At 55.9% G+C, this 461,373-nt stretch carries 418 protein-coding genes and 6 tRNA genes (2 of these 424 running past the window's edge); 166 read left to right on the top strand and 258 right to left on the bottom strand.

The features are described from left to right. Positions 1–2,805, bottom strand: partial view of a beta strand repeat-containing protein gene (locus tag MY069_RS16910; RefSeq protein WP_482794961.1) — the 5' portion only. The gene continues 2,136 nt to the left of window position 1, outside the view; the window shows 2,805 of its 4,941 coding nt (coding positions 1–2,805); the start codon lies at positions 2,803–2,805; the stop codon falls past the left edge of the window. Between the two features lie 353 nt (positions 2,806–3,158). Here MY069_RS16910 and glpD point away from each other — a divergent pair, with 353 nt between their 5' ends. Together glpD and MY069_RS16900 are read left to right on the top strand one after the other, a co-directional pair. Continuing rightward, positions 3,159–4,652: a glycerol-3-phosphate dehydrogenase gene (gene glpD / locus MY069_RS16905; RefSeq protein WP_482794960.1), complete on the top strand. Its 1,494-nt coding sequence runs from the start codon at positions 3,159–3,161 to the stop codon at positions 4,650–4,652. 152 nt (positions 4,653–4,804) lie between these two features. Continuing rightward, on the top strand, positions 4,805–6,355 hold the full coding sequence (locus MY069_RS16900) for a sodium:solute symporter family transporter (RefSeq protein WP_482794959.1): 1,551 nt from the start codon (positions 4,805–4,807) through the stop codon (positions 6,353–6,355). Here MY069_RS16900 and MY069_RS16895 read toward each other — a convergent pair. Both MY069_RS16895 and MY069_RS16890 read right to left on the bottom strand, forming a co-directional pair. Further along, on the bottom strand, positions 6,352–7,137 hold the full coding sequence (locus tag MY069_RS16895; RefSeq protein ID WP_482794958.1) for a DeoR/GlpR family DNA-binding transcription regulator: 786 nt from the start codon (positions 7,135–7,137) through the stop codon (positions 6,352–6,354). The genes MY069_RS16900 and MY069_RS16895 overlap by 4 nt on opposite strands. Before the next feature lie 72 nt (positions 7,138–7,209). Further along, positions 7,210–9,351 (bottom strand): alpha-galactosidase, encoded by a 2,142-nt coding sequence (locus tag MY069_RS16890; protein ID WP_482794957.1) that lies wholly within the window; start codon positions 9,349–9,351, stop codon positions 7,210–7,212. Between the two features lie 330 nt (positions 9,352–9,681). On the opposite strand from MY069_RS16890, the gene MY069_RS16885 reads away from it, so the two are divergent. Together MY069_RS16885 and galK are read left to right on the top strand one after the other, a co-directional pair. Next, complete coding sequence (locus MY069_RS16885; protein ID WP_482794956.1) at positions 9,682–10,764, top strand: galactose-1-phosphate uridylyltransferase; 1,083 nt, start codon at positions 9,682–9,684, stop codon at positions 10,762–10,764. Then, the gene (gene galK, locus MY069_RS16880; protein ID WP_482794955.1) at positions 10,761–11,825 is read left to right on the top strand and encodes a galactokinase; all 1,065 of its coding nucleotides are present in this window, start codon (positions 10,761–10,763) and stop codon (positions 11,823–11,825) included. The genes MY069_RS16885 and galK overlap by 4 nt, the downstream gene beginning before the upstream one ends. 18 nt (positions 11,826–11,843) lie before the next feature. Here the strand turns inward: galK and MY069_RS16875 are convergent, their stop codons facing one another. From MY069_RS16875 to MY069_RS16850, 6 genes are all read right to left on the bottom strand, one after another. Further along, entirely contained in the window at positions 11,844–13,343 is a 1,500-nt protein-coding gene (locus tag MY069_RS16875; RefSeq protein ID WP_482794954.1) for a tryptophan halogenase family protein, read from the bottom strand. Positions 13,344–13,351: 8 nt separating this feature from the next. Beyond that, entirely contained in the window at positions 13,352–14,392 is a 1,041-nt protein-coding gene (locus tag MY069_RS16870; protein ID WP_482794953.1) for a cupin-like domain-containing protein, read from the bottom strand. A 3-nt stretch (positions 14,393–14,395) separates the two neighbouring features. Further along, positions 14,396–15,949 carry a tryptophan halogenase family protein gene (locus MY069_RS16865; protein WP_482794952.1) on the bottom strand — a complete coding sequence of 518 codons (1,554 nt, stop codon included), beginning with the start codon at positions 15,947–15,949 and terminating at the stop codon, positions 14,396–14,398. Positions 15,950–16,069: 120 nt separating this feature from the next. Beyond that, positions 16,070–19,093 carry a TonB-dependent receptor gene (locus MY069_RS16860; RefSeq protein ID WP_482794951.1) on the bottom strand — a complete coding sequence of 1,008 codons (3,024 nt, stop codon included), beginning with the start codon at positions 19,091–19,093 and terminating at the stop codon, positions 16,070–16,072. 43 nt (positions 19,094–19,136) lie between these two features. Then, positions 19,137–20,225 carry a glycoside hydrolase family 16 protein gene (locus MY069_RS16855; RefSeq protein ID WP_482794950.1) on the bottom strand — a complete coding sequence of 363 codons (1,089 nt, stop codon included), beginning with the start codon at positions 20,223–20,225 and terminating at the stop codon, positions 19,137–19,139. 135 nt (positions 20,226–20,360) lie between these two features. Continuing rightward, a complete protein-coding gene (locus tag MY069_RS16850; RefSeq protein WP_482794949.1) occupies positions 20,361–21,116 on the bottom strand; it encodes a LytR/AlgR family response regulator transcription factor in 756 nt (251 codons plus the stop codon). Positions 21,117–21,218: 102 nt separating this feature from the next. Here MY069_RS16850 and MY069_RS16845 point away from each other — a divergent pair, with 102 nt between their 5' ends. Further along, positions 21,219–22,355, top strand: a complete 1,137-nt coding sequence (locus MY069_RS16845; RefSeq protein WP_482794948.1) for a sensor histidine kinase — start codon at positions 21,219–21,221, stop codon at positions 22,353–22,355. Positions 22,356–22,377: 22 nt separating this feature from the next. Here MY069_RS16845 and MY069_RS16840 read toward each other — a convergent pair whose 3' ends face one another. The 6 genes from MY069_RS16840 to MY069_RS16815 all read right to left on the bottom strand — a co-directional run bounded on the left by MY069_RS16840 (position 22,378) and on the right by MY069_RS16815 (position 33,138). Next, the gene (locus MY069_RS16840; RefSeq protein ID WP_482794947.1) at positions 22,378–23,631 is read right to left on the bottom strand and encodes a dipeptidase; all 1,254 of its coding nucleotides are present in this window, start codon (positions 23,629–23,631) and stop codon (positions 22,378–22,380) included. Between the two features lie 82 nt (positions 23,632–23,713). Continuing rightward, complete coding sequence (locus tag MY069_RS16835) at positions 23,714–24,079, bottom strand: VOC family protein (RefSeq protein ID WP_482794946.1); 366 nt, start codon at positions 24,077–24,079, stop codon at positions 23,714–23,716. A 78-nt stretch (positions 24,080–24,157) separates the two neighbouring features. Beyond that, positions 24,158–27,226, bottom strand: a complete 3,069-nt coding sequence (locus MY069_RS16830; RefSeq protein WP_482794945.1) for a TonB-dependent receptor domain-containing protein — start codon at positions 27,224–27,226, stop codon at positions 24,158–24,160. A gap of 214 nt (positions 27,227–27,440) precedes the next feature. Further along, entirely contained in the window at positions 27,441–29,270 is a 1,830-nt protein-coding gene (locus MY069_RS16825; protein WP_482794944.1) for a winged helix-turn-helix domain-containing protein, read from the bottom strand. Positions 29,271–29,529: 259 nt separating this feature from the next. Continuing rightward, positions 29,530–32,055: an alpha/beta hydrolase fold domain-containing protein gene (locus MY069_RS16820; protein ID WP_482794943.1), complete on the bottom strand. Its 2,526-nt coding sequence runs from the start codon at positions 32,053–32,055 to the stop codon at positions 29,530–29,532. A gap of 180 nt (positions 32,056–32,235) precedes the next feature. Continuing rightward, on the bottom strand, positions 32,236–33,138 hold the full coding sequence (locus MY069_RS16815; RefSeq protein ID WP_482794942.1) for a LysR family transcriptional regulator: 903 nt from the start codon (positions 33,136–33,138) through the stop codon (positions 32,236–32,238). 171 nt (positions 33,139–33,309) lie between these two features. Between MY069_RS16815 and MY069_RS16810 the strand changes: the two genes are divergently transcribed. The 7 genes from MY069_RS16810 to MY069_RS16780 all read left to right on the top strand — a co-directional run bounded on the left by MY069_RS16810 (position 33,310) and on the right by MY069_RS16780 (position 45,896). Then, entirely contained in the window at positions 33,310–36,309 is a 3,000-nt protein-coding gene (locus tag MY069_RS16810; protein ID WP_482794941.1) for a TonB-dependent receptor plug domain-containing protein, read from the top strand. Positions 36,310–36,402: 93 nt separating this feature from the next. Next, on the top strand, positions 36,403–38,475 hold the full coding sequence (locus tag MY069_RS16805; protein WP_482794940.1) for a S9 family peptidase: 2,073 nt from the start codon (positions 36,403–36,405) through the stop codon (positions 38,473–38,475). 26 nt (positions 38,476–38,501) lie between these two features. Further along, positions 38,502–39,743 carry a DUF819 family protein gene (locus MY069_RS16800; protein WP_482794939.1) on the top strand — a complete coding sequence of 414 codons (1,242 nt, stop codon included), beginning with the start codon at positions 38,502–38,504 and terminating at the stop codon, positions 39,741–39,743. Continuing rightward, positions 39,707–40,492, top strand: a complete 786-nt coding sequence (locus MY069_RS16795) for a Type 1 glutamine amidotransferase-like domain-containing protein (RefSeq protein ID WP_482794938.1) — start codon at positions 39,707–39,709, stop codon at positions 40,490–40,492. The genes MY069_RS16800 and MY069_RS16795 overlap by 37 nt, the downstream gene beginning before the upstream one ends. 82 nt (positions 40,493–40,574) lie before the next feature. Continuing rightward, complete coding sequence (locus MY069_RS16790) at positions 40,575–41,189, top strand: hypothetical protein (protein WP_482794937.1); 615 nt, start codon at positions 40,575–40,577, stop codon at positions 41,187–41,189. Further along, the gene (locus tag MY069_RS16785) at positions 41,146–42,627 is read left to right on the top strand and encodes a Y-family DNA polymerase (RefSeq protein ID WP_482794936.1); all 1,482 of its coding nucleotides are present in this window, start codon (positions 41,146–41,148) and stop codon (positions 42,625–42,627) included. Before MY069_RS16790 ends, MY069_RS16785 begins: the two co-directional genes overlap by 44 nt. Then, positions 42,624–45,896, top strand: a complete 3,273-nt coding sequence (locus MY069_RS16780; protein ID WP_482794935.1) for an error-prone DNA polymerase — start codon at positions 42,624–42,626, stop codon at positions 45,894–45,896. Before MY069_RS16785 ends, MY069_RS16780 begins: the two co-directional genes overlap by 4 nt. Here MY069_RS16780 and MY069_RS16775 read toward each other — a convergent pair. After that, complete coding sequence (locus MY069_RS16775) at positions 45,829–47,496, bottom strand: BCCT family transporter (RefSeq protein ID WP_482794934.1); 1,668 nt, start codon at positions 47,494–47,496, stop codon at positions 45,829–45,831. The genes MY069_RS16780 and MY069_RS16775 overlap by 68 nt on opposite strands. A 289-nt stretch (positions 47,497–47,785) precedes the next feature. Between MY069_RS16775 and MY069_RS16770 the strand changes: the two genes are divergently transcribed. The 3 genes from MY069_RS16770 (at position 47,786) to MY069_RS16760 (ending at position 52,915) form a co-directional block, all read left to right on the top strand. Then, a complete protein-coding gene (locus MY069_RS16770; RefSeq protein WP_482794933.1) occupies positions 47,786–50,353 on the top strand; it encodes a TonB-dependent receptor in 2,568 nt (855 codons plus the stop codon). Positions 50,354–50,420: 67 nt separating this feature from the next. Next, positions 50,421–52,436 carry a tetratricopeptide repeat-containing sulfotransferase family protein gene (locus tag MY069_RS16765; protein WP_482796728.1) on the top strand — a complete coding sequence of 672 codons (2,016 nt, stop codon included), beginning with the start codon at positions 50,421–50,423 and terminating at the stop codon, positions 52,434–52,436. Next, positions 52,433–52,915, top strand: coding sequence for a MarR family winged helix-turn-helix transcriptional regulator (locus MY069_RS16760; RefSeq protein WP_482794932.1), 483 nt, complete (start codon positions 52,433–52,435; stop codon positions 52,913–52,915). Before MY069_RS16765 ends, MY069_RS16760 begins: the two co-directional genes overlap by 4 nt. A gap of 23 nt (positions 52,916–52,938) precedes the next feature. Here MY069_RS16760 and MY069_RS16755 read toward each other — a convergent pair whose 3' ends face one another. From MY069_RS16755 to MY069_RS16745, 3 genes are read right to left on the bottom strand one after another with little or no spacing between them, the layout of a single operon-like run. Next, a complete protein-coding gene (locus MY069_RS16755) occupies positions 52,939–53,664 on the bottom strand; it encodes a phosphocholine cytidylyltransferase family protein (protein ID WP_482794931.1) in 726 nt (241 codons plus the stop codon). Next, positions 53,661–54,341 (bottom strand): HAD family hydrolase, encoded by a 681-nt coding sequence (locus MY069_RS16750; RefSeq protein ID WP_482794930.1) that lies wholly within the window; start codon positions 54,339–54,341, stop codon positions 53,661–53,663. The genes MY069_RS16755 and MY069_RS16750 overlap by 4 nt, the downstream gene beginning before the upstream one ends. A gap of 4 nt (positions 54,342–54,345) precedes the next feature. Continuing rightward, positions 54,346–55,479, bottom strand: coding sequence for a CDP-alcohol phosphatidyltransferase family protein (locus MY069_RS16745; protein ID WP_482794929.1), 1,134 nt, complete (start codon positions 55,477–55,479; stop codon positions 54,346–54,348). 65 nt (positions 55,480–55,544) lie between these two features. On the opposite strand from MY069_RS16745, the gene MY069_RS16740 reads away from it, so the two are divergent. Then, on the top strand, positions 55,545–55,997 hold the full coding sequence (locus tag MY069_RS16740) for an HIT family protein (protein WP_482794928.1): 453 nt from the start codon (positions 55,545–55,547) through the stop codon (positions 55,995–55,997). On the opposite strand, the gene MY069_RS16735 is transcribed toward MY069_RS16740, so the two are convergent. From MY069_RS16735 to MY069_RS16720, 4 genes are read right to left on the bottom strand one after another with little or no spacing between them, the layout of a single operon-like run. Beyond that, positions 55,898–57,298 (bottom strand): lipopolysaccharide biosynthesis protein, encoded by a 1,401-nt coding sequence (locus MY069_RS16735; protein WP_482794927.1) that lies wholly within the window; start codon positions 57,296–57,298, stop codon positions 55,898–55,900. The genes MY069_RS16740 and MY069_RS16735 overlap by 100 nt on opposite strands. Then, positions 57,295–58,107 carry a nucleotidyltransferase family protein gene (locus MY069_RS16730; protein WP_482794926.1) on the bottom strand — a complete coding sequence of 271 codons (813 nt, stop codon included), beginning with the start codon at positions 58,105–58,107 and terminating at the stop codon, positions 57,295–57,297. Before MY069_RS16730 ends, MY069_RS16735 begins: the two co-directional genes overlap by 4 nt. Next, positions 58,091–59,224: a hypothetical protein gene (locus MY069_RS16725; protein WP_482794925.1), complete on the bottom strand. Its 1,134-nt coding sequence runs from the start codon at positions 59,222–59,224 to the stop codon at positions 58,091–58,093. Before MY069_RS16725 ends, MY069_RS16730 begins: the two co-directional genes overlap by 17 nt. 51 nt (positions 59,225–59,275) lie before the next feature. Then, positions 59,276–59,752 carry a DUF2141 domain-containing protein gene (locus tag MY069_RS16720; RefSeq protein WP_482794924.1) on the bottom strand — a complete coding sequence of 159 codons (477 nt, stop codon included), beginning with the start codon at positions 59,750–59,752 and terminating at the stop codon, positions 59,276–59,278. A 136-nt stretch (positions 59,753–59,888) separates the two neighbouring features. Between MY069_RS16720 and MY069_RS16715 the strand changes: the two genes are divergently transcribed. From MY069_RS16715 to MY069_RS16700, 4 genes are read left to right on the top strand one after another with little or no spacing between them, the layout of a single operon-like run. After that, positions 59,889–61,073, top strand: coding sequence for an LptF/LptG family permease (locus tag MY069_RS16715; RefSeq protein WP_482794923.1), 1,185 nt, complete (start codon positions 59,889–59,891; stop codon positions 61,071–61,073). After that, positions 61,070–62,125 (top strand): LptF/LptG family permease, encoded by a 1,056-nt coding sequence (locus MY069_RS16710; RefSeq protein ID WP_482794922.1) that lies wholly within the window; start codon positions 61,070–61,072, stop codon positions 62,123–62,125. The genes MY069_RS16715 and MY069_RS16710 overlap by 4 nt, the downstream gene beginning before the upstream one ends. Then, on the top strand, positions 62,122–63,087 hold the full coding sequence (locus MY069_RS16705; RefSeq protein ID WP_482794921.1) for a diacylglycerol kinase family protein: 966 nt from the start codon (positions 62,122–62,124) through the stop codon (positions 63,085–63,087). The genes MY069_RS16710 and MY069_RS16705 overlap by 4 nt, the downstream gene beginning before the upstream one ends. Beyond that, complete coding sequence (locus MY069_RS16700) at positions 63,084–64,022, top strand: hypothetical protein (protein ID WP_482794920.1); 939 nt, start codon at positions 63,084–63,086, stop codon at positions 64,020–64,022. The genes MY069_RS16705 and MY069_RS16700 overlap by 4 nt, the downstream gene beginning before the upstream one ends. 9 nt (positions 64,023–64,031) lie before the next feature. Here the strand turns inward: MY069_RS16700 and spt are convergent, their stop codons facing one another. The 4 genes from spt to MY069_RS16680 are packed head-to-tail and all read right to left on the bottom strand — an operon-like array spanning position 64,032 to position 68,157. After that, positions 64,032–65,225 carry a serine palmitoyltransferase gene (spt, locus tag MY069_RS16695; protein WP_482794919.1) on the bottom strand — a complete coding sequence of 398 codons (1,194 nt, stop codon included), beginning with the start codon at positions 65,223–65,225 and terminating at the stop codon, positions 64,032–64,034. Further along, the gene (locus tag MY069_RS16690; protein WP_482794918.1) at positions 65,215–65,463 is read right to left on the bottom strand and encodes an acyl carrier protein; all 249 of its coding nucleotides are present in this window, start codon (positions 65,461–65,463) and stop codon (positions 65,215–65,217) included. The genes spt and MY069_RS16690 overlap by 11 nt, the downstream gene beginning before the upstream one ends. A 1-nt stretch (position 65,464) precedes the next feature. Further along, positions 65,465–66,433: an NAD-dependent epimerase/dehydratase family protein gene (locus MY069_RS16685; protein WP_482794917.1), complete on the bottom strand. Its 969-nt coding sequence runs from the start codon at positions 66,431–66,433 to the stop codon at positions 65,465–65,467. Then, positions 66,433–68,157, bottom strand: a complete 1,725-nt coding sequence (locus MY069_RS16680) for a fatty acyl-AMP ligase (protein ID WP_482794916.1) — start codon at positions 68,155–68,157, stop codon at positions 66,433–66,435. The genes MY069_RS16685 and MY069_RS16680 overlap by 1 nt, the downstream gene beginning before the upstream one ends. 230 nt (positions 68,158–68,387) lie before the next feature. Here MY069_RS16680 and MY069_RS16675 point away from each other — a divergent pair, with 230 nt between their 5' ends. Beyond that, positions 68,388–69,188: an aspartyl/asparaginyl beta-hydroxylase domain-containing protein gene (locus MY069_RS16675; protein ID WP_482794915.1), complete on the top strand. Its 801-nt coding sequence runs from the start codon at positions 68,388–68,390 to the stop codon at positions 69,186–69,188. A gap of 32 nt (positions 69,189–69,220) precedes the next feature. Here the strand turns inward: MY069_RS16675 and MY069_RS16670 are convergent, their stop codons facing one another. Then, the gene (locus MY069_RS16670) at positions 69,221–69,820 is read right to left on the bottom strand and encodes a thiamine biosynthesis protein ThiC (RefSeq protein WP_482794914.1); all 600 of its coding nucleotides are present in this window, start codon (positions 69,818–69,820) and stop codon (positions 69,221–69,223) included. Positions 69,821–70,025: 205 nt separating this feature from the next. Here MY069_RS16670 and MY069_RS16665 point away from each other — a divergent pair, with 205 nt between their 5' ends. The 9 genes from MY069_RS16665 (at position 70,026) to selD (ending at position 81,744) form a co-directional block, all read left to right on the top strand. Continuing rightward, positions 70,026–70,298, top strand: a complete 273-nt coding sequence (locus tag MY069_RS16665) for a hypothetical protein (protein WP_482794913.1) — start codon at positions 70,026–70,028, stop codon at positions 70,296–70,298. A 142-nt stretch (positions 70,299–70,440) separates the two neighbouring features. After that, positions 70,441–71,841 carry a hypothetical protein gene (locus tag MY069_RS16660; protein ID WP_482794912.1) on the top strand — a complete coding sequence of 467 codons (1,401 nt, stop codon included), beginning with the start codon at positions 70,441–70,443 and terminating at the stop codon, positions 71,839–71,841. A 14-nt stretch (positions 71,842–71,855) separates the two neighbouring features. Continuing rightward, the gene (locus MY069_RS16655; protein WP_482794911.1) at positions 71,856–73,790 is read left to right on the top strand and encodes a putative bifunctional diguanylate cyclase/phosphodiesterase; all 1,935 of its coding nucleotides are present in this window, start codon (positions 71,856–71,858) and stop codon (positions 73,788–73,790) included. A 52-nt stretch (positions 73,791–73,842) separates the two neighbouring features. Next, the gene (gene selA, locus MY069_RS16650; protein ID WP_482794910.1) at positions 73,843–75,234 is read left to right on the top strand and encodes an L-seryl-tRNA(Sec) selenium transferase; all 1,392 of its coding nucleotides are present in this window, start codon (positions 73,843–73,845) and stop codon (positions 75,232–75,234) included. After that, a complete protein-coding gene (gene selB, locus MY069_RS16645) occupies positions 75,234–77,120 on the top strand; it encodes a selenocysteine-specific translation elongation factor (RefSeq protein ID WP_482794909.1) in 1,887 nt (628 codons plus the stop codon). The genes selA and selB overlap by 1 nt, the downstream gene beginning before the upstream one ends. Positions 77,121–77,161: 41 nt before the next feature. Beyond that, positions 77,162–77,257, top strand: a tRNA-Sec gene (locus MY069_RS16640). Positions 77,258–77,334: 77 nt separating this feature from the next. After that, positions 77,335–78,921 (top strand): peroxiredoxin family protein, encoded by a 1,587-nt coding sequence (locus tag MY069_RS16635; protein WP_482794908.1) that lies wholly within the window; start codon positions 77,335–77,337, stop codon positions 78,919–78,921. 14 nt (positions 78,922–78,935) lie between these two features. Further along, complete coding sequence (locus tag MY069_RS16630; RefSeq protein ID WP_482794907.1) at positions 78,936–79,454, top strand: UGSC family (seleno)protein; 519 nt, start codon at positions 78,936–78,938, stop codon at positions 79,452–79,454. A 103-nt stretch (positions 79,455–79,557) separates the two neighbouring features. Further along, a complete protein-coding gene (selD, locus tag MY069_RS16625) occupies positions 79,558–81,744 on the top strand; it encodes a selenide, water dikinase SelD (RefSeq protein ID WP_482794906.1) in 2,187 nt (728 codons plus the stop codon). Positions 81,745–81,756: 12 nt separating this feature from the next. Here the strand turns inward: selD and MY069_RS16620 are convergent, their stop codons facing one another. From MY069_RS16620 to rplM, 4 genes are all read right to left on the bottom strand, one after another. Next, the gene (locus tag MY069_RS16620) at positions 81,757–82,200 is read right to left on the bottom strand and encodes a GNAT family N-acetyltransferase (protein ID WP_482794905.1); all 444 of its coding nucleotides are present in this window, start codon (positions 82,198–82,200) and stop codon (positions 81,757–81,759) included. A gap of 8 nt (positions 82,201–82,208) precedes the next feature. Beyond that, the gene (gene argC, locus MY069_RS16615; protein WP_482794904.1) at positions 82,209–83,249 is read right to left on the bottom strand and encodes an N-acetyl-gamma-glutamyl-phosphate reductase; all 1,041 of its coding nucleotides are present in this window, start codon (positions 83,247–83,249) and stop codon (positions 82,209–82,211) included. A gap of 78 nt (positions 83,250–83,327) precedes the next feature. Next, entirely contained in the window at positions 83,328–83,819 is a 492-nt protein-coding gene (gene rpsI, locus MY069_RS16610; protein ID WP_482794903.1) for a 30S ribosomal protein S9, read from the bottom strand. Positions 83,820–83,821: 2 nt separating this feature from the next. Then, the gene (gene rplM / locus MY069_RS16605) at positions 83,822–84,286 is read right to left on the bottom strand and encodes a 50S ribosomal protein L13 (protein ID WP_482794902.1); all 465 of its coding nucleotides are present in this window, start codon (positions 84,284–84,286) and stop codon (positions 83,822–83,824) included. A gap of 37 nt (positions 84,287–84,323) precedes the next feature. Here rplM and MY069_RS16600 point away from each other — a divergent pair, with 37 nt between their 5' ends. Further along, complete coding sequence (locus tag MY069_RS16600) at positions 84,324–85,343, top strand: hypothetical protein (RefSeq protein ID WP_482794901.1); 1,020 nt, start codon at positions 84,324–84,326, stop codon at positions 85,341–85,343. Here the strand turns inward: MY069_RS16600 and MY069_RS16595 are convergent. Beyond that, the gene (locus MY069_RS16595; protein ID WP_482794900.1) at positions 85,297–86,349 is read right to left on the bottom strand and encodes a COX15/CtaA family protein; all 1,053 of its coding nucleotides are present in this window, start codon (positions 86,347–86,349) and stop codon (positions 85,297–85,299) included. The genes MY069_RS16600 and MY069_RS16595 overlap by 47 nt on opposite strands. A 75-nt stretch (positions 86,350–86,424) precedes the next feature. Here MY069_RS16595 and MY069_RS16590 point away from each other — a divergent pair, with 75 nt between their 5' ends. Then, the gene (locus MY069_RS16590) at positions 86,425–86,631 is read left to right on the top strand and encodes a DUF2842 domain-containing protein (protein ID WP_482794899.1); all 207 of its coding nucleotides are present in this window, start codon (positions 86,425–86,427) and stop codon (positions 86,629–86,631) included. On the opposite strand, the gene MY069_RS16585 is transcribed toward MY069_RS16590, so the two are convergent. From MY069_RS16585 to MY069_RS16570, 4 genes are all read right to left on the bottom strand, one after another. Further along, positions 86,628–87,959, bottom strand: coding sequence for a DEAD/DEAH box helicase (locus MY069_RS16585; protein WP_482794898.1), 1,332 nt, complete (start codon positions 87,957–87,959; stop codon positions 86,628–86,630). The genes MY069_RS16590 and MY069_RS16585 overlap by 4 nt on opposite strands. A 207-nt stretch (positions 87,960–88,166) precedes the next feature. Further along, on the bottom strand, positions 88,167–89,078 hold the full coding sequence (locus MY069_RS16580; RefSeq protein ID WP_482794897.1) for a phosphatidylserine decarboxylase: 912 nt from the start codon (positions 89,076–89,078) through the stop codon (positions 88,167–88,169). A gap of 14 nt (positions 89,079–89,092) precedes the next feature. After that, entirely contained in the window at positions 89,093–90,931 is a 1,839-nt protein-coding gene (locus tag MY069_RS16575; RefSeq protein ID WP_482794896.1) for an ABCB family ABC transporter ATP-binding protein/permease, read from the bottom strand. Positions 90,932–91,048: 117 nt separating this feature from the next. Further along, positions 91,049–93,163 (bottom strand): TonB-dependent receptor, encoded by a 2,115-nt coding sequence (locus MY069_RS16570; protein WP_482794895.1) that lies wholly within the window; start codon positions 93,161–93,163, stop codon positions 91,049–91,051. Positions 93,164–93,386: 223 nt separating this feature from the next. Here MY069_RS16570 and MY069_RS16565 point away from each other — a divergent pair, with 223 nt between their 5' ends. Continuing rightward, positions 93,387–93,950, top strand: a complete 564-nt coding sequence (locus tag MY069_RS16565; protein WP_482794894.1) for an LOG family protein — start codon at positions 93,387–93,389, stop codon at positions 93,948–93,950. A gap of 82 nt (positions 93,951–94,032) precedes the next feature. Further along, positions 94,033–96,102: an amidohydrolase family protein gene (locus tag MY069_RS16560; RefSeq protein WP_482794893.1), complete on the top strand. Its 2,070-nt coding sequence runs from the start codon at positions 94,033–94,035 to the stop codon at positions 96,100–96,102. 12 nt (positions 96,103–96,114) lie between these two features. On the opposite strand, the gene MY069_RS16555 is transcribed toward MY069_RS16560, so the two are convergent. Continuing rightward, positions 96,115–96,191, bottom strand: a tRNA-Arg gene (locus MY069_RS16555). 435 nt (positions 96,192–96,626) lie between these two features. On the opposite strand from MY069_RS16555, the gene MY069_RS16550 reads away from it, so the two are divergent. Together MY069_RS16550 and MY069_RS16545 are read left to right on the top strand one after the other, a co-directional pair. Next, positions 96,627–98,237 (top strand): DUF1800 domain-containing protein, encoded by a 1,611-nt coding sequence (locus MY069_RS16550; RefSeq protein WP_482794892.1) that lies wholly within the window; start codon positions 96,627–96,629, stop codon positions 98,235–98,237. A gap of 11 nt (positions 98,238–98,248) precedes the next feature. Further along, a complete protein-coding gene (locus tag MY069_RS16545; RefSeq protein ID WP_482794891.1) occupies positions 98,249–99,664 on the top strand; it encodes a DUF1501 domain-containing protein in 1,416 nt (471 codons plus the stop codon). Positions 99,665–99,674: 10 nt separating this feature from the next. On the opposite strand, the gene MY069_RS16540 is transcribed toward MY069_RS16545, so the two are convergent. From MY069_RS16540 to MY069_RS16515, 6 genes are all read right to left on the bottom strand, one after another. Further along, positions 99,675–99,980 (bottom strand): ETC complex I subunit, encoded by a 306-nt coding sequence (locus MY069_RS16540; RefSeq protein WP_482794890.1) that lies wholly within the window; start codon positions 99,978–99,980, stop codon positions 99,675–99,677. Between the two features lie 25 nt (positions 99,981–100,005). Beyond that, positions 100,006–100,082 (bottom strand) — tRNA-Pro (locus MY069_RS16535). A gap of 37 nt (positions 100,083–100,119) precedes the next feature. Next, positions 100,120–100,557: a PaaI family thioesterase gene (locus tag MY069_RS16530; RefSeq protein ID WP_482794889.1), complete on the bottom strand. Its 438-nt coding sequence runs from the start codon at positions 100,555–100,557 to the stop codon at positions 100,120–100,122. Between the two features lie 6 nt (positions 100,558–100,563). Beyond that, a complete protein-coding gene (locus MY069_RS16525; protein WP_482794888.1) occupies positions 100,564–101,037 on the bottom strand; it encodes a DUF192 domain-containing protein in 474 nt (157 codons plus the stop codon). A 55-nt stretch (positions 101,038–101,092) separates the two neighbouring features. Beyond that, complete coding sequence (locus MY069_RS16520) at positions 101,093–101,608, bottom strand: cold-shock protein (protein ID WP_482794887.1); 516 nt, start codon at positions 101,606–101,608, stop codon at positions 101,093–101,095. 101 nt (positions 101,609–101,709) lie between these two features. Next, positions 101,710–101,784: transfer RNA gene (locus MY069_RS16515), tRNA-Glu, on the bottom strand. A 140-nt stretch (positions 101,785–101,924) separates the two neighbouring features. Here MY069_RS16515 and MY069_RS16510 point away from each other — a divergent pair. After that, positions 101,925–102,536 carry a GNAT family N-acetyltransferase gene (locus tag MY069_RS16510; RefSeq protein WP_482794886.1) on the top strand — a complete coding sequence of 204 codons (612 nt, stop codon included), beginning with the start codon at positions 101,925–101,927 and terminating at the stop codon, positions 102,534–102,536. On the opposite strand, the gene guaB is transcribed toward MY069_RS16510, so the two are convergent. Further along, the gene (guaB, locus tag MY069_RS16505) at positions 102,533–103,987 is read right to left on the bottom strand and encodes an IMP dehydrogenase (protein ID WP_482794885.1); all 1,455 of its coding nucleotides are present in this window, start codon (positions 103,985–103,987) and stop codon (positions 102,533–102,535) included. The genes MY069_RS16510 and guaB overlap by 4 nt on opposite strands. A gap of 304 nt (positions 103,988–104,291) precedes the next feature. On the opposite strand from guaB, the gene MY069_RS16500 reads away from it, so the two are divergent. Beyond that, on the top strand, positions 104,292–105,467 hold the full coding sequence (locus MY069_RS16500; protein WP_482794884.1) for a serine hydrolase domain-containing protein: 1,176 nt from the start codon (positions 104,292–104,294) through the stop codon (positions 105,465–105,467). Positions 105,468–105,480: 13 nt separating this feature from the next. On the opposite strand, the gene MY069_RS16495 is transcribed toward MY069_RS16500, so the two are convergent. The 20 genes from MY069_RS16495 to MY069_RS16400 all read right to left on the bottom strand — a co-directional run bounded on the left by MY069_RS16495 (position 105,481) and on the right by MY069_RS16400 (position 126,488). Beyond that, complete coding sequence (locus MY069_RS16495) at positions 105,481–105,666, bottom strand: DNA gyrase inhibitor YacG (protein ID WP_482794883.1); 186 nt, start codon at positions 105,664–105,666, stop codon at positions 105,481–105,483. Further along, positions 105,663–106,700: a ribonuclease E/G gene (locus MY069_RS16490; protein WP_482794882.1), complete on the bottom strand. Its 1,038-nt coding sequence runs from the start codon at positions 106,698–106,700 to the stop codon at positions 105,663–105,665. Before MY069_RS16490 ends, MY069_RS16495 begins: the two co-directional genes overlap by 4 nt. Then, entirely contained in the window at positions 106,697–107,191 is a 495-nt protein-coding gene (locus MY069_RS16485; protein WP_482794881.1) for a hypothetical protein, read from the bottom strand. Before MY069_RS16485 ends, MY069_RS16490 begins: the two co-directional genes overlap by 4 nt. Positions 107,192–107,193: 2 nt before the next feature. Beyond that, positions 107,194–107,937: a type II secretion system protein N gene (gspN, locus tag MY069_RS16480; protein ID WP_482794880.1), complete on the bottom strand. Its 744-nt coding sequence runs from the start codon at positions 107,935–107,937 to the stop codon at positions 107,194–107,196. Next, the gene (gene gspM / locus MY069_RS16475; protein ID WP_482794879.1) at positions 107,937–108,425 is read right to left on the bottom strand and encodes a type II secretion system protein GspM; all 489 of its coding nucleotides are present in this window, start codon (positions 108,423–108,425) and stop codon (positions 107,937–107,939) included. The genes gspN and gspM overlap by 1 nt, the downstream gene beginning before the upstream one ends. Next, positions 108,422–109,591, bottom strand: a complete 1,170-nt coding sequence (gene gspL, locus MY069_RS16470; RefSeq protein WP_482794878.1) for a type II secretion system protein GspL — start codon at positions 109,589–109,591, stop codon at positions 108,422–108,424. The genes gspM and gspL overlap by 4 nt, the downstream gene beginning before the upstream one ends. Next, entirely contained in the window at positions 109,591–110,592 is a 1,002-nt protein-coding gene (gene gspK, locus MY069_RS16465; RefSeq protein WP_482794877.1) for a type II secretion system minor pseudopilin GspK, read from the bottom strand. Before gspK ends, gspL begins: the two co-directional genes overlap by 1 nt. Beyond that, positions 110,589–111,212: a type II secretion system minor pseudopilin GspJ gene (gene gspJ, locus MY069_RS16460; protein WP_482794876.1), complete on the bottom strand. Its 624-nt coding sequence runs from the start codon at positions 111,210–111,212 to the stop codon at positions 110,589–110,591. Before gspJ ends, gspK begins: the two co-directional genes overlap by 4 nt. Then, entirely contained in the window at positions 111,209–111,643 is a 435-nt protein-coding gene (gene gspI / locus MY069_RS16455; protein ID WP_482794875.1) for a type II secretion system minor pseudopilin GspI, read from the bottom strand. The genes gspJ and gspI overlap by 4 nt, the downstream gene beginning before the upstream one ends. Continuing rightward, the gene (locus MY069_RS16450; RefSeq protein WP_482794874.1) at positions 111,630–112,103 is read right to left on the bottom strand and encodes a GspH/FimT family pseudopilin; all 474 of its coding nucleotides are present in this window, start codon (positions 112,101–112,103) and stop codon (positions 111,630–111,632) included. Before MY069_RS16450 ends, gspI begins: the two co-directional genes overlap by 14 nt. 14 nt (positions 112,104–112,117) lie before the next feature. After that, positions 112,118–112,570 (bottom strand): type II secretion system major pseudopilin GspG, encoded by a 453-nt coding sequence (gspG, locus tag MY069_RS16445; protein ID WP_482794873.1) that lies wholly within the window; start codon positions 112,568–112,570, stop codon positions 112,118–112,120. Between the two features lie 10 nt (positions 112,571–112,580). Then, positions 112,581–113,792 carry a type II secretion system inner membrane protein GspF gene (gene gspF / locus MY069_RS16440; RefSeq protein WP_482794872.1) on the bottom strand — a complete coding sequence of 404 codons (1,212 nt, stop codon included), beginning with the start codon at positions 113,790–113,792 and terminating at the stop codon, positions 112,581–112,583. A 3-nt stretch (positions 113,793–113,795) separates the two neighbouring features. Next, positions 113,796–115,283, bottom strand: a complete 1,488-nt coding sequence (gspE, locus tag MY069_RS16435; RefSeq protein WP_482794871.1) for a type II secretion system ATPase GspE — start codon at positions 115,281–115,283, stop codon at positions 113,796–113,798. A gap of 39 nt (positions 115,284–115,322) precedes the next feature. Then, the gene (gspD, locus tag MY069_RS16430) at positions 115,323–117,260 is read right to left on the bottom strand and encodes a type II secretion system secretin GspD (protein WP_482794870.1); all 1,938 of its coding nucleotides are present in this window, start codon (positions 117,258–117,260) and stop codon (positions 115,323–115,325) included. 9 nt (positions 117,261–117,269) lie between these two features. Further along, a complete protein-coding gene (locus MY069_RS16425; protein ID WP_482794869.1) occupies positions 117,270–118,163 on the bottom strand; it encodes a type II secretion system protein N in 894 nt (297 codons plus the stop codon). Between the two features lie 151 nt (positions 118,164–118,314). Further along, positions 118,315–120,906 (bottom strand): TonB-dependent receptor domain-containing protein, encoded by a 2,592-nt coding sequence (locus MY069_RS16420; protein ID WP_482794868.1) that lies wholly within the window; start codon positions 120,904–120,906, stop codon positions 118,315–118,317. 117 nt (positions 120,907–121,023) lie between these two features. Continuing rightward, a complete protein-coding gene (locus MY069_RS16415) occupies positions 121,024–123,801 on the bottom strand; it encodes a hypothetical protein (RefSeq protein ID WP_482794867.1) in 2,778 nt (925 codons plus the stop codon). A 277-nt stretch (positions 123,802–124,078) separates the two neighbouring features. After that, a complete protein-coding gene (locus MY069_RS16410) occupies positions 124,079–124,672 on the bottom strand; it encodes a prepilin peptidase (RefSeq protein WP_482794866.1) in 594 nt (197 codons plus the stop codon). Then, positions 124,669–125,376 (bottom strand): RlmE family RNA methyltransferase, encoded by a 708-nt coding sequence (locus tag MY069_RS16405; RefSeq protein ID WP_482794865.1) that lies wholly within the window; start codon positions 125,374–125,376, stop codon positions 124,669–124,671. Before MY069_RS16405 ends, MY069_RS16410 begins: the two co-directional genes overlap by 4 nt. Continuing rightward, positions 125,373–126,488, bottom strand: coding sequence for a Ppx/GppA phosphatase family protein (locus MY069_RS16400; protein WP_482794864.1), 1,116 nt, complete (start codon positions 126,486–126,488; stop codon positions 125,373–125,375). The genes MY069_RS16405 and MY069_RS16400 overlap by 4 nt, the downstream gene beginning before the upstream one ends. Before the next feature lie 165 nt (positions 126,489–126,653). Here MY069_RS16400 and hspQ point away from each other — a divergent pair, with 165 nt between their 5' ends. Beyond that, a complete protein-coding gene (hspQ, locus tag MY069_RS16395; protein ID WP_482796727.1) occupies positions 126,654–126,980 on the top strand; it encodes a heat shock protein HspQ in 327 nt (108 codons plus the stop codon). Here the strand turns inward: hspQ and maiA are convergent. Beyond that, complete coding sequence (gene maiA, locus MY069_RS16390) at positions 126,977–127,609, bottom strand: maleylacetoacetate isomerase (RefSeq protein ID WP_482796726.1); 633 nt, start codon at positions 127,607–127,609, stop codon at positions 126,977–126,979. The genes hspQ and maiA overlap by 4 nt on opposite strands. A gap of 79 nt (positions 127,610–127,688) precedes the next feature. On the opposite strand from maiA, the gene phhA reads away from it, so the two are divergent. Further along, positions 127,689–128,555 (top strand): phenylalanine 4-monooxygenase, encoded by an 867-nt coding sequence (phhA, locus tag MY069_RS16385; protein ID WP_482794863.1) that lies wholly within the window; start codon positions 127,689–127,691, stop codon positions 128,553–128,555. Positions 128,556–128,564: 9 nt separating this feature from the next. Here phhA and queA read toward each other — a convergent pair whose 3' ends face one another. Genes queA through gyrA form a run of 4 tightly spaced genes read right to left on the bottom strand, consistent with a single transcriptional unit; the run spans position 128,565 to position 133,845 of the window. After that, positions 128,565–129,638 carry a tRNA preQ1(34) S-adenosylmethionine ribosyltransferase-isomerase QueA gene (gene queA, locus MY069_RS16380; protein ID WP_482796725.1) on the bottom strand — a complete coding sequence of 358 codons (1,074 nt, stop codon included), beginning with the start codon at positions 129,636–129,638 and terminating at the stop codon, positions 128,565–128,567. A gap of 9 nt (positions 129,639–129,647) precedes the next feature. Beyond that, complete coding sequence (locus tag MY069_RS16375; RefSeq protein ID WP_482794862.1) at positions 129,648–130,529, bottom strand: peptidylprolyl isomerase; 882 nt, start codon at positions 130,527–130,529, stop codon at positions 129,648–129,650. After that, positions 130,526–131,023: a pantetheine-phosphate adenylyltransferase gene (coaD, locus tag MY069_RS16370; protein ID WP_482794861.1), complete on the bottom strand. Its 498-nt coding sequence runs from the start codon at positions 131,021–131,023 to the stop codon at positions 130,526–130,528. The genes MY069_RS16375 and coaD overlap by 4 nt, the downstream gene beginning before the upstream one ends. Before the next feature lie 50 nt (positions 131,024–131,073). After that, on the bottom strand, positions 131,074–133,845 hold the full coding sequence (gene gyrA / locus MY069_RS16365; protein WP_482794860.1) for a DNA gyrase subunit A: 2,772 nt from the start codon (positions 133,843–133,845) through the stop codon (positions 131,074–131,076). Between the two features lie 140 nt (positions 133,846–133,985). Here gyrA and MY069_RS16360 point away from each other — a divergent pair, with 140 nt between their 5' ends. Beyond that, entirely contained in the window at positions 133,986–135,023 is a 1,038-nt protein-coding gene (locus MY069_RS16360; protein ID WP_482794859.1) for a Kelch repeat-containing protein, read from the top strand. 23 nt (positions 135,024–135,046) lie between these two features. Here MY069_RS16360 and ssb read toward each other — a convergent pair whose 3' ends face one another. Further along, positions 135,047–135,535: a single-stranded DNA-binding protein gene (gene ssb, locus MY069_RS16355; RefSeq protein WP_482794858.1), complete on the bottom strand. Its 489-nt coding sequence runs from the start codon at positions 135,533–135,535 to the stop codon at positions 135,047–135,049. 296 nt (positions 135,536–135,831) lie between these two features. Between ssb and uvrA the strand changes: the two genes are divergently transcribed. Next, positions 135,832–138,825 carry an excinuclease ABC subunit UvrA gene (uvrA, locus tag MY069_RS16350; RefSeq protein ID WP_482794857.1) on the top strand — a complete coding sequence of 998 codons (2,994 nt, stop codon included), beginning with the start codon at positions 135,832–135,834 and terminating at the stop codon, positions 138,823–138,825. Here the strand turns inward: uvrA and MY069_RS16345 are convergent. Then, the gene (locus MY069_RS16345) at positions 138,822–140,852 is read right to left on the bottom strand and encodes a lytic transglycosylase domain-containing protein (protein WP_482794856.1); all 2,031 of its coding nucleotides are present in this window, start codon (positions 140,850–140,852) and stop codon (positions 138,822–138,824) included. The two genes, uvrA and MY069_RS16345, sit on opposite strands and share 4 nt — an antisense overlap. A gap of 122 nt (positions 140,853–140,974) precedes the next feature. Between MY069_RS16345 and dapA the strand changes: the two genes are divergently transcribed. Then, positions 140,975–141,850: a 4-hydroxy-tetrahydrodipicolinate synthase gene (gene dapA, locus MY069_RS16340; RefSeq protein WP_482794855.1), complete on the top strand. Its 876-nt coding sequence runs from the start codon at positions 140,975–140,977 to the stop codon at positions 141,848–141,850. A gap of 1 nt (position 141,851) precedes the next feature. After that, on the top strand, positions 141,852–142,331 hold the full coding sequence (gene smpB, locus MY069_RS16335) for an SsrA-binding protein SmpB (protein WP_482794854.1): 480 nt from the start codon (positions 141,852–141,854) through the stop codon (positions 142,329–142,331). Here smpB and MY069_RS16330 read toward each other — a convergent pair. The 9 genes from MY069_RS16330 to MY069_RS16290 all read right to left on the bottom strand — a co-directional run bounded on the left by MY069_RS16330 (position 142,328) and on the right by MY069_RS16290 (position 148,860). Further along, positions 142,328–143,317 (bottom strand): threonine ammonia-lyase, encoded by a 990-nt coding sequence (locus MY069_RS16330; protein WP_482794853.1) that lies wholly within the window; start codon positions 143,315–143,317, stop codon positions 142,328–142,330. The two genes, smpB and MY069_RS16330, sit on opposite strands and share 4 nt — an antisense overlap. Positions 143,318–143,353: 36 nt before the next feature. Continuing rightward, positions 143,354–144,220 carry a UTP--glucose-1-phosphate uridylyltransferase GalU gene (gene galU / locus MY069_RS16325; RefSeq protein ID WP_482794852.1) on the bottom strand — a complete coding sequence of 289 codons (867 nt, stop codon included), beginning with the start codon at positions 144,218–144,220 and terminating at the stop codon, positions 143,354–143,356. Between the two features lie 60 nt (positions 144,221–144,280). Next, on the bottom strand, positions 144,281–144,559 hold the full coding sequence (locus MY069_RS16320; RefSeq protein ID WP_482794851.1) for a hypothetical protein: 279 nt from the start codon (positions 144,557–144,559) through the stop codon (positions 144,281–144,283). A gap of 81 nt (positions 144,560–144,640) precedes the next feature. After that, on the bottom strand, positions 144,641–145,411 hold the full coding sequence (locus MY069_RS16315) for an SDR family NAD(P)-dependent oxidoreductase (RefSeq protein WP_482794850.1): 771 nt from the start codon (positions 145,409–145,411) through the stop codon (positions 144,641–144,643). A 29-nt stretch (positions 145,412–145,440) separates the two neighbouring features. Continuing rightward, positions 145,441–146,343 (bottom strand): SDR family oxidoreductase, encoded by a 903-nt coding sequence (locus tag MY069_RS16310; RefSeq protein WP_482794849.1) that lies wholly within the window; start codon positions 146,341–146,343, stop codon positions 145,441–145,443. 80 nt (positions 146,344–146,423) lie between these two features. Continuing rightward, complete coding sequence (locus MY069_RS16305; protein WP_482794848.1) at positions 146,424–146,771, bottom strand: hypothetical protein; 348 nt, start codon at positions 146,769–146,771, stop codon at positions 146,424–146,426. Between the two features lie 3 nt (positions 146,772–146,774). Further along, positions 146,775–147,602 carry a mechanosensitive ion channel family protein gene (locus tag MY069_RS16300; RefSeq protein WP_482794847.1) on the bottom strand — a complete coding sequence of 276 codons (828 nt, stop codon included), beginning with the start codon at positions 147,600–147,602 and terminating at the stop codon, positions 146,775–146,777. Between the two features lie 4 nt (positions 147,603–147,606). Further along, positions 147,607–148,404, bottom strand: a complete 798-nt coding sequence (gene pdeM / locus MY069_RS16295) for a ligase-associated DNA damage response endonuclease PdeM (RefSeq protein WP_482794846.1) — start codon at positions 148,402–148,404, stop codon at positions 147,607–147,609. Beyond that, the gene (locus MY069_RS16290) at positions 148,405–148,860 is read right to left on the bottom strand and encodes a hypothetical protein (protein ID WP_482794845.1); all 456 of its coding nucleotides are present in this window, start codon (positions 148,858–148,860) and stop codon (positions 148,405–148,407) included. Between the two features lie 154 nt (positions 148,861–149,014). On the opposite strand from MY069_RS16290, the gene MY069_RS16285 reads away from it, so the two are divergent. Next, entirely contained in the window at positions 149,015–149,467 is a 453-nt protein-coding gene (locus MY069_RS16285) for a helix-turn-helix domain-containing protein (protein WP_482794844.1), read from the top strand. Positions 149,468–149,486: 19 nt separating this feature from the next. Here MY069_RS16285 and lpdA read toward each other — a convergent pair whose 3' ends face one another. The 11 genes from lpdA to tpiA form a co-directional block, all read right to left on the bottom strand. Beyond that, on the bottom strand, positions 149,487–150,899 hold the full coding sequence (gene lpdA / locus MY069_RS16280) for a dihydrolipoyl dehydrogenase (protein ID WP_482794843.1): 1,413 nt from the start codon (positions 150,897–150,899) through the stop codon (positions 149,487–149,489). 15 nt (positions 150,900–150,914) lie between these two features. Beyond that, complete coding sequence (locus MY069_RS16275) at positions 150,915–152,249, bottom strand: pyruvate dehydrogenase complex dihydrolipoamide acetyltransferase (RefSeq protein WP_482794842.1); 1,335 nt, start codon at positions 152,247–152,249, stop codon at positions 150,915–150,917. Between the two features lie 2 nt (positions 152,250–152,251). Next, positions 152,252–153,634, bottom strand: a complete 1,383-nt coding sequence (locus tag MY069_RS16270) for a pyruvate dehydrogenase complex E1 component subunit beta (protein ID WP_482794841.1) — start codon at positions 153,632–153,634, stop codon at positions 152,252–152,254. A 2-nt stretch (positions 153,635–153,636) separates the two neighbouring features. Continuing rightward, positions 153,637–154,647, bottom strand: a complete 1,011-nt coding sequence (gene pdhA / locus MY069_RS16265) for a pyruvate dehydrogenase (acetyl-transferring) E1 component subunit alpha (protein ID WP_482794840.1) — start codon at positions 154,645–154,647, stop codon at positions 153,637–153,639. 66 nt (positions 154,648–154,713) lie between these two features. Next, positions 154,714–155,022 (bottom strand): FtsB family cell division protein, encoded by a 309-nt coding sequence (locus tag MY069_RS16260; protein WP_482794839.1) that lies wholly within the window; start codon positions 155,020–155,022, stop codon positions 154,714–154,716. Positions 155,023–155,105: 83 nt separating this feature from the next. Further along, entirely contained in the window at positions 155,106–156,380 is a 1,275-nt protein-coding gene (eno, locus tag MY069_RS16255; RefSeq protein ID WP_482794838.1) for a phosphopyruvate hydratase, read from the bottom strand. Positions 156,381–156,532: 152 nt separating this feature from the next. After that, positions 156,533–156,715, bottom strand: a complete 183-nt coding sequence (gene rpmF / locus MY069_RS16250; protein ID WP_482794837.1) for a 50S ribosomal protein L32 — start codon at positions 156,713–156,715, stop codon at positions 156,533–156,535. Between the two features lie 100 nt (positions 156,716–156,815). Continuing rightward, positions 156,816–157,904: a phosphatidylinositol-specific phospholipase C1-like protein gene (locus MY069_RS16245; RefSeq protein WP_482794836.1), complete on the bottom strand. Its 1,089-nt coding sequence runs from the start codon at positions 157,902–157,904 to the stop codon at positions 156,816–156,818. A gap of 63 nt (positions 157,905–157,967) precedes the next feature. Then, complete coding sequence (locus tag MY069_RS16240) at positions 157,968–159,602, bottom strand: CTP synthase (RefSeq protein ID WP_482794835.1); 1,635 nt, start codon at positions 159,600–159,602, stop codon at positions 157,968–157,970. A gap of 62 nt (positions 159,603–159,664) precedes the next feature. Next, positions 159,665–160,123 (bottom strand): preprotein translocase subunit SecG, encoded by a 459-nt coding sequence (secG, locus tag MY069_RS16235; protein WP_482794834.1) that lies wholly within the window; start codon positions 160,121–160,123, stop codon positions 159,665–159,667. An 84-nt stretch (positions 160,124–160,207) separates the two neighbouring features. Then, positions 160,208–160,963 (bottom strand): triose-phosphate isomerase, encoded by a 756-nt coding sequence (gene tpiA, locus MY069_RS16230; RefSeq protein WP_482796724.1) that lies wholly within the window; start codon positions 160,961–160,963, stop codon positions 160,208–160,210. Positions 160,964–161,042: 79 nt separating this feature from the next. Between tpiA and MY069_RS16225 the strand changes: the two genes are divergently transcribed. The 7 genes from MY069_RS16225 to lexA are packed head-to-tail and all read left to right on the top strand — an operon-like array spanning position 161,043 to position 168,050. Continuing rightward, positions 161,043–162,941 carry a peptidylprolyl isomerase gene (locus MY069_RS16225; protein ID WP_482794833.1) on the top strand — a complete coding sequence of 633 codons (1,899 nt, stop codon included), beginning with the start codon at positions 161,043–161,045 and terminating at the stop codon, positions 162,939–162,941. After that, positions 162,938–164,371, top strand: a complete 1,434-nt coding sequence (gene trpE, locus MY069_RS16220; protein WP_482794832.1) for an anthranilate synthase component I — start codon at positions 162,938–162,940, stop codon at positions 164,369–164,371. Before MY069_RS16225 ends, trpE begins: the two co-directional genes overlap by 4 nt. Next, entirely contained in the window at positions 164,368–164,949 is a 582-nt protein-coding gene (locus MY069_RS16215) for an anthranilate synthase component II (RefSeq protein WP_482794831.1), read from the top strand. The genes trpE and MY069_RS16215 overlap by 4 nt, the downstream gene beginning before the upstream one ends. Before the next feature lie 32 nt (positions 164,950–164,981). Further along, positions 164,982–166,010, top strand: a complete 1,029-nt coding sequence (trpD, locus tag MY069_RS16210; RefSeq protein ID WP_482794830.1) for an anthranilate phosphoribosyltransferase — start codon at positions 164,982–164,984, stop codon at positions 166,008–166,010. A 2-nt stretch (positions 166,011–166,012) separates the two neighbouring features. After that, positions 166,013–166,807, top strand: a complete 795-nt coding sequence (trpC, locus tag MY069_RS16205; protein ID WP_482794829.1) for an indole-3-glycerol phosphate synthase TrpC — start codon at positions 166,013–166,015, stop codon at positions 166,805–166,807. Continuing rightward, positions 166,783–167,334 (top strand): GNAT family N-acetyltransferase, encoded by a 552-nt coding sequence (locus tag MY069_RS16200; protein WP_482794828.1) that lies wholly within the window; start codon positions 166,783–166,785, stop codon positions 167,332–167,334. The genes trpC and MY069_RS16200 overlap by 25 nt, the downstream gene beginning before the upstream one ends. 38 nt (positions 167,335–167,372) lie before the next feature. Beyond that, positions 167,373–168,050, top strand: coding sequence for a transcriptional repressor LexA (gene lexA / locus MY069_RS16195; protein ID WP_482794827.1), 678 nt, complete (start codon positions 167,373–167,375; stop codon positions 168,048–168,050). Positions 168,051–168,053: 3 nt separating this feature from the next. Here the strand turns inward: lexA and MY069_RS16190 are convergent, their stop codons facing one another. Beyond that, positions 168,054–170,054, bottom strand: a complete 2,001-nt coding sequence (locus tag MY069_RS16190; RefSeq protein WP_482794826.1) for a ComEC/Rec2 family competence protein — start codon at positions 170,052–170,054, stop codon at positions 168,054–168,056. A 91-nt stretch (positions 170,055–170,145) separates the two neighbouring features. Here MY069_RS16190 and gltX point away from each other — a divergent pair, with 91 nt between their 5' ends. Together gltX and MY069_RS16180 are read left to right on the top strand one after the other, a co-directional pair. Beyond that, a complete protein-coding gene (gene gltX, locus MY069_RS16185) occupies positions 170,146–171,606 on the top strand; it encodes a glutamate--tRNA ligase (protein ID WP_482794825.1) in 1,461 nt (486 codons plus the stop codon). Positions 171,607–171,642: 36 nt separating this feature from the next. Beyond that, complete coding sequence (locus tag MY069_RS16180) at positions 171,643–172,944, top strand: citrate synthase (RefSeq protein WP_482794824.1); 1,302 nt, start codon at positions 171,643–171,645, stop codon at positions 172,942–172,944. On the opposite strand, the gene MY069_RS16175 is transcribed toward MY069_RS16180, so the two are convergent. The 18 genes from MY069_RS16175 to proS all read right to left on the bottom strand — a co-directional run bounded on the left by MY069_RS16175 (position 172,931) and on the right by proS (position 194,256). Next, a complete protein-coding gene (locus tag MY069_RS16175) occupies positions 172,931–174,091 on the bottom strand; it encodes a lipid-A-disaccharide synthase (protein ID WP_482794823.1) in 1,161 nt (386 codons plus the stop codon). The genes MY069_RS16180 and MY069_RS16175 overlap by 14 nt on opposite strands. Continuing rightward, positions 174,091–174,930 (bottom strand): LpxI family protein, encoded by an 840-nt coding sequence (locus MY069_RS16170; RefSeq protein WP_482794822.1) that lies wholly within the window; start codon positions 174,928–174,930, stop codon positions 174,091–174,093. The genes MY069_RS16175 and MY069_RS16170 overlap by 1 nt, the downstream gene beginning before the upstream one ends. Before the next feature lie 9 nt (positions 174,931–174,939). Next, on the bottom strand, positions 174,940–175,731 hold the full coding sequence (lpxA, locus tag MY069_RS16165; RefSeq protein ID WP_482794821.1) for an acyl-ACP--UDP-N-acetylglucosamine O-acyltransferase: 792 nt from the start codon (positions 175,729–175,731) through the stop codon (positions 174,940–174,942). After that, the gene (gene lpxD, locus MY069_RS16160) at positions 175,728–176,732 is read right to left on the bottom strand and encodes a UDP-3-O-(3-hydroxymyristoyl)glucosamine N-acyltransferase (RefSeq protein WP_482794820.1); all 1,005 of its coding nucleotides are present in this window, start codon (positions 176,730–176,732) and stop codon (positions 175,728–175,730) included. Before lpxD ends, lpxA begins: the two co-directional genes overlap by 4 nt. Before the next feature lie 16 nt (positions 176,733–176,748). Beyond that, a complete protein-coding gene (locus MY069_RS16155; RefSeq protein ID WP_482794819.1) occupies positions 176,749–177,342 on the bottom strand; it encodes an OmpH/Skp family outer membrane protein in 594 nt (197 codons plus the stop codon). A 26-nt stretch (positions 177,343–177,368) separates the two neighbouring features. After that, complete coding sequence (gene bamA / locus MY069_RS16150; RefSeq protein WP_482794818.1) at positions 177,369–179,939, bottom strand: outer membrane protein assembly factor BamA; 2,571 nt, start codon at positions 179,937–179,939, stop codon at positions 177,369–177,371. 29 nt (positions 179,940–179,968) lie between these two features. Further along, positions 179,969–181,144, bottom strand: a complete 1,176-nt coding sequence (locus MY069_RS16145; protein WP_482794817.1) for a M50 family metallopeptidase — start codon at positions 181,142–181,144, stop codon at positions 179,969–179,971. Then, a complete protein-coding gene (dxr, locus tag MY069_RS16140) occupies positions 181,141–182,355 on the bottom strand; it encodes a 1-deoxy-D-xylulose-5-phosphate reductoisomerase (RefSeq protein ID WP_482794816.1) in 1,215 nt (404 codons plus the stop codon). The genes MY069_RS16145 and dxr overlap by 4 nt, the downstream gene beginning before the upstream one ends. After that, positions 182,352–183,170, bottom strand: coding sequence for a phosphatidate cytidylyltransferase (locus tag MY069_RS16135; RefSeq protein WP_482794815.1), 819 nt, complete (start codon positions 183,168–183,170; stop codon positions 182,352–182,354). Before MY069_RS16135 ends, dxr begins: the two co-directional genes overlap by 4 nt. Position 183,171: 1 nt before the next feature. Next, positions 183,172–183,936 carry an isoprenyl transferase gene (locus MY069_RS16130; RefSeq protein WP_482794814.1) on the bottom strand — a complete coding sequence of 255 codons (765 nt, stop codon included), beginning with the start codon at positions 183,934–183,936 and terminating at the stop codon, positions 183,172–183,174. Further along, positions 183,933–184,487, bottom strand: coding sequence for a ribosome recycling factor (frr, locus tag MY069_RS16125; protein WP_482794813.1), 555 nt, complete (start codon positions 184,485–184,487; stop codon positions 183,933–183,935). The genes MY069_RS16130 and frr overlap by 4 nt, the downstream gene beginning before the upstream one ends. Positions 184,488–184,502: 15 nt before the next feature. Further along, positions 184,503–185,237 (bottom strand): UMP kinase, encoded by a 735-nt coding sequence (gene pyrH, locus MY069_RS16120; RefSeq protein WP_482794812.1) that lies wholly within the window; start codon positions 185,235–185,237, stop codon positions 184,503–184,505. A gap of 92 nt (positions 185,238–185,329) precedes the next feature. Continuing rightward, complete coding sequence (gene tsf / locus MY069_RS16115; protein WP_482794811.1) at positions 185,330–186,229, bottom strand: translation elongation factor Ts; 900 nt, start codon at positions 186,227–186,229, stop codon at positions 185,330–185,332. Between the two features lie 33 nt (positions 186,230–186,262). Then, entirely contained in the window at positions 186,263–187,102 is an 840-nt protein-coding gene (gene rpsB, locus MY069_RS16110; RefSeq protein WP_482794810.1) for a 30S ribosomal protein S2, read from the bottom strand. Positions 187,103–187,251: 149 nt separating this feature from the next. After that, positions 187,252–190,671 carry a DNA polymerase III subunit alpha gene (gene dnaE / locus MY069_RS16105; RefSeq protein WP_482794809.1) on the bottom strand — a complete coding sequence of 1,140 codons (3,420 nt, stop codon included), beginning with the start codon at positions 190,669–190,671 and terminating at the stop codon, positions 187,252–187,254. Positions 190,672–190,806: 135 nt separating this feature from the next. Beyond that, positions 190,807–191,499 (bottom strand): ABC transporter ATP-binding protein, encoded by a 693-nt coding sequence (locus MY069_RS16100; RefSeq protein WP_482794808.1) that lies wholly within the window; start codon positions 191,497–191,499, stop codon positions 190,807–190,809. Beyond that, complete coding sequence (locus MY069_RS16095; protein ID WP_482794807.1) at positions 191,496–192,767, bottom strand: lipoprotein-releasing ABC transporter permease subunit; 1,272 nt, start codon at positions 192,765–192,767, stop codon at positions 191,496–191,498. Before MY069_RS16095 ends, MY069_RS16100 begins: the two co-directional genes overlap by 4 nt. Positions 192,768–192,933: 166 nt before the next feature. After that, the gene (gene proS / locus MY069_RS16090; RefSeq protein WP_482794806.1) at positions 192,934–194,256 is read right to left on the bottom strand and encodes a proline--tRNA ligase; all 1,323 of its coding nucleotides are present in this window, start codon (positions 194,254–194,256) and stop codon (positions 192,934–192,936) included. A 118-nt stretch (positions 194,257–194,374) separates the two neighbouring features. Between proS and MY069_RS16085 the strand changes: the two genes are divergently transcribed. The 5 genes from MY069_RS16085 (at position 194,375) to modC (ending at position 199,042) form a co-directional block, all read left to right on the top strand. Then, entirely contained in the window at positions 194,375–195,445 is a 1,071-nt protein-coding gene (locus tag MY069_RS16085; RefSeq protein WP_482794805.1) for a helix-turn-helix transcriptional regulator, read from the top strand. A 104-nt stretch (positions 195,446–195,549) separates the two neighbouring features. Further along, positions 195,550–196,389, top strand: coding sequence for a sterol desaturase family protein (locus tag MY069_RS16080; protein ID WP_482794804.1), 840 nt, complete (start codon positions 195,550–195,552; stop codon positions 196,387–196,389). Positions 196,390–196,519: 130 nt separating this feature from the next. After that, the gene (gene modA, locus MY069_RS16075; protein ID WP_482794803.1) at positions 196,520–197,287 is read left to right on the top strand and encodes a molybdate ABC transporter substrate-binding protein; all 768 of its coding nucleotides are present in this window, start codon (positions 196,520–196,522) and stop codon (positions 197,285–197,287) included. Continuing rightward, on the top strand, positions 197,284–197,964 hold the full coding sequence (gene modB / locus MY069_RS16070) for a molybdate ABC transporter permease subunit (protein ID WP_482794802.1): 681 nt from the start codon (positions 197,284–197,286) through the stop codon (positions 197,962–197,964). Before modA ends, modB begins: the two co-directional genes overlap by 4 nt. Continuing rightward, positions 197,951–199,042 carry a molybdenum ABC transporter ATP-binding protein gene (gene modC / locus MY069_RS16065; protein ID WP_482794801.1) on the top strand — a complete coding sequence of 364 codons (1,092 nt, stop codon included), beginning with the start codon at positions 197,951–197,953 and terminating at the stop codon, positions 199,040–199,042. The genes modB and modC overlap by 14 nt, the downstream gene beginning before the upstream one ends. On the opposite strand, the gene MY069_RS16060 is transcribed toward modC, so the two are convergent. Both MY069_RS16060 and MY069_RS16055 read right to left on the bottom strand, forming a co-directional pair. Then, positions 199,039–199,473: a DUF1622 domain-containing protein gene (locus MY069_RS16060; RefSeq protein WP_482794800.1), complete on the bottom strand. Its 435-nt coding sequence runs from the start codon at positions 199,471–199,473 to the stop codon at positions 199,039–199,041. The two genes, modC and MY069_RS16060, sit on opposite strands and share 4 nt — an antisense overlap. Continuing rightward, entirely contained in the window at positions 199,473–201,467 is a 1,995-nt protein-coding gene (locus MY069_RS16055; RefSeq protein WP_482794799.1) for a thiamine pyrophosphate-dependent enzyme, read from the bottom strand. The genes MY069_RS16060 and MY069_RS16055 overlap by 1 nt, the downstream gene beginning before the upstream one ends. Positions 201,468–201,620: 153 nt before the next feature. On the opposite strand from MY069_RS16055, the gene MY069_RS16050 reads away from it, so the two are divergent. Genes MY069_RS16050 through MY069_RS16030 form a run of 5 tightly spaced genes read left to right on the top strand, consistent with a single transcriptional unit; the run spans position 201,621 to position 205,402 of the window. Next, the gene (locus MY069_RS16050) at positions 201,621–203,237 is read left to right on the top strand and encodes a glutamate synthase-related protein (RefSeq protein ID WP_482794798.1); all 1,617 of its coding nucleotides are present in this window, start codon (positions 201,621–201,623) and stop codon (positions 203,235–203,237) included. Then, entirely contained in the window at positions 203,234–203,464 is a 231-nt protein-coding gene (locus MY069_RS16045; RefSeq protein WP_482794797.1) for a hypothetical protein, read from the top strand. Before MY069_RS16050 ends, MY069_RS16045 begins: the two co-directional genes overlap by 4 nt. Next, positions 203,461–203,610 carry a hypothetical protein gene (locus MY069_RS16040; protein WP_482794796.1) on the top strand — a complete coding sequence of 50 codons (150 nt, stop codon included), beginning with the start codon at positions 203,461–203,463 and terminating at the stop codon, positions 203,608–203,610. The genes MY069_RS16045 and MY069_RS16040 overlap by 4 nt, the downstream gene beginning before the upstream one ends. Then, positions 203,610–204,656, top strand: coding sequence for a Rieske 2Fe-2S domain-containing protein (locus MY069_RS16035; protein WP_482794795.1), 1,047 nt, complete (start codon positions 203,610–203,612; stop codon positions 204,654–204,656). The genes MY069_RS16040 and MY069_RS16035 overlap by 1 nt, the downstream gene beginning before the upstream one ends. Beyond that, entirely contained in the window at positions 204,653–205,402 is a 750-nt protein-coding gene (locus MY069_RS16030; RefSeq protein WP_482794794.1) for a hypothetical protein, read from the top strand. Before MY069_RS16035 ends, MY069_RS16030 begins: the two co-directional genes overlap by 4 nt. Here MY069_RS16030 and MY069_RS16025 read toward each other — a convergent pair. From MY069_RS16025 to MY069_RS15990, 8 genes are all read right to left on the bottom strand, one after another. Beyond that, complete coding sequence (locus MY069_RS16025; protein WP_482794793.1) at positions 205,399–206,175, bottom strand: hypothetical protein; 777 nt, start codon at positions 206,173–206,175, stop codon at positions 205,399–205,401. The two genes, MY069_RS16030 and MY069_RS16025, sit on opposite strands and share 4 nt — an antisense overlap. Positions 206,176–206,197: 22 nt before the next feature. Further along, positions 206,198–207,781, bottom strand: a complete 1,584-nt coding sequence (locus MY069_RS16020; RefSeq protein WP_482794792.1) for a hypothetical protein — start codon at positions 207,779–207,781, stop codon at positions 206,198–206,200. Positions 207,782–208,089: 308 nt separating this feature from the next. Further along, positions 208,090–209,862, bottom strand: a complete 1,773-nt coding sequence (locus MY069_RS16015) for a sodium:solute symporter family protein (protein WP_482794791.1) — start codon at positions 209,860–209,862, stop codon at positions 208,090–208,092. 4 nt (positions 209,863–209,866) lie between these two features. Next, entirely contained in the window at positions 209,867–210,133 is a 267-nt protein-coding gene (locus MY069_RS16010; RefSeq protein WP_482796723.1) for a DUF4212 domain-containing protein, read from the bottom strand. 88 nt (positions 210,134–210,221) lie between these two features. Continuing rightward, positions 210,222–210,425 (bottom strand): hypothetical protein, encoded by a 204-nt coding sequence (locus MY069_RS16005; RefSeq protein WP_482794790.1) that lies wholly within the window; start codon positions 210,423–210,425, stop codon positions 210,222–210,224. Positions 210,426–210,491: 66 nt separating this feature from the next. Continuing rightward, positions 210,492–212,054, bottom strand: a complete 1,563-nt coding sequence (guaA, locus tag MY069_RS16000; RefSeq protein WP_482794789.1) for a glutamine-hydrolyzing GMP synthase — start codon at positions 212,052–212,054, stop codon at positions 210,492–210,494. A 44-nt stretch (positions 212,055–212,098) separates the two neighbouring features. Next, complete coding sequence (locus MY069_RS15995) at positions 212,099–212,761, bottom strand: PH domain-containing protein (protein WP_482794788.1); 663 nt, start codon at positions 212,759–212,761, stop codon at positions 212,099–212,101. Between the two features lie 84 nt (positions 212,762–212,845). Then, a complete protein-coding gene (locus tag MY069_RS15990) occupies positions 212,846–214,153 on the bottom strand; it encodes an RsmB/NOP family class I SAM-dependent RNA methyltransferase (protein WP_482794787.1) in 1,308 nt (435 codons plus the stop codon). 132 nt (positions 214,154–214,285) lie between these two features. On the opposite strand from MY069_RS15990, the gene MY069_RS15985 reads away from it, so the two are divergent. Next, positions 214,286–215,434 carry an alpha-hydroxy acid oxidase gene (locus MY069_RS15985; RefSeq protein WP_482794786.1) on the top strand — a complete coding sequence of 383 codons (1,149 nt, stop codon included), beginning with the start codon at positions 214,286–214,288 and terminating at the stop codon, positions 215,432–215,434. On the opposite strand, the gene MY069_RS15980 is transcribed toward MY069_RS15985, so the two are convergent. Both MY069_RS15980 and MY069_RS15975 read right to left on the bottom strand, forming a co-directional pair. Continuing rightward, on the bottom strand, positions 215,431–216,447 hold the full coding sequence (locus MY069_RS15980) for an adenosine deaminase (RefSeq protein WP_482794785.1): 1,017 nt from the start codon (positions 216,445–216,447) through the stop codon (positions 215,431–215,433). The two genes, MY069_RS15985 and MY069_RS15980, sit on opposite strands and share 4 nt — an antisense overlap. A gap of 55 nt (positions 216,448–216,502) precedes the next feature. After that, positions 216,503–217,483, bottom strand: coding sequence for a bile acid:sodium symporter family protein (locus MY069_RS15975; RefSeq protein ID WP_482794784.1), 981 nt, complete (start codon positions 217,481–217,483; stop codon positions 216,503–216,505). Positions 217,484–217,650: 167 nt separating this feature from the next. On the opposite strand from MY069_RS15975, the gene MY069_RS15970 reads away from it, so the two are divergent. The 5 genes from MY069_RS15970 (at position 217,651) to MY069_RS15950 (ending at position 223,983) form a co-directional block, all read left to right on the top strand. After that, positions 217,651–218,478: an SDR family NAD(P)-dependent oxidoreductase gene (locus MY069_RS15970; protein ID WP_482794783.1), complete on the top strand. Its 828-nt coding sequence runs from the start codon at positions 217,651–217,653 to the stop codon at positions 218,476–218,478. Positions 218,479–218,508: 30 nt separating this feature from the next. Then, a complete protein-coding gene (locus tag MY069_RS15965) occupies positions 218,509–218,688 on the top strand; it encodes a hypothetical protein (protein WP_482794782.1) in 180 nt (59 codons plus the stop codon). A gap of 225 nt (positions 218,689–218,913) precedes the next feature. Further along, on the top strand, positions 218,914–220,002 hold the full coding sequence (locus MY069_RS15960) for an efflux RND transporter periplasmic adaptor subunit (protein ID WP_482794781.1): 1,089 nt from the start codon (positions 218,914–218,916) through the stop codon (positions 220,000–220,002). 3 nt (positions 220,003–220,005) lie between these two features. Next, positions 220,006–223,239: an efflux RND transporter permease subunit gene (locus tag MY069_RS15955; RefSeq protein ID WP_482794780.1), complete on the top strand. Its 3,234-nt coding sequence runs from the start codon at positions 220,006–220,008 to the stop codon at positions 223,237–223,239. A gap of 21 nt (positions 223,240–223,260) precedes the next feature. Further along, positions 223,261–223,983: an acyltransferase gene (locus tag MY069_RS15950; protein ID WP_482794779.1), complete on the top strand. Its 723-nt coding sequence runs from the start codon at positions 223,261–223,263 to the stop codon at positions 223,981–223,983. Positions 223,984–223,999: 16 nt separating this feature from the next. On the opposite strand, the gene MY069_RS15945 is transcribed toward MY069_RS15950, so the two are convergent. The 3 genes from MY069_RS15945 to MY069_RS15935 all read right to left on the bottom strand — a co-directional run bounded on the left by MY069_RS15945 (position 224,000) and on the right by MY069_RS15935 (position 226,698). Beyond that, positions 224,000–225,172: an acyl-CoA dehydrogenase family protein gene (locus MY069_RS15945; protein WP_482794778.1), complete on the bottom strand. Its 1,173-nt coding sequence runs from the start codon at positions 225,170–225,172 to the stop codon at positions 224,000–224,002. A gap of 63 nt (positions 225,173–225,235) precedes the next feature. Continuing rightward, positions 225,236–226,384, bottom strand: a complete 1,149-nt coding sequence (locus MY069_RS15940) for an FAD-dependent oxidoreductase (RefSeq protein WP_482794777.1) — start codon at positions 226,382–226,384, stop codon at positions 225,236–225,238. Positions 226,385–226,443: 59 nt separating this feature from the next. After that, complete coding sequence (locus tag MY069_RS15935) at positions 226,444–226,698, bottom strand: hypothetical protein (protein ID WP_482794776.1); 255 nt, start codon at positions 226,696–226,698, stop codon at positions 226,444–226,446. A gap of 174 nt (positions 226,699–226,872) precedes the next feature. Here MY069_RS15935 and MY069_RS15930 point away from each other — a divergent pair, with 174 nt between their 5' ends. The 5 genes from MY069_RS15930 (at position 226,873) to MY069_RS15910 (ending at position 232,855) form a co-directional block, all read left to right on the top strand. Then, positions 226,873–227,937 (top strand): extracellular solute-binding protein, encoded by a 1,065-nt coding sequence (locus tag MY069_RS15930; RefSeq protein WP_482794775.1) that lies wholly within the window; start codon positions 226,873–226,875, stop codon positions 227,935–227,937. 28 nt (positions 227,938–227,965) lie between these two features. Then, positions 227,966–229,552, top strand: a complete 1,587-nt coding sequence (locus MY069_RS15925; protein ID WP_482794774.1) for an ABC transporter permease — start codon at positions 227,966–227,968, stop codon at positions 229,550–229,552. A gap of 4 nt (positions 229,553–229,556) precedes the next feature. Beyond that, entirely contained in the window at positions 229,557–230,570 is a 1,014-nt protein-coding gene (locus MY069_RS15920; protein WP_482794773.1) for an ABC transporter ATP-binding protein, read from the top strand. Between the two features lie 84 nt (positions 230,571–230,654). Next, on the top strand, positions 230,655–232,013 hold the full coding sequence (locus tag MY069_RS15915) for a M48 family metalloprotease (protein ID WP_482794772.1): 1,359 nt from the start codon (positions 230,655–230,657) through the stop codon (positions 232,011–232,013). Positions 232,014–232,111: 98 nt separating this feature from the next. Next, the gene (locus MY069_RS15910; RefSeq protein WP_482794771.1) at positions 232,112–232,855 is read left to right on the top strand and encodes a DsbA family protein; all 744 of its coding nucleotides are present in this window, start codon (positions 232,112–232,114) and stop codon (positions 232,853–232,855) included. Here the strand turns inward: MY069_RS15910 and MY069_RS15905 are convergent. The 3 genes from MY069_RS15905 to thiS form a co-directional block, all read right to left on the bottom strand. Then, on the bottom strand, positions 232,852–233,625 hold the full coding sequence (locus MY069_RS15905) for a thiazole synthase (RefSeq protein ID WP_482794770.1): 774 nt from the start codon (positions 233,623–233,625) through the stop codon (positions 232,852–232,854). The genes MY069_RS15910 and MY069_RS15905 overlap by 4 nt on opposite strands. 280 nt (positions 233,626–233,905) lie before the next feature. After that, positions 233,906–235,087, bottom strand: a complete 1,182-nt coding sequence (locus MY069_RS15900; protein WP_482794769.1) for a mechanosensitive ion channel — start codon at positions 235,085–235,087, stop codon at positions 233,906–233,908. A 330-nt stretch (positions 235,088–235,417) separates the two neighbouring features. Next, positions 235,418–235,618: a sulfur carrier protein ThiS gene (gene thiS, locus MY069_RS15895; protein WP_482794768.1), complete on the bottom strand. Its 201-nt coding sequence runs from the start codon at positions 235,616–235,618 to the stop codon at positions 235,418–235,420. A 61-nt stretch (positions 235,619–235,679) separates the two neighbouring features. Between thiS and MY069_RS15890 the strand changes: the two genes are divergently transcribed. The 5 genes from MY069_RS15890 to aat all read left to right on the top strand — a co-directional run bounded on the left by MY069_RS15890 (position 235,680) and on the right by aat (position 239,579). Further along, complete coding sequence (locus MY069_RS15890; RefSeq protein WP_482796722.1) at positions 235,680–236,108, top strand: type II 3-dehydroquinate dehydratase; 429 nt, start codon at positions 235,680–235,682, stop codon at positions 236,106–236,108. Positions 236,109–236,134: 26 nt separating this feature from the next. After that, positions 236,135–236,614, top strand: a complete 480-nt coding sequence (accB, locus tag MY069_RS15885) for an acetyl-CoA carboxylase biotin carboxyl carrier protein (RefSeq protein ID WP_482794767.1) — start codon at positions 236,135–236,137, stop codon at positions 236,612–236,614. Positions 236,615–236,626: 12 nt separating this feature from the next. Continuing rightward, complete coding sequence (gene accC, locus MY069_RS15880) at positions 236,627–237,967, top strand: acetyl-CoA carboxylase biotin carboxylase subunit (RefSeq protein WP_482794766.1); 1,341 nt, start codon at positions 236,627–236,629, stop codon at positions 237,965–237,967. A gap of 73 nt (positions 237,968–238,040) precedes the next feature. Beyond that, positions 238,041–238,769 (top strand): hypothetical protein, encoded by a 729-nt coding sequence (locus MY069_RS15875; protein ID WP_482794765.1) that lies wholly within the window; start codon positions 238,041–238,043, stop codon positions 238,767–238,769. Positions 238,770–238,913: 144 nt separating this feature from the next. Further along, positions 238,914–239,579, top strand: coding sequence for a leucyl/phenylalanyl-tRNA--protein transferase (gene aat / locus MY069_RS15870; RefSeq protein ID WP_482794764.1), 666 nt, complete (start codon positions 238,914–238,916; stop codon positions 239,577–239,579). Here the strand turns inward: aat and MY069_RS15865 are convergent. Genes MY069_RS15865 through MY069_RS15855 form a run of 3 tightly spaced genes read right to left on the bottom strand, consistent with a single transcriptional unit; the run spans position 239,507 to position 240,976 of the window. Continuing rightward, positions 239,507–240,094, bottom strand: coding sequence for a DUF2155 domain-containing protein (locus MY069_RS15865; RefSeq protein ID WP_482794763.1), 588 nt, complete (start codon positions 240,092–240,094; stop codon positions 239,507–239,509). The two genes, aat and MY069_RS15865, sit on opposite strands and share 73 nt — an antisense overlap. Continuing rightward, positions 240,091–240,594 carry an MlaD family protein gene (locus tag MY069_RS15860; RefSeq protein ID WP_482794762.1) on the bottom strand — a complete coding sequence of 168 codons (504 nt, stop codon included), beginning with the start codon at positions 240,592–240,594 and terminating at the stop codon, positions 240,091–240,093. The genes MY069_RS15865 and MY069_RS15860 overlap by 4 nt, the downstream gene beginning before the upstream one ends. Beyond that, complete coding sequence (locus MY069_RS15855) at positions 240,587–240,976, bottom strand: NADH:ubiquinone oxidoreductase subunit NDUFA12 (protein ID WP_482794761.1); 390 nt, start codon at positions 240,974–240,976, stop codon at positions 240,587–240,589. Before MY069_RS15855 ends, MY069_RS15860 begins: the two co-directional genes overlap by 8 nt. 126 nt (positions 240,977–241,102) lie before the next feature. On the opposite strand from MY069_RS15855, the gene MY069_RS15850 reads away from it, so the two are divergent. The 3 genes from MY069_RS15850 to MY069_RS15840 all read left to right on the top strand — a co-directional run bounded on the left by MY069_RS15850 (position 241,103) and on the right by MY069_RS15840 (position 244,728). After that, entirely contained in the window at positions 241,103–243,340 is a 2,238-nt protein-coding gene (locus MY069_RS15850; RefSeq protein WP_482794760.1) for a TSCPD domain-containing protein, read from the top strand. Between the two features lie 73 nt (positions 243,341–243,413). Next, on the top strand, positions 243,414–243,905 hold the full coding sequence (locus MY069_RS15845; protein WP_482794759.1) for a pentapeptide repeat-containing protein: 492 nt from the start codon (positions 243,414–243,416) through the stop codon (positions 243,903–243,905). A 100-nt stretch (positions 243,906–244,005) separates the two neighbouring features. Then, on the top strand, positions 244,006–244,728 hold the full coding sequence (locus MY069_RS15840; protein WP_482794758.1) for a pentapeptide repeat-containing protein: 723 nt from the start codon (positions 244,006–244,008) through the stop codon (positions 244,726–244,728). Positions 244,729–244,734: 6 nt separating this feature from the next. Here the strand turns inward: MY069_RS15840 and tatC are convergent, their stop codons facing one another. From tatC to MY069_RS15800, 8 genes are all read right to left on the bottom strand, one after another. Then, a complete protein-coding gene (gene tatC / locus MY069_RS15835; protein ID WP_482794757.1) occupies positions 244,735–245,562 on the bottom strand; it encodes a twin-arginine translocase subunit TatC in 828 nt (275 codons plus the stop codon). Continuing rightward, entirely contained in the window at positions 245,559–245,942 is a 384-nt protein-coding gene (tatB, locus tag MY069_RS15830) for a Sec-independent protein translocase protein TatB (protein WP_482794756.1), read from the bottom strand. The genes tatC and tatB overlap by 4 nt, the downstream gene beginning before the upstream one ends. A 31-nt stretch (positions 245,943–245,973) precedes the next feature. Beyond that, complete coding sequence (locus MY069_RS15825; RefSeq protein WP_482794755.1) at positions 245,974–246,192, bottom strand: twin-arginine translocase TatA/TatE family subunit; 219 nt, start codon at positions 246,190–246,192, stop codon at positions 245,974–245,976. Positions 246,193–246,277: 85 nt separating this feature from the next. After that, positions 246,278–247,054: an SMC-Scp complex subunit ScpB gene (scpB, locus tag MY069_RS15820; protein WP_482794754.1), complete on the bottom strand. Its 777-nt coding sequence runs from the start codon at positions 247,052–247,054 to the stop codon at positions 246,278–246,280. Beyond that, positions 247,051–247,866: a segregation and condensation protein A gene (locus tag MY069_RS15815; protein WP_482794753.1), complete on the bottom strand. Its 816-nt coding sequence runs from the start codon at positions 247,864–247,866 to the stop codon at positions 247,051–247,053. Before MY069_RS15815 ends, scpB begins: the two co-directional genes overlap by 4 nt. 3 nt (positions 247,867–247,869) lie before the next feature. Further along, entirely contained in the window at positions 247,870–248,913 is a 1,044-nt protein-coding gene (nagZ, locus tag MY069_RS15810; protein ID WP_482794752.1) for a beta-N-acetylhexosaminidase, read from the bottom strand. After that, complete coding sequence (locus tag MY069_RS15805) at positions 248,910–249,755, bottom strand: SPOR domain-containing protein (RefSeq protein ID WP_482794751.1); 846 nt, start codon at positions 249,753–249,755, stop codon at positions 248,910–248,912. Before MY069_RS15805 ends, nagZ begins: the two co-directional genes overlap by 4 nt. A gap of 109 nt (positions 249,756–249,864) precedes the next feature. Then, positions 249,865–251,067, bottom strand: coding sequence for a deoxyguanosinetriphosphate triphosphohydrolase (locus tag MY069_RS15800; protein ID WP_482794750.1), 1,203 nt, complete (start codon positions 251,065–251,067; stop codon positions 249,865–249,867). Between MY069_RS15800 and erpA the strand changes: the two genes are divergently transcribed. Further along, on the top strand, positions 251,066–251,392 hold the full coding sequence (gene erpA, locus MY069_RS15795; protein ID WP_482794749.1) for an iron-sulfur cluster insertion protein ErpA: 327 nt from the start codon (positions 251,066–251,068) through the stop codon (positions 251,390–251,392). The genes MY069_RS15800 and erpA overlap by 2 nt on opposite strands. Here erpA and MY069_RS15790 read toward each other — a convergent pair. From MY069_RS15790 to glmU, 4 genes are all read right to left on the bottom strand, one after another. Further along, complete coding sequence (locus tag MY069_RS15790; protein ID WP_482794748.1) at positions 251,389–251,787, bottom strand: MAPEG family protein; 399 nt, start codon at positions 251,785–251,787, stop codon at positions 251,389–251,391. The genes erpA and MY069_RS15790 overlap by 4 nt on opposite strands. Before the next feature lie 82 nt (positions 251,788–251,869). Continuing rightward, positions 251,870–253,255 carry a glutathione-disulfide reductase gene (gene gor, locus MY069_RS15785; protein ID WP_482794747.1) on the bottom strand — a complete coding sequence of 462 codons (1,386 nt, stop codon included), beginning with the start codon at positions 253,253–253,255 and terminating at the stop codon, positions 251,870–251,872. 80 nt (positions 253,256–253,335) lie between these two features. Further along, positions 253,336–254,034 carry a ribose-5-phosphate isomerase RpiA gene (gene rpiA, locus MY069_RS15780; protein WP_482794746.1) on the bottom strand — a complete coding sequence of 233 codons (699 nt, stop codon included), beginning with the start codon at positions 254,032–254,034 and terminating at the stop codon, positions 253,336–253,338. Positions 254,035–254,046: 12 nt separating this feature from the next. Then, positions 254,047–255,405 carry a bifunctional UDP-N-acetylglucosamine diphosphorylase/glucosamine-1-phosphate N-acetyltransferase GlmU gene (glmU, locus tag MY069_RS15775; RefSeq protein ID WP_482794745.1) on the bottom strand — a complete coding sequence of 453 codons (1,359 nt, stop codon included), beginning with the start codon at positions 255,403–255,405 and terminating at the stop codon, positions 254,047–254,049. Positions 255,406–255,521: 116 nt separating this feature from the next. On the opposite strand from glmU, the gene MY069_RS15770 reads away from it, so the two are divergent. Then, positions 255,522–256,211, top strand: coding sequence for an HAD hydrolase-like protein (locus tag MY069_RS15770; protein ID WP_482794744.1), 690 nt, complete (start codon positions 255,522–255,524; stop codon positions 256,209–256,211). Here MY069_RS15770 and MY069_RS15765 read toward each other — a convergent pair. Further along, positions 256,208–256,432 (bottom strand): hypothetical protein, encoded by a 225-nt coding sequence (locus MY069_RS15765; RefSeq protein WP_482794743.1) that lies wholly within the window; start codon positions 256,430–256,432, stop codon positions 256,208–256,210. The two genes, MY069_RS15770 and MY069_RS15765, sit on opposite strands and share 4 nt — an antisense overlap. A gap of 532 nt (positions 256,433–256,964) precedes the next feature. Between MY069_RS15765 and MY069_RS15760 the strand changes: the two genes are divergently transcribed. The 3 genes from MY069_RS15760 (at position 256,965) to MY069_RS15750 (ending at position 259,232) form a co-directional block, all read left to right on the top strand. Further along, positions 256,965–257,462: a flavin reductase family protein gene (locus tag MY069_RS15760; protein ID WP_482794742.1), complete on the top strand. Its 498-nt coding sequence runs from the start codon at positions 256,965–256,967 to the stop codon at positions 257,460–257,462. A gap of 135 nt (positions 257,463–257,597) precedes the next feature. Next, a complete protein-coding gene (locus MY069_RS15755) occupies positions 257,598–258,404 on the top strand; it encodes a hypothetical protein (protein WP_482794741.1) in 807 nt (268 codons plus the stop codon). 114 nt (positions 258,405–258,518) lie between these two features. Next, positions 258,519–259,232, top strand: a complete 714-nt coding sequence (locus MY069_RS15750) for a lysophospholipid acyltransferase family protein (protein ID WP_482794740.1) — start codon at positions 258,519–258,521, stop codon at positions 259,230–259,232. 161 nt (positions 259,233–259,393) lie between these two features. Here MY069_RS15750 and MY069_RS15745 read toward each other — a convergent pair whose 3' ends face one another. Both MY069_RS15745 and MY069_RS15740 read right to left on the bottom strand, forming a co-directional pair. Further along, positions 259,394–260,128: a histidine phosphatase family protein gene (locus MY069_RS15745; protein ID WP_482794739.1), complete on the bottom strand. Its 735-nt coding sequence runs from the start codon at positions 260,126–260,128 to the stop codon at positions 259,394–259,396. A 36-nt stretch (positions 260,129–260,164) separates the two neighbouring features. Then, positions 260,165–261,259: a CaiB/BaiF CoA transferase family protein gene (locus MY069_RS15740; RefSeq protein WP_482794738.1), complete on the bottom strand. Its 1,095-nt coding sequence runs from the start codon at positions 261,257–261,259 to the stop codon at positions 260,165–260,167. Positions 261,260–261,361: 102 nt separating this feature from the next. On the opposite strand from MY069_RS15740, the gene MY069_RS15735 reads away from it, so the two are divergent. Further along, positions 261,362–262,558, top strand: coding sequence for a diguanylate cyclase domain-containing protein (locus tag MY069_RS15735; RefSeq protein ID WP_482794737.1), 1,197 nt, complete (start codon positions 261,362–261,364; stop codon positions 262,556–262,558). Here MY069_RS15735 and mfd read toward each other — a convergent pair. Continuing rightward, positions 262,555–265,992, bottom strand: coding sequence for a transcription-repair coupling factor (gene mfd, locus MY069_RS15730; RefSeq protein WP_482794736.1), 3,438 nt, complete (start codon positions 265,990–265,992; stop codon positions 262,555–262,557). The two genes, MY069_RS15735 and mfd, sit on opposite strands and share 4 nt — an antisense overlap. Positions 265,993–266,212: 220 nt before the next feature. Here mfd and MY069_RS15725 point away from each other — a divergent pair, with 220 nt between their 5' ends. Genes MY069_RS15725 through MY069_RS15705 form a run of 5 tightly spaced genes read left to right on the top strand, consistent with a single transcriptional unit; the run spans position 266,213 to position 271,057 of the window. Beyond that, on the top strand, positions 266,213–267,715 hold the full coding sequence (locus tag MY069_RS15725) for a replicative DNA helicase (RefSeq protein WP_482794735.1): 1,503 nt from the start codon (positions 266,213–266,215) through the stop codon (positions 267,713–267,715). 39 nt (positions 267,716–267,754) lie between these two features. Beyond that, a complete protein-coding gene (alr, locus tag MY069_RS15720) occupies positions 267,755–268,831 on the top strand; it encodes an alanine racemase (RefSeq protein ID WP_482794734.1) in 1,077 nt (358 codons plus the stop codon). Then, complete coding sequence (locus tag MY069_RS15715) at positions 268,806–269,621, top strand: MlaE family ABC transporter permease (protein ID WP_482794733.1); 816 nt, start codon at positions 268,806–268,808, stop codon at positions 269,619–269,621. Before alr ends, MY069_RS15715 begins: the two co-directional genes overlap by 26 nt. Continuing rightward, positions 269,618–270,385 carry an ABC transporter ATP-binding protein gene (locus MY069_RS15710; protein WP_482794732.1) on the top strand — a complete coding sequence of 256 codons (768 nt, stop codon included), beginning with the start codon at positions 269,618–269,620 and terminating at the stop codon, positions 270,383–270,385. The genes MY069_RS15715 and MY069_RS15710 overlap by 4 nt, the downstream gene beginning before the upstream one ends. Before the next feature lie 57 nt (positions 270,386–270,442). Further along, positions 270,443–271,057, top strand: a complete 615-nt coding sequence (locus tag MY069_RS15705; RefSeq protein WP_482794731.1) for a hypothetical protein — start codon at positions 270,443–270,445, stop codon at positions 271,055–271,057. On the opposite strand, the gene MY069_RS15700 is transcribed toward MY069_RS15705, so the two are convergent. From MY069_RS15700 to MY069_RS15690, 3 genes are all read right to left on the bottom strand, one after another. Next, positions 271,054–272,097 carry a Leu/Phe/Val dehydrogenase gene (locus MY069_RS15700; protein ID WP_482796721.1) on the bottom strand — a complete coding sequence of 348 codons (1,044 nt, stop codon included), beginning with the start codon at positions 272,095–272,097 and terminating at the stop codon, positions 271,054–271,056. The two genes, MY069_RS15705 and MY069_RS15700, sit on opposite strands and share 4 nt — an antisense overlap. A gap of 72 nt (positions 272,098–272,169) precedes the next feature. After that, the gene (locus MY069_RS15695; protein ID WP_482794730.1) at positions 272,170–273,225 is read right to left on the bottom strand and encodes an alpha/beta fold hydrolase; all 1,056 of its coding nucleotides are present in this window, start codon (positions 273,223–273,225) and stop codon (positions 272,170–272,172) included. Then, complete coding sequence (locus MY069_RS15690) at positions 273,147–273,737, bottom strand: uracil-DNA glycosylase family protein (protein WP_482794729.1); 591 nt, start codon at positions 273,735–273,737, stop codon at positions 273,147–273,149. Before MY069_RS15690 ends, MY069_RS15695 begins: the two co-directional genes overlap by 79 nt. 46 nt (positions 273,738–273,783) lie before the next feature. Between MY069_RS15690 and MY069_RS15685 the strand changes: the two genes are divergently transcribed. From MY069_RS15685 to MY069_RS15660, 6 genes are all read left to right on the top strand, one after another. Beyond that, entirely contained in the window at positions 273,784–274,686 is a 903-nt protein-coding gene (locus MY069_RS15685) for a pirin family protein (protein ID WP_482794728.1), read from the top strand. Between the two features lie 81 nt (positions 274,687–274,767). After that, positions 274,768–276,528: a M28 family metallopeptidase gene (locus tag MY069_RS15680; RefSeq protein WP_482794727.1), complete on the top strand. Its 1,761-nt coding sequence runs from the start codon at positions 274,768–274,770 to the stop codon at positions 276,526–276,528. A 3-nt stretch (positions 276,529–276,531) separates the two neighbouring features. Continuing rightward, positions 276,532–277,317, top strand: coding sequence for a 23S rRNA (adenine(2030)-N(6))-methyltransferase RlmJ (gene rlmJ, locus MY069_RS15675; RefSeq protein WP_482794726.1), 786 nt, complete (start codon positions 276,532–276,534; stop codon positions 277,315–277,317). Positions 277,318–277,396: 79 nt separating this feature from the next. Further along, positions 277,397–277,927 carry a thioesterase family protein gene (locus MY069_RS15670; RefSeq protein ID WP_482794725.1) on the top strand — a complete coding sequence of 177 codons (531 nt, stop codon included), beginning with the start codon at positions 277,397–277,399 and terminating at the stop codon, positions 277,925–277,927. A gap of 105 nt (positions 277,928–278,032) precedes the next feature. Next, positions 278,033–278,266, top strand: coding sequence for a hypothetical protein (locus MY069_RS15665; RefSeq protein ID WP_482794724.1), 234 nt, complete (start codon positions 278,033–278,035; stop codon positions 278,264–278,266). A gap of 66 nt (positions 278,267–278,332) precedes the next feature. Next, positions 278,333–279,406: a DUF2855 family protein gene (locus tag MY069_RS15660; RefSeq protein WP_482794723.1), complete on the top strand. Its 1,074-nt coding sequence runs from the start codon at positions 278,333–278,335 to the stop codon at positions 279,404–279,406. Positions 279,407–279,413: 7 nt separating this feature from the next. On the opposite strand, the gene MY069_RS15655 is transcribed toward MY069_RS15660, so the two are convergent. Both MY069_RS15655 and MY069_RS15650 read right to left on the bottom strand, forming a co-directional pair. Beyond that, on the bottom strand, positions 279,414–280,442 hold the full coding sequence (locus MY069_RS15655) for an OmpA family protein (protein ID WP_482794722.1): 1,029 nt from the start codon (positions 280,440–280,442) through the stop codon (positions 279,414–279,416). A gap of 87 nt (positions 280,443–280,529) precedes the next feature. Further along, positions 280,530–281,822 (bottom strand): metal-dependent hydrolase family protein, encoded by a 1,293-nt coding sequence (locus tag MY069_RS15650; RefSeq protein ID WP_482794721.1) that lies wholly within the window; start codon positions 281,820–281,822, stop codon positions 280,530–280,532. 122 nt (positions 281,823–281,944) lie between these two features. Between MY069_RS15650 and MY069_RS15645 the strand changes: the two genes are divergently transcribed. Together MY069_RS15645 and MY069_RS15640 are read left to right on the top strand one after the other, a co-directional pair. Beyond that, positions 281,945–282,781 carry a hypothetical protein gene (locus MY069_RS15645; RefSeq protein ID WP_482794720.1) on the top strand — a complete coding sequence of 279 codons (837 nt, stop codon included), beginning with the start codon at positions 281,945–281,947 and terminating at the stop codon, positions 282,779–282,781. 138 nt (positions 282,782–282,919) lie between these two features. Beyond that, on the top strand, positions 282,920–283,117 hold the full coding sequence (locus tag MY069_RS15640) for a hypothetical protein (RefSeq protein WP_482794719.1): 198 nt from the start codon (positions 282,920–282,922) through the stop codon (positions 283,115–283,117). Here MY069_RS15640 and MY069_RS15635 read toward each other — a convergent pair whose 3' ends face one another. The 4 genes from MY069_RS15635 to purD form a co-directional block, all read right to left on the bottom strand. Further along, positions 283,118–284,047: a hypothetical protein gene (locus MY069_RS15635; protein ID WP_482794718.1), complete on the bottom strand. Its 930-nt coding sequence runs from the start codon at positions 284,045–284,047 to the stop codon at positions 283,118–283,120. After that, positions 284,044–285,132: a phosphotransferase family protein gene (locus MY069_RS15630; RefSeq protein WP_482794717.1), complete on the bottom strand. Its 1,089-nt coding sequence runs from the start codon at positions 285,130–285,132 to the stop codon at positions 284,044–284,046. Before MY069_RS15630 ends, MY069_RS15635 begins: the two co-directional genes overlap by 4 nt. A 79-nt stretch (positions 285,133–285,211) precedes the next feature. After that, entirely contained in the window at positions 285,212–285,619 is a 408-nt protein-coding gene (locus MY069_RS15625; RefSeq protein WP_482794716.1) for an ACT domain-containing protein, read from the bottom strand. Beyond that, the gene (purD, locus tag MY069_RS15620) at positions 285,619–286,908 is read right to left on the bottom strand and encodes a phosphoribosylamine--glycine ligase (RefSeq protein ID WP_482794715.1); all 1,290 of its coding nucleotides are present in this window, start codon (positions 286,906–286,908) and stop codon (positions 285,619–285,621) included. The genes MY069_RS15625 and purD overlap by 1 nt, the downstream gene beginning before the upstream one ends. A gap of 93 nt (positions 286,909–287,001) precedes the next feature. On the opposite strand from purD, the gene xseA reads away from it, so the two are divergent. Together xseA and MY069_RS15610 are read left to right on the top strand one after the other, a co-directional pair. After that, entirely contained in the window at positions 287,002–288,543 is a 1,542-nt protein-coding gene (gene xseA, locus MY069_RS15615) for an exodeoxyribonuclease VII large subunit (protein ID WP_482794714.1), read from the top strand. An 84-nt stretch (positions 288,544–288,627) separates the two neighbouring features. Beyond that, positions 288,628–290,259: an acyl-CoA synthetase gene (locus MY069_RS15610; protein ID WP_482794713.1), complete on the top strand. Its 1,632-nt coding sequence runs from the start codon at positions 288,628–288,630 to the stop codon at positions 290,257–290,259. On the opposite strand, the gene acs is transcribed toward MY069_RS15610, so the two are convergent. Next, entirely contained in the window at positions 290,256–292,199 is a 1,944-nt protein-coding gene (gene acs, locus MY069_RS15605) for an acetate--CoA ligase (RefSeq protein ID WP_482794712.1), read from the bottom strand. The genes MY069_RS15610 and acs overlap by 4 nt on opposite strands. A 108-nt stretch (positions 292,200–292,307) precedes the next feature. Beyond that, complete coding sequence (locus MY069_RS15600; RefSeq protein ID WP_482794711.1) at positions 292,308–293,312, bottom strand: zinc-dependent alcohol dehydrogenase family protein; 1,005 nt, start codon at positions 293,310–293,312, stop codon at positions 292,308–292,310. Positions 293,313–293,563: 251 nt separating this feature from the next. On the opposite strand from MY069_RS15600, the gene MY069_RS15595 reads away from it, so the two are divergent. From MY069_RS15595 to MY069_RS15585, 3 genes are read left to right on the top strand one after another with little or no spacing between them, the layout of a single operon-like run. Next, positions 293,564–294,859, top strand: coding sequence for a glycosyltransferase family 4 protein (locus MY069_RS15595; protein ID WP_482794710.1), 1,296 nt, complete (start codon positions 293,564–293,566; stop codon positions 294,857–294,859). Further along, complete coding sequence (locus MY069_RS15590; RefSeq protein ID WP_482794709.1) at positions 294,853–295,572, top strand: class I SAM-dependent methyltransferase; 720 nt, start codon at positions 294,853–294,855, stop codon at positions 295,570–295,572. Before MY069_RS15595 ends, MY069_RS15590 begins: the two co-directional genes overlap by 7 nt. Before the next feature lie 16 nt (positions 295,573–295,588). Continuing rightward, the gene (locus MY069_RS15585) at positions 295,589–296,659 is read left to right on the top strand and encodes a prenyltransferase/squalene oxidase repeat-containing protein (RefSeq protein ID WP_482794708.1); all 1,071 of its coding nucleotides are present in this window, start codon (positions 295,589–295,591) and stop codon (positions 296,657–296,659) included. On the opposite strand, the gene MY069_RS15580 is transcribed toward MY069_RS15585, so the two are convergent. Continuing rightward, positions 296,628–297,239, bottom strand: a complete 612-nt coding sequence (locus tag MY069_RS15580) for a class I SAM-dependent methyltransferase (RefSeq protein ID WP_482794707.1) — start codon at positions 297,237–297,239, stop codon at positions 296,628–296,630. The two genes, MY069_RS15585 and MY069_RS15580, sit on opposite strands and share 32 nt — an antisense overlap. Before the next feature lie 123 nt (positions 297,240–297,362). Here MY069_RS15580 and MY069_RS15575 point away from each other — a divergent pair, with 123 nt between their 5' ends. After that, a complete protein-coding gene (locus MY069_RS15575) occupies positions 297,363–297,773 on the top strand; it encodes an MAPEG family protein (protein ID WP_482794706.1) in 411 nt (136 codons plus the stop codon). On the opposite strand, the gene MY069_RS15570 is transcribed toward MY069_RS15575, so the two are convergent. Then, positions 297,774–298,571 (bottom strand): crotonase/enoyl-CoA hydratase family protein, encoded by a 798-nt coding sequence (locus MY069_RS15570; RefSeq protein ID WP_482794705.1) that lies wholly within the window; start codon positions 298,569–298,571, stop codon positions 297,774–297,776. It abuts the gene before it with no gap. Between the two features lie 93 nt (positions 298,572–298,664). On the opposite strand from MY069_RS15570, the gene MY069_RS15565 reads away from it, so the two are divergent. After that, positions 298,665–299,240, top strand: a complete 576-nt coding sequence (locus MY069_RS15565) for a cobalamin biosynthesis protein CobQ (RefSeq protein WP_482794704.1) — start codon at positions 298,665–298,667, stop codon at positions 299,238–299,240. On the opposite strand, the gene MY069_RS15560 is transcribed toward MY069_RS15565, so the two are convergent. From MY069_RS15560 to MY069_RS15545, 4 genes are all read right to left on the bottom strand, one after another. Beyond that, positions 299,241–299,780, bottom strand: a complete 540-nt coding sequence (locus MY069_RS15560) for a hypothetical protein (RefSeq protein ID WP_482794703.1) — start codon at positions 299,778–299,780, stop codon at positions 299,241–299,243. Between the two features lie 70 nt (positions 299,781–299,850). Then, positions 299,851–301,008, bottom strand: coding sequence for an acyl-CoA dehydrogenase family protein (locus tag MY069_RS15555; RefSeq protein WP_482794702.1), 1,158 nt, complete (start codon positions 301,006–301,008; stop codon positions 299,851–299,853). A gap of 30 nt (positions 301,009–301,038) precedes the next feature. Next, positions 301,039–302,235: an acyl-CoA dehydrogenase family protein gene (locus MY069_RS15550; protein WP_482794701.1), complete on the bottom strand. Its 1,197-nt coding sequence runs from the start codon at positions 302,233–302,235 to the stop codon at positions 301,039–301,041. Positions 302,236–302,355: 120 nt separating this feature from the next. Next, positions 302,356–303,357, bottom strand: coding sequence for a nicotinate-nucleotide--dimethylbenzimidazole phosphoribosyltransferase (locus MY069_RS15545; protein WP_482794700.1), 1,002 nt, complete (start codon positions 303,355–303,357; stop codon positions 302,356–302,358). Positions 303,358–303,483: 126 nt separating this feature from the next. On the opposite strand from MY069_RS15545, the gene MY069_RS15540 reads away from it, so the two are divergent. Together MY069_RS15540 and MY069_RS15535 are read left to right on the top strand one after the other, a co-directional pair. Beyond that, positions 303,484–303,690, top strand: coding sequence for a DUF1289 domain-containing protein (locus MY069_RS15540; RefSeq protein WP_482794699.1), 207 nt, complete (start codon positions 303,484–303,486; stop codon positions 303,688–303,690). Beyond that, positions 303,687–304,232 (top strand): retropepsin-like aspartic protease family protein, encoded by a 546-nt coding sequence (locus MY069_RS15535; protein ID WP_482794698.1) that lies wholly within the window; start codon positions 303,687–303,689, stop codon positions 304,230–304,232. The genes MY069_RS15540 and MY069_RS15535 overlap by 4 nt, the downstream gene beginning before the upstream one ends. A gap of 57 nt (positions 304,233–304,289) precedes the next feature. Here MY069_RS15535 and MY069_RS15530 read toward each other — a convergent pair whose 3' ends face one another. The 4 genes from MY069_RS15530 to MY069_RS15515 form a co-directional block, all read right to left on the bottom strand. Continuing rightward, positions 304,290–304,838 carry an MlaC/ttg2D family ABC transporter substrate-binding protein gene (locus MY069_RS15530; protein ID WP_482794697.1) on the bottom strand — a complete coding sequence of 183 codons (549 nt, stop codon included), beginning with the start codon at positions 304,836–304,838 and terminating at the stop codon, positions 304,290–304,292. A 212-nt stretch (positions 304,839–305,050) separates the two neighbouring features. Continuing rightward, on the bottom strand, positions 305,051–305,524 hold the full coding sequence (locus MY069_RS15525; protein ID WP_482794696.1) for an NfeD family protein: 474 nt from the start codon (positions 305,522–305,524) through the stop codon (positions 305,051–305,053). 9 nt (positions 305,525–305,533) lie between these two features. Then, complete coding sequence (locus MY069_RS15520; protein WP_482794695.1) at positions 305,534–306,493, bottom strand: SPFH domain-containing protein; 960 nt, start codon at positions 306,491–306,493, stop codon at positions 305,534–305,536. A gap of 531 nt (positions 306,494–307,024) precedes the next feature. Continuing rightward, entirely contained in the window at positions 307,025–307,507 is a 483-nt protein-coding gene (locus MY069_RS15515; protein ID WP_482794694.1) for a redoxin family protein, read from the bottom strand. 118 nt (positions 307,508–307,625) lie between these two features. On the opposite strand from MY069_RS15515, the gene MY069_RS15510 reads away from it, so the two are divergent. Beyond that, complete coding sequence (locus MY069_RS15510) at positions 307,626–308,183, top strand: YqgE/AlgH family protein (RefSeq protein WP_482794693.1); 558 nt, start codon at positions 307,626–307,628, stop codon at positions 308,181–308,183. 1 nt (position 308,184) lies between these two features. Here the strand turns inward: MY069_RS15510 and MY069_RS15505 are convergent, their stop codons facing one another. Further along, positions 308,185–309,384: an FAD-dependent monooxygenase gene (locus tag MY069_RS15505; RefSeq protein WP_482794692.1), complete on the bottom strand. Its 1,200-nt coding sequence runs from the start codon at positions 309,382–309,384 to the stop codon at positions 308,185–308,187. A 165-nt stretch (positions 309,385–309,549) separates the two neighbouring features. Between MY069_RS15505 and MY069_RS15500 the strand changes: the two genes are divergently transcribed. Further along, the gene (locus MY069_RS15500; RefSeq protein ID WP_482794691.1) at positions 309,550–310,044 is read left to right on the top strand and encodes a hypothetical protein; all 495 of its coding nucleotides are present in this window, start codon (positions 309,550–309,552) and stop codon (positions 310,042–310,044) included. 87 nt (positions 310,045–310,131) lie between these two features. Here MY069_RS15500 and MY069_RS15495 read toward each other — a convergent pair whose 3' ends face one another. Both MY069_RS15495 and aceB read right to left on the bottom strand, forming a co-directional pair. Then, positions 310,132–311,757, bottom strand: coding sequence for an isocitrate lyase (locus MY069_RS15495; protein ID WP_482794690.1), 1,626 nt, complete (start codon positions 311,755–311,757; stop codon positions 310,132–310,134). Between the two features lie 41 nt (positions 311,758–311,798). Further along, the gene (aceB, locus tag MY069_RS15490; RefSeq protein WP_482794689.1) at positions 311,799–313,457 is read right to left on the bottom strand and encodes a malate synthase A; all 1,659 of its coding nucleotides are present in this window, start codon (positions 313,455–313,457) and stop codon (positions 311,799–311,801) included. Positions 313,458–313,601: 144 nt separating this feature from the next. Between aceB and MY069_RS15485 the strand changes: the two genes are divergently transcribed. Beyond that, a complete protein-coding gene (locus MY069_RS15485) occupies positions 313,602–315,041 on the top strand; it encodes a helix-turn-helix domain-containing protein (RefSeq protein WP_482794688.1) in 1,440 nt (479 codons plus the stop codon). Here MY069_RS15485 and MY069_RS15480 read toward each other — a convergent pair whose 3' ends face one another. The 6 genes from MY069_RS15480 to MY069_RS15455 form a co-directional block, all read right to left on the bottom strand. Beyond that, a complete protein-coding gene (locus MY069_RS15480) occupies positions 315,042–318,149 on the bottom strand; it encodes a glycoside hydrolase family 2 TIM barrel-domain containing protein (protein ID WP_482794687.1) in 3,108 nt (1,035 codons plus the stop codon). Positions 318,150–318,307: 158 nt separating this feature from the next. Further along, positions 318,308–319,825 (bottom strand): tryptophan halogenase family protein, encoded by a 1,518-nt coding sequence (locus MY069_RS15475; RefSeq protein WP_482794686.1) that lies wholly within the window; start codon positions 319,823–319,825, stop codon positions 318,308–318,310. Further along, on the bottom strand, positions 319,822–321,354 hold the full coding sequence (locus tag MY069_RS15470) for a tryptophan halogenase family protein (protein ID WP_482794685.1): 1,533 nt from the start codon (positions 321,352–321,354) through the stop codon (positions 319,822–319,824). The genes MY069_RS15475 and MY069_RS15470 overlap by 4 nt, the downstream gene beginning before the upstream one ends. 98 nt (positions 321,355–321,452) lie before the next feature. After that, positions 321,453–322,487 (bottom strand): LacI family DNA-binding transcriptional regulator, encoded by a 1,035-nt coding sequence (locus MY069_RS15465; RefSeq protein WP_482794684.1) that lies wholly within the window; start codon positions 322,485–322,487, stop codon positions 321,453–321,455. Beyond that, a complete protein-coding gene (locus MY069_RS15460; RefSeq protein ID WP_482794683.1) occupies positions 322,487–323,854 on the bottom strand; it encodes an MFS transporter in 1,368 nt (455 codons plus the stop codon). The genes MY069_RS15465 and MY069_RS15460 overlap by 1 nt, the downstream gene beginning before the upstream one ends. A 150-nt stretch (positions 323,855–324,004) precedes the next feature. Beyond that, entirely contained in the window at positions 324,005–327,070 is a 3,066-nt protein-coding gene (locus MY069_RS15455) for a TonB-dependent receptor (protein WP_482794682.1), read from the bottom strand. 375 nt (positions 327,071–327,445) lie between these two features. Here MY069_RS15455 and MY069_RS15450 point away from each other — a divergent pair, with 375 nt between their 5' ends. Next, on the top strand, positions 327,446–328,498 hold the full coding sequence (locus MY069_RS15450) for a glycoside hydrolase family 5 protein (protein WP_482794681.1): 1,053 nt from the start codon (positions 327,446–327,448) through the stop codon (positions 328,496–328,498). 23 nt (positions 328,499–328,521) lie between these two features. On the opposite strand, the gene MY069_RS15445 is transcribed toward MY069_RS15450, so the two are convergent. The 4 genes from MY069_RS15445 to metG all read right to left on the bottom strand — a co-directional run bounded on the left by MY069_RS15445 (position 328,522) and on the right by metG (position 334,670). Continuing rightward, complete coding sequence (locus tag MY069_RS15445) at positions 328,522–330,174, bottom strand: hypothetical protein (protein WP_482794680.1); 1,653 nt, start codon at positions 330,172–330,174, stop codon at positions 328,522–328,524. 104 nt (positions 330,175–330,278) lie between these two features. Then, a complete protein-coding gene (locus tag MY069_RS15440) occupies positions 330,279–332,195 on the bottom strand; it encodes a beta-ketoacyl synthase (RefSeq protein ID WP_482794679.1) in 1,917 nt (638 codons plus the stop codon). A 114-nt stretch (positions 332,196–332,309) separates the two neighbouring features. Continuing rightward, entirely contained in the window at positions 332,310–332,936 is a 627-nt protein-coding gene (locus MY069_RS15435) for a hypothetical protein (RefSeq protein ID WP_482794678.1), read from the bottom strand. A gap of 3 nt (positions 332,937–332,939) precedes the next feature. Continuing rightward, complete coding sequence (gene metG, locus MY069_RS15430) at positions 332,940–334,670, bottom strand: methionine--tRNA ligase (protein WP_482794677.1); 1,731 nt, start codon at positions 334,668–334,670, stop codon at positions 332,940–332,942. Between the two features lie 98 nt (positions 334,671–334,768). Between metG and MY069_RS15425 the strand changes: the two genes are divergently transcribed. Next, the gene (locus MY069_RS15425) at positions 334,769–335,236 is read left to right on the top strand and encodes a DUF1761 domain-containing protein (RefSeq protein WP_482794676.1); all 468 of its coding nucleotides are present in this window, start codon (positions 334,769–334,771) and stop codon (positions 335,234–335,236) included. Between the two features lie 121 nt (positions 335,237–335,357). Here the strand turns inward: MY069_RS15425 and MY069_RS15420 are convergent, their stop codons facing one another. Next, positions 335,358–335,813, bottom strand: a complete 456-nt coding sequence (locus MY069_RS15420) for a hypothetical protein (RefSeq protein ID WP_482794675.1) — start codon at positions 335,811–335,813, stop codon at positions 335,358–335,360. 143 nt (positions 335,814–335,956) lie between these two features. Here MY069_RS15420 and MY069_RS15415 point away from each other — a divergent pair. Beyond that, positions 335,957–336,032, top strand: a tRNA-Thr gene (locus tag MY069_RS15415). Between the two features lie 161 nt (positions 336,033–336,193). On the opposite strand, the gene MY069_RS15410 is transcribed toward MY069_RS15415, so the two are convergent. The 3 genes from MY069_RS15410 to MY069_RS15400 all read right to left on the bottom strand — a co-directional run bounded on the left by MY069_RS15410 (position 336,194) and on the right by MY069_RS15400 (position 337,695). Next, positions 336,194–336,406, bottom strand: coding sequence for a DUF3126 family protein (locus MY069_RS15410; RefSeq protein ID WP_482794674.1), 213 nt, complete (start codon positions 336,404–336,406; stop codon positions 336,194–336,196). A gap of 109 nt (positions 336,407–336,515) precedes the next feature. Next, positions 336,516–336,848 carry a hypothetical protein gene (locus MY069_RS15405; RefSeq protein WP_482794673.1) on the bottom strand — a complete coding sequence of 111 codons (333 nt, stop codon included), beginning with the start codon at positions 336,846–336,848 and terminating at the stop codon, positions 336,516–336,518. 70 nt (positions 336,849–336,918) lie between these two features. After that, a complete protein-coding gene (locus tag MY069_RS15400) occupies positions 336,919–337,695 on the bottom strand; it encodes an enoyl-CoA hydratase-related protein (protein ID WP_482796720.1) in 777 nt (258 codons plus the stop codon). A gap of 77 nt (positions 337,696–337,772) precedes the next feature. On the opposite strand from MY069_RS15400, the gene MY069_RS15395 reads away from it, so the two are divergent. Beyond that, positions 337,773–338,300, top strand: coding sequence for a hypothetical protein (locus MY069_RS15395; RefSeq protein WP_482794672.1), 528 nt, complete (start codon positions 337,773–337,775; stop codon positions 338,298–338,300). Here the strand turns inward: MY069_RS15395 and MY069_RS15390 are convergent. Then, complete coding sequence (locus MY069_RS15390) at positions 338,297–339,940, bottom strand: choline dehydrogenase (RefSeq protein WP_482794671.1); 1,644 nt, start codon at positions 339,938–339,940, stop codon at positions 338,297–338,299. The two genes, MY069_RS15395 and MY069_RS15390, sit on opposite strands and share 4 nt — an antisense overlap. Positions 339,941–340,078: 138 nt before the next feature. Between MY069_RS15390 and MY069_RS15385 the strand changes: the two genes are divergently transcribed. Together MY069_RS15385 and cysE are read left to right on the top strand one after the other, a co-directional pair. Beyond that, entirely contained in the window at positions 340,079–340,675 is a 597-nt protein-coding gene (locus MY069_RS15385) for a PilZ domain-containing protein (protein ID WP_482794670.1), read from the top strand. 76 nt (positions 340,676–340,751) lie between these two features. Further along, positions 340,752–341,561, top strand: coding sequence for a serine O-acetyltransferase (gene cysE / locus MY069_RS15380; protein WP_482794669.1), 810 nt, complete (start codon positions 340,752–340,754; stop codon positions 341,559–341,561). On the opposite strand, the gene MY069_RS15375 is transcribed toward cysE, so the two are convergent. The 5 genes from MY069_RS15375 to MY069_RS15355 form a co-directional block, all read right to left on the bottom strand. Beyond that, positions 341,562–341,813, bottom strand: coding sequence for an HNH endonuclease (locus MY069_RS15375; protein WP_482794668.1), 252 nt, complete (start codon positions 341,811–341,813; stop codon positions 341,562–341,564). It abuts the gene before it with no gap. Continuing rightward, entirely contained in the window at positions 341,810–342,697 is an 888-nt protein-coding gene (locus MY069_RS15370) for a bifunctional 5,10-methylenetetrahydrofolate dehydrogenase/5,10-methenyltetrahydrofolate cyclohydrolase (RefSeq protein WP_482794667.1), read from the bottom strand. The genes MY069_RS15375 and MY069_RS15370 overlap by 4 nt, the downstream gene beginning before the upstream one ends. Positions 342,698–342,779: 82 nt before the next feature. After that, positions 342,780–343,088, bottom strand: a complete 309-nt coding sequence (locus MY069_RS15365; RefSeq protein ID WP_482794666.1) for a YggT family protein — start codon at positions 343,086–343,088, stop codon at positions 342,780–342,782. Between the two features lie 65 nt (positions 343,089–343,153). Continuing rightward, on the bottom strand, positions 343,154–343,966 hold the full coding sequence (locus MY069_RS15360; protein ID WP_482794665.1) for an SDR family NAD(P)-dependent oxidoreductase: 813 nt from the start codon (positions 343,964–343,966) through the stop codon (positions 343,154–343,156). Positions 343,967–343,975: 9 nt separating this feature from the next. Further along, on the bottom strand, positions 343,976–345,064 hold the full coding sequence (locus MY069_RS15355; protein ID WP_482794664.1) for a class I SAM-dependent methyltransferase: 1,089 nt from the start codon (positions 345,062–345,064) through the stop codon (positions 343,976–343,978). A gap of 131 nt (positions 345,065–345,195) precedes the next feature. On the opposite strand from MY069_RS15355, the gene MY069_RS15350 reads away from it, so the two are divergent. Beyond that, on the top strand, positions 345,196–345,984 hold the full coding sequence (locus tag MY069_RS15350) for a hypothetical protein (RefSeq protein WP_482794663.1): 789 nt from the start codon (positions 345,196–345,198) through the stop codon (positions 345,982–345,984). A gap of 83 nt (positions 345,985–346,067) precedes the next feature. After that, the gene (locus MY069_RS15345; RefSeq protein ID WP_482794662.1) at positions 346,068–347,009 is read left to right on the top strand and encodes an isopenicillin N synthase family dioxygenase; all 942 of its coding nucleotides are present in this window, start codon (positions 346,068–346,070) and stop codon (positions 347,007–347,009) included. Here MY069_RS15345 and MY069_RS15340 read toward each other — a convergent pair. The 3 genes from MY069_RS15340 to MY069_RS15330 are packed head-to-tail and all read right to left on the bottom strand — an operon-like array spanning position 346,999 to position 349,423. After that, positions 346,999–347,631 (bottom strand): GNAT family N-acetyltransferase, encoded by a 633-nt coding sequence (locus MY069_RS15340; protein ID WP_482794661.1) that lies wholly within the window; start codon positions 347,629–347,631, stop codon positions 346,999–347,001. The two genes, MY069_RS15345 and MY069_RS15340, sit on opposite strands and share 11 nt — an antisense overlap. A 2-nt stretch (positions 347,632–347,633) precedes the next feature. Continuing rightward, a complete protein-coding gene (locus MY069_RS15335; RefSeq protein ID WP_482794660.1) occupies positions 347,634–348,500 on the bottom strand; it encodes a ribokinase in 867 nt (288 codons plus the stop codon). Further along, positions 348,497–349,423: a nucleoside hydrolase gene (locus MY069_RS15330; protein WP_482794659.1), complete on the bottom strand. Its 927-nt coding sequence runs from the start codon at positions 349,421–349,423 to the stop codon at positions 348,497–348,499. The genes MY069_RS15335 and MY069_RS15330 overlap by 4 nt, the downstream gene beginning before the upstream one ends. 102 nt (positions 349,424–349,525) lie before the next feature. Here MY069_RS15330 and MY069_RS15325 point away from each other — a divergent pair, with 102 nt between their 5' ends. After that, positions 349,526–350,230, top strand: coding sequence for a dienelactone hydrolase family protein (locus tag MY069_RS15325; protein ID WP_482794658.1), 705 nt, complete (start codon positions 349,526–349,528; stop codon positions 350,228–350,230). A 73-nt stretch (positions 350,231–350,303) separates the two neighbouring features. On the opposite strand, the gene MY069_RS15320 is transcribed toward MY069_RS15325, so the two are convergent. The 5 genes from MY069_RS15320 to MY069_RS15300 form a co-directional block, all read right to left on the bottom strand. Beyond that, entirely contained in the window at positions 350,304–351,674 is a 1,371-nt protein-coding gene (locus tag MY069_RS15320; protein WP_482794657.1) for a Na+/H+ antiporter NhaC family protein, read from the bottom strand. 4 nt (positions 351,675–351,678) lie between these two features. Further along, positions 351,679–352,965 (bottom strand): dipeptidase, encoded by a 1,287-nt coding sequence (locus MY069_RS15315; RefSeq protein WP_482794656.1) that lies wholly within the window; start codon positions 352,963–352,965, stop codon positions 351,679–351,681. A 76-nt stretch (positions 352,966–353,041) separates the two neighbouring features. Next, a complete protein-coding gene (locus tag MY069_RS15310; protein ID WP_482794655.1) occupies positions 353,042–354,205 on the bottom strand; it encodes a winged helix-turn-helix domain-containing protein in 1,164 nt (387 codons plus the stop codon). 5 nt (positions 354,206–354,210) lie between these two features. Then, entirely contained in the window at positions 354,211–355,110 is a 900-nt protein-coding gene (locus MY069_RS15305) for a ThuA domain-containing protein (protein ID WP_482794654.1), read from the bottom strand. Next, positions 355,107–356,423 (bottom strand): replication-associated recombination protein A, encoded by a 1,317-nt coding sequence (locus tag MY069_RS15300; protein ID WP_482796719.1) that lies wholly within the window; start codon positions 356,421–356,423, stop codon positions 355,107–355,109. Before MY069_RS15300 ends, MY069_RS15305 begins: the two co-directional genes overlap by 4 nt. 210 nt (positions 356,424–356,633) lie before the next feature. Between MY069_RS15300 and MY069_RS15295 the strand changes: the two genes are divergently transcribed. Beyond that, entirely contained in the window at positions 356,634–357,956 is a 1,323-nt protein-coding gene (locus MY069_RS15295; RefSeq protein WP_482794653.1) for a cobyrinic acid a,c-diamide synthase CobB, read from the top strand. Positions 357,957–357,966: 10 nt separating this feature from the next. Here MY069_RS15295 and MY069_RS15290 read toward each other — a convergent pair whose 3' ends face one another. The 9 genes from MY069_RS15290 to MY069_RS15250 form a co-directional block, all read right to left on the bottom strand. Continuing rightward, positions 357,967–359,409 (bottom strand): Do family serine endopeptidase, encoded by a 1,443-nt coding sequence (locus MY069_RS15290; protein WP_482794652.1) that lies wholly within the window; start codon positions 359,407–359,409, stop codon positions 357,967–357,969. Between the two features lie 85 nt (positions 359,410–359,494). Continuing rightward, the gene (locus tag MY069_RS15285; RefSeq protein ID WP_482794651.1) at positions 359,495–360,943 is read right to left on the bottom strand and encodes an MFS transporter; all 1,449 of its coding nucleotides are present in this window, start codon (positions 360,941–360,943) and stop codon (positions 359,495–359,497) included. A gap of 27 nt (positions 360,944–360,970) precedes the next feature. Beyond that, positions 360,971–362,419: an MFS transporter gene (locus MY069_RS15280; protein WP_482794650.1), complete on the bottom strand. Its 1,449-nt coding sequence runs from the start codon at positions 362,417–362,419 to the stop codon at positions 360,971–360,973. A gap of 64 nt (positions 362,420–362,483) precedes the next feature. After that, positions 362,484–363,707 carry an acyl-CoA dehydrogenase family protein gene (locus tag MY069_RS15275; RefSeq protein ID WP_482794649.1) on the bottom strand — a complete coding sequence of 408 codons (1,224 nt, stop codon included), beginning with the start codon at positions 363,705–363,707 and terminating at the stop codon, positions 362,484–362,486. Positions 363,708–363,716: 9 nt separating this feature from the next. Continuing rightward, positions 363,717–364,007, bottom strand: coding sequence for a putative quinol monooxygenase (locus MY069_RS15270; protein ID WP_482794648.1), 291 nt, complete (start codon positions 364,005–364,007; stop codon positions 363,717–363,719). A gap of 98 nt (positions 364,008–364,105) precedes the next feature. Then, positions 364,106–364,546: a hypothetical protein gene (locus tag MY069_RS15265; protein WP_482794647.1), complete on the bottom strand. Its 441-nt coding sequence runs from the start codon at positions 364,544–364,546 to the stop codon at positions 364,106–364,108. A 98-nt stretch (positions 364,547–364,644) separates the two neighbouring features. After that, a complete protein-coding gene (gene dusA / locus MY069_RS15260) occupies positions 364,645–365,631 on the bottom strand; it encodes a tRNA dihydrouridine(20/20a) synthase DusA (protein ID WP_482794646.1) in 987 nt (328 codons plus the stop codon). A gap of 71 nt (positions 365,632–365,702) precedes the next feature. After that, positions 365,703–366,344 (bottom strand): DsbA family protein, encoded by a 642-nt coding sequence (locus MY069_RS15255; RefSeq protein WP_482794645.1) that lies wholly within the window; start codon positions 366,342–366,344, stop codon positions 365,703–365,705. A 156-nt stretch (positions 366,345–366,500) separates the two neighbouring features. Further along, on the bottom strand, positions 366,501–367,187 hold the full coding sequence (locus tag MY069_RS15250; protein ID WP_482794644.1) for a response regulator transcription factor: 687 nt from the start codon (positions 367,185–367,187) through the stop codon (positions 366,501–366,503). Positions 367,188–367,284: 97 nt separating this feature from the next. Between MY069_RS15250 and MY069_RS15245 the strand changes: the two genes are divergently transcribed. After that, positions 367,285–367,797: a L,D-transpeptidase family protein gene (locus MY069_RS15245; RefSeq protein ID WP_482794643.1), complete on the top strand. Its 513-nt coding sequence runs from the start codon at positions 367,285–367,287 to the stop codon at positions 367,795–367,797. A 514-nt stretch (positions 367,798–368,311) separates the two neighbouring features. On the opposite strand, the gene MY069_RS15240 is transcribed toward MY069_RS15245, so the two are convergent. After that, positions 368,312–369,340 carry an AraC family transcriptional regulator gene (locus tag MY069_RS15240; protein ID WP_482794642.1) on the bottom strand — a complete coding sequence of 343 codons (1,029 nt, stop codon included), beginning with the start codon at positions 369,338–369,340 and terminating at the stop codon, positions 368,312–368,314. Positions 369,341–369,478: 138 nt separating this feature from the next. Between MY069_RS15240 and MY069_RS15235 the strand changes: the two genes are divergently transcribed. Next, positions 369,479–370,306: a DUF2306 domain-containing protein gene (locus MY069_RS15235; protein ID WP_482794641.1), complete on the top strand. Its 828-nt coding sequence runs from the start codon at positions 369,479–369,481 to the stop codon at positions 370,304–370,306. 33 nt (positions 370,307–370,339) lie between these two features. Here the strand turns inward: MY069_RS15235 and MY069_RS15230 are convergent, their stop codons facing one another. Together MY069_RS15230 and MY069_RS15225 are read right to left on the bottom strand one after the other, a co-directional pair. Then, positions 370,340–371,182, bottom strand: a complete 843-nt coding sequence (locus MY069_RS15230; RefSeq protein ID WP_482794640.1) for an NAD(P)H-binding protein — start codon at positions 371,180–371,182, stop codon at positions 370,340–370,342. Positions 371,183–371,193: 11 nt separating this feature from the next. After that, a complete protein-coding gene (locus MY069_RS15225; protein ID WP_482794639.1) occupies positions 371,194–371,805 on the bottom strand; it encodes a TetR/AcrR family transcriptional regulator in 612 nt (203 codons plus the stop codon). A 169-nt stretch (positions 371,806–371,974) separates the two neighbouring features. On the opposite strand from MY069_RS15225, the gene MY069_RS15220 reads away from it, so the two are divergent. Next, positions 371,975–372,175, top strand: coding sequence for a hypothetical protein (locus MY069_RS15220; protein WP_482794638.1), 201 nt, complete (start codon positions 371,975–371,977; stop codon positions 372,173–372,175). Here MY069_RS15220 and MY069_RS15215 read toward each other — a convergent pair. Continuing rightward, a complete protein-coding gene (locus tag MY069_RS15215) occupies positions 372,172–373,572 on the bottom strand; it encodes an NAD(P)-binding protein (protein WP_482794637.1) in 1,401 nt (466 codons plus the stop codon). The two genes, MY069_RS15220 and MY069_RS15215, sit on opposite strands and share 4 nt — an antisense overlap. A gap of 89 nt (positions 373,573–373,661) precedes the next feature. Here MY069_RS15215 and MY069_RS15210 point away from each other — a divergent pair, with 89 nt between their 5' ends. Next, positions 373,662–374,249 (top strand): TetR/AcrR family transcriptional regulator, encoded by a 588-nt coding sequence (locus MY069_RS15210; RefSeq protein WP_482794636.1) that lies wholly within the window; start codon positions 373,662–373,664, stop codon positions 374,247–374,249. On the opposite strand, the gene MY069_RS15205 is transcribed toward MY069_RS15210, so the two are convergent. Next, a complete protein-coding gene (locus tag MY069_RS15205; RefSeq protein WP_482794635.1) occupies positions 374,243–374,902 on the bottom strand; it encodes a YggS family pyridoxal phosphate-dependent enzyme in 660 nt (219 codons plus the stop codon). The two genes, MY069_RS15210 and MY069_RS15205, sit on opposite strands and share 7 nt — an antisense overlap. A gap of 1 nt (position 374,903) precedes the next feature. On the opposite strand from MY069_RS15205, the gene MY069_RS15200 reads away from it, so the two are divergent. After that, complete coding sequence (locus MY069_RS15200) at positions 374,904–375,512, top strand: thiamine phosphate synthase (protein WP_482794634.1); 609 nt, start codon at positions 374,904–374,906, stop codon at positions 375,510–375,512. On the opposite strand, the gene glmM is transcribed toward MY069_RS15200, so the two are convergent. Then, the gene (gene glmM, locus MY069_RS15195; RefSeq protein ID WP_482796718.1) at positions 375,505–376,854 is read right to left on the bottom strand and encodes a phosphoglucosamine mutase; all 1,350 of its coding nucleotides are present in this window, start codon (positions 376,852–376,854) and stop codon (positions 375,505–375,507) included. The two genes, MY069_RS15200 and glmM, sit on opposite strands and share 8 nt — an antisense overlap. 157 nt (positions 376,855–377,011) lie before the next feature. On the opposite strand from glmM, the gene MY069_RS15190 reads away from it, so the two are divergent. Next, a complete protein-coding gene (locus tag MY069_RS15190) occupies positions 377,012–377,554 on the top strand; it encodes a hypothetical protein (protein ID WP_482794633.1) in 543 nt (180 codons plus the stop codon). Between the two features lie 175 nt (positions 377,555–377,729). After that, entirely contained in the window at positions 377,730–379,565 is a 1,836-nt protein-coding gene (glmS, locus tag MY069_RS15185; protein ID WP_482794632.1) for a glutamine--fructose-6-phosphate transaminase (isomerizing), read from the top strand. Between the two features lie 277 nt (positions 379,566–379,842). Here glmS and MY069_RS15180 read toward each other — a convergent pair whose 3' ends face one another. After that, the gene (locus tag MY069_RS15180) at positions 379,843–380,460 is read right to left on the bottom strand and encodes a TetR/AcrR family transcriptional regulator (RefSeq protein ID WP_482794631.1); all 618 of its coding nucleotides are present in this window, start codon (positions 380,458–380,460) and stop codon (positions 379,843–379,845) included. A 72-nt stretch (positions 380,461–380,532) separates the two neighbouring features. On the opposite strand from MY069_RS15180, the gene MY069_RS15175 reads away from it, so the two are divergent. Genes MY069_RS15175 through MY069_RS15165 form a run of 3 tightly spaced genes read left to right on the top strand, consistent with a single transcriptional unit; the run spans position 380,533 to position 382,301 of the window. Next, positions 380,533–381,537 (top strand): NAD(P)H-dependent glycerol-3-phosphate dehydrogenase, encoded by a 1,005-nt coding sequence (locus tag MY069_RS15175; RefSeq protein WP_482794630.1) that lies wholly within the window; start codon positions 380,533–380,535, stop codon positions 381,535–381,537. A gap of 1 nt (position 381,538) precedes the next feature. Then, positions 381,539–381,838 carry a YciI family protein gene (locus tag MY069_RS15170; protein ID WP_482794629.1) on the top strand — a complete coding sequence of 100 codons (300 nt, stop codon included), beginning with the start codon at positions 381,539–381,541 and terminating at the stop codon, positions 381,836–381,838. After that, positions 381,831–382,301 (top strand): YcgN family cysteine cluster protein, encoded by a 471-nt coding sequence (locus MY069_RS15165; RefSeq protein WP_482794628.1) that lies wholly within the window; start codon positions 381,831–381,833, stop codon positions 382,299–382,301. The genes MY069_RS15170 and MY069_RS15165 overlap by 8 nt, the downstream gene beginning before the upstream one ends. Here MY069_RS15165 and MY069_RS15160 read toward each other — a convergent pair. Beyond that, the gene (locus MY069_RS15160; protein ID WP_482794627.1) at positions 382,298–383,320 is read right to left on the bottom strand and encodes a TraB/GumN family protein; all 1,023 of its coding nucleotides are present in this window, start codon (positions 383,318–383,320) and stop codon (positions 382,298–382,300) included. The genes MY069_RS15165 and MY069_RS15160 overlap by 4 nt on opposite strands. A 114-nt stretch (positions 383,321–383,434) precedes the next feature. On the opposite strand from MY069_RS15160, the gene MY069_RS15155 reads away from it, so the two are divergent. Continuing rightward, positions 383,435–383,511, top strand: a tRNA-Arg gene (locus MY069_RS15155). A gap of 52 nt (positions 383,512–383,563) precedes the next feature. On the opposite strand, the gene MY069_RS15150 is transcribed toward MY069_RS15155, so the two are convergent. Further along, on the bottom strand, positions 383,564–383,854 hold the full coding sequence (locus MY069_RS15150) for a hypothetical protein (protein ID WP_482794626.1): 291 nt from the start codon (positions 383,852–383,854) through the stop codon (positions 383,564–383,566). A gap of 103 nt (positions 383,855–383,957) precedes the next feature. Continuing rightward, positions 383,958–384,494 carry a nuclear transport factor 2 family protein gene (locus MY069_RS15145; protein ID WP_482794625.1) on the bottom strand — a complete coding sequence of 179 codons (537 nt, stop codon included), beginning with the start codon at positions 384,492–384,494 and terminating at the stop codon, positions 383,958–383,960. A 134-nt stretch (positions 384,495–384,628) separates the two neighbouring features. Here MY069_RS15145 and MY069_RS15140 point away from each other — a divergent pair, with 134 nt between their 5' ends. The 7 genes from MY069_RS15140 (at position 384,629) to MY069_RS15110 (ending at position 395,789) form a co-directional block, all read left to right on the top strand. Continuing rightward, on the top strand, positions 384,629–385,522 hold the full coding sequence (locus MY069_RS15140; protein ID WP_482794624.1) for a LysR family transcriptional regulator: 894 nt from the start codon (positions 384,629–384,631) through the stop codon (positions 385,520–385,522). A 104-nt stretch (positions 385,523–385,626) separates the two neighbouring features. Continuing rightward, entirely contained in the window at positions 385,627–388,575 is a 2,949-nt protein-coding gene (locus MY069_RS15135) for a TonB-dependent receptor plug domain-containing protein (protein ID WP_482794623.1), read from the top strand. A 62-nt stretch (positions 388,576–388,637) separates the two neighbouring features. Continuing rightward, complete coding sequence (locus tag MY069_RS15130; RefSeq protein WP_482794622.1) at positions 388,638–389,855, top strand: FAD-dependent oxidoreductase; 1,218 nt, start codon at positions 388,638–388,640, stop codon at positions 389,853–389,855. A 12-nt stretch (positions 389,856–389,867) separates the two neighbouring features. Continuing rightward, on the top strand, positions 389,868–391,046 hold the full coding sequence (locus MY069_RS15125) for a M14 family metallopeptidase (RefSeq protein ID WP_482794621.1): 1,179 nt from the start codon (positions 389,868–389,870) through the stop codon (positions 391,044–391,046). A gap of 5 nt (positions 391,047–391,051) precedes the next feature. Continuing rightward, positions 391,052–392,620: an N-acyl-D-amino-acid deacylase family protein gene (locus tag MY069_RS15120; protein WP_482794620.1), complete on the top strand. Its 1,569-nt coding sequence runs from the start codon at positions 391,052–391,054 to the stop codon at positions 392,618–392,620. A gap of 15 nt (positions 392,621–392,635) precedes the next feature. Further along, positions 392,636–393,880 carry a dicarboxylate/amino acid:cation symporter gene (locus MY069_RS15115; protein ID WP_482794619.1) on the top strand — a complete coding sequence of 415 codons (1,245 nt, stop codon included), beginning with the start codon at positions 392,636–392,638 and terminating at the stop codon, positions 393,878–393,880. Then, complete coding sequence (locus MY069_RS15110) at positions 393,861–395,789, top strand: CapA family protein (protein WP_482794618.1); 1,929 nt, start codon at positions 393,861–393,863, stop codon at positions 395,787–395,789. Before MY069_RS15115 ends, MY069_RS15110 begins: the two co-directional genes overlap by 20 nt. Before the next feature lie 10 nt (positions 395,790–395,799). Here the strand turns inward: MY069_RS15110 and MY069_RS15105 are convergent, their stop codons facing one another. The 4 genes from MY069_RS15105 to MY069_RS15090 are packed head-to-tail and all read right to left on the bottom strand — an operon-like array spanning position 395,800 to position 398,335. Further along, complete coding sequence (locus MY069_RS15105) at positions 395,800–396,201, bottom strand: response regulator (RefSeq protein ID WP_482794617.1); 402 nt, start codon at positions 396,199–396,201, stop codon at positions 395,800–395,802. Positions 396,202–396,255: 54 nt separating this feature from the next. Next, positions 396,256–396,870, bottom strand: coding sequence for a response regulator transcription factor (locus MY069_RS15100; protein WP_482794616.1), 615 nt, complete (start codon positions 396,868–396,870; stop codon positions 396,256–396,258). Then, positions 396,863–398,062, bottom strand: coding sequence for a two-component system sensor histidine kinase NtrB (locus MY069_RS15095; protein WP_482794615.1), 1,200 nt, complete (start codon positions 398,060–398,062; stop codon positions 396,863–396,865). Before MY069_RS15095 ends, MY069_RS15100 begins: the two co-directional genes overlap by 8 nt. A 3-nt stretch (positions 398,063–398,065) precedes the next feature. Then, on the bottom strand, positions 398,066–398,335 hold the full coding sequence (locus tag MY069_RS15090) for a hypothetical protein (protein WP_482794614.1): 270 nt from the start codon (positions 398,333–398,335) through the stop codon (positions 398,066–398,068). Positions 398,336–398,490: 155 nt separating this feature from the next. Between MY069_RS15090 and ccoN the strand changes: the two genes are divergently transcribed. The 9 genes from ccoN (at position 398,491) to MY069_RS15045 (ending at position 407,306) form a co-directional block, all read left to right on the top strand. Next, positions 398,491–400,179: a cytochrome-c oxidase, cbb3-type subunit I gene (gene ccoN / locus MY069_RS15085; protein ID WP_482794613.1), complete on the top strand. Its 1,689-nt coding sequence runs from the start codon at positions 398,491–398,493 to the stop codon at positions 400,177–400,179. 11 nt (positions 400,180–400,190) lie between these two features. Further along, complete coding sequence (gene ccoO / locus MY069_RS15080) at positions 400,191–400,961, top strand: cytochrome-c oxidase, cbb3-type subunit II (RefSeq protein WP_482794612.1); 771 nt, start codon at positions 400,191–400,193, stop codon at positions 400,959–400,961. Between the two features lie 12 nt (positions 400,962–400,973). Continuing rightward, complete coding sequence (locus MY069_RS15075) at positions 400,974–401,138, top strand: cbb3-type cytochrome c oxidase subunit 3 (RefSeq protein WP_482794611.1); 165 nt, start codon at positions 400,974–400,976, stop codon at positions 401,136–401,138. Next, complete coding sequence (gene ccoP / locus MY069_RS15070; RefSeq protein ID WP_482794610.1) at positions 401,128–402,012, top strand: cytochrome-c oxidase, cbb3-type subunit III; 885 nt, start codon at positions 401,128–401,130, stop codon at positions 402,010–402,012. The genes MY069_RS15075 and ccoP overlap by 11 nt, the downstream gene beginning before the upstream one ends. Before the next feature lie 11 nt (positions 402,013–402,023). After that, positions 402,024–403,487 carry a cytochrome c oxidase accessory protein CcoG gene (gene ccoG / locus MY069_RS15065; protein WP_482794609.1) on the top strand — a complete coding sequence of 488 codons (1,464 nt, stop codon included), beginning with the start codon at positions 402,024–402,026 and terminating at the stop codon, positions 403,485–403,487. Continuing rightward, a complete protein-coding gene (locus MY069_RS15060) occupies positions 403,487–403,996 on the top strand; it encodes a FixH family protein (RefSeq protein WP_482794608.1) in 510 nt (169 codons plus the stop codon). Before ccoG ends, MY069_RS15060 begins: the two co-directional genes overlap by 1 nt. Continuing rightward, positions 403,993–406,218 carry a heavy metal translocating P-type ATPase gene (locus MY069_RS15055; RefSeq protein ID WP_482794607.1) on the top strand — a complete coding sequence of 742 codons (2,226 nt, stop codon included), beginning with the start codon at positions 403,993–403,995 and terminating at the stop codon, positions 406,216–406,218. Before MY069_RS15060 ends, MY069_RS15055 begins: the two co-directional genes overlap by 4 nt. After that, entirely contained in the window at positions 406,197–406,346 is a 150-nt protein-coding gene (gene ccoS / locus MY069_RS15050; RefSeq protein ID WP_482794606.1) for a cbb3-type cytochrome oxidase assembly protein CcoS, read from the top strand. The genes MY069_RS15055 and ccoS overlap by 22 nt, the downstream gene beginning before the upstream one ends. Positions 406,347–406,469: 123 nt before the next feature. Next, positions 406,470–407,306 (top strand): universal stress protein, encoded by an 837-nt coding sequence (locus MY069_RS15045; protein ID WP_482794605.1) that lies wholly within the window; start codon positions 406,470–406,472, stop codon positions 407,304–407,306. A 378-nt stretch (positions 407,307–407,684) separates the two neighbouring features. Here the strand turns inward: MY069_RS15045 and MY069_RS15040 are convergent, their stop codons facing one another. Then, complete coding sequence (locus tag MY069_RS15040; RefSeq protein WP_482794604.1) at positions 407,685–408,425, bottom strand: hypothetical protein; 741 nt, start codon at positions 408,423–408,425, stop codon at positions 407,685–407,687. 83 nt (positions 408,426–408,508) lie between these two features. Further along, complete coding sequence (locus MY069_RS15035; RefSeq protein ID WP_482794603.1) at positions 408,509–409,303, bottom strand: hypothetical protein; 795 nt, start codon at positions 409,301–409,303, stop codon at positions 408,509–408,511. Positions 409,304–409,404: 101 nt separating this feature from the next. Here MY069_RS15035 and MY069_RS15030 point away from each other — a divergent pair, with 101 nt between their 5' ends. The 5 genes from MY069_RS15030 (at position 409,405) to MY069_RS15010 (ending at position 413,429) form a co-directional block, all read left to right on the top strand. Then, on the top strand, positions 409,405–410,853 hold the full coding sequence (locus MY069_RS15030) for an amidohydrolase (RefSeq protein WP_482794602.1): 1,449 nt from the start codon (positions 409,405–409,407) through the stop codon (positions 410,851–410,853). 97 nt (positions 410,854–410,950) lie between these two features. Further along, the gene (locus MY069_RS15025; protein ID WP_482794601.1) at positions 410,951–411,622 is read left to right on the top strand and encodes a nitroreductase; all 672 of its coding nucleotides are present in this window, start codon (positions 410,951–410,953) and stop codon (positions 411,620–411,622) included. A 148-nt stretch (positions 411,623–411,770) separates the two neighbouring features. Beyond that, positions 411,771–412,022 carry a hypothetical protein gene (locus MY069_RS15020; protein WP_482794600.1) on the top strand — a complete coding sequence of 84 codons (252 nt, stop codon included), beginning with the start codon at positions 411,771–411,773 and terminating at the stop codon, positions 412,020–412,022. 113 nt (positions 412,023–412,135) lie between these two features. Further along, positions 412,136–412,546 (top strand): hypothetical protein, encoded by a 411-nt coding sequence (locus MY069_RS15015; RefSeq protein WP_482794599.1) that lies wholly within the window; start codon positions 412,136–412,138, stop codon positions 412,544–412,546. Positions 412,547–412,841: 295 nt separating this feature from the next. Beyond that, positions 412,842–413,429: a DUF1287 domain-containing protein gene (locus MY069_RS15010; protein ID WP_482794598.1), complete on the top strand. Its 588-nt coding sequence runs from the start codon at positions 412,842–412,844 to the stop codon at positions 413,427–413,429. On the opposite strand, the gene MY069_RS15005 is transcribed toward MY069_RS15010, so the two are convergent. Together MY069_RS15005 and MY069_RS15000 are read right to left on the bottom strand one after the other, a co-directional pair. Then, positions 413,422–413,829, bottom strand: a complete 408-nt coding sequence (locus tag MY069_RS15005; protein ID WP_482794597.1) for an SRPBCC family protein — start codon at positions 413,827–413,829, stop codon at positions 413,422–413,424. The two genes, MY069_RS15010 and MY069_RS15005, sit on opposite strands and share 8 nt — an antisense overlap. Then, positions 413,822–414,136: an ArsR/SmtB family transcription factor gene (locus MY069_RS15000; protein ID WP_482794596.1), complete on the bottom strand. Its 315-nt coding sequence runs from the start codon at positions 414,134–414,136 to the stop codon at positions 413,822–413,824. The genes MY069_RS15005 and MY069_RS15000 overlap by 8 nt, the downstream gene beginning before the upstream one ends. 101 nt (positions 414,137–414,237) lie before the next feature. On the opposite strand from MY069_RS15000, the gene xth reads away from it, so the two are divergent. Next, positions 414,238–415,017 (top strand): exodeoxyribonuclease III, encoded by a 780-nt coding sequence (gene xth / locus MY069_RS14995; RefSeq protein ID WP_482794595.1) that lies wholly within the window; start codon positions 414,238–414,240, stop codon positions 415,015–415,017. Here the strand turns inward: xth and MY069_RS14990 are convergent. The 8 genes from MY069_RS14990 to MY069_RS14955 all read right to left on the bottom strand — a co-directional run bounded on the left by MY069_RS14990 (position 415,014) and on the right by MY069_RS14955 (position 425,231). Further along, the gene (locus MY069_RS14990; protein WP_482794594.1) at positions 415,014–415,379 is read right to left on the bottom strand and encodes a hypothetical protein; all 366 of its coding nucleotides are present in this window, start codon (positions 415,377–415,379) and stop codon (positions 415,014–415,016) included. The two genes, xth and MY069_RS14990, sit on opposite strands and share 4 nt — an antisense overlap. A gap of 87 nt (positions 415,380–415,466) precedes the next feature. Next, on the bottom strand, positions 415,467–416,510 hold the full coding sequence (locus MY069_RS14985) for a DUF3137 domain-containing protein (RefSeq protein ID WP_482794593.1): 1,044 nt from the start codon (positions 416,508–416,510) through the stop codon (positions 415,467–415,469). Beyond that, on the bottom strand, positions 416,491–418,218 hold the full coding sequence (gene ilvD / locus MY069_RS14980; RefSeq protein ID WP_482794592.1) for a dihydroxy-acid dehydratase: 1,728 nt from the start codon (positions 418,216–418,218) through the stop codon (positions 416,491–416,493). The genes MY069_RS14985 and ilvD overlap by 20 nt, the downstream gene beginning before the upstream one ends. Before the next feature lie 67 nt (positions 418,219–418,285). Then, the gene (locus MY069_RS14975) at positions 418,286–419,299 is read right to left on the bottom strand and encodes an isoaspartyl peptidase/L-asparaginase family protein (RefSeq protein WP_482794591.1); all 1,014 of its coding nucleotides are present in this window, start codon (positions 419,297–419,299) and stop codon (positions 418,286–418,288) included. Positions 419,300–419,309: 10 nt separating this feature from the next. After that, the gene (locus MY069_RS14970; RefSeq protein ID WP_482794590.1) at positions 419,310–422,351 is read right to left on the bottom strand and encodes a valine--tRNA ligase; all 3,042 of its coding nucleotides are present in this window, start codon (positions 422,349–422,351) and stop codon (positions 419,310–419,312) included. Between the two features lie 89 nt (positions 422,352–422,440). Continuing rightward, positions 422,441–423,094 (bottom strand): DUF2497 domain-containing protein, encoded by a 654-nt coding sequence (locus tag MY069_RS14965; RefSeq protein ID WP_482794589.1) that lies wholly within the window; start codon positions 423,092–423,094, stop codon positions 422,441–422,443. Between the two features lie 104 nt (positions 423,095–423,198). Further along, positions 423,199–424,506: a TolC family outer membrane protein gene (locus MY069_RS14960; protein WP_482794588.1), complete on the bottom strand. Its 1,308-nt coding sequence runs from the start codon at positions 424,504–424,506 to the stop codon at positions 423,199–423,201. Between the two features lie 86 nt (positions 424,507–424,592). Next, a complete protein-coding gene (locus MY069_RS14955; RefSeq protein ID WP_482794587.1) occupies positions 424,593–425,231 on the bottom strand; it encodes a squalene/phytoene synthase family protein in 639 nt (212 codons plus the stop codon). A gap of 66 nt (positions 425,232–425,297) precedes the next feature. On the opposite strand from MY069_RS14955, the gene MY069_RS14950 reads away from it, so the two are divergent. From MY069_RS14950 to MY069_RS14940, 3 genes are all read left to right on the top strand, one after another. Next, positions 425,298–425,903: a superoxide dismutase gene (locus tag MY069_RS14950; protein WP_482794586.1), complete on the top strand. Its 606-nt coding sequence runs from the start codon at positions 425,298–425,300 to the stop codon at positions 425,901–425,903. Between the two features lie 196 nt (positions 425,904–426,099). Beyond that, a complete protein-coding gene (locus MY069_RS14945) occupies positions 426,100–427,593 on the top strand; it encodes a DEAD/DEAH box helicase (RefSeq protein WP_482794585.1) in 1,494 nt (497 codons plus the stop codon). A gap of 64 nt (positions 427,594–427,657) precedes the next feature. Continuing rightward, entirely contained in the window at positions 427,658–429,610 is a 1,953-nt protein-coding gene (locus tag MY069_RS14940; protein ID WP_482794584.1) for an alpha/beta hydrolase family protein, read from the top strand. Between the two features lie 47 nt (positions 429,611–429,657). On the opposite strand, the gene MY069_RS14935 is transcribed toward MY069_RS14940, so the two are convergent. Then, positions 429,658–431,094, bottom strand: a complete 1,437-nt coding sequence (locus MY069_RS14935) for a coniferyl aldehyde dehydrogenase (RefSeq protein ID WP_482794583.1) — start codon at positions 431,092–431,094, stop codon at positions 429,658–429,660. 138 nt (positions 431,095–431,232) lie between these two features. Here MY069_RS14935 and MY069_RS14930 point away from each other — a divergent pair, with 138 nt between their 5' ends. Further along, the gene (locus MY069_RS14930) at positions 431,233–432,021 is read left to right on the top strand and encodes an enoyl-CoA hydratase/isomerase (protein ID WP_482794582.1); all 789 of its coding nucleotides are present in this window, start codon (positions 431,233–431,235) and stop codon (positions 432,019–432,021) included. A 9-nt stretch (positions 432,022–432,030) separates the two neighbouring features. On the opposite strand, the gene MY069_RS14925 is transcribed toward MY069_RS14930, so the two are convergent. The 3 genes from MY069_RS14925 to MY069_RS14915 form a co-directional block, all read right to left on the bottom strand. After that, positions 432,031–432,405, bottom strand: a complete 375-nt coding sequence (locus MY069_RS14925) for a TfoX/Sxy family protein (protein WP_482794581.1) — start codon at positions 432,403–432,405, stop codon at positions 432,031–432,033. A 206-nt stretch (positions 432,406–432,611) separates the two neighbouring features. Then, positions 432,612–433,862, bottom strand: a complete 1,251-nt coding sequence (locus MY069_RS14920) for a serine hydrolase domain-containing protein (protein ID WP_482794580.1) — start codon at positions 433,860–433,862, stop codon at positions 432,612–432,614. Continuing rightward, positions 433,863–435,023: an acyl-CoA dehydrogenase family protein gene (locus MY069_RS14915; RefSeq protein WP_482794579.1), complete on the bottom strand. Its 1,161-nt coding sequence runs from the start codon at positions 435,021–435,023 to the stop codon at positions 433,863–433,865. A 119-nt stretch (positions 435,024–435,142) separates the two neighbouring features. On the opposite strand from MY069_RS14915, the gene MY069_RS14910 reads away from it, so the two are divergent. After that, complete coding sequence (locus MY069_RS14910) at positions 435,143–435,583, top strand: PaaI family thioesterase (RefSeq protein WP_482794578.1); 441 nt, start codon at positions 435,143–435,145, stop codon at positions 435,581–435,583. A gap of 118 nt (positions 435,584–435,701) precedes the next feature. On the opposite strand, the gene MY069_RS14905 is transcribed toward MY069_RS14910, so the two are convergent. The 9 genes from MY069_RS14905 to MY069_RS14865 form a co-directional block, all read right to left on the bottom strand. After that, the gene (locus tag MY069_RS14905) at positions 435,702–436,880 is read right to left on the bottom strand and encodes a saccharopine dehydrogenase family protein (RefSeq protein WP_482794577.1); all 1,179 of its coding nucleotides are present in this window, start codon (positions 436,878–436,880) and stop codon (positions 435,702–435,704) included. Positions 436,881–436,975: 95 nt separating this feature from the next. After that, positions 436,976–438,649, bottom strand: a complete 1,674-nt coding sequence (locus MY069_RS14900; RefSeq protein ID WP_482794576.1) for a sodium/sugar symporter — start codon at positions 438,647–438,649, stop codon at positions 436,976–436,978. Positions 438,650–438,754: 105 nt separating this feature from the next. Next, positions 438,755–439,663: a c-type cytochrome biogenesis protein CcmI gene (gene ccmI / locus MY069_RS14895; protein ID WP_482794575.1), complete on the bottom strand. Its 909-nt coding sequence runs from the start codon at positions 439,661–439,663 to the stop codon at positions 438,755–438,757. Continuing rightward, positions 439,663–440,127 carry a cytochrome c-type biogenesis protein gene (locus MY069_RS14890; RefSeq protein WP_482794574.1) on the bottom strand — a complete coding sequence of 155 codons (465 nt, stop codon included), beginning with the start codon at positions 440,125–440,127 and terminating at the stop codon, positions 439,663–439,665. Before MY069_RS14890 ends, ccmI begins: the two co-directional genes overlap by 1 nt. After that, positions 440,124–440,663 (bottom strand): DsbE family thiol:disulfide interchange protein, encoded by a 540-nt coding sequence (locus tag MY069_RS14885; protein ID WP_482794573.1) that lies wholly within the window; start codon positions 440,661–440,663, stop codon positions 440,124–440,126. Before MY069_RS14885 ends, MY069_RS14890 begins: the two co-directional genes overlap by 4 nt. Before the next feature lie 4 nt (positions 440,664–440,667). Continuing rightward, positions 440,668–442,650 carry a heme lyase CcmF/NrfE family subunit gene (locus MY069_RS14880; RefSeq protein ID WP_482794572.1) on the bottom strand — a complete coding sequence of 661 codons (1,983 nt, stop codon included), beginning with the start codon at positions 442,648–442,650 and terminating at the stop codon, positions 440,668–440,670. 107 nt (positions 442,651–442,757) lie between these two features. Continuing rightward, positions 442,758–444,221, bottom strand: coding sequence for an amidohydrolase family protein (locus tag MY069_RS14875; RefSeq protein WP_482794571.1), 1,464 nt, complete (start codon positions 444,219–444,221; stop codon positions 442,758–442,760). Positions 444,222–444,429: 208 nt separating this feature from the next. Then, the gene (locus MY069_RS14870) at positions 444,430–444,951 is read right to left on the bottom strand and encodes a DUF4199 domain-containing protein (protein WP_482794570.1); all 522 of its coding nucleotides are present in this window, start codon (positions 444,949–444,951) and stop codon (positions 444,430–444,432) included. A 105-nt stretch (positions 444,952–445,056) separates the two neighbouring features. Then, on the bottom strand, positions 445,057–445,626 hold the full coding sequence (locus MY069_RS14865; protein WP_482794569.1) for a helix-turn-helix transcriptional regulator: 570 nt from the start codon (positions 445,624–445,626) through the stop codon (positions 445,057–445,059). Positions 445,627–445,797: 171 nt separating this feature from the next. On the opposite strand from MY069_RS14865, the gene MY069_RS14860 reads away from it, so the two are divergent. Then, positions 445,798–447,675, top strand: a complete 1,878-nt coding sequence (locus MY069_RS14860) for a coiled-coil domain-containing protein (RefSeq protein WP_482794568.1) — start codon at positions 445,798–445,800, stop codon at positions 447,673–447,675. Positions 447,676–447,679: 4 nt separating this feature from the next. Here MY069_RS14860 and MY069_RS14855 read toward each other — a convergent pair whose 3' ends face one another. Continuing rightward, positions 447,680–448,585 (bottom strand): crotonase/enoyl-CoA hydratase family protein, encoded by a 906-nt coding sequence (locus MY069_RS14855; protein ID WP_482794567.1) that lies wholly within the window; start codon positions 448,583–448,585, stop codon positions 447,680–447,682. 149 nt (positions 448,586–448,734) lie between these two features. Here MY069_RS14855 and MY069_RS14850 point away from each other — a divergent pair, with 149 nt between their 5' ends. Both MY069_RS14850 and MY069_RS14845 read left to right on the top strand, forming a co-directional pair. Beyond that, positions 448,735–450,366 carry a GMC family oxidoreductase gene (locus MY069_RS14850; protein WP_482794566.1) on the top strand — a complete coding sequence of 544 codons (1,632 nt, stop codon included), beginning with the start codon at positions 448,735–448,737 and terminating at the stop codon, positions 450,364–450,366. Between the two features lie 3 nt (positions 450,367–450,369). Continuing rightward, positions 450,370–451,269: a sterol desaturase family protein gene (locus MY069_RS14845; RefSeq protein WP_482794565.1), complete on the top strand. Its 900-nt coding sequence runs from the start codon at positions 450,370–450,372 to the stop codon at positions 451,267–451,269. On the opposite strand, the gene MY069_RS14840 is transcribed toward MY069_RS14845, so the two are convergent. Continuing rightward, positions 451,266–451,727: an Lrp/AsnC family transcriptional regulator gene (locus tag MY069_RS14840; RefSeq protein WP_482794564.1), complete on the bottom strand. Its 462-nt coding sequence runs from the start codon at positions 451,725–451,727 to the stop codon at positions 451,266–451,268. The genes MY069_RS14845 and MY069_RS14840 overlap by 4 nt on opposite strands. Positions 451,728–451,832: 105 nt before the next feature. On the opposite strand from MY069_RS14840, the gene MY069_RS14835 reads away from it, so the two are divergent. After that, entirely contained in the window at positions 451,833–453,038 is a 1,206-nt protein-coding gene (locus MY069_RS14835; protein ID WP_482794563.1) for a methionine gamma-lyase, read from the top strand. Positions 453,039–453,043: 5 nt separating this feature from the next. Here MY069_RS14835 and MY069_RS14830 read toward each other — a convergent pair whose 3' ends face one another. The 8 genes from MY069_RS14830 to MY069_RS14795 all read right to left on the bottom strand — a co-directional run. Then, positions 453,044–453,730: a DUF938 domain-containing protein gene (locus tag MY069_RS14830; RefSeq protein WP_482794562.1), complete on the bottom strand. Its 687-nt coding sequence runs from the start codon at positions 453,728–453,730 to the stop codon at positions 453,044–453,046. Between the two features lie 48 nt (positions 453,731–453,778). Continuing rightward, positions 453,779–455,281, bottom strand: coding sequence for a flavin-containing monooxygenase (locus tag MY069_RS14825; RefSeq protein WP_482794561.1), 1,503 nt, complete (start codon positions 455,279–455,281; stop codon positions 453,779–453,781). Positions 455,282–455,374: 93 nt separating this feature from the next. Then, a complete protein-coding gene (locus MY069_RS14820; protein ID WP_482794560.1) occupies positions 455,375–457,123 on the bottom strand; it encodes a class I adenylate-forming enzyme family protein in 1,749 nt (582 codons plus the stop codon). A 132-nt stretch (positions 457,124–457,255) separates the two neighbouring features. Next, on the bottom strand, positions 457,256–457,498 hold the full coding sequence (locus MY069_RS14815) for a hypothetical protein (RefSeq protein WP_482794559.1): 243 nt from the start codon (positions 457,496–457,498) through the stop codon (positions 457,256–457,258). A gap of 136 nt (positions 457,499–457,634) precedes the next feature. Further along, positions 457,635–458,285, bottom strand: coding sequence for a tetratricopeptide repeat protein (locus MY069_RS14810; protein ID WP_482794558.1), 651 nt, complete (start codon positions 458,283–458,285; stop codon positions 457,635–457,637). A gap of 64 nt (positions 458,286–458,349) precedes the next feature. Beyond that, on the bottom strand, positions 458,350–458,949 hold the full coding sequence (locus tag MY069_RS14805; protein ID WP_482794557.1) for a hypothetical protein: 600 nt from the start codon (positions 458,947–458,949) through the stop codon (positions 458,350–458,352). 87 nt (positions 458,950–459,036) lie between these two features. Further along, positions 459,037–460,956, bottom strand: a complete 1,920-nt coding sequence (gene dxs, locus MY069_RS14800; protein WP_482794556.1) for a 1-deoxy-D-xylulose-5-phosphate synthase — start codon at positions 460,954–460,956, stop codon at positions 459,037–459,039. Between the two features lie 41 nt (positions 460,957–460,997). Further along, positions 460,998–461,373, bottom strand: the end of a protein-coding gene (locus tag MY069_RS14795; RefSeq protein WP_482794555.1) for a polyprenyl synthetase family protein. Its footprint extends 527 nt past the window's final position; the window shows 376 of its 903 coding nt (coding positions 528–903); its start codon lies beyond the right edge, outside the window; its stop codon occupies positions 460,998–461,000.

Raw genomic sequence — 461,373 nt, 5'->3', positions numbered from 1 at the left:
ATCCGTGCGGGCGTAGAGTCCCGTCCCGTCGCTATAAATATTGCCAATCCCCGTGCCCATAGACGGATCTCCCGCCCCAATATTGAGATTGCCTGTGCCGCTATGCGCGGAGATCCCATTCGCGCTATAAGTGTCTGGAATACTGGCATCACTGCTGATCGCGATTTTCTCAACCGCGACGTTCTGGATCGAGATATCATTGCCACCGCCGGCGTAAATGTAACCGCCGAGTGTGCTGTCATAAGTTCCGGTATAGTCTCTTGTATCCGCATCGATCGCCCAGCTACCGGCACTTGTGACGCTGTTAATGTTCTCGATCGCAATTGTTCCGCCATCCGCGCGGGCATAGATGCCCTGTCCTCTGTTGCCCGATACCCTGGTTAAGTTCTGCACCGTAATGGCGCCATCATCCGAGGTCACCGATACGGCTTTTGTATCGCCATAAATCACTCCGGCGTTCGCACCTTCGACCAGCACGGCGGCGCTATCATAATGAGAGTTTATGAGGACGCCTTCGGCGCCTTTCCCCGAGATGATGGCATTCGCGCCCAATCGCACGGAGGCAAGGCCACCAGCTTGATGGTCTAGATGCACACCTTGATATACGCCTCCGACGCGGTCATTGACATTTATTGATGTCGTATCGGTTGCGTCGGTCGAATGGTTCCAACCAACAATCCCATCACGGCCAGCCTCGACCACCCCATTGGAGGTAATCTTGAGGCTGCCATCTACCGTCCGTCCGTAGATTCCGTAGCCTTCTTTAGCGCCGAGGCTCGCCGATGTGCCAGCAGAGATCACGCCATTGCTGGTTATCTCCACATCACCGTCGCCTTCATGATCGACTTTAATGCCGGTCTTACTCGCATTGATTGCATCGCCAGCAGTGGCAGTCACCTTACCGGTGCCAGAATGATCGAGGTCGATGCCGTTATCAGCGGCGGTAATACTGGCATTCGCGGTCGCAATGACATTGCCGGTGCCCTTATGGTCGACTTTAATGCCATAAGTACCAGCATCGATGGCGCCATTTGTATCCACAGTGACTGTACCGGCATTTGATGCCGTGAGGACCGAGATCGCATCATTGCCAGCGTAAATTTTGCCTGCTGTACGAATGTTTACATTGCCCCCTGCAGAAGCAGCTAAAATTCCTGTGCCGGTGGTAAAAATGTCGCCGATCGCACTGTTCGGGTTGGTGGCATCGGCGCCGATATTGATGCTGCCTGTGCCACTAAACGCGCGGATGCCATTGGCGCTGCGGATATTTTCCGTGGTGGCGTCACTATCGTGATCAAACTCAGGAATAGCGACATTCTGGATCGAGATATCATTGCCGCCGCCAGTGAAAATTGGCAGCATCGTGATCGGGTCATAGTTACCCGAATGCAGCCGCGTATCGGCATCAATCGCCCAGCTGCCGGTGCTCGTGACGCTGTCTATGTTCTGGATCGTGATCGTGCCGCCGGTTGAGCGGGCATAGATGCCCTGCTCGGTGCCGCCGGCGACATCGGTCAGGTTCTGAATCACGATCGGGCTATTATTATTGACGACACTCACGCCCTTTTCGGCACCAGAGACGCTGCCATAGATCTTGCCGGTCATCTGATCGACAGAACCCTGGATGGTCGAGCCAGCTCCGGCTACGGTGGAGGTCAAGTTGATGCCGTGAGCTATAAATGATGTATTTGCGGCGTCTCTTGCTTCGATGACACCGTTTTTGCCAAGCGTGATTGTCGCTGCGGCGGCATTATTATGGTTCAGCACAAGCGCGCTCGAAGCACCCGTCAGCTTGCTATCGATCAGCAATTCAGACTTGCCGGCGCCGGAATTGGTTAGGATCGATGCTGAGTGATTCGTCGAGGTGATGTTGCCATAGGCGTTGAACTTGAGATCGCCGTCGGCGGAATGAACGATCTCTACGGCTTCTCGTTGCGCCCCATTCGTCGCCACCGACGAGTTGATCGTTAGATTTGTTTCCCCTGTCCCTGAATTCTTAATGTAGACCGCCTCATAGTTTGAACGAATATCCCCGTGAGAGGTGACCGTTACGCTGGTGACATCATCCCCAGCCGAAACGTCCAAGCCTCGATCAAGGGTCCCAGATGTGAGCTGGCCCGTTTTAATATCGATCAGACCGGCAGCGTTGCTATTGGCGTCTATCGTTCCATACGTGACGCCATATTGAGTGTCGATTGTGAGATCGCCTGCTCCGCCGGTGATGTTCGCTAAAATCGCATCATTCCGGTCTTGGTTGACTGTTGGGTCGTCATACGCCGAAACCAGGGTCCCGCGGCTTTTAATGTCAATGCTGCCTCCCGATGAGGTGACCTCAATCAATCTATTGAGGTAATCGTTCGAGCGAACCGTTGCATGCTCGGTGATTTCGAGCGTTTGTGTGTTCGCTCCCGACATTTTGATCGCATTCGCGGGGCCTGGATCAATTGGTCCACCGGCACTGGCCCTCAAAACTTGCGTCTGCGTCATGCCATCACCGATGATCAGGGTCGCGGTGTTCACGTTCGAGGTGATCGGATCGATATCGCCCGGGTTCGTCAGATCCTGCACGCAGGTGACGGTTTCGCCATCGTCGAACCGATTGTCATTATCATTCGGCGTGCCGCTGATGAGCTCATCCGTACACCCTGTCGGCAAAGCCTGCGCCTCGGCGCGTGTCCCGTAAAGCCCGCCAGGCGCGACCAAAGCAATGATCCCGGCTGAGGCGGCGAGCATCAATTTGCTGCGCAGAGGCGCGTTTGACAAATCAGTGTGCCCCGCCGGGCGACTCTTAAATGACTTCTCCATGGGATCCCTCGTTCCAGGCAATTTCTTGTCTGAGGCGAATAGAGAAGAAGCCGACCGAGATGTCTTTCTCGCAGTGTCTCAATCTCAGCGAGCCCGGAGCGAGTGGGTCATTTCCGGAAAACTGATACGCGCAAGCAACAGCGACATCAGCGCCGCACGCAAGCAATCTATTGGCGCGCACGAGCCGCCCGAGGCAAAATGTTCGCTTTCAAACATATTGTCAGTTTTCATGGTAAATTGGACTAGATTCTGTCATGCAACACGTAGTAATTTTCAAATACGCTATGCGATTTATCGTTTACGAACATAAATAGTCTGCTTATGAACCTTCTGGAGCAGATAGGTCGGGAACTTTGTACGACATCCTGATAATCGGAGGAGGCATTAACGGCGCCGGGATCGCGCGCGACGCGGCTGGCCGCGGCTTGAAGACGCTCCTTTGCGAAAAAGACGACCTTGCCTCCCACACATCATCAGCCAGCACAAAGCTCATTCATGGCGGCTTACGCTATCTGGAACATTATGATTTCGCGCTGGTGCGCAAAGCGCTGATGGAGCGTGAAGTGCTCCTGCGCGCTGCGCCGCACATTATTTGGCCGCTACGCTTTGTTCTCCCTCAACATAAAGATATGCGGCCATCTTGGCTGATCCGAATGGGCCTGTTTCTTTATGACCATTTAGGCGGCCGCAAAATTCTACCCGCGACAAAAACCAGAACCCGATCGAACAGCGATGTGTTCGCGCCGCTAAAATCGGAATTCTCCAAAGGGTTCGAATACTCAGATTGCTGGGTCGAGGATGCGCGGCTTGTCGTCCTGAACGCGATGGATGCCTCCACCAAGAACGCCACCATCATGACCCGCACCGAGTGCGTGTCGATTTCGCCGCACGGCGCAGGCTGGAGAGCAACACTGCGCATTGAAGGCAGCTCGACAATGGAAGTCGAGGCCAAGACGATCATCAATGCCGCGGGCCCCTGGGTCGACCATGTCGCGGGGATTGCGGCCACAACGAACAGCAATGCGCCTCAAGTCAGGTTGGTCAAAGGCAGCCACATTATTGTTCCAAAACTGTTTGATGATGAGCGGTGTTTCATTTTCCAGGCTGGCGACGGCCGGATCGTTTTTGCGATCCCCTATGAAGATGGCCGCTACACTTTGATCGGCACCACAGATCTGCCCTTTGAAGGTGACTTGAACCAGGTCTCCGCGTCGCCGGAGGAGATCGATTACCTCTGCGCGCTATCCAACGAATATTTCGAACAGCAAATTTCTCCCGCAGATGTCGTCTCAACCTATTCAGGGGTGCGCCCGCTGTTTGAAGATCATGCCGACGAAGCTTCCTCGGTGACCCGCGATTATGTGCTCAAGCTCCACGATCAAGACGGCGCCAAAATCCTGTCCGTAATTGGCGGCAAGATCACCACGTATCGCAAGCTCGCGGAAGATGCGCTTAAACTGCTCCAACCCGAATTCCCGCACATGGGCAGCCCTTGGACCGAAGGTGCGCCGTTGCCTGGCGGCAATATACGAGATGCTGATTTCGGAGCCTTCGAAGCGGCGATCGTCGCTCAATATGATTGGCTCGATCGCGATCTCGCGCACCGGCTCGCGCGAACCTACGGGACCAAAATTCACGACATCCTAAACGGGACCAAAAGCATAACCGAGCTTGGCCACCACTATGGCGCGGGGCTCTATCAGAAGGAGGTAGACTATTTAATCGAGCACGAATTCGCTCGATCCTATGAGGACATCATCATCCGACGAACCAAACTTGGTCTGCATATGAATTCCAATGAAATCAATCTTCTACGAGAGCTTTTCGAAAATCGGCTCGTAGCATAACTCCCGATACCCGCACCGGCGTCGGCCATCAAGTCAGCGTAGGGTCTGCACCACAGAGCGCACTGAACGACGGGCCCGTCATCCTTCACAAGGCGGAGTGACTCTGTGCCGGCATCCGTCCAAATGAGACAAACATAAGAGGAAACGCAGGTATGGACGGATTGCAGGTAGGAATATTCTTTTTGATCACGGCTGTGATCGGGTTTCTGACCTATCTCAGCTGTCGCAATGCGCCGTCAGGCGATCGCGGCTCTGACCATGATTACTTCCTCGCAAATGGCGGTTTGAGCTGGTATTTTGTGGCCGGGTCGATCACGCTAACCAACCTTTCAACCGACCAATTGGTTGGCATGAATGGCAATCAGATGTTGCTGCTCGCTTGGTGGGAACTCGCCGCTGTTGCCGGCCTGCTCATCCTCGCCTTTGTGTTCATCCCGATTTATTATCGCAACAATTGCACGACCACGACGGAACTGCTTCAGCGCAAATATGACAATAAGCATATTCGCGCCGTGATCTCAGTCCTGTTCTTGCTGGGCAATCTGTTCATCTTCTTGCCCGCTATTCTTTATGGCGGCTCGCTCTTCTTGAAGTCGACTACGGGCGCAGACTTCTCAAGCGTTCTTGGCGAGCGGCTATTTGTGGGCAGCCCGGTTGAAGTCGACTCGACCATTTTTGTGATGGCTGTGACCTTCGCGATTGTCGGCGCGCTTTACGCTATTCTCGGCGGTCTGCGCGCGGTTGCTGTCTCCGATACGTATAGCGGCGTGTTGATCCTCTCACTCGCAGTGCTGGTCGTGATCCTCGCTCTCAACGCGATCAATTGGGACTTCTCTGATATCCCGGCTGAGCGCCTCAACATGTTCCAAGGCAACACGCTTGAAGATGGCAGCGAAACGCCCATCCCATGGCACACATTGCTGACAGGTATGATCTTCATTCAGATTTTCTATTGGAGCACTAACCAAACCATCACACAGCGCGCCATGGCTTCGCCGAGCGTCGAAGAAGCTCGCAAAGGCATCCTCGCCGCCGCGGGTATTCGCTTGCTCATCGTGCCTGTAATTGCGGTTGTTCCAGGTGTTGTCGCCTACAAGCTTTATGGCGACGTGGGTGACGCAGCTTATGGTATGATTGTCGGCGACATCCTCCCGCCAATCCTGTCAGGTGCGTTCGCCGCCGCCATCGCCGCAGCCGTGCTGACAACGTTCAACTCCATCCTCAACGCCTCAGCCGCGCTCTATGTCTGTGACTTCCACGAGTCCTATATCGATGAAGCGCGCGATGTGCCGAAGCTTAGCATGTATGTCTCCATCGCGATGACGGTTTTGGCGATTGTTCTGGTGCCGGTATTTGCGTCGCAAGAAAGCATCATCAACACAGTGCAGCAGCTTTATGGCCTACTCTCAATGCCGATCTTGTCGGCCTTTATCGTTGGCCTCGCCGTCCGCAATGTCAGCGCTTGGGCGGCAATCATAGGCGTTGTCACGGGTGTCCTGGTCTATGCCGTGTTCAGCTTCAAGCTCTATGGCCTGGTTGGCATTTCACCGACCGAAGGCCTCGGCGCGACGTTCGCGAGCGTGCACTATATCCACTATATGTTTGTGACTTTGGTCGCCAGCATTGGCACGGCGTTGATCGCCAATTCTCTTATCTTTGGCCGCACCGCAGAACTGACGATTGGCAAGCCGGCAGCGGCTTAAAGCTCGTCAGCGACGTGGAGCTCCATATCAGACTGCCGGATGGCGTCCATAAACGCCTCCGGCGGCATCTGATCGGTGAACAAGTGATCGATGTCATCATATTGGCCCAGCCGGACCATAGCCCGTCGACCGAACTTGGCTGAATCGGCAACAAGATAGACTGTACGAGAGTTTTGTATGATTGCCTGCGCGGATCGGATCTCTTGGTAGTCAAAATCCAGAAGCGATCCATCTTCGTCGATACCGCTGATCCCAATCACGCCAATGTCGAGACGAAACTGTTTGAGAAACTCGGTCGTCGCTTCGCCAACAATGCCGCCATCAGATTGGCGCACGAAACCGCCAGCGATCATTACATCAGAGCCGTCCGTCTCGCGCATCATATTCGCGATATTGATATTGTTCGTCACGATACGCAGATCGGTCCGTCCGACCAATTCTGCCGCCAGGGCTTCCGTCGTCGTTCCGATGTTCAAGAAAAGAGACGCACCTTGCGGAATGCGACTCGCGACGAGGCGGGCGATCTTGCGTTTCGCTTCCATGCCTTCATGAACGCGGTCTTGATAAGGTTGATTATAAGCGTTTCCGATCCGGCCAGCGCCGCCATGAAAGCGCTCAATCAGCTCAAGCTCACATAACAGATTGATATCGCGCCGGATGGTTTGGGCCGTCACGCCAAACTGACGGACCAATTGCTCGGTCGCGACATAGCCATGAGACCGGATGAGTTCCAAAATCTCTTTTTGACGGCCCGCTAGATTTGAAAGGTCAGCTTCGCTCATCTTCGGTTTCTTTCATTGATCCGGCTGCTCTTTCAGCTTGCGCAAACGCTGTGCCAATCGGGCGATAACACCCTACGCCGCCTCGAAGTGATAAATCAAACAGGTTTCCGGGTGCAATAGCGGTACCTGGAGGCCAACATGGGCAAGCGCGTCTCCTGGCAATACGGCGCCGTCATTACCAAGGTCTAGAGCACTCAGGATTGATGGATGCGAGACCGAACGCACCGGGTTCGGCCATACAATCCGCGTGCGGTAGTTTCGGTTGAGATCGAGACCAGGAACATAGATCCGACCCGGTACAGTTTCGCGATGGCCGGTCATGTTGCACCAAGAGAATAATGCTTCTGACTGATCCTGTGATACGACCCCAACCGCATTAATGTGACCCGGTGTGTCGAGCCGGTGAAAGTCGCCAGAGTGGATCAGTCTGCGATGGCGTTTATGCAGCGCGATACCTTGCTTTAGGGTCTCTAAGTTCAGCGCATCTTCTTCGAGTAAGTTTAGCTCCATGCCCATATGCCCGAAGATCGCGGTCGCCACCCGCATCTCCATCGTCAGCCGACGACCAGTAATATGGCAGGTCTCTGGCCCGACATGAGCGCCCATAATCTCTAGTGGAAAGAAATGCGAGGCCCCTCGCTGGATGTTTTGCCGATCCAGCGCATCATTTGTATCGGACGTCCAGATGCGGTCCGTGCGTCGCAGCACGCCATAATCTGCCCGTGCTCCGCCTGATGAACAGCTTTCAATCTCTAGATCAGGGTGCGCCGCTCGCACGCGCTCAATCAATGCATATAGTGCCCGGGTCTGCCGATTGGTGGCCGGACGACCACGACTGCCCGGATGGTGAACATCACGGTTCATGTCCCACTTCACATAGCCAATATCGTGCTCGCTGAGCAATTTGTGCATGTGATCGAATAAATAATCGCTGACTTCAGGACGCGTCAGGTCGAGCACAAATTGGCTGCGAAACGGCACCTGTTCCACACCATCCGCATGCAAGATCCAATCGGGATGATTGCGGTACAGTTCGCTGTCTGGATTGACCATCTCCGGTTCAAACCAAAGACCAAACTCGAGGCCCAGCCCGGTCACATGATCGATCAATGGGCCGAGGCCGTCCGGATATACATCTTCGGAGGGCCACCAGTCCCCAAGACCCGCTTTGTCATTGCGCCGCGATCCGAACCAGCCATCGTCGAGAATATAGCGCTCGGCACCAATTTCGGCAGCCTTTTCAGCAAGCTTGTAAAGCGTCTCATGATCATGGTCGAAATAGACCGCTTCCCATGTATTATAGTGGATCGGGCGCGGCTTGTTCGTGATACGGCCATCCATGACTGAGTGCTTGAGGTGGTGGTGAAATTTGCGCGAAAGCGCGCTGTATCCGCGGCTGGTGAATCCAGCATAGAGACGCGGCGTGCGATAGATCTCCCCCGGCGCCAAGGACATCTCACCCGGGAAGAAATACTCCCCCATTTGTACAAATCCCCGGCCATCGCTAAGGCGATCTACACGAACGCGATTATTACCGCTCCAACCGAGATGAAAGGCAAAGCATGGACCTGCCTGCTCGTGCGCTTCCGGCGTCCCGACGACGAGACCTGGAAAGTTATCGTGACTAGTCCGGCCGTTCTTATTTTCGCGCACATAACTGCCAATGAATGGCGCGACTTCTTCTAAGTGGAATTCTCCCGACCAGCGCCCTGTAAATCCAAACAACCGAGTGGCGCGGGGATCCAGCGGCAAAGTCGCGGAGGCACACCAATCGATCGCCAAATCGCTGTCGCCAAGATTTTCAATTTGGGTTCGACAGGTCATCAAATTGCTCTCGGGATTGAACCCAATAAAATGCGTTGCTCGCACTTTGGTCGTGTCATCCTCGCAGATGATTTCGACCCGATGACCCGCCGGACGCCTGACCTCTTTAACTCGAAACAGACTAGCCCAGGCCGTGCCGCCGCGATGAGCTGAAAACCCTGATAGTCCGGCAATTCCCGATCCAGTCTCATTTAATAGCGAACTACCAATTTCGGCATCGGCACCGCCCGGCGCGTGTTGGCGCGTGGTCATTAACCGGAGCGTATCCGCATCAGTATTAGCGAGCTTCGGTCCCCAATAAAGAATGCTCGGGCGCGCCCCAATTGCGCAACTTAGAACAAGGCTCGTGTTTCCGGCGGTTAGCGTAACATAGTCAGATAATTCGCTCATAGCTTCCGCACCTCAGAGACCGATAAATCGTACTCGAGTCATTTTGCAGAAAACGCAAATGTTGGAAATAGTAAATTTTTCAATCGTTTTCGAATTCTTTAAAACCCAAACCAATCAAACTTTGAGCATTCAGAACACACGGATTGTGATTCCTTTGAAACCCCCGCACAAATCAATTTGCGCATATATATCAATACATTTTACCCAAATTTGCAGCGGGCCTTGCAAAAATACCTGGATAGAGTCTGGATGTTTTTTGCGTGATCGAATACGAAAGCAGAATAGACAAAAGCGCCAAATGTTACAGGCGCTAAGGCTGGAACCGACGCGATGAACGACAATTGGACAACTCTTTCGCGCGCCATATCCGGACGTGATGTGCACCGGCGCCATCATCAGAAAACGGACGGCCGCGACTTGTTTCTTTATGGGTTCGATCGGCACAGCGCTGGTCGCGTTCCCGGCGCGGATTTAGAATCCATTCAAGGATCCGAATTGCGCCGCCACCCTTTGCGCGGCGAGTGGTCAATCTATGCGGCAGGGCGGCAAAACCGCACGTTCAAACCGAGCGCAGCAAGCAACCCATTGGCGCCGAGCCAACCCGGAAAGCCATTGACAGAGATCCCGTTCGAAGATTTTGAACTCGCCGTCTTTTCGAACCGCTTTCCAAGCCTGTTCCCAGATGCCGAGGAACCTAGCGATCCAACTCTGGAACTTCACTCTGCGCGCGGCGCATGTGAGGTGATTGTCTATTCGCCTGATTCAGACGGCTCACTCGCAACCCTAACACAGGACAGACGCCGCTTGCTCGTCGAGGCCTGGATTGATCGCTATCAAGCGATGTTCGACGCTGGCTGCGCGTTTGTTCTTCCGTTCGAAAATCGGGGCGACGAAGTTGGCGTGACGCTGCACCATCCGCACGGCCAAATCTATGGCTTCCCAATCGTACCAGCACCGCAGCAAAATGCGGCGAACGCGTTTGAGCAGGGCTATGATTTAGCTGCAGATATCAAATCTTGGGGCAATACTTACAGGATCCATGAAGCTGGCGGCCTCGTCTCATACGCGCCGCGATATGCGCGCTTTCCTTATGAGGTTTGGATATCTGCTTTGGAACCTGTGTCGGGACCATGGGCGTTCGACGAAACGGCCGCAGATGGTTTCGCGCATCTGCTCGGCGACACTGTCAGGCGTTACGATGCCTTCTTCGGTCGCGAAACGCCATGCATGCTCAGCCTCCACGCAGCGCCTTATGGACGTGACGGAAAGTTTCAGTTCTCCGCGCAGTTCTATCCGCTGCTGAGAGCACCGGACCGGGTCAAATATCTGGCCTCCGTCGAACAATCGACGGGCGTGTTTACTGTCGATGTGATGCCGCGCGACGCCGCCGACAAATTACGAGGTGCCCTGTGACGATAACAGATCGCTTTTGTAAATCGTTCGCACGAAAGCCCGTCGCCACGGCAAAGGTTTATGGCCGCGTCAATCTGATCGGTGAACATACCGATTATAATGGCGGTGCTGTGCTTCCCGCTGCCATTACACGCAGCATCCATGTTGGCGTCGCCCCCAATGACAGCCATTTGGTAGCGATTAAATCGGCGCGGTTTGAGCATAAGCACGAACGTCTTTTGGGCGATCCGAAACGCGGAGATTGGACCGACTATGCTATGGGCGCGGTCTCAAAAGCGGAAGCGCTCGGGTGGATCTCAGGCGGCATCGACTTGTTCATTGAGAGCGATGTTCCAGATGGCGCTGGCGTATCCTCGTCAGCTGCGCTCATTACCGCCATTTTGCGCGCGTCAGCCGAGATGGCCAGCGTTCAAATCGATCCCGTTGAGGTCGCAAAACACGCCCGCGCTGTAGAGAACGATTATATCGGAATGCCCTGCGGGATCATGGATCAAATGGCGGTTGGCCTGTCCGATCCAGGCTCGGCCCTGGCGCTCGACTGCCACACACTCAATTATGATGTGATCGATATTCCTGACACGTGGAGCTTTGTTACGCTGCACTCCGGCGTTAGGCGAGAACTCGCAGACGGCCGTTACAAAGCGCGGTTCGAAGAATGTGCGCAAGCGGCTGAACGTCTGGGCGCCGAAGAGCTATGTTTGCTCGACCAATCGCAACGATCCGGGCTCGCCTCCTTGCCTGAAAACCTGCGCAAAAGAGCGCAACACGTCACCAGCGAGCACAACCGGGTCTTGGCGGCGACAGCTGCGATGAAAGCCGCCGATATCAATATGTTTGCGCGCCTTATGTCGGAGAGTCATTATTCTTATTCCCAAGACTTCGAAGCCTCTACACCGGCCATCGATGCCTTGATCGACGACGCGGTAATAAGCGGCGCAAAGGGCGCGCGGCTGACTGGTGGAGGTTTTGGCGGCTGTATCGTCGTTCTGCTCGAGCGCAGCCAAGAAGCTCGTTGGTTGGAACTGTTTCTGGCGCGCCATCCGGAGTCTTGGCGCGTTTAAACCCGGGATGGGCACGAGTCAGGCGGGCAATGCCTCAGAACTGCAGAACCGATCAATATAGGCTTGGTGCGTCGGCAAGCCGTCAGACGTTTTTTGAACATTCTCGATAATATGAGCGAGGAAGTTTCGTATCTCACTGTCACTCATCATATCCGCAACAGGATGATAGCTTTCCGGCATAATGCCCTGCCCCAGCATGACTTGAGTCCAGGAATTTTCGGCAAACAGCTCATCATTCGCGCGGAACACGCGACCCGTTTCTCGGAACAGATCATAGCGATGCTGCAGGCTATCTGGCACGTCCATGGTCCGGACATGGTTCCAGAACGGCGTATCGTTTCGGCGGGTCAGATTGTAATGCAGGATGATGAAATCTCGAATATGCTCGAGCTCATAGAAGGTTTGAGCATTGAACTCATCGACATCCGCCTGGCTGACGCCCTGAGTGGGGAACATCCGCATCAAACGCCATACAGACCGCTGGATGAGGTGAATACTGGTCGATTCCAGCGGCTCGATGAACCCGCTTGAGAGACCAATGGCGACGCAATTGCGATGCCAGTGGCGGCGGCGGGTTCCTGTCAAAAACCGGATCAATCTCGGCTCGCTTAAGCAGGTGCCTTCAACGGCCTCGAGCAATTCGGTTCGCGCCGTTTCTTCATCCATGAACCGGCTCGAGAAGACCGTTCCATTGCCGGTTCTATGCTGCAGCGGAATTTGCCATCGCCACCCAGCATCATGTGCGATCGAGCGCGTATAAGGGCGTGGCGGTCCGACAGATTCTGTTTGCACCGCAATGGCTCGATCACAAGGCAGATAATGTGACCAGTCATCATAACCGACGCCAAGGGCCCCTTCGATGAGGAGCGCGCGAAAACCTGTACAATCGACGAATAGGTCGCCGTCTAAAACCGTACCATCATCCAGTTGCAGGCTTGCCAGATCGCCATCCTCGTGACGCTGAACATCGACAATTCGGCCCTCTTTGCGGACCACGCCATGTTGCTCAGCCATCTCTCGCAAGAAAGCCGCATAGGCCGATGAATCCATGTGATAGGCATAGTTGAGACCAAGCTTTGGCAGATGCGCAAACCGTTCTTTTTCCGCCGCGATGAGTTCGAGACAATAGTCACCGAACTCGCGGGCAATTCCCATTTTCACGCCGCGGCGCCAAAAGTGCTGGAAGCCAGCGGTCCAATGATCTTGTCCCGTAATCCCGAAGGAGTGGATGTAGCGATGACCGACATCGGTCCAGTTCTCAAACGCGATTCCGAGCTTGAACGTGCCGCGGACACGGCGCATCATCTCGGCCTCGTCGATGCCTAGCAGTTGATTATAAGTCAGCAAGGTTGGGATCGTGGCCTCGCCAACACCGACGGTGCCAATAGCATCGGACTCGACCAGTGTGACGTCGGCAACTTTGGACAATACTTTGCCCATTGCCGCGGCGGTCATCCACCCCGCCGTGCCGCCACCCGCGATCACCACTTTGGTCTTTTTGGTCTGCGTCTCACTCATGGGTCATCTCATCTGTCTAAGCGCTGCCGGAGGAAGGTCCGCACCCGTTTGGTCATAGTCTCATCAATCGGATTTAGAATGCCGCGAACATGCTGCGGCACGTGGTCAAACCGCTCTGAGGTGTCCCCGAACACGTAATGATCAAAGTGCTCGCGCCAGACCTGTTTCTCTTCCGGCGGAAGATCGCGGAGCGTCATCATCGCATGCATCAGCACGTCTTGCGGTGTACCGAGATGCAATGGCACGGTCCGCCACCAATAATTGACGAGCACATTAACCGCGCTCAAGGCTTCGACGTGATGCCACCACATGGAGGGAATAAATAACGCGTCGCCGGGCTCCAATTCGGCAATCAAGGCGGTTTCCATGGCCTGCCGAAACCGCGGGAACTGTTCCAGATCCGGGTCGTGAAAGTCTACCAAACTTATCGGTCGGCCCGCGGGCGTGAGCTCAAATGGCCCAATATAAAGGTTCTCAATTTGGCTGGGCGGAAACAGCGTGAACCGGCGGCGGCCAGCGGCGACGCAGGCGATATTGAGTGGCAAATCATTGTGTGCAGCAATCCGCGTGCGGGTCCCAATCCAAATGCTCGCGACCGGATTGAATTCCCCAAAATCGATCGCGTTCGCCTCGTCAAAGCCTGGGACGCATTCGTCCAATCCCATCGAGGCCATGTAGATGACCGGACCTTCGGGGTCTTGCCCATGCGCGTGGACGCGATCTAATAGCGTACCGAAATTAGCGTTGCCGCGATCGGTGTTGAGGCCGGTATAGTCGTCATTGTAAAACAGGCGACCTTTCAAGCTGGCCGGACCTGCGGAGACCGGCACCACGGCGCCAGTATCATATTGTTTGAGATATCTGATCGCCGCATCTCCCGATTGACGGGCGGCTTCAACCATTGGCCAGTCTGAAACAAAGCCACGTAGGATAAGCGGCACTTTGGACTCGCTGATCTCTTTCACGGCCGCCGCCGATCTGGGGATCACACGCTCAGCAACAGGACGCGCCATGGAAACAAGATCAGGAGACATGGCTGTCAGTGGCATAGTTTAAGCCGCTCCTGCAATCTTGGGGTCACATAATTGGGTGAGTAATTCACGATTGCTCGGCAGCCCGGCCAGTAATTGTTGCGTCCGCGCAGCAATTTCTGCCCGGCGACGTTGGGCGCGCTCAGCAAGATCTTTGCGCCGTTCATAGGGCCGCGATGGCGCTTCAAAGCCCATCCCATACAGGACGAAGGCGTAGCTTGCAGCCGGAAAGATCTCCGTGGATTGGGGAAAGTCCTCTCGCGATGGCGGCATATGTTGCCAAATCTCCATCAGCTCGACCAAGCGCGCGGGCCATGAAGCTCGATCTCGGTGCGCGCTCCAATAAGGCTCAGACCGACGGCTTAAGACATAGTGCAGCTTCAGGAAATCCACGATCCGGTGCCAGCGATAGGCGAATTTTTCGTTGAATCGTTTTGCGCAAGCTGGAAGCAGCGCCGTGCTTGGCGGCAGCGTGTCACTCAACATCGCAGCCGACAGCTCGATCATGACAATCGCAGACGCTTCTAGCGGTTCGACAAATCCTTGCGCCATGCCGATCGCGACCGTGTTCCCTACCCAAGGGGTTTCTCTAAACCCTGACTTAAATGAAAGCAGGCGCGCCGAACTGACATCGCCTTGGAAATCCGGAGCCGTTCGCTTCAGATATGACGAGAATTCCGATCGCGCTTCCTCTTCGCTCGTATGCGCTGAGCTGAAGACATAGCCAATCCCCCGCCGATTTTGCAGCGCGATATCCCAAACCCAACCCGCAGTAAGCGCCGTCGCATTGGTCTGAGAGGCAATGGACGCTGCTGGATTGGTATGCGGCACATGCAATGCCAACGCGCGGTCATTGAACAGAATATGAGATACATCCGTGATGGGTGCGGCTAGTGACTCGCCGATGAGAAGCGCGCGCCCGCCAGTGCAATCAACATAGAGATCGGCGGCAATGTTTTGGCCGCTATCGGTATGTACGCGCGCGATGTCACTGCGCTCTGAAATATCGACTTTGGCGACATGCGCGGAGATCAGCTCCACGCCCAATTTTTCGGTACAATGCCGCCGCAGCAATGAAGCAAGCGCCGGCGCATCTAAATGGTAAGCATAGTTCGCGACAGCGGCATAAGGCGGGGTTTGAACCTGTTTCGGGGCGCGGTCGTTGCGACACAATGTGGACTGAGACCCAACCGTGTCTGCAAACGATGTCCCACCCGCAGATCGCCACAGGCTGGCAAGATCTAAATCGTCTTCGCCGGGTGGCGCATCGAACGGGTGATAATAATGATCGGCCTCTGATCCATCGACCCAGCCATCGAAGCGCGAGCCTTGTTTGAAGCTTGCTTGGCAGGCGCGGAGAAAGTCGCCTTCCTTAATCCCGATCCTTTGCAACGTGTCGCGTAGGCTCGGCCATGTCCCTTCGCCGACGCCGATTATCGGCACATCAGGCGATTCAATGAGGGTGATTTTCAGTCCGTCTGGCGCATGTGATCTATGATCTGCCGCAAGAATACCTGCGGTGATCCAACCGGCAGTCCCCCCGCCAATGATCGCGACATGCTTCAGCGTGGACATTTAACTCTACGACCTCCCGACAGGCGCCTTCCCAAATGAAATAGCGATGTCAGCGTTCAGTATTGTTTAAAAAAATGCATCCGGCCAGAGCATGCAACTCTGGCCGGTGCAGTCCGCTATTTAGAATGTATAACGGGCGCCAATATTGTAACGCGATCCTGTCTGGGTCGCGAAATTGACGTAGCCGGATGTCCGACCAACCGTGCGGCTGGTTTCGTCCAAGATATTGATACCTTCGACGAAGACCGTGATTTTGTCGGTCACGTCGTAACTCGCGTTGAAATCGAGTTGACCGAAGTCTTCACGATAGAGCGGGTTGTTCGGCGTACCGCTGACACCAACGGTCGAGGTCAGGAACTTATCGCGCCAATTGTACGCGATCCGTGCCTGGATGCCGTTCTTGTCGTAGAAACCGATCAAGTTGTAGCTGTCGCTCAATCCGGTAATCGCAAATTGCGGATCGCCGCTTGATGGCACCAGCAGATTGTCAAACTCCACATCGCCATCGACGATTGTGTAGTTGGCAATCACACCAAACCCGGTCTCTCCGAAGAAATGCTGGATCGCAAATTCGAACCCGTCGACGGTTGCGTCGCGCTCGTTCACTGGCGTTGCGATATTGAAGCTCACAACTGGATCTTCACCTGCCACGCCAAAGATGTTGCCGGTAAAGTTACCAGCTGAATCTGTTCCAGTAATCTCGAACGTGGACGGATCTGAGTTCTCGAAGATCCACTGGCGGATCGCAGCGCCATCTTCCGTTCCCAGAGCCGCTACAGCGGCTTGATAACGTGCCCCACCAATCGGCGTGTAAACGTCAAATGGGGTTTGAGTGACAACGCCTTGGGCGATGAAGTTTTCAACGTCTTTTCGGAAATAGCCGATCGAGACGTAAGAGCCGCCATCTTCATAATACCACTCTGCTGACAGGTCGAAGTTTTCCGACGTGAACGGGCGTAGATTGGTGTTGCCGTTAATTCCATTGCCGCCATCGACGCGGAACAGTTGGTCCACTGAGAGCCCGCCCGCAATATCCTGATAACCAGGACGCGTGAGCGTTTTACTGAAGGATGCCCGCAAGATGACATCGTCACGTGGATTAAGCTGGAAGTCGATCGCTGGCAGCCAGTAATCATACTCACCAGTAAACTCTTGCGTCACGACATTGGCTTCGTCCGTCAGGCCAAGCAAGCTGAGCTCGTTCGCAGCAACCCATTGAGTGCCAGTCGGAACCGTGACTTGCGATGGGGACGTAACGTCGGTTTGCTCATAGCGAAGCCCTGCATCAAGCGATGCCGGCATAGCCCCGATTTCAAAGTCAGTATTCACCTGGAAGAAGGCCGCCAGGCTTTCCTCTTCAATCTTGCGATCGATGAGGAAATCGTCGGAGCGGCAAATTCCGTCGCCGCCACAAACAGATCCAAATGTCGGCGTATCGATAACCGCCGCGAGGCGATCAAAGTCAACTGCAAGGAAGTCTTGCTGCGTGACACCTGCGCCATCGAACTCGTCAAAGTTTCCAGCCAGATCGATCCGGCGGAAAATATCATCCGGCAGATCATCCGCCGTCGCAACACCGCCCCAAGTATCGTTCTGCGCATTCGCAAAGGCCGAACGAATTTTGTTGGTGGTTGAAGAAACACCAAAGTCAACGCTGCTGACAATCGACGCATCGAAGTCATAGCTCGCATTCAGCTGATACTGATCAATCTCTGTCTTGATCAAGCTGTTTGAGAATACGTTCCCTGTTGCGATCATCCGCGCTGGATCAATGTCCGTGAACGGAGACTGGAAGCCAAGCGAAAGTGAAGGCAACGCTGTTGTGAAATCAATACCTTGAGATCGCAGCTGGAAGTCAGCTGTCGAGATAACCGAGCTTGTTCCATAAGGGCTGTCTTGACCAGAATCAGCTGATGAAGAGTGCGCATCAAACACAACGCTCAACCGCTCGGTGGGTTCCCATGCGAGATTCAAACCGATCGACTCATTTTCGCCAACGGTTCCGAATTTCGCGCCGCCCATAGAGAGGTCGGAGCCGCCATCACCGAAGTCTTCAAAATAGGAGAGTGGGCTGGCGATCGGACCATCTGTCCATGCGCTGGTTGTGTTACCGTGGTTGAACCAGACAGACAGGTCTGATTTTTCCGTCGCAACTTTGTTCTCAGAATAGAAATAGTCGAGCGTCGCGGTCAGCGTATCGACCGGGCTATACTGAAGCGCGACCTGAGCATTAAGCCGCTCGCGATTGGTGTTGGTCAGGCTGTAATTAGCGTTCTGAGGCACTGAATAGACATCATCCGGCCCCGGACGATTGGTGACCTGTGTGTCGGCTGGTGGTTGCGGTAGCGTCCCCCAATTGTTTTCCGACCCGAGATAAGCGCCGCGCCAGCCACTGGTTGTGCCGAACTGTGCGACACCAGACTCGCGCTCTTGGTAGCTTGCCGCGACCGCAATACCGAATTTGTCGTCTGCGAACGTGTTCGAGAAGATCCCAGAAATTTCTGGTGTGATCGAGTCATCGCCCAAGGACGTGACGGAGTTATCGATCACACCTTTGACGCCGACTGAATATTTCAGACCAGGCGCATCAAGCGGCCGCGCGGTTTTGATGTTTAGCGTTGACCCGATGCCGCCAGTTGGAAGATCGGCTCGGCCGGTTTTGTAGACTTCAACGCCTGCGATGCCCTCTGAAGCGAGATTACCGAAATCAAAGCTTCTTGAAGACGGCGCGCCGGACTCCAAAAACGCAGATGGCATTTGGCGGTCATTTAGAAGAACCAAGTTAAAGTCTGGACCGAAGCCCCGAACTGTCACTCGACTACCTTCACCATTTGCACGGTCAATCGAAACACCAGAAATCCGCTGCAGAGACTCTGCGAGGTTGGTGTCTGGGAATTTACCCATGTCTTCGGCGGTAATCGCATCTACGACACCTTGCGCGTCGCGCTTGATATCGGATGACGCCTGAAGGCTTTTGCGAATACCGGTCACTACGACAACATCTTGTCGTGCTTCTTCTTCGACTTGCCCATCGCTATCGGCGTCTGATTGCGCAATGGCGGGTTGCGCCAACGCAAACGCAGAGACGCCGCCTAATAGCAGCACCCCTAAATTAAAGGCTCTTTTCTGTTCACTCGACCTCATTTAAACCTCCCAAGGTTGTGATTTCATTAGAAATATTTCGGAATTATTCATCGGCTTGCGCCTCCGGACCGAGCAATTCTCCGGTCCAATTCGCGTCTGCTAAACAGGCCATCCCGGTCTCGTCATCACCGTCGCATTGTTCCACGCGCACCCAATCAGCGAGCAACTCGTTCGGATATGACGCCGGATCAAACCCGGCGCCATTTGAATTCTCCGAGAGCGCTCCCCCCACCGCGAAATTGAGCATGACATAGAACGGGTGATCGAATGGCGCGTACGGTCGCCCATCCGCTTCCGGCGAGGCAGTGTACCAGTCATCATGCTCAATCCGCATGAAGACTTCATCATCGACCGACCATTGGATCGCCGTCTGGCCCCACTCGACTGCATAAACCCGCCACTCTTCAGATGGACCAGGGACGCGTTCACCGCTTATCTTCTGGTACAGGAATTCATTGTCCGGATAGGTTTTTCCAAAGTGCAATGCCGCAGACGATCGTCGCTCAACACCGCCGGGACACTCCTCGCAATCGGTGCCGAGATTGACCGCTTCCATAATGTCAATTTCGCCAGAGAGCGGCCAGCCGCCTAATTCATCCGTATTTGACATCATCCAGAAGGCCGGCCATGTGCCCTGCCCGGCAGGCAGTTTTAGGCGCGCTGATATCCGGCCATATTTAAACGCCGCCAATCCGCGTGTCCGAACTTTGCCGGACGTATATGGCTGTGTCGCTGTCCCGCCCGGCGCACCCGGCATACCTTCAGGATACAAGGGCCCTGTAAATTCTTCTTCCTGCGCAATCAGATGCAGGTAACCGTCGCTGACCCGAACATTTTCGGTACGGTCGGTATAGCATTGACGCTCATTGTTTCCGCCGCCCCAGCATGAGACTTCGGGCGCCCATTTGCTGCGATCAAGTTCCTCGCCATCGAAGTCGTCCAGGAACACGGTCCGCCAGGCGAAGGATTCGGCCGCTGCCACACCCGCGCCGTTTGCGCTCACATCCACTGTTTCAACAGTGTTCGAAGCACTCGCATCTGGTGTGTTGCCGTTCGCTGGCGAACAAGCCGATAGAATTCCGGAAAAAATACAAACACTCGCAATAAGCGTCCAATTTCGAACGTGCGTCATTCTCTTATTTTCCTCCCACCATGAGAAGACAATAAGCGTCAGGCCCGCTCAACAATTTTGCGGTGAATGGGGCTTATTCTGCGATAGAATGGACGATGACAGCGCTGGCAATTGCACTCATTTCGGAGGGTTTTCTTACGATTGTCGCGCAATAATTTCTTTAATTACAGGGCGGTAACTCCTGCTGGCACGAACTAATGCCCCATTATCCATGAACAGCTCCGCTTCGCCCTTCGCCAGCCGTTTTATCTCCGAAATCCGCTCCATCGAGACGATGCTAGAGCGGTGGATTCGTCTAAATCGTGTGTCGGGAAGCTCATCAACCAGAGACGAAAGTGTGCGTCTAATCGCAATCTCACCACTCGTTTTATGCACCAATGAGTAGTCCCCGGCCGCTTCGATCCAGACAATTTCCTTCAATGGCAGGAAGTAAACCGATGCCGCATCTTTAATCGTCACGAACTCATCTGCGTCGGATCCACCTTGGGTCTGTTCGGTTCCAGCCGCACCTTGCTGGCTTTCTTCGATAAGACGCGTCAGGCGAACAGCCTTTTCTACGGCTTTCTCAATTCGGCTCTTGGTCAGAGGCTTGAGAACATAATCAACCGCATCAACACCAAATGCATCCACTGCGTACTCAGCGTGGGCGGTCACGAAAATAATCAGTGGCTTTGGCTCCACTGTGATCTGGATTGCAGCATCGACGCCGGTAATTTGCGGCATCTCAACATCAAAAAAGGCGATGTCAATTCCACCAGAATTTATAACCGATAGTGCGTCTTCTGCCGTCAGGCATTTCGCAACCAGCTTGATGTCATTTGTCTCCGAAAGCATATCTGCAAGCAAGTTCAGAGCGGGTTGCTCATCATCACAGATTACAGCTTTTAGCATTCAGTTCTGACCCTTCTTTGCCTTCTGCGGTGCTGCCGCGCACATTGTTCGTGTCTGTCATCAACTACACAAAACTGATGGCGACTGCTAGGAGCCTGCGTCATGGATTCAAAACCTATGGCAATTGAGACACAACGCAGCCCGCTCATCTCGCAGTATTGGGCGTTTCAGCTGGGCGGCTGGGCGGCGCTGACAATCTTCAACACGCTTAGTCTCAATATCTGGTACACGCCGGGTCAGTTCGCGCCGCTCGTACACAGCGTCCTACAATCGATTGCGGGGATGTTCTTAAGCCACCCCATCCGGCTCGTCGCTCGATCAGTCTGGCAACGCAATTTTGCGCCGCGCTTGATCATCGTGGGATCCGCCGTCCTCGCGGCGGCCGCGGCATGGACGGCGTGGCGCATTACGACCTTTACCTTCTTAACCGGCGAAACGATCTATTTCTCCGATTGGGGCGGGTGGATCAATGTATCGGTGATCGTGTTCGTCGCTTGGGCCGTCTCATACCACGCGTTTAGATATTACCGCCAATCGATCGAGCAAAGACGGATAGCAGCGGAAGCCCAAGCCCTAACATTAGCCGCTCAAGCAAAAGCACAATCGGAAAGCATGAAACGTTTGGAAGCGGAGTCCCTATTCCGCGAGTCGCAGCTTAGAATGCTCAAATATCAACTCAATCCGCATTTCTTTTTGAACGCTCTAAACTCCGTCTCTGCCCTCGTTCAGCGCAACAAAAAAGACGATGCAATGGAGATGCTCGCACGCATTGGCGACTTCCTCAGATTGTCGCTCAATGACGACGTTCAGATGCTGCACTCCTTGGAAGAAGAGCTCGATGCGATCGACTCATATCTCGGGATTGAGAAGATCCGATTTGGCGACCGGTTGATCACCGAGTTTGAGGTCGAACCAGACTTGTTAAATCTTCAGCTTCCCATTCTTCTGCTCCAGCCCCTCTTCGAGAACTCGATCAAACACGCTGTTGGCAAACGGATGGATCCGACGGTGCTGACTTTTCAAGCCATCAAACGGACCGGAGGCGTCGAACTCACGCTTTCCGACAATGGACCAGGCTTATCCGATCTGGAGAGCTCAAATGGTTCAGACAGTCCGCATTTAGGACTAACAAATGTCGAGCAACGTCTGAAAGCGGCATTCGGAGACAAAGCACATTTGGAATTGAGAAACTCAGACCAAGGCGGTGTTAAAGTTCAAATCACTTTAAAAGACGCGTGACCCCCGACCGAACCGGCAACCCCTATTTGCTCGCAGCGACCCCAAAAACCCGCATAAAGTTCCCGCCCCAGATTTTTTCGATTTCTTCCGGAGAATAGCCGCGCCGGAGAAGTTCTTCGGTCACGCTTTGCGCACTATCAGCTTCTGCAAACCCAGCAATTCCGCCGCCATGATTGAAGTCTGTGCCAATGCCGACATGGTCTATGCCGATACGGTCAACGACATAATCAATGTGATCCACCATACGCGCCACATCCTCACGCCCGACAAGCGCGCGCATATTGGTTAGGAAGCTCAGTTTCTCTTCGTCATTCTTAAGTTCCCAATAGAGCTCATATGGGTAGGAGTATGTCTCGGGAAGGCCCGCGTCGACACGGACCTGGCGAATAGATTCGAGCATGTCGGGATCGGATAAATCGACGAGATAAGCGCTGAACGCCGCGATATGGATCACACCGCCGGTTTCACCAATTCGGTCAATCTCTTCATCTGAGAGATTGCGCGTGACATTCGACAATTGCTTCACATTAGAATGGCTAGCGATAATCGGCGTATCGGTCAGTTCGATGGCTTGCAGCGTTGCCGCCTTTGACATTTGCGACACGTCGACAATCCCGCCGAGCCTATCAATGCGTTGAACCGCCTGGCGACCAAGTTCGGACAAGCCGCCATGCTCTTCGGTCACTTCATATTCGCCCGTCTCGCCATTGAAGAGCGGGCGCGAGGAATCAGAAAAATCATTATGCCCCATATGAGTCAGTCCGAAGACACGAACGCCTTGGTCATAGAGCTCATCGATCCGCGACACGTTACGCTCCAGACCCAGCGCGTTTTGAAAGCCCAGAATGACGGCAACCTGCCCATTATCCTGAGCCGATTGAACCTGATCTGGCGATTCAGCAAATGCGACCCGCTCAGAATTTGCGCCAACGAGCGCTCGAATGGCAACAAGCTTGGCGTCGATCTCAGCAGCCCCGGCTGCGCGACCTTCTGCCGTCCGCGGTTTTGGTCCCGTCGCGAGCGCCATGATGACGACGTCGACCCCTCCTGCTTCCAGCTTGTCGATGGCCACTTTCGACGTTCCATCTGCTCCGAGATAAAGCGGCGAAGTTTCCGGTAAGACGATATCAGAATGGGCATCCAGGACCAGCACGCTGGCATGCAGGTCGGTCGGGCTGGGCGGCTGAGATGTGGTGCACGCGGCAGCTCCGAGCAGGAGTGCCGCCGCGGCCGCTGTTTGAAAGCCAAGGTTTTTGAAACGGGAAAATTTGATCATCTTGGGCTCTCTGAATGCTGCAAGCCTGCACCATCACCATATGGAACCGCTTACGCAAGCTTAGAATCGGGAATGATCGTTGTTAGATCCTGAACTTATTGGGATGCGGCCAAACCTCTTCCGCGGGGCGATCAAACTGCAGAAGCTCGACTAAGATGCCTCGATCTAGGATGAACGCGACCTGCACGCCCTCAGCTGGCTGGGTTGGCGGCAGCACAATTTCCTTACCCGCGATGGCGGCTCGCAGATCGTCTACTTCAAATGCGATATGCGGTTTGGTTTGTATGATTTCAGGCAGTGGGTTGTCATGATCAAAATTATGCCACTCGACGCCATAAGGCGTGTCGAAATATCCGCTGCCATGCATTTTTAATTGCGGGCTGTAATCCCGATCGGGGAGTTTTCGAGCCGTCGGAACACCCACATGGTGAAACTTTAATGTCTGCATACTGGTCTCGCCAAAATCTCCAGAATAAAAATGACGGCCCCCTTTCGAGGGCCGTCATCTGTGCATATGCGAGGGGCTCTAGAAAGTCTTCGCAACATTTAGGAAGGCGCGCCGACCGATAAGGTCGTAGCCTGACTGCGTTACAATGTTGAGTCGCGAGGGACCCTCACCCTGATCGATAATTGGAGGTTCCTCATCGAACAGGTTTCGCACGCCGACTGTCACTGACCACGAACCTGTGGAGTACCCGAGGGACAGGTCGTGTGTCCAATAGCTGTCTGTGAAGTCGACATCCCGGCAAGCGACAGACGCTCCCAGAATTCCGCAAGCTGATCGGGTTGTGCTTTGATCAGCCGGATCAGTGAACGCATCGCTATCATCTTGCTGCGTTTCACCAATGTATCGTGTGCGCCAGCGGCCCGTCCAGTTGCCGTAATCCAATAGCGCGGTTCCAACGGCTTGCCATTCTGGGCTGCCGATTTCGCCAATATTATCATCACCTGGATCGTCGGCAGAAATCTGCTCAAGCTGTTCAATATAATGCGTCGCTGAGAGATTGTAGCTGAACCGCGCGCCGTCGAGGATCGAGTCGATGTCCATGCCGAACCGAGCGTTCAGATCCACCCCTTCGGACGTCACTTGTCCGATATTGATGAATGGCACATCGACACGGTTGATTGTCGCCTGCGCCGGGTTGCCAGGGTTTCGTGTGATGAAGTCACAGAATGGGCTGCCAAGGGCCGGTTCGTCATTATAGCAGCGCGTCAGAATGGTTGTCGCGCTGGTTGGCAGGATGCGGTCCTCGATATCGATTTTGAAATATGTCGCCGAGAAATCGAAGTCGAAATCATCGGTCCAAGGCTGACGCACCACAAAGCCAGTTGTGAACGTCTCAGACGTCTCCGGTGCAAGGTTTGGATTACCCCCTGCATTGGTCGGGATACCGGTCGTAGCGAGAAGTCCCAAGGCAGTTGGATCAACGCCATCGGCTACACAATTGTCGAGAACGATCTGCGACCGCGTATCTTCGGTTGGGTCATAGACCCCGCCATTGTTCGCAACCGTTGGCACACGGCACGGGTCATTCCCCCCGCCAATGGTTCCAACAGTCCCTGCTAGGAACAAAGCGCGCAAATCAGGCGATCTAAATGTGGTTCCGACCGTACCGCGAAGCCTGAACCAGTCGGTTGGCGCAATGTCGCCACGGACCGAATAAGTGAACTCATTGCCTGAAAGCTCGGTATTAGAGTACCGGCCCGCAAGGTTGATATTGACCTTTTCGTGCAGTGGAATTTCCGTTTCGGCAAACAATTCCCAGAGGCTATTTCGCCCGATTGTATTGCCTTCAATGTCTGGAACTTCGGACGCCCCTAGGCCGTTCACTCGCACAACATCATTGATCGTATTGATCCGCTCTTCACGGAACTCGGCCCCAAGGACCAAGCCGACGGTTCCTGCTGGCATTTCGAAGACATCACCGGTCACCACACCGGAAATGATCCCGGTCTCGATTTCAGTTGTGTTGATGGAATCTCCGAACAAGAAGTCTTCTTCTTCCTGTGTGGCAAAACGTTTATTGCCGCCTTCGGTTGTGAACAGTGTTGGCGAGAACCAATCGACAACGACGCAATTCGACGGGGTCAGGAAGCCAAACGTCAAAGCGGTCCGCTCCAAACCACAAACCGGATCGCCATTTGCGTTTAATCTCAACGTGTCGAGAGACTCTCGCGCAGCAAACTCGTTCAAGACAGGCTGCGACGCGACGCCATAACTGCGCTCATAACTGCCATAGAAGTCGTAAACCCAGTTGCGCTCTTTGAACCCCGGCAGCGCGAGGTCACCTTCTAATCCAGAGACAATTCGGAAATTCGACACGTCAGCCGTCCGGCGCTGAGACAGCCCTAAAGTCGAGACCACTGGCAAAGCGTCAGCTGAGAACGGGTTAAGCGGATTGTCAAAGAGTTGCAGAGATCCATCCGCATTCACAAGCAAATTGCCATTCGCGTCTTCCTGCGGGATAAGGGCTGGAACGCCAGGGAAAATTTGCTCATTGGTTAGGCGACTGATGCCACTCCGATTGGAGTATGCCCCTTCGAAATAGAGCGTGTCGCGGCTGAACAGATCAACTGAGTATTCGCCATTCGCATACAGGCTATAGCGCTCAACGCCTTCGAGCAGTTGCGTGTTTCGTTCTTCGTCCTGCAAATTGAAAGTATCAGTGAAGGCAAAATTCTGCGGCAGTGCGCCGCCGGTCGAGAAGCCTGGCACGCCAATATCTGTCGTACCTGGTGTGCTGAACACGAACCCAGTCCCGGCGACGAGGACCGCATTGTCCGGCCGGTTATCAAGACAGACGGAGCGAACTTCGCCATCAGTGCCAACTTCGATATCCCGCAAACAATCATTGAAGTTTGAGCGATTGCCGGCGAGCACAGCCGTGCGATTGTAAAACTCACCGCCGACCATGAAGTGGCCTTTGTCGCCCTTTGCGCCGCCGATGAAGCTGAGTTGCAATTCTTCACCGCCTTCTTCGGACGGCAAAGTAGTGTTTCCAGCAATCTCAAAACCTTCAAATTCGTCACGCAGGATCACGTTTACAACACCGGCGACAGCATCAGAGCCGTAAATCGACGATGCGCCATCGGTTAAAATGTCGACCCGCTCAACGAGCGCGCTTGGGATCAGGTTGATGTCTGGCGCAACTGGCGCACCGCGCACACCCGCGCGTCCAAGACGCCGTCCGTTCAACAAGACGAGCGTTGATGACGCGCCCAAGCCGCGGAGCGCGATATTGTTTGAGCCAACCCCGCCCTCGGAGATGCCTTCAACCGCGGCCGTAGGGGATCCTGCGTTTGTCGAGGCATCAAACTGTACTCCTGTGATTGCAGGAGACTGCGCGACCAAGTCACCTACATCTATAATACCAATGGCACGCCCCTCGTCGGCATCGACCACTTGTAGAGGTGAGATGGATGAGAATTCATCGCGGCGCAGCCTGGATCCGGTGACGACAACACGTTCCTGTACGGCCACATCTTCTGCTTCGGCGCTTTCAACGCGATCAACGTCATCGCTTTGTTGTGCGAGCGCCGGGGCGCAACTCATCGCCGTGAGTATCGTGCTCGCGAGCGCGAGTCTTTTCAACATAGGTCTTTTCAAGGTCTTTCTCCTCCAGTCTTGAAAAAATTCGGTGAGACATTGGGAGAAGAGGTGCGCCAATTGCTGACGTTGCAGCAAAGTAAACGACCTCAAATAAACCTAATAAAGATGTTCAACGGCAGGGTTTGCGGCGTTTACTTGCAATCAACACCCGACAGAGTGCGGTGGATTCCGAATTTACGCGACAGGTCAGACTTGGAGGTCAAGGCATCCGGGAGTCTGCGCCGGGAAAGCGAGAATTGTCAGCTCGCCGACCGATCAAAGATGCGCGGTATTCATCAAAGTGCGCGTCGAGTTTGTAATAGAGGATACCAATCTCGCGATTATCAGTGGCGGTCTGGAGGAGCGCGGGAACCACCTCATAATTTCCGCACATCGCCCAAAATGATGCAACGAGATAAACTGATGCTCCGCCTTTTTGTGTGCGAGGCTCCAAAACGTCGGCCAAGTGACAATACATATCGCGCAGGTTCTCACGTGGATTGTCTTTCACAAATTCGGGCGCCCCTCCGTCATAATTCTGACCAACGTATTCTATGAGCGGCTGTAGGACTTCGGTCGCGCGTTGCGGCTGCTCCGACTTCTGCAAGGCTAAGACGAGGCTCAGTCGATTGAAGGCATTGTGCGGATCAATTTCGAGCGCCCAGTCGCAATATTGCACGGACTCAGAAAACCGATCTGCCGCATTTAGGTGCCAACACCGGTCGGAGTTGGACGCCTGCGCCATCGGATCCATGGAGACCGCTACACTCGACACTTGCAGTGCGCCCGCAACGTCTCCTTCAACGGCCATAAGCGTCGCCTTCCAAGAATGAATGAGCGCATCTCCTGGCGCCAATTGCGAGGCGCGCATGAACGCGGCCTTGGCTTTCTCGATATCCCAATCCCGGTGAAGATAGACGACACCTCTGACGAGTTGTGCACGCGGATGGATCCCTGAATTGCGCTCGATGGCATCTGCAATATCAATTATCTCTGCGAAGGTTTCGTCCCGTGGATATCCACGGCTATCAACAAGCATGCTGAGCGCAATGGCTTTACCGGCTAAGGCGTCGGGTGATTGCGGCGAGATCACCAGCGCTTTATCGAACCAATCGATACTTTCAACGAGAGACGTAAAGTTCGCGAAGCGCAAGGCGCGTTGGCCGTTGAGTATGTTTCGATAGTACGCGGTATTATACTCAAGTACTGGATCTGGCCTCGCCACTGGGCTCGCGCCAGAGTGAATCGTGGTTGCCGCCCATTCAGACACAGCTTCAGCCGTCTCAGCATAAGCATCTGGTGACAAGTGCTCTAGCGCGATGGATGTGCGCGCGAGTTCGACCGCTCGAGTGGGCGCAGACAAAACGGCATCGACGCTATAACTCTGATCCGACCTGCGCAGATTCAATAAAAGCAAATAGTCATGGTAATTGCGGTCATCATCGGCGCCCTGCGAAATGTCTTCCCAAAGGCTCTCGCCATTGATGACGAGGAAGCTTTCGGGATCATAACGGATCAATTGCTCCACAATCCCGACCCGTAGCGCGTACTGAATCGCGTCTTCATCTTCAGAGCTGGTTGGAAAATCCACTGCCACCGGTGAGACATAGATCGAGACCGGGTCGGTATCGGGCGCTCTAGGATAGACCAGTGCGAGCAACAAGACCGCTGCCAAAGCCAAAGCAGCAAAGGCCATCCATCCAGGATGCACTCGGCGCGGCTCAGCTTCGATAACCGGCTCAATATCGGCGATGAAACGATAGCCCCGTTTTGGCAAGGTCTCGATAAAGCGCGCATTGCGGGCCTGATCGCCAAGCACGGATCGGAGCTGATTCACGCACGCATTGAGGCTTTGCTCAAACTCTACATTAACGCCGTCATCCCAAATTTCAGTCTGTAAGGTCTGCCTGGAAACAATGCCTGGGGCCGCTTCCAATAGGTGTTTGAGCAGCTTCGCCGGCTGGTGGCGCAATAAGATATCGACACCATTTTTCTGAAGCGTGAGCGTGTCGCAGTTAAACGAGAATTCGTCGAAACTATAAGTCGTCATTTTTTTCTACGCGATAAGCCGTTTTAGGCGGGTCCCCCAATCGCGCGAGCTCCTCCCCTAACCCAATGAGAGTGCGAGCAATCAAGTTTCATGAAGTTAGTCGGGAACTCGATCCAAAAATCAAGCCACCTTTCCCCATTTGAGATTTTTTTGAGGTTTTGACAGCGCCCCAAAAGACCATATTTGAGCACGTACGCGGCGGCAGACACAAGCAAGAATGCGAGCGCCCGCGCATGAATAAATCGATCCCTGGATTGACCTATGCCGTTTCAAATCCTTGGTAATTGTCCGCGGCAACCGCATCGCAAAGCTGGCGATAAACATCTACGCCGCCGACATAGGCCATAAAGGTGCGTGGTTTCCCCGGCACATTGGCGCCGATATACCAAGAATTGGCCTGCGGAAACAAAGTCAGATTCGCCGATTGCTCATTATGGATTGCCCATTCTGTTTCGGCAGTCTCAGTCGGCTCGATGGTCGTATGCTCGTTCTCACGCATCCAGGCGATACAATCGCTGATCCAATCGACATGTTGTTCGATCGACACGATCATATTGCTAAGAACCGATGGGCTGGATGGCCCTGTGATCGTGAATAGGTTCGGGAACCCCGCGACGCAAAGCCCCAGATAAGTGTGCGGGCCGTCCGCCCATTTGTCGCGCAGAGCCATGCCCTCTTTGCCGCGAATATCGACCCGCTCCAATGCGCCGGTCATGGCATCAAACCCAGTCGCAAAGACGATGGCATCATAAGCGTCATCGCTTTGGCTGGTGCGGACACCCGTGGATGTGATCTCTTCAATCGGCGTTTTGTGCAGATCGACCAGGCGCACATTGTCTCGATTGTAGGTCTCGTAATAGTTGGTATCTAGACACGGTCGCTTGGTTCCAAATGGATAGGATTTTGGCGCCAAGGTTTCAGCGAGTTCGGGATCCTTCACCCGCTCACGGATCTTATCACGTACAAATTCGGCAATCATGTCGTTCGAGGATGCGTCGGTGATCACGTCCGAATAGGACGACGACAGGGCCGTGAGAATGCCGCTCTCCCAAGCCGACTCCAGCCGATCCTTTCGCTCATTATCGGTCTCTGACGCTGCTGGCATGAGGTTGCGCGGCGGGTGCGGGATCCCAGAAAGATGATTGCGCTGAGCTTCACGATAAGCCCGATAGGTCGTCTTCATTTGCTTGATCTCATCTTCTTCAAGCAACCGATTAAAGGCCGGCATCGAATAGGCGGGCGTGCGCTGATAGACGGTCAGCTGATCGGCTTCCTCCGCGATCAGTGGGATCGATTGGATCGCCGAAGAGCCGGTGCCGATCACAGCGACTTTCTTGCCAGTGAAATCGACCCCGTCATGCGGCCACATACCGGTGATGTAGGTGTCGCCAGCAAATGTATCCGCGCCTGGAATGTCAGGAGTCTTAATCGCCGACAGGCAGCCTGTTGCCATGATCAAATATTGAGCGGAAATCACTTCGCCCTTATCGGTATAGACATTCCAACGCGCATGATCCTCATCATACAAAGCGCGCGTGACGGTCGTTTCGAATGAGATATCGCGGCGCAAGTCGAACCGATCAGCGACGTGCTGGGCATATTTCAAGATTTCCGGCTGCGGCGAGTATTTCTCCGTCCACGTCCATTCCTGCTCCAGCTCTTCATCGAAAGAGAAGGAGTAAGCCATGCTCTCAATGTCGACGCGCGCGCCGGGATAGCGGTTCCAATACCAGGTCCCGCCGACATCATCGCCCTTCTCGATGACTCGCGCTTTCAAGCCTTGCTGTCTCAGCTTGTGAAGCTGGTACATGCCTGCGAAGCCGGCTCCCACAATCACAACATCGAGCGCGCTGCTTTTGGCCAAATGTCGATCGATTTGCTGGCCGACATATTCAAGCGCCGTCGCGGCGGCGGGCAGCATGCCGGGCATGGCGAAGAAATTGTGCATCTGCCGGTCAAACCGTTTCATCGTCACTGGCACGCCTGCGGCTTGGAGGGCTTCGCCATAGGCCTCCGCCTCATCACGGAGCACATCATATTCCGCAGTCACGACCAAAGCTGGCGGCAAACCGGAAAGATCGTCCGCACGCGCCGGTGAGGCTTCAGGTTCAGATCGCCGCGTCTTATCGGGCACATAGTGATCCCAGAACCATTCCATTAGCGGCGTATTCAGCAGCAGCTGATTGTCCGGGTCAGCGTAGCTTTTTGTGTCCATCGCTCCATCAGTGACGGGATAGACGAGCAGCTGCAGTGAAATGTCTGGCCCATTCTCAGCCTTCGCCTTCTGCGCCACGACGGCTGCAAGATTACCGCCCGCACTATCGCCGCCAACAATGATTGGTACAGGCTGGCCCGCAATTGAGCCGATATTCTCATCCACCCATTTCAGCGCGTCCCAAGCATCATGGACAGCGGCAGGATAAGGATGCTCCGGCGCTTTCCGATAGTCGACAAGGATGACCGCCGCCCCTGTACGCGCCGCCATTTGACGACCGAGCGTATCGTACTGGTCGATATCTCCCAGGACCCAACCGCCGCCATGATAATAGACAATCGCTGCGCATGGGGTCTCGTTGGGAATTAGGATACGCGCCCGAAAAGACGCGCCATCAGCACCCGTGATCATCTCATCGCGAACGGAGACCATGTCCGGTCCCGGCGGATAGCTGTTCGAAATCCCCGCGCCCGCGAGCCGCGCTTCCTCGGGCGACATCTCATGAAATCCCGGCCCGCCCATTGCCGCGAGCTGCGCAAGCAAGGCTGTGCTAGCAAAATCCAATTTCATTTTGAGACCTCCGCATTCCATCCTTCGATGATTATTTTGATTATCATCCTCGATTTCTGCGCGGACACAATAGAAGGCCGCTATTCCCCTCGCGTGACCTCAGGCTCGATCCTCAGGGCTTCAGACACGTTCGGACGATCGAAATGGCCCGCGGATGAGCCATCTTTTTAGCTCGATCATCTAACGCGCCCCTTTTTCACGCAAGTGCGCCAGAATTCGTTGAACGATCGGGCGCTTGTTGTTTGCGGCGCTGAAGATACTGATCTGCATATGCTCTGGCGCTTCGACAGAGACGCATCTCAACGCATCCGATCGCGGATTTGAGGCGACAACGCTTTCCGGCAACCAGGCCATTCCAAGACCATTAATCGCAGCGGTACAAAGGCTCTCTGCGAGCGTTCCACGATAGACCGACTTTAGGCGTTTTCGAAACGGTGCTTGCTTCACGGTATGGTCCACCACCCGAGACATAAAAGAGGTCCCCGAATACTCTAGATAGGGAATTGTTGGACCCGTTTTCTCCAGCAAATCGTCGCGAAAATCCTCTCGTCTGATGTAGGGCAGTATGCGATCAGAGCCGATATCTAAGCGAGGAAACTGCGCAAGATCAATATCAAACGAAAATGCCGGATGCCGATAGCAAATAAAGAAGTCGCTCGCGCCGCTAAATAAGCTCTCAAGGTATTCTTCGACGGTGCGCGTCTCAGCGACAATCGTGGCTTCGACACTTCCAATTGTATTCTTCAACTCAGCCAGAAGCGAAGGGACATGAAACAGCGCGAGTGTGTGGAGACAAGCAATCGTCACACCCGTTTCTGCTAGGCGGGAAAAACCCATCGTCTCCGTGCGAGCCTCATTCGCCAATCGGATGATGTCCTGCGCATGCGAGATGAAGTTTCGGCCGGCTGAGGTGAGGGTCACCGGATGTTGAGAGCGGTCCAATAATTCAGTTCCCGCCCAGATCTCAAGCGCTTTGATACGACGGCTGAACGCCGATTGCGTGATATTTCTCGCTTCAGCTGCGCGAGCGAAGTGTCCCTTTTCAACAACACTCACGAGGTCCTCTAGCCATTTGAGCTCCAAAAAATCACCTCATTATCAATGCATTGCAATTTACGCATCAACATTTTCGAATTTAGAATTTGATGTCAAGCCAGTAATCCCCGTCACTGCACAAGTGGAAACAGGTGTAACATGGAGGCTGAATTGAACCCCTTAAAGTCTAAATTACTGAGTGCCGCGAGCGGAGCGATATTGACCGCATTTGCCGTAAACGGCGTCGCCTTGGCGCAGGAAACACAAAGCGATCCAGTCATCACGACGAGTGCAGATGCTGAAACTGAGCAAACGCTCGAGCAGGACAAAATTGTTGTCACTGGCACGCGCATTCAGCGAACCAACGCGCAATCTGCTATCCCGCTGCAAACCTTTGGCGCAGCCGACCTGGAAGAGATTGGTACGACTGATCTTGCGGAAGCGCTGGTGCAGATTCCCGGCGTGTCAGAATCCGTCTCCCCGACAAACTCAAACTTCTTTATTCAAACCAGCGGTCTCTCGACCATCAATCTTCGTCGTCTTGGCGATGATCGCACATTGGTTTTGATCAACGGGAAACGCGCCGTTTCGAACTCAGGAAATGCAGACCGCGTATCACTCTCTACTTTGCCAATTGGTTTCGTCGAACGAACGGAAGTCACCACAGGCGGCGCGTCAGCGATCTATGGCTCTGACGCCATCGCTGGTGTTGCAAACTTTCTCTTGGAAGATGACTTCAACGGTTTCGAAGTCGACGGACGATACAGCGCTCCTGAAGCAAGCGGCGGCGATGAAATTAGAATCAACGGACGGGTCGGCCAACACTTCGCCGATGAAAAAGGCTATTTCCTCTTCGCAATTAGCTATCGCGATGAGGACATGATCCGCGCGGATGACTCGCGCCCCGAATCTATTCTCGCTGTTGAGTTTGACGATCCAATCCCGTCGACAGGCAGCGATGGCTGGACAGGCGAAATCAACCTTCCCGGCTGTGGTGGCGTCGATACAGAACGCCATTGTTTTGTCCCCTCATTCAGCAGCTCAACACCTGGCGGCACATTCGAAGGCGACGCATGGTTCGTAAACGGCCAATGGTTCAATGACCAGTCGCTACGCCCCTCAAATCGCCCGGCTGGATCGGACTTTTTCACCGACTTTGATGGTTACAACTTCCGCCCCGGTCGCGCGCTGAATGGCTCTCGCGAACTCTTCAATGCCGCGTTAACTTCGAGCTATGAATTCTCTCCGGAACTGGAAGGCAGCGTCACGGTCATGTACTCCGAGATCGACTCTGTGACAGCCAATGGATTCGAGACGCTGAATGGGTCTGACTCATTTGGCCTGTTTAATGAATCGACCATCGGCAACATAGCGTCGGATCATCCTTTCATTCCGCCGGAAGTGGAAGAAACCCGCTCTGGCTCAGTCTCGTTCAATCGCCGTTTGGTCGAACTTGGGGAGCAGCAGCGTCAAAACAATCGTCGTACTCTGCGAACGATTGCCGACCTAAAAGGGCAGTTCAACGACAATCTGGATTGGGAGCTTTTCGCGACTTACGGCAAATTCGAGCAGCACCAGTACAATCCGAATGAGTATAATCACGTGAACGCCCAGCGTGCGCTTGATATTGAAAGCGATGGCAATGGCGGCTTCCAATGTGCTGACGCCGACGCGCGCGCAGATGGGTGTGTGCCGATCAATATCTTTGGCGAGAATACGATCACCAGAGAAGCGGCCGACTATATTCGATATAATGGATACGCGACCCAAGAGCGAATTCAGTATACGGCAGGCGGTTTCGTCTCTGGCGATCTATTCACAATCCCAGCAGGCGACGTGAAGTTCGCGGCAGGTGCTGAATTCCGGCGCGAAGAGCAAGATACGGTCGGCGATCCTGATGGTGATCAAATTGGCGGCTTGGATGGCGATCCAACCACGGATGATATTAACGTGACCTCGCTTGCGGTCTTCCCAAGTGTCGTCTCAGACTATGAAGTTGTGGAAGGGTTCGCTGAGATTGATATTCCGATCATCGCTGATCAACTCAACCTTCAAGGCGCAGCGCGTGTTGGTGATTACAACACGATTGGAACGATTTTCTCTTATAATGTGGGCGCCGTCTGGTCTCCTTTTGAGGACATTCGCTTCCGAACCCAATACTCACGTTCGCAACGTGCACCGAGCTTAACCGAGCTCTTCTCGCCACCACGGCAAGACTCTGACAGTCTCGCTGATCCGTGCGAAGGTTTGCAACCAGATGGAACCGGGATTGATCAACCCGATGGAGACGGCGGAGAGAATGCTGACCTCTCGATCGTATCAGCCAACTGTCTTTCAGAAGCTGGGATCCAAGCCTATTTCGCAGACCCAGAACTGTTTGATCCGGTTGATGGTTTCGATGCACCAGGATCAGTCAACGGCCCCAATTCCGGCAATCCAAACGTGAAGGAAGAGACGGCCGACACATTCACTATTGGTGCAGTCTATCAACCGAGCTTCATTCCGAATTTAACGGTGATCGCGGACTATTATCAAATCGAAATTGAGGATGCGATTACCTCCATTTCAACCCAAAACACGGTCGACCTTTGCTACTCATCGGCGGACTTCCCGAATAATCGATTCTGCGATGTGATCACACGAAACCCTGTCACAGGTGAAGTCACCGAAGTGATCAATTTCCAAGAAAACTTAAATGAGGAAAAAGTTGCCGGTATCGATGTCAGCGCACTCTATGATTTCGAGATCCCAAGTGTGCCTGGCGATTTCAATGCCGACTTCCGCTATACTCACTATCTCGATCAAGAGGTGACGTTCACCGGGATTGGCGACACTCAACTGACGACCTCTCCACTAGGCGAGATTGGCGATGGCGACGACGAGTGGCGTTTGCGCTTGCGTTATTCACTAGACGGCTTCGTCGCGAGCTATACGGCCACTTATATAGGCGGCGGCGTCGATGACTTGCTAAATGACCCAAGTCCAGATGATGACCGCTTCTTCGAAGTCGATGGTCAGGACTTCCACCGGGTCTTCATGTCCTACACTTGGGGCGAAAATGATCAGTACCGGATCTATGGCGGTGTGAACAATATCTTTGACGACCTAGGTCCAGTTATTCCGACTGGCTTGGATAATGGTAGTTCACTCAACATCATCTCTCCTTTGAACGATGTTGTTGGACGAGAATTCTTCGTCGGAACACGGATCCGCTTCTAAAGCGGGTCTTGTGCAGCTCGGCGAGCCTGTCATTTTCTGCGACAGGCTCGCCGCCTCCCTTACCTTCTAACCCTAAAACCGGACCGGTTGCCGATGTCTCGTATCCTCATTTTGCTCACACTATCTGTTCTAAGCTTGGGTCAGTTTTCACTCGCTGACGACGACCCCAAAGGAATGAGCCCGCGAGAATTCCTCAGCATCCACCAAGTTAAAGACCCCTTACTTTCACCGGATGGGCGGCATCTAATCTATCAACGCTCCAGCACACTTTGGTCCGACAATGATAAAGTGGATCGCTATCGATTGATCAATCTGGAAACAGGCGAACACTTGCCCGTTCCAGAGCCAAAACGCGATACGATATCTGTAAGCGATATCTCCTGGCGGCCTGATGGCGCCGGGTATATTTACCTGCGCCGCCCGCCTGGCCAAAAAGAGCGGCAAGCCTATTATTTCGACATCGACAATCACACATCCAAACAGCTCACTGATCACGAAGAGGATGTCCGATACGTCTTCTGGGCACGCGACGGCGCGGGTTTTTATTTTGGGGCAACCGAAATTGAAGCCCCTGAGCCAGGCACGAAAGCGGTCAAAGATGAGTGGGAAATCGAGGCGTTTGATGAACCTTTGGACCGTGAGCTTTGGTATTTTGATTTGGATAGCACGAAGAGCGAACCCGTGGTCTCCGGCGACTTCACGGTTCGCGCAGCCTCATTGTCACGGGATGGAAATTATCTGGTCTACAGCCGCGCGCCCGATCAGAGGCTTAACTCTGGTTATCTGAGAGAAGTCTACATCCGTAATCTACAGACGGGCGACGAAAGCGCGTGGACCCAAAATGACTATTCTGAAGGACAGGTTCGCCTCTCTCCAGACAATAGTACAATCGCCTATATCGCAACCGTAAATGCCCACGGAGAGCCTTATTACGAGGACAAAGTCTTCATCCAAAAACGCGGTGAAGCGCCGCGCCGACTGTTCGGTGACTTGGCTTTTGAAGCCTTGGCGCACGAGTGGGATCAGTCTGGCAAGGGGCTCTATATTCTCGGCAATACAGGCCTCCGTACCGCGCTTTATCGATACGACATAGAAGCACGAACGCTAACCGCCCTCACCAGCGGCGACCAAGTCGTGACCGACTGGCGGTACGATCCGATCCAAAACGCCCATACCGCCAAAATCATCGACGCAAAATCTCCAGGAGAATTGTATATTCGCCGCGACGGAGAGCGACGGTTTGAGCCACTGACGAAAGAATATGAAGACTGGGAAGAAAAGTATCTCTTGCCGCGCCAAGAAGCGGTCACTTGGGACGCGCGCGACGGAACGAAAATAGAAGGCCTACTCGTTTATCCCATCGGCTATAAAAGAGGTCGGCGATATCCGCTCGTCACCACCACTCATGGCGGCCCGCGCAGTTCATCACAGTTTGGGTCTTGGAACACAACCCGATATGTTTCTGTGCTTGCAGCGCAGGGGTATATGGTGCTTCTGCCCAATCACCGCGGCGGTACTGGCTATGGCGACGCGTTCATGCGCGATATGTTTGGTGGCTATTTCCGCAATGCCCATCTCGACGTGATGGACGGCATTGACGCTTTGATCGAGCGTGGCCTTGCGGACCCGGACCGCCTCATCAAAATGGGCTGGAGCGCGGGCGGGCACATGGTCAATCGATTGATTACCGAGACCGACCGATTTGCCGCGGCATCGTCCGGAGCAGGCGCGGCCGACTGGGTTTCCATGCATGGCGAAAGCGACGTCCGCCGCGGTCGGGACTTCGTATTCGGTGGCGCGCCCTGGGACGAAGATGCGCCACGCGATCAATATCTGGCAGATTCACCGTTAAAAGATGCTTGGAAAGTCACCACGCCAACGCTGTTCTTTGTGGGAGAGCGCGATGTTCGGGTTCCGCCGACGCAATCGATTTTGATGTTCCGCGGGGTTCAGGCGACCGGGACAGAAACCAAACTGTATCAGGCCCCTGGAGAACCTCACGGCTATCAAAAACCCGCGCACCAATTGTTCAAGATCAATGCCGAACTCGCATGGTATGCGCGTTTCGTGCTGGGGGAAGAGTATGAGTTCGATCTTCCGAAAAAAGCCTTCGAAGATGAGCATGAAGATGACGGTTGGACCTTGGGCGATGCCGACGACCACTAACGCATAAGCAAACGAGCACGCACAAAATGACATCACCCCTGATAACCAATGATGCCATCGTGTTTGGCCTACTCGCGGCAACGCTTGGCGCCCTCTTCTACGCGCGAAGCCTCGGCGGGATGTGGAACAAATTTTTCACCTTCGTTCCAATCATCTTACTCTGTTATTTGATCCCATCGCTGATGAATAGCTTCGGTTTAATTTCTTCGAAGGACAGTCAGCTTTGGCCCATCGCTAAGGATTACTTCCTCCCGGCTTCTCTGATTCTCTTGACGATGAGCATCGACCTGAAGGCCATTCTTGGGCTTGGACCAAAAGCGCTCATTATGTTCTTCACCGCCACGATTGGAATAGTGATCGGCGGTCCGGTCGCCGTACTTATCGTCGCGAGCTTCAGTCCCGAAACTGTCGGCGGTGAAGGCATCGAGGCGGTGTGGAGAGGCCTAGCGACCGTCGCTGGCAGCTGGATTGGCGGCGGCGCGAACCAAACCGCCATGCTCGAAATCTATGGCTACAATCCCGAGAAATATGCCGCCATGGTTGCCGTGGATATCGTGGTTGCCAACATCTGGATGGCATTTCTGCTTTATGGCGCGGGCAACCCAGACCCGATTGATCGTTGGCTCAAAGCCGACACGTCCGCCATTGCGACGCTGCGGGACAAGATGATCAATTACAGCGCGCAAATGGAGCGCACAGCGACGACAGAAGACTTTATGAAACTTCTTGCGATTGCGTTTGGCGGCGTCGGCCTATCGCACCTTGTCGCGGGTTTGTGCTCGAGTGCGGCGCTCGCCATTCCATCACTCTCGGGCTCAATTCTGAGCAACCAGTTCTTTTGGGTCGTCGTCACCGCGACCACTTTGGGACTCGGCATCAGCTTCACGCGCCTCCGCAAATTAGAAGGCGCGGGCGCGTCTAAGATTGGCACTGTTTTTATCTTTTTGCTGGTCGCGATTATCGGCACCAAGATGGACGTTTTCCAGATTGCTGAGAAGCCACTCCTGTTCCTTGTTGGAATCATCTGGATGCTGTTTCACACCATCCTTCTCTTCGCGGTGGCAAAACTGATCCGCGCCCCATTTTTCTTCATCGCGGTTGGGAGCAAGGCAAATGTCGGTGGCGCGGCATCGGCGCCCGTCTTGGCGGCAGCCTTCCACCCATCGCTGGCGCCGGTCGGCGTGCTGCTTGCGGTGCTGGGATACGCGCTTGGCACTTATGGCGCGATATTGTGCGCGTACTTAATGCAGATGGCGGCGCCAGCATGACCCCGACCCGGCGCATCCTTGGGATAAGCGACTCTAAGTCGGTCTTCGTGTCCGGCTCCGAACAACCGGAATTTCTCCAGCTGATCCGAGACCTCACAAACAAAGCCAAGGCGTCAAACCCAAGTATTTGCTATATCGGTGCGGCGAAAGGCGACCGGCCCGAACGCACATCTGCGTTTTTCAACCTTGCTGAACGTGTCGGGTTTCATCCCACCAGCTTAGATATGTATGCGATGGAAACCGGTGACCCTCGCGCCTATTTTCCCAACACAGACGCGATTTTCATCGATGGCGGCGTGACCCGCAATTTGATCGCGCTTTTGAAAGAGTGGGATGTAGTTGATGCCCTCGTCCAAACCTATCAACACGGCACTCTGATCGCGGGAGCGAGTGCCGGGATAAGCATGTTGTTCGATTGGTGCATCAGCGATTCGATTAAATCGAGCATTCAACCGGTGAGAGGCATCGGCCTTTTAAAAGGTAGTATCTGTGCACATTATGATGCGCTAGAGGCTCGCCGAAACGCTTTGGCTGAGCTCGTTCAATCCGAACCAAGCGCCTTGCCTGCTATCGGCATTGACGATGGGGTCGCGGCCCTCTTCGAAAATGAAACCCTCATGACCACTTACACGATAAAACCCGAGGCGAAGCTTCACTTGTTCGAGCAGGCCCACTCCAAACATACAACCTGCTCCAGTCAAACGCTTGCGCCACGCAGCTTGCAAAGCCTCACCCACGAGCCTCGCTAAGTCGAGACGAAGCCGCCTCCCACGCGGCTCCATCTGCATCCCTCTATTTGACTCTTTCCCAAAAAGAACAAATAAGGAACAAATGGTTCCGGATGAGATCAAATCGCTCGCATCGCTCACGAGATTGAATGGGCATGGGCCGCCTGCCGTGCGGAACAAGCAGCCCGATTTGCGATCTCGCCGCATGCATGAGCTGACAGGGCCGGGCTCAGACTTCTTCGCGATTGTCTCTGCCGCTCAACATGCGCGCGATGTGATCTGGATCGCGCTTCGGCGGGATCTTGAGACCCTCTGCCCCTCTGGTCTGCAGGCTTATCTCGACCCCGATAGAGTGACCCTGGTTGAGGCGGTCTCGCGCGGCGAAGCCTTATGGGCCGCGGATCAGGCTTTGCGGGCGGAAGGCGGGTTTTGCGTCATTCTGGATAGCGCCGACGCTCTGTCGCTTAAGGAGAGCCGGCGCCTACAGCTGGCCGCAGAACAAGGCGGCGGTTTAGGGCTGATCCTGTTGCGCGGGCCAGCCGATAGCTCGGCCGCACAGACGCGCTGGGATTGTCGGCCAGTGCTCGCCGATCAACCAAGCTGGGCCTGGGACTGCGTGAAAGGAAAGAATGGCGAGGCCGGGACTTGGCATATCGCACATGACGGGGAGCAAAATGCCACGGATACTCTCCATATGGCTCTCGCAGCTGCCCCTTGATCGGCTTATCCGGGCGGGTGATCCAAGACTAAGCGGCGCTTTCGCCATAACCGCTGAGACGCGCAATGCGTGGCGGATCACACATCCGAATGAAGCGGCACGCCAAGCCGGCTTGCTCGCGGGCCAAGCGCTCGCAGATGCCCGCGCCATCTGCCCTGATCTTTTGACCGAACCGGCCCATCCTGTGCGAGAAGGCTTGCTTTTGAGAGCACTATGGCGGTGGGCGGACACACTATCGCCGCGGGTTGCGCTGGACGCGCCAGACGGGCTGATGCTCGACATTACAGGCTGCGCGCACCTGTTTGGCGGCGAGGTAGAGATGGGACACCACGCCCTCACCCGCTTGCACGATTTACAAATCCAGGCGCGCATTGGCATCGCGGATACGAAAGGCGCAGCGAGCGCCTTGGCGCGGTTTGGAACCGATCCGGTCTCAGTTGCCTCGCCGGGTCAAACCGCAGCAGCTATTGCTGACTTACCGATCGCAGCACTGGACCTACCAGAAGCGACATCAACCGGTCTCGCCCGCGCCGGACTAACGACAATTGGGCAGCTGCAAGCGCAGAAAACGAGTGAACTGGCGCGCCGATTTGGTCTCTCCTTGACGCAAGCCCTTGGCGCCACCGCTGGCACGAGCCCTGACCCGGTCACGCCAAAAGCCGCGGACCCCATCTATGCGGCTCGCATGACCCTGCCTGAACCGATTGGGTTCCTAGACGATCTGGAGCGTGTTCTGGAACGTCTGTCGGCGCGGATTTGCGATCGGCTGCAAACGGATCAAGCAGGCGCGCGGCAATTTCATCTCACCGTGCGATGTGTCGATACCGGGGATCATCATCTGACGATTGGGTTCGCGCGCCCCTGCTCTGATCCCGAACCAATCTTGCGGCAATTTTCTCACCCGCTTTCTAAGCTCGAAATTGAATATGGCGCCGACTGGTTTCGACTATCCGCCAGTCAGGTTGAGCCGGTTCGCTTCCGGCAATTATCGATGGGGGAAGATGCCAAACAAGCCGACCATCGCTTACAGCTGATCGAGACTCTCGGGAACAGAATAGGCTTCGATCATATCCGGGTGTTTAAAGCCTGTGATGCGCATGCGCCTGAGCACGAGTTTACTCAAGTTGAGGCCATACAAGAACCACCCGCTTGGCAAGCCGCGCCAAGACAGCGCCCGCTCCGACTATTTCGCCCGCCAGAACATGTTCAAGTCGAAACGCCAGGCCGGCCGCCCCTCACCTTCAAATGGCGACGGATGACCTTCCAGGCCCATACCGCATTCGGGCCAGAACGGATTACCCCGCCTTGGCATCGCGATCAGGATTTGCGCACCCGCGATTATTGGAAAGTTCAGACCCAGCAAGGCCGCAGACTCTGGCTGCTCAACTATCCCGGCGATGACACAGAAACCTGGTATGTGGCGGGAGAGTTTCCATGACTTATGTGGAGCTCTTTTCGATCAGCAATTTCACTTTCCTCACTGGCGCCTCACATGCCCAGGAACTGGTTGTCCGCGCGCGCCAGCTTGGGCTTGGCGGCGTTTCAATTACAGACCGGAATACATTTGCCGGAATCGTCCGCGGGCACAGCGCCGCCAAAGAGCTTGGCTTACGCTATATGGTTGGCACAAGGCTGGCGCTTGTGGATGGGACAGAGCTGCTGGTCTATCCTCGCAACCGCGCGGCGTTTGGCCAATTGTGCCGCTTGCTCACACTGGGCAAACGGCGAACCGTCAAAGGCGCGTGTGAGCTTTGTCTCGAGGATGTTCTGTCTCACTGCGGCGATTGCATCTTGGTCGCGTTTGATGGGCCAAAACTCGACGCCACACTGAAGGCTCTGCACAACGCTTTCGATGATCATGTTTTTGTCGGTCTTGCGCCTGAATATGATGGCCAAGACCAGATGCGGTTCAAGCGGCGCCAAACCCTCGCAGAGAAGGCCGGTTTGGAACTCGTAGCCCTCGGCAATGTCATCATGCATGCCGCATCCCGTCTCCCGCTTGCAGATGTTCTGTCCTGTATTCGCGAAGGCACGAGCATCGATAGGCTCGGTCGGCTTGCCCTACCCAATGCCGAGCGGAGACTAAAGTCTGAGCTTGAAATGCGCCGCTTGTTCAGGGCCTATCCAGACGCCATCGCAAATACCAGCCGCATCGCCGCCGCCTGCCCGTTTTCGCTTGATGAACTACGCTATGAGTATCCGGATGAGATCACTGATGGGCTCGCCCCGGATGATCGTTTGCGCAAGCTAACCGAACAAGGCTTGCAGCGGCGCTATCCAGATGCCGTGCCTTTGAAAATCCAAGCCATGGTCGAAAAGGAGCTCAAGCTCATCTCAGAGCTGAATTATGCGCGCTATTTTTTGACCGTGCATGATGTTGTCAGCTTTGCCCGATCGAAAGGGATCTTGTGCCAAGGGCGCGGCTCAGCGGCCAATTCTGTTGTCTGCTATGCACTCGGCATAACCGAAGCCTCCCCCGACATGATCACAATGGTGTTCGAGCGGTTCATCTCTGAGGCACGCAATGAACCGCCCGACATTGATGTCGACTTCGAACATGAGCGTCGTGAGGAAGTCATCCAACACATCTATCAGAAATATGGGCGCGAGCGGGCCGGTCTATGCTCGACTGTTGTCCACTTTCGCTCGCGGCGGGCCATCCGCGAAGTTGGCAAAGCCATGGGCCTATCAGTTGATGTCGTCTCAGCGCTCGCCAGTCAGGTCTGGGGCGTCTCAAGCTCTGACCTTGAAGACGAGCGGGCAAAAGCCGCCGGGCTGGACGTCACGGACCGGCGACTGCGCCAAACCCTCGACCTTGCGAAACAGATTATCGGCTTTCCTCGTCATCTCTCGCAACATGTCGGCGGCTTTGTCATCACCAAAGGCCGCCTGGATGAGCTTTGCCCGATTGAGAATGCCGCAATGGCCGACCGCACGGTGATCGAATGGGACAAGGACGATATTGAAGCGCTTGGCATGCTCAAGATTGATGTTCTCGCCCTCGGCATGCTGACCTGTATCCGCAAATGTTTTGATCTTCTCACGGCCTGGAAAGGGCAGACTTACACGCTTGCAACCCTGCCACAGGAAGATCCTGTCGTTTACGACATGCTCTGCGAGGCCGATACAATCGGCGTCTTTCAAGTCGAGTCGCGGGCGCAGATGAATTTCCTGCCGCGCATGCGTCCGCGAACCTATCAAGACTTAATCGCGGAAGTCGCCATCATCCGCCCCGGCCCCATCCAAGGCAATATGGTCCACCCCTATTTGCGGCGTCGTCGCGGTGAAGAAGAGATCATCTATCCCTCAGAAGATCTGCGCAAAGTCTTGGAACGGACCTATGGCGTACCGTTGTTTCAAGAACAGGCCATGCAGATCGCAGTTGTCGCCGCAGGGTTCAGTCCCACCGAGGCGGATGCGCTGCGCCGCGCGCTGAACGGGTTCCGTCGCCAAGGCGCGGTCGAAGATTTCAAAGAGCGCTTCATCGCGGGCTGTCTGGAGCGCGGTTATGAAAAAGACTTCGCTGAGAATTGTTTCAAACAGCTCGAAGGCTTCTCAAGTTATGGTTTTCCAGAGAGCCATGCCGCGAGTTTTGCGCTGCTGGTCTATGCCTCTTCATGGATCAAGTGCCATCATCCGGAAGTGTTTTGCTGCGGGCTTCTGAACGCGCAGCCAATGGGCTTTTATGCGCCGGCCCAAATTGTACGCGATGCGACCCAACATGGCGTCACGGTCTTACCGGTCTGCGTAGAGAACAGCTTTTGGGACAATGTCCTCGAGCCCTTGCCGAATGGCGGATTGGCGGTGCGCTTAGGGTTTCGCCAGATCAAAGGCTTTGCTGAAGAGGATGGCCATTGGATCGCCGCCGCACGAGGAAATGGATACGGTTCTGTTGACGCTATTTGGCGGCGAGCTGGCTTAGGCAAAGGTGCGCTTAAAAAGCTCGCTGGCGCCGATGCGTTTGCTACATACGGCCTTGGCCGAAGGGACGCCCTATGGGAAGTCACAGGCCTTGGCGGGGATCGGCCATTGCCTTTGTTTGAGCAAACCGGCGAAGGTCTTCCAAGCGAGGTGGCCCAGCTCCCGCCGCTCAGCCTCTCTGAATCCGTGTTCGAAGATTATGTCGCGACGCGTCTGACGCTTCGCAATCACCCAGTCGGCTTATTGCGACCACAGATGCCAGCCTTCGCGCAAGCAGATCGGCACCGAACGACAGCGGATGGCGCGTGGCTCTCGGTCGCTGGCCTGGTCATCACGCGGCAACGGCCAGGAACGGCGAGCGGTGTAATTTTCATGACCCTTGAGGATGAAACATCTGTTTCGAATGTCGTGGTTTGGCCAAAGACCTTTGCCAAATTCCGCAAAGAAGTGATGGCCGGGCGCCTTTTGCATGTGCGGGGAAAACTGCAACGCGAAGGCCCGGTGACGCATATTATCGCGAGCCATATTACAGACTATTCTTACTTGCTCGACGGGCTCGGCTATCCCGAGTTCTCTGGTGGCCGCATCGATCCTTCAAGCGACAGTGCCGATGAAGCCAAGCGCCCCGTCCACGATCATCGCAGCGGCCCACGCGGCAAACAAGAAACAGAGACCGATGAGATCACTCGCGAACTGCAACAAGCGCATCGCGCGCGTCTCATCTCCGGCGCAAGACACCCGCGCGAACAAGCCAAGAAGCTATTCTACAGCAGGGACTTCCACTAGCAGGGCCCTGCCCATAATTCTCGCCGTACATGTCTTCACGCATGCCGAGAAACAGGCTGACGCAACAAATCAGGAGAATAAATGTGAACGGCAATGCGGCCGCAATCGTTCCAGCCTGCAACGCCTCCAGCGCCGATGTGCCGCCGCCATAGAGCAAAGCAGACGCCGTTAAACCTAACATACAGGCCCAAAACACGCGCTGCGCCACCGGCGCATCGGTCTTGCCACCAGACGTGATCGTATCCACCACCAAGGCACCTGAATCGGCTGAGGTCACGATGAACACGACCAAGAGACCAATTGCGATCATCGAGGTGATCCCGCCCCATGGTAAAGCTGCGAGCATTTGGAACAGAACCGTCGACGAGCTGACAATCCCGCCAGATAGATCGCCAATACCATTCTCATATTGGAAGACCGCGGTCTCACCAAAAGCCGTGAACCAGACAACACAAATCGCAAATGGCGCGATTAGGACGACCGCAAAGAACTCGCGCACGGTGCGGCCGCGAGAGATCCGAGCGATAAACATGCCGACAAATGGCGACCACGAGATCCACCAAGCCCAATAGAAAATGGTCCAGTCGTGGAACCAGGCCGTGTCTTCCCGACCGATCCAATTGGTCAGCGCCGGCGTGTCGGCAAAATAGGCCAGAAGGTTCTCCCACATCCCGGTAAAGATCAGAGTGGTCGGGCCGGCGACCAAGACGAAGACCAAGAGGCCAAATGCAACAATCATATTGATATTGCTGAGCAGTTTTACACCGCCATCCATCCCGCGCACAACCGATATGACCGCCAGCGCCGTCATCGCGGCGATCAGGCCGATTTGCACCCAAATGTTCGGCTCAAAATCAAACATATATCCCAGGCCACTGGCCGCTTGTGTGCCGCCTAGGCCAATCGTGGTCGCCAATCCAAAGATCGTCGACACCACCGCAAACAGATCAATGATATGGCCAGGCCACCCCCAAATTCGATCCCCGAGCAGCGGATAGAATGCCGAACGGATAGAGAGTGGCAGGCCCTTATTATGCGCGAAAAAACCGAGCGACAGGCCGACCACAGCATAGATCGCCCATGGCGCCAGCCCCCAATGGAACAGCGTGGCGCTGAAGGCCAGCCGATCAGCGTCTGGCGTTCCGGGTTCGGCGCCCAAAGGCATACCGAACCAATCTGTATGATAGGCGAGCGGTTCTGCTGCGCCCCAAAACATAAAGCCAATCCCAACCCCTGCCGCGAACAGCATCGCGATCCAAGAATGCATCTTATATTCAGGGGATGCCTTGGCGCCTCCCAATCGAATCCGTCCGAGTGGGGAAATCGCGAGCGCCAGGCAAAAAAGAAAAATCACCACGGGCGTTGCCGCAAATAGCCAATCAAAAGATTGAACCGTGTGGGCCCGCGCCGCGCTCAAAAATGCACCAGAGGCTTCCGGGAAGACCAAGGTCATGCCGCCAAAAAGCAAAACAAGGCTCGCGGCGAGAAAGAATACGGGATTGTGTACATCCAGGCCGAGCAGCTCGACATTGTCCTGCCCGATCTCATACTCAGTCTCATATTCGCTGTTCGAGATTCTGACTTCATCCGTATCGAGCATGGACCACCGCTAAATTGGCTAAGCCTTGCTCTTGCACCAATTATGTCGATGCTCAAAGCATTAGACGCACCCTCACCCGGTATGCGCCTTTCGCTCGCGACGGAAACTGAGGTATAATTACCACATTCGGGTGCCTTATGCCGAACCAGAGTGCCGAATCGCAGCTCAATTTGTTTCCACCGTCGAACTATTTGGTATGGAAGCCCACCATCGATCGATCGTGATTCTTGTGAGCCCTGCGTAATTCGACGTGGGCCTGCGCGGTCAGAGCAACCCCGAGGGATAAAAAATGTATCGACTTATGAGTGGCGTCTCATTGATCGCCATGTCTGGTCTTTTTGGCTTCAGCGCCGCCGCGCAAGACGCCGAAGATGGCGAAGCGCGCCGCCTCCAACAGGTCACGGTGACCGCCACAAAACGTTCCGAAAGCGCGCAGAGCATTCCTGTCGCCGTCAACGCCATCGGAGAGCAAGAGCTCGAAGCGCTTGGGGTCAAGAATTTCAACGACTATCTCATTCAGCTGCCAGGTGTGACGGCAGGCGGCTCCGGCCCTGGCCAGAACACGATTTACATTCGCGGTTTGGCGTCGACCACGCCAAACCTGACGACTGCAGGCGTGGCTGGCTTAGCGCCAAACGTGGCCTTCTATCTCGACGAACAGCCACTCGGCCAGCCGGGGCGTAACCTTGATGTCTATGCCGCAGATCTGGAGCGCGTCGAAGTGCTGTCCGGGCCTCAGGGCACTCTGTTTGGCGCAAGCTCGCAAGCCGGTACGGTTCGTCTGATTACAAACAAGCCCGATTTCACAGACTTTGATGCGGCCCTAAAGGCGTCCACCTCTTTCGCTGATGGCGGTGAGATGAGCAATAGTGTCGAAGCCATGCTGAATATTCCCGTGTCAGATCGTTTCGCGGTCCGCGGCGTAGTCTATTCAGACAATCAAGGCGGATACATCGACAATGTTGGCGGCATTCGTAGCGTTCAAGAATCCGCCCGTTTCCGGCCCGCTGGCACAGTCCGCTCAAATGGCGTGCCTGTCTCTGCAGGCCGCGCTGGCTTCCAAGCTGGCGCAGATCTGTCGGCGGTGAACTTCATCCCGGCCAACAATGCGAGCCTCGCCGAAAACGATTTCAACGATACCAGCTATGCGGGCTTCCGCCTCAGCGGTCAGTATGACTTTAATGACGATTGGAGCTTGCTCGTCACCCACGCGCAGCAACAGATCGATAGCGAAGGCGTCTTCTTCGCCGATCCTGAGCTCGATGATTATGACATCCAGCGTTTCTCTGATGATGAGATTGAAGACAGTTTCCACAATACAAGTTGGACCCTCGAAGGCCGTCTCGGCATGCTGGAGGCGCTCTATACTGGCGCCTATACAGAGCGAACCACCGATCAGACCGTCGACTATTCCGACTATCTCTTCGTGGGTCAGTACCTGCCTTATTATATCTGTGACGGCTCGGTGACCTATCCCGGCGCGGCGGCGCCAACCGGGACCTGTCAGGCCCCGAACCTGTTTGTGAACTCATCGACGGAAACCACGGTTCAAACCCACGAACTCCGCTTCAACACGCCGCGTGAAAACCGCTTCCGCGCGACGTTTGGGGCGTTCTATTCGGATCTCGAACTGACTGAGCTGAATGATTTCACCTATCCTGGGTCTGAGTTTGCGGTTGGGTTTAACGGAGAACTCGGCTTTGCTCCGAACTTCCCCCTGACGAACACGTCTGTCACCGGCGAAGTTGGCAATGCCGCACCGGGCTATTTCAGCGATCCTGGCCCCTTCCCGGCTGGCGTGATTTTCCGAAATGACGTCTTGCGTACGGATGAGCAGCTCGGTGTATTTGGCGAAGCGACGTTTGACATCTCGGATCAGTTTGCCGTCACCTTCGGCGCGCGCTGGTACGATATTGAGGTTGATCTGGAAGGCTCTGCCAACTCTTCCTTCTTCAACTTGGGGCAAACCGATGATGCCCAGGCTTTCGGAACCAATATCTCAGCTCAGTTCGCGCCGAACAATACCGTTGGCGCGCCGGATAAAGCGTCCACGGATGGCGTCATCTACAAGCTGACCGGAACCTGGACGCCGAATAGCGATATGCTGTTTTACGCAACATACTCCGAAGGCTTCCGACCAGGCCTGTTGAACCGGCCTGGTGGCGCCGCTGGCCCGAACGGATTCACTGTGCCGTTCGCGGTGGATACGGATGAAGTTCAAAACTATGAGCTCGGCTGGAAAACAGAATTGTTCGACAATTCGTTACGCTTCAATGGCTCGGCTTTCTTCGTTGAAGTCGAAGGCCTGCAGACGACGATTTTTGATCCATCAATTGTGAACCTGTTCTTCTCAGACAATGCAGCGAATGCGGAAATTTCCGGCATTGAGGGCGACTTCACCTGGGCGCCCTTCGAGGTCGATGGCCTGACAATTGCGGGCGCCTTCTCTTTGCTCGACACTGAAGTCACGGACGTCCTGACACCGACAAATGACGTGCTAGAAGGCAGCGATCTCGCCTTCGCACCGGCTTGGCAGGGCAATGTCCGCGTCCGCTACGAGTGGGATCTGGAGCGCGAAATCGCTGGCTCAAACCTGACCGCACACATCATGCCGCAACTGGTCTTCTCCGATGACTCGGTCAGCGACATTATCGAGATCAACAAAACCGATGTTGACGGTTACGTGACCCTCGGAACCACGCTGGGCGTCACAGCAAATGACTGGTCTGCTGAATTGTTCGCAACGAACCTGACCAATGAATATGCCGAGCTGAGCAACAATTTTGTGTTCGATCGCGAGCGGGTTACCCCGCTTCGTCCGCGGACGATTGGGGTTCGCGTTGGTTATGATTTCTAAGCGTAACGCCTAATCCTTTTGAAGGCAGCGTCTTGATCCGTCAGGACGCTGCCTCTTTATGAGCAAGATGAGCGCCGACCCGTCCTCCCCTACGCACGCAGACCGTCTCCAACAGGCGCAAGCGGCGATGCGTGCTGGTCAGTTCGGAGACGCGGCTGAGATCGCCGCACAAATTCTTGAATCCGAGCCCGACCATATGGATGGCCTCTATATGGCGGCCGTCGCAGCGCGCTATCTCGGTCAGAGCGCTGCTGCGCGCGACTATCTGCAGACATTGAAACAGGTCGCGCCCGATTATGGCCGTGCCTTCCAAGAAGAGGCTCATCTTCTCAAAGGCATCGGCCTCAATGATCAGGCACTGACGGCTTTTCAGAGCGCCACGCGATGCAATCCGGCCCTGACGGCGAGCTGGCAGGCACAGGTGGACTTGTTCCGGCTTTCCGGTCGCGCTGCAGAAGCCGACCAAGCACTGGCCCAACTCACTCGAATAACGGCTTTGCCGCGGGAACTGCTCGCGGTGACCAATCACCTTTATGAAGGGCGCATTTTGCGGGCTGAGGAAATTGCCCGCGCGTTTCTCCAGAAGCACCCTCAGCATATTGAAGGCATGCGTCTGCTCGCGGATATCGGTTCACGCCTGGGCGTCCACGAAGATGCTGATTTCCTGCTCGAAACCGCGATCGCACTTGATCCAGATAATATCCAATTGCGCATCGATCACATTCAAGTCTTGCGCAAACGCCAAAAATTTGGCGCTGCCTTGGAGGAAGCCGAAGCGCTCCTGAAGCGAGATCCTGACAACCCGGTCTTTCTCTCCCTATTCGCGATCGAGAGCATGCAAGCTGGACAATACGAAACCGCCTTAGACGCTTTTGATTGTGTACTTAAGACGCTCCCGGAAGATCCAGCGACGCTAACCTCCCGCGGTCATGCCCTGAAGACTTATGGCCGGGCGCAAGACGCGATTGCCTCTTATCGCGCGGCGATCGAAGCAGCGCCGCATTATGGCGATGCCTGGTATGCGCTCGCAAACCTCAAGACGTTTCGGTTTGAACCCGCGGAAATCGCGCAAATGGAAACGCTGCAGCGCCAGCCCGAGCTCAGCTTCATGTCGCGCGTCCACCTGGCCTTTGCACTCGGCAAGGCTTTTGAGGATGCCGAAAATTATGCCCGCGCTTTTGACAATTATGAGCTTGGCAACGCCCTGAAGCGGAAACAATCACGCTATTCCACCGAGCAGATGCAGGCGGAGTTTGCGGCGCAGAAAACACATGTGACCGAAAATGTGATTGGCGCACAGAGTAACAAAGGATGCTCGGCGCCCGATCCGATTTTCATTGTTGGACTCCCCCGTGCTGGCTCGACGCTAATCGAGCAAATCCTCGCCTCGCACAGCCAGGTCGACGGCACATTGGAGCTGCCAAACATCTTGTCGCTGGCGCATCGGCTTCGTGGTCGCAACCTGCTAAGCGATCGCGAACGATATCCGCGCATCTTGGGTGAATTGTCAGCCGCCGAACTCGAAAAGCTCGGCGAGGACTATATCGAGAATACGCGAATCCACCGCCAAGGCGCGCCGTTCTTTACCGACAAAATGCCGAATAATTTCAGGCATATCGGCTTGATCCACCTGATCCTACCGAACGCTAAAATCATCGACGCCCGGCGCGCGCCTATGGATTGTTGTTGGTCGGGTTACAAACAGCTCTTCGCCGAAGGGCAAGAGTTCACATACGGGCTAGAAGAGATCGGACACTATTATCGCGGCTATGTCGATCTGATGGATCATTGGACCGAAATCTTACCCGAGAACCGGATCTTGAAAGTACAACATGAAGAAGTGCTGGCTGATCTTGAGGGACAAGTTCAACGCATTTTGAACTATTGCGGATTGCCCTTTGAACACGCCTGCGTAGAATTTCATAAAACAGATCGCGCCGTACGCACGGCAAGCTCTGAACAAGTTCGACAACCCATTAGTCGCGCGGGGCAAAATCAATGGCGACCATTCGAAACCTATCTGACGCCACTGAAGAAGGCGTTGGGCGAGACGCTGAGTGCGGATCACTGGAACAGCCAATGAGTAAGCGGTCGGAAGACGCGCTTATCGCGCTGAGACAGATTCAGCGCCGCACCGAGCAGGCATCGAAGCGTCTGGCCTCGATGGCGAGTTTGACGCCATCGCAATTGCTGGTCATGCAAATCTTGCAGGAGCGCGGCGAAGTTTCAGCCGGGGAGCTGTCAAAACTGACGCAGCTTAAACACGCGACGATCACGAGCCTGGTCGATAAGCTGGCCGCGCGGAACATGGTGACGCGCCGCCGCTCCGATCAAGACCGGCGACGAGTTTGGGTTACGCTCCTGCCAGGAGGCGTTAAAGCGATCACATCCGCGCCAGACCTGCTGCAAGACACTTTTGAGGCCCGATTCCAGACTCTTCCAGATTGGCACCAAGCGATGATCGTCTCATCCCTCGAACATGTCGCCACGCTGTTAGATGCCGAAGAGCTCGAAGCGGCGCCAATTCTGGATGTTGGCGCTCTGGACGAACGTCCCACCTAGTCCACACTTATGGAAAAATTTGGCTAGGCTTTCCCGAACAAAGATTGGACGATCGCATAATCGTCCATCGTATCAAGTTCAGCCCAGGTCAGCCCTTCGATTGAGAAAGTCGAAACTTCCGTCTCGGTTTTCGCGAGCGCGTCAATCGCGCTTAGAAACCAAGCCTGAACCCCATCGCCCGTGCGCATCATCTGGTGAAGCTTGTCCGAGAACAATTTCGGACCGTTTTGCATAAACCGCAAAAAGCCAATCGACTCACCATGAGTTTCCGTCGGGCCGAGTGTTTTTCCGATCGCAGTTAAGCTCGTGCCCTCCAGCGTGACTTTCATATCGTCTGAATCATAGTCCGGTTTTTTATCGATCGTCACTTGGATGTCATTGGCCGGGCTTTGCAGCACCTGCTCCGCCAATGCGAACTCAAACAGTGTATCGCCATTTATCAGCAAGAAATCTTGATCCATATGCGCGCGCGCCATCCAACAGCTGGCAAGATTATCGGCAACTTGATAAAACGGATTGTACAGCGTCTGCACGGCCATTGGCCCGGAACGACCGGCGACTTCTTCTTCGACCCGCGCTGCCATAAAACCAGTAATCACAATCGCTTCATCGACGCCCGCCCGCTCGAGTGTATCGAGTTGCAAGCTCAGAACCGTCGTGTCGCCGATCGCCAAGAGGCATTTTGGAAGCGTTTCAGTGAGCGGTAGGAGGCGGGACCCTCTGCCCGCGGCCAAAATGATGGCTTTCATGATGCTGTTTCGACCATCTGTTCTGACTCCCAGTCCTCTACTCGAAATCCAGCCATAGCAGCGATACGCGTCAGTCCGCGACAAGGATTTACAGCCACAGGCTGATCAGCCCATTCTAAAAATGGTGTATCCGATACATGATCGCTATAGGCCGCAATTGGACGCGCAAAAGATGCGCTCTGATCCGCCGCCAGAACCGCTTCGAGTTTGGCGGGGCCATAGCAGTTTTCTCCGTCCAGTCTTCCCGTCAGGGTTCCGTCCGCAGACCATTCGAGCTCTGTGCAGATCACATAGTCTATTCCGAGCTTTTTCGCGATGGGACGGGCCACCAATTCAGCCGCAGCGGTGGCCATAACCAAACGATCACCAGCTCGACGATGCTGCTCAAGCACGGACAAAGTGCGCTGCCGAAGGCCCGAACGAACTTCTTCCTCGGCAAAGGTCTCAGCAATCGCTTCAAGTTTTTGGCGAGGCGCCCAGCTGATGGTTTTCAGTCCGTGCTCTTTGACAGAACACCGCGATACCAAGCCGAGCTTATAGAGGATTGCGTGAAACCCAAGCAGGGGCAAACGAAGATAAAAAGACGGCCGCGCCTTATTCACCTGAAAGACATAACGCGACCAGGTTCCGGTGCGCGTCAGGGTTCGGTCCATATCGAAAATAGCAGTTCCAGGCATGATCTTAGGTATCCATAAATGAACGAACGGCGTCACGAGTGGCAAATGCCTGAATCAGCCTGATAATATGGAACGGAACGCAGATAAGTGTCCATACAGCGATAAGAATAAAGCCCCAGACTGGTAGACCGACTAGCGTTAAAATCATAAAAATCAAAAGATTAGGATTACGGCGCGCTGTGATTTCGCGCATAAAAGCATCTATCGGACGCCAAACATGGATATGGAATCCGAAGGCCCGCATGAAGATCCCTTCGGTCACGCGACCGACGACATACCCCACAAGAATGATGACCAATGATGGCAGCAGCCATGGGTGCGCCGCCCCGGTCGCGAGCAGTCCAACATACATCGCGCCATACCAAAATGGTGGATGGATGAGATCGATCCCATGATCGTAAATATTGCCCCACGCTGAGTAAGTCATGGTGGTCCGCGCCAGCTTGCCATCGACTGTGTCGAGGAAGGTCATCCCCCACCCTGCAAGAATGGCCGGGATCCACGCGCCAATCCAAAAATAGTAAAAGGCTAAACAGACCAGCGCCAAACTCACCGTGGTAACCATGTTCGGGGTCAGCCGCAGGTTCGCGCACAAGCGCGTCACGTGTAGCGCCGGCTCAGGCCAGACGTATTTGGTGACCAGATCCGTGACGCCCTTATAGGAGCCCTTGAACAAGCGCCGCTCAATTTGGGCCGGGGTGTGAGAGAATAGAGACAACGCATATGGCGCTTCGCGTTTACGCAAGGCTTTGTCATAATCACCAACAAAATCATCCATATAGCCAGGCTCAAGCCCAGCTTTTTTAAGCTCATCCCAATCTGGGTTGATTGAATTGACCAGCGCAGCATGGGTCTCCGCGCCGATAGCGTCAGAATGAACGATCGCGATACGTTCTTGGTCGGGCGTGTCTTTCACGATCAAAACGGCACCCGGGCGCGCAAGCAAGCTTTTGGCGAGGGCGGGCGATACGATCCAATCGCTCCCAACGCAAAACGCGCCATCCGCTGCAACGCTATCGGCGCCAAGCTTTTTCCATGTTCGAGATTGCCATTCCTCAAGTTTCAAGCCCCAAAGCTTGACAGGAACTTCGCCAACCAGTCGAACTCTTGGCAACGCAACGTGTTGCGATCCATCCATTATCAGCCCCTACAACCCGACAAAACGCCTATCTCTCACTCATAGACACCATCACAGAGATTATGATGACGGAATACAATCCAACTTTCTTTAAATTCAATGGTCCTGCAACAGTTATTGCGAAATATGCGCACTGGTCAGTCCTGGTTCGCCCCAAACAGTGCACATTGGGAGCATTGGTCCTCGTCGCCAACGGGCCAGAGACTCAGTTTTCTGATCTGCCTTCAGAAGCGTTTCAGGAGCAAGAGCAGGTCATCCGCGATATTGAACAGGTTTTATCGACCCAATTTGGCTACGATAAGATCAACTATCTGATGCTGATGATGGTCGATCCGAACGTGCATTATCATGTCCTGCCGCGATATAGCAGCTCGAAAACCTATGAAACGTGGTCGCTGGAAGACGGCGGTTGGCCGGGTCAGCCGGACTTATCTGGCGGCTCAGACGACCCCGAGCTTGTGTCATCGCTCGTCGCTTCGTTGAAAACGGCTTGGCCAGCGGCGTCCCGTGCGAATTGAGCGCGGCTAAGCGCGATGGTGGTGGCGATTACGAGCCCAATGCCGGTCCCGATGACCATCGCCCATCCGGGACCGGATGTGCCCATGGTCCGCGCGAGAATGACGAATAAGGCCAGCGTTAGAGAGACCGAAATCGCTTGCGCCAGGGTCGCATATCCAGGATTTCCAAGCGCATAGAGACCTGAATAGATCGGCGCCGCTGCCCCCATAAGAGCTGCCGAAATCACCAGCATCGTTGCGATGGGCACAACGCCAACATAGCTCTGTTCAAGCGCGACAGTGAACAAGGATGGGCCGACAAAGCGTATCAAAAGCGCCAGGACCACGCCTGCCAGAAGCAAAGATAGGCTGGTTCTGACAATGATGCTGATCGCCCGTGCGATCTGGCCAGACATCATCAGCCGAACAAGCTCGGGATATAAAACTTGATTGAGCAACCGCGCGCCCTTGCCCAAAACGTCAGACACATCGCGCGCGATCTTGAACAAAGCCGCAAATCCCGGCCCTAGCAAAACGCCAGAGAGGAGCGTCGGCATTTGTTTGTCGAACAAGACGATCGTCGAATCGATGTTCGACATCCAAACATAGTGCCAGATCCCTTTTTCGGGCGCTTTCAGCGTCGGCCGCTTGTCGAACAATCCTTTGAGTTGGTCGCGGCGCGATATCTCGAGATAGGCAAGCACAGGCATCACAACGTTCGTTGCCGCACTGGCCGCCATCCACACTAAGATGAACCAGGCGAGGCCGCCACCGAATATCAGGCCCAGCGTTGCCCCTACCAACCGCACGATCGGGACGGTTTGCTCATACAGGCTGATCAGGTCGAAGCGATCATATAATCGAAGCAGGCCGAGTGGGCTCGATCTAAAATTAGTCGCCGTCAAGAGACAGTAGGCAAAAGCGTACCAGAAGACATCATCAGGAAGCCGTAAAAAGGAATAGACAAAAAACAGCACGGTCACGCTGAGTCCCGCAGCAAAAATCGCTGCCGTCAGATCCAGGCCGATTGTGAACCTCAAAAGCTTATGGAAGCGTGGCAGGTCGCCAGCTTCGGAAGGTTTCGCGCCGAATTGGATCAAAACCTGCCAAGATTTGAATGTCGCAACCCCCGTCATCAGCGCCACGAATGCGTGCAGCAGCAATAACCCGCCCAGTTCTTCGATTGTTAGCGCCCGCGCGGCAATCGCGAGCACGAGTAAGCCAACCAGTGCGGCGGAGGTCTTCCCGCCAAACAACAAGCCCATATTCTTCAATATTCGCCCGACCACACCGTCAGATTGAGGAGTTGCGGTCTCACTCATGCTGGTCGCTCACTCAGAACGCGTTCGACCAAAGCCAGATCGGCGAGTGTATCGACATCAACGGCGGCATCCGCATAGGGCAAGATCACCGGCCTCACGCGCACTCCCAGTCGGTTGGATAGGATTCGGAACACATCCTCGACCGGTGGTCGGCCGATCAACAGACGCAGCGCGGTGAAAACGCCAAAGCGCCAAGCAATTTTCCAGGGCTTCTTTCGGTCCTTTTCTGCCGCCTGCCAGAAGGCAACCACTTTTGCGGCATCAGGCGCTTTTAGGCAGAACAGATTGCAACTTGAATAGGCTCCATCGCCAAGCTTCAGGTAGGTTCGGGCAACATCCGGATAGGCCTTCTCAATGTCTTCTCGCCGCGCCAGCGCCACAGTCATGCCAGCATCTAGCGGATTGGTTTTGTTGACAAAATCATTGATGATTTCCGGGGTCAGCAAGGCATGATCGCAGGTGGTGATCAGTGCGGGATATGGATTTTTGGTTTGCGCAAGCGCCTTGGAAACGCTGGCGGCTGGACCATTCTCTCCCGAAACTACACCCATATTCGGCCAGGCTTCAGCGCCCTGCAATGCCGCGTAATTTTCCAATCCAATTACGGTGACCGGACCGGCACAGACACTCCGATCAACCGCATCTAAAACGCGGCCAATCATCGACCTACCCGCAACGGGAATATGCGCTTTAGACGAAACCTGATGCGCCTCTGCCAGCGCATCGCCGCTAGCGCGCGCGCCCGCGAGGACAAACACCGACCAAGGCTGGGTCTGCTGCGGAGCCAGCTGATCAGAGGGATTTGTCATAGATCCGGTAGGTCTTGTAACGGTCGCAGTCATAGATATCAGCCAGACCCAAAAGGTCTTTATTGGTTTCTAATACCCACGAAAATTCGACTTCGCGAACGCCTTTCGCATGTTGCGCATTCAAACACGCTTCCCACGCCCCAACCGTTGCGGTCATGCCTCTTCTCGTCTTGTGAAATTTCTTGCGGGTTCCCGCCAGCGGTATGCGCGCAGATTTCACCCCCGCGATCTTGATCCGATAGAGCAGCGTCGCCCAGCCAAAGGGAAATAACCGGCCATCCAAGCCGAGTGTCGCCTCATTCAGATTGGGAATCATCAGCGTAAAACTGGCGGGCTCACCATCGACAAAGGCAATCCAAAGCGATTCAGACTGCAGCACCGGCTTCATCGAGTCGGCGAGAAATTTTGCTTCATCATCGCTGATCGGCAGGAAGCCCCAATTGTCCGCCCAGGCGTCGTTGAAAATACCAACGATCAAGGCAATGTCTTCGTAAAGCCGCGACATGTCTAACGCCCGCACGGTAATCTGGGGATCTTGGTCAAACCGTTTCTTGATGCGCGACACAAATGGCGGCGTTGAAAACGCTTCGCCCATGCGATGACGCAAAGCGTACATGTCCATCGCCTTTTGATAACCGGCTTTCTCAACCAAGCGGGGAAGATCCCGCCGGCCATACGGCATCATGACACTTGGCGGGGTGTCGAATCCGTCGACCAAAAGTCCGCACTCGTCATTAACCGAGAAATTACAGGGGCCCGCGATCCGCGACATCCCCTTCTGGGCGAGGTCATTCTCAGCGGCCTGCAGCAAGGCCGACACCGTTTCTTCGTCGGTCGCATTCAGTGTATCCAAAAAGCCGAAATGTCCGGTTTGGTCATTGTGGTTTTCGAGATGTTTCGGGTTTACGAATGACGCGATCCGTCCAACGATTTGCTGATCTCGACGCGCAAGAAACAGGCTCGGATTTAGGCTCTGCAAGGCTTGGTTCTTTTTAGGATCAAAGTGTTCCAGCCGTTCGATCCTCAACGGCGCACGCCACTGCGCCTCACCGCGATATGCCTGATAAGGCAACTCGACGAAGCTTTTGATATCGCTCGGATTTTCTGCGCGAGTCACGATTACCGTCATAGCGGATAGTTGTACTCGCGCGATTTATGGGAGCAAGCGCTATTTCACGAGCGCGATAGTGATTGCCGCACCTTCGGCCGGGACTTCGAATTCGGCCTCTTCAAATTTCGGCACGGCCCATCTCAGTTTCGGATTGGTCGACAACCCAAACGGCTCTTTCGGCATGCGATTCCACTTTTGATCAAGGTCGCGATTGGCATTCTTATCGTGGTACGCGGCGACGGCATATCGCCCCGGCGCCTGCGTTTCAAAACAAACCGTTTGCGGGCCATCTTCAGCTGCAACTCTAATCCGATGAATTCTCGACTCTTTTTTCAAAAAGTCGCGCTTGCTTGGGCGATAAAGCTCAACGGCGAGAATACCTTTGGCTGACACACCCTGCACCGTGACCTGAACCTGACCGGTTCCCGGCGCGCACACGGCTGCAGCTTCGTAATCCCGAATATCGAGCTCGGCTTGCGCCAATGCCCCCGGCGCGAAGCCGATCATGGCTAGTATGAGTAAGCGAACAAACATTCCGCTTCTTCTCCACAACTCGTGTCAAAAAATAGGCGAAATAAGCACCACCGCAATCAAGTTTTTGTGTTCACCACATGAAAATGCACGGCAGATGAACAGGTGTACACATTCGAAAAGTGAGTTAATCATCCTTATGCAGCGTATTCAGCGATACATTTTCAGAGAATGCATTGGTGTTTTTGGCGGGCTGGTGCTGCTGATCGTGAGCATCTTATTGCTGGAGCGCTTACTGAGGATTGCTGACTTAGTTTCGCGTTCTCCCGGCAATTTCAATGAAGCGGTCTTTATGATCGCCAACCTGATCCCGCATTATGCGGGGATCGCGATTCCTGCAGCCTTTTTCCTTGCCGTTTTAATCACCGTGAGCCGGATTAGCCGGAGCGGCGAGCTCGTGGCCATTTGGGGCATGGGAAAGTCGCTCTTCATGATCTCCCGACCGTTCATGGTCATGGCCGTCTTGCTGGCAAGTGCCCTCCTCATCACCTCTGCCATTCTGCAACCGGTCTCCCGTTATCAGTATCGCAGCTTGGTCAGCTCCATCGCCGAATCCAGCATTGAAACCGTGTTCATAGAAGGCAAGTTCGTGGAGGCCGAGAATTGGACAGTCTGGACTGAAAATGTCGAGCGGAACAGCGGCGCATTAGACAGTTCATTCATACTCGAACGCCTACCGACAGGCGGACAGCGCATCATCGTCTCGGAAACCGGATCCCTAGTTAGAGGCGCCGGGACGATCTCTCAGATTAAGCTCGACAATGGTATGGGCGCAGAGATCAAACCGGATCAATCGCTTGGCTCGAGAGTTGATTTTGACTCACTGAAATGGCGCCCGCCGGATGCCTTGTCGCAATTCCGGCCGCGTGGAAAAGACGTGCGCGAACTGATGCTCTGGGAGTTATGGGCGCCGGCAACAGCAAATCCTTCATCCTTGAATGCCGACATCGAACCAATCGACGCGTGGGCTTCCATCCACGATCAGTTGGCGCGCTTTGTCTTGATTCTAATTTTGCCATTAATCGCGGTGCCGTTTGGATTGAGCTATGGCCGCAACCCGCCGTCGAACGCGATTTTGATTGGCCTGGTCACGCTAATCGCGATCCAGCAATTGTTAGAGCTCGGCAAATCGATGGCACTCGATGGAGATGTGCCACACTGGGCTGGAAGTTGGGGCGTCATGGCTGTGGTCAGCGCATTCTCAATCGCGCTGTTCTTGCGCAGCGCCACGACAATGGCTCAGCCGCCGCTCTCTAGTCTGCCTTCTATCCGCCTGCCGCGCTTGTCTAAAGCAGGGGATGAAACGGAGCCCTCGTCCACATGAAGCTGGTTAGGCGCTACTTCGAGCGGCTGTTCTTGGGGCGCTGGTTCGTCACAACCTTTGCGTTGCTGGCGCTGCTAAGCGTCGTCGACTCGATCGGTGCCGCAGACATATTGCCAGAAGATGCGGGCACGCAGGACGCGATAATATACTCGCTTCTTCGCCTGCCCTCTCTCTACAATCGGATCTTTATGTTCGGCCTGTTTGTGAGCCTTTTAATCACATTCATTTCGCTGATCCGGCGCCAGGAATTGGTAGGCTTTGTCTCGATGAGCGTTTCGCCATTGATGCAAGTAAGAGCCTTGGTGCGACCGGTCTTACTGGTCACAATTGCGTCTTTGGTTTTCATCGACCAGGCCTTACCGCGGACGGTTTCTGTGCTGGAAAACTGGCTCGGTGTTGGCGCCTTTATGGAGGAAGATGCAGGCAAGCCGCGCGCGCTGTGGATTGCTGATGATCGCTCATTCGTCGAGATTGGTGGTTTACGCGGTAACGTCTTGTCTGATGTCGTTGTCTACCATCGCGATGGCGCCAAAGAGGTTGAGGCGATCACTTATGCCGACCAAATTCAATATACCGATCAGGGATGGCAGTTCAGCAATCAACGAACCATCTCGCTGTCCGGCGACGAAACGCCAACCCCGACCATGTGGCAAACCGGGCAGACGCCGACCACGTTGCAGAAGCTCGGGACCTCACCGCGCAATCTATCGCTCGCCGATCAATACAAGTTGTCTCAGCTCAGAGGCTCGGGCGTGCGACCGTCGACGGCCTATCAGGTTTGGTTCTTTGATCGTTTGACCATGCCGATTGTCGCTTTTGGCTTTATTCTCATCGCGGTTCCCCTGATGCAGACCCTGGGGCGGCGACAGACGGGTGATCAGCGTTTGATGATGGGCATCGCGATTGGGTTCGCCTATTTCATCTTTGATGGCGTGCTGAAGACGGTTGCCGAAGGCGGCGGGGTTTCTGTACCAATGGCGGTCGGGCTTCCAATCCTTTTGCTGCTCGGCTTAGGCATCCATCTGAATCTAGAAACTGAGCGGGTCAAATGACGCCAACGCCGATATTTGTCATCAACCCTAAGAGCCACAAAGTTGATTTAAACGGCTCAACCCTTTCGCGGGTGGCGGTCGAGTATGGCGATATTCCGATTGTCTATTTCGATGGATCCACGCCGCTCGGCGATTTGATCCTGCCGCTTTTGTTGGAAGGTCGAGACACGATCTATGTCGAAGGTGGCGATGGTACCGTCTTGGCCGCTTTAACCGCGTGTTTTGAGCACTACGCCGCTGGACACAAGCTGCCGCAAATCGCCATCCTGCCCGGCGGCAGCACCAATCTTGCCTATAAGAAACTTGGCCTTCATGTCGCCGAAGTCGATGCGCTAAAGCGCAGCCTTAGCCGTGTGCAAAACGAGGAAAAAGCGCACACGGTTGAGACCCATAATGCACTTCTGGTGGAGACGTCAGAAACCACAACGCCGCTTGTCGGCTTCCTGCTGTCGACCGGGTCGCTGGCGCGTTTGATGCTCTACACCCAGCAAAACCTCCATGGAAAGACCCGCGGCAGCGTCTCCATCGCGCGGGCAATTCTTCAACTCGGCCTGTTTCCGCAATCGACAAAGTACCAAGACGGACTGCCCGTGGTCCGGCCGTCACAATTCACAGAGATTTCCGCATGCGGCTCGACACAATCAACCGAGCAAGCCTTCTCCCTCTTCTCGACCTTTCATGAATTAAGCCTAGGCCTCAGCCCATTCTGGGCGCGCGGCGATCATTCGATTGGTCACACCCAAGCCGCGTGGCCGATTAAACGGCTCAGGTCCGGGATCGCGAAAGCCGTTCTCAGCAAATCGAGTGAGGGTTTGGCGCGGCATGGCCTCACAAGCTCCGGCTGCGAAGCCATCAGCTTTCAATGTGACGGACCAGTTGTGTTCGACGGCGAAGAGCTTTCAATGCCCGCTGATCAGACTTTTAAGGTGAGTGTTTCCCCGCCTTTGGAATTCCTGCGATGAGACCAGCTCCAGACATCTCCAATATCAGAGCGATCATCGAGCAAGAGCAGCGCCCGATCGGCGATCGCGCGGAAGCTCTGGTGGCCGAAATCCGGCGCAAACATAAAGGCGCCGAAAAAGCATTGCTTTTTTACGGCTCTAGCCTCCGCGCGGGCGAGGCTTCTGGGAAAATGCTCGATTTCTATGTCTTGGTCGATCGCTATCGCGACGTGCATGGCTTTGGCTTGAAACAATTCGGATCATTCTTGGCACCGCCTAGTGTACATTATTGCGAAGCCGAAGGCCCGAATGGTGAGCGTCTGCGCAGCAAATATTCGATTGTCAGCTTGTCAGCCTTTCGGCGGCGAGCGCGCGGTGCAGCGCTCGAGTCCATGTTATGGGCCCGCTTTGCGCAGCCGACGCTATTGATCTGCTCCGATCCAGACCTTCGCGACGATCTTCTTGATACGCTGGCGCATGCGACGCAGCATTTCTTGGCAGAGACAGCACCTCTGCTCTCTGGTGAGGTCAAGCAAACCGCGATTTGGGAACGCGGCCTGAAAGAAAGTTATCAAACAGAGCTTCGTCCAGAAGACGCCACTGGCCGATCCCAACAAATCGTGGCCAAGCATGCTGAGCGATATGCCGAGCTGGCAGTAGCTGCCTTCCCGAATGATTCATCGGCCGCAACGATCACCATGCCGGACGCAGGAATGTTCAGCAGAAATCTCTGCCGTATGAAATGGTTCACACGCCGGGTTGTGGGAAAGCCGATGGGGGCGTTTCGCGTCTTAAAGGCGTTTTTTACGTTCGATGCCGGGCTCGATTATATCTTGGAGAAGATCAAATCACATAGCGGCGCGGAAATCGAAGTCAGCGATCACGCTCGCAAATACCCGCTATTGCACGCGCCGGTTTTGGCCTGGCGTCTCTTTCGAAAGGGCGCATTTCGTTAGACGGACCGCCTAGGTCAGGTTTGAGAACGCCTTCAGCACATGATCGATTTCGTCGGCGGAATGCGCTGCGCTGACGCTAAGACGAAGCAAGCTTGTTCCCCCAGGTGTTGCCGGCGGGACCGCCAAATTGACATAGACGCCCTGCTCAAACAGTTCGTTCCATTCCCGCACCGCGGTCACCTCATCCGGGCGCCGGACCGCTATGACAGGAGAGGCAGGCGCGCAAAGATCAAATCCCATCTCCGCCAATCCACCATGCAGCTTGTTAGACATCGCCCAGAGCGACTCCCGCAGCTCGGGTTGTTTTTGAAGCTCATCTAAAGCCGCCCGCGCCGCCGAAATATTCGCAGGAGCGCCAGAGGCAGTGAACATATAGGCCCGGCTGGTCAGGCGAATACTCTCAAATTCTGGATGCTTTGAAACACAGAACCCGCCAATCGAGGCGAGGCTTTTCGAGAATGTGCCTGAGATGAAATCAACATCCTCAAATACGCCTTTGGCCTCAGCAATCCCACGACCTTTCTCACCAAAACAGCCCACCGAATGGGCTTCATCGACAAAGATCATCGCGTCATGCGCGTGCGCGACTTCGACCAATTCATCTAGCGGCGCGACATCGCCAAACATCGAGTACATACCCTCGACGACGACGAGCCTCGCGCCTGTCTCCGGTAGGCGCTGCAGGCGCTTGTTCAGGTTTTCTGGATCATTGTGCCGAAAGCGATGCGTGGCGGCATCGGTCAACCGACACGCATCATAGATGCAGGCGTGGCTGTCAGCATCTATGAGGATATGATCATCGCCGCTCGCAAGCGCGCTGATCGCGCCTAAATTGGTCTGATAGCCAGTGGTAAACACAATTGCGCTTGCAGCGCCGAAATAGGCTTTCAGCTCTTGTTCGAGCGCCGCGTGATCACCATAGGTGCCATTGGCTTGCCGGCTGCCCGTGGTCGCAGATCCAAGGGTCTCGATCGCGTCAATCATGGACCGGCGAACATTCTCATTAAAGGTCAAACCAAGATAATTATTGGTCCCGACCAGCGTAATTTCACGCCCTTCAAACAAAGCTTTTGTTGGGGTGAGGATTTTCTCAAACGGCACACCAATTGGGCTTGTGCCCAGCAGCTTGGCCATTTCATGCCGCTCTTTAATCGCCGTAAATTTGTCGAATAACGGCTTGGTCTTTTTGGCTTTAGTTAGCACCGATCAAGTCATCCACTACTTTAACAAGCTCGCCGACCGTATGGGTCGTCGAAATCAACTCCATTGAGATGCTGATATCATAAGCATCTTCAACTTCCATAATCAAATCAAAGACATCGACAGAATCGATCTCAAGGTCCGCAACAATTTTCGTATCCAGGGTAACGTCCGTTCCTTCTGGTACATACTCTGCCAGAACGGAACAGATTGTTGCAAATATCTTTTTCTGATCTGCCACTCTAACTCTCCAGCCCCGCATCTGCTTTCTCGTCCTGTTCCTGAAAGCACGCCGCGAAAATTTCCTCTAAAGTCATGGCATCTTGCAACGCCGTCTCATAGGTCCAATCTGCAGCGAGAAGCTCTTGAACCTTGCCATAAGAGATCGGCATGGGTCGCCTGATGAGTTTCGCCAATCCATCGCTAAGCCTTCCCACAGTGCGCAACAGACCTGGCCAAATGGGCAGTCTCCGAATTCGGCGCTTTTGCACCTCGCTAACAGCCTCAGTGGCCAGGCGCCAATTGGTTGATCGTATAGAGCATGGCTTAATCAAACCGCCCTGTGGTTCTGGCGCGGTCGCTATCGAAATAAGCGCTTTGACGAGATCCTCGACCGCAATGACCGCAAACTGTCGCGCTCCGCTTCGAGGTTCAGCCGGCGCTGGCAACCATCCTAACCGGATCAAATCGAACATCGGCTGAAGCATCGGATCACCTGGACCGATCACAGCCGGCGGACGCACAATAGTGATTTTCATGCGCGCTTGAAATGGAGCGAGCGCCGCCTCACCTGCGGCCTTCGACGCCGCATAGTCCGATAGAGCCGGTGCCCGCGCCGCTTGAGACGAGACATAGATAAAATGCTGAACCCCAGCAGCGGCCGCCTGCGACGCCAGATCGAAGGTGCCGACCGCGTTTGCCCTGTGAAACCCAGCCGCGCTGACCGATTTCGTCGCTCCGGCCAAATGGAGACAGGTTTGGGCTTCGCTCAAAAAATCTCGAAGTGCCTCCGGTTCAGACAACGATCCGGAAACCAACCGCGTAGAACTCGGCATGTCCAATACGCGGTTCGGCGTCATCCGAACCAGGGCACTCGTCGGGTAATTTAGATCGTCTAATCGGCGAAGAAGGTGCGCCCCGATGAACCCGGTAGCCCCAGTTATGGCGATCCTGCCATTTCGAGCGCCATCACGATTTGCGGGCGTTTGCATTAGGTTAGCGCTGGTTCAGCCTGCTCTAATTCAAAATCACCAGAGACAAATTTTTGCCTCGTGCGCATGCGGCTTAGTTTGCCTGAAGAGGTCATGATTAGGCTGCGCGTTGGAACAAATATCACCTGAATTGGCGCGCCAACGGTTTGACGAACATTCTCAGAAATCGCCGACATCAACTCTTCGCGTTGCTTTGGCTCGCGTGCTTTACATTCTGCCAGCAGGAAAATCTCGCCATTGCCGTCTTCATCGGCCATTTTGAACGCGGCTGATTTTGGAATGTGCTTTCCGCCCGCTTTTTCGGCGGTCCATTCGATATCTTGCGGCCAGATGTTGCGGCCATTCCACAGAATGAGATCTTTGTGGCGGCCCGTGATGACCAAATTTCCATTCAGCCAATAGCCGAGATCTCCGGTGTCGAGCCAACCGTCCGCATCGGTGAGGGGGCGGATACCCAATTTGCCATCGAGAATGCCAGGCGAGACGCTGTCGCCTCGGAACAGAATGCGGCCGACAACCCGGTCGGCGACTTCATTGCCTTCATCATCGCAAATCTTCATGTCGTGATCGGGGATGGCTTGGCCGCACGCAATCAAGGCCCGCCGATTACGCTCTTCCGTCGTGTCTTCGGCTGGAACAGCCTTTTGCTGAGACCGCATGATATCTGAATTGATCACATCAACGTCCACGCCCTTATTTAAAGGACTGAACGAGACAGCGACCGTCGCTTCGGCAAGGCCATAGCTCGGGACAAAGGCTTTCGGTGAGAAGCCATATTCGGCAAACACATCAGCGAACCTGTTGAGCGCATCTTCGCGCACCATATCGCCGCCAATGCCAGCGACGCGCCAGCTGGAAAGATCGAGATCGCCACCGCGCCAACGCTTCGCGCTGATTTCATAGCCAAAGCTTGGACTATAAGAATGCGTGGCCTTGTTTTCACTGATGAGTTTGAGCCAAGTGGATGGTCTGCGAGCGAAAGATTGCGGGTCGATATAGTCAACGGAGAGCTGCGCCATCATCGGTGCGATAAACTGCCCGATCAAACCCATATCATGATAGAGCGGGAGCCAAGATGAAATCCGATCACCAGCTCTGGCATCGAGGCCAATCTGGATCGCGCGGCAATTGGTCGTGACACTCTTCTGACTGCCAACGATGCCCTTTGGAGAACTCGTACTGCCGGACGAGAATTGGATGTAGCACATCTCGTCAGCGCCAAATGGCCGCAAATCCGATTTGGTTTGCGGCATATCTGATCCGTCGAGGCTGCCGACCTTGATGTGGGTATGATCGAGCGCCTCGCGGGCCACGTTTAGAATGGTTTCTGGCGCCAAGAGGCAATGCAGATTAGCGGTCTCGCCGATACGCTTGATTTGGTCCTTATAGAAAGCATTGCTGCCAAGCGTGACAGGAACGGAAATCGGGACCGGTAGAACGCCCGCATACTGACAGGCGAAGAACATGATTGCGAAATCTGGGCTGGTCTCTGCGATCAAGCCGATAAGGTCGCCGGGCTCTGTCTCAGTTGCAATCCGATGGCCCATTTCAATTGCTTGAGCCCGCAGGTCCGCATAGGTCAGCACGGTTTCCAGCTCGCCCCGAACGGAATAGAAATTGAGCCCCGTGACGCCCTTGGCAGCATAATCAAGCGCCTCGGTCAGCGTCTCGAAACCACCACAATTATAGTCAATCGTATTACGGTTGGGGGTTTGTACTCTCATCTTCAGCCCTTGTCGTAAGCCCCCGTTCGGAAGAACGTCTGCACTGGTTAGATGTACACTTGTTCATACTCATGTCACATTTTTTGCGCGGGGAACAACATTTTCCTCAGTGTCGTGAACAATTGTGAACAGTGTTTCGATAGATTTCGATTGGGGGTCTTGGATTTTTTGTGGCAAACACCCGTCTCAACCAACATCCTTGAGATGAAACACCGTTTGGTACTGCGATCATGACGACCACCAATATTAGCGAAAAACCGGCAACCCTGACCAAACCTCGCCGGGCCTTCATCAAAAAGAACGGCAAAAAGCTCATTCGTTGGGTCGCGGGTTTTCAGTCTCGCCAGTCAAAAGTGCCGGATACGCCGGTCATTCCAAACGAGTATTTCGAACATTTGAGCGCGATCCAAGCCGAATGGCCGACCATCCTCAAAGAAGCAAAGGATGTTCTCGCCTATCGGGAGATCATTCCCGGGTTTCAGGATATTTCACCCGATCAATACCGGCTTGCAAAAGGCCAGAATTGGCGCACCTTTATTCTGTTTGGATTTGGCAAACGGCTCGAGACGAATACGAAACTGACGCCTCGAACCGCTGAGCTGTTAGAAGCGATCCCAAATCTGCAAACCGCGATGTTTTCAATCCTCGCGCCCGGCTATCATATTCCGGCGCATAAGGGCGTGACTAAGGGCATTCTTCGGGCCCACATTGGACTAATCGTGCCAGACGAAGCAGACAAATGCCGGATCCGCATCCACGATGACATCGTCGCCTGGCGACCTGGCGAATTGTTCGTGTTTGACGACACGTACGAACACGAAGTTTGGAACGAAACCGATCAAGAGCGCGTGATCTTACTATTCGATTTCAATCGCCCGATGAAGCCTGCCGGCCGCTTCCTCAACTGGCTTTTGCTGAACGCGATGAAGATGACCGCCTTCTATAAAGACCCTAAGAAGAACCTCGCTGAATCCGAAGAGCGCCTTGAACGCGCCATCGCAAAAAACGCGGAAATGCTGGAGCGGCTGTAAAGCGCCGTTCCAGCATAGCCTGATAAAGCGAGTTAGTCCTCGTGACGGAGGCTGAGCAGGCATATCGCGAGCAGCAACGTTGCCAGCACGCCTGAACCTCCGGCGACGGGAGACGGCAGGAAACCATTTAGGCCGAACATCATAACCAGCGCATTGGCGACAATCGCGACCACACCAACCAGCGCTGTTAGTCCGCCGAGCATTTTGCCGCCCTCTTTCATCTTCGCCATGCCAAACACTAAAGCGGCGAGACCCAGCAAGATCTTCGCGGCATTATAGCCGAAGAATGAGAAGGCAACGACAGAGAAGGCAACGCCGCCCAGCTCCGGATTTGCTTCCGCCGCAAGGCGAAACGGGCCAAATTGTGTGAGCCCTACGCCGACCTGCACAACATTCAGAACCGCGCTGAAGGCAATGGCTGAAAAGCCCAGAGTATAGCGTTTCGCCATCACCAGTGCAGAGCCCGCAAAGGCCGCCATCATCACAAATAACAGACCTTCAAATCTCCAAAGGAACTGACGATCGACCTCAGGCGCACCCAAGTAGAGCGCCGTGTAGATGGGTTGCGTAATCGTGGCCAAGAGCAGCAATAGAGCGATCGTCTTGACGGTGCGACTTTGAGTGAGTTCCATGATTTTATCCTTCAATGAACATCCCTAACCAGCCCCAAATTGGAACCGCCGCGGACGCTAGTCCCGAAACCCGCGAAAGCCAGACTGTTCTGCTCGACTTCACGAAATGGTGATCACGCACCCTACTCGCTCAAGGTCAAATCCACGCGCGAACAATTATTGCAAGCGGGGGGCGGCGAGTTCCAATTGTGCTAGAGGTTCGACAATGTCTTATGAAGCAAATGATGGTGATTTGGTGCTCTGTGTGGACGCCTCTCCGAACCATGTCACAGGCGAACCTGTGCCACTGGTGAAAGGGGAAACTTATAAGATATGGGGCGTGTTTCCTTTCCTGTGCCCCTGCGGGCGTGGTGACGCTTTGCTCGATGTCGGGGTCGGATGGGCTTGGTGTCAAACACGCTTCCGCCTCTTGCCTAAGCCTCGCAAAGCTAAAGAAACGCGCAAAGCTGAAGCTCCAAAAGAAGCCGAGACGGTTTAGACGCCTCTACGGTCGGCGACGGTAAAATCGCGCCTAAAACCTTAATTTTTCCGATGCAACTCGATTAAAACTCTCACACCGCAACCAATAATATCTAAGCGATTGCTACTTACCAATCAGCTGGCAGTTTAGGTGCGGGTGTATGAACTGGCGTAATTTTGGATCTATTTTTTTGCCCAACGCTATGGGCAATGCGGGCGGCTTGTTCGGGCTTTGCCTATTGCCGCTCATTGCTGTTATTGGGTCCGCTCAAGATGTTCACCAACATGCGACAAACCAAGATACGATCGCCCACGCCGTGGATGTTGCAACTGTTTCTGCGGCGCGCTTGGCGCTGAAGAGCAATGTCGACGACACGGCGCTGGAGGCGAAAGCAAAAGAGATTTTTGAAGCGCGGACGGGCGATCTAACCCAGCTCGATCTGAATACGTTTGAACTCGAGCGCAAAGGGGATCTCGTTCGCGTCAGCGTTAGCGGACAAGCGCCGACATCTATGATGCGCGCGGTCGGCAAATCCAGTTTCAATTACAATGCTGGCGCAACGGCGCATTTCGGTGAACCTCTGGCCGCTGAACTCGCGCTGGTACTTGATACGTCCTACTCAATGCAAGGATCGCGCTTAACTGCCTTGCAAGAGGCAGCGTCGGGCATGATTGATACACTGCTCAGCGCCAATCCAGACACCGTTAAAATGTCGATTGTGCCGTTTGCGACATACGTAAATGTCGGCACCGACAAACGCGGCCAGCCTTGGCTAGACATCGAACCGGCACGGTCGGGGAGTTTTGAAAGATGTTCGATCAAGTCCAATTGGCACCAGGCGAATTGCACACGCGAGAGCTATGCTTGTTTGAAAGATGGTGTGGAGAAGACGTGTTTGCGTTGGAATTGCCTTCCAGGTGACCTCAAGCACGCCCCCAAACAGTGCGAAACTTCCACTTGGACCGAAGAGTGGCATGGCTGTGTGAAATCACGCAAAAGCCCACACAATATGAGCGATTCAGATTATGCTGACGAGCCAATCATCGGCATACCGACAAACGGGACCGCGGCTTGCCCAACCCCCATCCGCGCGCTGACAAACAATCAAGACGCCTTAAAAAAGACCATCAACACATTGCGCGCCGATCAAAACACTTACCTGGCCACTGGATTAATCTGGGGGCTGCGAACCTTATCCAGTACAGGTCCGTATAAAGAAGCGGAACCGTATATGGGTTACCTTTCAAGACGAGGCCGCAAAGCCCTCGTCTTGATGTCAGATGGCGCGAACACGCGATCTCCGGCAGCAGATGGCCTCCATTCAGGACAAAACCGCAAAAAGGCGGACAAGATCACCAAAGAAGTTTGCGATGAAATCAAATCTCAAGGGATAGAGCTCTACACAATTGCCTTTGAGTTGGATGATCGAGACACCAAGGCCCTGTTATTGGATTGCGCGACCCGGCCGAAATACTTCTTCGACGCCGATAATGCACAATCTTTAAATTCTGCGTTTGAGACCATTAGCGACAATTTCAGCAATGTCGCGCTGGTCAATTGAGAACCGCAGAAACCATGAACCAATTTGAACAGTCACAAGCTACGATAAATTACGCGCCACCCGCAGATGAGAGCGGCGCTTTAACCAACCTCGTAGATCAGGTTGTGGGCGTGCCATCGGCGATGCCTGAAGCAGAACAGCAGAAACGACGCCTACTCTTTTTAATCTGCCTCGTTGCAACCCCGCTCCTACCGCTCATTACAACGTTTCCCAGCGAGGCCGGGATTGCACCAATTGGTTGGGGTGGTGGTCTGGTACTGATCTGCATTTCCGCCCTGTTCTTAGCGGCGATCCGCACGGCCGGTTCAGTCGGCTTGATCGGGCTGATTTATGGCTGCTTCTTGGTCACGCTATTAGGGTACAGCTCATTGCTGCAGGGGGTCACCGACAACGCTGCGCTGATGACGCTCGCTCTGATCCCGATGATAATGGGGTTCTCTTCAGGCGCGAAAGCGAGCGCGATCGGAACGCTCTTGGTGCTGATGACCTATTATGGCGTGATTGTATCTGGTCAGATGCAGCATGGCGAGATTTCGCAATCCAGCGTCACTCTTATCGCCTATTCGAGCGCCGTGACCATGATAAGCGGGCTCCTGGTCTTTTACTTTGCGCGCCTGACTCAAAATGAGAGCACGGAACTTAACCGAGACAATGCGCGCATTCGCACCATGGCCCTGACCGATCCCCTCACCGGCCTCTGGAACCGCCGTGCATTTCAAATCGATATGGATCGCTTGATCATGCAGCATGGGAATGGCGTCAATCCTGCGCTTTTGATTCTGGATCTTGATCGTTTCAAACAGATCAATGACACCCACGGTCACGATGTCGGCGACAAAGTCCTGACCGTTTTTGCCCAGCGCCTAAAAGCGGTGGTCGGCCCTGATAGCGACGTCTACCGTCTCGGTGGGGACGAGTTTGCGATTGTGCAGACGACCCAAACAAAACTCACTCAGCTCGACACCCTAGGTGCGAAGATTGCAGACCTGAACCGTGACCCTATTGAGGCGCGCCGGGTCAATATCGAGTTTGATGTCTCAATCGGTATCGCTCTATCAGATGGCAGTATGAAATCGATCCAAAGCCTTTACCAACAGGCAGATATGGCGGCCTTTGTTGCCAAGGAAAAAGCTGGTTCCCAGTATATCTTCTTCGACAAAATGCTCGACGGCCAGGCCAACCGAAAGTTCGAAGTTGAGCGGGCTTTGAAAACCGCAATCGAACACCGCGCAATTAATGTTGCCTTCCAACCTCAGGTCGATTTACGCACCGGCGCCGTTGTCGCTTATGAGGCGCTCGCGAGATGGAAAGATGCCTCGCTCGGCTCTGTTTCCCCCGCTGAGTTCGTGGAGATTGCTGAGGAAACCTCGCTTGTGCTGGTGCTCGATCGTCTGATTATTGCAAAAGCATTGCGCAGCGCCGGGACCTGGTTGGGTGCCCATCAGCGCGTTTCGGTGAACGCCTCAGCGCGATCGTTGAACTCGCATGAGTTCGCCGATTTTGTGATCCGGCAAGCCAAACGCGCTGGCCTTGAAGCGCATCAAGTCGAAGTCGAGATTACCGAAACCTCGCTGATCCAAAATTGGGATCGATCAAAATCCACGGTCGAAGCGTTACGGGCTGCAGGTCTCAGGATTGTCCTCGACGATTTCGGGGTTGGCTACTCTTCGCTGTCTTATTTGGTCGAGTTCCCGGTTCAAAAAATTAAGTTCGACCGCTCTTTCCTGTTAAAAGCGACCGATGAAGCGAGTGTGTTGGTCATGCAGTCCATCGCTGAGCTCGCAAACAAAATGAGCGTCGACCTTGTGGCCGAGGGCATAGAAACCATGGATCAGATGACATTGTTGAAGAGCATTAATTGCAACGTTGGTCAGGGCTATCTGTTCAGCCGCCCTATCCTCTCGAGCAAAATGCAAGACTATTCCCGCAAAGTTCTGAACGCGGCATAGAGCGATCTGAGCGCCGGGTTGCGCGATGCCTTGTCATCGGAAACAATATCGAATGCGCGATGACCTAAGACAGCTGCCAAAAGTCCAAACTCTGTTGGAGTCGGCATCAGCCGAAGACTTGATCGCGGTCTATGGCCGAAACAGCGTTGCCGGTGCTGTGCGTGAGAAAATCGATCTTGCCCGCGCGACCATCTTAGCGGACGCGCCGATGCCAGACGCCATTCGGTCAGAAACCCTGTTTTGGAAAGACATCTCCGCCTCGCTGAACCAATCACGGCAAGGCTCACTAAACCGCGTGATCAATTCCACGGGTGTGATCATTCACACCAATCTCGGGCGCGCGCCTCTGGCACCGGAAGCAATTGCCGCAACCCAAGCCGTCGCTGCATCTTACTCAACCCTTGAGTTCGACATCGGCACAGGAAAACGGGGTTCTCGTCACCAGCATGCTCAGCAGCTGATTTGCGAGCTAACCGGCGCGGAAGCGGCAATCGTCGTGAACAATTGCGCTGGCGCGATCCTGACGGTCTTAAGCGCGCTGGCAAACCAGAAACAAGTGATCGCCTCCAGGGGCGAGCTTGTCGAAATTGGTGGCTCGTTCCGTATGCCGGATGTGATTGCGCAAAGCGGCGCCCAGCTCCGAGAAATCGGAACTACAAATAAGACCCATCTCGCCGATTATGAGACCGCCATCAGCGACGAGACCGCCCTGCTCCTCAAGAGCCATACCAGCAATTATGCCGTGGTCGGGTTCGCCTCTTCCCCCGACCGAAAAGACTTGGCCAAGCTTGCCAGCGCAAATGCCTTACCTTTGGTCGAGGATCTTGGCAGCGGCGTCTTGGTCGATCTGGCGCCGTATGGTCTTCCCGATGAGCCGAGGGTGAAAGACGTCTTGGACGCCGGGGTCGATGTGGTGACCTTCTCGGGTGACAAATTGCTTGGCGGGCCTCAAGCCGGGATCATCGCGGGCCGCAAAGACCTCATTGACCGGGTCAAAGCGCATCCGATGGCGCGGGCGGTGCGGATCGACAAACTCTCTCTTGCCGCCTTGATCGCGACCTTGGACCTCTATCGAGAGCCAAATAATCCAATTGAGCGCGTGCCGGTGCTCCGCAAACTCGCCGAACCCATCGACCTCGTCTATGCGCGAGCAAAACAACTCGCGGACGGGTTGGCGGCGCAGTCTGGTTGGCAGACCGTAATTCTATCATCGAAAGCGCGCGCCGGCGGGGGCTCGCTGCCTCAACAAGACTTGTCGAGCTTCGCGGTTGCGCTAGAGGCACCGCCGTTTTCACCCGATGAACTCGCCGAACGATTGCGTAGCGGCCCCGTGCCGATCATCGGCCGCATAACCAAGGATCAGTTTTTGCTCGATGCGCGCACGATCTCTGATACTGAGACCGCTGAAATTATCCAAGCCGCCGGGAGCGCCGTTTCGGGCTAATGGACAAAACGATTGCGATCATCGGCCATGTCGATCACGGCAAGACTTCGCTCGTTAAAGCCCTCACTGGCACGGAGACGGATCGCTTAGCGGAGGAGCAAAAGCGCGGGCTCAGCATCATTCTCGGTTTCGCCAATACCAAAACCGAGGGCGGCTATCTTCATTTCATCGACGCGCCGGGTCACAGCGATTTCATCCAAACGGCGGCGGCTGGCTTAAGCGGTGCGGACGCTATTCTCTTGGTCGTGTCTGCTGTCGAGGGGGTCGCGCCACAGACCGTGGAACACTTAAGACTCGCGCGCCTATTTGGCATCCAAGACACGGTTGTGGCGCTGACAAAATCAGACCTCATGGACGAGAAATTGTCGTCCCCGGCCATAGATGGGGTCTCTCAATTATTGAACGCATTTGGCTTTCCTGCGGCGCCTGTCATCCCCTGCTCCAGTGCCACAGGCGACGGAATTGAGCCGCTCAAGACCGCCTTACAAAAGCTAACTCAAACAGATCGCTCTCGGCCCGAACCAGACTGCGCCTTTCTTCCAATCGATCGCGTTTTTACCGCCGATGGCGCCGGCACAATTGTCACGGGCACCTTGCTCGGTGGCGATCTGCAGATAGACCAACCTATCACGCTGCAACCCGCAGGGCACTTGGCTGCCGTGCGAGGTCTACAAATTGACGGGCGCTCCGTGGACCGCGGCACAGCCGGAAATCGCGTCGCGGTCAATTTGCGGAACATAAGCGCAAAAAACGTGAAGCCAGGCGACACACTTTGCGGATCGGATCTTTTCCTAGCGAGTGAACGGTTTGATGTGGCGCTCGACCAGCCCTCGCGCGACAGTCGTCCGCTACGCCATATGGAAGAGGTCACCGCCCTGTTCGGAACGCGCCATTGCTCGGCGCGGGTTCGGCTGTTTGCCCCGACCGAACACAATTCTGTCGCGCAGCTCGAGTTCAAATCGCCTCAAATCGCTTTCGGGGGTCAGCGTTTCATCTTGCGGCGGCCAGCGACTGCCGAAACCGTCGCTGGCGGCAGGATTTTGGATCCGCAAGCCCGACTGGTGACGCGCCAAAAAGCACTCCACATTCAAGTCTTAGAGGCGGCGCAACAAGGCGACCTGCTCTCGCATGCGGAGCTCATGGCAGAGCGCGATCGCGGCTGCGTCGACCTATCGACCCTGTCACGACTGGCTCGCTGTTCAGTAGACGCTTGTCAGACGGCGTTGGCCGCAGACTTCATCTTCCAAGACGAGACGACAGCTTTTTCGCGCGCCCATATTGAAGCTATGTCGCCAAAGCTTGTTGAGGTGGTCGCTGCGTTTCACGCCGAACGCCCGATGCGGCCACATATGCCTCAAACTGAGCTTGAGAAAGAGTTTCGCCAAGCTCCCAAATCGCTATTGGATTTGGCTCTGCAAACCTTGATCGCTCAAACCCGCATTGAGAGACGCGCAGATGGGGTCGCTCTCCCTTCTCATGCGCCAATGACAGTTATTTCCGATGAGCATCTCTCGACATATGTCGCAACACAGACGCGGCTTTTGAAAATGGGACTGACCCCAACACCGCTATTTGACGATGCTCACATGACCGGCGACCAAGAGGATATGATCGAGCTGATGCTTTGGTCCCATGACGCTGTACGGCTCTATAATCACGCTTTGAAACAGTCTTTACTGCTCCATTCCGAAAGCATCCGTCAGGCCATCCGCACCCTGGAGGATAGTTTTCCAGATGCGCGACCGTTTACAACCAGCGAAGCAAGGCAGGTACTCAAGACCAATCGAAAGACGGTGGTACCACTTTTAGAGCATTTCGATGACATCGGCTTCACCAAACGCGATGGCAATTTGCGCACATTCCAACCTCGCACGGACCAGGAATAGGCTTGCAGTCTAAGGCGCGAAGATTAAGTCTGCTTCCATGCGGAGGCGACTGTAGTCTGGTGGCTTCCCTGGTCTTCAAAACCAGCGACGCGTCGTTATCGGCGTGTGGTGGGTTCGATTCCCATCCGCCTCCGCCAATTGCGTGACGCTGCGCCACGCGTGGACAAAGCCCGGAATCTCCGCATAGTTTTCTGCAAACGCGGAAGGCAAAGTCATGACGGAAGCTCCAGGGTTCGAACTGAAAGACCTGAACGGCGACACCCGGGCGTTTCCATCCTCGCGGCCGACCCTGCTCTGTTTTGTCAAAGAAGACTGCGAGACCTGCAATCTCGCCGCGCCTCAGATCGAGGCGATGAACAAAGCTTTTTCCGCAGACGCAAATGTCTGGATGATTTGTCAAACGCGCGACGGCGCTCTGATCCTCAAAGACCGTCACGGCCTAACCCTGCCGATTTTGGATGATACCGCGCTAAAGACCTCATTCGCTTATAATTTCGATATCGTCCCGGCGGTCTATTGGTGCCCCGACGGGACCGAAGTTGACACGCTGTTTGAAGGCTTCGTGAAATCTGAATGGCAGGCCCTCAACACAGACATCGGGTCCGCGCTTAAATGCGCGCCCGCGCAAATCGATTGGGAAGCGTTGCCAGATTGGCGCCCCGGATGCGGCTCCAAACATCTCGATCCAGACATCCATGACCGGCTCAAAGCCGAGGCTGAAAACAGCCCGATCCGAGCCCGGAAGATCGAAGTCGCCAGCGCCGATGATGTGGCCGAGTTCATGTTCGACCAAGGCTTCTCGGATGGCTTACCGCTGGTTCCACCGACGCCCGAACGGGTCATTCGTATGCTCGCTGGAACCCGCCGAGATCCGCAAGAGGTGATCGCGCAAATGCCGCCAAACATGGGTGAGGCTACGATAGAGAAGATCGCGATCAATGCCGTGATGGCCGGGTGCAAACCGGAATATCTGCCCGTCATCATCGCGGCGATCGAAGCGATATGCACGGATGAGTTCAACATCCATGGCGTGATGGCCACGACGATGGGTGCTTCGCCAGTGCTCGTCGTGAACGGTCCGATCCGGGAAAAGATTGGCATGAATAGCGGCCTCGGTGCGCTCGGCAGTGGCAACCGCGCCAATGCCACGATCGGCCGCGCGGTGCGTCTCGCCATTCGAAATATTGGTGGCGCCAAGCCCGGCGGCACCGACCGCTCGACGCTCGGCAATCCGATGAAAATCACCATGTGTTTCGCGGAATGGGAAGAACGCTCCCCTTGGGCGCCACTACATGTTGAGCGCGGTTTTAGAGCTGAAGATTCTGTGGTCACCGCGTTTGCGATGACCTCCGGGCCGGTTCACATCGTGGATCAAGAATCTCGCGCGCCAGATGAGGTCGCAGGCTCCCTCGCGCTCGGCCTGGAGTCTTTGTTCCTACCAAAATACCATATGATGCCGGTCGACACGTTGTTGGTCGTATGCCCAGAGCATATCGACACGCTGATGCGAGACGGCCCCTATGAGAAAACCCGCCTGCGTGACCGGATCCAAGACGTCACCACCAAACCGCTTCGCGACATGGTCGCCGATGATATCTCGGGCGCCGGAATGACCCGGGACGCTGCCGCCAAACTCAGCGACGAACAGCTCGACCGTTTGGTTCCGAAATTTGCCAGTCCGGACTATATCCATATGGTGGTTGCCGGATCCGATGCGGGCAAATTCTCGAGCGCGTTCCATGGCTGGGTGACCGGTGCGACGGGCTCGCAATCGGTGTCGCGCAAAATTGAAGACGTTTAGAAGAAGGAGGAAGAATGACCGTAATTCTCGATCCCACAGATGAAGCTGTTCCCGTCAGCCGGCAAATCACGCCGCGCTCCGGGCAGGTTTCTGGTGTGGTCGGTTTAATGGATATTCGCAAACCACGAGGCGATATTCTGCTCGATGAGCTTGAGCGCCTGATGAGCGAACGAATGCCGGGCATTGAAGTCCGGCGTTATGCCAAGCCGACCTTCACCAAACCCTGTCCAGACGACCTACGGGCACAGATGAAAGCGGAATGCGATTTCGTAGTTGAAGGATTGGCGGACTGAGGGTCTTGTACGACGTGCAGTATGCACGACACAGTCTGGTTTGAAATCCAGGGCCTCCCAGCCGTTACCATTGCTTCAAGCGAGTTTCATAATGCAGCCGTCACCCAGCGCGAAGCGCTCGGCATGGACGGGGCGCGGTTCGTCCTCGTTGATCATCCGATCCAGGATGCGAATGATGAGGAAATGCGCGCCAAAGCCGCCGCGGTTTATGATCAAGTTGTGAGCGCGCTCACCGACTGATCTCATCTGCAAATCCATCTGATCAGCCCGGTCGGAAGATCGGGCTGATTGCGTTTTTCGCCTCAATCTGCAACCCGAAAGATCAACAAAGGACCGATAGATTTTGAACGCCTCTCGCCCACTTCCGATCACGCGCGACCTGGTTTTGCTCGGCGGCGGGCATGCGCACGCGCTGGTCTTGCGCAAATGGGCGATGTCGCCATTGCCGGGCGCCCAGATCACGCTGGTCAATCCGCAGGTCAAAGCGCCTTATACAGGCATGCTCCCAGGGTTTGTTGCCGGGCATTATGAGCGAGAAGAACTCGATATCGATTTGGTCAAACTAGCCCGGCAGGCGAATGCGCGCCTCGTCGTGGATCATGCGGTCGGCCTCGATTTGGAGACGAAGCGCGTTCAGCTCAGCGCATCTCCCGATCTCGCTTATGATGTGCTCTCGATAGATATCGGGATCACCTCTCGGCTTATAGATTTGCCAGGCGCGGACCGGTATCTCATCCCGGCAAAACCGCTTGGGGCTTTTTCGCGCGCGTGGTCTGATTTGGTGGCACGCGCGACGTCCACCGGTGTCACACCAGAAATTGCCGTCCTTGGCGGCGGCGTCGCTGGCGTGGAACTTGCGCTGGCGATGGCCTTTCGACTAGAAACAGAACTTGGCGGACGCGGCCGAGTGCGGCTGATTGAGGCCAAGTCGGAGATTCTAGCAGAGCTCGGCAGCCGTGCGCGCCGGGTTCTAATCGAGGCTTTAGCCCGGGCCCATGTCGAGACCGTGCTAAATACGACCGTCACTGAAATTTCCGAGAACGGCGTGCATACGGGTTCTCAGATTCCCGCGATCAAAGCCAATTTTGTCGTCAGCGCCGCAGGCGCTCGCCCGCATGCGTGGCTCGAAGAGACGGCCTTAAACTTGAGTGACGGATACATTTCCGTCGATGACCACCTGCAAGCTATCGGCACGGAAAGCATTTATGCCACCGGGGATTGCGCGCACCTCTCACACGCCCCGCGCCCCAAAGCTGGCGTCTTTGCGGTGCGCCAAGCGCCCGTTTTGTTTGATAATTTACGAGCTGAACTCTCCGGAGGAACGCGGCGCACCTATTCGCCTCAAAAAGACTATCTCAAGCTCATCTCTATAGGTCGCCAAGCTGCAGTCACCGATAAATGGGGCATCGGCGTCTCCGGCGATTGGGTCTGGCGACTCAAAGATCGCATCGATCGAAAATTCATGGATCAATTCCGAACCGTTATGGAAATGCCCGCTCCATCACCGCCATTAAAGGCCGCTTTTGGGGTTTCGGAATATCTACAAGAAAACGAAAATCCCTGCGCCGGATGCGGGGCCAAAGTCGCGCAAGGTGCGCTATCAACCGGCTTGGGTGCCGCGCCGGACCGTATGGAAGACGCCGCCATCCTTCAGCGTGAAGATCATGTGCAAGTCTTCAGCACCGATCATCTTCGCGCCTTCTCTCCTGATCCCTACATCCAAGCCAAAATCGCCGCCACCCACGCTTTGGGGGATATCTGGGCCATGGGCGCCTCGCCGGAAACAGCCCTCAGCCACGTGATCCTTCCGCCACTCGCGCGCTATAAACAAGCAAACATGCTGCGGGAAATCATGGCTGGCGCGCGAGAGGTCATCGAGTCCAGTGGCGCGAAGATCGCCGGCGGACATACTAGCAGCGGAGCTGAACTGACGATCGGGTTTTCGCTGTCTGGCATCGCGCGCTCAAATGTCATTCAGCAAAACGGCGCCAAACCGGGAGACGTGATCGTCCTGACCAAGCCTATCGGCACCGGCGTCCTACTCGCAGCAGAAATGCGCCAAGTGGCGGACGGCGATCACTATCAGGCCGCGATCGAGAGCATGCTACGTAGCCAAGCGACCGCGTCTGAAATTCTGGCAAGCGCCGCGACAGCGATGACAGACGTCACCGGGTTTGGTTTGGCGGGTCACTTGCTCAACATTCTCATCGCTTCAGACGTCGCAGCGACTCTTGATGGATCGCAGATTCCGATTTTGGACGGCGCGCTTGCAGCGGCGAAGGCAGGTATCCGGTCTACGCTTTGGCCATCGAATATGGCGCAGGCCAGTTACCTGCAAATGCCGGACGGTCCGCTTAAGGACATCTTATTCGATCCACAAACCTGCGGCGGCTTGCTCGCGACGATATCCAAAGCGGAGTCGGATCGCGTCCTCGCCGATTTTGCCGCAAAAAATGAACCAATCTGGCAATTGGGAGACGTCACGGCAGGCCCGCCGCTCATCACCGTTCTTGATCAGCCCGAGGCTTAGGCTCAGCTAAGTTTACGTGCGTTGGTATTTGATGAACTGGGTCTTTTTGGCAATCCGGTCATAGAGCAATCGCGCAGTATGATTGTCGTCCGCCGTGTTCCAATAAACGCCCGGGCAGCCAGCCTCGTCAGCGGCGGCATACACCGCTTCAATCAATGCCCGACCCACGCCTTTTCCGCGCGCTGTCGGGGCTGCGAAGAGATCTTGCAGATAGCAAACATTCTCAACCCGCCAACAATGACGATGAAACATATAATGAACCAGGCCGACCGCCTGATCGCCATCCCAGGCGAGAAGCGCCTTTGGCTCATATTCCCCTGCACTTAGCAGGCGTTGAAACGTGGATTGATAGACCGCTTCTTCGACAGAAGATTCGTAGAACACGAGATAGCCTGTCCAGAGCTGTCTCCAAACGGCTTCGTCCTGCGCAGTCAGAGGTTTGATTTCAATCGTCATTTTACGCCTTACGGGAAGAGAGCTTGCAGCCCGGAAAGCCCGAGTGTCTCGTCCCACCCCATCATCAAGTTCAAGTTTTGGATCGCTTGGCCAGAAGAGCCTTTGACCAAATTGTCGATCACGGCGATCACGACGACGCGGCCTTTTACCCGGTCGGGATAGACCGCGATGCGGCAATTATTCGTCCCGCGCACGTGTCGCGTATCCGGCGTCGGCGAGCCAAGCGGCAGAACCGAAACAAAGGGCGCTGCCGCATATTTGGCCTCAAGCTCGGCTTGAATTTGCTCGACATCGCCGCGCACATGGCAGGTGACGAGCTCGCCACGCGTCATTGGAATAAGGTGGGGCGTGAAGGTTACGCCAATATCACTGCGACCGGCTTCCAGGTTCAATTCTTGTTCAATTTCAGGAGCATGTCGGTGCGTGCCAACGCCATAAGCGTGCACACCTTCTGCGGCTTCGGAGAACAGATTGCCTTCTTTCAAACCGCGCCCGGCGCCGGACACCCCCGATTTGGCGTCAATGATGACGCTGTCTGGATCGATCAGAGTGATGATCGGAAGGAGCGCCATAAGGCTCGCGGTCGGATAGCAGCCTGGGCACGCCACCAGGGTTTCGCCTTCGAGCTCGGCGCCGCGCCACTCAGACAATCCATATTTCACTGTCGCCGTTCGCGCCGCATTCAAGTGCGAACGCCCATAAGTCTGCGCGTAAAGCGTAGCATCGCGGAGGCGATAATCGGCTGAAAGATCAACGACTTTCACGTGATCCGGCAGGGTCTCAATCAAATCTTGGCTGGTGCCGTGCGGCAAACACCCGAAGGCGACATCAATCTCGTCCCAGTTCACATCATCAGCTTTTACGACCGGAAGATCGGTGGGACCCGCCAGATGCGGGAAAATGCCAGACAATTGCCGCCCTGCTAGGCTGTGTCCGGTCGCCGCCACAGCTTCAACCCGCGGGTGTCCCGCCAGCAGGCGCACGGTTTCAGCACCCGTATAGCCCGAAGCGCCTAAAACGGCGGCTTTAAGTGGTGCATCAGTTTTCATCGCCAAACCTTTCTTCCAAATACGAAAAAGGCGCCCCGCTGGAGCGCCTTTATCACGTGTCTGATTAAACCGTAACGCTTAGCGCTTAGAGAATTGGAAGCTACGACGGGCTTTCGCACGGCCGTACTTCTTACGCTCAACAACGCGTGGGTCACGGGTCAGGAAGCCGAATGGTTTCAGGGTGCGGCGCAGTTCTGGCTCAAAATTGACCAGCGCGCGAGCAATACCGTGACGAACCGCACCAGCTTGACCAGAAAGGCCAGACCCTTTGACGGTTGCAACAACATCATACTGAGTGCGGCGATCAGATTCGATCAGCGGCTGCTCAAGTACCATTCGCAGAACCGGGCGAGCGAAATACTCGTCTTGGTCTTTGCCATTGATGGTGATTTTACCAGAACCTGGCTTCAGCCAAACGCGGGCTGTCGCCGACTTACGACGACCTGTGCCATAAGAACGGCCATGCTCGTCAATCTTTGGTTCCGCAGTGATCGGCTCCAGCTCTACAGCGGCGCCTTCACCTTCGGTGACGTTTTTCAGGTCTTCGAGGGATTGTGCAGTCTCAGCCATGCTTAGGCGACCTTCGTGTTTTTGGTGTTCATAGAGGCGAAATCCACCGCTTCTGGGCCTTGCGCCTCATGTGGGTGCTCAGCGCCAGCATAGACCCGCAGTTTCTTAAACTGCTTACGAGCCATTGCGCTTTCTTTCGGCAGCATACGTTTCACAGCGAGTTCAATCGCCCGCTCAGGGAAACGGCCGTCGAGAATTTTGCCAGCAGTCGTCTCTTTAATACCGCCCGGATGACCGGTGTGACGGTAATAGATTTTGTCGCTCAGTTTATTGCCAGTGAATTTGGCTTTCTCAGCATTGACGACGACAACAAAGTCACCCGTGTCAATGTGAGGCGTGAAGTCAGCGCGGTGCTTGCCACGCAGACGTTTTGCAACGTAGGAAGCAAGACGACCCACGACGACATCGGTCGCGTCGATGACGATCCATTTGTTCTCAACGTCGGCAGGTGCGTTATATGTTTTCATTGCTCCGGCGGAGCCTCTCATTCGGAGTTATTGGATAATGTTCAAGCGCCCGCATCTACGCGCCGCGAAACGCCTTGTCAACGCGCCTTCGGCGATGATCCTGCTTTTCCTTGCAGCCGCCTGCACCCCAGCGGACACGCCTGTGGAAAACGATGAGCCTGCGCCGCCTGTAGATACTGCGGAAATGCCTGAAACAGAAGGGCTGACACTGCCCGCCGTTTGGCAGACAAATGACCTGGGGAGCCCGATTAGGAGTATTGGCGTCGCCGGCGAGCTTGGATCGACGGTCGCGGTCGCCTTTGTAGATGGCGGACTGCAATTCCTCGATCTCGAGGGTGAACGGGTCACAGATAAAGCCGATATCGGAGTGTCACAGGTCGCGGATGGCCGATTCCTACGCCTACAAGACACGCCTGTGACCGTATTTCCTGGCATCACCCAAGATGGGGACTTGTCTTTATACATCCATGGCGGGGATTTGCTTGAGCCCCTGCCCTATTCACTTGATGCCGGAACGGATGATCTGATTGAGGGCTTATGTAGCGGGGCGCCAACTTTTGAGCGCGATGGGGTCATGCGAATCGGCTTTTGGACCCAAGGGGACCGGCGAGAGTTAAAGCTCGGTCGATTGGTCGAGATTGGCGACAATCTTGTTTTGCTCGTAGACGAACCCGCGCGGGCTGACCGAGACATCACGGCCTGCGTCCTGACAGACTCTGAGGACGTCGCCTATTCTGGGCAAGTTTTAGCGGCGCTGGATCTAAACAATCGCAGCAAGAATTACCGGTTCATCTTGGACGACCTGGGCGGGTACACATTGGTCACGCCTTCCGGCGAGGTGCTCGAGTTTGACGTGTTGGAGGGCATCACCGTTCGCCCACCTGCCATTCCGACAGACATGGCGGGAACTGGCGACGCGCGCGGCGGCGGTTATCCGGGCGGTGTTTTGGTCATCTCTGGCCAAGCCAGCACCGGCGCTCACACCGTGACCTACATTGATCCAAGCAAAGTTACACTGGAACCGTTTGGCTATTCGGCACCGTCTGCGAACGAGTAACCCAAACAATCCAAATCGCGGCAAGCAAGACCAAGACGCCTAGTCCTTGATGAACCAAGGCGATCGGCAACGGGGCCGCGTTTATGAGCGTGATGATTCCCCAGATCGCTTGAGCAGAGACCAGAAGAGCGATTAGGCCAAACCCTTTAAACAAAGAGGTTCCGCGAGCCTGGAACGCCGCAAACAGCGACAGCGCCCACAGCAAATAGGCGCCTGCCCGGTGATTGAACTGGGTGGCCGCGCGCCCTTCAAACAGGCTCCGCACGCCGAGTTCGGCATCCACATAATGAGATGGCACGAGCTCTCCTGCCATAAGCGGCCAATCAGTATAGGATCGCCCAGCATCCAAGCCAGCAACTAAGGCGCCAGTCATCATTTGAACGCTGGTGAGACCCAGGACGCCAATCGCTAGCCATCGAAGTTTTCTGCCAGCGGGTTTTGGTTCCTGCTCGCTAAGGTCAAACCAGAACCAGGTCGTGATCGCGATAATCAAGAGCGCCAGTCCGAAATGTGTCATCAAACGGTAGGGCGCGACATCTAGCCGGTCGGTCTCGCCCACACCGCTGGCGACCATCCACCAGCCAATAAAGCCTTGCAGACCGCCAAGGGCGATCAACACACCCAGTCGCGCCGCCCACTTTTTGGATAGCCAGCGCATGGCGGCGAACCAAATGAAGCCGCCAATCGCAACCAATCCGATTAAGCGACCAAACAGGCGATGCCCCCATTCCCACCAATAGATGAACTGGAATTCCGACAGGGTCATATTGTAGTTCTGCTGCTGGAACTCAGCGGTCGCTTTGTACTTCTCGAACTCACTGAGCCAGGCCGCTTCGCTCAGTGGCGGCAGCGCGCCTTTGATCGGTGCCCATTCCGTGATCGACAGCCCTGAATCAGTGAGACGAGTCGCACCGCCAATCAGGATCATGGCATAGACCATGAGACCGATGACAATCAGCCAGCGTTGAATCCAGCGTGCGGCGATGGGAGAAGTTGCGTCAGGCATAATGCGCTCTATTTGAAGCTCTAAGCTCGAACAGCAAGCGGCCACACGGTCGCAGCAACAAGGAATTTACAGTTGATGCCCCAGTCGCAACGCAGACTCATCGCCAGCATCGCGGTTTTGCTCTTTTTGGCGTTCTGGATTTGGGGCGCCGCCACGATTGGCACGATGTTGGCCACCGCGCCGAAATGGCTAAGCTTGATCTTTTTCATTGTTGCCGGGATCGGTTGGGTCTTACCGCTGAAACCGGTCTTCAATTGGATGAATTCGGTTCCTGAAGACTAAGTCGCAACTTTCTCGCGATCACGACGCCGTTGATTTTTCCCGGGACGCTTGCGTGATCGGGCCTTTGCCTTTGATGGCTGATCATTGCCGGAGCGCTGCTGGCCGCCCCGTCCTTGATTGCGTCCCGACCGTCGCGCCGGGCCTTTTGGCTTGCGCACACGAACATTGGGATCTGGGGTTGGCAGAATGAGATCTTCGCAGCCTTCTGGCGGCGGTAGCACTTCCACCTCTACGCGAGTGATTTTCTCGACCTCGCGCAAATAGTAGAGCTCATCCTCAGCGACCAAAGAAATCGAAACGCCCTCACGACCGGCACGAGCGGTGCGGCCGATCCGGTGTACATATTGTTCGGGCACGTTCGGCATCTCGAAATTGATCACATGCGAAATGTCGTCAATGTCGATGCCGCGCGCAGCAATATCGGTGGCGATCAGAATACGGCAATCGCCATTCTTAAACGCGGCCAGCGCCTTGAGACGCTGCGGCTGCGATTTGTTGCCATGGATCGCCATCGCCGGATATTTCTTAGCCAATAGCTTGCGAACGACTTTGTCCGCGCCATGTTTTGTGCGGGTAAAAACCAGCGCGCGATCGATCGAAGGATCATCGAGCAGTTTGCCGAGCAGCTGCAGCTTATTGCTATTGGAGACGTGGATCACGCCTTGGGTCACGCGCTCTGCGGTTGTGCTTTCCGGCGCAACCGACACCCGAACAGGATCGCGCAAATACTTTTCTGCGAGATCTGAGATCAGTTTCGGCATCGTCGCGGAGAACAGAAGCGTTTGGCGCTCATTCGGCACTTGCGCGATGATTTTCCGGAGATCGTGAATGAACCCCATATCGAGCATCTGATCAGCTTCATCGAGAATCAGGACTTCAACATCACTCAGGTGCACCGCGCCTTGATTCATCAGGTCCAACAAGCGCCCAGGCGTCGCAACCAAGACATGGCAGCCCTTTTCAAGAGCGCGGATCTGTTTGTTGATTTTGACCCCGCCAAACACGGTCTGGGTCACACAGTCCATGAACTTGGAATAGGTTTGGAAGCTTTCAGCGATTTGGGCGGCAAGCTCACGCGTGGGCGCCAGGACCAGGACCTTGGTGCGCTTTGGCACGCGGTTCTGATTGCCCTCTTTGAGATGATTGAGAGTTGGCAGCGCAAATGCCGCCGTTTTGCCCGTGCCGGTTTGTGCGATTCCAAGTAGGTCACGCTTTTCCAGCAAATGAGGAATGGACTGTAATTGGATGGGCGTCGGCGTTTCATAGCCTTCGGCCGTCACGGCTTTAAGAACCTGACGATGCAGGTTCAATTCTGAAAATGTAGTCACGCAAAGTCTTTCGTCTGGTGCGATCGAGAACGGCCTGCGTGAACAAGGGCGTTTATGAAAATCGTGTCTAAAGGCGCCAGCTCATCCCGCACACTTACGGGGGGAATCACGCTGCCAGGGCCATGCGCGTCTAATCGCGCAATAACGCGCGCCACTTGGCCGTGATTGTCTTAAAGGTCAATGAACGTCGTGCAGTCTTGTGCGAGATTACTCGTCATCCTGGACTTTGCGGGCTTCTTTTTTGAGGCGTGCAAACATTTCGGAGACATCTTCGTCTTCTTTCTCGGCCGGCTCATCTTCGCCTGAGAGCGCCTCAAGGGTGAGTTCGTCGTCTTCATCGATGACGAGTTCCGCTTCAACAGGCGCGTCGCCCGCCTCTTCTTCAACCGGGGTCTCTGGCTCTTCAGCGAGATCACGCGCAACGGTGTCAGCCGGGGCGCCGCCAAACCGCCCAATGATCGTCTCGGAGCCGATAAGTGTCTGTCCTGGAATGGGCAGAACGTTCATATTGGCGGGCACATAAAGATCATACCAGCCGCCCAAACGTAGCGTCCCAATTCCGCGTCCTAAGCGCACGGCATCGCCGGCCTCTTTGTCGATTTCCAAACGCGGCCCAAGTCCTCCGGTCGCATAGCGCATACCAACAGACCGCGCACCACTTTCCAGCGCCACAAACGCGACGGTCAGCCCCGGGCGATCCGGTTTCATCGCTGCGAAGGCCGCCGGATCGCCGGTCTCGCGAATGACATGATCAATCGCGCCATCCATGGGCGCGTAGATGCCATTTGTTTTCGTCGGCCCAACAGAGACGCGGACCCGCGTCCAGCCGCCGCCTGCGAGCCGCAGCTCATCTGGCGGAGTTGCTCCATCGACGGAGACAATCATCCCGTCCGTCGGCGCAACAACAATATCTTCAGCATCAGGAACCGTGCGTTCCGCTGTCCGCGTCGCCAAAAGGATAACAATCGCGGCAACGAAGCCGAGCCAGAACAACGGCCCCCAAATGATTCCGAGCAAGATCCCAACAAGCCAGGCGGCAAGCGCGCCGACATAGCCCTCTAAGTCGAAGCCGCTGCGCAACCAGGGAAAACTTTCGCGACTTAAATCACTATCGGACATGGAACCGGGGTCTCCTATTCTGCCGCCACTGCAAGCGCATCGCGCTTCGCCTGACGCGCCCACATATCGGCATATTCGCCCTTCGCTGCCAAGAGGTCTTCATGCGTCCCGCGTTCGGTTACCTCTCCTGCCTTCAGAACGACAATCTCATCAGCGTTTTGGACGGTTGATAATCTGTGCGCGACCATCAGCGTGGTTCGGCCTTTTGACGCTTCATCCAGAGCATCCTGAACGGCAGCTTCGGTGGCGCTGTCGAGCGCTGAGGTCGCCTCATCTAAGACTAGGATTGCTGGGTCGGCCAGGATCACACGGGCAATGCCGACACGCTGTTTCTCACCGCCAGAGAGTTTCAGGCCACGCTCACCAACTTTCGTGTCCCAACCGTCTGGCAAGCTCTCAATAAAGTCGAGCAATTGCGCGCGGCGTGCCGCATCCCGCAACTGGTCCATACTCGCATCAGGCTTGGCATAGCTGATATTGGATTTGATCGTTTCATTGAACAGGACAACATCTTGGGGCACCAAGCCTAAGGCCTGGCGCAGGCTTTCTTGGGTCAGGTCCCGCACATCTTGGCCATCGACCAAAACCCGCCCGCTCAACACATCATAGAAGCGGAATAAGAGCTTTAAGAGCGTCGATTTGCCAGCGCCGGAGGTGCCGACGAACGCGATCTTTTTACCGGCTGGCAGGTCGAAACTGATATCCTTCACCCCGACCGCGCGCGCGTCATGCGTAAACCCAACCCCTTCAAAGGTTACGCAGCCTTGCGGCTTTGTGAGCGTGACGGCATCTGGCTTGTCAGCAACTTCCGGCTTCATGCCGAGCAGGCCATAGAGCTTTTCCAAATCAACCGCGCCTTGCTTAATTTCCCGCCAAGCCCAGCCGAGGATGTTGAGGGGGGCGTAGAGCGATACAAATAGCATTTGCACTGCGATGATGCCGCCAATCTCCATAACGCCTTGAGTCACGTTCCAAGCCGAGAGAATGAGCGCGGCGGCCATGCCGGACATCATTACGAATGCTTGGGTCGCGTTCAGCACATACATGCTGCGAGCGGTTTCCACATAATGCGTATTATAGTTCTGCATCGCGTCGTTGAAGCGACGGGTTTCTCTGCGCTCCGCCGCGAATGACTTTACGGTTTCGAAATTGGTGAGAATGTCGACGGAAATGCCTCGAAAGCGGGTGTCGGCGATATTCATGCGGCGACGTTGGCGGACGCGCCACTCGGTTATCATGATGGTTGCTACGGCATAGATAAAGACGGTGAAAACCGCGATTAATCCAAGCCTTGGATCATAAGCAACAGCAAGCGCAATCGCCGCCAGGATCAATCGAACGAAAGTCGGACCGATATTGAAAGCGAGGAACCGAATGAGGTAATCAATCGCGCCCGCCCCTCGCTCGATCACGCGATTCAGCGCTCCAGTGCGGCGAGTTTGGTGGAAACCGAGCGATAGGCTTTGCGCATGACCGAAAGCATCCACGCAAGCAATCCGCTGGGCATCTTGGCTCACGGGCGAAAACAACCAATCCCGCAATTGCGGCATCGCGCGGGCCAAGAACTGTATGCTGAGCGCCAATCCGATCCACATGGCGGCGGGCCCAAAGCCTGCGACGATACCAGCGTCATCTGGAACCAGTTTATCGACCGCAATCCCGACCATGATTGGCGCAGCGACTTCCAATACAGCGGACGCCAAGGTCAGGATAATGGCCAGCACCATAACGGGTCGCCATTTCTTTAATTCAGGGCGCGCCAAAAGTTTAAGGATCCGGCCAATCGAGATCCCAATGCCGCCATCGGCGCTTTCGATTTTATCTTGGTCCGCAGTTTGAGAGTGAGCAGTCATAGCCCGCCATATGGGGCGGGTCGGACAATCTGCATAGAGCGGAAATTAATTCAGGCTGAATTTCAAATCCAAAAACGCCGCAGATTCTCTCGAACCTGCAGCGCCGGGGAGGAAACGCTAGAACCGACCACTGATTGTGATCTTAGCGTTCAGGGGTGCACCCACCGTTGCTTGGTGTGTGCTATGCGAAGTCGGGAAATAGACCTCATCCGTGAGGTTCTCGACATTCAGTTGGATCCGCAAATCATCAGAGATATTGTAGAACGCTGCTGCATCGACGCGCGTAAAGCTCGGCAATCTGGTTGTCGAACCGTCGCTGATCAGAGCCTCGTCTTGATAAGTCGCGCCGATACCGAAGCCGAGCTTGTCATTGATTTCGAAATTGTTCCAAACGGAGAAGGACTGCTCCGGCAATTCGCGGGGTTCCGCGCCTGAGGAGGTTTCGCCGCTGAGATTGCTATAGCCGGCCGAGATGAACCAATAATCGGTCAGCTGGCCTTGCAATTGAATTTCGAAGCCATCGACTTTGAGGCCGCGAGCGGTTTCGAAGCCATCATCGGTTTGATTGCGCTGGGTGCGGGTCTGCTCATTTTCGAAATAAGCCGCGGTCAGGCTGAGGGTATCGAGGAAGTCCCATTTCAGGCCGATTTCAGCTTGTTCAAAAATGTCCGGATCAAGTTGTTCGGTGCTATCACTCAGCGACGCATATTGCCCACCAGAACGCGGCAAGAAAGACTCGCTATAGCTGGCATAGAGCGAGATATTTTCTTGCGGCTTTACGATCAAACCGAGACGCGGAGAGATTTCCTCATCAGTGCGGCTGCGGGAGATCGGCGCTGTCGGATCTTCTGTATCAGTGACATCGATCTCAAAACTATCGAAGCGCGCGCCGAGCAGGATTTCGACATATTGGTTCACTTCGATTTGATCTTGGACATAGAATGACATGACCTGAACGTCAGCTTCATTGCGGTCGTTGATGTCTGAGAAACTCATTGTGACGGGGTCACCCGCAGCATTGACGCCAGCGCCATTGCGGAAGTTCAGTGGACGCGTCGCGAGGAAGGTCTCGCGGTCATTTCCAGTCGAAGAGAAAACCGGGTTGAACCGGTCATTGTCATTGCTGGTATCGAGGTATTCGACCCCGCCAATGATCGTGTGGCCAATGCTCCCTGTGTCGAACTCGCTGACAAGGTTACCGGCCAATGTGAAGCGTTGGCGCTGCGTCGTATCCACATAGCCGTCGAGCTGAACAATGTTCGTGGCTTCGGTGTATCCAGACGCGTAGAAGTTCTGATACAGCTTATCATAATCGCCATAAGCGACAGTGACATTGCCTTTTAGATTGTCATTGAATGTGTGCTGCAAATTGGCGCGAAGAATGTGCGCTTCAAACTCAGCTGTGTTGAGATCCGCATCGCCAAACGTGATGTCTTTCAGGGCTTCGACGGGCTCGCCATCGTCTCCGGTCGGGATACCACGATCGATGAAGCGCTCATGATTGGCGTATTCATAGGACAGATCGAGCGTTGTTTCGGGCGACAATGCGATACGCGCGGTCGGGTTGATGCCGTAATTATCGCCATCATAGAAATCGCGATGGTTGTCGAGGCTCTCATAAAACGCGTTGATCCGGATCGCCGCATTATCAGACACGTCAAAATTTGAATCCAAAGCAAGATCGAACCCGCCGAACGAGTCGACGCCCGCTTGATAGCTGTTGAAACGCTCGCCAAGCGCCCCCTTCTTGGTGACGCGGTTTAGAACGCCGCCCGTGCCGCCACGACCGAACAGAAGCGCATTTGGGCCACGCAGAACCTCAACTTGCTCGAGATTATAGAGCGAGCGGTAATATTGGACATCGTCACGGACGCCATCGACAAAAAAGTCCGCTGTCGACCGAACCCCACGGAAAACGATCGCATCGCGATGGCCTTCGCCTTGCGTGTTGTTCACGCCAGGAATGTAATCAATCACATCGCCAATGCTGTTAAAGCCGCGCTCCAGGATCTGATCCGCAGTTACAATTGACAGGCTTTGCGGCACATCAATGATCGGCGTCGGCGCTTTGAGCGCATTGACCTGATCGGCATAGAGATATTGTCCGACAACAACCACCGCATCTTGCACGAGTGCTTCGCTATCATAAGCGTCTTGCGCGAGGGATGCCGGGCTTGCAGCCAGCGCGGAAATGGCAACAGCTGAGAGGAGCTGCGCTTGAAAACGATACATGGAGTCCCATTCCTCAATACTAATTGATCTCCGCATAGACTCATCGAGATTGCAAATCAATCGCAACTAGACACGAAAATGACAATCAGTCGCAGTTTTATCACAGTCGGGACTTAGATCACTGACGCTTCATGCCCCACCCCGGATCACGACAGCGCTTTTTCCTAGTGTTTGGAGATAACTTCCTTTAAGGGTCCAAGGGTTTGAATCGAAAGTAAGATGTATGGGCAAGTTAAAGTCAGTTTGTGTTTATTGCGGCTCCTCGAATGATGTGAAGCCAGACTATTTGCGGCTCGCGCAGGACCTGGGTCGCACGCTCGCTCATCAGAACATTCGACTGGTCTATGGTGGAGGCGGCGTTGGCCTCATGGGAGCTTGCGCCCGCGCCACCCATTCTGAAGGTGGGGATGTGCTAGGCATTATGCCGCGCTTCCTGCTGCAGAAAGAGCGAATCTTCGAGGAAGTGCCGCATGAAATCGTTGATGATATGCACACGCGCAAGCAACGCATGTTCGACGAGAGCGATGCGTTTATCGTGCTCCCAGGCGGGATCGGTACTCTCGAAGAAGCCGTCGAAATGCTCAGCTGGGCGCGTCTTGGATTGCACGCCAAACCGATGGCTTTTTTAGACGAAGACGGCTTCTGGGCGCCCTTCTTCGAGCTGATGGATCACATCATTGATGGCAAGTTCACACCGGAAGAGTTCCGCGCCGCTTTGGTCCACGAACAAACGCCAGAAGCCGCAATCCAGGCGCTCAGCGACCGGGTCGTCAAACTTGGCGACTAGTTAAGTATTGAGGCGACGAGCCTTCAGAGACTCCGGAAGTTTCCTATGCTAACCAGAACCATCAGGTTTTGGGAGAGCTGGTGTGAAACTGAGAAAATTCATTGAGCGCGCGGTGCTTGGCGGCACTGTTACAATTCTTGCGGCATGTTCCGCGCCACAGGAGGGTCCGGACACTGAGCCCTCAGAATCCTCGGATACGGCGACCTACCATGTCTTTGTCCAAGGCACCAATATCGGTGCGGTTGAAGCCACGCCGACCGAAACCGGCTACAATGTCTTTTATGAGTACCGGAATAATGGTCGCGGGCCGACGATCAACGAAACCATCACGCTGAGCGCAGACGGTCTCCCAATTGGTTGGACCGCCAAGGGCAACACAACGTTCGGCAATGCCGTTGACGAGTCGTTCACACTTGAAAACGGAATTGCGAGCTGGACGGACTCAACTGGTACGGAACAAGCAACGGTTTCGGAACCCACGCTCTATGTTGCGCAGAATGGCAGCCCGTTCGGACTAGCGGTGACCGCAAAAGCGCTACTTGCAGATCCAGACAATCAGATGCCCGCCCTTCCTGGCGGCACTCTGCGTCTCGATATGCTCGAAACCATCGACGTCACAAATGTGGATGGAGCGGTAAGCCAAGCCACGACTTATGCGCTTTCGGGCACAAGCTACAATCCAACCTATTTCTTGATGCAAGACAGTCAGTTTTTTGGCTATGTTTCGCCAAGGATGTCGATCCTGGCAGAAGGATTTGACGGCGAAGACGAACGCTTACGCGGTCTTGCCGCTGAATATGGCGCGCGGCGCTATGAAGAAATCCAGGCACGCACAGTTCGTAGCTATGATCAGCCAATCCGAGTTCAGAATGTTCGCCTGTTCGATCCGGCGACTGAAAGCATTGGCGATCTCGTCTCCGTTACCGTCCAGGATGGAATGATATCGGCAATTGAAGCTGCGGATGCTTCGTCGCCGGGCGAGATCAGCATTGAAGGTGCAGGCGGCACCCTCGTGCCTGGCCTGTTCGAAATGCACGCCCATCTCGGCCAACAAAGCGCCCTGTTGAACATCGCAGCTGGCGTAACCACGGTGCGTGATACAGGAAACGACAATGAGGTTCTATCCGACCTAATTGAGAAGCTTGAAAGTGGTCGACTCGCGGGTCCTGAAGTCTTTCGCAGCGGCTTCATCGAAGGACGAAGCCCATTCAACTCAAACAATGGGATCTTGGTTGAGACCGAGGCACAAGCAGTCGCGGCCGTAGACACTTATGCGGATCAGGGCGTGTTTCATCAGATCAAGATCTACAATTCAATGAACCCCGATTGGGTCCCGGCTATGGTCGAGCGAGCGCGAGTAAGAGGGCTGCGCGTCACCGGTCACGTCCCTGCCTTCTCCAATGCAAATCAAATGATCGACGCTGGTTATGATGAGATGACCCATATCAATCAGGTCATGCTCGGTTGGGTCTTAGAGCAAGGCGAAGATACGCGCACCCTGCTCCGGCTAACGGCGCTTAAACGATTGCCTGCCTTGGATCTAACGGCTGATAACGTAAAAGCCACTCTGGACGCGATGATTGAAAACCAGGTTGCAATCGATCCAACCTTGGCCATCCATGAAGCCCTGCTCTTGTCGCGCAATGGCGTAATCAGCGCCGGATCAGTCGACATCATTGATCACCTTCCGGTCAATGCTCAACGGCAAGCGAAAACCGCTTGGGCAGCCATCGAGTCCGACGAAGACGATCGGGCCTATGCCGAAGCTTTCGAGCAAATCAAGCGCACGCTCGCCTTGATGCGCGAACGCGGGATTTTTATGGTGCCAGGGACTGACCTTGGCGGCTCATTCGCCTATCACCGCGAGCTGGAACTATACCAAAGCATCGGTATGGAACCCGGAGAGATCCTCGCCTGGGCCAGTCAAGGCATGGCCGATTATCTTGGCGCTGGCGACCGGTTAGGTTCAATTTCGCCTGGCAAAGAAGCCGATTTCTTTCTCATTGCCGGGGACCCCACAGAAGACTTCAAAGCGATCAAAGCGATCTCAATGGTCGTCGCGGATGGAGACATCTATTTTCCCAGCGAGATTTACCCAGAATTCGGCATCAAGCCCTTCGTTGAAGCGCCGCCCCTGACCGAACCTAATTAAGCCCATTATCTCTGGCGACCCCTGCAGGATTCGAACCTGCGACCGTCCGATTAGAAGTCGGGTGCTCTATCCAACTGAGCTAAGGGGCCTTCAGAGGGCTTGCCTTAATCTGAATGTCTGAAAATTTAAAGCCGTGATTTGTGGTGCAAGCTGCATCCAATCGCGGCTTTTGGCGCATCTTATCAATACCAAGCGACGGAGTTCGCTCTGGTTATCGTTAAACCTTCGTCATGTCGGCGAGAAAAAATCCGGCCGATAAAAATTCGTTTATTAAGTGAATCGGCGAAGACTGCGGGAGTACTAGGGAGGAAGGGATGCGTTCAAACAAGATGAGGCTGTTCGCGCAGAGCGCAGCGCTAGCTCTCGTTTTAGGGCTTTCTGCATGCGGGGGCGGCGGTGGCGATAGCGGCTCTATCCCAGGCGGCGTTGGAACGTCGCCACCACCTCCGCCCCCTCCTCCTCCACCCCCGCCTCCTCCGCCGCCGCCATCGAGCTCAGCCTTTTCTACAGAAGCCTCGACAGCTTTGTTTCTATCCCAAGCAACGTTTGGCCCGACCCAATCAGAGATCACGCAACTCACAGGCACCGCGCCATCAGACTGGATCTTGGCCGAATTCAACAAGCCTGCCAGCTTGAACTTAAACTATGTCCTGACCGAAATCGCAGAAGATGGCGCGCGCGATGATCAGGGGCAGCTATCCTTCGAGAAAAGGCAAACCCCAACCTTCTCTTTCTGGATCAATGCGATTGAAGGCGATGACCAATTGCGGCAGCGGATGGCGTTCGCGCTCTCCCAAATCCTGGTCATTTCTCACGCGGAGGGGAACTTCCTGTTCGAAGTGCCCAATACGGTCGCGCATTATCAGGACATCTTGGTTAGCAACGCCTTTGGCAACTATCGCGATCTACTTGAAGACGTGACTTATTCGCCCGCCATGGGCGAGTATTTGACCTATTTGCAGAATGTGAAAGGCGATCCCGCCACAGGCCGAATGCCGGATGAGAATTATGCACGCGAAGTCATGCAGCTCTTCTCGATCGGCCTCGTCAATCTCAACATGGATGGCAGTCCGATTACGCAAGGTGGCGCAACAATCGAAACCTATTCGAACGCTGATGTGACCGGCCTCGCTCGGGTTTTCACCGGCTTGAGCCTCTCTGGCGGAGAGTTCTTTTTCGACTTCAGAACGATTCCAGAAAACGCCTTGCACACCCCGATGGAGGCGTATCCGGAGTGGCATTCTGAGCTCGAAAAGACCTTCCTCGGCACTACCATTCCCGCAGGAACCGGGCCTGAAGAAAGTATTGATATCGCCCTCGACACGCTCGTCGATCACCCCAACACGCCGCCATTTTTGGCCCGGCAATTGATCCAAAGATTTGTCACCAGCGATCCTGAACCCGATTATATCGGCCGGGTCGCGACAGCTTTTGCAGATGGCCAATATGCGCTTCCAAATGGGTCTGTCGTTGGGGATGGCCGCCGCGGCGATCTATCCGCAACGATTGCGGCGGTCTTGTTCGATCAGGATGCGCGAGACGCGTCTAATCGCGATGAGACCCAGTTTGGCAAGGTCCGAGAGCCAGTTCTACGCTTCATCCAATGGGCGCGGGCGTTCGACGCGGGTACGATCACCCCCGAACACACATTCCCCCTCTGGAATACAAGTTTTGGCGGCGGCCTTTCACAAGCGCCGTATAAGTCTCCCTCTGTGTTCAATTTCTATCGGCCTGGCTATGTGGCGCCTGGCACGGAAACCGGCGCCGCGGGCCTGACCATGCCCGAGCTTCAATTGGTGAACGCGAATTCGATTTCCAATTATGCGAACTTCATGACTTATTTTGTGTTCGCTTTTGCAGCCAATGGGTCTGATGAGGCTTCGACGACGAGTTTCATTCCTGACTATTCAGATGAATTGGCGCTCGCCACCGATCCGGCCGCGTTGGTTGATCATCTCGATCTGTTGCTCGCCTTTGGATCAACATCGGAAGAAACGAAATCAACCATCATCACCTTCTTGAACGATATTCCGCTCGAGGACCCGAACGATCCCGATTATGACGGGCCGTTTTTGCGCGTCGGACTATCGATTCTGATGATGATGACATCACCAGATTACGTCGTGCAGCGCTAGGAGGACCTGATATGAAAACCACTCGTAGAACTTTTCTGACCGGCGCCAGCGCGCTCAGCGCAGCCACACTCGCAGGTCTTGGCAGCTCCCTCTCCGCCTTCCAAGCCAGCGCGGCCGAAACCTCAGGGTATAAAGCCATTGTCTGTCTGTTTTTCTTAGGCGGGCTGGATGGTCACGATACAGTCCTCCCATATGATCAAGCCGCCTATGACCGGTACGCAGAGATTCGAGCACCCTTGCTTGGCCTGTATAATAATATGCAAGGGGGCTCGACCCGGGCGCGGGATCGATTGCTGCCGCTCAACCCAAGCAATGCCGCAGATTTTGGTGGACGCCAGTTTGCGCTGCCAGAGGAGTTGAGCGGCATTAAAGGCCTGTTCGATGATGGCAACGCCGCGATTGTGGGCAATGTCGGCCCGCTCATTCAACCGATCAATAAAACCCAGTTCGAGAATGACAGCGCGCCGCAACCCAAGCGCCTGTTTTCTCACAATGATCAACAATCGACTTGGATGTCGAGTGAACCTGAAGGCGCGCAATTTGGCTGGGGCGGGCGTTTCGCAGACGCTGTGTTAGCGGCAGGAGCCAATCCCGGGGCACAAGACTTTTCAACAATTACCAGCCTTGGCAATGAGCTCTTTTTGACCGGTTCAGAAGCTAGCCCCTATCAAATCGGACTGGATGGCGCGCCTGAAATCGATGCTCTGAATTTCTTTGCGGGCGCGGAGAATCAAGCTGATCCCAATTCGATTTATCAAAAGCTCAGAGACCATTTTGAGGCGATGGACTTTAACAGTTCGAACCTGATTGATCGGGATATCGCGACCGCCATGCGGACCGCGCTCACGACCAATGAGACCTTCAACCAAGCGTTTGAATCCATTCAACCTTTTGCGACGGCATTTCCACAAAACTTCCTCGGGCAACAGCTGCAAGCGGTCGCTAACACGATCGCAATTCGCGACGCACTCTTGGTCAATCGCCAGGTATTTTTCGTCGCGATTGGCGGCTTTGATACCCACTCCAATCAAGCCAACGACCTGCCCGCCCTTCAACAAGAAATCGATGGCGGCGTCGTCGCCTTCTATCAAGCGATGCAGGAGATTGGCCTCGGCAATGATGTGACGCTGTTCACCGCGTCAGACTTTGGACGAACCCTCGCGATCAATGGCGACGGAACCGATCACGGTTGGGGTAGCCACCATTTCGTTATTGGAGATGCGGTCCAAGGCGGCCAGATCTATGGCGATATCCCGCCTTTTGATTTCGGTCATGACCAAGACGCGGGCAGCGGAAGATTGATCCCAACCACTTCGGTCGAGCAATTCGCCGAACCGCTTGGGCGCTGGTTTGGATTGACAGATTCCGAGATTGCGGCGGCGTTGCCGAACCTATCGAACTTCAGCGCGGGGCCGACATTCGTTTAGTGGGGCTCGTTTAGTGAGTCCAAGGCTGCTTGCGATTGGCAGCGAAATTCTCTGAATAAGATTTCACCAAGCGCTTCACTTCGCGCGGCTCTTCGACCGCGAAGATCAGGCCCTCGCGCTTTGCATAGGCGATGGCCTGTTCGCGGCTATCAAAGTGAAGACGGACTTGGCCCGTCATATCATCGATACTGGTCCAGCCCATGACTGGATCGCTCGATCTTTTGGCTCCGGAGACGTACTCTAATACCCAATCTTTCGTTTTGCCGCGGCCAGATTGCATAGCAGTCTTCGCAGGCTTGTAGATACGGGCATCCATGTAGACCATCTCCTAGAGAAGAAACTGGTCGGAGCGATAGGATTCGAACCTACGACCCTCTGGTCCCAAACCAGATGCGCTACCAGGCTGCGCCACGCTCCGGCCTCCCGGTATACTGTCGGTTTTTCGGGTTTCAACCCTATTTTTGCTGTCTTCGCAGTGTTCTGAATGTCGCATCTGCGCGCGCGGCCAATCGCTCGCCATTTATCAAGAAATCCGCAGAAACATGAACCAAATCATGCGCGTGGCTTTGGACGGTCGGATGCGCTTCCAACCAATTGTGCAGCCGAACTGTCTCTAAAAAGTGCAAGGTCAGTTTTAGCGTGACTGACATTTTCTGCGTTTCGGCCCAAACCGCCATGGCAAGCGAACGATCTGCGAAGGCGCTGGCCATGCCGCCATGCAGGAAACCCATGCTGTTACAGTGGCGATCTAAGACAAAAAGCCCGCTGCGCGCGTCGCCTTTCGCGCTCGCCTCATAAACCGGTCCATTATGGTTGGAGAATTTTCCGCGAGACCGGGAGAGCGCAAAGCCTTCCGGCACAACGAGATGCGCGGGAAGGTCTTCTTCTCTCATAAAAAGCTATTCCGCAGGCGTTTCTGCGCTGGCATTCCCGAACAATGGGTGCTGCACCGTATCGCCTGGCGAGATTCCAAGCTCTGCTGCGAGGCCGCCATTCAGCTCGAGCACCGCCCGCACCGGCACGCCCGGTGAGATGGTCCGCAAAGAACCAGGCACCGTGTTGCGAGCGATCATCTCAATATAACCATCTTCGGCAATGAACAACATATCCAATGAAATCAGTGTATTCTTCATATACATTGACGGCTCACGCGGCGGGTTGAAATCGAACAGCATGCCTTTGTCAGCATCCATGCTCCCGCGTTCCATAAGGCCAAACGAGATCTCATCACTATCATTTGCGACTTCGACGGAAAACTCGTGCACGCTGTCGCCTGAGAGGATGGAAAGCGGGGTTACTTCCATTGGATCGGCTAAGGCCGGGCCAGAACACAAAGCGAGGGTCGCGAAAGCGGAGAAAAGAATACGTTTCATGCCGGTATGTCTAACTGCGGCTCAGATTGTCGGCAAGCAGGTCGGGCAGAGATCGCTATTTTTTTACCGCGATGACGCTTTCGCCCTTATTGCCGCTGCCGGCGACGATATCGAGCGACATTCCGGTTTCCAAACTGTCGAGGCCCGCCCGGCGCATAACTGAGATATGGATAAAGATATCAGCGGCGTCCCCCGGCCGGTTTACAAAGCCAAAGCCTTGCGCAGCATTGAACCATTTCACGATCACACGCTCATAAACTACGGCCTCGCCCTTATCGCGCATAATCGACGCTTTTGGACGGTCCATTTCGATAATATTGAGGACCTGCCAGCCGCGCTCGCGCTCAACGATATCGCACACAATCCGCGCACCTTCATCGGCTGAGCTTTCGCCATAAGCGCGCAAACACGAGACATGCAGCATGACATCTTGATTCAGCATCACGCCTTCAACGGATTCTGGCACGATAAATCCATAGCCCTTCACCGTGTCGAACCATTTGATTCGGCCGATCAGGCGTACGCCTGGTTCAGGACCCATATCTGGAACTTGTTCAGCCGCGTTACTCAAATCACACCCCCGTGTTAACCATATCGATAGACCGGGACGAGGAATCTGTCACGCAGCTTTGCTCATAGCGACAGCAAAAACTGACATGACGGTGATAAAAGTGGCACTCCCTAGGGGAATCGAACCCCTCTTTCCAGGTTGAAAACCTGGCGTCCTAACCGATAGACGAAGGGAGCGCGCGGTTGAGGGGCCGATATAGACAAGCCGGAAAAGCCTTGCAACCTTCTTTGGCGGCCTGAATGAATTTTTTGCAGCGGATTCTGAATTGAACCCCGTCAGGCTTGCAAATCCCCCGCCCCTCGCACACAAAGATTGAATGGAAATAGACCTTTCAGGAAGCGATTTACGCCAAGCAGCGCCCCAAGACTGGCGCGAGGTTGCCGATATCACCGCCGAAGCCTTCGCCAACGACCCAGTTAACAATTATGTATTTGGCAAACAGAACTCGATCCGGTCCATGTACCGGGTCATGGCGCGAGAGATGTATGTCCCATCTGGGCTTTGCCATATTCACGCAGCCGGCGGCGCGACGATGTGGATGCCGCCAGGGGTCGAAGCCGCGCCCAGTCAGTTCGGACTTGCAAAATTTGCGCTCGGACAGCTGCGCCATGGCACATTCGGCGCGATCAAACGCGGATTAGCGATCTCAGAGCTGATGCAAGAATGGCATCCCAAGGATCCGCACTTCTACCTCTTCGCGATTGGCACGACTCAAAAAGCGCGCGGAAAAGGCGTCGGAAAAGGACTGCTCCGCCCCGTCCTCACCGCCTGCGATGCCGCCGGAATGCCCGTCTATTTGGAAAATTCCAATCCAGACAATACTGGCTTTTACGCCTCCCACGGGTTCGAACGGATGGGCCTGTTCCAAGTCGGCGATGAAGACAGCCCAATTATGGAACCGATGTGGCGAGAGCCGAAGGCGAGCTAGCCCCGGCTCAGCGAATAATTCGGGGCCTCGCGGGTCATTTGGACGTCGTGGACGTGGCTTTCATGCAGGCCTGCGCCGGTGATCTGAACAAATTGAGCGCGCTTGTGCAGCTCTTCCATAGTCGGGGCGCCGACATAGCCCATCGCGGCGCGTAAGCCGCCGACCATTTGGTGCACGATGGGTCCGATTGGGCCTTTGAACGGGACTTGGCCTTCGATGCCTTCAGGAACCAATTTGTCGCTCGCTGCATCCTTTTGGAAATAACGGTCCGCAGATCCGCGGGCCATCGCGCCGAGGCTGCCCATGCCGCGATAGGCTTTGTAGGAGCGGCCTTGATAGAGGAAGACCTCGCCCGGCGCTTCTTCGGTTCCGGCAAACATGGATCCCATCATTGCCGTCGATGCGCCCGCCGCCAATGCTTTGGCAAAATCGCCCGAAAATTTGATACCGCCATCCGCGATAATCGGTGTGCCCGTCGCCTGAGCCGCGTTTGCACAATCTTCAATCGCAGTGAGCTGCGGCACGCCGACCCCTGCTACGATCCGTGTCGTACAAATCGAACCTGGACCGATCCCGACTTTGACCGCGTCAGCGCCCGCATCGATCAAGGCTTTCGTGGCGTCGGCCGTTGCGACATTTCCCGCAATGATCTGAACCGCGTTGGAAATTTTCTTGGCTCGCGTCACGGCCTCGCCAACGGCTTTGGAGTGACCATGCGCGGTGTCGATGATTACGGCATCGGCGCCCGCTGCGATCAGAGCTTCGGTTCGTTCGAAGCCAGCATCCCCGACCGTAGACGCCGCCGCGACTCTCAATCGTCCGCCATCATCTTTCGCCGCGTTCGGGTTTACGGCGGCTTTGTCCATGTCTTTGACGGTGAGCAGTCCGATGCAATTGCCGCCATCATCTACGATAACGAGCCGCTCGATCCGATGCTTGTGCAGCAATGTGCGCGCTTCATCGATCGGCACGTCCATAGTCACCGTGACCACATCGCGGGTCATCAAGCTTCCGACGCGTTCGTTCAGATCGGGCGCAAATCTCATATCGCGATTGGTCACGATACCAACGAGTTTGCCTTTCTCAACCACTGGAATACCAGAAAAACCGGTTTGCTCCTTCAACGCCTTCAGTTCCGCGATGCTCGCCGAGGGTTCGATCGTGACCGGGTTCATCACGACGCCGCTTTCAAACTTTTTGACCTGGGTCACCTGCGCCGCTTGCTCCTCAATTGAGAAGTTGCGGTGAACCACGCCAATGCCGCCAGCTTGCGCCATAGCGATGGCCAGGCGAGCCTCGGTAACCGTGTCCATGGCGGCTGAAATCAGCGGAATATTGAGACTGATCGATTGAGTGAGACGGGTTGAGACATCGACCTCGGACGGTGTGACCTCACTCGCGCCGGGCTGCAAAAGCACGTCGTCAAAGGTGATCGCTTGTCGGATATTCATGTGGGGAGCTCCCTTTTTGGCTCCCTAATTGAGTCACTTTCGAAGGGCAAGCCCTATTTGTGTGACGATTTCGTCGATCGTCTCACCGTGCCTTCTTTAAAGCTTTGTAACTCTTGTACTGAGGGATTTGCATCCCGCGGCAAGGCGTGTAGCCCAGCAATGAACCCACTGCGTTGATTTTGATTCTAATCGAAAGCGATGCAGCATGTTCGCACTTCCCCGTTTACTCGTCTTTACTTTGGCCTGTTGGGCTGGATGTTGGGCGAACCTGGCAGAGGCGCAGTTCGCTCTGAGAGAAGAGGTGATGGTCACCTTAGATGCCGAAATGAAGACCCTTGTCGACACGCGCAAAGTCGCCAATGTGTCATACGGTCTTTGGCAAAATGGAGACCTAAAAGCCGAAGGCTATTATGGCTCGGTTAGTTCGGAAAATTGCGAGACTGTCTCCGATACAACGATCTATCGAATCTATTCTATGACGAAGCCGATCACAGCGATCGGCATGCTCATTCTCATGGAACGTGGCGCATTTGAGCTGGATGACCCGATCACAAAAATACTCCCCGAGTTTGCAGAGACTGAAGTGCTTGCAGATTATGACGAGGACGGAAATCTATACACCTATCGCCCGCCGGCTCCGCCAACGATGCGCCAATTGCTAAGCCATACGGCGGGTTTCGCTTATGGCAATCAAGCAAACTCCGTGATCGACCGTCGCCTGATCGAGATGGAGATCATGAGGTCGCGAACCTCTTCGGATTTGATCTCTAAAGTCGCCAGCCTGCCTTATGCCCGCGCCCCAGGCGCAGAATGGCAATATTCAATTGCCTCAGATCTCCAAGGCGCGATCATCGAGCGAGTCGCTGGCGAATCTCTAGATGCGTTTTTAACCCGCGAGATTTTCGACCCTCTGGGCATGCGCGACACTGGATTTTATGTCGCCCATGACCAGCTCGACCGCATCAGTGGCGTAACCGAGTATGCGCCAGGCAATTTGACCTATATCGATTATGAAGCTGCAGACTTCGCATCCCAAGCACAATACTTCTTTGAAGGCGGCAAAGGTCTCTACTCAACCCAGGCCGATTATTCGCGATTTCTAACCTTCTTGATCAAGGATGGACAGGTTGGCGGGCGCCAACTTTTACAGCCGGAGACACTGAAAAAATTTCGCACAAACAAGATTCAATATCGTGGAAAGGCGAGTACGGTCAGTCGATCGGGACAATCTGCTGGACTAGGTTTTGGCTTTGGCGTGGGAACGATTGAAAATTCCGCTGTCTCGAAACTGGCCGCTCCAAAGAGCAGCTATTATTGGCGAGGCGCACTAGGCACTTGGTTCTGGGTCGACCCCGAGAATGACCTATTCTTTATTGGAATGGTTCAATCGCGGAGTGGATTCGAGGATGATCTACTGCAGGAAAGCATGCGGATTATCTATGGCCCGCCAGCGGTTTCAGACGCTCATGATCCGGCTTAGTGGCGACACCTACTTAGGCGTCTGACGGATCGGGTTGTCCCGGCACTTCATCAGCTTGCTCAGCCGGGCGGCCAGGAATGGCGTAACCGCCTTTTAGCCAACGCGATAAATCAACATCGGCGCACCGTTTGGAGCAGAACGGTTTGAACTCGGCAGCGACCATTCGGGTTTCGCAGACGGGGCACTTCTTCTTGCTCATCTTTTCCTCATCCTGCTTTCCAAATTCGGGCTTTCGCTGACCGATAATCGCGCCCCGAAATGTTTCTCAATTGCTGCATCGGCATCGGTTCGGCGCTCTAAATAGGCCTGCCAGACGGCGCCGCCAAGGCTCAATTCGTATAACTGCATCGGATTTACTGCTGCCACACGATCCGCCTCGCGCAACAGCGCCAAGAGATCGGTCTCAGCTGGCGCGGCTTCAATCTGATCCGCCAGAGGCATGAAGCGCCAAGGCACGGACACTTCCATGAGTCCGAGCGGGGATGGCTTCAGCGTTTTTGCGGGCTCCAACCCAAGTGCCTTAAACGCCGCTTGCGTCTTAGATTGCAGTTGGTCCCGCGCGCCTGCATTGAGCGGCCCAACACAATCAAGCACCACATTGCCGCCCAGGCCGCGCAAACTGATTTGCCGCGCCATTTCTTGCGCCGCCTCTGAATTGATGGATAGCGCTCTGGCGCCAGCGCTGCCGCGAGCCGCCCGACCCGCCGTATCAATATCGACTGCGGTCAAGGCGCGCGTCCGCTCAATGTGAAGGCGACCGCCCTTTGGCAGAGAAAGCGATGGCGAAAGTGCGTCATCAATGGTCGCGGCAACGAAGTCTGCCTCTTCGATCGGTTCACCGTCTGGCCCAGTCGGCAGCTGATCCCGCCATAGCTCAAACGCAGATTGATCCGTGATCGCGCCCTCGAACCGCGTGACCCGCGCCAGTTTATCGCGGCGCGCCTCGCTGCTGATCTGCACCCGACACAAGGCCCCTTCTGTGAGCCCATCGCGCGATTTGAGGCGTAAGAACGCTTCCTCGCCCGAGGTGAGTTCCACGAACGCGCCTTGGACATCATCCGCAAACTTCCGAAGTCGCGCATTGGACACAGCCCCAAATCGGGCGCGACCTCCCTGCCCTAGCCAGCGCTCTATGAAGATGTGGCATGGCCGGCCGTCCGCATCTGTCGCAACAGCACGAAACTCGCCCGGCGCGTTATGGGTGTAGAGGCATGGGTGGTTTGCCGAGCTCATTCAGGCTGGCAGGCCCGCAGCCCGAGCACTGGGAGTTTGGTCAACCAGCCTTCTTGATCGGTCAGACTGATCAAGCCATCGGCAATGCGCTGCCCGCCATTCATCGCTTCGCCTGGCGTGAATGACAGGGTCGCTTCTCTGCCATCCTCGGACAGGTAACGCGTTTCGGTATTGAACTGGCCAAAGATTTCACCGCCTGCGCCGATCTGCACCAGCGAAATCGGGACCTCTGATTGCGCGAACACGGCCTCACCAGATAGCGCTTTGGAAAAGAAGATGAACTTGCTGGTGTCTGTTTGGCTCCAAAGGAATAAGCCGCACTCGCCTTCCAGTAATTCTTGAGGCCCGAGGCCGGAGGACGGAACACTATCGATGGCTGGCTTCAGGGCCAGCATCCGGGCGCGTTCTTCAAGTGGATCAGCGTCAGGGGTTGAACGACAGCCCGAGACCAAAACCAATAGTGCGGTCGATGCCAGAATAAGAGACTTCATGCTTATGGTCCTGTTGTGCCTGACTGGCGATAGATAAACTGCCCGTTTTCCCGCTGAAATCCAACTTGCGTCAGCGCAATAATGATCTGGGTGTCTTGTGTGACGATCCGCGTCTCAAAATCGTTCTGTCCTGAGAACGCCGCGCGAGCGTCGATCTCCACTCGGTCGCCTGCGTCCGAATCTCCTGCCATCGCGATGACGAATGCCCCCGCATCGCAGCTGACGGGTCCAGAGATTTGACCAAATTGCCGGCCATATTGTGAGGCGAGCGTCGACAGCGTGTTGGTTGAAAGCGTCCCACTCGCTGACTCGCAGCCGGTTTGGGTCAGCCGAAACGTCCCATCCTCAATGCGCAGATTGCCGCCCATCGCGCGCACGGGAGGCGATAGACCTTCGAGCGCGCCGATCTCTTGCTGCATTCGGATCTCAGCGCCGATCAGCGCGGTGCGTGAGAGGGTTAGGATACCGGTCCCGCGGCCGCCTGCGCCGCCCCATTGGACATCATAGGAAGGCTTTAACGTCAGCAATGACATCGGCCTCAGCTTGAGACTGACATCGCCAATCGGTTGGGTCCCAACATAGAGGCCGCTGATCCTGCCCTTTGTGAGCGTTCCATCGATCTTGGCCCAGCCGATCCCAGCATCCTTGATTCCCGACTGGCTAACAACGAATCCCAATGGCGTGTAAGCGATGAGCGCGCCGGCCAGGATGACGAGAAAAATCAAGAGCAATGCCAATTGCCGCATCACAAACCTCCCGCGGCGAGATCGACATTTACCCGCACCAGACCGCCGCCAGCCTGCTCCATCGTGAAGCGTGTGACCTGACCATTATGTTTCGCCTGGATATCTTCTAGCCACAGAAAGACCAGTCGCGGATCGACGCCTTCAAAGACCAAGCGAACATTGGTTGCGCTATCGCCTTGGAGGCGGGTAATACCCAGCCCAATATCGCTCGCCGAGCCAGTCACGGCCGCTTTAAAGTCTTCAATGCTTGCGGAAGTTGGACGCGCATTTGTCGGAGCCGCGGCCCCGAGCGCCCGCTGGCGCATATAGTTCTCCTGAATGCGCGACAGCGTGCGATCCGACTCTTCCAGATTGGCCCGCGCTTCCGCACGTGCGCTCATCGTCGGCACGAACACAAACTGCCACAGCACGACCAGCGCCGTCAGTGCTGCTGCGATCGAGATCAACAAGCGCTCGCGATCGTCCAAGCCTTTCCACCATGACGTCATGAGGCATTCTCCAACGTCAAATCGCCGACGACTTTTGAGCCACTTTGTCTGGAATCGCCAGACCTCGCCTGCAAGCCCGTGGCGTTGACCACCGCGGTCAACCGGTCGACATCGGCGAAGCTCTCAAACGCGATCGTTGCCGTCATTTGTCGGCGCAACCGGTCATATCGGATCGATCTCAATTCGGTGCCTTCGACTTGCGCGAGCGCGTCATAGAGTACCGCAGTTGCATCGAGCACTGACGGGAAAACTTGCACCCCGTCACTGCGATCGCTGCCTGAAATCGCCAAGACCTGTTGAACGTCGCCATTGGTTTCCGGCCAACCGACGCGCGCAAACTCTTCGGACAGCGCATCCAGTTCAGCAGAGCGATTGTTCATCGCATTGGTTTCCAAAATCGCGCTGCCAAACCAGCTAAGCGCAACCACTGCCGCCAGGGCTCCTGCGACCTTCCAGCGACCAAACCCGTCAAAATCGACCGAACGGCGGGCTTTAAAGGCGCCCTGTTTCAGATCAATGCCTTGGTTTCCGCCATCAGCCCAAATCGCCAGTTGCAACAAGAGAGCTTCCAAACTGTCAGCCCCTGGCGCACTGCTCGAACGACCCACCGCAGCAGCGATATGCTCGCCATGTACAGCCGTCTCGGGATGCGCCTCTAAAAGGCTGATCATCACATCCCGCCCAAGCGATGCATCTGCCGCAAATGTGCGCGGACCAAGGCGCCCTAAGACGAGGCCGGGCGCTTCGAACAAGATATCTTTATTTGGAAGCACGCTATGGGCAGCCACAAGCGCCGCTTCACCATACCCGATATCGCTAAGATGCTTACAAATATCGGTCAGGCGATCGATAGAGGCGACATTGATTTGTCGGGGGAGGCTCGGATCGTCTTTGTTCGGTGCCGCAAGCGCCACATGGCTCGCTTCAATTGCGTCCGCGATGTCATCCTCGATCGCAAAAGGCGCGGCCTTGCGGGCTTCGTTTTCGTTCCGCGCCGGGATAACTGCGGAGACGCCAAGCACATCGAGACCGTTTAGAAAGACCGTGAGGTTCTTTCCGTTCGCTTCAACCCCTTGACCGATCGGCACCAGTTTCCAAGCACTGCCTTTCTGACGCGCTGCCAGCAATGACCCATCGGGTTGCAGGAGGGCGTAGACGCGGCTCATTAGCCGATCCGCTCGCGTCGCAGCGTTCGTACAGGTTGCCCTGGCACAGCTTCAAAAAGATACCGCATCGTCATATCATGTCCGCGATAAGATACATTTGCAGAAACTTCCACCAAGCTTGTGACGAGACCGAGGCGATCGACTTGAATGCGGTTAGGATCAATGCGCTGTACAATCGGGTCTTCGAGTAAAGATTCTATGTCCGCCCAGCCGCCAATTGGACGACTATCGATCAGTGATCTTGCATCATCCACGCTGAGCGCATCTCCGAACGCGAGCTGCATCAACGGCGCCTGAGCCTCGCTCAGCGTGTTGATATTGATCGCAACAGTTCCGCGCTGATCTGACGGCGGCAAAGCGCACAGCAAAGGTCGGACGGCTGTGTAAACTTCGGGAGTGTAGCCGCGAACCGCCCGTAACTCGTCCACCGTGGTGAATGGCTGGCTTGAGGTCCGGTAAGACGGCACCTCACTGGCATAAAAAGAATCCTCGGCGCCGCCGCTGCGCGGCACGGAATCGGTATCCATCCAATCCATCACCGCGGATGCCAAAGCCACCGCATCGGACGCAAATGCGTCTTCAAACGTCGCCTCAAGCAGCGATTGGAAGTCGGCCGAAGGATTAAACGCCCCTGCTTCTTCTGTCGTGTTTGCGGCGTTCGCAAGCGTGTTCACGTCGAAACAATTGGAGGCATCGCGCACGGTGACTGTGAAGGCGCCGCCATCAACCGGGATAATCTGCGGCTCGTTAAAGCCTGGCAGATCCGCGCTGAGGCGGCTTTGGATGGGTTCTAAGAGGCTTGTCATCCGCGCCTTTGCGACTTCTTCTGCGGAGACGGCGTACAACCCGAGCTGTGCTTGCGCATCGAGCGCGCGGGCGCGCTGGGTCGATTGGGTGACCGCACTCGCAACCGCCAATGCTGCCACCGCCATCGCCGCGATGATCATCAGGACCGTCAGCAGCGCCGCACCACGCTGGGAAGATGGGGTGTTTGCGGTCATCCCCGTCCTCCTGTCAGCGCCGCAATCGATAGCGATGTATTATCCTCAAACGCGATCGTGATCTCAATCAGGTCTGGCAGCAAGTTACGGTTCTGAAGCAAATCACCTTGCCAAAAATCAGAGCGCTGATCGCCGCGCACAAAGCCGAGATCCACGGCTTCGATATTCTCCAATAAAACACGCTCAGACACTGGCGTTCCGCGAGTCGCATCGGGCCGGAGCGTGACGGATCGAATGAGCGCGCGATCGCGGATTGAGTATTGGACGGCCTGAAGCGAGCTTCGCGGTTCGATCAGTCCTGGATTAATCCAGCCGCCGCGAACAAACCGCAAAAAGGGTGCTTCGCCGCGCGGCGCCTCACCGAACAAGTTGCCAACTTCAGAGAATCCATCAGCCGGCTGGATGGCGCGCGCGGTCATCGCAGCAATATCCTGCCGGATCAGGCGCTGAGCGATATCAAGCTGGCGCGCTTCGGCTTCTTGCGACCGGATCTTTTTCCCGGCGCCTGTCGCGCCCATCAAAAGCGTTGCACCGGCTGACGAGACCAAAGCGAGGATGAAAAGCGCCACCAGTGTATCAGCTAAGGAAAAACCGGCTTGAGGGTACCGAGAGCGGATCATGTTTCGTCTCCGCCTGGTGTCTGATCATTGCTCGTGCTGAGCGGCGATAGCGGAATAGACGTGTATTTTAAGCTCACCAATCGCGCCAAGACCTGCTCGTCCCCTTCGCGCCGGACCAAGACTTCCAAATTCTGCAACTCGCCGGGCTGAGCCAGCGATGCGGTTCGCGACCAGACATAAGTCCGGCCCATTTGCACCTCTTGGCCAGATTGCAGCCCCGCATCGATGGTCTCGTCCGTTGCCATCGATCGGGCCATGACATTCTCGGCGACCGTGCGCGCCAAGACCCGCCCTTCGAGGCTGGCGGCATTGCGGGTCGCATCGGTGGTGATTTGCAAAAGCGGCACAGCTGCGAGCGCCAAAATGCCCATCGCGGCGACGGTCTCGACGAGACTAAATCCAGCTTCCGTCCTACGGTCAGCGTTCAACAAGGCGAACCCCTCCCGTCTCATCCAGGCTGATATCGAAACGCACACCGCGCCCGCGCAACTGAAAGTCGGCGAGCTGAACCACACCCGAGGGATCAAAAACAAGCTCTGGCCAAGTCTCAGGCCGAGGTGGCAATTCTGTCTGCAGCACAATATCCAAGCTAGAAGGCAGACGTTCAGGCCGCCCTTGGCGTCGCCAATCGTCTCGGCGCCATTGCATCAGCATATAGCCATCATCTGTGAGCTTTAACCCAACCGGCTGCCCTGAAAGAATAGCTTGGTCTTGCGCCTCTCCGAGCACGCGCGCGAAGGCTTGCGCGCCCGCTTGTTCAGCTGTGGGGCGTTGCGGCAGGCTGAGCGTGACAATGCCCGCAGTCAGGCCGATGATGAACACCACCATCAGCACTTCGACAATCGTCATGCCGCGCTCACTGGCGCGATAAGGATCAGATCGTCGCAACATGGTCTTCCGCGTGCCTAGTCCCAATTTCCGATGTCAGCGTCGAGCTCTTCTCCACCCTCTTCGCCATCAGCGCCCAATGAGTAGAGGTCATAAGGCCGACCCGATTTATCACCAGGCCGCTCGTAGATGTACTCACGCCCCCATGGATCGAGCGGTATAGAGCCTTTTTGGAGATAGCCGCCGGTCCGATAAGACGCGCCATCAGGCAGATTGTCTGGGCGCTCTACCAAGGCATCCAGGCCTTGCTGCTGGGTCGGATAATCATAGGCATCTAGCGCATATTGCTCGAGTGCTTGCGATAGCGCGCTAATATTCACGCGTGCCGTTTTGACTTGCGCATCAGAACGGGCGCCGAGCACGTTGAACAAGACGACGCTCGACAATAGCCCGATGATGAATACGACGACCATGATCTCGGTAAGCGTAAAGCCACGCTGAGCCTGACGTTTCTTCTGCGATTTCGTCATCTATCTCTCCTCAGGCGCCAATCGCCATTGTGTTAAGCTGCAAGATGGGAAGCATAATGGCGAGGACGATCACCGCCACAACCCCTGCTAAGAGCACGATCAGAAGCGGCTCCAATAGGCCCAATGCGACGGTCGCGCTGCTATCGAGCTCATCTTCCATATAGTCTGCGGCGCGGCCCATCATGGCGGGCAGATCCCCGCCCCGCTCGCCACTAGCGACCATGTGAACAAGCATAGGCGGGAACACCTCCGTGGCGCGCATCGCCCGGTGAAGCTGTTGGCCTTCTTCGACCTGTCGCCGGACCTTGTTTGCCGCTTGTCGGAAGACTTCATTGCCAACCGATCCCCGCGCCGCGACGAGCGCGTCTGGCACGGTTGCGCCGCTTCCAGAGAGGGTCGCAAAAGTCCGCGCGAACTGAGCCGCATTCGCCGATTTGATCACCTTTCCTAGCATCGGCAAGCGCAGGACAAATTGGTCCCATCCCAGCTTGATCCGCGGCGTGCGGAACACACCACGCAGTAGCCAAAGGCCGAGGCCGATCGCCGGCAAGATCACCAATCCCCAACCGCGCATAAATTCTGAAGCTGCGATCACCGCATTGGTTAGAGCCGGCAATTCCTGCCCGACTGTCTCAAACTGCTCAACCACAGCTGGAACCACAAAGATCAGAAGCAAGATCACGACGATCAAGGCGACAATTGCCAGGACCGCCGGATAAATGAGCGCAGATAGCAGTTTGCTGCGTAGCTTTCTCGATTTTTCCAAATGCGTGGCCAGTCGTTCCAACACATCGCCCAAGCGGCCCGAAGTCTGTCCAGCTGAGACGACGGCACGATAATAAGGCGGAAAGGATTTCGAGGATTGGCCCAGCGAGTCAGCGAAGGAGTAGCCTTCCTGAACATTGCCGCGCACGCCCATCAGGACCCGCCGCGCGCCCGGGTTTTCGGCCTCGCTAGCGATCGCGCCCAAGGCTTCTTCAACGGTCGAGCCTGCTTTGATCAGCATGGCGAGCTGCCGCGTCACCAGAACCAGATCTTTGCCAGACATCGACCCGCGCGCGCGGGTCGCACTCGCCGACTTCTGGCGAGCCTCTTTGACTTCAAGCGGCGATAATTGTTTGAGGCGAAGCTCTTTTCGGGCGGACCTTGCAGAATCCGCGGTGATCACGCCCGTGGCGCGTTTGCCATCTGTACCGATTGCCACATAGTCGAACACAGCCATGGCTTAGCGTTCCTCCTCGCGGCGGCAGACCCGCAAGACCTCCTCCACGCTCGTGAGGCCCGTTTTCACATAGCGCGCTGCATTCCGGAACAGGGAGTCATGATTGGCAAAGGCCATATCTTGGATTTGATCTTCTGAACCATCGGCCCGGATCAGATCGCGTAACCCGCCATCAATGGTGATCAGTTCGTAGACACCCAATCGGCCATTATAGCCGCTATTGCCGCAGGCCATGCAGCCGCCAGGACGCCAAAGCTGCGGCGCTTCGCTGGCGCTTAGTCCAAACATTGCGAGCTCGTCCGGCGTCGATTGATGCGGCTCGCGGCAATGCTCGCAAAGTTTTCGCACCAAGCGCTGGGCGATCACCGCTTTTAGCGTCGCAGCGAGCACATACGGCTCAATCCCCATATCGCGGAGGCGCTGGATCGCCCCAGCAGCACTATTGGTGTGGACTGTCGACAGAACTGGCCGCCCGGTGGAAGCGAATTCAAATGCGACTTTAGCGGTTTCGAGGTCTCGGATCTCACCGACCATCACGACATCAGGGTCGTGCCGCAGGATCGCCCGCAGGGTTGCTGCAAAGGTCAGCCCGACTTTGTGATGCATCTGGGTTTGGCTGATGCCATCAAGGCCATACTCGATCGGGTCTTCGAGCGTCATCACATTCCGCTCGCCATTATTGAGCACAGACAAGGCTGAATAGAGCGTCGTTGTTTTACCCGAACCCGTTGGCCCCGTGACCAGCGTAATCCCATTCGGTTGCGCGAGAATTTCGCGGAACCGGTTGAGCGTCACTGCGTCCATGCCAAGCTCGTCGAGCCCCAGCAGTGCATTGCGCGTGTCGAGCAGTCGCATCGTCACCCGCTCGCCATATCGGCTCGGCAGTGTTGAGACACGGACATCAATGCTGCGGCCACCAATAGAGAGCGAGATCCGGCCATCTTGCGGCACGCGTTTCTCAGCAATATCAAGCCGCGCCATGACTTTGATCCGGCTCGTAAGAGGGGCAGCAAGGCGCCGAGATGGGGTCAGGACTTCCTGCAACACGCCATCAATTCTGTACCGCACCGATAATGTCTCTTCGTGCGGTTCGATATGAACATCGGACGCTTTGCGGTTCACAGCTTCGTAAATCAATCCATTGATCAAGCGGATCACTGGGGCGTCATCATCTCCATCGAGCAAGTCTGCGGTCTCGGGAATGCCGTCGACCAGGCTTGCCAAGCCGCCTTGGCTGTCGAGCGCTGCTTCAGCTTCGTCGCCGCTGACGCCCTCGCGTGCGTAGTGCTCGGTCAGCGCCCGCTCAAACTCTTGCGGCGCCATGGCTTGCAGTGTCAGGGGACGCCGCAGAACACGGCGTGCTTCGATCAAGGAAAACGGGTCTGCGCCGTGGCGAACCGCAACGCGCACTTGATCCTCCATCCCCTCCAAGACAACTAAGCCTTTGTCGCGGGCGAATGCATAAGAGAGGTCAGGATTAGCGCTGCTCATACTCGACTCTAACACAGTTTCGAACGAAATGCGGAGCGATTACTCCTCCGGCGGGGTGGTCCCTAAGACTTCAGAGAAGAAGGCATCAAGCTCGGAAATCCGTTCGCCATCCACCTCATCATTCAACAACTCTTCCGCCTGAATGTAGCGATAAGATCTGCGCGTGACTCGGCGTGAGTCTTCGCGGTCACGAATGATGGTCGGCCGGATGAAGACCATGAGATTTGTCCGCCGATTGTCTGTATTCTCAGACTTAAATAGGTTTCCAACCACCGGGATATCGCCCGCAATCGGCACTTTATTGCTGATCACGTCTTGGCGCTGCTCGATCAGCCCACCCAGAACGATGATTTCACCATCGTCCGCCAGCACGGTTGTTTCGATCGTGCGCAGATTGGTCACGAAGTCATTTGCGCCCGCCGTCAGCGTTGGCGAAATGCTCGAGACCTCCTGGAAGATATCCAGATGGATCGTATCGTCGGCAGTGATGCGAGGCGTGACATTGAGCTTGATCCCGACATCCTGTCGGGTCACGGTCCGGAACGGATTGCTATTGTCCGAGCCGAGCGTTTCACCCGTGGCAACCGGGATTTGTTGCCCCACTAAGAGTTCTGAGCGGCCATTGTCGAGCGTCATATTGAACGGTTTGGACAAGACCCGAGACTGCTCGTCTTCCTCAAGTGCCGTCACGATTGCACCGAACAAAGTGTCGCCGCTTTGTCCCCCGGCGCCGAAGCCGACGCCTTGTTGCCCAATCAGAGAATCAATCGCGCCGCTAACAAACGGATTGGTGCCGCCGAGCACGTCTGAATTGATCGTCGCGCCGGCAAGTTGCAGCAAACTAGGCGCATCATTTGAGAAATTGGTGCTGAGGAATGGAACGGAAGAATCGCCCGTCCCTGAGAGCAAAAATTGCACGCCAAGATCTCTCGCCGCAGAGTCGGAAATCTCAACAATGATCGCCTCTAGGAAGACTTGTGCGCGGCGCCGATCGAGCGCTTCGACAACCCGCTCCATCGCCAAAATTGTATCTGGAGACGCACTAATCACGAGAGAATTGGTCGGTTGGTGATGGGCGATCGTTGATCCTGGTGTCGTTGCATCGCCTGGCGCGGATTGCTCGGCCATCGTGTCGCCTAAGCGCTCAAGGATGGGTACGATGTCTTCGGCGTTCGCATTTTTAAGCTCGATCACCCGCAAACTGTCGCGGACTGGATCTGAATTATCCAGCTCTTTAACAACACTGAGGGCGCGTGCGACGGTGGCTTCATCGCCTTTCAGTACGATCGAATTCGAACTTGTCGAGGCCGAGACCTCAAACTGATTGTTTGGATTATCATCGCGATCGCTGAGCAGATCGGTCAGAATGCCTTCAACTTCGCGTGCCGGAACATTTCTGAGCGAGACGGTCTCGACTTTGGTGCGATCATTCTCATCGAGGCCAGCCACGATTTCGCGCAAACGCGGCATGTTCGACGCATAATCCACCAGAACAAGCGTGTTCGAGCGGGCATTGGCAACCACTTGGCCTTGTGCATCTACGAGCGGCTTGACCATCTGCGCCGCTTCGATGGCGCTGAAATTGTCGAGCTTGAACACCTGGGTGATAAACGCGTTCGGGCCGACACCGCGAACACCCGCATCCCCGATCGCCATTTGCTCTGGGACAATTCGGTACACCCCTTTGCCCGCCGGAACAGCCGCGAAACCGTGCACCCGCAGGGTCGATAGGAAGACTTGGAACACTTCTTCCGTTGTCATCGAGGCCTGAGACATCACTGTAACTTTGGTGCGCCGGACATCGGGATGCAGAATGAATGTGTTCCCCGTAATGATCGAGACATCGTCGATCAGGGCAGTGATATCAACATCATTCAAGCTGAGCACATGACGCGCAGCCTGCGGCGAGTTCATCTCGGCGACAGCGCCAACATGAACGCCGAGCGCCAATGCGGATGCGGCTAGTATCTTTTTCATGCGTAGCACCTACTCACCTATCTCCAAACGAATGGTTCGATCAATTCCGTCGCGATTAACGCGCAAAATAGCCGCATCAGCCTGACCAAATCGTTCTAACAATTCATCTAAATCAGCTTCCGCCACTGACGTGCCATTAATTTGCAGCAAGATATCGCCAGGCTCAAACCCTGCCAGACGCATGGTTTCCGCGTTTCCGCGGGCTGTGAGCTGATAGCCTCTCACACCATCGTCTTGCTCGACAAAGGTGGCGTTCATAGCCGTAAACAAGACATCGGGGCCAGCGATCTGGCCAGTAATTGGCGGCGCGCTAACTTGCGCTTGCGACGGGGCGTTCGAGCTTGATCTGGGCACCGCCAGAACAGCATCAGACTCGTCACCGATCACGGAAAGACCGGCGCTGCGGCCGCCGCGCATCAGCGTCTCAGTCGCGCCGTCTCGGTTAATGATCACACGGTCAGAGAGGATGCGTTCAAGTGTGACCCCTGGGATAATCTCATCCCCCACGCGGAAATTTTCTGCTTCGCCGCGCGGCGTCCGAATGATCGCATTCCCCGCAATATCGCCTTCGCTCGACATGCGAAGTCCGATCAGTTGGATATTCAAACTGGTTTCAGGAACTGCAGCGATCATTTCATCAACAGCATCCGTTTCAAACGGGTTCGAGCTCAAAATTATCGTTCGATCAACGGAAAGCGATAAAGCCCCTGAACTACCAGAGATCGGCGATGCCAACGGCCGATCTGTAAACGTTGCGACAGATCCCGTCGGAAACGCTACCAGCCAAACGAGCCGCGCGGCGATGATAGCGAGCAATACAGCCAGTCCAATCTCGAACACCCAGCGAATGGGACGCTCGAAATTGCTGATCTTTTCCAAGGCCGTGTCCACGGCACTCGCCATCGCACTCATCCTATCTCGTGGTCTGTTAAGACCTTATCGGCAAACCTAAAGCTTATCTATGCCAAGTCTGCAAAGCATAAACCCTCACAACACGATAACGATCGCGCGTGAGGGTAGTATTATTTTTTTGTCGTAAAGCTTTGTGATTGCATTAAAATTTGGCAGTCAAACTCGCTGACAGACTGGTCCCGCGCTCATATGTGTTGAATTCCGTCCGTCCGAGCTCGCCGCCATTGAGCTGGAATTCCTCATTTTTCTCTCCAAGAAGGTTCCGAGCGCTGAGGCCAAGCGTCATGTCTCGATCGCCAATCGTGATATCGCGGCGATACACAAAATCCAATTGCATCCCCGGATCCTCAATCACATCGGCAATCTGAGACGTTCCGTCTGGGCGCCCCCGCTGTAGGATGCGATCATCCACCCAATTGAGCAGCAATGTGGCTTGTTCGACATCGCCTTCCCAACCGAATTGCACGTTCAGGATATTCTCGGGCGTCCCCTGCAATTGCGCGCCGTCGAGCCCAAACAGGTTGCCAGGCACAGGAATTGGGCTGAACGGTCCAACCACTAGATCGCTCTCGGACGCCGTAATCTCAGTCGATGTGTAGGTGTAGTTTAGAGAGAACAACCAGTCGCGCGCGTTGAACCATTCCTGGTCAATCGGCATCTCGAAACGCGTCCGATACTCAAACTCGGCGCCGTACAATTCAGCCTGCGGCGCATTGATAAACGAAGTCTGCAGCGCGCCGCCGGGATTGATGAAAGAGAATTCTTCAATCGGATTGATGATCTCTTTGTAGAACGCAGCCAAGTTCACGAACTGGTTGCGGCCCATATAGTATTCGAGGCGCGCATCGTAATTGGTGAATTCTGTGTCCTGAAGCTGCTCGTTTCCTTGATAGATCCGATCGGAATCTGGGTCGTTAAAGATTGATGGCGATAGCTCTCTAAATTGCGGACGAGAAATCGTTTCCGAATAGCCAAACCGCAATTGCAGATCGTCGGCGAAATTCCAGGTGATGGTCGCCGCCGGAAGGAGATAATTGTTCTCTAGGTTCGCGGTCGAGCCAATATCGCCGAAGCGGCTGGTGGTGACGATGCTCTGCTCCGCGTCTTCATAGCGGACACCGACCGTCGCATTGATAAATTCCGTGATATCAATTTGAGCTTGTGCAAAGGCCGCCCTGATATCGAGCTCGCCAACATAGAAATCGACATCCCGGTCCCGGAAATCCAACACAAAGCGGGCTGGGTCGATATTGTCGGCTGAGAATAGGAAATCTGGCCGTAGCGCCGCGGTCTCATCATCAAGCGCGTTGCCGCCTTGGAATTCAAAGTTGAGGATCTTGGAGTCGCGGTCGGTGGTCGAATAATCAACCCCGCCCGTAAGCTGCAACTCACGAATGTCGCCCAAGCGGATGAGGTATCCGCCATCTAAACCAAAGCTCAGATTCTCGTCTTCAAGCTCGGAGAATGAGAACACGGCATTGTTCCCGGTAGCGCTGTAACGAATGACACCGTCTGGCTCGACAAAGCGCGTTAGCGTGCGCTCATAAGGCGCCTCTCGGGTGGACACCGAATAGGACCCGCGCCAGTTCAGATCGAAATCACCGAACTCATGCTCGCCAGCGAGCTGCGTAAAGACCAGCTCACGTTCGAACCAACCCGAGGACTCTTCAAACACTGGCAGCGATTCCGACTGCAAATCGCCTTCATTGATCTGAGCTTCTTTGGACGTGGTATGGACATAGAATAGCGTCGCCTGGACTTCATTTGTGTCCCAACCGACCGCCACGGAGCCGAGTCCGTTGAAGGTGGCATCATAAGTGGTTTCCGTGGTGCGGATATCCGACCGGAGGTTCGGGCTACTCAAACGGGCGGTTTGGCGGACAGATTCTTCGGTCGTCCATCCGGTATCAAATCCAACCACGCCAACGATGCCAACATCGAACTCACCAACCCCAATCGCACGGCCAAAATCAATCGAGCCACTAAAATCGGGATCGAAATCGCCGCGTTCGATCACCGTCAAAGGTGCATTCACAAAACTCTCGCCGACCGCCTCAACAAAGGCATCATCTTGATCGTCGAGATCGATCCCTTGCGCTACAACGCTGGCGACCGGGCCTGGCAAGTCCCGCAGACCATCATCAAAGCCAGACCAATCTGTGTCGCTGCCATCCACGAACAGGCCGTCATTCGGGGTCGACTCAGTATTGTAACCGAGCCCGATTTTGACATTCAGGAAGTTCTCGCTCGGAATACGAACTGTCTTTAGGTCAATGACGCCGCCGCCGAATTCGCCAGGATAGTTTGCGGAAAAAGTCTTTTGGACCGCCGCGCCGCCGAGGATGTTGGATGGGAAGAGATCCAGTGGCACCGTCCGGCGCAGAGGTTCGGGGCTGGGGAGTGGAGACCCGTTCAACAGCGCAGAAGAATAGCGATCCCCAAGCCCACGAACGAAGGCGAACTTATCTGAGACCACGCTCAGACCGCTCACGCGCGCCAGTGCCAACGCCGCATTTGCGTCGCCTTGGCGGATCAGGTCTTCCTCAGACAAGAAGGATGCGACTTGCGAGGTCTCTCGCTGAGGCTCGGGAATAAAGGCGCCGCGCACGACAACTGTTTGCAAGGTGCGCTCGTCCGCCTCTTCAGCCGGCTCGGTGTCTTCTTGCGCAAAAGCTGGTGCGACCGCCAGAGCAGCGGTCGAAAGCAGCGTTGAATAGAGTGATAAGCGTTTCATTCGATTTGACCTAAGTTCCTGAGCGGCGGGATTTGGTGTTGAGAATTCGGACTAAGCGCGCCGCAAAAAAATTGAACCGGGACAGCCTTTCAACGCTGCCCCGGTTGATTGATCGATTTAGCAAGGGTCGGAGGCTTCAAGCCCGCAGGACCAGCCTTGCCACCATGTGTCATTGGCGTCCTCGACCGCCCCGATATAATCGGTCGCTTCGAAGAATGGGTCAGCGGTCGAAGCGTCAAACGCCGCGACGCCTGCCTCTGTCGCGCCATTGATGAAGGTCGATGTTAGAGAATTCGTCGTCTCGACATTGTTGGCGTCTGCAGCCAGCGCCAGCGGCGCCACTGTGATACCATTTGCATCGGAATTGGCGGCGGTCAGCGCCGAGCAATCGAACAGGACAGAATTGAAGCTCGGGTCTTCAGCTACTTCGAAGGTCGCGTTGTCATTGCCGGCATCCTGCCAGCGGAAACATTCAGCCTCATCGACGATGACCCCATTCATGTATTGACCAACCGTTCCCTCATTCAGGCGCAGAGCATTCCCCCGCTCAAACCCGATCGCAGTGAAGTTAGAAATCTTATAGTTGGCGCGTTCACCAAGCGGCGCGCTTGGGCCTGTGGTTGAAGAGGCCTCAAACAGATTGTCACCACTTGCCGGACGCTGAACGATGATCGCGTACTGGATGTTGCCCTGGTAGCCGGTATCGGTGTCGACGGAGTCGTCATCATTGCCGGTCAGCACCAAGTAACGGACATTGACCGTGCCGCCAAAGAACTCAACGCCATCATCGGAATTGTTGTGAACTTGCACAAACTCAACTGTCGTTGCATCGCCGACACCGCCAAATGAGATGCCGTTTAGCTCGTCACCAGAGGCGAGCGGATTGCCCGCATGCTTGACTTGGACGTAGCGCAACGTGCCGCTATTATCGTCAGGCGTTGCGCCGCCGAACAGGGCGACGGGCTCGACGCCTTCGATCCGGTTTTCGCACCCGACAGACTGTGCCGCAACGGTGGTGTTACAATCATTGATCGGTGCCTGGCCGAGCAGAACCACCCCACCCCACTCACCGATCGCGTTTGCCGGATCAATCTGAGAATTGGTGAGATCGTCCTCTGAAGTGAATATAACAGGATTCGTCGCGGTGCCGTTGGCAAAGATCTGCGAGCCTCGATTGACGACCAGATAATCGTCACCGCTATCGCCGAAAATGGTCACGCCCGATTCGATGGTCAGTGTGCCAGGCGCACCGCCCGCGGCAGCGTCATCACCGCCTGTATCAATCCCAATATCAACGCGTCCGACCAGCTCATAAAGATTGCCGCGGGTTAGACGAAGATCATTGGTGACCACGCCGCTGACTTGGCAGACATTTTGCCCGCTAATATCAACACCTGAATCGGTGGTTCCAGTCGGGCAAGACGGATCCGCGAACAAAGCGAAGGTCCAGCCAGCCGCCCAATTGTTCGTTTCAGTATCATCCGGTGCGAAGGCGCCGATATAAGTCGTGTCTTCAAAGAACGAGTCCACAGAAGAGGCAGCAAACGCCGTGACGCCGGTTTCATTCGCGCCCGGCAATAGACCTGCCAAAGAGTTCGGAGATTGGACATTGTTCGCGTCCGCAGCCAAAGCCAGGGGTGCAACCGTGGCGCCGTTCGCATCTGAGTTCGCAGCCGTGAGTGCTGAACAGTCGAACAGAACAGAATTGAAGCTTGGATCTTCAGCCCGTTCGAAGGTGGCGTTGTCATTGCCGGCATCCTGCCAGCGGAAACACTCGGCCTCGTCGACGACAATTCCGTTCATATACTGTCCAACCGTGCCTTCATTCAGGCGCAGCGCGTTGCCGCGCTCAAACCCGATCGCGGTGAAGTTGGAGATATTATAGTTCGAGCGTTCTGAAAGCGGCACGCCCGGTCCAGTCGTGGAAGACGCCTCAAACAGATTATCGCCACTGACCGCGCGCTGACGGATCACCGCGAACTGAATGTTGCCCTGATAGCCTGTATCGGTATCGATCGAGTCATCATCATTGCCGGTTAGAACGAGATACTTCACATCGACCGTGCCGCCGAAGAATTCCACGCCATCATCGGAATTGTTGTGGACTTGCACAAACTCGACCGTCGTCGCGTCACCGACACCGCCGAATGAGATGCCGTTCAACTCGTCACCAGACGCCAGCGGGTTGCCCGCGAAGCGGACCTGTAGATAACGAAGCGATCCGCTGCTATCGTCGGAGGTGGCGCCGCCGAACAGAGCAACCGGTTCGACACCCTCAATTCGGTTCTCACAGCCGACAGACTGAGCCGCGACAGTGGTGTTACAATCATTGATCGGTGCGCGCCCTAAGAGGACCAGACCGCCCCACTCGCCAATCGCATCACCGCCATCATCATTTGAGGGATCAGAATCATTCTGACGATCTAAGTCTTCATCGCTTGTCATCACGATCGGAGCGGAGGCCGTTCCGTTGGCGATCAATTGAGAGCCCCGGTTCACGACGAGATAGTCTTCGCCGCTATTGCCAAAAATCGTCACGCCGGGCTCGATGGTCAGGACGGCTGGGTCGCCGCCCGTTCCGGCGCCGCCGACATCCTGGCCGACATCCACACGCCCATCGAGGCGGAACGCTGTTCCGTCTACGAATGGGAGCGTTAGGTCTGAGAGAATCGTCCCAGAGACAACGCACGTCGTGAGACCACCGGTTGGATTTGCGTCTTGGGTGAAGCCAGATGGGCATGAAGCCCCACTGCCCCCTCCGCCAGACGGCGGCGGTGTCGGCGCTGGAGGCGGCGTCGTCGGCGTTGTTGTGCCAGGAGATGCGATACCACCGCCTCCCGAACATGCCGCCATTAAGCCAAGAGCGAGTGCGCTTACAGTCAAACGAAGTCTCATTGTGCTTCCCCGAAAACGGTTAGGATTGGAAACCGAATCGAGACGCTGCCCCGCCCGGTTCAGGACCGGGCATTATTCAAACTCCGTGACGCTTTTCTTGCGCTATTGTAACACTTAAATGACGATGTTCGTCGCATTTCTGTAGCAATGTTTACGGGCGAATCAGGCGCATTTGTCCGTATACTAATCTTGTTTGCGAACCACTTTTGAGACCATGCTCGCTGTATCCTAAAGTGGACACGCGGAAACGCATTGCAAGCCTAAATCCGTGCACTGACTATATCGCAATCAAAGTTTCGACGCCGCACCAGCCCGCCCAACCGCCAATTGCCAAAAATGGTCCAAAAGGAATTGCCAGCCGTTCGCCTGCAGAATGTGTTTTTTTTGACACGATGAGCGCCGCAAGGATCCCCAAACTCGACGCGATGAGAAGGAGAATCGGTAAACCAGCGACACCAATCCAGGCCCCGCAAGCGGCGAGCAGTTTCGCATCGCCGAGGCCAATTCCCTCATAGCCACGGGACGCTCTCCAATAAGCCGCCAATCCGGCGATCATCGCATATCCGACCACAGCACCCGCGAGCGACAAAAACCAGTCGCCTTGCGATGCCGAATACCCAATCCCCAGCGCCATGAGCGGCAAGGTCAGGACATCGAGCAATAGTCCAGAACGTAAGTCGATATAACTCAAGGTCAGAAGTCCCGACGCAAGAACGGCACTCGCGATCAATTGCAAGAGCGTATCGTGCAGACGCACGCCGAGCAGAGCGAATAGACCGGCATAGCAAACGGCCAGCATAATCAGGATCATCAATGCCGGTTTCGCGGGCATTCCTACATTTGGAAATGGATCAGGATCGATCTCATTCATCCGCCGCGAAACCCTTTCGCCACGACGAACAATTCAGGAGACCCCGCCCGGCTGGCTGGCGGCTTGATGTGTTTGACTGATTTAAACAGGTCTTTCAGCCGCGCCATCGTCTCGGGTGTCGCGCCGCCTTGAAAGACCTTCGAGCAAAACGCGCCGCCGCGCACGAGATTCTCTTCCGCGAAAGCCAGTGCCATATCGGCCAAAGCGGCCGTGCGTAGACTGTCTGTTTGTTTATGGCCCGTGGTGTTGGCCGCCATATCGGATAAGACAAGATCCGGCGCGCCGGTGAGGCCGCTCATCATCGCCGCAATGTCATCCGGATTGTTCACATCGCCCTGGATAATATGAACGCCCGGCACGGGTTCGACTTCAAGTAAATCGATGCCGACAATCTCTTTGACGCCGCGCCGAACACAAACCTGCAGCCACCCGCCAGGAGCGCAACCCAGGTCGACCACGCGCATACCTGGTCGCAACAGTTTCACCTGGTCATCAAGTTCTAAAAGTTTGTAAGCGGCCCGCGCGCGATAGCCTTCAGATTGAGCTTTCTGGACATATGGATCCGAAAGCTGGCGTTCGATCCATTTTTTCGAACTCTCAGACTTGGCGCGATAGGCAATGACTTTGCGTTCACCGGTGCGGCGGCCAGAGCTTTTCTTGTTTCCGGTTGGCCCCTTCCAGCGGCGCTTTCCATCATCGGTCATGACGTCGTTCCTTGCGCTGGAGAATTGGGGCGTGAATTCGGCTTGCGGCGGGGTCGCCGTTTGCGCCGTTTGGGGCCGTGCATCATCGACAGAAGCAAGCCTTCCCGCAGGCCGCGATCTGCGATCCGCATCCGGCCATTCGGCGCCAAAGACCATGTCCCTTCGACAATCGCGCACCCTGCGAGCATAAGCCCAGCGCGATCGGTCCCGATGGTTGGGAATTTGTGTATATTGTCCGGGCCCGCATCACGCAGTCTCTGCACGGTCCCCATCATTTCAGACTGGCTGATCCATGCACCATCGACTTTATCACGGCGATATTTGGTCAAACCAAGCGTCACGCCTGTCAGACATGTCACGGTGCCCGACGTGCCGATCACATGTGCCCGACCGTCTTCGAAGCTCTTGCGAATCTCTGGTGTGCGTTTCCACTTTTCAATCTGTGTCATGACATGGGCGAGCATTTGCGAATAGGCTTCTTCCGCGGGCAAATGCGCGAAGGCTTCGGTCAGAGTCACGACACCGACAGGCAGACTGCGCCAGGCCAAGATGGGCGGGCGTTGCAACAAGCCCTTCAACCCGCCGTCATGCGCCGGGACGGCATCGACAAAAGACAGCTCGGTTGAGCCGCCGCCAATATCGATGACCAGAACGCGGTCAGTGTCCGGCTCGATCAAATTGTGACAGCCAATCAGGGCCAAGCGCGCCTCTTCTTCGGCCCCAATAATTTTGAACGTCAAACCGGTCTCTTCGCGAACCCGGGCAATGAAATCGGCCCCATTCTCGGCGCGGCGGCAGGCTTCGGTGGCGATGCAGCGCACTTGCCCGACTTTCTTGGCTTTCACTTTCTTTGAAATTTTACGCAAGGCATCCATCGCGCGCTCAATGGACGCATCGGAAAGACGCCCCGTCGCCGCTAGCCCTTCGCCGAGGCGCGCCACTTGTGAGTGAGAATCGAGCACAGAAAAACTATCGCCGCGGCGAGCGGCGATCAGCAGCCTGCAATTGTTCGTCCCCATGTCCACCGCTGCGTAGAGCGGTGGCTTGCGACCTTTGCGCGATCCGGTCCTTTTGCGTGAAGGTCGGGCATCGCGCACATTCTCTATAGTCATGTGCTGACCAAATCTTGTAAGTTGTGGAGAGCTGTAGCACACAAAGAGCTCTGGAGTCATGGACCGAACGTCATGAAACGCTTTATGCGCTTGTTCGGGGCCAAAAAACCCGAGACGACACAAACGGTTATAGAAAAACCGGCGCCGCCAGAGCTGCCGAACGCTATTCCTATGCGACAGGCGAAATATCAAATCGGCCAGGTTCTGAAGCACAAATTGTTCGATTTTCGCGGCGTAGTTTTCGACGTGGATCCCGTATTTGCGAACACTGACGAGTGGTACGAGTCGATTCCGGAAGAGGTTCGTCCGTCAAAAGATCAACCGTACTATCACCTATTCGCAGAGAATGAGCGCACCCATTATGTGGCCTATGTCTCTGAGCAGAATCTCGTGCCCGATCAGGACGAAAGCCGGGTCAGCCATCCTGACATCGCCAAGATGTTTGAACTGACGGATCACGGCTATGTCTTAAAAGCGGCTCAGCGCAATTAAGCAGGTTTAACCGCCTCAGGCACAGCCGTCGCAAACGCTGGAATCTCTGCGCACGCCGCATTCACGTCAAGCAATCTTGGAAATGCGGAGAGATCGATCTTAAACCGTTCCGCATTATAGATTTGCGGGATAAGACAAATCTCTGCCAGGCCAGGCGCATCACCAAACAGAAATGTCTGATCGGTAGGAGCCAGTGCTTCCAGCGCTTCGAAACCGCGAGTTACCCAGGTGCCATACCATTCTCCGACCGCTTCCGGTGGGGCCGCAAATTCTTCGCGAAGGTATTTGAGAACACTCGAATTGTTCAAAGGGTGAATGTCGCACGCCACGAGATCAGCAAAAGCGCGAACTTTGAGACGCAGCACGGGATTGGCCGGCAGTAATGGCGGCGAAGGCTTGGTCTCTTCGAGCCATTCAATCAAAGCCATGGATTGCCCAAACACTTGCCCGTCAATTTCCACCGACGGCACCCGCATTTGCGGATTGATCGCGCGGTATTGATCGCTGTTTTGCTCGAGATGATCGGGATGGAGGCTCACCTCCTCGCTCTGATAAGCGACCTTTTTCAAATTGAGTGCAATCCGCATGCGATAGCACGCCGATGAGCGCCAATAGTCGTACAATTTGATCATCCAAGCACCTCCGCGATCACGATTATTTTTCCATATGCCTAAAGACAGGCTGGGATACACTTGTTATATTAGTTGCATGAACAACCATTTTGCGAAACCCGCTCATGCACGCAGCGATTGGACCATAGATCAAGGCTGGTCGTCTTATACCGATCAAGAGCATCAAACATGGGATATTCTGTATCGCCGTTTGATGGATGTATTGCCAAATCGCGCCGCGCCAGAATTTCTAAATGGGCTCGAAGCGCTCGATCTCCATCGCGGCGGCATTCCTGATTTTGAGAAAATGTCCGATGAGTTGGAAGCCCTTACGGGATGGCGCGTGGTGGCGGTCCCCGGATTGGTTCCCGATGAGGTGTTTTTCGAGCATCTGGCCAATCGCCGTTTCCCGGCGGGCAACTTTATCCGCAAACCCGATCAGCTCGATTATATCCAAGAGCCAGACGTCTTCCACGATGTTTTCGGGCATGTGCCGATGCTGACCGATCCAGTCTTCGCTGACTATATGGTGGCCTATGGCGAAGGCGGCTTGCGGAGTTTGCGCCACGCTTCGCTCAAGAACCTCGCGGCTTTGTATTGGTACACTGTTGAGTTCGGCCTCATTCAAACCGATCAAGGTCTCCGCATTTACGGGGCTGGGATTGTGTCCTCACCAGCGGAGAGCGTTTTCAGTTTGGAAGACCCGTCACCAAACCGAATTGGGTTCGATCTCCAGCGCTTGATGCGCACTGATTATCGGATCGACGACTTTCAGCAGACCTATTTTGTCATCGATAGCTATGAACAATTGTTCCGGGCGACGGTCGATACTGATTTTGCGCCGCTCTATGCCGACATGCAAGGCCAGTTCGATCTCAAGCCAGCCGACACACTGCCGACCGACACGATGCTCCATACAGGTACGCAGGCTTATGCCAATAAAGGCGGCCGGTTCGCGGCTTAGTTGTCTCTTCTAAGGTAGAAGCAAACACGCATCGCCATAGGAGTAGAAGCGGTAATCATTGGCGATGGCATGCGCATAAGCCGCTTGCATTCGCTCAGTTCCCATCAAAGCACAGATGAGCATGAACAGGCTCGATCCCGGCAGGTGGAAGTTCGTCACCAAAGCGTCGGTGGCTCGGAAATCATAGCCGGGTTGAATAAAGATATCTGTTGGCCCTGTCGCCGCCGAGATGATCTTATCTGGTGACGTGCAACTTTCGAGCGTCCGCAGCGACGTCGTCCCCACCGCAACGCATCGACCACCCTCGGTTCGGGCGGCGTTGAGCTTGGTCGCGACATCGGGTGTGATCTGCCGCCACTCTTCGTGCAAGACACCGCTCTCAATCTGTTCGTCCTTGAGCGGCGCAAACGTGCCTAAGCCGACATGTAAACGGACCTGTTCCCGGGCAATCCCCGCCGCATCAATCTCACGCAATAAACGTGGTGTGAAATGTAGCCCCGCTGTCGGCGCGGCTACAGATTTGGCCTCCTCACCGGCAAAGCTGGTTTGATACGTTTCTCGGTCGGTTTCATCTGCGGGACGTTTGCGCGCGATATAAGGCGGCAGCGGCATATTACCGATCGCCTCAATCGTGCGATCGAGTTCCTCTCCCGACTTTGAGAAGCGCAAGCACAATTCACCATCTCCGCGCTTTTCGATGATTTGCGCTGTCAGCGCATCACTGACCCGGATCGTGTCACCTGCCTTGAGTCGTTTACCGGGGCGGGCCAGCGCGATCCAATCCGACTCTGTCTCGCGGGCGACCAGATTGACATCGACCTGGACGTCTGACCCGAGCTCATCTCTTGCGGGGCGGACGCCTTTTAGCGCCGCCGGAATAACCCGCGTATCGTTGAACACCATGACATCGCCCGCATTCAGGAAACGCGGCAGATCGCGCACATGCGCGTCCTCAAGTCTGCCATCACCATGCACAACCAATAGGCGCGCGGCGTCCTGCGGTTCGACAGGACGCAGCGCAATATTGCGCTCGGGCAGATCGAATTCGAACGCCGATAAATCGGTCGAGGTTTTGTTCGCCAGAACTGGCCCCTATTCTACAACCGCCGGCACAGGCGGCAGATCGCAGATTTGCGTGCGGCGCGAATCCGCCTCGATCAATCGCTCTTGCCACTCGACCGTGTCGGTGCGCTGGACATAAGCTTTTGGACGCTCGTCTTCTGGCAAGTCTGCGGCAAGTTTGACCGAGATCACAACATCCGGATTGGCGATCGGAAACCCGTTGGGGCTCGGCCCCAATTTGATCGATTGAATGACGTCCAAGCCGGTCAAGGCGCGACCTTTGGCCGTGTATTTATAGTCCAAATGTTGGCCTTCATCGCTGATCAGGAAGAATTGCGCATTGCCCGAATTCGCATCATCGGTCCGGGCGGTGGAGAGAACTCCCGGACAATGCGGGATCCAGCTTTCCACCAAGCCGTCTTTCGACATTTCAGCTAGGAATCCGGGCTGGGTCGCAATCGGAAACCCGCGATAGAGCCCCGCATCAGCCGAGTCATCTGGCCCAATCGTATGCAGCGGCACCTCCGCCGGATTCCGCCGAAAGGTGAATTCAGCCTGCATCGGTTCGAGCATCGCCTCGGCCCCATGTGTGGCTTCGATATCGCCGCCTTGGGCCATGAACCCTCGGATCACACGGTGAAACGGCGTCTCATCGTACAAGCCAGCGCGAACATAGGTTTTGAACCGTTCATAATGGGTCGGCGCAACGACTGGCAGAAGTTCAATCGCAATCTGCCCTTTACTGGTCTCCATGATGACCAGGTTCTCAGGATCAACCGCACGCCACGCATCTGGCGAAGCCTCTACGTCTGCCAGCGTATAGGTAATCGCTGTTTCGTTTTCAGTTTGTGCCCCCGCACACGCCACAAATCCCAATACCGCCAAACCGCTCAGCAGGGTTCTTAGTGTCATTTCCGATACTTCTCCAGCAATCGTTCTTTTACGCCAGGCGTGACAAAGGGGGTGATGTTCCCACCAAACCGCGCAATCTCTTTGACGAGTCGCGAGGCCACGGCCTGATGTTGTACATCGGCCATTAGGAACACAGTTTCAATCTCGCGATTCAGTTGCTCATTCATCGCGGTCATTTGGAACTCGTACTCAAAGTCCGACACAGCCCGCAAACCGCGGACAATGACATTGACCTCTTCCTGCTCAGCAAAATGCATCAGCAAGGTATCGAACGGCTTTACTTCAATAATTGCGCGGCCAGGCCCTTCGAGTTTCTTACACTCTTCGAGCATCATTTCGATACGTTCTTCGAGCAAGAAAAGCGGGCGTTTGGCTTCACTGACGGCGACCCCGATAATCAATCGATCGACCAGTTTCATGCCTCGACCGATAATATCGAGATGTCCCATCGTCACCGGATCAAAAGTTCCGGGATACAGCCCAACGCGCTCCATTTGGTTCCTCCGCACGCCTGACGTGCCAATCGAAGTAAGTTCAGGCGTTTCTAGGACTCTTCTGTATCGTCTTCACCATTGTCTGCAAGTCGTGCCACAGAGACAACTTTCTCGTTTTCTTTGGTGCGTAAGACCCACACGCCTGATGTGGCGCGGCCCGCAATGCGGATTTGATCGACTGGCGTACGGATCAACTGCCCTGCATCGGTTACCAACATGACCTCATCATCCTCATCAATAGTGAAGGACGACGCGATCTCTTTGATATGGCCAGTTTTCTTGTTGCTGCCCCAAATATTGTGCGCAACGAGACCTTTGCCGCCGCGGCCTGTGACTCGATAATCATAAGCCGAGGACCGCTTGCCCATACCATCATCTGAGATGGTCAGGATGAACTGTTCGGCCGCCCCGAGCGCTGCGATGCGTTCGGCAGACAAAGCTGCTTCCTCGTCGCCATCATCACCATCATCATCCGCGATCACATCTGTGAGCTCTTCCTCTTCGCCATTTGCCGCGCGCCGCATGGCGGTTGCATGTTTGAGATAGGCGCGAGATTCAGCGCTGGTGACATCGATATGGCGCAAGATGCCCATGGCGATGACATGATCGCCATCGGCTAAGCGAATGCCGCGTACCCCCGTGGAGTTACGGCCCGCAAAGACGCGAACATCCGTCACGCGGAAGCGGATACACTGCCCCAGCGCTGTCGTCAGCATAACGTCTTGATCTTCTGAACAAATACGGACGCGGACAATGCCATCGCCGTCGTCCAGTTTCATCGCGATCTTGCCGTTTCGATTGACCCGAATGAAGTCGGATAGCTTGTTCCGGCGCACGGTGCCCGAGCGGGTCGCGAACATCACATCCAGCTGATTGCGGCTTTCCTCGTCATCTGGGAGCGGCATCACGCTTTCAATCCGCTCATCCTTGGAAAGCGGGAAGATATTGACCAGCGCTTTGCCTCGAGATTGTGGGCTGCCCACCGGCAGTCGCCAAACCTTCTCTTTATAGACCATGCCTTCAGAGCTGAAGAACAGGATCTCGGTATGGGTGTTCGCCATGAACACCCGTGTGACGAAATCCTCATCCTTCATCGAAATACCGGAGCGACCTTTGCCGCCGCGATGCTGGGTCCGATAGGTCGAGAGCGGCGTCCGCTTGACGTATCCACCATGGGTGACCGTGACGACCATATCTTCGCGTTCGATCAGGTCTTCATCATCCATATCGGCGCCGCCGAAGGTGAATTCAGACCGGCGCGGAACCGCGAACTTTTCTTTGACCTCACCCAGCTCACCGCGAATGATATCGAGCACGCGTGGGCGTGAGCGTAGAATGTCGAGATAATCGGCAATCTTATCCGCAAGTCCCTTGGCTTCGTTGCCAATTTCGTCACGTCCCAGTCCCGTCAGGCGAGACAGTTGCAGGGCCAGAATGGCGCGCGCCTGCTCATCGGACAGGAAGATCGCGTCCTCGCCTTCCCAGCGCGTCCGGCGGTCCGCCACGAGATCGAGCAGTGGCCCCATATCCATGATCGGCCAGGCTTTTTCGAGCAAGCGCTCACGCGCGGTGTTCGGATCGGGCGCATGACGGATAATCGCGATAATCTCGTCAATATTTGCGACAGCCAGCGCCAGGCCAACCAAAACGTGGGCCCGGTCGCGAGCTTTGTTCAGTTCGAACTTGGTCCGCCGAGCAACAACCTCTTCGCGGAATCGGATAAAGGCCTGCAAGATCTGACGTAGGTTCAGCTGCTCAGGACGCCCGCCATTGAGAGCGAGAATGTTTGCCGGGAAGCTTGTGCGCAGCTGCGAGTACCGATGCAGCTGGTTCAGCACCACTTCGGCGCTGGCGTCTTTTTTGACCTCGATCACGACGCGAATACCGTGGCGATCTGACTCATCGCGAAGATCGGCAATGCCTTCGATCCGCTTGTCCCGAACCATGCCGGCGATCTTCTCGACCAAAGACGCTTTATTCACCTGATACGGAATCTCGGTTACAATAATCGCCTGGCGGCCATTGCGCATCTCTTCAATTTCTGAACGCGCCTGCATGATCACGGACCCGCGACCTTCTAAAAGCGCCTTGCGCGAGCCCGTATAGCCGAGGATCAGGCCGCCCGTTGGGAAGTCTGGACCTGGGACAATCTCGAGCAATTCTTCATCGTCGATCGCCGGATTATCGATCATGGCGAGCGTCGCATCGACCACTTCGCCGAGATTGTGTGGCGGGATGTTTGTCGCCATACCAACCGCGATGCCGCCCGCCCCGTTGACCAGAAGGTTCGGATATTGCGCTGGCAAGACCATGGGCTCCTGTTGGGAGCCATCATAATTGTCCTGGAAATCGACCGTATCTTTATCGATATCGGCGAGCAGATATTGCGCCGCCTTTTCCATGCGCGATTCGGTGTAACGCATCGCCGCGGGTGGATCATTGTCGATCGAGCCGAAATTACCCTGACCATCGACGAGCGGCAGGCTCATCGAGAAAGGCTGGGCCATCCGCACCAAAGCGTCATAAATCGCGCTATCGCCGTGCGGGTGGAAGTTACCCATCACCGCCCCGACAATATTCGCTGACTTCTTGTATGGCTTGTCCGGCGTGTTGCCATTGACCTGCATCGCATACAGAATCCGCCGATGCACCGGCTTCAAACCATCGCGCACATCAGGCAGCGCACGGCTGACAATCACGCTCATCGCATAGTCGAGATAGGAGCGTTTCAGCTCCGTTTCGATGCTAACCGGATCAATCCCGTCTTCGGACGGGTTTGGGTCCATTTCTGGATCTTCTGGCGGTGTCGTTTCGTCGCTCACAGGGCTTTGCCTCTTATTGCCAGTCCGGGCGCCGAATCGCCCGTCTTTATTAGGGAAAAGACTAGCAGGATGTGGGCATGGTTACAAATCCTGAGCACACGTTCTAGAGTGGCTTTGTTTTGCCCAGAGGGAGCCAAAAAATGCCTTTAAATTCAATGACTCGCCGAGGCGCCTTAGCCGCTGGTTCTGCAGGCTTTGTATTTGCCTGCTCCGCACGGCCAGATCCGGTCACAGAGACCGGCCCAATAAGCGGCGAATGGCGCCTCGGACCGTCCCTTCCTTTTGCGGCTCAGGAAATTTATCCGGCGCTCCACAAAGGCAATATTCACCTGGCTGGTGGGTTCATTTCAGATGGAGAGACGATATCCGGCCCCACCGATCGGCACGTTGTTTTGGACCTCCAGCAGGGCACTTGGCGTGAAGCGGCGCCGCTCCCCATCGCGCGACATCATCCCAACCTGATCAGCTTCAAAAACCAACTGCTTGCAATTGGCGGTTTTGAAAGCCCCTCGGAACAAGCAGTGTGGGTGATGCAGCCAGGAGTCTGGGCGTTTGATGGCGAGGCCTGGTCCGATGCGCCCTCCCTGCCCCAACCAAATGGGGAAAGTGTCCTCGGGGCCTTAGAAGACACGCTTCACACGTGCGGCGGTCGAAACCCAAGTGGCTCATCGAATGCGAGCTGGAACGACCATGGCGATATCGATAATCACTTTGCACTCACGGGACTGGAAGCATCTTGGGAGCGCGCTGCGCCGCTTCCAACCGCCCGCAATAGCGCAGCTGCTGCCGTCATTGGCAACCAGTGGCACGTCGTAGGCGGTCGGACCGTGTCTGGCGGCAATACGCCGGTGCATGAAGTCTATGATGCGAACGAAGATCGCTGGCGCACGGCAGCGCCCATGCCGCAAGGCCAAGGTGGGCTCGCGGCGGCATCTGTCGGTGGCAAGCTGTATGCGTTTGGCGGCGAGTATTTCAACAATGGCGGCGGGGTGTATGCTGAATCTTGGGAATACGATCCGGCCACCGACAATTGGAACGCGCTCCCTGACATGCCGCACCCGCGTCACGGGCTCGGTGCCGTTAGTGTCGGTGACGAGATCTATGTGATCGGCGGCGCGCTTGAGGTGGGTGGAAACAAGACCTCAAACCTGGTCGAGGTGTTCACACCCACAGCTTAGAGAAGCAGGCGCCGCGCCCATCATCAAAACGGAATTTCGTCGTCAAAGTCCTGGCTAAAATCTTGAGCCGGGCCTTCCATTTGGCGTGGGCCGCCGCCCTGGCCTTGATTGCCATAAGCGACTGAGTCTTGGGCATAACCGCCACCGCCGCCTGCATTATTGCGGCTATCAAGCATGGTCAGGGTCGCGCCAAAGCCGCGCAGAACCACTTCAGTGGAATAGCGGTCTTGGCCGTTCTGGTCTTGCCATTTGCGCGTCTCCAGCTGGCCTTCAATGTACAGCTTAGAGCCCTTTTTCACATAGCTTTGGACAACCCGGATCAGACCTTCGCTGAACACTGAGATCCGATGCCACTCGGTTTTCTCGCGGCGTTCACCGGTATTCTTGTCTTTCCAATTTTCTGAAGTCGCGAGCGAGAAAGAGCAGACTTGTCCGCCATTCTGAAACTGTCGCACTTCTGGATCCTGGCCGACATTGCCGACGAGAATGACTTTGTTCACTGATCCTGCCATCTTCCGTTCTCCGTTCTTGGCTTCCGATACTCATCCAGCGCGTAAAAGCTCGAATCGCTCCTGTCGCGCTACCTTTCACATATATCCACAACGGATATCGGGGTCAAGAATTTGTTCTGTATTTGTTCTTGACGGTTTATGTCAGCAGGCCGCAAGCCGCTACTGGCCAGATATTGAGGCTTTGTGATTGGGTTTACGCGGTCACACGAATGTTCTTAATACGTTCTTGTCGCCAAAATGGACTCACGACACACATCACACCTTGAACAATAACAATAGATCAGGTTGCTATTCGCATGCCCTCCCTAGAAAGCCCCTTCATTCGCGTGCGCGGTGCCAAAGAGCACAATCTCAAAAGCGTCGATGTCGATATTCCGCGTAACCAACTCGTGGTCGTCACGGGCCTTTCGGGATCCGGCAAATCATCGCTAGCGTTCGACACGATTTATGCTGAAGGCCAGCGCCGCTATGTCGAAAGCCTATCGGCCTATGCGCGCCAATTTTTGGAGCTGATGCAAAAGCCAGACGTTGAGAGCATTGAAGGCCTCTCGCCTGCCATCTCGATTGAGCAGAAGACGACGAGCCGGAATCCGCGCTCAACTGTCGGCACGGTGACAGAGATCTATGACTATATGCGTCTGCTTTGGGCGCGCGTTGGGATTCCCTATTCACCGGCAACTGGACTGCCAATTGAGAGCCAAACGATCAGCCAGATGGTCGATCGCACGATGGCGCTGCCAGAGGGCACCCGGCTGTATCTCCTGGCGCCAATGATCAGAGGCCGCAAAGGCGAGTACCGAAAAGAATTCGCCGAACTGCTCAAAAACGGCTTCCAGCGGGTCAAAGTCGATGGCGAGTTTTACGATCTCGAAACGCCGCCAACGCTCGATAAGAAATACAAGCACGATATTGATGTGGTCGTGGACCGGATCGTCGTCCGCGAAGGTATGGAACAACGCCTGGCCGAGAGTTTCGAAACCGCCCTACCCTTGGCCGATGGCATCGCGATCGCTGAATATGCCGATATCGAGGAAGGCGAGACAGCGCCCAAGCGGATCACCTATAGCGCCAATTTCGCCTGCCCTGAATCGGGCTTTACGATCCCCGAAATCGAGCCGCGCCTCTTCTCGTTCAACAATCCATTCGGCGCCTGCCCGTCTTGTGACGGGCTTGGGCAGCAATTGAAGATTGATCCGAGCCTGGTCGTTCCGGACCGTGATCTAGACCTGATGAATGGCGCCATCGCGCCCTGGGCCAAACAGGCGTCGCCCTATCAAACGCAAACCCTACAAGCCCTTGCAGATCATTACGGCTTTGACCTGAAAACGCCGTGGAACAAGCTCTCAGAAAAAGTCCAGGAAGTTGTCCTCCACGGCACGGGCGATGAAGAGGTTGAGTTTGTCTATGATGATGGTCTGCGCCGCTATGAAGTGACCAAAACGTTTGAAGGCGTGATCCCCAATCTCGATCGCCGGTTCCGGGAAACAGAAAGCCAATGGGCACGGGACGAGATCGCCAAGTTCCAATCGGCCGCTGCCTGTCCAAAATGCCTGGGCAAGCGCTTGCGCCCCGAAGCGCTCGCCGTCCGGATTGCGGAGCTTGATATCTCTGATGCTGCCAGTTTTTCGATCAAAGAAGCTGGGGAGTGGTTCGCCACGGTCAATGATACCTTGTCCCCGCAATCGCAAGAGATTGCCGGCCGGATCCTGAAAGAGATCAATGACCGGCTGATCTTCTTAAACTCCGTCGGGCTGGATTATCTCTCCATGTCGCGCTCATCTGGCACGCTGTCAGGCGGCGAGAGCCAGCGCATTCGCCTCGCCAGCCAAATCGGATCAGGACTCACCGGCGTGCTCTATGTGCTCGATGAACCAAGTATCGGCTTGCATCAGCGCGACAACGAAAGGCTCCTCGAAACCCTGAAACGTCTGCGCGATCTCGGCAATTCGGTGATCGTTGTCGAGCATGATGAAGACGCGATCCTGACCGCGGATCATGTCATCGATATGGGCCCGCGCGCGGGTGTCCATGGCGGTAAAATCGTCAGCCAAGGCACCGCCGCTGAAGTGATCGCGGATAAGAATTCTCTGACCGGCGCTTACCTGTCCGGGCGCGAGGAAATCGCCATTCCGCCGCGCCGCCGCATCAACAAAAAGGCGCGCACGCTGACGATTAAGGGCGCCACCGGCAACAATCTTCAAAACGTGGATGCGACGGTACCGCTCGGCACGTTTACTGCCATCACGGGCGTCTCTGGCGGCGGCAAATCCACGCTAATCATCGAAACCCTGTACAAAGCGCTGGCGCGTAAGCTGAACAATGCCAGCAAAGCCCCTGCGCCCGATGAGTCGATTGAGGGCTTGCATCACTTGGACAAAGTGATCGACATTGACCAAAGCCCAATTGGTCGGACGCCGCGCTCAAACCCGGCGACCTATACAGGCGCCTTCGGCCCGATCCGTGATTGGTTCGCGGGCCTGCCTGAATCTAAACAGCGCGGCTACAAGCCAGGCCGGTTCTCATTCAATGTGAAAGGCGGCCGCTGTGAGGCTTGTCAGGGCGATGGTGTCATCAAAATTGAAATGCACTTCTTGCCGGACGTTTATGTCACCTGCGACACCTGCCAAGGCAAACGCTATAATCGCGAAACCCTAGAAGTGCTGTATAAGGGCAAATCGATCGCTGATGTGCTCGATATGACGGTTGAGGAAGCCGACAAATTCTTCGCCGCGGTGCCAGCGATCAAATCAAAGATGGAAACCCTCAATCGAGTCGGACTGTCTTATATCAAGGTCGGCCAACAAGCGACGACTCTATCCGGCGGTGAGGCGCAGCGCGTAAAGCTCGCCAAAGAGCTCTCGAAACGGGCGACGGGCAAGACGCTCTACATTCTCGACGAACCGACAACGGGCCTTCATTTCGAGGACGTTCGCAAACTACTCGAAGTGCTCCATGAATTGGTGGATACGGGCAATTCCGTGCTGGTGATTGAGCATAATCTCGACGTTATCAAAACGGCAGATCACATTATTGATCTCGGCCCTGAAGGCGGCGATGGCGGCGGCAAAATCGTCGCAGTCGGGACACCGGAAGACGTTGCAAAGGTAAAAGCGAGCTGGACGGGGAAATTCCTGTCAGAAACGTTCAAACGCCAAGACGAGCGCCGCGCGAGTTCGAACCAAACCAAAGCGCCCGCGAAGGCCAAAACAACGCCTAAACCGAAAAAACCGGCTAAGGCGAAGGCGACCGCAAAGAAAGCGCCAGCTAGGACGAAGAAGGCGACGGCCTAATTGGTCCCGAACCGGCCGCGCTGAAGGTCTTCAGAGAGTTGAATATCCACCGGCGCGCCCGCCAGACGGTGGCGGTAGACTTGCGTGTTTTCTAACACGCGCTGGACATAGTTGCGGGTTTCGCTGAACGGAATGAACTCCACCCAATCGACAGGGTCGACTTCTCCGGCGCGCGGATCGCCATATTCACCGATCCAGCGCTGTGGACGAGACGCCCCGGCATTATAGGCCGCCGCGGTCATGATATAACTGCCATTGAACTGGCCCAGCAGCGTGTCGAGATGCGCACCGCCAAGGGTCATGTTGTAGCCTGGATCATCCGTGAGCCAGCTGGTTCGGAAGGGCAGTCCCTGTCGGCGAGCCTCCATCCGCGCGGTTCGCGGTACGAATTGCATCAATCCGCGGGCATTTGCATGGCTGATCGCAGCGGGGTTCATCTCGCTCTCTTGGCGCGACAAAGCCAGCATCAGCGAGCGCTCGACCTGCGGTTCACGCAGCAAATCATATTCAACCAATGGATAGGCTGCGTCAGGTGCAACGACGCCTTTGGCCAGGCCTGCTTTCGCGCCGCGTACGCCGATATCGGCATAGTGATATTCGCGGCCGAGCTCAGCCAGAAGATCGAAGTCCTGTGGTCGGGCGAGCTGATCATCAAGGTGATAAGCAAATTTCCGGAACGAGGCGTCCCATCCATTTTCTGCAAACAGGCGCATGGCCTTGACCAGAGCGCGATCGTTGAAATTTGTTCGGTCAGCATCGGTCACAGCATTATCTGACGCCAGATAAATCGTGCTTTCCATGACTTTTTCAGCCGCCAGCTGACCGTAATAAGAGAACCGGTAATTCGAGGCTTTGGTGTAAGCCTGACTAGCGTCCTCCGCATTGCCGAGCGCCTCATGCGCGCGCCCTTTCCAATAATAGGCGCGTGATAGGCTAATTGGCGTCGAAACGCCTTTCTCCAAGGTCTCGAAATGCTCAAGCGCGGCGCTGGCATCACCGAGATGTCTTAAGGCAACCCAGCCGGCGAGCCATTCCGCTTCGGCGAAATCGCGACCGCTGGTCATCCCATGCGGGGCGGACAGTTCATAAGCGAGCTTCCAATCGCCGTCTTTAAGCGCCACGCGTGCTTGCGGGTGGCGGGCTTTCCAAAGTCGGCTGCGGCCTGCTGCTGGAACGCTTTCACCATCAATTTGGCGCAATAAGGGTGTGACACGGTCGGTCATCCGGGCCCGGCGTCGCCATTCGGCGCGATCAAACATCAAACCTGGATGATTTTGCAGTTCGGCAGAAACCGAATCGACGGCCGAATCAACGCCTCTCGCGCGTCGAATAAGTTTCGAGCGCGCATCGACCAGCGTTTTCCAATCCGGCGTTAAGAGGGGTTTCAAGCGCGCAGCGGCACTTGTTTGACGCGTCCATAGTAGAAAATCCGCGCGTTTCCGGTGATCCGCTTGCGTGAGCTTGTTTTTGTATTTTGAGTAAGTCTTCTGGCTGACCTCTTTGGTCATCGTTCGGCCATGCCAGGCCTTGCGCACTTGTTCTAGGGCTTCCTCATCGCGACCGAGCGCTTCGAGCGCCCGCGCATAGGTAATCAAACCAGCGCCTGTTTTTGCGCCGCCATGCGTTTCGAACCATGCGACCCGAGCGCGGGCGTCGAGTGTTGAGAGCTCGATGACTTCTTCCGTACGGTCGCGAATCGCCGCGGTTTCCGGCCAACCGCCCAGGCGGGTCAAAGCGCGGTCCATTTCATCGAAAGACATCCGCCAATCGCGGCGCGCCCGATACCAGGTCAGAATATCGCGCGCCGTGGGATCGTTGATTTGCGACTCAGCTTGGCGAACTTCGAACCAATCGCTGCGATCAACGGCCTGCAAGCCGTCCCGCAACAGCGCGGCATCCCGGGTGGAAATCACATCAGAGGCCGCAACCAGTTGCGGCTTTAAGCTAGGCGCAGTCGGGGATTGCGCCGCGGCGGCAAACCCGAAAAACGAACAGGCAATGAGTAGGCATTTAACGCGATAATGCATGAGCTTTGACAGTATCCTCAGATTCCTTGCCGTTGATACATTCTGATTCAGGTTTATAGGCCGTATATGACCAAACTCTGGCAAATTGAGGCCGGGTTCAACTGAAAGAGTGTATCTGACAAATGTTTCATGGTTCCATTCCAGCGCTGGTAACTCCATTCAAGAATGGGGCCATCGATCGCGACGCGTTCGCAAATCTGATTGAGCGCCAGATTGAGGGCGGCTCGACAGCCCTGGTACCGTGTGGAACCACGGGCGAATCCGCGACGCTATCGCATGCCGAGCACAAAGACGTGGTCGAACAGTGCATTCAAGTCGCTGGTGGGCGTGTGCCCGTGATTGCAGGCGCAGGTTCTAACTCAACCCGCGAAGCGATCGAGCTGATCGAGCACGCTAAAACCGTTGGCGCCGACGCCGCTTTGGTGATTTGCCCCTATTACAATAAGCCCGATCAAGCGGGCCTTGAAGCCCACTTTCGGGCGATCAATGATGCGGTCTCGCTACCCATCGTTCTGTACAATGTGCCGGCGCGGACCGCCTGCGATCTCTTACCAGAGACCGTCGCCAAGCTCGCCAGCCTGCCCAACGTCATCGGGATCAAAGATGCCAGTAATGATCTAGGGCGCGTGTCCATGCAGGCAGCTCTCACCGCTGGCGAACAGTTTACGCAGCTGTCTGGGGAAGACCCTTCAAGCCTAGGTCACCGCGCGATGGGCGGAACCGGGTGCATCTCCGTGACCGCGAATATTGCGCCCGACCTTTGTGCCCAAATGCATGCAGCCTTTGATGCGGGCGATTTGGAGACCGCGCGTCGTCTCGACCAACGCCTCATCCATCTCCACAAGGCGATGTTCTTGTCGCCATCACCGGGACCTGCGAAATACGTCCTCGCCAAAATGGGGCTGTGTTCAGATGAGGTGCGCCTCCCAATCGTCGCCCCGAATGCCGAAACCAAGGCTCAGATCGACGAGGCGATGACGCGCGCTGGATTGAACTAGAATGGCGAAGAAATCTCAAACCAAGGGCCGCTCTGACGGCCTCGTCGCGGAGAATCGCCGCGCGCGCTTCGACTATGCGGTGGAAGATACGCTCGAAGCTGGCCTCATGTTGACCGGCAGCGAGGTGAAATCTCTGCGCAATGGCAAAGCCAATATCGCTGAGAGTTATGCCTCCATGGAAGAAGGCGAGCTGTGGCTGATCAATGCGGATATTCCGACTTATGAGGGCGCCAATCGTTTCAATCATGCCCCGCGGCGCAAGCGAAAACTGCTGGTGTCGAAACGGGAACGGACGCGGCTCGCGCAATCGGTCGAGCGGTCAGGGCGCACGATCGTGCCGCTGAAGCTCTATTTCAATGATCGCGGCATCGCAAAACTGCTGATTGGCGTGGCAACCGGTAAGAAATCTCACGACAAACGCGAGACATCCGCAAAGCGCGATTGGCAACGCCAAAAAGCGCGGCTGATGAAAGAGAGCTAAACCTCTCGATTCAGCACTTTCGCGAACAATTTTGCATCCACGTTTCCGCCGGTTAGCACGACCCCAATGGTCGCCCCCTTCAGCGCGTCGGGCAGCCGAAACAGAGCCGATGCCAAAGCGACGGCGCCACCAGGCTCAACAACAAGGCGCAACTGCCGAAACGCGAGACGCATCGCCTCAAACGCATGCTGATCAGTCACCACCGATCCGCCAGACAAATATTTCGAGCCGATGGGCCACGTCAGCTCCCCTGGTTGCGGGGTGAGGATAGCGTCGCAAATTGACCGCGTTCCCGGCGCATTGGCTTGGATCGCTCCCGCCTCTAAGGACCGCGTCCAATCATCGTGACCTTCGGGTTCAGCTGCCCAGATTTTGGTGTCTGGGCTGGCTTTGCTGAGCGCCAAACATATGCCGGAAATCAGACCACCGCCACCGGTGCAACAAATCAGATGATCCAGCTTTTTGCCTTGGGCTTTGACCTGCGCCGCAAATTCAAGCCCAAGCGTCCCCTGCCCCGCAATGATCATTGGATCATCGAAGCTGGGCACCACAATCGCACCGCGCTCAGCGGCGATTTTAGCGGCGATCTCTTCGCGATTTTCAGTGTCACGGTCATAGAGGCGCACTTCGGCACCGTCCGCCTCTACACCCTCAATTTTCACACTTGGGGCGTCTGCAGGCATAACGATCAAGGCGGGCATGCCCAGCGAACGCGCCGCCCGCGCGATCCCTTGGGCGTGATTGCCGGATGAGAAGGCAACGACGCCATTGGCTTTGTGTTTATCAGGAATTCTGAGCAATCGGTTGGTTGCGCCGCGAAGCTTAAAACTCCCCGTTTGCTGCAAACACTCTGCCTTGATCAGCAGCGATGCTCCAGCGATTTCATCCAAACGATCCGAGCGTAGCACGGGTGTTGATTCGACATGATCGCGAATACGCTTGCTGGCCGAAGCCACATCTGAATAGGTTGGCAGCTTAACTTTCATCGCTCCGCGCTAGACCGAAGCCAGAACAGCGTCAACTTAGGTTCGCGAAATCAGATCTCGCGCCGCTTCGCCAATTTCGGGATGATCCACCGCATGCGCGAGCACCGCTTGGAAGTATCCAAGCTTCGAGCCGCAATCATACGGCGCGCCTTCAAATTCGTAAGCGAAGAATTGCTGAGTTTCCATCAAACGCGCCATTGAGTCGGTCAGCTGAATTTCGCCACCTGCGCCCGCGCCTTGATCTGATAGTAGGCCAAAAATCTCTGGTTGCAGGATGTAGCGACCGGTAATGGCAAGGTTAGACGGCGCTTCTTCGCGCGGCGGCTTCTCAACCATCGCGCTCATTTCGATCAGTCGGCCATTTCGTTCACCCTTGGGCGCGATGACGCCATAGGAAGAGACGCGCTCCTCAGGCACCGGATCAACCGCGATGATGTTTCCGCCGGTTTGGTTATAGGCATCCACCATCTGCGCGAGGCAGGATTTTTCGGCTTTAACGATGACGTCCGGCAACAAGATCGCAAACGGCTCATCGCCGACAATGTCTCTGGCGCACCAAATCGCATGCCCTAGTCCGAGCGCTTCTTGTTGACGCGTAAAGCTTGCGCCACCGGCGGGCAGACGGGTTTTCTCAACCTCTGCAAGAATGTCGGCTTTGCTGGCTTTGCCGCGAAGATTGGATTCAAGTTCGAATGAGAGGTCGAAATAGTCTTCGATCGCCCCTTTGCCGCGTCCGGTCACAAAAACGATGTGTTCGATCCCGGCTTCGATCGCTTCATCGACGACATATTGCAGCGCGGGTCGGTCGACCACGGGCAAAAGCTCTTTCGGAATGGCTTTGGTGGCTGGTAATACGCGCGTCCCAAATCCTGCAACGGGCAGAACCGCTTTTCGAATCGTCATTGTTTTCTCCGCAGATATTCGCTCGTCATAGCGAAATTCGTGCCATTCGCCAGGCGCGACTTATGCGAGGCCAGGAACGCCGGTTGTGCCAAACCATCCGCCCATAAAAGCAAATGCAACAATCAAAGAGATCAGCAGCACAGACATCCGCTTGTTCAACGGCTGATAGTGCGCATGCAACTGATCTTGGAGTTGCCGCGCGGGTGAAGGCACGGGATCGACGGTTTCGCGTCCATCCAATGATTTAATACGCGCGTCCTTCGCAGCATATTTCAGCGCCGCTGCTTTCATCTTAGCGTCGCCAGTTTCATGCAGGTCGCTCTTACGTTTCGCAGCCATGCTGTCCTCCATCGAGGCAGCGAACATACCCAGTAACGGCTAATGCGATCTTAAAGCCCTGCAAAAACCTCAACGACCGATTTAGAGCGAGCCCCACATATGACCGCCATCGACCACAATCGTTGCGCCGGTCATGAAACTTCCAGCATCTGACGCCAGCAGCAAGAGAGGGCCAGAAAGCTCTTCATGCTCCCCAAATCGGCGCATCGGAATGCGTTTGCGCATCTTCTCGCCTTCGTCCGAATTTAGGAACGTGTCATTGATCTCGGTCTCAAAATATCCAGGAGCGATGGCGTTCACGCGGACTCCATAGCGCGCCATTTCGATCGCCATGGCACGGGTCATGTGCTCGCACGCGGCTTTGGAGGCGCAATAGGCGGCCATCGTATAGCCGACCCGCTTGCCGGCGACCGAGGCGATGTTGATCATGCTGCCGGGCTTACCAGCTTTGGTCAGCGCGCCAGCGAAAGTCCGAGCGACTAACCAAACACCCTTCGTATTGGTGTCCATGACAAGATCGAAATCATCTTCATCCATGGTCGTGAACCAATCTTCGCGGCTGAGGCCTGAATTGTTCACGATGATATCGGCTGGGCCGCCAAATCTCTCGATCGTTGCTTCGAGGCCCGCTTGAATTGTGTCGGCTTTGGTAACGTCCATCGCCACCGCCAATGCTTCGCCACCAGAGGCTTCGATCTCAGAGGCCAAGGCCTGCAATCGGTCTACTCGCCGCGCTGCAAGCACAACTTTCGCGCCAGCCGCAGACAAGACTTTCGCAAACTGGCGGCCTAAGCCAGATGAGGCACCAGTGACCAGAGCCACGCGCCCCGACAAATCAAATCGATCGGACATTTATTCCTCCAAAACTATCTGCGCGCGTCTTAGACGGTGCGTTTGGCTTTGTCTTTAGCATTGGTGGCTTCGATCGCTTCGCGCGCCGCTTGCCATTCCCCATCACCCCATTCGCCGAGACGCGAGAAATTGCCGCCGGTGGCGTTATACATCGCCCCATCAATCGCGATGGTTTGGCCATTCACGTATTCTGCCCCAGGTCCCATCAAGAAGACGGCGAGATTGACGAGCTCGTGCATCTTTCCAATCCGGCCCATTGGGTTCGCGGCATCTCGGTTCATGTCTTCCGTCGTCTCGGCTTGCGGCGCGAGCCGTTTTGTCATGCCCTCTGTCGGGAAGGGTCCTGGCGCGATCGCGTTAAAGCGCAGACCGTATCGCCCCCACTCGACCGCCAATGACTGCGTCATCGTGTTTACGGCAGACTTCGACATGGCCGACGGCACAACGAACGGACCCCCGTTCCAAATCCAGGTAGTGAGGATCGAGATGACATTGCCGCGCTTGCCTTCATCGATCCAGCGTTTGCCAATATTGTGGGTCATGTAAAACGTGCCGCGAAAGACGATGTTCGCGATCGCGTCAAACCCGCGAATGGAGAGATCCTCGGTTCGCGAAATGAAATTCCCCGCCGCATTATTGACGAGCCCCGTCAGCGCCCCGTGATTGGTCCAAATCTCATCAGTCATATCATTGATGGCTTCGGCGACGCGGATATCGCACCCATGCGCAACGACTTTGCCGCCATGGGCGCTCATCAGCGCCTCTGCGGTTTCCTCACAGACCCCGCCGCGGCGACCGCAAATATGAACTTCTGCCCCCAGTTTGAGAAAGCCCTCAGCCATCTCTTTGCCGAGACCGGTTCCCCCGCCCGTCACAAGGATGCGCTCGCCCTGCATGAGGCCGTCGCGATACATAAGCTGGCTGATATCCATAATCGTCTCTCCCGAGTTTCTGTCTATTCATAGACCTAATTCGAAACTCGGCCGAGGAAAGCGGTGCCGAAGGGGGAGGTTTACTTCCGAAAGGGCAGCGACACCAAGCGCCAGAGCAGCCAAATCGGCAAGACGATGGTCGCGCCAGCCAATGCGGGTTTCCAAAAGTTCCTTGCCGCCCATCCGGCCAAGCTTCCTACGGACTGAAGGAAACTTTGCAGCGCGCCCATGACGTTCACATCCGGTGAGCTGGGGTCAAACTCGCTCGCCATGACCAGGAACCCAACTAGAATGCAAAGCAAGGCGAGTTTTACCCAGCCCCACGGACTGATCCCAAGCAAGCGCAACAAGACATGCCGCTTAACTTTGGGGAGTTTGCCAGTGCGCGCGGCGGTGTCTCCAATCGTTTCGAGCGCTGGGTCAGTCATGACTTAAGCGACGTTTTTGACGATTTCGACTTGGTGCGGATATGGAATTGAAATGCCCTGTTTGTCGAAAGCCTCTTTGATTTGCTTGGTCAGATCGAACTTCACATCCCAATAATCTGATGCCTGAACCCAGTTTCGCGTGGCGATATCGACCGAGCTATCGCCTAGATTGACGACTTTCGCGAACGGCTCTGGATCACGCATGATCCGATCATCCGCATCAACGATAGACCGAATAATGCCGATGGCTTTATCGATATCGTCGCCATAATCGATCCCGAACGTGACATCGACGCGGCGCGTGGAATAGCCGCTATAGTTCTTGATCACGCCATCAATCGCTTGGCTGTTCGGCACCATGATTTGAATATTGTCCGGTGTCGCCAAAACGGTTTGGAACAGATTGATGTCTTTGACCGTGCCAGCGGCGCCTGCCGCTTCAACATAGTCACCCAGCTTATAAGGCCGGAAAATCATAATCATTACGCCAGACGCGATATTCCCAAGCGCGCCCTGCAGAGACAATCCAATCGCGAGGGTCAACGCGCCCAAGACGGCAACAAAGCTTGTGGCGGGCACGCCAAACACCTGCAAAACAGCAATAAACACCGCTGCGGTAACCGCCCAACGCACCATGGACCCGAAAAAGTTGCCGAGCGTGTCGTCGATACTTTCTTGTTTCATCGAGATGCCGCGGACCAGTCGCCCGAGCCATCCTGCGACGCGCAATCCGATAATCAGGACGATCAGCGCGCCAACCGCTTGTGCGGCAAACCCTAAGATCGCATCCCCATAATCGGCCCAAAGCTGCGCCATATCGATATTGTTCATGCGCCTACTCCTTTTGGTGTCTCTCTGTATTTAGCCGCCATCGCCCAAGGTCAGAGCGACGGCGATCCGGTATCAATCGCTTCGATGAAATAGGGATTACGGCTTCGCGCGACATGGCGAAAACCATCATGTCCCCGTCTGGAAAACACGGATGATAAGCCTCATCAAGCACGTTAAGTCCGCCCGTAAAGGCGCCCAATGCCGGCATGATCAATCGCTCGCCATCCGTAACGAAACAGCGGCGCCTTAAAGCCCGCACGCGGCTGACAATCTTCGCGCACGGGTGCAAGTGCCCCGCGATTTCGCCGCTCTCACCCGTCGGTTCGTGGCGAAAGACCACATCGCCCATGCGCAGCACTTTCGCGGGGCGCCCACCAAGATGTTCTGGCGGATCTGGATCGTGATTGCCTTCGACCCAGACCCAGTCCGTTTCAGTCGTCAAACGCCGTAGGCGCGCACAATCTCCATCGACCATGCGGGTTTCAGCCTTGCGATCGTGAAAACTGTCGCCCAGAGAAATGACCCTATCGGGCGCAAACCTCTCAACAAGCTCTTCGACGATCGCCAGTGTCGCGCTGGTATCATAAGGCGGCAGCATCTGGCCGCTGGCGGCAAAACTTGAGCCCTTCTCCAAGTGAAGATCCGAGACAATCAGTGTCTTGGTTTCAGGCCACCATAATGCGCCCTCTGGCAGGGGCGTGAACAAGTGTCCTCGCACATGCAAATGCGTTTCTGAAGGGATCTGTCGAGCGGCGACGGGCATGAGGGCAAACTGGCTTGCGCCGCGGCCTGGGTCAATCATTTAGCGCGCCTGTATCGCGCGAATTCGATCAAAATCTTTTGGTCGCCCGAGCCGCTCAAAAATCTCGATGAGATCTGCATCTGACGGAACATAAAAGGCGTTTCCAGAATGGATGACTTTAAGACGGCTCGTTGGCCGCACGGGCTCCCAACCATGGCGCGTCAAAATCTCATAGTTCGCAAGAATTTCAACGGGTACTCCCCCAAGGCTCGGCCGGAGGACATAGCCCGATCGATAGCGTTTTGTTCCGCCATCTTTGTCATTATCCCATCCGTGCCGTGACATCAGTTTGGCCGCATCTTGCTGCGACACGAGAACATCAATATCGCCGACCTGTCCTGGATCATAGCCTTTGATATAAACCGCCGCGCTTCCAAGGATCCACCACGGGTCCTCCGTCTGTGACAGGCGCCGCGCGAGAACTGCCAGCGTTTCAGTGAGGGAATCGGTGTGCACGCAGCGTTTATGGCTAAGGACGCGAGAAAAAGCCAGAATTGACGGGCTATTGGCGGCCCACTGGCGTGATCCTGGCGTCGCCCTGGCGTGGCGTTTTTCGCTTTTCGAGAGACATTAAGCCCACTATCAATTGAGATGCCGAAAGGGGCAATACATGCAGATGAAACCGAACGCTGAGAAGATCAAACGCTGGCGCGAAGAACGTCTTTGGTCACAAGAGCACTTAGCCGATCTCGCCGGAATTGGGCTACGTACGGTTCAACGGATTGAGAACGGAGACAGCGCCTCGCATGACTCTGTCATGGCCTTAGCCGCCGCATTTAACGTCGATGTCTCGGCCCTGACCTTTGATGCAGAAGCTGAAGCTGCGAAAGCAGCGCAGCGCGAAACCGCTCAGAAAACGGCCGGGCTCCGTTTGTCTTTCTGGATCCATCTCGCGGGTTGGGTGATCGGCATGACCACATTTGCCGCCATCAGTATTAGTGAAGGCGCGGCTGTGATGCTGGTACCGGCTTTGTGGTGGACGGTTGGCCTCGTCAGTCACGGGGTCGTTGTCGCCCTCGTCGAGTATGTACATCGCCACGAACAGCATTTCCCAAAAGCCTGATCGCTCGCGGGCGCGGCGCCTACATGTGAAGCTCGCGCCCTTCTGAGGCGAGCACAGCCTCGTGCATCATTTCCGAAAGCGTTGGATGCGGGAAGATCGTGTGCATCAAGTCTTGTTCCGTCAGCTCGCCTTCGCGGGCAATGACATAGCCTTGGATCAGTTCTGTCACTTCCGCGCCGATCATATGCGCGCCGAGCAATTCACCAGTCTCTGCATCAAAAATGGTTTTGACCAGGCCTTCCGGCTCGCCAAGCGCAATCGCTTTGCCGTTGCCAATGAATGGGAATTTCCCGACATTTAGTTTTTTGCCGGTTTTTTTAGCTTCGTCTTCGGTGAGGCCAACGCTGGCGACTTGCGGATGGCTATAGGTGCAGCCCGGTACATTCCAATTGTCGAACGGATGCGCGTCGTCAATTTTGCCAGCAATCTTCTCAACACAGATCACGCCTTCATGGCTGGCTTTGTGCGCGAGCCAAGGGCCACCTGTGAGATCACCGATCGCATACAGGCCTTTGACGCCGGTGCGGCCAAAGCCGTCAACTTTGACATGCGTGCGATCGAGTTTAACGCCGAGCTTTTCGAGCCCGAGATTTTCGGAGTTAGCGACAATGCCAATCGCCAAGATCACCCGATCCACTTCAATCTTCTCGGTCTTGCCGCCCGACTCGACTTCCGCTGTCACGGTGTCTTTGCCCTTTTTGAGGCTTTTGACCTGCGCCGAGGTTTTGAGTTTTAGCCCTTGCTTGGTGAAAGACTTGTGCGCGAAGGCCGAAATCTCTGCATCTTCAGCGGGGAGGATGCGGTCCACGGCTTCGACGACAGTCACATCAGAGCCAAGCTCATTATAGAAGCTGGCAAACTCAATCCCGATCGCGCCTGAGCCGATGACCAAAAGGCGCTTTGGCAGCGCGTCTGGCACCATAGCTTCGCGATAGGTCCAGATCAGTTTGCCATCAGGTTCTAGGCCCGCTTGTGGAATGGCCCGCGCCCGCGCGCCGGTGGCCAGCAGGACGTGATTGGCTTGATAGCTCGTGTCTTTGCCCTTGGCGTCTTTGACGATGACTTTTGGTGCCGCAGCGCCTTTTTCCAGACGCGCTTCGCCTTCGATCACTGTGATTTTATTCTTCTTCATCAGGTGCTTTACGCCGCCTGAGAGCTGCGCCGCCACACCCCGAGACCGCTTCACAACACCGTCGAGGTCAAAGTCAGCTTTGTCGACTTTGAGGCCATACGCTGCCGCAGACTTCGCGAGATGCAGTACTTCAGCAGAGCGCAGCAAGGCTTTGGTCGGGATACAGCCCCAATTGAGGCAAATGCCGCCCAAATTCTCACGTTCAACAATTGCGGTTTTCATCCCGAGTTGGCTCGCGCGAATGGCAGAGACGTAGCCGCCCGGGCCCGAACCAATTACGATCAGGTCAAAATCAGCCATCTCGGCCTCCTTCTCTTAGAGCAACATGCTCTCTGGAGTTTCTACATATTGCTTGAAGGCTTGCAGCCAGCGCGCACCTTCAGCGCCGCCAATGACACGGTGGTCACAAGTCAGCGTCACACCCATCATCGTTGCGACAGTGAGCTCACCATTCGCGCCAACAACAGGTTGTTTCTGCCCCGCCCCAACGGACATGATCATGCCTTCTGGTGGATTGATGATCGAAGCGAACGATTTGATGCCAAACATGCCAAGGTTCGAGATAGAGAAAGTCCCGCCCATATATTCTTGCGGCTTCAATTTGCGCTCGCGGGCGCGCGTCGCCAGGTCTTTCATCTCTGCAGAGATTTCGGCGAGGCCCTTTTTCTCTGCGTCGCGGATCACCGGCGTGATCAAACCACCATCAATGGCAACAGCGACAGAAATATGTGCGCCGTGATGATAGGCAATACCATTATCGCTATAGCTGGCATTACAGTCTGGTTCCGCCATCAGCGCCATGGCTGAGGCTTTGATCAGCATGTCATTGACTGAGACTTTGACGCCCTCAGGCGCGGCCTCATTGATGCCTTTGCGGGCGGCCAGCAATTTGTCCAACGCGATATCGACATTGAGCGGGAAGTGCGGGACCTGCATGAAGCTTTGCGTCAAGCGACGCGCCACGGTTTTCCGCATACCGTCGAGTGGTTCGAGGCGATAGCTATCTGGCGCGTAGACGCGGTCGTCCAGGATTTGCGGCAAGATCAAGCCGTCAGGAGAGGCTACTGCGCCGCTGCTCGCTGGCGCAGAGGCCGCGCCCGGCTGCGCATTCTCAACATCCTTCTTGACGATGCGCCCATGCGGTCCAGAGCCCTTGCCTTTTAAGGCGGCCAGGTCGACACCTTTCAGCGCCGCAACGCGCCGGGCGAGTGGACTGGCTTTAATGCGATCATCTCCGGCGCCGAGTGATGGCATTTGCACGGGCGTCGACGCGACTTGCTTCGGTGCGTTCTCAGCGCCGTTGTCCTGACGCATGTCAGGACCTCCTGCCTCGGTTGCCGGTTTAGAAGCTTCGTTGGACGAGGCTCCGGCATCCGCCGGAGCAGCGGAGACGGAGCTTGCGTCTTCCCCCTCTTCGGCCAGCACAGCGATAATCGCGTTCACTTTGACGCCTTCCGTGCCTTCATCGACTAGGATTTGCGCCACGGTGCCTTCATCGACCGCTTCGACCTCCATGGTCGCTTTGTCGGTTTCAATTTCAGCAATCACATCGCCAGCTTCAACTTTGTCGCCAGCTTTAACATTCCATTTCGCGAGTGTGCCCTCTTCCATAGTCGGGCTCAGCGCAGGCATCGTGATGTTGATGGACATGGTTACATCCCCTCACAAACAGCTTGTGCCGCGGCGACGATGTCAGCCGCATCTGGCAAACTCATCGCTTCCAAATTACCAGCATAGGGCAACGGCACATCTTTTTGGGTTACACGCATCGGTGGCGCGTCGAGATAGTCGAAGGCTAGCTCTGTGACGCCAGCTGCAATCTCGCCGCCAACGCCCATATGTTTCCAGCCTTCTTCGGCGGTGACCAGGCGATTGGTCTTTTTCACGCTTTCAACAATCGTATCGATGTCCAGCGGACGGATCGAGCGAAGGTCGATCACTTCAGCGGAAATGCCTTGCTCGGCGAGCCTATCGGCGGCTTCCATGGCAAACCCGGTACAGCGCGAATAGCCGACCAGGGTGACATCGGTGCCTTCGCGAATGACCGCCGCTTTGCCGATGGGTAGCGTGTAGTCTTCTAAATCGGGCACATCGAATTCGAGGCCATAGAGCAATTCGTGTTCGAGGAAGACGACGGGGTTTGGATCGCGGATCGCTGACTTAAGCAGCGCTTTCGCAGAGCCCGCATCCCAGGGCGCGACGACTTTCAGGCCAGGCACATGGCCATACCAAGCCGCATAGTCTTGAGAGTGCTGCGCGCCAACACGAGAAGCCGCCGCGTTCGGGCCGCGGAACACGATCGGACAGCCCATCTGACCACCAGACATGTAAAGCGTTTTCGCCGCCGAGTTGATGATATGGTCAATCGCCTGCATGGCGAAATTGAAGGTCATGAATTCGACAATCGGGCGCAAACCACCAAATGCGGCGCCGACACCAAGTCCGGCAAATCCGTGCTCGGTGATCGGTGTGTCGACCACGCGGCGATCGCCGAACTCTTGGAGCAATTCGCGGGTCACTTTGTAAGCGCCTTGATATTCCGCAACTTCTTCACCCATGACGAAGACGGTCTCGTCCCGGCGCATTTCCTCGGCCATCGCATCGCGCAGGGCGTCGCGCAGAACGGTCTTGGTGTAAGTGGTGCCTTCTGGAACATCTGGATTGACCAGGACTTCAGCCATTGGCGCGTCAGAAGCGGCTTGCGCTTCGAGAACTTCAGGCTCTGCAACCGGCGTCACTTTCGCCACGTCTTCTTCGGTAGACGCTGAGGCGGAGACGCTGCCAGCATCTTCCCCATCTTCAGAAAGCACAGCGATGACCGCGTTCACTTTCACACCTTCAGTCCCCTCAGGGATCAGGATTTTGGCGAGCGTGCCTTCATCGACCGCTTCGACTTCCATTGTCGCTTTATCGGTTTCGATTTCAGCGATCACGTCACCAGCTTCGACTTTATCGCCTTCGCCCTTGAGCCATTTGGCGAGCGTGCCTTCTTCCATGGTCGGCGACAGGGCGGGCATCAGAATATCTACAGCCATATCTACGCCTCCACCGGTAGAAGCACATCGGTCCAAAGCTCAGACGGATCTGGCTCCGGGCTTTCAATCGAGAAGTCAGCCGCATCTTTGACGATGGCGCGGATCTCTTTGTCGATCGCTTTGAGATCATCTTCTGTCGCAATGCCTTGCTCGATGATCTGCCCTTTCAGGCCGTCAATCGGGTCATTGTGACTTCGGATATCATCCACCTCTTCTCGCTTCCGATATTTCGCCGGGTCCGACATGGAGTGACCGCGATAGCGATAGGTCTTCATTTCGAGGATGTATGGGCCTTTGCCAGAACGCGCGTATTTCACCGCCTTCTCACCAGCTTTCTTGACCGCATAGACATCCATGCCGTCAACTTCCTCGCCTTCAATCTCGAACGAGATTCCGCGCTTGAAGAGCTCTGTTTCTGAAGCATGTCGCTCAACGCTGGTGCCCATCGCGTACATATTGTTCTCAATCACATAGACGACCGGCAAGTCCCACAGCGAGGCCATGTTGAAGGCCTCATAGACTTGCCCCTGATTGGCGGCACCATCGCCGAAATAAGCGAGGCTGACATTGTCTTTGCCGAGATACTTGTTTGAAAATGCCAGCCCGGTCCCGAGCGGCACTTGCGCGCCAACAATGCCGTGTCCGCCAAAGAAGTTCTTCTCGCGGCTAAACATATGCATCGAGCCGCCCTTGCCGCGCGAATAACCGCCTTCGCGTCCAGTGAGCTCCGCCATCACACCGCGCGGATCCATGTCGCAAGCGAGCATATGGCCATGATCACGATACCCGGTGATCACTTGATCGCCTTCTTTCAGGCACGCCTGCATTCCGGTAACGACCGCTTCTTGACCGATATAGAGGTGACAAAAGCCAGCAATCTTGCCCATGCCATAGAGTTGGCCAGCGCGCTCTTCAAAGCGCCGGATCAGCAGCATGTCCTTATAGAACTTGAGCGCCTCATCCTTTTTGAGTTTGGGCGAGCTTCGTCGCTTGGGGGTCGCAGCTTTGGCCATAGTGGCTCCCTCGGTGTGATATTTTCGCGCTAACTACACAGATGCATGACGCAAGGTCGAGTCGCATCAGTTATGCATTTCCGCATGCTTTACCGCGCGGTCAACTAACACAAGTTCACCTGGGTACACAAAGCCGAGATCACGGCGTGCGAGGTACTCGACCAAGTCCGGGTCAATCTGGCCTGGCGTGAGGCGAGCTATGTCTTTTTGCAGCGCAGCATTTCCGGCTTCGAGCGCGGCCAGCACCTGCTTTTTCTCGGCCAGTTCGGTTTGCTTATCTGTCCATTGCCCAAGCCCCTGCTCACCCGCAAAAGCGTGATAAGCAAAATAGGCAACCGTGAGAGACATGGCGCTCGCAGCCCATTTTGAGGTCATGAGTGAGTGATCCTTCTACCGTGAGAAAGATCACTGATTGTGGTTAAAGCCTTCTTAAGACTCCGCCAGAGCGCGGTGATTCTCTAAGCGTTGATCAAAGCCGATCCAGCGTAAAGCGCCGTGGCGCCAAGCTCTTCTTCGATCCGGATCAATTGGTTATACTTCGCCAACCGATCAGAGCGCGCGAGCGAGCCTGTTTTGATTTGTCCGCAATTCACCGCGACCGCGAGATCCGCAATGGTTGCGTCTTCAGTTTCGCCAGAGCGGTGCGACATCACAGATGTATAGGCATGGCGATGCGCCAGCTCCACCGCGTCCAGTGTTTCAGACAGCGTACCGATTTGATTGACCTTGACGAGAATTGAGTTCGCCGCGCCGCGCTGCAGCCCCATGGCGAGGCGTTCAGGATTGGTCACAAACAGGTCATCACCGACAAGCTGGCAGCGATCGCCAACCATCTCTGTCAGAATGCCCCAGCCATCCCAGTCATCCTCGGCCATGCCATCTTCAATCGACAGGATTGGATAGGCATCAACCAGGTCTGAGAGGTATTTCGCCATGCCCTCGCCATCGAGAGACTTGCCCTCACCGGCCAGAACATATTTGCCGTCTTTGTAAAACTCGGTCGACGCTGCATCGAGTGCCAGCGCGACGTCTTCACCCGGCTGATAACCCGCCGCTTCTATCGACTTCATGATGAAATCGAGAGCATCCGTGGTGGATGACAGGTTCGGCGCGAAGCCGCCTTCATCGCCAACGCCGGTATTATGGCCAGCATCGCTGAGCGTCTTTTTCAATGTGTGGAAGATTTCAGAGCCGATCCGAACGCCGTCGGCGATGCTTTCTGCATTTACCGGCATAATCATAAATTCTTGAATATCGATTGGATTGTCCGCGTGCTCACCACCATTGATGATGTTCATCATTGGGGTTGGCAGGACGCGCGCATTGGTGCCCCCGATATAGCGATAGAGCGGCAAGCTACAGCTTTCAGCCGCCGCTTTTGCAACCGCCATAGAAACTCCGAGAATAGCGTTTGCGCCGAGGCGCTTCTTATTCTCAGTCCCGTCCAGCTCCATCATCAAGCCATCGATGAGGCGCTGCTCAGTGGCATCCATACCAGTGAGCTCGTTTGCAATCTCGCCATTTACCGAGTCGACGGCATTCATCACGCCTTTGCCTTTATAGGCTTCGCCGCCATCACGAAGCTCGTGCGCTTCATGGACGCCGGTAGATGCGCCTGACGGCACTGCGGCGCGACCAAAAGAGCCATCTTCTAAAGTCACATCAACTTCAACGGTTGGGTTACCGCGGCTATCGATGATTTGGCGGGCGTGAATGTCGACGATTTCGCTCATAGCGGGTCCCTTTTCGGTGCAAGTCACTCAGTTGCGCGAGGCTCTAGTGTGCTATGCGACAAAGCGCAAGGGCGGGCCCGATTGTCAGCCATGCGCAAAAGAAAACCCCCGCTTTTCAGCGAGGGTTCTTCAAAACCAATCAACCAGCAGATTTAGTCTTCTGTCGGCTCAAGAATTTGGCGGCCGCGATACATACCGGTTTTTAGGTCGATATGGTGTGGGCGGCGAAGTTCACCAGAATCCTGGTCTTCAATGAATGTATTGCCTTTAAGGCGGTCATGCGAACGGCGCATACCGCGGCGAGATTTAGTAATCTTACTCTTAGGGACAGCCATCTGCGTGCTCCAAAACGGGTTCTGAGGAGAAGCCTCGGGAAAATCAAACCGCGCGTATACAGCCAAGACTGAAGCGCGACAAGAGGGAAGTTGCTGTGACCTACTGAATAGCGCAGGTCCGAACTGGGTTGCTACGCTCTACCATATCGCCGGGTAGTTTCGCAACATAACCGCTCCACTCGCTCCTAGCCTGATAATAGTCCGTCGAAATATACTGAGCACCGCTTTCCAGAGCCGCTTCTAACCGAGAATAATCCCCTGCTCGGGCTTCTTTCGTATCCGCATCAGCACGGGTGCGTACGAGGAACCCTTCAGTGACGCGTCTGCGGATAAGGTCGCCCTGTTCTTTCGGGTTGTTCAGCGTGAAATAGGCTGCATCTGGTGCCTCGGCACTTGGCGAGTTGATAAACATTGCGTGGCCATCCAGTGAGGCCTCGCCCCGGCGGTACACGTCCACCACAGCTGGCGATTCGTCTAAGGCAAACAAAACTTTGCCGCGCGCGGCCTCCAAATCTGGCCAACCATTAGTCACGACCGCTTCGCGCAATGTCGCTGCATCGCCGCGAACTTGATCGGGCGTGATCATTTGGTTTGTATCGAATATGGTTCGGATCTCTGCATCCAGCGCGTCAAAGGCAGCGCCATCAAACGGCAATGGATCGACGGAACCAGGAAGCTGAATCGGAGCCTGCTTTGCGTTCACCAGAATCAAAATTGGCGCGTGGTCTGGATGGGCTGCGGACCAATCGCGGATGTCGACCAGACACTTTATGAGATGATTACAAGACGACCGCGCATCTACATCTTGGACATGTAGGACTTTAAAACCAGGCGCATACATATCGGTGGCGTCGAAAGAAAGGCCGCTCAGCTTGGGCGCCAACGGGTCCGCGTAGCGCCCGCCTTCGGGATCGTAAAAGACATCGAGCTCAAGTTGGCGCATCCCGCGGTCGAGTTGCTCCGGTATTGGGAGATGCCAATAATCCAATGCCGCAGCCTGTTGAGGCGCTTGCAACTGGATGAGGGCCAGCTCAGCCGGCGGGATGGCGAGCTTATAGGAATTGTGAGACCCAATGGTTTGCAGATCATTCATTTGTGGGATGCACGGCCCCGCCGCGTTTGAAGTCGCGCAGGCGCCGGCGCTGATGACCAGACCTAGCGCTCCTAACCGAAACAATTGACGTCGCATGGCAAGCGCTCCTTCTTCTCCTCTCATCAACCTTAACGATGAGGAAGAGACGAGGACAAGCGTTTAAACCAAACGGCTTTGGGTTACGGCCGCGCCAATAAAGCTCGCAAACAGAGGATGCGGCTCCATCGGGCGAGATTTCAGCTCGGGATGGTACTGAACCGCGATGAACCAAGGATGGTTTTCCAGCTCAATAATCTCGGGCAACACGCCATCTGGGGACATCCCGGAAAAGACAACGCCATGCTTTTCAAGTTCGCTGACATAGGCGTTGTTCACTTCATATCGGTGACGGTGACGCTCCGAGATTTCCAGTGTTCCGTAGATTTCAGCGACGCGTGAGCCTTCTTTGAGCCGCGCCGGATAGGCCCCGAGCCGCATCGTGCCGCCCATATCCGTATTCTCGTCGCGTGTGACCAACTCGTTGCCTTTGGTCCATTCCGACATCAGGCCGACAATTGGTTGTTCTGTTGGCCCGAACTCCGTGGTTGAGGCTTGGTCAATGCCCGCCAGGTTTCGCGCAGCCTCGACGACGGAAAGCTGCATGCCATAGCAAATCCCGAAACATGGCACTTCGCGTTCGCGCGCAAACCGGGCCGCCCGCATTTTGCCGCGCGCCCCGCGTTCACCAAAGCCGCCCGGCAAAATGATCCCATGCACGCCTTCGAGAATATCAATCGGCGCGGTTTCGTCGTCGAATTCTTCGCTGTTGATCAGCTTAATCTCGACACCAACATTGTTTGAGAGGCCGCCATGCTGAAGCGCTTCCATCACGGATTTATACGCATCCGGCACATCGGTGTATTTGCCGACCAGCCCAATACAAACATTGCCGTCAGGATTGTGAACGGTCTGAGCGATCCCGTCCCAACGGGTTAAATCTGGGGTTGGCGCGTCAGCGATGCGGAAATGCTGCAGCACTTCTTCATCCAGACCTTCCTCATGATACGCCGCTGGCACATCATATATATGCCCAACGTCGCGCGCTTCGATGACGCTACTCGGGCGCACATTACAGAAGCTCGCAATCTTCGCCTTCTCATTTTCCGGGATCGGGCGATCACAGCGGCAGAGCAGGATTTGCGGCTGAATGCCGATTGAGCGCAGCTCTTTGACAGAGTGCTGGGTCGGTTTGGTCTTCATCTCGCCAGCCGCCGGGATGTAGGGCAACAGGGTCAGGTGGATGAAGCAGGCACGCTCGGGCCCAAGCTCTTGGCCGAGCTGGCGGATCGCTTCGAAGAAAGGCAGACCCTCAATGTCGCCAACCGTACCGCCAATCTCGCAGAGGACGAAATCGACCCCCTCGCCAGCATCAGACAGGACGAAGTCTTTGATCTCATTGGTGACATGCGGGATGACTTGAATGGTCGCCCCGAGATAATCGCCGCGGCGCTCTTTCTCGATAATGGTCGAATAGATGCGGCCCGTGGTGATATTGTCTGACTGGCGCGCCGAAACGCCGGTAAAGCGCTCATAATGGCCGAGATCGAGATCGGTCTCTGCGCCGTCATCAGTCACGAAGACCTCGCCATGCTGGCGCGGGCTCATCGTTCCAGGATCGACATTGAGATAAGGGTCGAGCTTACGCAAGCGGACCTTATAGCCGCGAGCTTGCAACAATGCCCCAAGTGCTGCGGAAGCGATTCCTTTGCCTAAAGAAGACACCACGCCGCCAGTAATGAAAATATAGCGAGTCATGGGAATGCAGATTGCCTGATTCGCGACCCACCCCGATAGGGGTCAGTCATGATTTATGTGATTTATTGCGGGTCTGCCTCGGAGGCGATCGGATCGTCCTCTTCCGGCGCTGGCGTATCCAAAGGCGATGTCTCACTTGGCGAGATCGCGAGCGGGTCGTTCAAAAGATCTTCGTCACTGTTCAGAATGTCATCCAAACCATCAAGGCCCAACTCGTCCGAACCATCGGTCGTCGGCAGATTGCCCTCAAGCTCGCGCTGAACGTCCGTGCGTCCATCTGCGTTTTCGTGGGTCGCAATCGTGGTTAGCGTCAAACTGGAGATAAAAAAGATCGCGCCAAAGATAATTGTTGTGCGCACCAAAGCTCCGGTAACGCCCGTTCCCGACATCAGACCGCCGCCTGCGCCGCCACCGCCACCACCACCGATGCCGAGCGCGCCGCCTTCAGAGCGCTGCATCAGCACAACGATCACCAAAACGATGGAGACAAGAATGTGTGCAACAAGAATTACATTGGTCATGTCAGGTTCCTGAATCTCAAGCCGCGGGGCTTACGCTTTTATGCGCGCTCCGCCAACCCCTCTCGGTCAGTCCAATCACGGCAACTAGGCCACAGCTGCGGCATAGATGGCCATCAAATCCTCGGCCTTCAAGCTTGCGCCGCCAATCAAGCCGCCATTCACGTTTTCAATCGCAAGAATTTCCGCCGCATTCGCAGGTTTCATGGAGCCGCCATAGAGAATGCGAAGGCTTGCACCACGTTCCTGGTAAAGCTCGACCAACAACTCACGGATGGTCAGATGCACTTCAGCAATCTCTTCAGGACTAGGCACAAGACCGGTTCCGATCGCCCAGAGCGGCTCATACGCCACCACCAAGGAATCATTCGACCCGAGCGTTGGTAGGGACTTTCTCAAGATCCGGACGACTGTATCTTTAGTTTCGCCGCGCTGTTTCTGCGCGTAACTCTCGCCAACGCAGACGATTGGCGTGATCCCAGCGCGAAGACAGGCATGGGCTTGCTCTTGGACATAGGCGCTACGTTCGCCGTGCTCGGACCGGCGCTCAGAATGCCCAACGATCACATAGGACGCGCCAGCATCTTTGAGTTGCTCTGCTGAAAGATCTCCCGTGAACGCGCCAAACGCCTCGGGATGACAGCTCTGCGCGCCGACCGCCAACCGATCGCCCGCGCGGTCTTTCATCGGAACGACCAGTGTTGCGGGCGGGCAAATCAGGCAATCCGCCTCATCCGAATAGGCCTGTAGGCCTGTGACAATTTTTTCGACTTCCGAAAGCGAAGATTTCAGGCCATTCATTTTCCAATTGCCTGCGATCAGTGTGCGTACCATACCAGTCACCATCTTGAACAAGTTTGTGCGCTCGCCTAGCAAGCTGTGCTGAAACAAACAAGCGATCCCGAAGGGAAAGGTCTGACTCATGTTGACCCCGTTGCGTAATATGCTCCGCTCGCCAGCCGCTGGCGGTATTTTTGTTCTCGTGATTATCGCGATGGCAGCGTGGGGCGTGACAGACATATTTGCAGGCGGAAGCGGCAATAATCTGATCAGCGCGGGTGATCGCACAATTAGCGACCGCAAGCTTGATACGACGCTTGAGCGTGTCTTGCGTAGTCAAACCGATGAACGCGGTCGAGCACTGACCAAAGAAGAGGCAATGGAACGCGGCATCCTGGATCAGGTGTTTTCTGATCTATCACGCCGCACGCTGCTTACCTCTTATGCCGACGAGCAAGGAATCTCGGCGACGACAGACGCAATCGTCAATACGATTCGAACGGACCCGGTCTTCCAAGACACAACCGGCGTGTTCGACACGCTCCGTTATTCGCAATTGTTAGATGCGAACGGATTCCGCGAAGCGGACTATGAATCCAATATCGAAAACGATTTGACGATCAGCCGCTTGGAACGGGTGCCATTAGAAGGACTACGGGTCCCAAATGCGCTGGCGCGCCTGCAAGCTGCCTATTCTGGTGAACTTCGCTCCGCATCTTGGTTCGTCCTTCAACAATCTGAACTCCCAGATGTTGGCGAACCTACAGAAGAAGAGCTCCAAGAACTTTACGACAGCCGCCGCGAGCTTTTGCGCGAGCCGGAACGCCGCGGCGTGAGCCTGCTGCGTTTAAGCCCTGATGATTTCGTCGCCCAAGCCGAAGTGAGCGAAGACGATATTGTTGGCTTTTATGAAGCTTACAAAGCGGATCGCTATACCGGGCCGGATAGTCGCTCCTTCACAGAGTTTACATTTGCTGATGAAGCAACCGCGCGTGCTGCCCTCGGACGCATCGCTGGTGGCGCTGCCGCAACAGCGATCGATACGGCGCTTTCAACTGAGCTGAAGAGCGGACGCAGAGATGCGATTTCGAACGACCGGCTTGCTGATCAAGTCTTCTCGCCGGGTGCTCTGACTGGATCTATCCATGGGCCTCAGCCCGTTGGTGAGCAATTTGTCGTCATCCGTCTGGAAGATATCACACCAGGCGCAGCGACACCGCTAGAAGATGTCCGCGAGCAGATTCAAGAAGAACTCGCGCGCGAATATGCGTCAGGTCTGTTTTATGATGCTCTGCCCCAGTTTGACGATCTTCTTGGCACCGGCGCTGACTTAGAAACCATCGCGATGGGCTTAGGCGCGCCAGTCCTGTCTTTCGCGCCTGTCGACACCAATGGGATGACCAAGGATGGACGGCGCTATTTGCCGCTTGTGACCGCCCCTGGGCTTTTGCAAATGATCTACGCGCAAGCCGAAGGCCGCAACACAGAACGGTTCGGCGAAGATGAAATTACTTGGATCGCCCGCGTCGATAGTATCGTTCCGGAGCGGTTACCTGAATTTGAAGAAGTCCGCGAGACGCTGACTGAGGCCTGGCAACAGCAAAAGAGAAGCGAGCAGCTGCAGACCGTCGCTGGCGAAATCGAAAGCGCGATTGCTGACGGCTCTGCAACATTGGAAACGGAAGCTGCGAAATACAATGCGGACGTCAGCTCACTCCCCCGCCCAATTACCCGGACGAATACCGATATCCAGCTGCCGCGGCAGATTATTGACGGTGTTTTCGGCGTGAATGAAGAAGGTGAGACCTTCTCATTGCAAGCGGGTGCAAGCCAGACCTTCATTTTGCAGGTCACGCAAATCGATCGTCCAGAAAGTGAGACTTTGGACATTCTCGCCCAAGCCTCTGCGCTCGAGATTGAGAACGGCATCGCCGAAGATCTGTTCCGAGCGTACTTGATGAGCATCGCTGATGACGTTGAGCTCACCACCAATGGCAACGCGTTTGAAGCCTACAAAAGAAGCCTTGTGACACAGCAATGAGCCGCGATAAATTACTGGTCCGCAGGCGACCAGGCGACCTAGAAACGCCGGTTTCAGCCATGCTGAAGCTGGGCGCTGATACGCCAGGATCTTTTTTGTTTGAATCCATTCTCGGCGGAGAACGGCTCGGGCGTTATTCTTTTATTGGCCTCCACCCGCAACGCTGGATGCGAGTGCTCAACGGTGTCGGAGAGGCGAGTTCAACGATCGACTTCGCCGAACCGGAACAAATTGAAGGCACAGCAGTCGATGCGCTCCGCCAATTTGCCGAGTTTGGTCTCGCGGATGCTGGCGATGAGACCGACCTGCCGCCAATGGCGAGCGGCGTCTTTGGCTATATCGGATACGATTTTATCCAACATGTTGAACCGGTTGAAATCACCAAGCCGGACACGCTAAACGTCCCAGAAGCGCTGCTGATGATCCCCGGCGCGGTGCTGATTTTCGATCATCTATATCAAGAACTGATCATGGTTGGTCGCTACAAGGCGGGCGAGCAGGCAGCCGCAGAAGCCTTGCTTGACCAAGTCGAAAGCGATCTCGAGCGCTTGCCGCCATTGTCTCCCCGCGACGGCGATCAAGATCCGCTCGAGTTCACCTCGAATACGAGCCAAGATCAGTATTTCGGAATGGTCGAGACCGCGCGCGACTACATCAAAGCCGGCGACATTTTCCAAGTCGTGCCGAGCCAGCGTTTCAGCGCGAATTTCGATCGCAAATCGATCAGTTTCTATCGCGCGCTGCGGCGGCTCAATCCGTCGGCCTTCATGTTCCATATGAACCTTGGCGATGTACGCTTGGTCGGCTCTAGCCCTGAAATCTTGGTGCGGGTTCGCGATGGCCGCGTCGCGATCCGCCCGATTGCCGGCACAAGGCCACGTTCTGGCGACCCGGTCATTGATGCAGAGCGCAAGGCCGACCTGCTCGCCGACCAAAAAGAAATCGCAGAGCATTTGATGCTGCTCGATCTCGGGCGCAACGATGTGGGTCGTGTTGCCGCCTATGGCAGTGTCGAAGTCACTGAGCGTTTCATTGTCGAACGCTATAGCCACGTCATGCACATTGTCTCGCATGTCGAAGGCGATCTTCGCGAAGGTCTAACGGCTGTTGATGCCTTACTCGCTGGACTCCCCGCCGGAACCGTCTCAGGCGCTCCGAAGATCCGCGCCATGCAGATTATAGACGAGCTTGAGCAAAACGCGCGCGGTATCTATGGCGGCGCGATTGGCTATTTCGGTTGGAATGGCGACCTCGACACGTGTATCGCGCTGCGGACGGCTGTCCTGAAAGATGGCCAATTGCACATTCAAGCTGGCGGCGGGGTCGTGCTCGACTCCAATCCGCAATACGAGTTTGATGAAACCGTCCACAAAGCCAATGCGCTCAAGAAAGCTGCTGCCTTGTCGGCCAGATACGAGTTCGACCAATGAGCAAAGATAAACGTATCCTCGTCGTCGATAATTATGACAGCTTCACGTGGAACCTGGTCCATTATCTCGAAGAAATCGGGGCAACGACGCAGGTCGTCCGCAATGATGAGATCAGTGTCGCTGAAGCGCTCGCGCTCAAGCCAGATGGCATCGTGCTTTCACCTGGCCCCTGCACGCCGAATGAAGCCGGAATTTGCGTCGAATTGGTCAAATCCGCGCCAGAAGACTTGCCGATCCTCGGCGTCTGCTTAGGACATCAGAGCATTGGCGCGGCTGAAGGTAGCGACATCGTCACGGCGCAGGAAATTCGGCACGGGAAAATCAATCAGATCCGACACGAAGGCGGCCCGCTTTTTGAAGGCCTGCCAGAGACCTATAACGTCGTGCGCTATCACTCGCTCGCCATCCAACCCGACCAGCTTCCAGATACGCTAATTGCTGATGCGTTCACCGAGGACGGCGAGATCATGGCTGTCCGGCACAAGGCGCGCCCTGTCTTTGGCGTTCAGTTTCACCCCGAAAGCATATTAACCGAGCACGGCCACGCACTGCTTAAAAACTTCCTCAAGACCGTCTAGGCTTTCGCCACCGCAAGCTAGAAAGAGACAACATGGCTTCTCTATCTTCGATCCTAAAACTGCTCGCCAATGGGCAAACGCTGTCCTCAGAAGAATTGGAATCGGCCTTCTCTTCGATCCTAACCGGCGACATCCCGCCTGAACAAATTGGCGCCTTTCTGATGGGGCTTGCCGTGCGCGGTGAGACCGGTGCAGAGCTTTTGGCAGGCGCAAAGACCTTGCGCGCAAATGCGCGAGCGATCGCGCTTGAGGGCCCGATGCTCGACACGTGCGGAACCGGCGGCCTTGGCTGGACGAGCCTCAACACTTCGACCGCGAGCGCGATTGTAATCGCAGCGGCGGGCGGCAAAGTCGCCAAGCATGGCAACCGCTCCGTTCCGCCTAAGACCGGCAGCGCAGACGTGCTCGAAGCCTTAGGCGTCGAGCTCGACTTGACCGAAGACCGCTTCCGCGACTGCATCGACAGTGCCGGTGTCGGCTTCTTGTTCGCCCGCAGCCATCACAGCGCCATGCGCCATGTCGCGCCGGTTCGCGCCAGTCTCGGCATTCGGACAATTTTCAATCTTCTTGGTCCACTTTCAAACCCCGCATCGGCCACCCACCAAGTTCTGGGGGTCAATCAAGCGCGCTGGTTGCGGCCGATGGCAGAGGCGCTGCGGGACCTCGGCGTAACCCGCGCCTGGGTCGTGCACGGGACAGACATTGATGACACCGTGATTGATGAGCTCTCAATCGCTGGCGAAACCCAAATCATCGAGGTCAAAGATGGCGCTCTGACCGAGCTAACCGTTGTTCCAGAGGATGCGGGCCTCAATCGCAATCGCCTCAGCGCATTGCAAGGTGGCACGCCGGATGAAAACGCGGCCGCGATTACCGAACTATTGGATGGGCGGCCCGGCCCGTTCCGAGATGCCGTATTGCTGAACGCCGCGGCTGGACTGTTCGTGCTTGGACAAGCGACCGATTTACGCGACGGGGCTGAGAAAGCGGCGGCAGCGATTGATACAGGCCTTGCCGCCGAAACGCTGACGCGCCTGGTCGCGGCCTCTAAGGGACAATAGGGATGAGCACTGCTCTCGATCGAATTGTTGCCTATAAGGCCGATGAAGTGGCCGCGATTAAACGCGAGCGCTCTGAGCAAGACTTTCTACGCGACGCAAGATCTCAATCTGAGCCGCGAGGGTTCGCCGCACGCCTGTCCCACATCGCCGACCAGGGCGACAATGCGCTGATCTGCGAAATGAAGCGTAAAAGCCCCAGCGCGGGTGAGATTTTACCGGGCGCCGACCCGCGCGACATTGCAGCTCAATATGAGCGTGGCGGCGCGGCGTGTCTTTCCGTGCTCACTGATGGCCCTAGCTTTGGCGGAAGTCTGGAAGATTTTGTCGCCATTCGAAACGCTGTCTCGCTGCCCATGCTGCGCAAGGATTTCATGGTCGACACAATCCAAGTCGCAGAAGCGCGTGCGCATGGCGCAGACGCCGTTTTGGTCATTCTTTCCTGCACCGAGGATGCCCTCGCCAAAGACCTGGTCGATGCCGCGCTCGCTTTGGGCATGGACGCTCTCATTGAGACTCATGACGCTAGCGAAATTGAACGTGCGCTTGCACTGCCATCGGCCTTGATCGGGATCAATAATCGCGACTTAAAGATCATGAAAACCGATCTCGCGACTAGCGAGAAACTTTCCCACCTCATCCCTGAGGACGCGGAATTTGTTTCGGAAAGTGGGATTAGTGAGGTCGGCGACATCACGCGGCTCCGCAAAACCGGCGCACGCCGGTTCCTGATCGGCGAAAGTCTGATGAAACGAGACGATCGCGGAGCCCATGTTTGGGCTTTACGCTCCGCGCGATGAGCTTTCAGAAACGCAAGTTTACGAAGAATGATATTGCGCCACTTTTTGAGTGGTTCCAGTCCGAGCGAGACGTCTTGCAATGGGCCGGCGCGGCGCTGTCTTGGCCGCTGCAGCGCCGAGAATTTATTGACCTGATCAAGCTCCATCGCGGCCACACCCCTGCCCGCGAAGTCTGGGCCGTCACGCTCGATGGCGAAATGGCCGCCCACTTTCAGATCTCTTACAATCGGCGCCTCAACACAGCAGGCCTTGGTCGAATCGCGATGGCGCCGGAATTGCGCGGCATGTCTTTAGCCACAGATCTGATGGACTTGATTTTGGACCAGGCCTTTTCGAGCGCCTGGGTGCATCGCGTCGATCTCTTGGTCTATGCCCACAATCAAGCTGCCATCCGCACTTATGAACGGGCGGGCTTCATCTCCGAAGGGACGCGCCGGGAGACCACCCCAATCGGGAACGAGATCTGGGACACGCATATGATGAGTCTCCTGAGACGCGAATTTGACAAAAGAACAGAACGAGAATAAACAGAACGAGAACAGATTCGTTATTCCGGAGAAATTTCGTGCTCACAACCAAGCAAAAAGAGCTTCTTCTTTTCATTCATGAGCGGATTAAGGCCGACGGTGTTTCGCCTTCCTTCGACGAAATGAAAGAAGCGCTCAATCTCGCCTCGAAATCCGGTATTCACCGTCTCATCGTCGCGCTCGAAGAACGCGGCTTTATCCGGCGCCTGGCCAATCGGGCCCGCGCGCTGGAAGTGCTCAAAATGCCAGACTCGGCGACCCCAGCCGCCCCGCCACGTGGACGTCAGACCTTCCGCCCCAGCGTGGTTGGATCGCAAGCGCCGCAAATGGGCCAGAACACAATTCCTGTCCTCGGCCGCATCGCAGCGGGTGTTCCGATCACAGCCATTCAGAATGAAGTGGACCGGGTCACCCCGCCCGAAGAATATGCCGATAGCGACGCCCATTACGCGCTCGAAGTCAAAGGCGACTCGATGATCGATGCTGGCATCCTCGACGGCGACATCGTCATCCTAAAGCGCACGGAAAGCGCCAATTCCGGCGACATTGTTGTCGCGCTGATCGATGATGAGGAAGCAACTTTGAAACGCCTCCGTAAAAAAGGCGACTCAGTTGCGCTGGAAGCGGCTAATCCGGCTTATGAAACCCGGATTTTTGGCCCTGACCGCGTCCAAGTCCAAGGTCGCCTCGTCGCGCTTATTCGCCGATACGAATAAGCCTCACGGCTTTTCGCTTTCACCGCAAATCCGCCAAGCCCGGCTCCCGCAGTCGGGCTTTCGCTGTTTTTCAAACCGCCCGCCATGTCGAACAAGGGTAATCCCATTCTCGCGTTCAATATCTGGCCATTTGATTGTCACGGACGCGTCATTCGCTGAGATGGGTCTCATTTCAATAACGTCTGAAGGCGTTCGCAACCGAATGTTGTAGCCCGCAAACGCAATCTCGCACTTAGGAGCCTCCTCGCAGTCGCGGTCGACCACTAGATCAGAGAACCGCAAAGGCCCTAGGCCCTGACCATCGCGCCAGGCGATCCGCTCGATCTGCCCGCTCGCATGCTCCAGAAAAACATCTCCAGACGGCGCAAAGTGGATTTTATCGATGCCGGCCTGGCTCCAAACCCCGAGGGCGATAATGCCGCTCAAGATGGCTGCGAACCATGCAGTTCTGGCGGAGGATGTGAGGCAAAACGCCAATACCCCGCCGGCAAGCGCCGCGAAACTAAGTGGCGGCAAACGCGGTACGGAATAGATCGCCTCCAAATCCCAAGCGGAAAAGAAATGCGCAATCTCTAAGACCAGGCTCAGAGAAATCCCGAACAGGCCCAGCGCGATATGATCCAATCCGAATGGCGTTAGCAGAAGCGCGGCGGCTGCCATGGGCGCAGCGATCAAGGTGACAATCGGCATCGCAAATAGGTTGGCGAGCAAGCCGAGCGGTGCGGCGCGTTCAAAATGATAAAGGGCAAAAGGCAAAGTTGCGAAGCTTGAGACCGTCGAGGTCACGACCAAGGATTTGATCCAAAACATGATCCGCCCAGACCGGGCTCCTAGTGCCGCCTTCCTGCGCTTATTCCAGCGCTCATAGGTCGCCACCAGCGCGCCCGTTGCCGCAAAAGACATTTGAAAACCGGGGGTTAAAGCGCTCCATGGCGCAACAGAGAGAATAATCACCATGGCAATCGCCAACGATCGCAAACTCAACGCGCTTCGATCAATCAGCACCGCCCCGAACAAGATCGCAGCCATGACAAATGCCCGCTGCGTGGACACACTCGCGCCTGATAAGACCAGATAAGTCGCACATGCCAAGAGCGCGGCAATCGCGCCAATTTTTTTGACATTCAGGCGCAACGCGACCGGCTCGACCAACGCCAGACCGCGCCAGGCGAGCAAAAATACAAGCCCACCAACAATCCCCATGTGAAGCCCAGAGATGGCCAGCAAATGCGCCAATCCGGCGCCGCGCAATGCCTCTTGATCCGCTTGGGACATGAAGCTTCGATCGCCAGAGGTCAGCGCCGCCGCGAAGCCGCCTGATCGCGCCCCCGCCGCTTCAGAGACATGTTGCGCCAATTGGCGGCGCGCTTTCGAAATCTCGAGCATGACCGCTCTCGCCGCATTCTTCGGACCGCCGACTGCTCCGCCGCGACACCGGCCTTGGACATATCCCACGGCGCCCAGCCCGCTATACCAGGCCTGACGATCGAAGGCATAATCGCCTCGAATGATCGGGGCCGGGGGCGGACGCAGCACCACCCAGCAGCGCACGAACCGCCCCGGCTCGGTCTCAAGCCGTGTGATATGGGTGACGCGAACCACGGGCGGTGTTTGATCCTCTTCAACCCCATCAATCGCATGGACCCGTATTCGCAGCCGGGTCCCGCGGGCTGCGGGCAATGCCGCCTGCACCCACCCTTCCAGCAATACCGGCCCGATTTCCGTCGGCACCGCGACATGCTGCGAGCGGTGCGTCGCCAAACTGCCAGACAGGGCTCCGCATGCGCCGCCCACGAGCGCCCACAGCAGGTACACAGTCCAAGACGGCGCAGAACGCCTGATTGCGACAATAATCGCCACAACCGATGCGCTCGCGAGACAAAACAGCCCCCAAAATGAAGGCTCAAATTCGACCAAAAAGTAGAATATGGCCCCGAACATCATTCCGATCGCGAAGACAATGGGCGCCTGAATCTGGACGGTGGTCAGCGGAAATCGCTGCATCTTTCCTCCCCGCCCCTTGCGAAACTCTAGCAGAGCGTGTTGAAGCGGGGAAGATTGTCCCAAAAGCCTGATTTAACGTCCGAATTCTTCCATGACTGTAGTCACTCGTTTTGCTCCCTCGCCCACAGGCATGCTGCATATTGGCGGCGCGCGCACGGCTCTGTTCAACTATTTGCTGGCCAAACGTCATGGCGGCAAATTTCTGCTGCGGATTGAAGACACCGATAAGAAACGCTCCACTGAGGAAGCCACGCAAGCCATTCTAGACGGCATGGATTGGCTCGGCCTCACCCCGGACGATGCACCCGTCTATCAAAGCCAAAATGCGGAACGCCACGTTGCCTGCGCAATTGAGATGGTCGCCTCAGGCAAAGCCTTCCGCTGCTATGCGACGCCAGAAGAACTGCAAGCCCGGCGCGACGAGGGCGAACAGAAACGGGCCGCGGCAAAGGCCGAAGGGCTTTCTGACGAGGAACGCGCCGCGTTGCGCGCCGACGCCGATGCGCTTTTGGCGCCCTACCGGTCCCCTTGGCGTGATGGCGGCGATCCGCCCTCGGCGGACGCGCCTCATACGATCCGGCTGCGCGCGCCCGATGATGAAGAGATAACCGTCAGCGATCACGTACAGGGCAATGTCACCCTAAAAACGCGTGAAATCGACGATCTCATTTTGCTACGCGCGGACGGTACGCCGACTTATATGCTCGCTGTCGTGGTTGATGATCATGATATGGGCGTCACGCATGTTGTTCGTGGCGACGACCATTTCCGCAACACGTTTCGCCAATTGCCGATCTATTGGGCGATGGGATGGGACGTTCCCGAATTTGCCCATGTCCCCATGATTCATGGCTCAGACGGTGCAAAACTCTCGAAACGTCATGGCGCGCTGTCGACTCTTGCTTATCGCGATATGGGATATCTGCCGGAAGCGATGAATTCCTATTTGGTCCGCCTGGGCTGGAGCCATGGCGATCAAGAAATCTTCACCCTTGACGACGCGAGCAGCGTCTTTGACCTCAGCGACATCAACAGAGCGCCTGGCCGCCTGGACCTAGAAAAGCTCGGGGACGTCAATGCTCACTTTATTCGCACGGTCGATCAGACCCGCCTTTTGGCGCTTCTCACACCTGAAATTGAGCAGCTCACAGAGCTGACGCCAATTTTAACTGAGCGTCTGCAGCAAGCCCTCGCAACCCTGAAAGAACGGGGGCAAACGCTCCCTCAATTGGCCGAATCTTGCCGGTTTTTGTGGGATAGCAATGCGGACAATCTCAACAAGAAAGCACGGAAAGCGCTACGTGAGGACGGCCTCAAACATCTGTCAGATCTCCGTGAAGCACTAGACCAATCTGATTCTTGGACTATTGAAGCATTACAGCAAGTTCTAGACTCGTTTTGTGCACTGCACACACTATCTATGGGACAGGTTGGGCCGCCCCTCCGGGCAGCACTAACCGGAGGGCTGCCAGCGCCAGACCTCGCGCCAGTCATGCATTGGCTCGGCCGTGACGAGGTCTTGGCGAGAATTGGGAAACATTTGCCTGCTTAAACGCGGGTGTACAGACAGGATTGCAAGAGGGCTAAGATGATCAACAAGACCAAACAGACAGGTACAGCTACCCTTAACGTCAAGGGAAAGACCGTTGAGCTACCGATTATGGGCGGCACCCACGGACCCGATGTCGTAGATGTAAAACGCCTGTACGCCGAAGCAGGCGTTTTTACGTTGGACCCGGGATTTACCTCAACCGGATCTTGCGAAAGCCAAATCACCTTTATTGACGGCGAGCAAGGCATTCTCTTGCACCGAGGCTACCCAATTGATCAACTGGCTGAGCAATCTGGCTTCCTAGAAGTTGCTTACCTGCTGCTGAACGGTGAGTTGCCGACGCAAAACGAATTCCGCGAGTTTGCTGGCCTTGTGACCCAGCACACGCTGCTCCACACGCAAATGGATCGCTTCTTTGATGGCTTCCGCCGTGACAGCCACCCAATGGCGATGCTGACCGGCACCGTCGGGGCGATGTCAGCCTTCTATCCTGGCGCGATGGACAGCTCCGATCCTGAAGAGCGCAACCTCGCTTATATCCGCCTGATCGCGAAAATGCCGACGCTTGCGGCACGCATTTACAAATACACCCAAGGCCAAAAGTTCGTAGACCCAATTAATGAGCTCTCCTATGGCGAGAACTTCCTGCGCATGTGTTTCTCAGTGCCAGCCGAGAAGTACAAAACAAGCGCTACGCTCGCTCGGGCGATGGATAAGATCTTCATCCTCCACGCAGATCACGAACAGAATGCATCGACCTCAACCGTTCGCCTCGCTGGATCGTCTGGCGCGCACCCATATGCGGCGATTGCGGCGGGTGTTGCTTCGCTTTGGGGACCGAGCCATGGCGGCGCCAATGAAGCCTGCTTGAATATGCTCCGGGAAATCGGCACGGTCGACCGCATTCCAGAATTCATCGAGAAGTCGAAAGACAAGTCTGACAGCTTCCGCCTGATGGGCTTTGGCCACCGGGTCTACAAAAACTACGATCCGCGCGCGACGGTGATGCAGAAAACTGCGCATGACGTGCTCGACGAGCTTGGCATCGACACACCGATCCTGCGCGTTGCGAAAGAACTTGAGCGTTTGGCCCTAGAAGACGACTATTTCCGCGAGAAAAAGCTCTATCCAAACGTCGATTTCTATTCGGGCGTTATTCTCGACGCGATGGGCTTCCCAACAGAGATGTTCACCGTCCTCTTCGCCCTGGCCCGGACGGTTGGCTGGGTATCACAGCTCAACGAGTTCATCGAAGATCCAAGCCAGCGCATTGGTCGCCCGCGTCAGATCTATACCGGCGCCGCCAAACGCGACTTTGTTCCGATCAGCGATCGCTAATCACTTCCAAAATGGCATTTGCGGCAATCTCTGACGCCGCTTCATCGCGCTCTCCCATTCGGGAGAGCGCTTTGTTTTGCGCGCCTATTTGCTTTTGCAGAGCGTCTGAATCTGCGAGCAGTGACAAAGCTGTCTCCGCCAAGCGATCTGGCTTGAACGCGGTTTGAACGAATTCGGGTGCGACTTCTGTATCGTCGGCCGCGATGTTTAGCAGCGTGATATGATCAGGCTTGTACAAGAGATATCGCGCCAGCGCCCAGGTGATCCAACCGGTTTTGTAGCCGACCAGAAAGGGCGTACCTTGTACGGCAAGTTCTGAGGTCACCGTACCGGAACACGCGAGCGCAAAATCAGCGGCGGCCATCATGTCGGCAGGAGAGGTGGTGTCGTTTGCGATGACAGACCATTTTTGAAGGCCCGGAAACGCGTCTAAGAATTGCTGCTCAACCGATGGCGCGGGCGCAAAGACGATTTTGAGGTCGGGGTTTTGCGACTTCATCAGCCATGCCGCTTCAACCAGGACCGGGGCAACGCGTTTGATCTCGCTGGGCCGGCTGCCTGGTAAAACCAAGACAATTTGATCCCCGTCTGACGCGCCGATCGATACCCGGAATCGAGTGCCATCGCCGCGTTCGGTGCGGCTGAGCGCCGGGTTCCCCATAACCGTCACCGACAGGCCATGCGGTTCATAATAAGGCGCTTCCATATGGTGGATACAGATCAGGTGATCGACCGTTTTGGCGAGCGTCTTAGCTCGTCCGGCGCGGGTCGCCCAGACCTGTGGGCCGACAAGCTTGATTAGCTTGATCTTTGGATCACGGGCCCGAACGCGTTGCGCGACCCGAAGCATAAATCCCCATGAATCAACAAGAACGACCACATCTGGCGCCGCCTCGATAATCGCATCCGCGGCGGCATCGGCGAGTTTGACGACCGTGCCATAGGCTTTGAGCCCTTCAAATAGGCCAAGGATCGAGAGCGGGGCGATATCAATCGCAGAGTCGAGGCCGATCTTGGCAAGCTCGCGCCCGCCAATCCCAAACAATTTAATCTGTGGATCCCGCCTTTTTAGCGCTTCAGCCGTTTCGCGGGCCAATAAGTCGCCAGACGGCTCTGCCGCAACGAGGAAGACGCGCGGCGCAGTCATCAGGGCCAATCCTTTGGAAAGCCGTACAAGAATAGGCCTAAGGCTTCGGCGCGTGCCTTCACCTGATCAGAGTTGATGATCAAAGCGCCCCCGGCCTCAAACCCGATCCCAGCCAATCCGGCCTCGGCGGCGAGCTCGACGGTCATCATACCGATGGTTGGCAAATCAATCCGGCGTTCTTGTTGAGGCTTGGGTCGCTTGACCAGAACGCCTTTTCTTGAAGCCGCTGAGCCTCGGATTTGGGTTGGCAGTTCTGCGCACCGGCGAAGCATTTCGTCTGTGCCTTCTTGCGCCTCAACGCAAAGCACCAAGCCGCCCGCAACGATGGCGCCTTGTCCAATGTCGAGCTGTCCCATTGTGCCCGCGACTTTCGCGGCTTTCTTTAAATCCGCTAGCTCTTCTTCATCGGGAGTTGCCCCAGCGAGCAATCCTGCCTCCGCGGTCAGTGAGCCCGCAGCTTCATCTGCACCAATGACCTCAAAGCCTTCACTTTCGAAGGTCTTGATCAAGAAGCTGAGCAGCGCATCGTCGCCCTCTCGGGCCGCTGAAATGGCCTTTGGAAGCAGAGAAATCCCTTTTAAATCGGGTTTTAGCGCTTGAAAGTCCGGGCGTTTGACAATCCCGGCAAAACACACTTGCTGACAGCCAGCTTGCTTTAGCGATTTAACCGTTTTGCCAATCTCTGCCACGCCGGTGACGATACCCGGATAAGTCGCGAGGGCCGGTTCTTCAAACCCCTTCATACGGATCACATATACGCCCTGCCCGCGTTCTGTGGCCGCTTTCGCAACTTGAACCGGCAAGTCTCCGAGGCCCGCAATGATTCCGAGTGGCGCCAATCTGGCCTCCTATCGCGGCAGGCAGAGCGCGCGATTCTTGCTGTTGCGTATGAAGTTTACAATTTGCATTACTTCGTCGGTCTCGGCGAACGTAGCAGATGTATCCTCTAACCGTTCAGAGAAAGTCCCCTCTTTCGCGTAAAGCATCCGATACGCGGATCGCAGGCTACGGATTGTCTCCCGCGAAAAACCGCGCCGCTTCAAGCCGACCACATTCAAACCTGCGAGATGGGCATGGTTTCCGACCACAGATCCAAAGGGGATGACATCAGCGACGAGAATCGAGCCGCCGCCAACAAAGGCATGATCGCCAATCCGGCACCATTGGTGCACCGCAACGGCGCCGCCAAACCAGACTTGCTCGCCTATGGTGACATGCCCGCCAATATGGGTGTTGTTCGCGATGACGCATTTATCACCCAAGACACAATCATGCGCGGCATGCGTATGGGCCATGAACAGGCAATCTGATCCGACTTTGGTCAGACCGCCATGCTCGGGAGACCCCGTGTGCAGCGTTGTGTGTTCGCGCAGCACAGTTCGGTCGCCGACTTCCAACCGCGATTCATTGCTTTCTTTATAGCCCAGCACTTGCGGCGGGCCGCCAATCACGGCGCCTGGGTAAATCTCAACATCAGCCCCAAGCGTCGAATGCCCGAACACCATCGCCTTGGGGTGCAAAGCCGCATTGTCGCCGAGCTTCACATTCGGCCCGACATAAGCCAGAGCGCCAATCGAAACATTTGTGCCGAGCTCGGCCCCCGGCTCAACAATCGCTGTTGGATGAATGCTGACCGTCATTTCGGTTTCTTTTTCGGCGCGATTTGCTTCTGGATCCAAGCGATTTCGCGCAAATACTGCTTCAACGGTTTGGCAGGCACGCCGCCCCAGGTTTCGCCTGCTGGAATGTCTCGAAAAATTCCAGCCGAGGCTGCCAGTCTTGCCCCTGCGCCAATATGAACGTGATCCGCGATGCCCACGCGTCCTCCCATCACCACGCCATCATCAACACGTGTTGTTCCAGAAATCCCCGTAAAGCTCGCCATCGCAACGTTACGGCCGACAATCACATTGTGGGCAATCTGAACCAGATTGTCGATCTTGGTGCGTTCGCCAATTATCGTGTCTGACAAAGCCCCGCGATCGATACAGGTATTTGCGCCGACTGTGACATGATCTTGGATGATGACCCGGCCCCATTGCGGGACATCTTCAGCGCCGTTTGGACCAGCGGTGACACCGAACCCCGCTTCCCCCACTGACACACCCGAATACAATCGAACATGATTGCCAATGAGCGCGCACCGCACACAGACATTAGCACCGATCACAGAATGTTCGCCAATTTGTACACCTGGCCCGATCGCAGCTCCCGGACCGATCGCGGTGCCAGCGCCAATCGCGGCTCCCGCACCGATGAAAGCGGTTGGCGCTATTTGTGCGGTTTCATGGATCGCTGGGGCTTTGCCCGCTGCTTGCCAGTCTTTGATTTTGTAGAGCGCCTCGCCGGCCAGTTTATGACTGAACCGGGGGGCGTTTGTGATCACGGGCACAACGCTTGCCGGCAAACCAGACGCTGCGTCTTTTTTAACGAAACAGGCGGCGGCGCGGGCGCTCACATTCGCGGCTTGTTTGGCGTCGCCTTCGAAGAAGCAGAGATCGCCTTCAACAGCGCTATCTGATGCCGCAATCCCAGTGATTTGCGGGTCGCGATCATCATCAAACTCGAGCTCTAGAATGCCCAAAAGGGCCCGCAGCGACTGCGGACCCTGATAGTCAAAAAATCGCTGATCTATAGGCATCAGCTCCTCGACGGATTTACTGTTGTGGTTGTTGCGTCGGCAAGCTTTGGCGAACCACTTGTACAGTTGGCGTGCTCGCATTCAGTTTCGTGATGGCCGACTGAGTCACGTCCGTCGCGTCGTCGACATATACCACTTGAGATTTGTCGAGAATAACATTCGCATTGGTCTCAGCAATTACCTGCTGAAGTACTGGGATCAAGGCGTTGTTGAAATCGACCAGCGCCTTGCGTTCTGTAAGCGAAAGCTCTTGAGCTGCGATCTGGCGCTTACGCTCGAAATCATTCGCTTTGCGAGAATAGGCTTCGATTTCAGCCATCAAGGCTGCATCCGCACGCACCGCCTCTTGGGTTTTGCCTTCAGACTTCGTACGCAGGCTGGTTCCGTCTGCAGCGAGGGTATCTGCCAATGGCTTCAGCTCGCCCTGCATTGTGGTTTCGATTGCTTGGATCTTCGTCCGGATGTCTTGACCAGCTTGGCTTTGACCGAAAATTTGGACGCGATCGATGACGACGACTTTTGTCCCCTGAGCGATGGCGGCTGGGCTCATCGCGAATGCCGCTGAGACGGCGAGCGCCAAAGTGGCGAGAATAGATTTTACGCGGATCATTGTACTCTCTCCTGTAGAGATATCTGCTAAAAACGAGTGGAAGTACTGAAGCGGAATGTCTCCGTTCTGTCGTACTCTTCCTTGCGAAGGATATGTGAAAAGTCGAACTGGATTGGTCCGAACGGTGAGTCCCAGCCAACCGAGAGACCTGCTGAGGCGCGAAGGCCCAGGCCATCTTTGATTTGGCTCACAGCCGGTGTTCCCGGCAAAATGTTATTGAACCGAATATTGGTGAAGGCACCGACGCCAAGTTGGCCAAAAATTGGGTCTCGGATATCGGCATTATCGAGAATACCCAATCCGCCAGCCTCAACGAACAGTTTGGTTCGAATGCCATACTCTTCTGGGAGATAGTTTGGCATCGTTAACTCGCCGGTGGCTTGGTAATAGGCTTTACCCCCGAGCGCGCGACCTGGCTTCACGTCAGTGACTTCGCCATTCGCGTCCGCAATCGTCACAACTTCACGCGGGCCAATGCCTGCTACATCAAACCCGCGGAATGATGAGCCGCCGCGGAAGAAACGATTATTGATCAGAATACGATCATCGTCGCCATACGGCTCGATATATCCGCCCGAAAGGCGCACGCTGGCGCGAACGCCGCGGAAAATACCGCGATAGGTCGCGCCGGTGATTTCGCTTCGGAGATATTGCACGTCGCCGCCTAAGCCGGCGATATCTTGGCTGACGGAGAAATCGAACCCGCCGGTCGGCGCGATTGGATCATTTCGGCGATCCCAATTGAAAGAATAGCCAATCAATGAGGTAATATCCGACCGCTCATTGTCACAGATAATGTTCTGGTTCACGACCAGCGAAGAACATTGATCAACAAGCATCTGACCGTCCATGACATCAGAGGCCTCTACCACCCGGAAGGCGTCATCGAATGCGTTCTCTGGTGTATCTGCGCCTGCCGTTTGAACAAAAGATCGAACGATGACGCCATTCTCGTCGATGATGACGTTCTGGTCGCGGATATTGATTTCGTCCGACTGTAACCTGTACCGAACTTGCAGTCCCGTATTGTCGGTCACCGGAAATCCGAAATTGATCCCCGCGCCAATGGTTTCGGACTCAAAGCTCGAGACGTCCAAAAAGTCTGAGCGGGTCGAGAATAGCTCAAGTCCGGCAGACAGGTTGCGGTCGAGGAAGCGCGGTTCTTGGAACCTGAAATCAACGAATTGCTGGCGATCAGACGCGGACACGCGCGCCACGAAGGTTTGGCCGCGGCCCCGCAAGTTTCGCTGTGTCACACTCAAATCGAGCAAGAATGAATCAACCGAAGAGAAGCCGGCAGCGAAGGAAAGTTCGCCCGTCGCAGTCTCTTCCACATCGAGGTCGACAACCGTCCGGTCGGCGCTCGATCCGGCGCGTTCGGTGATCTCGACATTCTCAAAATAACCAAGCGCCCGCACGCGGTTTCTTGAGCGGTCGAGCAAGACGCGGTTAAACGCATCGCCCTCGGCAATCCGCAATTCGCGTCGAATAACGCGGTCTAGAGTTTGGGTATTCCCGTTAATATTGATCCGTTCGATATAAACACGCGGGCCTTCATCGATCGCAAAAGTAACGTTCACTTTCCGAGTTTCAGGATCGGCTTCCAGACGCGGCGTGATGTCCACAAACGCGTATCCAGCGATCCCGGCCGCGAATGTCAGCGTATCAATCGTGTTTTCGATCTGGTCTCCGCGGAATAGGTCACCATCTTTGAATGGAACAGCACGTTTGAGCCCTTCGCTGCTCAGCTTGTCGAGCGCTGTTTCGACCTCAACCTCGCCGAACGTGTACTGCTCGCCCTCTTCGATCGTGTAGGTGATGTAAAAGTCTTCACGATCCGGCGTAAGATCGGCGACCGCACTGATCACACGAAAATCATAATAGCCTTTGTTTTGATAGAATTCGCGCAGGAGTTCCCGGTCAAATTCTAGCCGGCCTGGATCATAATTGTCATTGGAGCTGAAGAATCGCCACCAGCGCGATTGCTTGGTGACCACTTCGCTGCGCAAACGGCGATCGGAAAACGCATCATTACCGATGAAATTGATAGAGCGAACGCCCGTCACAGGGCCTTCAGTCATTACAAAGACCAGATCGACTCGGTTCTGGTCGAGCGGCTTATACTGAGGCTCGACTGTCGCGGAGAACCGACCAGATTGGCGGTACAGCTCCAGAATACGCTGAACGTCTGCCTGCACACGCGCGGCGGTAAAGATACCCCGTGGCGCAGCCTGAATTTCTTCCCGCAGCTTATCATCGTCCAGCGCGCTATTGCCCTCGAAGAGGACGCGATTGATGATGGGGTTCTCAACCACGCGCACAATCAGGTCTGGACCGGCTTTGTCGAAACTCGCATCGGCAAAAAGCCCGGTCGCAAAAAGCGTCTTTAGAGACAAATCAATTCGTGTTGGGTCGAAAGCATCACCCGGCTCGACCAGCAAATAGGACTGAATCGTCCGATCTTCGATCCGTTGATTGCCTTCAATTCTAATTTGCCGAATGGTTTCACTGACTTGCGCATTCGATTCCGTAACCGGGATGTCGGTTAACGCGATCGCGCTGGTCGCCATCAGAACTGCAGCTAATACTTTACGCATCGATCCCTCGATCCTCCATGGCAAGCGACTTACTCGCTTGCTGACCCGTTGAATAGGCCGGTTTCCAGAACGTCACCCCAGGTGATGAAAACAAACATGGTCAATAGCAGACCAAGCCCTGCCATCAATGCCACTTCCTGCACCTTTTCGGGCATTACTTTTCCCGTCATGGCTTCATAAGCATTGAAAACAAGATGTCCCCCATCCAATACAGGCAATGGTAGCAGGTTGAAAAAGCCAATGCCTATTGAGATTAAGGCGCAAAGCTGTAGGGCGGACCACCCCAAAACGCTTAACCGTGTCGCCAAAGGCACAGTTTCTGCGCCCATTGTTCGGTTGACGATTCTGCGCCCCGCATCGCCGATGGCAACGGGGCCACTCATTAGAGCCAATGGCTCTTTGCCGGTGATAATCCTACCAAGCATATAAACGGTGTGCCCAACCGTATCCTTGGTTTCCACAACGCCCATACCGATTGCCTCAAGCGGGCCGTACTTTCGATACTGAACCGACTCGCGCAATGGCGCAGGCACGACCCCAATTGTGCCTTGCGGAACGAGCTGTCCTAGCTGGTTAGCGCGGACCTCGCGGCGCGGGGTGACGGTTAGAGTTAAGAGCTCATCGCCGCGCTGCACCTCAAACGGTAAGGCGCGCCCAGACGACATTGAGGTGATCACGATCATATCGGCGATCTGCCGGATTTCCGATCCATCAACGCTTTTGATCACGTCACCGGCCTGCATACCGGCTTCTGCGGCGGGATAGCCCTCATTCACTTGGTACGCATAAACATCATATTGTTCAGTACCGCGGAACGCGAAGAAAATTGTAAATAGGAACACTGCCAGCAAGAAGTTCGCGGCTGGGCCCGCGAGTGCGACGATTGATCGAGCGCCGACACTCAATTGATTGTACGGTTTGCCGATTGGGCCTTCTTCGACCTTGCCGACATCACCCGGTAACTGGCTTTCGCCGACAAATTTCACAAAACCACCCAAAGGGATCCAGTTGACCCGCCAGCGTGTTCGCTTGGAGTCTTTGCGTTCATAGATCGAGGCGCCGAACCCGATCGAGAAAGACTCAACCGCTGCGCCAAAATAGCGGCCGGCAAGATAGTGTCCTAGCTCGTGAATGATCACGACGGCCCCAAGCAGGAATGCCAGGCAAATCAGAAATATCGGGCCTTGCGCCAGAATTCCCGTCACGCTCTCCGCTCCCGCTTTTGGTCCTTCACTTCATCAAGAAGGATACCGGTTAACTGCTCAGCTTCGGCTTGGATTGCTAGGACGGCTTCCAAATTATCGCAATCCTCACAAGCCATTGGACCGGCAAAAAATCGCTCCAACGCCATTTCTACGACCCAGCTTATGTCGAGGAATCGACATTGACCCGCAAGAAATGCAGCTACGGCGCGTTCATTAGCGCAATTTAATACTGTCGGGGCGCCCTTTCCTACTCTGAGAGCCTTACGGCAAAGGTCTATCGACGGAAAGCGCTCGGAATCGGGCGCTTCGAAATCAAGCCGGCTGAGGGCGATCAAATCTAATGGCTCGACCGGTGTTTCTTGTCGGCGCTCGGGCCAAGTTAAAGCATGGGCAATCGGCGTCCGCATGTCCGGCTCACCCATTTGGGCTAAAACCGAACCATCCCGATAGGCCACGGCAGAATGGATGATCGATTGCGGGTGGATCACCACATCAATCATGTTTTCCGGCACGTCGAACAGGTAGGCCGCCTCAATCAGCTCGAGACCTTTATTGAACAGTGTCGCGCTATCGATTGAAATTTTGCGCCCCATATTCCATCGCGGATGTGCTAGCGCACGCTCCGGTGTCACCGTTTCGAGATCTTCGCGAGCGAGCGTCCGAAAGGGTCCACCCGATCCGGTTAGGATGAGGCGCGAAATATCTTCACGGCGCTCCATCACCTGGAACATGGCATTATGTTCAGAGTCGGTCGGCACAATCGCCACTCGATTTTTCGCCGCCAGGCGATTGAGGAGCGGCCCCGCGCAGACCATGCTCTCTTTATTGGCGAGCGCCACCGAATTTCCAGCTTCTATCGCGGCAATGGTTGACGGGAGCCCATCGATACCAACAATCGCGGCGAGTACGCGATCGACGGGGCGCGCTGCCGCCTCTTTGATCGCGTCCGGCCCTGCCGCGGCGGAGATATCAAGGTCGCGCACCCCATCTTGGAGCGCCGGCAAAAATGGTTCATGGGCGATCACGACGTGCTTTGGTTTAAACTGGCGCGCTTGCTCGACCAATAGGTCGACATTCTTCCCCGCGACTAGCGTATCGATTGAAAAGACAGGTGCTTGCGCTGTGGCATTGGCGTGTTCGATCACCGACAAGGCAGACGTTCCTATCGACCCTGTCGACCCAAGGATGGAAAGTGACCGCGGATCGCTCATAGGGCCAGCCCTAATACGCGCGGCAGGGACGGCGCAAACGAAAAAACCAGAAGCGCGACAACGCAAACCATCCCGAGACCGTCGACCCGGTCCAAGACGCCTCCATGTCCTGGCACAAGACCACTCGAGTCTTTGACACCGTGGTGTCGTTTGGTCGAACTCTCGAACAGATCACCGAACTGGGCGAGGATCGATATTGCGCCTCCCATAATGATCCAAGCCATCAGGTCGCCACCTGTGATCCGCGCCGCAAGCACACCGCAAAGCGCACTAAACAAAACGCCGCCAATAGCGCCACTCCAGGTTTTTGAAGGCGAGTCCGGATGCAATCGCGGGCCGCCCAGACTGCGCCCAAAAAAGAAAGCGGCTGAGTCTGAGCCCCAAACGATGCCCATCAAAATCAGCGCCGTCGCCGCGCCGTCCCAATCGCCTTCTCGCAGGAAATATAGCGCCAAGGGCATGCCGGCAACATACAGAAACCCAAACGCCTCTCGGCCGCGTTTTTGCCTCAACGGATGCGTGAAAGTGGCGATAATTGCGCATCCGACAAACGCCCAAAGCGTCCAGACCGGGGCTCCCAGGACGGCCGGCAAAAATGGGAGAATCGCCAACGTGCCGAAGCTCTTCATTGACGGCGAGGCCGACATCCTGACCCACTCATACGCCATAATGGCCGCGAACACGCCACATGCGAGGGCCAACAAAGGACCGCCCTTCCACACCACGAATAGAGCAAAAGGAATGAGCACCGCAGCGGAGATGAGCCTCAGGCCGAGATCACCCGCCTGTCCATCATACCGTTTTCCGCGGACCACGCTATGCGGCTCCGGACGCTAAACCACCAAAGCGGCGCTCGCGATTGCGGTAAATTTCTACGGCCTCAAGCAAGTGCTGTTTGCCGAAATCAGGCCACAGGACATCCATAAATACCAATTCGGCATAGGCAGCCTGCCAAATCAAAAAGTTGCTGAGCCGATACTCACCACTTGTGCGGATCAGAAGGTCTGGATCTGGCAGGTCTTGCGTATCCAAAAAGCCTGCAAACGCGGTTTCGTCGATATCACCCGCAGACAGAGTGCCAGACTCAACAGCGTCAGCCATCGCTTTCGCGGCCCGCAGCACTTCTTCTCGCCCGCCATAATTGAACGCGATACAAAGATTGAAGGCGTGATTATCGGCAGTTTGACGCTCCGCGCGCTGAACCAATTCCAGGATATCTTCTGGCAAGCCTTCACGCGTTCCGAGGATGCGGACTTTCACGCCTTCCTCTGTCAGGCGTTTCAAATCTCGTTTCACATAGGCTTTCAACAGTCCAAAAAGCGCATTCACCTCTGAGACGGGGCGGCGCCAGTTTTCGGTTGAGAAGGAAAACACGGTTAGCGTTTTAAGGCCGATCTCCTGAGCCGCCTCGACGGTGCGACGCAGAGCTTCGACGCCTCGTTCATGCCCAACCGCGCGCGGTAAGCCTCGCGCATTCGCCCACCGCCCATTGCCATCCATGATGATGGCGATGTGGTCGGGGAAACCGTCTTTGGCTGGACCACCATTTCCGGTTTGGGCAGCAGACGGTGCGGAGGTCAAACTTGCATAATCTCCGCTTCTTTGCCCTTCAGCGCTTCATCCACTTTGCCAACAAAGCTGTCAGTGAGCTTTTGAACTTCATCAGAGAGAGAGCGTAGTTCGTCTTCGCTAATCTCGCCGTCTTTTTCCATTTTCTTGAGCGCATCCATACCATCCCGGCGGACATTACGAACGGCCACGCGCGCCGCCTCAGCATATTTGCCTGCCACTTTGGTGAGCTCGACGCGGCGCTCCTCATTCAATGGCGGGATAGGAATGCGCAGCGTTTGGCCGTCGACGACAGGGTTCAAGCCCAGCCCAGATTCGCGAATGGCTTTGTCGGTCGCGCCAACCAATCCTTTATCCCAAACATTCACGGCGATCATCCGCGCGTCCATAATCGATACCGAACCGACTTGGTTGAGCGGCATGTTCGATCCGTACGCAGCCACCTGAACGCTATCGAGCAAGTTGACCGATGCGCGGCCGGTGCGCAGTCCCTGAAGTTCCGTCTGAAGCGAGCTAATCGCACCGTCCATCCGGCGTTCGAGGTCTTTTTTATCGTAACTCATTTTCTTTCCTCAAGATCAGGAGATGACTGTGCTTGGGCCTTGGCCGGTTAGCACATCTTGCAGCGCTCCTTTATTGTGCAAGGAGAAAACCACAATTGGTATGTTCGTGTCACGCATAAGGCTCACGGCGGATGCGTCCATCACTTTTAAATTGCGCGCCAGTACGTCTTGATAGGTCAAATGATCATAGCGGGTCGCATCTGGATCGGTTTTCGGATCAGCTGAATAGACGCCGTCGACTTGTGTGCCCTTCATCATCGCATCACAATGCATTTCCGCCGCGCGCAAGGCTGCGCCCGTATCTGTCGTGAAATATGGATTGCCCGTACCGGCGGCAAAAATCACGACCCGGCCTTTTTCCATATGACGGATGGCTCGCCGGCGAATGAAGGGTTCGCAAATCTCATCCATCCGAATGCCGGATTGAACCCGGGTCTGAACGCCAATTGATTCCAAGGCGCTTTGCATGCCGAGCGCATTCATAATCGTCGCCAGCATGCCCATGGAGTCGGCTTGCGAGCGCTCCATGCCGGAAGCCGCCCCCTTCATACCGCGGAAGATGTTACCGCCGCCAATCACCAAGCAAATCTCGACCCCAAGCTCGCGCGCCGCGGCGATTTCTTGAGCAAATCCCAGGCAGGTTGGCATATGGATGCCATAGTCGGTTGGCCCCATCAGGGCCTCTCCTGAAATCTTCAGAAGAACGCGCTTATATTTCAGGCCGTTATCGGACTCGGCTTCACCTGGCATTCTGCGTCTCCCGTTGCTCAAAAGCCCATAAAAGATTCCCGGCCACCTGTCATCGGTAGCCGGGATCTAAAAGCACTTATTTTTGAAAGCGGTTAAGCCTTCGTCATCGAAGCCACTTCTTCAGCGAAGTTGTCTTCGGCTTTCTCGATGCCCTCGCCGAGCTTGAACATCACAAAGCCTGCCAGCTCTGCGCCGCTATCCGCGATGAACTGGCCAACCGTTTGGTCAGGGTTCATGACGAATTGCTGTTCGACGAGAACAACTTCTTTATAGTATTTCTTGATCCGGCCTTCGATCATCTTCTCGATGACATTGGCTGGCTTGCCGCTTTGTTCAGCTTGCTCGGTTAGAACTTGCTTCTCACGTGCAACCAGATCTTGGTCGAGATCAGCGACGGTCGCAGACGCCGGAGACGTCGCCGCGACGTGCATCGCAACTTTCTTGCCCGCGTCAGCCAAGTCGCCAGATCCGTTGAGGCCAACCAGAACGCCGATTTTGCCCATACCTGGAGCTTCGGCACTGTGGATATAAGCCGCAACTGAGTCAGCTTTGATCTGCGCCGCACGGCGCAAAGTCATGTTCTCGCCGATTGTGCCGACAAGACGCTTAATCATGTCTTCAACGGTGCCGTCACCATCAGGCGCAGGCGCAGAAGCCAACGCTTCCGTCGTGCCCGCAGTTGTCAGCGCCAATTTAGCGATATCTGACAGCGCGCCTTGGAACGTCTCGTTGCGCGCAACGAAGTCTGTCTCCGCATTCAGCTCAACGACAGATCCGATTTTACCGTCGTCAGAGACCACAGCTGAAACCAGACCGTCCGCAGCCGTGCGGCCAGACTTTTTAGCGGCCTTAGAGAGACCTTTTGCACGCAGCCAATCAACAGCGGCTTCGACATCGCCATCGTTCTCGACCAGCGCTTTTTTCGCGTCCATCATGCCTGCGCCAGTCTTGTCGCGCAGATCCTTAACGAGGGCAGCAGTAATCTGAGCCATCCTAGTCGTCCTTCTGTTCAAACCCAGTGGGGATTAAGCTTCAGTCTTATCTTCTTCGACTTTAGCGGTTTCTTCGGTTGTAGCTTCAGCTTCGGTTTCAGCCGCATCTGCAGCTGCTACGTCGGCTTCAACCAAGGCTTCAATGTCCTCAGCTTCGCCCAAATCAATGCCGAGCCCTGCAGACGATTCGGCGAGGCCGTCTAGAACAGCATCGGCGATCAGGTTGCAGTAAAGCGAGATCGCGCGAGCCGCATCATCATTGCCTGGGAAGGCAAAATCAGCATCGTCTGGATCGCAATTGGTATCAACAACGGCAACAACTGGAATGCCCAGCTTACGCGCTTCTTTAATCGCGATCGCTTCTTTGTTCGTATCGATCACGAAGATCAGATCAGGCAGACCACCCATATTGGCGATACCGCCAAGGGCTTTGTCGAGCTTTTCACGGTCACGCTCAAGGTTCAAAAGCTCTTTCTTGGTGAGACCAGATTGCTCTTTACCAGAAAGAACTTCTTCGAGCTCACGCAGACGCTTAATGGAATTAGAGACCGTCGACCAGTTGGTCAGCGTGCCGCCGAGCCAGCGATGGTTCATGTAATACTGAGCGCAACGCTGAGCCGCTTCCGCGATTGGCTGAGATGCCTGACGCTTGGTACCAACGAAGAGAACACGGCCACCTTTAGAAACAGTGTCACGGACCTTTACCAGCGCTTGGTGCAAAAGCGGCACAGACTTAGACAGATCCATAATGTGAATGCCAGAACGCGCGCCATAGATGAAGGGCTTCATCTTGGGGTTCCAGCGGTGAGTTTGGTGACCAAAGTGAACGCCAGCTTCGAGCAGTTCACGCATAGTGAAATCAGGCAATGCCATCTTAATTTTCCTTATCCGGTTGACCGGCATGATCCCTATTGAGCCTCACTGGAGACACAACACCGGAAGGACCACGCATCGGGGGTTCGTGCGCGCGTCTATACATCATATATACTGCAAAGCAACAGGCGAGATCAGGTCTGGCGGGATTAGGCCGCTTCGTGATCCACACGCGCGACGCCCGGAGCCGTTTTCAACGCGCGCAGCGCTTCAATCCCGGTTGGGTAAGTATCAGGCAGTCTAAGCGTCACCACCCGGCCATCATCGATCGGCATCCGGACGAATATTTCGCCCCTATCCTGTCCCGACGCGCCTTTCAAACGCGCTGCAATCGCCGCCAGGCCGCTAAGGTCTGCGCCCTTTTCGAGCTTCACTGACAATGCAGGGGCTTTCTTTGCAATGCGAGCCTGTTCAATCGGCTGAACCCGGCGCGCCGAGAGGCGGATTTCTTCATCGCGCCGGCGCACTTCAGTCAGGATGACTACGGCCGAGCCCGGCTCTAATTGCTCGCGCATATCTGAGAGCAATTCTGGCATCACCATCAGTTCAACTTCACCCGTGGGATCCGACAGCGTCAAAAACGCAAACTTTCCGCCGTTTCGCGCGGGTTTCTCAACCCGGCGCCGGACGACTCCAATCAGCTCCATGGGGCGGCCATCCACGGCGCTGTCAGCGATATTCATCGCATAGGTGATCCGGCCGTCCTCGAGACTGTCGATAATATCATCGAGCGGGTGACCCGAGAAATAAAAGCCAATCGCTGCAAACTCTTGATCGAGTTTCTCTTGCATATTCCAGGCAGCAGCTTTCGGCAGATCGGCCCGCATGGCCGGTTCCGCGTCGCCAAATAGACCGCCCTGCCCGCCCGCGCGATCCTCAGCCGAAGCCGCGCAAGTCGCCGCCAGCATCGGCGCCGATTTCAACACCCGCGCGCGATTGGGCTCAAGCTCATCAAACCCGCCTGCTTTTGCGAGCTGTTCGAAACATTTCTTATTGATGTCTTTCGGATCGACCCGCTCGGCGAGGTCGTGAAGGCATTGATATGCCCCGTTGGACCGGCGTTCTTCGACCAAATGTTTCATGGCTTCCGGCCCAACGCCCTTGAGCGCCCCGAGCGCATAGATGATCGATCCGCCATCGACATCAAAATCAGCCGTCGAGACATTCACATTCGGCGCAATCACCGGGATCTTCAGCCGACGCGCTTCTTGGAAAAACGCAGCAAGCTTATCAGTATTGTGTAGATCCAAACTCATCGAAGCCGCCAAGAACGCGACCGGGAAATGGCGTTTCAAATAGGCCGTGTGATAGCCAATCAGAGCGTAAGCGGCGGCGTGTGATTTGTTAAAGCCGTAGCCCGCAAACTTCTCCATCGTATCGAAGATGTCATTGGCCAGCGGCGCTTCGATCTGTTTGAGCTCTTTCGCGCCTTTCAAGAACCGCTCCCGCTGCGCGACCATTTCTTCGAGCTTTTTCTTACCCATAGCGCGGCGCAGCAAATCCGCTTCGCCAAGCGAATAGCCCGCAATCTCCTGCGCCATCCGCATCACCTGTTCCTGATAGACCGGCACACCATAAGTGGCTTGCAAGATCGGTTCGAGATCAGGGTGCTGATACTTGATCGTGTTGGGGTCTTCCTTACCCGCGACATAGACCGGGATATTGTCCATCGGGCCGGGCCGGTAGAGTGAGATGATCGCAATCACGTCTTCTAGATTGCCGGGACGGACTTTGCGCAGCGTGTCGCGCATGCCCTGCCCTTCGAGCTGGAACACGCCCAGCGTTTCACCAGACGCCATCAGCTTATACGTCTCGGCATCATCCAGACTATGCCATTCAGGACCGACATCTTTGCCATCGCGGCGAATGAATTTCAGCGCGCGATCAATCACGGTCAGCGTTTTCAGACCGAGAAAGTCAAACTTCACGAGCCCAGCGGACTCGGCCCATTTCATGTTGAATTGCGTCGCAGGCAGATCGGCGCGCGGATCATTGTAAAGCGGGACGAGCTCAGTCAGCGGGCGATCGCCGATGACCACACCAGCCGCGTGCGTGCCCGCATTCCGATACATGCCTTCAAGCGCAAGCGCGGTATCGAGCAATTCGCCGACCCGCGGATCGCGGCTAACTTCCTCGTCAAACTTCGGCTCATCATCAATCGCTTCAGAGAGCTTTGGCGGTTTGGCGGGGTTGAACGGGATCAGCTTGGCGAGCCGGTCTACTTGGCCATACGGCATCTGCATCACCCGCCCGACATCGCGCACCACCGCTTTGGCTTGCAGAGTTCCAAACGTGATGATCATGGCGACCGATTCAGACCCGTATTTGTCGCGCACATAGCGGATCACCTCGCCGCGGCGCTCCTGACAGAAATCGATATCGAAGTCGGGCATCGAGACCCGTTCTGGGTTCAAAAAGCGCTCGAACAGAAGATCAAAACGAAGCGGGTCGAGGTCGGTAATGGTCAGCACCCAGGCGACCAGTGAGCCCGCGCCTGATCCCCGGCCTGGCCCGACCGGGATATCCTGCTCCTTCGCCCATTTGATAAAGTCGGCAACGATCAAGAAATAGCCCGGGAAGCCCATGCGCTCGATAATGCCGAGCTCATAATCGAGCCGCTCAAAATAGACCTCGCGAGTCGCATAAAGTTTCGGCGCCGCCGCAAGCCGGGATTCCAGGCCCTCTTTGGCTTGCAGTTTCAACTCATCAATCTCGGACCGCGAGCCATCGCCAAAATTCGGCAAGATCGGTTTGTGCTTGGTCGAACGTATCCCGCAGCGCCGTGCGATTTCAGCTGTGGTCTCAATCGCTTCCGGGAGATCCGCAAACAGGTCCCGCATTTCTGCTTCGGTTTTGAGATATTGCTGGGCCTGCACTTGTGGCCTATCTTCCTGACCAAGATAAGCGCCATTGGCGATACACATCATCGCATCATGCGCTTCAGCATCATCAGGTTTCATGAAACGCGCATCATGGGTCGCGACAATTGGCAAATCGAGCTCATAGGCTAGCGCCAGCAGGCCCGGCTCAGTTTGCGCCTCCTCGGGTGATCCATGCCGCGTGATCTCGACATAACAGCGGCCGGGAAAATTCGCCGCGAGCGTTTCGAGCGCGGTCTTCGCCTCCGCCTTTTTGCCTTTCAAAAGGTAGCGCGCGACATCGCCTTCCGCACCACCCGTCAGCACGATTAGTCCGTCGGTCTTCTCCTCCAAATACTTCTGGTGGATCCGCGGCACGCCGTCTTCCGCATCAAGATAAGCGTAGGAAGACAGCGCCATAAGTCGCCCATAGCCCTGCTCATTCTGGGCATAGAGCGTAAGACGCGTGATGGTTTCTTGATGTGCGCCGTCGGTTACATCGAAACAGACCGCCATGATTGGTTGGATGCCAGCCCCGGATAGGCTTTCCGAGAGCTCTAGCGCCCCGAACAGATTGTTCCGATCCGTCACCGCAACTGCGGGCATGCCTTGTTCTTTGCACCAGCCCGTCAACCCCTTGGTCGTGATCATACTCTCAAGCAGCGAGAAAGACGTCCGCACAGCAAGGTGTATGAATGGCGATTGACCCACGGGGCGCTCCTGATCCAGACCAATGGACGAGAATTGCTTTGGCCCGATTCCCGAACATGGCCAGAAATCGCAACACCTAAACGCCCATTTAGAATGGATTTCTACCAGACAAGCGCAAAGAACAAAAGTGGAACTTTAGGTGCCGCTCACAAAATCTGTGAGTTTCCCATCCTTCAGGGTCAGAACGCGATCCATATGTCGGGTCAGCGCCATATTGTGGGTCGCAACGAGCACCGCCGCCCCTTCGCTTCGCGCCATGCGGATCAGGCTTTCAAACACCCGCTCTGTCGTAGCGGGATCCAGGTTCCCAGTCGGTTCGTCGGCGATGACGAGGCGCGGGTCATTGACCAGTGCCCGGGCAATCGCAACGCGCTGCTGTTCGCCGCCCGACATCTGTCCCGGCTGGTGTTTTAGGCGTTCTGCGAGCCCCATCTCACCAAGCAAGGCGTCGGCTTTCTCGCGCGCTTTGCGGCGCGACAGACCGCCCACCATAAGCGGCATCGCCACATTATCACGGGCGTTAAATTCAGGCAGCAAGTGATGGAACTGATAGACGAAGCCAAGCTTTTCCCGCCGCAAACGCGTGCGTCCGGCATCATTCAGCGATAGGCAATTCTCGCCCTCAAGATAGACCTCGCCGCCTTCCGGTTTTTCGAGCAATCCTGCCGTATGAAGCAGCGTCGATTTACCAGAACCAGAAGGCCCGATCAGCCCAACCAATTCCCCTGGATTTAGCGTCAACTTCGCGCCTTCCAAGACGCGCAAAACTCCGGCTTCGGATTTGTATTGGCGAACAATATCGCGAAGTTCGAGCACCGCTGTCATCACTCAAACCTCAATGCATCAACCGGGTCGAGACGCGCCGCGGCCCAAGCTGGCCAAATCGTCACCAACATAGACATTGCCATCGCCCATAGCGTGACAAAGCTTACCTCGGCCCAGTTCAGCGCAGCTGGCAAACCGTCCAGTCCGTAAACCGTGGGTGGGAACAGGTCTCGCTGCAAGAGGAACCCAATGCCATCAATCACATAATTGATGTTCATGACCATGATCACGCCGAGCACCGCGCCAATCAGCGCCCCCGTCAGGCCCAGCAAGGCGCCGATCATCAAGAATACCCGCATAATCGACCCCCGTGTCGTTCCGACCGTACGTAAGATCGCGATATCGCTGGTCTTATTCTTCACCAGCATGACCACGCCGGTGATGATGTTCAGTGAGGTGATCACGATCAGAATCAGCATGATGATCATCATCATCGACCGCTCTGTGTTCAGCGCGTTGAAATAAGCCTCGCGCTGAACTTTCCAGCTCTGGGTTGGGAAGCGGTAATCGATCGCACGTTGGACTGCTGCTTCAGCCGGCTCCGTGTTCATCGCGTCTGGGATACGCAGGTCGAGTTTATCGTAAACACCTTTGCGGCCGAAAAACAGCTGCGCCTGTTCAACGGGCATCAAAATGTAGAGCTGGTCGAGCTCTACGCTGCCTGTCTGAAAGAATTGGCCAACTGTGTAGGTTTTGCGCCGAGGGGTAACCCCGAAGGGGCCCTGAATGCCATCAGGCGCAATCAAAGTGAGCTTATCCCCCGGGTACAACCCAAGATCTGCCGCCAAGAACCGGCCGACCATGATCACATCGCCGCCATTCTTACCTTCGCCGAACCCAAACGCGCGGGCCGCTTCGGCACCGCCTTCCAAGAAGGGCAAATTATCAAGATCTTCTACCCGTACACCGCGCACAATCGCACCGTTTTGGCGGCGATCGGTGGTTGCGAGAACTTGCTGTTCGATGATTGGCATCGCTTGATCGACCTCAGGCAGAGCTTCGATCTGGATCACTAACTCATCGACGGACGCCTCTGGCTCATCTTGGGTATAGACAAAGACATGCCCCTGCCCGCCCAACATCGCATCGAGCAAAGTCGCGCGGAAACCGCTCATCACCGACATGATCACGATCAGCGCCATAACCGCGAGCAGAATGCCAATGAAAGACACGATCGAAACCACCGAGACCCCGCCATTGGCCCGGGTCGCCCGCAAATACCGCCAGGCGAGCGTGCGTTCGACTTGTCCAAAAGGGGTAGCGCGGCTCATGCTGTGAGATCTATTGAGCAATTATGGATAAATCGTGATGCCCACGGAAGTGACCGCCTAGCGCCCTCATCCTGAGCGAAGTCGAAGGATGTACTCGCCAGACGCACCGCCCCTCGTCCTTCGACTTCGCTCAGGATGAGGGGCTGCTTATGTCCGCGCAACTTGATCATCCGCAGATCTTATTGACCGCAGATTCCCGAGAGAGATCCTCTTTCTCACCGGTGGCGCGGCGTTTCAGCTCCACCGTTCCGCTTTTCACACCACGTGGACCGACCGTGATTTGCCAAGGCAGGCCGATCAGTTCCATCCGGGCGAATTTTGGTCCGGCACGATCCGAGGTTTCATCATAGAGCGGATCTTTGCCAGCGGCTTTGAGCTTGGCATAAGCCTCGTCGGCGACTGACGCCACATCCGCATCGTCCGGCTTCATTGAGATGATGCCAGCCCCAAATGGCGCGACTTCATCCGGCCAGATTATCCCGTTCTCATCATGGCTCGCTTCGATAATCGCCCCGACGCAGCGCGACACGCCGATGCCGTACGACCCGCCATGAATGGTCACAAGGCCTCCGTCTTTGGTCTGCACTTCAGCTTTGAGTGGATCAGAGTACTTTGTTCCAAAATAGAAGATGTGTCCGACCTCGATACCGCGTGCTTTAACCTGGCGATCTTCAGGAATGGCCGCGAACGCCGCTTCATCATGCTTTTCATCGGTCGCCGCATAGAATTGCGTGCGCTTCTTCATTTCTGCGTCAAGCGCGCCGAGATCTTCAAAATCGAAATCTGCGCCCGGTGCCGGCACATCCAGCACAGACTTGTCGCAATAGACTTCGCTTTCGCCGCTATCTGCGAGGATCAGAAACTCGTGACTTAAATCGCCGCCGATCGGGCCGGGATCAGCCTGCATCGGGATCGCCGTGATGCCCATGCGCGCAAACGTGTTCAGGTAAGCGGCAAACATTTTCTGATAGGAAATCCGCGCGGCTTCTTCCGACAGGTCGAAACTGTAAGCGTCTTTCATCAAAAACTCGCGCCCGCGCATGATGCCAAAACGAGGGCGGATCTCATCTCGGAACTTCCATTGCTGGTGATAGAGGTTCAAGGGCAAGGCTTTGTAGCTTTTGACAAATGAGCGGAAAATATCCGTGATCATTTCTTCATTGGTCGGACCGTAGAGCATGTCGCGCTCATGACGGTCAGTGATGCGCAACATTTCTGCACCATAATCATCGTAGCGGCCGGACTCGCGCCAGAGATCGGCTTGCTGCAAGGTCGGCATCAGCATCTCGATCGCGCCTGCGCGATCCATTTCTTCACGCACAATTTGCTCAATTTTTTTGAGCACGCGGAAGCCGAGCGGCAGCCAGGAATAGATCCCGGCGCCATTTTGCCGAACCATGCCGGTCCGTAACATGAGTTTATGGCTCGCGATCGTCGCGTCCGAAGGAACGTCTTTTGAGACAGGAATAAAATATCGAGACAGGCGCATTTTCGTAACTTTTCATGCGATTTGAACTGGGTGGCCCCTGTTATGCTGACCGAGACGACTTGGCTAGAGCCAAACGGCTGCGCTTGACCTCTCTGCGAATGCAGGCAGGAGTAAGATCATGATTTTACTCGATGCTGCGTTTCGATTTGCGGCGATCACCATCCTGCTGCTGGTCGCCGTGATTGCTCTGCGAGATGCGCGTCATCTCTTGCAAGGACGTTTAGCCGCCGCAATGTGCATTTGCCTGACGGGCATGCTGCTAAATACGCTACCCGATTGGTATGAGGCGCCTTTCGCACTTTGGGCTGTTGCGTGGGTATTGCACGTCCCTAACATCATTCTTTTGTGGTTATTCGCCTTGTCTTTGTTCCAGGACGACTTCCAGATGCGTCGTCTGCATTGGGGGGCGTTGGGGGCCACCTTCTTTTTCCTGCCAGGGATACAGGCCTCGATTATGCTCGAGAACCAAGCTGGCACCCTGATTTTCGTCGCCGCCAATCGATTGCTCGGTTTTGCCGTCTTGGCTCACCTATTTTGGACCGCCTGGTCTGGGCGAAAAGACGATTTAATCGAAGCCCGCCGACGCACTCGATTATGGTTCGTGCTCGGCCTAGGGATTACTGCGTTGGTCATCGTCACCGGCGAGGCGCTGCATTATGGCATCACCTTCGACAATGATGACCCCACTTGGTTCACTACCGCGCGCTCCATCCTTGCAATGCCGATGATTGTGATCGGTGCGCTTTGGTTTCTGAAACTGATGCCCGAGACTTTACTGTTCGAGCGCACAACGCCGGCTCCAATTGCGCAAGCCAAAGTCGATCCCAAAGACAGCGCCACTCACACGCGTCTCGTCATAGCGATGGAGGAGCAATTCCTCTACCGAGAGCAAGGCCTGGGGATAGGTGACCTGTCAGCCAAACTGGGCGTACCCGAGCACCAACTTCGTGCGCTGATCAATAAAGGGCTCGGCTATCGCAATTTTGCGTCATTCCTAAACCAGTATCGCCTAGCCGAAGCGAAAGCGGCTCTGGCCGACCCAGAACAAGCTCGTACGCCTATCCTCACCATTGCCATGGATGTCGGATATGCCTCACTTGCGACTTTCAATCGGGCCTTCAAATCTGAAGAAGGCATCACGCCCAGCGCATTTCGCGCCGATGCCCTCGAAGCGGCTGTGCAATCTTAAAAAACTGTCCTCATTTTTGAAATTGTAGCCGCATTTTCGCGGCTGCGGAGCTTTTGTTTTCGGAACATGGTGATCTGACCTCATCGACAGACGAGGAGACACAAATGGACCTGCTACCCTTTTTCACCGACTATCTGGGACCCCGCATTCTCGGCGGAATCCAGTTCGAATCGACCCGCTATGCGATGGGAACCCTGGTGACGTTCTTTGTACTCTGGATCGTCCTTCACCGTTTCATTGAGACGAGGAAAATCCGCAAACCCACACCGCGATCCAAACAAATTCAGATGGAACTCAAACACTCGTTCAAGACCGTTTGTGTCTTCGTCGCGATGGACATTTTCATCTTTGAAGCCGCTGATCTCGGCATCTTCCAGAAGTATGATGATTTTGCGGAATATGGCATGCTCTGGTTCTGGGTTTCGATGCCGCTCCTGATCGTCTTGCATGACGCTTATTTCTATTGGACGCACCGGCTGATGCACACCGCCAAGCTCTATAAGCGCACGCATATGCAGCATCACCGCTCGCACAATCCAACACCGTTCACGGCCTATAATTTCGCCGCGGCCGAAGCTGTGATCGAATATATGTATGTGCCGATCGCCTTGATGCTGATCCCCACACACAATCTCGCATTATATGTCGTGCTCTCGATCATGATCTTCAAAAACGCTCTGGCGCATAGCGGTTATGAAGTCTTCCCGCGCAGCTGGGCTCGGATGCCGGTACTCGGCTGGCTTACGACCGTCACCCATCACGACATGCATCATGAGCGCGGCACTGGGAATTTCGGCTTCTACTTCACTTGGTGGGACCGCTGGATGGGCACTGAGCATCCGAATTACCTGCAACGCCTCGACGAGCAGGAAGCCCGCGCTCAACACATCAAAGCTGCTCGCCGTGCGGCTAAGAAACGGCCCGAGATGGTGCCGGCCGAATAGGCAAAACCGTCTCTCGACAAACCTGTACGGCCGGAGCTCTCTCTCGCTCCGGCCGCTTTTGTTGGGGATCGACTTTCAGACGGCGCGCGCCTAGGACTGAGGAAAAGCGAAACCGTCGATTGAACCCGTGTTGATTAAACCCCGAATTTTCTTGACCTTTTTGCTTGCGGTTCTGATCGTGAGCCTCGGCAGCTGTTCGGCGCCACAACCGCAAGAGCACGCGACCGTCGCCGTCGCCACCAATTTCAAAACAACGCTGGAAAAGCTTGAGGCCGACTTCGAAACGCGCAGCGGCTATATGCTCGATGTGGTCTCCGGCTCGACGGGAAAGCTCTACGCCCAAATCAACAATGGCGCGCCGTATGATCTGTTTCTGTCCGCAGACCAAGCACGTCCGGAACGCCTCGTGGAAGATGGGCGGGCCGTGCAGAACTCTCGGTTCACCTATGCGATTGGGGGACTGGCTCTGTGGAGCCCAACCCGGCCTGACATCACACCTGATACGCTTGCCGATAATGACATCACCCGCCTTGCGCTCGCCAATCCGGATCTCGCGCCCTATGGCCTCGCGACCGTCCAATTGCTGGAGCGCCTTGATCTGCTTGAGCCCTGGCAGGCTAAGTTCGTTCTCGGCGAGAATGTCGGACAGGCCTTTGCCTTTGTCAGCACAGGTAATGCGGAGATTGGCTTCGTCTCTGCCGCTCAAGTCCTTGCTCTGCCGGAGGATGCGCGCGGCAGCTATTGGCTCGTCCCGCGGCAATTGCATGAACCGATTGCTCAGGACGCCGTCCTCTTGAAGACCGGCGAAGACAATCAAGTGGCGCGGGCCTTTCTAACCTTTCTCAAAACGCCTGAAGCGCGCGACATCATCCATGAAAGCGGATATCGGGTGCCATGAGCCTGCCAGACCTCACGTCGCTTTGGCTGACCGCCCGGCTCGCTTTCGTGACCACGCTGGTTCTGCTCCTTATTGGGACGCCGATCGCCTGGTGGCTGGCGCAGACGCGGTCGCGGATAAAGCCGGTCATCGAGGCGCTGATTGCCCTGCCCCTTGTGCTCCCGCCGACTGTGCTTGGCTTCTATCTTCTCATCGCGATGAGCCCAGAAGCGCCCTTTGGTGGGTTCTGGATGCAGGCGACTGGCGACACGCTCAGCTTTTCTTTTACTGGTCTGGTGATCGGCTCAGTCATCTATTCCTTCCCTTTCATGATCCAGCCTCTGCAGACAGCATTTGAAGGCCCGGTGCAGCAAGCCATGCGCACGGCGGCGAGCCTGCGAGCGTCTCACCTCGACGCGTTCTTTTCAGTTGCCGTTCCGATGTCGATCAGAGGTTTTGTGACCGCCTCCGTCCTGTCATTCGCGCACACTCTAGGTGAGTTTGGCGTGGTCTTGATGGTGGGCGGCAATATTCCCGACCGGACCCGCGTCGCCTCGATTGAGATTTATGAGAACGTGGAAACGCTGAACTATGCTGACGCGCACGCGCTGTCCTTGATCCTCTTGATCGTGTCTTTCGCGACTTTGTTCTGCGTCTTCTTGTTCAATCGCCGGGGAGGCGCGCATGTCCGCCTCTAATTTGCGGCTCCGCTTCTCCGCAACGCAAGGCACTTTCAGCCTGAGCGTGGACGAAACCCTGCCGCTGGAAGGTGTGACCGCCGTGTTCGGGCCAAGCGGCAGCGGCAAGACCACGCTCCTCAACGCCATTGCTGGTTTTCTCCGCCCTGATGAGGGCGAGATCTTGTGCGCTGGAACGGATTGGTTCCAAGCCGCCCCAAAAAAGTGGGTACCGCCTCACCAACGCGGCGTCGGCATGGTCTTCCAAGATGCGCACCTGTTTCCGCATCTCTCTGTGCGCGGGAATTTGGACTATGCGCATAAGCGTGCGGATGCAGCGTCCGCTGGATATGATTATGAGCACGTCATCGCGGCGATGGCGCTTATGCCACTTATAGACCGCGATACTGAAACCCTGTCAGGGGGCGAAAAACAACGCGTTGCAATCGCCCGAACACTGCTGACTCGGCCACGCCTTCTCCTACTAGATGAACCCCTCTCTGGCCTCGATAGCGCTCGAAAAGCAGAGCTGCTCCCCTTCCTCGAAACCCTAAAGACCGAGTTCGCGCTTCCCACGCTTTATGTCAGTCACGACGTGGATGAAGTCAGCCGCATCGCCGAACGCGTTCTCATGTTGGAAGACGGCGCCGTGGTCGCGCGCGGCCGCACGGATGAAGTGCTCAGCCGCTTTGGTCTCGAAGCTGGACGCAATCCCTATGAACAGACCAGCCTCCTCTCGGGCACCATCAATCTAGACAAGACTGAGGATGACTTGCTGGCTGTCAGCATCGGCAGAGACGCGATTTGGCTCGCCTCTGACATAGACATCGCCAATGGCGCGCAGGTGCGGCTCAAAATCCCCGCCCGCGATGTCTCTATTGCGCTTGAACGCCCGACCGGGATCAGCATCCAGAACATGCTCGCCGCGCAGGTCGTGTCAATTGAGCCGACCAAACGCCCAGCCTTCCAGACCGTCACGCTCGACATTGGCGGCCAGACTCTGGCAGCGACGGTCACGCGCAAAGCAGTTTCCGACCTCAATCTCGCGCCCGGACTAGCGGTCTACGCCTTGATCAAGAGCGCCACGTTCCACGCTTAGGCTTTCTTCGCGTCCTCATGTTGGATCTCTAAGATCTCCCGCCCGAGGAAGAAGGAAATGGCCGTGCGGATCAGCACAAGTAAGCCGACAAAGATTAGGTCGGTCAGCTCACGCGTGATGACTGTGTGGACAATGTCCGACGCGATCATGAATTCGAGCCCGGTCAGGATATAAGTCCCGAGAATCGTGCGCGCCGAATTGAGGTTGCCGAGATTGCCGCGCAGGCCAATGCCATGCCTGAGCCCACCCAGCAGGCGGATCAGGGCGACAAAGAACCCAAACAGAATCAAGGCGACCCCAATCAGATCGATACAGATGGCGAGGCCTTCGAGCGCATGCATGACCGGCGCGTCGAGGCCAAAAGGCAAATGCTCAAGCGATGTGCCGCCTGTCATGCCGTCCATCATATGGCTGCTCTCTTCGGCGCTCATCAGAGCAGCTCCGCGTCTGTAATCACTTCGATCAAAGACGGCCCATCATGCGCGATCGCTTTAGCCAGCGCCGCGTCCAGCTCATCTCGGGTTTTGACCAGTTCGCCCATGCCGCCGCAGGAGCGGGCAAAGCCGGCAAAGCTCGGATTGACCAGACTGGTTTGCCAGACTTCGAACTCAGCAGCTTTTTGCTCTTTGGAGATTTTACCAAGCTCAGAATTGTTCATCAGGACGTGCGTGATGTTCATCCCGTATTTGACCGCAGTGGTGAACTCCATCGCATATTGGCCAAAGCCGCCATCTCCGGAGACAGAGATGACTTTGCGCCCTTTATAGGGGCCTTCTTCTTGCGTCGCCGCCCAAGAGCCCATGGCGGCTGGGAAAGAGAACCCAATCGAGCCGAGATAGCCGGACATGAGCACGCGCTGGTCTCCGGTCGGTTCGAAATAGCGTCCGAACGAATATGTATTGTTGCCCACATCAACTGGCAAGATCGCATCTTTTGGCGCCGCTTTGGTGAGCGCTTCGAACAGAGCGGCGGCCGAAACGCCTTTGCCGCGATCTTCGCTTTGCCGGCTGGCCTTTTCCGCGCGCCACAGCCGCCAGCGTTCCGCGATCTCGTCCCGCACATCTGTGGCAGCGCTCCCGCCGCGGCCCATTTCGGCTTTTAGCAAGTCTGCTGTCACCGCGACATCGCCCATGACCGGCACGGTCACCGGATGGCGCTTCGCCAGCCGCATCGGGTCGGTATCGACTTGGATCGTCGGTGCGCCCTCGTAGATGCCCGTATGGTCTGAGAAACTCGCCCCGAAGACCAAGAGCAAATCCGCTTCATTCATGAACCAGCTGGCAATCGGCGTGCCCGACCGCCCCATAACGCCTGCCGCGAGCGGGTGGGCATCGCCAATCTGGCCTTTGGCTTTGAACGTCGTCGCGATTGGCGCGTTTAGTTCTTCGGCCAGAGCGATGACGCTCTCCATACCGTTCAACGCGCCATAGCCGACAATGATCATTGGACGCTTGGCGCCTTTGAGCAGCTTCGCTGCGTCTTCCAAGGCAGACGGCGGCGGTCCAACGCATTGGTTCGCCATCCGGCCTTCGGGACCATACGCTTTAGCGTCTTCAGCCGCTGGACGCGGTTGGACATTATCTGGGAAAACCAAATGCCCGACCCCGCGCTTCAAGATCGAGGTCTTGATCGCTTGTGTCATCAACAGCGCGTGGTCTGATGTCAGGTGCACAGTCTCAGAGAATTCCGCCACCGCTTCAAACGCGGCTTCGAGATCAATGTCCTGGAAGGCGTGCACACCGACGACTTGGTCTTGCACTTGGCCAGTGAGCGCCAGCGCAGGCGCGCCATCGACTTTCGCGTCCCACAGCCCGGTGAGGAGATTGGTTGCGCCTGGTCCGGCAATGGTCAGCGCCGCCGCTGGGTGACCTGTCAGTTTGCCATAACCTGAAATCGCGAACGCCGCCGCGCCTTCATGCCGGATGCCATAATAACGGAGCTTGCCCTCGGCTTCTTGCGTTCGGAGCGCATCGGCGAGGCCGAGATTGGAATGGCCGACCATACCGAACACGCTGGTGACGTTCCAATTGGTCATCGTCTCAGCCATGACATCGGCGATGGTTCGCTCGCGCGGCGGCAGCGCCGGCACGCCGACATAAATGCCATCATCGCGCACATCGACATCGAACATGTCTTGACCCGTATCTTCGTGTCCGCCCGGCGGCTTACCGGTCAGCGGATCAAAGTCCCAGCCATGCCACGGGCAGCGCAGCCAGCACTGATCATCAATGCCTTTTTCAATCGAGCCTTCGCCGAGCGGTCCGCCTTGGTGAGGACATTTATTGTCCATGGCCGCGTATTGGCCTTTGAAATGAACCAGAGCGACAGACTGCGTTCCAGCCGTCGCGGATTTGACCCGGCCTTCGGTAACTTCATCCGTCTCGGCCACTTTGTGCCAGATCAGTGTCGTTTTGTTTTCAGACATTATCTGTACCCCTCACTTGCTTTTTCGCTGCCCTATCGAAAATATCCATTCGAGGCATATAAAATGACTATCACATTTTTTTGGGTAGTCGTGATTGGCGTGTCATGGGCTCACTCGATAGAGGCCAGACAAAGCTCGAGAGGGGAGTAACTCATGACAAAAACAGCCGTAGCCAAGTGGGATGACTTGAAAGACCGCCAGCCCGAATACGCCATTGTCGGCGAAGTCGACTTGGTCGTTGTGCGGTTCGATGATGAAGTCTCTGTTTTTTACGGCCGCTGCCTACACCGCGGCGCGTTGATGTCGGATGGCCATGTCGATGGCAATGACAACCTAATCTGCGGCGTCCACAATTGGGATTACCGCCTCGATAGCGGCGTCTCTGAATATGAGAATTCAGAAGCCCTGCCCAAGTTCAAAGCTTGGGTTGAAGACGGTCAGGTTTTTGTCGACGCCGATGAGATCAACGCGTGGGGCTATGCCAATCCGCAGCCTTATCAGCGCGACGCCTATCTCGGCCTCTATCAAGACCCGAGCCATGGCCCGCATCCAGAGCCGACCAATGGCATGATCCAGCAATATGCGCGCGATGGCCTGTCTAAAGTCGGACATCACGGCATCACCGACTCCATGGGCGTGCCGCGCGATCAACTGCCCGAATGGGACGATATTCAAATCATCACTGCGCAACTTCATAAAATGCCGCTGCTCGATGATGAGCCGGTCAACACAAAAACCGTGATCGGGCCGAATGCGCAAAAGCCCCTGCACTTGGATATCCCGCTTTTCGTCTCCGACATGAGTTTCGGGGCTTTGTCAGAACCGGCCAAAGTCTCTCTCGCGCTCGGCGCCGAGATGGCAGGCACCGGCATTTGTTCTGGCGAAGGCGGCATGCTGCCGGAAGAACAAGAAGCCTGTTCGCGCTATTTCTATGAATTGGCGTCTGGCCGGTTTGGCTTCTCCTGGGACAAGCTTGAGAAAGTTCAGGCCTTCCATTTCAAAGGCGGCCAAGGCGCCAAAACCGGAACCGGCGGACACCTTCCGGGCAACAAGGTCAAAGGCAAGATCGCCCTGGTTCGGGGCCTGAAAGAAGGCGAAGCCGCCATCTCCCCGCCGCGCTTTCCAGATTGGACCGAAGTCAGCCAAGTCAAAGACTTTGCCGATGAAGTGCGTGACCGGACCGGCGGCATACCGATTGGCTATAAACTCTCAGCTCAGCACATTGAGAAAGACATTGAAGCCGCACTTGAAGTTGGCGTCGACTATATCATTCTCGATGGCCGCGGCGGCGGCACAGGTGCAGCGCCGATCATCTTCCGCGACAATATCTCAGTGCCGACCATTCCCGCCCTCGCACGGGCCCGCAAATTCTTGGACGAAAGTGGCCGAGGTGATATCTCATTGGTGATCACGGGCGGTCTTCGCAAGCCTGGTGATTTCGTCAAAGCCATGGCCCTCGGCGCCGATGCGATCGCGGTTTCAAACGCGGCCATGCAAGCGATCGGCTGTATCGCGATGCGGGCCTGTCATACGAATAATTGCCCCGTGGGCATTGCCACTCAGAAACCGCATTTGGTGTCGCGCATTGTGGTCGAGAATTCAGCCGCCCGGCTCAAGAATTTCTTCGATGCCTCAGTCGGCTTGATGAAAGTCATGGCGCGGGCCTGCGGGCATGAAAACCTTTCAGACTTTAACGCCAATGATTTGACCACGTTCAGCCGCGATATGGCGGACCTGTCTGGCGTTGCCTATGCCGGAGTTGGGCGATGAGTGAAGCAACTGCAGAAGCGATTGTTCTAGGCTTCGGGCTTTATCTTGCGCTCGGCCTGCTAGTCGGAATGGCCTATATGTTCGGAGGCGCGGAGCGGATTGATCCCGCCGCAAAAGGCAAAGGCATGCCGGTGCGTGTTCGATTGATGATCCTGCCAGGCGTGATTGGGCTTTGGCCGCTTATGCTCACAAAACTCTTTGTGCAAAAGGAGCCGCCAGTCTCATGAAACGTGCACACAGACGCGCCCACATTGCGATATGGGCCATCCTCGGCCCGGTCATGCTTTGGATCGTGGTCCTGGCGATTCTGGGCCGCCCGGGCGAGCCAACAAATGAAACGCTGCCTGAGGCCTTGATTGAGGAGGCCCGCTAATGTCGCATGATTATAAAAATGTCCAATGGACGTCCTTTAAGAAGCGGTTTGACCTGTGGCTTATGGCAGGCATCGCTCTCTATTTGATCGGCTTCATTGTGATCAGCTATGTGAGCCAACCGGAGGGTGAGAGCCTAATGCCGCCGCAAGTCTTGCTGCGCGCGACAGGCACCCTCGCCTTTCTGCTGCTGACCTTCATTCTCTGTATCGGGCCGCTCGCCCGGATGACCGATCGGTTCAAGCCATTCCTCTACAACCGGCGCCATCTTGGCGTGACAACCTTTTTGATCGCCCTCATCCATGCTGGCTTGGTTGTGCTTTGGTATCACGGCTTCTCTGAGACCAATCCGCTAGTATCGCTGTTCATTTCAAACCCGCGCTATGACAGTTTGAATGGCTTCCCGTTCGAAGTGCTCGGCGTTGCTGCTTTTCTGATCATGTTCTTGATGGCCGCAACCAGCCACGATTTCTGGAACGCCAATCTTGGCCCTGGCGTGTGGAAGACGCTGCACATGGGCGTTTATCTCGCTTATGGACTGCTGGTTGCGCATATCGCGCTTGGGGCGATTCAATTCAACAAGAGCCCGATTTATGTCGCCTTACTCGCTACCTCCGCGGTGACCGTGACAGCGCTTCACGTCCTTTCTGGGCTCGCGGTCTTCCGCCCCGCCCATCGCACCGCGAATGAGGGCTGGCTGAAAGTTGCTGCCGTGGATGAGATGGAGGATGCTCGAGCCAAGATCATTCGCCCGGTGAAAGGCGAAGCGATTGCCGTGTTCAGAGATGGCAACAAGATTTCAGCCGTCTCAAATGTCTGCCGTCACCAAGGTGGACCACTCGGCGAAGGCAAAATTGTCGATGGCTGCATCACTTGCCCCTGGCATGGCTTTCAATATCGCATGGAAGATGGCCAAAGCCCGCCGCCCTTCACGGAGAAAATCGCCACTTATGCAACACGGATCTTGGACGGCGTGGTCTACGTCAATCCAGAGCCAAATGCCCCCGGCACCGCGCAAAGCCCAAGCACGATTGGAGCGAGCTCATGAGCAAAGATGATTTCTTCATTGGCTGGGCCGACACCCCGAAAGTTGACCGGCGTTTCTTCGTTGGCGCGGGCCTCGGTCTCTTAGCCGGCACCGCTGCGACGGCCGCCGGCATTGCCGCGCTGCAAAAGCCGGTCGGTCCAGGCACTTGGAATATGGGCGACGTGCGCGAATGGCGCGGAATTGCGACGGCAGAGCCCTATGGCATGCTCCGCACGCTTGATTTGGACGGGACGCCGCGCACGGCTCTGCTCGGCTGCCAAGGCAAATGCGGCGTCAGCGCTAAGATTGGGGCTTTGGCGGGCAAACCGGTTATCGTCAAAGGCTCGCTCATTCAGCGCGGCCAACATGCGATGATCGCGGTCATCGATGGCTTGGATTGGATCCGTGAGGACACAGGCGGCGAGATTGGCGATTTGGCCTTCCCAACGCCCGAGCCGATTTCTGATGTGTCGCTGAGCGGGGAAATCCTCGACAGCAAATGCTGGTTCGGCGCGATGCGGCCTTCAACGGGGAAGGTCCACAAGTCCTGCGCTAGCCTTTGCATTCGCGGTGGCATTCCGCCGGCCTTCTATGTCAAAGATCGCAAAGATCAAGCCGCGTTGATGATCATGACTTCAGGCGGCTATGGGCACAATAAGGATTTGCTCGAATATGTCGCCGACCCGGTTTCGATTACCGGGCAGCTGCAACGTTTTGGCGATCTCTTCCTGCTCGATGCGCCCGTCAGCGCCATCGCCCGGCTCTAATTGGTCGAGCCGAACGAGGCGGCACCGGTCTTGTCGAAATAACTCCGCCAGAACGCTTTCAGTTCACTGATCGGCAGATCATATTCGAGACGAGGAACAATCCGCGCAACAACTTCGACGCCGTCTAAGCCAGGCAATTGGCTGGCGATCGATGTCTCGGAATAGGCCGCAAGATCGGCGCCGCTGCGATAGAATGAGAACGCATCGGAATGCTGCATCAAGTCAGAAACGATGACCAATCGGCGGTTTTCTCGATTTGTTTGAAAGTCGGCTCGATCCCCAACTGAATAAAGCGCCTCAAACAGAGGGGAGCTCGGTTGGCTGGTCGTCTTCAGCGTGTCGTCTACCAGCGATGAGAGCGGCTGATAGAAATGCTCCCGCCAAGTGTCATCGATCATACGCGGGTTCTGCAAAATGGGGTTTGCGTCTTCCACGCTGCCTGGGGAGCAATGCGTATACAGCGTCTTCGGATCGAAGGGCTGCGCACTGTTTGGCAAGATAACCGTCAAACGCCCAAATCTCGGCAGTGCGCGCGCCTCGGCATCAATCAATTCTCCAACCCAAGCGAGATCATTCTCGGAAAATGGATCGGATTGGTCGATCAGTAAGATTGTGTGCGATGGATCGCGGCGATCCATTCGGCATTCTGTTTCTGGGTCCAGGGCTGGTGCAGCATTGAAAGCTGCGACCGAAAACAGGCCGATCACGGTGAGCAGCATGACGCCAATCGCGCCACGCCAGAACCAAGGACCTCTTTCTCTAGCTCGGGGCATCGGTTACCTCCGCCTCTTCCTTTCAGGCCGAGCGAATATCGCTCTGCTGTTCGCGCGCCATACGGGCGTCACGGGCTTTTGCGACTTCCGTTTTGACTTGTTTCTGGATCGACGAGAGCCCTTTCTGGACACTCTGAATATGCGTCTCGAGCCATTCCCGCGTCAGGTTCAGCGCGGTGAGGTTTTGCTCAATCGTCTTGATCGCGGCATTCGCCTGCTCACGTTCTTTGGTGAGATCGAACCCAGGCAAATTGGGCGTTACAATCTCATCGAAATAAGCTGGGATCTCTGCCTGTTCGCCAAGTTTATCGCGGAATTTATTGCGCGCGCGGCGATGCGCTTGTCGATAAGCAATTTTGAGCGAGCGTTCTTGATCGCCGGCTTTTGCCGCAATGCCGACCGCGCGGTCACGATGCGCATCAAGCTCGTTCAGCGACTTCTCAATCTCGCGTTTCGCCGCCGTATGGCGCTTATGCTGCGTCTCAAACCAGAACCGGCAGCGGGTGAAATAATCCGACAGATCATCGCGCACACCATTGCGAACCGCTTGGCGCTTTTCATAAGCCAAACGTTCCTTCCGCCAGACGCGACCATAGCCAGGATAGCGGTCGGAAATCCGGTCATAGCCTTCATAGACCGCAACCCCAAAAATCGTCAGTCCGATTAGCAAGAGCGCAATCGCGACCAATGAATCTAGGCCAAAGATGTTCGGGAACATGCTTCCGATCACGGTGCCTGGTGCAATGTCAAACATTGAGAACCCGGCCAATGAACCTGCGTCTTGCGCCGCATGCAGACTGATCTCAACCGCATCACGGAAATGCGCGATGAAGAAGTTGAGCATAATCCCAAAGAAGATCAGCAAGCCGGCAATTACGCCACCCGCAATCCGAAAGCCTTTGTCTGGGTGGTTGAGATAGCGCAGCCCGAAAAAGCCAGCCAGAACGCCTGTGAGGACGTTCACAGCACTGATTCCAAACGCCACCATCATCCCGCCCATCAGGCCAGATGACTGCGCATCTTTGAACAGAAGCGCGTTGAAGCAGCCTTCCACGATCATGATCAGCAACAAGATTGCCAGCGTTTGCTCGACATTCTTTTTAATATCCGGCGTCCGCTTACCGATCCGGTCGCTATGCTGCTGTTTAAAATGCTGCAGTTCAATCACGGTCGCATCGTGATGATCACGCGCGGTTTCCGCATCATCCACTTCATAGTGGCGGAATTCGTTTTCCTCGGCCTTGATAACCTCGCGAAGATGTTCGGGATGAATGTCGGCAGGTGTGCAATCTTGGATAAAGTTGCGGACGCTGGCGGCCGTCCCGCTCATCCAAGTTTCTAGCCCGCGCCGGACAGCGCCAGCCCGCTCGGCAATCTCTTGCTCGCGCTCGCTCCACTGATCCTCGGTCATGGCATCGGACGCAGGAACCGCATCTTCGGCATCTTCTTGAGCGATTTTGCGAGTTCGTCCGCGACTGAAGCCAAGATCCCCTTCTGCGAGCTTGCCTTTGAGGCCATGCTTGCGCAGCGACTCTTTTGATTTGAAGTTTTTAATGGCTGACTGATAGCCAATGTCTGCGCCCCAGCGCACCAATCTTCTACTCATTTGCCCAATCCCATTAACAAAGTCGGCCCAGATATTAACCCTACTGAAAATCGGTGCTTGGCCTTAACAACCTCCTAAGACGATACTCAAAGCGCGCTTTGACCGGCCTTAAATTTACGTCATTAAGCGCGGATCATTGAAATTATTGGTGTTTTTAGAATGACACACTTTTCGCGCAGAGGTTTAGCCCCGCAGCGAACCTAAATCAGTGCAGATTTTGCGATTCTTATCGCGTCCAGAGCATGAGAATTTCCACCAAAAAAGGGCGGACCAGCTGGACCGCCCTCTTTGAGTAGTATCGGCGAGAATTACTCGGCAGGCGCCATGCCAGCATCGGCAATTCCGTGGGCCTGCCTTGTGCCGGGCACGCGGATATCTTCGACCAATTCTTGGATGTCCTGTGGCGGCGGGGCTGTGGCCAACGCGGTACCGATCCCGAGGGCGCCAGACACCCACATAAAGACAAAGCCGATGCCCTCAGGTGAGACGCCGAACAGATATTGATCCGGCGTGCCGCCGCCAAACTTGAAATAGACAATATAGGCAAAGGTCGAGATCAAGCCGAACAGCATAGCGACAATTGCGCCTTCCTTATTCATCCGCTTCCAGAAAATGCCGAGGAAGATGACCGGGAAGAGCGAGGCCGACGCTAACCCGAACGCGAACGCTACAACTTGCGCGACAAAGCCGAGCTGCGCGGAGAAGATCCCGAGCAAGCCCGCCGCGACCACGGCACCTGCAGCAGCCGCGCGGGCAACCCGAAGTTCGGTTTTGTCGTCCATATCTTTGAACAAGGTTCGCCTGCAGATATCATGGCTGACCGCTGAAGAGATCACCATCAAAAGACCTGCTGCAGTAGACAGCGCGGCGGCTAATCCGCCAGCGACCACGAGCCCAATCACCCAAGCTGGAAGCTGCGCTATTTGCGGGTTGGCGAGCACGAAGATATCGCGGTTCGGATTGACCTCATTCTCGATGCCATCGGGAGCATTCGGCCCGCGATACTGCATGATGCCGTCGCCATTCTTGTCTTCATATTGGAGCAGACCGGTTTTCTCCCAAGTCTTGTACCAGGTTGGAACGGGCTTGCCGCCAGCGGCTTCAATCTCTGCCGCGCGCGCTTCATAATCTTCGCCGTCCTGAATGTAGGTCGCCTCATTGACCGTATCGATGAAGTTGATGCGGGCGAACGCGCCAACCGCTGGCGCTGTGGTGTAAAGCGCTGCGATGAAGATCAAAGCCCAACCAGCAGAGAAGCGCGCCGCTTTGGCGCTGGGCACAGTGAAGAAGCGAATGATCACGTGGGGCAAACCCGCGGTTCCGAACATCAGCGCGCCGGTAATCGCAAACACATCAAACATGGATTTGTCGGTCTGCGTATATTCTTGGAAACCCAGATCTGTGACCACATTGTTGAGCTTTTGCAGCATCGAAATGTCTTCGCCCGCCGCATTGCTGATAAAGCCAAGCTGCGGGACCGGATTGCCAGTAATGATCAGTGACATGAAGATCGCAGGCACCGTGTAGGCAAAGATTAGCACGCAATATTGCGCGACTTGCGTATAGGTCACGCCTTTCATCCCACCGAGCACGGCATAGAAGAAGACGATGACCATGCCGATAATGATGCCGACATTGAAGTCGACACCTAGAAAGCCTGAAAACGCCACGCCGACGCCTTTCATCTGGCCAGCAATATAGGTGAAAGAGACGAACAGCGCGCAGATCACAGCAATGATCCGAGCAATATCTGAATAGTAACGGTCGCCAACAAAGTCCGGCACAGTGAACTTGCCAAACTCGCGCAAGAACGGCGCGAGCAGGACCGCGAGCAGGACATAACCGCCCGTCCAGCCCATCAAATAAACCGAGCCGCCATAGCCCAAAAAGGCAATCAGGCCGGCCATCGACAGGAAGGAGGCCGCCGACATCCAATCAGCCGCCGTGGCCATGCCATTGACGGTCGGGTGAACATCATGACCGGCGACATAAAAGTCGTCCGTCGACCCAGCGCGGGCCCAAATCGCGATGCCAATATAAAGCGCAAAAGTTGTGACGACGAAGAACAGGGTCCAATCCATGGCCTTAATCCTCCACGCCGAATTTGCGCTCGAGCCGCGCCATGGCGAAGCAATAGTAGAAGATCAGAACGACAAAGACGTAAATCGATCCCTGTTGCGCAAACCAAAAGCCGAGCGGCGCACCGCCAATCGAGACCTGATCTAGGAAATCGCGGAATAAGATCCCAGCGCCATAGGAGACAACAAACCAAATCGCCAGCAAGCTCAATGTCAGGCGGATCGTCGCCGCCCAATAGCCCTTTGCGTCGACTTTTTTCTTATCGGACACGATGTGACCCCTCCCTGATTATCTTTGTCGATAGGTCTATCGCAGTCTCAAGGTGGGTCAAAGCCTTATGAGTTTTGAATTTGGTCTTGCTCTAGCGCTTATGATCTCGGCCCTGTTGCCGCGCGTGACGGCGTTCTCTCAATCCAAAGAAAATCAACAGCCCAGCGATCATGACGCCGCCCGCGAGATACAGCTCTGAGATACCAAGCCCAGGTGCAAGTAGCGCATTCGCCAAGCGATAGGAAAACACCGCCGCCATCAGCAATCCGAGCGCGATCATAAGGTGATGCTTCATGCTGAGGCTCCTAATCGAACAGGCGCTTGTGATCGGAAGGCCGAAACAAGCCCCTTTGCCGCAAGATCACTCCCACTCAATCGTTCCGGGCGGCTTTGACGTGATATCGTAGACCACGCGATTTACGCCTTTGACTTCATTGATAATTCGGGTCGCGACGCGCCCTAGGAAATCGTGCTCGAACGGGAAATAGTCGGCGGTCATACCGTCCGTAGAGGTGACCGCCCGTAGCGCGAGAACATTCTCATAGGTCCGCTCGTCACCCATCACGCCGACCGTGTTGACCGGTAAGAGGACCGCAAAGGCTTGCCAGATTTTGTCATAGAGATCGGCATTGTGCAGTTCTTCGAGATAAATCGCGTCCGCTTTACGAAGCGTGTCGGCTTTATCGCGCGTAATCTCGCCCGGTATACGGATGGCGAGACCAGGTCCCGGGAACGGATGCCGTCCAATAAACGCATCGGGCAATCCGAGTTCTCGTCCGAGCGCACGGACCTCGTCTTTGAACAGATCCCGCAGCGGCTCGACCAGCTGCATGTTCATCCGCTCCGGCAAGCCGCCGACATTATGGTGGCTCTTAATCGTCACCGATGGCCCGCCGATTGCGCTGACGCTTTCGATCACATCCGGGTACAGCGTGCCTTGCGCCAAGAAGTCTGCGCCGCCAATCTTGTTCGCCTCGGCTTCGAACACGTCGATGAAGAGCTTCCCGATAATTTTGCGCTTGCGTTCAGGATCGCTGACTCCGGACAACTCGCCAAGGAACAGATCGGAGGCATCCACATGGACCAGCGGAATATTGTAATGCTCGCGGAACAGATTGACGACCTGCTCGCTCTCATTCATCCGCATCAAGCCATGATCGACATAGACGCAAGTTAGTTGGCTGCCGATTGCTTCATGGATCAAAACGGCGGCGACCGAACTATCGACACCGCCTGACAGACCACAAATAACCCGCCCTGAGCCAACTTGGTCACGAATTTTCTGGATCGCTTCTTCGCGATACGCAGCCATGGTCCAATCGCCTTTCAGTCCGGCGATGCCGTGCGTGAAGTTGCGGAGGATTTGCGCGCCATGCGTTGTATGCACGACTTCAACATGGAATTGCGTGGCGTAGAATTGTTTCTCGCGATTGACGATCGCGGCTACGGGTGCGCCTGGCGATTTGGCTATCACTTCAAAGCCTGGCGCCATTTCCGCGACATGGTCGCCATGGCTCATCCAAACTTGTTCTTCTTCGCCATTCTCGAACAGGCCTTCGAGCAATTTATCATCGCTGACTTTTTCAATGAATGCCCGCCCAAATTCGCGGCTCGTGCCGCTTTCGACGCGGCCACCCAACTGCTCCATCATCACTTGCTGCCCATAGCAAATGCCAAGAACCGGAACGCCGAGTTCAAAAACCGCGTCTGGCGCCCGGGGACTATCCTCCCAGGTTACACTCGAAGGACCACCGGAAAGTACAATCGCCTGCGGATCATAGGCCTTCAGGAAAGCCTCATCGACTTTGTTAAACGGGTGAATTTCGCAATAAACACCGCTCTCGCGGAGCCGCCGGGCGATCAGCTGAGTAACCTGACTTCCAAAGTCGATAATCAGCGCGCGTTCGTGTTTCTGTTCAGCCATGTGGCCCTTTAGCTGAGTCCCGCGCGGGCCTCAACTAGGGCAATTCATGATCCGAAGGGAGAGTCAGGGCGACGCCGCCCAAACAAGCCGCCGCCATCCTGAACCAGTGGGGTCGACGGCTTGCGCTTAGCGCCAAAACTCGCAGCGGGTTTGCTGGCACGGGTTGGTGCTTGCGAAGGTGCTTGCGGTCGTGTTTTTGGTTGCGAACGCGGCGCAGCGGCCCCTTGCGGTTGCGGGGTCAGCGCCAGAGGCGGCGAGTCCGAAGCGAGACTGTCTTCCGGAATATAGCCGAGCTTATAGGCTTGCATCAGCTGGATCAGCTTTTGCGGCTTCATGCCAACCGCTGGAATCGAGTGCGTTCCGCCGACCAGAAACTTGGCGGCCTTACCCATCATCGTCCCTTCTTTATCGGCATGCGTGAACGAGACCATATTGGCGGCCGTGATCAACCCGGATTTGACTTTGTGGATCCGAAAGTCAGTGATCTCGTCCCACCGATACTCTTTGGCAGAGAACCAATTGCGGATCTTGATACCGTCTTTGGAGAGAACAAGGCGCTGCAATATCCCGGCGCCGACGAGAATGAAAATGCCGCCGATGATCAAGCCCAAACCAGGAATCATCAGAATGATAGCCGCACCACCAAGGAACCATTTCCAGCCCGTGGGTGTAAGAGTTGTGACCCCATTCTCTGTTTTGATTGCCATTCCGTCCTCCCAATCCAAGCGATTAGATAGGCAGAATGAGCTAAATTTGACGCAAAACTGTGGCGGTGATTTGAATGGTTCGCGTTAACCCTGCCTACGGAGCATAGCGAAAAAGAAACCGTCAGTGCCGGCGCTGCGCGGGGTGAGGCGAACGCTGCCAGACGGCCCCTGCCCCGCTTTGATCACGGCCACCCCTTCATCAGTGAGCAGGCCGCTCTCGCGCGCATGTTCGACCGCATCTTCTTGCACCCAGCCCGGCGCATTCGCCAAAAACGCGTCGACCCGGTCCTCGTCCTCCTCAACCAAGAAGGAACAAGTCGCATAGAGCAGCCGCCCGCCCGGTTTCACATAGGCAGCCGCCTTAGACAAAACTTCATTCTGCTGCTCAATCCGGGTCTCTAGCGATTTCGGCTTCACCCGCCATTTCGTGTCAGGACGCCGCCGCCACGTGCCTGTGCCGGTGCAAGGCGCATCGACAAAGACGCAATCCATTTGCTCTTTCAATGCGTCGAGCGCTTCTGGTTCACTTGGGTGCAGCAATTGGACATTATGCGCGCCTGAGCGTTTCAAACGCGGGATAATCGCGCTGAGCCGCCGGCCATCAATATCATAAGCGAAGACTTGTCCCTTGCCATCCATGGCTGCGGCAAGGGCGAGTGTTTTGCCGCCGCCTCCTGAGCAATAGTCCAGCACCTGCTCCCCCGCGCGGACATTTGCAGCAGCAGCAGCGATTTGCGAACCCGCATCCTGAACCTCGACCCAGCCTTTTGAATAGGCCGGAATGCTGTCCAGACTGGCTTCTCGCTGAGACGGGTCGCGAGCGGGGATATGAAAGGCATGTTTCAATAGGCGCGATGGCTCGGCTTTCGCGCTTCGCAAAGGCGCACTGGCTTTCTCAACATCAGTTTTCAGCGTGTTCACTCGCAAGTCGACATCGGCGCGCACCGCCATCGCTTGGCCTTCAACCGCGGCAAGCTCGCCAAAGGCCCGCTGCATCTGCTCGGTCAGCCATGCGGGATAGTCACCCAAAATATGCGGCTCCGCGGTGACATCTGGGGCCATCACCAATCGTTCCCGCTCTTGCAGGGTCAGGGCGCTGGGCGCGTGTTGTTCGTCCATCGCATCATCGATCCGGCGAATGTCCCACCCCCAAGCAAAACTTAGAGCGCCCAGGATAAGACCGCGCGGACTATCATCGCCCATCGCATGAGCAATCGAATTGCGTTTGCGCAAGGCATCGAGCACCAGCCCTGAGACCCAAGCGCGGTCTTTCGAGCCTGCATAACGCGCGCGTTTACCCCAGTCGCGGGCCGCCACTTTGACCGGTTGATGCCGACCGAGCACATCGCTCAGCACGTCAATTGCCGCCGCTATTCGTCCACCGTCACGCATGCTCGCCTCGTCGCTCGTTTCGGCGCTGGTGTAGCTGCGCGAGCGCAGAAAGCAAAGCTTTGCTACAGCCCGCCTGCCATTGATTTCGCTCTGGTTTCTTATATGCATTCGCCACCGCAAGGATGAACTCATATGCGCCTTACAGATTGCCATAATTTCGCAGACTTTCGCCGCCTGGCCAAACAAAGACTGCCCGCGCCGATTTTCCATTATATTGATGGCGCGGCCGATGATGAGGTGACCTATCGTCGGAACACGGCAGCTTACGAAGATGTCGACCTGGTCCCGAATGTTCTGAATGGCGTTGAAGCGGTCGACATGTCGGTCGAAGTCATGGGCCAGAAACTCGATATGCCCTTCTATTGCGCGCCAACGGCCTTGCAGCGCCTGTTTCATCATGAAGGTGAGCGCGCCGTTGCCAAAGCCGCAAGCAAGTTCGGCACGATGTTTGGCGTCTCATCTCTTGCGACAGTAACGGTGGAAGAGATCGCGGAGCTCGCCCCCGGCCCGAAACTGTTCCAGTTCTACTTCCACAAAGATCGCGGCTTAAATGACGCTTTATTAGAGCGCGCGAAGGCCGCGCAATTCAATGTCATGGCGCTGACGGTCGACACGATCACGGGCGGCAACAGAGAACGAGACTTGCGCACGGGGTTCACTTCCCCGCCGCGCCTCACGCCGTCTTCCATGTTTAGCTTTGCCGCACATCCGTCCTGGGCCTGGAACTTTCTTACCAAAGACAGGTTCGACATGCCGCATCTATCTGGCCATGTCAGCGAAGGCACCAATCTCGCTGTGTCTGTCGGCGAGTATTTTTCGACCATGCTCGACCCAACGATGAACTGGAAAGACGCGGAGAAACTTTGCGCGCAATGGGATGGCGAGTTTGCGCTAAAAGGCATCATGAGCGTGGAAGACGCCAAACGCGCCGTCGATATTGGCTGCACCGGTATCATGGTATCCAATCATGGCGGCCGCCAGCTCGACGGCTCGCGGGCGCCTTTTGATCAATTGGCTGAGATTTGTGACGCGGTCGGCGACCAGATCGATGTCATCTGCGAAGGCGGCGTTCAGCGCGGCACGCATGTGCTGAAAGCGCTGTCTGTTGGCGCGAAAGCCGTCTCGGGTGGGCGCTTCTATCTCTACTCGCTTGCGGCTGCGGGCCAAGCCGGCGTGGAACGCGCGCTGGGCAACCTTAAAACAGAATTGGAACGCGACATGCGCCTCATGGGCGTGTCGTCTGTCAGCGAACTTAACCGCAGCAATCTGCGCTGGCGCTAATAGGTCACCGCTTCGATCGCGGCTATATGCTTTTGCTTAGCCGCATCGTCTAAAAAACTGCCTTCAATACTGTTCAGCGCGAGGCGCTTTATGTCGGCATCCGTCAGGTCCAACGCGCGAATAATGGCTCGGAAATTTTCATTCACATAGCCGCCAAAATAAGCCGGATCATCAGAATTGATCATAGCTTTTAAATTGCTGTCCAGCATCCGCTTGATCGGGTGCTCGGCCATGTCTGACACCACGCAGAGTTTCAGGTTCGAGAGCGGACAAACCGTCAGCGTCATCTCTTCATCCGCGAGCCGGCGCACCAAATCGGCATCTTCGAGCGAGCGATTGCCATGATCGAGCCGATCGATTTTCAACAGATCCAAAGCCTCATGGACATATTCCGGCGGTCCCTCTTCCCCGGCATGGGCCACTAATTTCAGCCCGGCGTCGCTCGCCATATTGAAAACGCGCTCGAACTTGGACGGCGGATGGCCGACCTCAGAAGAATCGAGGCCAACGCCGATAATATGATCCATCCATGGCTCAGCCGCTTTCAGCGTTTCGATCGCATCGCTTTCCTCCAAATGGCGCAGGAAGCACATGATCAGTTCTGAGCTAACGCCGAGCTCATGTTGACCAACATCGAGCGCTTGGGTGATCCCGCTAATCGCCACATCAAACGGCAAACCGCGTTCGGTATGGCCTTGCGGGTCGAAGAAGACTTCGACGTGCACCACATTATCCGCCGCCACTCGGCGCAGATAGGCCATGGTCAGATCGAAAAAGTCTTGCTCGGTCTGCAATACGCCCATGCCTTGATAATAGATATCGAGGAAGTCTTGCAGCTGGTTGAACTGGTAGGCCTCGCGCACTGCTTCTACCGTCGGAAACGGGATATCTACACGATTGCGCTGGGCCAGTTCAAACAGCATTTCCGGCTCAAGACTGCCCTCTAAGTGAAGGTGCAGTTCAGCCTTGGGCAGAGCTTCGGCATATTGAATGAGGCGCGTTTTATGATCCACGAAATGACCCTTGTTTATCAGCTGAGTAGCAAAGAACGCGAAGCCGCGAGCTTTATCAAGCCGCCGCTGGTTCAATTTGTTTTGAATAGCGCTGTGCGAGCACCGCGCAGCCCACCAATTGCAGCTGGTGATACAGCATTAGTGGTAGCAAGATGACGCCAAGCAGCGGGGATCCAGCAAACAAGATCTGCGCAATCGGCGCCCCATTGGCGAGGCTCTTGGTCGACCCACAAAACACAATCGCCGCTTCGTCTTCTGCTGGCAGGCCGAACCGCCGCGACAGCCAAACCGTCATGGCAAAAGCAATCGCAAGCAGCACTAAAACCAGCACCACCGTTGCCACAATCTCGCCAACGGAAAACCGCGTCCAAATTCCGCCTGCCGTCGAGGTCGCGAATGAGGTGAAAACGATCAACAGGATCACACTGCGATCGAGCAGAGACAGCACCGATTTATATTTGATCACCGCTTGCTTGATCAGCGGCCGCACCAATTGTCCGACCGCGAATGGCGCCAGCAGCATCAGCGCAATATTGCCCATCGCGTCGAGGAGCGAGAATTGCATCACCCCGGTAACCGTCACCAATGACACCATCGCTGGCGTCAGAATGAGGCCGAGCAATCCAGACAAGGTCGCATTGAACACCGCAACTGGCACATTGCCTTTCGCAATCACAGTCATCGCCACAGACGATGAAATTGTCGAAGGCAACGCCGCGAGAAAGAAAAACCCAAGCCGCAACGACTCTGACATCACGCCGTCTAACGCGAAAAAAAGCAGGCCGCCGAGGATTGGAAACAATACAAAAGTCGTAGCTTGAATGAGCGCGTGAACTTTCCAATTCTTGACGCCCGCTGCGAGGCTTTCAGGCGCCAGATTAGCGCCATGTAGAAAGAAGACGAGCGATATCCCGAGCGTAGTGACCAGTCCAAGGTGCAATGGCCCATCGCTGGCGCCGAGGTTTGGCAGGAAAAATCCCAGCACCGCGGCCAGGATCATCAAGCTTACAAATCGGTCCGGCAGAAACCTTGCCATAGATCGCCTCTCATATTTGAGAAGACACCTTCCCAAAGCCTGCGCAGACCTGTCGCGCGCACCGGCGGCGGAGTCAATTCACCTCTCTTGTCGCGACTTCCCCCCTAGCCACATCCGCTTCGGTGTCGAATAGTAGACCATGTTGAAAACTGGCTTCGGAGGAAAACATGTCTGATTTTGCAGGAAAAACAGCTTGGATCACAGGCGCATCATCAGGCATTGGCGAGGCGCTCGCGAAAGCGCTGGCCGAAGCTGGCGCTAAGATCGTATTGTCAGGTCGGCGCACGGAGGCCCTTCAGGCCGTAGCGGACAAGCTGCCGACCGAGTCGCTTATCCTGCCTTTTGAGGTGACCGACTATGGTGTTCTGGCAAGCAAAGTGGAAGAGGCTTGGGCCTGGGCAGGCAATGTCGACATTCTGGTCAACAATGCTGGCGTTAGCCAACGCAGCCTCGCCATCAAGACTGATCCGCAGGTCTATACCGATCTGATCAATATCGACTTGATCGCGCCAATTTGGCTAACCCAGCTGCAGCTCCCGAAAATGGTGGCCGCAGGCGGCGCGCACATTATCGCGATCAGCTCAGTGGCGGGTCGCATCGGCCCGCCGCTGCGCACCGCGTACGCTGCCGCAAAACATGGTCTGATTGGCTACATGGACTCCCTCCGCACTGAAGTTTCGGTGCGCCACAATATTCACGTCACAAACGTCCTGCCCGGCTCAGTCGCGACCAATGTTTCGCGGAATGCACTGACAGCGGACGGCTCTTCGCGCGGAAAGTCCGACGCGAATATCGATGGCGGGGATGACCCGGCGGATCTCGCTGGGGAGATCTTAAAAGCGATCCAGGCGAAAACGCCTGAACTGATCTTTGCCAAAGGTATGGAACTCGAGGCAGCACAGCAACGCCAATCGAATCCAGACGCGTTATTTGAGATGATGAATCAAATGGGCGCGCAAATCGCTGAACGCTATGAAGCCGGGGATGACGCCTAGAACCGGCACCGAATTTGCTTTGAAGCTATCATGGCTTCAAAGATTATCACGTTCCCGACCCGAGATCAGCTGGCAGGCTCGAACGCAATGTCCAATCAGGCATCACCGGAAGAGCGCGCCAAAAAGCTGCCAGAATGGCTGCAAGAGCTCGATGTGGCGTGGATTTTCAAAGAAGACGAGCAAAGACAAAAACGTCGAAACGGCCGCTAAGTCTCCGTTTTTATTGAGAAAACAACTTTGCACTGGACCGAAAAAACGCGGCAAAAACGCCTGCGACTGTTCGTAATGTCTATTTCTGCCTAAAAGTAAATTATAACGGCACTTGGTTTAACGAAGTTACACGCAAGTTTTCCCGAATGGAAATCTTTCGATCGTATCTCGATTAACCATAATAATAATGGCGAATTGCCAACCTGCGCAGAAAGGCATCCTCCCATGCCATCTTTTCCAAGTTCGGTCCGAACGGCCGGATTCATCCTCCTCGCTTTCCTCGCCTATTTTGTGTTTCGAGGAGTCACCCGCGCACCGGCAGAAACTGCGCCTGCCGATCAAAGCGCTGAAGCATCCACGCAAGCGGCCGCCATCCCGGAGGTGATCGTCTATCCAGCGACTTTGACGCCGCATCAAATCGTGGCCTCGCTCAAAGGCAGCTCTGAACCTGATCGTGAAGTTACCGTCCGCTCAGAGACAATGGGCACCGTAATCAATGCAAGCGTCCGCGAAGGACAATTGGTCGGCCAAGGCACCGTGCTTTGCGGCCTTGATGTCGAAAGCCGATCCGCCCGTATCGCGGAAGCTGAAGCGGCGGTCGCTTCAGCGCGCTTAGATCATGACGCGGCAAGCCAACTTGAAGAAAAAGGCTGGACCACGTCAAATCGCGCGGCCGCAACTAAAGCAGCGCTCGATGGCGCCGAGGCGGCGCTTGCTGCTGCGAAAATCGAAATCGGTAAAACACGCATCACTGCGCCGTTTAAAGGCGTATTTGAAACCCGAATGGCAGAACGCGGCGACTTTTTGTCGGTCGGCGCAGCCTGTGGACGTTTGGTCGATCTCGACCCAATCATCGTTGCGGTGGACGCCACCGAAGCGCAACTGAGCGCGATCGATACAAGTGAGCCGGTCGACGTTTCCTTTGCTACGGGTCTGCAAGCCTCCGGTACGGTTCGCTTTGTCGCGCGCACGGCCAATCCGCAAACCCGCACGTTCAGAGTCGAGATCGAGATCCCGAACCCAGAGACAGAAATTGCCGCTGGCCTGACCGCGACGGTGCAGCTGAAACTCGGTCAAGTTCCTGCCATTCTGACTACGCCTGCGACGCTGGTTCTGCATGATGATGGCCGCGTTGGTGTTCGCTATGTCGATGACGCCGATTTGGTTCAGTTCGCAGAAGTCAGCGTTATTGATGATGCGCCTGATGGAATATGGGTCACGGGCCTCCCGGAAGGGGTGAACCTTTTGGCGGCTGGACAAGACTATCTGAAAGAAGGGGTCGAAGTATCGACCCGTCTTGGCGAAGGATTGTAGCGCATGAATGGTCTCATCGACGGCGCCATTGGACGCGCGCGTATGGTCCTCGCCATCCTAGTGGTCGCTCTGATTGCTGGGACGCTGACCTATATCAATTTGCCAAAAGAAGCCGATCCCGACGTGCCGATCCCCTTTGTCGGCGTGACAATCCCGCTTGAAGGGGTTTCGCCGGAGGATGCCGAGCGGCTCTTAGTACGTCCTGTCGAAAGCGAGCTACAAAGCATTGAAGGGGTCAAACAAATCGACTCCTTTGGTCTCGAAGGCGCGGGTCAAATCATTATCGAATTTGATGTCTCCTTTGATCAGGATCAGGCCGTTCTAGACGTGCAAGAAAAAGTCGACTTGGCCCAGCGCGAGTTTCCGGACGAAGCCCGTGAGCCGATCATTACTGAGATCAACGCCTCTTTGTTTCCAATCCTCGCGATCAACCTTTATGGCGACGCACCTGAGCGGACTTTGTACAAAATCGGCCTCGACCTCCAAGAAGAGCTTGAAGGTCTGGAGGGCGTCTTAGAGGCCCGCCTCAGCGGCGACCGAGAAGAAGTGCTCGAAGTCACCGTAGATCCTGCAAAACTTGAGACCTACAATATCTCTTACCAAGAGATCTTCGCAGTCATCGCAAACAATAACCGGCTTGTCCCAGCGGGCCGGATCGATATGGGCGAAGGTCGCTTCCCAGTTAAGGTTCCAGGCCTCATCAAAACCGCACAAGACGCGTTTGACCTACCGATCAAAACCAATGGCGATGCGACGATCACATTGGCAGATGTGTCGACCGTTCGCCGGACCTTCAAAGACCGCGAGAGCTACGCCAAGTTTAACGGGCAACCCGCGGTTTCGATCCAGATCGTCAAGCGGACTGGCGCGAACATTCTCGACACGGTCGCGGACGTTGAAGCAATTGTTGAGCAGTCGAAAACTCGTTGGCCAGAGACGATTGATGTCACGCTGACGTCCGACATGTCAGAGATGATTGATGATCAGCTTGGACAACTCCAAGCCTCCATCGCGGTGGCCGTGGTGCTGGTGATGATTATTGTGGTAGCAGCGCTTGGTTTGCGTTCTGCCGGCATGGTAGGCCTCGCCATCCCGGGTTCATTCGTCATGGCCTTCCTGATGCTCGGCATGTTCGGATACACGATCAATATGATGGTGATGTTCGGCATGGTCATCGCGGTCGGAATCCTGGTCGATGGCGCCATCGTTGTGGTCGAATATGCGGACCGAAAAATGGCCGAAGGGCTCGACCGAAAACGAGCTTATGGCATGGCAGCGAAACGGATGTTTTGGCCCATCGTTGCCTCATCTGCGACGACCTTAGCGGCCTTCTTCCCGTTTTTGTTCTGGGACAGCCTGGTCGGCAAGTTTATGTCATACCTGCCCATCACACTCATCTTCGTTCTGGTCGCATCGCTGGTCATGGCATTGATCTTCTTGCCGGTCTTAGGCTCAGTAATTGGTGGACGCGGGACAGATCAAACCAATAATGGCTTGGTCGAAGTCTCCGGTGCATCTGGCGACCCGCTCGAAGCGCCAGGTTGGTTTGGACGCTATGCACGTACAACCTCTGCCCTGATCGCCCGCCCCTTCTTGGTGACCTTTGGCGCGATCGCGTTGATCATTTCGATCTTCATGTGGTTCGGATCTACGACGCACAAATCTGAACTATTCTTGGATGTGGAGCCGGAGCAAATTTATGTCTTCGTTCAAGCGCAAGGCAATCTCTCGGCCGACGAAGAATACGTGATCGTAGATCGCGTCGTTGAACGCCTGTTGCCGATTGATGGGATTGAGTCATTGGCTTCGACCTCTGGCAGTGAAGGTTCAGGATCGTTCAACTTCGATGGCGTCAGTTCGCCACCCCAAGACACGATCGGCCGCGTATTGATCAATCTCAAAGATCGCGAAGACGGCTATGATGGCCGGATCACCGAACAACAGATCCGCGATGAACTGGTGGGGGTTCCCGGCCTGCGCACCGAAGTCCGTAAGCTGGAGCAAGGTCCGCCGGTTGGCAAAGATCTGCAAGTCGCTGTGCGCTCAAATGACGGCGTCGCCTTGATGCAAACTGCAGCGCAAGTTCGTGCCCTGGTCGATTCAATGGATGGCTTGCGCGAGATTGAAGACAGTCGTCCGCTTCCAGGCATCGAATACCAGCTTGAAGTCGACCGCGCCCAAGCCGGAAAGTTTGGCGTCGATGTCAGCCAAGTTGGCGCTGCTGTGCAATTGGTCACCAATGGTATCCTCGTGGGGCGCTATCGCCCGGATGACGCCCTCGACGAGATTGATATTCGCGTGCGCTTGCCCGAGAGCGAGCGAAGCGTTCAGGCCCTAGATCGCCTGCGCATCGCCACCCCGAACGGCCAAGTTCCGCTGGCGCAATTTGTCGAGCGTAAACCAGCACAAAAAGTCACGAAAATTGAGCGCCGAGACGGCAAACGGATCGTCTTGGTCCGCGCCAATGCGGTCGTGCAGGGCGAAGGCGCCGCCAAGGTTGCTGAGCTCAAAGAACTGATCGCCGCGGCGGACATCAACCCTGCTGTCGATATCCAATTCGAAGGCGCGGATGAAGACGCTGCCGAAGCCGAAGCCTTCTTTGGAGTCGCGGCCCTTTCCGCGCTATTCTTGATGGGGATTATCCTGCTTTGGGAGTTCAACAATTTCTACCATGTGGTGCTGACGCTCTCAGCGGTCGTGCTTTCAACCGCCGGGGTTCTGATCGGGATCCAGCTCGTCCTGCCCTACATTTCGATCTTGATGATCGGAACGGGGGTGGTGGCCCTGGCTGGAATTGTGGTGAACAATAATATCGTTCTGATCGATACGTTCCAGCGCCTGCAGCGCGACGGACGGACGAGCGAGGAGGCCGCGATCGCCGCCGCCGCGCAACGTATTCGCCCGATCTTGCTGACGACGCTGACCACGATTTGCGGCCTTCTGCCAATGGTCTTCATGATGAATGTAAACTTCCGCGAAGGCGCGATCAGCTTTGGCGGAATCACCGCTGAATGGTGGGTGCCTTTGGCCACCGCCGTGGTGTTCGGACTAGGCTTTTCGACCATGCTGACCTTGATCGTGACGCCGGTTTGGTTGGCAGCTCCGGCCAAGATGGGACGTTGGCGCCGCCGTATGGTGGCCCGTCTAAGGGGGCGTCAGGTCGAACCAGATGCGACCGCTGAGCCTGATCTTGGCTTGTTCGATCCAGAGCGCGACATCCGCCCGGCGGCGGAATAAGCGAAAGACGCGACGAGCCGAATGAGACGCGACGCCCGCCCTTATTGGCTCTACCGGCTAAACTTGCGCCATCATCACCGCTATGCGGCTCGCAGAATTGTGCCCCATTTCGACCGATTGGGACCCGACTGGCGGATGGCAAACCCGTGGGCAATCAAACTGTTCGGCGCTGGGATTGAAGCAGGCGCGAGCCTACATGTGGTGGCCGCGAAAGATGCGATGGTTCGTCTGACCTGCTGGGCCCCGCCGGGGGGCGCGGCAGAGCTGACTTTTGGCGACGCTTGCCTGATCGCCCCGGGCACACGGATAATGGCTGGCGAGCGGATTACGATCGGATCGGGCTGCATGTTTGGTCACGCCTCCACGGTCACCGATTGCGATTGGCACGGCGTCTATGACCGCACCGATGTGCACGGCAAAACCAAGCCGGTCACGCTCGGCGACAATGTCTGGGTCGGTGATGGTGCCTTTGTCGGCAAAGGCGTGACGATTGGCGAAAATTCGATCATCGGCGCGCGCGCCGTGGTGACAAAAGACGTGCCTGCGAATTCGATTGCCGTGGGCAATCCAGCGACCGTCGTCCGGACGATAGATCCTGCCGAAATCACGCGCACACGGATCGATATGTTCGCCGATGCCGAGGGCGTCGATCGCTATTTCGACACCGCGTATCGCGACACGCTTCGCGGCAATACAAGCTGGGGCTGGCTCCGCAGCCTGATTGCGCCGCGGAAAACGGATTAGACCGTCATCCGTGCTATCAATAACTCTTCGGCAGCCCGAGCACGCGTTCAGAAATGAAATTCAAGATCATTTCGCGGCTGACCGGGGCGATCCGCGCCAGCATGGCTTCGCGCATATAGCGTTCAACATGATATTCGCGCGCATAACCCATGCCGCCATGCGTCAGAACGGCGGTCTCGCAAGCCTTGAACCCGGCTTCTGTGCCAAGATATTTCGCCGCATTCGCTTCAGCGCCGCATTCTTGACCCTGATCAAACAGAGCGGCTGCTTTGTATGCGAGCAGCTCTGCGGCGCTGAGCTCGGCCCAGGCCTTGGCAAGCGGGTGCGCGATCCCTTGGTTCTGACCAATCGGACGCCCGAACACGACGCGTTCATTGGCATAGGTGGTCGCTTTTTCCAACGCGGCGAAGCCAAGCCCAATACTCTCAACCGCAAACAGGACCCGCTCAGGATTGAGCCCTTGGATTAGATATTTAAACCCAGCGCCCTCTTCGCCAATCAAATGCTCTTTCGGCACTTCGAGCCCATCGATGAAGAGCGTGTTACATTCCACCGCTTTGCGGCCCATTTTCGGGATCGGATTGGCTTCAATCTTCCCGCGATCGAGATCAGTGTAAAACAGCGACAGCCCGAGATAGGGTTTCGAACACTCTTCTTTCGGCGTGGTTCGCGCGATGATCAGAATCTTATCAGCGCGCTGAGCCCCGGTTGTCCAAATCTTGCGGCCATTGATCGTGTAGCCTGAATTTGTCCGCTCTGCTTTGGTTTCTAGCGAAGACGTGTCGAGACCGGAATTTGGTTCCGTCACCGCGAAACACATTTTTTCTTGCCCAGAGATAATCTTCGGCAGGTTCTCTTGTTTCTGTTCTTCATTGCCGAATTTTTCGAGCGGCTTTGGCCCAAAGATATTCAGGTGGATCGCCGAAGCGCCGGAATAGCCTGCGCCTGACCGCGTCACGGTTTGCATCATCAGCGCCGCTTCCGTCAGCCCAAGGCCAGCGCCGCCATATTCTTCCGGAAACGCAATGCCGAGCCAGCCGCCTTCCGCCATGGCATCACAAAACGCCTCAGGCCAATCGCCCGTCTCATCCGTCTTGGCCCAATATTCGTCGTCAAACTGCGCCACAGTACGCGCAACACCATCCTGAATGGCGAGTTGATCTTCGCTGAGCGGGCCAATCGTATGCATATGAGTTCTCCTATCGCCGCAGATCTATGACGCAACGAATTCGCCGTCTACTCTGACGAGGCGTCACAGCTGCTCTACATATCGCGCTTTTGGCGCAAAAGTTTCCGTCAGCGGACTGGTTTTTCCATCAATGATCAAGTTAGCCATGATCTGCGCGGTCAGCGGAGCGAGCAGAATCCCGTTCCGATAATGCCCGGCAGCGACGAACACTTTTTCAATCTGCGTCTCTCCAAGCAAGGGCGCATGGTTCTTCAATCCGGGACGGACCCCGGCCCAGCTCTCAAGTATGGGAGCGTTTTCAAGAATTGGGCAGATCCGGATGGCTTGATCGCGAAGCGCCGCAATTTGGTCAGCGACCGGCTGTGTGAGCGCGCGACCTGGTTCGCTGGTCGCGCCAATTATGATCCGGTCGGCTTTCGGCACGATATAGACATGCCCCGACCGAATCGTCATGCGCGGCCCACCTTCGATCGGCGCCACGGCCAGCATTTGCCCGCCAATCGGCCCAATCTCCGCTAAGAGAGGATCGAGCTCGAGGATATCTATCTGATCATTCTCGCGTGCGACTTTCACAGCGCCAGTTTGCCAGCCAGCTGTCAGCAGCGTGGCATCGTGACCTGCATGATCTGCCCTTGCTCCGGTCCAAGCTAAGGACGCATCTCCAATCTGCACGCGGATCAAATCATGCGTCTCGATACACGCAACCAGCGCAGCGAGGGTGAGCCGGTTATCGACCTGACCATCACTCGGTAAGAGCAGAGCAGATTGCACGCCCGCTCCAACACTGGAGTCAATGCGCGTGAGATTCTCTGTGCAATTGCTGGGCGCCTGATCATGATCCGCGAGCGCGCGCTGCACCAATGCAAGTTTTTGCGCCGCCTCCGCATCAAAGGCGAGCGCCAATGACGGGCCAGAATTGTATCCAGATGGCCTGCCGGTTCGCGCCTCTAAACGGGATGCCCAATCCGGCCACAAGCGTGCGCTGGCATCACAAAGCTCAAACAGGCCGGGATGGTTTCCGGCGACGCCAATCGCTTCAAAAGCCGGTGCGAGCATGCCGGCTGCCGCCCAACTTGCCCCTCGCGGCGGCCATTGCTTTTCATAAAGCGTGACGCGAACGCCGCGATCGGCCAGTTCGAGCGCGCAAGACAGGCCGATAATTCCGGCACCAATAATGGCAATCGATTGAATGGAGGCGGTGCGTTCGCTCATAGAACGTGTTTAACAGCCCCAACCGTTCGAGCTACCGCGTTGACGCATATCTGATAGAATTAGCTGGCAGCGCGTTCAGCTTCCCAAAAGCCGATAAAGGCAGAAGCCCATTCTTGACGTTGAAAAATAACCGACTTGCGCAATGTCCCACGCGCGTCAGATACGGTTTTGATCATCACGCCCGGCGCATCGCGATTCCTATACGCCCGCCCGCTGCGTGACGCCTGCCATAGGGCTAGGCGGTCAATTGCTTGTGCGAAAGCGGTTTCATCGACGGTGTTTACCGGTCCCAAATCGAGTATGATTTCTGTCATACTTCCCCCACACAGTTTGTCCTCGCTATTCTTGCGAATTGGTATGAGTTTACCAATGCAAGAGCGCCCGTCCAGCTGGCGCATTCAGAGTTAATGCAAAAACTGCACCACTTGTCGCAGGCTTGGGCAAAACTTCCAGTTGCGAATGCTTCTCATTTGTGAGAAGGAAACATCATGATCAAAGCTATTCACACGCTCACCGGCCTCAGCCTGCTCATTGGAGCAGTCGCGGCTTGTTCCAATCCTACTGAAACATCGACGGCTGAAACGGCAACTGAGCCGCAAAAGACGCTAACCATTTATAGCTCGCGTCACTATGATTCGGACAAAACGCTATACGCGATGTTTGAAGAAGAAACTGGTGTGCAATTGGACGTTCGGGAAGCCGGCGCCAGCCAACTCCTCGAAACCATGAAAGCCGAGGGCGACCAAAGCCCGGCCGATGTGATTATTGCCGCTGATGCAGGCAGCCTATGGCGCTTCAAAGACGCTGGATTAACCCAGCCGCTCGAAAGTGAAGCGCTGGCAATGGCCGTGCCTGAAACCTATCGCGCGAGCGACAATCATTGGTATGGCATTGCTCGCCGAATTCGCGGAATCGCTTATGATCCAAACCGGTGGAGCGCCGATCAGCTCTCAACATGGGACACGCTCGCCCAAGCCGACAAAACTGGCGAAATTTGCGTTCGCTCCTCCTCGAACATCTACAATCTGTCACTGATGGGCGAAATCATCCATCGTTACGGAGAAGAGCAAGCACAAGGCTGGGCCAGTGCTGTAGTCGAGAATATGGCGCGCAATCCGCAAGGCGGCGACACCGATCAGATCCGCGCCATTGCGGCTGGCGAGTGCTCAATCGCGATCGTAAACCACTATTATTGGATCCGTCTGGGGGCCAGCGAAAGCGAAGCCGACCAAGACGTCGCGGCGAGCACATCATTCCTGATCCCGGAATTTGTCGAAGGCTCCGGCTCTCACGTGAACATTACGGGCATCGCCGCCACTAAAACCGCAGATGACTTGGCGTTGATCGAGCAATTCGTCGAATTCCTGCTCACCGAAACCGGACAATCTTACATCACACGCGACACCAAAGAGCTGCCGCTTTTGGCCTCGACACCTCTGCCAGACGGCGTCGATCAAGTCCCGAGCTTCACACCCTCGGACACGCATCTTGATGTCTATGGCGAAAACCAGGCCGATGCGCAGAGACTCTTTGATCTCGCAGGTTGGAACTAAGTTCAGAAGCGGCCAGTCTCGGTTTTAAATGCGGCACGCAACTCTATCTCTTCGGACAATCCCGCCTTTGCTCATCGTGGCATTGGTGGGATTACCCGTTTTAGCAGCTGTGTTTGCGGGCCTGACCGCCGGAGACGGTGCGACTTGGGATCATATTCTGCAAAACCGCTTGCTGCCTCACACACTCACAACGCTTATCGTGTTGTTGATTGCAGCCATCATGATGCTTGGTCTTGCAGTTCCGGCCGCCTGGTTAATCAGCCAATATGAGTTTCCGGGACGGGGCCTGTTCAGCTGGGCAATGATCCTGCCTTTGGCGATGCCGGGCTATGTGATGGCTTATGCTTGGGCGGATCTGATGGGGGTGGCGGGACCATTGCAATCGTCAATCCGTGACATGACCGGCCTGTCGGCGCGCGATTATTGGTTTCCGAACCTGTTTAGCGCGCCAGGCTTGGCCTTTGTCCTGGCGACCACCCTCTTTCCTTATGTCTACATCACCGCACGTGCGGCCTTCTCGATGCAATCACGCACCACGCTCGAAGCCGCTCGTAGTCTTGGCACAGACCCGCTCCAACTGTTCTGGCGCGTGGGCCTCCCGATCGCGCTGCCGACCATTCTTGGCGGCTTATGCCTCGCGCTGATGGAAGCGGCGGCAGACTATGGCGCCGCGGACTTCCTCGGCATCCAGACACTCGGCGTGGGCATCATCCGATCCTGGCAATCCTTTGGCGAGCCGAACACCGCCGCCCGCCTCGCGCTGATGTTAATCCTGATCGCAGGCGCGTTCCTAATCGCGGCACGTTTATTTCAGGGACAGCGCGGCACGCAGCAAACGAGTTCGCGATGGAGCACCTCAGCACGGACGACACTTTCATCTACTCCTGCCTGGGGCGCGACCGCATTGTGCACCACGATTTTGCTGATTTGCTTTGCGGCCCCAATGGTCCGCTTGCTTTGGCTGGCGCTCGAAAACCGCGCGAGCGCAAACGACCTTTGGCCGCTGATCCGCGCGACGATGATGCTCGGCACCATGGGCGCGACCATGGCCTTCTTGGCGGCAATCATCTTTTCCCTATCCTCAAAGCGGAGCGCAACGTTGCAGCTCGCCACCCGACTGATCGCCGCCGCAGGTTATGCCGCGCCAGGGGCTGTGCTCGGCCTCGGTGCCTTGTTTATCCTACGCGAAACCGGACAGGCGCTGTCGGGCGCAGTTGCGATAGGCTTTCTGGTTTGGATCTATGTCAGCCGCTTCACATCTGCCGGCGTTGAGCCGATCCAAGCCTCGCTCGCCCGACTCCCGAAAAACCTCGATCTAGCGGCGCAGAGCCTCGGCAGTACTGGGCTCAGACAATTCCTCCGCGTGGACCTGCCCTTGATTGCGCCAGGCGCTTTCGCTGCTGCCCTGATCCTCTTTGTTGAGATCTTGAAAGAGCTTCCCGCAACCTTGATGCTTCGCCCGTTTGGTTGGGATACGCTCGCGGTGCGCGCGCATGCCTATGCCACTGACGAACGGCTCGCCCAAGCCACCCTGCCTTCGCTGCTGATCGTTCTTGCCGGATTGGCTCCGGTCCTGCTCTTATCTTGGCGTTTGGGACAATCGGAGCGCACTTAAGACCATGACGACCCGCACGCCCCTCATCGCCGAACAGGTCAGCCGCTCTTTTGCAGGCAATAGAGCGGTGAACGCGGTTAGCCTCAGCCTGGAACCTGGAAAGATCACGTCGCTGATAGGCCAATCTGGATCGGGGAAGACGACTCTGTTGCGACTGTTTGCGGGGATGGAGCGCCCCGATCAAGGCCGTATTCTATCCGGCCAAGACGAGCTTTCAGGTCCAAACGCCCACGTCCCGATTGAAAAGCGCAAAATCGGACTCGTGTTTCAAGATTTCGCGCTTTTCCCGCATCTCTCTGTGCGCGAGAATGTCGCTTTCGGTCTGCGGCACCTCAAAACACCCGAACGCACCGCCTGTGCGACACGGTGGATAGAGACTTTGGGGCTCGCGCACCGGATCGACGCTTACCCGCATCAACTCTCGGGCGGCGAACAGCAACGCACCGCCATTGCCCGCGCGCTGGCGCCTGATCCGGTCGCGATTTTGCTTGATGAACCCTTTTCCGGGCTCGACCCAGCCATGCGCGATCAAGTCAGAGACGCCGCATTGGAAGCCATACGCGCCTCAGGCATCCCGTCTTTGCTGGTCACCCATGATGCGAATGAGGCCTTGGTGCATTCCGACAAAATCGCGATCATCGATCGGGGCGAGCTTCTCCAGACCGGCGCGCCGTCGGAGCTGTATCGCACCCCTACGAACGAAAAAGCCGCCAAAGCGCTGGGACCAGTGCATTCCATCTCGCGATCTGATCTTCCACAAGACTGGCAAAACCAGATCGACGCAAAAGGCGATCAGCTCTTTTACCGTCCAGAAGCGCTGCAGATCGCTGAAGGCACCGGCTTTCACGTGCGCCGCCAAAGACTTGCTGGCGCAGTCTCTGAAATTGAACTTGAGACATCGGGCTCAAAAAAACTGTTCGCCGTCTGCCAAGTCGACGCCAATCTTCAAGCTGGCGATACTGTTGGTGTCGCGATCAATCCCGCTTTATTCTTTGATTTCGCGGAGAAAACTGCCTGACAATTTCGTCATGATGCAGCGTCTGCCCTCGCCAAGCCACATTCGGTTGCTTAGTTTGCAACCAGCAAAAGGATCAGATGGATCATGAAAACGTTTCGAACGATCGCTTTAGGAATGGTTTTGTGGCTTGGTGTGGCGCTGCCCGCTTTAAGCCAAAGCCTGATCCGTGACGCGGAAATCGAGCAAACTTTGCGCGAGTGGACCGATCCGATTCTCGAGGTGGCTGGGCTCGAGCCATCTGACGTTGGGCTCTATATTATCAATGATCCGAGCCTGAATGCCTTTGTTGCCGGCGGGCAGCGCATTCACCTCCACACCGGATTGATCATGGCGTCCGACAATGCGCGCCAAGTGAAAGGCGTGATTGCCCACGAAACCTGCCACATTGCCTGCGGTCACACCGTCACCCGGACCCGAGCCGCCAGCATTGCCTCGCGTCCGGCGCTTGTTTCCATCGGCTTGGGTGTCTTGGCAATCGCCGCGGGCGCGCCAGATGCCGGCGCGGCCTTGATTGCCAGCTCTCAACAATTCGCAGCGCTGAACTTTTTCGTCCATACCCGCGCCGAAGAAGCCATGGCGGACACGATGGCGGTTCAGTATCTGACGGAACTGGAACAATCGCCGATGGGAATTGTCGAGTTTTTCGAGAAGTTTCGATACCAAGAAGTGCTCTCCGAAGCGCGGCGTTTTCCCTATTTCCGATCCCACCCGATGTCTTCCAACCGGGTCCGTACAACGCGTACGCTGGCAGAAGAATCAGGCCTTGCGGACAAGCCGGAGGACCCGCGCGTCGCTCTGCAATTTGACATGATGAAAGCAAAATTGGTCGGCTTCCTAGAGCCACCTGCTCGGGTGTTTAGAGACTATCCCCCGACGGATCTGTCGGCGCCGGCACGCTATGCCCGGGCAATCTCTGCCATGAAAGCCGCTGATCTTGGAACCGCCCTTAAAGAAATTAATTCGCTGATCGAAGAAGAGCCCGAAAACGCATATTTCCATGAGCTCAAAGGGCAAATCTTGTTTGAGACAGGCCGCCCGGTTGATTCAATCGATCCACTCATCGAAGCGAATCGTTTGCTGCCGGACAATGCACTTATCAAGATCTCACTGGCTCGGTCGTTGATTCAACGCAATGAGCCTGAAGATATCGCACTCGCCGAAGAAGCCCTGCGCGATGCGCTGATTGCAGAACCTAATAACGCCTTTGCCTGGACGCAGCTCGCCATTGTGTTTGAAGCCCAAGACAATCGGCCGCTGGCGCAAGTCGCAACGGCAGAAGCCGCTTACAATATTGGCAATTATCCGCGCGCGCATTCTTTTGCCCAGCGCGCGCTGCTGGAGCTTGAACCGAACACACCCGCCTTCCGCCAAGCGGGCGATATTCGCAACGCGACCGACCCTGCTTTGCCAGAAAACGAAGTGTTTTGGCGCCGCCGCCGCTAAGAAAAATCACGAAAATGTCAGGTCTGACATCTTGCTTTTCACACTCAGGCAAGCATCTGCGTGGATAATGATTGAAATCAAACCTCAGGAACTCTGATATGGCTCGCACATTTAGCCTCGCCCTCGCCGCCACCGCTATCGCGCTCACCCCTGCCTGCGCGCAAGAGCAAGTTGGCACAGCTGACAAAGAAGCAATCGAGAAAATCGTCGCCGACTACATCATGGAAAATCCTGAGATTATCGAGGATGCCCTAATTGCCTTGAGCGAAAAGCGCGCCGCAGAAGAAGCCGAACAAGCCCGCGCAGCTATTGCCGAGAACCAAGACGCTCTGATCAACAATGTGGCAGACTTTTCCATCGGGCCCGCAGACGCACCTGTGACCGTGGTCGAATTCTTCGACTATCGCTGCGGCTTCTGTAAGCGCTCAGCAGAGTGGGCAACGGAACTGCCAGAAAAATACGACAACCAAGTGCGGGTTGTTTTCAAAGAATTCCCAATCTTATCTGCCGAGAGCGAGAAAGCCGCCCTCGCAGCAATCGCCGCTGGAAAGCAAGACAAATATATCGAGATGCATATGGCGCTGATGGAGCTCGACAATGGTTCCGGCTTCGGGCCTGAACAGATCGATGCCGCCGCAGAATCAATTGGCATCGACATCGACACAATGCGCGCGGATATGAAATCGATTGAAGTACAGAAAACCGTCGCCGACGCGAAAAGCCTCGCCCGCGAACTCGGCATTACCGGAACGCCAGCCTTTGTCATTGGCAATGAGCACGTTTCTGGTGCGAACATTCCGCAGGTTGAAGCGCTAATCGAAACCGCGCTGGCGGAGAGCTAAATTAGGCCCGCCAAAGGCGAAGAGGGGTCAGCATACCGTTTGCGCCCCATACGCCCGGCCAGATAGGCCTCGCGCCCGGCAATCACCGCATGTTTCATCGCAGAGGCCATTAGAATGGGGTCTTTTGCCTCAGCGATCGCCGTGTTCATTAGCACGCCGTCACAACCAAGCTCCATCGCCTGAGCCGCATCAGAAGCGGTTCCAACGCCTGCATCAACGATGACCGGCACACGGGATTGCTCCACAATCAAGCGAATGTTGAGCGGGTTTTGAATCCCAAGGCCTGACCCGATCAAGCTGCCCAAGGGCATAATCGCCGCGCAACCGGCATCCTCGAGTTTACGCGCATACACCGGATCGTCAGAGCAATAGACCATCACTTCGAACCCATCGGCGATCAGATCCTTTGCCGCGCGCAGCGTCTCTTCCATATCCGGATACAGCGTCTTCTGGTCAGATAGAACTTCGAGCTTCACCAGATCCCAGCCGCCAGCCTCGCGCGCGAGGCGTAGGGTGCGCACCGCCTCATCCGCCGTGAAGCAGCCAGCGGTGTTCGGCAAATAGGTAAACTCCTCCGGCGAGACGTGATCTTGCAGTCGATCTTCCTCCGGATTTGAGAGATTCACGCGGCGCAGGGCCACCGTCACCATTTCCGCACCAGCGGCCCGCGCAGCCTCTGCGTTTTGGGCATAAGATGCATACTTTCCAGTGCCAATAATCAGGCGAGAATTGAAGGTCCGTCCGGCGACGGTCAACGGCATATCAGTCATGCCGCCCGCTTAACCGCCTGCAAGCAGAAGAGCAAGATGACGATTTTGCGAGATGGGCAAATGGGTGGCGCCGATCCGAGCAACAAAGCTTGTTCCACACCATCAGCTTCTTACTTGGGGCGAGTTTTAGCCACTCAGAGAGTTTCTTTTCTCGATTTCAATTTGGCGACCACAGCGCATTTCGATACTAAGTTACCCGTAGACACGAGTGAACGCGAGCAGCAAAGAAGGGCCGCTCGCGTCGCAAACGGCCCTTTCCGTTGACTGAAATGGCAGGGCGTTATTTTGTGGACTTCCAGTTTTCGAGTTGGCTTCCGAACCACTCGCGGCCGCCCCAGCCGATACCAATCGCCAAAGCGCCGGCAACGCCGACGGCAGCGCCGATGGCCAGCAGCTTCGCGACATCTAGAATGAACTCACCGCCGGTTGGGTCGAGCCCCATTCTCGAAATACCCATGATGAGCGCAAGCCCAATGATGATCCATTTAACAACAGAAGCCGCGGTATCAGTTGCTGCTCCACCTGCAGCGGCCATAGCGCTAGAAACCAGACGCGCCAAGAAGACACCGGCAAAGATAATGAAAGCGCCAAACGCAATCGACGCCCCCATATCGAGGATCACGTTCATCGCATCTGTCAGGATTTCAAAGTTCAGGACGCGCAAAGCCTGAATGATCCCGAGTAGAGTGATGAAAAAGGTTGCCGCCAATGACACAATGCGGCTCGCCGTGAGCCCCGTATCAGCACCTTTCAGAACACCCATTTCGGCAACTGCCTTGTCCAAACCTGTTGCGGGCAGCGTCTTGTCGATCAAGTTTGAAACAATCCGGGCGATAACGATGAATCCTGCTAGGAGTAAACTCGCAAGAATTACACTCGGGATCGCATCCAATACGTCGCTTAGCACGCCGCTGAGAGGTTCTGTAACCGCGGGAACTTGCAACGCTCCAAGTGCGGTAATCCCTCCGATTATATAAATGATTGTTGATAATACCGTCGCCGAGACACCTGAAACGTCCACTGGTCCGGATGTAAGCCCCAATTTTTCCGGCAAAGGGTCGGCGAACAAAAAAACAGCTTTCGCTGTTTGGCGAACAATCCTCGCTACCAATGCAAAGACAACGAACAAAACCACTGCAGCAAAAATTTTCGGCATGTAGAACATGATTTGATCGATCATGTTATTTAGCGGCTCAGCAACTTGCGTGAGCTCTAATCGCGTAAGTGCCTGTATGACACCGATCAGCAAAATCACCCAAAAAGCGGCCGCACCCAAGCTCTTTCCCAATGAGTCGCCTTTCGGGCCTAAATCATCAAACCCGGTTTTTTTGATCCCGCTTTGGATCGCCCATTGAACGATTTTGCCTATAACATATGCGGCGATCAGAATGACTATTGCCCAGAGCACACGAGGCCCATAGGCTGTGAACTGTTGCGTGATACTTTCCCAAATTTTCTCCATCAACTTCCCCTTTCACGTTGCGGATCGTTCAAATGAACGAAAGTTAACCTGAAGCGGATGTGAACCGATCGAAGTTGAGCTGCGATTAGTTTCGAGGCTAAGCGAGCGGCAACGAGACGATGCGATAGCAACATTCGCTGAAATTTCGCCCACGAATCCAATCGCTGTGACATTACCAACGACCGTTTCCCGTCGCTTGCCTAAGACTCGCTGGCCCTGGCCATCAACTTTGTTTTCGCGTTCGGTGTGTTTATTCGATTGCAAGTGGCGAATAGAAAAGAGGCCCCGCGGATCGCAAAAAAAAGCAGAATTTCTTCAGCGAACCGCGCCCTACCCGCCGCCGACGAACTGCACAACTTCCAGCCGATCACCATCCTGTAGCAGCGTCGTCGCATGTTCGGCTTTTGGGACAATTTCTAAGTTTCGCTCGATCGCGACGCCGCGCGGATCGTCGGCCAAAGTCAGGACCAAAGCCTCGATGCTCATGCCGTCGGCAACGTCTCGACGCTCACCGTTGAGGATTATCTGCATTTGCTCGCCTCCGATTGCCTAAATGGGACTTGCCAAGCTTAGCGATCCGCCGCAAGAGCGTGTGGCAATGACGCAACAGATATATGTTCTCAACGGGCCAAATCTCAACCTGCTCGGGACACGCGAGCCAGAGATTTATGGATCGACAACGCTGGATGAAATCCACCAGCAGATGCAAGCCGCCGCGCCGCAGTCTGAGATCACGTTCCGTCAAACCAATTCAGAAGGCGAACTTATCGATTGGGTGCAAGAAGCGTCTCAATCCGCTGAGATCCTGATTTTGAACGCTGGCGCCTATACCCACACATCTGTCGCGCTGCATGACGCCTTACGGGCATGCGAAGCACGTATTTACGAGGTCCATATTTCGAACCCGGCAGCGCGCGAAGCGTTCCGGACGACCAATTACGTGGCCCCTTGCGCAGACGCCTGCATTGCAGGTTTCGGCGTACGCGGCTATTTGATGGCGTTAGACGCCGCTCTCCAATAAGAAAAAAGACTGAGGAGCCCCCACCGATGTCCACAAGCAAGACAAAACTCGACGCTGGCCTGGTCCGCGAACTCGCAGCGATCCTGCGTGAAGCCGACCTTGGCGAGGTTGAAGTGGAGCATGAAGGTCTCCGCATTCGCGTCAGCAAAGCAACCAGCATGGCCCCTGCCGCGCCGACTATTGTGCAAGCGCCTATGGCTGCAGCCCCTGCCGTCGCTGCCCCTGCCGCTGCCGCACCAGCTGCCGCTGCTCCGGCCGCAGCAGCCGCGCCATCCAACGCGACCACAAGTCCGATGGTCGGCACGGTCTATCTTTCTCCTGAACCCGGCGCGAAAGTGTTTGTGAATGTCGGCGATAAAGTGAAGAAGGGTGACACTTTGATGCTGATCGAAGCGATGAAAACCTTCAACCCGGTCACCGCTGAAACCGCGGGTACGGTCAAAGAAATCCTCGTTGCCGATTCTCAACCTGTCGAGTTCGGCGAACCATTGATCGTTGTCGAATAAGGACACGAAACGATGATTGAAAAAGTCCTCATCGCCAATCGCGGCGAGATCGCTTTGCGCATCCACCGGGCGTGTAAGGAAATGGGCCTGGCCACAGTGGCTGTTCACTCAGAAGCCGATCGCGATGCAATGGCGGTTCGTTTGGCCGATGAAAGCGTGTGCATTGGCCCAGCGCCAAGTGCCAACAGCTATCTAAAAAAATCACAGATCATTGCCGCCGCCGAGATTACGGGCGCCGATGCGGTTCACCCCGGCTATGGTTTTCTGTCTGAGAATGCCCAATTCGCCGAGATGGTCGAAGCCCACGATTTGATCTTTATCGGACCGACGGCAGAGCATATCCGCACGATGGGCGATAAGATCACCGCCAAGCAGACTATGATTGATGCCGGTGTGCCCGTCGTCCCAGGATCAGAAGGCGGTATCTCGACAATCAGCGAAGGCAAGAAAGTCGCGAAAAAGATCGGCTATCCGGTTCTGGTCAAAGCCGCCTCCGGCGGCGGCGGCCGCGGCATGCGCGTTGCTGAAACTGAAAAAGACCTCGAAACCGCTATCAAGTCTGCGAAGACCGAAGCCAAAGCCGCCTTTGGTGACGATGCCGTCTATCTTGAGAAATACCTCGGCAAACCGCGCCATATCGAGATCCAACTCATCGCCGACACTCACGGCAATGTTTGCCACCTGTGGGAGCGCGATTGTTCGCTACAGCGGCGCCACCAGAAAGTCTTTGAAGAGGCCCCTTCTCCCGCGCTCAATCAAGCGCAACGCGAAGAGATCGGAACGATCGTTGCGAAAGCCGTCAAAAAGATGGGCTATCGCGGCGCCGGTACGATGGAATTCCTCTATGAAGACGGGAATTTCTATTTCATTGAAATGAACACCCGGATCCAGGTCGAGCATCCAGTCACCGAGATGATCACCGGCATCGATTTGATCCGCGAACAAATCCGCGTCGCGGATGGCAAGAAACTCTCTTTCACCCAGGAAGATGTGCTGCTGGTCGGTCATGCGATCGAGTGTCGGATCAATGCCGAGCACCATGAGACGTTCGTGCCATCGCCGGGCAAGATCACAGATTTCCATGCACCGGGCGGCCCAGACGTCCGCCTCGATAGCGCGGTCTATGCCGGATATTCGATCCCGCCGCATTATGACAGCATGATCGCAAAACTAATCGTCCATGGCCGGACGCGGAATGAGTGCATCATGCGCTTGCGCCGCGCGTTGGATGAGATGGTGGTTGGCGGCGTCGAGACGACCTTGCCGCTGCATCGCAAACTGGTCGAAGAACAGGACGTGGTGGATGGAAATTATGATATCCACTGGCTGGAGCGTTTCCTCGGGTTGAAATAGGTTCGGCTCGCCCGGGCCCTGCCGCGCTAACTCGCATGGCAGGCTCGGGAATCGATGTTGCAAGGGCGGGCGAATGGATGAACCGAGTTTAGATCTTGAGCGACCTCATGCCATCGGCGCTTTAGATCGAGTGACAACCAATGTCGCGATTTCGCTGATCGCGGTGATCCCGACATTTTTAGCTTGCATTGTGACGCCCTGGCGATTGACTGAGTTATTGAAACAAGACTCCCCGGAGGGGCGGACGGGCATGCTGTTGGCACCCGGCGCATTCTTTCCCCTATCGTTGCTCATATCCATGACGGCGGGCGCTCTTCTAACCACCCCAGAGCTGGCAAGTAATGATGGCTCTTTTCTAGGACCAAATCTCGCTCTATCGATTCAATCGGCGGTTTCGGACGGAGACGTTTGGAGAGCCATTGGGATCGTAATGCCGATATATGGGTTCGCGGTGCTAGCCGGGTCGCTGGGTTTGGTTTTGAGATCGTGGGCCCATCGAGATTGGAATCTGCGGTTCAGCTTAAGAGCCGTATTCTATGTAATGGGTACATTTGTTTCTTGGATCATCATATCGAGCGCCGTGATCGATATCGTTCGCGCATCGACGCGAAGCTCTGAGTGGACGGCGACTTTGGCCTTGCTCATATCGACCCCTGCCATCGGGATCATCTTCTGGATGTTCTTCTGGTTCTTCCACAATAAGGGAGAGCTTTCTTGGGTTCGCAGCGGGCTTCTAGCCGGTGCGATGATGGCGTTGAGTGTCCTTTTGCTCGTTGCAATTGGGGTCATCTCTGATCTTTGAGATCTGATGCATCCGATTCATTGCTCTGGCGGAAACCATGCGCGCCGGTGAAGTCAGCGCAAACATCGCGGAAACCTATATTCGTCCTAAATCATGTCCGTCCTACACGGTTGTTTTGATGTCGGCCTGAAGTAAACTGCGTGAATGTCTGATCGGTTCGACACTACGGATCTTCTCAATTGCTATCGCCGCGGGGTGTTTCCGATGGCGGATTCGCGTGAGGATATGCGGCTCTTTTTGATGGACCCTGACTTGCGCGGGGTGTTGCCACTGGACCGGTTTCACATTCCGAAACGGTTGCAAAGAACCGTCCGGAAGGACCCATTTCGCGTTACGGTCGATACCGCCTTTAATCGTGTGATCGAAGCCTGTGCCGAGCCGCACCCAACCCGGCCAGCCACTTGGATAAATGACCCCATCCTCAATCTCTATGGCGCGCTGCACCGCAAAGGTTTTGCGCATAGTGTCGAATGCTGGAATGATGAGGGTGAGCTTGTCGGCGGACTTTATGGGGTCGCCCTAGGCGGCGCGTTTTTCGGGGAAAGCATGTTTTCCCGCGCCACCGATTCTTCAAAAATCGCGCTGGTTCATCTGGTTGCGCGGTTGAAGATTGGCGGGTTCCAATTACTCGATGCGCAATTCCATAACCCGCACCTAGATCAATTTGGTCTTGAGGAAATCACACGCGACGAGTTCCGCACCCGGCTTTGGCGCGCGCTGCGGATCAATGCAGACTTCTACTCAGCCGGCTCCAGAGGCTCGAGTACGGCCGGATCGACTTCGCTGCAGGCGATTACCCAAATATCATAGACCGGGTGCTCAAGCGCGCTCAGGCCTGGCGATGACGCAAACATCCAGCCAGAGAAACGGACATCCGCATCCTCGGCCTCTGAGACGGTTGTTTCCTCTTCGGTGAGGTCGCGCGGCTCCGCCATAGTCTGGACCTGTTTCGAGGTCGCAGATGTGATTTTGAGGAAAGCAGCGCTTTCTGGCGGCTCCTCGGGCGGGGTTTGATAACACGCCTCAAGGTCGATCCGCAGCGATCCGTAGACTTTCGGTTCGCCCACCAGCATTTCGAAATCGGTCGAGCGTCCGGTAATCTTGTCCAAAGCGCGGAGCATGACGGTTTCGTGGGGCTGGTAATTGCGGGGACGGGTCGCGATCAGCTCTTCTTCATCGCTTTCCGCGTCCGGATCGTCGAGTTCAGTCCCAAAGAGTTCTCGCTCGAGATCAGAAACCGTCGGCTCTGTATCCTCAGCGGTCTGCGCAAGCGCGAACGCTCCCGCGACTATTCCTACAAGCCCCAGCGTTGCCGCGCGGATCACTCGCTGTCTCCACCGCCGCCATTGCCTGATGCGAAGGATGCAAACAACGTCATCAGATCAACTGAGCCTTGGGCGTATAGAATTTCACCGCAGCCGCTGTCGCCGAACAATTCTTCACCGGCTCCACAAGGCGGGATCTCGCCAAATCCTTCGGCGGGCTCGAGATTGATATAAGCTCCGCCCAGCAGGCCTTCCGATTGAACCCGCGCACTGGTACCATCGCCAAGAGGCAGAATGGTCGAGTCGACCGCCATCACGACCAGCGCTTCCGCTCGGTCGCGATCAAGCGCGACGTCACGAACCGTACCGATTTTGACACCGGCCATGCGTACATCTGTGCCGCGATCAATCGTAGCCGCGCTGCTAAACCGCGCGCCGAGCTCGACTGTTTCGCCATTGGTGCTGGCATCGCCGCCACGCGCCAGGCCGAACCATAAGAACACGCCTGCGACGACTAAAACAGCAAGCCCAACCAGAGTTTCAAAAACCGATTCACGCATTGGGATCCCAAGCCTCATAATCTGCATCCGCCTCACGCCGCTCTCCGCCTTCGCGCAAGCTGCCCTTCGGGCGGTAGGCGAAAACGGTGCCGGTCATGTTTGGCGTATGGTCTGTTTCCCAGTCTTGGCGCTTCAGTGGCGCGTCAGTCGGTGGCTCGTTGAATGTGTAGTGGAGCCAGCCATGCCATTCAGGCGGCACTTTGGAAGGCTCGGCCAATCCATCATAAATCACGTACCGACGTTTGCGGCCTTCAACCGATGCTTTGCGGTCCTCGAAATAGCGATTCCCGTACTCATCGGCCCCGATCAGATCGCTGCGGCGTTTGATATCAAACCAGCCGCCGGGGCTTACGCCATTCCACCAAGTAAACAGTTTGAACATATTGAACGTCCTGACAGTGATATTTGTCCGCAATATGGCGCGTGTGTCTCGCCGAATCTAGTTAGGACAGGCAACACATCATGTCGCGGGCTAGGTCAAGCCCGCTCTGGCTGGAGGGCGCAGTTCATGTCTGCAGACGATCGCAACGCACAATTACTGGCAACCGCAATGGATGAAGGGCTGATCAGCGCCGTTTTGCCGTTCGGAGAATTGTGCGCGGTTCCGCTCACAAATCTGTTAGACAAAACCAGCGCTATGAAAGTGGCGTCCCGGCAGCGACTCAACCGCACCAGTAAGTTGGCAATGGCCGAGCTGCTTGAAGGGCTCGGGGAAACGCCGAAAAATGCTGAACTGGCTGAAGCCGTCGCCCGCGGCGTGCCGCTCGCGCTGATTGAAGATGCTTTGCACCAAGATCGCGGATTTGAAACGCTCGCAAATGAGTTCAGCAATGATGCCATTGAAACAGGTGCCCCGCCCGCTTGTTTGATTGAGTCAGATCTGGGCTTGAACGAGTTAAACGACATACGACGTACAGGCGTGGGCACATTCATGCAGAAATCTACGCCGCATGCCCCGCAGACACCGGCAATGGCGCTCGATGTTTCACGCTTTGTCACCCCAGACGGCGTTGAAACCGATGTGCTTGAGGATTTGATTACCGCGGCCATGGAAGAAAATGGCCGGACGCTTGTCCTGGTGCCTTGCGGTCTGTCGGCGGCGCTTCTGGGCCTTGGGCAGTCTTATAAGGGTGACGGTGCACCCATTCTCACCTCATTGCTAAAGCTGCTGCAATCGGTGGCGAAGGGCACGTCCTACACCAAGAAATATGCTGAGCTGCTAGGTCTTTCGGCCCGTACCGCCCGCAAATCCAAGCGTGATGTCGAGATCGCCATCGTCCCCCTCTCAGCGAAAGCCCTGGCGAACTTCCAGCCCGCAACGCTGGGGCTGCAACCCATGACCTCTTTCATCGAACTCGAAGAAGGCGATCATCCGGCATTGTCTCTGATGGCGCGGATCGGCCTGGCACGGCGCGCACCAGAAGCCCTGCCAAACCTTTTGACCGCGATCGATTCCGCAGCGGATCTGGAGCTGATGCCCCACTTTAGCGGCGACACATTGCGGACACGCGGCTTCTCCACCCAAGCCATCGACAAAGTCAAAAGCGCTCTGGGTGAGGGTTTGCCTCTGAACGCAGCGTTCTCACGCTGGGTGCTTGGGGATGACATTATTTCGAAAGATCTCCGCCTGGCGCCAGAATCCTTCGATGCGGACGGCCGGTCGCTTCTCAAATCGATCGGCTTTTCGAAGCGCGAGATCGCAGAAGCAGAAGAAGCCTTGGATGGTCGGCCAGAAAAGCTCGCGCAAGCGGCGATGGAAGCCGCGGGTTTGACCCAGACCCTATCATCTGACGACCATTTCACTATGGCCGACGCCCTGCAAAAGACTGGTGATGTTAGCATTATCGTATCGGGCTCAAATTTGAGCGAGTGCGATCTCGAGCCCCTACTGCAAAGCAACCTATCCATCTGGCTACCGGCGCTTGATACGCAGCTTGATCGCCTGACAGCGGACCGGATGGAACATATCACCGCGCTGGCGGAAGACTTAATGGCGGAAGATGCTGCGCCGCAGACTATTATCGAAGCGCCAAGCGGCGTCTCGCGCACGCGCCTGCCGGATCGCCGCAAAGGCTACATTCAGAAAGCCACGGTTGGCGGGCACAAAGTCTATCTCCATACCGGAGAATTCGATGATGGCTCTCTTGGTGAGATTTTCATCGACATGCATAAAGAAGGCGCTGCGTTCCGGTCCTTGATGAACAATTTCGCCATCGCCGTCTCGCTTGGCCTTCAATACGGTGTGCCGCTGGAAGAATATGTCGACGCGTTCGTGTTCACCCGGTTCGAACCAGCCGGAGAAGTCACCGGGAATGACCAAATCGCCAGAGCAACGTCTATTCTCGACTATATTTTCCGCGAGCTCGCGGTCTCATATCTCGCCCGCGAAGATCTTGCCGAACTTGGGGATGCAACCCATGACGGCCTTGGACGCGGCCTCGAAGATGGGATTGAGAAGTCGCACGCGCAACCTTTGCCCGATGAAGCCGCTCACCTGATCTCGCGCGGCTTTGCGCGCGGCCAGATCCCAGACAATATCGTAATCTTCAATACCAAGCGCGAAGAGCGCGAGGCGGAGCGAGAGGATGAGGAAGCGGTCCAAGACGGCGCCGAAGAGGCCGCCCCAACCTATCTCCCTGATGCGTGCACCAATTGCGGGAGTTTCACGCTCTATCTCGACGAAGCAGACGGCGAAAAAGCCTGCGATACTTGCGGATATGTGGGGCAAGCCGAAGCGACAGAGTAGCCTTTTACGCAATCTGGCCCGCCGCTTGCCTATGGTTATCCAAGTGTAAACCTAGAACCAGAATGGGCGTCCCATGCTGAAACATATCGCCGTTTCGACTCTCATCGGAGCCTTATTTGTGCCTGGCGCTGTCGCGCAGGACGCAACTCAAATCGCTAAGGTTCAAGCCGGGCAATCCTGCGAGAAATGCAACCTATTTCAAGCGGATCTATCCTATGCCGAAGGCAAGAAGATGAACCTCCAGGCGACCCGCCTGCGGCAGTCTAATTTCGCTCTATCTACTTATGACGATGTGAACCTCACCGGCGCTGACCTTTCTGTGTCCAATCTGTTTGGCGCGCGGTTCAATCGAACCAATTTCTCAAACGCGAATTTCAAACGCGCGATTGCTGTTGGCACCTATTTCGGGTCGTCTAACTTTTCCGGTGCAACCCTGACCGGCGCAAACTTCTCCGGCGCTGACTTGGCGATCGCCAAAGGTTTAACCCAAGCACAGTTGAACCAAGCGTGCGGCGATGCATCGACTCGTTTGCCAAAAGGCAAGACGATTCCAAACTGCGCTTAACCCGCAAGGGTGAGACATGATTGCAACAGCAAACAGGTCGACACCGGGATTACCAGTTTTTCAGTTCTAGACCGGCCATGGTTCGCGTATGACATGCATCATGACGACAAGGGTTGATCTTCGTTCCATAGTTCTCGCTGGCGCCATGCTAATCGGCGCGGCGCCATTGAACGCTCAAGAAGCGCCAAGCCGGATTTCCTGGGCGCCATCTTATAGCGGGTCCTGCCAAGACTGTTCTCTCGTCGGCCGGAATATGTCCGGATGGAATGTGTCGAATGCCAGCTATCCCGGCGCAGACCTCACCGCTGCAAACCTTCGCCGCGCGCATGCGCATGGCGCAAACTTTGGCGGCGTTCAAGCTGCTGGCGCCGATTTACGGTTGGGCGATTTCACCGAGGCCTCGTTCGAAGAGGCGGTTCTGATTGGCGCGCGCATGCAGGGCGCCAGCTTCAACAATTCGAACATGTCCGGCGTGGTTTTGAACAGCGCCAATCTGAGTGATGGTAAGTTTATCGGCGCAACTTTGACCGGCGCTCAGCTGCAATCCGCGACAGGCCACGAGAGTGATTTTTCAGCCGCCACCCTTTCAGAAGCGGTGCTCACAGCAGCCGACCTTACGGGCGCCGTGTTCGATAATTCCATCCTGGTCGATGCTGATTTCACCGCCGCCAATCTCGCTGAGACGAGCTTCCGCGATGCGCGCTTGGCCGGAGCCAATCTCGAAACGGCACTTGGGGTTGAAACCGCAAGCTTCGAAGGCGCTTGCGCGACAGAGGATACCAGGATGCCAGCCGGGTTTGCTCTACCAATTTGCGCTGAATAGGCCGGTTTAAGCCTCTTCCCCTTCTGCTTCCGCAGCTTTGCGTTCCATCACAGACACAATCCAAATGCTGATCTCATACAGTCCGTAAACCGGCACGGTGAGCATGATTTGGGAGATGAAGTCTGGCGGAGTTGCGAAAGCCGCTACCGCGAGGATGCCAACGATCGCGTATTTGCGTCCGCTTCTGAGCGTATCGGCGCCAACAATTCCGGCGCGGCCAAGCAAAGCGAGCACAACCGGCAATTGGAACGACAATCCAAACGCCGTCATCAGAGCCAGCGCCAGAGATAGATATTCCGAGACTTTGATCTGCGCTTCGATTTGCACCACATCGAGCCCGCCGGCTTGTTGTTGGCTCAGCGCAAAAGCCATCACCAACGGCATCATCACATAGAAGACGAACAGGACCCCAATCGTGAACAGCACGGGTGCGGCAATCAAGAAAGGCAGAAACGCGCCCTTCTCTTCTTTATACAGCCCAGGCGCAACGAACGCATAGATTTGCCAGGCCATCACCGGAAACGACACGAACAGACCTGCAAACAAGGCGATCTTCAGTTTGACGAAGAAGAACTCGAGCGGTCCGGTATAAATCAAACGCGGGTCTTGAGTGACTCCGTGCGCTTTGAACGCCTCCACAAACGGCTCGACGAGAATATTGAACAGTGGATTAGCGATAAAGAAACAGCCAATCGAGCAGATCAAAAAGGCCAGAAGGGCCTTCATGAGGCGCGACCGTAACTCGTTCAGATGATCGAGCAGCGGCGCCCGCGATGCCTCAATCTCCTGATCGACGAGATCTGGTCGCTGATCTACCGGTAAGTCCTGGCTCATGAAACGGCCTTATCTTCTGGCTCAGTTGCCGGCGGCGTTTCAGGCTCAGCCGCAAGGGGCTTGGCCATGTCTTCTTTGAGTTTCGCTTCTTCGCGGAGGACCGTCTGATTGATATCTTTTTCGACTTCTTTCAGCTCATCAACCGCTTGGGTCACGGCATTGTCGCGTTTGAGATCTTCGATTTCTTTGCGCAAATCATCAAGCTCAGCCTGACGGGCGATATCATCAAACGCAGCGCGGAACTCATTTGCCATCGAGCGCCCTTTGGCCACGAATTGCCCGAGTTTGCGCATCGTTAGAGACAGGTCTTTCGGCCCGAGGATCACAAGCGCAATCACCACCAGAAACAGAAGTTCGCTAAATCCGAATTGCGGCAGCATAGTCAGGCGCCTTCCGCGCTAATCGAACGATCTAGTCGGCCGACTTCGCTTTTTCCTTCTCAGGCGTGATGTTCACCATATCATCACCTTCGACAGCCTTTGAGTCGCCATCTTCCTCGCGCAAACCCTTGCGGAAGCTGGTAATTCCCTTGGCCATATCACCCATGATCGAAGAGATCCGCCCACGTCCACCAAAGATCAAAAGCGCGACAACTGCCACGAGCAATAGCTGCATCCAACTTGGAGCCATAATTTATCTCCTAATACTCGTATCGAGATAACGCGCCACACGGCGAGTTACAATGGCGTGACCGAGGTTTCATAAGCAGAAATGCCTAATGAACCTCTTCTTCAGGTCCCATAAAATCTGTGACAAAGTCAGAGTTTTCTTCAGGATCTGCCTCAGAAACAAGCTCTTCTGCTTCATTATGCATGCTCGATCCATCAGAATAGAAGCCATCCGGGATGACATCTGACAGCAAGCCTTCGGCTTCAAGCTCGGCCCGTCCCGGCAAAACGTCGAGGCTTTCCAGGCCGAAATGCTCCAGGAATTTGTCCGTGGTGCCCAGCGTCACGGGACGGCCCGGTGTTTTGCGCCGGCCTTTAATTTTGACCCATCCGGCCTCCATCAAGACATCAATCGTGCCTTTCGAGACGGCCACACCGCGCACCGCTTCAATTTCGGCGCGGGTGACGGGCTGGCCATAGGCAATGATGGCCAGCGTCTCGAGGGCCGCTTGCGACAGAGATTTCTGCTCATGGCGCTCTTCGACAAACAGGTATCCCAGATCATCGGCGGTCTGAAACCGCCATTTGCCGCCCACTTCGACCAGGTTCACCCCGCGCTCAGCATAGGTCGCCTTCAGCGTCATCAGAACCGCAGGAACATCGACGCCTTGAGGCATGACTTCAGCAATGGCGGAGGCTTCGAGCGGCTGTCCCGCTGCGAACAAGATCGCTTCCGCCCGGCGGACAGCTTCGGCCATCGCGTCGTCTTCTGCCTCATACAGCGTTTCGGCAGAGCGCTTATAAGCAAACGAGAGCTGCTGCACCGCGCGGCGAATATCTTCGGGCGCATCTTCAATCGGAATTGAGCTTTCGACCTTGGTCATGGAGCAATCCCCTCTTGTTGTTGTGGTTTGGCGCGCAAATAAAGCGGCGCAAAATGTTCATCCTGGCGGACATCGACGTCGCCATCCCGCGTCAGTTCAAGGGTCGCAGCAAAGACACTTGCGGTCACAGAGCGCGGTGGCAAGTCTTCATCCACATCGACCATTTGCCGACGAATGTCGTCTAAGCTCGCCCATTCTTTGAGTTTTGGACTGAGATTGCGCAAATTGTCCCGCGCGCTTTCGAGTGGAAGCACGAACTGATTTTCGATTGTGTGCGGCGCTTCTTTTGCTTTGCGCTGGCGGATCGAACCGAATGACTGCATCAAATGATAGAGCGTCGTATTGTACTCAGTGGTTTTGACCACGGTCGGCTGTTCTGGCATCCCGCGCAAGAACACATCCCGCCCAAGGACATTGCTATCCATCAGCGCTTCGCCCGCCTCACGCATCGCATCGAGGCGTTTCAAGCGGAAGGCGAGTTTAATCGCATCATCCTCAGCGGAGGCTTCGCCTTCGCTGTCTTTCTTGGGCTTCGGCAGAAGCAAGCGCGACTTCAAGAAGGCGAGCCATGCCGCCATCAACAGATAATCCGCCGCCAAGTCGATCCGTTTATCTTGCGCCGCTTGGATGAAGCCGAGATATTGGGTCGCAAGCTCTAGGATCGAGACATGTAGCAAATCGACTTTTTGCTTGCGCGCCAGGTCCAGCAACAGATGCAATGGCCCTTCATAGCCAGACACATCGATGGAAAACACTTCTTCCGCTTCGACATCTTCATCTAGCGTGACCAGATCGTTGGAAACGAGCTCCATATCCTATGCCCTCGCTTCCATTTGCGACATTAGATCGCCAAACCGCGCCCAGGCCTGTTCGGTATCAAAAGGCTGCGGTGTTGAGACAAATCCATCAGCGGCTTCCGCGCGCGCCAACGCTTCGCCGTCGAGCGTTCCGGCTGTAGACGCAATCTCTTCCATTTCATTGAGGATCGCCGCCGGGTCTTTCAAAAACCCAGAACAATGCAGAAGGACATCGCATCCCGCCGCCAGCGCTTTCGCGCCGCGATCTGCGAGGGTTCCGCCCAGTGCATCCATCCCCAAATCATCCGTCATTAACAGTCCTTGAAATCCGATTCGCTTTCGAATGGTCTCAGAAATAACGGTTGGCGAGATCGTGGTTGGGTTTTCAGGATCAAACGCTTCAAAAATCACATGACAGGTCATCCCCATCGGCACCTGGTCCGCCAATGCCTGAAATATAGCCATATCCTGAAGCAAGTGCGCTTCATCCGCATCAACCGATGGCAAATCGTAATGGGTATCGAGCGTCGACCGCCCCTGCCCTGGCATATGTTTGATCACTCCAGCAACGCCGGCTGACTTTAATCCCGCGACCGCAGCCTCTGTCAGCGCTGTGACAGCCTCGACTGAATATCCGAACGCGCGATCCCCGATGGCATCGTGGGTATGGGGTTGGCGCAGATCTGCACACGGCGCACAATCGGCGCGTATCCCAAGCTCATAAAGCTCATACCCCATCAGCTGGTGCCCAAGCGTGCAGGCTTCCAGCGCATCCCCAGGCGCATTTTCATACAGCGCACCATAAGTCCCCGCGGCCGGGAATTTCGGCCATTCAGGCGCTTTTAAACGGGCGACTCTCCCGCCCTCTTGATCAATAAATATAAGCGCATCACGGCCCAAAGCGTCTTTAATGTCAGCGGTCAGCGCCCTGACTTGCGCGCGACTGACGCACGAGCGGCCCATTAAAATCACGCCCCATGGCTGAGCCTCACGCAAAAAGGCCCGCTCCTCTTGCAAGAGAGACGGGCCTGAAATGCTGGTGATGCAGGCGCTTAAACTCATCCAATAGCCTTTGCGACGACCATACAGTCTTTTCCAGTGGCTTTAACATCTGCGCAAAAGCCTTTGGCAGTGGCACGATCAGCAAAAGACCCGATGCGCAGCCGATAAAACACGCCTTTCGCGCCAAGATCCGCGCGCTGGATATCCAATTCAGCGCCAGCATACAGGTCCGGAGCCGTGTTTTGCAGGCTTTTCCAGGCGCTTTGGGCTGCGTCTTCTGAACGCAGCGCCGAGAGCTGAACCTGATAGGTTCCGGCGGCAACAAATCTCGAAACAGACAGCTCGCTCGGGCTTGATTCCTGGATTGTGGCGTCGATCACGGTCTCGCGAACCGGTTTAGCCACCGCGATTTGGATTGGGGTTTCAGGCTCGGTCTCGATTGAGTCCGCTTCAACCGCTTCCGCATAGACGATTTTTGGAGCCTCATCAGCGCCCTCAATTGGCGGCAGCTCGGCTGGGCCTCCTGCGAGGGTCTCAGCATTGCGGCGACGGATATCGAGCGGATTGCGAGCAGAGGTCTTTTGCAAGGCTGGATCGCCTAATCCATCCATCGACCCGTAATAGGCCTTGTCTTGGCCAGCGACTTCAACCCCGCCCCGCTCATCGGGGGAGCGTTTGAAATTATCAGAATCTGACACGATCACCGGCAATCCACCTTCTGTCGTGCGGACGCCTTGGCGATAGGTGTTCCAAACAACGCCAGCAAAGATCAGCAATACGCCCAGTGCCAGCACCAGGATGAGTGGCCCGCGTCCAGTCTCGTCATCGCGAATTTCAAATCCGCGATATTCATCTTCATAAGGCCCGAAATCATAATCGGGTTCGTTTTTTGCACGGCTCATCCTAATCCCCGCCATCGTCAGTTTCGTTAACAGCTAAGGTTGTTTTGTTAACGATGCCTGAATCTTGGGGCTTAATTGAGGTGCTTTCGGAGCATTTTGGTAAACGCGTTTAAAGCATGCTCTCCATGCTAAATAAGCGGCGATGTAGCTCGATGGCATAATTATCGGTCATGCCCGCCAAATAGTCGCAAACCAGTCGCGCCCGGCGCACCGGAGTGGCCTGCTCTGCATCCCGGCGCCACAGGTCTGGCAGCGTTTCAGGTTCCGCCATGAACAGTGCAAAAAGTTCGCTCAAAATCCGTTTGGCTTGGCTACGCATGCGATTGACTTTGTAATGCTTGTACATGCGCTCATACAGGAAGGCCCGCAGCGCGCGTTGATCGCGATCGAGCTCGTCTGAAAAGGCGACCAGTGGCTCTGGCAATGCGCGAACATCCGCGGCGCTTTGCGGCTTGTGTTTTTCAACGCGGCGGCGCGTTTCGGCCGTCAGGTCATTGATCCAATGCCCGATCAATCGGCGCACCGCCTCAAACACGATTTTTCGATCCTCTAAGGCTGGAAAGTCAGCTTTGACGGACCGGAATATGTCACCGACGAGCGGCAGCGTCTCGAGGTCGGCAATGGTGAAGAGCCCGGCTGCGATGCCATCATCAATGTCGTGATTATTGTAGGCAATATCGTCGGCCAGCGCAGCAACTTGCGCTTCGGGACCCGCGAACTGGTCCAGCTCAAGCTCTTCTAGCCATGGAAATTCTCTAAATGCAGCAGGAAGATCGGCCACCGTGTTGTCTGTGGTGATCAGCGGCCCATTATGCTTCACCAGGCCTTCCAGCATCTCCCAGGTTAGATTCAGCCCCTGGAAGCTGGGATACCGGTCCTCGAGATGTGTCACCACCCTGAGAGTTTGGGCATTATGATCGAAGCCATCAAACTTCGTCATACACTCATCAAGTTGATCCTCGCCTGCATGGCCAAAGGGCGGATGCCCTAAATCATGCGCCAGCGCCATGGCTTCGGCGAGGTCTTCATCCAGACCAAGCGTCCGCGCCACCGAGCGCGCAATTTGCGCAACTTCCAGCGAATGGGTCAGCCGGGTGCGATAATGATCGCCCTCATGGGCCACAAACACTTGGGTTTTTTGCTTCAAACGCCGAAATGCGGAGGCATGGATAATTCGGTCGCGATCGCGCTGAAACGGCGTACGCGTCGCCGATTGCGGTTCTTTGATGAACCGTCCACGCGTGTCTTCCCAGCGGGTTGCATACACCGCCCTCTTTTCAGGAATGTCCGGCGTCACTATGTTCTTGCTCATGAGCAATATTACCCTGTCTGAATCGGCTGCGAAGCGCATTAAAGCGATTCTGGAGAAACAACCGGATAAGTCCTACTTAAGGGTTTCCGTCGAAGGCGGCGGCTGCTCTGGATTCTCATATAAATTCGATTTGGACGATACCGCGAATGATGACGACCTGATCGTCACCCGCGATGGCGTCAGCGTGTTGGTCGACGAGATGAGCATCGAGTTTATGGCGGGTTCTGAAATTGACTTCTCAACCGAACTGATCGGCGCGGCGTTTAAGATCAACAATCCAAACGCCACCGCTGGCTGCGGCTGCGGCACCAGCTTTTCGATCTAGGCACCGCTTACAAATTGCCAAATGGCGACACCGCCCGCGATCAACATGACAAGCGTCGAGCCCATTGCCCCGATCGCCCGCAATGGGTGCGTAACGCTGTCGGCTTTCAGCCCGATCGGATGCAATATGCGAAATACGATGTAAAAGATTCCGAGACCGTGCAGCAGCGCGCTTGAAGCTCCGTTCATCTCGATGACCGCCATTGCCAGAAGCGTGAGAGCTGCGGTCTCAACCAGGTTTCCGTGACGCCGCATCCGAACCAGCACTTCGGGGTCACCACCATCGCCCACCGAGACTTTCGTCTTGCCCCGATACAGCCCGATGCCAGCGCCGAGAATAATCGCCAAGATGATGGTTAAGCCGGTATACAAACCGGTGATTGGAATAGATGTCATAGCGCGCTCCCTTCGCCTCTTTCACTTACGGTGCGGCAGAAAGGAACCTATCGCAAGAGCAGAGACGAATCTCGGTCGCGCTCTAGTCGGCTGACTTGGTCTTTAAAGTCACGATCTCTTCGGCAATCGTCGGGTGGACCGCGCACGTGTCATCGAATTGCTGTTTCGTGGCGCCCATCTTGATCGCGATGCCGAGCATTTGGATCATTTCACCGGCATCTGGAGAGACAATATGTGCGCCGACCACGACTTGGTCTTCCTGGCGCACGATGACTTTCATAAAGACCCTTTCAGTGCTGCCATTCAGCATATTCTTCATTGGCCGGAACTTGGTCTTGTAGATATCAACCGCGCCGAATTTCTTGCGCGCTTCGTGCTCGGCCAGCCCAACGGTGCCGACCTCGGGCTGGGTAAACACGGCTGTGGCGATTTTATCGTGATCAAAGGTACGCGGATTGCCGCCAAACTCTGTATCGGCAAAGGCGTGGCCTTCACGGATCGCAACCGGTGTAAGCTCGGCGCGCCGGGTGACGTCACCGACTGCCCAAATATTATCGACATTGGTCTTGGAATAATCATCGACGACGATCTCATGGCGGTCGCCAACCTGCACGCCGGCCTTATCCAACCCAAGCCCGTCAATATGCGGCCGACGACCAACCGCCATCATCACCACATCTGCGTCCAGCGTCATGCCATTACTGAGCTTCAGATGCAGAGGGGTCTCCGCATTGTCTGTCTTCTCGATCGACTCAAACACGGTATTGGTAATCACACGCACACCCGCCTCTTTCAGGCCTTCATGCACCTCCGTCCGGATATCCATATCGAAGCCGCGCAGCACAGTGTCACTGCGATAGACAAGGCAAGTCTCAACCCCGAGACCTGCAAAAACGTGCGCGAATTCGCAGGCAATGTATCCACCGCCTGCGATGACCATATGTTTGGGCAATTCAGTGAGCTGGAACACGCCATCCGAGGTGATCGTATGCTCGACGCCAGGCAGCTCATCCGATGATGGGCGCCAGGGCGAACCGCCAACCGCGATGAGGATCTTGTCGGCGGTGATCGTCTTGCCGCTTTTTTGAAGTTTCAGCGTGTGCGCGTCGACAAACTCAGCCCGCTCTTCAAACACATCGACGCCAGCATTGACCTGACCACTCATATAAAGGCCGGACAAGCGATCGACCTCTGCATGCAGGTTCGCCATAAAATTCGGGAAGTCGAAATCGCCAACGGTGACATCCCAACCAAACTTCTGCGCTTCTTCCAGTTTTCGACCATAATCGCTGGCATAGACCATGAACTTTTTCGGCACACAGCCGCGGATCACGCATGTTCCGCCCATGCGATACTCTTCGGCCAGAGCGACTTTGGCGCCATGACCGGCCGCAATCCGAGCCGCCCGGACACCGCCCGAGCCACCGCCAATCACAAAGAGATCATAATCATATGAATGGTCGGCCATGGCTTGGTCCTTATTGGTTATCGAAGGGAGATTTTATGAGCGCCCTATGTGGGCGCCCCGGGGGTCAATTTCAAATGACGCTAGTATTCAAAAATAGTGGCACCGTCATCGGCACCGATGATCACGGTCCGCGCCAGATTAATAAACAATCCGTGTTCAACCACGCCCGGGATATTCGCCAACAGGGCCGCGGCCAAAGGCGCATCTGGAATGGCCCCGCACGAGCAATCGAGGATGAAATTTCCGCCATCGGTGACGATCGGTTTGTTTCCGGGCCCGGTTCGAACTTTGATCATGGGTTTCAAGACCCCGGCTTTTTTCAGCGCGTCATAGGCCTTTTTAGCCGTGATCGTGTAACCAAAAGGGGTCACTTCTACCGGCAACGGGAACTGACCGAGCATCTCTACTTTCTTGGAACTGTCAGCGATCACGATCATCAAATCGCTCGCATTGGCGATGATTTTCTCACGCAGCAGCGCAGCACCGCCGCCTTTAATCAGTTGCGCATGATCATCGACTTCATCAGCGCCATCGACCGTCATATGAATGCGATCGACTTGCTCAACATCGACCAGTGGCACTCCGAGTGATTCAGCCAGGCGGCGTGTTTGCTCGCTGGTCGGAACGCCGCGCACAACCAAGCCATCGGCGATCTCTTCAGCCAGGCTTTCAACAAAATACTTTGCGGTCGATCCGGTGCCGAGGCCCAGCGTCATGCCGTCTTCGACAAAATCCATGGCTGCGTGCGCCGCGTTTTCCTTTTCCAGCTCATTTGCCATGTCGAATCTCCCTCAGCCCTTTTTCTTGGCGGCTTTTATCGCAGCCATTTTATCCCGGAAAGACGTGGCCCATCCCGTTTTTTGCATCTGTCGGCCGCGCGCCACTGCTAGTCCATTCGGCTCAACATCTTTGGTGATCACCGACCCTGAACCGACATACGCGCCCTCGCCAATCGTAACTGGCGCCACCAGGGAGGAGTTCGACCCGACAAAGGCGCCATCTCCGACTTTGGTTTTGTATTTTAGGAAGCCGTCATAATTACAGAAAATCGTTCCCGCGCCGATATTAGCCCCCGCTCCGACATCTCCATCGCCGAGATAAGCGAGATGATTGGCCTTGGCCCCTTTGCCCAGGCGCGTGTTCTTCACCTCAACGAAATTTCCGATTTTGGCGCCTTCTTCCAGCACAGCGCCGGGGCGAAGACGAACATATGGCCCAATCTCACACCCGCCAGCGACATCGGCGCCCTCAAGATGGGAATACGCCCGGACCTTTGCGCCAGACTGAACGGTAACTCCCGGCCCAAAAACAACATGCGGCTCGATCGTGACATCGTTTTCGATGTGCGTGTCATGGCTGAAGAAGACGGTTTCTGGCGCGGTCATCGTCACACCTGCCACCAGCAAGTCTGCGCGCTTCTTTGTTTGGAACGCGGCTTCAGCCTGTGCGAGTTCGACCCGTGAATTGACGCCGAGCACGTCGTCCTCGTCACAAGCGACGGCGCGGCAAGTGCCGCCCGCGGCCCGAGAAAGCTCAACAATATCGGTGAGGTAATACTCGCCTTTGGCATTCTCGTTCGTCACTTTGCCAAGCAGATCGAACATGGTTTGCGCTTTCGCAGCCATCACACCGGAATTGCAAAACGATACCGCCAATTGGTCTTGGGTCGCCTCTTTGGCTTCGACGATGGCGTCTAGATCGCCACCTTGCCCCATGATTAGACGCCCATACGCGCCAGGTGTTTTGGCTTCGAATCCGAGAACGCCGACCGATGCGCCCGACTCCAATTCTGCAAACAGGGCTTCGATGGCAGAAGCGGGAATTAGCGGCGTATCGGCATAGAGCACCACAAGTTCGCCCGCGAAATCTTGCAACGCGTCTTTTGCCGACAGCACAGCGTGCCCGGTGCCGAGCGGCGGATCCTGGATCGCAATCGCGTCAGCGCCGAGGCTCGCCGCGATATGCTCTTGAACCGAAACACCGGCGGGCGAGCAGACAACGATAATGCGTTCACACCCGACCGCCTTGGCCAGCGCCACCGACCAATCGACCATGGGACGACCGCCAACCTCATGCAAAACCTTTGGCAGCGAAGAGCGCATACGCGTCCCCTGCCCCGCCGCTAGGATCACAGCCGCCCGTTTCGTCATGGCAAAATTCCCTCGCGAATTTTCTGCGTCTGCCCTAGAGCAAGATCTGAGTCGATGCGAGCCCTATTGTAACAAGCCCGCACAACAAGCGTTCGCGACCAGAACAGGACGAGCAGATGGTGCACGATTTTAGCGGATGGACGATCGTCTTCGATCTTGACGGAACTTTGGTCGAAACCGCGCCAGATTTGCATGCCGCATTGAATCACACGTTAGCGCAAAAAAACCTCGCGCCGGTGTCACTAGACTCTATTCGCTTGATGATCGGGGACGGCGCAAAAGCGCTTATTCGCAAGGGATTAGCGCAAAATGACGCGGTGATTGACGAAACCGAAATCGATGACGTGTTGTGGCCGAGCTTTCTCGATCATTATTTGCAAAACATCACCCGGTTCAGCCAACCGTTTGACGATTGCCGGGAGACGCTCACGAGGTTGCAATCGGCGGGTGCCAAGCTGACGGTCTGTACAAACAAAGCACAAAACTTGGCCGAACAAGTTCTCAAAGAGCTTGAAATGGATCGATTTTTTGCATCAACCGTCGGCGGAGATCATCTCGAGATCAAAAAGCCTGATGGGCGCCATATCATCGAAACCGTGCGACTCGGTGGCGGCGATCCATCGCGCGCCATTATGGTTGGGGATGCCTGGACAGACGAAAGGGCAGCCCGCGACGCGGAGCTGCCCTTTGTCTTCGTGTCTTTCGGGTACGGAACTCTGTCAAACGAACCCTATGACCGCCTCAGATCGATTGATCATTGGCGCGATATGCAGCGAGCTCTCTCGGAGCTCGCGCATCTGGTTTAGTCTGGACGGTACTCGCTGCGAACTTCGTTCACGTTGACGAGCTTGCGACGTGGCATACCGTTGACCATGTTGCTGCGCACATCTGTCCGTGCACTGCGCATGGCTGGAACGAAGCCAGCGTCGACGAGATCGACTTCTACTTCATACCCACGGTCTGCCCAATATTCGGCAATTTTGTCCTTAAGACGGCGAGCGCCGTCGTTATTGCACCAGTCTTTCATTATTCTCACTCTCCACATCTTGGCCGCCCTAACAGCTTCAAAATTGGGCGACTGCTAAAAGATGTCCTTCACTGCACTTGAGGGCTTGTTGCCCCGTCTAAGTGATCCCTAGATGCCTGCTACGAAACCGACATACAAGAGGTTTTTTGGGGCATCTTTTAGGCACCCCTCGAAGATGAACAGCCATTCATAATGAACAACCATTCATGTGATAAATAGTTTACGCTCGGCGTTCACAAAAGTGTCTAAAAGCCAATGATTATCAGAATTGGACTAGCAATCCGGCCTGATGGAAAAAGTTAACGCAAGACCCTCAAATCCTTGCAACCCCAACTAATTTAGCAATTACGCAAGGCTGGCATACCTTTTTGCATGGCTTTTGAGGGTGTTTTCTGACAGCGTTCGACAAGTGTTCCGCGCCGCTCAGGCCGAATCCAGCGCGCATTGAGCGTGAACGCGACAACTGACTTTATTTAGGGGGCGCGGCAATACGGAGCTGGACCAAATCCGAAATTAGATCACATAGGAGACTATGAGTTTCGACCTGAGAACCTTTCGAGACACGCTCGGCCTGTTCGTGACGGGTGTGACCGTGATCACCACACGTGACGAGGCAGGCAATCCTGTCGGCTTGACCGCAAACTCTTTTAATTCGGTCTCTTTAGATCCACCGCTTGTTCTTTGGTCTGTCGGATTGAACGCCCTGAGCCTACCCGCATTCTCTAATGCCAGTGCGTTCGCGGTACACATCCTCAGAGATGATCAAGCCGAACTTTCTCAGCGGTTCGCAAAGTCAGGCACAGATAAATTCGCCGGCGTGGCGATTGAAACAGGATTACACGATCTTCCGCTTCTCCCCGATTGCGCCGCCAGACTTGAATGCTTGCCTTACGCCAAGCAAGAGGCAGGCGACCATATCCTATTCATCGCAGAGGTTCAGCGCCTGGCATCAGACCCTAAAGCTATGCCTTTGGTCTACCATGGCGGACGATATGCGGAACTGGCAGATAAGCCCGTGCCGACAGTCTAATACATGGTTAACGCGATCTTCGAAATCGCCTGCAGCCTTTAGCGAAATATAAGCCATTCCATGAGACATAGGGATCACGAGGTCAAAAGGCCCGTACCGCAGCTTACCGGCTGCACGATCATGGAGATTAAAAATATGAACTTTCGCAAACTGCTTCTGGCAGGCACGACTCTTGTTGCAAGTGCCGCTGTCCTAACCCCTGCAAACGCTTCGATTATCGATCGCCCACACTTTAAAGTTCTGGGTGTCGTCATCGTTTGGGCTGCAGATGAGACCAATGGCAATACACCGATCGCCACCGATTTCATCATCGATGATGACGTTGGTGGAGCTAACGATTCCGATTTGATCGGTGGCGCAGCCATTGATGGGCGCACAGTTGTGACTGGCTCACTGACTGCAACCGCAGACTCGTCTTCTACGGCTGGCCTCGGCTCGATCCTCGACATCGAAAACGGTAGCGGAACAATCGCGACTGCTAACACTGATACAGGCGCAAATTTCAGCGCGTTTGATGTGACGGACGCAACGCTGACCAGCGAAGACCTGACATATGAGTCGAGCTTCTATGTTGCTTCAAACACGGCTTTCGCAATCCTTGCCGAGGCGACTGAAACCGAGCAGAGCGGCGAATTCGACATGACCGATATCGGGTATGCAATGGATGTGACCCCGAGCGGCACAGACGGCACCCTGACCTTCGGTGGTAACGCACAAGATCCAAACGGCACTTTCCCAGCTGTTGCCAACCTTGCGGCTTTGACCACACCAACACCTGTCTATGTTGGTGGCCGACGCACCGCCGCGTCAGCTGGATCAATTGTTGATCAGTCTGTTCGCTTCGATGCGACTTACACGCTTGGCGCTGGCGGGGCATATGACCTGTCACAAGGAGCCGGCGAAATCAAAGCCGACGTCGTTTACACGGTCTTCGTGCCATAAGCGAATTCCAAAAATACGATCTTTGATCTTCAGGACGCCCAGTCTGGTTCCAGGCTGGGCGTTTCTGTATCGGCCCCTTTGCCTCACCGCCATTCCTGTATAGAGACAGCCTCGATGAAAGCGATCTTTCGCAGTGCGTTTGTGACCAGCCTTCTGGGCTGGATCATCTGGGCCTATATGGCGCTGTGCAATCGCACCATTCGCTGGTCTGTTGAAGGCGATGAAGAAGCGCTGAAAGTCTGGCTTGGCTATTCCAATATTATCGTCGCGGCCTGGCACTCGACCATTTTGCTTTTGCCTTCGGGTTGGAGCCGAATCATTCAGCGGTGGCCACAACAGAAAACCAGATCCGCCATGCTCATCTCACTCTCCAAAGATGGCGAACCCGTTGCAAAAGCCATCAAACATCTCGGGCTTGAAGCGGTTCGCGGCTCTTCAACTCATAAACGGAAGAAACGCGACAAGGGCGGCATGAAGGCCTTGGCTGAAGCGCTCAGAATTCTCAAGAATGGCGGTGGCATTTGCATCACGCCCGACGGACCACGCGGCCCGGCAGAGGTCGCTCAGAACGGTCCGATCATCATGGCCCAGCGGGCAAGTGCACCCATTCTCCCATACGCAATTGTCTCATCGCCGCGACACCGGTTGAAGACCTGGGATGGATTTCGGATCCCCTACCCTTTTACCCGCGGTGCATTGGTGTTTGGTGAAGCCGTGATTCCAAATCCTGGCGAGGATCGCGAAACCTTACGCGTTCGGCTAGAAGAGAACCTTCGCGAAGCAATGGCGCGCGCTGAGGTACTGGCCCAAAAAAAAGGCCGCTCCTAAGGAACGGCCAAGGTCAAGCAAGAAGGACGTCTCCAGATCTCCCGCAAAGAGCGGTCTTCCTGGCGACAAATATGTTTTAGCTTAATCAAGATGAACGCAGACGGAGCGTGGTCTCATTTTCTGTTCATATTCGACCCAGCTATTTGGCCTTTTCTGAACACCTATTCAGCTGCGCGGGTAAAAATCGCCTCCAGCGACCTTAGATTCATGCCATTCTTCAGATAATTGGCCGGTGTCAGGTTAACGGCTTTGATCATTGCCCGCTCGATTCGCGCATTGCCCTGTTCATCGGGCACCAAGTCAAAGTCGATAATGTTTATACATCCCGTATCCTGCTCAAACCCGGCGCTGGAGCCGAGTGGCGCGCCGATCGCCCAAGCCAAGATCATGCGATTCACAACTTCATGCGCGACCAGCAGCGCGGATGCCCAGCCAGGACGGGACAACAAGCCCTTTAAGCCGTCTTCGATCCGGTCCATCGCGTCCGAGAATTTCTCGCCGCCTTCAAGGAAGGTCGCCCCGGGCGTCCCGGCTTGTTCAAATTGAAACGTCATCGTCGCCGCCAAATGTTCTGGCGATTTGAAGTCGATATATTGGCCCGAGCGTAATTCCTGAAAGCGCGGCTCAACCTCAAGCTGCGGCGGCTCAAGATCATGCTGTGCCAGCACGATTTCCGCCGTTTCTTGCGTGCGACGAAGGCCGGTATAAAAAGCCGCATCGAGGTGGACGTCTGACAGCGCGATTCCCGCGGCTTTTGCCTCCTCGCGTCCGGTTTCGGTCAGGTAGGCGATACTCGGATCCTGAGCGGCACGCACTTCTGGCGAGGTGTAATCAACAAAGCCATGTCGCATCAAATACAGACGGCGACGCCCTGTGGTTCCGGGTAAAGCGCCCATCGTGCTCTCCAATTATCGCAAACCAAGTAGCGCTGTTTAAGCGATTCCCCAGTCTTTGAGCACTTCTTCTTGATGTTCACCGATTCCGGCTGGTTTGCCTTGGATCGCGCCCGGCGTTTTCGAGAAGCGTGGCGCGGGTCCGGGCTGAACCACTCCATCAATCGTTTCAAACGTGCCGCGATCAGTATTGTGCTTATAAGTCGGCGCTTCAGCCATTGAGAGCACAGGCGCGAAACAAATATCGGTCCCTTCCATGATCTCGCACCATTCATCACGGGATTTGGTTTTCATCACCGCGATAAGTTTTTCTTTTAAGCTTGGCCACTTAGAGCGGTCCATTTGAGCCTGGAAATCAGGATCGGTGAGGCCAGCTTTTTCAACCAATAGCGCATAGAATTGCGGTTCGATCGACCCGATCGACACCCACTTACCGTCTGAACATTCGTAAGTGTCATAGAAATGCGCACCGCCATCGAGCAGGTTGGCCTCGCGGTCATCGGTCCAAATTCCCATCGCGCGCATGCCATAGAACATGGTCGCGAGAGACGCGGCACCATCAGACATCGCGCAATCGATCACCTGCCCGTCGCCGCCATTCTTCACATTAATGATGCCAGCGAGCAGCCCCATGGCGAGGTAAAGCGCGCCGCCGCCATAATCGCCAATCAAATTGAGCGGTGGTCGTGGACGACCATCTCTATCGCCCATCGCATGTAGAGCGCCTGTAATCGCAATATAGTTGAGGTCATGTCCGGCGGAGTGGCTCAGAGCCCCATGCTGCCCCCACCCGGTCATCCGGCCATAGACCAGCTTCGGGTTACGGGCGAGCACGACTTCTGGACTAAGGCCGTTACGCTCCATCACGCCAGGGCGAAAGCCTTCGATCAGGCCGTCAGCTTTTTCGAGCAGCTTTAGCGCGGTCTCGCGGTCGCCCTCGTCCTTTAGGTTCAAGGCGATGGACCTCCGCCCACGGCTCATTACGTCTGCGGGGTTTCCGGGCCGGGCGTTTCCCGCACGGTCGATCCGGACGACATCTGCGCCCATATCGCTGAGCAGCATCCCACAGAATGGTCCGGGACCAATGCCCGCAAATTCGATAATCTTTACGCCTGATAGCGGCCCTTGCGCCATGTCACTCTCCCTAAAGTTCGGGTTTAAACCTCTTCAATCAACCAGACTTTAAGACTCAAGCGGGCAAAGAAAAGGCTGACGCAACGTCGCCACGGGACTCGAATGATGTTCAATGATCAAAGCTTTGATGCTCCGATAATTCATGTCGTATCTGAAAGTCCCCGTTTGGAGATGCTGCAAGCCCGTCTCCGGCAGAACGGAATGCGGCCTGTTCCCGTGCGCGGCAACTATTTGCCGCCAGACACGGCGCCAGCTTTGATCGACCTATCGACGCGCCAAATGGACATCGATCCAGGTGATCAGAGACTGATCGTCACCCTGGGCCGCGAAGACCAGGCGCCGATCCATTCCGACATTCATCTCACGGATGTCTCAGAGCTCAACACATTGGCCGCGCGGATCTCTATTCGCCAGCGCGAGAAACAGCGCCGCCGTGAAATTGACCTGCGATCGCAAACGCTCGCGGAGTTTGGCATCGAACGTCCAAGTGCCCGAACACCAGGCAAAACGCGGCTCCTTTGGCTCGGACATGATGCGCCTTTCTTAAACGCGATCAAAACCAGCCTGAACGAGACCAACATCAATCTCGTTGCCGCGATCAGCTGTCTGACCGCCGAAGACTATCTCGAAAGCGGGCGCTTTAAAGTGCTGGCGCTTTGCCCATCTCAACCGGGTGACGAAGCCTGCAAACTCTTGGCGCGGATCAAACAGATCCCGCTCGCGCACCCGCCGAAAACACTGCTTCTCCTACGCCGGGAAGTCTCGGTTCTGCTTGACCAAGAACTGATCGAGCAAGCCGACCAAATCATCGACGTTTCGAGCGATTTGGATGCTGTCGCCGCCCGCATTCGGTCCGCCTTTGCAGAGTTGAATATGCCAACGCAGATGACAGCCGGATTCAATTCTGTCGCTCGCGATGCCACCAGCGGATTGGTGTCGCGCGCTTATCTCGAAACACATTTGCAAGCGCAAATGGCCCAAGCTGATCAAATGGCGACGCCGCTATCGGTCATTTCGATCGACCTGAAAGGCGATGAGGATGTGCGCGGCGTGGCTCAAAAAATCAAAGCTTTGCTGCGCGATACAGATCTCGCCGCACGATTAGACATGAACCATATTTGCGTGACCCTACCGGACACGCCTTATCGCGGCGCCGTGGTCTTGGCGCGGCGAATTGAGGAATCCATGGCCCGGTCTGTGGCTTGGCGGGTCATCGAAAAGCGACAGTTCCACACACTGACCTCGCTCTTAGGCGGCCTTACTGCGCGGTCTGGGTTCTCAGCTGAACGTCGCGCTTAAGCGGGCGCACTCGCCGTGGCTTGAAGCTCTTTCAGCAAGCCTTTGACAGCGTTCATGCGCGGCGCCGCATCGACCGGCACGCCCATCACAACCAGCTTGCTGTCGGGCCGCAGCTTCATTTTACCTGGTCGTGCACGCACCAGCATCATCAATTGCGCCGGGTCGACAGCCGTATCGTCTCGGAACGTCACCACAACGCCTTTTGGTCCGGCATCGAGCTTCGAAATTCCGAGCGCTTTACAGGCAACTTTCACCGCTGTGACATCCAGCAATTGTTGGGTCTCACTCGGCAGTGGACCAAATCGATCAATCAATTCGGCAGCAAAGGCTTCTCGCTCTTGTTCGGTGCCAAGATCGGCGAGACGACGATACAGGCCGAGACGTACGCCCAAGTCTTCAACATATCCGCTCGGGATTAACACTGAGAGCCCCAGGTTGATTTGCGGCGACCAATCGTCGGCCACTTCCTCATCGGTGTTTGAGCCGGATTGAAGCGCTTTCACGGCGTCTTCGAGCATTTGCTGATAGAGCTCGACGCCAACTTCTTTGACGTGACCGGACTGTTGATCGCCCAACAGGTTGCCGCCGCCGCGCATATCCAGATCGTGGCTCGCCAATTGGAACCCCGCGCCCAAACTGTCGAGCGATTGCAGCACGCGCAAGCGGCGTTCAGCGGCCGGTGAGATCACGCGATCCGCCGGGGTCGTCAGATACGCATAGGCGCGCAATTTCGACCGACCCACACGTCCGCGCAGCTGGTACAATTGGGCCAGACCAAAGCGATCTGATTTATGGATGACCAGCGTATTGGCGCGCGGAATATCAAGGCCGCTTTCAACAATTGTGGTTGAGAGCAGAACGTCATATTCGCCCTCATAAAACGCGGTCATCAAATCCTCGAGTTCGCCAGATGGCATCTGCCCATGGGCGACGCAAAACTTCACCTCAGGCACATTCGATTTCAGGAAGTTTTCGAGATAGTCGAGATCGGAAATTCTCGGCGCCACATAATAGCTTTGGCCACCGCGATACTTCTCCCGGAGCAGCGCTTCTCTAATCGTCACGGTATCGAATTCAGTGACATAGGTCCGGACCGCCAAGCGATCGACGGGCGGTGTTGCAATGATCGATAAGTCCCGAATCCCCGTCAGCGCCATTTGCAGCGTTCTTGGGATTGGTGTCGCAGAAAGCGTCAGGACATGAACGTCAGATTTGAGTTCTTTGAGCCGCTCTTTATGCTTCACACCAAAGCGTTGTTCCTCATCGACGATCAAGAGCCCCAACCGTTTGAACTCAACATTCTTGGCAAGCAGAGCATGGGTGCCAACGACCACATCAACAGTTCCAGCAGCCATGCCCGCTTTGGTTTCGCTTGCCTCTTTAGCGCTCACGAAACGGGACAGTGGCCGGACATTGATCGGCCAACCAGCAAATCGTTCGGCGAACGTATTATAGTGCTGCCGCGCGAGAAGCGTGGTGGGTGCGATCACCGCAACTTGCTGTCCTGCCATTGCCGCCACGAACGCGCCGCGCAGCGCCACCTCGGTTTTGCCAAAGCCAACATCGCCGCACACCAATCGGTCCATTGGCTTGCCGGACGAGAGGTCCCCCAGCACATCTTCGATGGCGTTTAGCTGATCATCGGTTTCCTCATAAGGGAAGCGGGCTGCGAACTCTTCATACAGTCCATCGCCGGTCACAACCGTATCCGCTTTACGCATCTCGCGCGCCGCTGCGATGGCCATCAGTTCGGCCGCCATTTCGAGGATCTTCTTCTTAGCGCGCGCCTTACGGGTCTGCCACCCGACCCCGCCCAGACCATCAATCGCGCTTTCTGCGTCCTCGCTGCCATATCGGCTAATCAGATCGATATTCTCGACGGGCAGAAAGACTTTATCGCCTTTGGCGTAACCGAGCTCGAGACAATCATGTGCAGCGCCAGCAAGGTCGAGCGTTTTGAGCCCCACATAGCGGCCAACCCCATGATCGACGTGCACGACGAGGTCACCGGGGTTTAAGCTCGCCGACTCAGCAATAAAGTTCGCTGCTTTGCGTTTGCGACGCGGGGCCGCCAATCGGTCGCCGAGAATGTCCGGTTCGCCGATGATCACGAGGTCATCCGTCTCGAACCCAGTCTCGAGCGGGAGTTCGCAAATCGCAATCTCGGCCTTCTTAGCTGCTTCGAGCGAATAGACTCGGGTCGCACCGGGGAGACCGTGATCTTCTAACACACCCTCAAGACGGCTGGCTGATCCATCGGTCCAAGCACCGAATACGACGGTTTTGCCGTTCGAATGGATGGCTTTGGCATGTGCGGCGGCGACCTCGAAAATATTGATCTCCGGCTGGGCGCGCTCGGGCGCAAAATCCCGCCCCTGTGCGCCGCCAAGATCAATGCCGCCCTCGCCCTGCCCGGCATGGAATCGCGCGACACCGCTGCTTTGCATCGCCGCAGCAAGTTGACTGTCTGTAAGATAGAGCTGCTCAGGCGGCAGCACGCGCGCTTGGCGCTCTTCGCCTGCGGCTTCGAGCCTCGCTTCATAATAATCCTTGGCTTGCGATAGGCGTTCACTGGCCGCTTCTGCAGACAAAGCACCCAGTCCGATCAGGGCATTTGAGCCGATATAATCGAAAATCGTATCCAGATGCGAATGGAACAGCGATAACCAGCCCTCTATCCCGCCGCGCCGAATTTCCGCCCGTGCGGCCTCGTACATGGGGTCGCCGACAGGTGATCCGAGTTCGGCCAAATAGCGCTCACGAAACAGGCCGAGCGTCTGCTCATTGAACAAAATCTCGGAGACGGGCGCGAGCGCGACGCGATTGAGCGTGCGGGTTGAGAGTTGAGTCTCGGGGTCAAACGCTTTGATCGTTTCGATCTCATCGCCAAACAGATCCAGACGCACCGGTTCTTCCCCGGTTGGTGGATAGATATCCACCTTACCGCCTCGGATCGAATATTCGCCTTTCTCCGATACCGACGCGACGCGCACATAGCCGTTGACGGAGAGATAGGAGGACAGCTCATCCTGCTGGATACGCCCGCCGGTATAGACAGAAAGAGAACTCGCCCGCATCGTTTCTTTTGGGGGCACACGCTGCACCAAAGAGCTCGCTGTTGTGACGACGAGGCAAGGTTCAGCATTCGCGGCCCGTTGAGACAATCTCGCCAGGGCCGCACACCGCGCAGCCGCAACAGCCGGAGACGGGCTAACGCGGTCATAAGGCAGCACGTCCCAGCCTGGCAGCCGGATCAGTTCTAAACCGGGCCGAAAGAACTCCGCCAGCTTCAACGCAGTCGCGGCTTGTTTGTCGTCGCGCGCCACATAGAGCGCCGCGCTGCCACGATCCTCTAACGCTTCAATCAGGCGCAAGATATCAACGCCAAACGGCGCACCGTGCACGGCTGCAGGACTGCTTAGATTGGACAGCATAGAAACCGGGTTCATTGTGGAAGGGACCAAATCTGTGGTTAACGGTGCGCGCGCGAAGGGCGCTACATAACGTATCGCGCGAGAAAGGCCAGGGATCGATTGAGATCGGTTTGGTTCAGTCCGCTGCGTGCATTTTGAGCTGTGGATAAACCTCGGCTTGTCGGGGGGTTTCTGTATCCAGGGACTGCCGCCTCATCCCGTTTAAGGTTAATAAGGCGTCATGAGCAACGCTGTCGCCACCCTTCCAAGCCCGGACGATCCTGCCCCGGAGCTACCGCATAATTTGTCTGCGGAAGCCGCGGTCATTGGATCGATTCTGTACGACAATAATGCGTTTCAGCGGGTCTCTGACTTGCTGCGCCCAATCGACTTTTACGCCCCCGCACATCAGGAAATTTTCGAAGCCTGTATGATGCTCATTCAGAATGGCCGCGTCGCAGATGGCGTGACCTTGCGCGAGCAGTTCGAGAAAGATGAGCGCCTGACCCAGATTGGTGGCGCGCAATATTTGGCGGATCTGCTGGATAGCGCCGCGTTCGGCCCAGAAGTTCAGGATTATGCCCGGATCATTCGTGATCTCGCGATGCGCCGCGAGCTGATCAATATCGGTGCCGGTGTGCAATCGCGCGCCCAGCATCACGACCGCGAAGTGGACGGCAATCAACAAGTCGAACTCGCCGAGCGTGAGCTGTTTGCGCTTGCTGAGCGCGGATCGACCGGACGAGGCTTCTCGACATTTGCGGAAGCGCTTACTGAATCACTGCAAATGGCGGAAGCCGCCTTTAAGCGAGAAGGCAAGATTGCTGGTATCGCCACACGCCTCGATGATCTCGATCACAAAATGGGCGGCTTGCACAAATCCGATTTGATCATTCTGGCCGGTCGCCCTTCAATGGGGAAGACATCGCTGGTCACCAATATCGCATACAATGTTGCAGCTGATTATCGCGGCGAGAAACAAGAAGACGGGTCCACCAAGACCATTGCTGGTGGCAAGGTTGCCTTCTTCTCGCTCGAAATGTCGTCAGAGCAGTTAGCAACCCGGATTGTCGCTGAGCGGACCAGCATCAACGCGCACAAAATCCGGCAAGGCGATCTCGACAAGCATGACTTTGAGACGCTTCGCGAAGCAACGGAAGAGCTTCAAAACCTGCCGCTTTACATCGATGACCAAGGCGGCATCTCGGTCAGCCAGCTCGCAGCTCGCGCAAGGCGCTTGCAACGCGCACAAGGCGTTGACCTGATCATTATCGACTATTTGCAGCTGCTGACCGGCACATCCGGAAAATCTGATGTGAACCGGGTGCAGGAGATTACCCAGATTACGACCACGCTGAAAGCGCTGGCCAAAGAGCTGAACGTTCCAGTCATCGCGCTTTCACAGCTGTCCAGGCAAGTTGAGCAACGTGATGATAAACGCCCTCAACTCTCTGACCTGCGCGAATCGGGGTCGATCGAGCAAGATGCCGACGTGGTTATGTTCGTCTATCGCGAAAGCTACTATCTCGAACGGACCGAGCCGCAAGCCGATGGCGGCGACCCAGCCGCAGCCGACAAATGGGCGTCCTGGCGCCAGCGGATGGACGAAGTCTATGGCACCGCCGAAGTCATTCTTGGCAAACAGCGCCACGGACCGATCGGGAAAGTCGTTCTGTCATTCGACGCGAATGTCACCCGTTTCGGCAATCTCGCACGCGCCTCGCAGGATGCCTTTGACGAATAGGCCTTACATCCGCCGCAAAGCCTTGTAATCCGAGCCATTATGAGCCTCAGACCGCGCGCCCATATCCACCTCTCAAACATCGCCGACAATTGGCGCACCCTTCGGGCTGCGCAAACCCAAGGGGTGACCGGAGCGGTGATCAAGGCGGACGCCTATGGCCATGGTTTGCCACAAGTCGCAGAGAGACTTCACGACGCTGGATGCGACCATTTCTTCGTCGCCCATAGCTATGAAGCAGAAATCACACGCGCGACGCTTGGCAGTCATCCAAACATTTATGTGCTGAATGGACCGTCTCCCGATGAAGAAGCGCTGTATCGCGAGAACGCGTTGATCCCAGTGGTCAATTCAAGCTTCCAATACCGGACCATGGCGGACTGGTTGGTAGACGGTGTAAAAATGCCGCGCGGCTTCGCCTTGCACTTTGACACTGGCATGAACCGGCTCGGGCTTCCGGTCAGCGACGCACAAACGCTCGCCGAAGCCAGCGAAGGCCAAGCGCCGATCTTGTTGATGTCGCATCTTGCCTGCTCAGAAGAGCAAGACGCGGGGATGAATGCGCATCAAGCGGCGATGCTGGAAACGATTTCGGGCGCCTTCCCAGGCGTGCCGCTCAGCCTTGCGAATTCTGGCGGTGTTTGGCTCGGTCAGGACTTTCATCACGCCCTCTCTCGGCCTGGTATTGCGCTTTATGGGGGTGGGCGTCCGCCTGAAGGCGTCACGCTCAAACCCGGGATGACGCTTGAAGCGCCAATCCTACAAGTCAGGGTCGTCGAAGCGGGTGAAACCATCGGCTATAATGCAACATGGCGGGCGGACGCACGGACTTTGGTGGCGACGCTGGCAATTGGTTATGGCGACGGTTTCCCGCGCGCTGCGTCGAATAAGGGCTTTGTCATGCTTGGCGGCAAACGTTGCGAAATTTTAGGCCGCATATCGATGGATTTGATCACAATTGACGTTACAGATGCCGCGGATCTTGCGAGACCTGGTGTTTATGCCCAATTGATCGGGCGCGACGCTGCATTAGAAGAACAAGCCGCCCTCGCGGGCACGATTGGATACGAACTCACCACAGGACTGACGCCCCGTGTCAAACGCATCTACGAAATCTAAAGGCGGTCTCCCCAACCCGCTACAATGGCTCGGCGCCGCCACGCTTGGCATGCTGTCTGAAATCGGACGCTTGTCGATTTTTACCGGCAAGACGATGGGCGCAGCGTTCAGTCCACGCTGGTATTTCGCACAGATTCTCCGGCAAATGATCGCGGTCGGCTTCTACAGCCTTCCCGTGGTTGGCCTCTCAGCGGTGTTCATCGGCGCCGCGCTAGCTTTGAACATCTACTCCGGCGGCAGCCGCTTTGGGGCGGAACAATTCGTTCCGAACATCGTGGTCCTAGGGATCACCAGAGAGCTCGGTGTCACCATCACCGGCTTGATGCTTGCGGGCCGCGTCTCGGCAGGGATCGCCGCTGAAATTGGCGCGATGCGTGTGACTGAGCAGATTGATGCATTAAAAACACTGAGTGCCAATCCATTCCGCTATCTCTACGCGCCGCGCTTCTTGGCCGGAATTTTGACCCTGCCCATTCTAGTGCTCATCGCCGACATCATCGGCGTGATGGGTGGATGGGCCGTGAGTACGCTTGGGCTCGGCTTCGATTCCACGACCTATTTGCGCAACACGCTCGATTTCTTGACCTGGCAGGATGTGACGGTCGGTTTGATCAAAGCAATTGTGTTCGGCGCGGTGATTGCGGTGATGGGCTGCTATCATGGCGATAAATCTTCGGCGGGCGCGACAGGCGTTGGACGAGCCGCGACCTTTGCGATGGTTGGCGCGGCGGTCTTGATCCTCGCCTTCAACTATTTGATTTCAACTCTATTGGTGAACTTTGGATCATGAGTACCGGCGCGCTTCTCGAGCTTAAAGACGTTCACAAGTCGTTTGGTCCGAAACAGGTCCTGAAGGGTGTGAACTTAGACGTGGCACCGGGCCGATCCTTGGTCGTACTTGGCGGATCGGGATCCGGCAAATCTGTGATGCTCAAAAATGCGCTCGGCCTGATGACACCGAACAAGGGACAGATCCTGTTTGAAGGGAATGACGTCACGCACGAGCAAGGCAAAACCCGCGAAGCCATGCGCGCGCGGATTGGCATGCTGTTCCAGTCGGGTGCTCTGTTCGATAGTTTGACCGTCTGGGAAAATATCGCGTTTCGCTTGCTCAACTCTGACGGCATGAAGCGGAAAGAGGCCAAGGAACGCGCGATCGAAACGCTCAAACAGGTGCGTCTGGGCTCGGATGTTGCCGATCTTACGCCCGCAGAGATTTCCGGCGGCATGCAAAAACGCGTCGGCCTCGCGCGCGCGATTGTGTCCAAGCCAGACCTGATCTTCTTCGATGAGCCAACCACCGGCCTCGACCCAATTACCGCGGACGCGATCAATGATTTGATTGTCGAACAAGCCAAAGCGCTTGGCGCAGCGACGATTTCGATCACCCATGATATGGCCAGCGCTCGCAAAATCGCAGACGAGATTGCGATGCTGTTTGAAGGCGTGATCATTTGGCGCGGTCCCGCCAGCCAGATCGACAATAGCGGCAATGAATATGTCGATCAGTTTGTGCACGGCCGCGCCGAAGGGCCCATTCAGCCCTCGCTATAATCAGGGTCTTTCCAAGTCGCCATGCTAGGTTAAGCTCGCCTCAAAGAGGGACGGGCTATGATTGAATTTATCAAATATGGCTCTGTGGCGTTCACCGCGGTCACAGCGGTTGTCACGGGGTGGATGCAGTACGAAAAATTTCGACTCGATGGCGAGTGGCATATCGATACGTGTACAGAGACTGCGGACTTTAACCGCTATATTGGTCTCCACCTCGCTTGGCGGGTATTTCTCTCAGACGATCCTTTGGCAGCGCCTGTGGTCGGCAATGGCGAGAAAATTGAGGAAGCGTTCGAAATGATCGCGCCACGGGGGCGATTTCCTGTCAGTTTTGTCGGAACCAAGGAAATCAATCGGGTCAGCCTGACGGGTCGGTTCGAAGGCGCAAATCGAGCCTCAACAGGCCGGTTTGAACTTGCGCCAACGCTTACGCAGCGGAGCTGGACCGGGTACCTACCCTTCTATCAACGCAATGTGAACGTGCTCGAAGGCACCTTCGCCCTCACCGCTGGGAACGCGCGCGGCTACGCTCGAGCTGTGCGTATGATCGACGGACAAATGGTCGAGGCAGAGCCGTTTGTCTGTGAAGGCGCGCTAATTCCTCAGGAAACCCCTGAACCTGTTCCAGAACCTGCGCCGGTCGCTACGCCAGAAACGAATGACGACGCTTAGCGCTTCGCAGCCGCAATCCTTGCGCGGGCGATATCATCAGCCACTTCATTCGTCGGACGCCCAGATTCAAGCGCCGTGTCCAAAACATCGCCCAGCGTATCGATCAAAGTGTCGAGCTTTTGATCCACCCAATCGCGCGAATAGCTGCCGGAAATCTCGGCTGCGACATTGATGATCCCGCCGCCATTGATGACATAGTCCGGGGCATAGAGGATTCCGGCTTGCCGAACCTTGTCGCCCATATTTTGGGTTTTGAGCTGATTGTTCGCGCCGCCTGCAATGGCTTTCACTTTCAGGCGTTTTAGCGTCTCGTCATTGATGATCGCCCCCAGCGCATTCGGGGAGAAGATGTCGGCATCGACATCATAGATCTCGTCTGGGGCAACAATCGTGGCGCCGGTCGCTTTGGCAACTTGATCTAAGGCCTCTTGGTCAATGTCAGAAATGAAGAGCTTAGCGCCGGCCTCGGCCAAATGCCCGCACGCATAGCCGCCGACTGATCCAACGCCCTGAACCGCAACGACCTTGTCGCTCAAATCGTCGCTACCAAAAGCGCGCCGAGCGGTTTGCTGGATCCCCTTGAAGACGCCCAGTGCGGTTATTGGCGACGGATCTCCGCTCGCCGCTGCACCCGTGGTCAGGCCCGCCGCATAGCGCGTTTCTTGCGCCGCGATTTCGATATCAGCCGTATCAATGCCGACATCTTCAGCCGTCCAATATTTGCCTTGCAGGCTTTCAACCGCGCGTCCAAAGGCCCGGAACAGCGCTTCAGACTTATCCGTTTTCGAATTGCCCCAGATGACGGCTTTGCCGCCGCCATGGGGGATCGACGCCATCGCATTCTTATAGCTCATGCCTTGGCTGAGGCGCAGGGCATCTGTGACCATGTCGGCGCTGGTCGCATAATCCCACATCCGCGTGCCGCCGGACGATGGCCCGAGCGCCGTCGAATGGATGGCAATGATCGCGCGAAGGCCACTGGCCTCGTCACTGAAAAAGTGGACGCCTTCGTGATTGTCGAATGAAGGATTATCGAACATGGTCTCGCCCATCGCCTTTGTTGCATCTGAAACAAACCGGCGGTGTAACGCCTCGTTGCGCAGGGTCAACAATCAACTTGGAGTACGTCCGGGCACTTCGGCGACATTGCTCGGCAATGGCGCATCGGCATCCTTTAAGAAAGCGAGCACATCGTCAAACACGACCTCAGCCTGTAAGTCCCGTAGCAGCATGTGATACCCATCCGGATAGTAAGCCGTGCGAACATGTGGCGGAAGCTTTTTGGCCGTCCGGCGCACACCCCGTTCTGGGATCACAATATCTCTGGCTCCATAGGTCAGCAGCATGGGCGTATCGGCGGGCAGACGCTGGGCTGCTTTATGGGCGCTTTCCATGACAGAGACCACACCATGCACCTGTTCAATCTTATTGGTTTTGATGCCGAGCGGATCAGCCCAAAGTCGGCGCAGCATTTCGATATTGTCGCTTGGTTCGATCTTCACAAAACGTGGCGGCCGAACCACCCAGCCGGGACGAACCCGAACACTTGTCCATAGCGCGAACCGCTGAACCACGGGGATCGAGCCCCAACCGCGCAGCCCTGGACCACTAAACACAACGCGGTCCACGTCTTCGGGTGGTCGGTCAGACCCAAACGCGCTCATTGCGACGGCCCCTCCCATTGAAATCCCGACAACGGCGAGTGTGGCGTCAGGGTGTTTAGCGCGAACCAAGCGAACCGCTGTCCGCAAGTCCTCGCGCATCGACTCCTCATCCGGCCACTCCCCTCGGCCATAGGAGCGGCCAAATCCGCGTTGATCATAGGCATAGGTTTTCACACCCCGCTCAGCCCAATAGGGCGCGGCCATATGAAAAGCGTTGGCGTAATCATTCATGCCGTGAACGCCGACAATCACGATTTCTGGCGCCTCCGTTGGCTCCCAAACCGTGAGGCCAAGCTCTGCGCCGTCAAAGCTGATCATTCGATTGGCTGCGGGATCCAACTCGGGCATGATCGAAGTCTCCAATTCCAAAGCCTTCAAAGTGGCGGGCGTCACACAGGCCGCCAGCATGCCGAACAGGCTTGCGATTAAGACAGCAAGGATTGCACTCGTTTTCGCAATTCGGGCAAGAGTTCTGTTTCGAACCAGGGATTGCGCTTCAGCCATGCATTATTTCTCCAACTCGGATGTGGCGTAACGATGACGCCTTGGCCCAGGAAGCTTCGCCACTTTTGTACTGTGGCGGTGAGTGTTTTTTCGGTCTGATCACCAATGTGCCATTTCTGTGCGTAGCCGCCGATCAAGACTTTGAGCTCGATTTGCGGCATTTTTTCAAACAAGCGCGCATGCCAAGTCTCTGCACATCTTTTCATTGGCGGGATATCTCCGCCATTCTTGTCATAGCCCGGAAAGCAGAACCCCATCGGCACGATGGCCACTTTCTTCGGATCATAAAATGTCGCTTCGTCGATTTGCAGCCAGTCGCGGAGCCGGTCGCCAGATGGATCTGTAAACGGGCGACCTGATTCCATGGCGAGATTACCCGGCGCCTGCCCGGCGATCACGATTCTTGCGGTCTCGGAGATTTGCAAAACGGGTTTGGGTGCGCGTTCCATGTCAGCTGCGCATAATTGACATGCTCGGATCTCGGCTTCGAATTTGTGGAGATCAGTGCTCATAAGTCTATGTCTTCATTCAATTCAAAGGTTGGCAAGGAGTAAGGACATGAGTGCCCTGATCGAGCAAATCATAAAACCGAGAGAAAAAGACCTAGGCGATGGGTTCGTGGTGCGTCGGATCTTGCCTTTCCATAACCGGAAAATGGTGGGTCCGTTCATCTTTTTCGATCATTTCGGGCCTGTTGAATACGCGCCAGGCAAAGGCTTTGACGTTCGCCCACACCCGCATATTGGAATAGCGACTGTCACCTTCCTTTATGAGGGCGCGATGCGGCACAAGGACTCGCTGGGAAATGATCTCATTATTCGCCCCGGGGCGGTGAATTGGATGACTGCCGGGCGCGGCATCTGCCATTCTGAGCGCACACCCGCCGAAGAACGAGCCGCGGGTCAGTCGATGCATGGCATTCAGACCTGGGTCGCCTTGCCGAAAGACTTTGCTGAAACAGCGCCAGACTTTATCCATCATCCGGCAGACTCCTTGCCTGAGTTCGATCTGGGCGGCGCCCATGCGCGGGTCTTAGCGGGTAAGGCATTCGGTCATGCCTCACCGGTCGAGTTCCCATGGGGCATTTGGTATGTCGGGGCTGATGCCGACAATGGCGCGGAATTTACAATCGGTGCAGAAGAAGCCGAAGAACGCGCACTCTATGTCGCGGCCGGTGAGGTCGTGATTGACGGCGAGCTGATTGAAGCCGGTCAAATGGCCATTCTGGCGCCGGGCAAGGATGTTCCTGTCGCCGTCGCAGCGGGTACGCGATTTATGCTTGCCGGCGGACAGCCGATGGACGGACCGCGGAAAATCGAGTGGAACTTTGTCGCGACCGACAAGCAGCGCCTCGACCAAGCAAAAGCGGACTGGCGGGCCTCCGCTGAAGGTGGATGGAAGGGCACGCCCTTCACGCTCCCCGAAGGCGAAGAAAATTACATCCCGCTCCCCGGAGACTAAACAAGCGCAGGCCCCTTCTTGTCGCTCTGAGCCGCCTATGTCACATCGGGCATATATAGAGTTTAGATGGGAGCCTAACCTATGATCCGGCACATTCTCGCGGCATCGTCTTTCGCCGCATTAGTCGCCTGCCACCCTGCATCGGACAATTCTAGCGCGGTCACCCCGCAAGCCGATCCGGCCACTCCAGAAGCGGCCGTCGAATTGCCCATGCCTCTGCCCGTCGATACAGCGGCTGACATCAATGCAGATGACCTCCGTCAGAGAATTCGCATCTTAGCTGACGACGCGTTTGAAGGACGTGGCCCCGCTGCCGAGAAAGGCGAGCTAACCGCCGATTGGATTGCGCAGGAGCTTGATCGCGTCGGCGCCCAACCAGCGGGTGAAAATGGCACCTGGTTTCAGACCGTCGGCATGGTCGAGCAATCTTTGGACGAAGGCGCCTCGAGCCTAACTTTCGCAGGTGGCACATCGGGAGAGACGATCCCGACTAAGCTACGGGAAGATGCCGTTCTGTGGACAAAGAAGCAGGACCGCGAAGCGGCCGCCTGGGCCGATTCAGAACTGGTCTTTGTCGGATACGGTGTGGTTGCCCCGGAATATGGCTGGGATGATTATGCCGGTCTTGATGTCACTGGTAAAACCGTCGTGATGCTGGTCAATGACCCTGGATATGCCCGCGGCGATGATCTCTTCAAGGGCAATGCCATGACCTATTATGGCCGCTGGACCTATAAGTTCGAAGAAGCCGGTCGCCAGGGCGCAACCGGCGCGATCATCATTCACGAGACAGAGCCAGCCTCTTATGGCTGGGAAGTCGTCGCAAATTCTTGGTCAGGCGCCCAAGCGGACTTGGTCCGTTCAGATAGCGGCGCCAATCGTACGCTTTTCGAATCATGGATCAGTCTCGACATGGCGCAAACTCTGTTTGCCGAAGCCGGACTTGATTTTGCGGCGCTGAAAGACGCCGCAAAGACAGAGGGTTTCACCGCCGTCGATATGGGCGATCTCACCGCAAGCGGATCCCTCGTCCAATCGATCACCACCACTGAGTCTCGCAATGTAATCGGGGTTCTGCCCGGATCCGAAACGCCGGATGAATATATGCTGTTCACAGCGCACTGGGACCATCTCGGCAAAAAGCCAGAAGAACGCGAAGGTGAACCAACCCAAGATTTCTACCGGGACGATATCTTTAACGGCGCCGTCGATAATGCCACCGGCACCGCTGCTCTGCTCGAAATCGCGGAGGCATTGAGCGGGGAAACGCGCGATCGCTCGGCGCTATTTGTCATCGTCACGCTTGAGGAATCAGGCCTGCTCGGGTCGGCCTTTTATGCCGAGAATCCGACCGTGCCGATGAATCAGGTCGTCGCTGGCTTGAACATTGATGCGATGCAGCCCATCGGGCGCACCAAGGATATGGTGGTTGTCGGTTACGGCGCCTCTGAGCTTGAAGATTTGCTCAAAGAACATCTCGACGAAACCGATCGGGTCATTGTGCCTGATCCATCGCCCGAAGCCGGTTATTTCTATCGCTCTGACCACGTCTCCTTTGCAAAAAAAGGCGTGCCCATGCTGTACGCTGATGGCGGTATTGATGCCCGCGAGGGCGGGGTCGCCGCTGGGCGCGCCTTCGCAGATACTTACCGCGCTCAACGCTATCACAAGCCGATGGATGAGTATGACGAGTCTTGGGACCTGACCGGCATGGAAGAAGACGTCAAAGCGCTTTACTCTGTTGGCCTGAAAATTGTCCAATCCGACACTTGGCCGACCTGGTATCCTGGCAATGAGTTCGAAGCGATCCGGACCGCGTCACTGGCAGAACGGGAAGACTAGCTCTTGCTGTCCTATCAACACGGCTTTCATGCAGGCAATCAAGCCGACGTGCTGAAGCACGCGATCTTGCACGCCGTGTTGATGGCGAAAGCAGAGGCAAATGAGCCCCTGCTCTATGTCGAAACCCATGCGGCGCGCGGCTTTTATGACTTGCAAGGCGAGCAATCTAAAAAAACCGCCGAGGCCGAACGCGGTGTGCTGGCCATGCCAAAAGCGAAACACGCGGCCAGCGCGCTTCAACCCTGGTTGAAGCATGTACAAAGCAAAGGGCCGGGCTCGTATCCCGGCTCGCCTGCTCTCGCCACACAGCAGCTCGGTGATGCGGCGCGGATTGTCCTATTCGAGTTGCACCCAGCCGAACACAAAGCGTTGTCACAAGCTTTGCGAAAAGATGATCGTGTCCAAATCCGGAAAGAAGACGGCTATCGCGGCGCTTTGAGATTACAGCCGCGCCGAGGCGAGCGCATGCTGGTCATGCTCGATCCGAGTTATGAGACCGATGCGGATATGGACGCTCTCGCCAATTGGGTTCCGCGCGCTATGCGGAAATGGCCGAAAGCCGAATTCCTGATTTGGCTTCCTCTATTCGCTGACGGGCGCGAAGAGGAATTCGGCGCATTCCTATCATCCCTCGATGAGGGTTTTGTCGCTGGTAGCCGCTGGGACCGCAACTCTGATGACCCTTCTGCACTAGAAGGTTCAGCCATGATTGGCCTTCGTATTGGCGGCGCAGCAGCACGAAAATCATTCGCCATTGCCGCTGAACTCGACAAACTTTGGCGAACATAAGAGCGCAGATTTAACCGGATAGACTTGCCTTCACGACGACTGTTCTTACAGATTGAAGAAGCACTGAAGGAGTCGATTGGTGAACCTGTTTTTTAGACGGCTTTGGGTTTATCTCCGCGCGCAATTGTCGTCGAAAGATGGCGCATTTACCGACACTTATAGTCTCTATTTCCGAGTATGGCTGACCGATCAGGACGCTTTTCTACATCTCACCAATAGCCGATATTTGTCGTTCAGCGACTTGGGTCGTCTCAATATGCTGATCCGCAGCGGCATTCGGAACGTCTTGCAACGCGAAGATTGGGCAATCGTGATTTGCAGCCAAACGCGCACGATCGCCCGCATGCTAAAATCGCCGCAAACCTTCGAGATGGCGTGCCAAATTACCGGATGGACCGATGAGCATCTTGCGATTTGCCATCGGTTTCAGCGGTCTCAGAAAGTCCATGCTGAGGTTAACACACTGGTGCAGATCCAAACCAAGGCAGGCGACGTCATCCCCATCCAAGAACTGCTTTCGCATTTGCAGGTATCAGCGCCTTCACCCCAGCTGACAGATGTGTTTGCCGATCTTGTGGATCGCGCGACGACGACGAATTCCACTTCTTAAAGAGGGAAAGTCAACCAAAAAACGAAATTCCCCTATTGCACTTTTTAATTGTTAATATACTTGTCTTGATGTTCCATATACAAGCACTCAAGGCATCATATAGACATGGAAACAAGTAATCCACACTGGGTTTTTCACTTTGAAGTTCTGGCCCGTGCCCTCAAAGATCTAGAAACAACCTGCACCGCAAAGCCGGACAGTCCTGACTTTGCGTTCCTGCGGGCCGAAGCGCCATCCATCTTTGCGGAGGCGCACGAAGCACTAAACGCATTGCGGGAACAGGTGGATGCGCTCGATCACGAAGCTGACACTCCAACACCCCCGCCGACGGCGCATTGAGGCCGCAACGTCAAGCTTGATTCTCGCCGCCCCTATGTGATCAATGGGGCAAACGGGAGCCGCACGATGAGCCAGCAGCATCAGATCACAAAATCCAACCTTCGCGAGACAAACTGGCAAGACATCGACCTGCCAGAGATCGCCGATGGCGAAGCGCGTTTGTCGATTGATGCTTTCGCGCTGACGGCCAATAATGTGACTTATGCTGCGTTTGGCGGGCCGCCGATGCATTATTGGAATTTCTTCCCTGGAACCTCAGACGAGATGGGACGCGTGCCGGTTTGGGGCTTTGCGACAGTGTCAGAGTCAAAAGCCGAAGGGGTTCAAGTTGGGCAGAGGCTGTATGGCTATTTCCCGATCTCAGAGACGCTCACAGTCATCCCCCAGCGCACCACAGAACGTGGCTTCTTTGACGGGGCTGAGCATCGGCAAGGCCTCGCGCCGATTTATAATTTCTACAGCTCTATCGACACCGATCCGGCTTATGTTGAGGGGACTGAACCGGAACAAATGCTATTCCGGCCGCTTTACCTGACGGGCTGGATGATCTGCGACAGTCTGATGGCGGGTGATCCTGCACCGGATGCGGCGGTGATTTCTAGCGCCTCGTCGAAGACAGCGATCGCGGCAGCGCACAGCCTGCAGCGCCGCGGTGTGAAGACGATTGGCATCACCTCGCCGAGAAATGTCGCCTTCGTCAAAGAAACTGGCCTGTATGACGAAGTCTTCGAATATGATCGGGTTTCAGACTACCAGCCTTCGCGAAAGACCTCTTATGTCGATTTCGTTGGCCGTCCTGAATTCACCAAAGCCGTGCATGAGAAATGTGGCGACACGCTCATCCGTAGCCTCATCATTGGCGCCACCGACTGGGAAGATGACCGCGCGCCGGTGCCAGAAATGCCAGGCCCGGCACCAGAATTCTTCTTTGTCCCTGACTATGCCGCCAATCGCGCCAAGCAATTGCCCGCCGGCGAACTCGACCGTCAGACGGGCGCCGACCTCGTTGCGTTCTATCCCGTCTCACGTAAATTCGTGACTCCAAAGAATGTGAGCGGAACCGACGCAATCACCCAAGCCTGGCTCGATACGGTCGATGCGAGCATTCCGGCTAATCAGGGACTGGTGTGTAAGTTCTAGCGCGCCGTCAGTTCGTGCCTGCCTGCGCGACAAATTCAATCGCGCGAAACGTCTCTGTGTCGGCACCATCGCTGCCCGGACGCGTTTTTCCATAGCCGCGTGCGGTCAGCTGATCAGGGTTCACGCCATAGGCCATTAAATAGTCTTTCACCGCGGAGGCGCGCCTTTGCGAGAGATCCATTGCGAGCTCATCTGCTGTCTCGTCGGTGACATAGCCTGCAATCTCAATCGGGAAGGCGCCGCATAGCAAAGTCACGCCCGTCATCGCGTCAAGAAGCCGCGCACTCTCATTCTCAATGATCGACTCGCCCGGGATGAACAAGACATCCTGCACGTCCATCGTCGCGGCATAGGCCGCCTCGCAAGTGGAAAGGCTTGGATCGGGTTGCAAACCTATCAGCGCCGATCCGATTGGCGTCCCGTTTCCGCGGATCGCAATAGCGTCGACGACGATGTTCACAATCTCCCCAGCGCTGAGGTCAGATTCGACCAAGCTTCGCCCGGCGCGATAGGCGAGCTCTTTCATATCTCTCGTCGGCGCGGTTCCGATTAGAGTTGCGACTTGCCCAGACACTTCGATCCGCATCCAGGAATATCCCTCACCGACCAATTCATCCGAGAGCCGAACAGCGATGGCGCCCGCTGGATCGCGAACACTCATATTGTTCACCACCCGCTGGACCAATGGCCCCGCGACGGGGTCTGACTCAAACACCGACTTCGCCGCTATGAAAGCGTCTGAACGCGTATTTTCATCAAGCGCCACGCCAGAAATGGATGCGATTTCGCCATTCCAATCCAACGTCACCCAAGGATAGCCCATGCCCGCAAGAGTCACCCCAATCCGCCGCGCGGTTTCGGGTAAGCGCTCTTGCGCCACTAGCTGATTTTGCGAGACCGCCCGAAACTGCCCATCAATGACTTGGAAGTAAGCGCCGTTTGGGATGTCTACGCATTCACTCGCCGGCTGCGCAGGAGCAACAGATCTACTTCCACAGGCCGACAAAAGTGCCAGCCCCGAGACCGCGGCGATCATTCTGCGCTCCGATAGCATGTTGCGACCCCGTATTCACGCTTACTCTACACCCGCACTTTGTGGCTTTAACCGTGTTTGTCAAAGCGATTACTGCGGTCGATACTCCTCTCCGCCTTTGATGACCAAACGAACGGCACGTAAGGCCGAGACGTCTTCAAGCGGATCACGGCGGAGCACAACCATGTCTGCATACTTACCCGCTTCGATCGTTCCGATTTGCCCCGCCATTTCAATATGTTCGGCAGCTACGATGGTTGCTGTGCGGATCGCCTCTTCTGGTGAGTATCCGGCTTGAACCATCAGATCGAATTCTTGCGTGTTATCACCATGCTTTGAGACGCCGGTATCGGTACCGAAGGCAACATTGACCCCGCCCTCGCGTGCACGACGAAGCATATCCAGCATCAAAGGCCCAACAATCGCGGCTTTCTCACGCGAAGGGGCTGGCAGCCAAGGCTGTTCAGTCCATCCGGTGACGGTGACACCCGCGAGCACGGTCGGAACCAAAGTACCGCCAGTTTCCTTAAACAGTGCGATGGTCTCGTCATCCAGATACGTGCCGTGCTCAATTGATTGCACGCCATTGCGTAAGGCCGCCTCGATGCCGGCTTTGCCATGCGCGTGCGCGGTGACTTTTCGGCCCATCATCGCAGCAGTTTCGACGATTGCGGCGATCTCATCATCGAAGAATTGTTGCTCGAGCCCTGCTTTAGTGTTCGACAAAACGCCGCCCGTCGCGGTGATTTTGATCACGTCTGCGCCAGACCGAATGGTCTCGCGAACGGCGCGGCGGCAATCATCTGCGCCATTACAAGCATTCGGCCCGGTGAAAATTTTGGTTAGCGCCGGTGAAAATCCGTTTGCATCGCCATGTCCGCCACTAGGCGTGACGGCAGAGCCCGACGCCCGGATGCGGGGCCCTGGGACTTTTCCAGAACGGACAGCGTCCCGCAGAGAAAAGATCGCCTCATTGGCGCCGCCAACGTCTTGCACCGTGGTGAAGCCCGCCAGTAGGGTTTTGTAAGCGTGCGCCGCCCCGTTCAGCGCCAAGTCGACTTCTGACTCGCTGAGCATATTCACGCGCATGGTGGGCGAGAATTCGCTGGTCAAATGGACATGGCTATCAATCAAACCGGGCAGAACGTAAGCATCTCGCAAATTGATGACGCGCACACCATCAGGTTGCTCGCTAAACCCGCGCTCAACACTTACAACTTTTCCATTTTCAATCGTGACAGACCGATTTTTAAGATAGCCATCCCCTGGCACGGCAAGCAGGTGCCCAGCCTCGATAACGGTTTTCGTGTCTTGTGCTTGAGCTGTACCAAAAGCGGCAAAAGCAAACGCGGCGACCGCACTCAATTTCATTAGTGACTTCATGATGTTCTCCCAATGCGCCCATTGTTACGGTGAAATCTGGCTTGAGCAAGCAAAGCCTGCTTGAACGCCTTGGATTTGCCGAACTTTTCACCCATCAATGACCTATGAAAAAAGGAATCAGGATGCGCACTTGGATCATAGCATTGGTTGGAAGCCTCGCACTCGTATTTGGCGCGAGCGCGCAAACAGATTTGTCTTATGATGCACCGGATCCTGAGACGGACCGCCTCGTTGAGCTATGTCTTGAGCGTGAAGGCGTCTCTGTGCTCGAGGGCACAGATGTCATTTGCTACAATTCAGCGATATTTCCAGAACAATTTCTGAAGCTTAACAGCTTGCCGCCTGCTAGCCGTATCATCATTACGAGCCCAGGCGGCAATGTCGCGACGGCGCGCGGCATGAGCACAATTCTCGACAATCGAGGTGAGCCAGTTGTGATTGCCGGTCAGTGCATGTCGGCCTGCGCCATGGTGATCCTTCCCGGGCTCGATCAGGTTCACATCCACCACACCGCTCATATTGCCGTTCATGGCATCACAATGATGGACTTCCGGACCTGGTGGGGCTGGCAAAAAGAAGATGCGACGCCACCGCCTATGGCCTTGATCGCCGCACAGATGGGCTATGATTTCGGCTATGTCCTGCACAATAGCGGCATGAATCACATGCGCGACCACCTCAAAGGGCAGGATGTCGATGTCGCCTATATCCAGACGATCAGCGACAAGATGTTGGACGCTGCCCTAGACTTCGACTGCCGCGTCGACCCCAAAGACTATTGGGGCATGCTCGATACGGCCCATCTGCAAACCTATCTCGGCGATCGTATCACCCGGCTCGAAGCCTTCGCGCAAAACTGGGATGATCCCAACAATGGCTGGTACAAGAACATCACCAACCCGATTTCGTCGCAAACCTATATTTTTGATTCCCAGTTTGAAGACGCCGATTGCGAATAGTCCATTCACAAAAGGATCCGGGCCTCCTTCCCCCTCCACATTTTTCGGCTTGATTGCGGGTTCAAACTATGATCCATAATTGCGAATGAGTTGCAATTGCATGAGATGAGCATGTGCCTCCAGTTCCAAAACGCCGCAATGTTAGATTGGCTTAAAACCCAGATCCGGGTCATCGAAGCCTGGCGCGAAGATGTCGCCGCCCGCTCCGACCTAGATATGGATATGATCACGCGACTGGAACACCATTACCAATGGTTGACCGCTGAAGTCCTTAATCTCGAAGCGCTCGAAGCGCGACCAATCTCGCCTCCATTCCCTGCCTTGCGCGCCGTCTAATCAGGCCAGCAATTCGGGCGGATAATGCTCATATGAGTGTTTGAGCACGCCGTGATTAAGCAGCGTTTCTGCCATTTGGGTCTCGCCGCTCGCATCGAAAATCCGCGTTCGCGTCCAGTAATTCTCTGTCCGGCGGCCCTGTGACAGCGCCACGATTTCACGGCGAATGAGATAATCCTCATCGACAAAAAGCGGGCCATTCACATAACGAATCTCGAGATCGGCAAACAGGCCAATCGTCGGCCCTTTGACCGGGAAACCCGCCATGCGGTTTGAATACTCTGCAAGCACGCTGACCATCTCAGTTGGGATGATGGCTCGCCCCCACGGTGACGAGCTGGCCTGATCATACCAAGGCGTGCGCTCGGTAATTTTGGCGAGCTTTTCAGTCAGCGAAAACGGATAAAGCGCGCCCATATTCTGATCCGCGCCCATGCGGACATGTTCATCCTTTTGCCCTTTCAAGCCGACGCTGAGATCAGCCAGGATGACCAACTCTCCTGCCGGTCGGAGCTTTGCCATGCGCGCTTCCAGCAAGGTCTCGCCATGATCTGGGCCGAGCGTCGCCGAGGCTTCTAAGACCGGTGTGCCGTCCGACTTCAATGCCCAACAATCAGCCCGCGTCTCAGAGACCGGTTTGACGAAGACTTGCACTTCTTCGCCTTCGACGACCATGTTTTTATAGTGGCAGGAGATACAGCCTTGTTCGAACCAAGTCTGGCCCCAAAGCTTCACGAGCAAAGGATCGAACTGGCTGAAATGCGTTGGGCCTTCAATCGGTCCCGCTCTGAAGCCCAAGCGCTCAGCTTCGGCATCGTCATGGATCGACTTGTGGCCGCCATATTCCTGCTCGATCAGCATATTGGCGGGCGCGCGGAACGGCCCGGACAGCACGCCATCTTGCTCTGTGATCGGCGTGTCGAAGCTCATCCTTCCATCCCGGCTTTGCGGGCACAATCAGCAGCGAACTGAGCCAATGGCGCCACCCGCGCTTCCATCGTTGCTGCTGCTGCATTGGAGGCGGTTCCATCGCGCACACGGCCCACAATACCTTGGCAAATCGCGGCGAGACGGAATGCGTTATAGGCAAAATAATAGTCGACTTCTGGCAGGCCTTCGCGGCCCGTATGCTCGCAATAGAGCGCGGTATATTCTTCCATGGTCGGGATGCCATAGGCTTTTAGATCTTCAATATCGACCAAAGCGCCACGGGCGGGATCAGAGCTCGGCATCACCCAATTCATCAAGTGATAGGTGAAGTCAGCCAGCGGGTCACCCAGTGTGCAAAGTTCCCAATCGAGCACTGCAATCACTTTCGGCTCAGTTGGGTGCAGGATCATATTGTCGAGGCGATAATCGCCATGAACAATTGTCGTTGTATCCCCAGCTGGAATATTCTTTGGCAGCCAATCAATCAGCGCGTCCATTTCCGGGATCTTCTTGGTCTCTGAGGCCACATATTGCTTGGTCCAGCGATGCGTCTGGCGGGCGATATAATCCGCCTCTTTGCCGAAGCCTTCGAGGCCAGCGGCGCGCCAATCAACATTGTGGAGATCCGCAAATGTTTTGACCTTGGCCTCATAGATGGCGCGGCGCTCAGCCGGGTCCATACCCGGCAAAGTGCCATCCCACAGGATACGGCCTTCAACACAGTCCATGATGTAGAAAATTGTGCCGACGACACTCTCGTCCATGCAGAGACCATAAGGCCGGGCCACAGGGAAGCCGAGCGGATAGAGCGCATCAATCACCCGGAACTCGCGATCCACCGCATGCGCAGACGGAAGGAGCTTGCCCGGCGGCTTACGGCGCATGACATAAGTCTTGCCGCCCGCGAAGAGCTTATAAGTCGGGTTAGATTGCCCGCCTTTGAATTGTTTGACCGTCAGAGGCCCTTGAAAGCCTTCGACATTTTCGACCATCCAGGCTTCGAGCTTGGCTTCGTCAAACTTGTGCGTGTCGGCGACATCCTTTGTGCCGGTGAACATTTCCTGTGCATTACCGCTGTGAACCATAGCGCGCCTCCCAAGGATGCTGATTTCTCTTTGATCTCTGTTTAGCGGCCCCACCGCATGGGACAAGTCAGACGCAGGGTTAGGCTGATGCTCTCAACGCCTGAATCGCCGTGATCGCGGCTTCTGCCTTCGTTTCAGGCACAAAAATATGGTCATGATGATAGGCCGCGACGGCATTGCACGGCACACCTGCATCCGACAGCGCTGCGGAGACTTTGGCGAGGAAACCCACCGCTTGAAGATCGGAATAGACGCTTAGCTCCAGCCAAGCCCAACGATTGTCTTGCGGCGTCTTGTCATCCGCAGACGTGATCACCGTCAGACCTTCGCTCTCTTGGAACAGCATGGCCACGTCGCGAACCTGCCGCAAATTGACCAAGTCCGCCCAAGAGGCCGCATCCTTATTGATGGTTTCAAACCGCCAGACGCCGTCTCGCCGAATAACTTCGAGCGTTGAAAGCAGCGTTGAGAGGTCTGACTCCGCCACTATTTCAGCGCCCGCCAGCCAATGTCCTTGCGGTTAAAGCCTTGCGGCCAGTCAATTTTATCGACGCCGGCATAGGCTTTCGAAATAGCTTCTTTGAGATCGTCGCCGACCGCCGTGACGCCGAGCACACGCCCGCCAACCGCAATCAGTTTCTGATCGCTATCCTTGTCCGTCCCGGCATGAAAGACAGTGACGTCTTCAACCGCATTGGCCGCATCGACGCCTTCAATGATCGAGCCTTTGGGATAGGATTCAGGATAGCCTTCGGTCGCCATGACAACGCATGCGCTCGGCTGGAAGCGATTGACGCCCATCATTTCAGCGATCTCGCGGTGGCCGTGAACCAGGCCACCTGTTGCGCATGTGAGTAGCGCTGGAACGATATCGCCCGGCAAACCGGCCATCAGGACCTGGCATTCCGGGTCGCCAAAGCGCGCATTGAACTCAACCACTTTCGGGCCGGTCTCCGTCACCATGATCCCCACATAAAGCACGCCTTGATAGGGCATATCGTCTTCCGCCATGCCGGAGAGGAGCGGCTCGACGATCAGGGTCTGCACCAACTCCATCATCCGCGCATCGACAACAGGCGCAGGCGCATAAGCGCCCATGCCACCTGTATTCGGGCCGGTATCGCCGTCGCCAACGCGCTTATGATCTTGGGCGGGCGGCAAATAGATCGCGCCATCGCCATCCGTCAGCACGAAAATCGAGGCTTCTTCGCCTTCCATGAACTCTTCGATGACGATTTCGGATGACGCGTCGCCGAATTTGCCGGTCATCATCGCTTCGACTTCGTTTTCGGCGTCTTCAAGCGCGTCACAGATGACCACGCCTTTACCTGCAGCGAGGCCGTCGGCTTTGATCACATAGGGCGGGCTCATGGTCTCGAGGAAATCGAGCGCCTCAGTGAGATCCGTGAACCTTCCATAGGCCGCGGTTGGAATATCGAACCGCTTCATCACGTCTTTTGAGAAGCCTTTAGAGGATTCGAGCTGCGCCGCTTTTTCGCTTGGACCGAAGACATCAAAGCCGCGCGCCCGGAGCGCATCAGAGAGGCCGGCCGCCAACGGCGCTTCCGGGCCAATCACGACCAGGTCGGGCGAGAGCTGCAACACCAATTCCTGCATCTTGTGCAGATCGGTTGGATCAACATCAAAACACGGACCGATTTCATCGATGCCGGGATTACCTGGCGCACAGAAGACTTCATCCACAATGGCTGATTGCTTGATTTTCCAAGCCAAGGCGTGTTCGCGGCCGCCAGATCCAACAACAAGTATTTTCATGGCGCCAGCCCATGCACCTTGTGCCTGACAAGATCAAGCCCCAGGCCGCGGATGCAGGATGACGCGCGGCGAATGTGAAGCTAAGGAGAATGCATGGTCGATTCCTCAACTTCCAATCTCCCCGAACTCTCCGTGACGGAACTCTCCGCTGCGCTGAAGCGGACGATTGAGACCGCTTATGATCATGTCCGCGTTCGTGGTGAGCTCGGTCGTGTGACCATTGCTCGGTCCGGGCACATGTATGCCGACCTCAAGGACGACAAAGCGGTCCTGAACACGATCATGTGGAAAGGCCAAGTTTCGCGCTTGCCCTTCCGCCCCGAAGAAGGCCTCGAAGTGATCGCCACGGGCCGCCTTTCCACCTACCCTGGCCGTTCTAACTACCAATTGATAGCTGACAGTTTGCGTCCGGCCGGCGTCGGCGCGCTGATGGCGCTGCTCGAAGAGCGTAAGAAAAAGCTCGCAGCCGAAGGTCTGTTTGACCCCAAGCACAAAAAGAAGCTGCCCTTCTTACCGGCCACGGTCGGCGTTGTGACTTCACCCACCGGCGCCGTTATTCGGGACATCTTGCACCGAATTCGCGATCGCTTTCCGGTCCGTGTCATCCTCTGGCCGGCCCTCGTTCAAGGCGACACGGCTGCACCGCAAATTACCGCGGCCATTCGCGGGTTCAACGCAATGACAGGCGCTGATCGCCCCGACGTGCTGATCGTTGGCCGCGGCGGCGGATCGATCGAAGACTTGTGGCCGTTCAATGAAGAAGACGTCGTCCGTGCGGCCTTCGAGAGCGAGATCCCGCTGATCTCTGCTGTCGGCCATGAAACCGATACGACCCTGATCGACTATGTCTCCGATGCCCGCGCACCGACGCCGACCGGTGCTGCCGAGATTGCCGTGCCGGTCCGCTCTGAATTGCAATTACAGCTTGATGATATCGGCCAGCGCCTGAAACGCGCTTTGGTGCGCAATATCCGCCGCGGCGCAGAACGGGTTCAAGCAACCCGACTGCCGCGGGCCGAACGATTGCTAGAACCCAAACGCCAGCGCTTTGATACGATCGGCGATCGGTTGCCCCGTGCCTTGCGGGCCATGGTGCAGCACCGCCGCGCGCGGCTCGATACGGTTAGCGCTGGCTTGATCAGCCCAAGGCAAATCGTCTTGGAGAAACAGGCCAATTTGCAAGCCTTCTCCGCCAGACTGGCTGCGGGACTGTCTAAAGCGGCTTCTAATAAGCGAGTTGAGTTCACGCGCGCGGCCTCACGCCTACGCCCAGAGCCACTGGTCACCGACACACGGCGTGCCCGCAAAGCGCTAACAGATACCGCCCGGCGCGCGCGCCCTGCACTCGACCGGATCTTAAATGCGAAACAGCAGGCATTCGCCTCTGAGGAGAAATTACTAGAAACACTCTCCTATCAGGCGACCCTGAAACGCGGCTACGCCATTGTCCGCGACACCAATGGCAAAGTGCTCAGAACCGTCAAACAAGTTGCCAGCGCGCAAGACGTGGACCTGACACTCTCGGATGGGGAAATTCAGCTCAGTCCTTCCGGGTCACAAAAAAAAGAGGCGAAGCCAAGCCCAGCAAAGTCGCTCCCCAAAACCGACGGCTCCGACCAAGGCAGCCTCTTCTAATCCAAGATTGCCCTCGCGGAGGCCCTACTCTCATTGAATTGGCTTGCTATGGTTGGCCAAAGACAATTGGGAGGAAGAGCCAAAATGGCCAAAACGATTTGGAATTTCGGTGATCTACTCGACGACAATGGTGCACATTTAGGGCCCGACAATCCGGCCCTCATTCACGGTGACCGGATCGTCTCTTGGCCAGAAATGACAGCGCGCTCGAACAATGTCGCGCGATGGCTGCTCGCTAATGGTGCCGCGGTCGGCGACAAGATCGGGTTCTATATGCGCAACCAGCCGGAATATATGGAAGGCCTAGCCGCTAGCTTCAAAGCGCGGCTGACGCATGTGAATGTCAATTATCGCTATCTCGATGATGAGCTCGTCTACATCATCGACAACTCGGACAGCACGGTTGTGCTCTACGATATCGAGTTCCGCGAGAATGTTGTGCGGGTGAAAGATCGCTTACCGGCAGTCAAAATCTGGGTCGAAGTCGGCGGCACCGATGCCGCGCCAGACTTTGCGATTGCGTATGAAACACTTGCCTCAAACGGCAATGGCGCGCCGTTGGATATTGAACGCTCTGGGGACGATCAGATGTTCCTATACACGGGCGGCACGACCGGCATGCCCAAGGGCGTGATGTGGTCGCATCAAATTTGGCGCGACGCTAATCTGGATGGCATGCGCCGGATCTATGGCGCCGCGCCGGAGAATTGGGAAGAACATCGCGCTTTCGTCAATGAGGTTGGGAAACTCGGCCGGCAATTGCCCGCCTGCCCATTGATGCATGGCACGGGTCTATTCACGGCGCTTGGCGCCTTTCTGAATGGCGGCGCAATTGTCACGCTCGAGACCAAAGCCAAATTTATTCCGGAAGAGCTATGGGCGACGGTTGCCAAAAATGGCGTGACGGCAATGGCGATTGTCGGCGACGCGTTTGCGAAGCCGATGTTGAAAGTGCTCGAAGAGGCGCCGGGCAAATACGATCTATCTAGCGTCAACTCGATCACCTCGTCTGGCGTGATGTGGAGCATGGAAGTAAAACGCGGCCTGATTAAGCACATTCCGCAAGTCGCTCTGATGGACAGCTTCGGCGCCTCCGAGGCGGTGGGCTTCGGCATGTCCGTCACCACAGCAGATGGCGTGGTTGAGACCGCCAAATTTGAAATTGGACAGCATTGCAAAGTCTTCTCTGAAGACGGCCGCGAGATTGAGCCCGGATCGGATGAAACCGGCCTCATTGCCCGCGGCGGTGCCGTGCCACTCGGCTATTACAAAGACGAAGCGAAAAGCGCCAAAACGTTCAAAACGATCAATGGCGTCCGTTACGCAATCCCCGGCGATTGGTGCAAAGTCGCAGCAGACGGAACGCTCACCCTGCTCGGGCGCGGCTCCAATTGCATCAACTCTGCGGGCGAAAAGATTTATCCCGAAGAAGTCGAAGAAGCGCTAAAAGAACATGATGCGGTTCGGGATGCGCTCGTGGTCGGTGTGCCAGATGACAAATGGGGCCAAGCGGTCACGGGCGTGGTCGAACTCGCCGATGGCGCCAGCGCTGAAGAGGATGAGCTACGCGCCTTCGTGCGGACAAAGCTCGCGCCCTATAAAGCTCCGAAACGCGTCCTGTTTGCAGATGACCTCAAACGCGCCCCGAACGGCAAAGCAGACTATAAGCGCATTCGAACGCTCGCCTTCGAAGCGCTCGGGATTGAAGCGTCCTAACGGTTCTGCCGATTATCGATCAGATCCTGCACGACTTCCGGTTCAGCCAGGGTTGAGGTGTCGCCGAGATTATCGAACTGATTTTCTGCGATCTTGCGCAAAATCCGGCGCATGATTTTGCCGGAGCGTGTTTTTGGCAGTCCCGTCGCGAACTGAATGAGGTCCGGGCTAGCAATTGGGCCAATCTCGGTGCGGACATGTTGGACAAGGCTCTTTTTCAGCTCGTCGCTTGCCTCAATGCCGGCCACCGGCGTGACATAAGCATAAATGCCCTGCCCCTTAATGTCGTGCGGATAACCAACCACAGCAGCTTCAGCGACAGCATCATGCGCAACCAGCGAGCTTTCGACTTCAGCGGTCCCCATGCGGTGGCCAGAGACGTTGATGACATCATCAACCCGGCCTGTGATCCAGTAGAACCCGTCCGCGTCTCGTTTACAGCCATCGCCAGTAAAATAGTTGCCGGGATAGGTTGAGAAATACGTGTCCGCGAAGCGCTGATGGTCACCATAAACGGTGCGCATTTGGCCCGGCCAGCTATTGGTGATAATGAGATTGCCTTCTGTCGCGCCGTGAAGCTCCACGCCTTCGGCATCTACCAGTTTCGGTTCGATCCCAAAGAAAGGATGGCTGGCGGCGCCAGGTTTCTGATCGGTCGCGCCGGGCAGCGGCACCATCATGCAGGCACCCGTCTCGGTCTGCCAATAGGTGTCGACAATCGGGCAGCGGCCTTCGCCAACCGTGTGATAATACCATTCCCAGGCTTCCGGATTGATCGGCTCACCGACAGAGCCAAGCAAACGGATGGTGGATCGGCTCGTGGATTTCACCGGTCCATCGCCTTCCCGCATCAGCGCGCGGATCGCAGTTGGCGCAGTGTAGAAAATCGTCACGCCATGCTTGTCGCAGGCCTGCCAGAACCGGCTGGCATCGGGATAGGTTGGCACGCCCTCAAACATCATGCTCGTCGCGCCATTGGCGAGCGGGCCATAGACAATATAGCTATGCCCAGTCACCCAACCGACATCAGCGGAGCACCAATAGACGTCATCTTCTTTGAGATCGAAGACATATTCATGGGTGATCGAGGCCCAGACCAAATAGCCGCCCGTCGTGTGAAGCACGCCTTTCGGTTTTCCGGTCGAGCCTGACGTATAGAGAATGAAAAGCGGGTCTTCGGCATTCATCGGCTCTGGCGGGCAATCGGCGCTGACGTCTGCGCCCGCCTCATGCAGCCAGATATCGCGACCTGCTTTCATGTCGACCTGATTGCCGGTCCGGCGCACGACCAGGACCTTCTCGACCATGCCGCCAGCAAGATCGCAGGCCGCATCCGCATTCTTCTTCAATGGCACGATCCGCCCGCCCCGAATGCCTTCATCCGCGGTGATCATGAATTTGCTGTCGCAGTCTGTGATCCGCCCGGCCAATGCCTCTGGGCTGAACCCCCCAAACACGATGGAATGAACGGCACCAATCCGCGCGCAGGCGAGCATCGCGTAAGCCGCCTCGAGGATCATCGGCATATAGATCGTGACCCGGTCGCCCTTTTGAACGCCCATATCTTTCAGAACATTGGCAAACCGGCAGACAGCCCTATGCAGCTGTTTATAGGTCACCGTCGCCGCATCGCTGGGATCATCACCTTCCCAGATCAGCGCAACTTTATCGCCGCGCGTCGCGAGATGGCGGTCGATACAATTGTAAGCGACATTCAGCTCGCCATCTGAATACCAACGCACGTGCAGATCAGACTTATCCCAAGAGACGTCTTTGACCCTGGTATAAGGCTTCGACCAGTCCAGCCGCTGGCCTTGCTCTGCCCAGAATGCTTCGGGATTCGCGATCGAAGCGGCGTACATCTCGCGATACTTTTCTGGAGTTAGATTGGCCTTCGCGGCGAAATCAGAAGGGACAGGATAGGTCTTTAGGTCAGTCATCTACAAAGGCTCCGCTGAGCTGAAAAAGTCACACGCCTACAATGCGGATTTGTTGGCCTAGGTAAAGCCAATCGCATCCGCGTTTTGCGAATTGCACCAAAGGAATCATCAGAACGAGAGCGTGATTTTGCCAAAGTGCTGCTGGCTCGCTTGATGAGCAAAGGCTTCCGCAATTTGATCAAGCGGAAAGTCTTTGTCCAAGACAGGCTTAATCTGCGAGGCTTCGATCGCGGCGATCATATCTTCCTGATGTTCCGCAGAACCAACCGTAATTCCCGACATGGTCAGGTTCTTCGAGAAGAATGCTGCCGTCGGAACTTCACCAGAAACACCAGTGAGAACACCAATCAAAGAAATATGTCCGCCGACACGACACGCCTGGATAGACTGCGCCATTGTCCCCGGACCGCCAATCTCGACCACCTCGTCCACGCCACGCCCGCGAGTCAGTTCGAGAGCCTTTTTACCCCATTCGGGTGTCTCTTTGTAATTGATGACGTGGTCGGCGCCGAGCTCTTTCATCCGTTCCAGTTTTGCGTCTGAGGATGAGGTTGAAATCACCCGTGCTCCAGCGGCTTTCGCAAATTGCAGCGCAAAAACAGACACGCCGCCTGTGCCTTGCGTCAGCACCCAATCGCCGGGCTTGACCGAGCCTTCAACGAACATACCCCGCCACGCTGTCAGCGCCGCGCAGGGCAGGGTCGCAGCTTCTGTATATGAATATCCCTCAGGCATGCGCGTAAACGCTGTCTCTGGCATCGCCACCAATTCGGCAGCAAATCCATCAGCGCCGTCGCCGGGCACACCGCCAAAACCGAGCGCGTCTATGCTGCCTTTCTGCCAATCTGGGAAAAACAGGCTGAGGACTTTGTCGCCCGGTTTAAACTTGGTGACGCCGTCGCCAATCGCAACAACTTCCCCGGCCCCATCTGACATTGGGATCCGTCCATCATCGGTCGGAATTCCGCCCATGACGACGATGAAGTCATGATAGTTCAGCGATGAGGCGTGAATGCGCACCAATACTTCACCCGAGCCCGCCACGGGATCAGGACGCTCTTCAATGATCAGATTGCCTGGTCCACCAGGTTTCTTAACGGCAGCAACTTTCATCGGGTTTCCTCTTTTTTGCATCCGGTCCGTGGACAGACGCTAGGGAAGTCAAGGGAACTGCAGGTCAAAGAGTTAAGTGACCCAATTTATGTCGGACCACACATCCCTGGAAAATAAGCGTTTGTTCGCAAAGCTGCCGCAAATGGCAGCGGTCGATCAGTTTTTTAGCTGCACTTGTTTAGAAGTATTGATTGCACTCGCCGTGCCAATTGTGATTAGCCGACAACTGAAACCCGGGGCCGTGTAATCCGATGCTGGATTTGACCAAACAGACGCAGATCATGCCGCGCGATCAAGCGCGGAGCGATGATCGCTTGCGCATTTGCCTTCTGTCTTACCGATCTGATCCAAAAGTCGGCGGCCAAGGCGTCTATGTCGACTATTTGAGCAGCGCGCTGGCCAAGGCGGGTGCCCAGGTAGATGTCGTTTCCGGTCCGCCTTATCCAACGCTCAGTGCGGACGTAAATTTGGTCAAACTGCCCTCGCTGGATCTGTTTTCGAAACCGCATCATGGCCACTATGAACTGCGCCCACGGCATTTATTGAGCCCAACCGACACATATGAGTATGTCGGTCATCTCTCAGGCAAATTTGTTGAGCCCTTCACCTTTGGCCAGAGGGCTTATCAATATTTGAAGCGCCATCGCGGCAAGTACGATATCGTGCTCGACAATCAAACGCTGGCGCACGGCATTGGCAGGATCCACCACCGTCTCGATTTGCCTCTGACCACAATGATCCATCACCCAATCACGCGAGATCTGAAGCTCGCTGTCGAGGCGGCGCCAGACTGGAAACACCGGTGGCTTGCGCGGCGATGGTATTCATTCGTCAAAATGCAGATCAAAGTCGCCCGCAAACTTCCCGCGATCACTTGCCCGTCTGAACATGCAAAGGCTGATATTGTCAGCGAGTTTGGTGTTGCCCCCGAGCGCATTCATCCCATTTCGCTGGGCGTCGACCAACAAACCTTCTGCCCCAATCCGAAGACCGCGATAGCCACAGATAAGATCATCACAACGGCCAGCGCGGATACGCCGCTCAAGGGATTGCATATTCTGGTCGAGGCGTACCACAAACTCTTGGACACCCATCCCGAGCTGAAACTCACAGTGATCGGCAAACTCCGCAAAGGGCTCGCGCGGAACGCGATCCTCAAATTCGGTCTTAAAGACCGGATAGAGTTCAAAAGTGATCTCACACGTGAAGAATTGGCCGACGAATTTCGCAGTGCGACGGTCGCCGTAACCCCGTCACTGTATGAAGGGTTCGGTTTGCCCGCGGCCGAGGCGATGAGTTGCGGGACCCCTGTTGTGGTGACCGATGGTGGCGCCCTGCCCGAAGTCGCTGGCAAGGCGGGTATTGTTGTTCCGAAAGGCGACCCGGTTGCGCTGGCTGATGCCATTGACGCGCTCATCTCCAATCCAGAGCGACGGGCTGAGACAGCGCAGGCCTGCCTCAAACACGCGCAAGCCCAATTTAACTGGGACAATATCGCGCCGAAATATTTGGACTTTTTCCATACTGCGATGGCGGCACAATGCTGACCGCGCGCCTGAAACATCTCGGTCTATCACCTGGCGACAAAGTGCTCGACCTTGGTTGCGGTGAAGGTCGCCATGTCCATGGCCTGTACATGTTAGGCGGCCTCGATATTTATGGCGTCGATCTGGATGAGCCGTCTCTCAAGAAAGCTGAAGAGGGCCTGGTTTGGTTACCCAAGCCTGAGACCGACTCCCAAACCAGGTTTGAAACCGGCGACGCGACGGCTTTGCGGTTTGAGGACGATACGTTTGATGCCGTCATTTGCTCCGAAGTGCTTGAGCACCTTCCAGACTATGACGCTGCGATCCGCGAAATGCGTCGTGTCCTGAAACCTTCAGGCAAGCTTTGCATCACGGTCCCACATGCCTGGCCAGAGCGGATTTGTTGGCAACTCGCCCCGCCGCCAAATGGATACGCTTTCCAGCCCGGCGGTCATATTCGGATCTTTGATGAAGTCGATCTCAAAGCCTCTATCGAGCGACGCGGCTTCAAAATGTTCAAACGCCACCATGCCCACGGCATCCACGCCCCCTATTGGTGGCTGAAATGCGCCTTCTGGGAGCGTCAAGACGATCACCCGGCGGTGAAAGCCTATCATGATTTTCTGGTCTGGGACCTGATGAAGCGCCCTTGGTTGACCCGCGCCCTGGACACTGTGACCTCGCCCTTCATGGGCAAAAGCCTGGTCATGTATTTCCACGAGAGCGAGGCCTGAAATGGACGGATCGTTCTTGACTGACACCGATCAAACGCTCGCTAATCTGCGGCCAGCAATTGATCGCATTCTCGAGATACAAAGAGATGACGGCGCCATCGCTTGGTTCGAGCGCGGCCCATGGGATCCGTGGAACCATACAGAAAGCGCTATGGCGCTGACCATCGCTAGGGAGTTCGATGCCGCGGCGCGCGCATTCGACTATCTCGCCGAAACACAACGCGAAGATGGCGCTTGGTTTGGCGAATATGGCAATTGCCTGCCGATGGTTGATCGCGATTTCATCAGCCGCGAACCCGCTCCGGCATTCTTGGACTCAAACTTTTGCGCGTATCCGGCGGTTGGTCTCGCACACTTTCTAAAAGCGACAGATCGAACACAAGAGGCGCAGCGCTGGTGGCCAATGGTGGAACGGGCCCTCGACTTTGTCATTTCACTACAAAGGCCAGAGGGCACGATTTCCTGGGCGCTAGAAGCGGTCGGTACGGATGAAGATGATGCCCTGCTTGCCGGCAATGCCTCCATTCTCAAAAGCCTCGAATGCGGACTGTTTTTGGCTGAAGTGTTTGGCGCAGACAAACCCAATTGGCGGCGCGCGCAACGCCAACTGCGCGATGCCCTAAGGCATTCACCAGAGCGATTTGATCGACGCCAAACCGGCGCACGGTTCGCGATGGATTGGTATTATCCGGTCCTTGCGGGCGTGTTTGACGAATATGAGAGCAAGCTAAGACTGGAACATTCTTGGTCAAAATTCGTGATCGATGGGCATGGCTGCCGGTGCGTTTCGGACGAACCCTGGATCACCGTTGCTGAAACGGCCGAGCTTGTCCTTGCGCTTGTTTCGGCAAACCTCAGAACCGATGCTCTCAAACTCTTCTCAACGCTATTAAAGGTGCGAGACGATCAGGGTGTGTTCTGGATGGGGCATCAAATAGACGAAGACATTGTCTGGCCGCGTGAACAGCCGAGCTGGACCCAGGCCGCCGTTGTTTTGGCTGCTGACGCCCTACAGGGCACATCACCGGCAAGCAGCGTGCTCACGCGCGCCCTGCTCAAACCCGCCGCAATATCCGCAGGCTCTTAATCGCTTGCTCTTCGACATAGAGATCTGACGCAAGCGCGCGCTGATAAATCTCAAACGGCGGGCGCCCACCATCTGCAGGATCAGGAAACACATCATGAATGGCGAGGAGCCCGCCCGGCATAAGGTGACGCGTCCAGCCGCGATAGTCGTTCAGCGCGTGCTCCATCGTATGCCCGCCATCGATAAAGAGTAGGCTGAGCGGCGTCTTCCAGCGTCTGGCGATATCAATCGACCGCCCGACAATCGGCACCACCGTTCCTTCCAGACCCGCTTGGCGAACGGTTCGGCGGAAGAATGGCAACGTGTCGACCGCCTCAGCGGCTTCGTCCCATACCTCTTCGTCGAAATACTCCCAGCCAGGCTGATTTTCCTCAGACCCTCGATGATGGTCGATGGAGAAATGAAGTTCGCCCTGCGCCTGACAAGCGACGCCGATATAGACGGAGGATTTTCCGCAATAACCGCCAATCTCCAAACACGGACCGAATTTGGATTGTTGCACGGCAGCGGCGTGCAGTGCTTCGCCTTCCAAAGGATCCAAAAAGCCTTTGACCTCAGACAAATCGATAGGAAGTTTCATTCAGCAGGCTCCACAAATTCTGCATCAAAGCGAATTGCCTCTATTTCAATCAGCATAAGGGCTTCCTTTGCTGATCATGCGAACCGCTTTACATTGGACGCACAGAAAACGGGAGGCAAAAAAATGCACACAACCATTCTGATCTGTTCCGCTAGCCTTGTGATCCTCACCCTATTGCTTGCGTTCTGGACGAGCGTACAACGCGGCTCAAGCAATACGATCGCTTATAATGCCCCATTAGAGCCGAGCTCGGCGATGGCAAAAGCTCAGCGCGCGCACGGAAACTCTGCAGAATATGCTGGGCTTCTCATCGCCCTCTTTTTGGTTGTTGGCTTCGCTTATGCCGGGCGCGATCTAGGCGGTCTCGTCACCTGGACCATCATCGCCGTCACCGCTGCACGATTTATCCACGCGCTTGGATTCTTGATTTGCAGCACGCTCGAAAAACCACACATCTTAAAAGCAATCGCTGCACTCATCACCTATCTGGGCGGACTGATTTTGTCCGGCTTGGTGATCTCACAAGCCCTCTGATTATTTGCCTTCGAAGGTGGGCGCACGCTTCTCGAGGATCGCATTGACGCCTTCAATGTGATCCTCTGTGTGGTGCATCATCGACTGTGCCGCGGCAGACATTTCCATGATCGTGTCATAGCTCGCCGTCGTGCCGTGACGCAGCAAGGTTTTGGCAACGCGTAGACTTTGTGGCGGTTGTCCTGCCATGCGTGTGGCCAGCGCCATCGCCTCATCCATGAGCGTATCACCTGGCACCGCGCGAGAGATGAGACCCCACTCCGCAGCTGTGGCAGCGTCAATGACATCGCCGGTGAACAGCAATTCTGCCGCGCGACTGGCGCCAATAATCCGCGGCAGGAGCCAAGCGCCGCCATCTCCCGGGATCAGGCCCAGCTTGAGGAAGGTGACGCCAAATTTGGCTTTGTCGGAGGCAATCCGAACATCGGCCATACACGCGACATCGCACCCAAGCCCGATCGCCGCGCCATTCACGGCAGCAATCAAAGGTGTCTCGAGATTATAGAGGGATTTCACGATCCGATGGATATTCCGGCGATATCCTTCGCGGACGCTATAAGGTGATCCTGCAAAGGCGCCCGTGCGGTCGCGCATCGCTTTGACATCGCCGCCTGCGGAAAAGGCGCGTCCTTCGCCGGTCAAGATGGCCACACGAATGGCGGGATCAGCCTCAATCTCTGCGCAGGCGTCAGCAACCGCTGCGCCGTCCCCTTCCTGGCCCAGCGCATTCATCATCTCCGGTCGGGTCAATGTTAGGGTTGCGATTGAACCGTTTTTTTCGAGTTTGATCACGGACATAAGGGGGCTCCTCCAGAACTTTGTTTTGCTTTTACAGACCAAAGTAGCGCTGTCACCACTTGCTTCGCGGCAAGTCCTGTGCGGATTGGGCGCATGAACACAATCGCCCATATGGTCATCGCCTCGGCGGCCCTGTCTCGTCCGGCATCACCGCGGCGAAACTGGGCGGTGCTGATCGGCGCTATTTTACCGGATGCGTCAATGTTTGTGTTCTTCGCGTGGAGCCGTTTGCAAGGCTGGAGCGGCGATGAGACGTGGAATGTGCAATATTGGAATGAGCCTTGGCAAACGCTCAGTGCGATCTCGAACTCATTCGTTCTATTTGGCCTTTTGTTCATCTTGGCGCTCTGGCGACGTTGGCCAACCCTCTGGATCATAGCCATCGCCGCGCTATTGCATTTAGCGCTCGACTTCCCGCTGCATGCCGATGACGCTCACAGGCATTTCTGGCCGGTAAGTGATTGGCGCTTTGCGTCACCCGTTTCCTATTGGGATCCAAGGTTTAATGGAATGATCGGAGCCGGGATTGAAACCGGGTGTGCTCTCGCCGGCATTGCGTTGCTTTGGTGGCGATTCAAACGGGTTCGCTGGCGAGCGCTCTTCGGCGTTTTAGCCGCGCTCCAAATTCTAGCATTTGGCGCCCAACTCATGTGGACGCCGCCCGGCTGATTACTCAGATGCAGGTTCAATTCGGGTATAGGTCCCGGTGAACCATGGGTTCCACTCGCCGGTTTCCGCATCAAATTGCTCAAAATGCTGCGTGACCGTGCCATCTTCATTTGGCGTCCACTCCCCAGTGAAATCCGCCGCCAGCTTTGATGCGGTATAGGTCACCGTACCGACAAGTTTCATCGAGCCGGACTCAGTTAAACCGCCCTCATAATCGATCATCAGACCCGGGCTAACCCAAACTTGGCGCCACTTCTCAGTCGCTGGATTATAGTAATTATAACTCTGACCAGTCCCGCCATTTGCCGATTTCCAAGTCTCAAGAATGAGGCAACCAGCCTCTTCGCGCGTGATTTTGTTGGTGCCTGCAACCACACCTTTGGATGTTGTGACTTCCCAGTCTCCGAGCCAAAAATCGAACTGTTTAAATTCGTCCTGACTGCAAGGCGGAGGCGGTGTTGGGGCCGGGTCTGCATCCTGAGCCATCGCCACGTTTCCAATCGCCAAAACGCTGGCGGCAAGTAGAGCAATACGAGACATCAGATCCTCCATAAAAAAATCCCTGCCGCACTGAACGGGCGGCAGGGATTTTTGTCAATTCTTAGAGGATCTACTCAGCAGCAGCCTTCAGATCCGTCGCGCTGAGCGCAGTGTAGCGACGCATGTGGTGGTCGACATTGCCGTACTCGCTGTCAATCATGGTCAGGCGCTTGAAATAGTGTCCTACTGCAAGCTCTTCTGTCATGCCCATGCCGCCATGGATCTGGATCGATTCCTGGCCAACGAACCGGCCAGACTGCCCGATGCGCACTTTCGCGGCAGAGACTGCTTTCTTACGCTCCACGGCATCTTCGCCGAGTTTCAGGGTGGCCATATAGGTCATGGAGATCGACTGCTCATGCTCCATGAACATGTCGACCATGCGGTGCTGCAGCACTTGGAACTTGCCGATTGGCGTGCCGAACTGCTTGCGCTGGCGAGAATACTCAACCGTCATCTGATGCGCGACGCCCATGGCACCGACAGCTTCGGCACACGTGGCGGCGGTGGCTTCATCCACCACTTGCTCGATCAGGGGCAGGCCTTCGCCTTCTGCGCCGATCAGGGCGTCAGCACCGACAGACACGTTTTCGAAGTACACTTCAGACGCGCGGCGACCATCAACGGTCGGGTAATCGCGTGTCGTCACGCCGTCTGCGCCTTTGTCGACGATGAACACAGAGATACCACCCGCATCGCGGCGATCTCCGCCGGTCCGCGCGGTGACGATCAGCTTGTCAGCCCAAGGCGCACCGATAACGACCGCCTTGTGACCATTCAAGACATAGCCCGAACCATCTTTTTTGGCTGTGGTTTCAAGGTCAGCTAGATTGTAGCGACCTCGTGGTTCTGCATAAGCAAAGGCAAAGGTTGAGGCCCCGCCCATAATCGCTTGCAGATGCTCTTCCTTTTGCGCCGCGGTGCCGCCATGCTTCAGGAAGCCGCCGCCACAAACAACACTTGGTACAAATGGCTCGACCACCAGGCCTTTGCCAAATTCTTCCATCACGACCATGGCGTCGATTGGGCCGCCACCGAGACCACCATCGTCTTCGCTGAACGGCGCCATGAGCAAGCCGAGTTCTGCAAACTGCGCCCACATTTCAGGGCGCCAACCGCTTTCGCTTTTGACCACACCCATACGTGTCTCAAAGTCATACTGTTCACGGATCAGCCTCGCGAGGCTGTCGCGGATCATGGTCTGCTCTTCGGTGAAGTTAAAATCCATCTATTCTTTCCTCCTGTTGCCCGGCTGCCCTTACAGGCCCAGGATCATTTTCGTGATGATGTTGCGCTGAATTTCGTTCGACCCACCATAGATCGAGGTCTTCCGGAAATTGAAATAGTTCGGTCCTGAATGGTGGGCATAGTCTGGTCCGATCGCGAACTCGTTTGAGCCGTCTTCTGGGAAACCGCGATAGTAAGGCGCGCGATAATTGCCGACCGCTTCGAGCGTCAGCTCGGTGAGGCGCTGCTGGATTTCGGTGCCTTTGACTTTCAGAATGGAGCTTTCAGGACCTGGGCCTTTGCCTTCAGACTCGCGCGCAAGCGTCCGTAACTCTGTGAACTCAAGCGCGGTCAGATCAATTTCCAGTTGGCTAATCTTGCGGGCGAATGAGTCGTCTTTGATCAGCGGTGCACCATCCAGAACTTCCGTTGATGCAATGCTGCGAAGCTTCTCAATGCCGCGCTTCGAGCGTGCAACACCAGCAATCCCAGAACGCTCGTGCGCGAGCAGGAATTTCGCGTAAGTCCAGCCTTGGTTTTCTTCGCCGACGCGGTTTTCGACCGGCACGCGGACGTCTGTCAGCCACACTTCATTGACTTCATGACCGCCATCAATCGTGATGATTGGGCGAACTTCGATGCCCGGCGTATTCATATCGACGAGGATGAAGGAAATGCCTTCTTGAGGCTTAGCCGCATTCGGGTCGGTGCGGCATAGGAAGAAGCCCCAATCGGCGTGCTGCGCCAGCGTCGTCCAAGTCTTTTGACCGTTGAGGACATAATGATCGCCATCACGAACCGCGGTTGTTTTCAGGCTGGCCAGGTCAGACCCAGCGCCCGGCTCTGAATAGCCCTGACACCACCACTCTTCGCCGGAAAGGATTTTCGGCAAATAGCGCTCTTTTTGCTCTTCATTGCCGAATGTGTAGATCACAGGGCCGACCATAGAGACGCCAAATGGCAGCGGCATCATCGCATCTACGCGGGCATTCTCTTCAGACCAAATGTAGCGTTGGGTCGAGGTCCAACCGGTGCCGCCATATTTTTCAGGCCAAGCTGGTGCCGCCCAACCTTTTTTACCGAGCACTTTGTGCCAAGCCAAGAATTGATCGCGGGTCAGGTCTTCGCGAGCGCCCATCCCTTCCAATTCAGCTGGATAATTCTCTTCGATAAAAGCGCGAACTTCGGCGCGAAAAGCAACTTCTTCAGGCGAAAATTCAAGATTCATGACGGATCTTCCCAACAATTACGGCTGTTTGACTATAGCTTGTTTTGCCGTGCCATAGCCCAGATTGCAAGTTAACGCGAACGTAAACGTCACTTTGTCCCATATGCCGTCGCGGCAGGGTTATGGACGCTCTGGTTGCCCCAGAAATGGCGCACATGCGGTCCGCAACAATCCAATCGCGGCCACAGATCCCATGCCGCCGCCCGTATTGAACTCGAAGTCCGCAAGCGGGGTCATCCCAAGACGTTCAAGTGCTGCTTGGTGCGCAGGCCGACGGGTGACGTGTGCCGCTTTCACATGCTCGATCCCATCCGGATTTAGCGCGTGAACGACGGCCGCCGCGATGGTTGTCGCAAACCCGTCCACGAGCACCGGGATCCCCTGCGCGCGGGCCGCGATAATCGCACCAACACAGGCGGCAAGTTCTCGCCCGCCAAGACACCGTAGCGCCTCTAGAGGATCTGACAGATTTCCTCGATGGGTCTTGAGCGCCTGACTGACAATCGCCACGCGTTGTTGGTTCATTTCGGACGGCACTTGCGGGCCCGGCCGTACCCAATATTCCGGCGCGCCACCATAAAGTGCGCACGCAACTGCTGCGGCGGCGGTTCCGATCCCTGCCCCGATCACGCCCAGCGCGACCAGATCAGGCTCGCCTTCAAGGGCCTCGAAGCCATAGGCAATCGTCGCCGCGCATTCGCGTTCCGACATAGCAGGCTCTTCGGCGATATTTGGCGTCGGCTTATCGATGGCGAGTTCGAACACGCGAATATTCGCTTCGACTTGCGTGGCGATCGCAGACAAAGGCGCTCGCCCTTCTCGCAAAGCGTCGACTTTTTCGCGCGTGCTCTCATTCGAAGACAAAGTAACACCTCGGTGCGAGATGCCGTGAGAGCCAGCAAACACAGCCAGCGTCGGCTTTTCTAGACGCGGCGGATAACGCTGCTGCCACTCGGCGAGCCAGGCAGCGCCTTCACCGAGTTTGCCGAAGTCTCCCTCGCGCCCCATGCCAAGTAGGGCGTCATAGACTCGTTTCGCGGACGGCGCGTCGGCCGGTGATGGGCGGCGTGCGAGTTCCCGCACGTCATCTAAAGGGCTGGTGGCATGATCCACTTGCGACACAATGATTCCTTATGGCTAGGAGCCCTGTAAAACGCCTTGAATTTAAAGCGCAAGTCAATTCTAGAATTGGAAATTTGATTAAACTGTCGCAAGTATATCTTGATGATCCTGGAGTAAGCATCTCGAATGACCCGGCCAAACATAGTTAGCCCCTGCATCAAAGTGTGCGCCGTCGACGGTGAAACCAGCCTTTGCTTGGGCTGTGGGCGCACCTTGAAAGAGATTGGCGGTTGGATGCAATTTGATGATGCGGGACGCGACGAAGTGATCAGCATGCTGCCCGAGCGGCTCGATCGACTCCGCGCGCTTGGAAAACTGAAAGACGGCCGATGAAACTTTCTCATATCATCGCTACTTTGCTTTTGGCCGGTGCGATGGCAGCGATGATCTCGCTTTATTTGGAACCGAAAACCAATTCGCAGATTGAACAGGCTCAAGCAGCTGCTGAGACACCAAATGTCGCGGCCCTCGCCGTCGATACGCCGCAAGACACGACCTCCGCGCGCCGAACCACCACGATTAGCATTCGCGCCGATGGACATTATTGGACACGCGCTCTGGTCAACAAAAAAGCCAGCGTGGAATTCATGGTCGATACTGGCGCGAGTGTCGTTGCGCTGACTTATCAAGACGCCCAGAAAATGGGGCTGCGACCAGAATCACTCGACTATATCTGGGAAATTCGAACCGCTGGCGGCATCACCAAAGGCGCAAGCGTGCGAATTGATTCCATCCAGATCAATCAGGTCCATGTCCGGAATGTCGATGCGATGGTCCTGCGCACCGATCTCGATCAGTCCTTGCTCGGGATGAGTTTTCTGCGCGAGCTCTACTCTTATGAATTTCGCGGCAATCGGATGATCATCAAACAATAAAAAGCGCGAAGCGATCACTCGCCTCGCGCTCATTTTGTTCGTTCTCTTTAATCGGGTTTAGCCGAATTGCGCAATAACGTCTTCGATATCAGCGCCCGGGCGAGACAGAATTGATGCAACCTGCGCCCGTTGCTCGATTGCCAACCAGATGCCAGCGACCTCAAGATCGACGACAGACCAAGTGCCCTTACGCTCAATCACACGCCAGCGGACTTTTAAGGGGTCACCACCGCCATGAAGTTCAGTGGTCACGATCGCATCGCGATCATTGCGCGCAGATGTTTCAAGCACTTCGACTTCGATGCCGCGAAACTGGTGGATATTGGTTTCGATCTGCCGGCGCAAAAAGCCTTCAAATGCCGCCACAAAGCGCGCTTTGTCTGATGCTGGAAGAGTCCGGCCGTGCCGACCCAGCGTGAAATTCGCGATGGCTCGCGTATCGATATGCTGAAGTACAGCATCGGCGACCCTTGTATTCTCGGACTGCGAGATATCCTGGGCCGCCGTGCTGACAAGAGCCTCCGCGCTGTCGATCTTATTATGACCGGCTGACGCGAACGGGAGAGACGTCATCAACGCGAGGGATAAGAACATTGTTCTCAACATAGGAGGCTCCTTTGCATTTTTCGCGCCACTTTCGAGCGCTTCGTGACGATAGATAGGAATGCAATTGTGAACGGATTAGGGCCAAATTAGGCATAGGGGGTATGCGGTCTCGGCATGGTGGCATTTTGACCACAGGTTGAAATCTGGCCCGAAAAGCAAAAGGAGCCGCGCTGAGACGAGCGGCTCCTTCTTATTGTTCAGGGAGAAAATGTTTAGGCGGCTCGGACTTTCAAAACCGTGCCATCGGTCTCTTCGACAATCACGGCAGAGCCGCTGGCCAGGTTGGCGCCATCCATGCTCTGCGCCGACCAAACTGTGTCCCCGAGTTTGACGCGACCAAGCCCGCCAGAGAAGTTCTCCGCGACGACACCGCGCTGCCCGAGCGTGCCTGCCATTCGTTTATTGAGCGTCGGGTGCTCTTCAACATTCTCCCGCATGGACCGGAACAATGTCCGTCCAGCGATGAACAGAATGACCGTGGCGATGGCGAAAAAGACAAGCTGCCCTTCCCATCCAGCGATCCCACTTGGCGCAAAGGCTGCGAAAGCTGAGGTGAATGCCGCGGCGATCGAGACCCAAAGCAGGTCCCAAGTGCCGGTCATCATCTCGACCGAAAACAGGATCAATGCCAGGGCCAACCAATGCCAGGCGGTTGGCGGCCATAATACAAGTTCTAAGCCTTCCATAATGTGCTCCTAGTCTCGATTACCGGCCGGCGGAACCGCGGTGCGGCGCTGCTGGCTCGCGTCTTTCGCTGAATCTGTCAGACCGCGAATGCCTTCAATCGTTCCGATGATAGAACTGAACTCAGCCGGAATGATGACCGTCTTATTACCGCCAGCCGAGGCCAGCTTTTCGAACGCGGTGACATATTGCTGACCGAGGAAGTAATTGATCGCATTGACGTCGCCTTTGGCAATCGCTTCGGATACGAAGGCCGTGGCTTTGGCTTCCGCTTCGCCTTCGCGCTCACGCGCTTCAGCGTCTCGGAATGCGGCTTCACGTCGCCCTTCCGCTTCGAGGATCTGAGATTGTTTCAGACCTTCAGCTTTCAGAATGGCGGACTGTTTATCGCCCTCTGCGGTCAAAATCTCGGCCCGCTTCAAGCGTTCCGCCTTCATCTGACGCGCCATGGCTTCGGTAATGTCAGCCGGAGGCGACAAGTCGGCAATCTCAATCCGGGTGACCTTCACGCCCCAGGGATTGGTTGCCGCATCGACCACAGAGAGCAGCCGCGCATTGATATCGTCTCGGTTTGACAAGACCTCATCGAGATCCATTGAACCGACCACGGTCCGGATATTTGTCAGCGAGAGATTGGTGATCGCGTTTTCGAGATTGTTTACCTCATAGGCCGCTGATACGGGATCTACGACTTGGATAAACACGACCGCGTCACAAGAGACTTGGGCGTTGTCGCGCGTAATCACTTCTTGAGTTGGAATGTCGAGCACCGTCTCCATCATATTCATCTTGCGCCCAACGCGCTGATAGAATGGCATGATAAAGTGTAAGCCCGGGCCGAGCGTTCTTGTGTATCGACCGAAATTCTCGACCGTAAAATTAAACCCTTGGGGCACAACTTTGACCGCTGAAGTGATCAGCACCAAAGCCGCTACAGCCAATAGGCCAAATACAATTAAATTAGCTTCCATAATGGACCTCCCTGAATTGAACTTCCAATTTAGATGGGAAGGATTTTGCCGTTTTTCAATAATAATTCATCGAAAAACGGCGCATTTCCCATAGAAACACGCCGTTCTCACCCGATTCCGTTACGAAACTCTGATGATCTGTTTCGCATTGGGACAGGAATTTTTGGTGACGTCGCCAGAGAGCGTTGAGCGGCAAAGGTGAGGCGGTTTAGCTCACAATAGTCCGAGCGTCCCGGACCTGATCCGGGATCTCATTCAACACGTCCGGACATGAGGCAGAAGATCCCAGGTCATGTCGGGAGCCTCGGGCTCAAACAATTAGACTTTATCTCCCGCAGATACTGCGCAGCGCCGCGCCCAACTGGATTGGGTGGCAGGTATCCATGGACGAATATTCCCGCGGTCTGCGGTTGCGAGGCTCACCCTTGGACCCCAGCCTGCGCTGGGGTCTGCGGAGAGTGAGTTACGGCATTAAAACCAATCCCCATAAGCAGTGCTCAGCGGACAGGATCAGGGGCGGCGAAACCAGAATTAAAGCTGTCCGAGCAGATAGTCGGCGCTTGAAACCTCAAAACCGCCGCCCTGCTCAACATTTAGTTCTGCGACAGTGCCGTCTTTGACAATCATCGAGTAGCGCTGCGAGCGTTGGCCCATGCCGAAGCCGCTGCCATCCATTTCCAGGCCCAGCGCGGCAGCGAAACTGCCATTGCCATCGGCCAGCATGCGAACTTTGCCGTCGACACCATTATCCTTGCCCCACGCGCCCATGACGAAGACGTCATTCACAGAGGTACAGACGATGTCATCAATCCCTTTAGCAGCGAGATCGCCCTGCTTTTCAACAAATCCGGGAAGGTGCTTTGCGGAACAAGTCGGGGTATAGGCGCCAGGTACGGCAAATAGCGCGACGGTTTTACCCGCAAAAACATCCGCTGTTGAAACGGGCTCGGGCCCATTGGCCGTCATTTCCATGAATGTGGCTTCTGGCAGTTTATCACCAACTGAAATCGTCATCGAAGGGTCTCCTATAAGCTTCGCTCTCTACATAATCCGCTACAGCTTGCCCGCAATGACAAAAGCTTGCCAAAATTTAGGGTTGGAGTAGCGTCGGACCTGCCAAAGGAGATTCTGCTTGCAAGACCTGACCGGAAAACTGCTCGTTGCTATGCCCGGCATCGGGGATCCGCGCTTCAATCGCTCGGTTATTTTGGTCTGCGCGCATAGCGAGGACTATACGATGGGATTGGTCCTGAATAATCCGATAGATGATCTCACCTTGCCTGAGCTGTTCACCCAGCTTGGGATCGAACAAGATATTCAATTGCCCGAAACATATGTCCTAAACGGCGGTCCGGTTGGCACAGATCGCGGCTTTGTTGTGCATTCAACGGATTATTTCAGCGATGGCGCCACGGTCGAAGTGGATGAGGCTTTTTCGATGACCGCGACGCGTGATGTTTTGCGCGCCATGGCAACGGAAGGAGCACCTTTGCAAGCCGCGATGACGCTTGGCTATGCGGGCTGGGGCCCCGGTCAGCTCGAGCATGAGCTATCAGAACATGCTTGGCTGGTTTCAGATCCGCACGAAGACATCATCTTTGGCGACGCCCATTCTAAAAAATGGGAACAAACCCTTGCCATGATCGGCATCGACCCAGCGCACCTGCATATGACTGGCGGCAGCGCTTAATCTATCGCAGGGGCTCTTCGCGTACATCATAGGCATAGAACGGGTCCTGTTGCGACCGGATCAGAGCCGGCGCAAGCTTTCCGGCCACCCACATAGGGCCATAGGTGGCCGCGCGCCCTAGTCGCGTCCGCTTGTGGAAAAGTTTCGCATTGGCGCGCGAGGCGGCCTGAACCTTGGCTGTGCGCGGCTGGCGGCTCTCAAAATAGAGTTGAAGCGCGGCCGGGAGATCGGCGCCCATATCTGAAACCAGCTTTGCCAGAAGATAGGCATCCTCAATCGCCATCACCGCACCCTGCGCCTGAAACGGCAATGTCGGGTGGCACGCATCGCCCAGCAAAACGGCCCGACCATCAACCCACTTGGAGAGCGGCTGCCGGTCAAATAGCGCCCATTTAAAATGCGCGTCCGCGGATTCGATCAAATTGCGAACAATCGGGTGCCAGCCTTTGAAGTCCGCCAGCGCCTCGTCTCGCGTTCCCTGCTCTGTCCAGGATTCCGACCGCCACATATCGCTTTCGACAATGCCGACAAAATTTGCGAGCCGTCCGGCTCTCAATCGATAAGTCACCGCATGCCGGCGCGCGCCCACCCATACACAAGCCGTTGGGGGCGGTGCGAGCTCCCCCAATTTCTCCATCGGAACGACCGCCCGCCAGGCGATATTGCCAGTAAAGTCCGGCCGGTCTGGCCCATGCATTTGCGTCCGGACCGCCGAGTGTAACCCGTCCGCACCGATGAGCAGATCGCCTTCGATCACCTCACCGGTTTCGAGATGCGCGAGCACGCGCTGCCCCTGGTTCGCATATCCGGTACAGGCCGCCCCCAATCGGATCGCATTGCGTTGCCGTTTTTGTAGCAGCTGCCTCAAGGTTTCGATCAAGTCAGCACGATGTAGGTGCAGATAAGGTGCGCCCCAGCGCTCAATGATTGCCTGGCGCGCTTCGATTTCAAATATCTGTTTGCCAGAGCGGCCAAAGCGCATCTCAAGCGCTTCCGGCAGGAACGCATCTTTAGCGATTTGCTCTTCAATCCCGAGCGCGCGGAACACTTTCATTCCGTTTGGACTGATCTGAATGCCCGCGCCAATTTCACTCAGCTCGGAAGCCCGTTCCAGGAGCTCAACTTTCCAGCCAAAGGCATGGAAAGAGAGTGCGGCCGTTAGCCCGCCTATTCCGCCTCCAACGATGATCACCTTTGGCATATGTCGCGGCCCTTTGCCCGATGGTCGACTAAATCAGCATCCTACTCAACTCGCGCAAATAGGGAATAACCGTATTAACCACAGTAATTTGTTGCAAAATCAAAATAAATTGCGAAAATCTCGGTAAGCATAGCCAGAACGGCTTTGATAAAGCGAGTAGAATTCATGCGCCGAAACTATCGAAATGCCCCGCGTTTACTGGCAATTCTAGGGACCGCGGCCCTGCTTGCAGCGCCAGCTCTTGCCCGTGATGTGACTGTATATGGCGGCGGCAAGTCAAAGACTTATTCTAGCCAGGAGCGAACGTCGCCGCGGGTAATCGCCGGAGGCGAGAATCGTCAAACTGCTTTCGATAAGAGGGTTCAACGCTTCGCGACAGAACGAAAAGTTCAAACCATTCTCGAAACTCGAGATACGGAAGAAGCACGAGAAACGTCCGATGCAATGATGCGCCTAATCTTGCGTGGCAATCGCGACGCACGGCGGAACTATTCACGATACTATCCATATTATGCGCGGTCCGCAGATTTCTATGCGCGACTCGAACAGACCATGCGCGAACAAAAAGCGGGCATCCGGGTCTACCGCCAAAGCGTTCTGGATGATGTCTCGAGCGCTGACCTTCAGCGCGTTGCGGACGCCATGAACGATCTCGATTAAGCCCAATGGGGGCTTTGCCTTGGGGGCAAAAGAAAGCGCGCTGGCCGAACGGAGACCAGCGCGCTTTTTAGTGAGGGATCGTAGGGCTTATTCGGCCGCTTCAAACTGGTTCATTGTATTGTGCTCACCGCCCGCTTTCAGCGCGCGATCACCGGCAACCATTTCCTTGAACGTGTCGCCAAGGTCAGAGCCAACTTCGTGCTGGTGCTTCACCGCAGACACGCCGCGGCGGATCTCTTCACGCTGAACATTCTTGACGTAAGCAAGCATTTTCTCGTCGCCAAAGTAGCCATTCGACAGCTCATCCATGCCCTTCGCAGTGAGGTGGAAGGTCGGCAGTGTGATCAAGTTATGGAACACGCCAGCCCGGGCTGAGATATCTGTTTGGAAGCTTTGCAGACGGGCGTCGGCTTCGAGACCAAGTTCGGTCTCGTCATATTTCGCAGACATCAGGCCAACCCCATCTGGGTAATCCCCTTCAGCAATCTTGCCTTCGCCAATCCACTGCTCGCGAACTTGCTTGCGCAAGTTGAGTGTCCAGTTGAAGCTTGGTGAGTTATTGTAAGTCAGCTTCGCATTTGGAACGACTTCGCGGATCGCGTTCACCATAGAGGCAATCTCGTCGACGTTTGGCGTCGCGGTTTCGATCCAGAGCAGATCGGCACCACCATCACGGAGAGAGCTGATGCAATCTTCGATAACCCGCTCACGGCCGGTATTGTCTTTAAACTTGTAAAGACCGTTCGGCATCCGCACAGGACGGGTGACTTTGCCATCGCGCATCAGAGCAACTTCGCCCTCTTTCAGCGGGTTGGCATCCGTAACCTCTTCCGTCTCAACCCATTTGATGTACTCGGCTGCGTGATCGCCTGGCTCCATAGAGACCGGGATCTTTTGTGTCAGACCAGCGCCGAGGCTGTCAGTCCGCGCAACGATAACACCTTCATCAACACCGAGCTCTTCAAATGCCATGCGGCAGGCGCGCAGCTTGGTGATGAAGTCTTCGCGTGGAACCGTGACTTTACCGTCCTGGTGGCCACACTGTTTCGCGTCAGATACTTGGTTTTCAATCTGCAAGCAGCAGGCGCCAGCCAAGATCAATTCTTTGGCAAGCAAGTAAGTCGCGTGCTCGTTTCCGAAACCGGCATCAATGTCAGCAATGATCGGCACAACGTGGCTTTCGAACGTGTCGATGCGGTAGATGATTTCGTCGAGGGTCGACTGATCTGCACCCGACTCTTTCGCGGCATTCAGCTCTTGGAACAAGTCGTTCAGCGCGACTTCGTCGGCTTGGCGGAGTGATGTGTAGATCTCTTTGATCAGATCGGTCACAGCGGTCTTTTCGTGCATAGACTGATCCGGCAAGTGGCCGAAGCTGTTGCGAAGGCCCGCAACCATCCAACCTGATAGGTAGATGTAGGTGCCCTTGGCCGTGCCGCGCATGCGCTTCACCGCTTTGATTTTCTGGTGGGCGTGGAAGCCAGACCAGCAACCGAGCGACTGGGTGAACTTGGACGAGTCCGCCTCATAAGCGGCCATGTCTTCGCGCATCACGCCAGACATCGCTTTAGCGATATCGAGGTGCGTGTTGTAGGTGTTTTGGATCTTGAGCTGGACAACATCCTCGACGCTGATCCCGGCGCGGGTAGAGCCGGACGGGTAGCGTTTCAGGGTTTCTTCCATCAGTTGGTTGTAAGTTGGACGTTGGGTCATGGGTTTATCCTCGTCTAAATTGGGTATGTCTGATTGGGGGATTAGTTGGCGTCGCGAAGGACGTCGTAAGCGGGCAAAGTCAGGAAGTCGGCGAGCGTGTCGCCTGTCGCGGTTTGCACGAACACTTCGGTGGCTTCAGGATAGCGGCCATCGGCATAGGCATTGTCGCCAAGCGCCGCTTTGATCTTGCCAAGCTCATCGTTGAGTAGCGCATCAAAGGCCGCGGCCGTGAACACGTCAGAAGATCCGTCTTCTTTTTTGTATTCCGTGCCATGGGTGAGCCACTGCCAGAGCTGGCTGCGGGAGATTTCGGCGGTCGCCGCATCTTCCATCAAATTATGGATTGGCACAGCGCCTTTGCCGCGCAGCCAGGCGGCGGTGTATTCAATGCCCACCGAAATGTTGGTGCGGATACCGGCCTCGGTGACGTCGCCTGTATGCGGGGTCAGCAGCGACTCTTCCGTGATCGTCGGGAATTGGCGCTGGCTGAGAACCTGATTGGCTTTCGGCATTTCGGCGTCAAACACTTCCATCGCGACTGGCACCAGGTCAGGGTGCGCGACCCAAGTGCCATCATGGCCTTGCTGGGCTTCCCGCTTCTTATCGGCGCGAACTTTGTCGAACGCTGCCGCATTCGCGGCTTCATCGCCTTTGACAGGGATCTGCGCGGCCATTCCGCCCATCGCGTGAGCGCGCCGACGGTGACAGGTTTGGATCAGTTTCAGCGAATAGGCCTTCAAGAATGCGCGATCCATCCCGACCTGCGCGCGATCCGGCAGGACATATTCAGGGTGATTGCGCAGCGTTTTGATATAGCTGAAGATGTAATCCCAGCGGCCGCAATTGAGGCCAACAATGTGATTGCGCATCACGTAAAGGATCTCGTCCATTTGGAAGGCCGCTGGCAGCGTCTCGATCAGAACCGTCGCTTTGATCGTACCGTTCGGAATACCAAGCGCGGCTTGCGCGAAGTTGAAGACATCATTCCAGAGGCGCGCCTCTTGGTAATTCTCCATTTTCGGTAAGTAGTAGAATGGACCTTTTTCCTGCTCCATCAGCTTTTTGCCATTATGGAACAAGTGCAGGCCGAAATCGAACAGACTTGCTGAGATCGGTTGCCCGTCGACTCTGACGTGCGCTTCTTCCAAATGCCAGCCGCGTGGGCGCACCAGCATGGTCGCGGTCTCGTCGTTCAAACGATAAGACTTACCCCGCGCCTCGTCATCGAACGCAAGGTCGCCAGCGGCATAGTCAATCATATTCGCTTGGCCTTCGACCATGTTCGCGAAGGTTGGCGAGGACGCATCCTCAAAATCAGCCATGAACATTTTCGCGCCGGAATTCAGCGCATTGATCATCATTTTACGGTCGACTGGACCGGTAATCTCAACCCGGCGGTCCTGCAGCGCTTTCGGAACCGGTGCGACTTCCCATACAGACTTACGGATATGCTCTGTCTCAAGCGGGAAACTTGGCATTTCGCCATCATCAAAGCGCATTTGCGCAAGCTTGCGGTTCTCAAGCAGGATCTTCCGCTGCCCGCCAAATCGGCGCTCAAGGTCAGCGATAAACAGCAAGGCTCTATGCGTCAGCACGCGCTCATATTCCGCCGGAACAGTCCCAACCACTTCGGCCGGACGGCGATGGCGAGGGGTTTGCTTCGCGGCTTGAACCGCATCTTGAATAAGCGTGCCAGACATGGCGGACTCCTGATTTTGTAATTCCCCCTCTCTATTTACAAAACCTATGCCAAGTCCATATCACCCCCATATCTATTGGGTTTCATTGTTTGTTATGTAAATTTATGTATGTAATGTTTGTAAATGTTGTAATGGATAATGGTTGTGAAAAAGAAGCTGATCATTGGCCCGCGTGTGAAACGCCTGCGAACCCAGCTCGGCCTGACCCAAGCTGAGTTTGCGCGGCGCTTGGATGTCTCTGCGACATACGTCAATCTGATAGAACGCAATCAGCGCCCGGTCAGCGCAACTGTCTTGCTCAAGCTTGCAGAAGAGTTCGATGTGAATGTCACCGATCTCGCGCAAGACATGGATGCGGGCTTGGTCAATGAACTGGTAAGCGCCTTGCGGGATCCCGTTTTTGGCGGCGCACAAATCGCCAAAAGCGAGCTGGAAGACCTTGTCGGCGCAAGTCCAGAAACGATCAAAGCCTTCCTCCGATTGCATGAGCGTTACCGCGAACTGGCCCTTAGCACTTATTCTGACGCCAATCCCCTCGCTGATCGCGAGAAAGTGGAATTGCTCGAGGAAAGCGCCCGGCCGGTTGAGCGCGTCCGGCAATTCTTGCACGACCAGAATAATTATTTTCGTGAACTGGATGAAACCGCCACCGAGTTCCACAAAACGCTCACCGCTGATCGAAAGCAGATCGAAGCGGCCATTCAAGAGCGCCTAGAGACCAAATACAAGCTGCGTATCCGTGTGCTGCCAAGTTCGGCTATGCCATCCTCTTTCACATATTTTGATCGCCACCGGTCCGGGATCGACATCTCTGAACTGCTCCACCCAACCGGACGCCAATTCCAGCTCGCCTTTCAGCTAGGGCTTTTAGAGTATCGCGATCTGATCGACGACATCGTCGCCCGCGCAGACTTTAAGGAAGAGAGCGCGATTGGCCTCGCGCGAGTCTCGCTGGCCAACTATTTCGCGGCCGCCCTGCTGATGCCGTATGATGCCTTCCTCAAAGCCTGCGAAAATACGCGCTATGATGTCGACCTTTTGAGCCATCGGTTCGGTACGAGTTTCGAACAGACGGCCCATCGCCTGACGACGCTCCAGAAACCAGAAGCAAAAGGCATCCCGTTCTTCTTCCTTCGGATCGACGCAGCTGGAAACGTCTCAAAACGGTTCAGCGCGGGGAAGTTCCATTTCTCCAAGTTTGGTGGCGCCTGTCCGCGATGGAATATTCACCGCACCTTTGAACAGCCTGGTGAGACACTTACCCAACTCATCCAAATGCCGGATGACACGACCTATGTCTCCATCTCCAAAGCGATCAATCGGTCGCGCGGCCATCATGGGCGGCCGCCCGCGCGCGTTGCGATCGGCCTGGGCTGCGACAAGGCCTATGCAGACAGCCTGGTCTATTGCGACCGCCTCGACCTAACCTCACAAAAGCCGACGCCGATTGGGGTGAATTGCTATTTGTGCGACCGCCAGAATTGCGCCTCACGCGCGCACGCGCCGCTGAACCGAAAGCTCAAATTCGATGCGCACGCGCGCGGGATATCGCTGTATGAGTTCGAACCCGTTCGAACCAAATAATCAGTCGCCCGCGGTGATGGCTTTGAGGGTCCAGGTAAACTGATACGCGCCCGGTCCAAGCAAATACGGCGCTAACGCATCCGGCCCACACGCGGCTGTACCGAGCCCGCGCATCCCGACATCGATATGGACTTCAGTCGTGCCGGGCGCCGGCAATTCAGCCAGGGTTTCGGCCTCATTGAGTTCGTGATCATGGAATGGTCGCACCGTGAAGCTGAGCGGCTCCGGCAATCCGATCTCAATCCCCTCGCCCGCCTCATCGGTGAGCCGGAACCAGCGGCATTGCTCCCGCGCGCCATATTCTTGTGGCCGAACATAAGGATGATACTGATCCGCGACGCTCCCGCGCCAAACCCCAACTGTTTGGGCACTTTTGCGATCCGGATAGGACTCATCGGGTCCGAGCCCGAACCATTCGAGCGCTTGGAGCGCTTTCGGCACCTCAAAACGAATGCCGACACGTGGCAGATCCTGCCAGGCTTCAGGCACCAAGAAATGTTCTTCGATTGTGTCGAGGCCAGCCATGCGGCGCCAAATTCTTTGATGGCGAAGCAGGTCTCCATTCGCGCCCACCCAGTCTTGCGCATAGGCTCTAAGAACCGACTCATCCTCAGGCAGCGTAATCGGTTGCAGAGCGCCTGGCTTCAATTCGTGCAATCCATACTCGACCCATTGCGCCGCAATATTCTGGAACAGCGGCCGGGAACCGGGCTTTCCGCCATCATTGTCCGTCGGTGCCCGCCAGAGGCATGGCGTGATGGTAGAACCGATGACTTGTTTCCCGTTGGGCAGATTTACAGCCGTCACTTCGCCAATCGCATTAGATTGCAGACGGAGTGCGGCGGCCGCTCTCATTCTCGGCGCAACCATTGGGATATTCGACAGTGCGTGCTGATCCCACGCCACGACATGCCCAGCCTCACACCACTCCGTCGCGTCCCGCAAACGCCACGTCAGCAAGATGTGCCATTCATTTGTGGCGTCTTGCGTCTCCGGAAGCTCAATCGAGATGGTCTCGGTCTGACCTGCCGGAATGATCGGCGACATCTCGCCTGAAGCGATCGTCTCCCCATTGCATTGCAGCTGCCACATCAAGCTAAGATCGCTGGTATCTTGAAACACGCGGCGGTTCTCAACCAGGTAGCGACCTGGCGCCGTTTGAACTGTGCGCACCGGGCGCGCCGCCCACTTATATTCTCTCAGCGCTGGATGTGGGACGCCGTCGGGGCCAACCAGGCCGTTGATGTTAAAATTCGCATCATTCGGCTGATCGCCATAATGCCCACCATAGGCCCAATAAAAACGCCCCTCAGAATCGGTCTCGGCGAGCCCTTGGTCACGCCAATCCCAAACAAAGCCGCCTGCCAATGCTGGATGCTCAAAAAATGCATCGACATACGTGGCGAGCGAACCATTCGAATTGCCCATGGCGTGGGAGAATTCGCACAGGATGAGCGGGCGATCATCCTCGCCGGTCTCCTCCGCCCACTGCGCCCAATCGGTGATATGGTCAATCGGCGGATACATGGGACAAACCACATCTGTGGCTGCCCGCTCTGTTGCGCTGGGGCTCTGCTGTGTGGTCTCGGGAGACCGCCCGAACGGGAAACTCAACCGTAACGAAACCGCGCCCTCATAGTGAACGAACCGGCTTGGGTCGAGATGGCGGGCGGCGGCGGCGGCGGCATCTTGCGCCGGCCCATGCCCCGCTTCATTGCCGAGCGACCAGCCAATGATACAGGGATGATTGCGATCTCGCGCAATCATACGGGTCGTTCGTTCGACAATGGCTGGCAGAAAGTCAGGATGGTGCGCGACTTCTGACCAACGCGCGTGGCATTCGACATTTGCCTCATCGATCACATAGAATCCCATCTCATCGGCGAGATCGAGCAAGACCGGGTCATTCGGGTAATGAGCGGTTCGGATCGCATTGATATTGTTCTGCTTCATTGTCACAAGCTCAGCGCGAATGTCCGCACGACTGCAGGTCTTGCCATTCTCTGGGTGGTGGTCGTGCCGGTTCACACCGATCAACACGACCGGCTTGCCATTCACGCGCAAGCGCCGCTCTCCTGTCTCTATGCGCGTGAAGCCGATCCAGGTTTCGTGTACTTCGCTGATGTCGCCATTGGGATCCACCAGCTCGCTCACCATACGGTAGCGATTGGGCTGCTCGGCCGACCAGGGATCAGCATCGCGCAGCTCAAAATCCAACTCTGCCGCATAGCCTTTAAACGCATAAGACTGCGCCCATTGCGAGCCCGTGGACCTGGTTGTGTCAAACTGTTCGACGGGCGTGGAGATCCGCTCTGATACAATCGCGCCGGCAGATGTTTCCAACCTCGCTTGCACGGTCCAGCCTGCAGAGTCGCCCGCCACGGGTACACGAACAAAGGCGGTGCCGGTCTTTTGATCCGCATCAAAATCTGTGTCGACGATGATATCGCTAATATGCGTGGCTGCGCGGGATTCGATCCAAACAGACCGATGTAGACCGCCATGGTTCCAATGGTCTTGGTCCTCGATCCAGGTCGCATCACACCAGCGCACATCCATAATCGCGAGTTCGTTTTCGCCCACTCCGATCATACCAGACAGATCATACTCACTCGGCAACCGCGAATCCTTCGCCATGCCAATGAAGCTTCCATTGCACCAAACCAAAGCCAGGCTTTCAAAGCCGCCAACGTGCAGAACGGTCTGACGCTGCGCTCCGTCATCCGAAACCGAGAATGTCTTGCGATAAAGACCCGTTGCATTTTCATCCGGCACCGCAGGCGGCTTTTGGGAATCAAAAGGCATTTGCCAATTCGCATAATGTGGCAGGTCGCCAGTGTTTTGCCGGGTCCATACGCCAGGAACTTTTATATCCCGCCAAGGCGCGTCTGCGGTGTTGACGGTCATCCAATCCTGCGCCGCCGCATCGGGCTGCGCGACCAGCTGAAACCGCCAATCGCCATCAAGCGAGGTTCGCCAAGGCGAGGTGCCGTTTTCAAGCGCTTGCTCATTCGGATACGCTTGCAATGATCCCCGCGCGTCGAGACGCCCGAGCGATGTCAGACGGGGACTAAAGAGCTGTGAGAGCGGCAAAGGTAATGACGACACAAAACGCTCCCCAGAAATCGAGATTTCAATCGATCGTTCTGGTCCACTATAAAATTCGAGAAATCAATACCGCAAAGCAAGACCGAGTGAATGCCGCGCGCTTTAAATTGAACTCAGAGTTTGGCGAATAAGGGCAATCCAAAGCGACCTATGATCCACTAAGACTCAACACCTCGAATGCAGTCTTCGACAAAGTCAGCGTGGTTTGGCATCGCATCAGCCGCGCGCGCGATCAGGTCTGCCATATCGTCCAATCGATTGATCATGGTGGCTTCATCAAAGCGATCTGCAACAGGGTTCCATCCGTTTGGAACAATTCCCTGCCCGCTCATAACGGCGAGCCAGCTCGACTCAGTGAACAGTTCATTGCTTTCTCTGAAAATCCGGCCAGCGACCCGAAATTGTTCGATTTTTTGCGTGAGCGTATCGGGTAAAGCAATGTTCTGACAATGCTGCCAGAACGCTGTGTCATCGCGCTTGGTCGCAACATAGTGCAGGATTAGAAAATCGCGGACCCGCTCATATTCAAACAATGTGCGTTGATTGTACGCGTCAACATCAACCGGGTTAAATCGCTTGTCAGGAAACAAAGCCAAGAGGCGTGCGAGCCCCATTTGAACCAGGTGGATAGACGTCGACTCCAGCGGCTCCATAAAGCCCGCTGCCAGGCCCAGCGCCAGAACATTGTGGTGAAAAAATTTACGCCGATGCCCAGTCTGGAACCTGAGTAATTTTGGGTCGGCAATTGGAGCGCCATCAAGCGATTGGATGAGTGTGTCATGCGCCTCATCATCACTCACAAACTCGCTGCAATAGACATGGCCATTGCCCGTTCGGTGTTGAAGCGGGATCCGCCATTGCCAGCCCGCGCCGTGTGCCGTGGCACGCGTGTAAGGGATCATAGGACCGTTTTTCTCACTCGGCACCGCAATCGCGCGATCGACCGGCAACCAATGGGTCCAATCTTCGTAACCGGTTTCTAATTCTTGCTCGATCAGCAAGCCGCGAAAGCCCGAACAATCGATCAAAAATTCGCCGCCAATCTCTCTGCCATCTTGCAAGGTTAGGCTCGTGACATGCCCGCTTTCAATGTCTCGGCTGACCTGTTCGACCCGCCCTTCGACACGCTTCACGCCGCGGGCTTCAGAATATTCTCTCAAGAATGCGGCATAGAGACCGGCATCGAATTGATACGCGTAATGAATACCAGCGAGCACAGATCGCGGATTATTTTTAACTGGCCGCATGAACTTGTTGCGCTTGCATGACTGAACCATGAGCGAAAACTCGGACAGATCCCGCTCATACCCATGCGCCTTCGCCCGCAGCCAATGATGATGCAGCGGCAGCGTTTCAATCTCGGTCCCGAAGTCGCCAAAGGGATGGATATAAGCTTCACCAAGTCCGCCCCAATTGACGAACTCAATGCCCAGTTTGAACGTCGCTTTGGTTTTGGCGATGAACTCATTCTCATCAATGCCAAGCATTTCATTGAACAAAATAATGGGCGGGATCGTCGCCTCGCCGACCCCAACGGTTCCAATTTGTTCGCTCTCGATCAGCGTGATCGAAAGCCGGTTCGCATCCAGGACATGAGCCAAAGCCGCAGCGGTCATCCAACCCGCAGTGCCGCCGCCGAGAATGACAATTTCTTTGATCGCGTTTGGATTGCTCACGCTGGGCTCTTTTCGTAACTCAAATTCGATTTGCAGTAGCGATCGATGAACTGCTGATGGCTCGGCATAGAGGCGGCGGCTTTGGCGATCACGCCTCGCATGTTCTCTAAGCTCTTGGTTAGATTTTGCTCGCTCAATCGATCCGCGACAGAATTGTAGCCTTTCGGGCCCCGCCTTTGCCCGTGCATCACCGCAATCCAGCTCACCACCGAGAAGAGTTCATCATCATATCGGAAAAAACTCGCACTGCTTTCCAGCAATGACATTTTTCGCGCGAGCGTCTCTGGCACTTTCAGGTTTTGGACATACCGCCAGAACTCGGAGTCATCTCGCTCTGTAGCGATATAATGCAACAGGATGAAATCGCGTGTGTGTTGATAGCTCACCGACAGCAGACGATTATACTCATCCCTTTCAACAGGGCTGAACCCGGCATCTGGGAATAAGGAAATAAGCTTTGCGATCCCCGATTGAATGAGATGGATCGAGGTCGATTCTAGTGGCTCGAGGAAGCCAGCAGAGAGGCCTATTGCGACACAATTCGCGTTCCAGAATTTCTTACGACGACCGGTGACAAAGCGCAGGTGGCGCGGGTCGGCCAAGGGTTCGCCATCAATATTGTCGAGCAAGACCTGGGTTGCTGTATCGGCATCGGTAAACTGGCTCGAATAGACATGGCCATTGCCCACCCGGTGTTGCAATGGGATCCGCCAAGTCCAACCTGCTTCGCGGGCTGCTGCGATCGTGTAAGGCTTAGGCGGCTCAGTGCTGCGGCTTGGAAGAGCCACCGCCCGATCCATTGGCAGCAAATCGCTCCAATCCTCGTAGCCTGTTTCTAATGCCTGCTCGATCAAGAGGCCACGGAAGCCTGTGCAGTCGATGAAAAGTTCACCGGCGATGCACTGGCCAGACTCCAATTGAACCGCCTCGATAAAGCCATCCGCGGCGCGCTGATCGACTTGAACGGCTTTTCCTTCAACCCGGGCTACGCCTTTCGCTTCGGCATAGCGTCGGAGGTATTTAGCATACAGGCTCGCGTCGAAATGAAACGCATAGCCGATGCGATTGAGCAGCGAGCGCGGATCGCCATCCGGCCGAATGAACTTTCCGGAATAAGCCGCCGACGCGTTGAGCGAATAGTCGTCCAAGCCATGCCCATCACCAAGCGCTTGAAGGCGCAGCCAGTAATGATGGAAATCTGTGCCTTCGAGATCGAAACCGTACACCCCAAATGGGTGGAAGTACCGATCCCCGAGCCGCCCCCAATTGACGAATTCAATGCCGAGTTTGAAACTTGCCGAGGTCTCGCGAACAAACTCGTCCTCATTGATGCCGAGCATTCTATTGAAATCCGCGAGCTGAGGAATCGTTGCCTCACCGACGCCGATCGTTCCAATCTCTTCGCTTTCGATCAAAGTGATCTTGGTCGTCTCGCGCGGCAGAAAGCGCGACAGGGCGGCCGCCGTCATCCATCCGGCTGTTCCGCCGCCGACGATGACTATGTCTCGTATTCTCGATGCTTTGGTCATTCGGTAATATGCGGTCGAGATAACCCGCCCTTCTCAGCCATTTCTCTGTCGTAGATCACCAATGCTGCCTTACGTTGTCAATCGCTTGAACGCCAAAGCTATGCAGGCTTGATTGGCCCGGTCGAGTTTCGCACAATCAGCTCAAAGTCTTGGATGTGGATCTTTTGATCGATCGGGTTCTTTTTGCCCGCCATCGCGGTCAAAATCTCCATCGCTACACTACCATATTGCGCCATGGGTTGACGGATCGTCGACAGGGTTGGCCAGGCCTTCTCAGCGATTTCGGAATCGTCGAAGCCAATCACTGAGAGATGATCCGGAACGAGGATTCCCAATCCATGCGCGACGACGAGCACACCAGCCGCCATATCATCATTGGAACAGAAAATACCGGTTGGGCGCACCTCGTCCGGCAATGATAGAAGTTTCTGGCCCGCCTGAAATCCGGATTGAAAGCCAAAGTCGCCCGGCAGAACCAGCGCCTCATCCATCTCGATGCCGGCGGCGTACAGCGCATCGCGGTAGCCTTTGAACCGCTCCCATGACGCATCTTGGTCTTCCTTACCGCGGACAAATGCGATCTTGCGATGACCGAATTCAATTAGGTGTTCCGTCGCTTGGCGCCCTGCAGCGCGGTCATCAATGGTGACGGTGGCATTGTCATCTTTGATTTGGTTCGGCCCAATGCGGACAATCGGGATCCCAGACTCGGAGAGGATCTCTCCAATATCCGGATCGCTCGACAAAGGCGGAACCAGAAGGAAGCCATCGGGTTTGCCAGCGCGCATGAGTTGCTCGAACCATTTGTCCAAATCCGAGCGGTCTGAAACGATCTCTCGATCAAGCAAGGATACCACCATTTGATAGCCCGCATTCTGGCAGACCTGAAGCGCCTCAAATTGAATGGAATACAAGAACTCACTGAGGATCGAGTGGCTCAGCAAATGGATTTGATAGGTGCGGTTTGACCGCAAACTCCGCGCCGACGCACTCGGCACATATCCAAGTTCATTGATCGCGGTTCGAACTTTCTGGCGCAACGAGGGCTGCACGTGAGGCTCATTGTTCAACACGCGCGAAACGGTTTTCACCGAAACGCCAGCATGTTTTGCGACATCCGTCATTTTTGCCATTATACGGGCTCCCCTGTCTGACCTTCTGCAGACTGTCCTGATAGTTTCTTTACGATGCCAGCATGAATATTTCGATCTAATGGTAGCAAAAGAATTGGAACAATACTCAAAAACAGCATGAGTGCTGGGCAGATTGCGAGGAAGGCGAGAATATTCGCTCCCACCTCTGCTGATTGTACACTCGCCTCATTGTCATAACCGGTAAGCTCTAAGGCATGCCCGACCACAAAGCCCATAAATCCGCCCGCGAGTTTCTGGACGATGGCCGCAGCCCCGAATACGACGCTCTCGGATCGCTGGCCTGAAGCGCGCTGTCCATATTCGACACTGTCTGGCAGGAATGCCCAAAGCAAGAACGCCAAGGCGCCAGAGCTTATTCCGAAGACCAGGATCTGCACCGGAACTCCGTGCACCAATGTTGCACCGAACAGAAGCAAATGCAGGCCCGCAAGGCCAACCAATACGGCGGATGCGGTCCAGGTTTTCTTCTTCCCAATCTTGCGCGCGAGCAAGGTCCAAACGGGAATCGCAACCATGGTTGCTATCGCATATGATGTCAGAACCACTTCTTTCGAGGCGAATGTGTCTTGATTGGAAACGATGAGGAAAAGCAGCGAGATATTGATACATGCCATTGCGCCAGACTTGAGCACAATCACGGACATCAAAAGCTGTAAAACATGATTGTCTTTGACCAGGTTAAAGACCTGCGACCAGGACAATCGCGCCCGTACCGTTTGAGCGGGCAGCGGCTGCTCACGCGTCCCAAAGAAACAGATGAGCAAGGCAATCGTCGCTATCACCGACCCGATCGCTGCGGCCATTAAAAAACCAGTCTCAGCGCCGCCATACTGCTCGCTGAAATGATTTATCATTAAGGGGAACGCGCTTGAGATGAACAACAAGCCAAGGAACGCAAAGAACATCCGCACGCCGGTAAACTCCGTACGCTCCACGCTGTCATAAGAGATCCGTGACGACAGGGCCGTGTACGGGATTGCAACCAGCGTATAGGCCGTCCGGAAGACGAGATTGGTCATCAATAGAAATGCGAGAAGCGCCATGCCGGAGAATGGCGGCACCCAAAACAAGAATAGAAAACTTACCGCAGCGATCAATCCACCGAACAGAATGAATGGACGATAGGTTCCAAACGGCGTCCGCACACGCTCCGAAATCGCGGCCGTCAATGGATCCGAAACCGCGTCCCAAATCATGCCGATGAAAAAGATCGTTCCGGCCACGCTCGGTTCAAGGCCAACCACGGTCGTGTACCAAAACACCAGCCAGACGGAGAGTGCGTTCCAATAGATATTGAGGCCGAAATCACCAATGCCATAGCCCATAAGGGCGGATAACTTTTTCATAGCCTCGATGTCTTTCAATTGGATCATTCCTAATCCTTTTGCGCTATGAAAACCAAGCAAAAAAGAGGCCGAACAGGCGATCCTGTTCGGCCCGAGACATGATCGCTCTAGTGTCGGAAGAACGATCCATTGCAGGAGAAATACCTTTCTTTAGAAATTCCCCCTCAAGATGAGCGAGAACCGGCGATCATTTTGGTTGAAGGAACGAGGCGCCCGAAGACCATTGTCATTGATGGTCTGCGTGGTCTCGGTGATATCGTTCAACAAGTTGACGCCTTGGACACCAATTTTGAAATTGTCATTGATGTCATAGAAGAATGACGCATCAAGCTGCCCGGTCGCTTCCTGGAAAATCGAAGCGAATGGGAAGATCACATCCCGCTTGGTCAGCAGGAAATCATCTCGCCAGTTCCAAGCGAGACGTGCCTGATACGGACCTTTCTCATAGAGACCCACAAGGTTGTACTGGTGTTCGGAGACACGTGGGAACGCGGTCTGCTCGTTCGCAAAACGCCCCTGCCCGGTCGTGTCCAAATCGCCCAAGCCCTGAGCATCGATATAAGTATAGTTGGCTTGAACCCCGAGGCCGTCAAAAGGCGCTGGCAGCATGTCATAGAATTGCTGATAAGCGATTTCAAAACCGTTGAGAGACGCGCTTTCGGTGGAGTTGATAATCGTCCGTCGGCTCACGTCCAGGCTCACGCCATTATTCGTGAACGTTTCAACTTGCGTTCCGCCAGCGACCACATCGTCACCTGGGTTTCCGGCCGACCCAATCCAAAAGTCCTTCAGGTCCTTGTAGAAGTACGCGACCGTGAGAGATCCAGTATCAGCGAAATACCACTCATAAGATAGGTCCAGCTGCGTGGCTTCAATCGGCTTCAAGAGTGGGTTGCCGCTTGTGACCTCAAAGCCAGCAAAGGTGCCTGGTTCTGAATCAATATCGTCAATCGTTCCACCAGATCGCAAATCAAACGCTTGCGGGCGAACGATGGCCTTAGAGACACCGAGACGGAACTGGCGACCATTGCCGATGTCCAGCCTCAAATTAAGGCTTGGCAAAAAGTCTTCATAGGAGTTGCTCAAATTATCCTGGGCATTCGTTCCACTGCTCCCAAAGAACGTCTCGATATCTTGAAGCTCCGCGTCCGAAAGCGCGCAATAGTCTGGCAGCGATACACCTGCGCCAGGATCTGCCGCACAAGTTGCGACCAGGTTCGCATTACCAAGCGTTTCCGTGATGGATTGGATGGTTGTGCCACCGACAACTGCGACATCCGTTTCAACATAACGTAGGCCGATATTGCCATCGAGCACGAAACCTGGCGCCAAGAAGTCCACAAACTCAAAATCCGTTCGCGCATAGAGCGCCAAAGTCTCTTGATTGATGTCTACGATCTCACCCGGCAGGTAAAGACCGCCATCAACCACGCCCGTCCGTTGGCCGAGCGGTGTCGCAAACGATCCCTGCGCCGCCAAAATCGGCGTCACAGTCGCAACGAAGCCCTCATAGTCTTCTGCCAATGGCCCATCATAGATTGGGACGCCTGAAATCGGAGAGGTTCCGCGTCCGTAACCTTCAAAATCGAACGGTTGGAACAGTCCTGGTGACAGCTGGTTTGCCTCTTCCAAGGTCAGAAGATTGTTCGCACTACCGGTCCAAATCTCAGAGACATTCCCCCAGTTAAAGTCCGAGTAGCGAAGATTGGAATCGCGATCCGAGTGTCGGGCGCCAAAGCGGACAGATTTCAAGAACCCATCGCTGGCGAAATCGTATTCTGCATCCGCCTGGAACGCGAGCGAGTCGGCTTCGCTATCCTGTGCGTGATCCATGATCGAGCGCCAATAATACTCTGCCGGGTCTTGGAAATAATTGTCGGCTTCGCCTCGCGGGACGAAATAGGCAACAGAAACACCCTCATCGACAAAGTCGAAACCGAGGTTCGCATAGAATGCACCATGCACGGTCACGTCACGAACCGTGGTTTCAGAATCGACATGCTGGACGTCGAAATTGAACGCCCACTGGTCCGTTGGCGTCCACTTCAAGTTTAGGCCGAGGTCGGACGTTTTGTCATTCTCAGCCCGCTCGCGGTGGAGGTTCAGCTGCCGCACGCCGTTCAAAGGCAGCGTATTGTCATTGCCGCGCCACCCAGCGTTTTCGCTGACAACACCGCGAGAAAGAATGCCGTCGCTTCCGAATTCAAACTCAGTTCCGTCCAGCGCTTGGATGCCCGGACCGTCATCGATCGAAGACTCTAGGACGCGCTCGCCCCAAACGAGATCGGCATCAGAGTGCAAGAATTGCGCAGTCGCCAACATGGTGCCGTCCGGGCTTTCCCACTGACCAGCAAGCGCAATCGCTTCCCGTTGACGATCGAACTCTTGGGTTCGGATACCACCGCCAGCAGGAACGTAAACGGTTTGCCCGGCAACAATATCCGTGCGCTCTTGGAAGTCCGCGGTTTGCGGCGTGTCGGCGCGCGATTTCAGCTCGGAATAGGCATAGCTGGCGAGAAGACCAAACCGGCCCGCCTCTGTCTCCCACTGATCAGACCAAAGGCCTGAGAAAGACGGCGTCGTCTCTTCAATAAAGTCAGAATAAGTGCCTTCGAGAGAGAATGCGAGTTGGCGGTCAGAACTATCAAACGGCTTGCGCGTGACGAGATTGACCGAACCAGCAATGCCGCCTTCAATCATGTCCGCGGATTGGTTTTTAAAGACCTGCACAGAGCCAAGCAGTTCTGGCGAAACATCTTCAAAACCGAGAACGCCAGATGAGTTTGCCGCAAAGACATCACGTCCGTTCAACTCAGAACGCACATAAGGCAGACCACGCACGATCACGCCACTTCCCTCAACGGCAAAGTGGTCGGGATCGTCCGGCCCTGCGAACCGTTCCACGGTCACGCCAGGCACCCGTTGCAGCGCTTCTGAAACTGAGCGATCCGGCAACGCACCAATGTCCGTCGCTGTAATGGCATCGACAAACACATCTGCGTCTTGTTTGAGGTCTTGGGATGATTTGAGGGATCCGCGAATGCCCTGCACGACAACAGTGTCCTGACGGGCTTCGTCTTCTTCACTCGTGTCTTCCTCTTGCGCGAGCGAAACGCCGGTCAGCGTCGCAGCCGACAATGCAAAAAGGGATACACCCCGCAAAAAATTCTGAGCAGCACCTGCACGGTGTCGAGCACTCTTTCCTAGCTTAGTCACCTAATTTTACCTCCCTTGTGTCGAAGCGTCATTTCGGCTCCGACGACGCGTTTTTGACTACGTTGTCAGGAATATCAAATCTCAGAATTGTCCAGCGTTGTCAATTCACTTTATTCCGATAAAATCTAAGAGACGAAAAGTGTGATCGAGTCGCAACATCCGGTCACAGCGAAGTTTCATTTTTCCGTTTTAAATCAGAGTATAACAAAATTTCTGGCGGATGATTTGGGCGCTACTGAATTTCCAAACTTGGCATTACGAGGTGAAATCGGATTGATTTTTTCGCACATCTCGCGCTAATTTTCTCGCCAAATGATAACGTTGTCACTCTGACATCCTCCTTCCCTCCCGCGGCCAAAATTAGAAAGCAGTATTATGATCCATGTCCCCGTCCGTCTGCCGACCCTCATCTCGACATTTCTGATTTTAACAGCGCCGGCTTGCGTCTCTCAACAAAGCCAGACACCCCAGCTGCCGGCAGAAGCTGCACGCAGCGACTCTCCGATCGAACGACACGGCGCACTCTCGGTTTCTGGGACAAAGATTGTTGATCGTCAGGGGCGTCCAGTATCGCTTGCCGGGCCAAGTTTTTTCTGGAGCACGACGGGCTGGGGCATGGAACGGTTCTATAACGCAGACGCAGTGCAGTTTTTTGCCGAAGACTGGAATGCTGGCATTGTGCGGGCAGCGATGGCCGCGGAACGAGAAGGCAGCTACCTCACGCATTCTGAAGAGAATGCCGCCCGTGCGCGCACGATCGTCGATGCAGCCATCGAGAACGAGATTTACGTCGTCGTCGATTGGCACTCGCATCGCGCTGAGGAAAACCAGGAGGAAGCGATCGAATTCTTCAAAGACCTCGCCACGCGCTATGGCCACACGCCAAACCTGATCTATGAAATCTACAATGAACCATTGAACACCACTGATTGGGAAACCGTCATTAAGCCCTATTCTGAGGCCGTCATTTCTGAGATCCGAAAGATCGACCCCGATAATCTGATCGTGGTCGGTTCCCAAAGCTGGGATCAAGATGTCGACAAAAGCGCCGACAGCCCAATCCTGGGCTATGAGAACATTGTCTATTCCGTGCACTTTTATGCCGCCAGCCACAAACAGGCCGAACGCGCAAAAGCGCAATATGCAATCGACAAAGGCCTACCCCTCATGGCCACGGAATGGGGGTCGGTATCCTATGATGGGGACGGAGATGTCGACTACGGCTCCTCACTCGAATGGATGGAATTCTTAAAAAAGAACGCGATCTCTCACATGATTTGGGCGGTCAGCGACGCCGATGAAGGCGCAGCCATGTTTGTCGCCGGCGCGCCGGCTAATGGCGGTTGGACAGATGAACACCTCACCCCATCGGGAAAATTCGCGCGAGATCTGATCCGCAACTGGAATTCAACCGCCACCGAAGAATGATGGGGATCAACCGCGCTCAAATCCTACCACGGCGCTTTGATGCGATAGAGCACGCGATCATGCTCTCCGGTCACAAACAGTGTGCCCTCATCATCCATGGCGATGCCATTGAAGATTTGCGATGGCGGCAATCCGGGTAAGCCAGGCGTGCCTGCCGGGAAGGTTGCAATCTCACGGCGCTCCCCCTCATGGCTGACATGGAGAATGCGAGAAGCTTCCGCTTCAACGATGACAAAACCGCGCTCTGTGACCAAAAACCCTTCCGGATTGGCGAGCTCATCTACGACAACACTTGGAGTCTCTAGGGCTTTACCATCCTGCGCAATCAACAGAATTTGGCCGTCGGTTCGATCGCTCACATAGAGATCATCGCCATCGACCACCAGCGCCGTCGGAGCGGTGAGGTCGCTCGCGATCACCGAGCTGGTCTCCTCGCTAAACGAGGTCACACTGCCTTTCAGATGTTCCGCAATCGCCAGCTCACCTTGATAGCGCACCGCGGATGCAGGCCCCGCCAAATTTGGGATATGCATCAAGCGGGTTTGGGTTTCTGGATCCCAGACCCGGACATCGGCATCAAACCAAGAGCTGAGAATGAGATTGTCACCGTCGCGCGCAACGTTCAGGGTGCCTCCCAGCTCGCTGACCCCAACGATATTTCTCTGTGTATCGGTTTCTTCACCGGTCTGGCGATCAAATCCGCGCAAGGATTGAGCATCGGCGACCCAAACCGTGTCTCCAATCACAGCAACCCCACCTGGATGTGAAATACCGCCAGGCTGCAGGTCGGTGAACGTGCCGTCCTCGTTCTGACGTTTGACAAAACCATCCGCATAGCTCGACACAAACAGGGTGTCGGACGCATCGAACGCAAAATTGTCGAGGCCAGGAACAAGCGTACCGACAATTTCTTTGCTGTCGCCAGTGACGCGGACGACTTCGCCCGTTCCCGTGTCGAGCACATGTAACCGGCCCTCGCTGTCAAACTTGACCGCTGCAGGAACGTTAAATCCGGTTGCCTCGACTCGGCGCTCGCCCGTATCGACGTCGAAACTCACAACCTCACCAACAAACCACCGCGGACCATAAAGGCGGCCATCTGGCCCCCAATCCATGCCATTGAGCCCACATCCCGGCCCAAGATCATCTGCGATTACGCGTGGCGCCTCTTCGCCCTTGGGATCCAACTCATACAAAGTCGATCCGAGGAAACATTGCGAGACAAATAAACGACCACCGTCAGAGAAGGTGACCGGATTGGCCCCAGGCGGGATGCGCGCCGCCACCACTTTCTCGCCGTCTGGCGTAAAGCCCGCCACTTCGCCGGTTAGGATTGACGTCCAGTAATAAGACCCGTCTGGCGCAAAGGCGACATCGTCGGGCCCGAATACGCCATCTTCGGCCGTAAAGCGTTTGACCTTCTCACCTGTCTCCGGATCGAGAACCGTAAGATCGGACCCAATCACGGAGGTGACATAGAGAAGCCCATCTGGACCAAAATGAATGCCATTGGCGCCGGATATATTCGCGCCGGTTGCAAGGGTTTCTAAGACGGCCTCAGGCGCAGGATCCGAGCTTTGAACCGCTGGAGCCGGATCAGCGACCTCGCCATCAGATCCAGAATTGCAGGCCGCAAGCAGAGCGCTCGCACAAAGCAAAGAAAATAGACCGCGCATGCGCAACCTCCCGTTTTTCGGCAATCTGCGACCCGGCCTCTGCACTGTCAATTTATTGAGCCCCCTTCCCCAGAGTGAAGAAAGAGTGAAGGATGAGCGAATACCTAGTCCGTCATGTCCGCAAATGGATTGCCGGTGGGAAGCGTGATTGGGTTTGCGAGACCACGCACTTTGACCGCCGTCTCACTGATCTCGATATCGTCTTCCGTAATCTGCGCCTCGCCAAAGCGATAGATCGGCGCATAATCGCCGCGATCGGCATTTTCGATATACGCGTTCGATGCTGCGAGGCTCGCCTCGCGCCTGCTTCGATAGGCTTCAATCGCCTCAGCACCATAGCGCTTCTCAAGCATCGCCTCGGTTCGGGTTGGCGAGAGCACAACCGCTGACGCATTATTGCCGCCAAAGCCCTTCGAGTTGAGAATGGCCACTTCAATATCGTCCGGCTCGCGCGATTGGTGATCTGGGCCAAGGCTGAGGCGGTCTTGATAGACATCATCAGCGACCGCATCGATGGTCGGGATCCCCGGCAGGACACCATATTTGAAACAGCCAAGCGCCGCTGCCAGCTGATCGCCGCTAGCAGGCGCGATCGTGTGCCCGAGGAAGGCTTTCACCGCGATCACCGGCCAGTCTTCGATCCCAAAGGCTTCGGCGACTTGATCGAAAATTTGCGACTCCGAAACCCGGTTTTGCGGCGTGCTAGAGCCGTGCGCCAAGACCATGCTTTTGTCGCGGATCGTCTCTTTGCCGACCACCGCCGTCGCCGCTGCCACGGCTTTCGCCATACTAATATGGTTACCAGGCCCCGGCGCCGTGATCGATTTCTTGGTACCGTCCGCATCGATGAAAACATCGGTGATCGAGCCTAGGCAAGGCGCGCCGAGCTCCATCGCCAGCGCGTCATCCATCAGAATGAAATATTGGCTCGACTCGCCAATTGTGAAACCGCAATTCTTGCCAAACGGACGGCTGGCGCGACGATAATCGATCTCCTCAGAGCCATAGGTCTTGATCATGTTATCGTCGCTCGCAAGCGCGCCCATTGTGCCGAAGCCATCCATCAGCTCAGGTCCTATTGGCGCCTCGCTATTGCCGACCATGGCAACACGGATCTTTCCGGCTTGAAGATCCGAAACCGCATGCCGCAAATTCGAAAGAAAAGTCGCACACGCCGCGACCGAACTGCTGGCAATGCCGACATTGGACAGGACATAGGCATTGATGAAATCGGTCGGCATGGAGTTGATGCCCATCACCAGAGCTTTGGTGGTAACCCGCTCGCCCTTCAAGCGGGCTTGATGCATACCGCCATAGCCTTCCTTGTCCATTTGGCCGAAGCCACTGGACGAATAGACACCGACCTCATCAGGATTGATGTGCTCAAGCACCGTATCCCAATCGATCCCCATCGCGCGCAACGCGTCGGTGGCGCCAAACAGGGCCATTTGCAACCCGCGCGGCTGAAAGCGAGAATTGTACAGGCTCGCCATTTCAAAACCGCTCGGCAGCTGGCCTGCGGCTTTGATCGGAAACTCACGTGTGTTGTTGAACTTTACATCGAGCCCATCATTCACGGTAACGCGCGAATTGGCCTCACCTTGCGGCTCGACCGTCCAACCCTCTGGAATAGGCCTTGGCAGACGATCATTTGCGATCACAAATTCCAGCGGTGCCCCATTCCCCCGCTCATCGCCTTGCAACGTCGCATTGGATTGCCAGTAAAGCGCATCGACATCGAAATGGCTGGCTTCCACCCGGCGCACAAGGGTTCCTTCGAGCACCTCGGCTTCAAACCGCTCAGCGACGTCCGACGCGCTCAGGTCGGCGCCGTCTTTCGTACGATAGGTTGCGCCATCATCGGTCTCGACCAGCCCCATCATAACCGCGAGACCCGCAATCGTGTTCTGGCGCTCTTCAGATGATAGCGTTTCGATGATCATCCGCCGGAAGCTCTGAAACCCCGAGGTTCGTCCCGCTGCGTTGACGCCGCCCATGCTCACAATGACTGGTAGCCGCATCCAATCTACTCCTGTTTTTATTGATCGCGCGACGGCTCATTAGAATCGCGCATTGAACGCCGGAGAGTGTTCACATCAGGCGCGAAACGCAACCGGCTTTATATTATAAGTTGATCACTGCTCGACGCGGACAGATTCGTGCAGGTTTGGCTCATATCCGTGTGCGAGTGCTTGGCAGGTGATATGAGGTGTTAAGCGAATACCGTGCTCTGGCAGATCGGTGGGTGGACCGTATCCTGAAAATCTCCACGGATAGGCCTGCCCTCGCCATTTCAGGAATGGGGCGGCGCCGGTGGTGAACATCGCACCATCTGGAAGCGCCGCGACCTGCACCGATTCCCGCTCGGATTTGCCTTTCAATACGGCTTGGATTTCACCCGCGATGGCGTCACTCAAATCAGAAGCCTTAGGCCGGTAGCGAAACACACCAGAGCGCACCAAAGCTGCGCGAAACCGTTTTGCGTCCGAATAGCGGCACTCATAGCAGGGCCGATGGCCAGCCGCGAACGAGGTGACTTCGTCGAGAAAGAACAGTTCGGTGTAGGATCGTTCGGCCATCAGCGCGCGCTGGCGCTCCTTAAATTCCAAGACACACGTAATCCACTGCCGCGTTTTCCATTGGGTTGGCTTGAGCGTCCTCTCTTCTGTGTGAAAACACCCGCCGCGATTGCCCATCAGCGTGCCCCGCTCCGGCACCGCATGGATCAAGCCAAAAGGATCAACGCGGTTTTGCAGGGGCATGGATCAACTCTCTTCGCCGCCGAACCGCTCGGTCCATTCTTCGACCATGGCGTCTTCGATCTTCTGGAACAGAACAGGTGGCGCTTGAATCGGAAGCCCGTGGGGCAGCGCGTCGAGCAGACCTGTATCTTCCGGGGATGGCCAATTGCGATTGCCTTCTGGAATGCCGAGCGTGTCGAGAATGCTCTTGGCTGTATTCGGGATCAGCGGCTGGGCGACGATCGCAAACAGCACGACTAGATTGAGCCCTGTCCGAACACCGACAGCGGCGGCGTCGACATCATTCTTATACTTCACCCAAGGCTCGGCGCGCGTGAGATATTCGTTCCCAGCGGCCCAAAGCGCGCGCGTTTCAGCAGCGGCTTTTCGAAACTCCATCGCCTCATAATGTTCAGAGATCCGTTCGAGGCTGGCTTTCAGCTCACCCGCCATCCAGGCTTCGTCTTCGCCGGGCGTTCCGGTGTCCGGCAACACGCCATCAAACTTGCTGACAGTATATTTGGTGATCCGGTTGACGAAATTACCGAGCACATTGGCAAGGTCGGAATTAATCGAGGCTTGGAATCCTTCCCAGGTAAAGGCCGCATCGGAACCTTCCGGCGCGTTTGCCATCAGATACCAGCGCCAATAATCCGCTGGCAGTAAATCAAGCGCTTGGTCCATAAACACGCCGCGCTTTTGGCTGGTCGAGAATTTCCCGCCATACCACGTCACCCAATTGAAGGCCTTCAGCTTATCGACGGTTTTCCAAGGTTCATCCGATCCGAATATCGTGACCGGGAAAGAGACAGTGTGGAACGCGACATTGTCTTTGCCCATGAACTGAACATACTCGACGTGGTCTGCGCCCTTATCTTTGCGCCACCAGCTTTCCCAATCGCCGCCATTCGCCTTCGCCCATTCATCGGTCGCCGCGATATACTCGACCGGCGCGTCGAACCAGACATAGAAGACTTTGTCCTCAAATCCCGGACGCGGATTGCCGTCCGCCCCCAGCACGGGAACGCCCCATTTCAAGTCGCGCGTAATTGCCCGATCGCGGAGGCCCTCGTCTAGCCATTTCAAAGCGATTGATCGCGCCAGGTTCGGCCAGTCTTTCGACGCCTCGACCCATTCACGGATCGCGTCCTGCATTTTCGATTGCAGCAGGAAGAGATGCGCCGTGTCGCGGATCTCAATATTCGTCCCGCCAGACACCGAAGAATACGGATCAATCAGATCGACTGGGTCGAGCAATCGCCCACAATTATCGCATTGGTCACCCCGAGCTTTCTCATAGCCGCAATGCGGACACGTGCCCTCGACATAGCGGTCAGGCAGAAAGCGACCATCATCCACACTACAGACTTGTTTCGAGACCCGTTCTTCGATCAGGCCCTTCTCCTCAAGCACGCGTGCGAAGTGTTGCGTCAGCGCCTTATTCTCATCGCTGGAGGAACGCCCGAACCAATCAAAAGACAGCGTGAACCCCTCCCCGAGCGCCTTTTGCTTCTCGTGATAGTGGTCGCAATACTCTTGCGGACTGATCCCCATCTCTTGGGCGGCGAGTTCAGCCGGCGTGCCATGCTCATCCGTCGCGCATATATAAAGGACATCATTGCCGCGTAGGCGTTGGAACCGCGCATATACATCGGCAGGCAATTGCGACCCCGCGAGATTCCCCAAATGCTTGATACCGTTGATATACGGCAAGGCCGAGGTGATCAGGATGCGTCGTTTACTCACGAGTTTCATTCCTCTAAGCTTTCCCTAGCGTTAGATTGAGTCGGCCAGAGATTTCGGCCTGTCTAATCGCGTGATGGGATAAAGGAAACATCCTTAAGGAGGGAACAATGCCAAAAATTGCAAGCGTAAATCTACTCGGCGTGCTGCTCGCAGCCGTCGCCATGTTTTTTATCGGGTTCATTTGGTACGGGCTATTATTCACCGAGCCATGGATGGCTGCGAACGGTCTATTCTTCACCGATGAAACCAAAAGCTATATGCAATGGCTTGCCGCGGATGGGCTTCAAACCGTTGTCGCGGATGCTGCGCCGGATCCGATGATCATGTTGGCCGGTTTCGTGCTGTCACTCGTGCTCAGCTTTGGGCTCGGCTGGCATATGAAGCAAAAGAACATCACAAAGCTGGGCACCGCGGTCCTGTTCGGACTTTGGATCAGCCTATTGATCGGATTGCCGCTGATTGCTTATGACACGGTCTACACGCCATACGGCTCGCTGATGGGCTTTTTCGTTGATGGCAGCCACACCGTCGCAACCATCATAGCTGCCTGCGCGGTCTTATCTTTCTTCGACTAGACCCGTGGATCTGTAAGACCCACCATTAAAAAGCCCCCGGATCAGACCGATCCGGGGGTTTAGTTTAAATGCTCCCGTGGGAGAGTGAGGAGCATCTGGGAGGAAACTCTTTTTGGACGCCCTATCCGATCTGCGGCGCCCAGGCCGACAGGCGGACTTCCACATTCCGGGTCATTGGCGCATTCGATACCGCCTGTGACGCTGGGGCCTCAAACCGCGCATTCACCCGGGTTCCGGTCAATTCATGCGATGCAAGCGCATCTGTGACCGCGTCCAAGCGCGCCTGCGCCAATTGCTCAGCTTGGCTTTGGGTCTTTGCGTCGGGTGCATTGGCTTGCAGTGAGACCGGTCCAAGAATGCAGCCATCGAGCTGCTCTTGCGCGGCCTCTAAGACCGCCATCGAGGCTGCGTTCAGGTCACTTTCGCCCGAATTGAAGTAAACGTTCAGCACCTGGGCGTCGCAGGACGCCTCTTCGGCGGGGGAATATTTCTCAGTTGGCGGCGCCGGCAAAGGCTGCGCATTCGCCAGGCCCGCTGCGGCGGCGACTATGCTCAGGCTGGTAAGGGTCTTGATCATTTTCAGCTCCCATCTTGCGTGTGAACAGGAAACGCGGAGCGCGGGGCGAAATCATGCCCGGATCAGGATGAAATGTGGCAACTGCATGATCTTGTAATGACGGCTTGCGCTTTGCGATGGCTCATTATAAACGACCCGCCAGTGCCGCTATAGCTCAGCTGGTAGAGCAACGGATTTGTAATCCGTAGGTCCGCGGTTCGAGTCCGTGTGGGGGCACCATTTCTACCTGAATTATCTGCCTTCTCAGTTTTGCCCGTTGATTATCGGTTTTGCACCCGTTCGAAGTTTGCGCGCGCCCTGGACGCAGACGCCAGACACAATAAACCGCCCAGCGCATCGGCCCTGGGCGGTCCATAGAGTATCGTCGAATTCGGGGCCTTTTAGTCGGCGCCGATATCTTCTGACAGCACCGTCATGTTAAGCGCATAACTCGTTTCGCCATCGTCGACGTCTTTATAGACGACCGCCAGGAATTCCGCACCGAGATAGACTTCGACGGAATCATCGGTCTCTTTGCGCGCGATCAGGCGCAGGCCGGGATTGAGTTTTTCTTTCAGATACGCCTCGAGGCGTAGCACTTCTTCGCGGCCCATGGCTCACTCCTAAATTCTTCTCGCCACGACATAGCGGCATGTGACGCCTGTGCAAACGGGGCAAGCAATAATTGAGCAGTATAGACTGTGAATTGCGGTTAAGCCTTGCTCAGCTTGCCGCCTCGTCTGGGGGGTTCACCAAGCCCCAAAGCTTGGCCGAGCCCCACCAAATCAGCTCCACGACCACCCGCGCGATGAGCGTCATCAAAATCCCGAAAATCGCCGCTTCATTGATAAAGACCCGAAACACCGCGATCCCTTGATCGCCGAGATTTGGATTACGGATCATATCCAAATTGGCGAGGTAATTGGCGAAATCATTGACGCCATTGAAGGCGCTAGGGACGAACAGCACGCCCAGCATCATCAAGATTAGAACCATGAAAAACGTCGCCAGAATTTTGGCCGACGCGTTCGATAGCGCCCGGAATAGGATCCACATTTCACTCACCCCTTATGGTTTATACCGCGAACCATACCGAGATGACGCTCTGACGTAAAACGCAAATGTTTTACTCGCCGCTCCAGTTCGGCTTGCGCTTTTGCGAGAACGCCAGCGGTCCTTCAATAAAGTCAGGGCCTTTGACCATTCGGCCGATCGCGTCATATTTTTGCGAAAAGGCCTCTTGGAAGTTCGCGGTATCGAGCCCCTTCATCGCGACTTCTTTGGTTGTGCGAACCGAAGATGGCGAGCATTCGGTGATCATGCCAGCCCATTTCATCGCCGCATCCATCAGTTCAGCTTGCGGCACGACCTCATTGACGAAGCCGAGCTCTTTACCCTCTTCCGCGAAGACGTGGCGGCCGGTGAGCATCATGCCCATAGCGCGTTTTAGACCGATCTGACGCGGCAGACGGTGCAGGCCGCCGGCAAGCGCTGCGAGGCCAACTTTTGGTTCCGGCAAGGCAAATCGCGCATTGTCTGAGGCGATGATCAAGTCGCAAGCAAGCGCGATTTCAAACCCGCCGCCCATGGCAACGCCGTTGACCGCAGCAATTACCGGCTTGAACATGTCATAGCGATTGGTCAGGCCGCCAAAGCCGCTCGGAACGGGGAACATTTCGCCGCCCTCGGCCTGATAGCGGAGATCGTTGCCAGCACTAAAGGCGCGATCCCCTGCCCCAGTAATGATGGCAACCCAAAGGTCTTTATCAGCTGCGAACTTGTCGAAAATCTCACCCAAATCGCGATTGGCTGGCGGATGCAGCGCGTTCATTTTTTCCGGACGGTTGATTTCAACCACCAGAATATTGCCTTCAATTTTGGTGTTTACGAATTCGCTCTCGATCATGCTGACCTCCCGGAAAATCTGATTTCGGTCTAGGCTATGGTCTGCAGGCACCGAATCAAGGATGACGTGGCGACATGCCGGATAAGAATGCGCTCGATCTATCATCGATTGATCCCCCGATTTGGCGGATCATGGTCGAAGACGTGGTCTATGGGCCCTACACATTTGGACAATTGCAAGCCTTCGCCGATGAGGGCCGCTTGAGCGAGACGTCAAAAGTGGCGAATGGCGATGGCGGGGCTTTTTTGCTGGCACGGGCGCATGCCGAGCTGATGCCATTTTTCCAAGCTCGTCCCGAGGCGCCTAAGCCCGAGCAAAATACCGAGCCGTCGAATTATTTCATCACCGTCCAAACTGATGGCGATGGCCGCCGCGCGGTGATCTCATTCTTGAACGAGGTCGGCACATTCTCTGAGCTTATGCCTGGCAGTTTTATCCTGTCTTCGCCCCAAACGATTGTTGAGTTGCGAGCCAGCCTATCGACTGTTTTGGCTGAGCGCGGTCGGTGCGTGATCGTCAATGCGCGCACCGGTCAGCTGGCCTGGATGGGATTGAAACCAGACGCGGACGCGCACGCTAAGATGATTTGGAAACGCGACTAAGCGGCGATTTCAACCTCTTCCGGCGTCATCGGTGCGATTCCTCTAATCATATCGGCAGCTTTCTCAGCAACCATGATGGTCGGCGCATTCGTATTGCCGCCAATCAGGGTGGGCATCACTGAGGCATCGACCACCCGCAAACCATCAACGCCGCGCACACGCAACTCGCCATCAACCGGGTCTTCATCGTGGATACCCATCGCAACCGTGCCGACCGGATGATAAATCGTCTCGCCAAAGGTGCGGATGAATGTGTCGATTTGCTCGTCAGTTTGCACATCTGCGCCGGGTAGAGCTTCGGCACCGCGCAGCGGTGACAAGGCGGCCTGCCCGACAATCTCGCGCATCATTTTCACCGACTCGCGCATCGTGATGCGATCGCCTTCGGTGGCGAGATAGTTTGGATCAATCGCCGGATGCTCGAACGGATCGTCGCTGGTGACCATCACTGTGCCGCGACTTTCAGGGCGCAATTGGCATGAGTGAATGGTGAACCCGTCTCGCTTATAATCGTAATTGCCATGATCGCGCATCATCGCATTGACCAGATGTAGCTGAATGTCTGGCCGATCCAAGCCTTCTCGGGTTTTCAGAAACGCGCCGGCTTGTAAGAAATTGTCCGCCCCTGGCCCCGATTTGGACATCAAGTATTTGATCCCGACCGCCAGCTTTTTGAGCCCCGCCTGTTTTGAATAGGCAGAGGCTTTTTGCGTCATTTCGTGGATCACAGTGACGTCTAGATGATCTTGCAAGTTCGCGCCTGTATTCTTGCTGTCGAACACGCATGTGATCCCAGCTTTTCGAATGTCGTCCGCTGGTCCGATGCCGGAGAGTTGCAAGATCTGCGGAGACTGCACCGCTCCAGCGCACAGGATGACTTCTTCATTAGCGTGCAAGGTTTCTGGCTCGGCGCCTTTCTTGGCGACCACTTCGACGCCATAAGTCTTGCCGCCTCGGAACACCACGCGCGACACCAAGGCCGTCGACATTACGGTGAGATTGGGCCTCTGCCCCTCAATCGGGCGCAAATAGGCAAAGGATGCGCTCCAGCGCTCGCCTTCATGGATGGTGCGCTGATAGGGGCCAAACCCCTCTTGCTGCGCGCCATTAAAGTCTTTGGTTTCTGGGTAACCGGCCTCGACACCCGCGCGCACGAACATGTCATACAAGCTGTCTTCAAGCGGGCTGTCGCTGACATTAAGCGGGCCCTCCCCGCCATGGAAATCATCTGCACCGCCTTCATAGGTTTCAGATTTGCGGAAATAAGGCAGGACATCGGCATAGCCCCAGCCGGTGAGCCCGGACTGCCGCCATTGATCATAATCGCGCGCATGACCGCGAATATAGATCATGCCATTGATCGAGGATGATCCGCCCCAGCCGCGTCCGCGCGGCCAATAGAGTTTGCGGTCATCCATGTGTTTTTGTGGCATCGTCCAAAACCCCCAATTGTGCGGGTTTTCTTGCTTAATCAGACCGCCAACCCCGGCAGGCATACGAACCAGTAGCGATTTATCCTTTTTGCCCGCTTCGATCAGGCAGACGGAAACATTTGGGTCTTCGCTCAGTCGATTTGCTAAGACACAGCCAGCGCTTCCAGCACCTACAATGATGTAATCAAAACCCTTTTTTTCGGCCATTATACTTCCCCAGGGGTCATTATTTCTCTGCCAATACTAAAAGATTGGATTCGCTATCAACCATTTGTGAACCCAAACTGCGTATTGTCAATGAAATCAGACCGGTGCGCGCAATCGCGCACGTTGATGAGTGCGTTTATGAATTTACCCATTCGCAAAGATGATCGCGACCAACCGAATGTCCGCCAAAAGCCCGATCGACGGCGGCATCAGCGTGTTGAGTTGCGGCTGAGTGGGCGATTTATGTGCGACGGCGCGGATCATACGTTTTTGACCGAAGACATCTCTTGCGGCAGCGCGAAATTAGAGGCTGCTGCGGTTCCGAGCATTGGCGCAAAAATTATTTGCTATTTCGACGAACTCGGCCGGGTCGCGGGTGAAGTAATGCGCAAGACCGAAAACGGATTTGCGGTACGATTCCAAAGCCCGCAGCATAAGACCGATAAGCTCGCTGATCGCTTGGTTTGGCTTCTCAACTATGAGAAATATGGTCTCGCGGACGAACGTGCCGCACCGCGTAAAGCGACAGGTGGCCCGGCACTGATCACTCGCGCCAATGGCAGCCAATTGCAATGCCGTGTCATCGATATTTCGCTCACAGGCGCTGCGTTTGAATTTGACGGACCGGTTCCGATTGTCGGCGAACATGTTCGCGTTGGATCGCTCCGCGGCGCCGTCGTTCGCGCGATTACAGGCGAGTTTGCAATTCGCTTTCTCCACACCAAGAAAGATTAGCTCACCGCAGCTTTTACTTGAAGTCTGATGGCGTGGGCGCCATGTAAGCTCACACGCCTCGAGGAGGATCGGGTTCATGGAATATAATCCGGATATTGGCGCCCGGCCCCCAGTCTGGACACGCCTGCGTTTTGAGGCCCGCGCTGCCGCCGCTGATGAGCCGACCATGGCGAGCTATATTGATGCGGCCATTCTCAGCCACGAGACCATTTGCCAAGCGCTCGCGTTTCACCTAGCTGAGAAAATCGCTGGTCCCGAAATGCGCGCGCAACAAGTTCGGCAAGTGATTGCCAATGCCTATGATGCCAATCATAAGCTGGTCGAAGCCGCAGAAGCCGATATGCAGGCCACCCTCGAGCGCGATCCCGCTTGCCGCGGCATGTTGCAGCCCTTCCTCTTTTTCAAAGGTTTTCTGGCGCTGCAAACCCACCGCATCGCTAACCATCTCTGGAAACAAGGCCGCGAAACCCTCGCCTTCCACTTTCAATCACGCGCCAGCGAACTGTTTGCCGTCGATATCCACCCGGCGGCGACGATGGGCAAAGGCGTGATGCTCGATCACGCGACAGACATCACCATCGGTGAGACGGCCATTGTTGGCGACAATTGCTCGCTTCTGCACGGCGTAACGCTCGGCGGGACAGGCAAAGAGATTGGCGACCGCCATCCAAAAATTGGCAATGGCGTTTTGCTTTCAGTGGGTGCGAAAGTGCTCGGCAATATCCGTGTTGGCGACGAAGCCAAAGTGGCTGCTGGCTCGGTCGTACTCAAAGATGTTCCGGCACAATGCACAGTGGCCGGCGTACCAGCTCAGCAGGTCGGCGGCCCATGCTGCGAACCCGCCCGGAGCATGGATCAAGCCATCCCGGACGACATCCAGAAATAATTAGAGGCGATTGCCTTTAATTTTATTGCAGCGGGCATGCAGCAGCTGCAGGTTCTCAGCCATGTCGGTGCCGCCTTTCGAGACCGGAATAACGTGATCCAACGTCGCCCGACGCTTGGCCCAGACCTGCGCATGCGGTGCTTCAAATCGGTTCTTTAGCATCGGGGTGCCACAGCGCGCGCAGAGGCCTTTTTGATCGCGCCAAAGCTGCTCAATATGCGCGTTGGCAGAGAGTTTATACGGCTGGCTCAAAGCCCCTCCGGCACATCCCAGCCGCGCCGCGCGCAGGCCGCGAGCACTGTGTTCTGCAACAAGCAAGCAATCGTCATCGGCCCGACGCCGCCGGGCACGGGTGTAATCGATCCCGCCACTTCGGCGCAGCTTTTATAGTCGGCGTCCCCAACCAGTTTCGTTTTCCCCTCGCCTTTCTCAGGCGCGGGCACACGATTGATGCCCACATCGATGACGCAGGCACCAGGTTTCAGCCAATCGCCCTTGACCATTTCCGGGCGTCCAACGGCAGGCACCACTATGTCCGCCGTGCGGCACAGCGCTGGCAGATCGGCGGTTCGCGAATGCGCGATTGAGATCGTGCAATTCTCAGCCAAGAACAGTAAAGCCGCTGGTTTACCGACCAAGATCGAGCGCCCGATCACGACCACATGCTTGCCAGAGAGGTCCTCGCCCAGCGCGCGCTTGGCTAGGATCACGCAGCCGGTCGGCGTGCAAGGTCGCAAGCCAGGCTTCCCGAGGCTTAGACGTCCCGCGCTCGCCTCAGTCAGGCCATCGACATCTTTCGCGGGATCAATTTTTTCGATGGCCGCGGCTTCATCGAGACCCTTTGGCAGCGGCAATTGAAGGAGAATGCCATCGACATCAGGGTTTGCGTTGAGGTCAGATATCAAGTTCTCGACCTCATACTGCGTTGCGTCCTTAGGCAATTGATGGTGCAGCGAGCGCATGCCGCATTCTTCAGTCTGGCGGACCTTGTTGCGGACACAGACTTGGCTGGCCGTGTCCTCACCGACCAAGACAACCGCGAGTGTAGGCTGGTCCGGCAGCGTTTCTACGGTCGCTTTGACGCTGGCGCGGACATCCGCCGCGACCTCTTTGCCTGAGATGACTTGTGCTGGCATTGCCTCAAAAACTCCCATCAGCGCTTCTGCGCCACGCCATAGGGCGAGACGCGAGATTCGTCACCAGCTGGACGGGAATTTCTTAAAACGGGATCGCCAAAATGAACCGCGGAATGGCCCAGTCACGCAAGAATGGAATGGCCAGAGCGATCACCAGGATCGACAGGTCCAAGTTTCCGAGCGGTGGAATGAAACGACGGATCGGTCGCGCCACGGGTTCGATTATCTGGAACAAGAACTGATAAATCGATCGCACGGTCTGATTGCGATTGTCGACCACACCGCCCACCATAAGCCAACCAAGAATGACATATGCCAAAAGAAGAAAGAAATAGATCGTGAGGATGGGGGAAATGAAATAGCCGTGAAGGGCAGCGAGCAGGTCTTGCAAAGCTCAGACTCCGTTATTGTTTGAACCTCAGGTAGAGCGGTTCATCGCCGCCCGCAAGGTGACAGCTATTCCGTATTGCGGAAGCGTCGGGATTGGCGGTCCATGACCATGCGTCCTAGCGGATCTGGTAAGACTTTGCTGAGCGCTGCAAGGCCCTTATTGACGGCGCCTGGCACAACCACTGGGTACCCGCGTTCACAGGCATCGATCCCGGCTTCGACCACAGGCTCGGCTTCCATCCACATCCAGTCTGGCATTTCATTGCTGCGCTCGCGCGTGCCGTTCACATCGTGGAACTCAGACCAGGTGAAGCCCGGGCACAGCGCGGTACAATGGACATCATCATGTCCAGCAGCTTTCGCTTCGGCATTGATGCTTTCGGAGAACTTAATCATGCCCGACTTCACGCTTGCATAGAGCGTGTGACCGTTTGAGCCTGGCGTGAACCCGGCCAAGGATGCGACATTGATGATCCGGCCAAATCCGCGTTCAGCCATGCCCGGGAGCACTTTATGGGTGAGCTCAATCGGCGCGGTGTAGAGTACACGCAAGAAGGCCGCTTGGTCCTTCCATTTCGTATTGAAGAACGTTCCAGGCAGACCATAGCCAGCGTTATTGACGACACCATCAACATGCCGGCCTGCTTCTTTGACCTCTTTCAGAATCGTATCAACGCTGTTCGCGCGCGACAGATCTTGAGAGATGACGATGGTGGAGACTTTATATTTTTCCTCCAAGTCACGCGCCAGCTTTTCGAGCCGATCGGCTCGTCTCGCTGTCAGCGCAACATCCCATCCTAACGCAGCATATTGTTTGGCAAACTCTTCGCCAATGCCCGCCGAGGCGCCCGTGATGAGCATGAGTTTTCGATCTGTCATTGGGGCCTCCTAATCGTCTTTCCGCCATACTCTGACTTTGGTCAGAAACGCCAATTGCAAGCGTTCTGCAGTGAAGCCGGCTTGTTCCATGTGTGGGTCAAACGCCCAGTTTAAATAGCCTTTATAATAAGGCTCGTGAAAGCCTTCGGGGAAATATTCCAAAAAGCCGTCCACGCCTTCATTGTCACCGAATTGTAGACTGTCAGCGATGATGAAGGTTCCGCCCGGTTTCAGTACCCGCGCGGCTTCGGCGATGACTTGCGGGCGCACGCGGGGCGGCAGTTCATGGAACAGATAGATCGAAATCAGGTGATCGAAGGACTGATCATCAAACGGTAGCGCTTCGGCCTTTCCTTCAGCCACCTCAACATGTGGCCAGCACCGGACATGTTTGCGCGCCGCCTCAGCATAAGGTGGAGAAAGATCGAGGCCTGTCAGCTGGAGCTTCGGCATGGCGGTCATGATTTGGCTCATGAAGCGGCCTGTCCCGCAAGCTAAGTCTAAAACCTGCATTTTGCGTTGATCGTTGCCGCGAACCTGTTTCACTAACTCAGCCAGCGCAGCCCGGCGCATCGCGTCGCCTGCGCCAGTGAACAGCGCCTCCACCTGATGATCATAGATCTCGGCACTGTCCTCACTGAGCCATCCATCGGTTTGATAGTGGAAGTTCTGGCGATAATAGGCCGGGAACCGTTTTGGATCCGCCGCTTCATTCGTGCGGACTTCGGTGCCATCGCGGTCGAGGCGGCGGCGGTCAACCTCGGAAACATCATTCAAGAAACTCCGCGCCCGCCTCACCGCTTTTGGCAAATCGCGCAGGCGAAGTTCTCGCTCAACAGGGTCAGGGTAAAGACCAGCCTCAACATTGGCGCGATCCTGCCGAAACAAGTCAAAATAGGCTTTGCGCAACGCTTTCAGATTCGGCTTGTTTTCAGGCTTAAAGATCGGCTCACCTGGTCGGTTAAACCCAGCTGAGCGTCGCCGTGCGAGCGCATATTGCCCGCCATACCAGGCTGAGCGTAAGCCTTGCGCTGCGGTGTATCGCGCCCGGCCTGCCGTCTTCATTGCCGTATCAAACAATCCCATGGGCCCTAACATGGCGCTGGCGACCCTGATCGTCCAGTGCAATGCGCGTCGCAGGCTTCAGGTTCCGTTCAGACTGGTTCAGGCAACGATATTGCAAGATACGAATAATGGGCGGGTGCGCCTAAAAAACTGGAGATCCTTTTATGATCCGAACCAGCCTCTTTCTCGCGGCGTCGGCTTTTTGCCTCGCCCCGGCCGCACATGCCGATCACGATCATTATCGCGGCTATCACAGCCCGCAACCAACCATTGCGAGCGCCGCATGTGAGCGTCAAAAAGATAGCGATCGCCTAGCGGGCGGCTTGGTCGGCGCAGTCGCAGGCGGCCTGATTGGCGCGGCGATTGGCGGCGAGCTCGAGCCCGACAATGGCTATCACCGCTATCGCGGGCATCGCGGATATCGAGGTTACAGGGGCCACCGCGGCTATCGTGGTTATCGGCGCGGTTATTATCACGATCGCGGCGATGATGGCGCTGAAATCGCTGGCGCGCTGGTTGGTGGCCTGCTTGGCGCCGCAATTGGCAGTGAAGTCGCAGGCGATTCGACCAATTGCGCCCGGACCTACAGCTATGAACCCTCTGGCCAGTATCGCAATGCGGGCGGATGGGGCAGCCAATACGCGCCAACGCGTTCTCCAACCGGCCCAGCTTGGGAAAACCCCGAAGTGCCGCAATCACAGCGCCTACCGGCCTCGCAGCCTGTTTCGGCCGCCTATCCAAGCAACCCCGCTTATCCAAGTGTACCGGCTTATCCCACGGACGGTGACTATGAGCTTTCGGGCGCGCCGGACAGCGTAAACGGCGCGGGTGAGTGCACAACGGTCCGCCGTGAAACCCGTCTTCCAGACGGCACAGTCATTCGCGAGCCAGTGGAAGTTTGCAAAACCGATGATGGCCGTTGGCAGATGCCAGAGCCGATCCCAGGCTATTAAACGCGTCAACAGAACCGATTGAAAACACAAATAGGGGAAGTTCCGCACTTCCCCTATTTTTTTGCTGGCCTTATGACAGCGCCATGACTGAATATTTTAAGCCCATCTCTTTTACGCAATGGCCTGAGAACAAAGCTGCGTTCGCAGACGCTCTAGGACGGTCCTTCCGGGAAACTGGTTTTGCGGTGATCAGCGATCATCCGATCCTTCAAGGCGTGATTGACCGCGCCGTGAACGCGTCAAAAGCTTTTTTCGAACTGCCCGAAGACGTCAAAGAAAAATACCATGATGCGCCCGGCGGCCGCCAACGCGGTTATACGCCGTTCGGCACTGAAAATGCCAAAGGCGCCGCCTCTGCCGATCTAAAAGAGTTCTGGCACACCGGTCGCGCCCTGCCTGAGGACAGCCCGTATCGCGCGACGATGAAGCAAACACCCGCGGTTCCGGAAGTCGCTGAGTTTGATGAAGCCACGCGCGATTTTTACGACGCTATGGACGAATTCGGCGCGCAGCTTTTGCGAGCGGTCGCGCTTCACCTCGGCCTGCCTGAGACCTGGTTTGACGACAAAGTTCAGTTTGGCAATTCGATCCTGCGCCTCCTCCACTATCCGCCGCAAGACAACCCGCCGCCAAAAGGCACGGTTCGCGCTGGCGCACATGAAGACATTAATGTCATCACGCTCTTACTGGGCGCAGAAGAGGCAGGTCTTCAAGCGCTGCACAGATCTGGCGAATGGCTCGACGTGAATCCACCCGCAGGATCACTCGTGATCAATTGCGGAGATATGTTGCAGCGTTTGACCGGCGGGGTTTTGCCTTCAACCACGCACCGCGTGCTGAACCCATCGCCAGAACGGTCACGCTTTCCGCGCTATTCGACGCCGTTTTTTCTACACTTCAATCAAGACGTAATGATCGAAGCCCTGCCGCAATGTTTGGACGAAGGTGGCAAGGCAGAACCACCGATCACTGCGCAAGACTATTTGATGGAGCGCTTACGCGAGATTGGGTTGATCAAGACTTAGCGTCTGGATTGCCATGCCGTTCAAACCAGGCGGCTCGCTCAATTTCCCAAACATTAGATTGGCGCGTGGTGCCGTCCGGACGCTGGCTGGTGACCTCGCCTTTGTGCACCATGCCAACGCGTTCCATCATGTGCCCGGTGCGCACATTATCAAGCGCGCCAGTGGCAAAGATCAGATCGAGCTTTAACGCCTCAAACATCCAAGTGAAACTGGAGATCAGGCCGCGAAGCCCTGCCCCTTGGCCTTGCTGATCCTTTCGTAAGGCACCGCCCAAATCGCCCGCGCCCCATTCTGGCCAGACCTCAAAATCGGAATACCCGATCACTTCATCTGCGTCGTTGAACCGCACGAATAATAGACCTTCACCGCGTGCCCGTTCCTCAAATTTCTGTTCGATGAAACCGCCAACGGTCTCCACAGTCAGTGGGCGCGGCAGCGTATAGATTGGCCCGTGGATTTCAGGATCGCTCAAGAATTCGTACAGCGCTTCGGCATCAGACAGGCTCGCAAGCCGAGCCGTGGAGGGTGGACCAGGCACGAAGTCGACGCTGCGGACGGCATCTCGGATCGCCGCCTCATGTTCAGGCCTCGTTTTGTTGCGCGTGAGAGGCAGCTCGCCCATGCTTAAGTCTCCGCAAGGAGACGTTCGACTTGCGCTCGGGTTGGCAGGCTCGGTTGAGCGCCCGCCTTGGTGACGGCTAAAGCGCCTGCCGCAGCAGCAAATCGCAACGCCTCTTCCGGCGCTTTTCCTTCAGCGAGCGCGACTGCAAGTGCGCCGCAAAACGTGTCACCTGCCCCCGTTGTATCGATAACGGGAACCGAGAAGGCCGGGACACGCGCAATCTCTTTTCCCATCGTATACAAGACTGCCCCTTCGCCGCCGAGGGTCAAGGCAACCATGCCGCCTGTTTGATGTAGCACATCGCCGTAAAAATCAGCTTCTACTTCATTGACGATCAGCAGATCGGCATCGCGGAGCAGACCGAGCGGGACCTCTTGCGCCGGTGCGAGATTGATCACCATCAAAGCGCCCGTCTCATTCGCCCGCGCAGAGGCCGCTTCCACTGCAGCAACAGGCACTTCGAGTTGGCAGAGAATGACGTCGCACTTGGGCAGGTTCAAAACATCCGTCGCACTGACCTGGGCGTTCGCGCCGCTGGCCACCGTGATTTGGTTCTCGCCCTCAGGTGAGACGGCGATCAGAGCGACGCCCGTTGAAGTACCGATCTCGCTCATGACCGCTGAGACATCGACCCGATCTTGGCGCAAGAGCGCGAGCGCGGGTTCGGCCAGCGCGTCATCGCCGACACAGCCGGCCATGAACACGTCTGCTCCTAAGCGCCGGGCGGCGAGCGCTTGATTAGCGCCTTTTCCGCCGGGATGTTGGGCAAACCGGGCGCCGGTCACTGTTTCACCTGCCTGCGGCAGCGGCGCACCGCTGGCCACTAAGTCGAGATTGATCGATCCAACGACGCCGATCCGGACAGTCATGTTGCATACTCCAAATGACGGCACAGCGCGTCGAACACGGCTTCGCTATCGGCATGCTCATACCATAGAACATTGCCATCTTCGCTAAAGGTGGGAACGGTCCGCCCAAATTGCTCGCCATTCTCTGTGACGACTTCAACAGTTGCGCGTCGTCCGGTGAATAGGTCCGGATCGGTTACCGCGATCACCGTACTCGGATCGTGCAGCGGCGCTTCACGTTCGCCGTTGGCTGAGAATTCGAGCTTGCACGACGCTTCCAAAAGATCTCCAGCGATCTGGCTTTGACGGGTCTTCCCCGCGCGCACATTGCCCAGGCGTTCAGCGGTCGTTCGGATTTCATGGGTGACGTCCAAGCTCAGGCAGCGGATAGACAGCCCCGAACCGAACACAGCGGCAGCGGCATGCGGGTCCGCAAACACGTTGAACTCAGCGTAAGGCGTAATGTTCCCGCCTTCACGGTCAGCGCCGCCCATCAAAACGATCTCCGCAATGCCCGCCGCGATGTCGGGATCCATCGCTAAGGCCAATGCCACGTTGGTCATCGGCCCTGTCACAATCAAAGTGAGCGGGGTGTCCTGAGCGGCTTTGCAAGACTCAATGATCTTGTTCACGCCGTGCATTTGATCCTGAGGCCGCTGAGGCGTCGGGAAGTCGATATTGCCAAGGCCGGTCGAGCCGTGAAAGTCTTCCGCGGTGACCGGGTCGCGCAAGATAGGCCGAGGGGCCCCAGCACAGACTGGGACAGGAGCGCTCGGGTCTGCCGCCTCACGAATAATGCAAGCATTGATCGCGGTCTGCTCGCCTTTCACATTTCCGGCCACCGTGGTGATGGCGAGTACATCCAGCTCTTTCGCCCCGAACGCTGCGAGCAAAGCCACCGCATCATCCAGTCCGGGGTCACAATCGATTAAAACGCAAGTCATTGAAATGCTCTGCGGCGTCGAAATCGCGATGGCAAGCCTTGAAAGCGTATCTGCGTTCGCTAAACCCGTTCAGAGCAAGACTTTACGAGCAGGAGCTAGCCCATGAACGTTACCACGCAGATCGTTGACTATGAGCAGAATGGTGAAACCTTTGAGGGCTTTCTTGCCATGCCTTCAGCAGCGCCCAAAGGCGTGGTCTTGGTCGCGCATGCTTGGGGCGGTCAGTCCGAGTTTGAGCAAAGCAAAGCCAAATTGGTCGCTGAGTGGGGCTATGCTGGGTTCGCGATTGATGTCTATGGCAAAGGCAATCGCGGCGAGACGAATGAAGAGTGCGAGGCTCTGATGACGCCGCTCGCGAGCAATCGAGAAGAGCTGCAATCGCGCCTCTCGCATGCGCTCAGCGTTGCGAAAGACAAAGCTGGCAGTTCGAAAGCCGCCGCGATCGGGTTTTGCTTTGGCGGGCTCAGCGTGCTCGACATGGCACGCAAGAATATGGGCGTCGAAGGCGTTGTGAGCTTTCACGGTCTGTTTGGCGCGCCGGGCAATACCGACGAGACAATCGGCCCGAAAGTGCTAGCCTTGCATGGCTGGGAAGACCCGATGGCGACGCCAGACGATGTCATGGATTTCTCGCGCGAGATGACCAAAGCGAAGGCAGACTGGCAGTTACATGCCTATGGTGCGACCCTGCACGCGTTCACCAATCCCGCTGCCGCCAATCCAGATTTTGGAACCATGTATGATGCTGGCGCGGACCGCCGTAGCTTTGCCGCATGTAAGGATTTCTTGGCGGAAGTTCTGGGCTAGACGGCTTTGCGCGTGGAGCTCGCCGAGCCCCGAATCCGTTCACCGAATTGCTGATGGATGCCTTTATCGTCGCTTACGCGACGAGGCCTGCGATCAAATAAAGGCCCGTCGCCGCGACACCGCCCACCAGCGCATAAGGCAACTGCGTGCGAACATGTTCCATGTGATCGCATCCCGACGCCAGAGACGCGATAATCGTCGTGTCTGAAATGGGTGAGCAATGATCCCCAAAAACGCCGCCGCCCATGACCGCAGCAATCGCGAGGGGCAGCGGCACCCCTGCCCCAACGGCTAGCGGCACAGCGACGGGTACAAGAATCCCATACGTGCCCCAACTGGTCCCGGCCGTGAAAGAGGTAATCCCGGCCCCGATGAACAGGATGGCCGGAATGGTCCAAGGTGCGGGAAAGCTTGATGCGATGCTGGCGATGAACTCACGCATGCCAACCGCATTCAGGCTCGCTCCGAGCACCAGCGCCAGATAGATCATCGTGACGGCAGGCAAAAGGTCGCCCATGCCTTTGAAGCCTAAATTGACGAGATCGCCCTTGGCGCGTTTGGAATGGGCCAAGCAAATGAACGCTGCAGCCGTGGCCAGGATGACCGACCACAAGATCGCCTGCGCCCCAGATCCTTTGCGAATATCGCCCTCGCCGGTCCAGAGCATGAAGCCGATCGTGCCGCCGATCATGATCAGGAGCGGGATCGCCATATAGATCGCTCGCGAGGGCGGTTCCGGTGCTTCATTGAAAGGACCTGCTGTAGAGATGGTTGAACGACTTCCCGATCGTTCGACAGCCGCTAAAGGGCCAAAGGTCTTGTTTGACAGCACAGTGGCGATGACCAATGCGATCGTGATCCAGGCATAAAAGTTGAGCGCGATGGTCGACATCAAAACGCCGGTTGCGCCATCGACGCCGTTCTCGTTCAGCAGGCCCAAGAGATAAGCGCCCCAACCATTGAACAAGATCAAAACGCTGACCGGCGCACAAGTCGAGTCGATAATATAGGCCAAGCGTTCGCGGCTAACATTCAGCTTATCGAAGAGCGGACGCCCCAAAATGCCAGTCGTCAGCAGGCTGATATTGGTCTCGACAAAGATCAGTATCCCGCAAATCGCGGTCACCAATCCTGCCCGGCGCGGCGTTGAGGCAAAGCCGGAGTTTTGCAACCGTTCCACCATCGCGCTGATGCCGCCGGATCGCTGCATATAAATGATCAAAGCGCCAATGATCAGACAGAATAAAAGAACACGCGTATTGTAGGAGCTGTCGAACACGCCGACCGCGCGATCAATTCCGCCCAGCGCGCCCATAAAAGGGTTGAACCCAGCAATGATGGTCTCACTCAGCCAGATTGCGATGCCGAGCGCCCAGAACACGTTCCGCGTCCACACCGCGACGATGATGGCCAGCAAAGGCGGCGTGATGGTGAGCCATTCCATTGGACTAGTTCAGGATGTTCGGCGAAACGAGATCAGAGGTCCGAGCGTCATCAGCCGCGCGAACAAGACGGAGCATGTTGCCGCCCCAAATCTTTTCGACATCTTCGCGCGTATATCCGGCAGCGAGCAAGTCGCGGGTGATCTTTTGCAGCATGGACACATCGCTCATGCCGTCGACCCCGCCGCCGCCATCCCAGTCGCCACTAATCCCGACATGGTCCGGCCCGATCAGGTCGAGCACATGAAAAGTGTGCTCCATGAATTTCTCATAGGTGGAGCGCGGCGCCGGGAATTCGCGATTGACTTCTGCGCGCGCCGCCATCCAGGCTTGGAGCGTATCTGGATCCATTTCACTTGAATTACTGCCATAGGTTTCGGCGAGCGCTTCAAGCGCTGCGACCCGTTCCGGTGATGGCTCAAGCGCTTCGAGATAGCCGCCAAAGATGTTCATTTGAATGACGCCGCCATTCTCTGCCAACTCAAGCAAGAGCATGTCATCGATGTTGCGCGGATGGTCATAGACCGCTTTCGCGCCGGTATGGGATAGGATGATAGGTGTTGTGGAAAGCGCCATCATGTCCCGCACGGTTTCATCATGCGCGTGGCTGCCATCAAGAACCAATCCTAACCGGTTCGCTTCGCGCACCAAGTCTTCGCCAAGCGGGCTTAAGCCGTCATAGATTTGTGAGATATCGGTGGCGCTGTCAGCGAACTGATTGTTGGCAAAATGGACCGGCGCAATCATCCGCAAGCCGCCAATATAATAGTGCTCCATCAGCGAGACATCGGTGCCGAGCGGATAGGAATTTTCCATACTCTGGAACACGACTTTTTTGCCATCCGCCAAAATGCGTTCGGCGTCATCGGCATCAAAAGCAAGCTCAACTTCCTCATGATATTTCGCGGCGAATTCGCGGATCGCGGTTTGGCGCAAGAGGCCATGGGTCCGAGCGGCGGCGTAGCTTGCCTCATCGAGCGGGCCTTGCCGGGTAAAGATCACCCAAAACCCGCCATCCAAGCCGCCTTCATTCATGCGCGGTAAGTCGACATGCGTGCCATCTTCTTCCCAGGTCTGACGGCGCTTAAAATCGTATGCTTCGGTATGGAACAGCGCGGGCGTATCCAAGTGGCTGTCAAACACGGCAATCGACTCATGAAACTGATCGTCATCTGAGAGCGGTGCCTCGCTTGGGGCCTGGTTCTCCGAGATCTCGCTTCCAGCATCTGGCAGCTGAGGCGCACATGCGGCCATCCCAAATGCAACCAAACCCCAAACCCCATATCGCAGCATGTTCGAACTCCTTCAGATCTTGTTCTTGAGGTAACGAAGAACACGATCAAGGCAAGTCTGAGGACGGATCAAACTCCTAAACCAACTGCTCTAGACCGATGAAGCGCAGCATTCGGGCGAGTTCGGCTTCAAGTTTCGCCGCTCGTGCCGCGGTCCACTTCACTTTTGGTTCTGTCCATAATTTGAGGACACGCAACGTGCCGGCTTTTCGATCTGCCTTGATTTCGATCCGCCCGACAAAGCGATCGCCCTCCAAAAGCGGATAAATATAATAGCCCCATTTCCGTTTGGCGGCTGGGACGAACATCTCGACTGTATAATCAAACCCAAACAATCGCTTCAAACGTGTCCGATCCCGCGCCACCGGATCGAACGGATTGAGGATGCGCAAGCGCGAAGTGGGGGCTTCGATATCTGCTAATCGGGTCTCAATATCCCCTGACGCCCATGCGGAAATAGTACCGCGATCGGCTGTTTCGATCTCTACCGGCACCAGCTGCCGTGCATTTGCCGCCGCCCAGTCTTTCGCTTCAGCATTGGAGACCGCGTCCCAGAATCTTTGAATATCGCCCTCAGACCCGAACGCCATGCGTTCAAGCGCGGCCTGACACAGCCAATCAATCTGCGCCTCATCAGAGGGCACTCGGTTTAGCAGCTCGGCGGGGATGACGCGTTCGCTGAGATCATAAAACTTGGTGAAATTTTCTCGGTGCGATGTCGAAAGCTCGCCCGCATACCACATATAATCGAGCGCCAATTTATGCGGCGGCCGCGCCCACATTTTCTTCTCGCCCACGACCTTGGTGTCGAAGGCTTTTGTGCATAAAGGGCCCTCGGCGCGTATGCGGTCTTTGATATTGTTACGGCCATCAGCGTCCAGCATGCCGCGATGCCATTCCCACTTTCGAACCTTCGCCTCGAGCCGCCGGAACTGGCGTTGCCACATCGGATAGAAATCCATCGGCAAGACCGAGGCGTCATGCGTAAAATGCTCAAACACTTTGCGATGTTTAGCGAGATGCCGATTGAGCATCGGCTCACGATAATTCTGGTTTCGGCTCCACAGAATGTGATGGTGCGCTCGCGCCACCACTTGGATCGTATCAAGCTGCACAAAGCCGAGCTTTTGGATCAACGCATCTAGATCGAGAGGGCCGGTTGGCGTGGCCGCAAGCCCTTGGCCTGACAGCCAAAGGCGCCTCGCATCCCGGTTCGAAATTTTCAGCGGAGAACGATCCACAAGAATTAGTCCGTCGCTGGACACCCGCCGCCCGCGGGATCACTTGTCTTCAACACCCAATCGAAAGCGTTCACGAGAATGTCGCGATAGGTCTGGCTGTCATAGGCAAGATCAGAATGCCCAAGCGCCGAATAAAAACTACGACCCTCGCCCGGACACCCAACCCAAATCACCGGGTGGTCGAGCGGCGCTTCGCCCATGGCCCAAGTGGTGAGGTTTTGAACATCTTCACCTTCAGGTTTGAAATCCGTCTCATGAATGCCTGCGAGCGGGTGTAGGCCATAATCGCGAGGATGGCTGTCAAAGAAGTACCACTCATCATCATGCTCCCAGACCAAAGGGGTGCCTGTCATGATCGGATGAGCCTCATCCAATGTTTCGACCCGAACGATATGGAAATGAGGGGTTAGCGGATGCCCGGTGAAAGTTGGCCCGATGAGCGATTTCGCATACCACGGCCAGTCGGCATGGGTATTGTCGCCAGAGCCGTGCAACCCGATCCAAGCGCCGCCGGCTTCGAGCCAATCGCGAAAGGCGGCTTCTTGATCGGGGCTGAGCGTGTCACCGGTCGCATTATTGAAGACGATGACATCAAACCGAGCAAGATCGTCGGCATTGAAGATGGCGGCGTTGACCGTTGTGAAAATTCCAAAGCCTTTCGCCCTTGAAAGCTCGACAAAGAATTTATCCGCGCCCGCAATACCCTCATTGTGGCGCCAGCCATTCGTCTTGGAAAAGACGAGGATCGCAGGTTGTTGCATCCACTTTGTTATATGGGGCGGGATCTGGTCATACACGACCGGCGTATCGGTTCCGTTTTGCGCCGCGGTCGTTTGAACACTTAGTCCCAACGTGAAAGCGGCGATTGCGAACAGAGGCCGGAGCCCTCTCCAAATCGGTTTCATCCTTCACCCTCCATCTTTTGTTTGCGGATCGCCCGCCACTTGGCCAAGCGCTCGGCGATTGGGCCTTCACGGCCTTGCCCTTTAGGCTGGTAAAGATCCACCCGGTCCATGCCATCGGGGAAATAGTTTTGCCCGGAAAAGCTGCCCTCTTGATCATGGTCATAGGCATAGCCATCGCCATACCCTTGCTCTTTCATCATTTTTGTCGGCGCATTGAGAATATGTTTGGGCGGCATCAGCGAGCCGGTTTCTCGGGCGACCGCACGGGCGCGTTTGAGGCCCATATATGACGCATTGGACTTGGGCGCGGTGGCCAGATGCACGACAGCATGCGCCAGCGGGATCAAGCCTTCTGGTTCGCCTAAACGCTCAAACGCGCGGGCCGCCTCGCCAGCGACCATCATCGCGGTGGGATCGGCCAGGCTGATATCTTCGCTGGCCATCACGACCAGTCGCCGAGCGATGAATAGCGGATCTTCGCCGCCCTCTAACATACGCGCAAACCAATACAGCGCCGCATCTGGATCGGATCCGCGTACCGACTTGTGCAAAGCCGAGATCAGATTGTAATGCTCGTCGCGGCTCTTATCATAGGCCGGCGCTCGCTTTTGCAGAGCCTCCGAAAGCTGTTCTAATGTCAGTTCTGTGCCTGTTTTTGCCAGCGTGAACGCTTGCTCTGCCAGATTCAGCAAATAGCGCCCATCTCCATCTGCCATATCGATCAAGGCAGACCTCGCGCGCGCATCTAGCGGAAGATCGCGCTGCATTTCGGCCTCGGCGCGGCTCAACAGTGTTTCGGACGCCTCGACCTCGAGCCGGTTTAGAACCAACACCGCACAGCGCGAGAGCAAAGCGCCATTCAGCTCAAAACTTGGATTCTCTGTCGTTGCCCCGACCAAGGTCACCGTTCCCGCTTCAACATGCGGCAGGAAGCCATCTTGTTGGGCGCGGTTGAAGCGGTGGATTTCATCAACAAAGAGCAATGTGCCCTGCCCCATATCTCGCCGCCGCTGCGCAGCTTCAAACACAGCGCGCAAGTCTTTGACGCCTGAGAAAATTGCTGAAATTGCTTCGAAATGAAGATCGGTTTCCTGGGCCAATAAGCGCGCAATCGTGGTCTTACCCACACCTGGCGGACCCCACAAAATGATCGAGGATAAATTGCCGGTCGCGAGCATCCGGCCCAGCGCTCCATTCGGTCCGAGCAAATGATCTTGCCCCACAACTTCTGCCAAAACCTGCGGACGCAATTTGTCCGCCAATGGACGCGGCGCAGAGTCTGATAGACCCGATGCGGAGAAAAGATCGCTCATGCCGTCAGCCATACCCTTGTCACCTCGCTTTGATAAGCAATTGCTTGTCATGCTTTGCTTTGCGCCGCAAGAACATAAATAGAACAGCTCGAAGCTCTATCCAGCGAATAGACCGCACGGGTTGAACGCGAAACACTTCTCGATTGCTCAGATCTTGCAACCATGGCAGAGACAGCGCGCTGCGTTGAATCTGTTGAGTGAGATATCCGTATGCCCAATCCCGTTTCCGCTGCTCCACCAAAAGGCTTGGTGATCGCTGCACCGAGCTCAAACACTGGCAAGACGGTGTTCACGCTCGGCCTTGTCAGCGCCCTGCGGGCGCGCGGTGTGTCCGTCGAAGTCGCGAAGGGCGGCCCGGGCGATATTGATCCACAATTCCTAAGGCTCGCCACTGGGCAAGACTGCTACAATCTCGACAAGTGGGCGTTTGGCGAAAGTCAGCTTCGCGCCCGCGCGCAGGATATTTCGCGAGCCCGCGATCTCCTCATTATTGAAGGCATGATGGGCATGTTTGATGGCGCGGCGAGTACGTCAGGATCAAGCGCAGATCTCGCAGATACACTCGATCTTCCCGTTTTGCTCTTAATCGATGCGAGCGGTCTTGCTCAATCCATCGCCGCCATTGCGCATGGGTTCGCAACTCTGCGAGACCGCCCGAAAGTCTGCGGCGTGGTCGCCACGCGGGTTGGCAGCCAGCGCCATGCTGAATTGCTCGCGGAGCCTTTGGAGGAAACAGGCATTCCATTGCTCGGCACGGTGATGCGCTCAGACGCGCTGACCATCCCGTCCCGCCATCTTGGCCTGGTGCAAGCGACCGAGCGCAACCAAACTGACGCCTTAGTCGAGGCCGCCCGGGGCGCGGTTGAACAAGGCGTCGATTTGGACGCTTTGCTCGACGCTGCGGGCACGCTTCCGCAAGCCCCTCCGCCGCGTCGATTGCCGCCGCTCGGTCAAAGAATTGCGGTTGCACGCGACATTGCATTCGAGTTTACCTATCCGCATATTTTGAACGATTGGCGCGCAAACGGGGCCGAAATCTCCTTCTTTTCTCCCCTGGCGGATGAAGCTCCGAGCGATGGAGCTGACGCGATTTTCCTGCCGGGCGGATATCCGGAATTACATGCCGGTCAACTTTCGAATGCCCACCGGTTTCTAAGTGGACTACGCGCCGCAGCGGATCGCGGCGCCCTGATTTATGGTGAGTGCGGCGGCTATATGGTGCTCGGCCAAGGCCTGATGGATGCGAACGGGGTTCGGCACGCGATGGCGGGTCTGCTCGATCAATCGACCAGCTTCGCGGAAAAGAAGATGCATCTTGGCTATCGCGCCATCACGCCAGAGCCGAACCCATTTTGGAACACGGCCCTACGCGGGCATGAATTTCATATGTCCGTACTGATCGATCCCGGCACGGACGCGGCTTTGTTCCAGCAACGCGACGCGCAAGGCATGGATCTCGGCCTCACCGGCGGGCAGCGCGGTTCCGTGATGGGATCGTACACCCACATCATCGACCGAGCCCCAACAGACTAGAGCGGTGCGACTAGAGGTTCACGAAGCCGCTAATGCTGCGGCCGTTTCGGTCGATTTCAATTTCCCAGCGGCCAGAGTCGCGGTCAAGCGCAGCGTCCAAGTCATCAAGCGTTTTGATTGGCTGGCCATCAACAGATTGGATGATGTCGCCAGAACGCACCACGCGGCGCGCATAAGCCCGGCGCATTACACGGGTCACCAAAACGCCACTATCAAACGGGTCGCGACCGAGCTCTTCAGCCAAGCGCGGTGAGAGTTCAGCGACTTCAGCGCCTGTGAACGGATGACGACCTTCCAACAGGACGACTTCCGCTTCGCTCATGCCGGGCGGCGGCGCCAAGCGCGCTGCGATGATTTGCTCATTGCCGCCGCGCAGCACACGTAGCGACACATCCTCACCCGGCGACTTGGTGGCCGCGAGGAATTTAAGCCCGCGTTCGTCATAGACCTCGCGATCATCTATGCTGAGAATGAGATCGCCCCGGCGTAAATCGGATCGATCAGCGGGGCCATCATCATAGACTTCAGTGATGATCACGCCGAGCGGGCGCTCCAACCCTTGCGCCTTGGCAATATCGAAGGTTACAGACTGGCCTTTAAGTCCTAACCATGGACGGACTATTGTACCCTCATTCACGGCCGCATCGACGACGCGCTTCACCATTTCAGAGGGGATCGCAAAGCCAATACCGTTCGAGCCGCCGGAGCGTGAGAAAATCGCGGTATTGATACCGACCAATTCGCCGCGCGTATTGACCAAAGCGCCACCCGAGTTTCCAGGGTTTACCGCCGCATCGGTTTGCAAGAAGAAGGCATAATCAGACACACCAACATCGGTTCGTGCTGTCGCGGAGATGATCCCCGTCGTCACCGTTTGACCGACGCCAAATGGATTGCCGACGGCCAGGACCAAGTCGCCGACTTCCACCCCGATCGTGCTGGCATAACCAAGCGTCGGAAGAGCATCATCCTCGGTCTCTATCCGCAAAACAGCCAAGTCCGTCCGTTCATCAGCGAGGATCAGCTCAGCAGGATATTCGCGGCGATCTGCTAAGACGACAATCACCTCGTCGGCGCCATCAATCACGTGATTGTTTGTAACCACGATGCCATCGTCGCCGACAATCACGCCGGAACCGAGCGAGTTTTGGACGCTTTGACTATTCGGTCCGCCGAAGCGGCGACCATACATAAACTCTTGCATCGTCATGCGGCGCTGAACGGTCTTCTTGGTGTAGACATTGACCACAGCGGGCGAGACGTCTTTGACCAAAGGCGCGTAGCTGAGCTCGATTTGCGCTTGGGATTCGGGCACCACTTTGTCCCAGAAATTCTGCGCAGACGCAGATCCGTAAAGCGGGCTCACCAGAACGAGCACAAGGGCGACCAGTACCACGAGGACGGCCACGAGGAATTTAGAGACGTGTTTTGTCATGCTAGAAACGTAAGTCATGATTATGGCTCTATTCCGGCGTACTGGCGGACGCAATTGGGCAGACATGACATTTCAGTTAGGCACCTGTTATTGTTACGGAAACCTAAGCGTCTTGCCCGCGCTTTTCGGCAAGGGCTCGCAAGTTTTTCTCGTGGTCATCACGGCTGATCCGGTAGAAACTGACGGAGATCAGCATCAGTGACCAAAGCGTGAGCAACATTATCGCGTACCCAAAGCCGAGGATCGCAATCGATTCAGCGCTCGCCTCCTCAGGTCGCATCCCTGGGACAATGGATGCGGTCGCGAGGATGACAGACGCGCTCAAGACGCCGATGCCTTGCGCCAGTTTCCGCATGAAGCTGATGCCGGCAAAATAGACCCCTTCAGACCGGCGGCCGGTCTTCAATTCGTTCTCTTCAACAATATCAGTCACCATAGAGGCCGCCAGCATCTGATAGGCAACAATCAGAGCAATATCGAACACGGTGATGAGCAAGATTGTGTAATAGAGCTCATCGGTGCCGTTCGCCGGAAACAGGCCCAGTAGACGTGCAAATACTGGAGCGGGCGCGATGGTGAAGGCGAGGATACCGATCGTTATCGCCGCGCGCTTTTTGCCAAACGCTTTGCCAGCGATGGGCGCGATCACGAGGGCCAGCGCTGGTGACATGAAGACGGCGAGCGTGAGGCCCGAAATTTGTTGAGTCGTGAAGCCCCAGAAGAACCCGTTGATATATTGATTGAGCGTGGCTGATACGCCCGTTGCAAGCAGCCCAAACAAAGTGGCGATGAACAGCGCTCGGAAGGATGGATTGGAGACAGTTTCCCAAATCTCCGCCACCACTTTCAAGGGCGTAAGTTTTCGCGCAGCGGGCGGCGGCATCAAGTGCGGAATCTGCCGATGCGTCCCGACTGAGGACAAGAAAATAGCGAGGAAGATACAACTCGCCCCGAGCAAACCATACGTGTGCCAGCCATCCAAATAGAAGAACCCGGATGGGTCTTCCTCCGTCGACTTCAGCAAGAACGCAAACAGGATGACTTGAACACTCAGCCCGCCCACCCAGGCGAAGAAATAGCGGAACGACATCAGAGATGTGCGCGCGTCATAATCTTGGGTCAGTTCAGCGGAAAGCGCATGCTGTGGCACCTCGTACAATGTGTACATCAGACGCACCAATATGGTCAGCGTGAGGAGCCAGCCAAACAAACCCATGCCTTCAAGCCCTGCGGGCGGATTCCACACGAAGAAAAAGCCAATCGAAATCGGGATCATCGCCGCATACATGAAGGGATGACGCCGCCCATATTTGCTTTTGAGATTGTCTGACCAATAACCGACGACAGGATCCGAGACCGCGTCAAAGATCAGGGCGATCCACAGAGCTGCTGCAACCAAGACGGCTGAAAGCCCGAGCACCTGGCTGTAGAAAAGTAAGAGCACATAATCAAAGCCATTATTCTTGATGCCGCCGGCGGCGCCGCCAATACCATAAGCGATGCGAGTCAAAAGACCGGGTTTGTGCGGCACAGCGCTGGCAGCGTCAGACATATGGGCTCCTAGGATAGCTCTGTATGATTATTCGGCGACGTTCTTGGCAGCACGCGCTCGCTCAAGGGCCGCAAGATTGGCAGCATGGTCTTCGCGGCTGATTTTGTAGCGTGAGAGAAGAATGATCATCGTCATCCACAGCGCAAGCAAGCCAAACGCATACCCGGCTCCAAGCACAGTCAGCGTTTCAGATGAAAGCTCACCCGGTTGCATGTCGCGAGAGAGATCAGCAGCCGCGAGAACCAGCGAGGCTAGAAACAAACCGCTGCCGCGAGCGAGCTTGCGCATAAACAAGATACCAGAAAAGAAAATGCCTTCAGACCGGCGCCCGGTTTTAAGCTCACTGTCTTCGACGATATCGGCGATCATCGAACTCGAGAGGATTTGGAATGTGATGATCAAAGCAACATCGATCACGGTCACACCGAGGATGAGATTGAATAGGGTCTCGGTACCGTTAGCTGGCATCACACCTGCCAATCGCAACAGGACCGGCATCGGGGCGATCGTAAATGCGAACAAACCCACAATCAAAGCGCCGCGTTTCTTGCCCAGCGTTTTCGAAACGATCGGGGCGAGCACGAATGCGAGAATGGCTGATGCGAAGACGCTCAAAGTCAGCAAGGCGGTCTGACTTGTTGTGAACTCCCAGAAAAATCCATTGATGAAATAGTTGAGCGTCGCGGCGACACCAGAGGCCATAAACCCGAACAGTGTCGCGACGAACAACCAAAGGAACGACTTATTTGAGAGCGTCTCGCGGATCTCTTTGAACACAAGGCCGATGCTCATTTTTCGGGGGGCAGGCGGCTGACGCAGATGCGGAATATGCGAATGCGTTCCCGCCGCACAAATGAACACGGACGCACAGATCATGATTGCTGCCATCAAGCCGTAGGTTTCATACCCATCGATATTGAAGAAGCCGCTGCCATATTCTTCGGTAGGAACCAGCAAAAACCGCAAAGCGAAGACCGCGATGAACAAGCCGCCCATCCAGCCAAACACATACCGGAAAGACAGAAACGAGGTCCGCTCGTCATAATCGTCGGTAAGTTCCGCGACCAAGGCGCTGCTCGGGACGTCATAAAAAGTGAAGGACACACGGACCGCGATGGTGATCGCTAAAAGGTAGGGAAACAGCTCGTTCCCCTCTAAGCCCGCGGGCGGATTCCAGACAAAATAGTAGGCGATGCCGACCGGAATGATCGCTGCATACATAAAAGGATGCCGTCGTCCGAACCCAGTGCGTAAATTGTCTGACCAGTAGCCAACCACAGGATCGGTCACGCCATCGATGATCATTGCGATGAGAAGAGCTGCGCCAACCAAGGCGAAGTCTACGCCAAGCACCTGGCCGTAATAGAGTAGCAGGAAATACTCGAAACCGTTGCTTTTGACGCCATCCCCTACGGCGCCGAAGCCGTATGCGAGTTTCGTCCAGAAACCAGCTTTACGCTCAGCTGCTTCGGCCATTCTTCCTCCTCAGAAAGTGTGGCGGGCTTCTTTCATTCGGCCCGCTTCACCGTTTTAGTAAGGCTTACAGCCCAAGAACCATCTTCGACATGATATTGCGCTGGATCTCGTTCGATCCTGCATAGATCGACGTCTTGCGATAGTTGAAATAACTCGGCGCGACCGGCCCGGCATAATCGGGCGTTGCAAGGTCACTGTTCGCACCGGCGCGGGCCACGGCGAATGTGTCTTGCACGAACGGCGCCGCATAGCCGCCTACCGCTTCGAGCGACAGTTCGGAAATCGCCTGCTGCGCCTCAGAGCCTGCGCATTTCAACATCGAGCTCTCAGGACCGACCGCTTGACCTGCAGACAAAGCTGAGAAGATACGAAGCTCGGTGGCATTGAGCGCTTCGATCTTCATTTCCATCGCCGCAATTTTGCGCTGGAAGTCTGGATCCTTGAGCAAAGGCTCGCCGCCAGATTGCTCGACACTGGCAAGCTTTTTGGTCTTCTGCAGCGCGTTCTTGAGCCCGGGTGCATATGCGTTTCCGCGCTCGAACTGGAGCAAATATTTTGCGTAGGTCCAGCCCTTATTTTCTTCGCCGATGAGCGCGTCTTCGATTTTGACGCGCACATCTTCAAAGAAGACCTGATTGATCTCTTGCTGATTGTCGGTTGGGCCATCTAGCGTCGGCAAGGAGGACACGGAGATGCCCGGCAAGTCCATCGGGAAGACGAGGAAGCTAATGCCTTCTTGTGGTTTGCCTTCTTTCGACGTGCGCACGAGGCAGAAAATCCAATCGGCCCATTGCGCATGGGTGGTCCAAATCTTGGAGCCGTTCAGCACATATTCGTCGCCATCACGCACCGCGCTCATTTGCAGCGAAGCAAGGTCAGAGCCGGAACCAGGCTCAGAATAGCCTTGGCACCACCAGATTTCAGAGCGTTTGATTTTAGGCAAGTGCTCCGCCTTTTGTGCGTCATTGCCAAACGCCATGATCACTGGCGCGACCATGGATTTGCCCATTGGTGACATTTGCGGTGTGCCCGCAGCGGCCATTTCCATGTTCAGAATATAGCGCTGCCCCGCGCTCAAATTGGGGCCGCCAAACTCTTCAGGCCAATTGGCGACGAACCACCCGCGCTCATCTAGCTTTCGTTGCCATTCGAGCATCCCGTCCTTGTCGAGATATCCGTTCTTCGACATCGCATTGCGCGCTTTGAGCTCGTCGGTGTAATTGGCCGCGATCCAGTCGCGGACCTCTTTTTGAAATGCAAGATCTTCTTTCGTGAATGATAGATCCATCACAGGCTCCTATTCGACGATGTCAAACATTTCGATTTTCGGCGCGCCTGCGAGACAAGCGCCAAGGCCAGGCTGAGCAGCCTTGAAATAATCGGTCTGGCCATGCGCTTTGAGCGCGTCTCCGGAGGCGTATTGCTCCATGAAAATATAAGTCGTGTCCGACCCTTTAGCTTTATAGAGCTGATAGGTCAGGCAGCCTGGTTCATTCGCTTTGACTTTCGCCATTAGGTCTTTAGCGACGCCTTCAAATTCGCCCTGCTTTCCGTCCTGAATCTCAAGTGTTGCAACAACGCCGATCATCCCGGGTCTCCTCATGTCTTATCAATCTGTTCCAGATCACAGTATGGCGACCGGAGCGAACCACAAGCCCTCCCCCCGGGAAACCTGTTTAGCATCCTTTATGTTTTTTGAACATGTTCAATTTTGGTTGAGCGCCAAAGTGGGCCAACAAACAAGATCAGCACAATGATATTGAACAGAGCGTTCGATCCATGGCCTGATGTGATCGAGCCAGCGCTGTCGAGCACAAACCAAGCGAGATAACCGCCGACAACCGCACGCCGAATGGCTTCCGGCGCCGCGTCATAGGCCGTTCCGGAGAGGCTCCAAATCAAAACGCCCCAGCCCATCAAAAACCCGCCGGCCAGCGCGCCAATGAACCGCGTATCGCCGGGCGCATACGTCTGAGCGCCATCGATTGGCCAAGCCAGCAAGTCGGTGGTGAACCTAACCGGCTCAACCGTTGCGTCAAAGGTTCCAAGGAAAAAGATTGGACCATAAAGCATTACGAAGAAGGCTGAGATTTTCAGATAGGTCTTGTGGGCTTTGAGGGAATACATCTTGGGCGCTCCTGAGCAAAAATTGTAGCGATCGCTACATATAAAAACCAAAATGACGTTTCATCCAACGCGTCATTTCGTCTTCCTAGGAGATTGCCTCAGGCGAAGGCCCGCGATTCGACGGCTTCGAGCGCTTCGTCCAACACGTGGACACCGGCCCCTGGCTTGGGCGCTTTTTCGCTGAGCACGCGTCGCCACAAACGCGCGCCTGGCATGCCGCTAAATAGGCCAAGCATATGCCGTGTCATCGAGGAGAGGCGCACGCCCTCGTCCAGTCGCGCTTCGATATAGGGTCGATAATCGAGTACCGCGCCGAACGGGCTTAACACCGCAGCCTCGGGATCAAACAGAGCTTGATCCACCCCGCCGAGTAAATCTGGCGTTTGATAAGCCGCGCGACCGAGCATCACACCGTCAAAATTTTTCAGATGCGCGGCGCTGTCTTCGAGTGTTTTGATGCCGCCATTTAAGACAATGGTGAGGTCGGGTCGATCATGTTTGAGCGCTTGCACCAAATCATAGTCCAGCGGCGGAATTTCGCGGTTCTCTTTCGGGCTGAGCCCCTTGAGCCACGCTTTGCGGGCATGGACTGTAAACACCGAACACCCGGCATCGGCGACTTGATCGACGAAATTATACAATGTCTCCTTTGGCGGATCCTCATCAATCGCGATCCTGCACTTCACAGTAACCGGGATTGAAACCGCCGCGCGCATCGCCGCGACACAAGCCGCAACCGTTTTTGGTTCGCGCATCAAACAAGCGCCAAACGCGCCTGACTGAACGCGGTCAGATGGGCAACCGCAATTGATGTTGACCTCATCATGGCCAAAGCGCTCAGCGATACGCGCCGCTTCGGCCATTTTGTCCGGCTCATTGCCGCCAAGTTGCAGCACGATCGGATGTTCATCATCTGAGAACCCAATCAAGCGCTCACGATCGCCATGGATAACCGCATCCGCGGTAACCATTTCAGTCCATAACAGCGCGCGCTTCGACAGCACCCGATGAAACGACCGGCAATGCCGATCCGTCCAATCCATCATCGGGGCAATTGAAAACCTATAGTCTAGATTATTCGGCATGATCGATTTCTCGCCCGGTCTGCACACTGCCAGATTACCAGAGGTTGGAGGGCGTGTGTTTCAATCCGAGCTTAAGACCGCTTGTGGCCTTTCTTTTCAAGACGCCAGCGCAGTGTTTCGATGCGGTCTTGGCCGAAGAAGGGTTCGCCTTCGAAAACCATGGTCGGCACGCCCCAATGTCCGGCCGCCTCGAGCGCGTCTTGATTAGCCTCGACCTCTTTCATTGGGTCATTGGCTGCTATGCTCGCCTCCAACTCGGCGAGAACTAAGCCCGCTTTCGCCACTGCTTCGGCCAAGCGATCGCCTTGATCCCAGCCGGGCTCACCGCCCCAGATCAAGTGTGAAACATGATAGGCAAGCTCGATCCCTTTGCCGCGCCGCGCTGCCTCAACGCCCAGCCCCGTGAGGCGATAAATGTAAGGCTGTTCTTCTGCGACTTCCATTGTCTCATAGTTTTGGACAATCGGATCGGGCATCGGAAACGAGATCTTCATGCCGAGGAAATCAGCCCGCCGGAACGAATCCATGATGATATATTGCGCCGGTTTGCGGTCGCCAGAGAATAGCGTGCTGGCGGCGCGAACGGCAATGGGCAAAACCGGCCGCAGATTGACCTCGACATCAAAATCCTCGCGCAGCTTCAGCAAATCCGGCGTGGCGATATAGGAATATGGGCTCCGAAAAGACCAGAAGACATCGACGGTAGCGCTCATGATTGGGGATCCTCTTTATATTTGCGGTCTCACTTGCCGCTCCGGATCAATCGTCGAGCCTTTTTACCGAGGATTCAAGTCTTCCCGAGGGTTAGTCAGGCATCGACCACCTCCGAGAGACCCAATTCCCTAATGTATTGAACGCCGTGCGTCCGATTATGGCGACAGACGGTACCCGCCCGCCTCGGTCAGCAAGAGCCGAGCATTTGCCGGATCTGGCTCAATTTTCTGGCGCAGACGGTAAATGTGCGTTTCGAGCGTATGCGTCGTGACCGCCGCATTATATCCCCAAACCTCAGACAATAGCTCTTCCCGCGCTACGGGCTTACCGCCGGCGCGATAAAGATATTTGAGAATATTGGTCTCTTTCTCGGTGAGGCGGATCTTGCGATCATCCTCTTTCACCAAGAGCTTCATGCTCGGCCGGAACTCATATGGACCAACATCAAAAGTCGCATCTTCGCTTTGTTCAAAGCTGCGCAGGTGCGCGCGAACGCGGGCCAGTAGAACAGAGAATTTGAACGGCTTAGTGACATAATCATTGGCGCCGCTATCCAATCCCAAGATTGTATCCGCATCGCTGTCTTGCCCTGTCAGCATGATAATCGGCGCCCGAACCCCTCGTGTGCGCATCAGCTTGCAGGCCTCGCGACCGTCCATATCCGGCATATCCACGTCCAAGAGGATGAGGTCCGTCCGTTCTGCTTCAGCCAGTTTTACGCCGGTTGTTGCATTTTCGGCTTGCAGCACTGTGAAGCCTTCATAAAGATCAAATTGCTCCGCGAGGGCCTCGCGCAGCTCATTATCATCGTCCACGAGCAGGATGGTTTTGGTCACCGCCATGACTTTCTCCCTTGTCTAGTGGGCAGCAGATAGAGAATGAATTCAAACACTTCATTACACGGTTCTTCAGCTGATGTAACAAAAAGGAGAGCAGTGCGTGACTGATTTTTCGTTAACGGCATCCGCCGATGGATCATTTAAAGCGGGGAATTTGATCAGCACATGCGCCATCGGGCGAGGCGGTGTCGTCGACGCCCAAGACAAACGCGAAGGTGACGGCGCCACCCCGCGCGGAGCATGGCGCCTCAAACGCGTTTTCTATCGCGCCGATCGCATTGCTCGACCGGAAACCAATTTACCGGTGATCTCGCTTAGGCAAAGCGATGGCTGGTGTGATGCGCCGCACCATCCGCTTTATAACCGGCCCGTCACCCTGCCCTTCGCCGCCAGCCATGAAAACCTCTGGCGCGAAGACCACGCCTATGACGTGATTGTTGAGCTCGCGCATAATGACGATCCTGTCGTGCCAGGCCTAGGCAGTGCGATTTTCTTTCACCTGCAGCACGAAGATGGCCGTCCCACCGAAGGCTGTGTCGCCGTCTCGCTTGAAGATATGCTCGAGGTTTTGGCGCGCGTGTCGGCTGAGACATTTCTTGAGATCGAGGTTTGAGAGAACGCGCGCTCCGATCACGGCACTTACAGCGTTCGGTCGAGAGCAGACATCAGACGACGGTGCCCGCGCTTTTACCGCTCTGCCAGCGCAAGCTGGCACCCATGGCGACTGGCCGATGTTCTCGAGATCGCACCCTGCCGCCATAGATCCTGACTTTCGTCAGGAACGCGGGGTGCGCGCGGCCGTTTCCGTAGGAGCCCCTCATCCTGAGCGAAGTCGAAGGATAAAGGGCTGAGCTTCCAGGGACTTTGCAGTGAGGTCGCCTCGTCCTTCGACGTCGCTCAGGATGAGGCTGCCTGGAAGATGCTCACGACACGCGTCCCCCTCGACAGCAGCAGGCTGTCTGAGGTCCCATCGCGGCCCGCACGCGCGTGTTGTAATTTCTCGCGCTGGATCCTCAGACCGCTCCGCGATCGAGGATGACGCAGTCCTCGCATTCTCCCATTTAACGCAGGAAACTGATGACTGGGCTGGGTCAGGAACGGTCGTGATTAAATTGCAACTCATTAGGTTAGTGCTTACGCGGTGAGGCTTTGAGCTTACCGGGACTGTGGCCGGTCCAGCGTTTGAACGCGCGAGAGAAAGAACTTGGATCAGAGAAGCCGACCAGATAAGCGGTTTCGTTGACCGAGACCTTTTCCCCTTCCAAATAATGCCGCGCCATTTTGTGCCGGAGCTCATCTAGGATCGCTTCGAAAGTCACACCTTCTGATTTGAGTTTTCGGTAGAGTGTTTGACGCGACATATTGAGCGTCGTCGCAATGGTCTGCATGTGGACGTCGCCGGTGTGCAAAATGGGCAGGAGATGCTGTTCGACTTCAGAGCGCACTGTGCGGCTTGCTTTCAGCTCGTCCAGCAAGTGTTCGGCATGATTGGTCAGCACGCCAAATACGTAACGCGGCTTTGGCCAAAGCTGCAGCTTCGGCCAGGCCGGATCAACCAACATCGAATTGCGATCTGAGCCGAAGACGACCGGACATTGCAGCACGGTCTCATACTCGTCGCCATAGCTTGGTCGGGCATGCGTTACATGAGCGATCTTGACCAGGCGTCTCTTTTTGAAGTTGCGATTATAGCCGCAAATGAACCGTCCGAGCGTCGACTCGGTCAGCTCTGGAAAATCATTGGGGTTTTTGCGCGTATCGTCGATCCATAAGCCGTCATCGCGCTCAACCAGCTTGAATCGGTCCTCGCCTTCCGCGACGCCCTCGACCTCGATGACCAGACGATGATAGCGGTTCATCTGCTGAAAAGCTTCCAGCATGGTCGGCGCGGCATGGGCCACCAGGCCAACGATCGACAAGTCTTCAAAATTGACGAGGGCGCCGAATGTGAGCGCCAATGATGGCGCGTTTGCAAGCTCCTTACCTGCCCGCATCAGCGTCTTGAAAACCGCAAAACTAACCCGCGTCTCAGGGTCGGTTAAATCGTCTTCGCTGAGCCCGCCGCGCTGAAGCAAGGCCGTTCGGTTCGCGCCCAATGACACCGCCAAGTCTACTAAACTAGTGGCATATCCGGCCGAAACGGTCGCTTGCGCCATGAGGGATAAGCCTTTCAGCGGGGTTGTTCTGTTATCTGTTACCAGATGTCATGTCTTTGATGGAAGGCGTCATGCCGCCAGCATCTCAGGTTCGATACATTTGGCTTGGAGAGAGCCCTCGAACGCAGAGAAAGTAACATGACAGAGATAACCGTCCACCCGGGACAGACACCGCTCTATCCCGCCCGGCAGATGTTGAAACACGCCTCACAATTCTGGTTTTTGATGACCGCGCTCGGGCAAATGGCGTTCGTCGCCGATATCGCCGCCTTTTATGGCGGCTCTGCGATGCGTGGCGATTTCGACGCCTGGGATGGCCGCATGTTTAACGGATTCATCTCCGGGGATCTGATCGGCAATATCAATATCTTGCTGCACATTTTTTTCGCCCTGATCATCACCGCCTGCGGTCCGGTTCAGTTCATTCCAGCGGTTCGCAATCGGTTCAGAACCTTTCATCGCTGGAATGGCCGGGTCTATGCGACCAGCGCGATTCTGATCTCGATTGGTGCGCTGTATCTGACCTGGACGCGCAACGGCATTGGTGCGGCCGTCAATGATATCGGCGTTTCGCTGAACGGGATTGCGATCATCGCCTTTGCGGTGTTGGCTGCGCGAACGGCGATGCAGCGGGATTTGCGCGCACATCATCGCTGGACCTTGCGCTTGTTCCTGGCGGTCAGCGGCGTTTGGTATATGCGTTTAGGGTTTGGATTTTATGCGCTGGTGACCGGCGGAGCGATGCCGGGCTCGACCTCGATGTTGGACGGCCCGTTCGACATTGCCCTGAATTTCGGTGTAACTCTCGTGCCGTTGGCTTTTCTGGAGCTGTATTTTCGCGCGGCCGACGCCAAGCATGACGCATTGAAAGTGCTAATGAGTGTGGTTGTTGTCTGCCTAGGCGTCGCCACCGCGCTCGGCGCTTTCATGGCCGCTCAGATCTTCTGGTTATCCAGTTTTAGTTGATGACGTGAAACGGTCAGTGCTGCGCTGTCTTCATCACCCCCATCCGGCTTTATGATCCGCAACATACACCTCCAGCGCACGCGGCTGACGGTCCAGCAAAAACTCGATGTCATTTGAGGGACTGAAGGACATGCCCATTCGAACGGCAAACGTCATCTCAGCGTTCATTTCAGCATACCAAGGCTCAGCGCCTTGTGCGATCAAACCGTCTCGCATTTGTTCGGGCGTGATGCCAACAAATGGAATCTCGCGACCCAACACAGCGCTGATACGACTCGCCGCTTGGGCAAAGGTCATCGCATCCGGACCGGTCAATCGATAGGTGCGATAGGTGTGCCCCGGCTCGGTCAGCGCTTTAATTGCGATTTCGGCAACATCGCGCACATCTACAAAACTCGTCTTCCCGGGGCCTTCGGGAAACGCGACCATGCCGGCGGCAACAAAGCCGGCAAAATTCTGCATGAACCAATCGGGGCGCAAGAAAGTCCAGTTCAGGTCCGCTTCCCGCACGATCGCTTCAAGCTCTCCGGTACGGCGGACAAAGAAAATATCACTCTCTGGATCGCCCTCAGCAGAGAGCATCACAAATCGCTCGATCTCGGCCTGCTTCACTTGTTGCACAATCCGCGTGAGATCGGATTTAAACGCGTCGCTCTGATTGGTGACCATGTAGACGGCGTCGATGCCGTCGAGCGCCGCCGCGAAGGCGGCCTCGTCATCAAACGCGCCGAGCGCGGTCTCATATCCTGTTTCGCCAATCATGCCGCGCGCTTTCTCGGCGTCACGGACATAGACTCTAAATGGTGTTCCCCGCGCAATCAGTTGTCGCGCGATTTCGCTTCCGACATTCCCCGTCGCTCCGGTTACCAAAATCATCCGCGTCTCCTTTAAATATCTGTGCGTTGGGCGAAGGGCGTGAGGCTCGTCACCAAAAGATGGGTGAGCGTTTCAATCGCCGTTTCTGTGGTGAGTTTATGCTGATGCAGATCATCGCAAATTGCATTCGCCGCTGCGACGAGCGCTTTGTACAAGGGACTTAGCTGCTCCGGCCGAGCAACCAAGACGCGCTCAAAGGCCCGTTCGAAACTGGCGGCATGATTGATTTGAACCGCGCGTCCTGCATCCCGGGCTTCAGAATCCGCCTCAACCGCAGCGGCTAGGAGTGTCAACGCGGGTCCAGCCTCTAGCGCACAGTTTATGTAAGCGGTTGCGACAATCTTCGCGACGGCAGGGACGGTCGCTGACGCTCGTTCGATCTTGGCCTCAGCATCTGTCTCGTAGAACCGGCTGGTGTCGTCGAGGAGCGCAATCAAAAGACCCGAGCGAGTCCCGAAATGGTCATACGCGATGGGCTTACTGACCTTGGCTCGCTCCGCCAAAACGGCGAGCGTCAAGGCATCCGCGTCCCCGCTTTCCAGCATCGCTTTGGCGATGTCTAAAAGCTGGCGACGGCGCGCGGCTTTGGTCAGACGCTTCGGACGCTGTTCGGTATCGGACATAGATAGACTCATTACCTACCATTCGTAACTTACGTTTCGTAGGTAGCGAAAACTTCGCGTCCGTCAAGCACCCATGAGAAAGATCAACCGCGTGTTAACCAATTGACACATTCCCGCCACACGAATCACCGAACTCTTAATACGGGGCGGGCTTCGTAAGGAGGCTGCAATGTTTCAGCTGACTGAGTATGCACCTGAGCGCCCTGAATTTGGGAGCTTCTATCTTGTCACCGAAAGCGGCGAGCATGGGCCATATGAGACCTATGACGACGCCGTCGACGCGGCCGAGCGCCCCCCAGCTAACATGATCGGGTTTAATCCGCGCAAAGGCTATTATGTCGTCGACCGGAGCGAGCCCGAGATAGGCTAGGCCAGTTCCGCCATATATTCCTGCAGCTTCATCACCGACGGCACGGAATGCTCACGCAGCTTGTTCATGATAGCGAGCTTTTCAGTTTCGTCTTCTTGAATGCCTGAGACCAATTGCGAATAGCCATCAAGACGGTTGTCACGCAGCCACTTTCGCAAGTCTTTTTCTTGCGACCAATTGAACTGGTTCATCATGAAAGCGTTCTGCATGCGGATCCAATCCGTGGCATGATTGGGAAGCGGAACGACTTGGCAGAGGCGGTTCTTTTCCTCTTCGGTGTCACGGGTCAGCTCAATGTGAGCGATAAACGCGGCGCTAAACACCGGCTGGACGGTTCGAACCGTCTGCAAACGGATCGTATCCCCTTCAAAAACAATCGCCTCTTCTGAATTACCGACCGCACAAGCCGAGCAGTCCACGAACAGCGTATCAGGATCGTTTGGCAGCGTGCCGTCGTCGAAAATGATCTGATCTGGTTCGATGCGCTGGATACGCCCTTTCCGGATCACGTTTTTTACTTTCCGAAGCTCCGCAAGCTCTGGGTCAGAAATCGTCGCGCCGTGGAACATGGTTGGACGCACGCTCTCATCAATCCGTACAAAGATCCCCGCCTGCTCAACTCGATCAAATAGGTCGTCGATCGAGGTGGAGCTTGCGATCGCCTCCATTTGCGCTGCTTGAGCCCCCATCGTGGCTGCAAAGAATCTCGGATCGGGCTGGGTGGTCTCGCGACGCATCAACCAAGCATCGCGCGGGCGCACCCAGTGAATTTGATCAGGATCGACATGGTTCTCGAGCAGCCAGATCACAGCATCGATGCCGGTCTTACCACCGCCAACAATCACGTAACGCGAGGGCTGCTCTGAGACTTTCGGAAGATCATTGAGCGGCATCATTTTGACGCCGTCGACGACTTCAAAATTCGGCGTGTGCGTGGACGGCACCGTGGTCCGAAGCCAAGTCGCATCAACGATTTTCTCGCGCGCGACGACGTCATACGTCTTTTCTGAGGTCAGCGCCGAGATCTTGCCATCCCCTTCATACTTACACATTGGCAAATACGTGACGCGGCCCGTCGGCAGGAATTGGTAGCGCATGACCTCATCAAAACAGGCCATGATCTCCGGCCCCGTCGCGAGGTCTTGCAGGCCTTTGTTCAGGCCGATCGTGTCGACCACCCCTTTTGAGAGCTCTTTAGAACTGACGCCATAATAGGCGGAGGGCTGGTGCAGGGTAACGAACGGATAGGCGTCATTCCAATGCCCACCCGGCTTCTGGTGCATATCGACAATCAGCACCGTTTTATCGCTTTCTGACAAGATGATATCCGCGAACGCCATGCCCATCGCACCGGCGCCAATGATTAGATAATCGACCTCAAATTTCTCCGCAGACATGTCAGTCTCCTCGTCAGCATCATAGACCTTGATAACAGTGTTATTGCGTGTTAATAACACTGTTATTGAAAGTCAAGTGGAATGTATCTGTGGTCGAGGCTAAAGCAAAAATCCTAATGGCGGCTTCCGATCTGTTCGCCAGTTCGGGTGCTGGTGGATTGAGCGTGCGCGCCATCTCAAAGCGTGCCGGCGTCTCCACGATCGGTATCTACAATCACTTCAACGGCAAGCAAGGCATCTTGGATGCGCTCTATATTGAAGGCTTCCAAATGGTCATGGCGGCGATCCATATCGAAGATCCCGACTTACCGGCCCGCGAAACAGTATTGCTCGGTCTATCTAACTATATCGCAATGGCGGCTGAGCATCGCGGGCATTATGAGCTGATTTTTGGACGCGGAGACCCAAGCTACACGCCCTCCTCCGCTGCGATTGCGGTGGGTGAGGAGGCGTTTAACCGGCTGACCTATTTAATCTCCCGCGCGCTCCCAGCCTCTTTATCCGGTCGCGAGAAACGTGAAGCCGCTTTGCAATTATGGGCGCTCACGCACGGTTATGTCAGCCTACAAGATCACGAGGCGACGGAACTGATCCCCAATGCCGCTTGGCGAGATCTGATCATGCGCGCCGTGACAACTCATTTAGATGCGATCATCGCCAAGCACGCAGATCAATAATCGCGTGCGCCAAACAGCGCCGTCCCAACCCGAACATGCGTAGCACCGATCCGCGCCGCCAAAGCGTAATCGCCACTCATTCCCATGCTGATTGTCCTAAGATCGTGCCGATCTGCAAGTCTATTCAGGAGAGCAAAATGAGGTGCAGCAGGTTCATCGGCCGGCGGAATACACATCAATCCAGTGATCTCGCCCGGATAGGTTTCACGGCTTAGCTTCAGAAGCGCCTCAAGCCCGTCGATGCTCACCCCGCCCTTTTGCGGCTCATCGCCCGTATTGACCTGGATCAATAGCTCCGGCGGCTGCGCGCCGCTTTTGTCGATCGCTTTGATCAGCGCCTTGAGAAGCTTCTCGCGATCGAGCGTCTCGATCACATCAAACAACTGAACCGCCTCTTCGGCCTTATTGGTTTGTAGCGGACCAATCAAACGCAGCTGCAGGTCTGAATTTTCCGCGCGGCGCGCGCTCCAACGTGTTTGTGCTTCCTGCACCCGGTTTTCGCCAAAGACCGTTTGTCCAGCCTCCAGCGCCGCCTCGATCCGTTCGTCGGGTTGGCGCTTTGAAGCGGCGACCAAAGTGACGCTCTCGCCGATCTCAGAAAGGATGCGCGCGCGGGCTTCGCGGATGGTTAGGGTCTGTGTATCGTGGCTCATTATGGGGTTGAAACACCAAGCCGTCTCCGCTCGCAAGTGGCGCGCCGCAATCCGGCGGGTTGAGACCCATTTTCCGCCCGTGTTGCCGCCGCTTTTATTCCTCACAGACCCCCAGCGCACGCCGAACCCGTTGAGCATCGCTGCAGCCTTGCCTGATGGAAGCGGAATCATTTATCGGCACTTTGGCGCGGAAGACCGGTTTGATATGGCGCCTAGGCTGGCAGGCGTTGCGAGGCGCCGGGGGCTGAAGCTGCTGATCGCTGCCGATCCGAGCCTGGCGCTTGAAGTCGGCGCGCATGGCGTCCACTGGCCGGAAGCGAGACTTGCCGAAGCGCGGAAATGGCGCGGCCGTTTCATGTTTCAAACCGCAAGCGCGCATTCGAGACGCGCGATCGATCGGGCCGCAAAAACCGGCGTGGATGCTGCTTTGGTTTCGACCGTGTTTCCATCGACCAGCAAGAGCGCAGGCGCGCCAATGGGGCGACTGGCATTCACCCGGCTATGCCAAAAAGCGCCGCTGCCTCTGTTCGCCTTGGGTGGCGTTAAAGCGGCGAATGCTCTCCAAATCGCGGACGCGGGCGGGCTTGCCGCAATCGAAGGGCTTAGCTAACCGCGCGAACCGCCTCGGCGACAGATTCCACCGCCTCATCCATCAATTTCGCATCCGTCGCTTCGGCCATGACCCGGATCAACGGCTCTGTCCCAGACTTCCGGATGACCAAGCGGCCTTTCTCGCCTAGCGCTTTCTCGGCGGCAGCAATCGCGTCTTTCACGCTCTCTTCTTCGAGCGGCGCACCAGATTTGTAGCGTACATTGACCAATTTCTGCGGCACCGGGTCGAACACGTGGGCAATTTTAGAGAGCGGCTTTTCCCGCTCAACCATGACGGCCAGCACTTGCAATGCCGCCATCAAACCATCGCCAGTGGTGGAATAGTCAGACATGACAATATGCCCAGACTGCTCTCCGCCAAGATTGAACCCACCTTCTCGCATCCGCTCAACGACATATCGGTCGCCAACTTTGGTGCGCTCCAGCTTTAAATCCAGGCTCTTCAAATGCTGTTCGAGCCCAAGATTAGACATCACTGTCGTGACCACGCCCGCTTCCGAGAGTTGGCCGCGCGCTTTCCAGTGCTCCGCAATCAACCCAATCAACTGATCACCATCAACCTCATTGCCTTTTTCATCGATGATGATGCAACGATCGGCATCGCCATCGAGCGCGATTCCAATATCTGCGCGGTAGGTTTGAACCGCCTCTTTGAGCGCGTTTGTATCGGTGGAGCCGACTTCGAGATTAATATTGAACCCGTTCGGCTCAACGCCAATTTTGAACACTTCCGCCCCGAGCTCATACAGCACAGCGGGTGCCACCTTATAGGCCGCCCCGTTCGCGCAATCGATACAGATACGAAGCCCTTTGAGGTTCATCCGGCGCGGGAAACTGGCTTTGACGATTTCAACATAACGCGCTTGGGCGTCATCGACGCGTTTAGCGCGACCGAGATCCCCGGGACCCGCAAGCTTATCGTCGAGCGCTTTATCCATGCGGCTTTCAATTTCCAGCTCGATTTCATCGGACAATTTGTATCCATTCGGGCCAAACAGCTTGATCCCATTATCCTCAAAACTGTTATGGCTGGCCGATATCATTACGCCGAGGTCCGCTCGCAAAGATCGCGTCATCATCGCAACGCCCGGCGTTGGCAGCGGCCCAAACAGGGTCACATCCATTCCGACAGAGGTAAATCCAGCCACCAAAGCCGGCTCAATCATATAACCGGAAAGTCTTGTATCTTTCCCGATAACCACACTGTGACGGCGCGGACTCGTCGTCCGAAAGTACTTTCCAGCTGCCATTCCTAAACGCATTGCAATCTCCGGCGTCATCGGAGGTGTGTTCGCCGTGCCACGGATTCCGTCGGTTCCGAAGTATTTGCGTTTCATAATGCGCTAATTCCTTGCTTCGTCCCATTCTGAACGGTTTGCTGCAGTCCTTACAGGCGCCATGCCACAATTTCGCTGAAGTTTCCAAGTCAGGATACAGACCCTGATGGCACATCTTCTGCATGTCAGGCGCTGTTGGGGAAAAGAGAGGACACGCAAAATGCGTATGAAATCATTCCTAGTGGGCGGTATGCTCGCAGCTTCACTCGCCGGATGCGCCACGGGGCTTCCATCCGATATGACTGTCGCAGAATACTGCGCCAACCCAGACCGTGCGTCAGAAGAAGTCTGCCGTCTAAAGGTCGAAATTGACGGCAACGCCACCGCGCTTGCTGAAACAAATATGAGCTTGCGCGAAGCGCGTCAGATTTCTGACAGCGCCATGGCCGCAGCCGCAAATGCACAATCGTCTGCCGATGCTGCGCAAAGCCGTGCGGATCAAGCTTTTGCGCTGGCCAATCATCTGTCCGAAAAAGACCTAGACTGTAAGACCACTACGGTTCAGCAATCTACGACTGGAACTTGTGAGCCAGGCTATACGGTGATGGGCTGCGTTCAAACGCGCTACACCCACCGCGCGGGAGGTCTTTCCTTCCTGCGTGAGCTGAACAATGAGCAGTGCCGTTTCAATAGCCAGGTGCTTGAAATGCAAGTGCGCTGCTGCCGGGCCGCAAATGCCGGCTCTAGCGTCAGCGGCTCTTAAGCTAATTTTGCTTTTTCAATAGAATTCTACTGACAAGGGGATCCAAAGGGTCCCCTTGTTACCTTTTTGCGTTCGTGTCTTCGACACATTCAGTAATAGGATTTGCAATGACGGGATCGCGATGATCGGACTAGGGACACCGCGGGACGACACAGCAAGCGTGGAGCAAGAGTAGATGTGTGGAATCATTGGTATTTTAAGCCAGCAAGGCTCGGCGGCGGATCGCGCCATGGAAGCGTTGCGGCGGCTCGAATATCGCGGCTATGACAGTGCCGGTATCGCCACACTCCATGACGGTAAACTCGATCGCAGGCGCGCCGCAGGCAAGCTGAATAATCTGCGCGACGTTTTGAACGAAACTCCGATTTCTGGCAGCGTCGGCATCGGCCATACCCGTTGGGCCACGCATGGCGCTGCGAACACACAGAACGCGCACCCTCACGTTTCTGGATCTGTGGCGCTTGTCCATAATGGCATTATCGAGAATTTCCGCCATCTCCGCGAATCATTGGAGCAGCAGGGCCATGTGTTCGAAACGGAAACTGATTCTGAAACCATCGCCCACTTGATCACATCCAATATGAAAAAAGGCGCGGATCCGATCAGCGCCGTGAAAGCCTCGCTCGCTGATTTGGAGGGAGCATTTGCGCTGGGGATTATCATCGAAGGTCATGAGGACCTGATGATTGGGGCACGCAAAGGGTCACCGCTGGTGATTGGCGTTGGCGAGGATGAAATGTTCCTCGGCTCGGACGCCCTTGCCGTGGCCCCGTTCACCAATCGAGTCGTCTATCTCGAAGAAGGCGATTGGTGCGTCTTGCGGCAAAGCTCTTACGAGGTTTTTGATACCAGCGGCGCGGTTGTCTCCCGCCCCGAAACCATCGTGCAAGCCGCGGGCGCCGCGGTTGAAAAAGGCAATTATCGCCACTTCATGCAGAAAGAGATCTTCGAGCAACCCGACAGTACGGCGCGCACGATCGGGGCCTATGTCAACGCACTGGAGCAATCGATTGAGCTGCCGGGCGACGAAGCAGCCATCGACTGGGCGGAAGTTACCCACCTTCACATGGTCGCCTGCGGGACCGCTTATTATGCGACCTGCGTCGCCGAATATTGGTTTGAACAAATCGCCGGATTGCCGGTTAAAACAGACATCGCGTCGGAGTTTCGTTATCGCGAACCTGCGCTGCCAAAATCTGGCGGACTGGCGCTTTTTGTCAGCCAGTCGGGCGAAACCGCCGATACGCTGGCTGCCCTGCGCTATTGCAAAGAGGCCGGACTGAAAACCGCAGCGGTGGTGAATGTCCCGACCTCGACGATCGCGCGCGAAGTTGATTTGGTGTTGCCAACTCTGGCCGGCCCGGAAATTGGGGTCGCTTCGACCAAAGCCTTCACCGCGCAGCTATGCGCCCTCGCGGCGGGAGCGATCGCGGCCGGCAAAGCGCGAGGATCGATCGATCGCGGGCGCGAGATTGAACTGGTTGATGCGCTGAGCGGAATTCCGCGCTTGATCTCTAAGAGCTTCGCGCTGGACGCTCCGATTGCAGGCCTTGCGCGGGACCTATCGAAGGCGCGGGATGTGATCTATTTGGGCCGCGGCGTACACTATCCGATCGCATTGGAAGGCGCTCTAAAGCTGAAAGAAATCAGCTATATTCATGCCGAAGGCTATGCCAGCGGAGAGCTGAAACATGGTCCGATCGCGCTGATTGATGAAGAGACGCCGGTCGTATTTGTGGCGCCGTTTGATAACCTGTTCGACAAGTCACTATCGAACCTACAAGAAGTGGCCGCTCGGCGCGGAAATGTCCTGCTGATCAGCGATTCTGAGGGCTTGAAAGAGGCTGGGGATACGCCGGAAAATGGGATTGAAGTACCTGCCTGTCACCCATTTGTGGCGCCTATTCTATATGCGGTTCCCGTGCAGATGTTGGCTTATCATATTGCGGTCGAAAAAGGCACGGATGTCGATCAACCGCGAAATCTCGCAAAATCTGTGACGGTCGAATAATTCAATTATTGGTATGATCGTGGCCCGGCCTGCGAGGGAAGCAGACCGGGCGCTAGATCAAGCTCATACAACTGTTCCGAACAACCCAATGGTTAGGGCGGCGCCGAACACGGCGAGCGGAAGAGAGACGGCTGAAGCGATGAAGCTCGTCCGAGCTTCAGATAGGGAGGAAACACGCATGGGATTTGTCCTTCTTTGCGTTTCGGACAACGGTTATTCGCTGCCCGTGAACATCAGATAGGGACTCAAAAACAAAATTCAATGAATGATTTGAAAATTATTCAGCGTTCAATTTCTCACGCGTTTTAATAGAAACGCTCAACCCAGCCAGGATGATGTCCATAACGCCATCCAATTCGCGCTCGAGCTTCGGCAAAGTCAGCCGCGACCAAAGCTGGGGATATCGGAACTTCATCGTCGCTGATTGCATCATTTCTGCAATGAAATTGGGGTTTTCCATCGATGCAAACACGCCTTCAGAGACGCCCTGCTCCAAGATTTGAACCAAATAAACGCGCTCTTGTGCCATTTCTTCATTGGCGAAGGTGGGCCGTTCGCTCGAGAGCACTTCTGCAACTTCGAGAACTTTCGCATCCTTATCAAGTTTCTCGAACGTCGTTTTCAATGCAGTATGGTGGAACACGCGCATCTTTTCGGCGGCGGGCAGTTTGCTGCGCACCAATGCCGCGTTCTGGGCGTTGATCTCCATATTGAGCTTGCGCGCCATGGCTTCCGCAATGTCTATCTTTGAGGCAAAGAATCGATAGATGTTGCCAGCCGACATTCCGCAGTCGCGGGCAATCTCAGCCATTGTGGTCTTGGCGTAGCCATAGTGCATGATACGCTCCATGGCGGCATGGAGGATTTGCTCACGAGTATCGAGTTTTTCGTTCATTGGATTAGAATATAGGAAAAGTGTGAATGATCAACAAATTGTTCAATTTCGCACACAGTTGTGAGAAAACGTGTGACTGAATTCAGCCAAATCGGCGTCCTCGGCGCCGGCGCCTGGGGCACCGCCCTTGCCGCATCGCTCTATCAGAAAAACGAGACAGGGTCCTCCAACGTCCCTGTCTGGGCACTTGAGGCAGAGGTCGCCGACGCCTTGCGTGAAGGCCGAGGAAACCCGATTTTCCTACCCGGCATTGAGCTTCCGAAGATGCAAGCGAGCACAGACTTAAGCGCGCTCGCAAGCTGCGACGCCATCTTGGCGGTTGTGCCAGCGCAGTTTGCGCGATCCGTCTTTAGCGACCTCGCCACCCTAGTTCGCCCCGGCACAGCCATTCTTCTATGCGCCAAGGGCATTGAACGCGACAGCCTCAGTCTGATGACGGATGTCTTGAAAGAGACGATCCCTGACGCCATCCCTGCCGTCTTGTCCGGCCCGAGTTTCGCCGCTGACGTATCACGCGGTTTGCCCACGGCTGTCACGCTGGCCTGTGAAAACGAAGCCGTCGGCAAAGCTCTGATGGATGCGATCGGACAACCCGGCTTTCGTCCTTATTGGTCAAATGACCTGATCGGCGCCGAAATTGGCGGCGCGGTCAAAAACGTCCTCGCGATCGCGTGCGGGATTGTTGAGGGCTTGCAGCTGGGCCGTTCTGCACATGCCGCGCTCATCGCTCGAGGATTTGCTGAGATGACCCGGCTCGGCACCGCCATGGGCGGCCGCGCTGAGACGTTGGCAGGCCTCTGCGGCCTAGGCGACCTCGTGCTGACCTGCTCCTCACCTCAGTCGCGTAATATGAGCTTCGGTCTGGCGCTCGGCCAAGGCCAGAGCGCGAATGATATCCTAGCCGCGCGCAATTCCGTGACCGAGGGAGTCGCTACCGCCCCTGCCCTTATCGCGCTGGCGCAAAAGCACGGTGTCGAAATGCCTATCTGCGCCGCCGTCAATGACATACTAAGCGAGCGCACCACCGTGACCGAGGCGATCACAAGCCTGCTCGCGCGTCCCTATAAAGGAGAATAGAATGCCGCTTTTCCTCGTAAATGCTCGCGACAAGGCCAATCGCTCGGACCTTCGCAAAGCCACGCGGCAAGCCCATTTAGAGTGGGCGAGCGACTACCGCCATAAGATCGCAATGGCTGGCCCCGTGCTATCGGATGATGGCGAGACAATGATCGGATCCACGTTCGTAATCGAATTCGACACGCTTGATGAAGCCGCCGCTTGGGCCGCAGCAGATCCTTACGCCCATGCTGGCCTGTTTGAACGAACAGAGATCATCCCGTTCATGTGGCTAATTGGAGACGGTCCGAAGAATGGCTGATGCGGACAAACCGTTTTGGGAGTCCAAACCGCTTGAAGCTCTGTCGACGGACGAGTGGGAATCGCTCTGTGATGGCTGCGCGAAGTGCTGTCTAATCAAGCTGGAAGATGAAGACACTGGCGAGATCGCATTGACCCGCCTTCATTGCAAATTGCTGGACGCCGAGACCTGCCGCTGCAGCGACTACCCTAATCGCAAACAGCACGTTCCCGATTGCGTCATCCTAACGCCGAAGGACGTCTCAGAGCTGCGCTGGATGCCAACGTCTTGTTCATATCGGTTGGTCCACGAGGGCAAACCTCTACCCGATTGGCATCACTTGATCAGCGGCGATCGAGATCTGATCCATCGCCGCGGCGCCTCAATCCTGGGTCGAACTTTGAGCGAAGACACGCTGTTCGACCCAGATGATGTTGAGCAAATCGAAGATTGGATTGTCGATTGGGAAGGCAATGAGCCTTAAGGCCCTTCGATTGTATAGCCTTTGTCTCGCAGCATCGTAATCACGCTATCGGGTCCAGCAAAATGCCCAGCACCCGCCGCGATTAGGATGGAGCCCGGCTCCTCGAGCATCTCTTCAATCACTGGCACCCACGCCTTGTTGCGGGTGACCAGTAAGCGCTCATAGGCGTCGTCGGTAAAGCCATAACCTTCCGGATCCGCCATCAGCGCGCCAATCCCCGCAACATCACCATCAGCCCACTCATCAACGAGCAAATCGAGCATGCGCGGCGTCTCGTCGAGCAGAAGCGCAGATTCGTAGAGCATCTGGATTTGATCGGCTTCGCTTAACAAGTCGAATGCATCGGCCTGCTGCGAAATGCTCTCAAGATAGCCAAAGGATTTACCGGCCGCGGCGCCTTCCGCCTCAATCACGGTTTCCACGCCAGAGTTAGGGTCATAGCCATCATTGACCAGCTTCATCACCCCGAGATTGACCGATGCCATCCAAGGCTCAAAAGTGTTCATCGCGTCGAGCGGCACGCCAATCGAGTCAAAGGCTGCGCTGATCACCGCCTCATCCTCATCGTTCAAAGCCTCTTTCAACGTCCGGCCATCTTGATACATGCCGCGGGCCAGAAAGTCGGTAGCAATTGCGCGCTGGGCCGCTTCGCTTTTCATATCGACTTCAAAGACAATCGTATCAGCATCTGCGATCGCCTGATTTAAAGCGTCCGTGCGCCACTCAAGATCCGGTCGCAGCAAGTGAACCGTACCGAAAATATTTATGGTGGTGTCTTCGTCAGACAGGGTCCACATCACCGGTGCGCCCGGCCCAGACGATGCGCGGGCATTTTCCAAAGCCCCCTCGAACCGGGTCAGAACCTCTTCTTTCGATACGCGAACCGGCGCGTCAGCGGTTTCCGTCGCAGCGCTCGTTTCCGCGTCACCGGTTGAAACCGTGTCACTATTTCCGCAAGCAGAAAGCGCCAGGGCAAATCCCAGGATGGCGCCGCTCGCGCCCAATCGTAATCTGTTCATAATGGTTCCCTTTTGATTGGTTTCTATGTGCGTATCTCAGAGCTGCTTTCAAGTTTATTACACGCATTCTTCCAATTGCATCCCCCTCCGGCTTGGCGTAAGAGGCGCGTGGAAGCACCTATAGCTCAGCTGGATAGAGCGCTGCCCTCCGAAGGCAGAGGTCAGAGGTTCGAATCCTCTTAGGTGCGCCAGGTTTTTCCAGAGATTGCGAAAGATACGCCCTACTCACAGTCTGAAGGGTCATCACCCGGCATCTTCGCGCACCGCCGACGAAGGTTTGCGCTTAAACATCAGCCAAAACCCATAAGCCCCGGCCACGACGAGCATCGCACCGATGACGGCATCGAAGCCAACCGAGAACCAAAATGAGAAAGGGTCTGACGCACGCTCTACGATCGCGTCGCGGATTTCGGCTTTTCCGTCAGAGATTTTCTGAACCGCGCCTTGAAAGATCAGTATCAGGCCAAAGACGATGAGAGCGCCGTTCAAAACCGCGGCAAATATGAAAACGCTCACGCGCTCGCCAAATCGCATCTCGAAGCTCTCCGATACCTGTCTGCTCACCTTAAAATGCGTGAGAATGACAGAAATCGGCTCAAAACACCGACGTTTACATGCGCGCGTCAAAGCCCAAAGCTTAGTCCGCTGGTCCCAATGAATATACCAAGTCATCAGGGTACAGACCGCCAATCGGTGTTCGAGATTCAAACCTCTCAGCCTCGCTCCCTTCCGGCAGCGGCATCTCCTCAACCCAATCGAACACAACAGTGCGGTTTAATACCCGCCACTCGCCGTCTCGTTTTACGAACCAGTCGAGATAGCGCCCCTTCATGTCCCATTGCTGCATTTGCCGTTTCGCACCCAATTGCCTTTGGAAGGCTGAAAAGTAGGATTCAACCGCGGCGCCTCCGTCTTTGAACTCAATCAGGATGTTGTGCACCTGATGAATGCCTCTCTCGACATAAGGTAGCGTCTTCATCGCCCAATCCACAAAGCCCATCGCATTGCCTTGATAGGGCCCATGATGATCTGTGCCATCCGGCCAATAGGAGGATCTCAGCAGCGCTTTATCGGCGCGATCGATGCCCCGGCAATATCGGTAGATACAGTCTCGGATCGCATCCTTGTCGATCAGTCGCTGTAGGGCTTCATTCAATTCGGGCGCTATCGTCATGTCGCCGCCTCCATCTCGAGAGTTCTGATCAACACCTGTTTCTACAGGATCGATGGCGCATCAAGCAAAAACACTGCGCGCTAGGACCGCGGTCACGCTCTTTACTCGCCAGACGCGCGTGATAACCCTGCGTTATGCGACTACGACAGATTGAAGTCTTTTATGCCGTCTATTCGGCTGGCTCCATCAGCAAGGCGGGAGAGCTTTTAGGCGTCTCGCAACCGGCGGTATCGAAAGTGCTGCGGCATACGGAAGACACGCTCGGCTACCCGCTATTTGAGCGGACGGCGACGGGCTTGGTGCCGACCAAGGAAGCAGCAGACTTATTCGAAGGCGCGGCGAAAGTCTTCAACGAGGTGAACCGGTTTCGCGCCCGCGCCGCAAATACCAAGCTCGGTGATGATAAGCCGCTTCGTATTGCGCTCGCGCCGAGCATTGGTTTGTCAGCTGGACCGCGCGCTGTGGCCACGTTCGCCAAGCGGCATGGCGAGACAAGTATTGAAATTGAAACCTATCACTTCGATGAGGCAGTCAACGCCCTTCGAACCGAGCAGACCGATATCGCGATTGCCTACCAACCCTACCCCCGCGAAGGATTGCGCATCATCCCAATCGCCACCGCGAAGTTTGTTTGCGTCACGCCGAAAGGCCACTGGGCCCACAAGCAAGACCAAATCTCTGCTCGCGATTTGACCGGCGAATCTGTCATCTATTTGAACGTCGACGCGCCGCTCGGTCACCTCTTGAGCTCGCACCTAGAGAACGTGTCAGATATGCAACAGTCGCAACGAATTGTCGTAAACACCTATTACATCGCCAAAATGCTCGTCGCCAGTGGCGCCGGGATCGCGGTGGTTGATGAATATGCCGCGCGTGCGCCATCTCTGGATGAGGTCGATACTTACGGATTCTCCGAAAACATTGGGCTTTCAGTAGGAGCCATCGTTCGCGAAAACTATAATTTGTCGGTCTCGGAACGCGCCTTTTTGAATGATCTAACCACCGAATTGAAAGCCGTTTCAGGCTAATTGCCCATAACTAATGGTTATACCCCTCCTGCTGCAAAGACGTTGCCCGGCTGAAAATCCTACGCAATCTGCACGGTGATGAGTTCTATCGGGAGGAAACAGATATGATCGTCAAAGCTTCGTTCAAAACGATGTTGCTAGGCAGCGCGGTGATCGCGACGGGTCTGGTCGCACAAGCTCAAGACTCGGACGCAGACGCCGAAGACGCGCGCGAACTCGACAAAGTTGTCGTGGTTGGATCGCAAATTGTTGGATCCGACATTGCGGGTGCGCTTCCTGTCACGGTTCTAAGCGTCGATGATATTGACGTCACAGGCGCAGCCAGCGGCGATGAGCTCCTGCGCTCGATCCCGCAAGTCGGCGACATCATCTTCTCTGAAGCCGAGTTTACCGGCGTCAACGGTGCGCGCGGCGATATCGGCTCGATCAACCTTCGCGGCATCGGCACCGGCAACACGCTGGTTCTACTCAATGGCCGCCGCTTGGTCTTGCACCCGGGCACTCAGGTTGAAGACTTTGTGCCGGTCAATACCGTCAACTCGCAATCGCTACCCGTCACCGGCATCCAGCGTTTGGAAGTCTTACGCGATGGCGCTGCGGCGATCTATGGCACCGATGCAGTCGCTGGCGTGATCAACACGATCACCCAAGATGATTTTGAAGGCCTGGAAGCCAGCGTCCGCTATGGCGGATCAGAAAATACCGATCTGCGCGAGCTCACCGGCACGCTCAAATGGGGTAAGAATTTCAATAATGACCGCACAAATATTTCGGTCTTTGCGAACTTCCTAGATCGCGAAGGCTTCTCTGCCCTCGATCTACGCAATTCCAGCACCGAAGATCTGCGCACCTTCTTTGAAGGCACCCCATTCGAAGGCGACACCCAATTACGTAACCTGTCGACCCAGACTCAATGGGCAGAGTTCCGTGCGCTTGGCGGACCAATTGCAGCGATCGGTGATGATGATTTCCACATTCAGCCTAACACATTTTCCGGCTGTCTTGTCGATCTCGGAAACGGCGTTTGTGCTGACAATGGCGGCTCAATCGATACGTCTTTGAGACTAGACCGTGCACGTTATCGCGAACTGGTCGGCAACACAGAGCGCCAGAACGTGATGGCCTTCTTGAACCACGAGACCGATGACGGTGTCGAGTTCTTCGCCGAGGCAACGTACTATCACGCAGACTATAATCGCGAACGGGAAGCCGCTCAGATCCTGTCCAGCGGGCGGCTGACTGTTCCGGCAACCTCTTTCTACAATCCATTTGGCGTCGATCTCCAAATTCGCGATTATCGCCCCTTGGATATCGGTCCGCGCCGGGTTGATGTTGAAAATGAAAGCTATCGCCTGCTGGGCGGAGCGCGTGGCGATTGGGGCACCTGGAACTGGGAAACTGCACTTCTGCACTCCGAAGCCGAGACCACTGATGTGACCACTCGGGTCAGCAATACCCTCTTCCAGCAGGCGCTCGCCCGCACCACACCAGATGCGTACAACATTTTCGCTGGCGGCAACGTCACCGACACGAATGCACCGGGCACATTCAACAATCAGAACCAGGCGACCATTGATAGCTTCCTCGTGCCTGTTTCGCGGGTAGGTGAAACGTCTCTGACGTTGATCGACTTTAAACTTTCAAACGGCGCATTGATGGAGCTTCCCGCGGGTGGCCTCGGAATCGCGCTTGGCGCCGAATTCCGCGCTGAGCAGTTTAGAGATGACCGCGACGCCCGTTTGGATGGCACAATCGTGTTTACTGATCTTGTCACCGGCAATGTCATCCCAAGTGACGTGATGGGCTCAAGCCCAACGCCAGACACAGATGGTGACCGCGACGTCCTTTCGGCCTTCGCAGAATTGGCTGTTCCCTTGGTCAGCGAAGAGATGAACATCCCGCTCGTCCACCGGTTAGACGCACAGCTAGCGGTTCGCGCCGAAGACTATTCTGATGTCGGCAGCATCGCGAAACCAAAAGTCGCGCTGTCTTGGTATCCTCACCCTGATTTCCAAGTTCGCGCGGCATACTCGCAAGGGTTCCGAGCACCTAACCTGGAGCAAATCAACGCGACGGGTATTCGCCGCGTGAATGGTGGCCGCGAAGACTGGATCTTGTGCGAAGCGACAGCCCGCGCCAATGGGACAGACTTCGACACTGGCGACTGTGACGGCAATTCGGTCGAGAGCGTTCGCTCAGGCGGCCCGGATCTGCAGCCGGAAGAGAATGACAACATCTCTATTGGCTTGGTCTATCAGCCATCCTTCGTGGATGATCTGACTTTCACTGTCGATTGGTGGCGGATTGAGCAAGAAGATGTCGTCGGCATTTTCGGCGATCAGAACCAAATCTCCTTGGATTATGTGCTCCGCCTACAAGGCAGCTCGAACCCGAATGTTGTTCGCGCCGCACCAACAGCTGACGAAATCGCGCTTTACACCGCAGCAGGTCTCACCCCGGCCGGTGAAATCGTTGAAGTCGCCGACCAATACGTCAACCTCAACCCACGTGAATTCGAAGGTATCGACTTTGGCGTCAATTGGGGGCTCGACGCCGATCAGCTCGGAACGTTCGATTTCAAAGTGAATGCTGCCTATTTGCAGGAAGCTTTCCAAGCACCGTCCGCGGAGGCGAATGCGATCCTATCAGCGGTCGATGCCGGCACAGCCAACGATGCGGTTGATGTACCAGGTTCACAGGACCGCGTGCAGCAGAACGGTCGCCCAGAATGGCGCGGCAATGCCAGCGTAATTTGGCGCAATGGCGCCTGGGGCGCAGGCTTGTTCTACAATTATGTGGGCGAGGTTATCGACACATCCGTCACAGGGCCAGATGGTGAGATTTTCGAAGTCGATCCTTTTGAAACGGTAAGCCTGTATGGCCAGTACACGTTCGAGGAATGGCTCGGCGGAGACACCCGCCTTCGCATCGGAGCGCGGAACATCACCGACGAAGATCCACCACTCGCAGACGAATTTGCAAGTGGCTATTTCCCAAGTCTTCACTCCAACCGAGGGCGCTATTGGTACGTGGATATCCGCAAGGAATTCTAGTCCGTGCCATCGCAGGTGAGCTTTTTCCTTCCGGAGCTCACCTGCATGCCTAGGTGCTTGTTATGAAGATCGCGATCATTGGAGCCGGCGTTGTAGGAGTCACCACAGCGTATATGCTCGCCAAGATTGGCCACGAAGTGAGCGTTTTCGATCGCGAACCTCGCGCCGCTATGGAGAGCAGCTTTGCGAATGGCGGACAGCTATCCTACGGCTTCGCTTCTCCGATGGGGACGCCAAGTCTGCTTGGCAAAGTCCCAAACATCTTGTTCGGGCGCGATCCAGCATTCCGGATGCCCTCTACGCTCTCTTTTGCATTCATGCGTTGGTCATTGCAGTTTTTGCGGCACTGCCAAGCCCGCCAGTCTCGCGCAGACGGGGCAGCACTCTCTGCGCTCGCGCATAGATCGGGCACCGTGTTCGAGGAAATTCTGGCCGATATCAATTTCGACTTCGGCCATCGCACCGCCAACAAGCTCGTCTTGCTCAAAAAGGAAAAGGATGTTCGCGATGCCGAACTGGAAATTGACCAGCCGCGCCGCGAAATTCTGACCTGGGACGCGTGCCTAGAACGCGAACCTGCGCTGCAGGGTTATAAGGGGGAAGCAGCAGGCGGATTGTGGATCCACGGCGACGCGGTCGGGGATGCAGCCCGGTTTTCCGAGCAAATGGTCAAGCATTGCGAAACCGGGTTTGGCGTGCGGTTTTTCTTCAATACTGACATCACAGACATAAACTCCCCGCGCCACGGACAGCATCAATTGGTCATGTCCACAGGCGAGAAAGAAAACTTCGACGCGATTGTTGTGTGTACGGGTGTGGCAGGCACACAATTCTTGCAACGCCTCGATATTCGTTTGCCGATCTATCCTGTCATGGGTTATTCGCTCACCGCGCCTTTGGGCTCCAACCCGCCTGAAGTTGCGATCACAGACGCCGGATATAAAATCGTTTTTTCTCGAATTGGGGATCAAATACGGATTGCTGGCTTTGCCGATTTTGGCATCGCGAGCGAGGAGCGTCGGCGCCAGCGTGTGCAAGATCTTATTCGAACGGTCCGCACCCTGATCCCTGACGTGGCCGATTATGCAAACCTGAAATCAACCTGGATCGGCGCGCGACCTGCGACGCCCAGCAGCCTGCCAATTGTCGGTCAATCTAAAGTTCCAGGCGTTTACTTGAATATGGGGCATGGCATGTTTGGCTGGACCCTGTCCGCCGGCGCCGCGCAAAGCCTCGCTGACACAATCGGACCCGCAACCCACGCCTCCCGCGCGGCATAAGAAGGATTTCAAATGATTAGATCATTCGCCCTCATCGCCCTCATGTTTGGGGCAGCGTGTACGCAATTTCCGATCGACAAAGCACCTGTCGAGATCCTCGAAGGTGACGTTTGCCAGACCGAGGCGTTTAAAGTCGACGCGGACTTTGCAGCGGCTAACATGGCATCTTGCAACGTGCTGACCGCAAATGCGATTGAGGTTCAGCTCAAGCCGGAAAATACTCCGATCAATGCCAGTCCTTGGTATGCTGTGCGATTGACTCCAAACCAGCCGGGCAGCGTCCGACTGATTTTGCAATATGACGAGCATCCTCATCGCTATCGGCCAAAGGTTAGCTATGATGGTGTGGCCTGGACAGTGGTTCCAAGCGACCGGGTCGATAATAAAGCTGCAGGCTATCGCGTGAGCCTTGATTTGGATCTCGATGATCGCCCACTTTTTGTATCGGCCCAAGAGCTGTTCACGAATGAAGCGCACGAGGCGTGGGCAAACGCCCAAGCGGCTAAACCATTTGTTGAGATGAGCGAGATTGGCGCTTCGATTGAAGGACGCTCAATTTCCATGATCGAAACCAAGGCTTCTATCGATGCGCCAAAGACCGTGATGCTGGTCGGACGCCAACATCCACCAGAAGTCACTGGGGCGCTCGCCATGGTCAGTTTTACGAACGAAATCTTGGGCGACTCTGAGCTCGCGCAGCGCTTCCGGCAACAGTTCGACCTCAAAATCATTCCAAACCTGAACCCAGATGGTGTCGAGCATGGCCATTGGCGGCACAATATGGCGGGCGTGGATTTAAACCGAGATTGGGGTCCGTTCACGCAGCCTGAAACGCAAGCCGCAAAATCTGTAGTCGATCAAATTGAAGCGCCGGGCCTCGCCCTGTTCTTGGATTTTCATTCGACGCGGAAGAATGTGTTCTACACCCAACCTGTTGGCGCCGATGGTACTGAGTATGGGTTCACCGCAGAATGGCTTCAGCGGGCACGCGCGAAACTTCCAGCCTATGCCTTTGATCGCCAAGGCGCCCATAATGTCGATTTGCCAACCTCCAAAACTTACATTTTTGAGGCATTCGACATTCCGGCAATCACCTACGAACTCGGCGACGAAACGGACCGCACAGAAATCGCCGAAACAGCGCGCATCTTTGCCCAAGAGATGATGACGCTCTTGCTCGAGCGCGAATAGTCAGCATGCGGATCCCTGCCCTTTTCGCTGCGGCCATGGTCGCCCTCTGCGGCTGCCAAGAGTCAGCCGATCCACCGACACTATATGACGTGCAGATCACAGGCGGTCTGGTCTTTGATGGCGTGTCCGAGACCGGCGTCTCCGCGGATGTCTTCATCCAAGACGACAAGATCTTATTCATCGGCGATGGCGAAGCCGCGAACCTTCAAGGCGAGATGATCATAGATGCAAGCGGACTGATCGTGGCGCCGGGCTTTATCGATCCGCATACCCACACGACCGCCGACGTTTTATTTGGAACAGATGCCAAAAAGCTGACCGGCTACCTCACTCAAGGGGTCACAACGGTAGTATCGGGCAATGATGGCGGCGGGCCGACCGATATTGCCGGATCCTTCCACGCGGTCGAGGCGCGCGGGGTTGGACCAAATTTTGCGCTGTTTACCGGGCACGGCTCGATCCGTGGCGAAGCGATGGGGCGAGACAATCGACCACCCTCGTCTGAGGAGCTGGCGCAGATGAAAGACGCGCTGCGGGCAGCTCTAGAGGCTGGCGCGCTGGGGCTTTCGACCGGGCTCTATTACGCGCCTGCTTCTTACGCTTCGACCGATGAAATCATTGAGCTTGCAAAAGTCGCGGCTGAATTTGGCGCGCTGTACGAGTCGCATATTCGCGATGAAAGCACGTATTCAATCGGTCTTTTAGGCGCGATTGAGGAAGCCATTGAGATCGGACGGCAAAGCGGTGCGCCGGTCCACATCGCTCATATTAAAGCGCTCGGAGTCGATGTTTGGGGCCAGAGCGAAGCGGTGATCGCCGCCATCGAAGCCGCGCAAGCCGACGACATAAAAATCTCCGCTGATCAGTACCCTTGGTCAGCGTCTGGCACGCGGATATCCAACGCCCTCATCCCTAATTGGGCCAAAGCCGATTCAGATGAGGCGATGTTTGAACGTTTGCGCGCCGCTGAAAACCAAGACCGCTTAAGAACCGAAATCGCAGAAAACTTGCGCCGAAGAGGCGGGCCAGATGCAATCCTTCTCGTCGCGCGCGCCGAAGGCCTACCAAGCCGAACCTTGACGGAAGAAGCGGCGGCTTTGGGTCTCGACCCGATTCAAGCCGCGATTGAAATCGTCCTAGGCGGCGATTCTCGGATCGCTTCATTCAATATGCAAGACCAAGACATTGAACAGTTCATGTCCCAGCCATGGGTGATGACCAGTTCTGATGGCACCAATGGGCACCCTCGAAAATTTGCAAGCTTTCCGCGCAAATATCGCACCTATGTGGTCGATAAGCAGGTTTTGTCTTTGGCCGAATTTATCAATCGTAGCACCAGCTTGACCGCGAACACGCTGCAACTTTGTCAGCGCGGCAAATTACAAGCGGGCTATTTTGCGGACGTGGTTGTGTTTGATCCAGAAACGTTCGGACCAGTCGCTGATTTTTCCAACCCAGCCGAGCTGTCGACCGGAATTGTTCATTTGTTCGTAAATGGCGCGCCCACCATCAAGGATGGTCGCGTCGCCTCTCACCTTAATGGCCGGCCCCTGCGCCGCGCTGATTGCTCTTAAAACGGAGACCCCAGAATGATCAAAGCTTGGTTTAAAATCACTCTGTGGAAGCGGATTCTCGGAGCCTTGGTTCTCGGACTCATCGCCGGTTTAATTTGGGGCGAAGGCGCCAACTCGATCCGCTGGATGGGCGATATCTTTGTGCGTTCAATCAGAATGCTGGTCGTTCCGCTAATCTTCACAACACTGGTGGCAGGCGTGGTTTCGATGGGAGATGCCCGGCGGCTCGGCTCGATCGGATTAAAGGCTTTCGCGCTCTATCTGGGTACAACCGCGATCGCGATCACGATTGGGTTGGTCTTTGGCACGATCCTACAGCCTGGCGTCGGCGTCGATTTGTCGGGCGCCGAGGCGCAGACCCTGACCACAGCCACGACGCTCGCTGAACGGCTGATCAATATGATTCCGATCAATCCAATCCAGGCGCTCGCCGAAGGCAATATTCTCGCCGTGATCATCTTTGCAATCTTGATCGGGATCGGGATCATCATGGTGGGCGATGAGGCCAAGGTTCTGAAAGACCTATTCAATGCTGGGTCCGAAGTGATGCTGAAGCTGACCTTTATCGTGATGGAACTCGCGCCGTTTGGTGTGTTCGCCTTGATCGCTTGGGTCGCCGGCACGCAAGGCGCGACCACATTGCTGAAAGTCGTAACACTCGCGGTTGCAGTCTATCTTGCCTGTATCGCTCATATTGTGATCGTGCAGTTCGGCATGGTGAAATTCCTCGCCCGGCTGCGCGTGTTGCCGTTTGCGCGCGGCGCTGTAGATCCGCAGCTTTTGGCCTATTCAACCTCTTCAAGTGCGGCGACGCTGCCGGCGACAATGGCCGCGGCGGAAGAGAATATGGGCATTGGCGTTCCCGTCCGCTCCTCCGTCCTGCCCTTGGGAGCGACGGTCAATATGGATGGCACGGCGCTTTATGTCGGGATCGTCGCGCTGTTCTCGGCGCAGGCGTTTGGGGTGCCGCTCGAGCTCAGCGACTATTTGATCATTGGCCTCACCACGACTTTGGTGTCGATCGGCACAGCCTCGGTGCCATCGGCATCCCTCTTCTTGTTGGCCGCGGTGCTGACTTCAATCGGGATTTCCGCCGAACAGACAGCCATTATTGTCGGCTTCATCCTCCCATTTGATCGCGTGCTCGACATGATGCGCACAGTGGTGAATGTTACAGGCGACCTCGCCGTCGCGACGGTGGTCGCGAAATCCGAAGGGGAGCTCGACGAGGAGACCTATAATGCTGCGCCTGATCTTTAGTGCCTTAGCGCTCGCGGTATCCCCTCTCGTCGCCGGATGCCAAACCACAGCTGAAGCGCCGGCTGAAGGATGGCTTTCGGGCCGTGTTGTCGATGTCTCAGGAGCGCCACTATCAGCGACGATCACAATCGGTGCGCAGGCCTATGAAACTGATGAACGAGGCCAGTTTTCGGTTTCTCCGCCTGAAGCTTTGGTGCAACGGCTCGAGATCGCGGCAGACGGTTATTATCCGATGCGGCACACTTTCAGTCGCGCCGAGCTGACAGATAATCCGCAGTTAGATGATGTGGTTTTGGTGGCAAAAAAACCTGGCCGCACGATGTTTGTTTTTGGCGGGGATGCGATGATCGGGCGGCGGTTTTACGCGCCTTTCGAAGGTGAGCCGGTCTTAGTGTCACCTGAGTCTGTGCTCGAGGATTCCAAAGCCTTATTGCAAGAGATGAAGCCCTATTTGTCACGCGCAGACTATGCCTCGATCAATCTCGAAACCCCGATCTTCGACACACCGCCTAGCGACCCAGCTCCGAAATTTGTGACCTTCTACTCAGCGCCGGAAACGCTCGAAGCCCTCGAATGGGCGGGCGTGGACTATGTCGCCTTGGGCAATAATCACGTCTATGATTTCCTTGAACCAGGCCTGGATGTGACACTCGATAACCTGCGTGAAAGCACGCTCGATTTCTCGGGCGCAGGCAAGACGGACACAGATGCTCTAAAGCCGTTTCGGCTACTGCGCGGGACCGATAGATTTGATTTTCTGAGCTATGTTGGATGGCCTGCTGGTCCGCCGAGCCAAAGCGCAGAAGCCGATAAAGGCGGCGCAGCACTCGGCACGACAGAGGCGCTTCTAGCGACCACAGAAACAAGCATCGGCGCAAACGGAATTCCGGTGCTGCAATTCCATGGCGGATTGGAATATGTCGAAGAGCCGACGCTCGCGATGGAAACCAAATTGAAACGTGCGGTCGATCGCGGGGCTGCCCTAGTGATTGCACATCATCCACACGTCGTTCAGGGCCTGGAGCTTTACCAAGGGAAGCTCATCGCTTGGTCGCTCGGCAATTTCCTGTTCGATCAATATTTCTATTCAGCGCAATCCGCAGCCCTGCTCTATGTCTGGATGGATGGCGATCAGTTCCACCATGCGGAAGCGGTGCCGATCTATATTAAAGGTTATCATCCGACGCCAGCGGTCGGGCCGATGCGGAATGCCATTAATCGTCGATTGTTCGACCTATCGGCGAAACGAAACACACACCTCGCGCGCTCTGGCGGTCATATGATCTTGTCGGCCGCCGGGGTCTGGCAGCATCCAACACCACAGTTCGATGTCGCAGTCGACTGCCAGAACGAGACGGCTCGGACCGGGCACGATTTGCTCGCGCGCGGTGACTTCGATGCTCATGATTTGTTTGGCGCACCAGATCGGTCTTGGCTCGATCTGGATGAACGGATTTCGATCGGAGCACAGTCGAGCGCCCTCTCCGGCTATTCCATGCGCATCAGGCTCGGTGCTGGAGAGACAATCACAACCGGCATGCGAAAGTTCCAGCGGGTCTTCACGCCAGGAAATCCGATGACGGTTCGCGGTGCGGTTCAATCATCCGCCGAGGCGGAAATCAAAGTCTACCTGCAAGTCCGTGCGACGGGACAAGGCCTGCAAGACGCATTGGACAACGGACAAAAGATATTCCTCGGCGAGGCCGTTCTCCCCCCGAATGAACCGGTCCAATTGGACTTAGACTTCGATAGCCCTAGAACACGGGCCCGCTCTATAAGGGTATTGCTAGAGGTGACCTCGCAAGGCGCCCCAACCGACACCACCCTTGACGATCTAGAATTGATTGAATGGAAAACGCCATTTCAAGCCGATGCTGGCCGATGTCCATCTCGGGCGAACGCTCGCTAGGCCTATCAGCTCACGTCAATAAATCGCGGATCGCACTGTCTAGATGAGACGGTGTTGTCGGTTTCTCAATGACACTTAGAAAGCCGGCGCTTAGGGCCCGTTCTTTCAAGGAATCTGAGTAGTATCCGGTGATCATAATCCCCGGCGTTTGGTCGTTCAGTTGCCGGGTGCGGCGCATCAGTTCGAGCCCGTCAATGCGGGGCATTTTATAATCGATCAGCAAACAGTCTCCACCATGCTGACCATTCATCAGCAGGAATTCCGTGCCATTGCGATAGGCGTCGATGTGAAAGCCGCGCGCCCGTAACAGCATGGTCATCGACCGGCGAACGTTCTCATCATCTTCCACAAGAACCAATCGAGACGGGGAAGCCTTTGAACTCTGTTGAAGCGTGGGGCGAGGATCAATCATATGTTAGGTCGTATCGCCCTATCGCCATATCGTCTCTAAGTAGTGTTCCCAGCATCAATCGGCACCAATGCCAGCCAAAAACGCAAATCTGAGGGCGCTGGAGAGGCTATCGGCTTGAAGCTTTTCCATCATGTGCGCGCGATGAATCTCAACCGTTCGGGGCGAGATCGAAAGGGCTTGCGCGATGCCTTTATTGGTGAGGCCATCGACCAGGCATTCTAACACTTGTCGCTCGCGCGGCGTCAGCTCGGTCAGCCGCGCCTTCGCCTCACGACTCCGCTTGTCGTCCGCGGTTTGATTATCGAGCAGATTGAAGGCGCTATCGATGGCGCCTACCAAGGCTTGTTTCTCATATGGCTTTTCCAGAAACTCGACCGCACCGCCTTTCATGGCCTCCACGGCGACCGGCACGTCGCCATGGCCTGTCAGAATGATGACGGGCATGTTGATCCCTCGATGGTTAAGCGCGCCTTGGACCGCCAAGCCGTCCATACCTGGCATCCGGACGTCTAGCAGAATACACCCTTCATGATCTTCCGAGACGCTATCGAGGAAGCTCATCCCATCAGGAAAAGTTTTCACTTTGAACCCAGCATGACGGAGCATGAAGCTCGCGGAATGGCGAATGGCTTCATCATCGTCGACCAGGAATACAGTACGGTCAGTCATCTCCGGAAGCTCCTTGATCTAGGCGAAGCGAGAATTTGAACGCCGCTCCGCCTTTGTCGGACGGCGCATACTCGATGACCGAGCCGTGCGCATCCATAATGGTTTGGCAAATCGAAAGTCCAAGCCCCATGCCGCCAGGTTTGGTGCTGTTGAACGCATCAAAGGGTGAGGACTCGTCGGCGCCCGGAATGCCCGGGCCATTGTCTTCGATCGTGATCTGCGCGAGCTCATCTTCGACGTGCGCTCCAACAAAGACTTGCGGGTTGGCGGTTTCAGACAGCGCTTCGATGGCGTTTCGGATCAAGTTCACAATCACTTGTCGAAGCTGCAAACGGTCCGCCAGGACAGGCGGAAAATCCTCTGGAATTTTAGCGATGACCCGCGCGAGCTGACCTTCGAATCCGACTTTGGCAAGCGAGGTTGCGTCTTCGACAACGTCGCGAAGATTGACGGGTCGCATATCTAACTCACCGCGCGAAACATAGTCTCGCAAGCGTCTAACGATCTGTCCGGCGCGGATCGATTGGGTTGCCGCCGCATCGAGCGCTTCTTGAATAAAGGCGAGCGTGTCGGCATCCGCATCATCGAGCAAATCGCGCGCAGCCTCCAGATAATTGGCCACAGCCGTGAGCGGCTGATTAAGCTCATGCGCCATGGCTGAGGCCATCGTTCCAACCGCGCTGAGCCGGGAAAAGTTTGCAAGCTCGACTTGCATTTGCGTCACCCGCAACGCATTGGCCTGCTGCTCCGACATGTCTCGTATATAGCCGGTAAACAGCCGTTGTCCGTCTATCTCAGCCTCACCGATTTTCAGCTCAACAGGAATCGAAGACCCGTCGGCAAGTTTGGCTTCGACAATTCGGCCTATGCCAATGATCTGTTTCTCACCCGTCGAGAGGTAATTTTTGATATACCGATCATGATGAGTCTCGTTCGCGCCCGTCATCAGCATCGAGACATTTTTTCCCGCGACCTCACTGGCCGTATAGCCGAACAGCCTTTCCGCTGCCGCGCTGAAGGCCAACATTTGACCTTGTTGATTGATCACGATCATCGCGTCCGGCACCGACGCCAAGACACTCCGCATCAATGGCTCAAGCGAGCGTCGGTCGGCTATTTGCCCGGTGGCGTCATTCAAGACGGGATGCTGATTATCTTCCATCAGCCACCCTTTGTAATGGGCGTCACGCATGGTTCAATCCATGTGACAAGCGACAGAGCGACGCTCTTTCATGATCTGGAAAAAAGCGAAGGCGGTCAGCGCTAAGCCGAGCAAAAATAGGTAACATCCCCAGCAATGAATTTGTTCAAATCCGTTCGCTTGTGCGAGCCCGATATTGAGGGTTTTCCCGGTGCAGGTCTGTAGAGACAATACCGGCGGCAGCGTGCCCAGATGCAGCCAAGTTTTCAGGCCTCCAACACCCATCATCAAAAGACCAAAAATAGCTTGAACAGGAATCGACATCGCGCGCTCCAATGCGTTGAGAATGGTGTCTTTCTACAAAGTGCGGCGGCGGCGCACATAGGGGAAATCCCTTATTCAGACACATCGCGGCCACGGATATCCATCGCTCTGACTGAAACCGCCCCGGTCGGGGACAATGGAAGGGCAGAGCGACGATGACGCAATTGGTCGGGTCCGTCAGACGCGGAAACAATACAAGCATACTCGCTGTGGGGGCGCTGGTTGGCGTCTTCCTCCTATTGGCGCTGCTAATGGCGAGCTTCGCACAAGACACGGGTATGGAAATTCAAGCGCTGACCTTTTTGGCGTTGGCTGGCGCCTTTCTGATCGGCACCGCGCTCTGGGCAGGTGGGTTGGTTGATCGCGACCCATTTGATGAAAGCGAATATGAAGACACATTGGTCAAATTCGGGACCGCCGCCGCGATGTTTTGGGGCTTGGCGGGACTTTTGGTCGGCGTGGTCATCGCGCTGCAGCTGACGTGGCCGAACTTATTCTATTTCCCCGAACTTGGCTGGACCAATTTCGGACGCCTAAGACCGCTGCACACCAGCGCGGTGATTTTTGCGTTTGGCGGTAACGTTCTCCTTGCCACAAGTTTCTATGTGGTACAGCGCACCTGCCGGACCCGGATCGCTGGTGGCATGTGGCCGTGGTTCGTGTTCTGGGGCTATCAGATTTTCATCGTGCTGGCCGCGACCGGCTATTTGCTCGGGATCACTCAATCAAAAGAATATGCTGAGCCAGAATGGTATGTCGATCTGTGGCTGACCTTGGTTTGGGTCGTCTATTTGCTCGTCTTTCTGGGCACGCTGTGGAAGCGCAAAGAGCCGCATATCTATGTCGCCAACTGGTTCTATCTGTCTTTCATTGTGACAATTGCGATGCTGCACATCGTCAACAATCTCTCCATTCCGGTTAGCCTGACGGGCTCTAAATCGGTGCAAGTTTTTGCCGGGGTGCAGGATGCGATGACGCAGTGGTGGTATGGCCATAATGCGGTCGGATTCTTCCTGACCACGGGCTTCCTGGCGATCATGTACTATTTCATACCGAAGCGCGTGAACCGGCCGGTTTACTCTTACCGCCTCTCCATCGTGCACTTCTGGTCACTGATCTTCATCTATATCTGGGCCGGGCCGCACCATTTGCATTACACAGCGCTGCCGCAATGGGCGCAGACTCTCGGCATGACCTTCTCGATCATGCTGTGGATGCCGAGCTGGGGCGGCATGATCAATGGTGTCATGACCCTGTCTGGCGCTTGGGATAAGCTCCGCACTGACCCGGTCGTTCGGATGATGGTCGTCTCGCTCGCCTTTTATGGCATGGCGACCTTTGAAGGCCCGCTCATGTCTGTGCGCGCGGTCAATTCGCTCAGCCACTATACCGAATGGGGCATTGGCCACGTGCATTCTGGTGCGCTCGGTTGGGTCGGCTATATCAGCTTCGGGGCGCTCTATTGCCTCGTGCCTTGGCTCTATAAGAAAAAAGGCCTGTTCTCGAAATCACTCGTCGAGTGGCACTTCTGGATCTCCACGATCGGCATCATTTTCTACATGATTTCCATGTGGTTCGCCGGGATCATGGAAGGCCTAATGTGGCGCGCTTATAATGAGTATGGCTTCCTCGAATATAGCTTCGTCGAGACCGTCGAGGCCAAGCATATCAGCTATATCATCCGGATGGTGGGCGGCCTCTTATACTTCAGCGGCGCCGCGATCATGGCCGATAATTTGATCCGCACAGCGCTCGGCCACGGCGAGGCAGAAGCCCTCGAGCCGACCGCCACTGACACTTACGCAAAACCTGAGCCGCGCGCTGCGTTGGCCCCAGCCGAATAGGGATCAGCACAATGGGACTGATGAACAATCACGGCGTCGTAGAACGTCACTCTTTGCTCCTCACCATCGGCATTCTGGTCGTGGTGTCGATTGGCGGGATCATCCAAATGGCGCCGCTTATGTATATGGACAACACGATCGAGAAAGTGGACGGCATGCGCCCGTACACACCGCTCGAACTAAAAGGCCGCGACATTTACATCCGCGAAGGGTGCTATGTCTGCCACAGCCAGATGGTGCGTCCGCTGCGCGATGAAGTAGAGCGCTATGGCCACTACTCACTGGCGGCCGAGAGCATGTATGATCACCCGTTCCAATGGGGCTCAAAGCGGACCGGTCCAGATCTCGCGCGTGTCGGCGGCAAATATTCTGCAGAATGGCAGGTGGACCATTTGGTTGATCCGCGCGCTCTGGTGCCAGAAAGCATCATGCCGCCATACGCCTTCTTGATGGATAAGAAGCTGAAATATGACGGCATTGAAGACCGCTTGCGGACTGAGCGCCTGGTCGGGGTTCCTTACTCTGATGAGATGATCGAGAATGCCAAAGGCCATATCCTCGCGCAGGCCGACCCGAATGATAAGGGCTTCGATTATTATGACAGCCTGATGGGGCTCTATGAAGCTGAAGCCGGTCGCGAAGGCACAGTCGAAGCCCGCGATTGGGATGGCAATCCAGACGAAATCACAGAGATGGACGCGCTGGTCGCTTACCTCCAGATGACCGGCACGCTGGTCGACTTCTCAACCTACCAAGCTGATGACCTCAGCAATCGGCGATAGGGGGACACAGCGATGTACGAACACCTCGCAAGCTTCGCGCAAACCGGCGGCCTCATCTATTTCGTGCTGATGTTCTTGAGCGCGCTCACCTATGCGCTCTGGCCCCGCAATCAAGAAACTTTCGATGCTGCGGCACGGATGCCGCTCGAAGATGGAGGCCCGCACAATGGCCAATGAAATCAAAGACATTGACGATCATAGCGGCGTCGAGACCACCGGTCATAGCTGGGATGGCATCAAGGAGCTGAACAATCCCCTGCCCCGTTGGTGGCTGTTCGTTTGGTACGGCACAATTGTTTGGGCTGTGATCTATATGATTTTCATGCCCGCGATTCCGGCTTTGCCTGGCCTCGGCACAAACACAGCCGGGCTGCGCAATCACTCCGACCGCGATCTGGTCGCTGAAGCCGTTGCGGATTTGAAAACCGCGCGCGTGGAACAATCCGCCACTTTGCTGGAAGCTTCGCTGGAAGAGATAGAAACAGATCGCGAGCTACAGCAATTCGCCCTTGCGATGGGTGAAAGCCTGTTCGGAGACAATTGCGCGACGTGTCATGGCGCTGGTGGACGCGGCGCGGTTGGCTATCCGATCCTAGCCGATGATGTTTGGCTGTGGGACGGTACGCTCGATGGGATCGAATACACGTTGCGCCACGGCATTCGGCATGAAGACGATGATGCCACGCGCTTCTCTTTGATGCCGTCTTTTGGACGAGACGGCTTGCTCTCAAGTGAGCAGATTGATGGCCTGACCCATTATGTATTGCGCGTGTCTGGCCAAGACTTTGACGCCGGGCTCGCCGACAGTGTCGCGGAGCTTTATCAGCAGCAATGCGCGAGCTGCCACGGCGCGGATGCGACTGGCGACCGCCTCCAAGGCGCCCCCAATCTGACTGATCAAGAATGGCTGTTTGGGAGCACTGAAGCTGCGATCTATAATACGATCTATAACGCTCGGAACTCGCATATGCCTGCTTGGCAGGACCGGTTAGACGATGCCTCGATCAAAGCGCTGGCGGTCTATGTCCACACATTGGGCGGGGGCGAATAGGCCGACGCGCCATGGGACAGACGACGCTCAATATGCACCCCTCTGCGGGCCAAGGCGGACCAACCCCGCCACCACCGCAAGACCTCTATGCCAAGCGCCAGCAAATCTATCCAAAGCTGGCGCATGGCAAGTTTCGACTTGTAAAATGGGTGGTGATGGCGGTCACTTTGGGCGTGTACTACCTCCTGCCCTGGCTGCGCTGGGACCGTGGCGAAGGCATCCCAAACCAAGCGGTTCTGGCGGATTTTGAAAGCGAGAAGTTCTATTTCTTCTTCATCGAGATTTGGCCGCAGGACATCCATTTCCTAGCCGGATTGTTAATCTTAGCCTCACTGGCCCTGTTCCTGGTGACCTCCCTACTTGGGCGGGTCTGGTGCGGCTATACCTGCCCTCAAACGGTGTGGACCGATCTTTATATTTGGGTCGAACGCGCCTTTGAGGGCGACCGGGCGGCCCGCATGCGACTCGATCATGCGCCTTGGAGTTTCAACAAAGCCTGGCGCAAACTTGGCAAACACACGATTTGGCTCGTTATCGCGTTTTGGACCGGCGGCGCGTTCATTCTCTACTGGCATGATGCGCCAACTGTCGCGCGCGGTTGGTTCACAGGCGAAGCGCCGCTCTCGGCCTATTGGTTCGCGGCGATCCTCACCATGACCACTTACTTTTTGGCGGGGTGGATGCGTGAACAAGTCTGCACCTATATGTGTCCCTGGCCACGGATCCAGGGCGCGCTGACTGACGAGCATGCCCTGAACGTCACCTATCGCTATGATCGCGGCGAACCGCGCGGACCGAAGCGTAAATCTGAAAGCTGGGACGAACGCGGCGATTGCATTGATTGCGATCAATGCGTGCAAGTTTGCCCGGTCGGGATCGATATTCGCAACGGGCCGCAGCTTGAGTGCATTCATTGCGCGCTTTGCATCGATGCGTGCGATCAGATGATGACCAAGATTGGGCGCCCGACGGGACTAATCGCCTATGACACTGATGTGGCGGTGGCGGCACGCGCCAATCATCAAACACCTCCAAAATATCGTGTCCTACGCACCCGGACGGTGCTCTACGCGCTCCTCATCTCCGGGATCGGGATCTTGATGGTTTGGGGCCTTGCGACCAAAGCCACGATTGAAGCGAATGTGCTGAAAGACCGCTCACCGCCTTTCGTGCAATTGTCCAATGGTGACGTGCAGAACGGCTATACGTTGAAGCTGGTCAACAAGCTCTCGGAGCCGAGGGTGATGGAAGTCACAATCAGCGGAATTGATGGTTTGGCCTTCTCAGTCATTGGGTTTGATCATGAGGGCGACGCGCCGATTGAGCTGCCTGTCGAAGCGTTCGGCGTCGATCGTTATCGCATCCTCATCAGTGCGCCGCCTGGCACGCCGCAACGCCAAATTACGATCTCCGTCCGCGACATCGAAACCGGTGAAACAGACACCAATCGTGCATCCTTTAGAGGACCAAACTGATGATCCAAGCCGATACCAATCTCGAGATTGAACGCCCTGGAAAAGAGCTCAAGGGCTGGCACGTTTTGCTGATCATGCTCGGCTTCTTCGGCGTCATGTTTGCCGTGAATGGGGTCTTTCTATTCCACGCAATCACCAGCTTCCCCGGCGAAGACATCAAGAAATCGTATGTCCAAGGCCTAACCTACAATGACACACTCGCCGAGCGCGCCGCCCAGGCAGACCTCGGTTGGCGAGCGGAGGCAGGCGTTAGGGACGGTCAGCTGATTGTTCGGCTCCACGATGCTGATGATCAGCCATTGTCGAACCAGCTCGTGATTGGAGAGTTGCGACGCCTAGCCACGCATCAAGATGATCAAGTCCTGACGTTTCAGCCTAAAATAAGCGGCGAATACGCCGTCGAGACGGGACCAATGGCCGCCGGTCAGTGGTTGCTTCGTGTTAGCGTTCTCGATGCCGGCGGTGAAGACGTTTTGTTCCGGGTTGAGAAAACGCTGTTAATGCCATGAGCTCGGTTGCTGAAACCGCCTCCTCCGGGTGCCCGTCTGGGCTCGCGCCCCCCTCGACATCGCTGGCCGGGGATTTGTCGGCTTTTGTGCGCGAGAAAAAAGGACTTAAGACGCTCACGCTGTCTGTCCGCGGCGCAAAATGTGGCGGCTGCCTATCAAAGATCGAACGCGAAGTTGGCACGATTGCTGGCGTGCAGCAGGCGCGCATGAACCTATCAAACGGCAAGCTCGTCGTCGACTGGACGGGCCATACGTCCGCCGGTGAGATCGCTGATACCGTCTCGGCGCTCGGTTATGGCGTCTCTGCATTTTCAGAAGACCAATCTGCGAAAGCGGCAAAATCTGAAGAGCGCAGCCTCTTAATCTCGATGGGCGTTGCCGCCTTTGCGCTCGCCAATATCATGCTCCTATCTGTCTCGGTTTGGGGCGGGCATGGCGAGATGGGCGAGCAGACGCGCACGGCCTTGCACGGTATTTCTGGCCTTATCGCGTTGCCGGTCCTTCTGTTTAGCGGGCGGCACTTTTTTCAGTCCGCCTACGCCGCGCTTCGGCATGGGCATGCCAACATGGATGTCCCTATCTCTTTGGCGCTGACCTTAGCATTTGGGGTGAGCGTTTGGGAGACCATGACTGGCGGCACCCACGCCTATTTTGATGCCAGCGTCATGCTCCTGTGCTTTTTGTTAATCGGGCGCTTCCTTGACGCGAGGCTCCGCCGGCAGACACAAGCTGCGGCACATGAATTGGCGGCTTTGCAAAATCGCTCTCTCAACCGCCTCGATCACAACGGTCAAGTTGAAGCGGTCCGCGCCGACCAAGTTGAAAAGGGCGATATGGTTTTGCTCGCAGCTGGCGAACGGGCGGTGATTGATCTCAAGATCACAAGCGGCCAGAGCGGCATTGATGAGAGCCTGGTCAGCGGTGAGAGCCTGCCCCGCCTGATTGGGCAAGGCGAAACGCTCTATGCCGGTAGCCTCAATCTCGATCAGCCGCTCACGGGTGAGGCGCTTGGCCCTGCGTCTGACTCGCTACTGTCGCAAATCGCGGACATGCTGGAAGCGGGCGAGCAAAAACGCGCGCGCTATCGGCAAATCGCAGACAAAGCGGTCAGCCTTTATGTGCCCTTCGTCCACACCACCGCGGCGCTGGCGTTTCTTGCTTGGATCCTGCTTGGCGCGAGCGTCCATCACGCCGTTCTGATCGCGGTCTCGACGCTCATCATCACCTGCCCCTGCGCGCTTGCTTTGGCGGCGCCGGTGGCTCAAGTCGTCGCGTCTGGGCATTTGTTTAAACGCGGGATCTTTCTACGCTCTGGAGATGCGCTCGAGCGGTTCGCGGAGGTCGACTATGTCGTGCTGGATAAGACCGGTACGCTGACGCTCGGCACGCCGCGTCTGGTCTCAGACCATGGCGGCGAGCTGGTCCTCGCCGCTCAATTGGCCCGCGCCAGCCGGCACCCGCTCTCTCGAGCGATCGTTGCCAGTGTGGGCCCCGGCGCCATCGCCAATGAGGTCAAAGAATATCCAGGTCTTGGAGTCGAGGGCGTTATTGATGACCAGCGCTATCGGCTCGGATCAGCCGAGTGGGTCGGCGCGGCAAAGAACGACGCGTCAGACGGCCCTTCGCTTTGGTTTGCCGCCCCAGATGCGCCGCCGATATTGTTTCGCTTTGAAGACCAATTGCAAACAGACGCCAAAGCCACGCTTGACGCTTTTAGACAAGCTGGATTGGGCGTGGAAATTCTCTCCGGAGACCGCGAAGAAGCGGTTGAAAGAATTGCCGCAAGCCTCGCCATCGACACTTGGCGAGCGGAAGTTTCCCCGACCGGGAAAGCCGAACGTCTGAAGGCGCTCAGCGCGTCTGGCAAAAAGGTGCTCATGGTCGGGGACGGATTGAATGATGCCGGCGCGCTGGCGCTCGCGCACGCCTCGCTCGCCCCAGGCGGAGCCATGGATATCTCGCAATCAGCTTCAGACGCGGTCTATTCCGGCGGTTTAAGCGCGCTGAAAACCGTGCTCAGCGTGTCCAAGAAAACCAAAACGGTGATGCTCCAGAACTTCGCGCTTGCGGCGCTTTACAATTGCATCGCGGTGCCGATCGCTGTGACGGGTCACGTCACGCCGCTGATCGCGGCTATCGCCATGTCAGCCTCCTCTCTGATCGTCACCCTCAACGCCCTGCGAATTAATCGGAGCCGCGCATGCATATCATCGTCTATTTGATCCCTGTCGCTTTGGGGCTTGGCCTGCTCGGACTAGGTGCGTTTTTGTGGTCGGTGGCCACCGATCAATATGATGATTTAGATGGCGCCGCGCACCGTATTCTGATCGACGATGACACGCCGCTTTAATACGGATCAAATCTTTCAGAATAGATCATATCCAGCCGCCAATGACACTCAGGAATGTCCCTGATACAGCGGCAAAGCACGGCTTCCTAAATTTGAATTAGAACAAAGCATAGGAGGCTATTCATGTCCGTTACCGTCGCGCTTGGTGGCCATGCCGCAACCATCCACCCCGCCATCGAAACTGCCATTCAATTCGCCAAAAAATTGGGCACAAAACTGGATGGTTTTTGCGCCCTGCCAGACCCTTCCAATGCCGCTGTCGATATCACCGGCGCGGAGACCGTGGTCCTCGGCTCAACAGCCATCGCGTCGATGGTGGAAGCGCAAAAGGTACTGGTTCAGGATTTGAGTGCGGCGTTTAAGAAACAAACCAACGCGCATGGCGCTTGGCTGCAAGCAAGTTTTGAAAAGCAAGTCGGTTCGGTGGCGCTACACGGCGCGGCCCATGCTGCGCTTGCGGATGTATTTGTGGTCCCAAAAGAGGCAACGCAATCCAGCCATTCCCTCAACCCTGTTTTTGAACACGTCTTGATGGAAACCCGGCTGCCTTTGGTCTTGGCACCAAGCCAGACAAAAGACAGCGACACATGCCTCATCGCTTGGGATGGAAGCCCTCTTTCCGCCCGCGCGGTCCGTATGCACATGCCGCTCATTTCCAGTTTCAAAACCGTGATCGTCGCGGAGAATGCAGAGAAGGTCCGCCATCAATGGGCGAATGCATGCGAAGGATCAGCCGAACGCTTAACAGAGCTATTGCATGAGCAGCGACTAAACGTCGAGCGCGTGAGCCTTGAAGGGCCAGTGTCGGACGCGCTGTTAGATGCTTGCGATGCTCACAATGTCTCACTGGCGGTCATGGGCGCTTACGGTCACACACGGATCGGGCAAATGCTGTTCGGCGGCACGACCAGCAAAATGCTGCGCGCTGAGACAGCTCCAGCGCTCGCGCTGTGTCATTGATGGAGAGCGACAGTCTGTTTTTTAGATCAATCCTGACAGATGGTTTTGCGCGTTCAGATTAAAATGAGTGTGCCGTACAAATGCACGAATACTATTCTAAGTTCGCCCCTCAAGGATCGCCCACAATCAGAAGATTACGCCAGGTTAATCTGCTCACTCGTCCGCGAAGACGCGTGATCGCGCAATAGCATTGCTGGGATCGCGTCCCCTGTCGATACCCGTCAATGCGCGGTGCGCGTAAATTTATGGAAGTTTGCAACATCACGTTGCCCATCCACGTTCCAAACCACCAAAACTTGAGAATATTTAGCGGTCAATCAATCGTACATTTGAACGATTTCAACGAATAATTTGGCCAGGCACGGGTTGCGTCGTAGGCTAGTCGACTGGTCGCGTGACGATCAATTCATTGATGCGATTGGCCTTCTGCTTGGCGAACAAGACATTGTGGAGATACCAAACTTCACCATCTGCCAGCGTGATCTCTATGTCGCCCGTTACGACCAGGCCAAGCATTCTGTGACGCAGGAAATCATCTTTCAAATACCGGCAGCGGGCATTCGCTCCGCTTTCGGCTCGATCGCCGCTGCCCCAAAAGACCCGTTCGCGAACTTGTCCGGGGGCAATCTCATAGAATTTCACTTTGTCGAATCCGAAGATCATGATCGCCCACATCAGAAAAACGGTAATTCCGACGAACCAGTAGAAGGCCGGGCTCATCCGAATATCGAGACCGCCAATAAAGGCGGCGATTGGACCGGAAAGATTGGCCATGGCCAGCAAGATCCCGCCAATCGCTAAGATCAGCCCCAATATCACGGAATTCGCGCCGCGAAGTTTGACCGTGGTTGAGAAGATCACAAACACTAAAACGAAGACAAATGCCTGCCCTTGAACGCGCGCCGCCGCCTCAGTTCCTTCGCCAGAGACAAACATAGAGAGCAATCCAAAAATCAAACCCAGTCCCCAAATCGGCCACCAATAGAGAATGGGAGAATGGGTATAGACTTTCAGTTCAGAAAGCTGGTTGAGCGCGTCTTGCACGCTGCTTTGTTCCGGCGTTGGGGGCGCGGCTGGTGCGGCTGCAGGTTGAGCTGCTGGCGTCGGTGTCTCGGACATGCAGTGTCCCTCCGTCTGTGCGCACGAGCTTAGCAGCCTGCCCGACGAAGAGGAACTGAAATTTTAAAACAAAGCCTGAGCGACTAAGCGGTTTCGTCTTCGCTTGTATTGCGGCGCAATTGCTGCTGCTGAAGCGCCATAAGCGCCATACCCCGGAACAGCGTTCCACGATCTTCAGACGGTTTATAGCTCAGACGCTTATACATCGTGACCATGCCCTGGCAGATCTCTTGCGGCACGCCTTTAGAGCGTTTCTTTGAGCGCTTATCGGCATTGGCCAGATGTGACATCATCTGATCCACAGAAGGTTCGAGCGTCGCGACGTTCATCATCCAATTGGTGATTTCATTACGGGACGCGGCGCGCCGGTTTGCCACGGTTTGAGGCGCCCCCAACAGTTCCACGATCAGCTTGGTTTCGCGCTTACGCAAATCGTTCGGAAAATCTTTGACATGTTCGAGCTCTTCGCCATTGGCCAAACGCTCGCAATCTTTCGCATTCTCTTGCTCGATATGTTCGAACGTTGCGATCATGATTGAGATCATCTCTTTGACGTCTTCATCACTCGCTACGCGCGACAGTTGCAGCAATTCATTGTTCAACTGTTTGCGCATATGGCGGCCCGCCAAATATCCAGCCTCGCGCGCGGTTCGGCCGCGGCTATATTCGCGGAAGGCGTGACGCCGAAAATCACCGTACATTTCTGGACGGCGGTCCTTCAGAACGACGAACATTTGCCCATAGAGGTCGCCGCTTTCGGCGAGCTGGCTGACTTCAGCATCGAACGCGGCAGGATCGATTGGCTCGCTTCCGCATGCGGCCAAGCCAATCAGGCCAAGCGCGAGAAACGAAGCTTTGATGCGGTGACGAAAAGTCATGCTGACCTCTAATTCCAAAGACGATGCTGTTGGGCTTGCTTTAACCCATGGTTCTCGGCACCTTGGCAGAATGACCTTAATTTCGTGATAAGCGAGGCCCTATGTTTCAACTGAATTCGGTAATAAGCGCGCTAGCTCTAACCACACTCACCGTCGCGTGCACGGCTCCAAGCTCCACAGAAACTGGTGAATCCGATCCGGCTGTTGGACGTGTTGAGAGCACCGCAGAACTCACCCGAGCCCCGATTGAAATCACCGCCAATATGCCGACGGCGGGCACCAATCTGATCGATCTCTACACCTATCTCCACACCAATCCGGAACTTTCGTTCAAGGAGGTCAAGAGCTCGGCGATATTGGCGAATGAATTAGAAAGCCTCGGCTTTGAGGTTGCCACAGGCCTGGGCGACACTTGGACTCGCGAGAAGTCCATGCGTGACAATGGCGTGGTGAGAGACGGCGTTGGCGGATATGGCGTTGTCGGCGTGTTCGAGAATGGCGACGGCCCGACCGTGCTTATTCGCGCCGATATGGATGCCCTGCCGCTAACCGAACGCACGGGCGTGCCACATGCCTCAACCGTAATCGACGAAACTTGGACAGGGGTGACCAATGGTGTGATGCATGCCTGCGGGCACGATATCCACATGACCAGCTGGGTCGGCACCGCGCGCAATCTGATCGCGGCGAAAGATGACTGGTCAGGCACATTGATCATGATCGCGCAACCAGCTGAAGAGCTCGGCAATGGCGCTAAAGCGATGATTGCGGACGGTCTGTTCGAGCGCTTCCCCCTGCCTGACTACAATCTTGCGCTACATGTCTCTGCCAGCCTGCCATCCGGCACAATCGGCTATGCCCCAGGCTATGCGATGGCGAATGTCGACAGTGTCGATATCACGGTCAAAGGCGTCGGCGGCCATGGCGCCTATCCGCACACAACCAAGGACCCGGTCGTAATCGGGGCAGCCATTGTTACCGCCGTGCAAACCCTGGTGTCGCGGAACGTGAGCCCGCAGACCCCGGCCGTCGTCACAGTCGGATCGTTCCAGGCGGGCGCAAAGCACAATATCATCTCTGACGAAGCCAAACTGCTCCTCACCGTGCGTTCTTATGATGAGGAAACACGAACCATCCTTTTGGAAGGGATTGAACGGATCGCGAAAGCCCAAGCCATGGCCTTTGGCGCGCCGGAACCTGAGATCTTCAACGAGCCCGACTACACGCCTTCGATCTATAATGATCCTGATCTGTCAGCGAACGTCTCAGCCGCGATCGCCGACCAGATTGGCAGCGACAATGTCAAACAAGTCCCCCCCGTGATGGGCGGCGAAGACTTTAGCCAATATGGGCGGACCGACGCGAAAGTACCTGGTTTGCTCTATTGGGTAGGTGCCGTCGAGCCAGATCGCTGGGCCGCAGCGCAAGATGGTGCCCTCGCTTTGCCGTCGCTGCACTCACCATTCTTCGCCCCCGATTATGAAGCCACGATCGAAACCGGGGTGACCAGTATGACGACCGCGGCGCTGGCTTTGTTTGAACAACCATAAAGCGCGCACCCACCAGCCGAGTTCCCGTGGCGACACCCCTGGCGCGTCTGAATTTGGCCACTAGGTCTTAAGTGAAACAGTCTTCAGGGAGCGCCTCATGGATGTCAGCACCGCGATTAAGCAACGGATTTCAACGCGAGCTTTTCTCGACACACCCTTGCCCGAAGCCGACGTCAAACAATGGCTGACCGACGCCCAACGCTCGCCGTCTGGTGGTAATCTACAACCCTGGCGCGTCATCGCTTTAACGGGCGACGCCAAGCAGGAAGTCGTGGATCTGGCTGCAGCGAAGCTGGCGGAAAACCCGTGCGGTGAGCCGACCGATTACCCAATTTATCCTGAATACATCTCTGACGCCCAAAACGCACGACGCCGCGCCGTCGGCGAAGACATGTACGGAAAAATCGGCATTCCCCGCGAAGACAAAATGGGGCGGATGATGTGGTTTGCGCGGAACTATCAATTCTTCAACGCGCCGCTCGCCCTGTTCATCGTCATGGACGAACGCGTTGGCCATGGCCAATGGGGGCATACCGGCATGTTCATGCAAACGCTTTGTTTATTGGCCGAAGAACGCGGCTGGGGCACCTGTATGCAAGAATGCTGGGGCATCCTCCGCCCAAGCCTGAAAGCCCATCTCGGCCTTGGCGAACACGAAATGGTCTGGTGCGGCATCGCCGTCGGGCACCCTGACAAAGCGGATCCTGTGAATTCGCTCTACACGGATCGCGCTGGCTTAGACGAGTTTGCAGAGCTGCGAGGCTTTTAGGGGCTTCGCGAAGGTGGCGGCAGGGCTCATCTTAAAACGCTGCGCGTATGATTGCTTTCTGTATCAGAGCGCACATCGGGGTCGCACCACAGCCATCCTGCAATCCTGGGATGTGTGCTTACGTCTAACATAGACGAAGGGGATGATTATGAACATAAAGCAGATAGCGCTCACTGTTGCGTTTTGGGGTTTCGCGATTTTGTGTCTGATCGTCGTTAATATGATCCATAATCACCCTGAAGCTTTAAGCGATATGGGCATCTTTCAACCCGCTGGGGACGTCGCTCAGTCACTTGTAAATGAAACTGGCAAGTGGACGGCAACGTTCATAATTTTTGCCACGGTTGGAATTTTGTTCGTTGTGTCACACATTATTTTCGAGGCTGAAAAGGGCGAGTGATCGACATTGCCTGCCGCGGACTATGTGTTTCGGGTTGCGAAGTCTTGCGCGCAGGCGGCAATCCGATCTACCGTAAGCATTAATCGAACGCTTCACGAGACCGGGGGATATTTGTGAAACACCTTTTGTTATCAGCAATCATGGGGGTCGCGTGCGCACCATGGGCAACAGCAGAAATTGAGTGGGATGAAATTCCTGGCGCCCAGGCGGATGCCTATGCGATTGGCAAAGCTCAGAAAACGGGCATTTTGAGTCAACGCGAAATTCTGTTCTGCAAAGCCCATTGGGAAGGGTATTCTGAAGCTGTTTCCGAACAAGAGATGTATCGGCTATTTCCTCCATTGACGGCAGAATTTGTGCATGGCGCCGTCGACTATTGGGCGGCGAAGCTCGAAATATCCGATTATGACGCCGAGCTGGAAATTGCAGACGCCGCATATTACGCGCTCATCCATATTGGACCGTCCGCGGAAGACAAAGTCGAAGCTGCTAGAAAATTGGGGCCGTGTGCGCCAGGCGACTAAGCTCGCACAACAAGACCGCGCCTCATCGCAGGAAGACAGCACCACCGTATCGCGCGTCCGCTTATGACCCGAAGAAGACGCACCAGGCAGCTCTTCAAGCGCGCTAACCTGATCGCTCAGCGCTTATCGCTCAGAAAAAGCACCAAGGTCTGACGCATTTGCGTCTCAGCGTTCCGCGCGAAAGATTTCAGGCGACTAAGTCTCGCTCGTTTCTTCCAATGGCCACACAATAAATGCTGAGACATCGCCCCGCTTCGACCCAATTCACGCCACAGTACGGCAGCAGATTGAGCGCATGGAGATTACCCGCCGCACCTGTTTTCAGAGCTTCTTCGCGCTGCCTTTGCTGCCCAGCATTGCCGGGGTCAACGAAACCAAAGCCGCCAAACTGATCGTACATGCGCGATCGCAAATCGGCGTCACGACGCGTTATGACCCGGCTTATGTCGCGCTCGACTATCCAGGCGGCGATGTGCCTCGTGACCGCGGGGTCTGCATTGATGTGATCATCCGCGCCTATCGCGAGGCATTCGAATTCGATTTCCAAGAACAGATCCACAATGACATGGCGGCGCACTTTGGCGCCTATCCCCGCCGCTGGGGCCTCACCCGAACCGATCGCAATATTGATCACCGGCGGGTTCCGAATGTCGAGACCTGGCTTGAGCGTCATGGGCATGAACTGCCCGCCTCAGACTGGCAGCCCGGCGACCTAATCTCGTGTCGGGTCAATGACACGCTTCCGCACATCGGGATCCTGTCGAGCCAGAAGGATCGCCAAGGCCGCTGGAAAGCCATCCATAATATCGGCCTCGGCACGCGTGAAGACAGCCGGATCTGGAATTACGGCCACCAGCGTCGCTTCCGATTTTTGCCTAAGTAAGCATCATCCGAATGCGCAGGAGATGCTCGTCCCAGCCTTTGTCATGATCAGAGAGTTGCTCAAGGCTCGGGATACCTTCATGCGTCATCGTCAATTGCGTGCCGCCATCGACTTCCACCAGGTCCCAGGTCACCGTCGTGACAGCGCCCTTCAGCCATTGATGCGTAAATGTGTGGACCAATTTTTTCGGCGGATCGCTCTCCACGACATCGCCCCACATTAATTTGCGATCTTCCTTATCGAGATCAAAGCTCAAATACTGGAATGAGACGTTTGCCGTCAGATCACGGTCGGTTTCATGGAACCAGCGCGCGAGCAGGTCTTTCTCTGTTAAGTGCCGCCACACTTTCTCACGCGTCGCTTTCAAATAGATCGTCTTGATCATAGCTGGATCACTCATCATCCGCCTCCACAGCTTGTTTTAAATTTTCGAGTTTCTCGTCCCAGAATTGGCTGAAGAAGCTCAGCCAGTCGGAAACAGTTTTGAGCGCCTCTGGCTGCAATGTGTGCAGCCGCTCGCGCCCCTGTGCGCGCACGCGGATCAACCCACCCTGCTCTAAGATCTTCAAATGCTTGGATACTGCGGGCCGCGTCATCTCATAGTTCGATGCAATCGCGCCCAAGGAGTGCTCGCCCTCTGCCAGCATACTCATAATGCTCCGGCGCGTGGGGTCGGCAATCGCGCGAAAAACCAGTTGCTCAATCATAACATGAAACCTTTCAGTTTCATTGTTAAGAAACTATTTGGTTTCATGTCAAGCAGAATTACAAGGCTGGCCTAACGCGCAAAGCGCGCTAAACAGGCGCCATGAAAATCGCGACCTGGAACGTAAACTCCGTCAAAGCCCGCCTGCCCACTGTGATCGAGGTGCTGAAAGCCATCGATTGCGATGTCGTCTGCTTGCAAGAGATCAAATGCGAGACAGACGCTTTCCCCTACATGGAAATCGAAGAGCTCGGCTATAATGTCGAGGCACATGGCCAGAAGAGCTATAATGGCGTTGCGATGCTCTCGCGCTTTCCAATGGAGGACGTGGTCAAAGGCCTGCCCGGCAATGAAGAGGATGAACAAGCGCGCTATATTGAGGCGCTCATTCTCAACGACAATCCCGTCCGCGTCGGCGGCTTGTATTTGCCAAACGGCAATCCCGCGCCTGGCCCCAAATATGATTATAAGCTCGACTGGATGGGGCATCTCAAAACTCATGCGGCCAACCTGATGCAGGCTGAAGAAGCTCTGGTCCTGTGCGGAGACTATAATATCATTCCACGCGCCGAGGATTGTTGGGACGAGACGGTTTGGTCAGACGACGCTCTGGCGCTTCCGAACAGCCGAGCGGCCTTCCGGCGCCTCAAACATCTCGGGCTGACCGAAGCCTTTGAAGTGGCCGATAATCGCGGTCACCAATACACGTTTTGGGATTATCAAGGCGGCGCTTTCCCAAAGGATCATGGCATCCGCATCGACCACCATTTGCTCAGCCCGCAAGCGGCTGACCGATTGGAAAGTGTCGAGATCTATCGCAAAGCGCGCGGCTTGGAAAAACCGTCAGACCACGTGCCTGTGATCGTCGAACTGACGGACTAGTCTGTAACGCAGCGCTGATTGTAGGTCTGAACATCTTTGTTGAGGTTCGCGACAAGCAATTGAAGCGAGCTTTCTTTTTCGAACAGGTCAGCCTTCAGCGTGTCATACGCGGTTTTTGTCGTGTCCGCCTCGATCGCTTGCGCTTCTCCAAAATTGCGCATTGCTTCCGCATTTTCCCAAGCATCACCCGCCGCTTCAACCTCATCGACCAAGGTCAGACGCGCCTCAGCGAGGGATTGCGCTTCGGCCTGCTTCTCCTGCAAGCTCGCGGCCTGCTTTGCACAAGATTGAGCTGACGCCATAGGCGCAGCGAAAACGGTCAATGCCATAAGGGCGCTCAAAGAGGAAATCATTGGTTTCATGACATTTTCTCTAGTGATTAAGAGCTGAAGCTTATCTGAACGTAGACGCCCAGATCTGGTCCAAAGTGTGACCATACCGAGCTCTGTTCAGTCTTCACCTGATTCTCGCTGGGCGCGATTCACTTGTTCAGGATCTGCAAAACAATCGATCACATTGAAGATGGCCGCGAAGTCATCGAGCAGTTCCCGCACGCGGTCTGGATTGTCCAGCGGGGTAAACATCGAGCCTGGCTCAAACAGGTCGCCACCTTCGAGCGCGATCAGCAGCTCATTGTTCTGAAAGCTGCAGCGGAGTTTGCCGCCTCGAAAGACTTTCTCGAGCTCGATCAGGCGCTGCATCAGATCCGGCGTCAGCAGGAAACGAGCTTCGACTTGATCTGTTCCGAACACCTCAAACGCGTCTTCAAACTGTTTGGATTCGAGCTTGACCCGGTCCATCCCGCGTCGGCCAAGAAACCGGTTGAGGATGCCCGCATCGCGCAGCACCAAAGTCTGTCCATGAAACGTCTTATGGAACTGAAACCGCAAACATTGGCCGTTGAATACGGTGACCCAGCGCGTGCGGGTGCGACCCTTGGAATCGGTCGTCCGCCGCCGCTCTTCCAAGTGGGCTTCAAAGAATTCGAACTGAACGCCATGGCGCTCGCCCGTCAGCCGGTCTTCAAACGCTGCTCGATCCCAATCCGGCACCAGGCCGGCACCGCGCAAATCGACAATGCTCTCTTGCACCCCCGGCTCAGGATCGAACATCATATCGAACCGCGCCACCACCGGATCAACGATCATTTGTTTGGCGCGTTTGCCGATTTGGTTCAGCGGATTGCGCCCTGCCCCATGGACTGCAAATCCGATAATGCCCGCGACAATCGCGAGCTGGGGCACCCGAAACACAAAGAAGCCAAAGATCACACCGAGCAAAGCGACCAATCCGCCGGCCCATGACCAACGGATTGAGTTTTTTGCCGCAACTTGCCGCTCGGCCTCTTGCGCGCGCAGGGCGGGCCGAAGCTCATCCTGATAGACCCGCGGAAAATCCGCAAAGTCATTCGGGAGCCCGCGCATGGCGAGCAGGATGAGTGGATCTATATCTGTGTCTTGTTCCCAAGGACCTTTAGATGTCGGCGTAGACATGGCGTTCTCCGGCAAACCCTTCATGGGTTACCGCGCCAAGATGGGCAGGACCGACCAATTTCGCAAATTTTGCCAGCGTGCCATTGCCATAAGCGGTGACGCGCGGCTGCCATTTGCGTTTGCGATCTTCAAGCTCGGCCGGGGTCAAGCGCACATCAATTGTGCCTTTCTCCGCATCGATGATGATCATATCGCCATCCTCAATGAGGCCAATCGGACCGCCTTCTTGGGCTTCTGGGCCAACATGACCAATGCAGAAGCCGCGCGTCGCGCCCGAGAAACGTCCATCCGTGATCAGCGCGACCTTATCGCCCATGCCTTGGCCGTAAATCGCTGCTGTCGTCGACAGCATTTCGCGCATGCCCGGGCCGCCTTTCGGTCCTTCATAGCGGATGACCAGAACATCACCTTCATTATAGTCGCGATTGGTGACGGCCTCGAAACACGCTTCTTCGCCATCGAATACGCGCGCTGGGCCCGTGAATTGAAGCTTCTCCAAGCCAGCGACTTTGACGATTGCACCGTCTGGCGCGAGTGAGCCCCAAAGCCCGACGACGCCGCCATTTGGCGTAATCGGTTTTCCAGCCGGATAGATCACTTTCTGGGTTTCATCGAAGCTCATATCTTCGAGATAGTCGCCCCAGCTTTTGCCGGTCACCGTCAGGCAATCTGGATTGACGATTTTCTCATCCATCAGCGTTTTCATCAGCATTGGAACACCGCCCGCTTCGCCGAAATCTTTAGCGACATAATTCCCGCCAGGCTTCAGATCAGCGACATAAGGCGTGCGCTCAAACACTTCCGCGACATGGCGGAGGGTAAACTCAACCCCGCATTCATGCGCCATGGCTGGCAAATGCAGCGCCGCATTGGTCGAACCGCCGGTCGCAGCGACAACAATCGCAGCATTCTCAAACGCTTCGCGCGTACAGATTTCACGCGGGCGGAGATTGTTGGCGACAAGATCCATCACCACACGCCCTGACTCGCGGGCATAGCCGTCTCGGTCTGTCCAAGGCGCTGGCATCGCGGATGAAAGAGGCAACGCGAGACCAATCGCTTCGCTAACACAAGCCATTGTGTTCGCCGTGAACTGGCCGCCACAGGCGCCATCCCCTGGGCACGCGACCTTCTCAAGCGCGCGTAGCTTGTCGTCGCTCATTTGGTTCGATCCGGCTGCATGCGCGCCGACCGCTTCGAACACGTCGAGCACGGTCACATCCCGACCTTCAAAACTGCCCGGCATGATTGAGCCGCCATAAAGGAAGACAGATGGCACGTTGAGCCGCAGCATGGCCATCATCATGCCTGGGAGAGACTTGTCACACCCGGCAACACCGACCAGCGCATCATAGGAATGCCCGCGCATGGTCAGTTCAACCGTGTCAGCAATCCAATCGCGGCTCACCAAAGACGAGCGCATGCCTTCATGGCCCATGGCGATGCCGTCCGTCACAGTGATTGTGCAGAACTCGCGCGGCGTGCCGTCAGCAGCTTTGACGCCCTCGGACACGGCGTGCGCTTGGCGCATCAGAGCGGTGTTACACGGCGCCGCTTCATTCCAACAGCTCGCCACGCCGACAAACGGCTTTTGAATGTCTTTGGTCGAGAGCCCCATCGCGTAATAATAGCTGCGGTGCGGCGCACGGGCCGGGCCTTCCGTCACATGGCGGGAAGGGAGTTTGGATTTGTCCCAGGTCTTACTCATAATCACATTCCTTTATTGCGCCGAGCCTTAGCCGCTCCGCGCGCCCCTGTCACCCACACAAAAAGGGCTATTCTTGCTCAAAAATCGCCGTTTCCATCCCGTCTGGGTCGATCATGCCGCGATACATACCCTTTGAGTTGAAAACATACTCATAATCGCCATTTCCATCGATCACGACGACACCGCCATCACCGCCAAGCTCAGCGACTTGATCAAGGGCGCTCTGCGCGGCATCGCCAACGCTCTCGCCCGCCAGTTCAACCCGCGCGCAAATCGTTTTCGCCACGGCGACGCGAATGAAATACTCCCCATGTCCAGTCGCCGAAACGGCACAGACGCCATTCTGCGCATAAGTTGCCGCGCCGATCAGGGGCGAGTCACCGATCCGTCCAGCCGCCTTCGCGGTCATTCCGCCCGTCGTTGTGGCCGCCGCGAGGTTGCCATCTACATCAATCGCAACAGCGCCGACGGTTCCATGGCGATCCGCATCGGTCCGCTCGCGCTCACGCAGCACGCGCTCAAGCGACTGGCGCCGCCGGTCCGTGTCAAAATAAGAATTGTCGACCAGTTCGAGACCGACGGACTCCGCAAACGCGTCCGCGCCCTCCCCCGCAAACATCACATGTTCCGACTGGTCCATCACAGCGCGTGCGGCGAGGATCGGGTTCTTCACCCGCTTCACCCCCGCCACAGCGCCTGCATCACGCTGCGCCCCGCTCATGATCGAAGCGTCGAGCTCATGTTCAGCGGCGGCCGTAAACACAGCGCCCTGCCCGGCATTGAATAGCGGATCATCTTCCATGGGGATCACAGCCGCTTGGACCGCATCGACCGCGGATCCGCCATTGCGCAACACATCGGCACCGGCCTCCAAAGCCGTTTCAAGCGCTGCGGTATAAGCGGCCTCGCGTTCTGGTGTCATATTCTCGCGAAGGATGACACCAGCGCCGCCATGTATGACGAGCCGCCATTCAGGTTGGTCAGGACCAGACACGGGAACGACCTCCTCTGCTGTTTCTTGAATAGGTCCCTGACAGGCAGCGATCAGAACGGTCGCTGCGGCAAGCACAGTGCGAAACATGGCGGTCTCCTTATAGGGCGGCGAGTTGCTCCCGTGCGAGGCTAAGCTTGTCGCGTGTGCCCTGCAAGTCGGCCAGACGCTCGCGCTGTTCAGCGACAACTTCTGGCGGGGCTTTGGCCACGAATGCGTCATTGCCGAGCCGTTTTTCGAGGCCCGTAATCTCGCCGCCAAGCTTGCCGAGCTGTTTGTCCAGTCGGGCAATTTCTTCGCCCGCATCGATCAGGTCTGCGATCTCGAGCACGATTGTGGCCTCATCGGCCACGGTTTTAACCGAACCTGCAGGCGCTGTGTCGGCGAGGTCAAACTTTTCGAGCCGCGCTAGGCGCATGATGACATCGCGGTGGGCGTCGACGCGGCGTGCCGTTTCTTCACTGGCGCCGGTCAGGCTAACGGGCACTTTCGCGCCAGCTGGAACGTTGACGTCAGAGCGGACGGACCGGATTTGCGAAATCACCCGCAGCACCCAGCCAAGCTCATCGGCGGCGGCTTGATCTTCAAAACCACCTTTTAGGCCCGGCCAGCTCTGCTGCATGAGAAAGTCCGAGCGCTCGCTGGTCTGTTCCCACAAGGCTTCCGTGATGAAGGGCATGAACGGGTGCAAGGCTACATAGGTCTGCTCCAGGATCCAGCCGAGCACGGCCTGGGTCTCTGTTTTGGCTGCAGCATCGTCGCCACTGAGGATCGGCTTGGAAAGCTCCAAATACCAGTCGCACAAAACGTCCCAGGTGAAGTGATAAGCGGCGCTGGCAGCATCATTGAATCGATAGTCTTCAATGGCTTCCGAAACGGCTGCCGTACATTTGTACAGCTCACCAACAATCCATTTATTGATCGATAATTCAAGGCTTTGCGGGTCGGCGCTTCCGCCAAACTTCGCTTCGTTCATTTGTGCAAAGCGCGTCGCGTTCCAGAGTTTTGTGCCAAAGTTCCGATACCCGGCCACGCGCTCAACCGAGAGATTGATGTCGCGGCCTTTGGTGGCCATGGCGGCGAGTGTGAAGCGAAGCGCATCCGCGCCATAGGCTTCAAAGCCCTTGGGATAGCGTTTGCGGGTCGCCTTCTCGACTTGCGGCGCTTTTTCCGGCTGGCGCAGGCCCGTCGTGCGTTTCGCCACCAAGGCGTCGGCTTCAATCCCGTCAATCAAGTCGACGGGGTCAATCACATTGCCCTCAGACTTGGACATTTTCTTGCCGGTCTCATCGCGAACGATGGCATGGATATAGACATCTTTGAACGGCACTTCGCCATCCATGAATTTGATCCCCATCATCATCATCCGGGCAACCCAGAAGAAGATGATGTCAAACGCGGTGACCAGCGTTGCGCCAGGATAGAAGGTCTTGAGGCCATCCGACTCTTCTGGCCAACCTTGGGTCGAGAAGGGCCAAAGGCCGGAGCTGAACCAAGTGTCGAGAACGTCTTCGTCTTGCGTCAGCGAAACGCCCTCGCCAGCTTTGGCCTGAGCTTCGCCAAGTGTGGCGGCGCAATAGTGATTGCCTTTAGCATCATACCAAACCGGAATCCGGTGGCCCCACCAGAGTTGGCGGGAGATGCACCAAGGCTCGATATTCTCCATCCAATTATAATAGGTCCGGTCCCAATTCTCGGGCACGAATTTGGTCCGCCCCTCGCGCACCGCTTCAATCGCGGGTTTTGCCAGGGTCTCAGCATCGACAAACCATTGATCCGTCAGCATCGGTTCGATAACGACGCCGGAACGATCGCCAAAGGGCTGCATGATTTTCTTATTCTCAACATAGGGAATCATGGGCGCAGAGGTGGGAGACCCCGGCTCGGGGGCCGGGGATGCGGCCTGGTCACCCGACTGTCCCGGACTTGATCCGGGATCTTCCTGCGCCGCTTCCGGTTTCCATTTCGGATCCGCGATCATCACCGCATTGCCTTCTGCCGTAATGTCCGCGATCACGGCTTTGCGCGCTTCAAACCGGTCCATGCCGCGATATTGGTCTGGAACCAGGTTCATCGCCGCGACCTTGGCTTCGTCAAAACTCTCTGCGCCTTCCGCGATACGCTGCGCAACTTGAGCGACAGCGTCATAGGCCTCGCCATCGCTGCGCATATGACCCTTCTCGTCCATTAGCGCATACATCGGAATGCCGCCGCGTTTGGCGACTTGATAGTCGTTAAAATCGTGCGCGCCGGTAATCTTGACCGCGCCCGAGCCAAAGTCTGGATCTGGATATTCATCGGTGATGATCGGGATCAGGCGGCGATGCTCTTTCGGCCCAACGGGAATTTCGCAGAGCTTCCCGACAATTGGGGCATAACGCTCGTCAGATGGATGCACAGCCACCGCACCATCGCCGAGCATGGTTTCAGGCCGGGTTGTGGCGATCGAGATATAGTCCCGTGTCTCTTCCAGCGTGACATTACCGTCCGCATCTTTCTCGACATAGGTGTAGGTCTCCCCGCCCGCGAGCGGATATTTGAAGTGCCACATATGGCCGTCGACTTCTTTATTCTCGACTTCGAGATTGGAAATCGCGGTCTGGAATTGCGGGTCCCAATTGACCAGGCGTTTGGCGCGATAGATCAGACCGTCATTATAGAGATCAACAAAGGCTTTATTCACCGCTTTGCTGAGATCTTCGTCCAGCGTGAATTTGGTATTTTCCCAATCACAAGATGCACCGAGGCGTTTGAGCTGGTTCAGGATGGTGCCGCCAGACTCCTCTTTCCATTCCCAGACTTTATCGATGAAGGCGTCGCGCCCCATGGAGCGCCGGTCCTGATTGCCGCTTGCCGCGAGTTGCCGCTCAACCACCATTTGCGTCGCGATGCCCGCATGGTCCATGCCGGGCTGCCAGCGAACATTCTTGCCACGCATCCGTTCGAACCGGCAAAGAATGTCCTGGATCGTATTGTTGAGCGCGTGGCCCATATGCAGGCTGCCCGTCACATTCGGTGGCGGGATCATGATCGCATACGGCTCGGCGGACGTGTCCATACTTGGCCGGAAACAGCCCGCCTCTTCCCAGCGCTGATAGATACGCTGCTCATGGGCTTTTGGGTCAAAACGCTGGTCGATCATTTTATACGGTCCGGTCGGTCATAGAGAGAATCGAAAAAGGCGCGCCATCTCTGGCGCGCCCGTCTCTTTAGCAGAGGAATTGTGTGGGTCTAGCCAGCCATGCGCGCAATTCGCTGCACTTCGGCTTCCACATGCTTTTCAACAATGCCTGGAAGGTTCTCGTCGAGCCATTCTTTGAGCATTGGGCGCATCATCTCGCGCACCAGGCCTTCAATCGTGGTTGTGCCACCAGCTTCTTCGCCAAACTCAACATTTGAGAGCAGCTTACCAAGCGCGCCTGCAGCCGCGGTGACGGTAGCAGTATCAGTAAGGGGGGCAGTTTTAGCGACCATGGGAGCTTCCTCTTCAATCACGGGCTCTGGTTGAGGTTCTGGAACCGGGTCGAACGTATCTTCGACAGGCTCCACCTCAGCCTCGGCAAAATCTTCAACCCCTTCAAAATCAGTTTCTTCAAACGTCTCGAAATTATCGTCTTCAACGACGAAATCGAGGCTGTCATCCGTTTCAGTTTCCGCTGCAAAATCAGCATCGCCTGACAGGTCATCCATGGATTGACTGATCGCGGCGAGAACATCTTCTTCGCTCTCAACCGGCGCTGGCTCTTCGGCCGCGCTCTCGAACATACTGTCATCTTCTGTGGCCGCTTCAGGCTCTGGCGCAACTGTGTCGTCGTCAGCGATGATTTTTCTTATGGAAGACAGGATCTCTTCCATGGTCGGTTCTTTTTGTGCTTGCTCGCCCATATTCACGTCCACTGAGTTTGCTTCTATTAACCGGCTACTTCAGGTCGGTTAACAAGGGATTACTTGGTTAACTTATCACAAGCCCGCAGTTTAACCCAATCAGCTTAAAGGGAGAGCTGCCCCATCGCGCGCAAAAGCTGGTGCGTGGCCACGAAGGCATCGCGGCGCGCCTCGATCAAGCCAAGACGGGCCTCAAGCAATTGCTGCTCTTGGTCGAGCACATCGAGCGTGGTTCGGGTGCCGACACTGAGCTCCTCCTGAGCGCCCTCATAAGCGATTTCAGCGGCCTCAACTTGCAGTTCTGACGCTGTGATGGCCTGCTCAGCGGCGATATTGCCATACCAAGCTTGCGCAATACTGGCCGTGATTTGGCGCTCCGCATTGATCGTCTGCAAACGGGCCTGTTCGCGCTCAAGTCGAGCGGCGCGAACGCGGCTACGCAGGATACCGCCTTGGAAGAGCGGGACAGACCCTTGCGCCAACAGACGCACCTGCGTGTCTCGATAATTGTCAGCCGGCAAAGTCTGAACCCCGGTCGGCGTGATGACGGACGCCTCAATATCGAACGTCTCTTGCGCGCTCGCTGTCCCGACCAAGGATAGGCTTGGCTTGCTCTCACCTTTCGCGCTGCGCACGGCTTGCTCGGCCGCCTTTTCAGCTTGCCGCAAGGCAATCAGGTCGGGATTTTGCGCAAGCGCCGACTGAAGGGCTGCTTCATAAGAATCCGGGATGGCAGGCGCATCGCTGGTTGGCGCGAGATCGCCCGCGGGCTGGCCAACAAACACTTCATAAACTGACAAAGAAGCTTCAAGCTGCGCTTCAGCGCCTGAAAACGCCGCGCGGGCGCCCTGCAAACGTGCTTCGGCCTGTTTGACGTCTGTGCGGGTCGCAAACCCTACATCAAACCGGTCGGTCGCTGCCCGCAACTGCTCCTCGAGCAGCGCAACACTATTGGCGCGGATATTGATCGCTTCACGGTCACGCAGCACATCTACATAAGCGGTAACCACGTTCAGGATGAGATCTTGCGACACGCCATCGAATTGCGCATTCGCGGCGAGAATTCCAGCTTGAGCTTGATTGATCCCGGCATTGATCCGCCCGCCTGTATAAAGCGGCAAGGTCGCTTGTAATTGTGCTGAAGCGATCGGCCGGTCGCCGACATTGAACGCAATCGGCTGGTTGCTGTCGAGCGACTCATATCCGCCCGAGGCAGAAAGATCGACCGTCGGCGCCCGTGCGCCGCGCGCTTGGTTGAGTTGTTCGCGCGCGATACCGAGTTCAACCCGCTGCACTTCCAGCGACGGATTGGTTTGGAACGCCGTCGTCAGCGCATCCTGCAAAGTTTCAGATTGCCCAGGGAGCGCGAGCACCAAAGCGGAGAGTGACACCAAAACAGATTTACGCAGCATGGGAGGCCTCTTTTATCTTTATTGCGTCTCTATTTAATGCACCTTCCGAAAAAGTGTACACTGTTCACTCTTTTGTCGCGGCGCACCTAGATTTGCCCAAACACCATTGCGCACAAGACACTTAACCGCTTCTGAAGCGCCGTGAGTGAGCGGCCTTTCTGCCAAACATGCCGCATGCGGAAATGCGCAACGGCCGGACGCAATTGTGTTGCGACTTTTTGCTTTAAAAGGGGCGCATCGACAGTGCCCCCTCGCCGCAATGCCGCCCATTCAAGCGCAATCGCGCCGAAATCGCTTGCGTCTGTGCCGACGATCTGGGCTGCAATCTCTACGAGAAGGTTTTCTGGTTCCGCATCGCGGTCATCCTGCAGAAACGCAGCCTCATGCGCCTCGACCAGCGCCTCGAGTTGATCGATATTGATACCCGCTTCGGTCAGGCCAGACGCAATCGCTAAGACCACATCATGCTGGCGCGGCGCCCCGGCTCGAAGCTCGCTCAACGCATCCCGCCACCATTGGAACCGGATTTGCCCCATCGTATGGTCGGTGACCACGACCCGAACACGCGCCAATTCATAGTAAAAAGCATACAAGATAATTAGCGCGCGGCGGGCTTGGTCTGGCGCATATCGGCTTGATAACCAGCGTTCTTCATCGACGGTTTGAATCCGCTGATCCAAACGCGCGACAATTTCTTTCAGAGAATCACTAGCAGGGCTGGTCATGAAACCCATATCTGTGGCAAACGCTGCTCAGAAACAGCGAAAAAATTCCTTAAGGAGACCAATGACATGGCTTTTGACCTTCCCGAACTTCCGTATGGCCGCGATGGCCTGGTGCCGCATATCTCAGAAGACACGCTGAACTTCCACCACGGTAAGCACCACAATGCCTATGTTGTGAATCTCAACAAACTGATCGATGGCACAGATCTGGCGAATGCTTCACTGGAAGATATCGTCAAGGCAGCTGCTGGCGATGCGGCAAAAGCAGGCCTGTTCAACAATGCTGCGCAGGTATGGAACCACACCTTCTATTGGCACTCTATGAAGCCAGGCGGCGGCGGCGCGCCACACGGCAAGATCGCAGAGCTGATTGATCGCGACTTCGGATCATACGATGAGTTCGCAACCCAGTTCAAAGCCGCTGGCGGCGGACAGTTTGGCTCAGGCTGGGCGTGGCTGGTCATGAAAGATGGCAAGCTGGCGATCACCAAAACGCCGAACGCAGAAACACCTCTGACCGAGGCTGGCGTCACCCCACTCCTAACCATGGATGTTTGGGAACACGCTTACTATCTCGATTATCAGAACTCGCGTCCGAACTATATGGCAAGCTTCCTCGACAATCTCGTCAATTGGGATTTCGCGAACCAGAATCTGGCTGACGCGGCTTAGTCATAGGGCCCCTGCCCGACGACAACCCAAAAAGCACACTTTTCAACTGACTGAAGAGCCCACCTTTGCCGGTGGGCTTTTTTGCACTATGTGCGGCGCAACATGTTTGCCGGCGCAGTGATTCTAAGTCGGCCCCGCTGTTCAATTCGGAACAGCTTGATGAGACCGATTTTAGACCCTCCAGCTGGACAACACATTGACTGACACCCCAAAGATTACATTCGCAGAGCTCAATCTCGACCCCCGCATTCAAACGGCAATTGACGCCGCTGGATACGAACATCCCACCCCGATCCAGGAACAAGCCATTCCTGTAATCAAAAAGGGCGGCGACGTGACTGGGATCGCGCAAACCGGAACCGGCAAGACCGCAGCCTTCACTCTGCCGATGATGCACCGCCTGGCCAAGGGCCGCGCCCGGGCCCGGATGCCGCGCAGCTTGATCCTTTGCCCCACCCGCGAACTCGCCGCACAGGTCTCAGAGAATTTCGAGACTTACGGCAAGGACCTGAAACTCAATATGGCGCTGCTCATCGGCGGTGTGAGCTTTAAAGAACAAGAACAGAAATTGATGCGCGGCGTCGACGTGTTGATCGCCACGCCAGGCCGCTTGATTGACCAGTTTGAGCGCGGAAAGATTCTGCTCACCGGCGTCGAAGTCTTCACCATCGACGAGGCCGACCGGATGCTCGATATGGGCTTCATTCCGGACATTGAGAAAATTTGTAAGCTGCTGCCACCGCGCCGCCAAACCTTGCTCTTTTCAGCGACCATGCCGAAAGAAATCGCGCGCCTGGCTAAGACATTCCAAAAAGATCCGATCCGGATCGAAGTGGCCCGCCAATCGAAAACCGCCGAGACGATCAAACAGCATGTCGTCAAGATCGCTCGCGGCGATGACAAAGCCAAACGGACCGCCCTGCGCCGCGTGATTGAAAGCCGCGATGTGAAAAATGGCATCGTCTTCTGTAACCGCAAGCGGGAAGTCGATATCGTCGCAAAATCACTGTCCAAGCATGGCTTTAGCGCCGCCCCGATCCATGGCGACTTGCCGCAAAGCGCGCGTATGGAGACGCTGAACAAATTTCGCGATGGCGAGCTACAATTGCTGGTCGCTTCGGATGTTGCGGCACGCGGACTTGATATTCCCGACGTTGGCCATGTGTTTAACTACTCACCGCCGCCAAAAGACGAAGACTATGTCCACCGGATTGGACGGACAGGTCGTGCTGGGCGCGAAGGCGAAAGCTTTACCTTGGTGGGGCCGGACGACGCCAAAGGCTGGCGCGGCGTGATGATGCTCATCAAAACCGATGTCGAAGAATATATGCCCGAAGGTCTTGAAGCAGAGCTTGAAGATCTGCCTGCCGACGAAGGTGGCCGTCGAGGGCGCGGCCGCGGCGAACGCTCAGGACGTGGCCGCGGGCGACGCGATGAAGGCCGTGGTGAGGGTCGGGGCGAAGGTCGAAGCGGAGGACGGGGTCGCTCCAAAGATCGCAAAGAGCGCGCTGACGTCGGAGAGGATAATGCTCCGGAAGAAGCAGCGTCCGAAACCACAGAAAAGCCAAAGCGCGAGCGCAAAGAGCGCCCGAAGCGTGATTTCAAACGCAAAGATGATGATCTGATTTTGGAGCCTGCTCCCGATGATGTGAAAGGATTCGGCGAAGACGTCCCGGCTTTTCTGAAATAAAAATAAGTCTTGCGAAGACGATTGCGCCAGATAATCTCACATCACTGCTTGAGTGAGATTACACATGAAGACCACTTTACTTCTGATTATTGTCACCCTGTCTCAATCTGCACTTCAGATTGCTGCGCAAATCGACGATTACCCTAAACCACCGCTTGCCGCCTATGGGGCTTTGCCGCAAATCGCGGATGCGGAGCTTTCTCCCGATGGCACAAAAGTCGCGACAATCGTCCATTTGAAGGACGGATCGCGCTTGGCGGTATTAAGCCTCGAAGGTGCTCCACCCATTCAACTTGGCCTCAGAGAACTGAAAGCGCGCGGCGTTGAGTTCTATGATAATGACCATGTCATCCTTCATGTGTCCGAAACAACGAAAACGTACGGATTTCGGGGAGAATATGAGTATTCAGGCGCGTTCGTGTTTGATCTGGAAACCCAAGATGTCAAACAATTATTGAAGGGTACGCAAGGCGTCTTTCCGGCCCAAATCGGGCTTGGAACCATTATTGGTCGCAGCGACAAAGCCGGTGAAGTATTGATGCCGGCCCTTATGGGGGCGGCTCATTCGAATCCAAACCTCGATCTGTTGCGCGTACCTCTTAACCGCCCCCGAGGGCGCCGGTTCGCGCGCGGCACGGCTGATACACGAGACTGGTTTGTTGGCGATGGCGGGATCGTGCTCGCGCGCGAGCGCTACAATAATCGCAGCAACAAATACCAGGTTCAGTCTTACAAAAACAAAAAATGGACAACGATCTTAGAGATCGAAGACGAAATTCTTCCAATGTCGATCCGAGGCGTCATGCCGGACGAGACCGGGTTGGTCTTCGCCCAAGTTCAGGATGATGGTTTCGACGCCTTGATGAAACTATCGCTCGACGGCGAGATCAGCGGGCCTCTTATCCCTACAAAAGACCGCGAAATCATCAGCACATATACTGACAATAATCGTAAGGTCTTAGGCATCCGCTATGCGGGCGTTGAGCCAGACTATGCTTTTTTGGATCCACTGCTCAAAGACAGTTATGAAAAGATCTCGGCGCAATTGCCAGGTACGACGATCTATTTGGACTCTTGGACCGATGATCGATCGAAAGTCTTGTATCGCGTGTTCCAGCCCAGTCTCGGACAGCTTTGGGTGTCGCATAGCCGCGAAGATGATACGCTGAAAACGGTCGTGAAAAGCCGACCAGACATTCCGGCGACGGCGCATGGCATGTTGATGAATATCAACTATCAAGCCCGTGATGGATTGACCATTCAAGCCATTCTTACCGCGCCGCCAGATTATCGACCAGGCGAGACCAAACCGCTGCCGACCCTGGTTTTGCCACATGGCGGCCCAGCATCGTATGACAGTTTCCGGTTTGATTGGATGGCGCAATATTTCGCCAATCGCGGCTATCTCGTGTTTCAGCCTAATTTTCGCGGCTCAACTGGATTTGGACGCGAATTTGAAGATGCCGGTCGCGGTGAGTGGGGCGGCAAAATGCAGGACGATATTACCGATGGGCTGAACGCTCTGGTCGCGGCACAATATACCGACCCAGAACGAGTCTGCATCGCGGGTAGCAGCTATGGCGGCTATGCCGCGCTCGCGGGCGCCGTTTTCACGCCTGAGCTCTATAAATGCGTCATCGCGATCGCCCCGGTCAGCGACCTCAACCAAATGCTAAAACAGGAAAAACGCGATTATGGTCGACACCATTGGGTCGTCAGCTATTGGGAAAGTGTGATGGCAGCTGGAGATGCGCGCCGCGAGAAACTGCGTTCTATCTCTCCTGCCAACTTCGCAGAAAATGTGAAGGCGCCTGTTCTGCTGATGCATGGTGATGACGATACCGTGGTGCCTTACGCCCAGAGCACAAAGATGAGAAATGCGCTCAAGCGCGCCGGAAAAGATGTCGAGCTGGTCCGGCTGAAGGGCGAGGATCACTGGCTATCCGTGGCAGATACCCGGCTGCAAACACTCGAAGAGATGGACAGATTTCTGTCAGAGCATTTGCCGGTTGAATAATAAAAGCCGCCCCGGAGAGCGGCTTTCAAAAATCGACCAGCTCGGCCCTATTTCTTGAGCCGGCCTTGCACTTGTTTGCGGAATTTCTCGCCATAAGGCGGGCGCATCATAGCAAGGAGCTCACTACCCGTTTGCGTATAGATCGCCTTTTTGTGGCTGAACTCGAAAAACCCGTCGCGGCCATGATAGGCGCCCATACCAGACGGTCCGACGCCGCCAAATGGCAGGTCTTCTTGCGCAACGTGGAACACCACATCATTGACCGTAACCCCGCCTGATGTGGTGTTGTTGAGAACCATCTCACGCTCATTCGCGTCATCGCCGAAATAATACAAACCCAGTGGACGCGGATGGTCGTTGATATAGGCCACCGCATCTTTCGTCTCATTGTAAGACTTAAGCGGCAGGATCGGTCCGAAAATTTCATCCTGCATGACTTTCATATCATCAGTCGGGTTGAGAACGATATGCGGCGCCATTTTATGGTGCGGCTGCTGACTGAAATTCTCGTTCTGCGGATTGATCTCGATCACTTCGGCGCCCTTCTCGCGGGCATCATCGAGGTAAGAGTTGAGCCGGTCATAATGGCGCTGATTGACGATCGATGTGTAATCATCATTGTCTTTGAGGCCGTCGGCGAACATCTTTCCGACGGCGGCTTGAGCAGCGCCGACAAACTCGCCAGTCTTTTCCTCTGGCACGAAGGCATAGTCCGGCGCCAAGCAGATCTGGCCTGCATTCATCGTCTTACCCGCCATAATCCGGTTAGCGGCTTTTTGCAGATCTGCCGATTTCCCCAGGATGACGGGCGATTTCCCGCCAAGCTCTAAGGTGAGCGGCACAAGATTGTCCGCCGCCGCGCGCATCACGTGATGGGCGACAGAGGTCGCGCCTGTGAAAATGATGTGATCGAACGGCAGTTTGGTGAACGCTGCTCCGACATCCGGGCCGCCCGTCACAACCGCGACCTCTTCTTCGGTATAATATTTAGCGAACAGCTCAGCCATGAGCTCAGACGTTTTTTCGGTGAACTCAGACGGTTTAATCATCGCGCGATTGCCCGCTGCGAAAACATTCGCCATTGGCGCGAAGGTCAGGTTAACGGGAAAGTTCCAAGGGCTGATCACACCAATGACGCCTTTTGGTTGATATTGAACCTGCGCTTTCGATCCGAGCAATCCGAGCGGAAATTCGACCCCGCGCTTTTCCGGCCGCATCCATTTGCGGAGGTGCTTCTTCGAAAATTTCAGCGCGCCAATCGAACTCGCAATATCGGTCAAATTGGATTGGTCGACAGAGCGGTGTCCGAAATCTTCAGCCATTGCTTTGGAGAGGGCCTCGCCATGCGTCACCAAGAGGTCAATCGATTTGTCGATCCAGGCCTCGCGTTGCGCCGCAGACGGGATTCCGTCTCGAATGTTTGCGGCCTTTTGTTTGGCGAGGATGGCGCCCATGCCATCCGCTGTCAGTCCGTCCAATGCCATTATTTCCTCCGAGGTATATTATCGTTGACGTAAAGGATAACCCAGAACCAGCAGAACACAAAACGAATCCGCCTGCCGCCACGTCACGGTTTTCAGCGGCGCTGAGCCGAATAGATTAAATGAAAATGGGAGAGCGCCATGAGCTTCACGAAGATTTCTTATGAGGTGGTCGACGATATCGCGACCATCGCCTTCAACGATCCAGCAACGATGAACGCCGCTGGGATGGACACGATTGAAGAATTATCGCTGGCGATCGAACAGGCGGCAGACGCCGCACGCTGTACGATCATCACAGGCAATGGCCGGGGCTTCTGCTCTGGCGCGAACCTTTCAGCACGACCTGATGGCGCGCCTGAGAAAGGCAAGCCGGATGCCGGTAAAGGGCTCGACACGCACTATAATCCCTTCATCAAGGCGATGCGCACGCACCCGCATCCGATCATCACAGCCGTGAACGGTCCAGCCGCCGGAGTTGGGTGTTCAATTGCGCTCATGGGCGATTTCATCATTGCCTCTGAAAGCGGATATTTCCTACAGGCCTTCCGCCGGATCGGACTGGTACCAGATGGTGGCTCGACCTTCCTTCTACCACGTATGGTCGGGCGCGCGAAAGCAATGGAAATGACCTTGTTTGGCGACAAAGTCTTCGCCGATCAGGCGCTGGAATGGGGCATGATCAATCGCGTCGTTCCAGATGATCAATTAATGGATGAAGCGCGGGCTTACGCGAAACGTCTGGCCGATGGGCCAACCCAAGCGCTGGCATTGATCAGGGATCTGGTATGGCAGGCCGAAGACAATGACTTTGACAGCCAGCTTCAGGCGGAGCGGTTTGCCCAGCGAACAGCTGGGCGTCAACCTGATTTCAGAGAAGGCGTAAAAGCGTTTCTCGAGAAGCGTCCGGCGAATTTCCGGAACAGCTAGGCGCGTGAATTAGAACGTCATCCGGCGCGGCGACTTCACTTTCGCGCGTCGAGCTTGGATGGCGACATCAAGGGCTTTACGGCCCCAAGCAGAAGCTTCGTCACGGTCATCAAGCGCGTTTACCGGAAGTGAGACATAGCTCATGCGAATGGTCTTTCCGGTATTTGGATTGGTCCATTCGAATGGCTCTCCGCCCTCGGATTCCAAGTGCTTTTTGAGCCGGTCGTCTGATTTTACATAAACACGATCTTTGTCGATCAACGCGAACATATCTTCGCCGGAATAGACCCCGGCACCGCCAAACATTTTCCGTATTCGGATGCGTCCTAGATTGGCGAATAGGTCTTCTACATAAGTGTGGAACGGGTTGTCCAATTTCGTCATTCAATTCCTCCGGTGGTGACCCGTTATCTGTCTACCGGACCAAGCACCGGCGCGTTTTCGGGACTTACGCTGCGGAACATGGTAATTTTTTGCGGCTTGGCAAGCCTGACAACGCTGACAAACCGCGCGCTAACTCATTTTTCTCGTTTTGAGGCAGAAAATACCCTCAAGAACACACCATATTTCGAAGTGTTTCGCCGATTAGGCTACCAATCAACCGCAGCGTAAACCAATTGCTGGAACTGTGGCCGGATCGGGTAACAGCCGGTTGGGATCATCTGCGTGGCTTGAATGGCGATCATTTCTTCCACCGGGTCGATCCAGAAGAATGTGTTCGCAAGCCCGCCCCAGCTAAAGGATCCGACAGATCCTGGTGTCAGCGTTTCCGCCACATCGACCACTGTCGATCCGCCCAGTCCGAATCCGTTGCCTTCCATGCGAGCCTCAGAGAAGGTTTGATCGCCCATCTCTTTGATCGTCTTACCGCCTGGCAAATGGTTCATCCGCATGAACTCAACCGTCTTAGGGCTAAGCAAACGGGTGCCTTCCAGGCTGCCGCCTTGCAGGAGCATCAGACAGAAGCGGTGATAATCGCGCAACGTTGAGACCAATCCACCACCGGCATTGAGCAGTTTTGGCTGGGTTTTGTAGGCTTTGCTGTCTGCCCCTGCCCCGTCGCTCATCGTGACTTCGCCCGTGATCGGGTTTTTCGCATAGCACGCCATCAACCGGTCGAGCTTGCTCTCTGGGACAAAGAAGTCGGTATCGACCATGCCCAGCGGCTCGAAAATCCGCTCGCGGAAAAAGACGTCGAGCGACATCCCGCTGGCGACTTCAACCACGCGGCCGAGAATGTCTGTTGAGTGGCCATAATTCCAGCGCTCGCCGGGAGAGAAGACGAGAGGCAGTTTGGCGATACGCGCGCACATTTCGCCCAATGTCTCTCCCTCGCCTTCGCCGAGGTTTCCGATTTTCTCAGCCCGATAGAGCGCGTCGACTTCGTGCTGGAATAGGAATCCATATGTGACGCCCGTCGTGTGGGTGAACGCATCGCGCACCGTCATGGGCCGATCCGGCGCGCGGGTTTTATAGTCCTTCAAGTCGCCGCCATCCCAGACTTGCGTGTCCGCAAACTCAGGAATGTAGCGAGAGATCTCATGATCGAGACGGAGAATGCCTTCATCATGCAGCATCATCGCAGCAACCGAGGTGATCGGCTTGGTCATCGAATAGATCCGGAAAATCGTATCCGGACCAATTGGCGATCCCCCTTCGAGATGAGTCTTGCCGCGATAGGCCTCATGTACGATTTGGCCATTGCGAGAGACCAGCGTCGCCATACAAGGCAGCTTGCCATCTTTGACATAGGCCTTGTCGAAATAGTCCGGAATGTAATCCAGCCGCTCGGAATTTAAGCCGACATCTTCTGGCGCAAATTCGTGCTCGGTATCGGCCATTTAAATTTCTCCGCGTTTCGCTGCGCGGCTGAGCTCGCGGGCGATGATGATCTGTTGGATTTGAGTCGTGCCTTCATAGAGGCGGAATATGCGCGCGTCACGGAAGAAGCGCTCAACGCCATAATCAGCGACATAGCCGGCGCCGCCAAACACTTGCACGGCGCGGTCCGCAACCCGGCCAACGGCCTCCGACGCGAACATTTTACAGCACGAGGCCAGCATTGTGACCGGCTCCCCCGCATCGCGTTTTTTCGCTGCGTCTAAGATCATGCAGCGCGCGGCATAGGCCTCGGCCTGGCTGTCGGCGATCATCGCTTGGATCAGCTGATGTTGCATGATCGGCTTACCGAACTGTTCGCGCTCCATGGCGTAATTGACCATTTCGCTGATCAAGCGATCCATCATGCCAGTGCAGACCGAGGAAATATGCAAACGGCCTTTATCGAGCACGCTCATCGCGACTTTAAAGCCTTCGCCCTCACCGGCGACCATCATTTCAGCAGGCACGCGGGCATTGTCGAAATTCACGTCACAAATATGCGCGCCTTGCTGGCCCATTTTCTTTTCTGGCTTGCCAACCGAAAGACCCGGCGTGTCGCGCGACACGATGAAGGCCGACACGCCCTTAGCGCCCGGCTCGTCTGGATTGGTGCGCGCCATGACCGTGAACAGATCCGCGACATTGGCATTGGTGATATAGCGTTTTCCGCCGCTCAGCAGATAGCCGTCGCCATCCTTCGTCGCCTTGGTCCGCAGGCCAGCCGCGTCAGACCCGGCTTCGGGTTCGGTCAGCGCGAAACTGGTGACGATATCGCCGCTTGCAATCCCTGGCAGATATCTCTCTTTCTGCTCTTCGGTGCCGAACAGGACGAGCGCTTGTGAGCCAATCCCAATATTCGTCCCGGCAACTGACCGAAAGGCGGGAGAGGTCCAGCCGAGTTCGAAGCCAACCAAGCATTCGGTTTCCATATCGAGGCCCAGACCACCATAAGCTTCCGGCACCGCAAGCCCGAACAGGCCAAGCTCTTTCATTTCCTGAACCAGCTCATCCGGCACGAGATCATCCTCAGCCACTTGCGCCTCGGCCGGGACGCAGCGCTCGCGCACGAAGCGGCGCACTTGATCAATCAAAGCCGCGCGAATTTCGGGATCAAAAGCCATGGATCAATTCCTCCTGAGACCCACAATACCGAAGCTGCTCGCCAAGTCGAACCCTGACGCATCGTCACGCTAGCGAATTGTCGTCACGACGCTATGTCTGCTGACCAGGAGGGCCGATTATGGAAGCTAAAACAATCACTGAAGGCGAGTTTGCGGGATGGTCAACTTGGCCGAATGAACCGTTTGAACATGACGCCGCCGGCCCGTTCTATTTAAAGCGCGAAGAGGATGGGCAAATGGTTGCGGCCTTCCGAGCGGCGCGGAAACATATGAATGCGGGCGGCGTGGTGCATGGCGGCGCGCTGATGACGTTCGCCGATTTCGCGCTCTTCGCTCTCGCCCATTCAGGCGACGATGACGGCTATGGCGTGACGGTAGCGTTCACCTCGGAATTCCTCTCCGGCGCGCTCGAGGGCGAGCTGATCGAAGCGCGCGGCGAAGTGATGGGCGGCGGACGCTCAATCACTTTCGTGCGCGGCGTCATCACGGGAGATGGACGCCCGGTCTTAAACTTCTCTGGCACGATCAAGAAACGGCATAAAAAGGCGACCACAGGCTAGCACCTCTGCCTGAGCGAATGATTGCCTCATGTTGAGCGAAGTCGAAGGATGCCATCCCAGATCGCACCGCCCTCGTCCTTCGACTTCGCTCAGGATGAGGGCTGGTTTGGTGCTCGCCTTAATTCTCGACCGTAAAGGTGAGCCCGGCTTTTTCGGTTAGGCGCTTGACCAGAGGTCCGCCCATCGCCGGTGCTGGGGTCCAAATCCCGCCTGGCGTACCCGTATCATCTTTGACGAGACAGATGGCGCTTTCAGCAATCATCTTGGAGGTTGAGCCATAGCCTGGGTCTTTATCGCCGGTAACGCCCGCGATGATAACTTGGCCGTCGGCGGATGTGCCGTGGAACATGACGTCATAGAAGCCGGCTTCGCGCTCTTCCTTGCTTGGCCCTTCGCCAGGCTTTGGACCATCATCGCCGCCCATCATATCCATGCTGGCAATCGCTTCAGCTGCCGCTTTGCCTTGGTCGCCAGGGCCGGTCAGCATCATCTCATCATAGGTGAAGTCTTCACCATAGGCATGTCCCATCAGGGCGTTTGAGCGGTGGACATTCTTGGTGTTGATCGACGCCATAATGAAAGGCGCAGACCAGCTGCCAATATCGGTGTCTTCAATCGGTTTCATTCCGTGCGGCTGATCCGGGCCTTGGAAGCCCATGGTCAAGCTGAACGGGTTTTGCAAAACGCCCAATAGCGAAGGATCTTTGCCGACAGACGCCATGGTCGCTTTGAAGCTTGCTGCGGTGCCGCCAGAGAAAGTGCCTTGCATCTTACGGACGCGGCCTTTGATGCGCGGGACAGGCTTGCCGAACCGCTCTTTCGCCGCTTCTTGAGTGAACCAGACGCCGAGATCGAACGGGATCGAGTCGAACCCGCAAGAAAAGACAATCCGCGCACCGCTAGCTTGCGCCGCGCCTTCATATTTCTCGATCATCTGGTGCATCCAAGCCGGCTCACCACAAAGATCGACATAATCAGTGCCCGCATCGGCGCAGGCAGACACCAAGGCTTCGCCATAGAGCTGGTAAGGCCCGACAGTTGTGCAGATACACCCGGCCCGTTCGGCCATGGATTTAAGGCTGGCGGGGTCATTTGCATCAGCAACTACGAACGGCGTATCCGCTGGCGCGCCGATCTCGTCGCGGACAGCGGCGAGCTTGTCAGCACTCCGCCCCGCCATGGCCCAGGTGACGTCGCCGCCGACGCCATAGGTCTTAGAGAGATATTCAGCGACCAACCGGCCTGTATAGCCGGTTGATCCATAAACGATGACGTCAAATTCGCGGCCAGTTGCCATGGCACCCTCCTAATGTTGTTGCCTTTAACTGGGGCACAGAGGGGGCCTTGGCAAATGTTATCGCCGCGTCATGTGCTGCGAGACAGTGCCTGGTCTTACCAGAACGCTGCGTACAAGCCGATCAAGATCGCAATCGCGACACCCGCTGAGACTTTGAACGTCGTCGTTGTGGTGAAGCTGATATCGCTAAGATCAACTGGCTGATGCTCTTCAGGTGGCGGGGTCAGCAGGGACACAACCACACCAATGATCACGCAGATCAAGAAGATGAACCAGATCCGGACCACGAAGGGCATATTCGTGACGTTAAAGTCGGCCAGACCCAGGATCGGGTTGAAGACCGGCCCAAGCAGCGCTGCAACCCCGCCGCCATCTGATCCAGACGCGGTGAAGAAAAGCAGCGACAGGATCACGGACGAGATCAGCAACGCAAAGGCGCCCGCTGTATTGGTCCGCTTCCAGAAGAAGCCGAGTACGAAGACGGCCACAATGCCTGGCGCAACGAAGCCTGTATATTCCTGAATGGTTTGGAAGATACTGGTGCCGCCACCGAGCAGCGGGATGGCCAAGAACAGCGCGATGACCATAGCGGTTGCCGCGGTGATCCGGCCGATCAGAACATAATGCCCTTCCGCCCGATCTTTGGCGAAGAAGTCGCGATAAATATCCATCGTAAAGATGGTCGAGATCGAATTGATCATCGAAGCCAGCGACGACACGATGGCCGCAACCAGCGCTGCAAAGATCAGCCCACGAATACCAACCGGCATCAGCGCCATTAATGCGCCATAGGTGCTGTCCGGCTTGGCGCTCAGCGCTTCTTCGCTGAGACCTTGAAGGCCATTCTGAGCGAGCCACAAAGCAGCGATGCCTGGGATCACAACAATCAACGGGATCAGGAATTTGAGGAGCGCCGCAAAGGCGAGACCCTTTTGCGCTTCGGCTAGGCTCTCGGCCCCGAGGGCCCGTTGAATGATGTACTGATTAAAGCCCCAATACGAGAAGTGGAGCACCCACAATCCACCGAGCAGCGTCCAGATGCCTGGCAGATTGCGATAGCTGGGATGATCGCGGTCTAGGATCATTTCAAAATGGCTTGGCAGCTCACCCATCAGCGTATTCAATCCACCAATGGCGCCGCGATCGCCGCCGACCATTGAGAGCACAAGAATTGTGATCGCAAAGCCGCCAAGGATCAGAATAACGACTTGGATAATGTCGGTCAGCGCCACCGCTTTCAGACCGCCATAGAGCGAGTAAAGCAAGGCAAATCCGGCTAGCATGGCCATGCCTGTAAACACGCCGAGGCCCGTCACCGCTTGGATCGCAAGCGCACCGCCATACAGGACCGTGGTCAAGTTCACCGCGGTGAAGAGGAAGATCCAGAACACCGCCATAATCGTTTTCACGCTCGGCCCAAACCGGGTCTCAAGGAATTGCGGCATCGTATAGATCCCGCGCTTCAAGAAGATTGGTAGGAAGAACGCGGCAACAATGATCAAGACCATCGCAGCTTGCCATTCATAAGCGGCGATCGCGAGACCGACGACAAAGCCCTGCCCCGACTGGCCAATAATCTGCTCTGCCGAGATGTTCGCGGCAATCAAGGAGGCCCCAATCGCCCACCAGGGCAGCGCCTTCCCTGCGAGGAAGTAATCCTCAGTATCTTTGGTTTCGCCTGCGGGTTCCCGCGACACGAAGATGGCAATGGCGAAGAGTGCGACCGCGTATAGGCCGACAATCACCAGATCGATGGTGTCCAATGACATGACTAAATTTCCTCCCTGGAGCGAGTTCGAGCTCGTCCTTATCTTAGCCCTAACCAATTCTTGACAGCGGTGTCAACCATTGTCGTATCTTTCTATGAGCTGTGATTAGTTTTGAGAGGATTCAGTATCAGGCGGCAAGATCTGATCCGCGAGGTTTTGCAGCTGCGCACCCTGCTCTGTTTCAGGTGGAAAAACCACCAACGCGGACTTTAGGTCTTCACGCGCCTGATCGATATTTCCCATCACCGTGCGGGCCCGGATGAGCCGCATCCAGCCCTCAAAATCGCTCGGATCTTGCTCAAGGCGCACAGCGAGCCCCTCTACCATGCCTTCAATCATCGCCGCCTGCTCGTCAGCGGTCATCGCTTCAATGCGCGCGCGGGCTTCGGGATCAATCGCCGGGGCGTTCGCGCGCTCCTGCAGCATCTGCAGGACCCTTTGTCGCTCGCTCACAATGGCCTCAGCACCATCTGAAAGCTCTATCGCGACATTGTAGGCCGCCAGTCCGTCTTCCACCTGGCCGAGCCGCAAATAGGATCTCGCCAGCAGCACATAGCCATCCGCCGGTGGATTGGGATCCGCCTCAAGCCGGCTTTTCAACTCAACGACCAGGCCTTCCAGTGTATCTGGCAACGCTGCCGCCTGTTGGGCTTGAAATTCAGCAAAGCTGATCGCCTCGAATTGCGGGCTGCCGACTTGCGAGTAGACCCCGACACCGCCCAGCAACAAGACCGCTGGAACAATCGCAATGACAACCGATTTCAATCGCCGCTCGCTTGCGACCTGCTCTGGGTGATCCAGCAAATCTAAGATCCGGCGATCCAAAGCATCGCGCGCCTGACGCGCCGCATCGGGGCTCAATCGCCCCTCTGCCTCATCCAGATCTACGGTCGCGCGCTGGCGCTTGGCCTCATCCAAAGCGCCGGGCGCTTCACTGGCCACAGGCCGCAAGAATGGGAAGATCAAATAGGCGCCCGTTGCGAGCAGGAAGACGATCAAGATCACCCAAGCCATTATACGGTTTTGTCCTGGTTCAAGGCTTCGGCGATGCGGGCCTTGTCGGCTTCACTCAGGGCCGCTGGCTCGGGCGCATTCTGCCCTGACCGCAGCCGCGCCGCAAACCAGACAAGCCCAATCGCGACCAAAAAGAGCGGCCCGGTCCACAGCAAGATCGTATTCATCTGCAGCGGCGGCGACATCAACACATAATCGCCATACCGCGCGCGCAAATATTCGCGCGCTTCATCATTGCTATCGCCAGCCTCCACCCGTTTGCGCACCAGATTGCGCATATCCTCGGCCAAAGGTGCATTGGAATCATAGATGGATTGATTTTGGCAAACCACGCAGCGTAAGGTTTTCGAAATTTCCTCGGTCCGTGCATCAATCTCTGCCTGCTCTTCGGCGCTGATCTCTTGCGCGATCGCCCCCATGCCCAGGCAAAACAGAAGCACTCCAGCCAGGATCAAATGTCTCATGACGCGGCCTCAGCTTCGATTGCGTCGATCACCGGCCGAATGGTCTTGGTCCAAACCTCCGGCGTGATCGGGCCGATTTGTTTGTATCGAATCCGGCCCGCCGGATCGAGCACGAAGGTTTCTGGTGCGCCCGTGACGCCGATCTCGATCACCAGCTCGCTTTCAGCATCAAACACAATTGCCTGATAAGGGTCGCCATGTTTGACCAACCAAGCCAGCGCGTCTACTCGGTCGTCGCGCCAATTGATGCCGACGATGCGGACCGTTTGATCACGCGAAAGCTGCATCAGGGTTGGATGCTCTTGCAAACACGCCACGCACCACGAGCCGAACACATTGACCAGAGTGATCCCGCCGACCAGATCAGTTTGGCTAACCATGACCGCTTCATCGCGAAGCTCAGGCAGTTCAAATGCGGGCATCTCGCGATCGATCATTTCAGTCGGAATGACGCTCGGGTCGCGAGTCAATCCGATGGCGAGGAAGATCACCAAGACGCCAAACAGGCCAACGGGGAGCAGATGCGAGAGTTTCATACCTCTACTCCGCTGCAACCGGTTGAGCGGCGGACGCTTTGGCGCGCCGCGTTGCGAAAGCATGGCGACGATCCACGACAGATAGGAACCCGCCAAATGCCATCATCAAAGCGCCGATCCAAATCCAAATCACCAGCGGATGATAATACACGCTTACCACCCAACCGGCTTCCGGGTTGCCGTCCCCTTTGGCGGCATAAAGGATCCGCAAGACGCCAATTTCCATCGCGCCTTCGGTCGTATTGTTCCGCTCGACAGGATACATTCGCTGCTCGGGATCGAGGGTGGCGACATATTGGCCATTCCGTTCGATCATCACGCGCCCCGTTTCAGCGATGAAATTCGGACCTTGGGCGCGGTCGACAGATTCTAAACGGAACTCGTATCCGGAAACCGAAATGCTTTCGCCGATTTTCAAACGGTCGACTTCCTCTTCCGACCAGACGCCCATGGCGACAACGCCGACCGTGCAAACCGCCAGGCCGAGATGCGCGAGCGCAAAACCGTGCGTCGCCCCCGGCAGCAGCGCGAACCGTTTGAGCAGATTGCCGAGCGTGCTTTTCGTCTCTCCGACGCGAAGCTTACGCGCAAAATTCGCGACAGTTCCGAATAGCAGCCAGACCGCCAGCCCGATCCCGATGGCGCCGAACACGGTCTTTCCAAAGAGGATCACAGCTAGGGTCACAGGCACAGCCGCGACGGCCATGATGAGCAGGGTTTTGCGGATGCGCTGCCAGCTATCCGTCCGCCATTTCATCAAAGGGGCAACGGCCATGAACAGGATCAGCACCGCCATAATCGGCCCGAAGGTTCGCTCGAAATAAGGTGGACCGACGGTGATTTTATCGCCGGTCATCGCATCAATCACGAGCGGATAGAAAGTTCCGAGGAAGACCGTCGCTGTAGCCACAACCAGGAGGATATTGTTCAGCACCAATCCGGCTTCACGGCTCTCAAACTCAAAACTCGCGCCATGCGCAATTCGGTTCGAGCGCAAGGCGTAGAGCGCGAGAGCCCCGCCCGTCGACAAGATGAGAAGTCCGAGAATGAACACGCCTCGATCCGGATCGACCGCAAAGGCATGCACGCTGGTCAACACGCCCGAGCGGACAATGAAGGTTCCGACCAAGCTAAGCGAGAAGGTCGTGATGGCGAGCAAAAGCGTCCAGCGAATGAAACTCCCGCGGGCCTGTGCGACCAGCGTAGAATGGAGGAGCGCTGTCCCGGCGAGCCAGGGCATGAAGCTGACATTCTCAACGGGGTCCCAGAACCACCAACCGCCCCATCCGAGCTCATAATAGGCCCAGACACTGCCAAGGACGATGCCAATGGTCAGGAAGCTCCAAGCCATCAAAACCCAAGGTCGCACCCAGCGCGCCCACATCGCATCGACCCGGCCTTCAATCAGAGCCGCGACCGCGAATGAGAACGCCACCGAGAAGCCGACATAGCCGAGATACAGAAACGGCGGATGCAAGGCCAAGCCGGGGTCTTGCAAAAGCGGGTTCAATCCGATCCCGTTTTCCGGAATGGGCGATAGGCGCTCAAACGGATTGGACGTAAAAATTAGGAAAGCTAGAAAGCCGGTCGTGGTCAGACCTTGGATCGCGATTGCCCGCGCGCGCAAACCGGATGGCAGAGTCTTTCCGAACCAAACCATGGCCGCGCCAAACAGCGCCATCACCATCACCCAAAGCAGCATGGACCCTTCATGGTTCCCCCAAGTGCCGCTGAACTTATAGATCATCGGCTTGGTGGTATGCGAGTTTGTCGCCACCAATTTGACGCTGAAATCCGAGGTCATAAACGCGTGTGCCAACAGGGCGAATGCAAGGAAGCAAAACAGAGCCTGAGCGATCGCGGCACGATCCGCAAACGCCATCGCGCGGCGATCATTTTGATGCGCACCTTGAAGCCCCAACCATCCCTGCAGCGCACTAATCAGCAGCGCGAGGACCAAGGCAATCTGTCCAATCTCTGCGAGCATGAGGCCTCTTGAATAAAAAGGCGGGCCACGCTGGTCCGCCTCTTAGAACTCTATATGTCAGAGGCTGCGGCGCAAACCAATGCTTCGTCTGGCCGCAGGGCTTTCGCTTATTCAGCTGCAACTTTCGTCGCCAGCTCATTCATAACGTGGAGCGGCGGCTCGCAGGCCCAATCAGCGATTTGCTCAAGGTCATAGTGACGGCAGGCTTCCATCAGCATCCGCACTTCGGTCCACATATCCCCATCCACGATCGGCATGAACAGATCCGCGATATTGTCGATACCGAGATAGGTGCGCACGCCCGCATTCTTGAGCTTGACGAACGGGCCGATCGAATTGTGCAGCGGGCCCTGCATCGGCAGCTGTTTCATCGACAGCGCCGCAGATGGGCAGATGACGATGCCAACGTCGGCTTCTTTACAGAGCGCCACGATCCGGTCCTGCTCGCTCTCATCCTTGGCCGATACTGAGATCGAGTGGATGCCATAGACTCGGCCTTGCATACCGTGCTCGATGGTCTTCAGACAGAGCAATTCAGTCTCGTGCTGGAACGGATTGTTCTCTTGGTCAACATGGACCTCAACCATTTTGTTGAGCTCTTTCGCCGTTTCCATCACGATGTCGAGATGTTTGCCTTCTTGTGGGCGATCGCGAGACGGCAGACCGCCGCAGAAATCCGCCAGCTTACAGGCTTCGATATATTGTTCCCGTGAGGCTTCATCGAGCACGCCTTCCAGCGGCTGAACCCCAATTTCAAAGCGGATTTTGTCTTTGAAACGCTCTTTCACTTCGACCGCAGCGTGGATCGGCTTGAGGCCAATAATGCTGTCGGCATCGACCATGGTCCGGCAATATTGCGAGCCTTGATCGACGACGGTTTGCAGCGCGCGCGAGATCCTCTCAACCAGATCCTCGTGCGTATAATTCTCTTTCAAGTGGCGATAGAGTTCCCACTTCTTCTCCATATCGGCAAAGCCAAGCGCCAGGTTTTCCGGCGAAATCAGATAGGCTTTGTCAAAATGGCCGTGATGGTTTGACCAACCGCCGCGCTCGCGGACCAGCTCGAGGAAACGGGTGCGCAAATCCCATGGCCGGTCTTCGCTGCCAATCTTGTAAGAATACGTGCCTTCTTCGAGATCTGAGAGGACCAGCTCAATCGTGTCGCGCGCGACTTGACGGTCGGTGTAGAGCGGAATGCCATGCTTGACGGAGAGTGACCGGATGCTGGCGGCATCAGAGGCTTCATCATAGGTGGAGTCGCCGGTCAAAATGTTGACGACGAAATCAACTTTACCCTCTTGGATCAGCGTTTTGATATTTGGCTCTTCATCGCTGGAGATTTTACGAGCGGCAATCGATTCCACGTCATTCTCTGCAAGGAAACGGTGCGTTCCGGGGGTCGCGTAGAGACCCACGCCGATGTCAGACATTTTACGGCAGGCTTCGAGCAGGAATTCTTTGTCTTCGGTCGCGCCTGCACTGATCAGCAAAGAGCGTTTTTGCCCTCGCGCCAGCATTTTCAAGTTGAAGCCGATAAGATCGATTTTCGAATGGGTATCCAGCGCAGCCATGGTTAGTCCTCTCCTTGAGCCGTGTTCGCCATCGCCGCCGAGCGCGCAAACGGCCTGAACATGGTTCGATTCCCGCCTGAGTCAATCGACCGGCATTTCGTTTTTTGTGCGTAACCAGTTTGGTTGGCCTGCAAAACCATTGCAATCCCAACAAAGCAAGCCCCCCAAAGCCGGAGGGCCTGCGATTTGATGAAATTGTGATCTCGGCTTAGGCGCGCGCCGGAAAGACTTTTGGATTTCGCAACAGTGCTGAACTGATCAGAGCGACCAGTAGACCAACCGGGAAAATCTCGACAAAAGTCATTGGTATCCGGATCAGCGGGTTGGCATACCCCGCCATCATCTGCTCGAGCGCTTCGGTTTTTGCGGCAAGCTCATCGCCCGTCAGGCCCTTTGCTTCATAGCCCGCAATCGCCGTCTGCTTATAGGTCTCGACCCAAGCAAAATCCGTCAGGTGGAGGCTTGCTTCCCAGGTCAGAACGTAGAACACTGCGGCAACAGCAGCGATACCGACCCCTAAGCCAAAGGCCGGCAGGAACTTTATCACCCCGCCCAGATCTTTATCGCGGTAGCGTTTAATGCCGACAAAGATCAGCGACAGCACGATCACCATGGTCAGATAGCCCTGAACCTGTGACCCAGCGCCTCCATTCATGGCCATTCCAGTCGCCATGATGGCAATAATTACGACGCCCGCGATGGCGCCATATACGAACATGATACGAAACATGATTGCTCTCCCTTTGGTTCAGATCATGGCGCAAGGCATGACCAAACCGCTCCCCTAACGCTATCACCCGTTCGGGTGATTTTCGTGAATGACCAGGAAATCACCCTATGGGATGAGTTGCAAATCCTTGGCTTTTTGAACCGCTTGCAAGCGCTGGCTCACGTCGAGCTTTTCATACAATCTCGCGACGTGGGTTTTTACCGTATTCGGTGAGACATGCAGCAATTCGGCAATTTCTCTGTTTGAGTGTCCGCCCGCCAATTGCTCGAGCACGGCGTATTCGCGATTGGTGATGCCTAGGGACTGCAAAGCGGCCTGATTGAGCAAAAATTCTTGGGGTTCGGTTTTTGGTGTCAGCACCCGACCGATCCAAATGCCGAGCGCTGCGAACCCCAATCCGATCAGGATGATATAAATCTCCGTGGTGAAGACACGTGCCATATACTGGAACTCCAACCATTCCAGCGCAAACACCAGAATGGCGAGCAAAGTCGCATAAACAAGGATCCACCGTGTCATCGCGAAATCATGCCCAAATGCGACGCGATAGACCAGAGCAGAATATGGCGCTCCAGGCCTAAATTCGCCAATGGCGCGAATCGCGGATGCGCTGTTCTCGTAAAAATCCACCTCTGGAGCGTCCCGACCTAGAACTTTGTAAATTCTCAGCGCCAATCACCGCGTCTATCCGTCAACCAGATGCTCCGAAAAGTTCAATCATTTCTGGATATTAATCCGCACACTGTTTCGCAATACGTGAAAATGGTGTAGTGATTGCAAGGATGACCTGCTCCAAATGCGGCAGAGTCTCGCATTTTTGCCCCAGTCCAGCTTATAGTGATGACCATGAGTGACGAAATTTCCCCCGACAGACTAAAACCTTCAGACGCGATTGAGCGCTTGCAATCCGCGCAGAAAGCCTCCGGTTGGCTCGCTTGGGGCGGGCTTGGCCTCGCCTTTCTGTGGTGGGTTGCAGCTCTGGTCGGAACCGTTTCGATGCTGGGACCAGAGACGATTGGCGCGATGGATCCAACCCTGGCTGTCGCCGGATTGATCGCAATCATCTTGCCTGGCTTAATGCTGGTCCTCGCCGGAATGATGGCACGGGAACAAGCGCGCGCGACGGCGGCGAATGCCTTGGTGCTGGAAGCGGCAGCTCGGCTACTGCTCCCTGCCGAGACGATGGCAGATGAAGCCAAAAGTTTTGCCAGCGAGATGTCGACGGCCAGCGCCGAAGTCGATCGCTCCATGGGGCACGCTTTGTCGGCGATGAAAGCCATGTCGGCAGAAATTGGCGATGAACGCCAACGCCTTGAATCTGTGACCTACGCGAGCGCGGACAATGCACGCGAGCTGGCGACCCGCCTCGGCAGTGAGCGAAATGGTTTGGAGCAGCTGGCCAAAGACTTGCGCGAACAGACCGATCTTTTGAACGAAGCCATTCCAGAGCAAGCGCGGTTGATGGTCGATTCCGCTAAAGCGGCTGCGACCGAAGTTGGCGCCGCTGAAGAAGCCCTGCAAGGACGCCTGGCAAGCCTCGACCAAACCGGGCGCGGTCTGGCGCAAAAGATCTCTGCGATGGACACTCTGGCTGCCGAAGCGAGCGAGCGAAATGAAACGCTTCTCTTTGCGATCGCGCGAATGGAAGAGAAACTCGAGCAATCTCGTAAGACGGTTGAAACTGCTGCGCGCGCCGGTGAACTTGCCGCCGCTGCCGCTGGCACGACAGGCGACCGCCTGATGGAATCGGTCAAAATCGCGCTCGACGGTGCGAAAGAGGCCAGCAGCCAAATCCAAAATCAAACTTTCGAAGCGTCAGAATCCGCGGCCCGCGCCTTGGCAGAATTGAAAGAAGCCGGGCAACAGGCTGCAGCTGCTGTTCGCGCCGCGGGCATGGCCGCTCGGGCAGAAATGGATATCTCTGAACGCCGCGCAAGCAGTACGAGCCAAGCGCTGCTCAAGAAAACCAAATCGCTTGAAACGCGTGTCGCACAAGAACTGCAGCCAGCGGGCGCTCCAGCAGATGCAATGCTTGAACCTGAATCTGCAGCTGACCCAATTGCTGAACCAGCACCAGAGACGCCTCAAGACGCCGCGCCAAAAGTCACCCAGGTGATTCAATCGCCGTCGCGGGCCGTTGAGGAAGATCTGTTCGAGGCAAGCGCCAATCGGATGGCAAAAGCCATGGCGGCTGAAGACGAGATCGACCCGATCAGCGAAACACAAAACACAAATGGCACGAACGGCGGTGCCCATGATGTCTTTGCAGAAGACGACACACCCGTCCGCCTTGAAAAGCCAGTTGCGTCCGCCCGTCCGCCAAGAACCGGCGACTCCCTCAGCGACATCATCGCTGACATGGAGCGCGATGAACGCTCTATCCTATCGCGCGAAGAAACAGCTGAAGCCCTGCTCGGTCAGCTACAAGAGTCTGGCATCAAATTGACCGATATTTTCCGTCCCAAGGACAAGAAGAAAATCGCGGTCGCCGCTCGCAAAGGTGAGAACCAGCGCCGCTCAGCGACCAGTCAACAAGTCGGGCGCCAAGTGGAGCGCGTGCGTCAACGCCTGCGCGGCAATCTTGAAATGATGACCCTCGCGCGCGATTTCTTGGCCCTCGAGGAATCTGATGCGCTAAACGCACTCGAGAACACGCACGCGTCAAACAAGAATGCGAGCGCCCGGTTGGCGACCTATCTCTTGCTCGACGCGGCTGTGACCTAGGCCTCTATTCGCCAATCCAATCAAATTCAGGCTCTTCCCACCAAGGGAAGAAGCTTGGCATGCCTTCCGACACTTTGACCGGATAGACCGGCTTGCGCTTCTCGAGGAAGCTCATCACGCCTTCGCGCGCATCTTCTGTTTGGCCGCGTGAATAGATCGCTGCGCTGTCGACAATGTGGGCTTCCATCGGATGGCTGGCGCCGAGCATGCGCCACATCATCTGACGGGTTAAAGCGGTTGAGACAGCAGCTGTATTCTCGGCAATCTCATTCGCCATGGCGCGCGCGACCGTCATCAGATCGGCTTGCGGATGCACTGAGTGAACCAGCCCGCCTTTCAAGGCTTCCTCGGCTGGGAAGACCCGCCCCGAATAACACCATTCCAGCGCCTGCTGAATCCCGACCAGGCGTGGCAGGAACCAGCTCGAGGCGGCTTCAGGGTTGATTCCGCGGCGGTTAAACACAAAGCCAAATCGCGCATTATCCGAGGCAATTCGAATATCCATCGGCAATTGCATTGTCACACCAATGCCCACCGCTGCCCCGTTGATCGCGCCAATCACCGGCTTCAGACTATCGAAGATCCGCAAGGTCACGCGGCCACCGCCATCGCGCTGAATGTCGATTTTATTCGTCCGACCAACCTCGCCCGTGTCCGCGCGGGCTTCGTAATCAAAGGTTTTCGCGCCTTCAGAGAGGTCCGCGCCGGCGCAGAAGGCCCGGTCTCCTGAACCCGTAACAATTACTGCGCGCACGTCATCATTCGCGTCTGTTTTATCAAACGCATCGATCATTTCGTACATCATCTTGCCGGTAAAGGCGTTCATTTTGTCTGGGCGGTGAAGCGTCAGGATCGCGATATTGCCTTCCTGCTCTAGTTTGATGGTTTCGTAATCGCCGAGGCTGGTCATGGCGCTCTCCTATCTAATGTCTGAAGCTAGGAAGCGGTTTCTCACAGCAATCGTCAACCGTGACGCAGCGTTGCCCCTTTTGAAACCGTGACGCCTGTGTCATCTTTCAGAAAACCAAAGACCCAAGGTCGATCGCATGGGAGCGTAGAATGGCAGAATTTGACTATATCATTGTCGGGGCCGGTAGCGCCGGATGCGTGCTAGCCAATCGCCTCACCGAAGATGGCAAATCCACCGTCTTGCTCTTGGAGGCAGGCGGCAAAGATACCTCACCCATGATCCACATTCCGGTCGGCTATGCGACCACGCTAAAAGACCCCAAGGTCAATTGGCTGTACGAGACAGAGCCTGATCCCGGCACCCATGACCGCGTCCATACATGGCCGCGCGGCAAAGTTCTGGGCGGATCATCGTCGATCAATGGCCTGCTCTACATTCGCGGTCAGCGCCAAGATTATGATGGCTGGGCTCAGCTCGGTTTGCGCGGCTGGTCTTATGATGACTTGCACCCCTATTTCCTGCGCAGCCAAAACCAGGAGCGTGACGGCATGGACGGGCACGCCAAAGGCGGACCGCTCAATGTCTCGGATGTGACGGAAAAGCATCCGGTCTCCGACGCCGTGATCGAAGCAGGCAAAGCCATGGGCCTCCCGCACCGCGATGTGAATGGCGAGGACCAGGAAGGCGTGGCTTATTATCAACTGACCGTGAAAAATGGTCGGCGCTGCAGCGCGGCTGTGGCGTATCTCAATCCAGCGAAGAAGCGGCAAAATCTGCAGATCGAAACCAAAGCTCTCGCGGCAAAAGTGCTGTTCGACGGCAAACGCGCCATCGGGGTGGAATACACTCAAAATGGTCACACCATCACCGCAAATGCCCGCGCTGAGGTGATCCTCGCAGGCGGCGCGATTAACAGTCCGCAACTGCTTGAGCTGTCCGGCATTGGTCATCCTGACCTCTTAGGCGCGCAAGGCATCGATGTGGTCTCGGCTCTGCCAGGGGTTGGCGAAAACCTGCAAGATCACTTCGTAATCGGCAATCGGTATCGGATGAAACCCGGCAGCCCATCAGTGAACCAACAGTCGCGTGGCCTCGCCATGATTGGGGAAGTTTTCAAATATTTGATCCAACGCAAAGGCTTGCTGACGCTTTCAGCCGCGCATGTAGCCGCGTTCATCAAAACACGTCCTGAGCTGGCGACGCCTGATGTGCAGTATCACATTTTGCCAGCGACGATGGACCTGCAAAAAATGACCGAGACCGGCGATATGGAGCTGGAAAAACAGCCCGGAATCACAATCGCGCCCTGCCAGTTGCGGCCTGAAAGCAAGGGCTCAGTGCACATCAAATCGGCGCAGCATGACGCCCACCCAGCGATCCGGCCGAACTATCTGCATGATCCGATCGACCAACAAACAGCCGTCGCTGGCCTCAGATGGGCACGAGAGCTCGCGGCCCAGCCTGCCCTCGCCCAATATATCGAACATGAGCTTGAGCCAGGTGAAGCGCTGCAGACGGATGACGAGTTACTGGAATTCGCCCGCGAAACCGGCGGCACAATCTATCACCCTGTCGGCACCTGTAAGATGGGCCCCGACGGCGACACGATGGCCGTGGTTGATGATCAGCTGCGCGTGCGCGGCGTCGAGGGCCTCCGCGTGGTTGATGCCTCGGTCATGCCGCGTCTGGTCAGCGGTAACACAAATGCCCCGACCATTGCGATTGCCGAAAAAGCGAGCGATATGATGCGCTCAACTGCGAAAGAGAGTGTGACCGCTTAATCCATGCCTGGTGATATCCCGATCGAAGCGCTATTCGCGCCGTTCTTTGTTCTGTCCGTCGCGATTGAATGGTGGTCTGTGAAGACCGGCCGCGCCAAAGGACGATACGAAACCGCAGATGCCGTTACGAGTATGGTGATGGGGTTTGGCAATGCGATTGTCGGCACACTGACGGGTGTCGCCGCGCTTTGGATCATGATGCTGGTTTGGCCCTATCGGGTGATGACAGTTCCGACCACTTGGTGGAGCTTCCTCATCGTCTTCGTACTCTACGACTTCGTCTATTATTGGAAACACCGTTTCGCGCATCGCGTGCGCTGGTTTTGGATGGAACACGTCACCCACCATTCGAGCAAACATTACAACCTCACCACCGCCCTCAGGCAGCCTTGGTTTGGACCGTTCACAGGCTTGATTGTGATCGGTTGGTCGCTGGTCGTCCTCGGCTTCCACCCCGCCATCATTGGCGTCGCCGGCGGAATCAATTTGGTCTATCAATTCTGGATCCACACCGAAGCAATCGACAAGTGTCCGCGCTGGTTTGAGGCGGTGTTCAACACGCCGAGCCATCACCGCGTTCATCACGCCACCAATCCGCGCTATCTCGATGCGAACTATGCAGGCGTGTTCATCATTTGGGACAAAATGTTCGGCTCATTCATCGCCGAGTTGGACGAAGACCGGCCAGACTATGGCATCGTAAAGCCGCTTAATTCGTACAATCCGATTGTCGTCGCGTTTCACGAATTCGTCGCCCTGCTTCGTGACTGCGCCGCAGATGGCTTTAGGCCCCTCACCTGGTTCAAGCGCGCGGCCAATGCTCCAGGCTGGAGCCCAGATGGCGCCCACAATCGCACTGAAGAAATCCGGGCGCGTTGGACAGCGGAGCGAGAAACATCTTAGCCCGGCCGGACTGGCAGGACTTGAGCATGTTTGACGCTGCCATAAGCAAAGCTGGTATCAATGCTGGCAATACCCGGCACACGCTGCAACTCGCGGCGTACGAAACTTTCATAATCATCGAGATCGGCAGCGATGACGCGGAGTAGATAATCCGACCGCCCCGTCATCAGCCAACAATCCATCACTTGCGGCATGTCTTGGATCGCCCGCTCAAAGGCCGACACCGCGTCGTCACCATGGCGTTCAAGCTTAATCCGAATGAAGACTGTGACTGGCAGGCCCCAGGCTTTCTGATCAACCAGCGCGGTATAGCCTTTGATCACGCCTTGCTCTTCCAATAGGCGCACCCGGCGCAAGCACGGGCTCGGCGACAAGTTCACTTGCTCTGAGAGATCTTGATTGGTCAGGCGACCTTCCGCTTGCAAGGCCTGCACGATTTGACGATCTTTGCTATCCATAGGCGCTTTCTTGGCAATTTCTGCCAATTATTATGGATTATACAGCCTTATTTGGAAACCCCTGCGGCAAAAATTAGAGTATTCTAGCGCAAACGGAGGCGTGCAATGATCGATGATGCAGATAAAGGGTTCTCAACCCGGGCCATCCACCATGGATATGATCCGCTCGACGCCGAAGGCGCGCTGACCCCGCCGCTACACCTCACTTCGACTTTTGCGTTCGAGACCGCGGAACAAGGCGGCGCGCGCTTTGCCGGGGAAGCCGAGGGACATATTTACACGCGCATTTCCAACCCCACGACCGACTTGCTAGAGCGCCGCATGGCCTCGCTCGAAGGCGGTGAAGCCGCTGTCGCCATGGCCTCCGGCATGGGCGCGATCACGTCTGTTTTGTGGAGCATCCTGCGCGCCGGCGATGAGCTGATCACTGACAAGACGCTTTATGGCTGCACCTTTTCTTTCTTCCAACACGGTCTCAGCCGGTTTGGCATCACTGTGCGCCATGTCGATTTGACCAATCCCATCGCGCTCGAAACGGCCATGACGGACAAGACGAAAGTCGTCTATTTCGAAACCCCGGCCAATCCGAATATGCGCTTGGTCGATATTGCAGCGATCAGCGCCATTGCCCGGCGCCGCGGCGCGAAGACCGTCGTCGATAATACATATGCGACGCCGGTACAGACCCGGCCTTTGGCGCATGGCGCAGATATTGTTGTGCATTCCGCCACCAAATATCTCGGCGGGCATGGCGATTTGGTTGCAGGCATAGCCGTCGGATCCGCTGAAGATATGGCGGAGGTTCGGATGATCGGGGTCAAAGACATGACGGGCGCCGTCTTAGCGCCGTTCAATGCGATGTTGATCCTGCGCGGTCTCAAGACGCTAGAACTGCGCGTCGAACGCCATGCCGCGAGCGCCCAGCGCGTGGCGGAAGCGCTTGAGGCTCATGCTGGTATCGAGACCGTCCACTATCCAAGCCTGAAGAGCTTCCCGCAGCACGCCTTGGCGAAGCAGCAAATGACCGGCTTTGGCGGCATGATCGCGTTTGAGCTGAAAGGTGGATATGCGGCAGGCATCGCGATGATGAACCGGTTGCGGATGATCCGACGCGCGGTCAGCCTTGGCGATGCGGAAACGCTGATCCAACATCCGGCCAGCATGACCCACTCGACTTATACGCGCGAAGAGCGCGAGGCGCATGGGATTAGCGAAGGCCTAGTTCGGATTTCGGTCGGGCTCGAGAATGTCGATGATATCTTAGACGATTTACACCAAGCCCTCGGCACGAATGAAAGCGCCGCGGCTTAAGCGGTTCAGCTTTTCTCAAACACCACGCTCAGATTGTTCGCAGGCATGTCGAGAACGGCGATCAATTGCAAGCCGGCCCGCACCGCCAAGGGCACTAGGTCTCGATCCAGATCTCGCACGCCCCAGCTTTGATCCCGGCGCTTGAGGTCGTCGCTGAACCGCGCATTGGAAGGCGCAATCTCTCCATTGCGTGCAAACGGGCCATAGAGCATCAGCCGGCCGCCGGGTCGGAGCAAGCGGCCCGCCCCAGCAATCAGGCCGTCGGCGGCCGCAAAGGGCGCGATGTGGACCATGTTCGCACAATACAGGCCATCCCAAGGGGCTTGGCGCTCGGCATCACCCCAATGCGGGCGAGTCGTGTCTATGGTCAGTGGGCCCTGCAACCGGTCGTGCGCTTGATGATCCCGCCAGGCGGCCTGGCTGGCTCTGCTCGCCGCATCAATATCAGAATAGGTCCAGATCAGATCCGGGGCCTGCTCGGTAATGTGCGCCCCATGCTCTCCAGTGCCCGAGGCAATCTCCAAGATAGCTCCAGACAAAGGCATCAAAGACAGGAACGCCTCGCGCACGACGTCTTTATTGCGCCCAGTCGACGGCGAGAACCGTCGACCATCTTCCGTCGTCTCTCGCTTTTCTAATGCCAGCGGCTGGCCCGAAGGCGCTTTCTGATAAGTCGCATTTTCATCGGTCATGCGTTTCTTGATAAGCGGAACCCAAATCGAACGAAAGCCGCTATTGGACTAAGCGGCGCTCGAAGCCAGGACCTTTTTGGGCGCATAGACAAATTCTTCCGCCGTCAGATCAACCAAAGGCAATTCCTCACACTCGGTCCAATAATCTTGCGTGTGTTCCCAGATAGGATCTGACCCGCGCTTCGGCATTAAGTGCATGGACCGCATCAGATATCCCGGATTGAAATTGTCGGCGTCCATCCAGGGCAGCAGCTCCATACCCTTATCCTGCGGGCGCAGTTCGACGCGAACTTCCCCCATTTCAGTTGCGTCCATGTGGTTGAGCAATCGGCAGACGAAATCTCCCATCAAGTCGACGCGCAACGTCCAGCTGGCGCGGAAATAGCCAAACACCCAAGCCATATTGGGGACACCCGTAAACATCATCCCGCGGTAGGTAACAGTTTGGCTGAAATCGACCGGCTCGCCATCCACTTCGAACGGAATGCCGCCGAGAATTGAGAGATTGAACCCAGTCGCTGTGACAATGATGTCGGCGTCCAAATGCGCGCCGGATTTCAATTGCAGGCCGGTCGGTGTGAACCGCTCGATCTCGTCGGTCACCACGCTGGCCGCACCGCTGGCAATGCCTTTGAAGAGATCGCCATCAGGGATGAAAGCGAGGCGCTGCTGCCATGGCCGGTATTTCGGCGTGAAATGTGGATTGAGATCAAAGTCGGGACCGAGATAAGCCTGCGCCGCTTCAAACAGTTCGGCTTTGACGACATCCGGTTCGGTCAAACAGCGCTGACAGGTCTCGTCCTGATCAAATAGGGCTTTCTTGCGCGCCAGCTCATGGACGAGTTCATCAGAAACACCGATCCGGCGGAGCTCATCAGCAAACTCGTTGCGATTCTCCGCTGGGAAGAAATAAGTCGGCGAGCGCTGCAGCAGCGTGACATGCTCGCACTGATCCGCGATCGCTGGAACAAGAGTGGCGGCCGTTGCGCCGGACCCAATGCAAACAACGCGCTTGCCAGAAAGGTCGATATCTTCGGGCCAGGTTTGCGGATGCACAATCTCGCCTTGGAAGTCGGCCATGCCCTCCCATTCTGGCGTATAGCCTTCAGCGTGATTGTAATAACCTTGGCACATCCAGAGGAAGGTACAGGTGAAGACCTTCTCTTCACCATTATGCTCAGCGTGGACCGTCCACATTCTATCTTGGGAGGAATATTGCGCGCGAGTGATCTTGTGGCCGTAGCGAATGTGATCGCCAATCGCGTTCTCTTCGATCACCTCGCCCATACAGGCGAGAATCTCGTCGGCAGTGGCAATAGGCGGCCCGACCCAAGGCTTGAAACGGTACCCAAATGTGTAGAGATCACTATCCGAACGAATACCCGGATAGGTATGGGTGCGCCACGTACCGCCATAGGTCTCCATCGTCTCAAGGATGAGATAGGATTTATCCTTGCATTGGGTCTGCAAGTGATAAGCTGAGCCAATGCCAGAGATTCCGGCTCCCGCGATCAAGACATCAAAATGTCCATCTATCTGTTGCGTCGCCATAAGGCATTCCTCCGTCATTTTTCAGCAGGCTGACCTGCACGAAGATCAGCGCCAATACGGAGAAAGCCCTATCTATCGCGGCGTCAGCCCGGCCTAAGCCCGCGGCTTGAACCGGTCGCGCAACTCTGGCTTGAGAATTTTGCCGTTCGCGTTGCGCGGCAGTGGCTCGTCCTGGAACTGAATTTCCACCGGCACTTTAAACGCTGCGATTTGATTGCGGACATGCGCGCGGAGCTCGTCTTCGCTTGCTTTCATGCCAGGCTTCAATTGCACCACAGCGCCAACTTCTTGGCCGAGGATTTTGTGCGGAATGCCAACCACCGATGCGTCCATCACCGCCGGGTGATCGTAGAGCGCGCTCTCGACTTCGATACAATATATGTTCTCGCCGCCGCGGATCAGCATGTCCTTGGCGCGGTCGACCAGATAGAGGAATCCTTCCTCATCCAGACGCGCCAAATCGCCAGTGACAACCCAACCATCAACAAAGGTCTCAGCCGTCGCTTCAGGCTTGTTCCAATAGGCTTTGCAATTCATCGGGCCTTTACACCAAAGCTCTCCAACCTCGCCTGGTCCAAGCGTCTTGCCGTCAGGATCAACGATTTTGAGCTCAACCGCACCTGGAGGAGCGCCTGCGCTGTCTGGTCGATTGACATAGTCTTCGCCAATATTGAGCGAGGCTGTTGCGCAAGTTTCTGTCATGCCCCAACCATTGCCTGGCGCGGCATCCGGGAAGCGCTTCTTGATCGTTGAGACCAATTCGGGTGCAGATGGCGCGCCGCCATAAGAGACAGCTTTGATTGACGAGAGATCGTACTTGTCGCGATCTGGATGCTCCAGCAATTGCCAGGCAATCGCTGGAACGCCGCCCACATTGGTGATGCCTTCATTCTCGATGATCGGCAGGGCTCGGCCCGCATCCCACTTATATTGCGCAACGATTTTGGCGCCTTGCAACATGCTCGGGATCAGAATCGCGAACGCGCCCGTCGCATGGAAGAATGGGATCGCGAGCAAAGTCGCGTTCTGCTCATTCGGATCTGGCTCTGGCGGCTCTTCGCCTCGACGCAGCAACATGCGCATCTGACACGTCAAAGAGTTGAGCATATTGGAAACAATCGCCCGGTGCGTTGCGAGCGCACCTTTTGGACGCCCAGTCGTGCCTGATGTATACATGATGGTCGCGTCATCATCGGGACCGAGCTCTACATCTGGCAAGCCGATTTGCTTTAGATCGCCCCAAGAATTTGCGGGACCAATCAAAGCTTCCATTGAACTGATACGGGTATCGCTTTCGCCTTCCCCGCCGCGCATCATGATGATCGATTCAAGGTCGGTGAGATTGCCCAGACTATCGCGAATACGATCCAAGATTTGCGGGTCGACGACCGCGACTTTCGCGCCGCTATCTTTGAGGCCGTATTCAAGCTCATCACCGGTCCACCAGGAATTCATTGGTGTTGCGATGGCGCCAATCGACAGCGCCGCAAAGAAAGGCACAGGCCATTGCGGATAGTTCCGCGCAATGATCGCCACCCGGTCGCCTTTTTGGACCCCATACGTGTCTTGCAAGGCTTTAGCAAAATGCTCTACAGCGCGCGCGAATGCCGAATAGGTCACCCGCTCGTCTTCATAGACAAGATAGTCCCGCGCGCCGAATTGCGGTTCCGCCAATTGGAAAATCGCGCGCACGGTTGGCGGCGCTTCCGAGTAGATTTTCATCGGCACACCATCGACCACGCCATCGGCGAGTTTTAATGGCGAATCGGACGCCGCGATTGCCGCATTCGCTTGTGCAATTGAAATGACGGGCCAACCCTCAGGCAGCGCTGCTACAGCCATGTTTTCCTCCGGATATTTTATCTTTGTTCCAAACGGATATGCGGCAAGCGCCGTCCCTACGGAAGGGGCGACGCTGCGGCAGGTCTGAATTTGTTTCGTTTTTGGGAATATTTCGGCACTTTTGAGTGCGATTTAGTCAGCCTGAAGCGTCAGAGGGTCGATCTCGAATACCGACCAATCATCCAAGGCGTACGGATCATCCAGAGCCAATACGAGGGGCTCGACCGCCTCAAGCACAAAGACAGGCGTCGGACTCGCCTCCGCAAGCGTCAGTGTCGGTTCGTCTTCGACGAACTGTTCGGGACTCGCCTCAGGCTCCGGTGGCATCATTACAATAGCGAAAAAGGCACCAATTGCGGCAAGAAAGACCGTCATAAATGACTGCATAGGGGCTGGCTCACGATTACTCTACACTGCCCAGCCACTCGCAAAGCCTATGCCACTTTTTTGGTTAATGCGAGTTACTTTTCGCAGAGCCTAAACGGATAGTTTTCCGCCCGATTGAGCCGCCCTATTTCCCGAAATCACAGAAACGCACGGTCCGGTCCGTACCGTCCGGTTCGATCAGCTTATACATCGGGCCAGTCAGCTCAGCGCTGTCACATAGATAGCCGATTTGATACATGTCCAAGATGTACTCATTGGCCGGCGTCAGCGCGTTCGCAAGCATGATATCGGCTGCTTCTTGATGTTCACCAAGACGGAAGCGGTATTCAAACTCCTCGGTGGGTGAAACACCGCCCATTTCCAGCTTGCCGTTCAGGCTCGTCGCTTCACCGCGCGCATAGTCGCGCAATTCGCTGGCGGCGGGCCCATTCGGGTGATCAGGATAGGTTTCTAGAAACTCATCGAGCGCCTCAATACCACCCCAAACCTGGTTGCCTTCGCCAAGTTTAAGTTCGGCCATGCGATAAAGCGCAGCGGCTTTTTCGTCATCGCTGGCGTCTTGCTTTCCAATCAACTGTTCCAGCCGCATGATCGCTGCTTGCTCATTGCCCGCATCGACCAATTGATCGACGGTTCCCATGGCCAAATCAAACACGCTCGGCTCTGCGGTTTCGACCGGTGGCGGGGCGTCAACAATGACAGGTGCTGTCTCAACCGTACTTGAGGCGCAGGCAGCGGTGATGGCGATGGCTGTAATAGCGATGAGTGAGCGCATGATATGATCCCTTTGTCTTCTATGACTTAGCTGACGAGCCGCGATGGCGAGACTAAGGCGAAAATCAGGAGTCTACAGACGCCGGACACCAAGAAGCATCTGCCGCATGCTCCGGCATCGGTCCATGCACGTGAACCGGGTCATCTTCGCCCGCACAGACATAGCCCGCCTCACGCAGTAAGTATAAGTGGAGATCGGTCGGGGTTAGCCCGGAATTCTTGTAACGCATTGCGCCATCATCAAGCTCCCCCATCAGGACTTTATCATCGAACCAATCGGTGATGTTTTGCAATCCGGATAGCCGCCGTTGCGCGTTCTCGATTTCAGTTGCCGCGAAGACTTCATCGCGTTTGACCTCACTGACTCGAACGTCTTCCGGGGCAAGGGTCAAAAACGCTTCGAAATCCTCAATTGCCCCGGGCAAATCGAATTTCGCCGTCCAGCGTTTTTCTGCGCGCAAGAAGAGCGCGTCTGCGCGCTGCTGCGGGGTCAAATCCGTCCGCGCCAAGAGCGACGTCAGGGCCGCATCGGCGGACACCACGCTTGGATTGGCTTGGATCTGCTCAGATTCAGACGCAAATACCATCGGATCAAGTGTGGATGGAACCGTCTCACAAGACGCAAGGGTCATGAGGCCGAGGCAAATCAAGGGTCGAAAAATCATAAATGCTCTTCTTGTTATTCGGTTCCGATAACAAGACGCTGTGAGACGTGACTAAGGCCGAAAAACGGCAAGCACTGTGATGGTCATCTAAGCGCGAGCGAAACGCTCAATTTCAGCCACATCACCCCGGCCAAGCGCTTCGATGGCGCGGGCTGCAATATGCCGTGCGGTGAGCTTGGCTTCTTCATACATCAACTCTGGCTTGTCCTGATCTTGGAACATGTCTGGCAGATGCATGGTGCGGACTTTCAGACCTGTATCGAGCGCGCCAATGTCGGCGAGATGATGTAAGACAAAAGCTCCAAACCCGCCTTGAGCGCCTTCTTCAAGTGTGATCAGAACTTCATGCTCGCGCGCCAAGCGCTCGGTCAGCTCGGCATCGATTGGCTTGGCAAAGCGGGCATCCGCGACCGTGCATGACAAGCCCTGCGCCGCTAACATGTCGGCAGCTTTCAAAGCCTCTTGCAGACGTGCGCCATAGGAGAGGATCGCGATGGACGTGCCTTCTTTCACGATCCGGCCTTTGCCAATTTCCAGCGGCTTCAGAACGTCTGGAATCTCGACGCCAAAACCTTCGCCGCGCGGATATCGAAACGCAGATGGCCGATCATTGATTTCATTCGCCGTGGCAACCATGCGTGCAAGCTCAGCCTCATCGGAGGCGGCCATACAGACCATGCCCGGCAGAGCGCCGAGATATCCGATATCAAAACTCCCGGCATGTGTGGGGCCATCGGCGCCCACCAGCCCAGCCCGATCAATTGCAAACCGTACTGGCAGACTTTGGATCGCCACGTCATGGACGACTTGGTCATACCCGCGCTGCAAGAAGGTCGAATAGATTGCCGCATAAGGCTTCATGCCATCTGCGGCCATTCCAGCCGCCATAGTCACTGCATGCTGTTCAGCAATACCGACATCAAAGGCGCGTTTCGGATAGGCTTTTTGGAACAGATTGACGCCTGTTCCCGATGGCATCGCCGCGGTGATCGCGCAGATCTTGTCATCGGTCTCGGCCAGTTTGACCAGCGTGTTGCCAAACACATCCTGAAACTTCGGCGCGCCGGGCTTCGACTTTTGCTGCTCACCCGTGACGATATTGAATTTCGACACACCGTGATACTTGTCCGCGCTATTCTCGGCAGGCGCATAGCCGTGACCTTTTTGCGTGACCACATGCACTAAGACCGGGCGCTGCATCTGTTTCACATTTTCCAAAACGGGGATCAGCACGTCGAGATCATGGCCATCTATCGGCCCGACATAGTAAAAGCCAAGCTCCTCGAACATAGTGCCGCCCATAGCGAACCCGCGCAGATATTCTTCCGCCTTACGCGCCGGATTGGCGAGCCCGATCGGCTGAACCACAGATTTGGCGAGCTTGCGCAGCCCGCGATACGAGCGGCGAGACACTAGACGGCTAAAATAATGGCTCATCGCGCCCACCGGCGGGGCAATCGACATGTCATTATCGTTGAGAATGACCACTTGGCGCAACTGATCGCCGCCAACATTATTCATCGCCTCATAAGCCATACCGGCGGTCATTGAGCCGTCGCCGATGACAGAAACAACGTGATTGTCTTTGCCTTGTAGGTCTCGCGATGTCGCGAAGCCATGCGCGGCTGAGATCGAAGTCGACGCATGCGCCGCGCCGAACGGATCATAATCGCTTTCAGCGCGTTTTGTGAAACCTGACAGCCCACCGCCTTGGCGCAGCGTGCGGATGCGGTCGCGGCGCCCGGTCAAAATTTTGTGCGGATAGCACTGATGGCCAACATCCCAGATCAGCTTGTCTTCAGGCGTGTTGAAAACTGAATGCAGCGCGACGGTCAGCTCGACCACGCCCAGACCCGCACCTAAATGTCCACCTGTGACGGAGACAGCATCAATGACTTCCTGACGTACCTCATCAGCAATTTGCTTCAGTTCTTCGCGCGATTTGTCGGTCAAATCGTCCGGCGTCAGAACCTCGTCCAGCAGGCGGGTATTTTTCAGGTCTGTCATCCAGCATCCTCCTAGAGCCGTTGGCTCAATAACCGGTAACTTTAGTGCTTTCTATCTAAAACAAAATCGACCGATTGCAGCAGGATATTGGCGCGATTGCGGAAAATTGCGAGATGTTCCTTCGCTTGCGCGGCGAGGAGCCGCACCCGTTCTTGGGCCTGTTCCACCCCTAAAAGCGTCACGAAATTGGCTTTTCCTGCCTCTGCATCGGTACGCAAAGGCTTGCCGACATCAGCCTCATCGCCCGTCGCATCAAGCAAATCATCAGAGATCTGATAAGCGAGGCCCAAATCATGCGCAAACCCATGAAGCGCATGACGCTCGGCTTCATTAGCCCCCCCAATGATGCCGCCTGCTTCAACAGAATAAGAAATCAGAGCACCGGTTTTGAGGCGCTGCATCCTGGTAATCGTGTTG

It is taken from the genome of Hyphomonas sp. ske169, from assembly GCF_056850855.1.
Note: the sequence above shows the minus strand (reverse complement) of the source record. Positions and strands in the feature narration are given on the sequence as shown.

What these genes read in the sequence shown, in the direction of transcription:
- MY069_RS16530 (WP_482794889.1), bottom strand. Translation starts at nt 100,557, where the DNA reads ATGAGAGAAGAAGACCTTCCCGCGCATCTCGTTGTGCCGGAAGGCTTT.
- MY069_RS15965 (WP_482794782.1), top strand. Translation starts at nt 218,509, where the DNA reads ATGGCTTCAAAGATTATCACGTTCCCGACCCGAGATCAGCTGGCAGGC.
- MY069_RS15330 (WP_482794659.1), bottom strand. Translation starts at nt 349,423, where the DNA reads ATGACTTGCGTTTTAATCGATTGTGACCCCGGACTGGATGATGCGGTG.
- MY069_RS14820 (WP_482794560.1), bottom strand. Translation starts at nt 457,123, where the DNA reads ATGGCTGTAGCAGCGCTGCCTGAGGGTTGGCCCGTCATTTCAATTGCA.
- MY069_RS15060 (WP_482794608.1), top strand. Translation starts at nt 403,487, where the DNA reads ATGATCCAAGCCGATACCAATCTCGAGATTGAACGCCCTGGAAAAGAG.
- MY069_RS16820 (WP_482794943.1), bottom strand. Translation starts at nt 32,055, where the DNA reads ATGAAATTGGATTTTGCTAGCACAGCCTTGCTTGCGCAGCTCGCGGCA.
- MY069_RS15340 (WP_482794661.1), bottom strand. Translation starts at nt 347,631, where the DNA reads ATGGGCGAGCTGCCTCTCACGCGCAACAAAACGAGGCCTGAACATGAG.
- MY069_RS15040 (WP_482794604.1), bottom strand. Translation starts at nt 408,425, where the DNA reads ATGTCCGAGACACCGACGCCAGCAGCTCAACCTGCAGCCGCACCAGCC.
- MY069_RS15660 (WP_482794723.1), top strand. Translation starts at nt 278,333, where the DNA reads ATGAGCCAGCAGCATCAGATCACAAAATCCAACCTTCGCGAGACAAAC.
- MY069_RS14805 (WP_482794557.1), bottom strand. Translation starts at nt 458,949, where the DNA reads ATGATTTTTCGACCCTTGATTTGCCTCGGCCTCATGACCCTTGCGTCT.
- MY069_RS15495 (WP_482794690.1), bottom strand. Translation starts at nt 311,757, where the DNA reads ATGACCCAACGTCCAACTTACAACCAACTGATGGAAGAAACCCTGAAA.
- MY069_RS16715 (WP_482794923.1), top strand. Translation starts at nt 59,889, where the DNA reads ATGCAGCGTATTCAGCGATACATTTTCAGAGAATGCATTGGTGTTTTT.
- MY069_RS15355 (WP_482794664.1), bottom strand. Translation starts at nt 345,064, where the DNA reads ATGTTAGGGCCCATGGGATTGTTTGATACGGCAATGAAGACGGCAGGC.
- MY069_RS14900 (WP_482794576.1), bottom strand. Translation starts at nt 438,649, where the DNA reads ATGTCATTGGACACCATCGATCTGGTGATTGTCGGCCTATACGCGGTC.
- MY069_RS15710 (WP_482794732.1), top strand. Translation starts at nt 269,618, where the DNA reads ATGAGTACCGGCGCGCTTCTCGAGCTTAAAGACGTTCACAAGTCGTTT.
- MY069_RS15465 (WP_482794684.1), bottom strand. Translation starts at nt 322,487, where the DNA reads ATGGCAAAAATGACGGATGTCGCAAAACATGCTGGCGTTTCGGTGAAA.
- MY069_RS15875 (WP_482794765.1), top strand. Translation starts at nt 238,041, where the DNA reads ATGGATGAACCGAGTTTAGATCTTGAGCGACCTCATGCCATCGGCGCT.
- gor (WP_482794747.1), bottom strand. Translation starts at nt 253,255, where the DNA reads ATGGCCGACCATTCATATGATTATGATCTCTTTGTGATTGGCGGTGGC.
- MY069_RS16735 (WP_482794927.1), bottom strand. Translation starts at nt 57,298, where the DNA reads ATGAGTGAGACCGCAACTCCTCAATCTGACGGTGTGGTCGGGCGAATA.
- MY069_RS16755 (WP_482794931.1), bottom strand. Translation starts at nt 53,664, where the DNA reads ATGAAAGCCATCATTTTGGCCGCGGGCAGAGGGTCCCGCCTCCTACCG.
- MY069_RS15275 (WP_482794649.1), bottom strand. Translation starts at nt 363,707, where the DNA reads ATGGATCTATCATTCACGAAAGAAGATCTTGCATTTCAAAAAGAGGTC.
- MY069_RS15230 (WP_482794640.1), bottom strand. Translation starts at nt 371,182, where the DNA reads ATGATTTTGGTAACCGGAGCGACGGGGAATGTCGGAAGCGAAATCGCG.
- ccoP (WP_482794610.1), top strand. Translation starts at nt 401,128, where the DNA reads ATGGCCAATGAAATCAAAGACATTGACGATCATAGCGGCGTCGAGACC.
- MY069_RS16600 (WP_482794901.1), top strand. Translation starts at nt 84,324, where the DNA reads ATGTTCAAGCGCCCGCATCTACGCGCCGCGAAACGCCTTGTCAACGCG.
- MY069_RS15150 (WP_482794626.1), bottom strand. Translation starts at nt 383,854, where the DNA reads ATGCGATTTGGCGAGCGCGTGAGCGTTTTCATATTTGCCGCGGTTTTG.
- MY069_RS16730 (WP_482794926.1), bottom strand. Translation starts at nt 58,107, where the DNA reads ATGACAAATCCCTCTGATCAGCTGGCTCCGCAGCAGACCCAGCCTTGG.
- MY069_RS15220 (WP_482794638.1), top strand. Translation starts at nt 371,975, where the DNA reads ATGTTTCAGCTGACTGAGTATGCACCTGAGCGCCCTGAATTTGGGAGC.
- MY069_RS16835 (WP_482794946.1), bottom strand. Translation starts at nt 24,079, where the DNA reads ATGCAGACATTAAAGTTTCACCATGTGGGTGTTCCGACGGCTCGAAAA.
- ccmI (WP_482794575.1), bottom strand. Translation starts at nt 439,663, where the DNA reads ATGGCTTGGGTGATCTTGATCGTCTTCCTGCTCGCAACGGGCGCCTAT.
- MY069_RS16680 (WP_482794916.1), bottom strand. Translation starts at nt 68,157, where the DNA reads ATGAGAGTACAAACCCCCAACCGTAATACGATTGACTATAATTGTGGT.
- MY069_RS15200 (WP_482794634.1), top strand. Translation starts at nt 374,904, where the DNA reads ATGGGGTTGAAACACCAAGCCGTCTCCGCTCGCAAGTGGCGCGCCGCA.
- bamA (WP_482794818.1), bottom strand. Translation starts at nt 179,939, where the DNA reads ATGCGTAAAGTATTAGCTGCAGTTCTGATGGCGACCAGCGCGATCGCG.
- MY069_RS16665 (WP_482794913.1), top strand. Translation starts at nt 70,026, where the DNA reads ATGTCTTATGAAGCAAATGATGGTGATTTGGTGCTCTGTGTGGACGCC.
- MY069_RS15250 (WP_482794644.1), bottom strand. Translation starts at nt 367,187, where the DNA reads ATGGCGGTGACCAAAACCATCCTGCTCGTGGACGATGATAATGAGCTG.
- MY069_RS16285 (WP_482794844.1), top strand. Translation starts at nt 149,015, where the DNA reads ATGCAGATGAAACCGAACGCTGAGAAGATCAAACGCTGGCGCGAAGAA.
- tatC (WP_482794757.1), bottom strand. Translation starts at nt 245,562, where the DNA reads ATGAGCCAGGACTTACCGGTAGATCAGCGACCAGATCTCGTCGATCAG.
- MY069_RS15650 (WP_482794721.1), bottom strand. Translation starts at nt 281,822, where the DNA reads ATGAAGTCACTAATGAAATTGAGTGCGGTCGCCGCGTTTGCTTTTGCC.
- MY069_RS15320 (WP_482794657.1), bottom strand. Translation starts at nt 351,674, where the DNA reads ATGGAATGGCTCACCATCACGCCGCCTTTGCTGGCCATCATCGTCGCG.
- MY069_RS16635 (WP_482794908.1), top strand. Translation starts at nt 77,335, where the DNA reads ATGACGGAAGCTCCAGGGTTCGAACTGAAAGACCTGAACGGCGACACC.
- MY069_RS15290 (WP_482794652.1), bottom strand. Translation starts at nt 359,409, where the DNA reads ATGACTTACGTTTCTAGCATGACAAAACACGTCTCTAAATTCCTCGTG.
- pdhA (WP_482794840.1), bottom strand. Translation starts at nt 154,647, where the DNA reads ATGGCCAAAGCTGCGACCCCCAAGCGACGAAGCTCGCCCAAACTCAAA.
- MY069_RS15930 (WP_482794775.1), top strand. Translation starts at nt 226,873, where the DNA reads ATGATCAAAGCTATTCACACGCTCACCGGCCTCAGCCTGCTCATTGGA.
- MY069_RS16805 (WP_482794940.1), top strand. Translation starts at nt 36,403, where the DNA reads ATGTCTCGTATCCTCATTTTGCTCACACTATCTGTTCTAAGCTTGGGT.
- MY069_RS16525 (WP_482794888.1), bottom strand. Translation starts at nt 101,037, where the DNA reads ATGAAACGTATTCTTTTCTCCGCTTTCGCGACCCTCGCTTTGTGTTCT.
- MY069_RS15915 (WP_482794772.1), top strand. Translation starts at nt 230,655, where the DNA reads ATGAAAACGTTTCGAACGATCGCTTTAGGAATGGTTTTGTGGCTTGGT.
- MY069_RS16775 (WP_482794934.1), bottom strand. Translation starts at nt 47,496, where the DNA reads ATGCTCGATACGGATGAAGTCAGAATCTCGAACAGCGAATATGAGACT.
- MY069_RS15215 (WP_482794637.1), bottom strand. Translation starts at nt 373,572, where the DNA reads ATGTCTGCGGAGAAATTTGAGGTCGATTATCTAATCATTGGCGCCGGT.
- MY069_RS14890 (WP_482794574.1), bottom strand. Translation starts at nt 440,127, where the DNA reads ATGAGACATTTGATCCTGGCTGGAGTGCTTCTGTTTTGCCTGGGCATG.
- MY069_RS16750 (WP_482794930.1), bottom strand. Translation starts at nt 54,341, where the DNA reads ATGCCTGGAACTGCTATTTTCGATATGGACCGAACCCTGACGCGCACC.
- MY069_RS15540 (WP_482794699.1), top strand. Translation starts at nt 303,484, where the DNA reads ATGACCCGGCCAAACATAGTTAGCCCCTGCATCAAAGTGTGCGCCGTC.
- MY069_RS16375 (WP_482794862.1), bottom strand. Translation starts at nt 130,529, where the DNA reads ATGACACTAAGAACCCTGCTGAGCGGTTTGGCGGTATTGGGATTTGTG.
- MY069_RS16240 (WP_482794835.1), bottom strand. Translation starts at nt 159,602, where the DNA reads ATGACTCGCTATATTTTCATTACTGGCGGCGTGGTGTCTTCTTTAGGC.
- gspK (WP_482794877.1), bottom strand. Translation starts at nt 110,592, where the DNA reads ATGACCGCAAACACCCCATCTTCCCAGCGTGGTGCGGCGCTGCTGACG.
- MY069_RS15025 (WP_482794601.1), top strand. Translation starts at nt 410,951, where the DNA reads ATGGATGTCAGCACCGCGATTAAGCAACGGATTTCAACGCGAGCTTTT.
- MY069_RS16770 (WP_482794933.1), top strand. Translation starts at nt 47,786, where the DNA reads ATGTATCGACTTATGAGTGGCGTCTCATTGATCGCCATGTCTGGTCTT.
- MY069_RS15160 (WP_482794627.1), bottom strand. Translation starts at nt 383,320, where the DNA reads ATGAACAGATTACGATTGGGCGCGAGCGGCGCCATCCTGGGATTTGCC.
- cysE (WP_482794669.1), top strand. Translation starts at nt 340,752, where the DNA reads ATGGAATATAATCCGGATATTGGCGCCCGGCCCCCAGTCTGGACACGC.
- MY069_RS16415 (WP_482794867.1), bottom strand. Translation starts at nt 123,801, where the DNA reads ATGAGACTTCGTTTGACTGTAAGCGCACTCGCTCTTGGCTTAATGGCG.
- MY069_RS15425 (WP_482794676.1), top strand. Translation starts at nt 334,769, where the DNA reads ATGCCAAAAATTGCAAGCGTAAATCTACTCGGCGTGCTGCTCGCAGCC.
- MY069_RS14815 (WP_482794559.1), bottom strand. Translation starts at nt 457,498, where the DNA reads ATGACGGTCTTTCTTGCCGCAATTGGTGCCTTTTTCGCTATTGTAATG.
- MY069_RS15205 (WP_482794635.1), bottom strand. Translation starts at nt 374,902, where the DNA reads ATGAGCCACGATACACAGACCCTAACCATCCGCGAAGCCCGCGCGCGC.
- proS (WP_482794806.1), bottom strand. Translation starts at nt 194,256, where the DNA reads ATGCGCCTGTCTCGATATTTTATTCCTGTCTCAAAAGACGTTCCTTCG.
- trpD (WP_482794830.1), top strand. Translation starts at nt 164,982, where the DNA reads ATGGCTTCTCTATCTTCGATCCTAAAACTGCTCGCCAATGGGCAAACG.
- MY069_RS15610 (WP_482794713.1), top strand. Translation starts at nt 288,628, where the DNA reads ATGGCCAAAACGATTTGGAATTTCGGTGATCTACTCGACGACAATGGT.
- MY069_RS16785 (WP_482794936.1), top strand. Translation starts at nt 41,146, where the DNA reads ATGCCACGGATACTCTCCATATGGCTCTCGCAGCTGCCCCTTGATCGG.
- MY069_RS16275 (WP_482794842.1), bottom strand. Translation starts at nt 152,249, where the DNA reads ATGTCCATCAACATCACGATGCCTGCGCTGAGCCCGACTATGGAAGAG.
- lpxA (WP_482794821.1), bottom strand. Translation starts at nt 175,731, where the DNA reads ATGACGGTCAGCATTCATCCAACAGCGATTGTTGAGCCGGGGGCCGAG.
- MY069_RS16565 (WP_482794894.1), top strand. Translation starts at nt 93,387, where the DNA reads ATGGGCAAGTTAAAGTCAGTTTGTGTTTATTGCGGCTCCTCGAATGAT.
- MY069_RS15735 (WP_482794737.1), top strand. Translation starts at nt 261,362, where the DNA reads ATGATGTTCAATGATCAAAGCTTTGATGCTCCGATAATTCATGTCGTA.
- MY069_RS16190 (WP_482794826.1), bottom strand. Translation starts at nt 170,054, where the DNA reads ATGCAGCGATTTCCGCTGACCACCGTCCAGATTCAGGCGCCCATTGTC.
- MY069_RS15145 (WP_482794625.1), bottom strand. Translation starts at nt 384,494, where the DNA reads ATGACGATAGCGCCCGAATTGAATGAAGCCCTACAGCGACTGATCGAC.
- MY069_RS15305 (WP_482794654.1), bottom strand. Translation starts at nt 355,110, where the DNA reads ATGAAACCGATTTGGAGAGGGCTCCGGCCTCTGTTCGCAATCGCCGCT.
- MY069_RS15350 (WP_482794663.1), top strand. Translation starts at nt 345,196, where the DNA reads ATGATCCGAACCAGCCTCTTTCTCGCGGCGTCGGCTTTTTGCCTCGCC.
- MY069_RS16260 (WP_482794839.1), bottom strand. Translation starts at nt 155,022, where the DNA reads ATGACCTCAAAATGGGCTGCGAGCGCCATGTCTCTCACGGTTGCCTAT.
- MY069_RS15140 (WP_482794624.1), top strand. Translation starts at nt 384,629, where the DNA reads ATGCGACTACGACAGATTGAAGTCTTTTATGCCGTCTATTCGGCTGGC.
- MY069_RS15680 (WP_482794727.1), top strand. Translation starts at nt 274,768, where the DNA reads ATGATCCGGCACATTCTCGCGGCATCGTCTTTCGCCGCATTAGTCGCC.
- gspM (WP_482794879.1), bottom strand. Translation starts at nt 108,425, where the DNA reads ATGACGTCATGGTGGAAAGGCTTGGACGATCGCGAGCGCTTGTTGATC.
- MY069_RS15725 (WP_482794735.1), top strand. Translation starts at nt 266,213, where the DNA reads ATGAGCAACGCTGTCGCCACCCTTCCAAGCCCGGACGATCCTGCCCCG.
- MY069_RS15325 (WP_482794658.1), top strand. Translation starts at nt 349,526, where the DNA reads ATGAACGTTACCACGCAGATCGTTGACTATGAGCAGAATGGTGAAACC.
- tatB (WP_482794756.1), bottom strand. Translation starts at nt 245,942, where the DNA reads ATGCTGCCGCAATTCGGATTTAGCGAACTTCTGTTTCTGGTGGTGATT.
- MY069_RS15635 (WP_482794718.1), bottom strand. Translation starts at nt 284,047, where the DNA reads ATGAGCTTCGACACGCCGATCACAGAGCAAGATGGCGTGCTGTCCGGG.
- MY069_RS15955 (WP_482794780.1), top strand. Translation starts at nt 220,006, where the DNA reads ATGAATGGTCTCATCGACGGCGCCATTGGACGCGCGCGTATGGTCCTC.
- dxr (WP_482794816.1), bottom strand. Translation starts at nt 182,355, where the DNA reads ATGAGCGATCCGCGGTCACTTTCCATCCTTGGGTCGACAGGGTCGATA.
- MY069_RS15130 (WP_482794622.1), top strand. Translation starts at nt 388,638, where the DNA reads ATGAAGATCGCGATCATTGGAGCCGGCGTTGTAGGAGTCACCACAGCG.
- MY069_RS15135 (WP_482794623.1), top strand. Translation starts at nt 385,627, where the DNA reads ATGATCGTCAAAGCTTCGTTCAAAACGATGTTGCTAGGCAGCGCGGTG.
- MY069_RS15095 (WP_482794615.1), bottom strand. Translation starts at nt 398,062, where the DNA reads ATGCGTGACGCCCATTACAAAGGGTGGCTGATGGAAGATAATCAGCAT.
- MY069_RS16580 (WP_482794897.1), bottom strand. Translation starts at nt 89,078, where the DNA reads ATGTCCGATAGTGATTTAAGTCGCGAAAGTTTTCCCTGGTTGCGCAGC.
- MY069_RS15695 (WP_482794730.1), bottom strand. Translation starts at nt 273,225, where the DNA reads ATGGCTGAAGCGCAATCCCTGGTTCGAAACAGAACTCTTGCCCGAATT.
- MY069_RS15905 (WP_482794770.1), bottom strand. Translation starts at nt 233,625, where the DNA reads ATGACTGATATGCCGTTGACCGTCGCCGGACGGACCTTCAATTCTCGC.
- MY069_RS15010 (WP_482794598.1), top strand. Translation starts at nt 412,842, where the DNA reads ATGGAGATTACCCGCCGCACCTGTTTTCAGAGCTTCTTCGCGCTGCCT.
- scpB (WP_482794754.1), bottom strand. Translation starts at nt 247,054, where the DNA reads ATGACCAAGGTCGAAAGCTCAATTCCGATTGAAGATGCGCCCGAAGAT.
- MY069_RS14920 (WP_482794580.1), bottom strand. Translation starts at nt 433,862, where the DNA reads ATGGCCGATACCGAGCACGAATTTGCGCCAGAAGATGTCGGCTTAAAT.
- MY069_RS15105 (WP_482794617.1), bottom strand. Translation starts at nt 396,201, where the DNA reads ATGATTGATCCTCGCCCCACGCTTCAACAGAGTTCAAAGGCTTCCCCG.
- MY069_RS16045 (WP_482794797.1), top strand. Translation starts at nt 203,234, where the DNA reads ATGAGTGAAGCAACTGCAGAAGCGATTGTTCTAGGCTTCGGGCTTTAT.
- xseA (WP_482794714.1), top strand. Translation starts at nt 287,002, where the DNA reads ATGGTCGATTCCTCAACTTCCAATCTCCCCGAACTCTCCGTGACGGAA.
- MY069_RS16085 (WP_482794805.1), top strand. Translation starts at nt 194,375, where the DNA reads ATGATTTTACTCGATGCTGCGTTTCGATTTGCGGCGATCACCATCCTG.
- MY069_RS16175 (WP_482794823.1), bottom strand. Translation starts at nt 174,091, where the DNA reads ATGACTGCGCCGCGCGTCTTCCTCGTTGCGGCAGAGCCGTCTGGCGAC.
- MY069_RS16860 (WP_482794951.1), bottom strand. Translation starts at nt 19,093, where the DNA reads ATGAGGTCGAGTGAACAGAAAAGAGCCTTTAATTTAGGGGTGCTGCTA.
- MY069_RS16040 (WP_482794796.1), top strand. Translation starts at nt 203,461, where the DNA reads ATGAAACGTGCACACAGACGCGCCCACATTGCGATATGGGCCATCCTC.
- pyrH (WP_482794812.1), bottom strand. Translation starts at nt 185,237, where the DNA reads ATGCCAGGTGAAGCCGAGTCCGATAACGGCCTGAAATATAAGCGCGTT.
- frr (WP_482794813.1), bottom strand. Translation starts at nt 184,487, where the DNA reads ATGAGTTACGATAAAAAAGACCTCGAACGCCGGATGGACGGTGCGATT.
- MY069_RS16670 (WP_482794914.1), bottom strand. Translation starts at nt 69,820, where the DNA reads ATGGAACTCACTCAAAGTCGCACCGTCAAGACGATCGCTCTATTGCTG.
- MY069_RS16800 (WP_482794939.1), top strand. Translation starts at nt 38,502, where the DNA reads ATGACATCACCCCTGATAACCAATGATGCCATCGTGTTTGGCCTACTC.
- MY069_RS15910 (WP_482794771.1), top strand. Translation starts at nt 232,112, where the DNA reads ATGGCTCGCACATTTAGCCTCGCCCTCGCCGCCACCGCTATCGCGCTC.
- MY069_RS15860 (WP_482794762.1), bottom strand. Translation starts at nt 240,594, where the DNA reads ATGCGTGAATCGGTTTTTGAAACTCTGGTTGGGCTTGCTGTTTTAGTC.
- MY069_RS15045 (WP_482794605.1), top strand. Translation starts at nt 406,470, where the DNA reads ATGTCCGTTACCGTCGCGCTTGGTGGCCATGCCGCAACCATCCACCCC.
- MY069_RS16850 (WP_482794949.1), bottom strand. Translation starts at nt 21,116, where the DNA reads ATGCTAAAAGCTGTAATCTGTGATGATGAGCAACCCGCTCTGAACTTG.
- MY069_RS14875 (WP_482794571.1), bottom strand. Translation starts at nt 444,221, where the DNA reads ATGGCTGCGCTGGATACCCATTCGAAAATCGATCTTATCGGCTTCAAC.
- MY069_RS14845 (WP_482794565.1), top strand. Translation starts at nt 450,370, where the DNA reads ATGCCTGGTGATATCCCGATCGAAGCGCTATTCGCGCCGTTCTTTGTT.
- MY069_RS15575 (WP_482794706.1), top strand. Translation starts at nt 297,363, where the DNA reads ATGCACACAACCATTCTGATCTGTTCCGCTAGCCTTGTGATCCTCACC.
- MY069_RS15920 (WP_482794773.1), top strand. Translation starts at nt 229,557, where the DNA reads ATGACGACCCGCACGCCCCTCATCGCCGAACAGGTCAGCCGCTCTTTT.
- MY069_RS15845 (WP_482794759.1), top strand. Translation starts at nt 243,414, where the DNA reads ATGCTGAAACATATCGCCGTTTCGACTCTCATCGGAGCCTTATTTGTG.
- MY069_RS14840 (WP_482794564.1), bottom strand. Translation starts at nt 451,727, where the DNA reads ATGGATAGCAAAGATCGTCAAATCGTGCAGGCCTTGCAAGCGGAAGGT.
- MY069_RS16760 (WP_482794932.1), top strand. Translation starts at nt 52,433, where the DNA reads ATGAGTAAGCGGTCGGAAGACGCGCTTATCGCGCTGAGACAGATTCAG.
- MY069_RS16575 (WP_482794896.1), bottom strand. Translation starts at nt 90,931, where the DNA reads ATGACTGCTCACTCTCAAACTGCGGACCAAGATAAAATCGAAAGCGCC.
- MY069_RS16215 (WP_482794831.1), top strand. Translation starts at nt 164,368, where the DNA reads ATGAGCAAAGATAAACGTATCCTCGTCGTCGATAATTATGACAGCTTC.
- MY069_RS15580 (WP_482794707.1), bottom strand. Translation starts at nt 297,239, where the DNA reads ATGAAACTTCCTATCGATTTGTCTGAGGTCAAAGGCTTTTTGGATCCT.
- gltX (WP_482794825.1), top strand. Translation starts at nt 170,146, where the DNA reads ATGACTGTAGTCACTCGTTTTGCTCCCTCGCCCACAGGCATGCTGCAT.
- MY069_RS15700 (WP_482796721.1), bottom strand. Translation starts at nt 272,097, where the DNA reads ATGTTCGATAATCCTTCATTCGACAATCACGAAGGCGTCCACTTTTTC.
- lpxD (WP_482794820.1), bottom strand. Translation starts at nt 176,732, where the DNA reads ATGCCTATAGATCAGCGATTTTTTGACTATCAGGGTCCGCAGTCGCTG.
- MY069_RS16420 (WP_482794868.1), bottom strand. Translation starts at nt 120,906, where the DNA reads ATGAAACGCTTATCACTCTATTCAACGCTGCTTTCGACCGCTGCTCTG.
- trpC (WP_482794829.1), top strand. Translation starts at nt 166,013, where the DNA reads ATGAGCACTGCTCTCGATCGAATTGTTGCCTATAAGGCCGATGAAGTG.
- MY069_RS15850 (WP_482794760.1), top strand. Translation starts at nt 241,103, where the DNA reads ATGTCTGCAGACGATCGCAACGCACAATTACTGGCAACCGCAATGGAT.
- MY069_RS16685 (WP_482794917.1), bottom strand. Translation starts at nt 66,433, where the DNA reads ATGCAAACGCCCGCAAATCGTGATGGCGCTCGAAATGGCAGGATCGCC.
- MY069_RS16655 (WP_482794911.1), top strand. Translation starts at nt 71,856, where the DNA reads ATGAACCAATTTGAACAGTCACAAGCTACGATAAATTACGCGCCACCC.
- MY069_RS15020 (WP_482794600.1), top strand. Translation starts at nt 411,771, where the DNA reads ATGAACATAAAGCAGATAGCGCTCACTGTTGCGTTTTGGGGTTTCGCG.
- MY069_RS15225 (WP_482794639.1), bottom strand. Translation starts at nt 371,805, where the DNA reads ATGTCCGATACCGAACAGCGTCCGAAGCGTCTGACCAAAGCCGCGCGC.
- MY069_RS14855 (WP_482794567.1), bottom strand. Translation starts at nt 448,585, where the DNA reads ATGACCAGCCTCGGCGATTACGAAACCATCAAACTAGAGCAGGAAGGC.
- MY069_RS16700 (WP_482794920.1), top strand. Translation starts at nt 63,084, where the DNA reads ATGAGACCAGCTCCAGACATCTCCAATATCAGAGCGATCATCGAGCAA.
- MY069_RS16865 (WP_482794952.1), bottom strand. Translation starts at nt 15,949, where the DNA reads ATGTCCACGCTGAAGCATGTCGCGATCATTGGCGGGGGGACTGCCGGT.
- gspG (WP_482794873.1), bottom strand. Translation starts at nt 112,570, where the DNA reads ATGACGAAATCGCAGAAGAAACGTCAGGCTCAGCGTGGCTTTACGCTT.
- MY069_RS16425 (WP_482794869.1), bottom strand. Translation starts at nt 118,163, where the DNA reads ATGGCGAGTGCCGTGGACACGGCCTTGGAAAAGATCAGCAATTTCGAG.
- MY069_RS14885 (WP_482794573.1), bottom strand. Translation starts at nt 440,663, where the DNA reads ATGAAACTCTCGCATCTGCTCCCCGTTGGCCTGTTTGGCGTCTTGGTG.
- MY069_RS14930 (WP_482794582.1), top strand. Translation starts at nt 431,233, where the DNA reads ATGAGCTTCACGAAGATTTCTTATGAGGTGGTCGACGATATCGCGACC.
- MY069_RS15235 (WP_482794641.1), top strand. Translation starts at nt 369,479, where the DNA reads ATGACAGAGATAACCGTCCACCCGGGACAGACACCGCTCTATCCCGCC.
- mfd (WP_482794736.1), bottom strand. Translation starts at nt 265,992, where the DNA reads ATGCTGTCCAATCTAAGCAGTCCTGCAGCCGTGCACGGTGCGCCGTTT.
- aat (WP_482794764.1), top strand. Translation starts at nt 238,914, where the DNA reads ATGTCTGATCGGTTCGACACTACGGATCTTCTCAATTGCTATCGCCGC.
- guaA (WP_482794789.1), bottom strand. Translation starts at nt 212,054, where the DNA reads ATGGCTGAACAGAAACACGAACGCGCGCTGATTATCGACTTTGGAAGT.
- purD (WP_482794715.1), bottom strand. Translation starts at nt 286,908, where the DNA reads ATGAAAATACTTGTTGTTGGATCTGGCGGCCGCGAACACGCCTTGGCT.
- MY069_RS15800 (WP_482794750.1), bottom strand. Translation starts at nt 251,067, where the DNA reads ATGAGCAAGAACATAGTGACGCCGGACATTCCTGAAAAGAGGGCGGTG.
- smpB (WP_482794854.1), top strand. Translation starts at nt 141,852, where the DNA reads ATGGCGAAGAAATCTCAAACCAAGGGCCGCTCTGACGGCCTCGTCGCG.
- accB (WP_482794767.1), top strand. Translation starts at nt 236,135, where the DNA reads ATGTCCACAAGCAAGACAAAACTCGACGCTGGCCTGGTCCGCGAACTC.
- MY069_RS15530 (WP_482794697.1), bottom strand. Translation starts at nt 304,838, where the DNA reads ATGTTGAGAACAATGTTCTTATCCCTCGCGTTGATGACGTCTCTCCCG.
- rpsI (WP_482794903.1), bottom strand. Translation starts at nt 83,819, where the DNA reads ATGGCTGAGACTGCACAATCCCTCGAAGACCTGAAAAACGTCACCGAA.
- MY069_RS16315 (WP_482794850.1), bottom strand. Translation starts at nt 145,411, where the DNA reads ATGTCCGATCGATTTGATTTGTCGGGGCGCGTGGCTCTGGTCACTGGT.
- MY069_RS15990 (WP_482794787.1), bottom strand. Translation starts at nt 214,153, where the DNA reads ATGCGTGACGGTGGACGAATAGCGGCGGCAATTGACGTGCTGAGCGAT.
- alr (WP_482794734.1), top strand. Translation starts at nt 267,755, where the DNA reads ATGAGCCTCAGACCGCGCGCCCATATCCACCTCTCAAACATCGCCGAC.
- phhA (WP_482794863.1), top strand. Translation starts at nt 127,689, where the DNA reads ATGAACAACCATTTTGCGAAACCCGCTCATGCACGCAGCGATTGGACC.
- MY069_RS15345 (WP_482794662.1), top strand. Translation starts at nt 346,068, where the DNA reads ATGACTGAATATTTTAAGCCCATCTCTTTTACGCAATGGCCTGAGAAC.
- MY069_RS16590 (WP_482794899.1), top strand. Translation starts at nt 86,425, where the DNA reads ATGCCCCAGTCGCAACGCAGACTCATCGCCAGCATCGCGGTTTTGCTC.
- accC (WP_482794766.1), top strand. Translation starts at nt 236,627, where the DNA reads ATGATTGAAAAAGTCCTCATCGCCAATCGCGGCGAGATCGCTTTGCGC.
- MY069_RS14910 (WP_482794578.1), top strand. Translation starts at nt 435,143, where the DNA reads ATGGAAGCTAAAACAATCACTGAAGGCGAGTTTGCGGGATGGTCAACT.
- metG (WP_482794677.1), bottom strand. Translation starts at nt 334,670, where the DNA reads ATGAAACTCGTGAGTAAACGACGCATCCTGATCACCTCGGCCTTGCCG.
- MY069_RS15855 (WP_482794761.1), bottom strand. Translation starts at nt 240,976, where the DNA reads ATGTTCAAACTGTTTACTTGGTGGAATGGCGTAAGCCCCGGCGGCTGG.
- MY069_RS16660 (WP_482794912.1), top strand. Translation starts at nt 70,441, where the DNA reads ATGAACTGGCGTAATTTTGGATCTATTTTTTTGCCCAACGCTATGGGC.
- MY069_RS15940 (WP_482794777.1), bottom strand. Translation starts at nt 226,384, where the DNA reads ATGAGCGAACGCACCGCCTCCATTCAATCGATTGCCATTATTGGTGCC.
- MY069_RS14870 (WP_482794570.1), bottom strand. Translation starts at nt 444,951, where the DNA reads ATGTTTCGTATCATGTTCGTATATGGCGCCATCGCGGGCGTCGTAATT.
- MY069_RS15995 (WP_482794788.1), bottom strand. Translation starts at nt 212,761, where the DNA reads ATGGCAATCAAAACAGAGAATGGGGTCACAACTCTTACACCCACGGGC.
- coaD (WP_482794861.1), bottom strand. Translation starts at nt 131,023, where the DNA reads ATGGAGCGCGTTGGGCTGTATCCCGGAACTTTTGATCCGGTGACGATG.
- MY069_RS16025 (WP_482794793.1), bottom strand. Translation starts at nt 206,175, where the DNA reads ATGCCCCGAGCTAGAGAAAGAGGTCCTTGGTTCTGGCGTGGCGCGATT.
- MY069_RS15370 (WP_482794667.1), bottom strand. Translation starts at nt 342,697, where the DNA reads ATGCCAGCACAAGTCATCTCAGGCAAAGAGGTCGCGGCGGATGTCCGC.
- MY069_RS16845 (WP_482794948.1), top strand. Translation starts at nt 21,219, where the DNA reads ATGGATTCAAAACCTATGGCAATTGAGACACAACGCAGCCCGCTCATC.
- MY069_RS15665 (WP_482794724.1), top strand. Translation starts at nt 278,033, where the DNA reads ATGGAAACAAGTAATCCACACTGGGTTTTTCACTTTGAAGTTCTGGCC.
- MY069_RS15055 (WP_482794607.1), top strand. Translation starts at nt 403,993, where the DNA reads ATGAGCTCGGTTGCTGAAACCGCCTCCTCCGGGTGCCCGTCTGGGCTC.
- MY069_RS16740 (WP_482794928.1), top strand. Translation starts at nt 55,545, where the DNA reads ATGACGGAATACAATCCAACTTTCTTTAAATTCAATGGTCCTGCAACA.
- argC (WP_482794904.1), bottom strand. Translation starts at nt 83,249, where the DNA reads ATGAAAACTGATGCACCACTTAAAGCCGCCGTTTTAGGCGCTTCGGGC.
- MY069_RS14825 (WP_482794561.1), bottom strand. Translation starts at nt 455,281, where the DNA reads ATGGCGACGCAACAGATAGATGGACATTTTGATGTCTTGATCGCGGGA.
- uvrA (WP_482794857.1), top strand. Translation starts at nt 135,832, where the DNA reads ATGCCCTCCCTAGAAAGCCCCTTCATTCGCGTGCGCGGTGCCAAAGAG.
- MY069_RS14810 (WP_482794558.1), bottom strand. Translation starts at nt 458,285, where the DNA reads ATGCGCTCACTCATCGCTATTACAGCCATCGCCATCACCGCTGCCTGC.
- MY069_RS15180 (WP_482794631.1), bottom strand. Translation starts at nt 380,460, where the DNA reads ATGAACGAAAAACTCGATACTCGTGAGCAAATCCTCCATGCCGCCATG.
- MY069_RS15535 (WP_482794698.1), top strand. Translation starts at nt 303,687, where the DNA reads ATGAAACTTTCTCATATCATCGCTACTTTGCTTTTGGCCGGTGCGATG.
- rpsB (WP_482794810.1), bottom strand. Translation starts at nt 187,102, where the DNA reads ATGGCATTGCCTGATTTCACTATGCGTGAACTGCTCGAAGCTGGCGTT.
- MY069_RS16710 (WP_482794922.1), top strand. Translation starts at nt 61,070, where the DNA reads ATGAAGCTGGTTAGGCGCTACTTCGAGCGGCTGTTCTTGGGGCGCTGG.
- MY069_RS14955 (WP_482794587.1), bottom strand. Translation starts at nt 425,231, where the DNA reads ATGACCAGCCCTGCTAGTGATTCTCTGAAAGAAATTGTCGCGCGTTTG.
- MY069_RS15825 (WP_482794755.1), bottom strand. Translation starts at nt 246,192, where the DNA reads ATGGCTCCAAGTTGGATGCAGCTATTGCTCGTGGCAGTTGTCGCGCTT.
- MY069_RS15805 (WP_482794751.1), bottom strand. Translation starts at nt 249,755, where the DNA reads ATGAGCCGTGCAAAAAACGAACCCGATTATGATTTCGGGCCTTATGAA.
- MY069_RS15760 (WP_482794742.1), top strand. Translation starts at nt 256,965, where the DNA reads ATGAGTTTCGACCTGAGAACCTTTCGAGACACGCTCGGCCTGTTCGTG.
- trpE (WP_482794832.1), top strand. Translation starts at nt 162,938, where the DNA reads ATGAGCCGCGATAAATTACTGGTCCGCAGGCGACCAGGCGACCTAGAA.
- MY069_RS16270 (WP_482794841.1), bottom strand. Translation starts at nt 153,634, where the DNA reads ATGGCTGTAGATATTCTGATGCCCGCCCTGTCGCCGACCATGGAAGAA.
- ilvD (WP_482794592.1), bottom strand. Translation starts at nt 418,218, where the DNA reads ATGAGTAAGACCTGGGACAAATCCAAACTCCCTTCCCGCCATGTGACG.
- MY069_RS15975 (WP_482794784.1), bottom strand. Translation starts at nt 217,483, where the DNA reads ATGGCAAGGTTTCTGCCGGACCGATTTGTAAGCTTGATGATCCTGGCC.
- MY069_RS15790 (WP_482794748.1), bottom strand. Translation starts at nt 251,787, where the DNA reads ATGACATCTATTCCAATCACCGGTTTGTATACCGGCTTAACCATCATC.
- ccoO (WP_482794612.1), top strand. Translation starts at nt 400,191, where the DNA reads ATGGGACTGATGAACAATCACGGCGTCGTAGAACGTCACTCTTTGCTC.
- MY069_RS15315 (WP_482794656.1), bottom strand. Translation starts at nt 352,965, where the DNA reads ATGCTGCGATATGGGGTTTGGGGTTTGGTTGCATTTGGGATGGCCGCA.
- MY069_RS15745 (WP_482794739.1), bottom strand. Translation starts at nt 260,128, where the DNA reads ATGGGCGCTTTACCCGGAACCACAGGGCGTCGCCGTCTGTATTTGATG.
- MY069_RS16055 (WP_482794799.1), bottom strand. Translation starts at nt 201,467, where the DNA reads ATGTCTGAAAACAAAACGACACTGATCTGGCACAAAGTGGCCGAGACG.
- MY069_RS15755 (WP_482794741.1), top strand. Translation starts at nt 257,598, where the DNA reads ATGAACTTTCGCAAACTGCTTCTGGCAGGCACGACTCTTGTTGCAAGT.
- MY069_RS14860 (WP_482794568.1), top strand. Translation starts at nt 445,798, where the DNA reads ATGAGTGACGAAATTTCCCCCGACAGACTAAAACCTTCAGACGCGATT.
- MY069_RS16405 (WP_482794865.1), bottom strand. Translation starts at nt 125,376, where the DNA reads ATGACCGATGATGGAAAGCGCCGCTGGAAGGGGCCAACCGGAAACAAG.
- MY069_RS14880 (WP_482794572.1), bottom strand. Translation starts at nt 442,650, where the DNA reads ATGCTCGCAGAGATTGGACAGATTGCCTTGGTCCTCGCGCTGCTGATT.
- MY069_RS15300 (WP_482796719.1), bottom strand. Translation starts at nt 356,423, where the DNA reads ATGAGCGATCTTTTCTCCGCATCGGGTCTATCAGACTCTGCGCCGCGT.
- MY069_RS14935 (WP_482794583.1), bottom strand. Translation starts at nt 431,094, where the DNA reads ATGGCATTGGACGGACTGACAGCGGATGGCATGGGCGCCATCCTCGCC.
- MY069_RS15255 (WP_482794645.1), bottom strand. Translation starts at nt 366,344, where the DNA reads ATGAGCGCTACCGTCGATGTCTTCTGGTCTTTTCGGAGCCCATATTCC.
- MY069_RS15925 (WP_482794774.1), top strand. Translation starts at nt 227,966, where the DNA reads ATGCGGCACGCAACTCTATCTCTTCGGACAATCCCGCCTTTGCTCATC.
- dapA (WP_482794855.1), top strand. Translation starts at nt 140,975, where the DNA reads ATGTTTCATGGTTCCATTCCAGCGCTGGTAACTCCATTCAAGAATGGG.
- MY069_RS16900 (WP_482794959.1), top strand. Translation starts at nt 4,805, where the DNA reads ATGGACGGATTGCAGGTAGGAATATTCTTTTTGATCACGGCTGTGATC.
- MY069_RS14950 (WP_482794586.1), top strand. Translation starts at nt 425,298, where the DNA reads ATGGCTTTTGACCTTCCCGAACTTCCGTATGGCCGCGATGGCCTGGTG.
- MY069_RS15385 (WP_482794670.1), top strand. Translation starts at nt 340,079, where the DNA reads ATGAATTTACCCATTCGCAAAGATGATCGCGACCAACCGAATGTCCGC.
- selA (WP_482794910.1), top strand. Translation starts at nt 73,843, where the DNA reads ATGCGCGATGACCTAAGACAGCTGCCAAAAGTCCAAACTCTGTTGGAG.
- MY069_RS16180 (WP_482794824.1), top strand. Translation starts at nt 171,643, where the DNA reads ATGATCAACAAGACCAAACAGACAGGTACAGCTACCCTTAACGTCAAG.
- MY069_RS15115 (WP_482794619.1), top strand. Translation starts at nt 392,636, where the DNA reads ATGATCAAAGCTTGGTTTAAAATCACTCTGTGGAAGCGGATTCTCGGA.
- gspF (WP_482794872.1), bottom strand. Translation starts at nt 113,792, where the DNA reads ATGGCTGTGTTCGACTATGTGGCAATCGGTACAGATGGCAAACGCGCC.
- MY069_RS14835 (WP_482794563.1), top strand. Translation starts at nt 451,833, where the DNA reads ATGATCGATGATGCAGATAAAGGGTTCTCAACCCGGGCCATCCACCAT.
- MY069_RS16780 (WP_482794935.1), top strand. Translation starts at nt 42,624, where the DNA reads ATGACTTATGTGGAGCTCTTTTCGATCAGCAATTTCACTTTCCTCACT.
- guaB (WP_482794885.1), bottom strand. Translation starts at nt 103,987, where the DNA reads ATGAATATCCGACAAGCGATCACCTTTGACGACGTGCTTTTGCAGCCC.
- MY069_RS16830 (WP_482794945.1), bottom strand. Translation starts at nt 27,226, where the DNA reads ATGTTGAAAAGACTCGCGCTCGCGAGCACGATACTCACGGCGATGAGT.
- xth (WP_482794595.1), top strand. Translation starts at nt 414,238, where the DNA reads ATGAAAATCGCGACCTGGAACGTAAACTCCGTCAAAGCCCGCCTGCCC.
- MY069_RS15740 (WP_482794738.1), bottom strand. Translation starts at nt 261,259, where the DNA reads ATGGCGCAAGGGCCGCTATCAGGCGTAAAGATTATCGAATTTGCGGGC.
- thiS (WP_482794768.1), bottom strand. Translation starts at nt 235,618, where the DNA reads ATGCAGATAATCCTCAACGGTGAGCGTCGAGACGTTGCCGACGGCATG.
- secG (WP_482794834.1), bottom strand. Translation starts at nt 160,123, where the DNA reads ATGACCAATGTAATTCTTGTTGCACACATTCTTGTCTCCATCGTTTTG.
- dusA (WP_482794646.1), bottom strand. Translation starts at nt 365,631, where the DNA reads ATGCCGAATAATCTAGACTATAGGTTTTCAATTGCCCCGATGATGGAT.
- nagZ (WP_482794752.1), bottom strand. Translation starts at nt 248,913, where the DNA reads ATGAGTTTAAGCGCCTGCATCACCAGCATTTCAGGCCCGTCTCTCTTG.
- MY069_RS14940 (WP_482794584.1), top strand. Translation starts at nt 427,658, where the DNA reads ATGAAGACCACTTTACTTCTGATTATTGTCACCCTGTCTCAATCTGCA.
- MY069_RS15950 (WP_482794779.1), top strand. Translation starts at nt 223,261, where the DNA reads ATGAGACGCGACGCCCGCCCTTATTGGCTCTACCGGCTAAACTTGCGC.
- MY069_RS15090 (WP_482794614.1), bottom strand. Translation starts at nt 398,335, where the DNA reads ATGTCGATTCCTGTTCAAGCTATTTTTGGTCTTTTGATGATGGGTGTT.
- MY069_RS15765 (WP_482794743.1), bottom strand. Translation starts at nt 256,432, where the DNA reads ATGAAAGACTGGTGCAATAACGACGGCGCTCGCCGTCTTAAGGACAAA.
- MY069_RS16155 (WP_482794819.1), bottom strand. Translation starts at nt 177,342, where the DNA reads ATGATCCGCGTAAAATCTATTCTCGCCACTTTGGCGCTCGCCGTCTCA.
- MY069_RS15165 (WP_482794628.1), top strand. Translation starts at nt 381,831, where the DNA reads ATGGCTGATGCGGACAAACCGTTTTGGGAGTCCAAACCGCTTGAAGCT.
- MY069_RS15515 (WP_482794694.1), bottom strand. Translation starts at nt 307,507, where the DNA reads ATGACGATTTCAGTTGGTGATAAACTGCCAGAAGCCACATTCATGGAA.
- MY069_RS15295 (WP_482794653.1), top strand. Translation starts at nt 356,634, where the DNA reads ATGCCCAATCCCGTTTCCGCTGCTCCACCAAAAGGCTTGGTGATCGCT.
- ccoN (WP_482794613.1), top strand. Translation starts at nt 398,491, where the DNA reads ATGACGCAATTGGTCGGGTCCGTCAGACGCGGAAACAATACAAGCATA.
- ccoS (WP_482794606.1), top strand. Translation starts at nt 406,197, where the DNA reads ATGCATATCATCGTCTATTTGATCCCTGTCGCTTTGGGGCTTGGCCTG.
- MY069_RS16005 (WP_482794790.1), bottom strand. Translation starts at nt 210,425, where the DNA reads ATGAAGCATCACCTTATGATCGCGCTCGGATTGCTGATGGCGGCGGTG.
- MY069_RS15645 (WP_482794720.1), top strand. Translation starts at nt 281,945, where the DNA reads ATGCGCACTTGGATCATAGCATTGGTTGGAAGCCTCGCACTCGTATTT.
- MY069_RS15900 (WP_482794769.1), bottom strand. Translation starts at nt 235,087, where the DNA reads ATGGAGAAAATTTGGGAAAGTATCACGCAACAGTTCACAGCCTATGGG.
- MY069_RS16620 (WP_482794905.1), bottom strand. Translation starts at nt 82,200, where the DNA reads ATGACGATTGAAATCAAACCTCTGACTGCGCAGGACGAAGCCGTTTGG.
- MY069_RS15970 (WP_482794783.1), top strand. Translation starts at nt 217,651, where the DNA reads ATGTCTGATTTTGCAGGAAAAACAGCTTGGATCACAGGCGCATCATCA.
- MY069_RS15750 (WP_482794740.1), top strand. Translation starts at nt 258,519, where the DNA reads ATGAAAGCGATCTTTCGCAGTGCGTTTGTGACCAGCCTTCTGGGCTGG.
- MY069_RS16500 (WP_482794884.1), top strand. Translation starts at nt 104,292, where the DNA reads ATGGTCACCTTAGATGCCGAAATGAAGACCCTTGTCGACACGCGCAAA.
- MY069_RS14925 (WP_482794581.1), bottom strand. Translation starts at nt 432,405, where the DNA reads ATGACGAAATTGGACAACCCGTTCCACACTTATGTAGAAGACCTATTC.
- MY069_RS16300 (WP_482794847.1), bottom strand. Translation starts at nt 147,602, where the DNA reads ATGAACAATATCGATATGGCGCAGCTTTGGGCCGATTATGGGGATGCG.
- MY069_RS15630 (WP_482794717.1), bottom strand. Translation starts at nt 285,132, where the DNA reads ATGGTTCACAGCGGTAATGCACAGGAAATGTTCACCGGCACAAAGGAT.
- MY069_RS16855 (WP_482794950.1), bottom strand. Translation starts at nt 20,225, where the DNA reads ATGACGCACGTTCGAAATTGGACGCTTATTGCGAGTGTTTGTATTTTT.
- MY069_RS15440 (WP_482794679.1), bottom strand. Translation starts at nt 332,195, where the DNA reads ATGCGGCTACCAGTCATTGTGAGCATGGGCGGCGTCAACGCAGCGGGA.
- MY069_RS15035 (WP_482794603.1), bottom strand. Translation starts at nt 409,303, where the DNA reads ATGACTTTTCGTCACCGCATCAAAGCTTCGTTTCTCGCGCTTGGCCTG.
- MY069_RS15640 (WP_482794719.1), top strand. Translation starts at nt 282,920, where the DNA reads ATGTTAGATTGGCTTAAAACCCAGATCCGGGTCATCGAAGCCTGGCGC.
- gspJ (WP_482794876.1), bottom strand. Translation starts at nt 111,212, where the DNA reads ATGATCCGCTCTCGGTACCCTCAAGCCGGTTTTTCCTTAGCTGATACA.
- MY069_RS16095 (WP_482794807.1), bottom strand. Translation starts at nt 192,767, where the DNA reads ATGAGCCGCGCTACCCCTTTTGGACAAGTCGAACGCACGCTCGCCTGG.
- MY069_RS15390 (WP_482794671.1), bottom strand. Translation starts at nt 339,940, where the DNA reads ATGGCCGAAAAAAAGGGTTTTGATTACATCATTGTAGGTGCTGGAAGC.
- MY069_RS14975 (WP_482794591.1), bottom strand. Translation starts at nt 419,299, where the DNA reads ATGTTTCGCACTGTGCTTGCCGCAGCGACCGTTCTGATCGCTGCCTGT.
- lpdA (WP_482794843.1), bottom strand. Translation starts at nt 150,899, where the DNA reads ATGGCTGATTTTGACCTGATCGTAATTGGTTCGGGCCCGGGCGGCTAC.
- MY069_RS15450 (WP_482794681.1), top strand. Translation starts at nt 327,446, where the DNA reads ATGATCCATGTCCCCGTCCGTCTGCCGACCCTCATCTCGACATTTCTG.
- MY069_RS15280 (WP_482794650.1), bottom strand. Translation starts at nt 362,419, where the DNA reads ATGGCCGAAGCAGCTGAGCGTAAAGCTGGTTTCTGGACGAAACTCGCA.
- MY069_RS15190 (WP_482794633.1), top strand. Translation starts at nt 377,012, where the DNA reads ATGCGTATGAAATCATTCCTAGTGGGCGGTATGCTCGCAGCTTCACTC.
- MY069_RS16245 (WP_482794836.1), bottom strand. Translation starts at nt 157,904, where the DNA reads ATGCGACGTCAATTGTTTCGGTTAGGAGCGCTAGGTCTGGTCATCAGC.
- MY069_RS15120 (WP_482794620.1), top strand. Translation starts at nt 391,052, where the DNA reads ATGCGGATCCCTGCCCTTTTCGCTGCGGCCATGGTCGCCCTCTGCGGC.
- rplM (WP_482794902.1), bottom strand. Translation starts at nt 84,286, where the DNA reads ATGAAAACATATAACGCACCTGCCGACGTTGAGAACAAATGGATCGTC.
- MY069_RS15410 (WP_482794674.1), bottom strand. Translation starts at nt 336,406, where the DNA reads ATGGGCCGCGAAGAAGTGCTACGCCTCGAGGCGTATCTGAAAGAAAAA.
- gspL (WP_482794878.1), bottom strand. Translation starts at nt 109,591, where the DNA reads ATGAGCCGCGTCTACGCCCTCCTGCAACCCGATGGGTCATTGCTGGCA.
- MY069_RS15570 (WP_482794705.1), bottom strand. Translation starts at nt 298,571, where the DNA reads ATGTCCGTGATCAAACTCGAAAAAAACGGTTCAATCGCAACCCTAACA.
- MY069_RS15565 (WP_482794704.1), top strand. Translation starts at nt 298,665, where the DNA reads ATGAACACAATCGCCCATATGGTCATCGCCTCGGCGGCCCTGTCTCGT.
- MY069_RS15100 (WP_482794616.1), bottom strand. Translation starts at nt 396,870, where the DNA reads ATGACTGACCGTACTGTATTCCTGGTCGACGATGATGAAGCCATTCGC.
- MY069_RS16330 (WP_482794853.1), bottom strand. Translation starts at nt 143,317, where the DNA reads ATGAAAGTTAAGCTGCCAACCTATTCAGATGTGGCTTCGGCCAGCAAG.
- glmS (WP_482794632.1), top strand. Translation starts at nt 377,730, where the DNA reads ATGTGTGGAATCATTGGTATTTTAAGCCAGCAAGGCTCGGCGGCGGAT.
- MY069_RS14960 (WP_482794588.1), bottom strand. Translation starts at nt 424,506, where the DNA reads ATGCTGCGTAAATCTGTTTTGGTGTCACTCTCCGCTTTGGTGCTCGCG.
- MY069_RS14970 (WP_482794590.1), bottom strand. Translation starts at nt 422,351, where the DNA reads ATGATCGACCAGCGTTTTGACCCAAAAGCCCATGAGCAGCGTATCTAT.
- MY069_RS15285 (WP_482794651.1), bottom strand. Translation starts at nt 360,943, where the DNA reads ATGTCTGACGCTGCCAGCGCTGTGCCGCACAAACCCGGTCTTTTGACT.
- rpmF (WP_482794837.1), bottom strand. Translation starts at nt 156,715, where the DNA reads ATGGCTGTCCCTAAGAGTAAGATTACTAAATCTCGCCGCGGTATGCGC.
- MY069_RS16745 (WP_482794929.1), bottom strand. Translation starts at nt 55,479, where the DNA reads ATGGATGGATCGCAACACGTTGCGTTGCCAAGAGTTCGACTGGTTGGC.
- modB (WP_482794802.1), top strand. Translation starts at nt 197,284, where the DNA reads ATGAGCCTGCCAGACCTCACGTCGCTTTGGCTGACCGCCCGGCTCGCT.
- aceB (WP_482794689.1), bottom strand. Translation starts at nt 313,457, where the DNA reads ATGTCTGGCACGCTTATTCAAGATGCGGTTCAAGCCGCGAAGCAAACC.
- MY069_RS15690 (WP_482794729.1), bottom strand. Translation starts at nt 273,737, where the DNA reads ATGAGCACTGATCTCCACAAATTCGAAGCCGAGATCCGAGCATGTCAA.
- MY069_RS15005 (WP_482794597.1), bottom strand. Translation starts at nt 413,829, where the DNA reads ATGAGTGATCCAGCTATGATCAAGACGATCTATTTGAAAGCGACGCGT.
- MY069_RS16570 (WP_482794895.1), bottom strand. Translation starts at nt 93,163, where the DNA reads ATGTATCGTTTTCAAGCGCAGCTCCTCTCAGCTGTTGCCATTTCCGCG.
- MY069_RS14915 (WP_482794579.1), bottom strand. Translation starts at nt 435,023, where the DNA reads ATGGCTTTTGATCCCGAAATTCGCGCGGCTTTGATTGATCAAGTGCGC.
- MY069_RS16840 (WP_482794947.1), bottom strand. Translation starts at nt 23,631, where the DNA reads ATGATCAAATTTTCCCGTTTCAAAAACCTTGGCTTTCAAACAGCGGCC.
- MY069_RS15960 (WP_482794781.1), top strand. Translation starts at nt 218,914, where the DNA reads ATGCCATCTTTTCCAAGTTCGGTCCGAACGGCCGGATTCATCCTCCTC.
- gspN (WP_482794880.1), bottom strand. Translation starts at nt 107,937, where the DNA reads ATGCGGCAATTGGCATTGCTCTTGATTTTTCTCGTCATCCTGGCCGGC.
- MY069_RS15405 (WP_482794673.1), bottom strand. Translation starts at nt 336,848, where the DNA reads ATGTGGATCCTATTCCGGGCGCTATCGAACGCGTCGGCCAAAATTCTG.
- MY069_RS15595 (WP_482794710.1), top strand. Translation starts at nt 293,564, where the DNA reads ATGCTGGATTTGACCAAACAGACGCAGATCATGCCGCGCGATCAAGCG.
- MY069_RS16885 (WP_482794956.1), top strand. Translation starts at nt 9,682, where the DNA reads ATGAACGACAATTGGACAACTCTTTCGCGCGCCATATCCGGACGTGAT.
- MY069_RS16510 (WP_482794886.1), top strand. Translation starts at nt 101,925, where the DNA reads ATGGAAATAGACCTTTCAGGAAGCGATTTACGCCAAGCAGCGCCCCAA.
- MY069_RS14990 (WP_482794594.1), bottom strand. Translation starts at nt 415,379, where the DNA reads ATGAAACCAATGATTTCCTCTTTGAGCGCCCTTATGGCATTGACCGTT.
- MY069_RS15685 (WP_482794728.1), top strand. Translation starts at nt 273,784, where the DNA reads ATGAGTGCCCTGATCGAGCAAATCATAAAACCGAGAGAAAAAGACCTA.
- MY069_RS16320 (WP_482794851.1), bottom strand. Translation starts at nt 144,559, where the DNA reads ATGGCTGCGAAACGTAAGAGCGACCTGCATGAAACTGGCGACGCTAAG.
- MY069_RS15125 (WP_482794621.1), top strand. Translation starts at nt 389,868, where the DNA reads ATGATTAGATCATTCGCCCTCATCGCCCTCATGTTTGGGGCAGCGTGT.
- MY069_RS15270 (WP_482794648.1), bottom strand. Translation starts at nt 364,007, where the DNA reads ATGATCGGCGTTGTTGCAACACTTGAGATTCAGGACGGAAAGCAGGGC.
- MY069_RS14985 (WP_482794593.1), bottom strand. Translation starts at nt 416,510, where the DNA reads ATGTCTACGCCGACATCTAAAGGTCCTTGGGAACAAGACACAGATATA.
- MY069_RS15420 (WP_482794675.1), bottom strand. Translation starts at nt 335,813, where the DNA reads ATGATCAAGACCCTTACCAGCCTGAGCATAGTCGCCGCCGCAGCGGGC.
- MY069_RS15945 (WP_482794778.1), bottom strand. Translation starts at nt 225,172, where the DNA reads ATGCATACGATTGGCCCGCTCAGCGAAGATCAACTCGCCATTCAGGAT.
- MY069_RS16495 (WP_482794883.1), bottom strand. Translation starts at nt 105,666, where the DNA reads ATGAGCAAGAAGAAGTGCCCCGTCTGCGAAACCCGAATGGTCGCTGCC.
- MY069_RS16490 (WP_482794882.1), bottom strand. Translation starts at nt 106,700, where the DNA reads ATGAGCTCGGCAAACCACCCATGCCTCTACACCCATAACGCGCCGGGC.
- modC (WP_482794801.1), top strand. Translation starts at nt 197,951, where the DNA reads ATGTCCGCCTCTAATTTGCGGCTCCGCTTCTCCGCAACGCAAGGCACT.
- MY069_RS14830 (WP_482794562.1), bottom strand. Translation starts at nt 453,730, where the DNA reads ATGACCGATGAAAATGCGACTTATCAGAAAGCGCCTTCGGGCCAGCCG.
- MY069_RS16450 (WP_482794874.1), bottom strand. Translation starts at nt 112,103, where the DNA reads ATGTTGCGACGATCTGATCCTTATCGCGCCAGTGAGCGCGGCATGACG.
- MY069_RS16705 (WP_482794921.1), top strand. Translation starts at nt 62,122, where the DNA reads ATGACGCCAACGCCGATATTTGTCATCAACCCTAAGAGCCACAAAGTT.
- MY069_RS15170 (WP_482794629.1), top strand. Translation starts at nt 381,539, where the DNA reads ATGCCGCTTTTCCTCGTAAATGCTCGCGACAAGGCCAATCGCTCGGAC.
- MY069_RS15000 (WP_482794596.1), bottom strand. Translation starts at nt 414,136, where the DNA reads ATGATTGAGCAACTGGTTTTTCGCGCGATTGCCGACCCCACGCGCCGG.
- MY069_RS16015 (WP_482794791.1), bottom strand. Translation starts at nt 209,862, where the DNA reads ATGGATTGGACCCTGTTCTTCGTCGTCACAACTTTTGCGCTTTATATT.
- MY069_RS16870 (WP_482794953.1), bottom strand. Translation starts at nt 14,392, where the DNA reads ATGCCACTGACAGCCATGTCTCCTGATCTTGTTTCCATGGCGCGTCCT.
- MY069_RS16790 (WP_482794937.1), top strand. Translation starts at nt 40,575, where the DNA reads ATGGTTCCGGATGAGATCAAATCGCTCGCATCGCTCACGAGATTGAAT.
- MY069_RS14850 (WP_482794566.1), top strand. Translation starts at nt 448,735, where the DNA reads ATGGCAGAATTTGACTATATCATTGTCGGGGCCGGTAGCGCCGGATGC.
- MY069_RS16890 (WP_482794957.1), bottom strand. Translation starts at nt 9,351, where the DNA reads ATGAGCGAATTATCTGACTATGTTACGCTAACCGCCGGAAACACGAGC.
- MY069_RS15500 (WP_482794691.1), top strand. Translation starts at nt 309,550, where the DNA reads ATGCGCCGAAACTATCGAAATGCCCCGCGTTTACTGGCAATTCTAGGG.
- MY069_RS16765 (WP_482796728.1), top strand. Translation starts at nt 50,421, where the DNA reads ATGAGCGCCGACCCGTCCTCCCCTACGCACGCAGACCGTCTCCAACAG.
- acs (WP_482794712.1), bottom strand. Translation starts at nt 292,199, where the DNA reads ATGACTGACCTAAAGACCTATCCTGTCCCTTCTGATTTCGCCGCGAAG.
- erpA (WP_482794749.1), top strand. Translation starts at nt 251,066, where the DNA reads ATGAGCAATATTACCCTGTCTGAATCGGCTGCGAAGCGCATTAAAGCG.
- gspE (WP_482794871.1), bottom strand. Translation starts at nt 115,283, where the DNA reads ATGAGCAGCGCTAATCCTGACCTCTCTTATGCATTCGCCCGCGACAAA.
- MY069_RS16400 (WP_482794864.1), bottom strand. Translation starts at nt 126,488, where the DNA reads ATGACTATAGAGAATGTGCGCGATGCCCGACCTTCACGCAAAAGGACC.
- MY069_RS16060 (WP_482794800.1), bottom strand. Translation starts at nt 199,473, where the DNA reads ATGAGCGCCGAAGAGAGCAGCCATATGATGGACGGCATGACAGGCGGC.
- MY069_RS16050 (WP_482794798.1), top strand. Translation starts at nt 201,621, where the DNA reads ATGACAAAAACAGCCGTAGCCAAGTGGGATGACTTGAAAGACCGCCAG.
- MY069_RS15505 (WP_482794692.1), bottom strand. Translation starts at nt 309,384, where the DNA reads ATGCCAAAGGTGATCATCGTTGGAGGCGGAATAGGCGGGCTAACGGCC.
- MY069_RS15445 (WP_482794680.1), bottom strand. Translation starts at nt 330,174, where the DNA reads ATGCGCGGTCTATTTTCTTTGCTTTGTGCGAGCGCTCTGCTTGCGGCC.
- MY069_RS16485 (WP_482794881.1), bottom strand. Translation starts at nt 107,191, where the DNA reads ATGAAGTCTCTTATTCTGGCATCGACCGCACTATTGGTTTTGGTCTCG.
- rpiA (WP_482794746.1), bottom strand. Translation starts at nt 254,034, where the DNA reads ATGGCAAATGAGCTGGAAAAGGAAAACGCGGCGCACGCAGCCATGGAT.
- glmU (WP_482794745.1), bottom strand. Translation starts at nt 255,405, where the DNA reads ATGACGAAACGGGCGGCTGTGATCCTAGCGGCGGGGCAGGGGACGCGT.
- MY069_RS15815 (WP_482794753.1), bottom strand. Translation starts at nt 247,866, where the DNA reads ATGGAGCTCGTTTCCAACGATCTGGTCACGCTAGATGAAGATGTCGAA.
- MY069_RS15560 (WP_482794703.1), bottom strand. Translation starts at nt 299,780, where the DNA reads ATGTCTCGTATTGCTCTACTTGCCGCCAGCGTTTTGGCGATTGGAAAC.
- MY069_RS16595 (WP_482794900.1), bottom strand. Translation starts at nt 86,349, where the DNA reads ATGCCTGACGCAACTTCTCCCATCGCCGCACGCTGGATTCAACGCTGG.
- MY069_RS16875 (WP_482794954.1), bottom strand. Translation starts at nt 13,343, where the DNA reads ATGAGTGAGACGCAGACCAAAAAGACCAAAGTGGTGATCGCGGGTGGC.
- MY069_RS15030 (WP_482794602.1), top strand. Translation starts at nt 409,405, where the DNA reads ATGTTTCAACTGAATTCGGTAATAAGCGCGCTAGCTCTAACCACACTC.
- MY069_RS16035 (WP_482794795.1), top strand. Translation starts at nt 203,610, where the DNA reads ATGTCGCATGATTATAAAAATGTCCAATGGACGTCCTTTAAGAAGCGG.
- MY069_RS15655 (WP_482794722.1), bottom strand. Translation starts at nt 280,442, where the DNA reads ATGATCGCCGCGGTCTCGGGGCTGGCACTTTTGTCGGCCTGTGGAAGT.
- MY069_RS15460 (WP_482794683.1), bottom strand. Translation starts at nt 323,854, where the DNA reads ATGAAAAAGTTATCCGCCCTTATGGGCTATGGCATTGGTGATTTCGGC.
- tsf (WP_482794811.1), bottom strand. Translation starts at nt 186,229, where the DNA reads ATGGCTCAGATTACTGCTGCCCTCGTTAAGGATCTGCGCGACAAGACT.
- MY069_RS15395 (WP_482794672.1), top strand. Translation starts at nt 337,773, where the DNA reads ATGCCGGATAAGAATGCGCTCGATCTATCATCGATTGATCCCCCGATT.
- MY069_RS16895 (WP_482794958.1), bottom strand. Translation starts at nt 7,137, where the DNA reads ATGAGCGAAGCTGACCTTTCAAATCTAGCGGGCCGTCAAAAAGAGATT.
- MY069_RS15335 (WP_482794660.1), bottom strand. Translation starts at nt 348,500, where the DNA reads ATGACTGTCCGGATCGGCGTCGTTGGATCGATCAATCTCGACTTAGTG.
- MY069_RS15435 (WP_482794678.1), bottom strand. Translation starts at nt 332,936, where the DNA reads ATGCCCCTGCAAAACCGCGTTGATCCTTTTGGCTTGATCCATGCGGTG.
- ccoG (WP_482794609.1), top strand. Translation starts at nt 402,024, where the DNA reads ATGGGACAGACGACGCTCAATATGCACCCCTCTGCGGGCCAAGGCGGA.
- ssb (WP_482794858.1), bottom strand. Translation starts at nt 135,535, where the DNA reads ATGGCAGGATCAGTGAACAAAGTCATTCTCGTCGGCAATGTCGGCCAG.
- MY069_RS14965 (WP_482794589.1), bottom strand. Translation starts at nt 423,094, where the DNA reads ATGGGCGAGCAAGCACAAAAAGAACCGACCATGGAAGAGATCCTGTCT.
- MY069_RS16410 (WP_482794866.1), bottom strand. Translation starts at nt 124,672, where the DNA reads ATGAATGAGATCGATCCTGATCCATTTCCAAATGTAGGAATGCCCGCG.
- MY069_RS15770 (WP_482794744.1), top strand. Translation starts at nt 255,522, where the DNA reads ATGGTGCACGATTTTAGCGGATGGACGATCGTCTTCGATCTTGACGGA.
- MY069_RS15935 (WP_482794776.1), bottom strand. Translation starts at nt 226,698, where the DNA reads ATGACAGAAATCATACTCGATTTGGGACCGGTAAACACCGTCGATGAA.
- MY069_RS16545 (WP_482794891.1), top strand. Translation starts at nt 98,249, where the DNA reads ATGAAAACCACTCGTAGAACTTTTCTGACCGGCGCCAGCGCGCTCAGC.
- MY069_RS15985 (WP_482794786.1), top strand. Translation starts at nt 214,286, where the DNA reads ATGCGCCTTACAGATTGCCATAATTTCGCAGACTTTCGCCGCCTGGCC.
- MY069_RS16020 (WP_482794792.1), bottom strand. Translation starts at nt 207,781, where the DNA reads ATGAGTAGAAGATTGGTGCGCTGGGGCGCAGACATTGGCTATCAGTCA.
- pdeM (WP_482794846.1), bottom strand. Translation starts at nt 148,404, where the DNA reads ATGATTGACCCAGGCCGCGGCGCAAGCCAGTTTGCCCTCATGCCCGTC.
- MY069_RS15705 (WP_482794731.1), top strand. Translation starts at nt 270,443, where the DNA reads ATGATTGAATTTATCAAATATGGCTCTGTGGCGTTCACCGCGGTCACA.
- gspD (WP_482794870.1), bottom strand. Translation starts at nt 117,260, where the DNA reads ATGAAAAAGATACTAGCCGCATCCGCATTGGCGCTCGGCGTTCATGTT.
- MY069_RS16360 (WP_482794859.1), top strand. Translation starts at nt 133,986, where the DNA reads ATGCCTTTAAATTCAATGACTCGCCGAGGCGCCTTAGCCGCTGGTTCT.
- MY069_RS15550 (WP_482794701.1), bottom strand. Translation starts at nt 302,235, where the DNA reads ATGAATCTTGAATTTTCGCCTGAAGAAGTTGCTTTTCGCGCCGAAGTT.
- MY069_RS15590 (WP_482794709.1), top strand. Translation starts at nt 294,853, where the DNA reads ATGCTGACCGCGCGCCTGAAACATCTCGGTCTATCACCTGGCGACAAA.
- MY069_RS15075 (WP_482794611.1), top strand. Translation starts at nt 400,974, where the DNA reads ATGTACGAACACCTCGCAAGCTTCGCGCAAACCGGCGGCCTCATCTAT.
- MY069_RS16345 (WP_482794856.1), bottom strand. Translation starts at nt 140,852, where the DNA reads ATGCATTATCGCGTTAAATGCCTACTCATTGCCTGTTCGTTTTTCGGG.
- MY069_RS16720 (WP_482794924.1), bottom strand. Translation starts at nt 59,752, where the DNA reads ATGTTTGTTCGCTTACTCATACTAGCCATGATCGGCTTCGCGCCGGGG.
- MY069_RS16225 (WP_482794833.1), top strand. Translation starts at nt 161,043, where the DNA reads ATGTTGACCCCGTTGCGTAATATGCTCCGCTCGCCAGCCGCTGGCGGT.
- galU (WP_482794852.1), bottom strand. Translation starts at nt 144,220, where the DNA reads ATGACGATTCGAAAAGCGGTTCTGCCCGTTGCAGGATTTGGGACGCGC.
- MY069_RS16080 (WP_482794804.1), top strand. Translation starts at nt 195,550, where the DNA reads ATGGACCTGCTACCCTTTTTCACCGACTATCTGGGACCCCGCATTCTC.
- MY069_RS15525 (WP_482794696.1), bottom strand. Translation starts at nt 305,524, where the DNA reads ATGGAAGGCTTAGAACTTGTATTATGGCCGCCAACCGCCTGGCATTGG.
- MY069_RS15360 (WP_482794665.1), bottom strand. Translation starts at nt 343,966, where the DNA reads ATGACAGATCGAAAACTCATGCTCATCACGGGCGCCTCGGCGGGCATT.
- MY069_RS15555 (WP_482794702.1), bottom strand. Translation starts at nt 301,008, where the DNA reads ATGGATTTTAACTTCACCGAAGAGCAGACCATGATCCGCGACAGCCTC.
- dxs (WP_482794556.1), bottom strand. Translation starts at nt 460,956, where the DNA reads ATGACAGACCTGAAAAATACCCGCCTGCTGGACGAGGTTCTGACGCCG.
- MY069_RS15110 (WP_482794618.1), top strand. Translation starts at nt 393,861, where the DNA reads ATGCTGCGCCTGATCTTTAGTGCCTTAGCGCTCGCGGTATCCCCTCTC.
- MY069_RS16310 (WP_482794849.1), bottom strand. Translation starts at nt 146,343, where the DNA reads ATGGATATCAGCCAGCTTATGTATCGCGACGGCCTCATGCAGGGCGAG.
- MY069_RS16675 (WP_482794915.1), top strand. Translation starts at nt 68,388, where the DNA reads ATGACGACCACCAATATTAGCGAAAAACCGGCAACCCTGACCAAACCT.
- MY069_RS15840 (WP_482794758.1), top strand. Translation starts at nt 244,006, where the DNA reads ATGACGACAAGGGTTGATCTTCGTTCCATAGTTCTCGCTGGCGCCATG.
- MY069_RS15520 (WP_482794695.1), bottom strand. Translation starts at nt 306,493, where the DNA reads ATGGAAGCTAATTTAATTGTATTTGGCCTATTGGCTGTAGCGGCTTTG.
- eno (WP_482794838.1), bottom strand. Translation starts at nt 156,380, where the DNA reads ATGAGCGAAATCGTCGACATTCACGCCCGCCAAATCATCGATAGCCGC.
- selB (WP_482794909.1), top strand. Translation starts at nt 75,234, where the DNA reads ATGGACAAAACGATTGCGATCATCGGCCATGTCGATCACGGCAAGACT.
- MY069_RS15240 (WP_482794642.1), bottom strand. Translation starts at nt 369,340, where the DNA reads ATGGCGCAAGCGACCGTTTCGGCCGGATATGCCACTAGTTTAGTAGAC.
- MY069_RS16030 (WP_482794794.1), top strand. Translation starts at nt 204,653, where the DNA reads ATGAGCAAAGATGATTTCTTCATTGGCTGGGCCGACACCCCGAAAGTT.
- MY069_RS15470 (WP_482794685.1), bottom strand. Translation starts at nt 321,354, where the DNA reads ATGACCAAAGCATCGAGAATACGAGACATAGTCATCGTCGGCGGCGGA.
- MY069_RS16825 (WP_482794944.1), bottom strand. Translation starts at nt 29,270, where the DNA reads ATGACGACTTATAGTTTCGACGAATTCTCGTTTAACTGCGACACGCTC.
- MY069_RS16305 (WP_482794848.1), bottom strand. Translation starts at nt 146,771, where the DNA reads ATGACTGACCCAGCGCTCGAAACGATTGGAGACACCGCCGCGCGCACT.
- MY069_RS15600 (WP_482794711.1), bottom strand. Translation starts at nt 293,312, where the DNA reads ATGAAAGTTGCTGCCGTTAAGAAACCTGGTGGACCAGGCAATCTGATC.
- MY069_RS16540 (WP_482794890.1), bottom strand. Translation starts at nt 99,980, where the DNA reads ATGGATGCCCGTATCTACAAGCCTGCGAAGACTGCTATGCAATCTGGC.
- MY069_RS15265 (WP_482794647.1), bottom strand. Translation starts at nt 364,546, where the DNA reads ATGTATTCCCTCAAAGCCCACAAGACCTATCTGAAAATCTCAGCCTTC.
- MY069_RS14905 (WP_482794577.1), bottom strand. Translation starts at nt 436,880, where the DNA reads ATGGCAACTGGCCGCGAATTTGACGTCATCGTTTATGGATCAACCGGC.